The following is a 457,354-nucleotide window of genomic DNA, read 5'->3' on the forward strand; positions in this document are numbered from 1 at the left end:
TCGCCTTTGCCGACGCCACGCAGACGGCCACCGTCACGCTTGCCAGCGGTTTGACCCAGGTATCGGTCTACAATCTTGCCGGAGAACTGGTCAGCTACACCCAGGCCGCGAGCGGCGTCGCGACCGCGGTATCGAGCTACAAATATGATGCACTCGGCCAAGTGAAGCTGGCGACCGACCCGCTCGGCAACGGCACCTATTATTTCTACGACGCCGTGGGGCGGAAGACCGCGCAGATCGACGCGTTGGGGGCGATCACTGAATATCGGTATGATGCGCAGAACAATGTCACCAGTACGACGCAATATGCGACACGACTGACCCCGACCCAACTCGGCACGCTGGTTGACGGAAGCGGCAACCCGACCGCAGTGAGCCTCGCTTCCCTGCGCCCGGCGGCAAACGCCGACGATCGCTGGACGTTCAACATCTACGATCTTTCCGGGCGTCTGGTGCAGACGATCGACGCGACCGGCGCGACCACGGTCTATGCCTATGACGGTGCCTCGCGGCTGATCTCCTCCACCCAATATGCCACGCGTATGTCGGCAGCCCAGATCGCGACGTTGAAGGCCGCCGAAACGAATCAGTTCCTCAATCCCAACGATGGGAACTTGTGGTCCTACGATGCCGGAATGACCGTCACTGCGGCCGGCACGATCGATGGTGCGAACGCTTTCAAGTTCACCGTCGGCTCATCGGGGCAGGCCAGGATTTTCAATGCCTATCTGCCGGTGGTCAGCGCGGGGCAGACCGTTACTCTGGTGATAACGCTGATGGCGTCCGGTACCACGACAGGCGGCGTTCTCGATCTCTGGGGCGCGCAGACTGCCTGGGGCAATGCCAGCGACGCAACCGCAACGATTCTTTCAGGGCCGGGCACGCTAACGCCGGGCATTGGCGCGAGCACGACGGTTTCGGGGCTGAGCGCCACCGCGGCGACACGCATTGCCATCACGCACACCTTCAGCACGGCCGACACCCAGCTATTGCCGATCTTCTGGATCAAGGCGATCACAGCATCGGCAGGCGACGCGATCATCGCGGCCGCCCCGGTCGTCACCACGCGCTTCCACACGGCCAGCTACATCCCAACCGCCGACGCCGCCAACGACCGGACAAGCCGGATCTTCTACGATGCAGACGGCAACGTCACCGGCACGCTGGATGCCGAAGGCTATCTCACCCGGTCGATCTACGATGCCGGCGGCACCAGGATTCAGACGCTAGCCTATGCCAATGCCGTCGCCGGCAATTTGCGCGCGACGGGCAGTCTTGCACAACTCCTCGACAGTGCCGGCACGCCGACGGCTGCCACGACCACCTATAAATATGACGCGCTCGGGCGGCTCCGGCTCACCACGGACGGTCTCAATAATCGCACCCATTATTTCTACGATGCCGCGGGCCGCAAGACCGCCGAGGTGGATTCTCTCGGGGCGCTCACGGAGTATCGCTATGACGGCGAAGGCAGTGTTACCAGCACGACGCAATACGCGACGCGGCTGACCCCGACTCAGTTCGGCGCGCTGATCGACGGCAACGGCAACCCGACCGCGGTGACCCTCGCCTCCCTGCGTCCGGCGGCAAGCGGTGACGATCGTTGGACGTTCAATATCTACGATCTCTCCGAGCGCCTAGTGCAGACGGTCGACGGGACCGGGGCGACCACGGTCTATGCCTATGACGGTGCCTCGCAACTCGTTTCTACCACCCAATATGCCACGCGCATGTCGGCCGCCCAGGTCGCGACGCTGAAGGCGGCCGAGACCAACCAGTGGCTCAACCCCGACAATGGGAGCTTGTGGTCCTACGATGCCGGCGTGACCGTCACTGCGGCGGGCACGATTGATGGCGCCAATGCCTATCGCTTTACCACCTCGGCGACGGGGCAGGCCAGGTTCTTCAACGCCTATCTGCCAATGGTCAGCCCTGGGCAGATCGTGACCTTCGTGGTGACGCTGATGGGTTCCGGCACGACGACCGGTGGCGTCCTTGAAATTTGGGGAACGCAGACGGCGTGGGGCAATGCCAGTGACGGTTCAGCGGTGATCCTTTCGGGACCGGGCACGCTTACACCACTTAGCGGCACCGGAATGGCCATCTCGGGCCTGAGCACCACCACAGGCACCCGCATCGCGATCACGCGCACCTTTACCGCGTCCGACAATCAGGTGTTGCCGATCTTCTGGATCAAGGCGGTCAACTCGGCTCCCGGCGACGCGATCATCGCCGCCGCGCCTGTCGTAACGACACGTTTCCGTGCCCCCAGCTACGTCCCCGCCGTCGACGCCGCCAACGACCGGACAAGCCGGATCTTCTACGACGCCGAGGGTAACGTCACCGGCACACTGAATGCCGAGGGGTATCTTACCCAGTCGATCTACGATGCGAGCGGAACCAAGATCCAGACGATCGCCTATGCCAACGCGACCGGTACCGCCGGCAACATCCGCGCAACGGGCAGTCTCGCGGATCTCCTCGCAAGCGTCACCCCCGACACCGCGCGCGATGTCGGGCAATGGACGCTCTACGATGCGCGGGGCTTCCTGGCGGCAAGCATCGACGGCGAGGGCAATCTCACCCGCTTCCGCTACACCGCGGCCGGTTATCTCGACCAGCAGATCAAGGGACAGAAGCTTGATCCTGCCGCGCTGATCGCAACGCCGCCGACGCTTGCCGGCCTGCCCGCCGCCCCAGCCGGCGCGACCCTCGAAACGATCGGCTGGACCCGCAACGCGTTTGGCCAGGCCCTGACTGAAACCCGAAGCCTGACCGGCAGCGTCACGATCACCACGACCTATCGCTACAACGCCGTGGGCAAGCTGGTCTCGACCGTTACCCAGTCTGGGGGCACCGATCCGCGGACCTATAGCCAGCGCTATGACGCGCTGGGCCGGCTGACGAGCGAGCTTTCAGGCATCGGCAATACCGTCCTGGCCGCACTCTCCAATCCCAACCAGGCGCAGATCGACCAAGTCTATGTCGATTACGGATGGACCTACAGCTACGACAAGGCTGGCCGCCTGGCTGCCAAGCGCGGGCCGAAGGGCACGGAAGCTGCGGGTGCAAGAACGCTCTATTACTACACGGCGGAGGGCGATCTCGCTTATGAGATCGACGCGCTCGGCGCGGTGGTCGAGCATCGCTACAACAGCTTTGGCCAGCGAAACGATACGATCGCCTATGCGGGCAAGCTTGCACCGGCGGCAATCAATGACTTTACCGGCGGGGAGATCACTTCGGCCGTCCGCGGTGCGATCACCGGCTTGTCGTCGGCGGCGCTCGATACTTCCACCCATTTCGATTTCAACGTCGACGGGACGGTGAAGCAGTCCATCGATGCCAACGGTAACGTCTCGAGCTTCACCTATAATGCCTTTGGTAACCTCACCGGCAGCACTGTGCCGCGCGATGGCGCCGCGATCATCGTGTCGACCCGCAGCTATGATCGGCTTGGCCTGCTGAAGACCGAAGTGGTAGATGCGGCCGTCGGCGGCAAGGCAATCACCACCAGCTACGGCTATGACGCGTTCGGACGGGCGGTCCAACTCACCAACGCCAACGGCAAGGTCACCAGATCGGCCTATGATCGCGACGGGCGGCTCGTCAGCGTTACCGACGCGCTCAACAACATCACATACTACGCCTATGACGCCCGCGATAACCTCGTCGCCGTCACCGATGCCAACGGCAAGATCACGCGGTACGTCTATGACAAGGCGGGGCGCAGGATCGCCACGATCGATGCGCTCGGCGCCGTGGTCGCCAGCAGCTATGACGCCGATGGCCGGCTGGTCGCGACGCGCGAATATCTGAACACCGTCAATCCGGCCCTTCTGCCGCTCGAGGTGACCGAAGCCGCGCTCGCGCTGCCTGCGGTCAAGACAGGCGACCGCGTCACCCGCTACGCCTATGATAAGGACGGCCAGCTCCGCTTCGAGATCGACGGGCTCGGCCATGTGACCGAATATGCCTATAATGCGCAGGGCAAGGTCATGCGCACGGTAGCCTATGATGGGGTGATCGGCGCCGATGGCACGGGCCTGTACGCCGCGACGTGGATCGCGGGCCAGGTCGCGAGCTTCGCCTCGGCCCCCGGCACCCGTGTTTCGCGCGCGGTGTACGATGCCGTTGGCCGGCTGACCTACAGCATCGACGCGTTGGGCCAAGTCACGGTTTCGACCTATGATGTAAAGGGACAACTGAACAAACAGGTGCAGGTTGCGGCATTCTACACGGCGACCGGAGATCCGTCGCTCGCCGCGATGGACGCGTGGCTGCCGTCGAGCGCCAACGATCGTACGACGCGTTCGCTTTACGACCGCAAGGGACAGCTGAGCTATAGTGTCGATGCGCTCGGCTACGTCACGCGCTACGAATATGACAAGCTCGGCAAGGTGCTGCGGCAATCGCGCTACGAGTCGCTCCAGTCGGTCGGCGATGCCACCACTGTCGACACGGTCAGCATCGTCTCGCCGACGAATGTGCGTGTCACCCAGTTCAGCTATGACAGCGCGGGCCGGCTCGAAACCACGACCGATCCCGCAAACATTGTCACCCGGTTGACGCTCGACCAGATGGGGCAGATCACCTCGTCGACCGAGGCATTCGGCACCACGGATGCACGCACCACCACCTATGCCTATGACGCGGTCGGCCATGTGATCGATACGACCGATGCTCTGGGGAATATCGTTCACAAGAATTACGACGCCCTTGGCAGGGTAGTCTCCATCGTCAGGATACCGAATCTGACCGGCCTTGCCGCCCTCCCCGGCGCCGGCATTGATGAAAAATACTATCTGGCGACATATGCGGACATCGGCCCGTCCGGATTGACCCCGTCATATCATTACGACGTGGCTGGCTGGCGCGAGCGGCGCAATCCCAATGCGATGTTCAATACCGCTTATTATCTGGATCAGAATCCGGATATCGTTGCCGCGGGAGTCAATCCCTTCGAGCATTTCATTCAATATGGCTGGCGCGAGGGCCGCAGGCCCTCGGCGAATTATTCCGCGTCCGACTATCTCGCTCAATATGCCAACGTCACCGAGACGTTTTCCTATGATGCCGCAGGGCGCGTGGAACAGCACGTCGTCGCTGCCGGCACATCGGACCAGGCAACCACAAGATATAGCTACGACGCGCTCGACCGTGTCGTCACCGAAACCGATGCGCGCAATTCGGTTACGACCCGTACTTATGACGCGCTCGGCCAGCTCGCCTCCAAAGCTGAGCCGGGCACGACCGGCGACGTCGCCACCTTCTATACCTATGACAATTTCGGCAATGTCTGGAGGGTTATCGATCCGCGCGGCAATGCAACCTACAGCTATTATGACAAGAACGGGCGGCTGACCCTCAAGGTCGATGCCGAGAACTACGCCACCGGAACCTCCTATACCCGGTTCGGCGAGGTCGAGTCGGTCACTCGGTATAGCCGGCCGGTCGCCGGTACCCCAACCGCCGGCATGGCGCCCGCGACCGCGCCGCTGAATCGCGTCTACAACAGCGAACTGGCGGGACCTATCAACTGGACTATCGGCTATGACCCTTCGGGCATCGTCGGCGGATCGCTGTTCACCGGAACCTGGAACGGCACGAACTATATAAAGAGTCAATTCAACGCGACCGCTGCTGGCCAGATCGCTTCAATCGCGACTGGCGAATCGCACTGGTTTGCGGTGACCGGCGGAGCAAGACTGTCAGTCAAGGCTGGCGTGGAAGGGATCGGCGCTGTCGGTTCGCTTGAGCTCGTTATGCACTGGCAAGATGCATACGGTAATTATCTGGGGATTAGTTCTGTCGGGCTATTGAACGGGCAACAGGGCTATAACACCGTCATCTCCGGTTTCGTTACGGCGCCGCCCGGGGCAGCCATCGGCCGGCTCGAAGTCTATGTGCGTACATCGGGCGCTGGTGCCGGTTATTTCGATATCACGAACCCGATGGTGAGCAGTACGACGGCGACGCAAACCACGGCCTCGAATTTCGAACCGACCGGGCAAAATGCCACGACCTGGTTCAGCTACGATAAGCTCGGGCGCCTGATCCGGACCACCGATGCCGAAAACAACAATGAGACTTATACGCTCAATGCCTATGGCGAGCGCGTCCAGATCAGGAACAAGCTCGGCGGGATCACGACGAATGTCTATGACAAGCGCGGCCTGCTGATCAGCGAAACGCTGCCGCTGGCGACCTATGACAGTGCCGGCAATCTGGCCGGTTCCACCGTGGTCAACAGCTATGACTATGACCGCCGCGGCAACCTCGTCCGGAAGACCGAGGCGGACAATTTCGATTACCGGCGGACCACCCGATACAGCTATGATGCGCTCGATCGCCTGAGCACCACGACTGGTGACGCCGTGGCCACCGGCACCGCCGGTACCACGGCCGTGCCCACCGAATATTATTATTACGACTGGCGCGGCAATTTGATCGAAAGCCGGGATGCCGCCGGCGCGCGAACCCTGTTCCGCTACGACAGTCTCGACCGCAAGATCGGTGAGATCAACGCGCTCGGGACGCTGTCGACCTTCAGCTACGATGCCAATGGCAATCTCACGGCCAGCCGGGTGTTCGGCACGGCAGTAGCGCTGCCGGCGACGCCGAATTCCCTCTGGCCGGCGGCCCCGTCGACCGAGGCGCGCCTGACGACCTATGAATATGACCGGGCCAATCGCCGCACCGCCACCCAGATGCTGGGCGTCAGGACCGGCTACTGGAACGGATCGTCTTACATCCCCTCGGCCAGCGATACGGTGCGCAACACGGTCACCTATGACGCGAACGGCAATGTCGTGAAATCGACCGATGCCAATGGCAACAGCGTCTATACCTATTACGACAGGCTCAACCGGAAGATCGCATCGGTTGATCAGGAACGGTATCTGACGAGCTGGACGCTCGATGCCGAGGGCAATGTGCTCTCGGAGCGGCGCTCAAGCACCCAATTGGCGGGTGCCGACATCGGCACGCCGCCCGGTGCGACAGCAAACCTCATTAAAAACAGTCAGTTCGCTGGGACGGATGGCTGGTATAGCTACAACCCCAACAACATCCTCAATGCTGGTTCGCCGTTCACCGGTGGCTATATGGGCAAGAATTTCCTCAAGGACGAATTCACGGCTACCGCTGCTAACCAGTCGGTATCGCTCAGGGTTGACGGTAATAACTCATTTGCCGTTGCCGGTGGCGAGCGGGTGGCGATTCAAGCCGGTGTGGAAGGGGCTGGCACGGTCGGTCGCCTCGTCCTCCTCATGTGGTGGTACGACTCCAGTGGCAACACGGTGCGGGTCGATGAGGTCGGCACGCTGAACGGGAGCCAGTGGTACGATACTAAAATCTCGACCTTTGCCACTGCCCCCGCCGGCGCAGTGAGCGGAGCGCTTGAACTCTATGCAATCACGTCCGGGGCAGGATTCGGCTTTTTCACCCTTGTCGAACCGACGGTGCGTCTCGTTGACGCGACCCAGGCGACAGTGCCCGCTTTCACGTCGACCTACGCCGATGATCGCGTCACGACCTTTACCTATGACAGAAACGGCCGCCGCCTGACCGAGACGCGCGGTGCGGTGGAGGCTTCCGCGGTCGGTGGAAACGGGGTGCTGTCCTCATCGAAGACAGCTTCCGTCATTCGCTACGAGTATAACGGGCTCGGTCAGGTCACGAAAAAGACCGAGGCGAACCTAGATTATACCAAGCACGAATATGATTATATGGGTCGTGAGACGCGAACGACGCGAACGCCTTTTACGGACTATCGCGGCGTCGAAAATATAACCCCGACCACTGATATTCGCTACAATGGCCTCAACCAGGTCTTGCGGACGATCCAACGTGGCGACGGGACGTTGACCGCAGCCGATCGCGAGACGATCTATACCTATACCGCCGGGCGTCTGACGCGCATGACCGACCCTGCGGGATTCGGTGCCAATTATTATTATGACGTAGCGGGACAGTTGGTCGCGCAGACTTATAGCCGCCAGAAGTCCAACGGCAGCTCCGAAACGAACGGAAACTTCTTTACTTACGATGCGGCTGGTCGTGAAATCAGCCGCAAGACGGGTGTGCTGAATGGTTCGACCTGGACGTTCGGGGACACCACCGACGAATATTACAATAGCTATGGCGAGATCGTCGCGCAGGGGACGAATACGGGAGGCGACAAGGCTAAGGCCCAGCAGTTCGCCGACTATGACATGGCTGGACGGGTGTGGCGTACCAATTTCAAGGACGGCATCACCAAGGTTTACGCCTATGACAAGAATGGCAACGCAACGATGCTGTTGCAGAGCACCGGTACTGTTGACCTGAAGACCAAGAGCAGTATCGATCAGGTCTTTGATAATATTTCTGGAGTGTCCTTGACGTTAAGCGTCTTCGATAAGCGCAATCAGCTGATCGAAACATTCCAGCAGGCCAGCAACAATATCGGTGCCAATCCGATCCGTCCCGAACTCATTCCCGATCCGACCGGCCACGGTGTCGCCTCCTTCTATGCGGACGGAGACGTGGCAGAGAAGGTGAGCAAAGTGGAGGTGAAGAACAACCCTGCGGTAAAGCCCGTCGAGAGTCCGGAAAGCCGCTTTACAGCTACCGGTGGCGGCGTCTCTTTCGATGCAGTGATCACGCTTGGCTGGCAAGGTATCGGTAAATGGGACCGGCGGCAGCTCACGATATCTACTGATCCCGCCGTCTTCTATGGAAGCGGGGTGGTCCATGTCGCCATAACGGATTCGCAGGGGACGCGCTCTCTGGGAGATATTACTCCTGGCAGAAACTTTATTATTGAGGATACGACCTACACTCCTTTTTCCAGTTTCATATTCGCCTCTGGCGCAGTTTCATTCACCCTCACGCAGGAAGTGCCGGGCGGGCAGGTCGTCATTGCTCAGACCAGCATGAATATTGAGATGCCGTACCCTGGGCCAAAATCTGAACCGCCAGAGTGGAAGATATCCCATGGGGATGCGTACCCGGCGCCGAAACTTCACTTCCAGAACGAAAACGCCAATGCCACCGTTGTTCAGATGTTTGTCCGACCGGCCGGGTCGGGCGGGGCGTATCAAAAATTAACAGCGACTCAGCTGAAGAATTCGATGGGCTCGAATATCGCCGGCTGGTTCACCTATGATTTGACACAGCCGCCGTTCAACGGCCTGCCGGCAAATAGCAGCTGGGACATCAAATATCTGGCCATGGACGCGGCCGGCAAAATCTACGATTCCAAACAGGCTGTCCTGTCGAGAAACAGCAGTGGCAGCCCGGTCCTGGACAATGTCATATTGGTCGATGTGCGTGGTCCCGGCCAGGCGATGCTCACGAATGATTACGGCCGCGACTGGTTGATCCTCTCGGGACTGCCAGCCGCGCCCGTGAACATGCGCTACAGGCCGCTCGGCAGCAGCGGTGGCTGGTCAGTGCCGGTCGGCGTCAATCCGGCCGGTTACGGCCAGAACGGTCTCGCGGCAGTCGATGTCACCGGCGTTGGCGGTCCGGTCGAATATTGGGTCGAACTCGCCGATGGCACGAAGCTTCACGGCACGCTCACCGTCGGGGGGCAGGCATCGACGCTAACGCAATATAAGGACGCCTCGAGGGAGATCATCCTGAGGCCGCCGCCTGGCCAGACAGTTACCCGGCAGCAGTTCCGCTATTTCCGGGACGGCGCCTGGTCGTCATGGATCTCGCAAAGCGGGGGAGGGAATTGGACCTATAACGCGAAGGATCTCGCGGATTTCTACTCAAGCCGTAGCTACCCGATAGAATATGAGACTTATAACATTGATACGCTGGTCTCCCGTTCCGAGGCAACGCTGACATTCGGCTATGACAGCCAGTCCATGAGCACCTTCAGCGGCGCGCCGGGGATGGCCGCCAAAGTATTGTTCGATCCGAAGCAGAGCGGCGTGGCGAAGATCGTTCTGTACTGGCGTGACCGGGGATCCACCGGGGCCTTCACGGCCGTCACCATTTCCAAGGCAGGTGGCATCTTTGCCTGGGACGTCGATGCGGCGGGTGTGCGGCCGGGCACAGGCGCCCGGTATCTCGAATATTATTACGATGCATACGCAGCCGACAACACGATCCTGCCGACGCTCAACCATGCCGACCATGCGATGGGGTATCTCGCGATCCAGAGCGATCGTTATGCCGATACGACCAACAACGCGCTGGTGTGGCGCATCGACACCGCCGTGGCGTCCCAATATCTCGTCCACCGCACGCAGAGCTTCAACGCATTCGGGGAGATCGCTTCCGAGACTGACGGCAATGGCCGTATCACCAGCTTCAACTACAACACGATGGGCAGGCTGACCGGCAAGATCAGTCCCCAGGTCGATGTGACTGACGAGTCAGGCGTCACGACCAGGCAGTCGCCCACCGAATATTATTATTATGACCAATCCGGCCGCCTCGTCGGCAAGAGGGACGCGAACCAGAAATTCTTCACCCAGACCCTGCTGGCCGGCAGCGGGCAGGGCGGCGACACGGCGCTCACCGTCGGCGAGTTCAATCCCGACAATAGCCAGAAGGCGTACGGGTACGACATCTTCGGCGATCTGCGAAAGATCACCGATGGGCTCGGTGCCGTCACCAATAACACCTATGACAAGGCTGGCCGGCTGATCCAGGTCGACCATCCGGTGCGCGCCGGCGGCAATTCGGCCGGCGTCCAGCTGATCGACTATTATAGCTATGACGGGCTTGGCCAGCGTATCAAGCACAGCAACTCGGTCTATGGTGGTACGGTCGCCGAGACGACCGATTACGATGTGCAGGGGCGGGTGGTCAGCACCGTCAGCTTCGGCGGCCTGGCGACGACATATTCCTATACCTGGTACAGCATCGCCAGCAATCTTCTTGGCACCATCGGTCTCGGCAATTTCGGCGGGTGGCAGACGATCACCACCAATTCCGCAGGCCTCAATTCCTATGAGAATCGCGGCCTCTTCGGCCAGATAAACTGGCGGCAGGACTTTGGCGGCCATAGCTCGCACTACACCTATGACCTCGCGGGCCATCTCGTCGGCCAGACCGGCTCGACCGGGCAGTCGATCTCCTACACCTATTACAACAACGGCTATATCGCGAGCATCACGGACAATACGCTGCGCATGCGGTCCACCTTCCAGTATGACAATGAAGGAAACCGCACGCTCGAAACCTATAACAGCACGGATGCGTCGCCGATTATCTATCAGAACGCCTCGGTCAGCTATGACGAACTGAATCGCGTGGTGCGTTTCAAGGACGCCAAGGCGGAAATCACCTATAAATACGACGCCAATGGCAATCGCCGCGAGGTGAAGAGCATCTATAATGACGGGGTCGACGGGACGGAGCGAACCCAGGACTATTGGTACAAATATGACAGCATGAACCGCTTCGTTCTGACGATGGGCACGCTGTTGGGCGGGAACATCGTCGCCGGCAATGCCGGGGTCGCCCTCACCTATGATCCCGCGGGTAATCGCAAGACGGCGACAACGGCGGGTTCTTCGGAGGTGGAGACCTACACCTATACCGCCGATGGTTATCTCGAGGATACGATCATCGCCGGCGTGGTGCGCGCGCGGCGTACCAACGATGCCCTGGGCAGGGTGACGAGCTATACCCAGTTTGCGCCTGATGGCGCCGCCTCTTTCACCCGCACCTTGACCTATGACCGGAACAACCGGGTCACCGACCAGAACGAGGCCGATGCCGCGAACGGCAACGTCACCACGACGATCCACAACGACTACAGGGCCTATGTCGCCGGCAGCGGCTATACGGGCCTCGACCAGGGGGTGATCACCCATAGCAGCCTGGTGAAGTCGACCGTCACGACCGAGACAGTCTACAGCTATGAGTGGTGGGATGAAGCGAAGCAGCTCGCCATCCGGGTTGACCCGACCGACCGGAGTAACCCCAATACGGGCCAATGGGCATCGGGCTTCTCCAGGCTTAGCTACGATGAGAATGGTCATCTGAAGCAGGTCGTCGATACCCAGGCCAACCGCGTCCTCTCCTATCGCAACGATGCTTATGGGCAGGTGCTGGTCCGCGAGGAGAAGATCAACAATGTGCTCGGGGCGCGGCAGCTCTATTATTATTTCGACGGACGCCGCATCGGCGATGTCGGCAATAGCGGCCCCAGCCCGAGCCTGATCGACTATGCGCAGGAACTGGCGCTGGATCGCAACGCGCCGCGCGACAAGGGCGGGTTCCGCAACGGGCGGCCCGTGGAAAGCGCCGATTTCGACCAGAATTTCCAGCCGATCAACGCGAGCTATCCCGGTCCGGTGGCGGCGATGTACACCGCGCGGAACGGCGACACGCTGCAATCGATCGCCCGGGCCGCGTGGGGCGACGCGAACCTCTGGTACCTGATCGCCGATGCGAACGGCCTGACGGGGAATGCTACGCTGGTCGCCGGGCAGACGCTGTCGATCCCCAACAAGGTCACCAACTTCCACAACACCAGCGAGACCTTCCGCGTCTACAACCCCGGCGAGGCGATCGGCGACGCGATGCCGACCCTGCCGGCCGCGCCGACCATGCCCGCACCGCCGCCGCCCAAGAAGAATGGCTGCGGTATTCTGGGCGCGATCCTGCTGGCGGCCGTCGCCGTTGCGGTAACGCTGGTCATCAAAGTGCCCGTGTCGAAGTTTTTTGGGACTCTTTTCAGCGCCGCGGGTGCGTCGACGGCTACCGCGGCCACCGCTGGTTCGATCGTAGGGGCGACTGCGACCGGTGCGATCGCAAGCGCCGTGAGCCAGGGGGTCGGCATCGCAACCGGCATCCAGGACAAGTTCAGCTGGAAAGCGGTTGCCCTGGCGGGGATCAGCGCTGGCATCGGCGAAGGGCTGGGGCAGGTCGGCTTTCTGAAGAACGCGTCGGGAATCGGTAAAAATATTCAGGACGTGGCGCGCGGGGCCCTGGGCAATGCCGTGACCCAAGGCATCGCCGTGGCGACCAAGCTTCAAACCAGGTTCGATTGGTCGGGCGTTGCCGTCGGCGCCGTCGTCTCGGGCGTCAACGGGGCAACGAACTTTGGCGGCTTCGGGGGACGGCTGGTATCGGGCGTGCTCGGCGCTATCGCCGGAGGGGCGACGAGAAGCCTGATCGATGGTTCCAGCTTCGGCGATAACGTGATCGCCGCGCTTCCCGATGTCATCGGCGCGACCATCGGCGAACTGGTTGGCGAACAGATCACAAAAGGCCTCGCCAAAGGCGGGCAGAGTGTCGGTCAATCCAGTTCAAATGCCAATAAGCCCAATCAGGCCGCCAACTCCCTCGGTAGTCCGCAGTCGGGGATCATCGTGGGACCGGATGGTCTTTTAAGCCTTAACATCGCGACGGCGACGCTGGACGATCAAGCGGCATTTTTCGGATATTCGTCGCGCGCATTCGAGGCCAGGGCGGCGGCCAAACGTAACTATTTTGGCTACGATACCAGCAGCGACGCGTCCCAGGCGGGGGTGGGTTCGCAACCGGGCGAGATGGCGGACATCGTGGTCACCGCGTCACCAAAAGCCATTGCTGCGGCGCGGAGTGGTTATCAGGGCGTCGGCACGGTCGGGTATGTTCGCGCCACCCCCGATGCGACCTGGGTGTCGAGCCTCCACGATCTTAACGTACATGGTGCGGACGGCGCAGCCACGTTCCAGCAAACATTCCTGCCGTCCAACAATCTTGGTGGTGGGATCGATTATGCCAGGAAGGGCATTCTTCGGCAAGATCTCGATTCTCTCGAGCGTAGTCGCCTAGAATTAATGGCGATGCGGGAAAACGCCACCGGAGCGGACAAATCGGCGTTCGACAAGTTGCTCGCCGCGATAGAGCCGGCTTTCAAGGAACGCGAAGCCGCATTCCAGGCGGATTACGCCAAGCAGGGGCGGGACGCCCTCAAGGTAACTGCTACCTATGGCGCGGTGTCCGCCGCGTTGCTGGCGACAGGCGGCGCGGGCGCGGCGGTCCTTGGAGGAGAGGCTATCGGCGCCCTGGGGTGGGCGGGATTGGGTATCGCTCTGGACTATGGTCAGGCTGGCGCGCGGGGATGGTGGGATGGCAGCTACGATGCAAAATCGACCGTGGGCGGCATAGTGCTCAACGCCGTCCCGGGTGTGAACGGGTATGGCGAGCAAGCTTATGGGATTGCGTCGCTCGCAGTCGGCGGATACGCCCTGTTGCGTGAGGTGCCCGGCGCCATCGGAGCTTTGCGCGGCCCAGCCTCCGAGCGCGCTTTCTCGACGACGATCGCCGCAGAGAGAATCACGATGAACTCTGGCGGTGACCGATTGATAAGCTCAATGGGGTCAGCAAGCGTCAATAATGCGGCCGAACTCGATACCATCGTTGGCAGCTTGCGGTCGAAAGGTGTCGATATTAGCTTCCGGGAGGGGCAATTCGCATACGGACCCGCACCTAGCGGCGGTAGGGCAGGCAACATAATATTCGACCCTGACGGATCAATTTCTGCGATCCGTCACGAGTATGGGCACTTCCTTGATGACCAGGCGCTGGGATTCCCAGGGCAGCGGTTTTACTACGAAAATCCAGGTGCAAGAGTCGCTACGGAGCGGTCTCAATATCTTGGCGAGATACGAACTGCGCGACAGTTGGGAGACCAGGGCGCGCGTCGTGCGCTTATACAAGATTACCTAGGCGAGCGTAATTACCTTATAGAAAACTACTACACCAAGCCGTACGGAGCTAAATGATGCTGTTCCCAGAGGACCCTAAGCAAAGACCCCAACTCTGGGATGCCTTGGCCAATCAACTGGCAAATGAAGGAATCGTCAGCGTTGTTTCTGGAGGTAAGGGCGACCCATCTGCCCCGAGCAAAAATCTCTCACCCAATGAGGTTGAGGCTGTGATGTCGCGGATGAAAGGTGCCGCGATCTCCCGGATAAGCGCAAGCCGAGGAAGTGCGATCGCTCCTCATTTTGGCGGGACTGTGCAGAATCGAGGCGTCGCTATTACGGACTTCATCACCACCCCTTCGCCAGGCTCGCCCGGGGTGGAACTTGTCCAATTGCAGAATGACTTAGAAGCGGCTGCGCTGAGCTTGCTCTATGGAACTGATGCCTTCGATTCAGTTCGAGTGCCCGTTCGCATCTCATCGTGGAGCACAAAAGACCTTTCAATTGACAACGTCGCTGAAGGAATTGAATTTCGTAAAGCGAGTTAGTCGCCGCAAAGGGGGCAATCCTCCAAGAAGGCGGCGAGGTAGGTAAGCTGTTATATGGAGGACGCGTTGGCGAGGGGCTTCCCGGATCAGCGGGAGTGGCTATTCCCGCACGGCCTACAGCAGCCGAGCTGGAAAATCTTACGGCAAAGCACGGTGTCGAGTTCGCGGTGACCTACAAATTCGGGCCGGGCCGAAATGGGGGAGGCGGACAGTATCGCCTTTTCTCTGGTGATGGTGGTTCTGTGAAGATTCCGCTGGAGCGCGATAGCATGCTGATCTACCATACGCATCCGCGCGGAACGCGCGTCGCAAGCCAAGGTGACATGGATGTTCTCCGCACTCTGGAACTACTTGGCTCTCCTCAGCGTAGTTCGCAATTGATCCCGGTGGGAAGAGACATGACTGTCCGCTTCGATTCAAAAGGACGGAATTGGTGATGATTGATGAATATAGCTATCTCTGGAGTGAGCCGGGCGCAGTGTGGTGCCTTTTCGATCTGGAGCGCACGGGCGTTCCTGAAGAGGAAAAATATTCAATAGTTAATTTGGCTGGCAAGGAGATAATATCCATTAGTGATGAGCGTATATATTCTGATGTAAAACGGAGAATGCTCGCTCATGGAGTCCGAATAGTGACCGCGTCCGATTTTAATAATCTGGATTAATTGCCGCAGAGACGATGCCGGGTAGGGGGCTATGGATCGTATGCGCGAGATCGGTGATGTCGGTGATCCGTTGAACCCACTGCTCGACGTAGAGCGGCACAGCTTCCCCACCGATGCCGATCTGGATCGCGCGATATGGCAGGGGCTGAAGGTGAAGATCGCGCTCGGGGTCCCACTGTATCCGAACCGGCGAAGCGGCTTTCAGCTTGGCCCAATCGTCCTTGCTTATTGAGGGATCGGGATGGCTAGGGCAGCTATGCTCTAAGGCCCACTCAAACCCTTCCCGGCTAATATCGATCGCTAGTATCCGGTGCTGGCCTACGTCCTTGTAGCCCCACCCGGCGCGATACATCATCCAGAGGAATGAGGGCTTGATCCACGTCATGCGGTTCATGCTGAAGGGCGGCGAAGCGAACGTGCCGCGAGCCAGGGCGGCATCGGCAATCTCATCGTTGTAGGCTTGGTAGACGCGGATCGTGCGTTCGTCATAGGCAGCACGTATATGACGTTCGGGGACATCGTTCATGGTAGGCGGCGATCTCGCAGCGTCAGTTGGACGCCTCTAAAAACCTATGGCGATTGAGGGCGTGAGATGATTCACTGCATCCCGTGAGAACGGGAGGCAGCGATGGTACAACGCGGTTTCTTCGATGTTGATGATCGGCTTGCGGCACTGTCGGCGGCGGGGGATCCACTGGAACGGCTGAGCGCGGTGGTTGATTTCGCGTTGTTCCGGCCGGTGCTGGATGCAGCGCTTGCGCGGTCGGATCGCAGTCGCGGCGGGAGGCCACCCTATGACGCGGTACTGATGTTCAAGGTGCTGGTGCTGCAGGCGCTGTACAGCCTGTCGGACGATGCGTGCGAGTTCCAGATCCGCGACCGGCTGTCGTTCATGCGCTTCCTGGGGCTTGGGCTTGGCGACCGGGTGCCCGATGCCAAGACGATCTGGTTGTTCCGCGAGCAACTCGTCCAGGCGAAGGCGATCGAGAAGCTGTTCGCGGGCTTCGACGATGCGCTGCACGGGTCGGGTTATCTGGCGATGGGAGGGCAGATCATCGACGCGACCGTCGTGGCGGCACCACGCCAGAAGCTGAGCGACGAGGAGAAGGTCACGATCAAGGGCGGCGGCACGCCGGGACATTGGTCGCCAGCCAAGCGCCGGCAGAAGGACACCGACGCGCGTTGGACGATAAAGCGCGGCCGCCGCAAGCGCAGCGAGGCGAGCGAGATGAAGGCCAAAGGTGTCGAGATCGCGGTGCCGGTTTTCGGCTACAAGAACCACGCCGGGATCGACCGCCGCCATGGCCTGATCCGACGATGGGAGGTGACCAGTGCCGCCGCGCACGACAGCCGGCCGTTCGAGGGGCTGCTCGATCCGAGGAACACCGCATCGCCGGTATGGGCCGACACCGCCTATCGCTCGAAGCGCAACGAAGCCGCGATGGCGAAGCGCGGGCTTGTCTCGAAGGTCCATTTCCGCAAGCCGAAGAACAAGGACCTGCCGGCGCATCATGCCCGCGCCAACGCCGCAAGGTCACCAGTCCGCTCGGCCGTCGAGCACGTCTTTGCCGGGCAAAAGCACCGCATGAAGCTGTTCGTGCGCACCATCGGCATCGCCCGCGCCAAGGTAAAGATCGGCATGGTCAACCTCGCCTACAACTTCAGCCGCCTCGCCTGGCTCGAAGCCCGAGTTGCGCCTGCTTGACCGGATTTGCGCCCGATCAGGCACCCTCAGGGGCAGCGAACCGGCCAATACGCCCTTGTCGATGCCGGCAAACCCGCCATCCAGACCATGCCGACGCCGTCATCACCGTTCAAAGGCGTTCTTCGAGGTGTCCAGTTGATGAAGGCAAGCAAGCCGTGGAGCTGACCCCGGAGCTGATCGGTGCCCGTTTCGACGGGATGGCGGAGTTGCCGCGCACGGTGTTCCTGTTGCGGCATGTGGACGGGCTGGAGGTGGCGGCGATCGGCGCGCGGTTGGGGCTGTTGGCCGAGGACGTGGAACAAGCACCTGGCGCACGCGCTGCGGGTGCTGACCTGGGGCGCTTAGCCGATCCCCAACTCATATCGTGCCCGCTTGTTTATTGTCTTTCATACAGGCTCCGCCTTCTCTGGAACTGGAAGCCTCCGGCAAACCTGGGGCCATTCGCACCGGTCAGCCGATAAAGCGACACCACCATTCTTGTCACAACCCGCCAGAAATTTGCAATCCCAGTGGATAGCGAAGCGATGTCATGCGTTTCGCGTTTGCTTGCCTGGCACCTGCTCAGGGTGCCGTCGTGCCAAGCCAAAGGGAGAAGCCATGAAGAATCCGGTTATGTTGTTGCCCGCCATCGCTGTTCTGGGCGCCTGCCATTCCCAATCAAGCGTCAAGGCGGAGAATGCTTCGGTCGCCGAAGTCGCCGCGGTGACGAAGGATGCCGTGAAGCTTCAGCCGGGCAAATGGCAAACCACGATCAAGATCCTCTCGGTCGATGCGCCGGGCATGCCCGCACAAATGGGCGCGGCGATGAAGCAGCAGATGAGCGCGGCGGGAAGTCAGACGGTGGAGAGCTGTCTCACGCCGGAAATGGTCGCCAAGCCGCCGGAGAACATGTTCGCTGGCGGCGCGCAGAACTGCACCTATGAGAAGTTCTCGATGTCCGATAGCAAGATGGATGCTACCCTGGTCTGCAAGGGCGGCGCCGCTGGGCCGGGCGAGATGCGCGCCACCATGTCGGGCAATTTTGCCAGCACCAGCTATGACGTGACCAGCGATGCCTCGATGAACATGCCGGCAATGCCCGGCGCGGCCGGTGGCGGCAAGGTCAACACCAAGACGCAGGTCATCGGCAAACGCGTGGGCGAGTGCGACGTGAAGAAGACCAGCTAGACCAGCAGGAATCGCGTACGATCAGCTTCATTCCTCCGTCACCCGGACTTGTTCCGCGCGCGCTTGGCTTGCCTCCCGGCAAGCCAAGCCTGTGTCCGGGTAACACAAGCTCACTCGAACGCCGGGATGGCGCAAGTACAACAGCCCCATTTTGCTTTCGAGGTTGAATATGAGTAATTGTATCTAGCTATATATCTGAAAATAAACGGTAAAATGCGAATTCCGCCCTGGCCCGAGAATGTCAGCAACCCTCATGACATTCCCAACACGCGTTCGATTCAATCACTGAGCCGCATCGCGTAGAACGGCATCATGGTGGGCGCCAGCGCCTCGCTTCCTTCTCATCGTTGCAACAAGGGAGGCCACCCTGCCGCCCTATCCCGCCGCCGCGATATAGATCGGGTTGCCGATCAGCAGCAGGCGCCCCCGGTCGTCGCGGACCTCCGCCCGAATCCAATGGGTGTGCCCGTCGCTGTGCCACGGCGCGATCGAGACGGGATGGCTCGCGTCGAACGCCGCGCGATAGGCGGGCTCCGCCTTGCCATCGACGATCACCTGCACCGTTCCGCTCGGCACGCCCTTGATTTCGACGGAGAGGCGAACGGCCTCGCCGGCGCGCGGGCGCAGCGTCTGGCCCATATCGGCATGCTGCGTGCCACTGGATGCCGACAGGTCGAGCAACCGGTCCTTCGTGCCCTCGACGTCGATGAAGACCCGGCCCGAGCGGATGCCCGAGAGGAATCCGCGCACCGACAGTTCGGGCATATGGACGACGCTGGTCGGGCTACCGATCGCGCCGGGTTCGCTCGCCGGGCGATCGGCCTCATGGCTGTCGCTGCCGCCGATGCCAGTCACGTGCCGGCCTGTATTCAGCAGCCCGGTCCAGTAAGCGAGCCCCTGGAACTGGCTGTCGGCCGATCGCGTCTCCCGCATGGTGCCGCCGTTCACCACCTCGACCGAATCCACCGCGCCGTCGGGCAGGCCATCGATGCGCCAGCCGCAGCCCATGCAGATCTCGCCGGATGGCGCGCCGGGATGGTTGATCGAGACGATTCCGCCTTCGCGATGAACCGCGTCGATCCATTGGCGCGCCTGGTCCCAGGTCGGGCCGGTCATGCGGAAATCGAGGAAGTCGGTTGGGCCGAAGACGTTGCTATGGCCCCAGAAGGTGGTGATCTCGCGCCCCGGCACCAGCAGAAGCCGGTCGAACGCACCCTGCAATTCGCGCAGCGCATTGTAGTGCGCGGTGGTGTTGTGGTCGCTTAGTGCGATGAAATCCAGGCCGCGCGCCGCCGCCGCCTCGACGGTGCGATAGACGGGGCAGGGGATGCTCGCGCCCGACTGGGCCTTGCATCTGCCGTCGCTGTCGCCGCTGTGCATGTGCAGGTCGCCGCGATACCAGCCGGGCGTCGCCGCGATCGGGGCGTCGGCGAACTCGGTCACGGTCGGCGCGCGGTCGATGAAGATCCGCGCTTCGTACGGTGCCCGCGCGCCCTCGCGGATGTTGGGGGCGCCGAGGATCAGGTTCCACCGTCCGGCGGGCAGCGGACCGGGGAGATAGCCCGGCGTCGCATCCTCGGTGCTGAGCGTCATATGGTCGCGCGTGCCGCCGCTCCAGCCGCGGAAGCGCCGCGGGTCGCGCAGCCCGAGGTCGATGACGGAACGCTGTTCCTTGCCGCCATAGGTGAAGCGGATGGTGATCCGCGACACCCCTGCGGGCAGGTCGAACGGGACATCGGTGTACCGCTCATAGTTGGCGCGCGTCAGTTCGCCCTTGAGCACGCGCCAGGGCGTGCCCGCGTCCGCCCTTTCCGATGGCCCCGCCCGGCCGTCCCGCGCGAAGGCAGGCGCGGCCAGGAAGAGGGTTGCGAGAAGGGCGGACGCGAGACGCTTTTTCATGGTCAGAATCGATACATCACGGCCGCGCGGAAATTCCGCCCGATCAGCGGGCGCGCGATGAAGGTGTTGGCGCCCGCATCGGCGTTCTGCAGTTCGCCCGCGCGCGGATTGCCCTCGGTCAGGCCCAGCGAGTTGTTGAGATTGTCGACATAGCCATAGAGCGACAGGCTGCGGGACACGTCGAACCGAGCGCTCAGGTTGATGGTGCCATAGGCCGGCAGCCGCACCGAATTGGCGGTGTCGACATAGCGCGCGCCTTCATATTCCCACGATCCCTGCAGGCGGATGCGGCCATCGAGCAGGTTGAGGCCCGGCACCAGGCGCAGGCTCACCGTCGGCACGCGGATCAGGCGGTTGCCGTCGAAGTCGAAGGTCTTTTTCGAGGCATCGACATAGGTCAGGCCCTTGTAGCGCGGGTCCTCGAGCGTCGCGGTGGCCGACAGGTCGAACCAGCGCACCGGGCGCACCGTGCCCTCCAGTTCCAGGCCGAAAGTCTGGGTGTCGGCATAGCGCGTCTCGCTGATCGCCGGACCGTTCAGGTCGAAGCGATAGTTGGTGAAGGAGACGTTGTTGTACTTGGTCCAGAAACCGGTCGCATAAACGTCGATCAGCGGGCTTGAATATTTGAGGCCGATCTCGCCCAGGTCCATCGTCTGGATGACGGGAGTCGATGTCGGGCTGGTGACGAAATTGCCCAGGCTCGGCAGGCGATTGGCCGATGTGTAGCGGGCGAACAGGCCGGCATGCTTGCTGAACTGATAATCGACGCCCAGCGTCCAGGTCGCATGGGCATAGTTCTTGTCGTAATTGGCATAGACGCCGCTGCCGGTGAGGATCGACGACGTCGCCGGGGTGCCGAGATTGACCGTCTTCTTCAGTCCGACCGTGCCACGCGTGCGCATCGTTTCCCAGCGCACGCCGCCGTCGATGCGCAGGTTCGGCGTGATCTGCCATTCGTCGGCCAGGTAGAGTGCGTGGCTCGTCTGCTCGCCATGCGCATTCTCCCATTCATAGCCGTATTTGTAGATGCCATGGTCGGTGAAGGTCTTGAGGACATTGCCCGCGCCATCGACCGCTACCAGGTCGAGCAGCCGGCTGTTGTTGCGCACGTCGAGCAGCGCGGTCGAGGAATAGCGGCTGAAATCCTCGTCGATATGCGCGAAATAATAGCCGAAGGTAATGTCGTGGGTGGTCGAGCCCATCTCGAAGCGGTGCGAGATGTGGGTGTCGTTCATGAACTCCTTCACCGGCAGCGTCAGGCCGCGAAGGCCGCCGACGATGACCAGGCCGTTGCCGTTCTGGTTGGCGGTGTCGAAGATCTGGCCGGGTGAGGTCGCATAGCGGAACTGGAGCGCGGTCGCGCCGGGCGCCTGGCCCAGCAGGCCGGCCTGCTGGGTCAGCAGGCTCGACGCGCTTTGCAGCGTGTTGGGGAACACGCCGTTCCGCTGGGTCCAGGTGTCGTTGTAGCGGGTTACGTTGGAGATCTTCCAGTCATCCCAGGGCTCGAACTCGAACTTGCCGGTGATCTGGGTGCGCTTCACCTGGGTGCCGACGCTGTTGTCGAAATCATAGGTGCCGCCATCGCCCTGGATCATCCGCACCCGCTGCGTCTCCGGCCCCGCGACCGTGCCGTAATTGCCGCTGAAGCCGGGCACGGCGCGGATCTTGCCGTCCGCATAGGTGCGCATCGGGATGCCGGTGTAGAAGCCGACAATGTCGTCCACCCGCTTCACGTCGAGGCTGACCTTGGCGCGCTCCCATTCGCGCGACACGGTGGCGCGGATCTGGCCGCCGCGATTGGCGGTGAAGCCGGGATCGCGCACGCCGCCCTCGGAGCGATAGAAGCCGCCCAGTGCGAGCTTCCAGTCGCCGATCGGCGCGCCGGCCCAGAAATCCATTCGGTACATGCTGTCGGCGCCCAACGAGGCCTTGACGAGGCCTTCCGCCTTGTCGCCCACCTTGCGCGGGATGAAGTTGACCGCGCCAGCTGGCGCATTCGAATAGAAGAGCGACGCGGGGCCGCCACGCACCACTTCGATCCGCTCGATCGTCTCGTCCAGGCGGAATACCTGGTCGCCGTTCAGATAGCCGAGCGCGGGATCGTGCTGGACCGGGATGCCGTCCTCCAGCAGCTGGATCGAGCCGAAGCCGTCGACCGGCACGCCGCGCGCACGGACGTTGCCGCTTGCCTCGCCGCCGGAGGATTCGACCCAGAATCCGGGGACAGACTTCAGTGCCTCGGTGACGCTGGTCGGTGCCTGGAGGCGCAGCGTTTCCTCGTCGATTCGCGTGACCGAATAGCTCATCTCGGCCTTGGTCCGCTGGCCGGTGCCGGCGCGGCCGGTGACGATGATGTCGCTGGCTTCGCCGCCTTGCGCGGGCTGCGTATCAGGCTGCTGGTCATGCGTCTGGGATTGGCTGTCCTGCGCCCATGCGGGGGCCGTCCCGGCGCATAGCAGGGCGAGCAGCGACGATGTCATCAGGTACGGCTTCATGATTTTCCCCTTCGGTTGATGTCTCTGGCGGTTTTCCGGACCCGAGAGACGCGCGTCCGGTCGTTCCGGCGCGCGGTTGCGCGTCGGTGAAAGGCGTTCGTTTGTGCTTCGCCGCGCAGACGGGGCAGGCGGTGGTTTCCGCTATCGGTCGCGGAAATTTTTTCGGTGTGGCGATGGCAGGCCGCCTGATGCGGCCCCGGCCGGAAGCGAACTGTCAACCGGCTGTCACACCCGGCCTTTAGGCGCAGTCCCGGTTCGGCATTTCGGATGGAGCGGCGACGACATGGCATGGCTGCGCGACATCGACATATGGTTCGCCGATCATGTCTTCGCTTACCACCATCAGACGCGCCGCTACGCGATCAGCCTTGTCCGGCAGGCGGAAGAGGCGGAGGAACTGGTGCAGGAAGCCTATGCGCGGCTGTTCGCGCTCGAAGACTGGGCCTCGATCGCCAATCCTCACGCCTTCACCCTGCGGATCGTCCGCAACCTTGCGATCGAACGCTTTCGTCGCGCCGAGGTCGTCCGGCTCGACCGGAGCGCGATCCTGCACACGCTCGAAGTCGCCGATCAGGAACCGACTCCCGACGTCGTGGCGATGGACCGGTCCGAACTGCGCCGGGTCGCCCAGATATTGGAGGAAATGCCGCCGCGCATGCGCGAGGCAATGGTTCTCCGGAGAATTGAGGGCTTGCCCCCGGCTCAAGTAGCGGAAAGAATGAAGATCTCCGTCTCCACGGTGGAGACACACCTTATCAAGGCCCTTCGCCTGTTGACGCAGAGGCTGAACCGGCAGGAAGCGCAGGCGAAGACGGAGCGAATACCCGCATGGGAGAGGAAGGAAAGGCTGGAGCAGGGCTGAGCGAGCAGGCGATCAACTGGCTGGTGGCGCTCGATTGCGGCACCGCCGACGAGCAGGCGTTCGATGCCTGGCGCACTGCTGATCCTCGGCATGCCGCTGCCTTTGCCCAGGTCGCCGCGACGTGGCGGCGAACCGCCGATCCGCGCCTCGCCGCGCTGCTCGACGAGCCCGCCGAAGCTGGTCCGCCGCCCGAGCCCGATCGGGCAGCACCAAGCACCTGGACGCGCCGTGCCGTTGCGGGGGGCGCGGTCGCTGCCATGCTCGGTCTTGGCGGAGCCGGCGCCATGCTGGTGTGGCCGCGCAGGGCATTCGCCTCGACCGCCGTTGGCGAGCGCCGGACCATCCGCTTGCCCGACGGCAACCACGCGATGCTCAATACCGATACGCGCGTCGCCTGGCGTTTCGAGAACGGGCCCGAATTCTGGATCGAGCGAGGTGAGGCGGCTCTGCTCATTCGCGAGACAACCAGACCGTTTCGCGTATACAGCGATCCGATCGATGCGCGCCTTGGCGCCGGGAAGTTCACGTTCCGGATCGAGCCCGGCGGCGGCGAGCTTCTGGTTGTCGCCGGGAGGGCCGAGGCTGCCTATGGCGGCACGCCCGCCGGGACGGTCCATGCCGGCAGCGCGCTGACGGTCAGCGACGGTGCGGCGCGGGTCTCTGCGTGGTCACTGGACGCCATCGTGGCCGCGACTGCCTGGGAGGATGGCAAGATCGTCTTCAACGGCATGCCGCTCGATCGGGCGATCGTCGAGTTCAATCGCTATCTTCCCGACAAGATCGTGCTGCAACAGGCGGACCTCGCCGGCACGCGGCTCGGCGGCGAATTTCAGATCGACAATCCCGATGGCTTCCTGCTCGCCCTTCGCGACGGATTCGACATCGACCATCGCCAGCAGGGCAATCAGATCCAGCTTTTCCGCCGCCGCGGCTGACGGCCGACCCGGACGATGCGCGTGCAGGGCCGTCGTGACATGAAGCTGTCGCGCATGGGCGCCAGTGACGGATCATGTGTCTGACTCACGGCCTTCGTCGCTCCTTCGGGCCATCGAACCACCGTGCTTCCAAACCCGCCGCCCGGTTCGCGGCTGGTCTTCTGGGCGGCATGGCGATGATCGCCCCCGCGCCGGCCCAGGCGGGGCAGGGAGGGCGGTCGGCCCTGTTCGACATCCCCGCGCAGGGACTTTCGGCAGCGCTGGACCAGTTCGCGCGTCAGGCCGGGGTTCAGATACTCTATCCCTACGGGGTCGCTACGGCGGGTCGCAACGTGGCGCTGCGCGGCCGGATGCCGGTTCGCGAAGCGCTCGACCGGTTGTTGCGCGGGAGCGGGCTCGAGATCGCCCGCTTCACTGATCAGGTCGTCACCCTGCGCGCGGGTGTTCCCTCACCATTCGCCCGGAGGGTCAAGCGCCTTGACGTCCCGCTGCCCGCGCCTTCGTCTGTTCCCGAACGGCCCTCACCGCCTCCGCCGGAAATCGTGGTGACCGGGCGCGCCGTCGGCGCGCCGCTCGCGGAGGCCGAACTGAGCTACGCGGTCACGCATATCGATGCTGCCACGCTGGCACGCCAAGGACCTCAGTCCACGGCTGAACTGTTCACCCGGATTCCCGGCTTCTGGGTCGAATCGACCGGGGGGGAGGCAAGCAACAATGTCCGATCTCGGGGCATTCCGACCGATGGTTATTCCTCGGTGGCGCTGCTCGAGGATGGGCTGCCGGTGCAATATGACGGCGGTCTCGGCTATCTGAATACCGACCAGATATATCGGGCCGATCCGACGGTCGAGCGGGTGGAAGCGGTGCGCGGCGGCCCCTCGGCGATCTTCATGGCCAACGCCCCGGGCGGCAGCGTCAACTTCCTCACCCGGAACGGATTGCGTACTCCGGGATATCTCTTTTCAGCGACCGGCGGCAGCTTCGGCTATGGCCGAATCGACGGATTCGCCGGTGTGCGGATTGCGCCGAACCTCGGGGTTTCGCTGGGGGGATTCTATCGGCGCGACGATGGCCTGCGCGATCCTGGCTATCTCGCCGACCAGGGCGGACAGCTCCGCGCCGGCATCGATTACGACAATGGTCGGGTTCGTCTGTCGTTCAACGTCAAGCGGCTGGACGACCGTGTCATTCTCTATCTGCCCGTTCCTCTCCAGTTCGATGCCCGGGGCGACGTCCACGGCATTCCCGGCTTCGATCCGCTGTCCGGCACGCTGGCCGGGCCGGACAATCTCCATGTCCCGTTCAAGACCGCTACGGGCCAGCGCGATTTCGACCTGTCGCAGGGCACGCACAGCCGGGTCACCTTCTACACGATGACCGGACGGCTCCCGCTCGGCGGGTTGAGCGCGCTTGAGGTCAAGGCGCGGCTGCGAACCGGCAGCACGGTCAGGAACGGGCTGTTCCCGATCGGTCGGCCGACGTCCGGAAGTATCTATCTCGATAGCGTTGGACAACAAGTGGCGGCGGCCTTTCCGGGCACGTCGGCGACGCAGATCCGCTACGCCGACACCGGTCAACCGTTCCTGCCCGACAGCAACGGTAACGGGCTGGTCGTCGGCGCCAACCTGCTGTCGGTACGGATGCCGATGCGCGAATTCGTCGGCGATGTCCGGCTCACGCGCAGTGTCGATCGATGGGGGCATCACGACCTGGCGCTTGGCTTGACCTATGATCATGCCAGCCTCGGCTTCGACCGGACGATGGGAACCGTGTTGCTCGATGTGCGCAGCCAGGCGCGGCGGCTCGACGTCGTCGCCCTTGATGCCGGTGGCCGGCAAGTCGGTGCGCTGACCGACAACGGGTTCATCCGCTATGGCTCGCTGTTCGACCGGGTCGATCTGCGGTCCTCGAACATCGCGCTGTACTTGGCTGACGAATGGAAGCTGGCGCCCCATTGGCGCATCGACCTGGGCGGACGCTGGGAGCGGATTCGGATCGGCGGCGGTGTCGAAGGCAACTCCCCTGTGAACCTGGGCGATCCGGCGACGCTGGCCGACGATGCGGTCCTGACCGGCAATGGCAAGATCACGCCAATCCGCCGCACTTTCTCCGGTCTCAGCTGGACGGCCGGGGTCAACTTCAACCCCGGCTCGGGCACCGGCCTGTTCCTGCGGTTCGCGCGCACCGCCAGGCTGCCGAGCGCGACCGAGTTCATCGGGTCACCGAACCGAACCGACGAGGCGATTGTCCCGATCACGATGGCGGAGGCGGGCCTCATCATCAGGCGCCGACACTGGAATCTGTCGGCCGTCGCCTACAAGAGTCATTTCGCGCGATTGCCGTTCACCGACTATCGCTTCGATCCGGTGTCCAATACCTATGTCGACCGCACCTCGATCGCCGATACATCCACTGTCGGACTCGAACTTGCCGGCCATGCGGATCTGCCGGGACCTCTGCAGCTTGACCTGCAGGCAACGCTCCAGGATCCGCGCTATCGCAATTTCAGCTATGTCGAACTGGTCGGGGGCTTGCCGGTCACGCGCAACGTCACCGGCAATCGGTTGATCCGCGTGCCGAAATTGTCCCTGCGCGCCACGCCAAGCCTCAACCTCTTTGCCGGCGGGCTACGCATCGCGCCTGAATTCGTGCACTATTCCGATCGCTTCGCCGATATCGCGAATACGCAACGGCTGCCGTCCTTCTCGCTCGTCAATATCGATATGAACGCCAGAATCAGCGATCACCTGACGCTCGCGTTGCACGCGACCAATGTCACCAACACGCTCGGTCTCACCGAAGGCAATCCGCGAGCCGGATCGTTCGACGCCGGCGGCATGGGCACCAGCTATTTCCTCGCCAGGCCTGAGTTCGGCCGCGCCCTTCGCGCGACGCTCAACTTTTCCTATTGATCTCCAGTCGCCTGCGCCTCTTCCCAGGCTGCCCGGTGCGACAGGAGCATCTCAATTCCATGGCGCATATGGGCAAAAGCTCTTAGCGAGCACCGCATTTGCTCCGCAGTCCTCTGTCGAGATGGCTTCGTATTGCTCCTAAGGCGCGTTTGATGTTCAGGAAATCTCCCCGCAGAATCGCCATTCTGGCCACGCTCCTCGTTCTGGCTGCGGTGGGAGGAGGTGTCTGGCTATTGCTGAGTCTGGGCTGGTTCGCGCCTGCTCCAACCAAATTCGGCTGGCAGGCTGACTTCGCGACCGTGGCGGGAGACGGCGTTCGGGGCCATGCCGATGGCGCGCTGGCCGGTGCGCGCTTCAGCGATCCGTTCGCGGTCGCGGCCGACGCGTCAGGGGCGCTTTATGTAGCTGATGCCGGCGACACCAACCGCATCCGCAAGATCGACGCTGACGGCACCGTCACGACCTTGCCTGGATCGTTCGACACGCCGTCCGGCATCGCCCTAGACACCGCGGGCAATGTCATCGTCGCGGATACGGGAGCCAACGCGATCCGCATGATCAGCTCCACCGGGGCCGTGACCACCCTCGCGGGGGATGGGGTGGCGGGGCTCCGCGACGGTGTGGCGGCGCAGGCGCGCTTCAACGGGCCGATCGGGGTGGCGGCGGACGGGAAGGGCAATGTCTATGTCGCTGACAGCTATAATGACCGGATCCGCCTTATCACGCCGGATGGCCAGGTGCGGACGCTCGCGGGCGGCGATTCACCGGGTTTCGCTGACGGCCAGGGTGCGGCCGCTGCTTTCGATACACCTGGCGGCCTCGCGATCGACCGCCACGGCGCGCTGTTGGTCGCCGATACCGGCAACGATGCGATCCGCAAGATCGACAAGGATGGCCTTGTCTCGACCGTCGCCAGAACGGATCCGGGCGACGGGGCGGGCCTGCTGAAGGCGCCGATCGCGCTGGCGCCGACCTGGGACGGGTTCCTGTACATCGTGTCTTTCCGCCGCGCGCGCATCGTGCAGATGTCGCCCACGGGTGAACTGCGCGTACTGGCCGGGCCGGGGGCCGCGATCGGCGGCAACGCCGCGCTGCCGCTGACCGGGCCGGCCGGCCTGGCGATCGATCGGGCGGGAGCGCTCTACGTCGCCGACGCCTCGGCCTATGCGATCCGCAAGCTCACGCCGCACCGCGCCGGTGCCCCCGTCATGGTGGCTGCGCTTGAACCCGCACCGCCGGCCCTCGTCCGCGCGCGGGTGTTCCCGTGGCCAGTCAAACCGCAATATGGCTGGCACGAGGTGGTTGGCGACATGGGCGAGGTGCGTGGCAATTATCAGGGCGAGAGCCGCGATCACCTTCATGCCGGCCTCGATATCAGCGCACCGGTAGGAGAGCAGGTACTCGCCTCAGCGAACGAGACGGTGCAGGATCCGCTGCCCAACTGGGACGTGGAAGGGCTGAGCGAAGGCCTGCGCATCGACCAGGTCACCTATATCCATATGCGCGTCGGCCGCACACCGACGGGCGCGCCGCTTGATCCCGCCCGCTTCCAGGTGATCCGCGATCTCGGGGGCCATGTCACCCGCGTACGGGTCAAGCGTGGCACCCGTTTCCGCGTCGGCGATCCGCTCGGCACGATCAACCGCATGGCGCATGTCCATCTCGAACTCGGGCCCCCGCGCGCCAAGGTCAACGCGCTGCTGCTGCATTTTCCCGGTTTCACCGATCGGGTCGCACCGCATATCGATGACGTGCATGTCCTCGATGCCGCAGGCCAGCGCCTGACCGGGATGCAGAATGGCCGGATCGTCGTTCCTGCCGCTGGTGGCACCGTCGCCATCGTCGTCGAAGCCTGGGATCAGGTCGATGGCAACGCCGCACGCCGTCGCCTCGGCCTGTACAAGGCGGGATTCCAGATACTGAAGGCCGACGGCACACCGGTACGTGGGTACGAGCAGCCGCGCATCACGCTCGAATTCGACCGCATGCCGACTGCGGCCGACGCCGTGAAAATCGCCTATGCCCCGGCCAGCGGCGATACCGTGCACAGCGACCAGCGGACACGCTTTCTCTACGTCGTCACTAACATGGTACGGCACGGTCATGCGTCGCAGGGTGGCTGGAACCCGGCTGATGTCTCTCCAGGTAACTATACTATCCGCATCTACGCTGCCGACCGGGCCGGGAACGTCGCATCGACCGGGCGCGATCTCCCGATCACGATCCGTTGATCCACTCATGGCACGATGAAGTCGTGCCAGCATTACGCGCCTCGCACGCGGTGCCGGAAGATGCTCAGCCCGGGCTGTTGCCCATCATCTCGCCGAGGCGCACTGGCCGTTCGGGCGCCCAGTCCTTGCTGAAGGCGACGGTGCCCTGCCTGAACAGCATCACGATCGTCGAGCCGAGAAGGAAGCGGCCCATTTCCTGGCCCTTCTTCAGCACGATGTCCTGATCGGCATAGGCCCACTCGGCAACCTTGCCGGTGCGCTTCGGATTGACCACGCCGTGCCAGACGGTCGCCATGCTGCCGACGATGGTCGCGCCCACCAGCACCATCACAAACGGGCCATATTCCCGGGATTCGAACACACAGACCACGCGCTCGTTGCGCGCGAAAAGCTTCGGCACGCCGCGCGCCGTGGTTGGGTTCACAGAGAACAAAGCGCCCGGCACATAGATCATGCGCGTCAGCGTGCCGTCACAGGGCATGTGCAGGCGGTGGTAGTCCCTGGGCGACAGGTAAAGATTGGCAAAACTGCCATGACGAAACAGGGCTGCCAGGCTCGTGTCGCCGCCGACCAGCTCGGTAGTGGTGAAGCGATGGCCCTTGGCCTGCAGTATCTGGTCGTCATCAATGGTGCCGAACTGGCTGATCGCGCCGTCCACCGGGCAGATGAAATCAGCCGCGGCCAGGGGCCTGACACCCGTCTTGAGCGGGCGGGTGAAGAACTCATTGAAGCTGCTATAGCTGGCGATGTCCGGATTCTCGGCTTCGGTCATATCGACGCCGTACTTGCGAACGAACCAGCGGATCAGCGGGAGCGTCATCGCGCTTCCCTGCGCTCCAGCGATCCGGCCGGCGAAAATGGTCAGGCGCTGCTTGGGCAGCAGATATTGAAGCAGAATCTTCAGGTGATCGGACATGGTCTGGCTCGAATGGTGGACACCGCCGCGCACCTGTCACGGGGCGGATCGTGCACTTTTTGGGAAAAGTGCGCGCATCACTTAGACCGGCTTGCCGCGCATGGACAGTTTTTCTCCGGCCTTCTCGTGTTCAGGCAATGGTTTCATGAAACGCTCAAGCTGATCCAGAGCCCCACCATTTCCCTTAAAGACGATGTCACCATGACGAAGCGGGTGATCGACGCGGCCGAAAGCGACGTAATCCTGGTCGGCCATTCCTATGGCGGCGCGGTCATCACCGAGGCTGGTAATCACACGATCCCCGTTCCCGCCCAAGGCATGATGGCGAACCGCGCCGTCGCGAAGACGATCGATCGGGCGGGCAGCCATGCGGTCTATGTCTCGCAGTCTGATGTTGTCGCGGACTTCATCGACAGCGCGGGGCGCGACGTGAGCGACTAAATCAGACGATCCCGACGCTGGCGCGCCTACCCGCAGGCTCGGTTGCGGAAAGCGATTTCGCTGTCCCGGTGCTTGATCGATGGGCAGTTTCGTCACGGATTCGTGCTAGAACCATCTTGCGTTGAACCGGGTCGATCTTGCGAAGGGGTTTTGTCATGTACAGGTCCAGCGGCAATTTCGAGGCTTTTGCCCGGCCTCTCAAGCCGGAGGGTATCGACGGCCGCCGGGCCTTTTTCGTGGGGTCCGGTCTGGCATCGCTTGCGGGCGCGGCCTTCCTGGTCCGGGACGCGCAGATGCCGGGCAGCGCGATCACGATCTTCGAGGAACTCCCCCTGCCAGGCGGCAGCATGGACGGTATTCTCGACGAGCATAAAGGGTTCATCATTCGCGGCGGACGCGAGATGGAGGCGCATTTCGAAACCCTGTGGGATCTGTTCCGCTCGATCCCGTCGCTTCAGACGCCTGACGCCTCGGTGCTTGACGAGATGTACTGGCTGCACAAGAGCGACCCGTCGACCAACCCGTGCCGCGCGATCCAGAAGCGCGGTGAACCGATCGACCAGCTGCCTGACCTGACTCTAACGCCCAAGGCGGTGGAGGAACTGATCGGGCTTGCCATGATGCGGGAGCAGGACCTCGACGACAAGCGCATCGACGAGGTCTTCACCGGCGAATTCTTCGCCTCCAACTTCTGGCTCTATTGGGCAACGATGTTCGCGTTCGAGCCCTGGGCGAGCGCGCTCGAAATGCGGCGCTACATCCTGCGCTTCGTCCATCACGTATCGACACTCGCTGATCTCAGCTCGCTACGCTTCACCCATTACAACCAGTATGAATCGCTGATCCTGCCGCTGGTCGCGTATTTGAAGGACCATGGCGTGACCTTCCAGTACGGCACCCAGGTCGACGATATCCTGGTCACCAGCGCGGGCGGCGAAAAGGTCGCGACGGCGATCAACCTCACGGTCGATGGCGAGGCCGGAAAGATCAAGCTGGCGCCTGCCGACCTGGTGTTCGTCACCAACGGTTCGATCACCGAAAGCTCGACCTATGGCAACAATGATACGCCCGCGCCCGTCGTCACCGATCGCGGGGGCGCCTGGTCGCTATGGAAGAAACTGGCCGCGCGGGATCCTGCATTTGGCCGTCCGGAGAAGTTCTGCGAAAACATCCCCGAGGCGAACTGGACGATCTCAGCGACGGTCACGCTGACCGACGACCGCATCGTCCCCTATATAGAACGGATCACCGGGCGCGATCCACGCTCGGGCCGGATCGTGACCGGTGGCCCTTGCAACATCAAGGATTCAAGCTGGCTCTACGGGTTTTCGATGAGCAGGCAGCCGCATTTCGCGGCGCAGGACCCGAAAAAGGATCTTGTCGTGTGGCTGTACGGCCTGTTTTCCGACAAGCCCGGCGACTACGTCAAAAAGCCGATCCGCCAATGCACCGGCACGGAACTGTGCGCTGAATGGCTCTACCATCTCGGCGTGCCGGAGGAGCAGATCGACGATCTCGCGCGCAACGCGGCGCGCACGATCCCCTGCAACATGCCCTATATCACGTCCTATTTCATGCCGCGCGCTGTCGGAGACCGGCCGCTGGTGGTGCCGGAGACATCGAGAAACCTGGCATTCATCGGCAACTTTGCCGAGACCGAGCGCGACACCGTGTTCACCACCGAATATTCGGTGCGCACCGCGATGGAGGCGGTCTACACTCTGGTGGGCGTCGATCGCGGTGTGCCGGAAGTGTTCGCCTCGTCGTTCGATGTTCGCGTGCTGCTGGACGCTCTTTATTACCTGAACGATCGCAGGCCACTCGACGAGCTGAAGCTGCCGTTCGTCGCGCGCATGATCGAAAAGGTCGCGCTTGCGAAGGTCAAGGGTAGTTATGTCGAGGAGCTCCTCGAGAATGCGAAACTGATCTGAAAGGCTGAGGGCGACTGGAGAGCAGAAGCCAGAACGAGATTCTCCGGCTGGCCCGGGGCCGCAACTTTCGAGCGCGGAGGCGGGAACTCGCGATGCCGCTGGCCATGATCTGGCCGCACGAACCCTTATATGATGGACATATTGCTTCGCTACCGGAGCAGTTGTTGAGGTGGTGATTGCGCTGTGCCCCTACGGTCGGTGAACATTGGAAGCGAGGTCAACCTTCGCCTGGCCGAGGAGCTTGCTGCGCAGGGCTTCCTTCGTCCGGCGCCCGGAACGATCGACTGGTTACCGACGCCTGCCTTGGATTCGAGCTGGAAGAGCTTCGCGGAATCGTGGGATCGGCTCGGCCTCGATCGATACATGGCCGATGGCGGTCGCTATCGCCGACGCCGTCACGCTGCATTGGCGATCACCCCGGACTCGATCACGCGAAAGCCGCACCAGCCTCATTTCCAGAGCCGTGACTATAATCAGCTGAATGGGGACGTTCAGCGCTGGTTCGAGTCGATGGAGGACGCCATCCCCGACAGCCAGATGATGCGGCGCTTGCTCCGTGGTGCCACCCTCTGCTTCGAGGGAGCTGGTGAAAGCTCCCTCGTCACTCAATGGCATGTCGAGCTGCATCAGTTCCGGATCGAGGCCACGGCGCAGAAGCCGGGTCGCCCGACCCCTGAGGGAATGCATCGCGACGGGGTCGATTGGGTGCTGGTGATGCTGATCGATCGGGTGAACGCCGGTGAAGGGGTGACCGAGATCCAGATTGCCGGCCGGCCGGAGATCGACCGCTTCACCCTGGCAGCGCCGGGTGACACCGTGCTTCTGGACGACCATCGGGTGATGCATGGTGTGACTCCGATCCGGCCATTCGATACGGACATGCCGGCCTATCGCGATGTTTTCGTCGCGACATGGAAGGCGGAATTCGGCTGAGATCTTTTTTGCGATGAGCGAGGTGTGGGATCGGGCGGCCCAAGGTGGCCGTTCGGCCACGCCACCGCGCAAATGCGACCGCAGCCGACCGCGTTTCCTCAATCGGGCGGCCGCTGGCCTCGATCAAAATATCCGGTTGGGGACACGCCCAGCGTCCTGCGGAACATCGCGGCGAAGGCGCTTGGGCTGTCATACCCATGCTCCATCGCGACCTCCAGCACCGACACGCCGGCGGCGAGCCGGGGCAGGCTTAGCAGCAGCCGCATTCGCCGCAACCATTCGCCGAAGCTCATGCCGAGTTCGCGATGGAACATCCGTGCCAGCGTCCGACCGCTGACATGGATGTCTGCGCCGAGACGCTCCAATGTCGCGGGCCCGGCCGGATTGGCGATGAGCCGAGCACAGAGGCGCGCAAGGCGCGGGTCGCGTGGCATCGGGACGTGCAGGTACAAGCGTGGAGCCGCCTCGATCTCATCGAGGATCAGCTCCATGATCCGGGCGTCGCGCCCGCCCGTCGCATAATCGAGCGGGATAGACGTTGCCGCCACGATTGCCTCGCGTAGGAACGGCGACACCTCCAACACCTCGCAACATTGCGGCAGGCCGGCGCGGGCGTCGTCGTGCACGAACACCGTCCGCATGCTGACATGGCCCGCGATCTGGATCGCATGCTCCTCGTGAGACGGCATCCACACAGCGCGGCCGGCGGGCACAACCCAGCTTCCCGCACGGCTGGTCACGGTCATCACCCCAGACAGCGTGTGAATGAGCTGCGCGCGCGGATGAGAATGCGGCGCGACATGATCGCCGTCGGGATGGTCGCTCGCCAGCGCCGAAACCGGGCGCGGCGCGCCTTCGCAATCTTCATAGGTACGCAATCTGTCCATATCGCGACGATGATTGTCATTACCGAGAGAGAAGGACAAGCGAACGCGTCGTAATGCTCGCCGCTCCGTTAGCCAGGAAGCGCCGTGAGCCATCCGTTCCGCAATGTCTGTGCATCCCTTCTCGCCGCGTCCGGGCTTGCCGGATGCGCGACGGGGCCATCCCGGCCGCCACGCCCTACGATAACCGCGCCAGCGGTGCTGGCAGACGATGGCGCGACGAACCCCGACGCGCCGGCCTCGCAATGGTGGAAACTGTTCGATGAGCCGTCGCTCGACGCACTGGTCGAGGAGGCGCTGGCCAATAATCGCGATTTGCGGGTCGCCGCGGCGCGCCTGCTGCAAGCTCGCGCAAGCCTGAGCGAAACACGCGGGGCGCGGACGCCGACGACCGGCGTATCGGCCGACGCCGGCGCGGGTAGCACGCTGGAGGATCAGATTGCCGCCGTGGCCACGAGCGACGACCAAATCCGGTCGGGTTCGCGCTTTGGGCTGGGCATCGGCGTCGCATGGGAGGTCGACCTGTTCGGGCGGCTCCGCGCCACGATCAGCGCGGCCTCAGCCGATGCGCGCGCGGCGGCGGCGATGCAGGACGGTGTTCGGGTCGCGATCGCGGCGGGCGTGACCGAGGGCTGGGTGACGGCATGCGGCTTCGCCCATCAGGCCGATATCGCTCGCCGATCGCTCGCCGTAGCGCGGGAGGACCGGGAGCTTGCCGAGCGGATGCGCGCGGCGGGCATCGGCACGCCCGCCGATGTGCTGCAGGCGGAGGCGCTGGTCGCCCAGGCAGAGGCCGCGCTTCCTCCCCTGGAAGAATCGCGTCACCGTGCATTGACCGATCTCGCGGTCCTCACCGGCCATATTCCGACTGAGATGCCCGTCGCGGCGGCCGAATGCCGCGCGCCACCCAAACTGGCGATCGTCATCCCGGTCGGCGACGGTGCCGCGCTCCTGCGTCGTCGCCCCGATCTGCGCGCCGCCGAACAGGCATTGACCGCCAGCACCGCGCGGATCGGCATCGCGGTCGGCGATCTTTATCCGCGCCTGTCGCTGGGCGGCACGGCGGCCGCATCCTCTCCTTCGATCGACGGTCTCGGTGCCCGGCAGAATTTCGTATGGCGAGCCGGACCGCTGCTATCGTGGAGCTTTCCGAACCTCAGCGCAGCCCGTGCGCGGATCCGTCGGGCGCGGGCGGGCGAAGCGGCGGCGCTGGCCGCTTTCGACTCGGCGATCCTGCGCGCGCTCAAGGAGGTGAACCAGGCTGCGGCAGGCTATGCGAGCCTTCTCAGCCGCAGCGAGCAGCTACGCGTCGCCGCCGATCGCATGTCGCGCGCTGCCGCGCTTGTCCGCGCCCGGCGGAAGGCGGGAGATGCCACGGCATTCGAGGTGCTCGATGCCGATCGATCGGAAACGGCCGCGCAGGCCGGGCTCGCCGATGCCGAGACCCGAGTCGCGGCCGCGCAGGTCGTGTTGTTCAAGACGCTGGGCGGCGGCTGGGAACAGGCCCCCGCCGTTACGCTGCCGCGTCCCCAAAGATCCAGCGCCGCCACGGCGGTGCCTTTTCCCGAGTATTCCCGTCATGACCGCTGACCTTGCTTCCGACACTCAGGCCCCCGGCGCTGCCCGACCATCGCGACGTCCCATGCTGGTCGCGGCCGGCGCGCTGGCGCTGCTTGCCGTCATCGGGTTCGCGCTTCATTGGTGGAGCGTTGGCCGCTTCCTGATCGAGACCGATAATGCCTATGTGCGCGCTGACGTCGTCGCGATCGCGCCGCGCGTCGCGGGCAATATCGTCTCTGTTGCGGTCGCCGACAATCAGCGGGTACGCGCGGGCGACATTCTCGCGCGGATCGATGATCGCGACTACCGCATCAGGGTTACTGAAGCGGAAGGCGCCGTGGCGGCAGCACGGGCGGATATATCCGCCGCGGCGGCGCGGATCGCCAATCTCGACGCGCGATCGACACAGCAGCGCAGCGCGATCGCACAGGATGTCGCGGCGGTCTCCGCACGGGTGGCTGACGCTCACCTCGCCGCGCTCGCCTATCGCCGCCAGTCCGATCTCGCCCGCCAACAGATCACGAGCACCCGGATGCTCGAAACCGCCGAGGCCGATGCCGGCCGTACGGGCGCTGGCCTGGCCGAAGCACGCGCAAAGCTCGCCACGTCGCGCGATGCCCTGCCGGTGCTGGCAACCGAACGGCACGCCGCCGCCGCTGATCTGGACAAGGCGAAAGCCGCGCTGCGCCGGTCGGAAGCAGTGCTCGATGCCGCTCGGCTCGATCTCGATCGCACGGTGATCCGCGCGCCGGTCGCCGGGCTGGTCGGGCAACGCGTCGTGCGCGCCGGCCAATATGCCGAGGTGGGAACGCCGCTGATGGCCCTGGTGCCGGGGACGGCATTTGTCGTCGCCAATTACAAGGAAACCCAGATCGCGCGAGTCCGCCCCGGCCAGCCGGTACGGATCATGGTCGATGCGTTCGGCGGCGCTGCGCTCAACGGTCATGTCGACAGTTTCGCGCCCGCCTCCGGTGCGCAATTCTCGCTGTTACCGCCTGACAACGCCACCGGCAATTTCACCAAGATCGTACAGCGCATGCCTTTGCGCATCTGTATCGACGCGGGCCAGCCGCAAGCTGGCGGGTTGCGCCCCGGCATGTCGGTGGAGACCATCGTCGACACGCGCGGCAACCGCTAATGGCGACGCAGGCGCAAGTGGCCGCGAACCCCGATCATGTGTCACTCCGCGCCTGGGTCGCGGTGCTGGGGGGCGTCGTCGGATGCTTCATGGCGGGCATGAACGTCCATGTCACCAATGCCTCGTTGCCTGATGTCCGCGGATCGCTCGGCGCGTCGTTCGAGGAGGGATCATGGATCACCACCGCCTATCTGGTCGCGGAGATCATCGTCATCCCGATGACCGGCTGGCTGGTGTCGGTTTTTTCGACGCGGCGCGTGCTGATGGTCGGGACCGGCGGCTTCGTCCTGTTCTCAATCGCCTGTTCGCTTGCCCCCGATATCAACACGATGATCGTCGCCCGCGCGCTGCAAGGAGCGTTCGGGGGCGTACTGATTCCCTTGTCGTTCCAGATCATCGTCACCGAATTGCCCCCGTCCAGGCATCCGTTCGGGATGGCCTTGTTCGCGGTCGCCAACAATGTCGCGCAGGCGGCCGGGCCCTCGCTCGGCGGCTGGCTGACCGATGCCTATAGCTGGCGCTGGATATTCTATCTTCAGGTCCCGCCCGGCCTGCTGTTGCTCGCGGCGATCGGCTGGGCCACGCCGCGCAGCCCCCTGTCGCTCAGGAAGCTGCGTAGTGGCGACTGGAGCGGGATCGTCGCCATGGCGGTTGGTCTCTCCTCCTTGCAGATCGTGCTGGAGGAGGGCGGGCGCAAGGACTGGTTCGCCTCCTCCTACATCGTCGTCATGACGGCGATCGCCGCGCTGTTCCTCATCGCCTTCGTCATCATCCAGCTGCGCCGGCGGAACCCGCTGATCAACCTGCGTCTCCTCGGCCGTTACAATTTCGGGCTGGCCAGCCTGATGCAATTCACCTTCGGCGCGATCGTGTTCGGAGTGGTCTTTCTGGTGCCCAATTATTTCGCGGAGGCACATGGCTACAATGCGGCGCAGATCGGCCTGACGATGATCCCCTATGGCCTGATCCAGCTCGTCATGTCCTTCGCCACACCCCGGCTGATGAAATGGACGAGCGTGCAGACGATCATCATCCTCGGTTTCGTCGTCATGGCGGCAGGGTGCCTGATGAACATCCATCTCGACGGGGATGCCGCGGCAAACGTGATCGTGCCGTCGCTGGTGGTGCGCGGGATTGGCCAGTCGTTCATCGTCGTTGCGCTGGGTGTGATGGCGGTCGACGGACTGGAGAAGTCGGAGATAGGCTCGGCTTCAGGGCTGTTCTCCACGGTCCGCAATATCGGCGGCGCGATCGGCATCGCGGCGGCCGGGCAGTTCGTGGTCGAGCGCGAGAAGCTTCACGCGGCGCGGATCGGCGAAGCGGTCAGCCCTTATTCGCCCGAGTTCCATGAGCGCATGATCGGCATGGTGCGCGCCTTCGCGCACCAGCAGATTGACCGCGTATCAGCGTTTCACGGGCTCCAGGTGGCTGGATTGCGGCAACAGGCATTGGCGCTGATGAACCGGATCGTTCATCACGATGCGCTGCTGCTCGCCTATAGCGACGCTTTCCTGATTGCCGGTTCGGCCATGCTGGCGTGTGCTTGTGGCGGCGCCTTCCTCAAACGAAGACGACGCTAAGAAGGTGGACACCTGGCCGTCTCGGCGTGTGAAACCGTGTGCGCCTTCAGCCCGTCATCAACCTGACGAACATCAGTTTCAGCGCGGCTCGAGTCCCGTTATCAGCATGGCCCAGTTGTTTTGGAATTCCTGTTCTTGCAGCGCTACATTCGCCTCGTCACCGGTCACTGACATCGCGCGCATGACCCGGCCGATGATGACGGCGTCGAACAGCAATCGCAGAATCTTGGCGGGATCGGCCGGGAGCAGCAGGCCATCGACCTGCGCTTCGGAAATGAGCTCGATCAGACTGTCAGAAATCGGGCTCGGTTCCTGGGCGAGACCTTTACCCACGACCGCTGCTTCACTGAAGGCGATCCTTCTGTAGGCGATCAGCCGGGGTTCAAGATTGACGTCATAGAGCCACCGCATCGCTGCGTACAGACATTCCAGGGCGTTCCCCCGGCTGCTGATCGAGAAGTCCGCGAAGCGCTTGTTCGTATCTTCCCGTACCTGTCGGATCGCGCTGCCGAACAAGACAAGCTTGAATGGAAAGCGCCGATACACTGTATCCCGGCCTACGCGGCGTAGCCAGGCGCATGACCGGGGGAATCATGCCATTTGTGGAGCAAAACCCATATAAGGCAATCGTTATGACCCGCAGAAATCTGCGTGTTGGTGACCCCTACGGGAATCGAACCCGTGTTTCAGCCGTGAAAGGGCCGCGTCCTAGACCGCTAGACGAAGGGGCCATGTCCGGACGAACCGGGCGTGGGCGTGCCGGTTAGGGAAATGCCGGCCGCTGGTCAACCCATTGTGTGATCGAAATGACGATGACACGTCGTGCGCACCCCGTCTGGGTCTGGATGGCGGGCATCGGTAGCGCAAGAATTGGCGTGATAATGCGGCACTAAAGCCCCAGACTGAACACCTAGTCCGCCCACGCCGCATCGTCGAGATGGAGCTCTGCCGCGGGCTTTGCGCCCCAGTCGTCGATTCGAGCGCGCCCGGCGAGCCATAGGCGACGATGCGGCGGCGCGCCGAGCAGCGCCGCGCCCAGCGCGGTTTCGGCCTGCCGAAAGGCGACCGTTTTAAGCACACGCCCGTCATCGCCGCTGACGATCGCGCGGACATGGCCGTTGCCGACGATATCCGCCTTCACGATCCGAACAGGCCCCGCGACGACACGTGGCTGGGGCCAGCCCATGCCATAGGGGCCGCCCGCGTCCATCGCCTGCACCAGCGCCGGGGTGACGCCGCCTGCGGTCAGCAACGCGTCGAGCAGCAGCGCGCGGTCGCCGATCGATCGGGTGACGGCGGCGTCGAGGCGATCCTCCAGGAAGTCGGCGAAAGTGTCGAGCTGGTCCTCGGCGATGGTCAGGCCGGCCGCCATGGCGTGGCCGCCGCCCGCGACGAGCAGGCCACTATCCTTGGCCGCCAGAACCGCGGCGCCCAGATCCACGCCCGGAATCGACCGGCCAGATCCCTTGCCGATCCCATGTTCATCAAGTGCGATCACGAGCGAGGGGCGCCCGAATTTCTCCTTGAGCCGCCCGGCGACGATGCCGATCACGCCGGGATGCCAGCCGTGCCCGGCAACGACCATCACTGCGCGGTTGCCCTTGGCGCCTGCAAGCGCCTCCGCAGCTTCCTGCACCAGGGCTTCGATCGCGCGGCGTTCCTCGTTCAGGCGATCCAGTTCGGCCGCGATGCTGGCCGCCTCGGCCGGATCGCGCGTGATGAGCAGGCGGACGCCGAGATCGGACTTGCCGACTCGTCCGCCTGCGTTGATTCGCGGCCCAAGCGCGAAGCCGAGATCGGTCGCGGTCGGCGCGCGGGTCAATCGCGAGGCGGAGATCAGCGCGTTGAGGCCGATGTTGCGACGCTGAGCCATCACCTTCAGGCCCTGCGCGACGAAGGCGCGGTTGAGCCCCTTGAGCTGCGCGACATCGGCAACCGTGCCAAGCGCCACGATATCGAGCAGGTCGAGCAGGCGGGGCTCGCCCCGGCCGTCGAAAAAACCACGCGCGCGCAACAGCCGGATCAGCGCAGCGCCCAGCAGGAAGGCGACGCCGACTGCGGCGAGATGGCCGAATTCGGCACCGTCGGTCTCGTCGAGCCGGTTGGGGTTCACCAGCGCATGGGCATGGGGCAGGGCGGCGGCACATTTATGGTGGTCCACCACGACCACGTCCACGCCGGCGACGCGGGCCATCTCGAGCGCCTCGAAAGCCTGTGCCCCGCAATCGACGGTGACGATCAGGCTCGCGCCCTCTTCCTTCAGCCGGACCAGCGCTTCGCCCGAGGGGCCATAGCCTTCCATCAGCCGGTCGGGGATATAAGCCCGCGCTTCCAGTCCCAGATCGCGCAGCAACAGGATCATCAGCGCCGCTGAGGTCGCTCCGTCAACGTCATAGTCGCCGAAGATGGTGACCCGCTCGCCGGTCTGGACGGCATCGGCCAGCCGCTCGGCGGCGCGGTCCATGTCGCGGAAGATCGAAGGATCCGGCATGAAGCCGCGGATGCTCGGCGCCTTGTGTGCGTCCAATGCCTCGCGCGGGCAGCCACGGGCAAGCAGGAGCTGAGTCACCAGATCGTCGGGTGCAAAGCCGGGATCGCGCGCGTCTGCTTCAAGCATGCGCCAGCGCCAGGGCTGGCCAAGGATCGATCGGGTGATGTTCAGTACAGTGTTCACCACCTCGCTCTGGCATATTTTGCCATGGCTGGAACAGGGGCCGAGGCCGATCACGATTCTGCCGCCGCGAAAACGCCTTTCTCAGGAGGTGGTGAAGAGCCGCTCTATCGCGGTCGCTGCCGCCTCGGCACCGTCTTCCGGCCTGACGCGCGCTCCTATGCGTTCAGCTTCAATGCGATACTCTGGCACGTCGAGCAGGGAGGCGATCATTGGAGCTGCCCTCCGAGCGTTGAAGCGCCGTGCCTTGAGGACAAGCCCCAGGCCCATCTTGCGGATGCGGTGTGCGTTGTCCGCCTGGTCCCCCATATGCGGCACCACCAGTTGGGGCTTGCCCGCCCGCAGTGCCTGGCCGGTCGTGCCGATGCCCCCGTGGTGAATGATGACGGCCGCCCGGGGGAACAGTGTTGAATGCGGTGCATAGGGCCGGACCAGAATGTCGCCGCTGGAGCGCAGGCTGGTTTTCTCGCCGGTCAGCAGCACCGCGCGCGCGCCGAGCAATTTGGCGGCGGCGGCCGCCTCCTCGTAAAAGTCGCCCGGTGCGTAAACGGCGAACGAGCCAAGCGTGAACACCAGCGGCGGTGGCCCGTCGGCCAAAAAGGCCTCGAGCTCGGGGTCCGGCGCCTCGGTATCGCCACCCTGGCTGTCATAGACCGGAAAGCCGACGATCTCGGTATTGGCGGGCGCATCTTTCTGGGGCGGGCCGAATACCGGCGAATAGCAGCAAAGGGTCAGCGCGGTTTTCTTGCTGACGTCGAACATCGACGGGTCGCATGCCGGGCCCAGGCCATGATGCGCGCGGACTTCGTCGATCTTCCGGCCATAACGGAACCGAAGGACCTTGCGCATGAAGCCGTAGGCGAGCCGGTTCCACCTGACGCCGATCGGACCGCCCGGCGCCTGGATCAGCATCCAGAAATCCGATGTCTTTGGCGGCGTATGAACCGAGAGGATCGCCATCGGCTGAAGGATTACGGATACGAGCGGCACGCGGCGCTTCTCGGCGATGATCGCCGCGCCGAACACGAACAGCGAGCCGACCATCACGTCAACGTCGCCGACCACATCATCTAGGGCGGTGGTGCTCGATTCGAGCCAGGGGAGCAGGACCTGCTCAAGCAGATAGGTCTGGTTGGCCATGACGCGCTTGACGGCGTCGTCCTCGCCAAGGCCCATCCGTTTGCGGATCTCATCGAAGCTCGGCAGCACCGCGACGGCATCCAGCCCGGCGGCGCGAGTCTTTGCGACATGGTCTTCCGGGACCGCCAGAACGGGGTGATGTCCGCGTCGCTGAAGCGCGAGGCCGATGGCGATGAACGGATGAAGATCGCCCAGTGTGCCAACGGTCGTAAGCAGGATTTTGCGCATGGTAACTCGTCGACACTCGGCTCGCGCCGCCTTACTGCTTTAGCCAGCTCCGTTCGCGGAACCACTTGGTGACGATATATTTCGTGCCCTTCACCACCGCCATGCCTTCATGCAAGGTGAATTCGTTGGGGCTGCCATCCAGGTTCATGTTGTTCCAGGCAAGCAGCAGCCCGCGCTTCGGTGCGACCCGGATACCGGCCTGCGGAAACCAGGTGGCGCCGCCCTCCTCGACATTGTTGAGATAAATCATCGCCGTCCAGGTGCGCTGCCCGCCGCTGGCCTTCATCGCATCCCAATAATGCTGGCCTTCGTGGAAAAAATCATGATGCGCGCGGAACTGCTGGCCCGGGGCATAGCGCTGTCCCTGCATCGTTTCGCCGTTGGCTGGATCGAGTCCGAGCAATGCCGCGATCGATTCGTCGATCGGACGGACGGAGGGCGACCATCGGTCCATGTCGCAACTCTCGCTGGTTCGGAAGCTCGTATCGCCCGATTCGGATAGCAAGGTAGAGGGGCGCCGATTCGAATCGATCAGCCGCATGAGCGCGGTGCACTGCGCCGGGTTCAGGAAATCCTCGTGGTAATAGACCTGAGCCTTTTCCACATTGGCGCGTTTCGCGGCGGGGTTCGCATCAAGCCGGCGCGATACCGTTTCGCCGGCCAGCTTGCGGATCGGGGAGGGGCCGCCCGGTTTTTTCGGGAGGATTGGTTTCTTCGAGAACAGGGACATCACCTTTTCAGTCTGCCGTCGCGTTCGCAAAAGACAAGGGGCCCGGCGACATGGCAGCCGGGCCCCTCACTTCAGCACTATCCTACCAGAAGATGTCGTAGACCGTGTCGACCACCTGGCCGCTGTAGATATCGACAAGCAGGGCGTCGTTATAATAGCGTACCCAGCGGTACGGCCCATAAACCGGTGGCAGGCCATAATAGTCCGGGCTATCGATCCAGTAATTCTGCTCGAACAGGATCGTGTTCAGCGTGAAGCCTATTCCGAAGCGACGATAGCCGTAGCTCCAGCCATAGGGCGCGTAGTAGCGTGGCAGGTGATAGTTGTTGCGATAGCGATCACGACGTGAACGCCAGTCGTAACGATTGTCGTTGCGCCACCCACGATTCCAGTTGCGGCCGTCATTACCGCGCCCGTTGTTACCACGCCAATTGCCGTCGTTCCGGCCGTTGTTTCCGCGCCAGCCGCCGTCATTGCCCCGGCCATCATTGCCACGCCAGCTGCCACCGTTCCCACGCCCGTCATTTCCGCGCCAATTACCATCGCCGCGGCCGCCATTGTCGTTGTTGCGCCAGTTGCGGTTACTGTCCCCGCGGCCTGGCTGCCAGTCGCCCCGGCCACCGGGGCGGCCGCCATTCGTCTGGGGCGGTTGCGGCTGCTGGTCGCCGGGCACGACCGCACCGCCGCCCCGGCCGTCTCCCCGGTTGCCACCGCGGAAATCCGGACGGCCCTCGCCTCCACCACCACGCATATCGGGGCGACCGTCGCGATTGCCGTCGCGCGGGAATGTCTGCGGGTTGAACGGCGGGCGCTGCGGTTGCGGCTGCCCTTCGACCCGGGGCGGCTGGTTGTGTCCGCCCTGCCAGTTGCCGCGACCGCCGCGGTCGCCGCCCCAGCCACCGCCGCCATTGGCCGGGCGCTCGGCGCGAGGCGGTTGCTGCGGCTGCTGGGCAGGCTGGGGATTGGCCTGGCGTTGCTCGGCACGCTCCACACGACGATCATCGCGTCGCGAATCCTGCGCTGATAAGGCTGCCGGGACGATCGCCGTCGCGGCCAGAAGCGCGATGATGAAAGAGGTACGCATCTCAGTCCTTCCGGTTCGCGGGCGCACGATTGGCCCGATCGATGCAGCGGGTCTGCGCTTTTGACGATGACCGGTTTCTGAATTGGGGTGACAGCCTTGCGAAAGGATTCACCGCGGCTGCCCGCCGCCCGGCGTCAGTGCCGGTACCAGTCTGGCGGCGCTGGCCGGATCGATACCAGGGGACGCGCCCGCGTCGATCGTCTCATCCCCGCGCTGGACTCGCGCGGCTCGCATCACCGCTTCGACGATGCGCGGATAGACCCCACAACGGCACAGATTGGTGATCGCCTCCTTGATGTCGTCCTCGGACGGGTTGCGGTTCTTCTTGAGCAACACCGCCGCGGCCATGACCATGCCGGGGATGCAGAAGCCGCATTGCGGCACGTTGTTCGCAATCCAGGCGAGCTGCACCGGATGGGCCCGCTCACGTGACAGGCCCTCGATCGTGGTGACGAAACTGCCCTCGATCGCGCCAATCGTTGCCTGGCAGGAGCGCACTGCCTCGCCATCGATATCGACGGTGCAGGCGCCGCATTCGCCATTCCCGCAGCCATATTTGGCGCCTGTCAGGTTCGATGCGTCGCGTAGCGCCCAGAGCAAGGGCGTCTTCGGGTCCATCTTGTACTGGACGGGCTGGTTGTTGACGGTGAAGCGGGTCATGGACGAAGCTTACGGGAAAGGTCGGTGATGGGAAACGGCGTGTTTCCGTCCACGCGATTGCGACCGGGCGAGGCCAGGCCGATATCCGTGGCATGACGCTTCCCACACTCTTCGTCCCGCATGGCGGTGGTCCCTGTTTCTTCATGGACCCGGCCGGCGGTCAGCCCGATCCGATGTGGCGGCCGATGCAGGCTTACCTTGCCGGGCTGCTCGCCTCCCTTCCCGAACGTCCAAAGGCAATCCTGATGGTTTCCGGCCACTGGGAGGAACCCGAGGTCGCCCTGCACATGGGGGATGGCCAGCCGCTGTTGTACGATTATTATGGCTTTCCGGAGCACACTTACCGCTTGAGCTGGGACGCGTCCGGCGCGCCGGACGTTGCCCGCCGTGCCGGGACGCTGCTGCGGGGCGCTAGCTTCCCCGTGCGGGAGGAGTCGGCGCGCGGCTGGGACCACGGCGTGTTCATCCCGATGATGGTCATGGTGCCCGAGGCGGATATCCCGCTTGTTCAGATGTCGTTGCGCAAGGATCTTGATCCCGCGGCACATATCGCGATCGGCCGGGCGCTGGCGCCGCTGCGCGACGAGGGCGTGTTGATCGTGGGGTCGGGTATGAGTTTCCACAACCTCGGCGCCCGCGGACCGCAGGTCACCCCGGTGGCTGATGAGTGGGATGCGGCACTCACTGAGGCAGTTACCGATCCTGACTCCGCCGCCCGGGCCGATCGCGTTGCACGCTGGGAGGAATTGCCTCATGCGCGGTTCGCCCATCCCGAGGCGGAACATCTGCTGCCGCTGATGGTCGCGCTCGGCGCAGGTGGGGATGGTCCGGCGGTGCTGGACTATTCGGACCATGTGCTCGGCTGGGCCGTCTCGGGCTACCGCTTCGGCTGATCCCCCCCGAGCGAGCTCGGGGAAGAAGGGAAGATCAATTCCGCCAGCTAGTGTCTGTCTTGTCGATCAGGCGCACCATGGCGTCGAAATCCGCTTTTCCCGCGCCGCCGGGAATCTGGACCTGGTGCAAGTCGCGCTGATGCACCGCGACCACTTCGGGCGAGACTTCGATCGGGGTGCCCATGCCGGCGGTGGCGACCTGGATCTCGCAGGCGCGCTGGAGCGACCAGTGCTTGATGAACGCCTCGGGCAGGGTCCGGCCCATGACCAGGATGCCGTGGTTCTTCAGCAGCATCACCCGCTTGTCGCCGAGATGCTCGAGCAGCCGCTCGCCCTCCTCGTCCCGCACCGTGACGCCCTCGAAATCATGATAGGCGATCTGGCCGATGAAGTTGCACGCATAGAAATTGGTCGCGCGCAGTCCGCCTTCGACCGAGCTGACCGCCATGCCCGCCGTGGTGTGGGTGTGCATGATGCAGTGCGCGTCGGGCAGATGGCGATGGAACAGCGCATGCTGGACGAAGCCGGCACGATTCACCGGATAGGGGCTGTCGTCGAGCTTGTTGCCGTCGATGTCGATCTTGACCAGGCTCGAAGCGGTGACCTCGCTGAAATGCAGCCCGAACGGGTTGATCAGGAACGCGCCTTCTTCCCCCGGGATTTTCAGCGTGATGTGGTTGTAGATCATCTCGGACCAGCCGAGCATCGCGAACACCCGGTAACAGGCGGCGAGCTGCTGGCGCGCCTCCCATTCGGCTTCGCTCATCTGCGAATTGCGAAGGACGGCGGTGGCCATGGCGTTTTCTCCTATGGGTTCTTCTTTGCAACCCATATCGCATGACCGCGCCGGGCAGGCAATGCGCGTGCGGTCATCCGTCGCCCATCGCGCCCGCTTCATGGAGCGCGGCGATCTCGTCCTCTCCAAAGCCATGGTCGGCGAGGATCGTGTCGGTTTCGGCTGGCCGCGCCATGACCGGCGGCACGGTGTCACTCGCTGAATAGCGCGGGGCAGGAGCTGGCTGGACCACGCCGCCCGCTTCGACAAAAGTCCCCCGCGCCACGTTGTGCGGATGCGCCGCTGCCTCGTCGAAGCCCAATACCGGGGCGAAGCAGGCCTCATGCCCTGTAAAGGCCTCAACCCATTCGGCCCGGGACCTGGTCTTGAACTGCCGCCCCAGTTCGGCCTTGAGTTTCGGCCACATCGCGGGCGCGAACTGCGCATCCCATTCAGTACCGTCCAGCCCCATCACCATGCGTAACGCCGCATAGAATTGCGGCTCGATCGCGCCGATCGCCACCCATTTCCCGTCGGCGGTCTGATAGGTGTCATAGAAATGCGCACCGCCGTCGAGCAGGTTGGTGCCGCGGTCATTCCCCCAGCGACCCATCGCGCGGAAGCCCCACATCATGCTCATCAGCAGCGCCGACCCGTCAGTCATCGCGCAATCGACCACCTGGCCGCGCCCGGTCGCCTGCGCCTGCAGGATCGCGGCGAGCATACCGAAAGCGAGCATCATGCCGCCGCCGCCGAAATCGCCGACCAGGTTGATCGGTGGCACCGGCTTCCCGCCGGCCTCGCCGAACGCGTGGAGTGCACCGGAGATGGCGATATAGTTGATGTCGTGCCCGACATCGGCCGCCATCGGCCCGGTCTGGCCCCAGCCGGTCATGCGGCCATAAACAAGTTTCGGATTGTCGGCGAGCAACGGCTCCGGCCCGAGACCCAGTCGTTCCATCACGCCGGGCCGGAAGCCTTCGATCAACCCGTCGCAATTCCGCGCGAGGCGGCGCACGGCGAGAACTGCCTCGCGCTTCTTGAGATCGAGCGCGATCGTTCGGCGCGAGCGCAGCAGCGGATCCTTCGCGGCCACCTGCAATCCGCTGCCCTCGCCGGGACGTTCTATGCGGATGACCTCGGCACCATGGTCGGCCAGCATCATCGCGCAGAAGGGGCCGGGGCCGATCCCCGCAATCTCCAGGATGCGCAAGCCAGCCAGCGGTGGGGTCATCCGGGATCGTCCTGTCCGAGCATGGGAGCGGCGCGGTCGAGCGCGAGTGAGGATTCCGAGAATTTGATCGGTGTGCGCAGGCCGGGCAGGGACATGCCGTCCCGGTCGAGCGTGAGCGCCATGCCGCGATGGATCACCTGCGGATCGGCAAATGCCTGGGCGACGGTGTTGATCGGACCGGCCGGCACGCGGGCCGCCTCAAGCGTGGTGAGCAGCGTGTCGCGCTCGTGCTGCGAGGTCGCGTCGCGGATCGCCGCGAACAGCGGTTCGCGATGCTCAAGCCGCCCGGCATTGGTGGAAAAGCGGGGATCGGCCTTGAGGTCGTCGAGCCCGAGCGCGTCACAGAAGCGGACGAACTGCCCGTCATTGCCCACCGCGAGGATGAACCAGCCATCGCTGGTCGGAAACACCGCATAGGGCGAGACGTTCAGATGCGCGTTGCCGAGGCGAGGTGGCGTCTGGCCGCTGACGAAGAAATTCATCGCCTGGTTGGCGAGCACGCCGACCATCGTGTCGAGCAGGGCCATGTCGATCTGCTGCCCGCGCCCGGTCTTCTCGCGCTGGGCGAGGGCCGCCTGAATCGCGATCACCGAATAGAGCCCGGTCATGATGTCGGCAAAAGCGACGCCGACCTTTTGCGGCGCGCCGTCCGGCTCGCCGGTCAGGTCCATGATCCCGCTCATGCCCTGGATGATGAAATCATATCCGGCGCGGCTGGCATAGGGGCCGTCCTGGCCGAAGCCGGTAATCGAGCAATAGACGAGGCGCGGATTGATCGCGCTGAGGCTGGCATAGTCGAGCCCGTATTTGGCGAGGCCGCCGACCTTGAAATTCTCGATCAGCACGTCCGCATCAGTGACCATGCGCCGCACTTCGGCCTGCCCCTCGGGCGTGCGGAAATCGAGGATGATGGATTTCTTGCCGCGGTTGGTGGCGTGAAAATAGCCCGCGTCGCGGCTGCCGTCCGGATTCTCGACGAACGGCGGCCCCCAGGTCCTTGTATCGTCGCCCTCGGGGCTCTCGACCTTGATGACCTCCGCGCCGAGGTCGGCCAGCGTCTGTCCCGCCCATGGCCCAGCGAGGATTCGGGCAAGCTCGATGACCTTAAGGCCGGAAAGGGGAGGCTGGCTCACCGGGCTCCCACCTGCTTTTCTTCCCCGGCCCTCGCCGCGGAAGGGTGGGGAAGTGCGCTCAGGCTCAAAACGCAGCAATCCCGGTGATCGCCCGGCCAAGGATCAGCGCGTGGACGTCATGCGCGCCTTCATAGGTATTGACCGTCTCCAGGTTCATCAGGTGGCGCATGACCTGATATTCGCCTGAAATGCCGTTGCCGCCATGCATGTCGCGGCTCATCCGTGCGATATCGAGCGCCTTGCCGACATTGTTGCGCTTCACGATCGAGATCATCTCTGGTGCGAACCTGCCCGCGTCCATCAGCCGCCCGACGCGAAGCGACGCCTGAAGCCCGAGCGCGATCTCGGTCTGCATGTCGGCAAGCTTCTTTTGATAGAGCTGGTTGGCCGCGAGCGGCTTGCCGAACTGCGCCCGGTCAAGCCCGTATTGCCGGGCGGCGTGGAAGCAGAATTCAGCAGCGCCCATCGATCCCCAGCTGATCCCGTAGCGCGCGCGATTGAGGCAACCGAATGGTCCCTTCAGGCCCTGCACATCGGGCAGCAGCGCGTCCTCGCCAACCTCGACATCGTCCATCATCACCATGCCGGTGATCGAGGCGCGCAAGGACAGCTTGCCCTCGATCTTCGGCGTGCTCAGACCCTTCATGCCCTTTTCAAGCACGAAGCCGCGAATGCCGCCGCCATGCTCGTCGGACTTGGCCCAGATCACGAAGACATCGGCGATCGGCGCATTGGAGATCCAGGTCTTGGAACCCGAGAGGCGATAGCCGTTCGCCGTCTTGATCGCGCGCGTCTTCAAGCCGCCCGGGTCGGATCCGGCATCGGGCTCGGTCAGGCCGAAACAGCCGATCCATTCGCCGGTCGCGAGCCTGGGCAGATATTTCCGCTTCTGCTCCTCCGAGCCATAGGCATGGATCGGATACATCACGAGGCTCGACTGGACGCTCATCATCGAGCGATAGCCCGAATCGACTCGCTCCACTTCGCGCGCGACCAGGCCATAGGCCACATAGGATGCGCCGACGCCGCCATATTCCTCGGGCACGGTCGGGCCGAGCAGGCCAAGCGCGCCCATCTCGCGGAAGATCGACTCGTCGGTCGTCTCGTTGGCGAAGGCGTCGATGATCCGTGGCGCAAGCCTGTCCTGCGCATAGGCCCGCGCCGTGTCGCGGATCATCCGCTCGTCATCTTCGAGCTGGTCGTCGAGGAAAAAGGGGTCTGCCCAGTCGAATGCGCCCATGCCGGCCATTGATAACTCCTGCTGCGCATCCTTGGCGCGATTTCATTTTTACCGTTCGTGTCGAGTAGAGACCGAGCTTGTCGAGGGCTCGAATCGAGACACATATGTTCCCTCGATATGCCATCTCGACAGGCTCGATGGCTACTCGGGGCGAACGGGGGTGGTGAGGCAGCTCACAAATCGAGCACCCGATCGTCGAAGAGCCCGAACGCCAGGGTCGAGGCGTAGAAGGCGATAGCCTTCTCGCGCGGCATGGTGCTAGCCCATTTGCGCATGTCGAAGGCCGCATTCTGCAATGCCATCAACGCCTGCGACGCGACCAGCGCATCGACCGGCCGGATCGATCCTTCGGCGATCCCGTCCATCATCGTGCCGGCATAGCGTCGCGCGATCCGGTTGGAGCGTTCGACCATCGCCCGGCGTACCGTGCGCGGCAGGCCCGACAGGGCGGTGGTCCGCAGCAACGGTCCGCGTTCGGAGAATTGAATGTCGAGCAGGGTGGCGATGGTGCCGGTCAGCCGGTGCCAGTGGCTGCCCCCGCGTTCGTCAGCAAGCTGCTGCGCGTCGGCGATCGTGTCGAAGCTGCGCCTGTAGCAGGCGATGACCAGATCATCCTTTGCGTCCAGATGATGGTAGAAGCTGCCCTTGGTGACGTTCAGCTCGGATGCGATCTTCTGCACCGATGCCCCGCGATAGCCCAGTTCGTTGATCAGGCGGGTCGCGGCGAGGAGGAAGGCTTCGCGCCCGGGCTCGGGCTCGTCATGCTCCAGGTCGATCAGGTCGGGCGCCCAATTCTGCTTTGGCCCGGCGATGCCATGTTCGAACACATCCATCAGCCGGTCTTCGATCCGGCCGAACTGGTCGAGTTCGTACCGGACCAGCCACATCGGCAGCCAGAAGGTGTTCTCGAGCAGCACGTGCGCGCGGGCGCCGTGCAGGTCGGTCTGGGCGCGGCTGGCGGCGGGGCCCCACAGGCTGCGGGTCGTGCGGAACACGCGCTGCCAGCCAGCCAGCAGGCGGCCGCGCACCGGCTCCTCCATCGCGCGGAGATCGGACAGGACTGCGAAGGCCTGTTCCTCGCCCTGCTCGATTCGCGCGAAGCGTTCCATGTTGAGCGCGAGATAATGGGCGACTCGCGCTTGCGGCGTCGCCTTCGTCAGTGATTCGTCGAGCATCGCCTGCAGCCTTTCGAGCGTATGCTCGAAACAGGCGGCGGCGAGATCCTCCTTGCGCTTGAAATAGTAAGTGACGCTGGTGGTGTTCAGCCCCACGCGCCGCGCCACGTCCGCGAAGGTCATGCCTTTCGCGCTCTGTTCGTTGATTGCTTCGGCGGCGGCGGCGAGAATCGCGTCCCGCTTGGCGCGGAACCGCTTCGTGCCTGCCTCCTCCTCCCCCTGGACGTCTTCGGCAGCTTGCATGAGCCAAACTGTAACATCTTCTTTTCGAAGAGACAGTGTTTTTTCTATGCGCCTGTATGACGGCGATTTCAGCCGCAAAGGCGCTTTACCGAAAACGCGGTACGGTCTAACGCCGATGGAAAGAGCGATGGAGGATGCATCATGGATTTCACGCTGAGCGAGCGCGAGACCTATTTTCGGGATCGTGTGAAGACCTTCATCGACCAGAACATCCGACCCCGCCAGGACGAGTACCACCGGCAGGAACATGAGGGCGAGCGCTGGAAGGTCATCCCGGTGATCGAGGAGATGAAGGTCAAGACCAAGGAGGCGGGCCTCTGGAATTTCTTCATGCCGCCGCACTCCGGCCAGCGCCATGTCGACGACAGTTTCGAGTTCGAGGGCACGCAGCTCACCAACCTCGAATATGCGCTTTGCGCCGAGGAGATGGGCAAGGTCGGCTGGGCGTCGGAATGCTTCAACTGCTCGGCGCCCGATACAGGCAATATGGAGGTTCTTCATCGCTACGGTACGCTGGAGCAGAAGGAGCGGTGGCTTCGCCCGCTGATGAACGGCGAGATCCGTTCGGCCTTCCTGATGACCGAGCCGGCGGTGGCATCGTCCGACGCGACCAATATCGAAACGCGGATGGAACGCGACGGCGATCATTATGTGATCAACGGCCGGAAATGGTGGTCCTCGGGCGTCGGAGACCCGCGCTGCAAGGTCGCGATCGTAATGGGCAAGACCAACCCGGAAGGGTCGCGCCACAGCCAGCAGAGCCAGATCCTGGTGCCGATGGACGCGCCCGGCGTGACGATCGAACATATGCTGACCGTCTATGGCTATGATCATGCGCCGCATGGCCATGGCCAGGTGTTGCTCGAGAATGTGCGCGTTCCAGTGGAGAATCTGCTGCTCGGCGAGGGGCGGGGGTTCGAGATCGCGCAGGGGCGCCTCGGGCCGGGCCGCATTCATCACTGCATGCGCACCATCGGCGTGGCCGAAGTTGCGATCGAGGCGATGGCCAAGCGGCTGCTTACCCGAGTCGCCTTCGGCAAGCGCATCGCCGATCATTCGATCTGGGAACAGCGCATCGCCAAGGCGCGGATCGATATCGAGATGACGCGCCTCCTCTGCCTTAAGGCCGCCGATATGATGGACAAGGCTGGCAACAAGTCGGCTCAGCTGGAGATCGCGATGATCAAGGTGGCGGCGCCGACCATGGCGCTGCAAATTCTCGACGATGCGATCCAGGCGCATGGCGGCGGTGGTGTCAGCCAGCATTTCGGTCTCGCCCATGCCTGGGCGGCGATGCGCACCCTGCGCTTCGCCGACGGCCCGGACGAGGTCCATAATCGCGCGATCGCCCGCAACGAATTCGGGAAATATGCCGACCTGCCGGAGGCGGTGGCCGCCAAGGAAGCGGTGCGCCGGTAATCTGACCGTCACCCCGGACCTGTTCCGGGGGCCACTCATCCACTCGCGCTTGCGGCGCGGTGGACCCCGGAACAGTTCCCGGGTGACGAAAGGAAGAATGTGAAAGCCGCAGTCCTTTTCGAACCGAAGACGCCGCTCCGTATTGAGGAGATCACCGTCTCCAACCCCGGTCCGCGCGAAGTGCTGATCCGAACCGTTGCGGTCGGGGTGTGCCGATCGGACCTGCATTTCGTCGACGGCGCCTATCCGCACCCGCTGCCGACCATCCCAGGTCATGAGGCCGCCGGTATCGTCGAGGCGGTCGGCAGCGACGTCTCGACGGTCAAGGTCGGCGACCATGTCGTGACCTGCCTGTCGGTGTTCTGCGGGCATTGCGAGTTTTGCGTCACCGGACACATGTCGCTCTGCGTCGATCCCAGCGTACGCCGTCCCAAGGGCGCGCCGCCGCGCCTGATGATGGGTGAGCAACCGATTGCCCAGATGCTCAACCTATCGGCCTATGCCGAGCAGATGCTGGTCCACGAGCACGCCTGTGTCGCGATCGATCGAGACATGCCGCTCGACCGTGCCGCGCTCATCGGCTGCGCGGTGACGACGGGCGCCGGCGCGGTGTTCAACACTTCCGATGTGACCCCGGGCGAGACAGTATGCATCGTCGGCTGCGGCGGCATCGGCCTTGCCGCGGTCAACGCAGCGAAGATCGCGGGTGCCGGCAAGATCATCGCACTCGATCCGGTGCCGGAGAAACGCGCGCTGGCGGAGAAGCTCGGCGCGACCCATTCGATCGATGCGCTGGCCGATACGGCGGCGGATCAGGTCGTCGAGATCAGCAAAGGCGGCGTGCATCATGCGATCGAGGCGGTGGGACGGCCTCAATCGGCCGCGACGGCGGTGAAGGTCCTGCGCCGCGGCGGGACGGCGACGATCCTCGGCATGATGCCGCTTGGCGAGAAGGTCGGCCTTTCCGCGATGGATCTGCTGGCGGGCAAGAAGCTGCAGGGCGGGTTGATGGGATCGAACCGCTTCCCGGTCGATATCCCGCGCCTGGTCGATTTCTACATGCGCGGGCAACTCGACCTGGATACGATCATTGCGGATCGCCTGCCGCTGGAGAAGATCAACGACGCGTTCGACGAATTGCGGAAAGGCGATTCGACCCGGTCGGTGATCACCTTCGCATGACCGCGCGGGAAGACGCGAACGTGACGATGGTGGGGACCATCCCTGTCCCCCAGGACGACACGATCGATCCGCGCGCGGTCGAACGGTGGATGGGGCGCAACACGCCGGGCTTTGCCGGCCCGGTTACCCTGTCCAAGTTCAAGGGCGGCCAATCCAACCCGACCTACCGTGTGGATACACCCGGCAAATCCTATGTCCTGCGACGCCAGCCTTTCGGCAAACTGCTGCCCTCAGCTCATGCGGTTGACCGCGAATACCGGTTGATCGCCGGGCTTCACCCGACCGGCTTTCCGGTACCCGCGCCGCTCGGCCTGTGCCAGGATCCGGACGTGATCGGGTCGATGTTCTACATCATGGAACTGGTCGAGGGGCGCAACCTGTGGGACGGCTCGCTGCCGGGCATGGCGCGGGAGGATCGGCGCGACATCTACAATGCGATGGTCGATACGCTCGCCGCGCTCCACAATACCGATTATGTCGCGGCCGGCCTCGGGGATTATGGCAAGCCGGGCAATTATTTCGAACGTCAGGTCGCACGCTGGACCAAGCAGTATCGCGCGTCCGAGACCGAGCACATGCCCGATGTCGAGGCGCTGATCGACTGGCTGCCACGCACGCTTCCCGAGCAGACGCGTACCTCGATCGTGCACGGCGACTATCGCATCGACAACATGATCTTCGCCGGCGACGAGGCACGGGTGACCGCGGTGCTCGACTGGGAGCTCTCGACCCTGGGCGATCCGCTCGCCGACTTTTCCTATTTCCTCATGAACTGGGTCACCCAGCCGGAGGGCCGTTCGGGTGTGATGGGGCTGGCCGGTCCTGAAACGGGCATCCCGACGATCGAAGACATTGTCGCGCGCTATTGCAAGGCCACTAGGCGCGACGGGGTGCCGCAGCTCGACTGGTATTTCGCCTACAACCTCTTCCGCCTGACCGGCATCGTCCAGGGCATCAAGAAGCGAATCGTCGACGGCACAGCCTCAAGCGCCCAGGCGGCTAAAACGGCTGAACGCGTGCCCGGGCTCGCGGCGGCGGCATGGGGTTTTGCGCAAAAAGCGGGCGCCTAGGAGAGAGCGATGTCGCAGTTCGACCTGACCGGAAAGGTCGCCATCATCACCGGCTCCTCAAAAGGGATCGGCAAGGCAAGCGCCTTCGAGCTGGTCGAACATGGCGCAAAGGTGGTCATCTCAAGCCGCAAGCAGGATGCCTGCGACGAGGTGGCGGCTGAGATCAACGCGAAATACGGCGACGGCTCGGCGATCGCGGTCGCCGCGAACATCTCCGACAAGACGGGCCTGCAGAACCTGGTCGACGAAACGCGTCGCGTCTTTGGACAGGTGGACGTATTGGTCTGCAACGCCGCGTCCAACCCCCATTACGGCCCGCAGGAGGGCATCGCCGACGATCAGTTCCGCAAGATCCTCGACAACAATATCATCTCCAACCACTGGCTGGTCTCCATGGTCGCGCCAGAAATGCGCGCGCGGAAATCGGGATCGATCGTCATCATCTCCTCGATCGGAGGGTTGCGCGGATCGCCGGTGATCGGTGCTTATTGCATCTCGAAGGCGGCTGACATGCAGCTTGCCCGCAACCTCGCGGTCGAGTTCGGGCCGGACAATGTCCGGGTGAATTGCATCGCCCCCGGCCTGATCAAGACCGACTTCGCCCGCGCGCTGTGGGAAGACGAGAAGCTGGCCGAACGCCGCAATGCCGCCACCCCGCTACGTCGCATCGGGAATCCCGAGGAGATCGCCGGCGGGGTCGTGTTCCTTGCCTCTGCCGCGAGCGCCTTCATGACGGGCCAGACGATCGTGATCGACGGTGGCGTGACGATTTAGGAGAAGAGAAATGGCAAGGTTCACCGGCAAATCGATCATCGTCACCGGCGCCGGATCGGGCATCGGTCGGGCCGCCTCGCTCCTCTTTGCCAGCGAGGGCGGGCAGGTGATCGCGGCTGACAAGTCCGACGCGGTGTTCGAGACCGCCGACATGATCGACAAGGCGGGCGGCACCGGCCACGCCATCCAGATCGATGCGGGTAGCGAAGAGGACGTGATCCGCGCAGTCGCGGTCGCGTGCGAATATTATGGCGGGCTGGACGTGATGTTCGCCAATGCCGGCATCTCGGGCGGCATGGCCAATATCTTCGATACCGACGTGGCGCTGATCACCGAAGTGCTGCGCGTGAACCTGATCGGGCCCTATCTCGCGATCAAGCATGCAGCGCCCAGGATCGCCGAGCGTGGTGGCGGAGCGATCGTGCTGACCGCAAGCGTCGCCGGCATCCGCTCGGGGGCGGGCAGCCCGGCCTATTCAGCGTCCAAGGCGGGGGTGATCAACCTCGCGATGGTCTCCGCGCAACAGCTTTCCGGATCGAATGTCCGGGTCAATGCCATTTGCCCCGGCCTTACCGAGACCGGCATGACCAAGCCCACGTTCGATTACGCCCGTGAGGCCGGCAAGCTCGACCGGGTGGGGCGCCTGAACCCGCTTCGCCGTGGCGCGCAGCCTGAAGAACTGGCGAAGGTCGCTGCCTTCCTCGCCTCTGATGACGCAAGCTATGTCAACGGTCAGGCGATCGCGGTGGATGGCGGGCTGTCGTCGAGCCATCCGGTGATCCGCCAGGAATATGGCAAGACGGCAGTCTAGACGGAGACATCGCCCCGGTGGTTCAGCTGTCGCCTTCGCCTCTGAAATCTCGGCGCGAATCATGGAGCGTGCGTGATGGGCGTTCCACCTGGACCGGGTCCGAGCCCTGTACCGCTCCGGTGAGGATCGCCAGCATCGTGACGATGGCATCCCGCTCCCGCGTGTCGAGCTTATCGAACATGTCGACCAGCTGGCGTTCCTCGCCCTCCCGGCTGCCATCCCCGCGCCGGCCCGTAAGGACATATCCTATGTCGACGCTATGGCCGGCCAGCCGATACAGATATTCGACGGTCGGCGCTGTCTTGCCGGTCTCGTAGGAAACCTGACTATTCTTCTTCACGCCTCCCAGCACCGCAAACTCCTGCTGGTTGGAACCAGTAAGAATCCGCGCTTCGCGCAGCCGTTCGCCAAACCGGCGAAGTTGTTCGTCGCCCTTCATGATGTCTTGCTAGGTGCGAAATTTCGGTATAAGTTCGAAATATCGTCCCATAATTGGCGGCATGGTGTGATGTTGTTTGCGGGAATGCACAAGGAGGACGTCAAGGCCGTGCTGCGCAAGAGGTTCGGGTCTGTCGCGGCATTCGAGCGGGCGCATTCGCTTGCCGCCCAGTCAGTCTCCGAAATCTTTCGGGGAAGGCCGAGCAAGCGCACGAGCGATGCCGTCGAGCGAGTGCTGCGCGAGGAAGTGGGGGTGGCCGAATCCATAACTTCGGTTGATACCGGCGCACCGCCGGCATTTCATCGTCTAAATGTCGAGAACCGCTAGGCATGGTGATACTTCACGAAAACGACCCGAATGACGGCCCGCTCAGCGCCGATGAAAAAGGGATGTTGCGCGCACTGCATCGCGGCTGGCGGTTCAGCGTCGATACGCATGGCGAACGCGCGCTTGTCCGTCGCGGGCTGGTCACCCTGGGCGACTGGCAGCTTGGCATGATCGTGTTTCACGATATGCCCTTTCTGACCGAGCATGGCGCAAGGATCGCCGCGCGGCTGGTCGCGGAAGAGACGGGTGAGCGTCGTCGCTTCCCGCGTGGATTTGCCGTCATCCAGGGCGGGTTGGCCTGATAGGCCCGAGCGATCGACAGCTTCGGCGCGGGCTACGGCGTTAGAGTACGCGGGTTCGATCGGCCCGTCGAATGCGCTGGGCGAACCTGACTGAGGTGTTCCTCTAAAGGCCGATTACTCGCGCAGCCGCATCAGCCCTTCCTGTGCTACGCTGGCAACCAGCCTGCCGTCGCGACTATAGATCCTGCCGCGGTTGAAGCCACGGGCGTGGCCGGCCCAGGGGCTGTCGCAGGAATAGAGCAGCCAGTCGTCGGCACGGAATTCCTCGTGCAGCCACAATGCGTGGTCGAGGCTGGCGGTCTGCACATTGTGCGTCATCCAGTTGATGCCATGTGCAAGCATCGACGTACCGAGCAGCGACATGTCCGACGCATAGGCCAGGATCGCGCGGTGCATTGCCGCATCATCGCCGATCGGCGCGACCAGGCGGAACCAACTGTCCTGCTTCGGCTCCTGCTTGACCGGCCTGAACCAGCTTCGCGGATGAACCGGTCGGATCTCGATCGGCCGTGAGCGAAGCATGTGTCGCCGGAACTTCTCCGGGATCTCGTCGATCATCTCCCGGCGAAGCTCGGTGTCGGATTTCAGTTCGTCCGGCCCCGGCACATCGGGCATTTTGTCCTGATGGTGCAGCCCTTCCTCGGGAATCTGGAAGCTCGCCGCCATATTGAGGATCGGCTGGCCTTGCTGCATCGCGATCACGCGTCGCGTTGCGAAGCTGCGGCCTTCGAAATCACGCACGACGCGGAAGATGATCGGGAAATCCTCATTCCCCGGCCGCATGAAATAGGCGTGGAGCGAGTGCGCGATCTTGGGCGCGTCGGTCGATCGCTGCGCTGCCTGCAGCGCCTGGGCGATCACCTGTCCCCCGAACACGCGGCCTACGCCGCCCGGCTGACGCTTGCCGCGATAGAGATCGGTATCGATCTCCTCGATTTCGAGGAGATCGACCAGGCCCTGGGCGAGCGCTTCGGGCGGCATATCGGGTGGCGTGTTGAGGTCCATCAGTAACCCGCCGCCCGTGCGAGCTTGTCGGCATGGAAATTTGCATCGCCGAACATCTCGGCCAGGACGCGCGCCCGCTTCATGTAGAAGCCGATGTCATATTCGTCGGTCATGCCGATGCCTCCGTGCATCTGCACGCCCTCCTGCACGCTGAGCGTGGTGGCAAGGGCGGTCATCGCCTTTGCTACCGACACTGCTGCATCCGCCTTGTCGTCGGTTGCGTCGAGCAATTGCTGCGCCTTGAGCACGGCGGCACGGGCGACCTCCATTTCCGAATAGAGATGGGCTGCGCGGTGTTGCAGCGCCTGGAAGCTGCCGATCGTCACGCCGAACTGCTTGCGCTCCTTGAGATAGGATACGGTCATGTCCATCGCGCCGCCGCCGACGCCAAGCAACTCGGCCGAGGCCCCCGTGCGTCCGGCCGCGAGCAGTCGCGAGAGCGGATCGCGGCCGGCATCGACCTCGCCGATCACTGCGTCGGCGGTCAGTTCGACATTGTCGAACTCGAGGCGTGCGGCGATACTCGAATCGGCGAGCCGCTCGGCCTCGGCGGTCAGCCCCGCCGCGCCTTTCTCGACTGCGAACAGAGTGATTCCGTTCGCATCGTCGGTCGAACCGGCGGTGCGCGCGGCGACGATGATCAGGTCGGCCACGTGACCATGGGTGACGAACTGCTTCCTGCCGGACAGCCGGAAGCCATTGCCTGACCGCTCGGCCTTCAGTGCCACGCTGTCGCGATGCTTTGCGCTTTCGTCGATCGCCAGCGCGGCGACGGTCTCGCCGGCCAGGATGCCCGGATACCAGCGGTTCGCCTGGGCGCTGCCCTTCAACGCCTCGACTGCCGCGACGGCGGTGGCGAGGAACGGGGAGGGGGAAAGGTTGCGACCAATCTCCTCAAGCACGATCCCGGCATCGACATGGCCGAGCCCAAGCCCGCCCGCATCCTCGCCGATCAGGATGCCAGTGAAGCCCATCTCGGCAAAACTCTTCCACAGGTCGCGCGAGAAGCCGGCTGCATCCTTGTCGTCGCGCAGCTTGCGCATGTGCGAGACGGGCGCACGCTCGGCGACGAAATCGCGGGCGGTATCGCGGAGCATCGTCTGTTCGTCGTTCAGATAGAGAGGCATTCAAAATCTCCCTCTCCCCCGTGGGGAGAGGGCCGGGGAGAGGGGCAGTCTCTCGCGTCCGGCCCGATTGGTAAATTGTCTAGACTGCCCCTCTCCTGACCCTCTTTCCCGGCGGGAAGAGGGCTATCAATCAAGTGCTCGGCAGATCCAGGATCCGCTTGGCGATGATATTGAGCTGCACTTCGCTGGTGCCGCCCTCGATCGAGTTCGCCTTGGTCCGGAGCCATGCCCGGGGACCTGCGCCCCCGGACGAGCGCTCGCTTTCCCATTCGAGCGCGTCCGATCCGCCCGCCGCCATCATCAACTCGTGCCGGCTCTTGTTCAGTTCCGTGCCGTAATATTTCATCATGCTCGGCTGGGCAGGGTGCGCACGACCCGCCTTGAGTTCGTCGATGAACCGCTCTGACATCATCCCGAAGGCCTTGGATCGCACCTCGAACAACGCGATGCTCGCTCGCAGCAGCGGATCGGCAAGCCGGCCGTCATGATCCAGTCCGACCGTCGCGATCGCCCCATCGACCAGCGGATTGCCGCCCGCCGCGCCGAGCCCCATGCCGGAGATCATCTCGCGCTCATGCCCGAGCAGATATTTGGCGACGTCCCACCCCTTGTTCTCGTCATGCACGCGCTGCGACTTCGGCACCTTCACATTGTCGAAAAAGGTCTCGCAGAACGGCGAATTGCCGGAGATCAGCAGGATCGGCTTGGTCGAAACGCCCTCGCTTGCCATGTCGAACAGCACGAAGCTGATGCCGCCCTGCTTGGTCGTCTTGTCGGTGCGGACCAGGCAGAAGATCCAGTCGGCCTTGTCGGCATAGCTGGTCCATACTTTCTGCCCATTGACGAGATAATGGTCGCCCTTGTCCTCAGCCGAGGTAGCGAGCGAAGCCAGGTCGGAGCCGGCATTCGGCTCCGAATAGCCCTGGCACCAGCGGATCTCGCCGCGCGCGATCTTGGGGAGATAGTCGAGCTTCTGCTCCTCGGTGCCGTATTTGAGAAGCGCCGGGCCCAACATCGAAATGCCGAAGCTGTTGAGCGGATTGCGTGCCCGGATCTTCGCCATTTCCTCACGCAGGGTCTTGGTCTCCGCCGGGCTCAGCCCGCCGCCGCCATAAGCCTTGGGCCAGTCGGGCACGGTCCAGCCGCGTGCCCCCATCCGGTCCATCCAGGTCTTTTGGGCCGGCGACAACATGCTCTGGTCGCGGCCGCCCCAAACGGCGTCCTTCTCCGACCGGATCGGCTCGCGCATCTCGGCGGGGCAATTCTCTTCCAGCCAGGCACGCGTCTCGGCGCGGAAGTTTTCGAGGTCGGTCATCATTTGCTCCAGACTAATTCATGAGCCAGCCGGGCTGCGGCGATGGCATTATGGTCGCGATTGAGCCCGGCAATGACTTGCATGCCGATCGGCAGTCCTTCCGCCGTGCGCCCGATCGGCACTGATGTGGCGGGGAGGCCGGGATAGGTGGCGAGGCCGGGCCATGCGAATTGCAGGGCGAACAAGGTCTGTTCGCCATCGATGGCCAGTTGGCGCTGTCGAAGGTCGGTGTCGTCATGCGCGAAAGCGACGCTGCCCAGTGCTGATGCGAAGACCACGTCGAATTCCTCGAACAGCCGTGTCCAGGCGCGGGTGTTGCGCGCCTGGTCGTCGAGCATCGAGAACCATTGCGGCAGTGTCGCCGCAGTGCCGCCCTCGGGTGCGGCGCCACGCGCCATCGCGATGGCGAGCATGCGCATGTAATCGCCCTGCTGCCTGGCGAGATCGGGCAGGAGATCGGTGGAGCGCGATATTCGGGCCCCGGCGGCCTCCAGCTTTGTTGCGGCATGCTCGATCGCGGCGATGATCGCCGGATCGGTCTTGGCGAGCGGATGCTCGGTCAATAACAGGATGCGCAGGCCGCGCGGCCCTTCGATCGTCGCACGGGGCTGCGGGATATCGGCGACGAGATCGAACGCCAGCGCCAGGTCGGCCGCGTCGCGCGCCATCGGCCCGATTACCGACAGGACGACGCGGGCGCCGTCGGTGCCGGGAAAGAAATGCCCCTCGGTCGGCAGCACGCCGAAGGTCGGCTTGTGGCCCCATACGCCGCAAAAATGCACGGGCACGCGGATCGACCCGCCGATATCGGAGCCATATTCGAGCGGCACCATCCCGCTCGCCAGCGCCGCCGCCGATCCGCCGGAGGAGCCACCCGATACGCGGGCAAGGTCATGCGGATTGTTAGTACGGCCGTAGATCGGGTTGACCGACTGAAGGTCGGCAAGGCCGACCGGCACGTTGGTCTTGCCGAGGAACACCGCGCCTGCCGCCTTCAATCGCGTGACCGCGACAGCATCCTTTTGCGCGATATGGTTGCGATGCGCCTCGAAGCCCCAGGTCGTCGGTAGGCCGGCGATATCGTAGCTTTCCTTGATCGTCATCGGAACGCCGAGCAGCGGTGCCGTGTCGCCCGCGGCGAGGCGGCGATCCATCTCGGCCGCGTGCTGTCGTGCGCGATCGAAATCGCGCACGACGACCGCGTTGATCGGCCCGTCGCGCGCCTCGATGCGAGCGATCGCCGCTTCGCATTCGAGGAGTGCGGTGGTTTCGCCGGCGCGGATCGCCGCAGCGGTTTCGAGGGCCGATTTCTCGGTCATTCACCCACTCCGTTCGCTTCGGACGCAGTCGAGACGCGATGTGTCTCGACTGCGCTCGACCGGAGCGGAGAGGCAGGTTCCTGCTGCATCAATTGAACAACCCGCCGCTTTCGGCCTTCTCCTTCAGCAGCGGCGCGACCTTGAAGCTATGCTTCTCCAGGCCTGCGACGATCTTCTTCAGGCCTTCGGTATCGGCCCAGAACATCGGGCCGCCGCGATAGACCGGCCAGCCATAGCCATAGATCCACACCACATCGATGTCCGACGCGCGCTGCGCCATTTTCTCCTCAAGGATCAGCGCGCCCTCGTTCACCATGGTGTAGAGCGTCTTCTCGATGATCTCCTCGTCGCTGATTTCGCGCTTCGCGAGGTTCGACTTGCTGCGGAATTCCTCGATGATCTCGGCGACGCGAGGGGAGGGCGTGGGGTTCCGCTTCTCGTCATAATCGTAGAAACCCTTGCCGGTCTTCTGGCCCCAGCGGCCCTCGGCGGCGAGCGCGTCGCGGATATTCTCGATCCGGGTCGGGTCGCGGTGCCAGCCGATATCGACGCCGGCGAGATCGCTCATCTGGAACGGACCCATCGGCATGCCGAATTCGACATGCACGCGGTCGATCTGCTCGGGCGTGGCGCCTTCCATCAGCAGCTTGTTGGCTTCGACCTGACGCGGCATCAGCATGCGGTTGCCGATGAAGCCGTGGCAGACGCCAGCGACCACCGCGACCTTCCTGATCGTCTTGGACAGCGCCATCACCGTGGCGAGGACATCGGGCGCGGTCTTCGCGCCGCGTACCACTTCCAGCAGCTTCATCACGTTCGCGGGCGAGAAGAAGTGCATGCCGAGCACATCGGCGGGCCGGCTGGTGCTGGCCGCGATCTCGTCGACATTGAGGTAGCTGGTGTTGGAGGCAAGGATCGCGCCCGGCTTGGCGATGGTGTCGAGCCGTCCGAAAATCTCCTTCTTCACGTCCATATTCTCATAGACCGCCTCGATGATCAGGTCGCAGTCCTTGAGCGAGTCGAAATCGAGCGTCGGGTTCAGGGCGCCCATCGCTGCCTCGACCTGTTCCGGCTTCATCCGGCCCTTGGCGGCGCTGGCTTCATAATTCTTGCGGATCACGCCCGTGCCGCGGTCGAGCGCTTCCTGGGCCATTTCGACGATCGTCACCGGAATGCCGGCGCTCAGGAAGTTCATCGAGATGCCGCCGCCCATGGTGCCGGCGCCGATCACGCCGACACGCTTGATCGGGCGGAGCGCGATATCGGCGGGCACGCCGTCGATCTTCGCCGCCTGGCGCTCGGCGAAGAAGATGTGGCGCTGGGCGGCCGACTGGACACCCATGATGAGCTTCATGAACTCCTGTCGCTCGAACGCGACGCCCTCTTCATAGGTCGATCCGTCCGAAGCCTTTTCGACACAGGCGATGTTGGCGGCGGGTGCGTCGAAGCCGCGGAAGCGCTTGGCATTCTCCTTCTCGAACGCGGCGACCGCGTCGGGGTCCGGCGTCGCGGTCTTCTGGCTGGCGCGGGGCAGGGGAGTCTTGTCGGCTACGTCGCGTGCGAAGGCGATCGCGTCGGCTTCGAGACTGTCCTCGCCGGCGAGCTTGTCGATCAGCCCCGCATCGAGCGCGCGCTTGGCCGAGATCGGATCGCCCTTGGCGGTCATCTCCAGCGCCAGTGCAACGCCGGCGATGCGCGGGATGCGCTGCGTGCCGCCTGCACCCGGGAGCAGGCCGAGCTTCACTTCCGGCGTGCCGATCTTTGCCGAGGGCACGGCGATGCGGTAATGGCAGGCCAGCGTGACCTCGCAGCCACCGCCCAGCGCGGTGCCATGGATCGCGGCGACCACCGGCTTGTCCGATGCCTCGATCATGTCGACCAGGGTCGGCAGGCCGGGCTCTTGCATCGGCTTGCCGAATTCGGTGATATCGGCGCCGGCGAAGAAGGTGCGGCCGTCGCAGCGGATCACCATCGCCTTGATGCTGCCGTCGGCGAGGCCTTCCTTCACGCCTGCCTCGAGACCCTGGCGGACAGCGGCGCCGAGTGCGTTGACCGGTGGGTTGTCCGAGATGATGACCAGCACATCGTCATGGCGTTCGGTGCGAATGGGGGACGTCATTTCACTCTCCTGCAATCTTCGGAATTCCGGGGCTCGCCCGTACGGGACGGGCCGGGTGGATCAGGTCAGGGCCGAATAGATCAGCGTCTTCAGCTCGCGGCGGATCGGATATACGTTGGACGGGCTCATCTGAGTCATGAATATCATCGTCAGGCGCTCGACGGGGTCGATGAAGAAGGCGGTCGAAAACATCCCACCCCAATAATATTCGCCCACTGATCCCGGGATCATGGATCGCGCCACGTCGATATTGACCGCGAAGCCAAGCCCGAAGCCGGTTCCGGCATTGGCCGCCTCGCTGAACAGCGATCTGGACATGCTCGACAGGTCCGAACCGCCCGGCAGATGGTTCCGGGTCATCAGGTCGATCGTCTTGCGTCCGACGATGCGCGCGCCGTCAAGTTCGCCGCCGTTGAGGCACATGCGGCAGAAGCGGTGATAGTCGAGCGCGGTCGACACCAGTCCGCCTCCACCCGACACGAGCTTCGGCATTTGGCTCCATGCGCTTTCAGCGCCGCGATCGTACATCACGCGGCCCTTGCCGGGCACAAAGGTGTAGCAATCGGTCAGGCGATCGATCTTGTCCGCGGGCACCGCGAAGAAGGTGTCGTCCATCTTCAGTGGCGCAAAGATCCTTGTGCTGAAGAAGTCGGCCAGCGGCATGCCCGCGACGCGCTGCACGACCGCGCCGAGCACGTCGGTCGATACAGAATAATTCCAGGCCTCGCCCGGCGAGAATTCAAGCGGGATCTGGCCAAGCGCGGCAACGAAGGTGTCGAGGTCGAGATTGCCGTGCCAGTTCTCGATCTTGCCCTCGCGATATGCCGCATCGACGTTGGATCGGTTCTGGAAGCCGTAGGTCAGCCCCGAGGTATGGCGCAGCAGGTCGACCATGCGCATCGGCTCGGCGGTCGGCTTCGTCTGGAACGGCACGCCGGCCCCGCCGCCATTATAGACTCCCAGGCCCTTCAACTCGGGCAGGACGTGATGGACCGGCGTATCGACGGCGACCTTGCCCTCCTCGACCAGCATCATGAAGGCGATCGAGGTGATCGGCTTGGTCATCGAGGCGATGCGGAACAGGGACGATTCGTCGATTGCCCCTTTTCCGGTCGTGGCGCCGCCTTCGCGCGCGGCGCCGAGATTCGCGAAATGCACGATCTCGCCGTTACGGCCGACGAGCAATTGGGCATTGGGAAGCTTGCCCGAATCGACATAGCGATCCTGCAGGAAAGCATCGATCCGGGCGAGCCGAGAGGCATCGAAACCGTGCGACTCGGGCTTGGCGATCTTCATGTGTGGCCCATACCCCTCATTCGAAATGGTATCTTTCCTATTGCCTTGAGCGGCGCATGAATCAACACTAACCTTGGAAAAAATGGCGGATAAGCCAAACCCGACATTCAAGTCCGTCGGGCTATCGCAGGCGGACAAAGTCATGGAGAGATGCGTCTTGGATACCGAACCGCTCGTTGCGCTCGATCCGGCCTGGCCGAAAATGACCCTGCCCGAGGTCGAGGCTGTGCTCACCGCGCCGGGCGAGCGCTTCGAGATGGAGACGGTCACCGTCAACGGTATCCCCACCCGCGTCTGGAAGAACGCGCCGCCCTCGCTCGGATGGCTGATCCAGGCGTCGCGCCTGCATGGCGCCCGGCTCTTCACCATCTATGAGGACGAACGCGTCACCTATGACGCGAACTTTCGCGCGGTGGCGACTCTGGCCGGCAAGCTGCGGGAAATGGGTATCGCCAAGGGGGACCGTGTCGGTCTGGCGATGCGCAACCTGCCCGAATGGCCAGTGATCTTCTTCGCCGCGGCGAGCATCGGGGCGATCGTCGTACCGCTCAACGCCTGGTGGACGGCGGGCGAGCTTGAATATGGCATCGACGATTCGGGTGCCAGGCTGCTGTTCGTCGACGACGAGCGGTATCAGCGGCTGCGCGCACATGATGCACCACTGCCAGCGCTGGAGCGTATGATCGTTTCGCGGGCCTCCAGCGCGCTCGATGCACGGGCATCGCGGCTTGAGGACCTGATCGGCACGCCGAACGACTATGCGACCTTGCCTGATACGGCACTGCCGGCGGCCGAGATCGCGCCCGACGACGACGCCACGATCTTCTACACCAGCGGCACCACCGGAAACCCGAAAGGGGCGCTGGGCACGCATCGCAACATGATGAGCAACATCATGTCGGGCGGCTACAACGGGGCGCGTTCCCTGCTCCGGCGCGGCGAGCCGATTCCGGCGCCGATTCCCCGCGTGACGCTCACCGTGATCCCGCTCTTTCATGTCACTGCGTGCAGTGCGGGCATGATGGGCTCGATCGCCGCGGGAAGCTCGCTGATCTTCATGCGTAAATGGGACACGGTCCGCGCGATGGAGATCATCGAGCGGGAGAAGGTCAACATCACCGGCGGCGTGCCGACGATCGCGTGGCAATTACTCGAGCATCCGGATCGCGCCAGGTACGATCTCTCGTCGCTTGAGGCGATCGCCTATGGCGGCGCCCCGTCGGCGCCCGAACTGGTCAGGCGAATCCACACCGAGTTCGGCGCGCTGCCCGGCAACGGCTGGGGCATGACCGAGACGATGGCGACGGTCACCGGCCATTCGAGCGAGGACTATCTCAACCGCCCGACCAGCGCGGGGCCGCCGGTACCGGTCGCCGACCTGAAGATCATGGACGAGGAAGGCGCCACCGAATTGCCGGTCGGTGAGGTTGGCGAACTCTGGGCGCGTGGGCCGATGATCGTGAAGGGGTATTGGAACAAGCCCGAGGCGACGGCGGCAACCTTCATCGACGGATGGGTGCGGACTGGCGATCTGGCGCGCCTCGATGAAGAGGGCTTCGTCTATATCGTCGACCGGGCGAAGGATATGATCATCCGCGGCGGCGAGAATATCTATTCGAGCGAGGTGGAGAATGTTCTCTACGCTCATCCCGCCGTCACCGATTGCGCGCTGATCGGTATCCCGCACCGTACACTGGGCGAGGAGCCGGCGGCGGTGGTGCATCTCGCGCCGGGCATGGAAGCGAGCGAGGCAGAACTTCAGGCGTGGGTGCGCGAGCGGCTGGCTATCTTCAAGACGCCCGTCGCGATCCGCTTCGTGAAGGAGACCTTGCCGCGGAACGCGAACGGCAAGATCCTGAAGAAGGACCTGAAGGTCCTGTTCGAGGACCGGATCGGCCAGGCTGCCTGAATCGAAGAATATATTTCCGTTCGGACAAGCCTATCAACGTGCGGCCGCGACGCGCTCTTTCATTGACTCGACGAAACTGGCTTGTGCGGCCGGCGTGTCGAATGCCCTGGGCGGGATGATGAAGGCATTCCCGCTGCTCCCCTCGATGAGGACATAGCCTCGTTCAGTCGTGATTGACCGAATATTCTTCCATGAAATCCGGCCGCTTTTTCGTCCGACGATCGTGGTGATACCCGATGTGCCGAGGGTGATGGTCCGGGCCTGCGGCTTGAAGCGGAATTGCGGATACAGCACGAGCAGCAGGATCGGGATCGCACCAATCGCCAGGGGCGCGGCCAGCGTCGAAAGGGACGGCCGCGCCAGGTAGGACATCAGCAGATATGCCGGAACCGCAAAGATCGCGAAAATCCCCAGGTGCGATTTCCAGAGCCGCTGGCGCCAGGCTCGCCAGTACCAGGTCCAGATCTCCCCACGGCGGGAAGCGTACTCGATGGTCACGGCGCGAATCCTTCGGAAGACAGGGTCGGCTTCAAGCATCTGGCGCACGAGGTTTCAACTGCGCCAGCCGGGCCTCCTGAATCGCGTGAGCAACATTCCGGCAATACGCTAGTGTTTGACTTGGTTGCTGGCGGTGGCGTTATAGTCGGTGCCGACACGTGACGATGTCGGTTCCGCGAAACCAGGATCGCGTCAGGAGAGATTGCTCATGCGCATGCCGTTCATCGCTCTTTCGATTGCCTGCCTGTCGTTGGCCGGTGCCGCGGTTTCGATGCCTCCGCCCCAGTCCGAGCCGCTCCTGGCTGCTGCGGTCGAAGTCCCGACCCGATCGCCCGCCAATGTCGCACGTGACTCCTATCGTCACCCGGCCGAGACGCTGGCGTTCTTCGGCGTAAAGCCGACTGATTCAGTGGTGGAGATCTGGCCGGGTGGGGGCTGGTACACTGAAATTCTCGCACCCTATCTTTCCGCGGGCGGCAAGCTGACCGTCGTATCCCCGCCGGGGCGTCCGTCTGCGGGCATCAATGCGAAGCTCGACAAGGACGCTCCGACCTATGGCAAGGTCGCCCGCGCAAACTTCCCGAGCGCGCTTGGCGGGACCGGTGTCGCTCCGGGCACCGCAGACAAGGTGCTGACCTTCCGGAACGTCCATAACTGGCGGATGGGGTATCTGCGTTCCGACAAGATGGATTATAGCGCGGCCGCCTTCCGCGAAATTTATACGATGCTGAAGCCCGGCGGCGTGCTTGGTATCGAAGATCATCGCCTGCCCGAGAACGCCGACAATGAACGCGAGCGGACCAGTGGTTACATCAAGGTCTCGACCATCCGGAAGCTCGCCGAGGATGCCGGTTTCCAGTTCGCGGGATCGAGCGAGGTGAACGCCAATCCCAGGGACACGCACGACTGGCCCGAGGGCGTCTGGACGCTGCCGCCGAGCCTGCAACTGGGCGACAAGGATCGCGAGAAATATGTCGCGATCGGCGAAAGCGACCGGATGACGCTGAAGTTCGTCAAGCCGGCGAAATAGCGCGCACGGCTCCTATTTGGGGGCCAGGGCGAAATCGACGCTGACATTCACCTGGCTGGTATTGGTACCGGCCATTACTGGCGGCGGCGCGGCGACTTGTGGCGCAACCTTGTCCATTGCCATCGCCTCATAGGCGATCGGTGCGTTTGAGGCACCGCTGTCCCGGATGGTGAGAATCCGCACGACCTTGAGATTAGCCGCCTGGGCATAGGTCTCCGCCCGCGCCCGGGCGGCCTTGTAGGCATTGGCATAGGCCGACCGGCTCGCGGCTTCCGGATCGCCGACGCGAAGGTCTGGTCCGGACAGGACGTTGGCGCCTGCCTGGGTCACGGCGGCGATCGCCGCGCCCGCCTTGTCCACGGCGCGCATGCGCACGGAGACGACGTTGTTGGCCTCGAACTTGTTCTTGTTCGGACCCCAGTCGAGCCGGGAGACGGTCAGCCTCTGGGTCTGCATGTCAGCCTTGGCGACGCCGAAACCCTGCAGCGCCGACACGACCTTGTTCATGATATCGTTGTTGGCGGTCGCCGCCGCGTCTGCCGTCGCGGCAATCGAGGAGACGCCGGCCGAGAAGCGAGCCTCGTTCGGCGCGGTTTCGGCCTCTCCACTGGCGGAGACCTGAAGCAGCACTTCGTCGTGCCCGACGCCGCGCGGATCGCGGGGGCCGGGAGAGCAGGCGCCCAGCGCGAGCGCGCCACCCGTGGCTATCCATCCGATCGTCGATCCGCGCATATCAGTCTCCTGTCGTTCCCGCGTCACTCCCGGGCAATGACGCTGCGTACCGCCTTGTTCCAACCCGTCAGGCGTTGCTTCCGGATGTCGACGGCCATCCCAGGCTCGAACATCTCGACGTCGCCGCGCATCACGCTTGCCTCCTCGAGGTCCCTGAACAGCCCTGATCCGACCCCGGCCAGCATCGCGGCGCCAAGCGCGGTGGTCTCCGCGAACTTCGGCCGCTCGACGCTCACGCCCAGGATGTCGGCCAGATCCTGCGCCATCCAGTCATTGGCTACCATGCCGCCGTCGATGCGCAGGGTCTTCCAGTCGACGCCGTCAGCCGCAAAGGCGGTTTTCAGGTCATGCGCCTGGTGCGCCATCGATTCGAGCGCGGCACGGACGATATGCGCGCGCTCGCTGGAGAAGCTGAGGCCGGAGATCGTACCGCGCGCATCGGGTTCCCACCATGGCGCACCCAACCCGGACAGCGCCGGCACGAAATAGACGCCGCTATTGTCCGACACGCTGCGCGCCAGCTTCTCGGTTTCCGCGGCGTTGCCGATCAGATTGAGTGTATCGCGCAGCCATTTCACCAGGCTGCCCGCCACGAACACCGACCCCTCCAGCGCATAAGCGCGCCTGCCGTCCAGCTGCCATACGATCGTGGAGAGCAGCCGGTTGCGGGAAGTCGGCGGGATCGGCCCGGCCTGAGTCAGCACGAAGGCGCCGGTACCGAAGGTCGCCTTGGTCTCGCCGGTCTCGAGGCAGTACTGGCCGATCGTCGCGGCCTGCTGGTCCCCCGCGATACCGCAAATCGGGATGGCGGCACCGAAGAGGGTAGTCTCGCCGAAGCGTCCGGCGCAGTCGACGATCTCCGGCAGCGCAGCGCGGGGGGCGCCGAACAGGTCGATCAGCCCATCGTCCCACTGGCCGCTGCCGATCGCCATCAGCGCGGTGCGGCTTGCATTGGTCGCATCGGTGATGTGCAGACCGCCGGTCAATTTCCAGATCAGCCAGCTCTCGATCGTGCCGACCGCAAGCCGATCCCCGGCTTCCCTGAGTTGAGGCCAGTTGGCCATCGCCCAGCCGATCTTCGAGCCCGAGAAATAGGGATCGAGCAGCAGCCCGGTCTTGGCCTGCACCGCCGGCTCGTGCCCGGCCTCCCGCAAATCCCGGCAGATCGCGGCGGTGCGTCGGTCCTGCCAGACGATGGCGGGAGCGAGCGGCTCGCCGGTCTGGCGATCCCAGAATACCACCGTTTCGCGCTGGTTGGTGATGCCGATCGCCGCAATCCGCTCGGCGCCCCCGCCTCGTTTGATCACCTTGCGCGATAGGGCGAGTGTCTTGTCCCAGATCTCGGTCGCGTCATGTTCGACGCGGCCGCTTTCCGGATAATGTTGGATCAATTCGGCGGATTCGCTCGTAAGGCACTTGCCGTCGGGTGCGAACAGCATCGCCCGCGTCGAGGTGGTGCCTTCGTCGATGACCAGGATGAGATCGCGCATCGGGCGAGGTTAGGGGGCGAACCCGGCGGCCGCAACAGGCGTTGCGGCCGCCGGGTTCGCCCCCTTATCGGGATTACAAGCGAGGGGAATGCGGCTAGATTGCCGTGGTAATTGTTGCGTAAAGGGGGAACGAGTGGCGGACGGTTCCGGGCAGGGCATGAAACAGGCCCCGGGCGAAGGTGCATTCGGCTTGCCGATCGACGGTGACGACACCGTCGATGAGGCGCGGGTGGGGCAGCGGCGCGACCGATTGCTTGCCGCCCTCACGCTGATTGCAGGAATCGGGCTGGCGCTGGGCACGCCCTTCGCGCTCAAGGCGGGCGCCGAATTCTTCCTGCCGACCACTGCGGCGCTCGTCATCGCGATCGCGCTGGTGCCGGTCCTCGAATGGCTTGAGCGGCACCGCGTGCCCTCTGCGCTCGCCTCGCTCACCTGCGTGCTGCTGTTCCTTGTCGCGGCCAATATCGCCCTGGCGGCCATCGTGATCCCGGCGACCGAGTTTTTCCGCAAGCTGCCTGACCGGATTGACCGGATCCAGATGAACATCGCTCCGCTGCTCGATTTTTATTCGAGCCTGGAAAAATACGTCAACCGCACCGTGCGTCATCTGGCCGCGTCAGGGCCAGTGAATCCCGCGCAGACAGCCGCCGTCGCGCCGCCGAGCTCGATCCTCGAACTGGCTGCGACCTCCGCGCCGACGGCGATCGTGCAGGTGTTTTTCGGTATCCTGGTCGTCTATTTCTTCCTCTCGGGCTGGACCCGGCTCAGGCGCCGGACGATCACCAGCCGGTCGAGCTTCGGCGGCGCGATGGCGACGGCGCGGGTCATTCAGGACGTGGTTGATGACACCTCGGCCTATCTGGGTACGATCACGATCATCAACCTCTCGCTGGGTCTGGTCATCGCCTTTGCGCTATGGCTACTCGGCATGCCCTATCCGTTGATGTGGGGCGGTATTGTCGCCCTGTTCAACTACATCCCCTATTTCGGGCCGATCGTCGCGGCGATCCTGCTGGCACTCGGTGGGCTGATGACCTTTCCCGACATTTGGGTGGCGTTGCTGCCTGCGGTGATCATGATCGGCGCGCATCTGCTCGAGGCGAACGCGGTGACGCCGTTCATCGTCGGCCACCGGCTGACGATCAACCCGATCATGATCCTTATCTCGTTGAGTTTTTGGGGATGGGTGTGGGGCACGCCGGGCGCGTTGCTCGCGGTGCCGCTGCTGATCATCATCCAGACGATCATCGGCGCGGCCGGCAAGCCCGATATCGCCGGTTTCCTGTTCGAGCATGGTACGCTGACTCAGCAGCGGCGTGCCCGTGCGAGATCGCGCGATGGGGAGGACTGACGGGGCGGGCAAGCGGGAGCGAGGCACCTGGACATTGATGTAAATGTGTTGATCCTTAGACTCCCGCTGCGCCATAGTGGGGAGCCGCATCGATGCGCGGCCATGATGGGGGCATCATATTGAAGGATTTAGTGGCGCCTGCCCGCAAGAAACGGCGGAAGCGCAACGCCGCCGAGGCGCGAGAGGAGGGGCTCGCCGCCGCGCGGGAGCTGTTGCTTGAAGGCGGGCCGGGCGCGGTCACTCTGGCCAATGTCGGCAACCGCATCGGCATGTCGCATACTAACCTGATCCACCATTTCGGGTCAGCGGCAGAGATGCAGACTGCCCTGATGGGATCGATGATCCGCGATCTCGCCGCCGCGCTGGACGACGCGGTCACGCATTTGCAGACCGACGCCGCGGCACCGTCCATCCTGATCGAGAAGGTGTTCGACGCATTCGGCAAGGGCGGGGCGGGGCAGCTCGCAGCCTGGCTGGTACTCACGCGCGCGTTCGATCACCTTGAGCCGATCCGCCAGGCGGTGCTCGACCTGGTCGGCGCGGTGGCAGAGAAGCTCGCCGACGATCCGGGGACTGACGGACGGATTCGCTCGATCGTCCTGCTGATCGCCATCACGGCGTTCGGCGATGCCGTGATCGGCCCGAATCTGCGAGAGATGCTAGGGCTGGAGGACGCCGCCGCTCGCAAAGCGATGGCGCAACTCCTGCCCATCCTGATCCTGCCGGGTCACTGACAGAGATTGTAACCATACGCCATGCGTGCTGGCGACACGTCATCAGAACCGCGCGCAATCCAAGCGCCGGGTATATGCTCTGTTGCTAGCGTAGCCGAGTCCAGGTCTGCGTGCGGCAGAGGAATACCGCGATGCAGCCTTTTACTTTCAGCGTGTCCCGGTCGGCCAACGTCAGATAGCCCGATTTCGCGCCGTCGCCGCTATTCGGGTCATAGAGCGGGCCGCCCTTCCATTCGCGCGGCCCGCCGGTGAAACCGTCGAGAATGCGCAGGCCCATCAGCCGGCGCGATCGCAGGGCCTCGTCGCCATTGCGGATGTCGCGCTGGTCGGGATTGGCACGCAGCGGCGTGCCATCGACCACGCGTCCGCACAATGCCTGGCCACAGCGGTGGATTTCCACGACGCCGCCGCGCTCCTGTGTCCGCCAGCGGCCGATCAGCGCGTCGTCGGGAGACCCCGCCGCGCTCGCGCTGGTCGTCAGTATTGCCGCAGCCAGCGGAGCGCAGATCAGGTGCCGTCCGCTCATGCGACTGCCTCGATGCCGAGCCGCTTCTGCGCGCGAACCAGGGCCGTGCGGTCGTCATGCTGCCAAGGATGGAAACCGGGGCGGAAATAGCTCAGCCACGGCAACGTAACCCGGCGCAGGATGCCGGGACGTCCGAACAGGAAGCCCATCGTCCGCAGCCAGACCCTTGGTCCGCGCAGGCCGTCCTCGCGGAAGAGGTCGCGCATGTTCGCGCCCATCGTCGTCATCAGGATGATCGTCGCCAGGATCATCGCCCGCACGCGCAACGCGTAGCGCCGGGGCGCGGACCAATGGGCGGTGACCGCCAGAAAGGTGTCGAACGCCACCGCCTTGTGCTCGACCTCCTCGATCGCGTGCCAGCTCCAGAGCCGGGCAGCTTCCGCCGGTGCGGCGTCGAAATCGCGGCCGTCGGTCGCCAGCAGCTCCTGAGCGAGGATGGCGGTGAAATGCTCAAGCGCGCAGGTCGCCGCGAGCTGATGCTCCCTTGCCCGGGTGCGGGCGAAATCGAGCACGCGCTTCGTCCGCGATTCAAGCTTTGCGATATTGTAGCCGCTGTCGGCCGCCAGCTTGTTGAAAGTGGCATGTTCCCGGCTGTGTACCGCTTCCTGTGCGATGAAGCCGCCGATCTGTGCCTGGAGCGCCGGATCGACTGAGCGTCGATAGTGCCGGACGCTGTCCATGAAGAACTTCTCGCCCGCTGGGAAAGTGCAGGACAGCGCGTTGAAGAAGGCGGTGGGGACTGGATCCCCACCATGCCACCAGCGCGGATGGTCCGCGCCGTCGCGATGGAAGCGCAGGTCGCGCAGGGGAATGGCGATGTCGGGTGGGGTGGTTGTCACATCTGCCTCGCTATATTGACATTGGTGTTCATATAAATTTGGACATCAATGTCAATATAAAAAACCGCCCGCGACCCGGGGAGGGCGGCGCGGGCGGCAGGTGGCCTGCCCGTTCGGGCGAGGTTGGGGGAATTCTTCGGCGATCTCGGGCGCCTGAATCGTCCTTCCCGCAGGGCCTTCGAAAGCGGGTTGAACTGCACTTTCTGTTCGGATCGCGGGGCGGCTGTCAATATATAATGACATTAATGTCCATGTTGATATCAATCTGTCGCACGCGTTGCCGAACGAGCTGCCGTCATGGCCGCGAATCCTGCGAATATGACGTGGCCGGCGGTGGTTGAATCGAGGTCTCGAGGGTTCAGATGACGTGGCTTTTGGGCGCCGTTCGATTATTGCGCGAAAGGGCTGTTGACAGGGTTGGGCACCTCGCCTAGTTGCGCCGCCTCACGCTTTCCAAGCGGGTGTAGCTCAGTTGGTTAGAGCGCCGGCCTGTCACGCCGGAGGTCGCGGGTTCGAGCCCCGTCACTCGCGCCATTCCCCTGTTTCTGGAGGGGAAGGCGCAGCGAAATCAGCGCCAGCGTCCGGTCTCCATCCAGAGCAGCATGCGGCGCATCGGCAGCAGCCAGAGCCAGGCGATTCCGGTCACGAGATAGAAGGCGAGTTGCAGCAGCGCGTGCCATCGGCCGATCATACCGGACAGGCTGGCGACCAGAATCACCCAGACGACGATCATCCCGAGGATCGCGAGCATGCCGACGGGTTTGCGCCAGGAAGGGGTCATTTGGGGATAATCCAGTCTCGTTCGGTGATGATGGCGTGGAGCGGTACGTCCCACGGGTCGTGCGGCAGGCTTTCGACCTGTTGCACCGACCAGGCAACCCCGACCCGCCACGCGTCCGGGAATTGCGTGAAGGCCCGATCGTAATAGCCGGCGCCCTGGCCGAGTCGGTTGAGGGTCGAATCGAAGGCGAGCAGCGGAGTCAGGATGATGTCCGGCGCCATCGCGGCTGCGTCGTGGTGCGGTTGCGACAGGCCGAATGGACCCGGGATCAGCGGGGCTTCGCTGTCACACGCAAGGAAGCGCATCGGCTCGGAACGAACGGTGACATGCGGCAACACGATGGCGCAGCCACGCTCGACGGCGGCGCGGGCGAGCGGCGATGGGTCCGCCTCGCTGCCCATCGGTACGTAAGATGCGACGGTCAGGCCGTGTTCAAACCGGGCGAGCAGGGCGTATGGCGGCTCGATCGGAGATGGTCCGCCGGCGAAGAAGCTGTCGCGGCTGGCGCGGATCCGGGCGCGAAGAGCAGATTTCTCGGGATTCATAGGGTATGTGATCCGCCCTTGTGACCACTCCACTTGCACGACTTTCGCCGGGGTAGGAAGAAAGCGCGGTCGCCGCATTCTCGAAAAGCGGTGGCGGGACCGCCATGGCCGTTTGCCTGAATATCCTCTGACGCCGTTAGCATCAGGTGGGGATCATGTACGACAGGCCAGGGCCAGCGCAGGGACAACCCCCTAGGAAGAATAATCGCCTCAGGGATAATCGGTAAGGCTCGTACCGGGCAGTGCCCGCCACGCCCTATTTAGGCTTTCGGGGCCGTTTTCTCAAGGGTCGCCGCCAGCTTTTCCAATCGCTCGGCAACCTGGTCGAGCAACGCCGCGCCGGCGCCTTGCGGTGGGCGCCGCTGCGCTTCGTCCAGTTCGTCGGCGAGCATCAGCGCGACGAACAACATGGTCCGCTCGCCGTTGAGGCCGCCCGAGGCGCGCGATGCCGTCGACCAGTGCCGGTCGAGCATATCGCCGAGCTTTCGCAGCTGCGGTTCCTCGCCGTCGCGGCAGGCGACGGTGTGGCGGCGGTCGCCGATGGTGAGGGTGACATCGGCCATCAGGCGGCCCCATCCTCGCCTTCAGCACGAGCGATCACGTCGTCCAGCGTCGACACTGCCTGCTCGATCCTGGCGCGCAGCACGGCGTGGCGCCGCACCGCCGCGTCGGCCGCACGGTCCCGCTCAGCCATCGCTGCTTCGATTCTCGCGATCGCGCGATCGATCCGGTCGAGCGCGGGCGGAGGCGTCTCGTCTGCCATCATCCCGGGATAGCATGGCTTTACGGGCGGGCAAGATCGATTTGGCCTCCTGCGGTTGACGGGCGCGTCCGCCCACCGCAAAGACCGCGCGGCTTATCAGACTCGCCGGTCGCCCTTTTCGCGCATGTCAGCGCCGCGCCCGGTATCCGCGACGGAGGAAATTGCGATGACGGTGAAGGTTGCGATCAATGGTTTTGGACGGATCGGCCGTCTCGTTGCACGCGCGGTACTGGAGCGCGGCGATACCGGACTTGAGCTCGTCGCGATCAACGACCTCGCCGACGCCAAGTCGAATGCCTGGCTGTTCTCGCGCGACTCGGTGCATGGCAAATATCCCGGCAAGGTCTCGGCCGAGGGCAATGAACTGGTCGTCGACGGCAAGCGTATCCGCGTCACCGCGGAACGCGATCCCGCCAACCTGCCGCATGCCGAACTGGGCGTCGACATCGTGCTCGAATGCACCGGCTTCTTCACTGATCGCGAGAGCGTGCAGAAGCATATCGATGCCGGCGCGAAGAAGGTGCTGATCTCGGCCCCCGGCAAGGGCGTCGACCTGACCGTCGTGTTCGGCGTGAACAACGACAAGCTCGAGGCAGGCCACAATATCGTGTCGAACGCGTCGTGCACCACCAACTGCCTGGCGCCGGTCGCCAAGGTGCTGAACGATTCGATCGGCATCGAGCGAGGCCTGATGACGACGATCCACGCCTATACCAACGACCAGAAGATCCTCGACCAGATCCATCCCGACCTGCGCCGCGCCCGTGCCGCCGCCATGTCGATGATTCCGACCACGACCGGCGCGGCGCGCGCCGTCGGCGAGGTGCTGCCGGAACTGAAGGGCCGGCTCGACGGCTCGGCGATCCGCGTGCCGACCCCGGACGTCTCGCTGATCGACCTGACCTTCACGCCGAAGCGCGACACCACCCGGGACGAGGTCAACGCCATTCTCAAGGCCGCGTCGGAGAGTGGCCCGCTCAAGGGCATCCTCGATTACACCGACGAACCGCTCGTCTCGATCGATCTGATGCACACGCCTGCCAGCTCGACGGTCGACAGCCTCGAAACCGCCGTGCTCGACGGCAAGCTCGTCCGCGTCGTGAGCTGGTACGACAATGAATGGGGTTTCTCGAACCGCATGGTCGACACCGCCGGCGCGATGGCGGCTTTCCTCTAAGGACGCGGGACGATGCCTTTTCCGTTCGTGTCGGAGATCGGGATACTGCTTCTCGACGACGCCCGATGGGGACGGGGAAGGAGCGTTGCTGGTCTCCGCGCTCGCATCGCTCATCGGGGTGGACCGGCCGGGGTCGGCATCGGCGATATTTTCAGGGTGGAAGAATGACGGCGAAAAGCTTCAAGACGCTTGACGACATGGGCGATGTCTCCGGCAAGCGCGTGCTGGTCCGTGAGGATCTGAATGTGCCCATGGCCGATGGCGCCGTCACTGACGCCACCCGGTTTCGCGCTACCTTGCCGACCGTGACCGAACTGGCGGATCGCGGTGCGATCGTCCTGATCCTTGCCCATTACGGTCGTCCAAAGGGCAAGCGCGATCCGGAGATGTCGCTCGCGCTGGTGACCGGGCCCTATAGCCAGGTGCTTGGTCGCCCGGTGCGCTTCATCGAGGATTGCGTGGGTGAGGGCGCCGCCGAAGCGATCGCCACGCTTCAGGCAGGTGATATCGCGGTGCTGGAGAATACTCGCTTCCACGCCGGCGAGGAAAAGAACGATCCCGAACTCGCGGCCGAGATGGCCAGGCTTGGCGACTTCTATGTCAACGACGCCTTCTCCGCCGCGCATCGCGCGCACGCCTCGACTGAAGGACTGGCGCACATTCTTCCGGCTTTTGCCGGTCGTGCAATGGAGGCCGAGCTCGATGCGCTCGACAAGGCGTTGGGCAATCCCGAACATCCCGTCGCGGCGGTGGTCGGCGGCGCCAAGGTGTCGACCAAGCTGGACGTGCTCAAGCATCTCGTCGCGAAGGTCGATCACCTGATCATCGGTGGCGGTATGGCTAACACCTTTCTCGCCGCGCGTGGTGTGGATGTCGGCAAATCGCTGTGCGAGCATGACCTGACCGGCACCGCGGAGGAGATCTTCGAGGCAGCGGAGCGGGCCAATTGCACCATCCATCTGCCTTATGACGTGGTGGTGGCGAAGGAATTCCGCGCCAACCCGCCGGTGCGCACTGTCAACGTCCACGAGGTCGCGGCCGACGAGATGATCCTCGACGTTGGTCCCGCCGCGGTCGAGGCGCTGGCCGATGTGCTCAAGAATTGCCGCACCCTGGTTTGGAACGGGCCGCTCGGTGCCTTCGAGACACCGCCCTTCGACACGGCGACGGTCGCGCTGGCACGCACGGCGGCGGCGCTGACGCGCGACGGTTCGCTGGTCTCCGTCGCGGGCGGCGGCGATACCGTTGCCGCTCTCAACCAGGCTGGAGCAGGGGACGATTTCACCTTCGTCTCCACCGCCGGCGGGGCATTCCTGGAATGGATGGAGGGCAAGGAACTGCCCGGCGTCGCGGCGCTTTCCGCGTAGGGCGCGGGGCTTCCCGTCCATACGCTTCGCGCCTACGGTTCTGAATGCCCGCCCGATCCCAACGCACCGCTTTGCGCCACTTGCTCCTGGCCTTGCCGCTTGCTCTGGTTGCGACGCCGGCGTGCGCGCAGCGACAGGACGGGCAGCTATGGCTGCAGATCAACACCAATGTCCCCCTCGCAGATCGCGTGCGTATTACGCTTGAGCAGATTGCGCGCTTCAGCGACCGGCAGAATGGATTGTACCAGACCGAATTTGGGGGCTTGCTTGGCTTTCGCGCCACCAAGAACATCGAACTGGGTTTCGGGTATCGCTGGGTCGGAGCGCATAACGGCAATACGGGCGCGGACGAGGATCGCTTGCGCCAGCAGGTGGTGGCGACATTCGGACCGGTTACTACTCGTTTCCGGGTCGACGAGCGCTTCAATCCACGCGGCAGCGAGGTGGGTTTCCGCATCCGCCCGCTCATCCGTTACAATCACCGGCTCGGGACCAAGGGGGTTGCGCTCTTTGTCAGCCACGAAAGCTTCTTTCTGCCCAACAGCACGAGCTGGGGGCAGCGCAGCGGGTATGAACGGATGCGTAACATCGTTGGCGTCACGCTTCCGCTAGGGCGCGAGGTCGCGGCGGACGTTGGCTATCTCAATCAATATCGTCCGGGCCGTGATGGCGCTCAGGCGCAGATGGACCACGCGCTGCACCTCCAGCTCACGATCAACCTGCGTGCTTTCGCTGCGTCGCAAGTCCCAGACTGAGGGTGTGGTCTCGTACCGCGCCCACTTCCTCAGGGTTCCATCATCGTCGCGAGTGCCGTTCAGCCATGTAGCGTCCCGGGGATACGCCGGTCGTCTTGCGAAACATCGTCGCAAAGCTGGGGATGCTTTCATAGCCAAGATCGTTCGCTACTTCCTGGATCGAAGCGCCGCCAGCCAACCATTTTACGGCGAACATGACGCCGAGCCGCTGGCGCCAACGGCTGAAGCTCATGCCCGTTTCACGAGTGATCAGTCGTGCCAGGGTGCGTTCGCTCAGCCCAGCGCGCCGTGCCCAGACGTCCATCGTTCTCCGATCCGCCGGAGAATCGATCATCAGTTCGACCATCCTGCGGAGGCGCTTGTCGGAAGGCATCGGCAAGTGGAGGTCCTCGACCCGTGCCGACGCAATTTCATCGAGAAGCACCGCCACCAGGCGCGACTCCGCGCCGCCCTCCACATAGTGGGCGGGCAGGCTCGCGGATCGGATCAAGAGCTCGCGCAGTAGCGGTGTCACCGATACCGCGCAGCAGACCGCAGGCAGGCCTGTATCGAGCTTCGGTTCGACGAAGGCGTTATAGCCTTCCAACGCGCCGGTCGCCTTGACGGCGTGCAGCGCGCCCCCGGGGATCCAGACAGCGCTTCGTGGCGGCACGATCCACAATCCTCCTTCGACCTCGCAGCTGAGCGCTCCCCGCTGCACCAGGAGGAACTGGCCCTTCCTGTGGCGGTGAAAGTCGATTTCTATCTTGCCGACCTCTGCGATCGCGATGCCGACCGTTACGATCGGCCGGCGTATTCCATCCGGATCGAGGCGTTCGGACTCGGTGGGCGGATCGCTCAGAATCGGCATGACTCGCTCAAGCCTCGCAACTTCGTCCTGGCGGAAATGAATAACATTCTGTCTTGCCTTCGGAATGACGCCAGAATGGGTTGCCATTATCCCTGTTGCGGGAGCCAGTCGAGGCGGTTTGGATTCAGGCATCCAATGGCGACCGGGCGCGAGGAGTCTGTCTTGATCTATGATGTCGTAATTGCTGGTGCCGGCCCTGTCGGACTGTTTCTCGCCTGTGAGTTGCGCCTCGCGGACGTCTCGGTACTGGTGCTGGAGCAAGAAGAGGACGCGCGCTCCCCCCTGAAGCGGCTTCCCTTCGGAATGCGCGGCCTTTCGGCGCCGACCATCGAGGCCTTCTATCGGCGCGGCATCCTGAACGACATCACGGCGCCGCAACGCGCGAAGGAGGAGTCGGGCGGCGTGTCCAATGCCGCGCACTGGATGCAACAGCCGCGCCGCCCGGGTGGCCATTTCGCGGGCATCCAGTTCCACCTCGACAATATCGACGCGACGAAGTGGCAATATCGCCTGCCAGGTCCGGGCGGCACCAGCATGGTGGTCGAGATGGAAAATCTCGAATCCGTCCTGGCCGCGCGCGCAAGCGCGATGGGCGTCGAGATCAGGCGTGGTGTTGGCGTCGAAGACTTCGACCAGTCGGATGAGGGCGTGGCCATCCGCGCCGGTGACGAAACCTTTCGCGGACGATGGCTTGTCGGATGCGATGGCGGCCGCAGCACGGTTCGCAAGGCTGGCGGCTTCACGTTCGTCGGCACCGATCCGGAGTTCACCGGTTATTCCGTTGATGTCGAGATGGCCGATCCGGACAAGCTCAGCCCGGGCCGTCACTATACATCAACCGGCATGTATACCTATACGCAGCCCGGCACGATCGCGATGGTCGAGTTCGACGGAGGTGCATCCCACCGCACCCGGCAGATTACGCTTGACCATGTGCAGGCGGTGTTGCGCCGTGTCTCCGATACTGACGTCACCGTGACGGCGCTCCGACTTGCCACCACCTGGACTGATCGCGCTTACCAGACGACGGCATATCGCAACGGACGGGTGCTGCTCGCCGGTGACGCAGCGCATATCCATTCCCCTCTGGGCGGCCAGGGGCTCAACCTCGGGCTCGGGGACGCGATGAACCTTGGATGGAAGCTTGCCGCGACCATCCGGGGTGCCGCGCCCGCTGGTCTGCTCGACAGCTATTTGGACGAACGACATCCGGTGGGTGTGAAGGTTCTCGATTGGTCGCGTGCGCAGGTCGCGCTCATGCGGCCGAGCCGGAGTTCACGCGCGCTCGAAGCCATCATCCGCGACCTCATTGATACGCGCGACGGCGCGACATATTTCGCTGAGCGGATCTGGGGCGTTTCTCTCCGCTACGATCTTGGGAGCAACCAGCCACTGGTGGGTCGCAGCGCTCCTGATTTCGCGTTGGTCGACGGGACGAGGCTTGGCGATCACCTCGCGAAGGGGAGGGGGTTGTTGCTGGACTTCGACTCTCAGGGGTCGCTTCAGGCGATTGCACGTCGCTGGAGCGATCGGATCACCTATATGGCAAGGGATGCCGAGGACCGGCTTGGCCTGAGCGCGGTGCTCGTGCGCCCTGATGGCGTTGTCGCCTGGGCTGGCGGGGCCGCTGATCACGAGGAAGCTGCCGAGGCTGCGTTGCGTTGGTTCGGCGAACCCGGCGAAGTCCCCGAGTTTTCTTGAGCCGGCCTTTGGCAGCCGCCGGCAAGGTTTGCGTGAAAATCAGATTCGGCGGTTGATGCCTCGTTGCTACAATCCCACCAGAATCAGTTCGCGGCGGTCGCCGGCGCGGGAGTCGGTTCCTTGAGCAGCGGTATGATCGTCCGGTTCAGCGCTTCGAGATCGAATGCCGCCGCTTTGGCGTAACGGATACGGCCCGCTCGGTCGATGATATAGTTGGTCGGGACGCCCTCAAGGATGGAGTATGGTCCCTTGATCTTTTTCGCTGAGGGCATGTGCATCACCTCGAAGAGCTTCTTCATTTTGTATAGCGGTATCGAATCCTCGGTCGCGATCGCGAAGACCCTCAGGCCCGCTTTCTGCTGGAGTTCATAATATCGGTCCAGCAACGGAAGCTCTTCGCGGCAGGGTACACACCAGGTCGCCCAGAAGTTGAGTACCACCACCCGACCGCGAAGCTGGTTGAGCGACACTTTCGAACCATCGACCAGCGTCAATTCGAAATCGGGCGCGGGCTCGCCGACCCTCGGGACCTTTGCGGCGGTCAAGAAAAAGGCGAACGCTCCAAGCCCGAGAAGCTTCAACCCGCGCGACAATAGCGATCCCATGACAGCTTTCCCCTTTGCCCTGAACCTGATGCAGGAACGGACGTGCGTCAATAATGGCGAATGTTCCGCATCTGTTAGGGCAGAACGCGCGGAACGATTCTGTCATTGTCTATGCAGCTCCACCTTACTGTCCGTGGAGCACGAAAATCATATTCGATCCTTGTTTCACGTCACGGATGGTCACCTTGATTTTTCGCTGCTGCGCAGCGGAATCCGTCTTGGCCTGCAAGTGAATGGCGTAATGTGGCATTGTCGCGTAGCCATTTCGTCGCGATTAAACGCGCCGGATGTCACTTGCGGACAGCAATGATCCCGTTCAGCCGGCATGTACGCCCGTTGCCCCTGGCGTGATCGCGAGCTAACAGCCGCGCAACATCAGCAGCAGCAAAGGGATCGCGATGACGCCGACCGTGAAGGCAATTCTCGACAAGTACGAGTCCGACAATGCCGGCGTGAAGGCGAACCTCGCTCGCATCCTGATGCACGGCAAGCTTGGCGGGACCGGCAAGCTGATTATTCTGCCGGTCGACCAGGGCTTCGAACATGGCCCGGCGCGCAGCTTCGCCATCAACCCTCCCGCCTACGATCCCCACTATCATTATCAGATCGCGATCGATGCGGGCCTGTCAGCTTATGCCGCGCCGCTTGGCATGATCGAGGCAGGCGCTGAGACCTTTGCTGGCCAGATCCCGACGATCCTCAAGGTCAATAGTTCGAACAGCTGGGCGACCGGGGCGAACCAGGCAGTTACCGCCAGCGTCGAGGACGCGGTGCGGCTCGGCTGCTCGGCGATTGGCTTCACCATCTATCCCGGGTCGGACGACCTTTTCTCGATGATCGGCCAGATCCGCGAGCTTTCGGCGGAGGCCAAGTCGGTCGGTATCGCCACGGTCATCTGGTCCTATCCGCGCGGCGGTGCGCTGCCCAAGTCGGGCGAGCTCGCGCTCGATGTCGGCGCCTATGCCGCACACATGGCGGCTTTGCTCGGCGCGCACATCATCAAGGTGAAGCTGCCGAGCGACCATATCGAGCAAAAGGAAGCCAAGCCGATGTACGAGGGCACCGACTGGTCGAAGCAGTCGGACCGCGTTCGCCACGTCGTGCAGGCTAGCTTCGCCGGGCGCCGCATCGTGGTGTTCTCGGGCGGTGCGGCCAAGGGGGCCGATGCGGTCTATCAGGACGCGCGCGACATCCGCGACGGCGGCGGCAACGGCTCGATCATCGGCCGCAACACCTTCCAGCGCCCGCGCGACGAGGCGCTCGCGATGCTCGACAAGCTGGTGCGTATCTACAAGAACGAGGAATAACCGAAGCGCCGGTCATCAGACGGCGTGGTTTTTCCGGCGGGGGCGTGGCGGTCGCGATGATCGGTGCCGCCGCTCCCCCACTGGCTCAGGAGGGCGCGATGTTCGGATTGATCGGAAAGCTGAAGGGCAGGCTCGGCCAGCGCGCCGGGGTTGGGAGCGGCGCTGAGACTCGATCGATCGGCGACGGGCCAGGAGCGGGGAAATGAGCGACGCCGCCTGGACCGCCGTCGACGACTATATCGTCGATCATCTGATCGGGGCCGATGCGGCGCTCGATGCCGCATTGATCGCGAACGAGGCGGGCGGCCTGCCCGCGATCGACGTTTCGGCCGCGCAGGGGAAGATGCTTCATTTGCTCGCGCGAATGGCCGGTGCCCGGCACATTCTTGAGGTCGGGACGCTCGGCGGCTATTCGACGATCTGGCTGGCGCGGGCACTCCCCGAGGACGGCCGGCTGGTGACGCTCGAACTTGAATCGCACCATGCCGATGTCGCGCGTGGCAACATCGCGGTGGCGGGTTTTGCCGGCAAGGTCGATATCCGGGTTGGACCCGCGATCGGGTCGCTGGATGCGATGATCGCTGCGGGCGAGGGGCCGTTCGATTTCATCTTCATCGATGCCGATAAGCCGAGCAACGTTGCTTATCTGCGCGCGGCGCTCGCCCTCGGGCGAACGGGGACGACGATCGTTGTCGACAATGTCATCCGCGAGGGCGGGGTGCTCGACGCGACCAGCGACGACGACCGCATCCGGGGCACGCGCGCGCTGTTCGAGGCGGTCGCGGCCGAACCGAGGCTCAGCGCGACGGCAGTCCAGACCGTCGGGGCGAAGAAATGGGACGGGTTCCTGCTCGCTGTGGTGAACGGCCCGGTGTGACCTTCGCCTATCACCGCAGCCTGTCACCGATGCTGGCGGTCCTGCTCGGCCTTGCGGTGATGGAGATGCTCGTCGTTCACCTCGTCGTCGTCGCGGCCTGGGGCTGGCACGCTGCGCTCGTCTTCGGGATCATCGATCTGTCGCTGGTCGCTGCACTGTTCGGGCTGATCCGTTCCTTCCGGCGGATGCCCGTTCTGATCGGGGATGGCAGGCTTACGATGCGCGCTGGCTGGTTGAAAATGATCACGATCGAGATCGACCAGATTGCCGGTTTTCGCCCGCAATGGGACGCAGCGGCGATCAAGCAGCGTGATTTGCTCAATCTCGCGCTGCTTGCCTAGCCCAATGTCGTCCTCGATCTGAAACAGCCGATCCTGCTAGGCCGCCGTCGCATCTCCGCGATCGCCCATAAGCTCGATGAGCCAGCGACTTTCCATGCCGCCATAGCGGCGCTACGGCAGGGCGATGACTGAAGAAGATCCGTTGGGCCCGCTCGATCCCGATTTCGCCGCGCAATTCACGCGCGATGTCCGGCGGCCTCCGTGCCAGCTCTACCTCGTGTCGCCGCTCGATGTCAGTGGCGCCTTTCCCGACCGGCTGGCGCGAGCGCTTGATGCCGGGCCGGTCGCGGCGTTCCAGTTCCGCGTGAAGGACATCGACCAGCACGAGGCGGCCCGGCTGGGTGAACCGCTCCGCGCGATTTGCGCCGAGCGGGATGTGGCGTTCATCGTCAACGACAGCATCTCGCTCGCGAAACGGCTGGATGCCGACGGCGTGCATCTCGGACAGGAAGATGGCGATCCGCGCGAGGCGCGGACAGTGCTTGGCCCCGCGGCGCAGATCGGCGTCACTTGCCATGACAGCCGCCATCTCGCGATGGAGGCGGGGGAGGCCGGGGCCGATTATGTTGCGTTCGGCAGCTTCTACCCCACCACGACCAAGCAGGTCAGCCACCACCCGGATCCTTCGATCCTGAGCTGGTGGTCAACCGTGTTCGAAATCCCGTGCGTCGCGATCGGCGGGATCACGCCGGTCAATGCTCCACCGCTGGTCAAGGCCGGTGCGGACTTCATCGCCGTGTCGAATGCGGTGTGGGGTGGGGACGAGGTTGCGGCGATCAAGGCTTTCGCTGAGTTACTTGCCCCGAGTACCTTCGGGACGACTTGATATCGCTTCTTGATCGAGTGGGATAATTATCCCGTGTGGCCTGTGGTTTCTCCCGAGGCCGTTATGGGGCTGGCAAAATACCAGGACATCCGTTCCGGCCTCATTTCGCTGACCGCGTCGTCGATATAGCTGCCCGGCAACAGGCTGGTCAGCATGGTGCGCCAGGGGAAATCGTCCCGGCTGCGGTTTTCAGCCCAGATCAGCCGCAGTTCATGCGTCTTCTCGAACCGGCGCGCGATGGTCTCGCTGATGCCCGGCACGACGAATTCGTGCAGTTCCAGCAGGAAGGGCACCGTGGCGAGCGCCGGGATCTTTACCGGGTCAAGCAGGCTTTCTTCATAGCCCTCGACATCCATGATTACGACCGCGCCGCTTGCCCCGTCCAGCGCGGCCTTCAGGCCATCGGCTTCGCATGTTGCCAGGATGGTCACACGATCAGCGACGTTGTTGGAAGCAGCCATCTCGGCAATCGCGGCACGACCCTCGGCCTCCATCTCGAACGCGATCACGCGGGCATCCGGCAGGCGTAAAGCAAGGCCGACGGCATAATAGCCCTCCGCCGCGCCGACATCGACGATGAGAGAGGGCTTCGATGTGATGATCTGCTCGATAACGGCGGCTAGCTCACGCTCGTAGATGCCGAGGAGCTTCGGCACATAGGCGCTGCCGACTGAGTGGTCGACATAACGCATGCCTTTGAACGGGCCATCCGTAACCCGCTGGCCAGTGCGATTGCGGGCCAGTGCGACAAAATATCGGTGAGGCCTGACAAAGTCGGGGGCGAACTTCCGGGCGAGCGTTTCGACGAGTCGTAGCATAAGCGGACTCCTGTGATCGCAGTCGTGATCGCGTCTGTCCGACTATAAAGCTTTTTCTTGTGTTGTATCTGTTACCAGCGGCGCACGGGCCCCGTATCGACATGGACGAAGCCGTCGCGCGGATAATAGCCGACTCCCCCGCCACCCAGTGCAAGCGCTGCGCCGCGAAGCCGCTCAAGCGAGACGCCGGGGATCATGATGTCGGTCGCCTTGCCGACCATGTGCTGACTCTGGCTCGCGACGCCAGTGTGCTCGCCGCCGCGGGCGCGCAGCGACGCGTTGGTCCGGGGTGAGCGATAGCCGGAGATCAGGTCGATCTTGCGGCTGCCGCTGATCTCCAGCTTCTCGCGAAGCTGCACCAGCAAGGCGAGGAGCTTGCGGTCCATCGGAAATATCTGGCCGGTGCGCCAGTCGCGGAGACCATGATTCAGTTCCGCAAGGCCGTCAGCGACGAATTCGCCGCTGCGCGCGAAGACGGCGTCGACACTCTCGTTATTGTGCACGTTGCGGATCGCCAGCCGCCACTCGGCGCCGGCCGCCATCGCGGGCAGGGGAAGCGCGAGCGCGGCACCGGCCATCACCGCACGGCCGATCAGCGCGCGTCGCGAGAGGATGGGACCATCGACTTGTTCCGGGCCGGAAACAAGCCGGCTGTCCATCGTTGATTGCATGGCAGGCAATCTAGGAGATTGAAACTATGAGAAAAATAACGATCGGCGCAGCCTGTCTCGCTTTTGCCTCTCTTGGCCCCGTTGGCGCGACTGATCTGGGAACAAATGCACAGGAGCCGCAAACAATCGATCGTTCGATTCTGCATGTGCAGGTGATTCTCGATCATCTCGGTTTCTCTCCCGGCATCCTTGACGGACGTCCCGGCAAGTCGCTGACGGCCGCGCTGAAGGGTTTCCAGGAATCGCGCGGGCTGAAGATCACCGGCGAGATTGATCGCGCGACCTTGCAGGCACTCCATCCGTATCGCGCGTGGCGGCCGACGCGTACCCTCGCGCTCACGCCGGGCATGCTGGCCGGGCCCTATACCAATCCGCTTCCCAAGGACCCGCAGGAACAGGCGAAACTCCCCGCGCTCGGCTACCGTTCTCCGATGGAGAAGCTGGCGGAAATGTTCCACACCACGCCGCAGGTGTTGCTCGCGATGAACAACCCCCGGACCGGGCTCGAGCCTGGATCGAAGGTCACCTTCCCCAACGCGCTCCCGGTATCGCGCGCATATGATGCGAAGCTGCCGGCTGACTGGCGCAAGACGCTAAACGACCTGAACGTCTCCGCCGATCAGCCGCAGGGAGTGAAGGTGGTGGTGGACAAGTCGGACGAGGTGCTGCGCGTGCTCGACAAACAGGGCAGGTTGGTCGCCCAGTTTCAGGCGACGATGGGGAGCAGGCATGATCCACTGCCGATCGGCACCTGGAAAATCCAGGGGGCGTCCTACAATCCGCCGTTTCACTATAACCCGGATCTGTTTTGGGACGCGAAAGCCAATGCGAAGGCCGCGACGTTGCCCCCCGGTCCGAATGGTCCGGTCGGGGTGATCTGGCTCGACCTTTCGAAACCGCATTATGGCATTCACGGTACGCCCGAGCCGAGCACGATCGGCCGCGCCGAAAGCCATGGCTGCATCCGCCTGAGCAACTGGGACGCTGCACGCCTGTCCCTCATGGTGAAGCCGGGCACGCCGGCTGTGTTCCAGGAATGATGTCGTGAGGAAGCTCGGCCGCGGTTTCCTGATGCTGATCTGTGTCGTCGTCGGGGTGTTCGTCGCGCTGGTGCTGTTGGGGCAAACCCTGCCCGATGCGAAACAGCAGCCAAGGGTGACGACGGTAATGGCCACGCCCACCGTGTCGTCGGCACCGGTCCAGATAGTCGGCGATCGACACGGACTGCTCGCGATACCGGTAGCGGGCGTGGCACGGGGCGCCATCGCCGACAGCTGGGAAGACCCCCGCGATGGTGGCGCGCGTCAACATCACGGGACGGACATCCCGGCGGCCGCCGGCACGCTGGTGGCTGCGGCTGCGGCCGGCACGATCGAGAAGCTGTTCCAGAGCGCGGCGGGCGGGACGACACTCTATGTCAGGTCGCCTGACCGCCTCTGGGTCTATTATTATGCTCATCTCTCCGGTTATGCGCCGGGCGTGCAGGAAGGGCAGGTGGTGAAGGTTGGGGATGCGCTGGGCTATGTCGGCGATACCGGCAATGCCGGGGCTGGCAATTTCCATCTCCATTTCGGCCTCGGTCGCACCACGCCGGAACAGCATTGGTACCAGGCGCAGGACGTCAATCCCTACCCCTACCTTGCCGGAAAGCCGTCCTCTCGCTAAAGGCCGCGCCTTCGCTCTTTCCATCACAGGCATCCCCATGAAGATCAACGCGGTCGAGATTCGTCCCGGCAACATTCTCGAATATGAAGGCGGCATCTGGCGCGCGGTGAAAATCCAGCACACGCAGCCCGGTAAGGGCGGTGCCTATATGCAGGTCGAGATGAAGAACCTGATCGACGGCCGGAAGAACAATGTCCGTTTCCGCTCGGCCGAATCGCTTGAGAAGGTGCGGCTCGAGACGACTGATTTCCAGTTCCTGTTTCGTGAGGGCGACCAGCTGACCTTCATGGACAAGGTCAATTACGAACAGATCACGCTTGATGCAGGCATCCTCGGCGATGCCGCTGCCTTCCTGCAGGATGGCATGGATGTGGTGATGGAGCTCTGGGAGGAGCGCCCGATCTCGGTGCAGCTCCCGGACACGATCGAGGCGCTGATTGTCGAGGCCGATGCGGTGGTGAAGGGGCAGACCGCTTCGTCAAGCTACAAGCCTGCGATCCTGGAGAATGGCGTCCGCGTGATGGTGCCGCCGCATATCGGCGCTGGCACGCGCATCGTGGTCGATGTGTATGAGCAGACTTACGTCCGCCGCGCGGACTGATGTTTTCCTCCCCTCCCGCTTGCGGGAGGGGGCTGAGGGGTGGGCCCGCGCGCCCCTCGAACGAGCCGCTCGCGGATAGCGCGGGCCCACCCCCAACCCCTCCCGCTCGCGGGAGGGGAGGAGATTTGAATTGGTTTCCCACTCAGGCCTCATCACCGTCATGGATCGCGCCGCGCGCAAGGCAGCGCCGCGCCTGCGTCGTGACTTCAACGAGGTCCAGCACCTGCAGGTAAGCCGCAAGGGGCCTGCCGACTTCGTTTCCATGGCTGACCAGCGCGCCGAGCAGACGATTTTCGAGGAACTGTCCAAGGCGCGCCCGGACTGGGGTTTCCTGATGGAGGAGCGCGGCGAGGTCGCCGGCGATCCCAACAAGCCGCGCTGGGTCGTTGATCCGATCGACGGGACGACCAATTTCCTCCACGGCATTCCCCACTTCGCTGTTTCTATCGCGGTCGAGGAGCCGCTGGCCAACGGCAAGCGTGAGATCACCACAGGCCTGATCTATAACCCGATCACGGATGACAGCTTCTGGGCTGAAAAGGGCCGGGGCGCCTGGATGCAGGAACAGCGGCTTCGGGTGTCCGCCCGTCGCGAGCTCCCTGATGCTCTTATCGCCACGGGCATTCCGTTCCTCGGACACGGCAATTTCGCGGAGTGGAGTCGCATCTTCGGGGCGATTGCGCCTGAAGTGGCGGGCATCCGGCGGTTCGGCGCCGCGGCGCTGGATCTGGCCTGGGTCGCGGCCGGCAGGTTCGACGGCTTCTGGGAATCGGGTCTTAAGCCCTGGGACGTCGCTGCCGGTATCCTGCTGGTGCGCGAGGCCGGCGGCTTCGTGACCGATTTCCGCGGTGGCGACCGCATGATAGAGCGCGGCGAATTCCTGGCGGCGAACGACGCACTGCAATCGAAGCTTCACAAGCTGCTGGCGAACGCACTCCGCTGACCCGATTGCTCCCCGACGAGGCTCGGGAAGGATTGTTTTTGCGAGTGATTCTCACTCCTCGCGGCCTTGCCCAACAGGGGGCATCGTCCTAAAGCCGCGCCATCCATTCGCACCTGCGAGAAGCTCATTGGTCGACCTGTCGCAATATCTGCCGATCCTGCTGTTTCTGGGCGTCGCGATCGTGCTGTCCAGCGCGTTCGTGTTCCTGCCGATCATCGCCGCGCGCTTCACCGGCGCGCACAAGCCGACGCCCGAGAAGCTCACGGAATATGAATGCGGCTTCCCGGCGTTCGAGGATTCGCGCAGCCAGTTCGACGTGCGTTTCTACCTCGTCGCGATCCTGTTCATCATTTTCGATCTCGAAGCCGCGTTCCTCTATCCCTGGGCAGTCAGCGTCTTCTCGCTCGGCTGGACGGCATGGTTCGCGATGATGGGCTTCATTGCCGAACTCGCGCTCGGCCTCGTCTATGCATGGAAGAAGGGAGCGCTCGAGTGGGAGTAGAACTTACCCCCGCCGCCTCCGGTGGCGCAATCATCCCGCCTGACCAGACGTTCTTCAACGATCTGAACGGCGAACTGACCGACAAGGGTTTCCTGGTCACCTCGACCGAGGACCTGTTTCAATGGGCCCGCACTGGCTCGCTCTGGTGGATGACCTTCGGTCTCGCTTGCTGCGCCGTCGAGATGATCCATGTGAACATGCCGCGCTACGATCTTGAGCGTTTCGGCGCAGCGCCGCGCGCCTCTCCGCGTCAGTCGGACGTAATGATCGTTGCCGGCACGCTGTGCAACAAGATGGCGCCGGCGCTGCGCCGCGTCTACGACCAGATGTCGGAGCCGAAATACGTCATCTCGATGGGCTCCTGCGCCAATGGCGGCGGCTATTATCATTATAGCTACAGCGTCGTGCGCGGGTGCGACCGGATCGTCCCGGTCGACATCTACGTCCCTGGTTGCCCGCCCACCGCGGAGGCTCTGCTGTATGGCATCATGCAGTTGCAGCGGAAGATCCGCCGTATCGGAACGATCGAACGGTGAGGGCGCCGGCGCCGGCCTACACGGCCAATGACGGGGTGATTGATCGCGCGGGCGAAGTTCTCGGCGCGAGCCTTCTGTCGTCGCTCGATGCGGTCGGCGAAGTCGCGCTGACCGTCGACCGGCTTTCGCTGGTCGAGACGATGGTCGCGCTGCGCGATACGCCCGGCCTGGAATATCAGCAGCTGATGGAGATCGCTGGCGTCGACTATCCGGAACGGGCCGACCGTTTCGAGGTAGTCTATTGCCTGCTCTCGCTGACCCGCAACCACCGCATCCGCGTGCATGTGCAGACGGACGAGGAAAAGCCGGTTCCGTCGGTGACGGGTATCTGGCCGGTCGCCGGCTGGCTGGAGCGCGAAGTGTACGACATGTACGGTGTGCTCTTCTCGGGCAATGCCGATCTGCGCCGCATCCTGACCGATTACGGGTTCCGCGGCCATCCGCAGCGCAAGGATTTCCCGCTCAGCGGTTATGTCGAGCTGCGCTATTCCGAGGAAGCGAAACGGGTGGTGTACGAGCCCGTGCAACTCGCGCAGGATTTCCGCAGCTTCGATTTCATGAGCCCTTGGGAAGGCGCCGAGTATATCCTGCCCGGCGACGAGAAGGCGAAGCTCCCCGAAGCCAAGGGTGCGCCGACGCCGCTCAAGGCCGACGAGATCCAGAAGGCGGATGCCGCCAAGGCGGCCGCCGCCGTACCTCCGCCCACGCCCAAGACGACCGAGAGCCCGGCGCAGACCGGTGCCGGCAAGGCCTCGCCCGATGCCGAACCCAAGCCGGCCGAGCCGGACGTCGTGAAGAAGCCGCGCGCCGCGCGGACTAAGCCTGCCGCGTCCGACGACGCCCCCAAGGTGGCCAAGCCGCGTACGCGCAAGAAGCCGGATACGAACAATGGCTGATCATCTCGACGCCATCGAAGGCAAGCTGGATGCGGCCGACCCCAGTGTCGGCGATATCGCGATCCAGAACTACACGATCAATTTCGGCCCGCAGCATCCCGCTGCGCACGGCGTGCTTCGTCTTGTGATGGAGCTGGACGGTGAGATCGTGGAGCGGGTCGATCCGCATGTCGGCCTGCTCCACCGAGGCACTGAGAAGTTGATCGAGCACAAGACCTATCTTCAGGCGCTGCCCTATTTCGACCGGCTCGACTATTGCTCTCCGCTCGGCATGGAGCACAGCTTCGTGCTGGCGATCGAGAAGCTGCTCGATCTCGAAGTGCCGATCCGCGCGCAATATCTCCGCGTGTTCTTCGCTGAGCTGACGCGCATCTCCAACCACATGCTCAACCTCGGCAGCCACGTCATGGACGTCGGCGCGATGACGCCGAACCTGTGGCTGTTCGAGATCCGCGAAGATTGCCTCAACTTCTTCGAGCGGGTTTCCGGCGCGCGCATGCATTCGGCCTATTTCCGGCCGGGCGGGGTGCACCAGGATACGCCGCTGAAGCTGCTGACCGATATCGCCGACTGGCTCGATACGCGCCTGCCTCGCCTGTTCGAGGACGCGATCAGCCTGGTCGCGGACAACCGCATCTTCAAGCAGCGTAACGTGGACATCGCCACGGTCAGCCGCGACGATGCGATCCGCTGGGGCTTTTCCGGCCCGATGATCCGCGGCTCGGGCATCCCCTGGGATATCCGCCGGTCGCAGCCCTATGACGTCTATGCGAAGATGGACTTCGACGTGCCGGTGGGCACGCGGGGCGATTGCTACGACCGGTTCATGGTGCGCGTGGAGGAGGTCCGTCAATCCGCGCGGATCATGAAGCAGTGCCTGAACGAGATGCCCGACGGACCGATCGCGAGCCTCGACCGCAAGGTCGTGCCTCCCAAGCGCGGCGAGATGAAGCGCTCGATGGAGGCGTTGATCCACCACTTCAAGCTCTATACCGAGGGTTTCCACGTTCCTGCGGGCGACGTCTATGTCGCGACCGAGAGCCCCAAGGGCGAGTTCGGCGTTTATCTCGTCGCTGATGGCAGCAACAAGCCGTATCGCTGCAAGATCCGCCCGACCGCTTTCTCGCATCTCCAGGCGATGGACTTCATGGCCAAGGGCCACATGCTCGCCGACACCACCGCCATTCTCGGTGCGATGGATATCGTGTTCGGGGAGTGTGACCGGTGAGGACGATCGACATATTGAGCGGTAAGCAGAATGGCTGAAGCACCCAAAATCCCCGACGAGACCGAGACCCGCGCACGTTGGGGTGCGTTCGTCTGGACTGCCGAGAATCGCAAGAAGGCGACCGAGATCCTCGGCCGCTATCCCAAGGGGCGCGAGCAATCCGCGTCGCTGCCGTTGCTCGATCTCGCCCAGCGCCAGGTCGGGGCGGAAACGCAGACCCAGGGCTGGCTGCCGGTGCCGGTGATCGAATATGTCTCTCGCGAGATCGGCGTGCCGTACATGCGCGTCTATGAGGTCGCGACCTTCTATACCATGTTCAACATGGCGCCGGTCGGCCGCTATCACGTTCAGGTCTGCGGCACGACGCCATGCATGCTTGGCGGATCGGACGACGTGCTGGCTGCCTGCAAGAACCGCGGTCTCGTCAAGGGTGCAACCACGCCCGACGGCCTGTTCACGCTGACCGAGGTCGAGTGCCTGGGCGCGTGTGCTAACGCGCCGATGGTGCAGATCAACGACGACAATTACGAAGATCTGGATTACGATCGCACTGCCGCGATCCTCGATGCGCTGGCCGAGGGCAGGACGCCGCCGGCGGGTTCGCAGACCGGTCGCCGCGACAGCTGCCCGGCGGGTGGGCCGACCAGCCTCAAGGAGATGGTCGACGAGAATCACGATTACCGGGGGGAATGGGCATGAAGAATACGCTCGTCACCGTCCTCGCCATTATCGGCGGCCTGGTCGTGCTCGGCCTCGTGCTGAAGGTGACCTTCAAGCTGCTCGGCCTGCTGATCCTTATCGGCGTCGGTCTGGTCATTTACTTCGCGGTTCAGAGCGCGACGGGGAAGGGCCGCTAGATGCTCGCCGACAAGGATCGTATCTTCACCAACGTCTATGGGTTCCAGTCATGGAATCTCGATGCCGCGATCAAGCGTGGCGATTGGGATGATACCAAGGGCCTGATGGCGCGGGGCCAGGATGCCCTGATCGACGCGGTAAAGGCATCGGGCCTGCGCGGCCGTGGTGGCGCTGGTTTCCCGACCGGCACCAAATGGTCGTTCATGCCGAAGGAGCCGAAGCCCGAGCGGCCGAACTTCCTCGTCATCAACGCCGACGAATCCGAACCCGGGTCCTGCAAGGACCGCGAGATTATGCGCCATGATCCGCACAAGCTGATCGAGGGCGCGCTGATCGCCGGCTTCGCGATGCGCGCGCGCGCGGCCTATATCTACATCCGCGGCGAATATATCCGTGAGGCGGAAGTGCTCTTCGCAGCCGTTGCCGAGGCGTATGACAAGGGCCTGATCGGCAAGAATGCGAGCGGCTCGGGTTATGATTTCGACGTCTTCGTTCATCGCGGTGCTGGCGCATACATTTGCGGCGAAGAGACCGCGATGCTCGAGAGCCTCGAGGGTAAGAAGGGCCAGCCCCGCCTCAAGCCGCCATTCCCGGCTGGTGCCGGTCTGTATGGCTGCCCGACCACGGTCAACAATGTCGAATCGATCGCGGTCGTGCCGACGATCCTGCGACGCAGCCCGGAATGGTTCGCTGGCATCGGCGCCGAGAACAATCGCGGCACCAAGCTGTTCCAGATCTCGGGCCATGTGAACAAGCCCTGCGTGGTCGAGGAGGCGATGAGCATCCCCTTCCGCCAGCTGATCGAGGAACATTGCGGCGGCATCCGCGGCGGGTGGGACAATCTGCTCGCGGTGATCCCGGGCGGTTCCTCGGTGCCGCTCGTTCCGGCGGCGCAGATCATGGACTGCGCGATGGATTTCGACGGGCTGAAGGCGGTCGGTTCCGGCCTCGGCACTGCGGCGATCATCGTCATGGACAAGTCGACCGACATCGTTCGGGCGATCAGCCGCATCTCCTATTTCTACAAGCATGAGAGCTGTGGCCAGTGCACGCCGTGCCGCGAGGGTACCGGCTGGATGTGGCGCGTGATGGAGCGTCTGCGCACCGGCGATGCCGATATCAGCGAGATCGACACCTTGCAGCAGGTGACCAAGCAGATCGAAGGCCACACTATCTGTGCGCTCGGCGACGCGGCGGCATGGCCGATCCAGGGGTTGATCAAGCATTTCCGGCCCGAGCTGGAACGGCGGATCAAGGAGCGCGGGGGTGACCTCGCGCCGATGATGGAGGCGGCGGAATGAAGATTCTTGCTATCGCGGCGGCATGCCTGGTGCCGCTGGCCGCAAGCGCTGCGGCGGGGACTGACGAAGCAGCTGCATTGCGCGAAGTGCGAGCCACGGCTGAATGCGTCGTGGAGCAGAAGGCAAGCCTGGTCGGGGACCTGCTTGGCACTCTTCCGGGCTCGGACGAAGAGAACCGGGCGGCAGCACGTCTCAAGACGATTTATGCCACATGCAGTGGCGACAAGTTCGCGCTCGCGATCAGCAAATCGTCGCAGGGTCTGTTCAACGGCAGGTCCGAGCTGGCGGCGGCGGCTGTCCTGGTCGCGATGGACGGACGGAGCGTCGATACCTCCCGCGTCCAGGGCGCGCAGGCCTGGTATGCAAATGCGATCACGGGGAAGCCCGCGGGCAGGGGCTATGACGCGGTGGCTATCAATACGCAGGAATTCGGAACCTGTGTGGTCAAGGCCGCTCCGGCAGGCGCAGTCCAACTCGTCCGCTCAAAGGCAGGCAGCGCTGAGGAGGAGCAGGCGCTCGCCGCCATCAAGCCGGTACTTTCGGGCTGTGTTTTCCAGGGCAAGCCGATCAGCATGAACCGCAATCATCTGCGTCTGATGATCGCCGAGCCGCTCTATCACGCCATTGTCGACGGCCCCTCGGCCGGCCGGCGCAGCTAGCAAGTACGAACCGCATGCCAAAACTCAAAGTCGACGGAATTGAGATCGAGGTGCCCGCTGGCGCCACGGTGCTGCAGGCGTGTGAAATCGCCGGCAAGGAGATTCCGCGCTTCTGCTATCACGAGCGTCTGTCGATCGCCGGCAATTGCCGGATGTGCCTGGTCGAGGTGAAGCCTGGGCCGCCCAAGCCCCAGGCCTCCTGCGCGCTGCCGGCCGCCGAGAATCAGGAAGTCTTCACCAATACCCCGATGGTGAAGAACGCGCGCGAAGGCGTGATGGAATTCCTGCTGATCAACCATCCGCTCGATTGCCCGATCTGCGATCAGGGCGGCGAATGCGACCTGCAAGACCAGAGCCTGGCTTATGGCCGCGGCCATTCCCGCTATGACGAGAACAAGCGGGCGGTGACCGAGAAGTATATGGGTCCCATCGTGAAGACGGTGATGACCCGGTGCATTCAGTGTACCCGGTGCATCCGCTTTGCCGAGGAAGTCGCCGGCGTGGAGGAAATCGGTGCGATTTATCGCGGCGAGGACATGCAGATCACCTCCTATCTCGAAGGTGCGGTGACCAGCGAACTTTCCGGAAACGTCGTCGATCTTTGCCCGGTCGGCGCGCTGACCTCCAAGCCGTATGCGTTCGAAGCGCGGCCATGGGAGCTCAAGAAGACACTTACCATCGACGTGATGGACGCGGTCGGCACCAACATTCGCCTCGACAGCCGTGGTCGCCAGGTCCTCCGCGCGCTCCCCGTGATCAACGAGGACGTCAACGAGGAATGGGCCAGCGACAAGACCCGCCACGCCGTTGATGGTCTGGTCCGCCGCCGGCTCGACCGCCCGTTCATCCGCAAGGACGGCAAGCTGACCGAGGCAAGCTGGGACGAGGCGTTCGCTGCCATTGCCGCGGTGAACGCGGGCTCCAGCGTCGCGGCGATCCATGGCGATCTGCTCGATTGCGAGACGCTCTACGCCGCCAAGGCGCTGCTCGGTGCGATGGGCTCGACGCTGCTCGAAGGGCGGCAGACGGGCATGGATTATGACGCGACGTCGCTCGCCGCGGTCAATTTCAATACCACGATCGCGGGCGCCGAAACGGCCGATGCCATCCTGCTGGTCGGCACCAATTTGCGCTGGGAAGCGCCGCTGGTGAACACCCGCATCCGCAAGGCGATCAAGAAGGGGGCGAAGGTCTTCGCGATCGGCGAAGAGACCGACCTGACCTACAAGGTCGAGTGGCTCGGCAACGACCTGTCATTGCTTGGCAAGCTGCCCAAGCCTGCGGCCGAGGCGTTCAAGAATGCCCAGCGCCCGATGATCATCGTCGGCGGCGCTGCACTGAAGAACGGCCATGGCGCAGCGCTCGAGCTGGCCGGGTCGCTCGATCTGGTGCGTGAGAGCTGGAACGGCTTCAACGTGCTTCACATGGCTGCCTCGCGCATGGGCGGCCTGATGCTCGGGCTCGCGCAGAAGGGCGGCATCGCCGATATCGCCGCCGCCAGGCCGAAGCTCGCTTTCTTCCTCGGCGCGGACGAAGTCGATTTCTCGGCCTTCGCCGACAGTTTCAAGGTCTATATCGGCCATCACGGCGACAAGGGTGCCGCCGCGGCCGACGTCGTGCTGCCTGGCGCGAGCTATGCCGAGAAATCGGGCACCTGGGTCAATCTCGAAGGCCGGGTCCAGCGCGGCGAGCGCGCCGTGTTCCCGCCGGGCGACGCCCGCGAGGACTGGACTATCCTGCGCGCGCTGTCCGCGGTGCTGGGCAAGACTCTGCCGTTCGACACGCTCGAGGAACTGCGCGCGGCCATGGGCGTCGACACGCCCGATCTCGCCACGCTCGGCCTGCGCAGCTTCGCCTGGAGCGCGCCGGCACTCGCCGCGAAGGGAGAGGGCCCGGTCGGCTATCCGATCAAGGATTTCTATCTCACCAACGCCATCTGCCGCGCGTCCCCGACGATGCAGCGCTGCTCGGCCGAACTGATCCACGGCGAAGAGTTCGCGGAGGCAGCCGAGTGATTCACCTGGCAGCTACCTTCAGCGCTTCCCCGGCGAAGGCCGGGGTCCAGTCGCGGACCGCGAGTTCGCCGGGCGCGACGCTCCAACACGACAACCTTCCCGACTGGGCCCCGGCCTTCGCCGGGGAAGCGGAAGCAGTTAGATGACCGCCTTCTTCGTATCCTTCGGCATGCCGTTCGAATGGGCGTGGTTCATCGCCACGATCATCGGCATCCTCGTCATCGCACTGCCGCTGATGCTGGCGGTGGCTATGATCATCTATGCCGATCGCAAGATCTGGGCGGCGATGGCGCTCCGCCGTGGTCCCAACGTGGTCGGCCCGTTCGGCCTGTTGCAGAGCTTCGCCGATGGTTTGAAGGTTTTCCTCCAGGAAACCATCATCCCCACCAGCGCGAACAAGACCCTGTTCCTGCTCGCGCCGATCATCACCTTCACGGTGGCGCTGATCGTCTGGGCGGTCATTCCGTTTCAGGCAGGGGTGGTCCTCGCGGACATCAATGTCGGTCTGCTCTATGTGCTCGCGGCCTCATCGCTCGGCGTTTACGGCATCATCCTGGCCGGCTGGTCGTCCAACTCGAAATACCCCTTCTACTCGGCGATCCGTGCCGCGGCGCAGATGGTCTCGTACGAAGTCGCGATCGGCTTCGTGCTGATCTCGGTCGTGCTGTGGGCCGGCAGCTTCAACCTGTCGGAGATCGTCAACAAGCAGCAGGGGCTGTACGGTTTCATCAACGGCTTCGCGTTCAATCCGCTGCTGTTCCCGATGGCGATCGTGTTCTTCATCTCGTCGCTGGCCGAGACTCAGCGCGCGCCGTTCGACCTGACCGAGGCAGAAAGCGAACTCGTCGCCGGCTATCAGACCGAATATAGCTCGATGAGCTTCGCGCTGTTCTGGCTTGGCGAATACGCCAACGTCATCCTGATGTGCGCGCTCAACGCCACGCTCTTCTGGGGCGGCTGGCTGCCCCCGCTCGACTGGGCGCCGCTCTATTACGTGCCCGGCATCATCTGGTTGTTCGCCAAGATGCTGTTTTTCTTCTTCGTGTTCAGCTGGGTGAAGGCAACCGTCCCGCGCTACCGCTACGACCAGCTGATGCGACTTGGCTGGAAGATATTCCTCCCGCTGTCGTTGTTCTGGGTATTCCTGGTGTCGGGCTTCCTGATGCTGACGCGTTTTGGAGTTTCGTCATGAACGTCGGCCAGATCATCAAATCCTACACGCTGTGGGAATTCGTGAAGGCGCATGCGCTGACGCTTCGCTATTTCTTCAAGGCGAAGGCGACGATCAACTATCCGTTCGAGAAGAACCCGATCTCCCCGCGCTTCCGCGGCGAACATGCGCTGCGCCGCTATCCCAATGGCGAGGAACGCTGCATCGCGTGCAAGCTGTGCGAGGCGGTGTGCCCGGCCCAGGCGATCACGATCGAAGCTGAGCCGCGCGAGGACGGCAGCCGCCGCACCACGCGCTACGACATCGACATGACCAAGTGCATCTATTGCGGGCTGTGCCAGGAAGCCTGCCCGGTTGATGCCGTGGTCGAGGGGCCGAATTTCGAATTCGCCACCGAAACCCGCGAGGAGCTGATCTACGACAAGGCAAAGCTGCTCGATAATGGCGATCGCTGGGAACGTGCGATCGCCGCGAACCTTGCCGCCGATGCACCGTACCGTTAAGCGCCAGCCGAATCCGAGGGGCCTCCTGATTCCGTGATCCAGACACTCGCCTTTTATTTGTTCGCCGCGATGGTGCTGCTGTCGGCAGCGCTGACCATCTCCGCGCGCAATCCGGTCCATGCCGTGCTGTGGCTGATCCTCGCCTTCTTCAACGCGGCGGGGCTGATGGTGATCGTCGGCGCCGAGTTCATCGCGATGCTGCTGGTCATCGTCTATGTCGGTGCGGTCGCGGTGCTGTTCCTGTTCGTCGTGATGATGCTCAACATCGATTTCGCCGAACTGCGCAGCGGCTTCGCCCGTTATCTGCCGATCGGGCTGGTGCTGGCGGTCGGGCTGGCGGCGGAGATCGTCGTCGGCATCGGCGCCTATGGCGCCGGCGCGATCGAACTGAGCCGCCGGGCGGCACCGATTGCTGCCGACGTGCCCAACATCCAGGCGATCGGCAACCTGCTCTACACGCGCTACCTGTTCGTGTTCGAGGGGGCCGGCCTCGTCCTTCTCGTCGCCATGATCGGCGCGATCGTGCTGACTCATCGTGAACGTGGCGGCACCCGTCCGCAGAATATCAATCGCCAGGTCTCGCGCCGTCCGCAGGATGCGACGCGCAACACCCAGCCCGGCGTCGGCAAGGGGATCGAGCTGTGATCGGCCTGACGCATTATCTCGTCGTCGCTGCGATCCTGTTCGCGCTGGGCGTGCTCGGCATCGTCATCAACCGCAAGAATTTGATCGTCATGCTCATGGCGATCGAACTGATCCTGCTCGCGGTGAACCTGAACCTCGTCGCCTTCTCCGCCTATCTCCACGATCTGGTCGGGCAGGTGTTCGCGATGTTCGTGCTGACCGTCGCCGCCGGCGAGGCCGCGATCGGGCTCGCCATTCTCGTTATCTATTTCCGCGGACGCGGCACGATCTCGGTCGACGACGTCAACCGGATGAAGGGGTAATTCGTTGATCCTCCTCATCGTCTTCCTGCCGCTCCTCGCGGCCATCGTCGCAGGCCTTGGCAACCGGGCACTCGGCAACACCGTCGCCAAGGTGCTCACCACCGGCGCGCTGTTCGTGTCGTGCGTGCTCAGCTGGCTGGTCTTCATCCCTTATCTTGGCGGTGCCGAACCCAGCATCACGCATGTGCTGAACTTCATCCACTCGGGTGACCTCGACGTTGCCTGGGCGCTCCGCGTCGATGCGTTGACGGCGGTCATGCTGGTGGTGATCACCTCGGTGTCAGCGCTCGTCCACCTGTATAGCTGGGGCTATATGGCGGAGGATCCGGATCAGCCGCGCTTCTTCGCCTATCTGTCGCTGTTCACCTTCGCGATGCTGATGCTGGTGACCGCGAACAACCTGGTCCAGATGTTCTTCGGCTGGGAAGGCGTCGGTCTCGCCTCCTATCTGCTGATCGGTTTCTGGTTCAAGAAACCCAGCGCCAATGCCGCCGCGATCAAGGCATTCGTCGTCAACCGCGTCGGCGACCTTGGTTTCATGCTCGGCATCTTCGGCACCTTCCTGGTGTTCGGTACCGTCTCGATCCCCGACATCCTCGCCGCCGCGCCCGGCATGGCCGGTTCGACCATCGGCTTCCTCGGCCAGCGCTTCGACACGATGACGGTGTTGTGCCTGCTGCTCTTCGTCGGCGCGATGGGCAAGTCGGCGCAGCTCGGCCTGCACACCTGGTTGCCGGACGCGATGGAAGGCCCGACTCCGGTGTCGGCGCTGATCCACGCCGCGACGATGGTCACCGCCGGCGTGTTCATGGTCTGCCGCCTGTCGCCGATGTTCGAGACGAGTCCGTTTGCGCTCAACGTCGTGATGACGATCGGCGCCGCGACCTGCTTCTTCGCCGCGACCGTTGGTCTGGTGCAAACCGACATCAAGCGGGTCATCGCTTATTCGACCTGCTCGCAGCTCGGTTACATGTTCTTCGCCGCCGGCGTCGGCGCGTACAATGTGGCGATGTTCCACCTGTTCACGCACGCCTTCTTCAAGGCGCTGCTGTTCCTTGGTGCCGGCTCGGTGATCCATGCGATGCACCATGAACAGGACATGCGCTATTATGGCGGCCTGCGGAAACACATCCCGATCACCTTCTGGGGCATGATGGCGGGCACGCTCGCGATTACCGGCGTCGGTATCCCCGCCGTGTTCGGCAACCCGCTCGCGATCGGTTTCGCCGGCTTCCATTCGAAGGACGCGATCATTGAGGCCGCCTGGGCGGCCGGGCAGGGCGGCGCGTCGATTGTCGGCATGATCGTCGCACTGCTGACCAGCTTCTATTCGTGGCGCCTGATGTTCCTGACCTTCTGGGGCAAGCCGCGCTGGATCCAGTCGGAGCATATCCAGCATGCGGTGCATGACGCGCATGGTCATGACGATCACGGCCATGATCACGCGCACGCCCATGACGCTCATCACGACGATCATGGTCACGCCCATGGTCATGGCGACGGCACCGGCGGCTATCATCCGCATGAAAGCCCGCTGCCGATTCTGGTGCCGCTGATCGTGCTGTCGATCGGTGCAGTCGCCGCTGGCTTCGTCTTCCATGGTTATTTCATCGAGCCGACCGCGGGCGAGGAATATTGGAGGGGCAGCGTCGCCTTTAGCGAGCATCTGATGCACGAAATGCACAACGTACCACTGGGCGTGAAGCTATCCGCGACCATCGCGATGCTGCTCGGGCTATGGGGCGCCTGGATGGCCTATATCCGCAACCCGGGTTTCCCGGCGAAGCTCGCGGGGCAGTTCAGCCTGCTCTACGATTTCCTGCTCAACAAATGGTATTTCGACGAGCTCTATAACATCCTGTTCGTCCGCCCCGCTTTCGCCCTCGGTCGCCTCTTCTGGCATCGTGGCGACGAGAAGACGATCGACCGCTTCGGTCCCAACGGTTCGGCCTGGGTCGTCGCGTTCGGCTCGCGGGTCGCCGGCAGGATCCAGACCGGATATGTGTACACCTATGCCTTCGTCATGCTGATCGGCCTGACTGCCGCCGTTACCTGGGCGATCACACGATGAGCGGTTTCCCCATCCTTTCCGTGATGCTCGCGATCCCCGCGATCGCAGCCGTCGCGTGCCTGTTCGTCAGCGCGAATACCGCGCGCTGGGTCGCGCTGATCGCGACCCTGGTCGATCTGGTGCTCGGCATCGGCCTCTGGGCGCAGTTCGATATCGGCGGGCCGCAATGGCAGTTCGTCGAGGCGCACGAGAACCTGTTCGGCCCGATCGGCTGGAAGCTCGGCATCGACGGCTTCGCGCTGATGCTGATCATGCTCAGCGTGTTCCTCATGCCGATCTGCATCGGCGCGAGCTGGGTCGCGATCGAGAAGCGCGTCCAGGAATATATGTGCGCGTTCCTCGTCACCGAATTGCTGATGATCGGCACCTTCGCGGCGCAGGACCTGTTCCTGTTCTACATCTTCTTCGAAGCCGGCCTGATCCCGATGTACCTGATCATCGGCATCTGGGGCGGGGCGAACCGGATCTACGCGTCCTACAAATTCTTCCTCTACACGCTGCTCGGCTCGGTGCTGATGTTCATCGCGATGTTGTGGATGGTGCAGTTCGCCGGCACCGCCGACATCCCGACCCTGCTCAACACCGATTTCCCGCTTCACGCGCAGACCTGGCTATGGCTTGCCTTCTTCGCGTCCTTCGCCGTGAAGATGCCGATGTGGCCGGTCCACACCTGGTTGCCCGACGCGCACGTTCAGGCACCGACCGCCGGTTCGGTCATCCTGGCGGGTGTGCTCTTGAAGCTTGGCGGTTATGGCTTCCTGCGCTTCTCGCTGCCCATGTTCCCGGAGGCTTCGGCCGAGTTCGTCTGGCTGGTGTTCGGCCTGTCGGCGGTGGCGGTGATCTATACCTCGCTTGTCGCGCTGGTGCAGTCCGACATGAAGAAACTGATCGCCTATTCCTCGGTCGCGCATATGGCGATCGTGACGATCGGCCTGTTCGCCTTCAACCGCCAGGGCATCGAAGGCGCGATGATCGTCATGCTCAGCCATGGCCTGGTCTCGGGCGCGCTGTTCCTGTGCGTCGGGGTCATCTACGACCGGCTGCACACCCGTGAGATCGACCGCTACGGTGGCCTTGCGATCAACATGCCGAAATACGCGCTGTTCTTCATGCTGTTCACCATGGCATCGGTCGGCCTGCCTGGTACCAGTGGTTTCGTCGGCGAGTTCCTGTCGCTGGCCGGTACGTACAAGGTGTCGACGACCATCACCCTGTTGTGCACCACGGGGATCATCCTCGGCGCCGCCTATATGCTTTACCTCTACCGCCGCGTCGTGTTCGGCGATCTGACCAAGGATGACGTGCGCGCAATGCCCGATCTCTCCCTCCGCGAAATCGCGCTGCTCGCCCCGATTGCGGCAGTGGTGCTGTGGATGGGTGTCTATCCGGAGAGCTTCCTCGCTCCGATGCGCGGTGATGTCGCTACGCTGGAGGCGCGCATCGCGCGCGCCGCGCCCGCCGGCGATTCCCTGCCGACGGCAGGCAAGCCCGTCGCACCTGCTGCCCATCACGGGGCCGCTGCACCGGAAGCGCATCATGGGGGGGCACACTGATGAACTCCTCGCTGCTCATGGTGCTACCGGAACTGGTGCTGACCGCCGGCGCGCTGATCCTGATGCTGGCCGCCGCCTGGGGCGGGCAGGGTTCGACCAGGTCCATTTCCTGGACGTCCGTCGCCGTGCTGCTCGGTGCCGCCATAGCGCTCTGCGGCCCGGCTTCGTCGGGCGGGGATGCCTTTGACGGTCTCTATCGCGCCGATGCCTTCGCCGCCTTCGCCAAGGTGTTGATCTATATCGCCGCCGCCGTGGCGATCGTCATCGCGCCTCGCTTCTTCCAGCAGAGTTCGGGCGATGATCTGCGTCCCGAATATCCCGTCCTGATCCTGCTTTCGGCGATCGGCATGGGCATGATGGTGTCGGCCGGCGACCTGCTGACCCTTTATGTCGGTCTCGAACTGCAGAGCCTTGCCGCCTATGTGCTGGCGAGCTTCATGCGTCGCGACACGCGCTCGGCCGAGGCCGGCCTCAAATATTTCGTGCTGGGTGCACTGGCGAGCGGCATCCTGCTCTACGGCATCAGCCTGGTTTATGGTTTCAGTGGCACGACACTCTTCTCGCTTATCTCCGACGCTTATGAGGCAGGGCATTCGATTGGTCTGACCTTCGGCCTGGTGTTCGTCTTCGCCGGTCTCGCTTTCAAGATCAGCGCGGTGCCGTTCCACATGTGGACGCCCGACGTGTACGAAGGCGCGCCGACCCCGGTGACGACCTTCTTCGCTTCTGCCCCCAAGGTAGCGGCGATGGCGCTCGCGGTGCGCGTCGCGGTCGAGGCGATGGGCCCGGCGACCGATCAATGGCGCCAGATCGTGATCTTCGCATCGCTTGCCTCGATCATCTTCGGGGCGGTCGCGGCGATCGGCCAGAGCAACATCAAGCGCCTGCTCGCGTACAGCTCGATCAACAATGTCGGCTTCGCGCTGGTCGGTCTCGCGGCCGGCACGGCTGAGGGTGTATCGTCGGTGCTGGTCTATCTGACCATCTATGTTGCGATGACGCTGGGCAGCTTCCTGGTCGTCCTCCAGATGCGCGGCGAGGACGGCCAGCCGGTCGAGAGTATCGCCAGCCTGTCGGGCATGTCGAAGACGCGTCCGGCCCTGGCCCTGGCCTTGGGGCTGTTCATGTTCAGCCTCGCGGGCATTCCGCCGCTGTTCGGCTTCTATGCCAAGTTCGCGGTGTTCCAGGCGGCTGTCGGCGCGGGGCTCTTCCCGCTCGCGGTGGTCGGTATCGCCGCGTCGGTGATCGGTGCCTATTATTATCTGCGCGTGGTCAAGACGATGTATTTCGACGATCCCGCGCCAGCCTTCGCGCCGGCCGGCAGCCGGGTCGAGGGTGGCCTGATCTTCCTCACCGCGGCGTTCATTTCGCCCCTCGGCTACCTTGCCATTCCGTGCCTCGGCGCATGGAGCATGGCCGCCGCCAAGGCGCTGTTCTGACGCATACGATCCGTACCGTCGAGGAGACGGGGTCTACCAACGCCGACATGCTGATGCTTGCCGGCGGCGGGGCAGGCGAGGGCTTGTGGCTCCGCGCCCAGCGGCAGACCGGCGGACGGGGGCGGCAGGGCAGGGCCTGGTCGTCGCCCGAGGGAAACCTCTACGCATCGACACTGGTTCGAATCCGGCCTGGGGACCCGCAGGCGGCCACACTCGCCCTCGTGGCGGCGGTGGCGCTGGAAGAGGTGGTGCGGGCCTACCTGCCTTCCTCGTCTCCCCATCTTCGCGACGAAATTGCGGGGAGCAGCGGTCTCACTATCAAATGGCCCAACGACCTGTTGCTCGACGGTGCGAAGCTCTCCGGTATCCTCCTGGAGCGTACGGGAGACGCGGTGGTCATCGGCATGGGCGTCAATCTCGCGCACTATCCGACCGATCTCGAACGCCTCGTCACCAGCCTGGCCGCGCATGGAGCCGCGCCCAATCCGGCCGATTTTCTCGAAACTCTCGCCGACGCCTTCGAACGCTGGCTCGGCATCTGGCGCGTTGAAGGTCTCGCCCCGGTCCGTGCCCGGTGGCTCGAACGCGCACATCCACCCGGGACAGCGCTCACCGCCCGCCTGCCCGATGGCAGCGCCCTGGATGGTCTATTCCAGGGGCTGGATGGTGAAGGTGCGCTCATCCTGCGCTTGGCGGACGGATCGAGCCGTGTCATTCACGCCGCCGACATCTTCCTGATCTGATAACGGAAGGGATAGGGGTTCGCATGCTGCTCGCAATCGATGCCGGCAATACCAACGTGGTCTTCGCGCTCGTCGACGGCGGCACGATCAAGGCGCGGTGGCGCATTGCGACCGATCCGCGCCGAACCGCCGACGAATATGCCGTCTGGCTCAGCCAGCTCCTGACGCTCGAAGGCTATGACCGCGGCGCGGTCACCGGCGTGATCATCGCGACGGTCGTCCCGCGCGCACTCCACAATCTTCAGACGCTCGCGCGCAAGTATTTCGGTGGCGAGCCGCTGGTCGCCGGCCAGCCGCCGGTCGAATGGGGGATGCAACTCGACGTGGAAGAGCCCCACGCGGTCGGTGCGGATCGCGCGGTCAACATGATCGCCGCGCACGCCCTCCACGCCGGCGACCTGATCACGATCGATTTCGGCACTGCCACCACTTTTGATTTCTCCGACTTCAACGGTGCCTACAAGGGCGGCATCATCGCGCCCGGCATCAACCTGTCGCTCGACGCTCTCGTCACCGCCGCGGCCAAGCTGCCGCGCATCGCGATCGAGGCGCCCGCCAATACCAGCGTCATCGGCCGTGACACGGTCAGCCAGATGCATATCGGCATCTATTGGGGCTATATCGCGATGATCGAGGGGCTTGTGGCTCGCATCAAGGCCGAGGTCGGTCGTCCCGTGAAGGTGATCGCGACTGGCGGCCTCGCCACGCTTTTCGAGAAGCAGACCGATGTTTTTGACGTGATCGAGCCCGACCTGACCATTCAGGGGCTGGCGATGTTGTGGGATCGCGCCCATATAAGCACCTGAACAATCATTCCCGCCAGAGCGGGAACATCATTCCTCCCCCCTCACCACGGCGTCGATACGCCGATGACGCATGAGCCGGGAGCCCCCATTTCCGGGGATGACGAACCAAGAAAGAACAGAAACCTACGTGACTCCCAACAAAGAACTCCTTTTCCTTGCGCTTGGCGGCTCGGGCGAGATCGGCATGAACGTCAATCTCTATGGCTGCCACGGCAAGTGGCTGATGGTCGATTGCGGCATCACCTTTGCTGATCCGCAATATCCCGGGATCGATGTGATCCTGCCCGATCTCGCCTTCATCGAGGAGCAGATCGACAATCTCGTCGGCATCGTGCTGACTCATGGTCATGAGGACCATATCGGGGCGCTGCCCTACCTCGCCGAGGATCTTGGCGTACCGCTTTACGCGACGCCCTTCACCGCCGGCCTCATCAGCGGCAAGCTCGAGGAAGAGGGCAATGCCGACCGCGTGCGCCTCAACGTCGTGAAGCCGGGCCAGCGGGTCGATATCGGCCCGTTCGGCGTGAATTTCGTGCCGTTGTCGCACTCGATCCCGGAAGCGAACGCGCTGCTGATCGACACGCCCTATGGCCGCGTGTTCCACACCGGCGACTGGAAGCTCGATACCGCGCCTGTGCTCGGCAAGCCCGCCACGCCTGAACAGCTCGAAGCGATCGGGGACGAAGGCGTGCTCGCGCTCGTCTGCGATTCGACCAACGTGTTCAACCCCGAGCCCTCGGGTTCCGAGGCGGAGGTGCGTGTCGGCCTGGCCGAGGTGATCGCCAAGGCCAGGGGCCGGGTGCTGGTCACGACTTTCGCCTCCAACGCGGCGCGGCTGCACACTCTCGGCCAGGTCGCCCGTGAGACGGGGCGAAAGCTTTGCGTACAGGGCCGTTCGCTCGATCGCATTATGAAGGTCGCCCGCGCGACCGGGTATCTCAAGGATTTCCCGGAAACCGTCGAACCCGATGCAGCCATGCGCCTGCCGCGCAACAAGGTCCTGATCGTCGCGACCGGCGGGCAGGGCGAGGAACGTGCCGCGCTCGGGCGTGTCGCCGCGGGCTCGCACCCGATCAGCCTCGATGCCGGTGACACGGTCGTCTTCTCGTCGAAGCAGATCCCGGGTAACGAGGTCGCGATCGGACGGATCCAGAATCAGCTCGCGGCCAGAGGCGTCGAAATGATCACCGAGCGCCAGGCGCATGTCCATGTCTCCGGCCATCCGGGCCGCCCGGAACTCGCGGCGATGTACCGCTGGATCCGGCCCGAGATACTGATGCCGGTGCATGGCGAGATGCGCCATCTGATGGAGCAGGCACGTTTCGGCCTGTCCGAAGGCATTCCGCGGGCGCTGGTGCAGACCAATGGTGAGATCGTCCGGCTTGCCCCCGGCGCGCCCGAGAAGCTCGGCCATGCCCATGTCGGCCGGCTGGTGCTCGATGGCGACGTGATCCTGCCGGGCGACGGCGCGACGATCAACGAGCGTCGCAAGCTGGGCCTGTTCGGCCAGATGTCGGTGGCGGTGGCGATCGATCGCGGCGGGAAGATGATCGGCACGCCGCAGATCAGGCTGCAGGGCATCCCGGTCGAAGAGGATCGCGATCCCTTCCTCGAAGAGGCGATCGGCGCCGTCATCGAGGCGACCCGCAAGGGCGGCCGCGACCGTGACAAGCTGCGCGAGGATATCCGCCTTTCCGCCCGTCGCGTGGCGACGCGCTGGACGGGCAAGAAGCCGATCGTCGACGTATTGCTGGTCGAGGCCTGATCCATGCGCTGGCCATCGATGCTCGCGATCTATTTCCTGTTCTGGGCCTTTTCGGTCTTCCTCGTCCTGCCCTTCGGGGTCAGGACGGCGGATGAAGCGGGAACTGAACGCGTGCCCGGCCAGGCCGAAAGCGCCCCCCACGAATTCCTCGTCGGGCGCACCGCGCTTCGCGTGACGATCGTCGCGACGATCCTGTTTGGCATCTTCGTGGCCAATTATCATTATGGCTGGGTCACGCCGCAGACGCTGGACTTCTACGGACTGTCGAACGAGGCGGCTCAGGACTGAGCGCAAAAAAAGCCCCTTCCCGAAAGGAAGGGGCTTAGAAATCGCTCAGCCTTCGTCGTCGGCCGATTTGCTCTGCAGCTGGACGTAGTTGGCAATGCCCATGCGCTCGATCATCTCGAACTGGCGCTCGAGCGTGTCGACATGCTCTTCCTCGCTGTCGAGGATCCGCCGGAACAGGTCGCGGCTGATATAATCGCGGACTTTCTCGCAATGCTCGATCGCGTCGCGGAGCAGGGGCAACGCCTCCATCTCAAGCGCGAGATCCGCCTTTAGCACCTCCTCGACGGTCTCGCCGATGCGCAGGCGCCCGAGCAGCTGGAAATTGGGCAGGCCGTCGAGGAACAGGATTCGCTCCGACAGCATGTCCGCATGCTTCATCTCGTCGATCGATTCGTGCTTCTCGAACTCGGCGAGCTTGCGCACGCCCCAGTGATCGAACAGCCGATAGTGAAGCCAATACTGGTTGATCGCGGTCAGCTCGTTCTTGAGCGCCTCGTTCAGATAGTCGATGACCTTGGGGTCGCCCTTCATTGTCGTGTCTCCGTAATGCCCGCGCAATCTAGCGCAGAACACGGACTCCGAACAGGCGAAAAATGGCGGAAATCTGCGGTTTTCTGGGCTTGCGAACGCTACGCAGCCGCACGTTCCTCATCGATAATGGCTCGCGCGAACGGCACGCACTGGCCGCATTTCGGCTGCCGGCCGAGCGTCCGATAGGCCTGGCACGCGCTTTTCGCGCCGCTGCGCGCAGCCTCGCGGACATCCTGCTCACGAATCGCATTACAGATACAAACGACCATGGGTGCTCCCTCGCCTGACCCCTGATCTAGGGCTAATGCGAACCAGTCGCAAGGGCTTTTGCGGATTGATCGCAAGAAGCTTAATTGGTCATGGCGGGCCCTCGCATCGGCTGCAACCGCATTCGCGCGAGCGATCGCCACAGCCATTCGAGCGGGCCGAATCGGAAGCGTTCAAGCCATGGCTTCGACCAAAGCAGCATCAGCGCCCAGACCGCGAACACGATCGGATAGAGTTGGGCCCGTGACAGATGGCCGTAGAGGCCGAGGCCGTAGCCGTAGAAGATAGTGGAGCAGAGGATGCTGGTGCCGAGATAGTTGGAAAAGGCCATGCGCCCCGTCGCTGCCAGTCGTGCGGCGATCGCGCCGCCTGAGCGTGACAGCAGGACGATCAGGCAGGCCCAGCCGACGATCATCAATGGCCGGAACACCGTTGGCAGCATCAGCGTGCCGAGCACCAGCGGGAACATCGCGAAACCCTGCGAGGCGATATACCAGGCGAGCGCGGCGGAGATGGGGATTCCGATCCCGAAGCCGATGAGAATCCAGCGCACATATCGCCTTCGATCCCATTCGCCGGTGAGCATCCCCGATTTGAGGCACGCCATGCCTAGCAGCATATAGCCCAGCGTTTCGGCCCCGACGAAGATCAGCGTGCGAAGCGTCGTCGGCAATGCCTCGTTCAGCCGGTGCGCAGCCAGCGCGGAATAAGGCCCGCGATTGAGCGCCAGATCCTTCGCCAGCTCGTTTGCAGTCGGTATGCCGAACCCGCTTCGGAATTCCTGATATTGGCGAATGGTGTCCGCGCTCGGCTTCGGTGTCTGCATCGCGATGTCGCTGGCGTATACGCTCATCGTCACCGAAGAGACCATTGCGAATTCAGTCAGCAGCAGGATGATGGCGATCGCGACCAGCTTGTGCGGCTCTGTCTTGCGGAACAGGTAGGCGATGCAGCCGATCAGCGCATAATGGTGGAGGATGTCGCCCCACCACAGCAGGATCATATGGGCTTCGCCGAACAGGAACAGCCAGAACATCCGCCCGAAATGCACCCTGGCCGGGCTTTCGTCCTTGGCGGTCGCCCGGTCGATGACCAGCAGCGTCGACGCCCCGAACAGGAAGGAGAACAGCCCCCGCATCTTGCCGTCGACCAGGATGAAGTTGAATGCCCACACCGTCAGGTCGATGCCCTTGTGTCCGCCAAAGGCAGCGGGGTTGATATAGGCCACCTCCGGCATCGCGAAGGCGACGATATTCATGATCAGGATACCCATCACCGCGACCCCGCGGATCACGTCGAGCGTCGCGATCCTGCGCGGCCTGATGGCAGGCGCCGGCATTCCCTGATTCGTCGTCACGCAATTCCCTTGCCGCATCATATTTTGCGCCGTGCCCAAGGGCCTGTCGGATCGCCGTTCCGACGGCAAGGGGATCATTCGGCTTCGTGACCGTCGAAGAAACAGCCTGTCGTCAGTATCAGGAACAGGAAACCGAAATCGGCACTCGGGAGGGCCTCGATATCACCGGCAAGCGCGGCCAGCAGGCGGTCGCGGTGGATCATCTCCGGGTCGAAGATGGGTGATCGCAGGAGCATCGCCTGCAGGTAGTCGCGGTGCTCGATAATGCCCCGCAGTGCGACATCGCGAAAGCTTTCCTTCACGTAACTTTTCTCGAAGACCGGGTTGCCCAGGCGCTCGCTCAGCAGGCGCCGCAGCACCGTTCGGTCGCGGCGATATTCCCACGGCAGGCTTGCGGTGAAGCGCGCCAGCACCGGGTTGATATAGGGGTAGATCGGCCAGATCCCCCGTCGCAGCAGGCGCTGCGATCGGCCCGCGGCCGATAGCCAGCTCGTATCGGCCACCAGGCCCCGCAGCCCCGCGCCCGCTCCCTCCCGCGCGAGCTCGCGCCCATGTTCGGTGAGGTAGGCATGTCGTTCCGGCGGTGACTCGCCGTCGTCGTCCGGCTCTTCTCCCAGATACACCGCATAAAGTTCGTCTCCGCCAAACCCGCTGACGAGTGTATCGATGCCGGCGCGGTAGAGCAGGTCGAAGATGGTTTCGAAAATCTCCGGATAGCTTTCATCCTGCGGCCAGACGCCGAACTGGCCGCGCCGCGCGCCGCGCGGGCTGAACGGGAGGAAACGGCTCGCTGGCAAGGCGATATCCTCGAACCCGCAATGATCGCACAGCAACTGTCGCCGCTCGCGTTGTGCGTCGCCCATCGCGCCGTCGAATTGCGCACCGTAGCTGAGCAACCCTGTCCCCCATATGTCGGCCGCGGCCAGCCCGACCAGCGCCGAATCCATGCCGCCGCTGAGTTCCACCGCCAGCTGTCGCGGGTCGACGTCGCGCGCCGCCAGCAGTGCCTTGACCGTATCGAACAGGAGGTTTTCGGCCGATGCTCCTTGGGACAGCGTCTGCGCGCCCGGCATTTCCGCCGGGGCGGGCAGGTGAGCTTCGATGCTCTGGCCCCGTGCAACGAGACGCGCGCCCGCGAGGGAGCGATACAGTCCCGTGACGAGCGTTTCCGGAGTATAGGGTGCCAGTCCGGCGATATGGGCCATCAACCCGGGCCAATGGATCGGGGCTTGGGTATCGCGCAGGAGCCGCGTGCAATCCCAGTCGATCGCGAGACGTCCCGAAGCGGCGCGGAGATAGACCGGGGCGGAATGTATCTGCGACGTTTCATAGGATATGGTGCCGTCGACCCTGTCGAGGGTCAGGAGCGCCCAGTCCAGCAGGTGGGACCGGATATCGTCCAGCCGCTCGGCAATCGCGCGCCTGTCATTGAGGCGGATATGGTCGAGACCCTGAGGATCGTCGCGAAACCGCTCCATGCAGGCGACGGAGATCGTCGTACCGGTCTCGATCACGAGACTGCGCAACATCCTGTGCGCGAACGGGGTGATGCGGGAACTGCCTAAAGAAAGGCTCCCGCCGACGATGTCGACGGGAGCCTTCAGGTCCGAAAAGGCGATGTCGGCCGCGAACATGGTCGAACGGCCGTTCTTCCGGGGTCAGCCGCCGCTGCCGCGCCCCGTGAAGATCGCATCATAGGGTTCATAGGGAGTCTTGCGGGCGACCGTCGTGCTCTCGCGCGCGGTTTCCTGGACGATCGCCTTGCCGAGAATATCAAATTGCATCCGTAAGGCTTTCGAATCGACAGACTTCATGGCTTCTCTCCTTGAAGGATGCCGAATGCTACGGCCGGGCCCTGTCGTCCGCAATGCGATCTGGGTCCATTTTGGGGCAGCCATGTATCGGCAGCGATCCCTCTTCCCGCTGCCGCCTCGCCGGAGGCTGCGTCCGTTACACCAGCGTATCGCCCATCAATGTCGGGAAGAAGTCTTCGTGCGCGGCGCGCAGATCCGCCAGCGTCACGACATGATCGTCGTCGGGCAGTTCGAAGATCAGGCGTCCGGCAATGGTCCGTCCGATCCGCTCGACCTCGATCCCCGCCGCGCCGGCGCCCGCCAGTGTGTCGAGCAGGGCATGGTCGGCGACCGTCACGACATAGAGCCCCTGGTCCTCGCCGAACAACGAGCAGGCGACGCCGCAGGGCAGGGGGGCATGCAGCATCGCGCCGATGCCGCTCGCCAGTGCCATCTCCGCGATCGTCACCGCGACGCCGCCGTCGGAGACGTCATGCACAGCGGTGAAGGCACCCGAGGCGATGTGCGCGCGCACGAACTCGCCGGTCTTGCGCTCGGCGACGAGGTCCACCGGCGGGGGCGGTCCTTCCTCGCGGCCATGAACCTCGCGCAGCCACAGGGACTGGCCGAGATGGCCCGAACGGGTTCCGATCAGCAGGATGACGTCGCCAGTGCCCTTGAAGGCGATCGTCGCTGATTTCGACCAGTCGTCCAGCAACCCGACGCCGCCGATCGCCGGGGTCGGCAGGATGGCCGATCCGGTCCCGTCGTCATTCTTCGTCTCATTGTAGAGCGACACGTTGCCGCTCACGATCGGGAAGTCGAGCGCGGCGCACGCCTCGGCCATGCCCTCGATGCAGCCGACGAACTGGCCCATGATCTCCGGCCGCTGGGGGTTGCCGAAATTCATGCAGTCGGTCGTGGCCAGCGGCTTTGCACCGACCGAGGAAAGGTTGCGATACGCCTCGGCGATCGCCTGCTTGCCACCTTCATAGGGGTCGGCGTAGCAATAGCGCGGGGTGCAATCGGTGGTGATCGCCAGGCCCTTGCTGGTGCCATGAACGCGAACCACCGCGGCGTCGCCGCCCGGCCGCTGCACCGTGTCCGCGCCGACCATGTGGTCATATTGCTCCCAGATCCAGCGGCGGCTGGCGATATCGGGCGATGCCATCAGCGTCAGCAGGTCAGCCGCGATGTTGGTGGTATCGGGTACGTTGGTCAGCGGTGCCGGCGGCGGCGTCTTCACCCAGGGACGGTCATAGGCTGGCGCCTCGTCTGCCAGTGGGCCGAGTGGAATGTCCGCCACCGTTTCTCCCTGCCATTTCAGGATCATGCGCCCGGTGTCGGTGACATGGCCGATGACCGCGAAATCGAGTTCCCATTTGTGGAAAATCGCCTCGGCGAAAGCCTCCCGGCCGGGCTTGAGCACCATCAGCATGCGCTCCTGGCTCTCGCTCAGCATCATCTCGTACGGCGTCATGCCGGTCTCGCGCTGCGGCACTGCGTCCATCACCAGTTCGATGCCGACGCCGCCCTTCGATGCCATCTCGACCGAGGAGGAGGTGAGGCCTGCCGCGCCCATGTCCTGGATCGCGACGATCGCGTCCGACGCCATCAATTCGAGGCAAGCCTCGATCAGCAGTTTCTCGGTGAAGGGATCGCCCACCTGAACGGTCGGGCGCTTCTCCTCCGAATCCTCGGAGAAATCGGCCGAGGCCATGGTCGCGCCGTGAATGCCGTCGCGCCCGGTCTTCGACCCGACATAGACGATGGGATTGCCCACGCCCGACGCGGCCGAATAGAAGATCTTGTTCGTCTCGGCGACGCCCACCGTCATCGCGTTGACCAGGATATTGCCGTCATAGGCGCGGTGGAAATTCACCTCGCCGCCTACCGTCGGCACGCCGACGCAATTGCCGTAACCGCCGATGCCATGGACGACGCCCGCGATCAGATGGCGCATCTTGGGGTGGTCGGGCCGCCCGAAGCGCAGCGCGTTCATGTTGGCGACCGGTCGCGCGCCCATGGTGAAAACGTCACGCAGGATGCCGCCGACTCCGGTCGCCGCGCCCTGATAGGGCTCGATGTAGGACGGATGGTTGTGGCTCTCCATCTTGAAGATCGCCGCTTGGCCATCACCGATGTCGATCACGCCGGCATTCTCGCCCGGGCCGCAGATCACCTGCGGGCCGGTAGTCGGAAGCTTTTTCAGATGGATACGACTGGATTTGTACGAGCAATGTTCGGACCACATCACTGAAAAGATCCCTAGCTCGGTCAGGTTCGGCTCTCGCCCCATGGCGTGCAGCACGCGCTCATATTCTTCTGGGGAAAGCCCGTGCTGGGCGACGATCTCGGGGGTGATCTGGCTCATGCCAGCGGGCTTTAGCGAGGGAGGCGCGCAGGGGCTAGTGGCGGCGTCGATCTAAACGAACCGCCATGCTGAACCCGATCGAGCGAACGGTAGAATCGTTACATCGGGCAAAGTTCAGGTGGTTGGCACAATCTTCCACTTGCATCGCGGCTGTGAAAGAAGAATAGAGGCCTTAATGAAGATGCGTCCAATCCTTGCATAGTTAATCATGCCGGAAATAATATGCCGCGTTGATAATGAATTGCAATATAGCCAAAATTTTTGTTCGGTATAGGAGGAATCGTGAAGTATATTGGAGGAGGATTACTCTTTATCGCCGTTGCGAGTGCGGGCGTCTATCTCCTGGAAGGTGCGCCGCCGCAACCGAAGTCGGATACCATACAGGTGGTAGAAGGGCGCGCTGTACAACCACGGGCGCTTCCGACCTTAGGCTACGTGCCATCGCCGAGTTATCTTCTTTCGAGTGCATCTCCGCAAGTGACGTACAATATGGCATCCTCAGCTTTGGAAATGTCTCGGGGTGAAGTCATAAATGAACCAGATGTCAAGCATGAGAAACGCGATATCACATGGGCAGTGCCTACGGAAATCGCTGTCCGAGATATGATAGCGCGCATTCCTTATATCGACACGACAACGATCACGGTCTTGTGCGGCGCGACGGTTTGCCGGGCGACAGGCAGCATTCAAGCTAGGATTTCTGATAGCAATCGACAGGTCGCCAATCTCGCTATTATTAATGAAGAATTCTACACGCCAAATCCTGATATAAATTTTATTCCAAAGCGATCTGTTGCTAACGTGGGATTGGAGGGTACATTTTCGGTGGAATTCTCGAGAATCGGTAAATGAAAGCATTGAAAATTTATAATTAAATTAAATGTTTGGTGACAATTTGTGATTATGGGCTGCAATCAGAATTATATTCCGATTGCAGCTTTCATATTAATGATGCGTTATTTTAGTGGCAGCAGGTATTGGTTGTCCAAATGACAGTTCCTGCTGAGTTTCTAATTACAACATTGCCATCGTTTTGGACGGTTAGTTTTGCTCCTGGGTTCCCATGGGTCTTAGATGACCAGATCGCAAAATTTGTGTTGTTCTCGTACGCGACCAGATTTCCATCAGTTTGAAAGGCTAAGCGCATTGCATAACGATAATTTTTATTGGTTCTAGAAGTCCAAAGAATGCTGGACGAGCCGCCATTTTCGAGCCCCCCAGGGTAATAGCGTAAGATAACATTCTCATCATCTTGAACATAAAGGTGAAACCTGTGATCTGGAGATAAAAATCCACCTGGAGCAGAGTTTACTTCAATCAGAGCCTGTGCAGTCGTTTCACATTGTAGGCGAGGGCTGGTTCCGAAAACGGCGGAGCAGCCAGCTGTTTGCTCTGGTATTGGAGATCCAATAACTTGAGCTTCAGATTTTGATCCAATTGCTGCAAAAGATAGAGAAATTACAGACAGTGAAGCGATAAAACTTTTTTTCATCATAAAATTCTCCCGATTATTTGTGACTGCAACAGGCAGCGTATTACGCTATCATGTGAAATAATAATATCAAATTTTATTGCAACAAATTTGGATATATTTAGAAGGTTCGTTCATGTGAAATGGCACGGATTGTGCTGCTAGCAGCGGTGTTCTTAGAGAGTGGGGGGCTGCTATCCATGTATGACTTCCATCGATAATGAGATTGTAGTATAGAGTAATAGATAATGAATTATTTAAATCGTCAATGAAATTTATTTAAATAATGCGGCAAAAAAATTACATTATTTGTAGATTTTCAGTTCCTTGCAGTTGTAAAAATATTACCGAATGGTAATGTCAATTTAGTTTGGAGGTGTTTAGGGGGGGGTGAATTTTTCTGGAATTTTCGTTGATTTTTATGTCGATATAAGGTGGCTAGCGATGGCAGCCGGATAATCAGGTTGCCCGTCATGATTCCGCAGCGGCGTCGCTCACCGGCACCTGATCCGATTTTATTTGTCCCCGGTGGGCCGGGCGTGAGCAATGTCGATGGACGGACGACAGGAAAGGGCATCCGTTCATCGAGGAGCGGACTTCAATTCTGCTCGAAACGCGCGGTACGCGGCATGCGCACGCGCGCTCGCATGCCCGGGCATCAAGCGCGTCAGGGAACAGGACATGCTGGGAAGAAGGGGCGGCCATGGTGCCCCGGCAATGATGCGAGTTGTTGCGGAATGCCGGAAGGCTCTGATCGCTTCCGGCATCGATCTCAACGGCTACGGGTCTTCCGAAGCTGCCTGGGAACATCGCCGAGGCGGCCGTATGGTGGCATGCTCGCCTCCTGCAATTGATGGCCTCTGCGCAGTCGTTACCGGGTTTCGCCCGGCGCATGCGGTTGTCGATATGGTGCAGCGAGGAAATGCTGTTCGAGAATCCGGCCCGGATGATGGTACAGATTTTGCCAAGCGCGGTCTGGGGAGCGTAGATGGTCGAGCTGCGACGCCAGCCATGTGTCAGCTCTGAAACATCGCTGTCGCTGATCGATCCGAGAACCAGCCGGTCGAGAGTAATGTGCCTGCGCTCGTTTTTGCGGAAGAGGTCGATTTCAGTACGTCGCTCGCCTGGGGCGACCAACTTCTGAGGACGAGCCCAATGCGCGCTTTGCGGTTATGCCGGCCGGAGTCACGGTACGATGTCCCATCGGTGGGCAATTGACGCTTGCTTTCCTCCGTGATCCGAACGCGCCGCTGCCGATCGACTGTGTTGCGAAAATGCCGGGCGCCAATTTCGGCGCGGATATCGAAAATGGGCGTTAGGGTGCTTTCGAGCTGGCTGGAGCAGCCAGCGGCTTGGAAAACGTGGCAATCCGAAGCATCCGCTTCGCATGGCGTAATTTGGCCAACCCTTCATCTAACGGTTCCCGATCCATCTCTACTCGCGGCTGCAACATCCCTTCGCTACGGTTCCGCCGGGGACAGACGGGGGCAATCCAGATGCGCGTGCCATTCAATCCGCTGCAGGCGGCGATCCTGAAGGCGCTGACCGAGGCGCTGTTTCACGGCGTCGACATGAAGATCACCTCCAGCCAGGTCGTCGCCAACCTGCAGCACCAGTTCGGCATGGTCGAAGGCGGCAAGCCGAAGGAGATCGGCCTCACTCTCTATCTGATCTGCTTCTTCATGGGCGGCCCCTTCTTCCTCATGATGGGGCCGGCGTGGCGCGCGCGGCGCTTGGCGAAACGGCTTGAGCGCAGCAAGAACAACCTGATGCAGGATCTCGCCCGTATCCGGGGCATCGTCTATGCCGGCTATTACGGCCACTGGGAGGGCGCGGCAGAGGCCGGCAACGACGACAACCCGGTGCTCCGGGCGATCGGCTTCGAGCTACCGCATCAGCGCGTGCGCGGCCCTGGCGAAGTGAAGATCGAGCCCTTTCCAGGTCGCGACCTTGCTCATGACGATGTGCTCGATCCAGGCGAGGCGCCGGCCTCGGCCGACATCATCGTCATCGGCTCGGGCGCAGGCGGTGCCGTCGCGGCAGCCAACCTTGCGCGCCATCACGACGTGCTGGTGATCGAGGCGGGGCCGCATTTCCCGTCGGGGGCGCTCACGCATGAGGAGCGCCGCATGACAGCGCGGCTGTTCGTCGATGGGGGCGTGCAGACCAGCCGCGACCATGACATCGTCATCTTCCAGGGGCATTGCGTCGGCGGCTCGACGGTCATCAACAACGGCATCGCGCTGCGCGTTCAGCAACCCGGCCTGACCCACCCGCACGCGAACGACGTGTTCGCCACCTGGGCCGCGCTCGGCGCGCCGGTGGATGGGACTCGGTTTGACGCCGCCTATCGCGCCGTCGAGACTCGTCTCGGCATCGAGCCGATCGATCCGAAGAGCGGCCGCAACAACGGCACGCACCTGCTGAACGGCTGGGCCGCGCACGCCGCCGCCTCGGGCGACCCGATGGATGCCGAGGCGCCGGCGCTCTGGTTCAGCAAGAATTACGGACCGCGCTCGATCAAGGCTGACTGCGCCTATTGCGGCTATTGCAATACCGGCTGCCCCTATGGTCGCAAGCAAGGCATGGCCCAATCCTTCTTGATCGACGCCCGCCGGTCGGGCGCACGCATCCTTGCCGAGACCAGGGTCGAGCGGATCGTCTGGGGCGAGCCCGATCTCGACGGGAAACGCGTCGCCACCGGCGTTGAGGTCCTCCGGCCCGATGGCAGCCGGCGGACGATCCGGGCGACCAGGGGCGTGGTCGTTGCCGCGGGTACGATGGCGTCGAGCCGAATCCTCGACAAGAGCGGTATCCGGGGCACGGGGGAGGGCATCTCGCTCAACATCGCCTGCCCGGTGGTCGCGCTGATGCCGGGTCAAGTGCGCGCCTGGGATGAAGACCAGATGGCCACCTATGTCGACCGTGGCGATTTCCTGCTCGAATCGCACTTCCAGCCGCCGATGAGCATGTCGACTCTGATGCCCGGCTGGTTCGGCCATCATGCTGACCGCATGCTCAACTATAATCGGCTCGCTTCTGCCGGCATCCTGTTCCCGGCCGACCGGCAGGGCCGTCTGATCGGCGGCAGCCTGCACTTCAAGCTTCGCGCCGATGTCGAGCTGCCGTTGCTTCGTCGCGCGCTGGCGACGCTCGCCCGCGTGCATTTCGCCGCCGGTGCCAGCGAAGTCTATCCGGCGATCGCGCGCGGGCTGACGCTGCGCAAGGGCGAGGATGTGGATGCCTTTTTCGCGCGGCACATCGGCGAGGCGGACGATGTCACCCTCTCGAGCTCGCATCCCCAGGGCGGAAACGCACGCAATGTCGATCCGGACAAGGGGGTCGTCGATCTCGATTGCCGCGTGCACGGCACGGCCAACGTGCTCGTCACCGACGCCAGCACTTTCACCAGCTGCATCCGGGTGAATGCACAGCTCACCACCATGGCGATGGCGCATTATGCGACGGCGGTGAGCCCGTTCGCGGCGTGACGCCAAGGCCGTGCACTGTTCTTTCTTCCTCGGTGAACGCCATATCTCCGAAGCCTCAGGGTAACGGATGCTTGGGCGCAGGCACCAGCGGCCACAGTAACTGTGCGGCCGCCGTCGTCGGTGGCAGATTCTCCACGCCAATCTTCTCCGGATAGCGGCGCGTGATCTTTGCGGTGCCAAACAGCACGTCCCAGAAGAACAGGAGATTGCCGAAATTGCCTTTGTAATGGGTCACCCCGTCATCGGCATGCTTGCCGTGATGCGCGGCATGCGTCGCCGGTGTGGAAATAGTGCGTTCGACCAGCCACATCACTGGCGACAGCCACGGCACCTGGTATAGCGGGGCATCCCAGCGGCGGTCCGAATGGGCGGCGATGATCACCGTCATCTTGACCACGACATAGCCGGCATAAACCCAGCCCATTCCGAGATAGACCAGCACGCCCGACAGCCAGAGCGAGGGCATCAGCATATAGTAGAAGATGTTGTTCCGGTAGACGATCCGGACGGACATATATTCGGCATTATGGTGCGGGCGGTGTAGATTGTAGAGCCACGGCACGGTGTGCGAGAGCCGGTGCCACCAATATTGCATCATGTCGTCGCAGAGCAGCAGCAGGGCGATCTGGGCGAGGATAGGCCAACCCGAGAGCGCGCCCTGAGCCTCCGGCGCGGCGAGATGGGCGAGAAAGATTCCGCCCGCCAGCGCGAGCGGCTGAGTCGCCACCAGCAGCACGGTCGTCCCGATCAGTTCGACCACCATATCCTGCCGTGTCGCGCCAGATTTGCGGAAGAAGCCAGTGGAGATCGCTTCCGCGAGCGCGAACCCGACATAGATGGCGACGATCGCGATCACCTCGAACTTCATGGCGCTCTCCCCCGGACGCTTCCGTGGAGCGCTCTTGAGCTTGTGGCAGCAGAGCCGTGAGCTTAAGAATGATAAGTTCTTGTCAATTACGAACCCGTTGCCGGGGGCCTTTTCGATGATCGACACCCAAAGGCAGCTTGATAGCTTCAAGGAAGTCGCGAGCGACCTTGAAACGGACGACGACTCGGAGCGCTTCGAGAAGCTGGCGAAGGTGGTGAAGCATAAACCAGTGGAGAAGCCCGAGTGAGCGTCAGGGCGATATATTCGCTAGCCGGCGCCGTCCTTGGGGCATATCTGGCAGCCAAGAATGTCCACCATTTGAGCGATCCATCGGTCGGCTGGATCATACGGTACGGTAGCATCGTGTGGGGCCTGCTCGGGATCGTTGCCGGACTGAATTTCGTCGAAGAGATGCGTAAGCGGCGCTCGGATTTGTAAACTACGTAACCGCCGAGTTCTCTGAATTTGAGTACGACATGGTCGGTCTGGTTTTCCTCGAGGCACCTGGCCTCGCCTCGATGCTGTCGCCGGAGATGTTCGATCGCCTGTGCGCAGCCGGCACACGCATGTCCTACGCCGATGGCGCGCTTGTGCAGACCCGAGGCGATGCGCGACCAGGCCTGTCGATTATTCGTGGCGGCGCGGTGCAGATCGGCAATCCGGGACACGACGGGTCGTTCGTCATCACGTCGATTCTCGGGCCAGGTCATTGCTTCGGCGAGATGACGCTGTTCGGCGATCTCCCGCGCACTCACGACGCGATCGCGAAGGGCGCGACGCTGATCGATCATGTCTCGCCGGCCGTTTATGAGCGCTTCGCCGAGGCGGACCCGACGCTCACTCGGGCAATCATGACGATGATGGCGCGGCGCCTCCATGCGCTGCTAGAATTCACCGACGACCTTCGGCGCCTGCCGCTCAAGGTACAGGTGGCGAAGCTCTTGCTGGCGACCGCCTGTGATGGGCGTGTCGATGCGACCCAGGAGGAAGTGGCCGCGCGGTTCGGCGTGTCGCGCGTCGCGATCGGCACTGCGCTACGCGCGCTGGAGCGCGATAGACTGGTAAAGCGCGGTTATGGCGGCATCGACGTGCCTGACGGCGCTGCGCTGGCGCGATGGATAGAGCAGCGGGCCGTGCTGGCGCCCATCCCCGGGTAAGTGATTCAATCGGCAACAGGCCTGTGAGAAGGTAGAGCCGGACGGAGCATGCGTGCGCCTGACACGCTCTTTCTCATGACCGATTGAATGTTGGACGCTTTTTCGTGGCGAACGGCGGAAAAACCTGCGGTTTTTCCGGTAATTCCACCATTGTTTTCCGCTGTTCTTGCGTAACAGGGAAACGGCTTCTCAAGTCTCTGTAAAGTCGTCTGAAAATCGTATCGAAAATCCAACATAACAGCGGAAGAAAAATCGAATCTCCGAAATGCGAAGAAAGCCGAGTCGTTGTTGGAACGCGTCCTACAGGATGTCGCGCACCTTCTCCGGTGGCCGGCCGAGTCGCACACCTTTTTCGGTCTCGACCAGCGGGCGTTCGATCAGGATCGGGTCGACCATCATCGCATCGAGGATCGCGTCGGCATCGGCATATTTGAGCCCGCACGCTGCATCCTCGGCCATGCGCAGGCCTTGGCGCGGGGTCATGCCGGCGCGTTCGTACAGGGCAGCCAGCTTCTCGCGGGTCGGCGGGTTCTTCAGATATTCGACCACCTCGATCTCGACGCCCGGCGTCTCCTTTAGGATCGCCAGCGTCTCGCGCGATTTGGAACAACGCGGATTATGCCAGATCGTCGCCCTCAAGCCTTCAACTCCCAATCTTCAATGCTCTCGTCCGGCTCACCCACCAGGCGAGCAGCGCGAGCAGCACATAGGCGACGAGTCCCAGGATTGCGAGCGAGGGTGGTGGCGGGTCGACGATCGTCGCCGGTTCGGGGCCGAACCAGTTGAACGCCTGGAAGGCCGCCATCGCGACGGCAAGCGTGGTGACGGGGATCCACGGGCCGCGCGTGCGGGCTGTGAACCAGGCAAGGGCGCCAAAGGCCATGGCAAGCTCAAGCGGCATCTCGATCGCTGGATGGTTCCACAGGCTGAGCCCGAACGGCGGCGGCCCGCCCGCCAGGGTCAGGTCGGGTCGGTGGACCAGCAGGTCGATCAGCCAGTGCGACAGAGCCACCGCGCCACCGATCAGCGCCGCTGCGCTGTTCCGCCGCCACAGCCAAAGCAGCAGCGCGAACCCCGCCGCCCAGCCGATCGCGCCGGCCAGGCTGTGAGTCCACGGCATCTCGTACAGGTCCATCGGATTCATCGCCGTGATACCGGGGACGAGCCGCATATGCTCGACACCGAGCAGCACGAAGGAGAAGAAGGCGAGATCGACCAGTTGGGCGGCGACGAACAGCGTGCCGAGCCTCGGTGCCCTGGGCGACGTCGCCGCGATGAGCGCCGTGCTGTAGTGCCCGATGAACATGGTCGATCTCCCCTGCGGGAGCCACCGTATCACCGTGTCATCCCCGCGACAGCAGGGATGACACCAGAGCCGGGCAAACGGGGGCTATTAGTCCTCCTGGCGCGCCAGCCACTCCTCAAGCCACTTGATCGTATAATTCCCCGCCTGGAAATCCGGATCGTCGAGCAATGCCTGATGCAGCGGGATGGTCGTCTTCATCCCTTCGATCACATATTCCTCCAGCGCCCGGCGCAGGCGGCGCAGCGCTCCCTGGCGAGTGGTGCCGTAGACGATCAGCTTCGCGATCATCGAATCGTAATAAGGCGGCACGCGATAGCCCGCGTAGAGCCCGCTATCGACCCGCACGTTCATGCCGCCCGGTGCGTGATACTGCTTCACCAGCCCCGGCGACGGCGCGAAGGTGCGCGGGTCCTCGGCGTTGATGCGGCATTCGATCGCATGGCCGCGGAACACCACGTCCTGCTGGCGCAGGGTCAGCGGATGGCCCTCGGCGATTCGGATCTGCTCGCGGACGAGATCCAGGCCGGTGATCATCTCGGTCACCGGATGCTCGACCTGAAGCCGGGTGTTCATCTCGATGAAGTAGAACTCGCCGTCTTCCCACAGGAACTCGATCGTGCCCGCGCCGCGATAGCCCATGTCGGACATCGCCTTGGCGACGATCCCGCCCATGCGCTCGCGGTCCTCGGCGCCGAGCACGGGGGAAGGGGCTTCCTCGAGCACCTTCTGGTGGCGGCGCTGCAACGAACAGTCACGCTCGCCGAGATGGATCGCATTGCCCTTGCCGTCGCCGAACACCTGGAATTCGATGTGGCGCGGGTTGCCGAGATATTTCTCCATGTAGACGGTCGCGTCGCCGAATGCCGCCTTGGCCTCGCTGCCCGCCTGCATCATCAGCGTTTCGAGCTGGTCCTCGGACGTGCATACCTTCATGCCGCGTCCGCCGCCGCCCGCTGCCGCCTTGATGATCACCGGATAGCCGATCTTCCGCGCGATCGCCTTGGCTTCGGTGATGTCGCTGATCGCGCCGTCCGAACCGGGGACGAGCGGCAGGCCGAGCGCGCCGGCGGTGCGCTTCGCCTCCACCTTGTCGCCCATGGTGACGATATGCTCTGGCTTCGGCCCCACGAAGATGATGCCGTGCGCCTCGACGATCTCGGCGAACCGGGCATTCTCGGACAGGAAGCCGTAACCGGGATGGATCGCATCGGCATGGCTGATCTCGGCCGCCGAGATGATGTTGGCGATGTTGAGATAGCTCTCGCCAGCCGGCGGCGGGCCGATGCAGATCGCCTCGTCGGCGAGTCGGACATGCATCGCGTCGGCATCGGCGGTTGAGTGCACCGCGACCGTCCTGATCCCCATCTCATGGCATGCGCGATGGATGCGCAGCGCTATTTCGCCGCGATTGGCGATCAGGAGTTTCTTGATTTCAGCCATTTAGGCTTACTCGACAACCACGAGGGGCTGGTCGAATTCGACCGGCTGGCCGCTCTCGACCAGGATCGCCTTCACCGTCCCGGCGCTGGGCGCGAGAATCGGGTTCATCACCTTCATCGCCTCGACGATCAGCAGCGTTTCCCCCGCCGCGACCGTCTTGCCGATGCTGATGAACGATGCCGCGCCGGGTTCCGGCGAGAGATAGGCGGTGCCGACCATCGGCGACTTTACCGCATTCGCGCTGGCCACGGGCGCGGCCGCCTCGACCGGCGTGGCGGCAGCCGCCACGGGCGTGGTGACGGGCGCGGGTGCATAATGCACCGCAGGTGCCGCGGCGGCCTTGCGCGCGATTCGGATACGACGCCCGCCATCCTCGACCTCGATCTCGGTCAGCTGCGTTTCGTCAAGCATCTGTGCGAGCTGGCGAACCAGTTCGACATCGATCCGCATCGGATCTGAATTACTATCTTCGGCCATGCGACCCCTGTTCTCCCTTATTGGGCCAAAGCCCATTTAATGGGGCGTCCTGTCAGAGACGAGCGGCGGCTTCAAGCGCAAGCAGGTAGGAAAGCGCCCCGAAGCCAGCGATGGTTCCCCTTGCGGCGCGTCCTACCCAGCTCTCGTGCCGGAAGTCCTCGCGCTTGTGGGGATTGGATAAATGTACTTCGATCACCGGTGTCCTGATCGATTTGATCGCGTCGTGGAGTGCGAGCGACGTGTGGGTATAGGCGGCTGCATTGAGGATCACCGCCCGCGCGCCGCTGGCCTGCGCCTCGTGCAGCCAGTCGACCAGGTGCCCCTCGTGATTCGACTGGCGCATGTCGATCTTCAGATCGAGCTCTCGCGCGCGATCCTCCAGCAGTCCGGCGATGTCGTCGAGTGTGTCGCTACCGTAGATTTCCGGCTCGCGCAGGCCGAGCAGGTTCATGTTCGGACCGTTCAGGACGAAGATCGTGTCGGCCAAGGATAAGCCTTTCGGTTGCGGGCGGGGTTCCGCGGCTTATATCGCGGGCTGCCTCTTTAGCCGTTCGTGCCTCGTGAAGTCGAGACAGGGCGCGGGGAGGTTTCTCGACGTCGCGTGAAGCGACCGGCTAGGGAGAGCTATGCATACCGATCACACCGTCTCGATCCGCGTCAACGGCGAGCATCGCCGCGTCAACGCCGGCCTCAGCCTTGCCCAGCTCGCCGCCGATCTCGGCCTCGTGCCGGAAAAGGTGGCGGTGGAGCGTAACCTCGAGGTCGTGCCGCGCTCGACCCTCGGCCAAGTTATGGTAGAGGATGGCGATGAGCTTGAGATCGTGCATTTCGTCGGCGGTGGTGACGTGGCGCCGGCACTCGATACCTGGACGGTGGCGGGCCGCACCTTCCGCTCGCGCCTCATCGTCGGTACCGGCAAGTACAAGGATTTCGCGCAGAACGCCGCGGCGCTCGAGGCTTCGGGCGCCGAGATCGTGACCGTCGCGGTGCGCAGGGTTAACGTATCCGACCCCAATGCGCCGATGCTGACCGACTTCATCGATCCGAAGAAGGTCACCTACCTGCCCAACACCGCCGGTTGCTTCGATGCCGAATCCGCGATCCGCACCCTGCGGCTGGCGCGCGAGGCGGGTGGCTGGGATCTGGTGAAGCTCGAAGTACTGGGCGAGGCGAAGACGCTCTATCCCGACATGGTCGAGACGCTGCGCGCAACGGAAGTACTGGCCAAGGAAGGTTTCCTCCCAATGGTCTATTGCGTTGACGATCCCATCGCGGCGAAGCGGCTGGAGAATGCCGGAGCGGTGGCGATCATGCCGCTCGGCGCGCCGATCGGTTCGGGCCTCGGCATCCAGAATCAGGTCACGATTCGCCTGATTGTCGAGGGTGCGAGCGTGCCCGTATTGGTCGACGCGGGCGTCGGCACCGCATCCGACGCGGCGGCGGCGATGGAGCTTGGCTGCGACGGCGTGCTGATGAACACGGCCATCGCCGAGGCGAAGGACCCGATCCTCATGGCGGCGGCGATGAAGGCCGGGGTCGAGGCGGGCCGCCTCGCCTATCTCGCGGGCCGAATGGGCAAGCGCCGTTATGCCGATCCGTCGAGCCCGCTGGCCGGGCTGATCTGACGATGCGCCGCCTCGCGCCCGCAATGCTGGCGGCCCTGCTCGTCGGTGGCTGCGGTCATCCGTCGGCGCCGCCGGGGGATCGGCGCGAGGAGAAGGCTCCGAATGAGCTTCAGGTTCTACCGGTCAAGCTCAAGGCGCGCGACGGCGTCACGGTATTCGGCCGCTATTACCGCGTGGCGCATCCAAAGGCACTGATCCTGCTCTTTCATCAGGCAGGGTCCAGCAAGGACGAATATGCGTCGATTGCGCCGCAGCTCAATCGCGAGGGCTATAGCGCTCTCGCGATCGACCAGCGTTCCGGCGGCGGTCTTTATGGTCCCAACGAAACGGCCGCGTTGGTCCCGCCGCAAAAGGGCCGGAGCGAGGATGCGGGCTATTCTACCGCCGAGCCCGATCTCCAGGCCGCCCTCGACTGGGGCATCCGGCAGAAACTTCCGCTAGTCCTCTGGGGCAGCAGCTATTCCGCAGCGCTGGTCTTCGACGTCGCCGCGCAAAATCCGGGCAAGGTGAGGGCATTGCTCGCTTTTTCTCCAGGCGAATATATGCCTGACAAGCACTTTGTCGATCGTGCCGCTCGCGTGCTGACGATCCCCGTCTTCTTGACATCCTCAAGCGATCCCGAAGAGATCGCTGCGGCCGGGGCGATCGCGGCTGCGGTGCCGGGCGGCAGGGCGGCTCATATCGTTCCGGTGGCCGGGGTCCATGGTTCCTCGACCCTGATTGCGGTCAAGAATCCAAAGGGCGCCAATGCCAATTGGCAAGCCGTACTGGCCTTCCTCAAAAAGATTGCGCCCTAAACCTTCCGCGCGAGCCAGACCGTCGCGCCCCCACATCCGGGGTCTTCGACGACATGCGCCATCTCGACCAGGCCGGCCCGCAGAAAGGCCGCGCGATATTCCGCTGGGTCGAGGCTGGCGTGATAGAGCGGGTCACCACGATATTCGCCCATTGATGTGCCGCGTTTCGGCCCGCTGTTGAACAGCAGTCGCCCGCCTGGCTTCAGCCAGGTCGCGATGCGCGCGATCATCGTCTCCTGGTCGTCATGCTCGAGATGGAACAGGCTGCCCCAGGCAAGCACGCCCTCGAACCGGTCCTCGATCGTCAGCTTGCGCATGTCGATCTGCAACCAGCGTTGCCGCGGGAAGCGCGTGCGGGCGAGACCGATCATCGCCGCCGAACTGTCGATCCCCGTCACCGCGAAGCCGTGATCGACCAGATAGCGTCCGATCGGTTCCCCGCCGCCGCATCCGAGATCGAGGATCGCGCCGCCGCGCGACAATGGCATGACGAAGCGCTCGATCCATGGCCGCTCGACGAAGCTGCGCCTTCGATCGCGATCGAAGGCATGGGCGTGGCGCTCATAATGGTCAGCTATGCGATCGGGCATCGCAGCGTCTCGGACGGTTTTTCAATGTGTTGCGAGGCAGGCGCTCGGCGAGCCGAAGGAACCCCGGGCGAGGTCAACCGTTGATTGCCCGGGAGTGACAGGCGCCGGTCGTCGGTGCCGTACGACAATCAAGGAGCACGCACATGGGTGAACTCGTCGATAAGATCAAAGGCAATGTCAACGAAGCGATCGGCAAGGTCAAGCAGAAGAGCGACAATCCTGCCACGCGTGACGAAGGTGCCGTTCAGGAACTGAAAGGCAAGGGTCAGCAACTCGCCGGCAAGGTGAAGGGAGCCCTTGGCGACGATATCTGACACATTTCGTCCCAAAATGATGGAAGGGCCGCGCTGGGCAACCGGGGCGGCCTTTTCTATTCATCGAGCCCCGAAGGTTCGGGTCAGCGTTTCCGTATCGCCGAGATCGTCGTGCCGGCGGTGATCGCCTCAATGTCGGTCTTCAGATGCAGCAACCGCACGCCGGTCTCCGCCATGGCCCGGGCGAGGGCAGGGGCGAACGCTTCGGTCGTCTCCACCGTCTCGGCCCAGCAGCCATAGGCCCGGCCAAGCGCCGCGAAATCCGGGTTGCGCAGTTCAGTGCCGGAAATGCGTCCGGGATATTCGCGTTCCTGGTGCATGCGGATCGTGCCGTATCCGCCATTGTCGATTACCAGGACGAGCATGTCCGCGCCGTGGCCGACTGCCGTGGCCAGTTCCTGCCCGTTCATCAGGAAGCATCCGTCGCCTGCCAGCGCCACGACCGTCCGGTCAGGGTGACGCAGCGCTGCCGCGGTCGCCGCGGGGACGCCATAGCCCATCGCGCCGGCGGTCGGGGCAAGCTGGCAGCCGGGGCCGGCATAGCGCCAGTAGCGATGCCACCAGCCGGAATAATTGCCCGCGCCGTTGCAGATGATCGTATCAGTCGGGAGCAGCTCGCGCATCGTCGCGACGCATGGGCCGAGATCGAGCCTCAGATCGCGAGCGACAGGTGTGGTCCATGCCTCATAGTCCGCCCGGGCCTTCGCAGCCGCTTCGAGCGGAGGGATGTCGATCGCCAGCACCGCATCGGCGAACTCGCGCATGCCGGCGCAGATGGCGAGATCGGCGCTGTAGGTGCTGTTCAACTCGCTCGGATCGGGGTGGACATGGACGATCCTCTGGCCGGGATGGTCCGGCGTGATCAGCGTATAGCCGTCGGTCGTGGCCTCGCCGAGCCTCGGCCCGACGACAAGGAGCAGGTCGGCGTCCTTGATCCGCTGCACGAGCTTCGGATTGGGGCCGTAGCCGAGATTGCCGGCATAGGCGGGCGAGCTGTTGGGGATGGCATCCTGGCGCCGGAAGGCGGCGACCACCGGCAGGCCGCTGCGTTCAGCAAAATTCTGGAAATCGCGCGTCGCCTCGGCGTCCCAGCCGGCGCCGCCGACGATGGCGACCGGCCGCGACGCCTCTCCTAGCATGGCGCCCAGATGGCTCATCACGATAGGATCGCACGCCTGGACCGGACGGCCCACCCGGGGGCGATCCACCGCAACGACCTCGTCGAGCAGCATGTCCTCGGGCAAGGCAAGCACCACGGGTCCCGGCCGGCCCGACATCGCTACATTCCAGGCTCGTGCGACATATTCCGGGATGCGTGCTGCATCGTCGATCTTTGCCGCCCATTTCACGACCGGCCCGAACATCGTCGGAAAATCGATCTCCTGGAACGCCTCGCGATCTTTCGTGCCGCGATCGACATCGCCGATGAACAGCACCATCGGCTGCGAATCCTGCATCGCGACATGGACGCCGATCGAGGCATTGGTCGCACCGGGCCCGCGCGTCACGAAGGCGACGCCCGGCCGCCCGGTCAGCGCGCCGTCGGCACAGGCCATGAAGCCGACGCCGCCCTCCTGCCGGCACACCACCAGGTCGATCTCCGGCGTGTCGTGGAGTGCGTCGAGCACGGCGAGGAAGCTTTCGCCGGGGACGGTGAAGATACGGTCGCAGCCTTGCGCGACGAGCTGGTCGACCAGGATTCGACCGCCGGTACGTTGGTTTGTCATAGGGGTGATTCCTGGACCGGCCGGCGGCATTTTGCTAGCCCGCCGCGCTCGAAAATGAAGCCGGCCGGTATCGGTAGGCCCGGCGGCCGGTCGCCCGTGCAACAACGCTCTCTGTATCCGCTGCGGCGAAACCCGCGGCAGAAGGTCCGCGATGTCTGGGCTTCAGGCAGTCATGGATCCGCCGTCACGACCGGCTTGAAACGTCGGGATGCTTTACACTGGAGGCGGGGCGCTGGAGCGCATTAACTATCGTGGCCTGCGGTTTTCCCTTACTTGAGGGGAATGGCACGCCGACTGCATGGTCTGGAGCATGCCGAGCGTTCATCGCTTCAGCAGGGCGGACCGATGCTCCCTCCGATCTCGCATCGGTCCGCCCTACCCGGCTTCCCGGATCACCACTTCATCCCGATCGACGCGGCATTGCTGCGCTTCGTATCCCTGCGCGGACCGGGCGACAGAAAAGAAAAGGGCTTCGCCGCGGTTCCCACCGCGGGCGAAGCCCCGTCTCTGTCGATGCCGTTCCCGGCCTGGTCGCTATCCGGCGGTCACGACGCCCTGGTCTTCGAAAAGCTTTGCGAGCTCGCCGCTCTCGTACATCTCCATCATGATGTCGGAGCCGCCGATGAATTCGCCCTTCACATAAAGCTGGGGAATCGTCGGCCAGTCGGAAAAGGCCTTGATGCCCTGGCGGACGCCTTGATCCTGCAACACATCGACGCTGTCGAATTCTGCGCCGAGATGATTGAGGATGGCCACCGCGCGGCTGGAAAAGCCGCACTGTGGAAAAAGCGGGCTGCCCTTCATGAAAAGAACAACGTCGTTCTTGGCGACGATCTCGGCGATGCGGGCCTGTGCGTCATCGGTCACTGGGTCTACTCCTGTCACTCTGGAACCGCGGTGGTGAGCTGCAATGCGTGGAGCACGCCGCCCATCCGCCCACCCAGTGCGGCATAGACCGCCTGGTGCTGCTTGATACGGGGCAAGCCCCGGAAACTCTCGGCCGTCACGCGCGCCGCATAATGATCGCCATCGCCGGCGAGGTCGGTGATCTCGACCCGGGCACCGGGGATGCCCCCGGTGATCAGCGCCTCGATTTCTTCGGCTGCCATCGCCATCGTCGTTATTCCGACTGCATCAGCTGACGGCGGGCTTCGATAGTCTGATCTTCGATCGCGCGGCGGACCGCACCTTCGTCGACCTCGACGCCGGCCGCGTTCAGGTCGCTGACCAGCTTGCGGATCACGTCCTCATCGCCTGCTTCCTCGAAATCGGCCTGGACGACTGCCTTGGCATAGGCGTCAGTCTCTTCCGGGGTGAGCTTCATCTGGCCTGCGGCCCATTGGCCGAGCAGCCGGTTGCGCCGAGCCGTGACACGAAACGCCATCTCCTCGTCGCGCGCATATTTGGTCTCGAACGCCCGCTCGCGATCGTCGAAAGTGCTCATGGTCGGTCGTTCCCCTTGGGCGATTTTACGTATCAGGGTCGAGATAGGGTGGGGGACGCAGCGACGCAACCGCTCGCTCACGACCGAGAGAGGCCCGGAACGAATTCCTCCGCGGACTTGCCCGGGGAGGAATAGCTTATTCCGCCACCGTCACCACCAGTTTCCCGATCGCCCGGCGCGCCGCCATGCGGGCGATTGCCTTGCCGCCATCCTCGAACGCGAACGTCTCGGTCACGCGCGGGGCGATCTTGCCGTCCTTCCACAGCCGGAACAGCCGCTCGATATGCGCCTGGTTCGCCTTGGGGTCGCGCGCGGCGAAGGCGCCCCAGAACACGCCGCAGACATCGCAGCTTTTAAGAAGCGTGAGGTTGAGCGGGAGCTTCGGAATACCTGCCGGGAAGCCGACGACGAGGTAGCGGCCCTCCCACGCGATCGAGCGCAGCGCCGGCTCGGCATAGTCGCCGCCGACCGGATCATAGATCACGTCGGCCCCGCCGGGTCCGAGCGCCGCCTTGAACTGGTCGGCGAGCGCTTTCGACTGGTCCTTGTCGAACGGGGCTCGAGGATAGACCAACGTTACGTCAGCACCGGCATCCTTTGCCACGACCGCCTTTTCCTCTGACGAGACAGCCGCCACGACATGCGCGCCGAACGCCTTGCCCAGCTCGATCGCGGCAAGGCCGACACCCCCGGCGGCGCCGAGCACCAGCAGGGTATTGCCCTCGGCCAGGTGTCCGCGGTCGAGCAGGGCGTGGATGGTCGTGCCATAGGTCAGCAGCAGCGATGCGCCCTCGGCGAAGCTTCGCCCTTCGGGCAGGCGGAACAGGCTGGTTGCGTTGATCGCGACTTTCTCGACCAGGCCGCCCGATCCGGTCGTCGCGATCACCCGGTCGCCGGGCGCCCATCCGGTCACGCCTTCTCCGACGCTGTCGATCACACCGGAGATCTCGCTGCCCGGGGCGAAGGGCCGGGGCGGCTTGAACTGATATTTGTCCTCGATGATCAGGACGTCGGGATAGTTGATCGAGCACGCCTTGACCGCGACCACCACCTGGCCCTTGCCGGCCACGGGATCGGGCAGGTCGTCGATGACGAGGGTTTCAGGGCCGCCCGGTGCCTTCGACAACAATGCCCGCATATGCTCGTTCTCCGCTCATCCATGGCCGGTGCTCATTGACGCCGGACTCGTATTTAGAAATCGCGGTATCCCTTGCCAGCGTCAACCCGATCTCGTCCAGCCCCTCCATGAGGCACTGACGGCGAAAGGCGTCCAGCTCGAACGGAAAGCGGTCCTGATAAGGCGTAGTGACGGTCATTGTCTCAAGATCGACTGTCACGGAATCCGTCTTCGCGACCTCGACCAGCCGATCGACAGCTTCCTGCGGTAGAACGACGGGTACGATGCCGTTCTTGAAGGCGTTGCCGGAAAAGATATCGGAAAAGCTCGGCGCGATCACCGCGATCACGCCCATGTCGGCCAGCGCCCAGGCGGCATGCTCGCGGCTCGATCCGCAACCGAAATTATCGCCGGCGATCAGGATCGGCGATCCGGCATAGCGCGGGTCGTCGAAGATATTGTCCGGTTGCGCGCGCACGGTTTCGAACGCGCCCTTGCCAAGGCCCTCGCGCGTGATGGTCTTGAGCCAATGCGCGGGGATGATGACGTCGGTGTCGATGTTCTTCGCGCCCCACGGATAGGCACGGCCCGAAACCTGACTGACTGCTTTCATTACTGGCTCGCGATCGTTCCGTCGGCCGGCTTCGGCTTGGCCGTTGCGGTATAGGCGGCGATGCCGCTTAGCACGGTACCGAGGATCAGCAGTATAAGGGCCTTCTTCATGACGACGTCCCTCCCATCAGGTCGCGGACATCGCTCAACCGCCCGGTAACGGCCGCTGCCGCCGCCATCGCGGGTGAAACCAGGTGCGTCCGCGCTCCAGGTCCCTGACGCCCTACGAAATTCCGATTCGAAGTGGAAGCGCAGCGTTCACCCGGCGGCACTTTATCCGGGTTCATGGCGAGACACATCGAACAGCCCGGCTCGCGCCATTCGAAGCCGGCCTGAAGGAATATCCGGTCGAGCCCCTCGACTTCGGCCTGACGCTTGACCAGTCCGGAACCGGGGACGACCAGCGCGCGAACGCCGTCCGCGACATGGCGGCCGTTCGCCACCGAGGCGGCGGCGCGCAGATCCTCGATCCGACTGTTGGTGCAACTGCCGATGAAGACATGCTCGACCGGGACATCCTGCATCGCGGTGCCCGGCGTCAGCCCCATATAGTCGAGCGATTTCCGTGCGGCCGCCCGCTTGGCCGGATCGGCGAAGCTGTCGGGATCTGGAACCACGCCGGTAATCGGCACGACATCCTCCGGGCTGGTGCCCCAGGTCAGCGACGGCGCAATATCGGTCGCGTCGAGCCGCACGCTGCGGTCATAGGTCGCGGCCGGGTCGCTCGGCAGCGTCTTCCACCAGGCGACTGCCTGTTCCCAATCCGCACCCCTGGGCGCCATCGGGCGACCCTTGAGATAGGCGAAGGTCGTCTCGTCCGGCGCGATCAGGCCGGCGCGTGCGCCGCCCTCGATCGACATGTTGGCGACGGTCAGCCGCCCTTCGACCGACATCGCGCGGATCACCTCACCGGTATATTCGACGACATAGCCGGTGCCGCCCGCCGCGCCGATCCTGCCGATGATGGCCAGGATCACATCCTTGGGGCTGACGCCGAAGCCGAGCGATCCGTCAACGCGGATCTCCATCGTCTTCGACTGGCTCAGCAGCAGCGTCTGGGTTGCGAGCACATGCTCGACCTCGCTGGTGCCGATGCCGAACGCCAGCGCCCCCATCGCGCCGTGCGCCGAGGTGTGGCTGTCGCCGCAGACCAGGGTGGTGCCGGGCAGGGTGAAGCCCTGTTCCGGGCCGACGACATGGACGATGCCCTGCTCGGGCGCGACCGCGTCGATATAGTCGATGCCGAATTCGGCGGTGTTGCGCTGAAGCGCATCGAGCTGCGCCGCGCTCTCCGCATCGGCGATCGGCAGGCGCTTGCCCGCCGCATCGACCCGCGCCGTCGTCGGCAGGTTGTGATCTGGGACAGCCAGCGTCAGGTCCGGACGGCGCACCTTGCGTCCCGCCGCGCGAAGGCCGGCAAAGGCCTGCGGGCTGGTGACCTCGTGGATCAAGTGGCGGTCGATATAGATCAGGCAGGTGCCATCGTCGCGGCGCTCGACGACATGCGCGGCCCAGATCTTTTCGTACAGGGTGAGAGGACGGGAAGCCATGGGGGCGCTCTAGCCCTTTCTTGCGTCCGATCAAGCAGGCGTGGCATTTAATTACGCATAGCCTGGCTTGTCGAGCGGGGTGCCAACTCGTCTGACAAGGCGTTTTTGACGAGGGTTTCGTCCGCATCGCCGTCCCCGATGATCGTGGCACCGGCCGGCCGTTCGCGCAGGAGGGACCTGACCCGCTCCCCGTCCTCGCTCGTCGCCGGATTGTACACGACCATGCTCAGATCGGGCCGGCCATCGACGGCGAACGAGGAATATTCGAACGCGATCGGCCCCAGGATCGGGTGGCGGAGGTGCTTGACGCCGTCGCCATAGGTGCGGACGTCATTGTCCCGCCACATCGCGTCGAAGTCGGGACTCAACCGGCACAGTTCGGCGACGAGCGGCTCGACCTCTGCGCTGGCGCCGGCGCGGGCCGCGTCCGCCCGGAAGGCGCTGACGACGAAACGCGCGACGCTTTCCCAGTCGAATTGCGCATCGCGGACACGCGGATCGAGGAAGATCATGCGCAGGATGTTGCGCTGGTCCGGCGGAAGGGCGCCATAGTCGGTGAGGATGGCGGCGGCGGCGCGGTTCCAGGCAACGACGTCCCAAATTGCAGTCTTCACCAGCGCGGGGCTGACGTCGAGTGCATCGAGCAGTCGCTGCAGGCGCGGCGTGACGCCCTCCGCCGGCTTATAGTGGACCTCGGGCGGACGCCCCAGGCCGAGGAGGAACACATGTTCGCGCTCGACCTCGGTCAGCATCAATGCCCGGACGATCCGGTCGAGCACGTCCGCGGAAGGCGCGCCGCCTCGTCCCTGTTCGAGCCAAGTATACCAGGTGGTGCTGATATTGGCGCGCTGGGCGACTTCCTCACGGCGCAGGCCAGGGGTGCGCCGTCGCGTCCCGGAAAATCCGAATGCCGCGGGATCGAGCCGCATGCGCCGGTCCTTGAGATAAATGCCCAGGGCCTTGTCCTGTGTGCTCATACTGATCCTGTTGGTCATTATACCCCGATAAGATCACTACTTTAACAGGATGATGTGCGCTCCGACAATGGATCTGGTGATTGAGGAGAGCGATATGCGTGTCTTCGTAACTGGCGCCACGGGCTTTGTCGGATCGGCCGTGGTCAGGGAGTTGCTTGGAGCCGGCCATCAGGTGCTCGGCCTTGCGCGGTCGGATGCGGGTGCGGAGGCGCTCAGTCAGGCAGGCGCCGAAGTGCATCGCGGTGCACTCGGTGATCTCGACAGCCTCAGGAGCGGCGCTGCCCATGTGGACGGCGTGATCCATACGGCCTTCAATCATGATTTCTCGAAGTTTGCCGAAAATTGCGAAGAGGATCGGCGCGCGATCGAGGCGATTGGCGCTATCCTGGAAGGGTCGCAGCGCCCGCTGCTGGTCACTTCCGGCCTTGCATTGCTCGCGCCAGGCCGGCTCGCGACCGAGAGCGACGTGCCGAGCCCGGCCTTTCCGCGCGTCTCGGAAATCGCAGCCGCCGCAGTGGCGGCGGGCGGCGTCAGGGCGAGCAGCGTACGCCTACCGCCGTCAACCCACGGCGCCGGCGATCATGGCTTCGTACCGATCCTGATCGAGATGGCGCGGGAAAAGGGCGTGTCTGCCTATGTCGGCGACGGCAGCAACCGCTGGCCGGCCGCGCATCGCGTCGATGCCGCCCGGGTTTACCGCCTCGCGCTGGAACGAGGCGCAACCGACGGTCCGTATCACGCGGTCGCTGAGGAGGGCGTGCCGTTCAAGGCAATCGCCGAGACGATCGGGCGTCACCTGGATGTACCGGTGGGGGCCATATCGCCCGATGAGGCGCAAGCGCATTTCGGCTGGTTCACGATGTTCGCGAGCATGGACGTTCCGACATCAAGCGCGCGAACGAGAGCCCTTCTGGGCTGGGAGCCCAGCGGGCCGACGCTGTTGCAGGACATGAACGATACCGATTATTTCCAGGGGCGCCAGGATCGGTGAAGCGCTCAACAGGGAAGGAGCGTGCTGTCGGCGATGGCGAGACCGAGCGCCTGCAATCGCCACACGCGGTTGAACGACAGCACCGCCATCGAGAGGGGGGCGACGTCGATCCGCAGCGCCCCGTCCAGCAGCACACCAAGCGCTACGGCAATTGCGGTGCGCACCACCATGGGGTGGGTAATCGCGAGGACAGGGGCCTCCCGGCCGGCCTGGACGGCAAGCCATTCGGCAACGCGAATGCCGACCGCGGCCATCGTTTCTCCGCCGGGCGCCCCCGCGGCGGGATCAGCGATCCAACCTGCGATACCATCAGGGTCGAGAGCATGGATTTCGGCCAGGCTTCGTCCGGTCCATTTGCCATGATCGATGTCGCGGAGTGCCGTGTCGATGTCGGCGTCCAGCCCAAGCGCTTCCGCCGTCTGGCGCGCGGCCAGTGCCGGGCTGGTTGCGATATGCCGCGGGGAGGGCAGGGGAATTCGGTATGCCCTGGCAGTTCGTAGCCCGCCATCGTCGAGCGGTTCGGCCGGATCGGCGAATCCGCCGACACGCGACGTCGTCGTCGCGGCATGGCAGAGCAGGGTCAGTCGCGTAGCCAGGCGGGCCTCCCGGAATCGTTGACGTTGTGCTCGGTTCCGTCCTAGGGCGAGCCAAGGACCGAGGAAGAAGCCGGTGTAATTCCGGCACGGTCGCGCCACTGTTATCGATAGCGCCGGGGTGCTGTCGAGAGTCAGACCTTCCTCGGACGATCATCCCGCGGGACGCGCGCTTCCCGGTCAAGGAGCAGTATATGCCGGCTACGACCCTTTTCGCCGACGACGTCTTCATTCCGGTTGGCGGCGAGACCGCGATTCCGTTCGGCGAGATTCTCCCCTGGGCGCTCTTCGGCACGCTCCTCGCGCTGATCTTTCTCTATTTCGTCAGCACCGAACAGGGCGCGGTGTCGCTGTTTAGTGGCAAATATGTTCATGAACTCGTCCATGACGGGCGCCATCTGCTCGGCTTTCCCTGCCACTAAGGCCGGGACGTGGCACGCACTCTCCTGATTCGCGGGATGTTGGCCGGCGTGGTCGCTGCGCTGCTCGCGGTGCTGTTCGCGCGCTTGGTCGCTGAACCGCAGGTCGACCTGGCAATCGCGTTCGAAGCCGCCAAGTCGCATGCCATGGGCGGGATGGACGAGCCCGAACTGGTTAGCCGCACGGTCCAGAAGGGTCTTGGTCTCGTCATCGCGGTGGTGCTTTACGGTGCCGCGATCGGCGGCATCTTCGCGCTGGTGTTCGCTGGCCTCTATGGTCGCTGGTCGCTGCTCGGACCGCGCTCGCTCGCGCTTATGCTTGCCGTGGCGGGGTTCGTCGCAATCGCGCTCGTCCCAGCGCTCAAATATCCGCCGAATCCGCCTGCGGTCGGCCTGCATGAAACCGTCGCCTTCCGGACCATCACCTATTTCGCGATGATCGCCTTGTCGGTGGTCGCGATGGTGATCGCTGCCAAGCTTGGTCGCGGTCTGTCGCAGCGACTGGGCGGGTTCAACGCGATGCTCGTCGCGGGCGGATGCTATGTCGCGCTGGTCGCGGCCGTTCAGGTCGTGATGCCCGTCATCAACGAGGTACCGGTCGATTTCCCCGCCGTGCTGCTGTGGAACTTCCGCATGGCCTCCCTCGCCATGCAGGCGGTGCTATGGGCCGTGATCGGTATCGGTTTTGGCGCCGCCGCCGAGCATGCACTCCGTCGCGGCACCCGGAACCGCGCCTAGCGTATCGCCACGCCCTTGCGGCGTGTCCCATGGTCCTTTTCCGCCAAGTCCGATCCTCAGGCGGCGATCGTTACGCCCCTGCGAAATATCTTGCCTCGATCGTCGCTACACCATATCGGGCGCCTTGATCGCGTCGGTGCCCCGAAAGGGGCTTAAAATGGGAACGCGGTGAGGGTGGCTCGCCACCTGAATCCGAGGCTGTCCCTGCAACTGTAAGCGGCGAGCGCGATGCATATCGCTCCTTTCGAGGGAGCAGCCACTGGGCCGGACGCTAAATCATGCGAGGTCTGGGAAGGCATGCATCAAGCTGTGACCCGTGAGCCAGGATACCTGCCGGCGTCTGGTCGCTCTTGCCTTGGCCCAGGGGATGGCCGCGGCACGGTGAACTCCGTCTGAGCGACGAACACGCGGCTGGGGCCGCATCGGTTCGTGTGAGCGGGTGCCTTTGGTGTCCGTCCGTTCGTGCGCGCCGACCGTTCGTTAACGGCACGCCCCCGCCCAACGTCGAACGACGCCACGGGGGTTACAGAATGAGGTTTATCATCACATCGCGGCTGGCCATGTCCGTCGCGATCGCTGCATGCACGGTTACCGCTGCTCACGCCGAGGATCCGGAGGACGAGAACACCATCGTCGTCACCGGCAGGAGCCTCGAGGAAACACTGCCGCAGGAACTCGCTCGCTACGGCAGCGATATCGAGACCGTCACCGAGAAGCAGGTTCGCGACCGCGGCGTCGTCGATGTCGCCAGCGCCCTCGACAGCGTTCCCGGCCTTTACATCAAGCCGGGTTCGGGTCCGTTCAGCTATGTGGACGTATCGCTTCAGGGATCGCGCACGCAGGACGTGTTGTGGACGGTCGACGGCATCCGCATCAACAACCGTCTTTATGGCGGCACCTCCCCCAACGACACGCTACCCGCCAGCATGATCGAGCGGATCGAGGTGCTGAAGGGCGGGGAGAGCCTGTTCTACGGTACGCAGGCAGCCGCCGGCGTCATCAACGTCGTCACCCGCAGCTTCACCGACGATTTCAACGGTCAGGTCAATGGCAGCGTCGACAGCCGCGGCGGCACCAATCTCGACGGCTATGCCCGTGGCAGCATCGGCGACCACCGGTTCGTGGTCTATGCCTCGCGCAACGACGCTGAGGGTTATCGTCCGTACAGCGTCATGCAGCCAAGCGCGACCGACCAGAAACGCGGATATCGCCTGTGGTCGGTCGGCGGCAAATATCAGTTCGACTTCACGTCGGACCTGCGCCTCAACCTGCAATATCAGCATACCCAGGCAAAGCTGGACAATCTTTCCCCCACGCGGGTCAACACGAGCCGCAACGACCGCAACGAGGAAATCGCCAGCGTCCGGCTCGACTATACCGGCAGCGACACCGTCCAGTTCTTTCTGAAGGGCTATTTCCACGACTGGAAGACGGCCTATGTCCAGATCCTGAACCCGATCCCCGCCGGTCCGCCGATCACGGTGTATCCCGAAGGCACTTTCTGGGGATATCAGGACTATGGTGGCAGCGCCGTCGTCAAGCTGCACCCGCACCGGGGTCTCGAATATCTGATCGGCTATGATTTCCAGAACTTCAACGGTCGCGACGACGTCCTGCTGATCGGCAAGATCACCGAGCAGGTTCATGCCGGCATCTTTCAGGTCCGCACGACCGATGAACTCAGCAAGCGCGCGCGCCTGACGGCCGGGGTGCGCTACAACGAAACCGGCGGTGCGAAGAAGACCGTCTGGAACGTCAGCGGTCGCTTCGACCTGACCGACAGCCTGTATCTGGAAGGGATCGGCGGGACGTCCTTCGTGCTGCCCGATGCCTCGTCGCTCTACGGCATCGATCCGTGCTGCGAGATCGGCAACCCGAAGCTGAAGCCCGAACAGAGCCTCAACCTCAACCTGACGGCGGGCGGGGCGTTCACCCTGGCCGGTGGCGCGCTGAACTGGAAGGCGACCTATTTCCAGCGCACCATCACCGACCTGATCGACGCGACCTATGACGATCCCGCCTTTCCCAACGGCACCTACATCAACGTCAAGGGCAAGGTGAAGGTGCGGGGCGCCGAGTTCCAGATCGACGCGACCGTGGCGCAGGACTGGCATGTCGCGGCGAGCTACACCTACACCCGCGCCCGCAACGAAGGCGCGACCAGGCAGCGGGATCGCACGCCGGAGCAATTCGCCAAGGGATCGGTCAGCTATGCGCCCGAGAGCCTCCCGTTCGGCGCCAATGTCTCTGTCAACTGGGTGGGGGACACCTATTCGTCGCCGTCCGGTTTCCCGCGTCAGAACTACGGCAACTACGCCATCGTCGACTTCGGGGCGCATCTCTATGTGGATGGCAGCGCCCGCCGGAACCGGTTCGGGATCAATGTCGAGAATGTGACGGGCCGGGAATATGCGACCCGGGGCTTCGGTTCGGCACCGGCCGATGCCGGAGGGCGGTTCCTGTATTTTACCCGGGGCGTGCCCCGGACGCTCCGGGTCAGCTACGGCCTGAGCTTCTGAGCCGGTGATGCTCCGTCCTGTCCTCTTCCTGCATCGCTGGCTTGGCGTCGTCATCGGGGCTGTCATGACGCTCTGGTGCCTGTCCGGGTTCGTCATGATGTATGTCGACTATCCCCGGCTCATGCCTGCCGAGCAGGTGCGGGGCCTCGCCCCCCTGCATCTGCCGGGGGCGGACGCATTGGCGCATGTCGACCTGCCGGCTGGGACGCCGCTCTCGTCGGCGAAGCTGGAAATGATGGCGGGACGGCCGGTGCTTCGGGTCGTTCCGATGATCGACCCGACCCGCCCGATCGCCCAGATGCGCATGACGCCCGGCGGCTATGATCTGTCGTCGGGCAAGGCGATCGCGACGCTGCCGATGGCCGATATTCGCGCCATAGCGACGAGTTTCGGGCGGCGTTTCGGCATTGCGGGGCCGCCCGGATCGGTTGCGCCGACGGAAATGGATCAGTGGACGGTCCAGGAGTTCAGGCGCAACCAGCCGCTCTACCGGGTCGACTATGACGATCCTTCGGCCACGACGATCTATGTCGCGGGCAACAGCGGCGAGGTGGTGCAGCAGACGACGCGGTTCGAACGTTTCTGGGGCTGGCTGGGCGCGGTGCCCCACTGGCTCTACCCGACGATCCTGCGGCAGAATGGCGAGGCGTGGAACCAGGTGGTCATCTGGACCTCGCTGATCGGGTGCTTCCTTACCGTGACAGGCCTCTGGGTGGGCATTGCCCGGCTGCGGCGACGGCGCGACGGCAGCATCGGCTCCCCCTATCGCGGGCTATGGTGGTGGCACCACATGTTCGGCCTGTTCTTCGGGCTGTTGACGCTGACCTGGGTCGCCAGCGGGCTCTTCTCGATGAACCCATGGGGGTTCCTCGACAGCATGGCCGGGTTCGCGGAGCGGCAGCGGCTGGCCGGAACCGTTACATGGGGCGATATGCGGGGCGCGATCTCGCGGCTCGGTGCCATGCCGGCCGGGACCGTTCGGCTGGAAAGCGCGCCGCTCGGCGGACGCATGTTTCTCGTCGCAATCGGCCAGGACGGGCGGATGGTGCGCTTCGGCGCCGGCGGACGACCCGAACCGCTTCGGGCTGAAGCGCTGAAGGTTGCGCTGCGGAACGGTCCGCCTGTCGCCTCCCTCGACAGGCTCAGCGACGAAGACGCCTATTATTACACCCACAAGTTCCCGACGAAGCTTCCGGTGTGGCGCGCCATTCTGTCCGACGCGGAGGCGACGCGGCTCTATATCGACCCTGACTCGGGCAAGCTGATCCGCGCGTTCGATCGCAATGGCCGGCGTTTTCGCTGGCTGCAGGATGGGCTGCACAGCCTGGATTTCCCCATTCTCCGGTCACGGCCGCTATGGGATGTCGTCGTTCTGCTACTGCTGGCGGCGGTAACCCTGGTCTGTGGAACGGGTACCTGGATGGGCGTTCGCAAGCTCGGCCGCGACTGGCGCAGGATGCGTCGCCGTCGCAGATGACCGGCTGATACGTCGCTTAATTCGCGGCGAGGGTTTCCTTGGGGGAGATGTAACTGGCATCATGCGCAAAGGGCAGTTCCTCACCGTCGCGCATCGCCTTCAGCACCGCCGCGAAATCGGTCGCGCACCGGAATCCAAGCACCCGCTCCGCCAGGCCTGAATCATACACCCGGTCGATCGATCGGGGCAGGTGCCAGCCATATCGTTCATACAAGGCAGCGGCGTCGGGGAAATGCCGGGCGATCACCGCGGGGGCATCGGCCTTGAGTGCCGCTACCTCGTCGCGTGCGAAGGGCGTTGGTGCGGAGACGATGAAAGTGCCGAAGCCGATCTTCGGAGCCCGTTCCAGCGCGATGACATGCGCTTCGGCCGCGTCCTCCACCGTCAATCGTCGATGAAGCAGTTCATTGGCTTTCATGTTCTCGCCTGACAGGTCGTGGTGGGTGTCGTCGTCCTCGGGAAAGAAACGCGACGTGCGCAGCACGATGACGGGCAGGCCATGGTCCCTGTGGATCAGGCGGCAGAGCTGTTCGGCGGCGAGCTTCGTCACGCCGTAGATGTTGCGCGGCTCAAGCGGCGCCATCTCCTCGTCGATCCAAACCGCCGTCTCGCCTCGCGCCTCGCGGATCGCGGTCGAGATCATCAGCGACGTGGTCGAGGTGAAGACGAACCGGCTCGCCCTGGCCGCGACCGCTGCCTCGATCAGGTTGAGTGTCCCGCTGCTGTTCACGTCGATGAACGCCTGGTTCGGATAGCGCACGATATCCGGCTTGTGCAGCGCACCGCCATGGATGACCGCCTCGATCCCGCGCTCGCCGAACAGCCGGTCGATCAGCGCCCGGTCGGCGACGGTGCCGACGACATCGGTGTCGGTGCCCGGCGCGATATCCAGGCCGGTGACGTCATGGCCCAGGGCCCGGAGGCGGGGTGCGAGGAAGCGGCCGAGCCAGCCGCTCGACCCGGTAAGAAGAATGCGCATCAGCTTCTGCTTTTCCGTTTGGGGAGCGTCGCCACCCGGATCTCGAGCGCGGCGGCGAGAACGAGAGAAGGCAGGAGCGCGATCGTCATGCCTTCTTCGTACCTCGGCGCGTGTTATCGGCGCAATACAGCCGGCTGTTTCCTGTCGAACGCTGCGTTGATGAACGTCACGCTCTCCGCCAGTACCGGGGCCTTGCCCCGAAACGGCCTGGACAACGCCATCACGACACCCTCGTGGTTGAGCCCCGGAAGGACAAGCAGGGAGACCGGCGCCCCCAGCGTCTTGAGCCTGGCTTCGAGACGCAGCGCGTTGCGTGGTCGCACCGTCGTGTCCTTGTCGCCGGTAACGAGCAGCATTGGCGGGGCGTCCGCCCGCGCGAAATTGATCGGCTGGGTCATCCCCGGATCGGCCACGCCCTTCATCGCCTCTTCCGCACGCTGCGAACTCCAGGGGTAGAAGTCATAAGGGCCACTCAGCCCGACCGCTGCCTTGATGATTCCCGGATCGACGCCGGCCGCCTCAAGCCAGCGCGGGTCGAGTGCCAGCATCGCGACGGTATAGGCACCGGCGGAATGGCCCGCGATCGCAATCCGTTCCGGGTCGCCGCCATATTCACCGATATGGTCGCGGGTCCATCTCACCGCTTCGGCGCCGTCTTCCAGGAAGGCAGGGAAGCGTACACTCGGTACCTTGCGATAATCGGGCACGACCACGACGAAACCCGCCTTGGCATAGGCGCGCGCAGCGAAGGCATAGGCGCGGCGGTTGCCCTTGGCCCAGCCGCCGCCATACCAGAAGATCAGCACCGGGCGCTTCGCCTTGGCCTCGCCGGAGGGGCGCCAGACGTCGAGCGTCTGGCCATGCGTGCCGAAGGGCAGGGCGCTGCCCGGCCTGCTGGAGCCGGTGCCGCCGCCAGCCGCGCCGTCGAGCAGGCTCAGCAGGCCGGGCGGGGAGATGAAGGCCGCCATCAGGCCTGCGACAAGGGCCAGAAGGATGGCTGCGGCGATGGCGACACGCCGGATCACACCCGGAAGTCGGCAGTGACGGTGCCGGCGGCGGCGAGTTCGGCTTCATGCCCCGTCTCGCGCCAGCTTTCGGTCAGGGCGACGCTTTCCCATTCGCGCATCGCGGGATGATCGAGGATATGCGCAACCCAGGTAGCGCCAGCGGTCCCGACATCCAGTCCATAGGTGCGGACACGAAAGGCGACCGGCGCGTAAAAGGCGTCGACCGCCGAGAAGTCGGGGCCGGCCAGCCACGGCCCGCCAAAGCGCGAAAGTCCCTCGGCCCAGAGCTCGCCGATCCGCGCGACCTGGCGCTCAAGCGCTGGCGAGGGCGCCCTGAGCGCGACGCGGACACCCACATTCATCGTGCAGTCGTTGCGCAATGCCCCGAAACCGCCATGCATCTCGGCTGCCGCGCAAATGGCCCAGGCCCGTGCCGCCTCATCCCGCGGCCAGATGCCCGGATGACGCTCGGCGAGATACAGGACGATCCCGAAGGAATCCCACACGGTGCGATCGCCGTCGAGCAGCACCGGCACCTGCCCGCTCGGCGAGAAGGCGCGGAAATCCGCATAATTATCCGGTTTCGCGAACGGTTCGATGCGCTCGGCGAACGGAATGGCCAAGGCTCTCATCAGCAGCCATGGCCGCAGCGACCAGCTCGAATAGTTCCGATTGGCGGTGATGAGGGTGTAGGCCATCAGGCCTGATACTGCGCCGTCGTCTTCGCCGCTATCTCGTCCGTCGTCACGCCCGGCGCCATCTCGATCAGCCGGAAGGGGGACTGATGATCGGGCCGCTGGAACACGGCGAGATCAGTGATGATCATGTCGACCACATTCTTGCCGGTCAGCGGCAGGGTGCAGGTCGGGATGAACTTCGGGTCGCCGTTCTTGCTGGTATGCTCCATCACCACGATGATCTTCTTCACGCCGGCGACCAGATCCATGGCGCCGCCCATGCCCTTGATCATCTTGCCCGGGATCATCCAGTTGGCGATATCGCCATTCTGGGCAACTTCCATCGCGCCGAGGACGGTCAGGTCGATGTGCCCGCCGCGGATCATCGCGAAGCTCTGGTCCGAACCGAAATAGGCAGATTGCGGCAGCTCGCTGATGGTCTGCTTGCCGGCGTTGATCAGGTCGGGATCTTCCTCGCCCGCGAACGGGAAGGGGCCGATGCCAAGCATGCCGTTCTCGGACTGGAGCGTCACTTCGACGCCCTCGGGAATATGGTTCGCCACCAGAGTCGGGATGCCGATGCCGAGGTTGACGTAAAAGCCGTCCTGCAGCTCGCGCGCGGCACGCGCCGCCATGTCGTCACGGGTCCAGGCCATTCTTATTTCTCCGTGGGTGCGGGCTCGGCCCAGCGCTTGTCTGCAGGAAACACGTCGTCGAAGCCGCCTTTGAGGCTGCTGCCATAGACGGGGTTGGGAAGCACGAACCAGCCAGCGCCCCATTTTGCCGCGATAGGCGCGGCAAGCGTCGCGTCGCGCCGTGGCATGGGGGTGAGGCCGGCATTGAACAGGTCGCTGAAATCGCCGAGCTGGTCGCCGCCCATCGCGATCACACAATATTTCGCAGCGATGGCTGCGCGGCGGCCGTCCTTCTTCGATCCCGTGGCATCGTCGCCGGCGAGGAACAGGGTGTTGCCATGGACTGCCGGGCCAAGCCCGGCACCGTCTATCGCGGCGCTGGTCTGGGTCGCGTTGCCGGCCGAGCGATTGGTGTTGAACACCACCGTTACGCCCAACGCGCGCAACGCGGTCAGCGCCTGGACCGCACCGGGGACGGCGGCGACCTTGTCGACGCCCGTCTTCTCCCATGCCTGCCAGCGTGCCTCGTCATAGGGTCGGGGGTTGGTGGCGTCGGAATATTCGAAGCCCAGGTTGAGTAACACCGTCTCGTCCACATCGAACACCGCGGCGAAGGGCTTCTTGCCGCATGGTACGAAGCCAGGTGCGGCAAGGGTCACGCCGGGGGCGAGGACGACGCTGTCGACCGGGCGCTTGCGGACCTGGGCCACGACATAGTCGGTCAGGCCACGCCATGCCTGGACGCTGATCGCCGATCCTTCGCCCGAGCCGTAGAGATACTGCATGCCAGCGGGGACGGTAGGGGCGGGCAGGGTGGGAGGCGGAGCCACCGGTTCAGCAGCAACCGGGACAGGCGCCGCTACCGCCGGTAATGGTGTTTGTGCCGTGGAACATGCGGAAAGCGTAATTGCGAGCGCCAACGCAATCCCCCGCCCGCTTGCGGGAGGGGCTAGGGGAGGGCATGTCGTCGGGAGGGAGGCATCGTGTCGGACAGGCCCTCTCCCGACCTCTCGCGCAAGCGGGAGAGGGGAAGAAGGCGCGCTCACGCCGCCACGCGCTCGCGGACGGTGCGGAATTCGATCTTCTTGTCGTAGGGCGCGCCGACGATCATCCGCTTCACATAGATGCCGGGCAGATGAATGCTGTCCGGATCGAGGCTGCCGACCGGCACCACTTCCTCCACCTCGGCGACGCAGATCTTCCCTGCGGTTGCCATCGGCGCGTTGAAGTTGCGGGCGGTCTTGCGGAAGATCAGGTTGCCGCTCTCATCCGCTTTCCAGCCCTTGATGATCGACAGGTCGGCGCGGATGCCGCGTTCCAGGATATATTCCTGGCCGTCGAACACCTTCACTTCCTTGCCCTCGGCCACCTGGGTGCCGACGCCGGTCTTGGTGTAGAAGCCGGGAATGCCCGCGCCGCCCGCGCGGCAGCGTTCGGCCAGCGTGCCCTGGGGGCAGAATTCAACCTCGAGCTCGCCCGCCAGATATTGCCGCTCGAACTCCTTGTTCTCGCCGACATAGGAGGAGATCATTTTCTTCACCTGACGGCTGCGCAACAGCTTGCCCAGGCCTTCGCCGTCGATCCCGGCATTGTTGCTGGCGATGGTCAGGTCCTTGGTGCCCGCCGCGAGAATGGCGTCGATAAGTCGCTCGGGAATGCCGCACAGGCCGAACCCGCCAGCGCAGATCGTCATGCCATCGAACAGGAGCCCATCCAGCGCCGCCGCTGCATCGGGATAGAGCTTCTTCATCATCGTCTCCGCAAACATCCTCTTGGCGCGCATAAGCCATCGGCGCGCCCGCCGGTCAATTGCACGGATACTGCAAGCGCACCTGCACGAAACGCACGCAGCATCGACTAGGCTGCCGGATAGTGCCGGCTCTCAATAGGCAAGCTTCAGGCCGGGCCGGGGCCAGTCCATGCGGACAAGCTGTCCGGTGCCTGACAAGGTGATCCATGCCGTGCGTCTGTCGGGGCCACCCCAGCAGATATTGGTGGTGAACGGATCGGGCGTCGCGATGAACTCGACGAGCTTGCCTGCCGGCGAGATCACGCTGATCCCGCTCTCGCCGATCGTCGCGACGCAGATATTGCCACTCTCCTCGATGCCGAGCGAATCGAAGAATTTGTAACCGTCCGGGCGATACAGCGGGATGCCGGCGCCGCCGAGCCCGATACTTGCGTCGACCTTGCCCGGCCCCGTCACGCTGAACGCCATCAGCCGGCAGGTATAGGTCTCGGCCGCGTAGAGCGTCGCACCGTCGGGCGAGAGGCCGATGCCGTTGGGATTCTCGCTGGGGAAGATGACTTCTTCGAGAAGACTGCCGTCAGCTTTGGCGTAGAAGATGCCGGTGATGTCCCGCTCGCGGGGGCGGTTCTTGCCATGGTCGGTGAACCAGAAGCCGCCATGCGTGTCGAATACGATGTCATTGGGGCCGCGCAGCACGCAGCCGAAATCGCCATCCCGGTAAAGTGTCTCGACCACCCCGGTTTCGGGGTCGATCCGTTCGATCCGCCCGCCTGAATAGTCATCGGCCTGGCCATGGGGGATCAGGAGGCCGCCACGTTCGACATAGTTGAAGCCGCCATTGTTGCAGCAATAGAGCTTGCCGTCCGGACCCATTGCGAGACCGTTCGGCCCGCCGCCGGGCCTCGCTATCGTCTCCGTCGATCCATCCGGTTTTACCCGGGTGATCAGTCCGGCGGCGATCTCGACCAGGATCACGCTGCCATCGGGCATCGCGACGGGGCCTTCGGGAAAGCGCAGCTCGGTGGCGACGACGGTGAACTGGTTCATGCCTCTCTCCCGATTTTCGCGGGAGCTTGCCGGTACGGGGGCGGGCTGTCGAGCGCCTTCATTCATTGATCGTTCACCCGCTTGACTACAGGTGTAAACGGTACGATTACAGGTGTGGTCATTACGGAGAGCGAATCGTGAGCGAGCGGATCAGCGATGCTGAACATGCAGTGATGGAGGTGCTCTGGGACGAGTCGCCCCTGACCGCGCAGGACGTGGCCGAACGCATCCCGCCGGAGCGCGACTGGTCGGCCAATACCGTGAAGACATTGCTCGGCCGGCTGCTGGCCAAGAACATCATCGCGCATCGGGAGGATGGGCGACGGTATCTGTATCACCCGCTCGTCGCGCGGGGCGACTATGTCGAGGGCGAATCGCGTCGACTGATGGACCGGCTGTTCGGCGGCAAGCTGACGCCGCTGGTCGCGCATCTCGCCGAGCGTGACGCGCTGACCAATGAGGACATCGCCGAGATCGAGGCGCTGCTCAAAGGCCTCAAGTCATGACCGGCGCTGGCCTTGTCCCCTGGGCTATCGAAGCGCTGATCGCCTCGGCGATGCTGATGGTCGTGGTGCTCTTGCTGCGCGGGTCGGTACGCCGCGCCTTCGGGCCGGACATCGCCTATGCGCTGTGGGCGCTGCCCGCGCTCCGGCTCTTCCTTCCGCCCCTGCCGCAATCCTGGCGCGAGATCGCAGTCGCGCCAGTGATCCGCGCGAGCGAGCAGATCACTGTCTATGTGATCGAACCGCTCGGCGGAGACGCCACCGCGCCCGTCGCTCAAAATCCCTCGCTTGGCCCCATATTGGTCTCGCTCTGGGTGCTGGGTGCGGTGGCGTTCATCGCCTGGCATGCGACGGCGCACGCCCGCTTCTGCCGCCGCATGCTGGCGGAGACATCGCGCGAGACGGAGATCGAGGGTGGAATCCAACTGATCGAGACCGATGCGGCGAGCGGTCCGCTCGCCTTCGGCATCTGGCGTCGCTACGTCGCCTTCCCGCGCGATTTCACCGAGCGCTATGATCTCGATGAACGCGATCTCGCGCTCGCCCATGAGCTTGGCCATCATCACCGCGGGGATCTGGTCGCCAACTGGGTCGCGCTCGTCGTGCTGGCGCTCCACTGGTTCAACCCGATCGCCTGGCGCGCCTTTCGTGCCTTTCGGGCGGATCAGGAAATCGCCAATGACGCGCGTGTCCTCGCCGGCAAGAATCCGATGCTGCGGCACACCTATGCCTGCGCGATCGTCAAGGCGGCCCATGGCGGCGCCGTTTCGGCCGCATGCCATCTCCACACGATAGAGGATCTGAAAGGGAGGCTGAGAATGCTGAGCACCAAAAGGACGTCGCGCCTGCGCCTCGTCAGCGGCTGTGCGACAGTCGCGATGCTGACCCTCGCCGGGTTGGGTGTCACCGCGTCTGGCACGCAGGCGGCCGAACGCGTGCGATCAGGCGTCGAAAAGGCGACGGGGGTCAGCCTGGCTGAGCTCAGCCCGATGGCCACCGCTGCCTCTCAAGTGGAAGACGGCCCAGCACCGACGCCGGCTCCGCTTCCCGAACCTGCGCCGATGCCAGCCCCAGCCCCGGTCGTTGCGATGAATGCTGCGCCTGTGCTCATCCCGGTTCAGGCGATGAATGTTGCTCCGGCCGCGCCTTCTGCACCTCCCGCACCCCCCGCGGCACCGTCGTGGAACGGCAGCGGCAACGAGAATAGCACCACCATCACCGTTTCGCCGGAAGGCAAGGTCACCACGCGCAAGGTAGTGCGCATCACGCGCCACGAAAAAGACGGCAAGCTAGTGACCGACGATTTCCCCGATATGGCGAATATCCCCGAAGTCTCGTCCCGCAATTGCGTGCGCGACGGCCGGCGCGGCGAGATGGTGATCAATGAGAAGAAGGGTGACAAACGCGTCATTGTCATCTGCACCAACCGCATTGAGCAGGTCGCGCGCGAAGGAGCCACGATCGCAGCGCGGAGCAAAGATATCCAACGCAACGCTTATCGCGGCGCACTGGACGGTCTGCGCGTCGCGCAGGAAAACATGCGGAGGGATCAGGCGATGAACGAGATCGGACGCAGGGAAGCGATTAAGGCGCTCGATGGCGCGATCCGAGACATGGAGGCCAATCTGGCCGAGGTGAACTGAGGGGGAAACAGCTTTCTTCTTCTATTCCTTTCCTCGTTTGGGGAGAGGTGAGGGGCCTTCCCGCGGCGGCGGGAAGACCCCTCTCCTTTGTGATGAACCGGTATCGACGCAAAGCCGGGCTCTTCACCCCGCAAGCAGGGACAGGGTTGCGCCGCCGCCCGCGACCCGCCATCTGCACCGCATGAGCGAGCAACTACCAGGCGTGGCCGAGAAGCTCGAGCCGCTCGTCGTCCGGGTGCTGGCACCCAACCCTTCGCCCTTTACCTATACCGGCACGCAGACCCATCTGGTCGGCACGACCGACCTGGCAGTGATCGACCCCGGGCCTGACGACGCGGGCCATGTCGAGGCGCTGGTCCGTGCGATTGCTGGGCGCCCGGTCGTCGCTATCGTCATCACCCATACGCATCGCGACCACAGCCCCGCCGCGCGTGCGCTGAAGCTCGCCACCGGCGCACCGATCGTCGGTTGCGCTCCCCTCGCGCTCGACGATCTTGGGCCTCGCGCTGACGCTTCGTTCGACGCTGACTACGCGCCTGATCGTATCTTGGCTGAAGGAGAGTCGGTTTCAGGCGAGGGCTGGACGCTCACCGCTGTCGCCACGCCCGGGCACACGTCGAATCATCTCGCCTTCGCGCTGCCCGAGGCCGGGGCGCTTTTCTCGGGTGACCATGTGATGGGCTGGTCGACCACCATCGTCTCGCCCCCCGACGGGGACATGGCGGCGTACATGGCCAGCCTCGACAAGCTGATGCACCGCGAAGACCGCATCTATTATCCAGCGCATGGCGACCCGGTGGAGGATCCCAGGCGCCTCGTCCGCGGTATGATCGGCCACCGCAAGCAGCGCGAGGGCCAGATACTGCGCCTGCTCCGTGCCCAGCCCCAGGCGATCGCGGCGATGGTCGAGCGTATGTATGTCGGCATTGACCCACGGCTCTTTCCCGCAGCGGAGCGATCCGTGCTTGCCCATCTGATCGATCTGCGCGACCGGGGCCTCGTCTCGCTCAGAGGAGACGCCTGGGAGATGGCGGCATGAAGTTCCTCGGCAAGTTTGCCGGTGCGCTTGCACTGATCGCCCTGTTCATCGCAGGCAGCTTCTGGGCGCTCGGCTATTATGTCAGCGGCAAGGTGAAGGGTCCCGATCCGGTGACGATCGCCAGCGCTTCGCTTCAGGGCCTGAAGGAACAGAACCGTCTTTCCGCTTTCGCCGCGCGCTTCGTGGCGGTGACCACGTCGACCCAGTCGCAATTCGGGCTGAGCGCGAAGAAGACGCTGATCATGCCGGGTATGGTCCGCTACGAAGTCGATCTCGCCAAGCTGCGGCAGAAGGATGTGACCTGGGACGCCGGGACCCGCACGCTCGGCGTGGTCCTGCCGCCGGTCGAGGTCTCCGCGCCGCAGATCGATCTCACCCAGATGCGCGAATATGGCGAGGGCGGAATTCTCTCGACCTTCACCGACGCCGATTCGAAGCTGCAGGACGCAAATCGCCGCGCCGGGCAGCAGGAACTGGTGCGCCAGGCGCATGAGGCGGTACCGCTGAATCTGGCGCGCGATGCGACTCGCCGTGCGGTCGAGCGCAGCTTCGCCATGCCGCTCAAGGCGGCGGGCATGGACGTCACGGTGAAGGTGCGCTTCGCCGACGAGGCAAAGGACAATAACGAGGTGTGGGACACGACCCGCTCGCTCGACCAGGTTTTGGGAAACAGGAAGTAATCATGGACGCACGTAACGGCATCGGCGGCACGCTCACCGGCCTCGATCTCCGCGCCGAGATCGATTGGCTTCGCAAGGAGCGCAATGCTGTCATCCTCGCGCATTATTACCAGAAGCCGGAAATCCAGGATCTGGCCGATTTCGTGGGCGACAGCCTCGATCTCAGCCGCAAGGCGGAGGCGACCGACGCTGACGTCATCGCCTTTTGCGGCGTGCGCTTCATGGCCGAGACCGCCAAGATACTCTCGCCCCAGAAGATCGTGGTCCTGCCCGACATGAATGCGGGATGCAGCCTGGAGGACAGCTGCCCGCCCGAGCAGTTCGCTGCTTTCCGCGCGGCGAATCCCGATCACATCGCGCTGACCTACATCAACTCCTCGGCCGAGGTGAAGGCGCTGAGCGACGTGATCGTCACCAGCTCGTCCGCCGAGAAGATCCTCGCCCAGATTCCCGCCAGCCAGAAGATTATCTTCGGGCCAGACAAGAATCTCGGCGGCTATCTCGCCCGCAAGACCGGGCGCGACATGCTGCTCTGGCCGGGCGTGTGCATCGTGCACGAGGCATTCAGCGAGACCGAACTGCTCAAGCTCCAGCAGCTTCACCCTGGGGCACCGGTCGTCGCGCATCCGGAATGCCCGCCCTATATCCTGGATCATGCCGATTATGTCGGCTCAACTCGCGGTATCCTCGAATATGCGCTGGCCATGGAGGGCGACACGCTGATCGTCGCGACCGAGCCGCACATCATCCACCAGATGCAAAAGGCGGTGCCCGACAAGAAATTCATCGGTGCGCCCGGCGCGGACGGCAACTGCAACTGCAACATCTGCCCGTACATGGCGCTCAACACGATGGAGAAGCTCTACGTCGCCCTGCGCGACCTGGAGCCGCGCATCGAGATCGAGGAGAGCTTGCGCCTGCGCGCCAAGAAGAGCCTTGATGCGATGCTGTCGATGGCCAGCGCCACGGTCGGCATGGGCGATCTAGGCCCGGTGAAGGTCACCGGCGACTGAGGCTGTCGAGGCGGAAGGGGAGGTAGGGCCATGTTCTTCCGCAAGAAAAAAGCGACTCGGGACTTCGCCGACGCGCCGGTTGCGACCACGCCGTTCAGGCGGATCGTGACCGGGCATGATCGCGGCGGCTGGTCGATCCTGCGCAGCATCGATACGCTGCGGCCGGTCACCACTGGCACGGGGGAGGCGGCACTGGCGCAGGTCTGGTCGACACCGGAGGTGCCGGCCAACCTCAATGACGATAGTGACGGGACCCGCGGGCCGGGGGATGAGGGCGGCTCGATGATCCGCGTCGTCGATTTCCTGCCGGGCCGTAAATCGCGGATGCACCGGAGTTGGTCGATCGATTATGCGATCGTGCTCGATGGCGAGATCGAGCTTCAACTCGACGGCGGCGAAGTGGAGCATCTCGAGACCGGGGATATCGTCGTGCAGCGCGGCACCAGCCATCTCTGGCGCAACCCGGGCACTGAGCCGTGTCGTGTCGTCTTCGTGCTGATCGAGGCGATTCCCGTCGCGATCGAGGGGCATTTGCTTCGAGAGGAATAGCCCGTCCGCGCCAGTCTCGACCCCTCGATGAGAGAGGAAGGGAATGCGCAAATGGTTAGCATTTCTCTAACTATTAGCACCTAATCGGCGGTAATGTTCTCTGCGACGCCCATGTTTTCCCACTCTTGCGTGCTGATGCAAATAGCCGGAATCCTTCTGGTTTTCGCGATGCTTGCCTTTTATCCGCCGGCAACGGGGCGGATGATCCTGATCCCGCTCGGGGGCGATCCCGCTGAGGCTCTGTCCTTCGCCGTTGGCGGTGGCGCATCGCTGGTCGGCCGCGGCCCCTTTGCCGGATCGGTCGTGGTCGATGGCCATCGCGGAGACTTTGTGAATACGCTCTACCGTCATCATATCCTGATGCTGGCGGCCCCCGCCGCGGGTTGTGGGGCTACGGCGTGAGCGTCGTTGACCTGGACCGCCTGCGCCGGCGCGGCTTGAGGATCCTGGTGGTATCCGCCTGGCTATGCGTGGTTGCGCTGCTCTCGATCGGACTGGCGCAAGGTGCCGCGAGCACCGGAGCCGTCGTCCTCGTCGCGATCGCCGCCAATACGGCGCCGACCGTCATGGTGCTCCGCCATCGCTACGATCGGAATGCGCGCCTGCTGATGGGCAGCTTGGCCGGACTGTACCCGGCGCTTGGCGTCTATCTGCTCGCCGGGCATCCGTGGCAGATGGACGGGCATATGTACTTCTTCGTGGCGCTCGCCGCGCTGATCGTGCTCTGCGACTGGCGGCCGATCGTGCTCGCGGCGGCCCTGATCGCCGTCCATCACCTGTTTCTGCAATATCTTGCGCCCGAATGGGTCTTCACTGGCTCGGGCAATTTTGGCCGCGTCGTGATCCATGCGGTGGCGGTGATCCTGCAATGCGCCGTGCTCAGCTATATCGCGATCCAGCTTCGCGGGTTGCTGATCCGCCAGGCGGAGGCACGGCAGGAGAGCGAGAGGCTCGCGGCCGAAGCGATCGAAGGACGGCGCGAGACCGAGGCTGCGATGGTCGCTACACGAGCGGCGGAGTCCCGCGAAGCAGACGAGCGGCACCGGCGAGAAATATTGGAGGCTGAAGCCGCGGACCAGCGACGCGAGGAAATGCTCGCGCTTGCCGAGGCCTTTCATGCCTCGGTCGCCGAGATTGTCGGCGTCGTCGGCACGGCATCGGCGGAATTGGAAGGCTCAGCCCTGGCTCTCAACGAGCTCGCCCGCCGCGCCAGTCGCGAGACCAACGACACGGCGCAGGTTGCCTCCCAGTCGTCGGCCACTGCGCGGGCGCTCGCGTCCGGGGTCGAGGAGTTGACGACATCGATCCTTGCCATCGCCGCAACGGTCGATCAGCAGGCGAAGCTGAGCGGAGACGCGCGGGCCATCTCTACCGCCGGCCACAACGCGGTGGGGGCGCTCGCCGAGCGCACCACCGCGATATCGCGCTTCGCCGAATCGATCAGCGACATTGCCGGGCGCACCAATCTGCTTGCGCTCAATGCCACGATCGAGGCTGCGCGCGCCGGCGATGTCGGGCTTGGCTTCGCGGTCGTCGCTACTGAAGTGAAGCAACTCGCCGGCCAGACTTCGGGCGCGACGGGTGAGATCCGGCTACTCGCCGGTTCGGTAAAGGGCGGGGCCGACATCGCCTGTGATGCGCTTCAGGAAATCGAGTCGACGGTCGGGGAACTGGCCGAGGCCGCGCAGGAGATCAGGGTCGCGGTCGACCGCCAGCGCGTGACCGCCAGCCTGATCGAAGCGACTGCGCGCGATACCGCATCGGGGGCCGGTCTGATGACCGAGCGGATTGCCGGCGTTGTCGCGGTCGCTGGCGATACGGAGAAATTGTCCGGTCGTGTGTCGGGCGCCGCCACTAGCCTGTCCGGCACGGCACGCGACCTGCAACAGGCTACGGAGCGGTTCGTCGCCCAGCTCCGCGCTGCCTGAAGCGTCGAAGATCTGACCGGGCGTGTAGCCCAGCAACGCGACGTGCCACCTGCGTGGATGGCATACCGGCTTAGCTGTCGCAGAATCCGTGGTGGAGTCCTCGGGCCAGCCCGCGACCGCCACGAGTTGCGGTTTCGGCACCGGCAGGAAATCCTCGATCGCGAGGTCGGGGTGGGGATAATGGAAGCTGTTGAGTGCCATCGGCAGCACGAACCCCTCCGCCGCGTCGGGCATGAAATAATTGCGCCGATATTTGTTCGGAGCAGTCCGTGAATCATCCTCGGAATAACGTTTGCGACTTCGTCGAGCTCCTGGATTCAGGCTCGGACAGGCTGTCCCGAGCCGCGACAATATGCAAGACCCCGCCGGGCTGATCGGGAGCAGGGCGAATCATGAGCTCGGATGTAATGTGCGATGTGCGGGAAGACCGCACCTTCTTCATCGATGGCTTCGATCTCGACGCCTTTGTTGCGGCGACGCTGGCGGAGGATCTGGGCGACGCGGGGGATATTACCTCGATCGCCGTGATTCCGGCGGATGCGCGCTTCACCGGCGTGATGGACAGTCGGGATGCGATCGTCGTTGCCGGCCTGCCCATTGCGGAGGCCTTTTTCCGCGCGCTCGACCCGGAGGTACGGATCGAGCGGCTGGTACAGGACGGTGACAGGGTTCCGGCCGGCACTGATCTGGTGCGACTTGAGGGCAGTGCGCGCGCGATGCTCACCGCGGAGCGCTCGGCGCTCAACACGGTGCAGCATCTCTCTGGCATCGCGACGCTGACTCGCAGCTATGTCGACAAGATCCTCGGTACCGGCGCGATCCTGCTCGACACCCGCAAGACGATTCCCGGACTGCGCGTGCTGGAGAAATATGCGACGCGCATGGGTGGCGCGACCAATCACCGCATGGGCCTGTGGGATGCCGCGATGATCAAGGACAACCATGTCGCGGTCGCCGGCGGCGTCGGCGAGGCGGTGCGCCGCGCGAAGGTCGCGGGGATCGGGCGGATCATCGTCGAGGTCGATTCGGTCGACCAGATCGAGCCGGCGCTGGCCGCGGGTGCCACGCATCTGCTCCTCGACAATATGGACCCGCCGATGTTGCGCGGCGCCGTCACGCTGATTGGCGGCCGCGTGCCGGCTGAAGCATCGGGTAAGGTGCGCTTGGAGACGATCCGCGCCATAGCTGAAACCGGGGTGACCTATATCAGTGTCGGCCGGCTGACCCAGTCGGCGCCCGCTGCGGATATCGGCCTGGATTTCACCGCTGCCCGCTGACGGTTGCGTGAGAACAAAAGAGGACTAAGCTGGCGACGATACCGTCGGGAGAGGGCGAGTCGTGGAACGAGCGAAATCGATCGTGATGCTCGATCGCCGCTATATCGGCGCGGTCGCGCCAAGCCCGGTGCGGCTGGCGCTGCGGTTGGTCGCGATCTGGTTCCTCTTCCGACTGGATACCCGGGTGTGGTTCGGCGAGAAGCTGGAGGGCAACGCCTGAAGCGAGCGTCGGTCACCAGGCCGACATCATGGAATCAACCGGGGGAAAGAATCGATGATCAGGCCGACTTCCATCATCCAGTTCGAACGTTTCTATCTCGCCGCGATCGGCGTCGATGCCGTCAATACGATCCTGTCCTGGTCCGACCAGCAGGAACGGGCGTTGTTGCACCACCAGATGTTTGGTGACCTTACCCTGCCGTTGACGACGGTGGCGGGATTCAGCCTCGCATTATTGCTGTGGTTCCTCGTCGCCCGGCAGGGCAGCGCCATCGCCAAATGGGCTCTCGCCATCTTCGTCGGGCTGGCCCTTGCCTGGACGCTCTATGCGATTCCGACCGGCCATTATTCGATTGGGCTGAGCGGCCTGCTGGGCCTTTTCTCGACGGTGCTCCAGGCTTATGCGGTCGCGATGTTGTTTCGCGGCGACGCCAGGCCCTGGTTCGGTGCAAAAACGGGAGCTGGCGCATGAAGCCCCTATCGATCGTCACGGTTCTGCTCGCCGCCATGCCGGCCGCCGCCGGGGCTCAGGCCTATAAATGCGAGGTTCCTGCCAATCTCGCGCGTCCGCGTCCGGATTTGCCGTCGCGGAGCGAGCCGAAGCGTGTGCTGCCGATCGGCGGCTATACGCTCGCCGTCACCTGGGCCCCGCAATATTGTCATGAAAACGCCCGCAGCCCCTCGGCACGGCTGGAATGCGGCAGCGGCAATCGTTTCGGCTTCACGCTGCATGGGCTCTGGCCGGATGGCGTGGGCAAGGAATGGCCGCAATATTGCACGTCGACCGCGCTCCTGCCGCGCAAGCTGGTCAGCCAGCATCTCTGCGCGACGCCCTCCGTGCAGTTGCTGCAGCACGAATGGGCAAAGCATGGCACATGCATGCGCACGACGCCCGCCGCCTATTTCGCGCGCTCGACCGGGCTCTATGCGAAGCTGCGCTATCCGGACATGGACGCGCTCTCCAGGCGCCCGGCGTTGACGGCCGGCGGCTTTGCCGAGGCAATGGCCACTGCCAATCCCGGTTTGCCGGCGGCGGCGATCCGCGTGACCGCCAACCGTCAGGGCTGGCTCGACGAATTGTGGATCTGCCTCGACAAGAGCTTTGCCTATGAGCGGTGCAAGGCGGGGAGCGGCGGCTTGCCGACAAATGCAGCGCTCAAGATCTGGCGCGGACCACGCTGACGCGCGGTTTCGGACTCGCCTGCGAGTAATGTGCTCGCAATCGGCGTCCATTGTTCCGTTCGTGCCGAGTAGGGATCGAGTAGGCAAAGCCATATCGAGAGCCTGTATCGAAGCACGGGTAGCTCGTGAAACGCTTGCCCGTAGATACGCCATCTCGACAGGCGCGATGGCTATTCAGGGCGAACGGACGGGGATAAATGCGCAGCGCTCCAACGGATCGCTATTGATCGATCACTGCCGACGACGGGTGGTGTTTGTCGAGATGGCGCTTGATGATGCGCAGGTTGCGGGTGTTGGACCGGAAGAAAAAATCCGGTACCGCGCCGACCCATGGGATCAGGCCGAGCAGGAAATCCACGCCGATATTGCCCGCCATCCGTGCGATCTGAGTCTTGGACATGCCGAGATTGCGCGCTTCCCACGCCATCCAACTCCCCATCAGCGCGGCGATGACTCCGCCGCCGATCGGGATGATGTCCAGGATCACGTCCAGCCCGACCCTGCGGTTGATGCCGGGAATGACGAACAGCCCTTCGAGCAGATGCTCCATCGCCACGACTCGCTTGCGCACTGACGCGGCATCGCGACCGGTCAGGTCGCCTGCGATCTTGCCTAGGGAATCGGGACTTATTCTGGTCGCGCGGTTGGCCATGTCACCTCATTTGGTGTCGTTACGCAGGTGATTCAACGGGTGCCACGCCCGGGAGTTCCCCTGCCATTGTCCCAGCCGGAGGGCGACAAGCGACCAGCGCAGCGGGCGCGCGATCGGAATATAGGCGATATCGGCGGCCAGCGCGGTATCGGCTTCCGCGATATGCGCGGCGCGGAGTTCAAGCGTGGGCGCATCGCGGGCTGTCTCGATCGCGGCCTGTGCCTCCGGACCGCAGGGCTGGCACGCCGTGGCAAGATACCAGCGTGCACTGTCATAGGGGGCGACGGCGTCGATCAGCCGAAGATCCGCATCGGTATCGATTGGCACCCGTTTCGTTTCGATGCCGATCCTGTTCAGCCCGGCCGCGACGATGCCATAGACGATGGTCGCCCCCGGGCCGTGTGGCAGCGCGATGCGAAGCGTCAGAGTTCCGCCATGCGCCGTCCGCCAGGCCCTGATTCGATCGAGGGCCGGCATGTCGTCGGGAGCCGGCGGATCGGCCCACGCCGGGGTGGCGGGTCCCGATGCGGAGTCGAGCCGGTCAGGCAGGAGTTGGATCGTCACGTTCCAAGAGGGTAGAAAGGCGCTGATGATCGCCTGGCGGTCGACCGATCGGGCCACCACCGCACGGTTGTCTGCATCGGCAAGGAAGCCCTCGCGGTTGACGATCGCGAGGCCGAACAATCCTGCCGCAGGGTCGACTTTCTGATTGGCGGGCGCGATCTCCGCGGCGGCGAGCAGGGGCCAGTCAGCGAAAGTCCCGCCGGTTACCAGATCCGAATCCCGCGCGGCGAAACGTGCGATGGCGCGCGAGGCGCGCTCGCCGATCAGGCGGACATTCTGTTCGGGCCCCGGCTCGGCGGCATCGTCGTCGGGCGAGCGCAAAGGGTCGAACGCCGGGCGCAGCATCACCCCGTCCCGATAGGTGGCGACAATACGGAACGGACCGGTTCCGCCGGGCGGTCGCGCCCGGAACAGCGCCATCTCGGGTTGCGCGAACAGCTTGAGGAGATCGGGGCGGGGACGCTTCAGCCGCACTTCGATCACCTGGGGTGTCATCTCGACGATCTCGTCGATCGCGCTGAGGAACGGGAGCAGGGGATTGCGCGATTGTGCCGCGATCTGGCGGCGGAGGATCGCCACCACTTCTTCGGCAGCGACCGGGCGGCCATCGCTCCATTCGGCATCGCGCAAGCGGAAGATGTAGCTCATACCGTCGTCGATCACGATCCAGCGCTCGGCGATGCCCGGCTCGATCTGTCCCGAGGCGTCGAAACGGACCAGGCCCTGCGCGGTCGAGTCCACCAGCAGGCGGGACGATGTGCCGAGCGACCCCAGGGATGAATCGGCCAGTGCGGGGACGCCGCCGATCGCGCTGGCCACGACCGGACCGGCATCCGATCGCCGACCGCACCCCGCAAGCAGAAGCGCGATGAGGAGAAGGTGGCCTGTTCTCATCGAGGATCCCGGTACAGCAAGCGGCTTGGGTGGATGTTCATCGCGTTATCCTGCCATCCTCGCACGTCAGGCGCCACCAGCGACCGACTCATCATAATAATAGCCTTCGAACTGGTCTTGGGCGACGCGCAGCGAGGTGAGGTCGGAGATTTTCCGCGGATCGAGCGTCTTCACCTCTTCGTCCGATCGTCGCACGAGTCCGCGCGCGGGACACGTCAGGGCGAATCGCAGCCGCCCGCCAGCAGGCTTAACAAGCGCCTCGGCCTCGGCCGGGACCCCGTCCGGTCGGGGCGATTCCGGGGAGGCGATGGGAAAATCACCCCGGTTCCTATCGCCTTGTATGCCGTCCTTCCACCTGCCGTCGTTCGAGTTCGAAACGGGCGTGGACAATAGTCGAATCAGCCGGATTCGATCAGCGAATTCGTATTGATTTCGTGCTCGACACTGTGAGGCTTCACGATGAAGCCCACTTTTTTTGTCGAGGCTATTGCGGATGATGATCGCATTGAAATTCGTATCTATTCTATCCATTGAAATTGTCCAGGCGCGTCGGAATGATTATTCCAGAATCTGCCAGGCTTGGTGTCGTGTTTAGTATAGTTGAAGTAAAATTTGAAGAATTCAAATAATATTGTCTGTACGTATTTATGGTATCTGCGCACAAAGTTGCCGGGACACCGTAAAAAATTGCAAATACCCGATATTTTGTAGACAAGGGCTGGTGAGTGAGCGCATGAGTGCGGTGTTCAATAGAACATATGGCCTCATCGAAAGTATGATCACCGTGTCGCATGGTACAGCGCAAGTGCCGCAGGCTGCTGCGCACTATCCGGAACTGCGGTCTCCGACGACCCGCCCTTTGCTGCGCATGCTGCTTGACCGGACGGCGGTACTCCTGCTGGGCACGGCGGTAGGGGCTGCGATCGGCTGGGCGTTCCAGGCCGGTAGCGAAGCCTCCGCGGCAGCGGTTCCCCCGGCCCGGCCGGCTCCATATCGCCCGGCAACATCTCCGACTCAGGCGGAGGACGCCCTGGTGCGGCAATATGCGATGCCATTCCAGCAGCTTGTGAAGACGGTCGCGGCGGGCAACCGGATCAGGATCGGCGTCTTCGGCGACAGCTTCGGTGATGGCGTGTGGTGGGGGCTCGCACAGCAATTGCCGGGCAAGGCCGGGTTCGAAGTGGTCAAGTTCAGTCAGCCGGCCACCGGCTTCACCCGCTACAAGAGCCTGAACTTGGAGACTCACGCGACCGAACAACTTGGAGACGCGCCGCTCGACATCGCAATCATCTCGTTCGGCGCGAACGATGCGCAGGGGATCATCACGCCCGAGGGCAAATATGCCAAGTTCATGGGGCCGCTCTGGCAGCAGGAGGTCGGTGGACGGCTCGATCGTTATGTCGCGCTGATGCGGCGTCATCATGCGATGGTCTATTGGGTTGGGCTGCCGCGCATCGGCAAGGAGGCGCTCGACGTCGACGTCATGGCGATCAATGATTTCTACGCGACGCGGATGGCGAAGCTCGGCGTGCCGTTCATCGATACGCGCCCGGTCGCTTCCGACGCGCAGGGCAATTTCGCGACCTATCTCAATGATCCGAAGTCCGGAAAGCGGACGCTGATCCGCGCGGCCGATGGCGTGCATATGTCGATGACCGGCTATATCTGGATCACGCGGGATCTCGCTGGCCGTATCCGCAGCTATGCCGATGCAGCGCGCGCCGTGGCCGGCACGCCGACCACCGGCGGGGGCAGGGAAGCCGGCAAATGAGGCCGGCGCTGTTGATCCTCGCGGCGCTGCCGGCACCGGCGGCTGCATCGACCTGCGCCGGGGCGCTGTGCAACCCCGAAGCGCTGGCGCCCTATTTCGCCAGGCTCACGGCAACCGCCGAAGCGCGGGGCTCACCGCCGGTCCACATCCTGCAGATCGGCGATAGCCACACCGCTGGCGATGCCATGACCGGTGCGTGGCGCGATCTGCTGCAAGCACGGTTCGGCGGTGGCGGGCGCGGTGTGTTGCCGCCCGGCCGGCCCTATGATGGCTACGTCACCCGGGGCATGACTGCCTCGATGTCGCCCGGCTGGGCGATTGGCGCGACTTTCGGCAAGGGCGCCACCGCGCCGCGACCGCTGCTCGGCCTTTCGGGCTTCAGCATGGCGGCGATGCGGAGCGGGGCCAGCATGGCGCTGAATGCCGCACCGGGCATGGGCTTCGACCGGTTCGTGCTGTGCGCGATTGGCGGGCCGGATGCTGGCGGGGTAAGCGTCCGGTTCGACGGGCAGGATCAGGGACGCCTGGATTTCGCAGCTCCGTCGTCCCGGTCGATCTGCCGGACGATCCGGTCGACAACGCTGCATGCGTCGGTCGAGATCATCGCCGCCTCCCGATCGCTGACGATCACTTCCTGGGCCACTTTCCACGATGATGGCGGCGTCGCGCTGTCCAATCTCGGTGTGGTCGGGTCGCAACTCGCGCATTTTGCGCGGACCGACGATGCGGTCGTCGCTGAGGAACTCAAGGCATACCGACCGGACCTGATCGTGCTTGCCTTCGGCACGAACGAGGGTTTCGCGCCGCATTTCGATCCCGTCGCATTCGAGGCAGTCCTGCGCTCGCAGATCACCCGGCTGCGCCTGCTGTCGGGTAACGTCCCGTTGCTGTTGCTGGGTGCGCCGGACTCGCTCAGCCGCCAGCCAGCGCTCCGCGCCAATGCGCCCGGTGCCCTGACCGGGTGCGACGGGGCGGGTGGGCAGTCCATGCTGTTCGCGCCGCCAGCGCTGGCCGCGGTGCGCGAGATCCAGCGTCGGGTGGCGGGCGACATGGGCGTGGCCTGGTGGGATTGGCAATCGCGGATGGGTGGCCCCTGCGCTGCCCGCAACTGGGTCCAGCGCGTCACCCCATTGATGCGGGGCGACTATGTCCATTTCAACAATGCAGGCGGACTGGAGGTCGCGCGGCGGCTCCAGGCTGACCTCGACAGGGGAGCCGCGACCGCGGAATAATCATGCTGTTTCCCACGCTCACCTTCGGCGTTTTCTTTCTCGTCGTCTTCGCCATGGTCTGGTCGGTGCGCTCCAACGAGTGGCGCAAGCTCCTCCTGCTCGTCGCGAGCTGGGTGTTCTATGGCGCCTGGGACTGGCGGTTCGTACCGCTGCTGATCTTCTCTGCGCTGATGAACTGGGCCGTCGCGGCGGGGCTCGCGAGCGATCGTTTCGCCGGCCGGCGCAAACTCCTGCTGCTCTGCGGCGTCGCTGCCAATCTGATCATCCTCGGCTTCTTCAAATATTTCGACTTCTTCACTGAACAGGTCGGCGCGACGCTCGCTGCGATCGGTTTCGAGCGCGACCTGCCGATGCTGCGGGTGATCCTGCCGATCGGCATCTCCTTCTTCACCTTCCAGGGCATCAGCTATGTCGTCGATATCTATCGCCGGCGGGTTCAGCCGGCAGCGCTCCTGGACATCCTGCTGCTGATGTCGTTCTTCCCGCACCTCGTCGCGGGACCGATCGTTCGCGCGGCGGATCTCGTGCCGCAATTCCAGTCGCGCCCGAAGCTCGACCGGTCGATGGTATCGATGGCGCTGCTGCTCATTGTCTGGGGATTGTTCAAGAAGACAGTGATCGCCTCGGAGCTGGCGGTCGGTTTCGTCGATCCGGTGTTCGCCGATCCCGCGTCACATTCTGCGCTCGACCTTGTCTTCGCAGCCTATGGCTATGCGGTGCAAATCTATTGCGACTTCTCTGCTTATACCGACATGGCCATCGGGCTGGCCGCGTTGCTCGGCTATCGCTTCCCGCGCAATTTCGACCAGCCTTACCGCGCGACCTCGTTGCAGGAATTCTGGCGGCGCTGGCATATCACCCTGTCGCAATGGCTGCGTGACTATCTCTATATCGAGGCGCTGGGCGGCAGCCGGGCAGGAAAGGTCGCCACCTATCGCAACCTGATGGTGACGATGCTGCTCGGCGGCCTGTGGCATGGTGCGAGCTGGACTTTCATCATCTGGGGCGGTCTGCACGGCGGCGCGCTGGCGGTGGAACGCTTCTGGACGGATCACGCGCCGAAGCACTGGCCGCCGCTGCCGATTTGGGCGAGGTTGCTCGTCACCTTCCACGTGGTCGTGCTCGGCTGGATATTTTTCCGCGCGGCGAGCTTCGCCGACGCCATGGCCTATCTCGGCGGCATCCTGAATCCTTTGGGCGGCCCCTCCGGTTTCACTGCGTCGCCGCTGATCGTGCTGCTGGTGGGTCTCGGCCTTGCGATCCATGCCACGCCGACGCGGTGGATGGGCGGCATTGCCATGCGCATCCGGGCCTTCCCAGCGCCGCTTGTCGGGGTCGGGCTGGCCACACTGATCCTCGTCGTCGATGCCATGCGCTTCGAAGGCGTAGCCCCGTTCATTTATTATCGCTTCTAGGAAGAAGACATGCCTGCTGCCCAGGAATTCCCCGTCGATCTGCCCGGCCCGGTCTCGCAGGAGCACGGGCTGCGCTGGACGACGATCGTTATCGCCGTGGCCACTGTCTCACTGGCCCTGACGAATGCCGCGTCGATTGAAAGCTGGAGCGCTGAGCTGACGCCCGGGCCTCGGGTGGCGCAATTGCTCGACCGTGCCGACAACTGGCGCGCGACCACCGATCGCGCCGGGCTGGGCAGCCCGCGCGCGACGATGCACCGGATATGGAAACGCCTCGAGCAGGCCTCCTGGCCCGGCGATCATGCCGATGCCCAGGCGCGCGGGTGACAATCGATTCCGCATGCCTCGGCTCACCATGGGGTGGACGCTATTAGACCCGGGTCAGCCTGCCTGATGATGTGGTGACGCTGTGAACAACGCCCGTGCTTCGTCCGCGGTGACGGGAGTGCTGAACAACCGGCCCTGGCCTTCTTCGCATCCCGTGCCGATCAGGGAAGCTTCCTGGTCGGCGGCATCGATGCCGTCCGCGGCGATAGTGAGGCCAAGGCCGTGCCCGAGACCGACCAGGGCTTTGACGATGCTCCTGCTTTCATGCTCGCCGACCATGGCATGGATGAAGCTCCGATCGATCTTGACCTTGTTGAGTTTCAAATTGCGCAGGTGGTAAAGGCTTGAATAGCCGGTCCCGAAATTGTCGAGGGCGATGCGCACGCCGGCGGCACGGAGCGCGCCGAGTACAAGCCGTGCATTCTCCATGTCGGCGACCAGCGCGCTTTCCGTGATCTCGATCTCGAGCCGCGTAGGGGAAAGGCCAGCTTCAGCGAGAATGCGCACCATGCGGGCCGCGACCAGCCGGTCCTTGAGCTGGCTCGGATAGAAATCGACCGAAACGGTTACATGCGGCGGCCAGTGGTGCGCTGCGTCGCAGGCCTGGCGCAGAATCCGCTCCGCCAGCACATGAATCAGTCCTACCTCTTCGGCAATGGCGATGAAACGCTCGATGGCGATCTCGCCCTGCTCGGGGTCGATCCAGCGCGGGGTCACCTCGAACCCGATGATCTCGTGGGTCTGCAGGTTGACGGTCGGCTGGTACATCGCCTCGATTCGGCCGGCATCGATGGCGGCGCGAAGCGCGGTTTCCATCGCCGCACGCTCCCGGACACGCAAGTCCATGTCCGCCTCGAAGAAACGCATTGCGGAGCGTCGTTCGGCCTTGGCGCGGTACAGCGCCACGTCCGCCTTGCGCATGGCCTCGTCGACGGTTGCGGCGTCGCCCGGGACGAGGGCAATGCCGATGCCCGCACCGACGCGATGGATCGCCCTGCTGGCTTCGATCGGCAGGTCCAGCGCATCCATGACGCGCAAGGCGATATTGGTGGCGGCTTCAGGGCCAGCGAGATGCGGTGCGAGGATGGCGAATTCATCACCGCCAAAACGCGCGACCATGTCGCCTTCGCGCATCGCGGCGCTCAAGCGATGGGCGACGACGACCAGCACCTCATCGCCGACACCGTGGCCATGGAGGTCGTTGACCTGCTTGAAACCGTTGAGATCAAGCAGGAACACGCCATGCGAGGCACCCGCGCGCGGCGGCGCGGCAAGCGCGGCGCGAAGAGCATCGTCATATTGCCGCCGGTTCGGCAGGCCGGTCAGCCCGTCCTGATAGGCGAGTTCGCGGGCGTGATGTTCCGCTGCGATGCGCCTGGCCATTTCCCGCTTCTGAATCAGATATTGGCGGATGCTGTAGAGGAGCAGGGTGACACCGAGCAGGGCGCCGATGAGCAGAGCCTCATCGAGTTCTATCTGCGCCTGACGGACACCGATACCGGGTTCGTTGTCGAAGATGTCGATCGCATAGGCCAAATAGAGCGCGACGAGCGTACCGACCAATATCAGCGACAAATCCCGGATCGTGAACCTGTGGCGAATGATGAAGCTCCGGAGTCGGGCAATACTCATGAAGAATCCTAACCGGCAGCACATCTCCACCCAAATCGTTGAGAAGTGATGAGTCGGGGGATCAGGTGAACAACAGAGGTCGCGCACGGCGGAAGATGCCTGGTCGTCACCTCTCTACCTAGGGGTGAAACGCCCCGTGCATCAGGAAGGCGCCCGCCGATCGATGCTGGGACGTCGCCCTTGCTCGCCACGAACGGATCCAGGCGCGATGCCTGTCTGCCCCCGGAGGAGGCTGGTGGGAGGGAACAATGGTATATGGTGCGGGCGGGGGGACTCGAACCCCCACAGGCCTTGCGGCCCTACGGATTTTCTTACCAGCTACGGCTTTCGCCGCCGCCCGCTCGGGCGTTTGTGGTCTGGACTATCCCTTCACCGTGCTCCGCCTGGCGGAGGGTAGGTGCTGCCCGTCTAGTCTCTACACCTTCCCGCCGGGCACCTGTCCCGTCGGGCTTGGCTCGGGATTGCCATCTTACAGGGTTCCCCGAATTTGAGCAGTTCTACATCGCGGGTTTCCCCGCGAGCACTCAAGTCTTTAAGTCCGGTGCGTCTACCAATTTCGCCACGCCCGCATGGCTTGCGACGAAGCGCAGGGAAGGGCGGGTGTCAACCCGCGGCGGCCGTCACACGTTCAATCGAACGCGCATTTCCTTGCCTGGCTTGAAATAAGGGACGCGCTTGGCGTCGACCTCGACCACTTCGCCGGTGCGCGGGTTGCGGCCGATACGGGCATCGCGAGCCCGGGTGGAGAAGGCGCCGAATCCACGGAGTTCGACGCGGCCGCCCGTTGCGAGGCGCTTCGAAATTTCGTCGAAGAAGGTAGTCACGATCGCCTCGACGTCGCGCATGGCCAGATCGGGATTGTCGGCGGCAAGCATCTCGACAAGTTCGGAACGGATCATGGCGTCAGCGACTCCTTAAAACCGAAACCACCGGGCGACCATCGGTGCCCGATCTCCCCCACTGACGATCATTCCCGGCTTCTGTCCGGTTCGGAACAAATGACCGCCCGATCCTTGCCTATATCAAGCGTAAACCGCCGAATAGGATCGAATCGACTCAAATTTGCAAAAAAAGCGCCATTTCCGGGCAGGCGGGACGATGCCGCCCGCCCGGAATGGTTCTTACTTCTTGGTCTCGCTGCTGCGCGCCTTGAGCGCCTCACCGAGGATGTCGCCCAGCGACGCGCCCGAGTCGGACGAGCCATACTGCGCAACTGCCTGCTTCTCTTCGGAGATCTGCATCGCCTTGATCGAGAAGGTCGGCTTCTTGGAACGGTCGAAACCGGTGACCATCGCGTCGAACTTCTGGGCGACCTGGAAACGCTCCGGACGCTGCTCGTCGCGGTCGCGGCCGAGATCGGTGCGCTTGATGAAGCCGGTCGCGCCATCGTCGCCGACCTGGACCTCGAGGCCCGCGTCGCGGACTTCGAGAACGGTGACCGTGACGATCGCGTTCTTGTTGAGGCTCGAACCGCCGCCGCTCGATGTGACCGCGCCGCCGGCTGCCGGGGCGCCACGCTCAAGCTGCTTCATGCCGAGCGAGATACGCTCCTTTTCGGCATCGATGTCGAGCACGATGGCCTGAACCATCTCGCCCTTGCGGTGCAGGTTGAGTGCGTCCTCGCCCGAAACGCCCCAGGCGATGTCGGACATGTGGACCATGCCGTCGACGTCGTTGTCGAGACCAATGAACAGGCCGAACTCGGTGGCGTTCTTGACTTCACCCTCGACGGTCGAGCCGATTGGATGCGCTTCGGCGAAGGCCTCCCACGGGTTCGACTGGGCCTGCTTGAGACCAAGGCTGATGCGGCGCTTGTCGGGATCGACCTCAAGCACGACGACATCGACTTCCTGCGAGGTCGAGACGATCTTGCCCGGATGCACGTTCTTCTTGGTCCAGCTCATCTCGGAGACGTGGACGAGGCCCTCGATGCCCGGCTCCAACTCGACGAACGCACCATATTCGGTGATGTTGGTTACGCGGCCCGACAGCTTGGCGCCGATCGGATACTTGGCCGCTGCGCCCTCCCACGGATCGCTCTCGAGCTGCTTCATGCCGAGCGAGATGCGCTGCGTGTCCTTGTTGATGCGGATGATCTGGACTCGGACGGTGTCGCCGATGTTCAGCACTTCGCTCGGATGGCCGACGCGCTTGTAGCTCAGGTCGGTGACGTGCAGCAGACCGTCGATGCCGCCGAGGTCGACGAACGCACCGTAATCGGTGATGTTCTTCACGACGCCGTCGATTACCTGGCCCTCGGCCAGCGACAGGATCAGGCCCGAACGCTGCTCGGCGCGGGTCTCTTCCAGGATGGCGCGGCGCGAGACGACGATGTTGCCGCGCTTGCGATCCATCTTCAGGATCTGGAACGGCTGCGGGATGTCCATCAGCGGGGTCACGTCGCGGACCGGGCGGATATCGACCTGCGAGCCGGGCAGGAACGCCACGGCGCCGTTCAGGTCGACGGTGAAGCCGCCCTTCACGCGGCCGAAGATGACACCCTCGACTCGTGCGGTCTTGGCGAATTCGGTCTCGAGCTTGTCCCAGGCGGCTTCGCGGCGGGCGCGATCGCGCGACAGCATCGCTTCGCCGTGCACATTCTCGACTCGGTCGACATAGACTTCGACTTCGTCGCCGACCTTCAGATCGGCCTTCTGGCCGGGCATGGCGAATTCACGGAGCGGCACGCGGCCTTCCGACTTGAGGCCCACGTCAATGACCGCGAGATCATTTTCGATCGCGGTGACGGTGCCCTTGACGACCCGGCCTTCAAAGCCGTCTGCGTCGCCGAGCGTGGCTTCGAGGAGTGCCGCGAAATCATCGCGGGTTGGAGATGCCGAAGTGGCCATAAATTCTTGATTCCTAAACACTATGTTTCCGGCCAGCCGGTTGTTTCCGGCGGTCTTGGCCTATATGCCGCGGCGGCCGATTGCCGGTCGCGACGCCCAGCGTCCACCGCCCTCGCGAAGATCACCGACAAAGCGAAAAGGGCGCGTAAGCAGGATCGGCAAGTGCCATCCGTCCGGGATGGGTGCCGTTTCCGCTTCGCGCCTCGCCCGGCTAGGGTGTTTCCACCTGCGCCGCTGTCCGAGCCTCCACGAGCGCGATCGCCCGCTGGATGGCGGCGTCTATAGAGAGAAAGCTGGTGTCCAGCAAGGCGGCATCGCTGGCCGGTGCCAGGGGCGCGACGCCCCGCGTGCTGTCGCGCAGGTCGCGGGCGCGGATGTCCGCCAGGACCCGGTCGAGGCTGACCTGCGATCCGCGCTCGCGCAGTTCGGCGTGGCGGCGCTTGGCCCGGATCATCGGGGTTGCCCGGATGAACAGCTTGGCGTCGGCCTCGGGGGCGATGACGGTGCCGATGTCGCGGCCGTCGAGCACCGCGCCACCCGGCTGGTGCGCAAAACGGCGCTGGCGATGGAACAGGGCCGCCCGCACCAGCGGATGCGCCGAAACGATCGAGGCGCATTTGCCGATCTCATCGCTGCGCAGTTCGGGATCGTCGAGCAGGTGCTCGTCGAAGTCGCAGGCAGCTACCGCGTCGGCCTCTATCGTGGGGTCGAGTTCAAGTCGCTGCACATTGGCGGCAACCGCGCGATAGAGCAGCCCGGTGTCGAGATGCGGCAGGCCGTAGCGCCTGGCGAGCGCCCGCGCGATCGTCCCCTTGCCCGATGCGGCCGGTCCGTCGACGGCGATGATCATGATGCTGCCACTGTTTGCGAACCCTTCAACGCGTCCAGCGTTTCGAGGAACATAGGGTAGGAAGTTGCGATGGGCGACACATCATCGATGGTAAGCGACGATTTAGCGCCGAGGCCAGCCACCGCCATGCTCATCGCGATGCGATGGTCGAGCTGCGAGGCGATCGTTGCGCCGCCCGCGATCGGTCCGCCGCCATTGCCCTGGATCGCGGCGCCGTCCTCATATTCCTCGACCGCCACGCCGCACGCGCCCAGCGCGTCGGCCATCGCGGTGATGCGGTCCGATTCCTTGACCCGCAGTTCATGCGCGCCGCGGGCGATCGTCCGCCCCTCCGCAAAGGCTGCAGCGACGAACAGCACCGGATATTCGTCGATCATGCTCGGCGCGAGATGGGCTGGCACCTCGATCGCCCGGAGTGGCGCGTGACGGACGCGCAGGTCGGCGACGGGCTCCCCGCCGACGATGCGCGGATTCTCCTCGACGATATCGGCGCCCATCATGCGCAGCGCCTCGAACAGGCCGGCGCGCGTAGGGTTGAGTCCGACATTCATTACCAGCACGTCGGATCCCGGAACGATCGACGCGGCGACCACGAGGAAGGCCGCGGACGAAGGATCGCCCGGCACGACGATCGATTGCGGCTTCAACTCGGCTTCGCCGACGAGGGAGATGATCCGCCCCTGATTCGTTTCCTCGACGCTCAGTTCTGCGCCGAAGCCGCGCAGCATCCGTTCGCTGTGGTCCCGGGTCGCGATCGGCTCGATCACGCGGGTGATGCCGGGCGTGTTGAGGCCGGCGAGCAGGATCGCCGACTTCACCTGCGCCGATGCGACCGGCAACGTATAGTCGATCGGCACCGCCGGGTTCAGCCCGCGCACCATCAGCGGCAGGCGCCCGCCCGGACTCGACGTGAAGTCGGCGCCCATGCGTGACAGCGGTTCGATCACGCGGCCCATCGGCCGCTTCGACAGCGAGGCGTCCCCGGTGAAGGTGGTGGTAATCGGGTGGCTCGCGACCAGCCCCATCAGCAGCCGCGTCGAGGTGCCCGAATTGCCCATGTCGAACGCGGTTTCCGGCTGGAGCAGTCCGCCGACGCCGACGCCGTTTACAGTCCAGATGCCGTCGCTACCGCGCTGGATATCGGCGCCCATCGCCCGCATTGCGGCGGCAGTGGCAAGAACGTCCTCGCCCTCAAGCAGGCCTTCGATCCGGCTTTCGCCGACCGCGAGCGCCGACAGCATCAGCGATCTGTGGCTGATCGATTTGTCGCCAGGCACGGCGACGGTGCCGTGCAGCGGGCCGGAGGGGAGGATTTCGAGCGGGCGGGGCAGGGGGTGCGGCATTGGCGCGGGCTTTTGACAGTGCGCTTGCGCTATGGCAAGGCGCGCCCCACTTTGCGGGCCATCTCGCAAAACTCCCATTTCTTCGAAAGGTCGAATCGGCATGATCAAGCCGGAATGGGGCACGAAACGGTCGTGTCCGAAATGCGCAACGCGCTTCTACGATCTCGGCAAGGACGATCCGATCACCTGCATCGAATGCGGGTCGACCTGGGTGCCCGAGCCGATTCTGAAATCCAAGCAGCCTCTGCCGTTCGACGCGCCGAAGCCCGAACTCGTCAAGAAGGATGCTGACCTGGTCGGCGACGACGATGAGGATATCGACACCGGTGAAGATGAGGAGCCCTCGCCCGACGACGAGGTCGATCTCGGCGGCGACGACGATCTCGGCGTTGAAGCGCCGACGGACGAAGACGAGCATTGATCGCATGAAACGGGGCGCTTCGGCTTCGGCCGGGGCGTCCCATTGAATTTTGTTTGAAAAATCGACCGGCATGATGATCACACCGCTTGCCAAGGTCGCGTCGCCTAGGTAGGGGCGACGCCTTCGCGGGGTTCCAGGCCCGCGGCGATGGGGCCGTAGCTCAGCTGGGAGAGCGCTGCAATGGCATTGCAGAGGTCAGGGGTTCGATCCCCCTCGGCTCCACCAATCTCCCAGAGAGATTGCATTATTCCCGCGAACGGACGCTGTCAGGCGGACTCATCTTCAGGCAGATCGTTACTTCGGCTCGCGCGGGAATCGCCGTTGGCGGTCGAGATGGACGCGCAGGCGATTGGTCCGCGTCATTGAGCGGCGGATATCATCCTTGTTGATCATCCAGGAAAGAAGCACGGCGCTCTTGCCGCGCGATATTGCACGAAAGCGAACTACATAGGAGCGCAGGTCGCCCCAGAGCCCCTGATCGGGCCGGCCATATCGAGTTCGCACTTCGAGCCTCGGCGGCACAAGTCCTCTCAGCAATGTTCCGCAGCGCGCGCGCCATCCGGATTCGCCGGCCAGCGCCTGGCCTAGCCGGGCGCCGACAATGGTCGTGGATCCGGAATAGAGGCCCAGCGATGCCAGTCCTTCGGGCAGTAGCGTGGTCGTGGCTGGATCGGCGGCACCGTCGAGGAGATGTCGCGTGGGCACACCGAGTGTTTGCGTGACCAGATGAAGCGTGAGTCGAACCGTATCGGTCAGCGCCCATGCTTCGGCGCGCGTGTCGATGATCCTCCAATCCAGCGGCAACGCGGGATGGTCGAGCAGCTCGGCGATATCCCACAGGCTCGTCAGCGGCGCCTCGAAGAGATGGTGCTGCAGGTGCAGGCAGAGATATAGAAACAAATCCTCCGGCGCCATCATCCGGGCGCCCGGGGGGAGCGCGTCATGAGCCAGGCTGCGCGACCAGATTCCGGCTATGTCGATCAGGGCGCCATGCCTGTCGCCCGCCAGCCGCCAATGGAGCTCGAGCGGAAGCTGGTTCGGGTTCGGCGTCGTATAAATAAGGTGGTGTTGCCAATCGGCCGACCGCATGGCGGCATCCGGTACGGCCGCCGCGTTGAAGCCGAGAGTGACGAGACTGGCATGATAGGCCATCGCGTCCTCGTCCTTCACCAGGAAGTCCACGTCGCCCATCTGACGATGCCCGAGATTGCCATACAGGCGATCGGCAAGGTCGATGCCCTTCAGCAGCAGCATCGGGCGCCCGGTCGCGGCAATGGCTTCCGCCACCAGGCTGCGCGCCTGCAACGTCCTTGCTGCCACCGCCATGCCATGGGCACGCAACCGCGCGGCAAATGGTGCCGGCGGCTGGAGGCGGGCGCGACGTAACCGGCGAGCGAGCAACGAGAGGCCGGCGCCTCGCTCGACCAGTGCGAACAGGTCGGGCCAATCTGCGTCGGTCAGCCCGGCAAGCCGCCGATCGCCTTCCGAATCCCAGCGTAGACAGCGAAGCGCTGCCCCCGGCATGGCCATATCCTTCTCCGACACGAAAACGGATTCAGGCGGCGATACGTATCAGGGATTGGTCGGCCAGCTCGTGCAGGAAGGCGGTGACATCCTCCGCGATCCGATCGGCACCGGCGCGATACCGTCGCGCGAGGGTGTCGCAGAGACCGCTGACGGTCGTCGGGGTCGCGATCCTTTCCCAGATCTCGCGGCCGATGTGGTCGAGTCCGATGTAGCGGCCCGTCGCGATGTTGAGGATGACGAGGTCATCGTCAACGCCGGTTGCCGGCAGGGACGAATCGCGGACGACGACCGTGCCCAGGCCAATCGGCCGGTATTGCTGTTCCACCTTCTCGACCCCTTTTATGCTCTGTGCCAGCCTGTGGGCTCAGGGGGCCGTAACGTTGCTTTCCTATCCTATCAAGGCGGAGAGGTTCGGCCCGATCGCCCGATGCGGCGGGCTATCAATCAGCCATGATCGCCGCCAGGACCCTGTCCATCGTCCAGTCCGTATCGGGGCGCGTGATGCGCAGCATCTCGACGCTCTGCAGCGCCCGCGACACGAGCATGGCGCGAGCCGCGATCGCCTCGATCAGATAGGGGCCGTAGACGCTGTGGATCAGCAGAGGCAGCTTGGCGCGGCCCGTCACCCGCTCGATCCGCACGGCCGGCACCGGCCCGCGCTCGAGATGAATGATCCTATGGAGCCGCCGCGGCGGCCTGACCGGCGCGACAAACGCCGGCACTGCCATCTTCATCCTGTGCCACGCGTTGCGCGCCAGTCCCCGGCTGTCGAGCGCCAGGGCATCCGAGGCCTCTTCGAATAGGTGGACGTGCCGTGCGCCGGCGGGGACCTCAATGATTTCCGTCCGATCAAGGCTCAGGGCGCTGACGTCGTCGGTGTGCAGTGGCCAGCCGAGGCGGGTCATCGCGGCTGCGGTGGTCGATTTCCCCGCCCCGGAATCGCCGCAGACCAGCACCACCCCATCCGGCGAGACCACGCCTGATGCATGCAACACCAGCAGATCGCGCTGGCGCAGCAAAGCGGCCAGCATGGGGTTGAGCAGCACGTGCCGGAACAGCGCCTCGTCGCATTGCGGTCCGCGCTCGAACAGGATGCGGTTGCCATGCTCCGCGAGGAATTGACCGGCACCGGGCCCGGCACGCATCAGATAGGCATTCGGTGAAGCTTCGTGAGTCGCGTCGCGCACGCGGGCATCATCGAGCGCGGGCGGCACATGGCCCTCGCATATCATGACATCGGGGATCGCTCCGGGGTTGGCGACAGCAAGTTCGTCGCAAGCGAACGGCAGGGAAAGAACCAGCCCATGGGCAAGGTGAAGATGAGACATGCTTCCGCTTCCCCGCGCCCGTTTCAGTAACGCGTGCCGAAACCGTTGACGAACAGGCCCGCCATCAGGCCGCGCGTCAGGACGGTGCCCGCGAGGTTCAGCGCCTGGCCGTTATCCTCGACCTGAACCTGCTGCCAGACACGGCGCATCCGCGCGACATCGACATATTCGGCGCCCGGGCCGCGTGCCACCTCGGCCAGAGCTTCTTCCACATCGCCGGCGAATTGTCGCAGCCGCGGGACGAGGTCGCCGGACTGGCGGCCGATCGATCGGTTGAGACGGACCTCGTCCGGAAGCCTTCCCTTCATGGCTTCGCGCACCAGCCACCGTTCGACGCCGGTCTGAGGATCGACGTAGAGAGAGTCGGGGATCGACAGACAGAATTCGAGCAGCCGCGGGTCGGCTGTAGGGTCGGTGATCGAGATTCCCGTCGCGGCGCCGACCTCGGCATAGAGAGCGCCCACCTTCAGCGCGCCCGGACGAATGAACCGGAGCCGCTGCTCGCGGCAGCGCCGATAAGGCCCTTCGGCGCGATCGTCGCGCCAGCGCTCGCCAAGCCGGATCCGGTGCGCGAAATCGGTCCGTATCGCGGTGCTCGGATAGTCGGGACGTGCGCGCAGGCGGCGATAGAGACGTTCCATCGGCCAGGGCAGCAGGCGGCGCAGCCGGAGCTTCGCCATTTCCGCCAGCCCGTCACGCTCGATCTGGCGCCAAAGCGGCAGCGACGTCGGATCGCCGTCCCAGGAGATACCTCCATTGCCCATCTGGCCGAGCAGCAATAGGCGGTTGCCGTCGCGCGCGGCGGTCCGGAAAAGGTCCAGCAGCCAGAAGAAGCCGGGCGCGGCGTGCTCAGGCTCGCGCGTGATCGCCAGCATCTCGCGGATCGCGCCAATCGGCGAGACGTTCGCCGCGTCGATCCGGGTAAGGTCGATCGTTCCGCCGGCCCGCGCGGTGGCCGATGCCAGCGGATACTCGTCGCCGATGCCGCGGCCGACATATGCGCGCGGATCATGGATCGGTGTCGAGACATAGGCGGAGAGCCGCCTTCCATCTTCGGCCAGCATCGGAGCGGCGGTGACGGCGACCGAGCCTGAATCGAGCCCGCCGCTCAGCGTTGCCGCAACGCCGCCCTCTGACGGCAGGCGATCGCGCACTGCCTGGTCGAACAGTTCGCGAAATCGAACGACATAGTCCTCGCGCCGCGGAAGCCGCGTATCGGCCACGTCCTCCAGTCGCCAATAACAGTGCTTGTCGAACCGGTCCGGCGTCACGCGCAGGGAATGCGCCGGCGGCAGCCGCGAGATCGAGGCATGCACGGTCCGCTCGCCATGATAGGCGAACCAGGACACGAGCGTCTGGGCGACATAGAGTTCGTCCATCGCCACCGGGGCAAGGTCGAGCGCAAGCAGGTCTTCCCGTGACGACGCGAAGGCGAAAACGCCTGGCGCGGCATGATGATAAAGGGCGGTGTTGCCGAACGGATCGCGCGCCAGCGACAAAGTGCGGGCCGCCGGATTCCAGCCGACGATGCGCCAGTCGCCGTGGATCCGTTTATATGCTTGCTCGCCCCACCGCGCGAATGCTTCGTGCAGCAACTCGGCATCGCTCGGAAGGCTGCATGCGAGACCGAGTTCGCTGCCAAGTTCACGCCGGTTATGGACGGTTCCGTCGCTGAGGATCGTCAGTGGAAAGGGCGCGCGGGAGCGGGGCGGTACCGGGCCCCAGAGCATCGCTGTCCCGTCCATATAGACAGGCGCGCCAAGTCGCGCGCGGCCGATCGCTTCGAGGCGGGAAGAGGTGGCAGGATCGGTCGCGGTGCGGAGGAAGAAACCGAAAAGCCGTGTCATCGGCGGCGCCTAGCCGATCAAGTCTGCCCTGGCGAGAGGTCCCGGGCTATCGAGTATGGGGGGTGACCCATTTTGGGTAAGGTGCTAGATGGCTCATGACCAAAATGGTCTAGGCGACGCCGTGGAGGGACGGCTGTCGTTTCGGCGCTGCGAGATCCTCCATGCTGTTTCACAAGCAAAAAAGGGAAATCTCATGGCCTCCGTCTGGACTGATGATGAAACCGCGGAGAGTGCGCAGTGCGAGTGGCATCGCCCAACTCTCACCACCTCCGTGATCGAGGAGATTACGCTCGGCAAGCTTGGCTCGCAATTCGACGGCCCGGTGCAGCCGGCCGTTTTCAGTGACGAATAAAAGCACCGCCGGCAGGGCATAGCGCCGACGACTGGAGCTTGGCTGCTTCGCAGGGCCATCTTATGCCCATCGCGAAGCAGCCTTCATAAGGTTCGGCGGCCGTTGCGACGAGACAGGCTGCCGTGCTTCTGCCGATTGGTCATCCAGGGGCTGATCTGCCTGATCGATAGCCTTGTTGCCCTATTTATTGCCCGTTGAGACAACGCTGGACGATTCCTGTATCGGCTCCGCCAGTCCCGTGTCCGGCAATGATGTGGCTAGATGTATGAGCCCGGGCTTTAAGGGCGCAGCATCCGTGCGAGCATGGATGGATGGGCTATAGGACAAGTTCTGCGCGGGAGCGCCCGTACGACAGACGCGATCTCGACTTGGTCGTCGGTGACGGCCTGCCCGGTGCGTGCGAGCCGCTCCACTTCACTGCGATTCTCCGCGCTGGCAGGCGTCGCATGGAGCGCGAGCAGGTGGTTCAGCGTATCGACCACCATGTGGATATTCGAACCCTTCTTGCGTTTCCCACCGTCGCAGCAATGTTCGACGATATGTCGCGCATCGTCGCCAGCAACATTGGAATCGGACGGAAGGTCTGCGGGCCAACATAGATCTTCGCGAAGAAAGGCCACGTGCAGATCGTCGCTATAGGGATCAGCGCCGCTGGCAAGTGATAGGCGGCGAGCAATCGAATCCATTGTGGGACAATCTCTACACGAGGTGATGGGCGAGCAGGGAGGTGTGACGTAACGCGCTGAAATATTGAAAAACTCGGCTGCACCCGGCATTCTCGCGTACGATTGCCGGTAAACCAAATTTTCGACGTGTGGCTCGGGTTTTTACTAGCGGTGAACCCGGCGAGCTGATGCATGTCACACTGCCGTCCAATCTGCGTGGTCTATAGAGAGCGGTTGTCACGACTTCATGCGAGTCTTCATGCCTGGCCCGAACCGAATCAACATTTGGGGTTTGACGTGTTCCTGCGTCGCGCATGGAACGATTATGGGCGGACTCTTCTTTTCGGGTTGGAATACGCCGCCGCGCGTGCTTGACCAGCATGAGTCGCGCAGGCCCTTGCTTGTTGAGCTCATTCCGCTTGAGGCCGAAGGCACTTCCCGCGAGGCCGTCGCAAGTCCGGCACTCTCCAGGCGACGGCTGGCGTCGATCGGCATTGGTACCGCGCAGACGCGGCCGATGGTGGCAACGCAGCCGGTCAAGTTCGCGAATGTCGCGGCCAGCAGCAGGACGGCGTCATCCTCACCCGACGGCGGCGGTGGTGCGCCAGCAGCAGCATCCGCCGCCGAGCTCAATGAATATCAGCGCCGACTCTATGACATCGTCGCGCGCAACAGCCGTTATCCCGGCGAGGCAAAGCGCTTGCGGCTCTCCGGTATCACCTATCTGGCGTTCCGGCTCGACCGCCTGGGCAACGTGCTCGACAGCTGGGTGCAGGAAAGCTCGGGGTCCGAATTGTTGGACGATGCTGCTCTCGACGCCTTGAAGCGGTCGCAGCCGCTGCCGCCAATCCCGCCTGGCTTGCCGTCGCGTATGGACTTCGTGATCGAGATAGATTCGTCGCTCCTGCACCAACTCGCCCTATCGACCGGCGGCTAGCGCGCGTGAGCCCGGCTCAAGCGACGGTTTCGCGGCGAGCGCCGGGCCGATGAATACGTCCGCTCGGGATATCCTCGTCGCGCTGCTGGTTTCCGCATATCCGGACCTGAAGCGTCGCCTAGCCGGCAGGCTCGGCTCGACCGAACTCGCTAACGACGCGCTCCACGACACCTATGTCCGGCTACATCGCGCCGAGATCGAGGGCGAGGTACATAATCCGCGTTCCTACCTGATGGCGATGGCCCTTAACATTGCGAGCAATTCGGCACGGAGCGAGGCCAGGCATTTGTCCGCGTTCGAGGTCGAAACGCTGATCGATATTCCCGACGAATCACCTGATCCCGTGCGCGCGGCGGAAGCGCGATCGGAGCTCGCGGCTGTCGAAGCAGCGCTCCTGAGTCTGCCCGAGCGAAGGCGGACGATCTTCCGGCGCTTCTGGGCACAAGGTGCGACATACAAGGAGTTGTCTTTGGAAAATAACGTCTCCGAGCGGACAATTCGACACGAGCTGCTACTCGCAAATCGCCATGTTCATCAGGCGACGGAAGATTTATGTGCAGCCGAGTTGCAAAATCGGCTTTCTCAAGTGTCATCTAAATAAGAGGGCGTGAGCATGATCCTGTGCGCGGCGCTCCTTTCAGAGCATGTGGCTGGCTTTCGGGGATGACGGAAGGGACGCGATGGACCGATGCCGAGCTGGCGCGCCTCCGACTGGAGGGGCTCGACCACTTGACGCATCTGCGGTCCGGCACCGCGACTGAGCACGACGCCGTCGAATTCGTCGCCTGGCGTATGCGCAGCCGCGCGCATGAGGAAGCATTTCGTTCCGCAGTTCGGCTGAGCCGACGGGTGCGGGAGGCCGATGCCGCCAATGCTGCCCGCATGCTGTCGAGGATCCGGATCGCGAGCAACGATACCGACAATGTCGAAAGCGTGTCCGAGGCAACCGTCGTTTCGCTGAACAGTGCGGCGCACGCACGGCTCTCCCGCAGGGGCCTGATCGGGGGCGCCCTTGCCGCGTCTTTTGCCGGGGGCGTGCTCTTGCTTGGTCGGTCGATGGATCTGGTTCCTTCGGCCTCGGAGCTTCGAGCTGACTATCGCACCGGCACGGGCGAACGTCGGCTCGTGCAGCTTGCGGACGGGGCGAATGTCGAACTGAATACGCGCACCAGCATCGGCCTGCGTCCAGATATGACAATTCCCGCGATCGAACTCATCAGCGGCGAGGCGATCGTGACGAATGGCCGGTCAGGCAAGGCGGCGCTCGTCGCCGGGCAAGGAACCAGCATCGGCAGCGACGGTCATTTCAACGCGCGTCGCGATGGCGACGATGTCTGTATCACCTGTCTTGAAGGTCAGGTCGAAGTGGATTGGTCCGGGGAGAAGCGGTTGCTCAACACCCGAAATCAGGTCCGTTACAACGACACGGGCATCGGCGCGATCTTGAGCAATGTCGATACCACGGTTGTATCCGCCTGGAAGGTCGGAACACTCATTTTCCGGGATATGCCGATGCCAGCCGTGATCAACGAGATCAATCGTTACCGTCCGGGAAGGGTGTTTTTGGCAAATAAACAGCTCGCCGCACGCTCTTTGACTGGCACCTATTACATGAATCGTCTGGATGAGTTCTTTAGTCAGGCTGAGCTGGCTCTGGGGGCAAAAATCACGAGGTTGCCGGGCAATGTCGTCATCCTGAGTTGATTGTTGCAGTATTACAATTTTGTGAATAACCTGTCTAAAAAATGTAACAAAGATTTATCTGCCAACTTATCCCTCTCGAAGTGTCCTTAGAAATAGGAGCCGCTCGGGGGTGAAGATTATGGTCGGTGCGCAAGCGCTCAAACTCGCAGGTGAAAACGGGCCGTCCCGAGAGATCGGGACCTATCCGGCGGTGCGGCGCGAGATCGAGCTCGAGATTCGATCCAGCCTGCCGACCGTGAGCAGCTGCCAGAGCGCCGCTGATCTCCGGGCATGGCTGTTGAAATTCGCCCGTGGGCTCGGATTCTACGGAGCCCGTTATGTCCATATCGGCAGGCGCTGGTGGACCCACGATCGCGCCGATACACCGGTCCGTTTCCTGACGACATCCGATCGCAAGGAAGATCAGGAGGAAGACTGGTTGGCGCGTGATCCGAACGTCGAACGTGTTCGCACCGCCTTTGCCCCGTTCGCCTGGTCCACGCGTGCGCGCGAGAACCCGACTGAGCTTCAGCGCATGTGGCTTGAGCGCGAGCGCGCCTGTGGCGTGGCTGCAGGTGTCGCGGTGCCGGTGCAGGACAGCGCGGACGGGCCCGCCTATCTCAGCTTGTTTGGCTATGATGAAAGCGCCGTGCAGTGCCTCATCGCGGAGCACGCGCCCGAACTTGCCTTCCTGGCGGCGCAATTTCATGCTTTGGCGAAGCAACTGGTCAAGGTCGAAAGCTGGGCGCCAGAGCTCTCCGTTCGTGAGATCGAATGCCTTCGTCTGGCAGCCCATGGCTGGACCATCCGTGAGAGCGGGGATATCCTTGGCGTGTCGAAGCGAACGGTTGAATATCATCTCCAGAAGGCGATGATCACCCTCGGTGCGGAGACGAAGATCCGCGCCGTGGTGATCGCCTTCGGAAGTGGTCTCGCTCAGGTCTGACCGGTGACGTTTAGCGTCGTTCCATTGTGAGAGAGATTCTCCAGGCCGCGCTGATCAAAGGCAGCCTTCTTGTCGGCGCTGTGGAGACCTGGCTTCGCGGCGTGGAATCTTTCTGTCGACGACCCGCGCGGTCGTCTCGTGGCGAACTCGTCCGACTTCGCCTGGAGGGGCTGACCTTTCTAAATCGCCTCCTATCGGGCGAGGCAACGCAGCGTGACGCGACCGAGCTCAGCCGATGGAGGGGCCGCAGCCCGACGCATGAAGCTGCCTTCAGGTCGGCGGTACGACTGCGACGCCTGATCAGGCAATCCCTGTCCGGGGCGCTCCGAGAAGGAGCTTTGAATCGGAAGGGCGGTGTCGAAGGCGGTCGTTCGGCGATGGTTCGGAGTCGGGAAGAGTTCGATCAGCAAGACGGCCCGGCCGATTAGTCGAAACCATAGTCAGGATCGGAAGATCGCGATTTCCCGATTGCAGTCGCCATATCGCGGGCCGGCCAGCAGGTCGGATCGAACGATTGTCTATTGCTGCGGGGCCGACATCAACGCCTGACTCCTTTTAGCGCTATCCTGAGGGGCTGATCGAGCCGGTCGGGAGGTGGAGATACGATTGCGCTTCGCAGTGTGTCGATCACGGTAAGATCGACCCTGCGATTGCCGCTTCCCCGGTCGAGCCGTACGTCGCTGAGCTTGCCGTCGTCGTTCACCCGAAGCTCGACAAGAATACCAAATACTAGTCGACCGGTGCGGCGGTCGCCTCGCAGATAAGTCTGCAGTTCGGTTTCGAGCTGATTATAATAGGCCAGGCGCTCGGCCGGCGATAGCATTGCGGTCCCGATGCGCTCGCGAACGACGACGCGCCCCAGCGGGATGAGTGGGCCCTCAGAAGAGGTTGCGGAGGACGTCGTGATGATCGCGGCATTGGCTCGGCTATAGCGGACGATCAGGCCGGTTTCGGTCAGCAGCCGCCGCAAGGCTTCGCGCGGGGCATAGCGGCCACGCACTGGGGCGGAGCGCCTGCTTTGTGTCAGGCTGCTGTCATAGAGAAGCTGGACTCCCGAAGCCTGGAAATACTGGGCGAGCGCGCTGTCGAGCGGCTGGGCCGGGATGTCGAACGCGATCTTCTGATCCGCTGCCGTTTGTTGCGAGAGTGCGGCGTTGCTGATCGGCACGACCATGCTCGCGACAGGCGCGATCAGCGACACCAGGAATGATCGGGTCGAACGGAAAACGAACATCTCTTGAGACGATAGGCTGAGGCGACCTGCTTTACGAGCGGCGAGAGATAGTCGTGCGCCATTTCGCCAGGTTTCTTTCCCATGTCGTTCGCCGGCTGGTTCAGGAAATCGCCCGAGACCGGATCGATAAGAATTTTTGCGCTGCAGCATCAACCCGGCCACCATCGGCGCCGATCATCTGATAATCCACAATGATGGAGAAGTTTAACGTGTTTCGATCCGGTTATTTAGATTTTGATAAAATAATCTTACTGTAGGAAATGGGGCGTTTTGTCGAAGAAAAAGGTAAAATGACGTAATACTTTCGGGAGAAATCTTATGAATCCGATAGTGTGAATAATTTATGACACTTAGGCGTCATGAGTGTCATAAATCTTCTTTGCCAGATTCGCCCCCTCGACGTGTCCTTCTTAACAGGGAACGAATTGGGGCAGATTGAATGTTTGCGGACGGTGCTCTCCAGCACCAAGTCAGTCATGCGTTGCATGCGGCCCCCATGGCAGCATGGGGTGGTGAGATTCCGTCGGTCGCGTGGACGCTTGCGGGTTCCGGCCTCGAGACGTGCCATTCCCCGGAAGATCTGAATAGCAAGCTCGATCACTGCGCGCGCGCGCATGGCTTCTCGGGCGGTCGATACATCCATCTCGGACACCGTGTTCAATCGCGTGGCCTCGTGGAGCGCCCGCCGCTTCGCTTCGTGTCGTCTCTGGGGGTATCCGACGATCCATGGCGTGCCGGCGACCCGGCGGCGCCGAAGATTTTCGTATCGTTTCATCCGTTTGAATGGTCGAGCCGCGACGATCTGGAACTCCCTGATCGTCAGCGGGCATGGCTCAGCGTCGAGCGCTCGCGGGGCGTTGAGGCGGGCATTGCGATACCGGTCCAGGACTATCTGTCCGGCCCTGCCTATCTCAGCCTCCTGGGCGGCACCGAGGTCAAGGCCGCTGCCATTGCGCGGGCGGAAGCCCGGCATCTCACTTTTCTCGCGATCGCATTTCATTGCCGCGCGAAGGCGCTGCTACCCGCCCGCGACGACCCCGCGAGCATTCTTACCGACAGGGAGGTCAACTGCTTGCGTTATGCCGCGTCGGGCGCGAGCCTGTCACAGACCGCCGCGAGCCTTGGCATCGCGACCCGGACGGTCGAACTCTATTTTGCCCGTGCCGTTCGCAAACTCGGCGCCTTGAACAGAATCCATGCTGTGGCGCTCGCGCTCAGCGCCGGCGTGATTCAAATCTGACATGCTGGATGATCGCTCGAATATGCTCTCCCTTGCATTCCCCCGCGATGTCGACTCCAATTTTGGGATCGAGGTTGGCATCACCGGGCCTGGTCGCTGGCATATGCGCCGCTGCGGCGTTGCGCTCATTGCATTGCTTGCGGCGGGCGCCGCCTTTTCTCCATCAGCCGTAATGGCACAGGAAACGCCGGCGGCTGCCGCAACGACGGGGCCGTCCGGTCCACGTCAGGCGCCGGACAAGTTCATGATCAATGCGATCGACGTATCCGGCGCGACCAAGTTGACCGCCGCCGAGATCGAGGAGCTGATCTATCCGTTCCTCGGGCCCGATCGCAGCAATGAGGACGTGATGGCGGCGCAAAAGGCTTTGCAGGGAGCCTATGCCTCGAAGGGTTACGAAGCGGTCCTCATCGATATTCCGGTGCAGCCGGAAGAGACCTTCTCGCAGGGGATCGTCCAGCTCGCTGTGAACGAGACACCGGTTGGACGGGTCCGCGTCGTTGGATCCCGGCACCATCCCCTTTCCATCGTCCGTGCCCAGATTCCCTCCGTGGTCGAAGGGCAGCCGATCAATTTCAAGGCGCTTCAACGTGACGTCGCCCAGGCAAATCGTGTCGCGGACCGTACTGTCGACCCGGGTTTCCGGCCCGGGCAGGTGCCGGGTACGCTCGACGTCGACCTGAAAGTCGATGACAGTTCGCCGATTCACGCGAGCCTTGAGCTGAACAACGACAATAGCCCGAACACCAAGTCGCTGCGCCTGAGCAGCACGGTTCGCTACAGCGATCTCTTTGGGCAAGGGCACACGCTTTCCGTCACCAGTTCGCTTGCACCGCAGGATACCAGGCAGAGCGCTGTCATCTCGGCGTCCTACAATGCACCGTTGATCGGCACGCCTTGGTCCTTCTTGCTCTACGGCTATAAATCCAACAGCAATGTCGCGGCGCTGGGCGGCACGAACGTGCTCGGCGACGGCGGCCAGATCGGATTGCGCGCGATCTATCGTCTGCCGAGCGATACCTTCCAACAGATCAGCTTCGGTGCCGACTTCAAGGATTTCAATGAGCGTATCTTCCTGGGCAAGGAGCCTCTTGATCCGGCGCCGATCCGCTATGTCCCGCTGGTGGCGGAATATACGCTGGCCGGTACCAGCGACACTGAATCCTATGGGCTGACATTCGGCGCGACGGCCGGTTTCCGCGTGGTCAAGCGTACCAAGTGCGAGTCCCTTGGCGATGTCGATCCCGGCAACGCCCCGACCTGTACGCTGCCGGGGGGCGGGATCGGTGTGCCCGTCGATTTCCTGCGCGGGCGATCGCTGAACGCAAACGAGAATTTCGTCCACTTCAATCTGGACATGAATTATTCGAAGACCTTCCCCGGCGACTATATCCTGGCGCTGCGCTTCACCGGACAGCTTGCGGACTCGCCGCTCGTCACTAACGAGCAGTTCGGTATCGGCGGTATGACGAATGTCCGCGGCTATTATGTTTCGGAGGCGGTGGGCGATGACGGGTTCATCGAATCCTTCGAAGCCCAGATGCCTGACCTGGCCTCATATCTGGGAAGCAATGTTGACCAGCTGCGCTTCTATGCTTTCGGGGACTTCGGCTACGCGCATGTCCGAGCGCCGGCGCTCGGACAGACCGGCAGCTTCCGGATAGGCAGCTTCGGCGGCGGCATACGCTACCGGCTCCTCAAATATCTCTCGGGCGAATTCGTGATCGGCGTCCCGGTCACGAACGGCCCCGTCACTCGACGCGGGGACCCGCGCTACGGCTTCTCGCTCAAGGGCGAGTTCTAATTTTGTACAGGAACGGGGGACCGACAGTGGGCCGAATTCTTCTCACATGGCTGATCGCGATGATCGCGTTCACGTCACCGGCCATTGCCCAGGACAATGCGGGCTGGTGGAACAAGGACTGGCCGTACCGCAAGGCGGTAACGATCGACACTTCGCCATCAGGAGCGAACCTGAGCGGCGCGATCGGCCGCACGGTTCTTCTGGTCCGCCTGCATAACGGCAACTTCACCTTCGCCGATGCACTCGAGAACGGTGCGGATCTTCGCATCGTGGACAGTGACGGCAAGACGCCGTTGCCGTTCCACATCGAGCGGTTCGACGCGGCGAACGGCATTGCCGCGCTCTGGGTCTCCGTGCCCAATATGAATGGCGGTGAGAGGCGCCGCCTGTGGCTCTATTTCGGCAACAAGAACGCGCCTGCGGGCGGCGATATCGCCGGAACCTATGATCCCGACACGATCGCGGCCTATCATTTCAGCGAGAATGGCGGACAGGCCGCACGCGACGTCACCGCGAACAAGAACAATGCGCAGAATGCCGCGCCGGGCCTCAACGACAATGGCGTTATCGCCCGCGCCGCACGTTTCGCGGGTCAGGGCGAGCTGGTCATTCCGGCGAGTGGATCGCTGGCGATGCCTGCCGCCGCGCCCCTCACGCTGGAGAGTTGGGTCAAGCAGGATCAGCCGGCCGGCGAACAGGCGATCTTCGCGCGCGGGCCGCTGGTGGTCGGTCTTGCCAATGGCGTTCCGTTCGCGCTGGTCGGTGCGCAGCGGATTCAGGGATCGACACCACTCAAGGCGGGCGAGTGGACGCATCTCTCGCTCGTGTCCGACGGCCAGACGTTGCGCCTCTATGCCAATGGCGTGGAGGCGGCCAGCGGTGCGGGGGCGCTCCCGGCGCTAGATGGACCGATCACCCTGGGCGGCGCGCCGGGCCGTCCCTTCACCGGCGAACTGGACGAGACCCGTCTGTCGAAGACCGCCCGCCCGGCTGCGATGATCCTCGCGAACGCTCAGTCCGAAGGGCCTTCTAACAAGCTCCTGAGCGTTGCCGACACCGCCGAGCGCCAGAGCGCGGGTGGCGGCACCTTCTGGTTCGTACTGAGCAAGGTCGAGATCATCGACTCGTTCATCATTGGCCTGTGTATGATAATCCTCGTCGTCGCGATCGCTGTGATGGTCGGCAAGACGCGCTATCTCAATCGATCGCTGCGCGCGAACGCAGTGTTCATGAAGCGCTTCCGCGCACTCAACGAACACCTCGTCAGCATGAAAAGCGTCGAGGGCTTGGGTCCTAAGGAGCTGGCTTTCATCGAGAAGGCGCCACTTGCGCACCTCTACGAGACGGGGATCGACGAGCTCGATGTCCGCAAGGGCAAGCCACTGACCGGTGAGGCGGTCGAGGCGATGCGCGCTGCGGTCGATGCCGAGGTCGTCGCCGAGAACCAGAAGCTCGATCGGTGGATGGTGTTGCTGACCATCGCAATCTCCGGGGGGCCGTTCATCGGCCTGCTCGGCACCGTGCTGGGCGTGATGAATACGTTCGGCGGGGTGGCGCTGGCGGGCGACGTGAACGTCAATGCCATCGCGCCAGGCATCGCGGCCGCGCTCATGGCAACGATTGCCGGCCTCGCCTGCGCGATCCCGGCTCTGTTCGGGTACAATTATCTCAACAGCCGGATTTCCGCGCTGTCCGATGAGATGCGCGTGTTCGTCGACCGCCTCATCACCCGTCTCGCCGAGATGCAGGCCGATCTGGCGTCGTCGCCGGTCCTGCAAGCAGCTGAATAAGCGAGAGGGGAGGGACGAACCCGTGCAGATCAACAGTCGCCGCAAAGCCTATGACGATATCAACATCACGCCGATGCTCGATCTCGCCTACGTGCTGCTCGTCATTTTCATCCTGATGGCGACAGCTTCGGTGCAGGGCATCAAGGTGAACCTGCCCAAGGCGAGCGCCGCGCAGAGTCTCGTCCAGCCCAAGACGATCGCCATCACGGTCACCACCGACGGGCAGATCTTCATGGACGCGTTCCCCGTGACCCTCGCGGATCTCGAGACGCGCCTGCGCAATGCCAAGGCCAGTAACCCGGATGTGCCGATCGTGCTCAAGGGCGACCAGACAGCGCAATATGGCAAGATTACCGAAGTACTCGACCTGTGCCGTCAACTCGACCTCAACAAGGTTGGTCTCGTTACCGGCAAGCCGAGTGCGGGCGCCTGAGATGGCACACCGAGCGACATCAGGAATATGGCCGGGCGTCGCCCCGGGTGCTGGCGCCCGGCAGGTTCGCGCGTCCGTCATGGGGACGGGACTCCGTATCCGGTGTGGCGATGGGGTTGGCCGGCGTGCCGTGCTGATACAGGCCATGCAGCACCGGAGCGTCGTCGGGCATGTCGAGAGGGCGGGCTGATGACCGCCGCACGTGTCGACCATGATGATTTCGAGAGCGGCTCCCGCTTGGGGGGATCGGTATTGCTCGCGGTGGTGGGAGGGCTGCTTTTTCTCGCGCTCGCCTGGTTCGTCTACAGCCAGTTGACCGCGGTGCGCGGCGTCACGGTCGAGGCCCCGTCGCCCCAGATCGTGAGCATGCTGCCGCCGCCGCCACCCCCACCACCGCCGCCTCCGCAACCAAAGGAAAAGCCGCCTGAGCCGACTGAGCAGGCGCAGCCGACACCGAGCGAGGCGCCCAAGGCGCCACAGCAGCAGGCAGCGCCGGTCTCGATCAACGCGCCTGCGCAGGCTGGTACCGACAATTTCGGGCTTTCGGCGGGCACCGGGGAAGGTTTAGGCGCGCCGGGCAGCAAGGGAACGTGCCTCGGCACCCATTGCGGATCCTCGCCTGCCGGCAACGGTGTGAGCGAAGGGTTTTATCGCCGCTACATGAGCGCCGAGTTGCAGGAGCGCGTCTCCGGTGATGACACCGTCAATCGGCGGGCATTCTCCGCGGACTTCGACCTGACGATCACGACCGATGGGCGCGTGACCGGCGTCAGGTTTGTCAGCGCCCGTGGCCGCGGCGACGACGATACCGTCAGGAAGCTTACGGCAATCCTCGCTTCAGCGCGTGGGCTCGATCGGCCGCCCGTCGGTATGCAGTTTCCGTACCGCATCACCGTGCGCGGAAGGCGGAACTTCTGAGATGCGAGCACCACCAGAACATATGCACGCTGGGATGCGCGCAGGCCCGGTCACCGTGCGGATCGGCCATGGGCACCTGCTGCGGACCGCCAGCGTGCTCCAACAGATCACGCGCCAGGATCGGGTTTCTCGAGATGCCTGCGCGCTGAAAAAACAAAGGGATTTGAAGATGTCAGATCGATTTAGGAATCGCTCGGTGGGTAACTCCCTCGGTGCGAGCGTGGCGGTGGCCGCTCTGCTATGGTCTACCCCTTCCTGGGCGCAGCAGGCCGCCGCCACGCCATCTCAAACCACATCATCCGACAGCGCGATGGTGAATCTCGTACGGCTCCTTGTCGAGCAGGGGGTGTTGACCTCCGACAAGGGCAATGCGCTGATGGCCCAGGCTCAGGCCGAAGCAGCCCACGTTCGAGCTGCGAATGCGTCCGCCGCATCAACCGCGACGGCCCCTGGGCAAGCTGGCTCCGCCGTTGCCGCCCTCACGCCGCCGCCGGCCGGGACCGTGCGGGTGCCCTATGTGCCCGAGACGGTGCGGGCACAGATCCGCGATGAAATCCGGCAGGATGTTCTGGCGCAGGCGAAGGCCGAGCACTGGGCGGCGCCCGACCAGGCCGCGCCGAATTGGATCAAGAATGTCCGGCTGACCGGCGATCTGCGTTTTCGGTCCGCCTCTGACTTCTATGCGAAGACCAACTCGAACCAGATCGTCAACGTCCCCGAGTTCAACGCCACCGGGCCGCATGACATCACCTCGGGGGCACCGTTTGCTGTGCCTCTGCTCAATGCGACCAACGACCGTCTCAGCAAGTTCCAGATCCGCGCGCGGATCGGCCTCGAGGCGACGATCGCCGATCGGTTCCAACTCGGTTTTCAGCTGGCAACCGGCGACAATCCTGGTCCTATCTCGACCAACTCGACCCTTATGGGGGGGCTTCGCAAACGCGATATCTGGCTGCAGCTGGCCTATGCGCGCGGGGAGTTGATCCCGGGGGTGACGGCGATCGTCGGCCGGTTTGACAATCCGCTGACTTCCACCGACCTGATGTACGATCCGGACCTGGCGTTCGATGGCGCTGCCGGTGAGCTCAACGTCGCGAAGATCTTCGGGCATGATGACGATTTCCTGTTTGCGATCCGCGGCGGGGCGTTCCCGCTCGAGCCAGGTGACGATAATTTCCCCTCGCGCAGCTTCCACAAACGCAACTTCCGCGATCAGTATATCTTTTCGGGCCAGGTCGAGATCGGCAAGAAATTCGCCGGCGGGATTGATGCCCGCCTCGCGGGTGCCTTTCACAATTTCAGATATTTGCGCGGCCATGTGTCGGATCCGTGCGACGTATATTCGCTAGATGTCGCGAGCACCTTTTGTTCGACGGACGCGCTCGTGCCGATCTCGCCGACCAAGGGGAACACACTCATGTTCCTGCGTACATTCGACACCTCGCAGCAGGGCTCGGCGCCGCTGTTCGAGCCGCAACTGCTCGGCCTGAAATATGCGTTTCGCGTGCTCGACATCAACGGCTCCGTCAGCGTGCCGATTGCCGATGGCGTGCAGGCCAAGCTGACCGGCAACTTCCTGCATAATTTCGGCGTGGACCCGCAGAATAATTGCGCCGAAGGCCCCACGGGCGGCCCAATCAACAATGTGAGCGGCACGGTGTGCGGCACCGGTGCCACCGGGCGTTGGATCGGCAGTAATGAGGCCTGGGGCGGCTATTTCTCGATCGGCCACCCCGAGCTCTTCACCATCAATCCGCGCAAGGCCGGACGTGGTGCCTGGGCAGTCAACGCCGGCTATAAGCGGTTGGGCAGCGATGCTGTGCCGGATGCCTTTACCGACAGCGATTTCCACCTCGGCGGTACCAACGCCAAGGGTTATTTCATCGGCGGCGCCTTTGCCCCCTATGACAATGTCACCATTGGCGCGCGTTGGCTGAGCGCGAATGAGATCGTCGGCGATCCCTTCGCGATCGACGTGCTCCAGCTCGATCTGAGCCTGGCGTTCTGATGCGGCGCCCGGATATCCTTGTGGCCGGACTGGCGCTTGCTGGTCTGCTTTCGATCGCGATGCCGGCAGTTGCGCAGGAGACGCGGCAGGCCGGCGCTTCCGCGTCGCAGGCCGACGGCCCCGATGCAGCCGCCCAGGTCGCCGAGATGCGCGAGGCGCTGCTGAATGCGCAGCAGGAGATCGTGCGGCTGCGGGCGGAAGCGGCCAATCGCCAGGAGCTCGAGGATGCGCTCAAGGCGATTCGTGAGAAGAACGAGCGTCTCTCGGCGATAACGGACGAACTGATCGCAGCCTATCAGAAGCGCTACCGACGAGGGCAATTCCTGCCGTTCGATACGGGGCGCCGCAAGTTCGAGGCGGAACTTCAGGGCCTGGGCGACCGCGCCTATGACAATCGCTGGGATGCTGCACCCCGGCGGGCGCCGGCACCTGGCGCCAATGCCACACCGCCGTCCCTCCCCGCACAGCAGACACGGCCGGATGGACAGTAAGCGCGCCCCGGCCTTCGAACTCCATATGGCGCGCGCACGGAGCGTGTCGCCAGCCGACCTTGCATGCCTGACGGCCTCGCCGGAGTTTTGTCATGACTATCCGTGAAGCGTTCCTCCCCCGCCTGGATCACCGCTCGATGCTGCTGATCGGCGTGAGCATCGCAACGCTCGCGTCCGGACTCGCCGCGACCCCCGCGAATGCCCAGTCGACTCTGTCGGGGATATTGGGGACGAAGGCCAACGCGCCAAAACCACAGCCGCAGGGTCCTTCGACTACGCCGCAGCGCGGTGTCACGATGAACCAGGCGTTGTCGCGTCAGCGCGCCACCAGTTCACGGGCCGAACAGATCCGTGCCTATGTCATCTCCGCGCGCGATGCCGTGGTCGCAGCCAATCGCGGCAATGTGACTGACGGGCTTTCATCCAGCGGTCTCGATCCAACGGCCAATATCCGTGAGGCAGTGGCCGCTGCGCGGGCGGGTGATTCCGCGCGCGCCAACGAACTGCTGATCGCAGCCAGCGCCAGCCTCGACGATACCGGGTTGAAGACCTGGCAGGGGGCGGGGCTCCCGGCCCAGACCACCGGCGCGGACGGCAAGATCAAGGTCGCGATCGACCAGACCCAGGAGCGGGCGCTGCTCTCCTGGAATAGCTTCAATATCGGTGCCAACACGACGCTGCAGTTCAACCAGAAGTCGAACGGTGTCGCGCAGCCCGGCTGGGTCGCCGTCAATCGCGTATCGAACGCAGTCGCGCCGAGCCAGATCCTGGGTAACCTGACTGCGGACGGCACCGTGGTCGTGCTCAACCAGAGCGGGATCATTTTTGGCCAGAACAGCCAGGTGAATACGCATTCGCTGCTGGCGTCGACATTGGAGCTTGGCAATGCGGCGCGGTTTGTGTCCGGGAACACCGGGCCGACACAGGCGACGACCATCGCCGAGCGCAACAGCATATTCCTGCAAAATGGCCTGTTCACGCCAGCGAACGGAACGACGGGCAGAATAGATGCGGGGTATATCGGACCGCTGCTCGTTTCGGGAATGTCGCTAGGCAACGGCACCCAGTTCAGCAATACGCCCGAAGGCGGGATCGTTGTTGATCACGGTGCCAATATCAAGAGCAGCGCCGGCGGATTTGTCATGTTGACGGCGCCGAAGATCGAAAATGCGGGCACCCTCATCGCCGTCGACGGGCAAGTCAGCCTTCAGGCGGGGCGCGCGGTCACCTATGATCAATCGACGGGCGCGGGCAGCGCCTCCGACCCGTTCGTTCGTGGATACAAGCTAAACAGCTTCGTCTATAGCGGACAGGCCGAGGGGACCATCGTCAACGCCGGATTGATCGAGTCCCGTCGCGGCTATATCTCGCTGGGCACTGGGGCCGATGGCTCGATTACGCATAGCGGCCTGCTCTCGACCACGACGAGCGTTTCGCGCAATGGCAAGATATCGCTCACCTCCGGCAGCGTCCTGCTTGCGGGTAGCAGTGACCCTGCGATGGCAAGTGGCATTGAAATGCTGGCGGACGGTAATGGCGAAACCATTCCGCGAGGATCTGCCAATGAGCCGGCGGGCTTCAAGACTTCTCAGATCGAGATCGGAACTCAAATCCTGATTGAGGGGCGGCCGGTGGGGGCCCTGATCGCGACCAATTTCTCGATGGGGCGGAATGCCCTGATTTATGCCCCGGGGGCCAATATTTCCGTGGGCGTCAAGACGATCACGGACGAGACGTTCGATGTCGTCCATCCGGGGCATATCGATATTGCCGGCGGCGCCATGATCGACGTCAGCGGCCTCAAGGATGTCCAGCTCGCTGCCTCGCGCAACCAGATCGCCATCACGCCGGTGAAGCGTGGCGAGTTGCGCGACACGCCCAATTATCGGGAAGTGGCGCTTGACGGGAATTTCTCGCTCAATGGTGCCACGCTATATGTGGATCCGCGCATTTCGGGCGTGCGAGATGACGGCGTTGCCTGGGTCGGATCGCCTCTGATCGAGGCAGGCAGCCTCGCCAGCCAGATCAGCAGTTCCGCCGCAGAATTTTTGACGAAGGGTGGTTCGGTCAACCTGTCGACCAGCGAACTGCGCAACTTCTCCAACGTTCGCGTGAGCACCGCTCCTTCGGTTCATATCGCACGCGATGCCGTGATCGATTTCTCGGGCGGGTGGGTGAACTACGCGGCCGGAAGCGTGAAAACGAGCAAGCTCGTCACCAATGACGGGCGTGTCGTCGATATCAGCCAGGCCAATCCGAACGATGTCTATGTGGGGGTGGCCGAGGGATTCAGCTCGGTCCAACCCCGGTTCGGTGTCCTCAATACCTTTGTCAATCCGGCCACCGAGACGAGTCGATACGAACAATCTTATGATGAGGGCCGCGATGCCGGCGCGCTGACGATCAACGCAGCCGCAGTGTCGGTCGACGGTACGGTCTACGGGAATGCTTTCGCGGGTGCGCGACAGATCAATCGTGGCACTCGGCCAAGCCTTGCATCGCAGGCGAGTGGGCGCCTCCTCCAACGGTCTCCTTATGAACTGCCCGCTGGCGGCGCCCTTTCGATCACCTCGTTGGGCGACGTGCTTGTCTATCACGGCAGGCGGGGCTCGGCGGAATCCGACTGGTCGGAACTTCTGCTCGACGACACCATGCTTTCCGGCGCGGGCCTTTCGCGATTGTCGTTGAGTGCGGCCGGCTCCGTGACCTTCGCGGATGCCGCTCCCTTCACCTTGCAGACGCCGGACGCGCTGACGATCACCGGCGCGTCGCGTGTCGAACTGGCCCCTGGTGGCGCATTGGTCGTCGGGGCCGGGCGCACCATTCGTTTCGACGGTACCGTGGAGGTCGCCTCAGGCTCGATCACGGCCCGGACGATGCTCGTCGGCAAGGCGACCGACGCGCTGGGTGCGGGGCATCTCGATTTGGCCAAGAGCAACGGTTCGGCATTTCGGACAGGCCTTTATGGGGATGGCAACGGCGACGATATCAGCCCCAACTATCTCTACGCGCAGAATCCGGGCGATTTGAACCCGTTTGATATCGTCGTGACGGGGTCGCTTTCGACCGCCGGACTCTGGGTCAATGATTTCGCGCAGGCGGGCCTCGGCCGCGGTGGTGCGTTCAGCGACGGGGGAAGCATCAGCCTGACCGTAGCGCCCAGGGTGTTCGCCGCGGTGGGAAGCGATTTGGAGTCCGCGAGGGAAGCGATAGACCTTAGTGGCAGCATCCGGCTGAGGGGATCGCTCAACGTGGGATCCGGCGGATATGTTACGCCGACCGGCGGATTGGTGTTGACCGGCAAGGGTGGCGATGTCTCGCTGATCAACGCAACGGTCTATGCATCGACCAATCTGACGTTCAGCGGCCTGCTCCGTGGCGATACCGATTTCTCGGCGGTCGCCAACCTGCCGATTGAGGGTACCAACCAGTCGGTGGAGTTCACGCCGGTTCCTGGCGGCCAGAATGTCGATGCCGTGTTGGCCGCGCTGGTTCCTACGCCGAGTTCGACAATCGACCTCGCTTCAGGATCGATCAGGGGCTTCGGCTTCGCCGGCGGCGGCACGTTCACGCTCGTCGCGCCGGACATAAGCTTCGGTTCGGACAACCGGGCTGGCAGTACCCATATCGGTTTCGATTTCTTCAGGACCACGGGCTTCGGCACGCTGGATGTCAGCAGTTATCGCTCGCGGATCGTGGACGATGTGTTTGCCAATGATCGGGTGAGCAAATCGGCCTTTCTGGAGACCACGCGTTTCGTTGTCGGCGCAGGCGAAAGGTTCGATCTTACGCAATGGATGCTGCCTACGTTCCTCAACGCGGACCAGACCAAGGCGTTGCGCGGGCTTGCTACAGGGGCGGACCTGACTGCCCAGTCGTTTCTGTCGCCTACGAAGAACGACAACCTCTGGGATCAGCGGGCTGCCCATCTTGTGTTGGGCGGCCTGACTGAACTCGATGTGCTTGCGGGAGGGCAGGTCACCGGTGCTCCGGAAGCGAGCCTGACGGTCAGCAAGCTCTATAACGCCGGTAGCATCATCCTTCATGGGGGCACGATCTCGCAACGCGGCGATCTGATCATGAGCCTTTTGCAGGGTGGTCTTGGCGTGCGCGGGACCGACCTCGGCGGCCGCGGTCTCGCCGAAGCATTTGGTGGGCCGCCGGACGCGGAAGGGCGCTTCAACGAGCAGGCGACAAACGCCGCCGGTGTAACCAGTTCCGGCCGGCTCCTCACGAACCAGGAACTTGTCACACGCGAAGGCGCGGATCGGCTGATTTATTTCCTTGGGCTCATGGACGAATCCCGGGGGGTTCTTCTCACTTCCGGAAGCACGACCGATCTATCGGGCGTCGCCCTGGTGAATCCGCGCGCGCCCTTCAAGTCCAATGGTGATCGAATCCGTGTCGGGCGTGTGGTTGACGGTGGCACCCTGCGCACGGACCCCGCACGGCAGGTAGTCAGGTCGATAGCGGCTAACGCGTTGGCGACAATCGATACGGGGCGAACGCTGGTTCGGCAGGACGGTGCTACGCTGGATATCAGCGGGGCGAGTGCGGTGTTCGACCAGGCGATCGGGCTGGGATCCTACGCGCCCTATCTCGAGTGGAGCAAGGCCGGAACGATCTCGGCACTGGCGGGCGGCTCGCTTGGAACAACCCTCATCGCCGCGCGCGGCGGTAATGGTCGCGCCGAAGGCGGGGTCCTCGAGTGGCTTCGTCCGACCATAGGCGGCTCGAGCGGCGGTAGCGATTTCAATTATCTGTCGGCGAACCTGATCGCGCAGAGCGGTTTCGACACCCTCATTGCGCGCGGAGGGCTGACGCTCGACGGCGATTTCTCGCTGACCCTGCGTAAGGCCCTGATGGTCACCTCACAGGACCCGGTCGTGGCCGGGAATCTCTTCGATACAGATGCGAGTGTTTCGATCGGCGCTACGGCTGGCACCAATGCGTCAATATCGGCTTCCTATATCCGGTTCGCCAGCCGGCGGGGGATAGTCGGCGGAGATGTCGCGCAAGCGGGCGACGCGGATGTGAGGTTCATCGCGGGGACGCAGGGAATTGATCTCGCCGGGGGTATTCGTTTCGACAAAAGCATCGCCTCGTTGCTGTTCGGCACGCCGGGCGATGTTCGCCTCATAGGTGTCAACGACCAGACGCCGGGCAATCTCCCTGTCTATAACGGCCAGTTGTTTGCAAACGCCGACATCACGTTCGATGCGCGCCGAACCTATGCGACCACGGGAACCGGAAACCTCCAGGGGATGTTGGAGGCGCTTCCGGCGGATCGATCACGACCGTACGATCTGCTTGCTCTGGGTGACCATAAGATCACCTTTGGCAATTCCTATCTCGATCCGAATGCACCATTGCCCTTGTCGGCAGGTTCGCATCTGCGGGTGCTGGCTGCGCAAATTATCCAGAATGGCTATCTGGCCGCGCCTCTCGGCTTGCTTGAACTCGGCAGCGCGACGTCGATCAGCGTTGATGGAACTCAATCGACGCCGACTAGGTCCGTGACCTTCGGTGCCGGCAGCATCACGACTGTTTCCGGTTTCGGCACCAACATCCCTTATGGTACGACGACTGATCTCATCGAATATTTCTTCCCGACGCTTGGGACACCGATAACCAGGCTCCCAGCCGGGGAACTGCGGCTTGCGGGGAATTCGATCGTTCAGGAAACGGGAGCGCTCTTCGACGGCCGGGGCGGTGGCGATGTCTTTGCCTATGAATTCCAATCCGGCGTCGGCGGTTCCCGCGATGTTCTCGACCGCTTCAACCGCGATGGGTTCAGCAGCAATGGTTATGATCCCGCGACCGGCATCGGCTATCAATATGCCGACCGACGGCAAGTCTTTGCTTTGGTGGCGATCGGCCAACTCGGCAAAATCGCGCCCTATGATCCCATCTATTCGGCGGACTATGGCAGTGCCGGTCCGGTCGACCTCTACGGTGCCAATGCCGGCCGCACCGTCATCCTTGATGGCGGTCAGGGTGTCGCGGCGGGTGAGTATCTCCTGGTTCCGGCGAAATATGCGATGTCGATTCCCGGCGCTCTCCGGCTGGTCGAGAATACCGATGCCGCCGCGTTGATTCCGGGGACAAGCTCCAGACTGCTTGATGGAAGCATCGTCGTCGGCGGTACCTATGGCTATGCGGGGACCGGCATATCGGAGTCGGCGAGACGGTCTTTCACCGTTCAGTCGAAGGACGTCTTTCTCAAATATTCGCAGATCAAGACCACCAGCGGTTCCGGCTATATCGCGGCCAAAGCAGTCAAGGGCGGGCTCGGACGTTCACGCTTGCCGCTCGACGCGGCGCGAGTCGTGCTGGCGCCGCTCAGCGAGCTCCGCGTTGCCGGCATATTCGACACGACGCCCGTCGATGGCGGCCAGGGCGGGCAGTTTGATATCCTTGGTCAGAACATCGTCATCGGGGGAGACGGACGCCAGGCGAGCGCAGGCGTCCTGCGGGTGAGCGACAGCACGCTCAACAAGCTCAATGCCGCCAGTCTCCTTGTCGGTGGCCAGCGTACGGAAAATGCCGACGGCACGACCACGATCGCCGCAACAGCCGCGAATATCACCGTGGCGGGCGGTGCGCATCTTCAGGCCCCGGAACTGCTTCTTGCCGTCGGCGGCAATGGATCGCGCCTGACGGTCGAGGACGGAGCCCAGATCGCCGCGATCGGAGCCGTCGGCACGCAGTCGGGCTCGGACTATATGGCGTCGGCCGACGGGTCGTTGCTCCGCCTGGCGAACGGCAAGGAGCGGCTGGTGACACGCACCGGCACTGGCAGCAACATGTCGTCGATCGAGATCGGCGCAGCCACACTCTCCGGTGACGCACTTGGACTGGATTCGAGCGGCAGTTTCGCCGTCTCGAACGCAGCAGATTTGCACGCTAAGTGGATTGCCGTCAGCGGCCAGTCGATCCGGTTCGATGGCGGCAACGACGTGGCCGGCCAGGCTGGCGTGATCGGCTCGAATCTTGAGGCGAAGCTCGCATTGGCCGAGCGGTTGACCGTCCGCTCGCCGGGCACGATCCGTTTCTCGGCCGGCACGCATCAATTCAACGACCTCGTGCTTGATACCGCTTCGCTCGCTGCCAGTGCGCGCGGGGGCTCCGCCGGATCGGTGCTCGTCAAGGCCGGCAATGCGCGCCTCCTGAACTCGACCGGCGCCAATGATGGCTGCGCCACGGCTGGTATGTGCGCCCCTGCCGGGTCCTTTACGCTCAACGCCGCCACGCTCAGCTTCGGCGCGAACAGCGTGCGCGCCACGGGCTTTGCTGGCGGCGTCACGCTTGCCGCCAGCGACGGAATGTATGTCGAGGGCAAGGGCAGCTTCTCGACCGGCGATGCATCACTGACGCTGCGGACACCGTTCCTCGCCGATCGGGCGTCGGCTGCCGATCCACGTGAGCAGAAAGTCCGGCCCGACTACACCTTTTTGAGCACTGGTGATTTTGCGATGAACGCGGCCGGAACCAACGGTGCCGCGAAGATCGACGGCAATGCGGCGCCTGGGGCGCGGATCGCGATCGGAACGATCGATGACAGGGCCCGGTCGGTCGCCATCGATGGCGGCAGGATTCGGGCGACTGCCGGCATCATCGATATACAGTCGAAGACCGATATCGCACTGCGCGGCGCCTCGCTCGAGGTACCGGGTTTCGAGCAGACCTTCGGTGATAAGGTGGATCCGGTAACGGTCTCGGCCGGTGGCGGGACGATCAATCTCCTCGCGGCGAACGGCAATATCAACCTCGATTCACGGACTTCGCTGGTCAGCGACACCGGACTGGGCAGCGCGGGTACGATCAATCTGCTCGCGAGCAACGGGGCGATCACGCTTGACGCTACGATCAATTCGGAAGCGAAGGGGAGGCGGCAGGGGTCCTTCACCTTCGATTCCGGCACCGGGGCATTCGGCCTTGGCGGTTTCGTCGATCGCTACGGCACGTTGTTCGGCGGAGATTTTCGGGTGCGCTCGGGTGCGGGCAATCTTGATCTCGGGGCCGGCCAGACTCTTAATGCGAAGAATGTCACGCTGACCGCGGATGGCGGAGCGATCACCATCGCCGGTACCATCGATACGTCGGGCGTGAATGTCTCTGGCATGTCGGCGGACGATGCCCGCAATGCCGCCGTGAATGGTGGCGACATCGCGCTTTGGGGCAATTCGGGTGTTACGCTGACGTCGACGGCGAGGCTCGATACCCACACGACCGGCTACGCTGCTACCGATAGCCGCCCGGCTACCGCGGGGGACGTCACGATCGGGATCAAAAGCCAGAGCGCGGCGATCACCATCGCAAAGGGGGCGATCATCGACGCAGGAGCGCGTCGCACCCAGGCCGACCCGGGAGTTGGGCGTCTGATCCCGCAAGTGATCACCGATCCCGCGACCGGCAATCCGGTGACGGTCTATCGCTATGCCGAGCCCGATGCCGGCGGAAAGGTCAGCTTTCGCGCGCCCGTGATCGGGGATGGAAAGGACAAGGTCGCGGTCAGCCTGGGCGGTGCGATCCAGGGCGCCGGCAGCATCCAGCTCGAAGCATTCCAGCGGTACGATCTCGACGCCATCGCGAACAGCGGACTCTATTCGGGCATCTCGCGCGCCGCGGATGGCACGTTGCTCCTCAACATGGCGGCGGTCGGCGCCAATCCGTTCACCGAACGCTTCACGCTCGCTGATGGTACCTCCTCGCTGGTCCAGTTCATCCAGGATTTCGGCGTGTCGACGGTCGACGGAAGCAGCCTGGAGGGGGTCCGCTTGCGGCCGGGTGTGGAGCTTGCGTCGACCGGCGGCATCAAAACCGAAACCCAGTGGAATCTCGCGGCTGCGTCCTTCTCGCCGGAACAACTCCAGGCCGCCGTCGGTGCGGGCGTGTTGAAGGTCATCCCTGAGCTCAGTCAGGGTGGGCAGACCCAGTACAGGGTTGTGCCGGGCAGGGAGGGCGATCTGCTCGAACATTATGCGACGTTCCTCTATCGCGTCGATGGCTCGGCTCGGGGAGAGGCACCAGTCGTCACTCTGCGGGCTGGAGGAAATCTAACTGTAAATCGGAGCATTTCGGACGGCTTCTTCACCTTCCGGGACAAGTCCGATCCAGCCTATACCAATTATCAGCTCGGCGGCGGTGATCGCGGCTATTCGCCCGCGCTTCAATTCTCCTGCGGTGGCAACACCGGCAATTGCGGTACTATTGTCAGCTATCGCGACGGCGTCGCGAATAACCCTGGCGTCAACGGTACGATCGCCATCTCGCTGAGTTCAGCGGCCGTGCAAGGCGATATGACGTCGGGTGCGCCCTATGTGAACTCCCCCCTGTCGCTCATCGGGAACGGCGCGGCCGGCGCCGTCGACGCGAATGGCAACCCGGTCGGCGATACGCTCGGATTTGGTGAGCTGTTCCCATTGCTGTCCAGCAACACGGCGATGCACTCGTCCGATCTTCGTCTTGTCGCGGGGGCGGGAAGCATCCTTTCGGCCAATCCGCTCCAGGTCAACCGGGCACTCAACGCGGATATGACGGTTTCTGGCGAATTCTCCTATCGCCTCACCGCGACCGGTACGGTGAACTATGCCGGCCCGCTCCAGTTCCGCCTGTTCCGGTCGTCGACAGATACGAACCAGGTAAACTTCAACATCGGCGATACGCTGAAGCTTACCAACACGACGGCGGGCCTCGACCGCCTCAAGGATGATGCATATACCCAGTTCAGCTGGGGCACGGGGACAACGGGGCTAAGCGCCGATGCGCGCGCCGCTGCCCGGGCCTATTTCGCGGGCAAGGGATATAGTTTTACCGGATCGGCAAACCAGCCGTCCGGGATCATCGCGCCGCTCTCCGAAGTTGTCGGTTTCCTGCAGTCCTTCGAGCCGACCTACCAGGCTGGCCTCGCCACTGGCAGAACGGGCTACTCGGCCAACCGAACGCCTCCCGTCATCCGTTACGGCAATGCCAATCAGCAGAATAGCCCGGATGCTCCCAACCAGGCTCATGTACGGACCTATATCCGGACCGGAGACGGTGCGGTCGATGTAGCCGCTTCGCGCGATATCGATCTTCGTGGAGCATCCGCCCCGGTGTATCGGCGCGCCGACGGAACATTGGCTCAGCAACCCAATTACGACGGTAGCCAGGCAGCACAAGCTGCTCAATTCGCCTCCGCTGCGATCTATACGTCGGGGGTGCGTGTCGCCCCGATAAATATCAACGCACGAGTCATGGGCGATGGCGCGCTCGTATCGATCACACCTGATAGCCCCTATCTGGTGCCGGGGATCGAAAAGGTCGACTTCATACCGTCGCCGAGAGCCCTTTCCGATACCTTGCCTGTCCTTGCGCGGGGCGGTGGCGATATTGTGCTCGATGCCGGGCGCGATGTGCTTGGCCGGCGCGATGCGTGGAGCGAGACGCTTGGCGCGTCCGGCCAAAGCTACGCAGGCGCGAGCAATGGCTCCAGCACCGGAGCGGGCGTTACCGCCGGACAGTTTGCACAAAGATGGCTGACCGGCGGAATCGGTGTCGATACGGAACTCGGCATTGCCTCGCGGTATTTTACATCCGGTGTAGGTGCTCTCGGCGGTGGCGACGTGAAGGTTCGCGCCGGGCGGGATGTCACGGATCTGAACGTGGTTCTTGCCTCCGGCGTCACCACCAATATGACCGACGCAGGTGCAGCCATGCTGGCCTTCGGCAGCGGCGATCTGTCGGTGGCGGCCGGCCGCGATATTCTCGCTGGCCGTTTTGATATCGCAACCGGGGCGGCTTCGGTCCACGCCGATGGTGATGTCGCGGCCTTCGGCATGGAGCCGCTTGCAGCGCAGACACCGCAATATCTGAGGATCCGCTTGTCGAATGCCGTCGTCGATGTCTCGGCGCGGGGGGCGGCAACGGTCGCGAGTGTTTCCGCGCTGGGCGTCGATCAATCGTTCAATTCTGCGGGCTTTTTCAGTCCTGCGGCTTCGTTCAGCCTTTCAGCGACCGGGACTGCAAAAATTGCGCAGACGGCCGGGATTGGGGGCCGTACCGACTATGGGCAGCAACCTTCCTATATTCCGCCCGGAGTGATCACTCCTACCGCTTATACCCAGGTGTTGCCGCCGACCCTGGAAATGACATCGCTCACTTCGAGTGTCGAGTTGCCGCGCAATTCTGCACAGCTTCTCTATCCATCGACGATCGGCCAGCTCCGCCTGTTCAGCGCGGGCAATATCGATCAACTGGTGATCGCGATGAGCGACGCTGATCCGTCATCGCTCGGAGGCGCCTTCGCGGCGCCGGCGGGCACGGTAAGCTATCAGCTTCCGTTCGTGACGGTGGACACGACCGACGCGCAACTGCGTGACCAGCATAACCAGCGCATTACCCATGCCGGCGATCCGGCGCCGGTGCGCATCTACAGCAACGGCGACATCGATCAGTCTGCGATCTTCCTGCCTAAACAGGCCAGGATCACGGCCGCGGGCGACATCGTCGACATGTTCTTCAATGGTCAAAACCTGTCGTCTGAAGACGTGACTCGAATCCGCGCGGGCGGCGATATCGTTGGGACCACCGCGGCCGCCGGCGGCCTGCCTTTCGTCAAATCAAGCAATTTCATTCTCGGCGGTCCAGGCACGCTGATCGTCGAGGCCGGCGGCGATCTGGGTCCGTTCGTGACGTCCGCCAACGTCACATCGCCCGTCGACGGCAAGACCTACACCTTTGCTGGTGGCATTCGCACGATCGGGAATGACTATAACCCGTGGCTGACCGGTGCGGGAGCAGATATGAGCGTCCGTTTCGGCATGGCCGCTGGCGCTGACTATGCGGCGCTGCGCGAAACATATCTAAACCCGGAGAATCTCGCCCGACTGGATGGAGACTTGTTCGAGCAGGTCAAGGACAGCTTCGGCAATCAACGGCCTGATCGCGGCAAGCCGATCTATGCGCCGCTGCTTGCCGAGTGGTTGCGGGACAATGCGCCGGACGCCTTCGCTTCGCTATTCGGTGGGCAGAATTTCCCTGACACCCCGGCGGGCAATGCCGTGCTTGCCGTGGTGTCCTATGGGAAATTCGCCGATCTCTACACGGCCTTCTCGAAGATAGATCCGCTGCGGCAGCAGGATTTCCTCGTCAACGACCTTTACTTCAACGAACTTGCGCAGGCGGGAAATTCTAAGGGGCCGTCCTATCTCCAATATGTTCGCGGCTATCGGGCGATACAGACCCTGTTCCCGAAAAGCCTCGGCTATACCGACAATCTTGCACCCTACACGCTCGATCCGTCGACAGTCTCCGAAGACCATCCGCTGGGCGAACCCGTCCGCAACATTGTCGCTGGCCAGCCGCAGCGCGCCAAGCGAGTCATCACCGGCAATGTCGATCTGCGCCTTGCGACGATCCAGACAGGACGTGGCGGCAATGTGACGATCCTGGGTCCCGGCGGCGATATCATTGCCGGTTCGGTCGTCCGCACGTCCGATCAACCGCAACGACGCGCGACTGCTTTCAGTTTCCCCAACGCCGCCAGGCTGCCAGGCTTGGAAGCGGGTGACCTTACGTCCCAGGCTCCCAGCCGGCTGGCCTCGGTTCCGCTTGGTTTCGAGGGTGTCCTGACCTTGCAGGGTGGACAGATCAGATCCTTCACGGACGGCGACTTCATCCTCAATCAAAGCCGTGTCTTCACCCAGCAAAGCGGCAACATCACGATGTGGTCTTCCAATGGAGATTTGAACGCCGGGCAAGGTCCGAAGAGCGCGTCAAACTTTCCGCCGGTCACCGTCAGGTTCGATGAAAACGGGTTGGCCGAAGTGAATAGCGCCGGCAGCGTCGCCGGCGCGGGCATCGGTGCATTTAAACGCACGCCATCCGATCCGCCATCCGATGTGATCCTGATCGCGCCCGTCGGAGAGGTTGATGCCGGGGATGCCGGGGTTCGCGCTTCGGGCAATATCGTGGTCGCCGCCGCACGCGTTGCCAATGCCGACAACTTCAAGGCGGCCGGCGACATCACGGGCGTGCCGAGTTCTGCAGTGACCGCCAAGATTGCGTCTCCCGGAGATGCCGCGTCCGCGATCGCGGCACAGGCTGCCGGAGCTTCAAATGCCGCAAACAATCAGGGTGATCGACGCTCAGTGATCACGGTTGACGTGCTCGGTCCGGCGGGAGCTGAAAAGCGTTGTCCAGGTTCGGAGCGGGTCGATCAGAACTGTTCTGATGATGACGGGCAGTCAAAGAAGTGAAATTTTATTTGTTCGGCGCGTCAATTCAATGAGAAGTGATTTAACTCTAAATCGACAGTCAGGGAGGCTATTATAATGTCATTCGATATAAGTAAGCTAAACGGCGTTACATTCAACGCTAATGCCTTCGATAAAATAGAGGTATTCCAGCCAGGGTCGACTTTTGATTCGTCTGAGATTGTCGTCGATAGCGTCGGATCTTACGCGGGAAATGCCAATGATCCAAGAAATCCTGGAAAAATTACGGTTGTAAGTAGCAATTACGTGCCTGGCGGGTACGACGACTCAAATTATTTTCAATATTTTCTTCCTTCGTTTGGTGGCATCCAATTCGATGGTGTCGTGGACGGGAGTGGGAACCCTATTACTTTTTACATCCACGGTTTTGCCGAAAATGGCCTGATCTTGTCGCGGTATGAGGTCACCGGCGCTGGCGGCTCCGTTTTGCCCGGCGGTGGTTTCGATGGGGGGCAGGCCTTCATGGGCAATAGCTATATCCTGAGCACCTACGGTTTCGGGCTCGATGGCATGCGATTCCCGATAACGTTCGACAAGGATCCGATCGCATATACTTTCCCGCCAGTTTGTTTCGCGGAGGGCACGCGGCTCGAAACCGTTACCGGACTTGTCGCGGTCGAGGATTTGAGCGAGGGGGACATGGTGATCACTGCCGCCGGTATCCAGCGCGCCGTGAAGTGGACTGGCGAGATGACGGTGCGTCCGGCGGCTCATCCTCGGCCCCATGAGGTGAATCCCGTTCGTGTGAGCGCACATGCCTTTGGTTCGGACGTTCCCAAGCATGACGTGCGCCTGTCGCCAGGCCATTCGGTGTTCGTTGATGGAGTGCTCGTCCCGGTAGGGCGCCTGATCAATGGGGCCACCATCGTCCAGGAGGCTGTGGAAAGAGTCCGCTATTTCCACGTCGAGCTCGAAAGCCACGACGTGCTGCTTGCTGAAGGCCTGCCTTGCGAATCCTATCTCGACGACGGCAATCGAGGCAGTTTCCGCAACTCAGCGGGCTTCGCCGAATTCTACGGCCGGCTTGACCCCAAGAGCTGGGACGATGCCTGCGCGCCGCTGGTCGCGGACGGCCCGCAACTGGTGCAGATCCGGCAGCGCCTGCACGTCCAGGCCGAAGCCCTGGGCTGGGTGAAAGCTGAAGATCCGGCTCTTCGGATCGTTGCGGAAGGTGCCGATATCAAGCCGTTGCACACGGCGGGCAATCGCCATTGGTTCGTTGTTCCAGCAACCTCCATGCTCACGCTGACGTCGACAGGCGGCGTGCTGTCGCATGTTATGCCAGGCATCAGCGATGGCCGCAGCCTTGGCGTCGCGGTGTCGGAGGTGCGGGTCAACGGTGTGACTGTCGATCTCGATGCCGATGCATTCGGCGCGGGCTTTTATCCGCTCGAGCGAAACGGCAGCACGAAGTGGCGCTGGACCGACGGCGCGGGAAGTCTTTCGACCATGGTGATGGAGCCGGCGATGATCGAGGTCGCCGTCCTCATGGTTGCCCCATCGTGGCGTCGCAAGATGCCGGACCTCCGTATCGTCGCCTGATGCAGACGCGCCCGGGCCAGGTGCCCGGGCGCGCCAGTTCGGCCACACCTCTCATCCGGGGGCTGCCAATGTCCGTACTGCTCGAGCGTGAGCCCGCACCGGCCGACACCGGCATGTGCGTCTGCGGGTCGGGGCTGAGGCAGCCGCGATGCTGCGGCCTCGATCTGCGGCAGATCGAACCGGAGGCGGCGGAGCCACCGCCTGCAGACCAGCTTGCTGCGTTGAAACGCGCCTATCAGGATGGCGATCTCGCGGCGGTCCGCCGCATCGCCATCGGGATACTGGACGTATCGCCCGGTCAGCGCGAGGCGCTTGGCATGCTGTTCAACCTTCTCAAGGAAGGCGGTGAACTGGAAGCCGCGGGAATGATCGCAGACCGGCTGGCACGTCTTCACCACAATGACGCGGTCTCACGCATGATTGCCGCCCAGTTCTTCCTCGCGCGGAACGACATGCCACGCGCGCAGCTTCATTCGAGGATGCTCGTACGCCTGGCGCCGGAGGCGCCCGTCTCCCACTTCACCATGGGCGCAGCCTTTCTCGCTCAAGGCAATGGCCAGGCCGCGGAGCATCACCTTCGCATCGCCCTGCGGCTCCCGCCATCACGTGGCCCGCGAATCTCGATGGCCGAAGTAGAGGCCAATCTCGCTTTGGCGCTACGTCACCAAGGCCGGTTTGATGAAGCGCGCGAGATTTTTGCGCGACTGACCGAGGCCAATGGCCCTAATCTGACGGTCCTGCTGTCCTGGGCCGGACTTGAGGAGTCGGCTCAGCAGTTCGAGACTGCCGCCGGACTGCTCGATCGCGCCCTGACTCTGGCACCCGGCAATCCTCGCGCGTCGGTCGCCCGCGCCGCACTGTATCGCCGGACCAGGCAGCCCGAGCGAGCGCTGGATGCATTGCAGCCGGTCACTGGCCCGTCGGTCGAGGAGGGCGTGGAAGGCGCCGGCTTGCTCCAGAAGGGCCAGATCCTGGATTCGATGGGCCGCTACGACGAAGCCTTCACGGCGTTCGACGCCTTCAAGCGACAACTACGCGAGAGAAGCGGGCACAGCTATCGGGCAGAGCATGCCGAACGGCTTGTTACCGCGCTTCGGGACTTCTTTACCGAAGGGCGCAGCCCGCTGCTTCCGCGCGCTGAAATTCGGGGTGACAGTCCGCAGCCGATCTTCATCATCGGCTTTCCCCGTTCCGGGACCACCCTGGTCGAGCAGACTTTGACCTCGCACCCGAACGTGTCCGCGGGAGACGAGCTGCCGATCATCGGTTCCATCGCCGAGCGCTCGCAGATGTTGCTTGGCAGCCCGGGGCACTATCCCATTTCATTGAGCGAATTGTGGTTGGGCGACCGCGTAGGTCATATCCAAACGCTGCGCGACCTCTATCTCAACGAGGCAGCGCGCTTTGGCGCGGTCGATCCCTCCAGGCGCTGGTTCACGGACAAGATGCCGCTCAACGAGACTCATCTAGGCCTGATCAGCCTGTTGTTTCCTGCCTCGCCGGTCATCCATCTGGTGCGACATCCACTCGACGTTGTGTTGTCGGCCTTCTCCAACGGCCTGACCCATGGCTTCTATTGCGCCTATGCGCTGGAGACCGCGGCCCGGCACTATGCCCTGATCGCGGACTTGATCGCGCATTACCGAGCGGCGATGCCGATCAACTATCATGCCGTGCGCTACGAGGACCTGGTGGTCGACCAGGAACGGCAGGTCCGGAGCCTTTTCGATTTCATCGGCGAACCGTTCGATCCGAAGACTTTGGACTTCCATACGAATGCCCGGCCGGCACGGACCGCGAGCTATGCGCAAGTCACGGAGAAGCTCTACGAGCGATCTCGCTACCGGTATCGAAATTATCTGAAGCATCTTCAGCCGGTGATTCCGATTCTGCAGCCTTCGATAGACCGGCTAGGCTATGTCATCGAGGAATGATCTGTAATTTGCGTTCGAGGAAACTGCGGGGCGGACGTAGCTGATTCAAGCCCGTTTCACTTGAGCGGCATGGCTGCTTGTCAGAAGGGTGTGGCCCTGGATTTCTCCAGGGCCACCGAGTTTGATCGTGAAGAGAGCGATGTTATGCGCCCGTCTTCCCGCCGCCGCAGCCATTGGTCGTGTCGGGGTTGGCCGTGCCGCCCGGGACCGGGGTGCTCTGGATCCAGAGCTTGAGATCGCCCAGGCGCTGGCTGAGTGCCGTCTCGTTGGAGTCCGTCAGGAACGTCTCGACGATCGCGTGGCTCCACGGGGTATTCGTCGCGCCGATGTTCGAGTTCGTGACAAGGGTCCTGACGACGCCGGTGCGGTCGGCGTTCTGGTAGTCGCGCGTCACCCCATTGGTGTTCCATCCAAGGAAGTTGACGACGTGCTCGCGGTTCTTCGACGTATAGCAGGTGTTGCCGAGGAACTGCGTGGTTCCGACGATCGGGTAGCCCGTCTGCGGATCAGCCAGGGTGACCGACTGTGTGGCCGACGTGGTGTACAGCACGTCATACCATGCAAACGGGTTCTGGCGCTTGGCGACGATGTTCGCGCCGCCCGCGGGATTGCGCACGAGACGATCGTCCGTGTTCGTGTAAACACCGGTGGTCGGATCAGCTTCCGGCGGCCGGATTGCATTCAGGGCGCTGCTGCCGTTGACCGCGCTCGGCATATTGAAGGCGCCCGAGCTGGGCAGAACACGCAACGCTGCAGCGAACAGGGTCGGCGATCCGGTGGGCGAGTTCACGATGAAATCGCTGGCGATATAGCCGATCTTGCCGTTGAGCTTCACAAGCGGATTGGTGGTGGTCGAGTAGTCGGGCGCGAGGTTGATCGCGTCGCGTACAAGTCCGCTGCCAATGGCCACGAGGAAGCGACCGCTGCCCTGGTTGCCGACCGGGGTTGCGGGGCTTCCACCGGTTACGTTCAGGCTCGTGATCGCAGTGCCGTTGAAATACTGGTTGCTGATCAGGTTGGTCGTGCCGGCGACCGGGTCGGTGGACGCCGCCTGGAGGGCGGTGTCGGGGCGCACCACGCCGAAGTCGGGGCTCGCCGCCCCGGCCGTTGCGCGATTGTAGGGCAGCGATTCGGCGTTCGCGGTATATTTGTTGGTGATGCCCGTCAGGCCGTTGCACTGTGCTGCCAGGGCGCGCGTGAAGATGTCAGTGGTACCCGACTTTTCAAGACGGCCGACCATACGGATCGGAACGCCGTCCTGCGTCCAGCGGGTCGAGGTGTCGTTCGTCGTATCCTGCAGCGTGAAGCTGCCATTCTGCGCGGCGAAGCGCGAGTCATTGAAGTTGGTGATGTCGCCGTTGAAGATGCCGCAATAGAGTTCGCGGGTCAGACGGAGGCCACCGGCGGTGACGCTGTTGATCGCCTGAGGGAAGTTCACGCGGAACCGCATGTCGACGCCCGAGGCGTTCTGGCCGTAAACGGGGTTGTAGGCGATCGCGACCGGCAGGATGTATTTGGGGAACATGATCCCCGCGCCAGCCGTCGGCTTTACGTTCGTGTTGTAGGTGTTCAGGTCGCTGAGCGTGATCGACGAATCCGCGAAGGCGAACTGGACATGGCTCCAGGTACCCTGCGAGTTGGGCAGGCTGGCAACAGGCCATTGATTGGTGAAATTGCGCCACTGCTGACGACCGAAGCCGGAGCCTTCGGATTCATAAAGCAGATCGAAATTCGGCTGCAGTGCGGGCGAGCAGGTGGTCCCCTTGATGCAGTTCTTCTCTTGAAGGACGACATTGACGACGGAGCTGGCGCCCGTGACAAGAAGCGCGAACTGCTGGTTGCCGGCGGTATCGGTGCCGTTGCCGACGGTCGGAGTCTGCCCCGGTGTCGCCGCGATCAGGGTCTGCGCCGAAGCGGCGGATGTGATGAGCGCCGCGCTGGCGACGGTCGCCAGCAGAAGCGCGGTTTTGAAACGCGTCATGAGTGTTCTCCTGTTTGGTAGAATTGGTCTTCAGAAAGAATTGTGTTAAATTTAGCTTGCACGATTCCATCTGCCACGGAGATTCGTGGCAGTAATCTTCTTCAGATTTTGGGTCACGCAAAGTCCAATCGCCATTTCACAAGAAATGGAGAGGACCCTCGTTCAACACAAACCACCAACATGCGACGTGACGATGCTATCGTCCATCGAAGTTGGCCCGTCCAATACGGGTAACACGCATGCACATTGAATGCAGAGTGTTTTGTTTTGTCGGATTTTCGACTCGAAGCTTTACCGACGCTGAATAGCTATCGGTGTAAAGTTACATTTTTGTGATGATGCGCTTAAATATAATATGGTTATCATAAATAAATCAGAACCATTGTGGTTTATTCGAATAAATATTCGAACTGGTTCTATTTTTGATGCCATTGAACTGTAGCAATATTTGAATATGCTACATTTGTATTTGGTAATGGCGGAACTGTTCCTCCCGATTCGGGCGGGCGCGGGCATAGGAGGTACGTGGGCACCGATAGCATTTCCCGCGCCGCAAATATTGGAAGTTCCTGGCATAAAATGGAGGAGCTTGCGGATTGGCCCGGTACGCATGACGAGGCTTCGATTCCGGCGGGTTTCGAGGGGATGTTTCGTGCGCGCGCACTCCTGCCGGAAGAGGGCTTGCAGCGTGCCCTGCTGATCGAGCGGGAGACCGGGGAGCGGCTCGACGCAGTCGTCACGCGACTCGGTCTGCTATCCGAAGATCGGCTCGCTGCCGAGATGGCGACGCACACGGGACTGCCAGTCATTGGCTCGAATGGGATGCCCGCGCAGCCGGTGGATGGACCCGATGTCTCGATCGCCTTCCTGCGTGACATGCGGGCCCTGCCGATCGCGGCGGATGATAAATCGGTGAGCATTGCAGTCTGCAATCCGTTCGATCCCTTTGTCGAACGGGCTTTCGGCTTCCTGTTTCGGCGTCGGGTCGAGCGGGTCATCGCGCGGTCAAGCGACATCGATGCGGCCATCGAGCGCCTTTACCATGGTCGTGGCACCGTTTCGGACGAGACCGATTCGGAAATTGACGGCGACGACCTCGAACGCCTGAAAGACCTGGTAAGCGACGCGCCGGTTATCCGGGCGGTCAATCGCCTGATCGCGCGCGCTTCAGACGATCGTGCTTCCGACATTCATATCGAGCCGAGCGATGACGGCCTGGCGATCCGTTTCCGGGTCGACGGGATGTTGCGCGACGCCGGGAAGCTGCCGGTCGCGATGCGCGCGCCACTCGTCTCGCGGATCAAGGTAATGGCCGGGCTCAATATCGCCGAGCGCCGGTTACCGCAGGATGGCCGGCTGCGCATCTCGGTGCGCGGCAACGAAATCGATCTGCGCGTCGCGACTGCCCCGTCAATCCATGGCGAGAGCGTTGTGATGCGGATTCTCGACAGATCGCAACTCGCGCTCGATTTTACGGTCCTCGGCTTCGACGTGGAACTCGCGGGGCGGATACGGGAGGCGATCGCTCGGCCACACGGGATCGTTCTTGTCACAGGCCCGACCGGTAGCGGCAAGACCACGACACTCTATGCCGCGCTTGCCGAACTCAACGCCCCAGATCGTAAGCTGCTCACGGTTGAGGACCCGATTGAATATCGCCTCCCCGGGGTGATCCAGACTCAGGTCAATCCGGCGATCGGGTTCACTTTCGGCACGGCGCTGCGCTCCTTCCTGCGGCAGGATCCCGACGTGATGATGGTGGGTGAGATTCGCGACACCGAGACCGCTCAGATCGCGGTCCAGGCAGCGCTCACCGGTCATATGATCCTCTCGACCCTGCATACCAACACTGCCGCGGGCGCCATCTCGCGCTTGCTCGACATGGGGGTGGAGCCGTTTCTGCTGGGCTCGGTGCTGACGGGAGTCCTGGCGCAGAGGCTTGTACGCCGCCTCTGCATGGAGTGCCGGGTTGCGTATGACCCCGTCGGAGAGGCGCCCGATATCCTGCGTCCGCTCATCCGGGCGCAGAATGTCGACCGTCTCTACCATGCGGGAGGCTGCGGGCGCTGCGGCGGGAGCGGCTATGCGGGACGTGTCGCGATCCTGGAATTCTTACGCGTCGATCAACAGGTTTCCCGGCTGGTCCTGCGTCGTGCCGACTTGCCCGATATCGTTGCCGCGGGTGAGGCGGGCGGCATGCGCAGCCTCGCTGCGGATGGCATCGCCAAGGCCGCCGCCGGTCTCACGACCATCGAGGAAGTGCTGCGCGTCGCGAGCGGGGACAATTGATGGCGACGTTCCAATATCGTGCCGTCAAGCTGGATGGATCGGCATTGTCCGGCCAGATAGACGCGTCGGATCGCAACGAGGCGGTCGCCAGCCTGCGCCGCACGGGCGCGACGCCGGTTGAGCTGGTCATTGCCACCCCCGCGAAAACCGGAAGACGGCGCCAGGCAACATCGAGGAGCAGGGCAGCCGCGGCGGCCAGCATCAGCGAGCTCGCAGTGCTTCTCGATGCCGGACTTCAGCTCGATCGCGCGCTCCTGCTTGCCGTCGAGAATATCGAGGACAAGGGCGTTTCCATCCATCTGGCGGAGATCCTGCGCGACGTGCGCGAGGGCATTCCCCTCTCTCGCGCCATGGCGCAAAAGCCCGAATTATTCTCCGCGACGGCCGTCGCGATGGCTGAGGCAGGCGAAGCGAACGGTCGTCTCGGCGAAGCGCTGGCGCGGCTCGCCGAGGCACTCGAACAGGAGGCCGAACTCCGACGCCTCGTCATATCGTCGATGATCTACCCGATCGCGCTGCTGATCATCGCGGTCGGTGTCGTGCTGCTGATGCTGCTGTTCGTCGTGCCGCAGTTCGAGAGCATGTTCGCAAGCACGACGCAGAAGCTGCCGACCGCGACCGTCGTGGTGATGAGCGCCAGCAGGCTGTTGCGGTACTATGGCCTCGCCATGCTTTTCCTGTTGGGCGTGGCGGGTTTCCTCCTGGCGATGGCGTTGCGCCAGCCAGCGGTGCGTCTCGCGCGCGATCGGCTGGTCTTGTCGTTGCCATTGCTCGGTGAGTTGATCAGGCGAATCGAGACGGCACGGTTCGCCCGCACATTAGGTGCCCTGATCGAAGGAGAAGTGGCGCTTCCCGTCGCGATCGCGCTCGCGCAACGGACGATCTCGAACCGGGTGCTCGGCCGGGCGATCGGCCGCGTCGCGGACGGCGTCAAGGAGGGTGGGGGACTGACCGCTCCGCTTGCGGCTTCGGGGGTGCTGCCCCGGCTTGCGATCGGCTTCCTTCGCACCGGTGAGGAGACCTCGCAGCTGGGCATGATGCTGACCCGCTTGGCCGATGTCCTCGACCGCGACGTCCGTACCCGGCTCGAGCGGCTCATCGGCATCCTGACCCCCCTGATCACTGTCGTGCTCGGCGCGACGGTGGCCTCGATCATCGCCTCGATCATGTCGGCGATCCTCGGGTTCAACGACCTGGCGCTGGCCTCATGAAGAAAGACGTGGATATGGAGACGAAACACCCGAGGGAAGCGGGCTTCACGCTCCTCGAACTGCTGGTTGTTCTCGCAATCCTGGGATTGCTTGCCGCCATCGTCGGCCCCCAGGTCATCCGATATCTTGATAGCTCCAAGTCGCAATCCGCGCGGGTGCAGGCCAAGAATATCGTCGCCGCTCTCAACCTCTTCAAGCTGGATGCCTCGCGCTATCCTACTCAGGAGGAAGGTGTCCAGGCGCTGGTGAAGGCGCCGGCCAACATGCCGAACTGGAACGGGCCGTATCTTCCGCAGGACTCGGCGATCGTGGATCCCTGGGGCCGAACCTATCTGATGAAGGTCCCGGGAGAGCATGGCGAAGTCGATGTCTACAGCCTTGGCTCGGATGGGCAGCCCGGCGGCACGGGTGAGGCGCGGGATGTCGGTAGCTGGTGAACCCGTAAAATTGCGGCTGATCGGCAGTGATGGCTTCACTCTTCTTGAGATGCTTGTGATCATCGCCATTCTTTCCCTCATCGCCGGGGTCATCTTCCCCTCCGTCGATAGAGCGATGCGCCGGCAGGCGTTCGTCGAAGCGGCCACCCGGTTCGAAGGGGCTGTTCGTGCCGCGCGCGCGCAGGCGATCAGGAGCGGGAGCGTGGTGTGGTTTGCCCTGTCTGCGGACCGTCATGGCTTCGGCTCTCGCGGAGAGACGGATTTTCTGCCCGAGAATATTGTCGCGAACCTTCCTGATGGTCCGCTTGGCTTTTTCGCCGATGGCAGTGCCACGGGGGGCAGAATCGCGATTGCCGAGGATCGCTGGTCCCGGCGCTGGTATGTTCGTCCGTCGACCGGCGCGATCGAGCGCATTCAATGATCGCGCGGGATTCCGAAACAGGCTTCAGCCTTGTCGAAACGCTCGTCGCGCTCGCAGTGATCGCCGGGATGGCCGGCATTCTCTTCGAAGCCGTCGCGGCCAATGCGCAGGCCGCATCCGGTCTGGCCAGGCGACGCGAGGCTGTGATGCTTGCACAGTCCTTGCTGGCGCAGGCCGCGATGCCGCCTGGCCCGGGCGAACTCGCCGAGAAGGGAGAATGGAATGGTCTCGCGTGGCGCTTCAGCCGCCGGCCAATTGCCGTCGGCGCGCGAGACAGCGGTCTGCCGCTGGAGGAGGTGCGCATCGACGTCATCGCCCAGCCGGGCGGTCGCCGCCTCGTAAGCGTCCGCACCTTGCGGCTGGATCGGTGAGCAACGTGGCAGGCCGTCGATCTCAGCATCCGTCCGTCCGTGATGGAGCCGCAGGCTTCACGCTGATCGAACTGCTGGTCAGTCTGGCGTTGATGGGCATGGCTGCCGCCCTGCTGCTGCAGGGACTGGCGATGGCAGGCGTGGTCGCGCAACGGGAGCGCGCGAGCATCTCCGGCCTGGAAGAGGTGATCGCCGCGCAGCGCCTCCTGCGCAGCGGGATAGAGCGGCTGCGCCCGGTCACCCGTTCCGACTCCGCGTTGCCGATCGTGGAATTGCGTGGGACGGCGGGCATCCTGACGTTCGTCGGACCTCCGCTTGATCGAATGGCACCCGATGCGCTGCAGCGTTTCCGACTTACCCGGACAGCAAGTGGTGACCTGGTTCTCTATAGTGCGAGCATCAGGAAAATTGACCTTGATCGCGACGGATCTGATCTGATCGGGTGGACGCCGAATACACTGCTGCGCGGTGTAAGGGACCTTTCGATCAGCTATTTGGGGCCAGCGCGGGCCGGGCTAGATCGTGGCTGGCAGGATCGCTGGTGGGATCGGCCGCAGCCGCCGGAACTCATCCGTATCCGGATTGAATTTGCTGGCCGGGATCGGCGCAAATGGCCCGACCTGATCGTTCGCCCGAGGGCGACCACGAATGCTGCCTGCAGGATCGACGCACTGACTGGCCGTTGTGGAGGAGAGTCGTGAGTGGTCGCGGCATCCTCGACGCCGACATGCACATGATCGGCAACTGGCTGGTTCAGGGATGGCGCTGGTGGGTCGGGGAACTGCGGAACCTCGTTCCAGAGCGCTTGCGTCGCAGTCGCGGCGACAGGTTGCCGCGGCTCATATTCGCGGAAGACGGGCTGTCGCCTGAAAGGGGGGGCGAGAAGAGCGCACGCCCGGGTTCCTGGTCAGGCGTGCGTGCGACCATTGGCCTGCCGCGCCAGCTCTGCCTCACCCGCTATGTCGAACGGCCCACGCTCAATGCGAGGGATTTACAGCACATGCTGACGCTCGAAGGGGACATGCTGCTGCCGTTCCCGGCCGGCACGATGCTCGTGACCGGACGCGCGCTGGATGTCGCTGGAAGCTCGGGCAGGATGAGGATCGAGGTCGCGGGACTGCCGTTGGATACCGCGAACGAAATCGCGGAGACTGTCGCGGCTACGGGCGTGCTCGCCGTACATGTGGTGATGCAGGAGCCACATGGCTCCTTGCCGCCAATCGACTTTGCGCCGTCGATGCGCGCGGCCGGGTTGATCCCCAAACCGCGCAATGCGACGCCGCTGGTCTGGTCACTGGTCGGGTTTCTGGTCGTCCTCAATCTCGCGACGCTCATCTGGCGCGACACCGCATCGGTCGCCCGGCTCGAGCAGATCGTTCGGGAGCAGCAGCCGGCAGTGGCGGTTGCTGAGACCATCATGCGGCGCACCCAGCGTGATCAGGCGCTTGTCGCGCGCTCGCTGGCATCGCGGCGGCGCCATGATGCTCTGGGCACCCTCGCCGCGGTCAGCGATGCCCTTCCTGACGGAGCCTGGCTCCAGCGCTATGTGTGGGATGGGCCGACACTGAGGCTTACCGGCTACCGGCCGGCCAGGAGCGATGTCGGGACAGCGCTGCGTCGCGCGGGACGGTTTTCCGAGGTCCGCTCGATGACCGATGAAACTCAGGCGACCGTACCGGCAGGCGATCCGTTCGACATCAGCGCCAGGATCGCGCCACGATGATGCGGACGATGTCCCTTCGGGAGCGGCGTCTGGTGGCGCTGCTGATCCTCACCGCGCTGGTCGCGCTGGTCCATTTGGCGATCGTGTCGCCGATCGTCGGCGGCTTTGCCACGCGTACGGAACGGCGAGAGGCGTTGACCCTGCGGTATGCCCACAACCTGCGCACCATTGGATCGATTCCGCGGCTGCGTCGGAGGGCTGAGCAGCAACGGGACTCCATTGGCGCATTCGTGATCGAGGCGCGCAATGTGGAAGCCGGTCGCGAAGTCCTGAAAGAGCGTCTCCAGCATACGATCGAGCACGCCGGAGGAGAGTTCCGGGAGGGCGGTGATGGGGAAGGGCAGCCGGGCTGGGCCCGTGCCCGAGCCTCCGCCCGAATGACTCTGCCACAACTGACGGCGACGCTCGACCAGTTGCAGAACAGTTCGCCCTGGCTGGTCATCGAAACACTCTCGGTGGCTGCCAATGACGCGCTTGTGACGGGCCAATCCTCAACCATGGATGTGCAAATTGAAGTTTCAGTTCCCCTCCGCCCTGCCACCGTTCGATAGCACGGCGCGCCTGCCGCTCATGCTGGCGGTGCTGCTGTCGGCGGCGTTCGCCTTCCAGTTGCTGGCTGTCGACGACCTTGATCTGCCCGCTGCCGGTCCGATTGGCGGTTCGCGGGCGATCAGCGCCGCCGGGCCCGGTGTCGTATCCGCAAGGGGTGGCGCCGCCATTCTGGCGCGATCGATGTTCGCTCCCTCGCGCGCTCCGGTGGGCAATCCCGGTGCCGGTGCCATCGGCGGAGTCACGGTCGTCGGCTCGGTTCGGATCGGGAGCACTGTTTTTGTGGTGGTCCAGGGCCCGGGCAATCGGATCGCGAATGTGCGGCTCGGCGGAAAGGTCGGAGAATGGCGGCTGCGGGCCATTCGCGCAACCGATGCGCTGCTCGTGCGCGGTGAGGAGAAAATTACCGTCCCATTCGGTGCGAGGGAACCCCTCTCCACGACTGCGGCCGTAACGGGGAACCAGTGATGAAACGAAGACCGAATCTTATGTTCGGGGTCGCCATTGGCGCGCTGATCACGGGCGGCTGTTCGACGGGGCAGCCGCCAAAACCGATCGAGATGCCGGTGCCGCCGCCGATCGTGGTGGAGGCTGAACGCGCGGAACGGCAAGTTCGTTCGACCATCGTCGGCGGTGAGGCTCCCGTACCGCAACCGCCGGTGGCCGCACCGCGGCGTGCCAGGGGAGGCAGCATCAGCATGAACCTGCCCGGTGCGGATGTACGCACAGTGGCAGCATCGGTTCATGAAGTGACTGGCGTTCCGATTGAGGTCGATCCTGCCGCGAGCGGCCAGGTTTCGCTCGTGACGCCTGGCACGATCGCTCGATCGGAGGTTCTGGCCCTGTTCGAGACCGCGCTGCGGGCAGCGAATCTCGCGCTTGTTCCCGTGGGTGACGGCTATATGGTCCGCACCGCCACGTCAGCGCAGTCGCCGGTTGCCCCCGATGCCGTGGGGTACGGGACCGAGGTCATAACCCTTCAGTTCATCAACGCCGAGGAGGTTCGCAAGATTCTCGACGGCGCCTTGCCCGGCGTGGTCACGGCTGTCGACGCCACTGCCAATCGCGTAACGATCGCCGGCACGACCGGGCAGCGCGGTAGCGTGCGTGACCTGCTGAAACAGTTCGACGTCAACTGGCTGCGCAACATGAGTTTTTCGCTTTTCGTGCCGGCGCGCACCGACGCACGGTTGATCGTGCCCGAACTCGACAAGCTCATCAATGCCAGCGACGCGCCGACCAGGGGGCTGGTTCGCCTCATCACGATGGAGCGCCTGAACGGAATTCTCGCCGTGACGGCGCAGCGGCAGTATCTTGAGGACGTCCGGCGATGGATCGAGGTCCTCGATCGAGAGGGCGAAAGCGCCGAGAAGCGCATCTTCGTCTATCGCGTCCAGAATGGGCGCGCGCGCGATCTGGCACGCACGCTGAACCAGGCATTCGGCAATGGCGGCGATTCGGCAGGCGATGAAAATGCCAACCCGTTCGCCAGTTCCGAGCAGAGCGGCGCCCGAAAGACGTCCGCACCGCCGGCATCCGCCGCCAATGCCGCGACACAGCGAGCCGCCGGCGCTGCGGCGGCAGGTGATGCCGGCCAGCCGGCTGCCCGGGCCGACGCGCCGTCCGGGAAGATCACTGCGGACGAGGTGAACAATGCGGTCGTCGCCTACGGAACGCCTCGCGACTACGCGATGATCGAAGATGCGCTACGCAAGCTCGACGTCCCGCCGCTTCAGGTGATGATTGAGGCCGCGATTACCGAGGTCACGCTGAATGACACGCTGCGATATGGCGTTCAGTGGAACTGGCTGACTGGCCAGAGCAACTTCAGATTGACCGACGGCACCGGCATGCCGACGGCACCGACCCAGGCTGGCTTCTCCTATTTCCTTTCGAGCGGCAGTATCAGCGCTGCGCTGAACGCGCTCGAGCAGCGAACGAACGTCAAGGTCGTCTCAGCGCCCAAGCTTGTGACGCTCAACAACCAGACCGCGGCGCTCCAGGTCGGTGACCAGGTACCGATTTCCTCCGGAAGCGCGGTCAGCGTCGAGAATCCCAATGCACCGATCGTCAATTCGATTGAGTATCGCGATACGGGGGTGATCCTGAAGGTCACGCCTCGTGTGAACGCCGGCGGTCTGGTGTTGCTCGACATCGCGCAGGAGGTGAGTGACGTCAACACCAACGCTCCCGCTTTGGGCGGTACGCGTACGCCCGCGTCGCCGACGATCTCGACGCGGCGGATATCCACGTCGGTTGCGGTGCAGGACGGCCAGATCATTGCGCTCGGCGGCCTGTTCCGGGATTCGACGAGCTTCGGGAAGAACGGGGTTCCAATTCTTTCGCGTCTCCCGGTGCTGGGAGCGCTCTTCGGCAACCACAACAATACCCAGAACCGGACGGAGTTGATCGTTCTGCTGAAGCCGCACGTGATCAGTACTCCAGACGACGGCAGGACAGTGACCGAGGAATTGCGGGCGAAGCTGCGGACGCTCGAGCCGTTCAGGACCCAGGGCAAGATGCCGTGATGCGCAAATGCGAGGACGGGTATGCGCTGGTGGCGGCAGTCGCGAGCATTGCCGTGTTCTCGGCCATGGCGCTTACCGTTCTCTCCGCAACTCGAATGGGAATTTCCGATGCGGGGGCGGAACAGGCTCAGTTGCAGGCGAACGCGGCGGCCGATGCCGGGTTCGCGATGGCGCTTCAGAAGCTCCTCGATCGCGACGCGACTCAGCGTTGGTCGATCGACGGTAGGGTGCGGACATTGACCTATGGCCAGGCGCGCCTTCGCGTCCGGATCGAGGATGAACGCGGCAAGGTTCCGATCAGCCGGCTCGATGAAAAGCTGGCCACGCGATTGCTGGAGGAAGTGGGGCTGAGCGGAGACAATCTGCTGATCGCGCGCGATTCTCTGCTCGACTGGACCGACAGTGATGATGAGGCTCGGCCGTTCGGAGCCGAGGCGCCTTACTATCAGTCGGCAGGCATCAGTCCGCCCAACGGGTTCCTGGGATCGATCGAGGAACTGCGCAGCGTTCGCGGATTCGATGCGAGAACGGTGGAAAGGATCAAGCCCCTGGCCACGGCCTATACCGCAATGGCTGCATTCGAGGCACAATATGCAAATCCCCGCGCAATGGCGATCATGGAAGAAGCTGGAGGCAAGGGGGGGGCGGTGACGATCAATCGTGCCCGTGAACTTGCGGGACAGCGGACGGCGATCGAACTCACGGATACTGCCAGCCTGACCGGAAGGCCTCTCACGATCATTGTAGACGCGGCCTTGCCCGACGGCGCCCGGGCGATTCGCCGGATCGTGGTCGAACTGACGGGGGTTGCCAATCGGCCCTATTTCGTCCGGGCCTATGAGTAAGCCATCCCCGATCCTCAGCAGCCCATCATTTACGCCCGATGCCCTGTTGTGATGCACTATTCGGCCCTGTCGTCGCGGGAGGCGCTAGGCCCCATGGCGCGAACACCGGGGGAGTGGTTTCGGGGTTGGCTTGGCCGCGGGCCGAATTTGCCACGGCTCCAACGGAGCCGGACAGGTCGGCGATCGGAAACGCGCCCAAAGATCCGGTCTCGCTCTCTCCGGTGGAGCGATAGAATATGTGGGCGCCGATCTTCGTCACGCGCACGAGCCTGGGCGCCCAATAAGGGCTGACATAGTCGGCATGATAATGCGTTGCGCGGGGCACACGAGAGGGCATTCGCCCGTCGATCGCGTCCTCCGCGACCGCTCGTGCGGTGGACATGACGCGCTCCGGTAATTTTCGGTGCAGCGATCCATCGCAGGTAAAGGTGAACTGGCAGCCCGTACGCTTTGTCGAGCCGGCGAAGACCACATCGCATATGGTTTTGGGAAAGGACGGACTCCGGAGCCGATTGAGCACTACCTCGGCGACCGCTTGCTGTCCTTCCTTGCTCTCATATCCTGCCTCGTAGGCGATGGTGAGTGCGAGGCATTCCACCGCGCGCGTGTGGTCTTCGACCGGCCCCAGTCCAGTGTTCTGGGCATGGAGTGGCTCGCCGACGCCGAATGTGAGGGCTGCCGGTGTCAGCTTTGCTGCGAGGAGGATCAGCCCGCGGATGAGAACGCTCCGGTGATTCCAAATGAGATGCGTTTCGGTGAGATGGAATGCATGGCCGCCGTTCCGCCTGAATTTATACGCTTAGATCGGCTGTTATCTTTGATTATTGTGTATTGTGTTTAATATAGCGATTTGATGTGTAGTAAAATAAAGTACATTTTGATTGTATTGTGCATTTTACATTTATTTATTCTGTAAATAAGTGTCGATTTATTAACGTTATTGACTTATTGTACGGAAGTGTCATCCGCATGTAATGAATTGATGAAAAAGCATGCGTGCGGTTATTCATAAATATGAATGCTGAATCGACGTAAGAATTGTGAAAATTGTACGATCTTGGCATGAAATTTCCTCCGAAATGGTGCGGATTGAATGCCACTGAGAAGACTGCGGGTGCGGATTGGAGCGAGGGATGATCGTCAGGCTGGGTGTTGCGGCGCTTGTGTCGGCTTTGGGAATTTCAGCGGCCACTCTGTTCAGCGGCGGTGAGGCGAAGCGGGAAGGTGCAGCGCCGGAGCGGGCGTTGGAGTCGCCGGATTCGGCCTCTTCATCAGCCTCCGCGCCGAAGATGATTCCGGCTCGTTTTCTTGACTGCATGTTGGGCAGGATCGCCAATTTCGACCCCAACAGGAATCAGGCGCCGTCCGAATATGTTTATGACGGCAGCCACGCGTTCAAACTGTTCCTGCCCTCGATCCCGGTTCGCACCAGCCCGCCGCCTGAGTCTACCTCGCCGCCTGAGCCTGTCGATCCGAAGACTAGGGTTGTTGCCGATCCCGATGGATTGACGCGGGAAGTCGCCGGGAGACCCTTTGATCGTGTGGTGGATACCTGGCCCGAACGAACCGAAATGACGGCCCCTATCAGCGATGTGGCGGTCAATATGATCATCATCGATCAGATCGATACGCAACGTGCGACGGCAAACCTGTTCATGACGAAAGCCAATGATGCGGTGACGTTTGATTTGAAGCACCTTTATTTGGGGATATGCCGTGTGGCCACCGGCGGGGCGGCAGTAGCGGAAGCGGATTGAGATTCGAGCAGTGTTTCTGCCGCGCATCCTTTGGCGGGGCTCGATCATCGCGACGCGTTGCAGCGACCTAGGGAGATTTGTCGATGACGGGAGTGGGGCAGGCCGAAACGCTTCCGTTTTTGCGTCAGGCTGACAGGTTTCAGCAGTCCGGTGATTTCGCGGCGGCGCTGAGATGCCTTGATGAGGCGATTGCCGCCGATCCTGGCAATGCCGAAGCATATTGCGCTCGTGGGAATGCCTTGGCCGATCTCGGCCGGACGGAACTCGCCATTGCAAACTATGACCGGGCGATCGTTCTGGACCCGGCAGCACCGGATCCACATGATTTCCGCGGCATCGTGCTGGCGCAGTCTGGCCGAATGGACGAAGCGCTTTTGAGCTTTGATCGTGCGATTGCTCTTGGTCCGGGCAATGTGAATGCGCTGAACAATCGCGCCAATGTCCTGAAAAGCTTGAATCGCCTGGACGAGGCACTTGCCGCCCAGGAACAGGTGGTTTCCGCGCTGCCGGATTTCGCGCCGGGCTATAACAACCGGGGCAACACGTTAATCGCGCTCGGTCGCTTGGACGAGGCGATTGACAGCTTCGATCGCGCGTTGGAACTGGATCCGGGACAGCTACAGTCCCATTGCAATCGAGCCAACGCGCTTGTGAAACTCGCAAGGGTTGAAGAAGCGATTCAAGCCTATCGACAGGCCCTGTCACTCGATTCCCGACAGGTGGACGTTTTGTTGAATCTGGCGGAACTTCTGTCGAATTTCGCGCAGCCCGAAGAGGCTGCGGATTGCTATCAACAGGCGCTCGCCCTTGATCCGGACAATTTGGACGCCTGGCTTGGTTCGGGTGATGTGCTGCTTGCGCTTTACCGGCCTGATAAGGCGTTCTCCTGCTTCAAGCGCGTTCTAGAATTGGATGCCAACAATGCCGAGGCCATGAGCCATATGGGCATAGCATGCATGCAGCTTCATCTTCCCGAGAAAGCCCTGGCATGCTTCGACCAGTCGGTGGCCCATAATCCGAACGATCCCCAGACCTGGCAGAGCCGTGGCAATCTGCTTTTGGAACTGGGGGAGGTGGAGGGTGCCTTGGCCAGCCAGGATCGTACATTGGCAATTGCGCCCCTGTTTCCTTATGAATTGGGCAGGCGGTTTCATACCGCGATGCGATTGTCGCACTGGAGCGAGCTCGATCGATATGCGGCGGTAATTCGTCAATCTATCGAAGAAGGTGGGCGATTGATCGCGCCTTTCGATCTTGTCACGACGGTCGACGACCCGGGCCTCCAGAAAAGATGCGCTGAACTCTTCGTGCAGCATGAACTTCCTCATGTCCGGGAACGGCCGATCGGGTCAAAATATCGCCCGCGACAGCGCATCAGGATTGGATATTTCTCGGCTGACTTCAGAGAGCATGCGACGATGCAATTGCTGCTTGAAACCCTTGAAGCCCATGATCGAGATCGCTTCGAGTTCACCGCGATTTCCTTCGGTCCTGACATCAGGGATTTATCGCGGCAGCGCGCGGAGCGTGCCATGGACCGTTTCGTTGATGTGCAAAGGCAAGCAGATTCGGAGATTGTACGGCTATCTCGTGAACTCGAGCTCGATATCGCAATTGACCTGAAGGGCTATACGCAAGGCAATAGGACGGGCGTGTTCGTCGAGAGGGTGGCCCCCGTTCAGGCAAGCTATCTTGGATTTCCAGGAACAACCGGGATTCCTGCGATGGACTATGTAATTTCCGATAAGATCGTTATTCCTGCCGGGCATGAGGGACAATACTCTGAATATATTGTCCGCCTTCCGGGTAGTTACCAGTCAAACCGCAGGATTGGGAAGATCTCGGCTGTCGCCAATCGCGTTGACGCGGGCCTCGCTCACGGGGTATTTGTCTATTGCTGTTTTAATCAGAGCTACAAGATAACGCCTGATCTATTCGATGCTTGGATGTGTATCTTGTCCAATGTCCCGAATAGCGTGCTATGGTTGTGGGTGAACCAAGCTTCCGCGCGGAGCAATCTTCAGCGGACTGCCGCCGAGAGGGGCATCGCGGCGGATCGTCTCGTTTTCGCGGAGCGTCTGCCGGGCGAGCAGCATCTGGATCGCCTCAGACTTGCGGACCTTTTTCTCGATACGCTGCCCTGCAATGCTCACACGACGGCGAGTGATGCTCTTCGAGTGGGCCTGCCGCTGTTGACCTGTACTGGCAAGTCATTTGCCTCGCGTGTTGCGGCAAGCCTGCTCGACGCGATGGGCCTTCCGGAATTGGTCACGACCAATCTTGCCGATTACGAAGCCCGTGCGGTCGCGTTGGGGACCGATGCCGGGCAGTTTGCGCGGATCAAGGAAAAGCTGCTGCGCAATCGCGCCACTACTTCTCTCTTCGATCCTTCCCGAATGGCGCGTAGTCTCGAAACTGCGTATCTGGCCATGTACGAGCGCTATCGGAACGATCTTCCGCCGGCGGATATCACGCTATAATCCTGATCGAGGTCGCTGGACGCGGTAGTTGTCCGGCGTCCAGGACTTTGAGCGATGCGATCACATTCCAGCATGCCGACGGCAACCGGTCTATTGCAACCTTCCGCAACGAAGACGGCCGTTGGCGACGCTGTGGTGAGCGCGCCAAGAGTCGGAAATTATGGGGATTTCATATTTTCTGCGATTTGGTTTGCCAAATTCCTTCGCCCAAGTGTCTCTTAAGTAGGAGCAATTGTCGGGGTAACCTACCGGTCGCGGCGAGAGCGATCTCGGTTGCAAAGGCTGGTATGTGCCCCAGGAAGTCAATGTCCGGTCGTCAATGCGGTCGGGTGCTTCCCATTGCATTCGCGGGAGATGATGATGGCGAGGCGGAATCCTGGATCCGGTCATTCTTCGGTTGCGGCGGTTCAAGAAGAGCCTCGCGTTCATTCGGGCCCGCGCCTGGCGCCGTGGCAGATCAAAGTCGCCCAGGACCAAATGTCGCTTCAACTACAATCTGGCCTGCAAATCGCGGATGTCGCCGCAAGGCTAAGGATATCGGCGACGCATTTTTCCAAGGCTTTCAGGAATTCGGTCGGGCTGGCGCCGTCGCGGTGGTATCAGCGCGAGCGCATCGCCAAGTCGATGCGCCTGCTCCGGGACGGTGCCCTGGAACTGTCCGAGATTGCATCAGAATGCGGTTATTTTGATGAAAGTCACTATGTCAGAACATTCTCACGGGCAGTCGGGATCCCGCCGGGGCGATGGCGTCGAAAGCAAATGGCAATCCCATGCAAAGAACCGCTGGAGTAACTGGTATATGGCCGAACGATGAGTTCGGTTGATCCGTTTCTTCGGGATGCAAGGACATCAGGCGCGCCAGCGCAGTTTCGTCAGCGTGGTGCTCGCGAATTGGTGACGAGGCGCCGGATACGCCTTGTGCAACCAAAATCCTATCGCATCCTGGTCAGTTGGGTGGTCGTTGATCTTGGCGGTCGATCGAAGCGGCGCCGATATCGCGGTTCGCACCATCCATTGCACGGTCGATCGCCAACTGCAGATGGGGTGCCGCGTCGGTATCCTCGATCTGGTCCAACAGCGAAAGTGCCTCCATCATCAACATGATCGTGCGCTGTCGGGTTGGCCCAAAGGTGCCGACATGTGACGTCGCATGCTTACGCTTCCGCCGTGCGGTATCGTCGATCTGCTGTGCTTGAACTTCCTGCAGCCGCTTTTCGACGATGAGATCGATGGCCGTCGGGGAAAGCGTAGGCTTCAGCGGTGGCGCCAAAACATTTGCTTCTCCCGAGCGCGGCACTCCCGTGATCGCACAATCAACGAGGATCGCGAACGCCCGGCGAAGGTGAGCCTCAGCCTCACAATGCAAACCGTCTAGAAGCACGATCGCGTCATTCACGGACTCTGCGGCAACCGCAGAAAGAAATATCAGGTTCTCTTCGTCGGCCCTGTCGGCTTGATCCGGATTATATGGCGCGTCCATGCTTTACCTTAATCCAAGTCGCGTTCCCGATACACCGGCTGAAAAATACACAGCCGTCGAGCGCGTTCCAAATTTGGAAAAGGCACATTACCGAACCGGCATTGCGGGTTTAGGCAGGTGCAAACCCGAGTGCGCCTGGAGACAAGCCGTGTCACGTCAATGACGCGGGCGATTGTCATAACGCGCCGCGCGTGTGGAGGGTCTCCACCAGGGAACCCTTGCCGCAATCTAAATTGAGGCGAAACATGACCGGCGAGCCTGGTCGGGAGATCAGATGTCGTTACGCTCAAAGATTGAGACGCGGCTCCTTGAGCGATTGCTTGTCCTGGTCACCAAGGACGCCAAGCCAAACCTGAACCAACTGGCGGTCGCGGCAAAGAATATTCGCATTCTGGAGCTGAACGTGAAGGCGTTCGGTTACGAAATGGCACGCCGGCTGTCAGAGGCTTTGCCCATCCCCGACGACACGGCCCCGAGAATTGTCGCGCTCGCGTCTAAGCCTTGCGTCCAGGCCGATCTCGAATCGGACTGGGCGGCACACTGGGCCCGTGAACTCAGGTGTCCCGTGCTCTATCACCGAAAGCTGTGGGAATATCTCTACGTGCTCCAGGCGATCTATGAGCACGGGCATATCCGTCCGGGCGTCAGAGGGCTCGGATTCGGCTGCGGCGCTGAGCCCCTTCCAAGCTATCTGGCCTCGAAGGCGGTAGCCGTCACCGCGACTGATCAATCGCTCGAGATAGCGAAGGCGACGGGCTGGGCCTCCAGTAACCAGCATCTCGGCACGGCCGCAGGCGCCCACCAGCCGCATCTAGTGCCGCAGCGTGTGTTCGAGCAGTTCGTCTCTTTCCGTACCGTCGATATGAACGCGATCCCCGGCGATCTGGTCGGCTATGATTTCTGCTGGTCGATCTGTGCGCTCGAACATCTCGGTTCGATCGAGAAGGGACTGGCATTTATCGAGGCCTCGCTCGCTACCCTTCGGCCAAGAGGCCTCGCGGTCCATACGCTGGAATTCAATATCGAGGCTGACGGTCCGACCATCGACAACTGGCCGACTGTTCTTTTTCAACGAAAGCATATCGAGCGGTTAACTGAAAAGCTTACCCGTGAAGGGCACGAGGTGGCAGCGCTCTCCTTCGATTGCGGCGCTGCGCCAATGGATCGCTTCGTCGATTTGCCGCCTTGGTCGCATGATCTTCCGGTCGACCACGCTTATCCACTGGGAGAGCCAAGGCATCTCAAGCTTGCGATCGACGGTTTCATCGCCACGTCCTTTGGCCTGATCATCCGTAAGCGCGCCTGACATGCGCTTGCTCCGGCCATATCCACACGGAATGCGGAAAATAGTTGGAGGCGTCAGGTCGGCCCGAAGACGACCTCGCCACCGACCAAGCGAAATGAGCATCGCGATTTTTTCGCGGCCACTGTGGAAACGACTAGCGGGCGGGCGCGTGCGTTCGACTACAGCCGAGTCGCTAGGGAGGCATGCCCGGTGTCGTTGCGATCCATGAACAGGCGATGGGTCCTCGCGCGAATCGAGCGGGATAACGGTCAGGTGGTTCAAGCCAATCGCGGGCGCGGGTCGGATCGTGAGGTCACCCGATTTGGATTGGAGGCAAGGTCGGGCCGTTGCGGCTCTTCAGGCTGCCTGGAGTTGTTGCCAGCGATGGACGTCGATCGCTTCTTCCATCGTATCGTAGAAAGTCAGTCGACCATCCTTCAACACGGCGCCCTTGTCGCAGTAGGCGAGCAAGGTACCCGGGTCGTGCGACACCATGATGAGCGTGCCGTTGGCGCGACGTTCCGTCAGTGCGAGGTGGCAGCGCTCTCGAAAACGTTCATCCCCGGCTCCGGTCACCTCGTCGACGAGATAGCAGGTAAAATCGATGGCAAGACTGAGGCCAAATGCGAGGCGGGCATGCATGCCGGCGGAATAGGTTCTGATGGGTTGCCGGAAATAAGGACCCAGCTGCGCGAAGCTCTCGACGAAATCCAGCATCGGTTCGATCGGGCGCCGATAGATCCGTGCGATGAAGCGGACATTGTCTGCGCCCGTCAAGCTCGCCTGGAATGCGCTCGCATAGCCAATCGGCCAGGACACGCTCATTTTGCGAGTGATACGCCCTGCCGTGGGCAATTCGACCCCTGCCATAAGCCGCAACAGCGTCGACTTGCCCGCGCCGTTCGCGCCACAAATACCGACGGCCTCTCCGGGCCTGATCGCAAAATCTGCCTTCCTGAGCACCGTCTTGCGAAGATTTCTTGCATGATATGTCATGGAGACATTCTTGAAGCGGATCATGGCGCGAGTCCTTTTACTTGGGCCGCATTGTCCTTTGGTCGCGACTGGGGTCAAGGCGAATATGCGGGAGGGGCGAGCGCTCCCGTATTTCCGGGTGGGGCCGCAGGATGACCGCGAACCTGTCGAATAGCGAGCGCCTGCACCAGCTCTATGACCCGAATTTCGTCCTTCGCGTCGAGACGCTGAACAACGGTGCGCCGGTCCAGGTCTGCCTCGAGAGCCGAATGCTTCACGACGCGACCGGGACGGGTGTCGCGACCTACGCGCGCGTGTTGGCCACCTGCCTCGCAGACGCCGGCGCGGAACCTCTGATCCTTGACGATGGGCGAGGGGGAGCGGGTCTTCGGCGCTCACGCCTCGCGCGTTGGGTCGCTGCGGCACGTACATCGGCTCGGCCCGTGGTCGCGTATCAGCCGCTGGACGAAAGGTCGCCCGCACAGTGGATGGCCCGGGACGTATTTCGCGAAGCGCAGGTCTTTTTCAATCTGCATGGTCGAATGCTTCCCATCGCGTTCGATCGCCCGCCCGAGGTGATGCACTGGACGTACCCGGCGCCGCTTTATGTCGTCGGCGCGAAGAATTTGTACACGGTGCACGATCTCATCCCGCTCACCCATCCTGAACTGACAACAATCCCCCGTTCTCGCCACGCGGCGATCCTTGGCAGGATCGCCTGTCACGCGCACCGAATTGTCACTGTGTCGGAAACCGTTCGTGCCCTGGTGATCCAGCATCTGGGTGTTCCGGGGAAGCGCGTGGTGAACACGCTGCAGGCGATCGAGACTCCGCTGCAGGCCGATCCGCCATTGCCTGACGCGCTGCGATCGGGCCGATATTTCTTCTTCTGCGGTCGTGTCGAGCGACGAAAGAATCTGGACCGCGTCGTTCAGGCCCTGATCGCCAGTAAGTCTTCCCTTCCGTTGGTGATCGTCGGCCCTGAGGTCGAAGGCGAGCAGAAGCTTGAGGCGCATCTGCGTACCTCTCCTCAGATCATGAGGTTCCCCTGGGTGCCGCGGCCGGAGCTTGTCGGGATGATGCGGCGCGCGCGAGCGCTGCTTTTCCCTTCGCTCGCCGAAGGGTTTGGCTTGCCGATCGCCGAGGCCATGACGCTTGGCTGTCCGGTCCTGACCTCGGACCGTGGGGCGTCCGCGGAAATCGCCGCGGAGGCGGCGCTGCTCGTCGATCCGCTCGATATCGACGCGATCGCGCACGCAATCGCGGAACTGGACCGAAACGACGCGCTTTGTGCGCGCCTCCGCACGGCCGGCTTCGCCCGCGGCCGGCAATTCACACCGAGCGTCTATGCTCGGCGTCTCCGCGCGCTCTACGCCGGCGCACTCGCCGAAGACGAGAAGAGTGCCCAATGACGAGCTTGCCGCCGATCCGCGTCGGAATAGACGGCTTCAATCTTGCGATGGCGCAAGGGACGGGGGTCGCAACCTATGCGCGCTCGCTGGCCGAGGCGTGCGCGGGCTTGGGGCGTGAGATTGATCTCATCTATGGACTAAACGTTCCGTTGCGCTCGGCACCGGAGCAGAGGGAGACGTTGTTCTTTGCGGCGCTTGCGGAGGGCAAGTCGGGGGGCGAACCGCCCGCGCGACGAACCCTAACCGGCCAGGTGCACCGCTTTTTCCTGACGCCGTCTTCTCGTCGGCTCGTCGAAATCCCCGTGACGGGCCGGGTGATTCGAAAAGGTGTCGCTGATCGCGTGCCGGCATTCAATCGCCTGTTCACGCTGAACAGGCTCTTCTACCTCGGCGATCGCTATCTTCGGCGCTATGGACGACTGCTCCCGATCCGCATCCCCGATCCGCCGGCGATCATGCATTGGACATATCCCGTCCCGCTCCGGCTGATCGGCAGCCGGAACGTCTATACGATCCACGATCTGGTGCCTTTGCGGCTTCCCTATCTAAGCCTTGAGGACAAACGCTATCATGAGCGGCTTCTCCACGCATGCGTTGCAAGCGCTGCTCATATTCTGACCGTATCGGAGGCGTCGCGGCGCGATATTCTCGACTATCTTCCGGTCCCGCCGGACAAGGTCACCAACACCTATCAGGCGCTGCCGCAGCGGGCGCCTCAGGATCGTCCTGGAGATGATCTCGGCGATCGCCTCCGCGCCATCTTCCGCCTGGAGCCGCAGGGTTACTTCCTCTTCCTGGGCGCGATCGAACCCAAGAAGAATGTCGGCCGGTTGATCGAGGCCTGTCTCACGGCGGCGCTCGACATGCCGCTGATCATTGCCGGTCCCGACGCATGGAGCGCAGAGGGCGAACTGCAATTGCTGAAAGGGCAGGGCGGAGCCTCAGCGCTGGCGGAGGGGCGAATACGAAGGCTCGGATATGTGCCGGTCGATCATCTCGACCTGCTCGTTCGTGGGGCGCGGACCATTGTCTTTCCCTCGCTGTATGAGGGATTCGGTCTGCCGGCGCTTGAAGCGATGGCTGCCGGCGTACCCGTGATCGCCGGCAACCAGGGCGCGCTGCCGGAAATCGTCGGTGACTCCGCGCTGCTGGTCGATCCTTATGACGTCGAGGCCCTCCGCGCCGCGCTCGTCCAGCTTGATGGTGACGCAATACTGCGTTCGACGCTTGGCGCTGCGGGGAGGGCACGCGCACAGGACTTCACGCTGGCGCAATATCAAGCCCGCATTGACCGGATCCACCGTCAGCTGGCGGCGGCGCCCGTCGACGGGCGGCAACTGCGTGGATCCCCGACCTCAATGCCCGCAATGGCCGGAGAATGATGTGACGATACCGCGTTTTCGCGCAAGGCCATATGCAAGCAGCCTCGTTTTGTCATCGGTGCTGTCGATCCTGATGGGAGGATGTTCGACCCTGCCGTCGAGCGGACCCACCGCGGGAGAAATCAGTCGCGCGCAGCAGAAGCTCGATGGTTTCGATCTGATCGAAGTGGAGGAGAGCGCGATTTCGCAGATCATGGCCTCGCCCTCCACGGGGCGCGGCCGGATTGCTGCTGTCACGCTGCCAGGGGAAGTCGACACGATCGGACCCGGCGATGTGCTCCAGATCTCGATCTATGAGGTCGGGTCGGCACTGTTCGGCGCGCGCGCGGCGTCTATGGGATTTACGCCGGCCTCCGGTTCGGGCGAAAACCTGCCTCCCGTCACGGTCGGGCGCGATGGCAGGATCACCTTGCCATGGGTCGGGCGGATCACCGCGATCGGAAAAACGGTGGACGAACTCGCCGACGAACTCACCCAGGCTTATCACCGTAACTCCGAAAACCCGCAGGTGATGGTGAGCATTCGCGAGAATGTGAACAACACGGTGATCGTTCAGGGCGATGTGAAGAAACCCGGGCGGATTCCACTCACGCTTGCACGCGAACGCGTGCTCGATGCGATCGCCATCGCGGGCGGTTCGTCGAACCCGGCCTTCGACAGCATCGTGAAGATCAACCGGGCCGGCCAATCGGTCGAGGCGCCGCTGAGCGCTATCGAGCCAGGCTCAAGCGATGACGTTCAACTCTTGCCACGGGATCGCCTATCCGTCACTTTCAGGCCCCGGACGTTTACCGTGCTGGGCGCGACCGGCAAGGTCGCTGAAATTCCGTTCCAGAACCCGCGCGTCTCGCTGGTCGAGGCGATCGGCCGCAGCGGCGGCCCAAGCGACGAGCGGGCGGATCCCGCCGCGATCTATGTCTTCCGTTATGAACCCGCGGAATATGATGGCTCGCCGGCCGAAAGATCCCGGCCAGTGGCCTATCGCCTGAACATGCGTCGGCCCGAGAGCTATTTCCTCGCCCAGCGCTTCGAGATGCGCCCGCGCGATGTGATCTACATGGCCAATGCGGGCGCGAACATTCCCACCAAGGCGATCCAGGTTCTCAGCCTGTTCTTCTCGCCCTTCTACACGGCAAAGGCACTCAGCCGATGACGCTGAGATGCCGGGCCCTATCGTGGCCTCGTCGCCTGCCCATGGGCCGCGAGTCGCGGCTGCGCCGGTTCCGGCGGGTGAGTTAGGTCGCCATGGATCGCTCGCCCACCCTCGACGACGTCGCGCAATGCTATCGCCTTTTCCTCGAGCGCGAGGTCGAAAGCGCGACCATCGCGGTCATGCAGATGGCCGATACGCCAACACTCTGGGAATTGATCAATCGCTTCGCGATCAGCGCTGAGGCAATGCGTCGTAAGGTCCATCACGCTTCGCGGCTGATCAGCGACACATATGATCCGTCTCTCGTGAGAATGGAGGTCAGCGACGCGCAGCGCAAGGAACTGGTGACTCGTACGCTGGCAAGATGGGAACGGAATGGCCGGGGCCTTGCCTATGACCATTTCTTCCGTGATCCGCGCCTGTTCGACGATCGCAGCGTGAAATGGAATCGCGAGAAGCGGTTCGAGATCGGACACGAGGAACTGGAGCGTGTTTTTGTCGCCGCCCACCGCAATGGCATCGCCTTCGCGCCAGATGCCTCGGTTCTTGCGCTCGGCTGCGAGGTCAGCTTCCTCGCCGCGGCGGTGAAGCAACGGCTCGGGCGATTCACGGGCATTGAAGTCAGCGGGACCGCGCTGTCGCAAGGTCGCGCCGCGTTGGAGGAATGCGTGTTTCCGGCGGCTGAATTGATATCGCTCCGCTCATTTCTGGATTCCGTCCCCGCCGATGGCGGTTGGAACTGCGATATCTTCTATTCGGTCATGCTTTTGCAGCATGCGCCGCCGCCAGTCAGCCTGATGCTGCTTCACACCTGTCTCAGCAAGATCAATCCGGGCGGTTATGCCTATTTCCAGGTGCCATGTCACATCTATGACTATGGCTACGATAGTCACGACTATCTGAGCGCATGGTCGGAGTCCGACGACTCCGGCGAGATCCATGCCCTGCCGCAGACCTATATCCTGCAACTTCTGGCGCGACATGGCCTGGTGCCGATCGAAATCCTGCCGGAGCAGCGGTTGGGGCCGATGGGGCTATCTTTCACCTTCTTTGCCCGGAAGCAGGCATGACGGACCCGCCCCGTGAAGGTTGGAGCCCGGCAGCATGGATTCGGCGCCCGCAGCAACCGCGGAGCGGCACGGTCATTCCGGCGAGCCGGCGGACTAGGTCCCTATATCAAAAGAGGATTGGACATGCGTAGCACTGATACCGATTGGGCCGCGATCGGGGAGGTGGAACCCTATTTCGGCGTTCTTTCATCCGTGGATTATTTGCGCGACAACCTGACGGCGCATACTCGCGACCAGTTCTTTGCCAGTGGCGAAGCGGACATGGCTTCCGTAATTGCTCATATCCGGGATCGTTATGACCCGGACTTTCATCCGCGCCACGCCATTGATTTCGGATGCGGTGTCGGCCGGCTTGCTCTCGCGATGGCGAAGGTGGCGGATCGCGTCACCGGGGTCGACATTTCGCCCGGGATGCTCGTCGAAGCCTCCCGCAACGGCGAAGCGCGCGGTGCCGGGAACGTAACGTTTGCCGAGAATCTCCTTGTTGCCGGGGATGCCGACTGGGTGAACAGTTTTCTCGTATTCCAGCATATTCCGCCGGAGCGGGGCTTTGCCCTGATGGGGCAGTTGTTCGGCCAGCTGCGGCCAGGTGGCGTAGCCTCTATCCACTTGACCGCCTATCGGACCAACGACCATCTCCCGCCTTCGCTCGAGGATGTCCGCTATTCGCGTTTCGACGGGCGGCAGCTTGAGGTCATGGCGGCGACCGAGATCATGCCGGCGGGCAGGATGCGAATGTATGACTATGACATGACGCGTGCGCTCCAGATATTTGTCGACGCCGCGCTAGGCGACCTGAGTCTCGAGCATTTCGACCATGCCGGGCATCACGCCTTCCGCGTCTATGGGCGCAAGGCTGGCTAGCATGCCCTCCAAATGTCTTGGCGCTGCCGCAGGCGGCATCGCTTCCGGCATTTTCTAAGGAACAACCATGGCAACTCCAATGCCGCCAGCGGATGCACGCGCGGTCGTGGACCTTTTCTATCGATCCCTGCTCGGCCGCCCCGCGGATCCGGTGGGTGGCGAACTTCACACCAACCTTCTCGTGTCGGGCCAGGTTGACGAGCGGGGGCTCGCGCTGGCGTTCGTCAATTCGGCCGAGTTCAAGATACGATCGGGTTCGGCTGAAGCGCTGGCCGACCAGGTGATCGTCCAGGCGTTCGGCTGCAAGTTCCTGCTGCCCAGAAGCTGGACAGCCGAACTTACCGCCCCCGAAGGGTATGAGAATTGGGTGATTCCCCATTTCCTCAGCCTCTGCAGGCCCGGCATGACGGTGGTCGATATCGGCGCCAGCATCGGCTCGCTGACCTTGCCGGCGGCCCGCCAGGTGGTGCCAGGCGGCGTGGTCTACGCGATCGAGGTCAGCTCGCTGAATTGCGGCCTGCTTGCGCAAAGCATCGTTCTTAACAATTTGGACAATGTCCGCCTCCTTCCGCTAGGCGTCTCCGACTATCTCGGCTTCGCGCGCCTGCCGCGGCAGGGGGTGAGCAACAACAACGTGATTGATCATGAGGCTGACATCACTCGGACCGACCTGCAAAGTCATGACATCGTACCGATCATGCCGTTCGACCTCCTTCATTCCGCCATCGGCAAGGTCGATCTCCTGAAGATGGATATCGAAGGCATGGAATATCGGGCGTCGATGGGCGCGATCACGATGCTTCGGCGCGATCGCCCGATCGTCTTCCTTGAATATTCCCCCTTATTCCAGAGCCGATGGTCGGGTGTACCCGGAGTGCAGCTTCTCGAACTTTTTCGAGAGCTGGGGTATCGTTTTGAAATCCTCCATCGAAAGAAGGATCGCGAGCCGATCATGGATGGCGATCCGGTCACCCGCATTGAAGCGGCCTGGGCGGAACATCGCGACGCCGATGGGGGCACGCATCTCGATCTCTGCCTTTATCCGCTGGCTTGAAGCGTGTCCGCGCCGGAATGTCCGGCGCCGTCGCTACCTGCGCTGGACCACGATGCCGCCGATCTGGAACGCCAGGCGACGCGTGTCGAGATTGCCGATCTCCTCGGCTGGGATCCATGTCTCGGACGCGATCGTCAATGACGCGCATGCTGCCGCGGCGTCTAGGGGCAGCCGCGTTTCGCCGGGCTGAAGGGAAAGAGGCATGTCCGGGCCGTCATTCCACCGCACGCTCGTCTCGACGGGCTGACCGCGGAAGTTGTGGAGCGCAAGATGCGCATTACCTTGAACGATCGGCGTACGAAATGTGATGCGCGTCTCACCGCTTGCGACCAGATAGTCTCCATCAAGTACCGCGCCGGCGATTTCGCAATTCCGCAACATCCATTCGGGCGTGAGTACCGCGTCCGCGGATGCGATGACGAACTGCCCGATCGTTGGGTCCGGATTGACGATGATATGCGTATTGAGCAGGGCTCGGTCCATGCAGGCGAGGATGAAGTCGTGCGACCATCCGCTTTCGAACCAGCCATGCTTGCGGATGCAATAGACTGACATGGGGTCGAGTCTCAGGCCCCAATGCGGCCACCAGAAATGGTTGAGCGGCTCGCCACAAGCGACGATCTTGCCCCCGGTGGAAAGCATTCGGCTCAACCGCTGGATCAGGGCCCATGGCTCGACCGCGTGATGCAGGCACTCGTAGAACAGGATGAGGTCGATCGGGGCATCTGGGACATAGTCGTCGAAGGCGGCCTGAGTTGCCTTGATGTCGTATCGGTATCGCTCGGATCGCTCGCGCACCAGGGCCACGAAATCGGGATTGATATCGACTGCTTCGACTCGCAGGCCAACATAGGAGCAGAGCTCCGATGAAAGGCCCCAGCCGCACCCCATGTCGACCATGCGCGCGCCGGCGCGCGGATTCGCCAGGCGAATGGCCATGGCCAGTTGTACGATCTGGTTGGCGAGAACCCCTGGCTCGCCGTGATTGTAGGGATTGCGCGCCATCAAATGGGGGGAATGGTCGAACACCGTGTGTTCGTTGACATTCTGGTCGAGCCTTCGCCCCGAAATCTCCCGATAGAGAGCGAGTTGCTGGTCGAAATAGGCTCTCCCGAACGGATCGAGGCTGGTGTCCACCGAAGTCGCGGGCGCATAGGTGAATTCGCGCCAATAGTCGTCGACCCCTGGAAAACCGGGACCCCCGAATGAATCGACCCTGGCGACAAACGCATCGAGGTCCGCTGGACCATATTCCTTCATTTTCCGGCTCCGCAGTGGACGCAAACGCGAGGTACGTCGCGCCAGCTTGAGCGCTCGACCCCAAAATGAGTCGAGAGGTGCTATTACGTTTCCCGTTTCAAGTTAGGCGCGAAGCCAGTGCTGAAATGCTGCAAGGCGGCGAGCGACATCGGCTTAGTCCAGGACCGCGCGTTCGAGGAAAGCCTGCAGGGACAGGAAGTCGGCTGGCGGGCGATTCGCCGAAAGCGTATCGATCGATGATAGCGAGACAGCTTCCAGAAATGCCATGCGGGCGTCCGCGTCGTCGGATTCACAGATGTAGAATCCTCGTACACCCACCGCGATTGTTCGTGTGTCTCCGCTGTTGCCCGTCTTGCGAAGGTCCTCGAAGGTTCCGCAAGCTAGGTCGATTGTAATCGGGAGGTCGTGCGCGTCTTGCCCGGGGAGTTCGACCGGCACCCATTTGCCTTCATTGGGCTCGAGCGCCATTTCCTGCAGGCCCTCACGACCATTTGCATCGATTCGAAGCTCGCACCGCACGTTCGGCATGCCGAGTAACTCAAGATAGACCCGGTGGGCTTTGGTTGCATCGGGGACCAGGAATCGTAGCGCGCCGCCGCCGGCTTTGGTCCAGCAGCCCCATGGGTCGCGTCCCCACCAATTCGTCCCGAATCGGAAGGTTTCGGTCGATCGCAGGCCAGGCCATAGTCGCGGCGCGAGCGTACGGCTGAACGAACAATATCGGCCAAGCGCCGCTTGCGGCGGCTCGGCATCAACCGGCGCGTCCATTCCGATCCATTGCGACGCACTGTTGAGAATCTGCTCGGCGATCTCGTGCCATGATCGCGGTTTGAAATCGCGCGCGATTTGACGCTCGCGTGAGCGCCGATATGAAGCGTCGAAGGCTAGTTTCCCGATCGTTTCGATGAGCTCGGCACGAGAATCCGGGCTGAAATAGTCAGCCAGGTCTCCGCCTGCTTCCGGAATTGAGGAAATCCTCGAACACAGCGCGACCTTGCCGTGCGAAAGGGACTCCGTGACCGGCAGGCCCCAGCCCTCATAATGGCTGGGATACAATGTGAAGAGACAGCCGTCATAGAGCTGGTCGAGTTCCTCGTCGGAAACATTCGACAAGATGAGAACCTTGGCTTCCAGATCGGGCCGGGCCTTCAGATGCCCATGGATCGGTTCGTTCATCCAGCCCGAATTTCCCACGCAGACGAGCTTGGGCACGCGCTTGGCGCCATGCCGGTCGATCAGCTTGGACCAGGCTTCGAACGCGAGAATATGGTTTTTGCGGGGCTCGATCGTGGAGACGAAGAGCACATAAGGTTCCCGCTGAAGTCCGACGCGTGCCAGGGCGCCCCGGTCGGTCGCTCTGAGGTCTCTCTTGGCAGGGACTGCATCGAGACGAACGACTTCGATGCGCTCGGCCTGAATAGATCGTCCGAGATAGGTGCTGATCTTCATGAGATCGTTTCGTGTGGATAGCGAATTGACGAGATAGAAGTCTGCATGGTCGAGGACACTCACCGTCCAGGCCATGAAGTCCCGGACCAGCAGGGGAGGGCAGAGGTCGGACCTGACGAGCGGGATCAGGTCATGGACGAAGGGGATATAGCGGATTCCCGCCTCCTGCTTCGCCCTGCGTACATACATGAAATAGTTCGGAATCCACCAGGATGTACCGAGGTTGACCAGCAGCGCGCCGCGCGGAAAGACGAAGGGCGGCTCGACGCTCAGCCGCACCGTTACCCTGGCGAACGTGAGTGCCCATTCCGCCTCGGTCCCGTGCCTGCTGAGGTGGCACAGGTCGAGGAACTGGGCAGGCGGGATTTCGATCCACTCTTCCCTTGTCTCATGGACGGCGCAGACACGTACGTCACGCGCGCCATCATTCAACGCTTCGCGCAGCGTTTCCAGTTGCACCCGCTGAATCCCGCTCGGGGTGCGCGCGTGGTTGAAATAACTGATGAGATCGGAGACGTCGAACACGACACATGTCCGAGAGCCGACACCGTCGGTATCGGCGAAATCCTGCTCGGGCTCGGGGTGCGGGCGTTGATTATCGGCAAGCCCTTCGAAGACAGTGGTCGAGCCCGGCTGCTCGATGATGTCCCTGAACTGATGCATATCGAATGTAGCCCCCTTCAGGGTGAGAGACCGCAATTCCGCGATTGCGTCGATCGCGGGAGGCACGCAGCGCGCGGCGTCGAAATAGTGGCGGGTGGCGCCGGGCATATCGCCGCGCAGCTTGGCGGCATGGCCCAGATGCAAATGCGGATCCGAGTTTTCGGGGCAAAGAGCGCGCGCACGCTCGTAGCAGACGCTCGCCTCGGCAAGGTTTCCAGACTCCTTGAGGGCATGGCCCCGCTGGATCCAGATGTGGAAAAGTTCAGGAGCACGCTCCAGTGCTGCGGCATATGCCTCCGCCGCTTCGGGCCACGCGTTCAGGTCGCGCGCTGTGTTGCCATTGGCGATGAGGCGGTGAACTGGTCCGGTGACCGGCACCCCACCCGATCGCATCATTTTCATCGTCGCCAGCATCGGAAGGGCGCGTGAGAGAGAATCAAGCCGCATGTTCGCGCACTCCGGCGAGGATGAGCCAGCCAATGGCAAAAGCGAGGAGGAGCCCGAAGAAGACCGTGGCAACGATCATCAGGCGTTTGGGATAGAGGGCCTTGCCGGGAAGGTTGGGCTCTACGACCGGTACGATGAAAAGCTGCTGCTTAAGCAGTTGCTCGCGCGCCGATTGATAGCTGGTCGCCGCTGCCTGGTATCGCTTCGCGGCGAAGTCCTGTTTGACCCGCAGTTTCTCGAACTCTCCCAGGCCTGGGGCAATCGATCGCTCCGACCCGGCGAGGCGAGCGCGCACCCCGGCGACCTGGGCTTCCAGTGCCCGGACCTGCCGCGCCGCTGCGGCATATTGTGGCGCCGATGGCGGGATCTTCGCCGCCATTGCGTCGAAGCTCGCCCGTGCCGCGGCGGCTTGCTGTTCCAGGCTGGCGGCAACCTGTATCTGCGCGGCCCCCGTGCGCTCGGGATCGATATCGCGGCCGGCCTGCCTGAAGCGTGTGAGAGCAACCTGCGATGCCTCGACTTCAGCTTCGGCCTCCCTCACTTGCCGGCTTGCCGCGGCCATACCATCGGTGAGCATCCGCTGATTGAGGCTGTTCACCCGGTGTTCGCCGAGATCGAGGAGGCGCCGAGCCAGCATCTTTGCATCCGCGGGCCGGAATGCCCGCACCCTGAGCGTGGTGATGCCGGTTTCGGAGGCAGCGCCGATTTGAACCATGCCGAGATAGTAGCTGAGCAATGTCTCGGGCTGCGGAGTGGAATACCAGAGCCGAGTTGCCGGATCTGCCTCGGGACGACGGAAGATGCTGATGAGTTCCTGTCGCCCGATCGCGTCGATCGCGTCGTGTGAAACGAGATACTCGCTCACGCCGTGCGCGTCTGCTGGCGTGGTCGGATTGGCAATCCCGAGCATCTGCCCGAGGCTGCTCGCGCTGGGCATCGATTGCGGCGCGCGAACGATGAATCTTGCCTCCGACTCATATTGGTTCGCCGCTACGAGATATTCGAAGCCAGCAACCAATAGAGTCGGGAGCAGCACAAGAAGCAGAAGCGGCAGGAGCCGCTGCCATCTCGTTCGTTCGATATCGTCCTCGTCATCGTCTTCAATACCCTGACGGTCCAGTGACGATTTTGCCGCCGCTCCTGCGAGCCCCGCCTCATGAAACGGGACGGCTGTGTCAGGGCCGCGCATGTCGGCGAAGAAGGGACGGTCGGGCAGGGATGCGACGGCCCGTTCTCCGGGATGAGGCTCGCGCGGTGCGTGCATGATCAGCTCAGATGCACATGGCGACGCAGGACGCGTAATGCCGTGAGCCCGATCAGCGTGAGGCCGAGGCACCAGCCGATGACGTATATCGGGTTAAAGTGCGCTTCCTCGATGCCTGCGAACTGGCCCATATGGACCATCTCGAAGATCTGGACGCTCGGCGACCAGGCGATCCACGAACGATAGGGCTCGGGAATCCAGGCGAGCAGGAAGAATGCCCCGGACAGAGGCATGGCGATATAGACGGCCGGATGAATGATTTTCGACGTCGCGTGGCTGAAATAGGTGGCAGCGCAAACGGCCATTGAGATGGCGAATGAAAACCAGGTGAACAGCAGGACGCCCGCGAGCAACAACAACGGGCGCGCGGGTGGTGCCGCGAGACCAAGGGCGACCGCACCTGACAGGAGAATGGCCAATGCGGTGATGGTCGAGAGAAATTCGAGCAGCGCACGGGAGAACAGGATGTCGAAAATCGTCACCATGCGATGAAACAGGAGGGCTTTGTTGGACTCCAATGCCGTCTCCGAACGAGCGACGATTGACCGAAATACGATGAAGACGCAGTAGCCGGTGAGCGTGAACGGGACGGCGCGAAGGTCGGAGCCGTGAATATTCCCGGTCCCTTCAGTCCCCACGTGGATGATAGCGACTGCCGCTGCCAACAGCATTGGCTCGGCGAGCATCCAGAGATAGCCGATATTGTCGCGTCCATATCGAGTGTGGAGTTCACGAATGATCAGCGCGCCAATCACATGGCGTTGTGCATCGGCTCCGTCCATCGTTCGCCAAAGACGCCTGCGCACTGTCGCCATCAGCATGCGATCACCTCCTCGGCGACCGACAGCGCTGCTTGGACATGCGTGTCCCAGCTAGTGGGGTGCCAGCGGCCGAGCCGCTTGAGTTGGGCGGCGCGGCGGATGCTCGCGGGTGCGGCATAATCAAGAATCGCGGAGCGCCAGCCAGCACCGTCGATCGGATCGAGATAGTCGGGGACCTCGCCGCCAACCTCGCGGTGCACGGGAATGTCACTGGCAAGGACGGGCACGCCGGCGGCCAGCGCCTCGGTGAAGGGCATGTCGAAACCCTCGGCGAAAGATGGCAGGAGGATACCCCGGGCATCACGCAGCAGGGTACGCAGGTCGGCATCGGGCGGCTGAGGAAGCTCCTGAACGACATCCCGAAGTCCCGGGCACCGGTCGAGCATGTCCACGACATTCTCATTTTGCCAGCCGCGCCGTCCGATGAGTATCAGTTTCGGCGTGCGGCCAGGGCCGAGGAGTTCGACCATGGACCGCCAGAGATGTAGCAGGAGCAGGTGGTTTTTTCTTGGTTCGATCGTGGCCATACAAACAAAATAAGGGCGGTTGATGACAGCCGTCGGACGGGGCGGAGAGTGTCGTATGTCGACGCCGAAATGGGCAACGGTCATCGGCCGCCTTCTTAAGGGCGCGCCCATTCGGGCGAGGAGCGCCTCTAGCGTTGCATTCGAGTTTATGAGGATCCCGTCGGCGAAAGCGTCGATCGTCTGGAGCAGGCGCCTATGGCGAGCGGGGTCGCTCGGCCGGGTATATTCCGGGTGCGTGATCGGGATGATGTCGTGCACCATGCAGACGAAGCGCGCGCGTTCGCGGCGCAGTTTGCTGGCGACGATTCGACAGTGCTGAAGATGATGCGGAGAGACCTGGAGGACGACACGGGGAATCGTCGGGGGCATGATTGCCTGTGGCCGCAGTGACCAGCATTGCTTCATTGCGTGGCCGCATGCCTCGGCTGGACGTTCCGATCCGCCGACCGATTCCCAGCGCTCTTCGGTGCGATCGAGAAATTCGTCGACGGCCTGCGCGGACAAGCGGCCATAGAGCCCGGTCGGATGGACCGCGCCAAATCGCAGCCTGTTCGGGATCAGGCGCTTGAGGGTGCGCGCATAAGCCATTTCGACCCTGTCGACGCCCGTGGGGGTCGGGTGCAGGCTGCGGGACAGCAAACGCGAAAGATCGAGCACGATCTCGGCGTTACCGCGCCATCGGTCACAGGAGCCTCTTGGCATGGGCTCACTCATTGGTGCTGGGGAGTTGACCGCCTTGACTGACATCAGGCCGTCACCTTGACAGCGCGGGTCGGCGCCTGTGCCGCAATCGTGTGGCCGAGGCGCGCAACGGCAGAAGGGACGAGATGAGCGCGGCCGTTTCGATTGCTGAAACCGCCGCGGAGCAGACAACGCATCACCAGCACGCGTCGGAAAGCCTCATAAATCTCGAGCTGCGGGCTGCCGGGCGCGGACCAGAAAGAGTCGAGATTGCCCTGGTGGGTGACACCGGGCAGATCATAGACCGCCGTCCCAAGTACAGCGACGGGGGTTCCGGCAGACAGGGCCAGCGTGCCGGTCGTGCTGTTCACGGTAACGACGCCTTCGGCCGCGGCGACCAGCGCGTCGATATGGCCATGCTCGAAGAAGAGCACGCGATCCGACGCGCCATGCCGACGCGCGATCTCTCGAACGACACGTCGCCAGCCCTTCAGGCCATTGTCGAGCGGGTGCTCCTTCACGACCAGGATCAGGTCTTCCGGCGCGTGGGCGGCAAACGAGGCGACGATATGTTCTATCGCTTCGGTCATTCCCGCGAAGGGTGAATGGACACGGATCTGGTGGTCGGAATCGAGTTGGAGCGGCAGCACGAAATATCGTCCCCGCAACTGTCGCGCGGTGATTGCCGACCGTAGCCGTGCCAGGGGACGCCCGGAGAAGCGAGCAGCCCAGCCAGCGAACTCGGCCGTTGCGCGATCGGGCCGATGCGAACGATAACGCGGATAGCGAGACGTCAGAAGCGCGGTGGCAGCGAAATAGACGAATGCTTCAATCGCCCTTTGTCGGAAACTGGCCGGGATCGGCGGAAAGTTCGGGACGGGCGGCTGGTCTGCGGCAAGCGCCAGATAGATTTGGGGATCACGCGGCAGGCTGGAATTGCCGTTGACGCCACCGCGTTCGAGCGTAACCCAGTCGGGCCGGATATAGCCTTCCTCGAAGACGTGCACCGCGATCCGAAGATCGTTGGCGACTTTCCTTGCCGCGGCATGCAGCGGACGGCAGTCTCCGAACAGGACCATGTCCGTCACCGCATCCTGCTCGATGAGAGTTCTGAGGACCTCAGGCCACTCCCTGAACGACCCTGCAAAGTCATATGCCGGCCCCGGCCAGTCGAAGCGATCGCCGCCGCAGAAATTCACGCGGGTGCAGTGATGTGCTCCCGCTTCAAGGCCCGCCGCCAGTTCGGCGAAAAAGGGACCGGGCGGCCCCTGGAGGAAGAGGAAGGAGCGAGGAGGACAGCGCGTCATCCGATTGCTCCGGCAAATCTGTAGCAGGGCGGCCCCGCCTTGCTCTGGATGATGCGTCGCCGGCTTGGCCGAATCGGCGGCAGTTGCAGCGCCCCGGCCAGCCGTCTGGCGAGGACTTGGAAGGCGTGCGCGATCATCGCGGAATATCCATGTTGTCGCGCGCGCGACAAGGGTTCGAGCTAAGGAGCGCCTTTTCGACGCCGCCCGCATCGCTCGACGGCTCATTCTGCAGAACGCTCGTTTTCGACATGCCCACCCGGAGTCGCGAGCACAATGCTCGTGCTTCTTATTGCTGAGCACGCGGAGGCCACGGCTCGGTGTTTTACTGGCCGCCGAAAATAAACCCCAATGGATCCAGCCGGGGGGCGTTGAGGTCGGTGTGCCTGGCCCGGAAGTTTTCGACCTTTCCGCTAGTAAAAGCACGAGCCGGCCCGCGCGCCGCATCCGCTAAGCCCTCAATCAGACGGGACGACGCGCGAATCGCGATGGAGCGTACAAAGATTCGCTCACCCTAGCGACCTTGATTGTCCGACGCCTCGACAGGAAAAAGATGGCCGACACCGCTGAAACGTCACACGTAACGTCGATTGGTCTGGGCAAAATGTTTGAGCCGCTCACTGTGGAGAGGCATTCCGTGAATTCAGTGGTCGATCAGGCAGCGCCCGGGTCGAAGACGTCAATCCCCCGGACCTATCCGGTCCTTCGATGAGGAATATCTGCATGGAACGTCTCGTGATCCTCCTTGCCGCGATATCCGTGGCCGGAACAGCCCACGGCCAGACGGTCACGCCGGCGCCGACGGCGCAGGGACTCGGAGGCCCGGTCATTCCGGGTCTGTGCCTCCTGTCGCGCCAGGAAGTATTGTCGACCGCCAAGGTGGCGCAGGCGGCAACTGCGCGACTTCGGGTTCTCACCGAGGAGGCCCAGAAGGAGATTGATACCGAGCGCAAGCCGGTTGAAGCTGACATTCAGGCCTTCAATGCCGAGCAGGCGAAACTAAGCCCCGAGCAGCGCAAGACAAGGCAGGAGAGCCTGCAGGCGCGACTGCGGCCGGTTGAAGAGAAGACCCGGCTACGCGGTGCGGAGATCGAGGCGACGCGCAACAAGGCAATCGAACGGATTTCGACCGAACTCCAGCCAGTGGTTGCCCAAGTCTACACCCAGCGTAAATGCGGCCTCCTCCTTGATCGCACCGCTGTGATCGGCGGCAACATGGTCAACGACCTGACACAAGCGGTCGCCCAGGCTCTCGATGCCAAAATCTCGACGATCACGTTCAATCGGGAGACGGTGCCGGCTGCGCCTGCACAGCCGTAGTCTCGCCGGCGGCGCCTGCCTTGGCGCCGTCGCGGCGTGGATGGTCTGGACCCAGCCGGGGTGGGTGTGACGGTCGGCCCGCGGTTCATGTCGGAGGTCTGGCGCTTGCCGGTCCTGGTGGCGCGACGAGCGTCGCGGCATCGCGGTTGATCGCGGCCACGGTTGCGGTGCGCCCGTTGACCTGCTTGGTGGCATGGTTGTTGCCTGCAGACTGGACGCGCTATCTCGCCGCAGGCTTCGACCTGCTCTGTACCGTCTCGGCGAGGTCCCGGGTGATGGCCGGGCTGAGCGGTCACAGCGCGTTGCGGTCAGGGTCGATCGGATCGACCCGATCGCTCGTGTCGTCATCGTCGTTACGGAACAGGGCGACGGTGCCGAGGCGGTGGCTGGGCGCGCGTGCGCTTAGTCGGCGCCGAAGAGCATTGTGAGCATTTGCGCTCTCCAGTCCTTGGTGGCGCGCTCGATCGCGGCTTTGTCGGGGTTCCGGATATGCTCGACCGTAAGCCCGCGCGTAACGGCGTTGCTGAGAAGCTGAATGCTCTGAACCGCGCCGTCATTATTGATGCCGGCGGCGCGAAGTATGCGGCGGCTCCACCGGAGCACACGTTGGTCGAAGCGGCGGGCGCTGCGCTCGACTTCGCTATCCAACTCGGGGTCGTTCCGACGCGCCAGATGTATCTCCAGCGCTGCCGCAGATTCGGGCAGGCTGATGAGGGCGAGATTGGCGTCGATAAGATTTTCCATCGATTCCCTCGGCGTCTTGCCGCGCCGAATGGCCTCGGCATAAACCCTTGTTCGATAGGCGGAAAATTCCTCAACGACGGCAGCCATGAGTTTTGCCTTGGACGGGAACTGATGCTGGATGGCCCCAAGGCTCATGCCGGTAGCGTCACGGATGACATTCATCGTGGCGCCTGAATAGCCTTGCGCGCACAAGGTGTCGCGAGCCGCGGCGAGTACTTTGGCCCGCGTGGATGCGCTGCGCTCGGCATGGCTGCGCCGAGTGGCCTTGTCGGAACTTGCCATCAACCTGGTTTCACCCCCGATAAGGTCGCCCAACCGCCTGCTAGGCCATATTTCGAGAAGGTCTTCACGCGACGACTCCCTGAGGCGGCGCGTCGGAAAAAGCTCGTCCGCGCCCTCCATCAAACGCTTAACCTGGCTATCATCAATTACAATAAGGTCAACTGGTTTGCGCTTGACCGTAAAAAAGTAGGTTGTATTAAATATAAAAATTAGAGCGGGACTGACCCGACGAGACCTCAGGGAGGGTGCTGGTGAGAAAGCGTCAGAATTGTGCGGTTGCGGCGTCGCTGATCGCGTTGTCTCCATTCGTGATCGCGCCACCCGCGCTCGCCCAGGCATCAGGCAATCCGGTTACTATTCCTGGTGAGCCCGAGGCGACGCAATCGGGATCGCCCGATGTTGCGCCTTCCGATTCTGGGGACATCATCGTCACCGCCAATAAGCGCGCTGAAAGCATTCTCAATGTGGCAGGGGCGATCAACGCGTTTCGCGGCGACGATCTGCTGAAGAACGGCCTGACGAGCATCGCCGACTTTGCCGGGCAGACGCCGGGCCTTCAGTTCAATGCCGGTTTCGGTACTGGTTCCCCCGTGATCCGCGGCATCAATACCGGTGCCGATTTCGGCCAGTCGGTCGGTATTACCGTCGATGGCGCACCGGTCGGGCCGAGTTCGAGCTTTCAAACCGGCGGTGCCAGTTCGCTCGATCTCGATCCTGTCGATCTTGAGCGGGTGGAAGTGCTGAAGGGGCCGCAAGGCACGGTTTATGGCGCCAACACGCTGGCCGGCCTCGTCTCGTACACATTACGCGAACCCGATTTGCAAAAGCCGACCGTGGTTCTGCGTGGCGGCCTTAGCGGCACGGAAAATGGGGGCACCAGCCATTCGGAGCGTGCAGCCATCAGCGTGCCGATTGTCGAGGACAAGTTGGCGGTGCGCCTGTCTGGTTTCTACGATCGCCGCGCGGGATTCATCGATAACGATCTTCGCCGCGCCACGGATCAGAACCATTGGCGCAGCTACGGCGTGCAGGGTTCGCTTGTCTTCAAGCCGGTCGACCGGCTCCGGATTTTTATCGCTGGCATCTATCAAAAGCAAAATCAATATGCGCAGGATCAGGTGGTATACACCGCAAATCGCACGCCCCGCGATGGCGACCTCGTCAATAACGACTATCTGGTGCCGAGTACCAATCGCAAGACGAAATTCATCATCGGGAAAGTGGACTATGATCTCGGCTTCGCAAATCTGACGTCCGTCACATCCTATCAGCATCTCAACGTAAACTATGCTTTCCCGCAAGAAACGGGCACGCTGAACACGATCTTCGTCAACATCCTTCCCCAGCTTGGGGGTGTCACGATTCCCGCCCCTGGGCTGCTCAGCAACGACACACTGAACGATTTCAGGAAATTCACGCAGGAAGTGCGGCTGTCCTCGGCCGGGGGCGGTCCGCTCAGCTGGCTTGCCGGTGGATATTACACGCATGAACGAAGCGAGCAGCAGCAGGCAGTAAACGCCCGGACGATCACCGGCGCACTCGTACCCATGATCAATCCGACGCTGCTCGTTAAAATCCCCACCACGCTCACCGAATATTCGGCCTTTGGCAATGTGACCTATGCCTTTTCGCCGGCGTTCGACGTCACCGGCGGCGTGCGCATCGGTCGTATCGATCAGGTAAACCGCACCCTTATCAGCGGTAGCAATTTTGCCGCCTATCGCCTGCTTTTCGTCGTCAGCGGTCTCGGCTCTCCGCCCCCCGCTGACACGGGCCAGCAAAAGGGATCGAAGACGGTCGCGACCTATCTTGCCACTGCGCGCTATCACTTCTCGCAAGACGGAATGCTCTTTGCGCGCTTCGCGACCGGCTTCCGTCCCGGTGGACCGAACTTTCCGGTTCCCGGATTCGACCCTGTCTATGATCCCGACCAGACCTATAATTATGAGGTTGGGCTCAAGACGAAGTTCTGGGATGGGCGGGGTTCGTTCGATCTGACCGGTTATTATCTGAAATGGAAGAATTTCCTGGCCTTCGCCAGCGCTGGCGGACTGAGCGGTTTTGCGAATGCCGGTGACGCCCGTGTCTATGGTTTCGAGGCGGGCGCGACCTTGCGGCCGGTTGACGGATTGAGCCTGGCGGGAACGCTGGCCTTTTCGGACAGCAAGGTCACACGCCTCAGTCCTGGAGGGGCGGGGGTTGCCCAGGTCGGCGACACGCTGCCCTATAATCCGCGATGGAGCGGTTCGGTGTCGGCGGAATACCGCGCGCCGGTGGACTCAAAATGGCAGGCGGTGGCGCGCGGTTCGGCACGCTTCGTGGGGTCACGCAACAGTTCGCCCCAATCGAGCATAGCGTTCCCCAATTATGCGCTGCCGGCCTATTCGCTGTTCGACGTTCATGCCGGACTGGAAAGCGAGCATGTCGATATCGACCTGTTCGTCAGGAACCTGACCGACAAGCGTGCGCAACTGGCTGCCTATACGCAACTCGGCGTCAATCAGATCACCATCCAGCAACCGCGCACGATCGGCGCGGCGGTGATTTTCAAATATTGATGGAAGATGCGCGCCACGATGTGCACGTCCACGGCGTGGTGCGTGCCGATACAAGCGATCCGTGTTCGCCAGGCGGGCCTGACGTGTAAAGGAGGATGATAGCATGACCATTGCCGCGATGCTTGCCATTCCCGGAGTCGAGACTTTCGTCAGCAGGCCTGAGGGTCTCGGCACCAGCTTGCGCATCTCCATCGCGCGGCCGTCATCTGACGCAACCGGAAAGCCGCCCGGTGCGTCGTCGGTAATCTATGTGACGGACGCCGATTATTGCTTCGGGACAGTCGTCGAAGCTGCGCGAATGGGCCACTATGCTGGCGAGGTCGCGCCGGCGATAGTTATCGGCATCGGCTATGCCGAGGAAACCGGCGACTATGCGTTCGTCGGTCGGCGGCGCGGCCTTGATTTCTACGGCGGGCCCCGGCGTTCGTTGGAGATGCCGGGTTTCGGCACGCTTGAACTCGGTGGCGGCGAGACTTTCCTGAAGGCGTTGATCGAAACGGTCGTACCCGAAGTGGAACGTCGCCTGCCCGAGACCGCGGGCGTGCGGCGCACGCTCTTCGGGGTTTCGGCTGGCGGCCATTTCGCAGCTTTCGCCCTGATGCATCGTCCCGACGTGTTTGGAGGCTATGCGATGATGAGCCCTGCACTGGTCGACTTTCCGCCCGTGCCAGGTGAGCAACAAATGGTCGATGCGGTGCGCGCATTGCCGGTCGGCGCGATTCCGTCCGGAACGGCGGTATTCCTGTCGGCAGGGGCCAGGGAGGAGGAACCGGGCGAAGCACTCGCTGCCGCTTCCATCATCAGCAATGCCTATCGTATGCGGGCTGCCCTTGCCGCGCATGGCGTGTCGACTGAACTGACCGTTTTTGCAGGCGAGACTCACACTTCCGTGCTCGGGGCGGCGGTCTCGCGGGCACTGCGCTTCCTGGTGCCATCGCAGGGCGCGCCGTCATGGCAAACCTCCCTGTCCGGGGAAAGCTGAGCAAGAGATCCGCGCGGAGGGATTTGTCAGCCGCGCTCGATCTTTGATTCCGGCCTGCGAGGGGAGGGCGGGCTGGCATCCCCCTCCGGCGCCAATGACGTTCGGCGCGGCCGCTCGCCCCTCGGGGCATCCATTCTCAGCTTTCGGAAAAAATCATGACAACGACTCTCATGACAGATGGCTGGACATCCGACATCACGGATATGCGCAAGGCGCTCGACGCGGGCCGCACTACGCCGGCCGCTCTTGTGGACCGTGCTATCGAACGCGCGGAAGCGGCCAATTCCAGGCTCAACTTCATCGCATGGCCAGCATTCGAGCGAGCGCGCGACCAGGCGCAAGAACCGCGTTCGGGCCCGCTCGCCGGCATCCCGACGATGATCAAGGATATGATCGCCGAAAAGGGACTCCCCTCCAGCTATGGAGCGGTGGCGCTCCGCCATCATGTCGCGTCGGAAGATGCTGCCTATACTCGTGCGATCGCCAGGGCGGGCCTGATCTCGATCGCCCGTTCGTCAATGCCCGAGCTTGGGCTGAATGTCGTCACTGAATCGCCCCTGGTCGGCATCACCCGCAATCCGTGGAGCCTCGATCACGCACCGGGCGGCTCGTCGGGTGGCGGATCCGCGGCGGTAGCCGCGGGCGTTGTGCCCGTTGCGCACGCCAGCGATGGCCTGGGCTCGATCCGTCATGGCGCGGCGCCATGCGGATTGGTTGGCCTGAAGCCATCGCGCGGCCGCAATTCGGGCGACGAGGCCATGCGGGCGATGACGGATCTGGGGGTGAATGGCTGTGTCAGCAGAACAGTCCGCGACACCGCCGCCTGGCTGGAAGCAACCCAGTCGCGGGATCATGGCGCTGCCTTTGCCCCCCTTCCGCTGGTCACCGCGCCAATCGATCGCGCGCTTCGTATCCGCGCCTACAGCACGGTCATGCGTACCGGGGAGGCGCCTGACACGGGTGTCCAGCGTGTATTCTGGCGCGCCGTGGATATCCTTGGAAAGCTGGGTCACCGCGTCGGCGATGGCGAACTGCCTTTCAATGGTCGCGATGCTACGCGGGCGCTCAATGATTTTATCGAGGGTAATTTCGTTCGCCAGGTGGGAGCCCTGTCGAATCTGATCGGAATTCCGATCGTACCGGAAGATCTGGAATATCGCTCGGCTACGCTGATCGCTGCGGGAAGGCAGATCGATGACGAACGGTTCGCCGCCGCTTTGCGCCGGATGGAGGCGATGGTTGCGGCCTATCTCGACCGGTTCAGCGAATTCGATATCTGGATGACGCCGACCTTCAGCACCGAAGTCGTCCGCGTCGGGGTCTTCGGTCCCGAGATCGCGTGGCTCGACCAGCGCGATCATCTTGTCGACTATGCCGGCTATTGCTGGATCGACAATTTCGCCGGCACGCCTTCCATCAGCCTTCCCATGGGTTTCAGCGACAATGGCCTGCCAGTCGGCATCCAGTTCGCCACGCGCCCCGGTGGCGAGGCCGTTCTGCTCGCGCTCGCCTACCAACTCGAAGCCGCTGTGGAATGGTGGCGGCACAAGCCCCCGATCTGGGCCGGCGACGACTGAGACTTGCCGACGACGCTCGGCATGTCGCGTCACGGACGTATCTGCCACATGGCAGACAGCATGTTTGATCGATCGGTCGTCATCGCCGGTGATGGATCGCCATGGATTGATGCGCGGTTTGCCCTGCCGGTATGGCAGCCAGCCCGCTTCCTCGATCGCAGCTTTTCCCCGAGGGCGCCTGGCCTGACGAACCACGGTCGTGCGCGACCGGTTGCCTGATCGCGTCTTCGCTGATAGGGAAACACCGTCTTCACACGAGCGGAAGGAGGAGCACTGATGACATCATCGACCATTCAGCGCTGCCTCTGGGGGCATCCGGACTTTGGCTGACCAGGCCATCAGGTTCTGAGATCACCCTGATCCCGGCGCTTCGCCTGGATCCTTCCTGACAGACTCGAAGTGGAGACGGCGCATAGGCGCCGGTTCAAGACATGACCGAACAATCCAGGGCACGGCCTGATTCCGTGCGCATCGTTCTGGCTTTTGCCGTGCGGCATTGGGCGCACCAGAAAACCCGGATCGCCCTCCTGTCCTTCTTCGTATGTGCCGGCATCGGGCTTGAAGTGCTCGTGCCGCTGGTTGCCGGCCGACTCGTCGACGCGCTTGGTGCGGGTGACAGGTCCGGGGTGCCGATGATCTTCGCCGTGATGGTCGCGCTGGGTCTCGGCACGGTCGTGGCGCGCCATGTGTCGATCATGCTGATCGTGCCCTTTTCGCTGCGGATGATGAGCGACGTCGCCGAACAGGCGTTCCACCGGGTCCAGCGTTTCTCCACCGACTGGCACGCGAACAGTTTCTCCGGCTCGGTCGTCCGGAAGATCACGCGCGGCATGTGGGCGATCGACATGCTCAACGACGTGCTGTTCCTTCACCTCCTCGGCTCGCTCGTCATGCTGGCTGGTACGATGCTTCTGCTCGGGGTGCACTGGCCTCTGGTGGGCCTCATCATGGGTATCGGTGCCTGCGCCTATGTGGCGCTGACCATCCTCCTCGCGACTCGCTGGGTCGCGCCGGCGTCGACCTTGTCCAACGCCTGGGACACGCGCATGGGCGGGCTGTTGTCCGATGCGATCGGCTGCAACATGGTGGTCAAGGCGTTCGGCGCGGAAGAACGCGAGGAAACGCGCTTTGCCCGCCTCGTCGACAAATGGCGCCTGCGCACTCGCCGGACCTGGCTGCGCAGTACGTGGTCCGGCACGATGCAGTTGACCGTGCTGTGGGTGCTGCGCACCGTCGTTGTCGGGGCCGCGTTGTGGCTCTGGTGGGGCGGCCATGCGACACCGGGTGACATCACTTATGTGCTGACCAGCTATTTCGTCCTGCATGGGCACCTGGCTGATATCGGCTACCATGTCCATCATCTGCAGCGCTCCGTGAACGAGATGGAGGAACTGGTGGAGATCCACGGCCAGCCGCTCGGGATCGAGGATCGTGCCGATGCCGGCCCGATCGCGATCACGGCAGGAGAGGTGCGTTTCGACGCGGTCACTTTCCATTATGGCCAACACGCGACGCCGCTCTACGACGATCTGTCGGTGACTATCCGCGGCGGTGAACGCGTCGGCCTGGTCGGTCATTCTGGTTCGGGAAAGACCAGCTTCATCAAGCTGATCCAGCGGCTCTACGATGTCAGTGGCGGCCGGGTGACGATCGACGGGCAGGACGTGTCCCACGCCACGCAGCAATCGCTGCGCGCGCAGATCGCGATCGTGCAGCAGGAACCGATCCTGTTCCACCGGAGCCTCGCCGACAATATCGCCTATGCCCGGCCCGGCGCATCGCAGGCCGAGATCGAACGGGCTGCCCGCCTGGCCAATGCGCATGACTTCATCGCGCGTCTCCCGCGCGGCTATGCCACGCTGGTCGGTGAGCGCGGTGTGAAGCTGTCGGGTGGCGAACGCCAGCGGGTCGCACTCGCGCGGGCGTTCCTCGCCGATGCCCCGATCCTGATCCTCGATGAAGCGACATCGAGCCTCGATTCCGAATCCGAAGCGCTGATTCAGCAGGCCATGGATCGACTCATGCAGGGCCGCACGGCCATCGTGATCGCGCACCGGCTGTCCACCGTTCGCACGCTCGATCGCATCCTGGTGTTCGATCAGGGCCGTATCGTCGAGGACGGAGATCACGCGACGTTGCTTGCCAATGTCGAGGGTCAGTATCGTCGCTTGTTCGATCGCCAGTCAGGTGCTGTGCGCGATGAGCCGGAATTCATCGATGCATGATCGGGGATGGGCAGCATGCTGCTGCCTCCCTGGGCCCCGATAAAGGGGCGGCCCGGCACGCTGGTGCCGGGCCGTAGTTTGACGTTCTGCTAGGGAGCATCAACGCTGATCCCTTTTAATTCCTATCTTATGAATAGGAAATAGAGGTCTGCTTTGCCGTGCGATAGTCCGCCTTGGCCATACGACGAAATTCCGAAGGTCCGGACGCAAACGAAAAGGGCCGCGCGACCATCCGGTCGCGCGGCCCCGTTTCCGACGCTGCTTGGGTAACGTCGAATGTCAGGCTTACTTGGCCGTGACGTTCCCGGCGCTGTCCAGGGCGGTTGCGTTGTCCACCACGGTCGCGTTGTCGGTCACGTTCAGCGACGCTGCGTCGGCCGAGTTGACGTCCAGCGTGTCTTCGCTGTTCAGGGTGATCTCGCTCACGTTCGCGGTGTTGTCGACAGGCGCCGACTTGTCGCAGGCGGCGAGGCCGAGCGTAGCGACGGCGACGAGCGGAAGGATAACGAACTTCTTCATGGACGGTTTCTCCGTGGTTGCTCAGGGCGTGGCGCGAAGGCGTCTGTTCGCCGCCGCGTTCCACCCTGTTTCGTGTCCGCAGCCTCCATGGATCAATTCCCATGCGTTTAATAGGAAAAAATGCGATGGCCCGGTACTGAAACCCGCCATGTGGATACTGGCCGTATCTCAATGACCCGGATCGTTCCTTTCCCGGGCAGGATCGCTAGCCGAACGCCCAGCGCAACGTCCGGGCGATGCCGGAAGTCCCTGCACGCACCAGTGGACGTGTCAGGCGTGGCGCCGGAAGGCCGTGCATCCGTCGTGCCCAGTCGGGCAACAGGTCGACCGCCGCCTGGAAGGTGATCGCCTGTACCGGGGTGGCGGACAGGTTCCGCGGTTGTTGTCTCAGGACAAGCGCGGCGACCTCCCGTGTTCTTGCGTCGACGGCCAGTTCGGGGCGCATCGTCGCGATCAGCGCCTCCGCCTCGGCGCGGCTGCATGGCACCGGATTGGCACCCAGTGCTTCGGGAATCCGGGCGAAGTCGGCGAAATACCGATCCTGGTCCGCGGGCGTCATGCTAGGTTCGCCATAGCGGATCCAGGCATCGAGAAAACTCATGGCTTCCGTCACATGCACCCAGGCGAGCAGTCGCGGGTCGCCCGCACGATAGGGCGTACCGTCGGGCAGCGTGCCATCGATCCGGTCATGGATATCGTGCACGCGGGCGATGACCTTTTCCGCCTCGCCTCGTGCGCCAAAGGTAGTCGTCGCGATGAACCGGGCCGTCCGCCGCAGCCGCCCGAGCATGTCGGTACGGAAGTTCGAATGATCCCACACGCCCGCCAGCACCGCCGGGTGCAGCATCTGCAGCAGCAGCGCGGCCACGCCGCCCACCATCATGGTGGTGACGTCGCCATGGACGCGCCATATGACCGATCCCGGTTCGAACAGCGCATCGTCGCTGCGCATCACCGGGCGCTCGCCCTTCGCCGTATCGTTGAACACGGCGCGCACCTGCCGGACGATCCCGCGCCGCACGCCTTTCGCAAGCGAGTCGCCGATCAACGCGGGGATCGGAACAGGCCTGGATGGCATTCCCGTCGTCCAGTTTTCATCGCTGGCTTCGCTGGACGAGGAATCCGCGTCCATCGCGCCACCTGCGGCAGCAGGATCGCCATGAGCGACAGCGGGATCAGGCTTTCGAATAAGCTCACCGCGTGATCTTACGCTTGCGGGATGCCATCGTCCAACCTTGCGACGCGATCCCTGTGGCTCGCGCGATTCTGTCCCGGTATCGGACTCGCGTTAACCGAATTCGGTGCTGGTTCGAATCGTAAACGCGGCGTTAACTGTTGCCCATGGCACAGCATCTCGCCCTTCCGGCTCCCGTCGCCCGTCATCCGTTCCGCCAGCAGCTTGCCCAGGGACAGCCCCGGAAGCCGGCGCGGCCGCACAATGACGATCAGGATCTGAGGCTGTTCGCCCTGAGCTTCACTGCCTTCTTCATCTGCATCTACACCTTCATTTTCTGAAGGCGCGGCGCCTCAATCGCAGGCAAGATGCAGCTTCTGCGCCAGCCACGCCGAGATCAGGCACATGCCGGCGACCACGAACAGCATGTTGTCGGGCGTTACGCCGAGTGCCGAGGCGCCCAGCACCAATAAGGTGCCGACCACCATCGCGCCCGAATTGACGACATTGTTCGCCGCGACGGTGCGCGCCGTCTGGTCCTTGGTCACGGTAGTCGTGAGGAAGGTATAGAGAGGCACCACGAACATGCCGCCGGTAATCGCGATTCCCATCAGCACCAGCACGAGCGGGATCGCGCGGGGAATCTGGAAGAAGCCGACCCAGTCGTACAGCGTGCCCGCCGGCGCCGCCGGCCATGCGCGGATCATCAGTGAGAAGATCACGACCATGCCGCCCATCGCGATCACCGAAGCAGGCGCGTATTTCGCTGATACCCGCCCTTTCAGCAGGGTGTTGATGACGATCGATCCGATCGCGATGCCGATGGAGAACAACGCGATCACGATGCTGGAAACGCGCGGATCGGCAGTGAGGACGTTCTTCACCAGCGGCGGGAAGGTGACGATCAGCACCGCGCCGATCGTCCAGAAGAAGCTGATCGCGCAGATCGCGAGGAACAGCCGGGGGATGTGCATCGTAGCGTTGATCAGTCGCCACGATGCGGTGAACGGGTTGTAGTTGATCGACAGCACCGCGCCTTCACGCGGGGCCGCCGGTACCATCCTCGCGGTGAGCCAGCCGATCAGGGCGACGCAGATGCCCATGATCGCCGCTCCCTCGACCGACAGCACGCCGGCGAAAATCGTACCGAGCAGGATGGCGAGATAGGTCGCCGCCTCGACCAGGCCGGTACCGCCGAGCACTTCGTCCGTCTTCAGATGCTGCGGCAGGATCGCGTATTTAATCGGGCCGAAAAAGGTCGAGTGCGCGCCGAGGCAGAGTACCGCGCTCAGCATCAGGCCAAGTCCCAGGGTCCAGAATCCGGCTTTCGCCACCATCAATCCGGCGGCGCCGAGCAGCATGATCGCGATCTCCGCGGTCTTAACGATCCTGATGATCTTCGCCTTGTCGGTCGTGTCGGCAAGTTGCCCCGACAGGGCGGACAGAAGGAAGAAGGGAAGAATCGCCAGCCCGGTGGCGAGCGCGTTGAAGCTCTGTTCGATTTTGGGGTCGTTGAAGACCTGATAGGTCGCGAACAACACCATTGAGGTCTTGAAGAGATTGTCGTTGAAGGCACCGAGGAACTGGGTGACGAAAAGCGGCATGAACCGGCGCTCTTTCAGCAAGCCGAGCGCGTTGAGCATGATGGGAAACGGCCTCACATGTGGCGAAACAAGGGCACCGCATAGCCGACCCGGCGACGACGCAGCAACCGAATAGTCGGTGATCGGCGTCCCGTCGGCTGACACGGGCGTGTCTCCGGCCAGACTCCGGCATTGCGGGAGAGGGCGCCGGACCCTAGGATTGATGGCGATGCTGACCCTGCCCAATATCCTCACCCTGTCGCGGATTCTCGCGGTGCCGCTGCTTGTCGGCTTCCTGTGGTGGCCGGCCTGGCCGGCGGGATATGCGATCGCCTTCGCGCTTTATTGTCTGATGGGGATCACCGATTATTTCGACGGCTATCTGGCCCGGTCCAAGGGGACCGTGTCGAAGCTCGGCATCTTCCTCGATCCCATCGCCGACAAGATCATGGTCGCCTCGGTGGTACTGATGCTGGTGGCGACGCGCGATATCGCCGGCTGGTCGCTGATCGCCGGCATCATCATCCTCTTGCGCGAGATCGCGGTTTCGGGCCTGCGCGAGTTCCTGGCCCAGCTTCAGGTGTCGGTCCCGGTGTCGAAGCTCGCCAAGTGGAAGACGACGCTCCAGCTCGTCTCGCTCGGCGGGCTGATCCTTGCCGGCGCCGTGCCCGGCTGGCCCTGGCTCCAGACCGTCAGCCTCGCGGCATTGTGGGGCGCGGCAGGGCTGACGTTGATCACCGGCTGGGACTATCTGCGGGTCGGCCTCAAGCACATGGATTGAGGGCCGTCATGGCGATCGATCTGCTTTATTTCTCCTGGGTGCGCGAGGCGATCGGGACGAGCGCCGAAACACTCGATCCGCCCGAAGGACTGGCGCGCGTCTCCGACCTGGTCGACTGGCTCGCGACGCGCAGCGATGGCCACGCCCGGGCGCTGGCCGATCGTGGCCGGTTGCGCGCGGCGGTCGATCAGATATTCGTCGGTCTCGATGCGCCGCTCGGGCACCCGCGCGAGGTGGCGATCTTCCCGCCGGTGACGGGCGGATGATCCATGTCGCCGTCCAGCAGGAGCCGATCGACCAGGCGACGGAGTTCGCCGCAATCATGGCGGCGGGCGTTGGCGGGATCGCGACCTTTGTCGGCGTGGTGCGCGGCGACGATGGCGTCACGACACTTGAGCTCGAACATTATCCGGCCGCGACCGAGGCAGCGTTACAGGAACTAGCGGAGGAAGCCGTGGCGCGCTGGGGCCTGTCGGCGACGAGCGTGGTGCATCGGGTAGGGCTGATGCGGCCGGGCGATCTGGTCGTCTTCGTCGGTACCGCTGCAACGCACCGGGCGGCGGCGCTTGATTCCTGCGCTTTCCTGATCGACCGGTTGAAGACGCAGGCGCCGTTCTGGAAGCGCGAGACGCGCGACGGTGAGGCACGCTGGGTAGAACCGCGCGGCAGCGACGCAGACGCCGCCGCGCGGTGGGAAGAAACCTAGCCCAGTTTCGGCAAGAGCACGCCGTTGACGACATGCACGACGCCGTTCGACTGGCGGACGTCAGGCACTTCGACATAGCTCTTGTTGCCGTTGGCGTCGGTCAGCTGGATCGCGCCGTTGAGGTCGGTCACCGTCAGGGTTGCACCTTCTACGGTGGTCAGCGTCGTGGTGCCGCCGCCGGCGGTCATCTTCTGCTTGAGTTGCTCGAGCGTGATGATGCCCGGTACGACATGATAGGTCAGCACCTTGACCAGGGTTGCCTTGTTCTCGGGCTTCATCAGCGTATCGACCGTGCCGGCGGCCAGCCGGCCGAACGCGTCGTTGGTTGGTGCGAACACGGTGAAGGGGCCGGGGCCGGAAAGCGTCGCGTCAAGGCCGGCTGCCTTCACTGCCTTCACCAGCGTCGTCAGGTTCGGTGCCGCGGCTGCGTTCTCGGTGATCGGCTTGGCTGCGTCCATCGCCGCGCCGCCCACTGCGGGGTTGGGCGTGGCGGCGGCGGCGGCGGGAGCGGGGGCAGGGCTGTCCTGCGGGGCACGAGCCTCGGCGGCGGAAACGGCGACCATCAGCAGGCCGGACATCGCCACAACCGGAAGCTTGGTGGAAAATCTCATCAGTCTCTCCAGTGATATCGAATGCGCGCTCAAGGAAACGATCCAGGAGAATGCGCACGACAAGATACGGTCCGGCGGCCGAATGGTTTCATGGCCGCAGGCTACTGCGCTTCGGCAAGTACCTCGGCGAGCAGGTGGAAATCCTTTTCGCGGGGCGACGCACGACGCCAGACAAGCGCGATGCGACGTGCAGGATTTGCGGCGTCCAGTGGCCGCGCCGTAAGTCCGGTATGGTCGAGGATGCCCGCCTTGAGCGCCATTTCCGGCAGCATCGTCACGCCCAGGCCATTGTCGACCATCTGGACGATGGTGTGGAGCGAGGTGCCGAGCATCGTCGCCTCGGCGCGCAACTCGGGCCGGTTGCAGGCGGCCAGCGCGTGATCCTTCAGGCAATGCCCGTCTTCGAGCAGCAGCAGCCGGTCCTCGTCGATATCGTTGGCCTGCATCGCGCTCGTCGCGCTGCCGATCTCGCCTTCGGGCCCTGCGACGAACAGCCGGTCGTCGAACAGGAACTGCGACGCGACCTCGCCACAGGCATAGGGCAGGGCGAGCAGCACGCAATCGGTGCGGCCGTTATGCAGGCCCTCGCAGGCGGCGGCGCTCGGTTCCTCGCGCAGGAACAGCTTCAGGTCGGGATAATCGCGTCGCAACCGGGGCAGGATTCGCGGCAGCATGAAGGGAGCGATCGTCGGGATCACGCTCATCCGCATCTCGCCCGACAGGGGGCGTCCGGCGGCGCGGGCGAGGTCGCCCAGTTCCTCCGCCTCGCGCAGCACCCGCCGCGCCTTGTCGGCGATTCGGTCGCCCAGCGGCGTGAAGCGGACGACGCGGCGGGTGCGTTCCACCAGGGTGACGCCTATCAGCGTTTCAAGTTCGCGGATGCCGGCGGACAGAGTCGACTGGGTAACGAAGCACGCCTCCGCCGCCCGCCCGAAATGTCCATGGTCCTGCAACGCGACCAGATATTGGAGCTGCTTCAGCGTAGGTAGATAGGTGGCCATAATCGCCTCACTCGATCAACGGTACCTAAATAACCTGTTGGATCGATCAAATGCCAGCCTTATATGCAGCGCAGCACAGACGGCGAATCAATCGCCGCGTCGCGAGGATGCCGAAGGCCGACCCATTCCTTGAGGAGGCCACCAATGCTTACCGTCGGAGACAAGCTCCCCGAATTCACCGTTCCCGTCCAGCAGGGCACCGACGCGCTGCCCGCCGGCGAGACGCTCAGCCACGACGCATTCCCCGGCCGCTGGAAGGTCCTGTTCTACTGGCCGAAGGACTTCACCTTCGTCTGCCCGACCGAGATCGTCGGCTATGCAGCGCTCAAGGACGATTTTGCCGATCGTGACGCCGTGCTGATCGGGGCCTCGACCGATACCGCGCACGTCCATCTCGCCTGGCGCAAGTCGGATCCGGATCTGGCCGCTGCCGATTTCCCCTGGCTGGCTGATAACGGCGCGGTGCTCGCGTCGAAGCTCGGTATCCTCGACGCGAACGAACATGTCGCCTATCGCGCGACCTTCATCATCGACCCGGACAATGTGATCCAGGCGGTGCAGGTCAATGGCCTGAACGTCGGCCGCAACCCCGCCGAGACGCTCCGCGTGCTCGACGCGCTGCAGACCGACGAGCTCTGCCCCTGCAACTGGAACAAGGGCGATGACGTCCTCCAGGTCGCTGCCTGAGAAGATTCCCCTCCCGCATTGCGGGAGGGGCTAGGGGAGGGCGTGTCCGCAAGCGGCGCGCCCTCTTTTTGACAGGCCCTCCTCCGACCCCTCCCGCAAGCGGGCGGGGAGGAGAAACGAGGGTGAAGAAGGACATGACATGTCGCTCAAGGAATTCGCGGGCACCTTGCCCGATTTCGCCAAGGATATCCGCCTGAACGTCGGGTCGCTGCTCAATGAGGCACACTTGCCCGATCAGCAGAAATACGGCCTGCTGCTTACCTGCGCGCATGGCTCGGGCTACAAGCCGCTGGTCGACGCGACCGAGGCCGAAGTGGCCGGGAAGCTGTCGCCCGAGGCAGCCAATGCGGCGCGCGCGGCTGCGGCGGTGATGGCGATGAACAATGTCTATTACCGGTTCACCCATCTGGCCGGAAACCAGGAATATCGCACCATGCCGGCCAAGCTGCGCATGAACGTGATCGGCGCGCCGGGCATCGACAAGGTCGATTTCGAGCTGTTCAGCCTCGCCGTTTCGGCGATGAATGGCTGCGGCATGTGCATCGACGCGCATGAGAATGTGTTGAAGAAGGCCGGCGCCACCGCCGAGGCGATCCAGACCGCGGTGCGTATCGGTGCCGTGATGAAAGCAGTCGCGACGGTGCATGCGGCGCTGAACTGAGCTCTTTGCCCCTCCCGCTTGCGGGAGGGGAGCAGAGGGGGAAGACTTCTACTTCATCACCGCCGACCAGATCGTATAGGCGCTCGTCACCGTCAGCAGCACGCCGACCAACCCCATCAGCAACCTTGCCGGCACCCGTTTGGCCAGCAGCCCACCGAACGGCGCGGCGATCAGCCCGCCGATCAGCAGCCCCACCGTCTGCAGGGTGAAGGCGGCGAATCCCATGGTGGCGATGAAGGTGGCGGAGATCGTCGCGGTCAGGAAGAATTCGGATGTGTTGACCGTGCCGATCGTGCTGCGCGGGCTCGCGCCCTGGACGAGCAGGTTGGAGGTGACGACCGGTCCCCAGCCACCTCCGCCCGCCGCATCCAGGAACCCGCCGACCAGCCCGAGAGGCTCGATGATCTTGGGCTCGCGCGGTTCAACCCGGCCGCGCCAGGCGCGGTACAGCAGGTACAGGCCGATCGAGGCGAGATAGGCCATCACGAACGGCTTCGCGACCGAGGCATCGAGGTTGCTCAGCACATAGGCGCCGAGCACGCCGCCGATCACGCCCGGGATCACCAGCCTGCGGAACAGCTTCCAGTTGACGTTCTTGTGAAGGATATGGCTCGTTCCCGACGCGGCGGTAGTGAAGGTTTCCACTGCGTGCACGCTGGCCGAGGCGACGGCGGGAGACAGGCCGAGAAAGCTCACCAGCAGCGTATTGTTGATCACGCCGAACGCCATGCCAAGAGCCCCGTCGATCATCTGGGCGGCGAAGCCGACCACGATGAAGGGCAGGACCGCCTCTACGGTGGCGAGCGAAATGTCGAACATCTGGCAAAACTCTCCACGACCGATTTGCGTCGAATTCGCCTGTCTGGTGAAATCCTACAAGCAAGATAGGGTTTATGCGGCGAAAGTTAGCGACCAGCCGGTCCTTTAATTCGCTGGAATGAGCGCCTAGATATCGCCCCAGAAAAGGGGACGCGAGATGATGGAGCGGATGTTCGCCTATCTCGATTCGATCAAGGCGCGCGATCCCGCGCCGCGGTCTCGGCTGGAGGTTCTGACCTATCCCGGCGTGTGGGCGCTTGTCTGGCATCGACTCGCCCACCGGCTGTACGGTGCGCGTTTCTATTTCCTCGCGCGGCTGGTAAACCATTTCTCCCGCGCCTGGACTGCGATCGACATTCATCCCGGGGCGAAGATCGGCCGCAATTTCTTCATCGACCATGGCTTCGTGGTGATCGGCGAGACGGCGGAGATCGGCGACAACGTCACCATCTACCAATGTGTCACGCTTGGCGGCACCAGCCCCGACAACGGCGTGGCCGGCAAGCGCCACCCGACGATCCTCGAAGGCGCGATCATCGGGTCGGGCGCCCAGGTGCTCGGACCGATCACTGTCGGCCGCGGTTCGCGCATCGGCGCTAATGCCGTGGTGACGCGCGATGTAGCCGAGGGCGCGGTGATGGTCGGCATTCCGGCCCGTGCGACGATGGTCGAGGGCGGGCAGAAACCGCAGGAATTCCTCGCTTATGGCACGCCCTGCAGCGACATGTTCGATCCGCAGACGCAGAAGGTCGAACTGCTTCGCTGCGAGCTGGAGACCATACGGAAGCGGCTGGATACGCTGCTCGCCGAGTCCGAACCCAAGCGCAAGAACGTGCGCGACCGTGCCTGACGGCCTGGTGGCGGAGGCCTGATGGGGACGGTAACCCCTTTTCCGCTGCCACTGGGGCGTGCAGTCCAGGTCGGTTTCGAACGCCTCGAACTCAACCGCATCCTCGATCTCTATGGCCGGATGGTGTCGGCCGGGCATTGGCGCGACTATGCGATCGAACTTGGCCGCGACGCGGCGGTGTTCGCCGCCTTTCGCCGCGCGGCGGAGCGGCCCGAATACCGCATCGAGAAGCATCCGGCCTTGCGCCATCGTCAGGGGATGTGGGCGCTGGTCAACGAGGCTGGCGTGGTGCTGAAGCGTGGGCATGAACTCGCCCCAGTGCTGGCGCCGCTCGAGCGCCGGCTGATGAAGCTCGTCGATCAATAGGCAAAACCCCCGGCGACCCGATGGACGGCCGGGGGGCAGGTTCTCGCCGATATGGATCGTGTCAGGCGGCCGACATCGATCCTACCGGCGGAAGGCGCTCGCTCAGATTGCCCAGCGTGCCGACCACGAGACGGCGCATCGGATGCCAGAAGGCCGAGAGCGTCAGGAGTGTCGATCCGATCGCCAACGCTGTGAAGGCCCAGGCCAGTTCGACCGCCCCGGCCCTGTAGAACAGCACGTACATTGCGTAGAGCACATAGGCGAGGCTCGAGACGAGCAGCGCGCGCCTGTCGACCGCCAGCGCCACGAAGGCGAAGACGAGATAGAGCGCGAGCACGATTGCCGCGAGGTTAAGCGCAATCGTCTCATTGAACACGCCGAGCATGTGGAACACCGGATGAGCGATCAGCGGTGCCGCAGCAAGGTGAAGCCAGAAGGCGACGTCCGAGCGGCGGGTGCGGCGCTCCCGGTCGGACACGTCCCACCACATCGCCAGCGCGAACACCGCGAGACCGCCGGCGAATAGGATCGGATAGATCGCATCCCGTGCCGCCGGGATTGCAGCGACGGTCAGCCCAACCGCGACGGCGACCAGTGCGGCGGCACCCGCCGCAACGGTGATCGGGACCATGAATCGCTTCCAGTGAAGCCAGGCCGCGCCCGCCGTGACAAGGGCGATGCTAGCGCCGATGACGGCGTTGGTGCGATCCGAGAGATCGGGATCGATCTCGACCAGCACACCGACAAGCGTGGCGGCGACGCCGCCGACGAACGCGATCAGCAAAAGGATGCTGGGCAGGGCCATGCGCCGTTGCCGCGTAAAATATTCGGCGAGGCCCCAGGCGGCGATCGCCACCAGGGCGCCTGCGAGGGGTGTCGTGATCGACTGGCCGATCCACGCCAGCGCGACCAGCACCAGCCCGACCGCGATGGCCACGAAGATATCATTGAACCCGCTCAGGAGCCTGAAATGCTCCTCGTCCACCGCTGGCGCCGCATGGCTCCTTGCGACGTGATTGCGCAGGGCGCGGGCGGCGTCGCGGGAGATCGCCCCGGCCGCCACCGCGTCGTCGAGATCGCTTTCGCTGTACATGGCATTCTCCTCCTGTCGGGAAAGAATACCATCAGTGTATTGCAATGACAATACACTGATACAGTGTCAGCCGCCCTGCAGCTTTTTCAGGATCGACATTGCCTGTTCGGCGCCTGACTGAGGGGTCATCTCGCCGGCGCGGTCGACGATCTCGTTCCAGTGCGCTGCGATACCTTCAGGGCTCAGTTCGTCCCCCGTCAGCAGCTTGCCCTGGGTCAGGGTGACATAGGCCGCCTGGAATACGCCTGCCCCGGCGCCGACGATCATGTTGGTCGGTGCATCCTCCGACACGAGGTAGAGGGCGGCGGGTACGACCTTTTCAGGCGCGAAGGCCTGGAACGCTTCGGGCGGGAACAGGTCCTCGGTCATGCGCGTGCCCGCGGTCGGGGCGATAGTGTTGACCTTGATGTTGTTCTTGGCGCCCTCGAGATAAAGCGTCTTGGCGAAGCCGGCGAGGCCCAGCTTGGCGGCGCCGTAGTTGGTCTGGCCGAAATTGCCGTACAGGCCGGTCGAGGACGCGGTCATCAGGATGCGGCCATAATTCTGCTCGCGCATCGTCTCCCACACTGCCTTGGTGACGTTGGCTGATCCGATCAGGTGGACATCGACCACGAATTTGAAATCGGCCGGCTCCATCTTGGAGAAGCTCTTGTCGCGCAGCACGCCGGCATTGTTGATGAGGACGTGGACGCCGCCCCACTTCGCCTTCGCCTTGGCGACGAGTTCGACCATATGCTCATATTCGGTGACGCTGCCGCCATCGGACATCGCCTCGCCGCCGGCCGCCTCTATTTCTTCCACGACCTTCAGCGCGGCGTCGGAATGGCCGGTGCCGTCGCGCGAGCCACCGAGATCGTTGACGACGACTTTGGCACCGCGCTTCGCCAGTTCGAGCGCATAGGCGCGGCCGAGACCCCCGCCTGCGCCGGTGACGATTGCGACGCGGTCCTTGAAACTAATGGTCATGCGGGCGCTCCCAAAGATGATGGAGCGCTTCCTATTCTATCGCGCCGTCAAGGCAAGAGCGCTGGGTAGGAGAAGGGCGGGCGCTCCCGGTCGCCCGCCAGTCATCCTAGCGTCCGCCGCGCTGCATGCACTTGTCGAACTGGCCGCGCTTGCAGATCGGATAGTGCGCCAGCGCCGCGGGCGGGGGGAATGCCTGGTCCGGCGATGGCGCCTGGACGAAGACCGGCTTCACGCCGGGCTGGGGCGTGCCCGACAACGCTGGTTGGGAGGGTTGATAGCCGCCGACCGGATCTGCCGCGGTCGTGGATGTCGTCTGCGACGTAGACATGTCCTGCGCCATTGCCGGCGTCGCGACCGCCAGTGCGGCCAAGAGGATCAACTTCATCGGAGTCTCCTGCTTTTCACGCGCAGGCTTTCGCCGCGCCCACCCCAAACGCGCGGGTGGGCGCATGGCTCCCTCGTTTCGCAGACGATTCTTTTTTTCTCCTTCCCGCGGGATGGAGAAAATGGTCAGGCGCCGGAATCGAGCGCGTAGCCGGCCGAGCGCACCGTGCGGATGATATCCGGTCGGTTGGTCCCGTTGATCGCCTTGCGCAGTCGCCGGATGTGAACGTCGACGGTACGCGATTCGATGTCCGAATCATGCCCCCACACCGCGTCGAGCAGCCGCTCGCGCGAGAACACCCAGCCCGGATGTTCGAGGAAATGCTTGAGCAGGCGGAATTCGGTCGGGCCGAGCGGTACGACCTCGCCCGCGCGGCGGACCTTGTGGCCGACCGTGTCCATCTCGACATCGCCATAGGTGAGCTGTTCGCCGGCCAGCGCCGGCCGAACGCGGCGCAGCACCGCGCCGACCCGTGCCACCAGCTCGCGGGGCGAGAAGGGCTTGGTCACATAGTCGTCAGCGCCGGTTTCGAGGCCGCGCACCCGGTCTTCCTCCTCACCGCGCGCGGTGAGCATGATGATCGGCACGTTCGCCGTCTCGGGCATGCGGCGCAGCCGGCGGCACACCTCGATCCCCGACAGCCCCTCGACCATCCAGTCGAGCAGCACGATATCGGGGGTCTGTTCCTTGGCGAGCAACAGGGCTTCCTCGCCGTCCGGGGTCTGCTTGACCTCGAAATCCTCGCGTTTGAAATGATAGACGAGCAGTTCGGCAAGCGCCGCATCGTCTTCAACCAGCAGCATTTTAGCCCGGGCCATCGGTCTTGCTCCTTCAGATCGTTTCGATTGCCGCGCGGTCACGCTCGGCCATGTGCGTGCCGGTTGCGGCATAATACACCATCTCAGCGACGTTGGTCGCGTGGTCGCCGACTCGTTCCAGGTTCTTCGCGATGAACAACAGGTGCGCGACCTGGCCGATCGTCTTGGGATTCTCCATCATATGGGTGACGAGAACCCGGAACAGGCTGTTGTAGAAATCGTCCACGGCCTTGTCGCGCTCGCACACCGACACCGCTGCGTCGGCGTCGCGCGCGGCGAAGGCATCGAGAACGTCATGGACCAGGGCAGCGGCCAGCGTCGCCATTGCCGGCAGCACCGACAGCGGTTCGATATCGCCATGGCTGTCGATCAGCGGCACGCGCTTCGCGATGTTCTTGGCATAGTCGCCGATCCGCTCGACCACGCCGGCGATCTTCAGCGCCGCGACCACCTCGCGCAGGTCGACCGCCATCGGCGCCCGGAGCGCGATGATGCGCACGGCAAGCTGTTCCACCCGCATCTCGAGCGCGTCGATCTTCTTGTCGTCGGCGACGATCCGCGCGGCTGCTTCCAGATCGTGCCGTTGCAGCGCCTGGATCGCGGCGCCGATCGCCTGCTCGGCCAGTCCGCCCATCTCGGCGATCAGGCCGCGCAGCTCGCCGATATCGTCGTCAAATGCCTTTACCGTATGTTCGCTCACTGCATCTGTCCCGTGGCTCAGCCGTAGCGGCCGGTGATATAGTCCCTGGTGCGCTCCTCGCGCGGGTTCGTGAAGATGTCCGAGGTCGCGCCATATTCGATCAGCGTGCCGAGGTGGAAAAACGCCGTCCGTTGCGAAACGCGCGCCGCCTGCTGCATGTTGTGCGTGACGATCACGATGGCGTAGCGACCCTTCAGCTCGTGGATCAGCTCCTCGATCTTCGCGGTGGCGATCGGGTCGAGCGCCGAGCAGGGTTCGTCCATCAGGATCACCTCGGGGTCGACCGCGATCGCCCGGGCGATGCACAGTCGCTGCTGCTGGCCACCCGACAGCGCGGTCCCGCTATCCTGCAGCCGGTCCTTTACTTCCTCCCACAGGCCGGCGCGCTTCAGCGATTGCTCGACGATGCCGGAAAGCTGGCTCTTGCTTGACGCCAGGCCGTGGATGCGCGGGCCATAAGCCACATTCTCGAAGATCGATTTCGGGAACGGGTTGGGTTTCTGGAACACCATGCCGACCCGGGCGCGGAGCTGCACCACGTCCATCTCGGGCGCATAGATATCCTCGCCGTCGAGCCTGATGTCGCCGGTCACCTTCGCGCTGGCGACGGTGTCGTTCATGCGGTTGAGCGTGCGCAGGAAAGTCGATTTGCCGCAGCCCGACGGGCCGATGAACGCGGTGACGAGATCCTGGTCGATATCGATCGACACATCGCTGATCGCCTGCTTCTTGCCGTAGAAGACGTTGACGTTGTTGGCCGTCATCTTGAGGTGTTGGGTCATTACCAGCGGGTCTCGAATTTATTGCGGAGGTAGATCGCGATGCCGTTCATCGCGAGCAGGAAGGCGAGCAGCACGATGATCGCCGCGCTGGTCTTCTCGACGAAGCCGCGATTGACCTGATCCGACCAGAGGAAGATCTGCACCGGCAGCACCGTCGACGGGTCGGTCAGCCGTTCGGGTGGGGAGGCGATGAAGGCGCGCATGCCGATCATCAGCAACGGCGCCGTTTCGCCCAAGGCTCGCGCCATGCCGATGATCGTACCGGTCAGGATGCCGGGCAGGGCGAGCGGCAGCACGTGATGGAACACCACCTGCACCGGCGACGCGCCGACCGCGAGCGCCGCATCGCGGATCGAGGGCGGCACGCTCTTGATCGCGTTGCGCCCGGCGATCACGATCACCGGCATTGTCATCAGCGCCAGGGTGAGACCGCCGACGATCGCCGCGGAGCGCGGCAGGTGGAAGGTGTTGAGGAACACCGCAAGACCAAGCAGGCCGAAGATGATCGAGGGTACCGCCGCGAGGTTGTTGATCGACACCTCGATCAGGTCGGTCCAGCGGTTCCGGGGTGCATATTCTTCGAGATAAAGCGCCGCGAGCACACCCACCGGGAAGGCGAGCAGCAGGGTGACGATCATCGTGAAGATCGATCCCTTCAGCGCTCCCCAGATGCCGACCATTGTCGGGTCGGTCGAATCCGCTTCCTGGAGGAAGGACAGGTTGAAACCGGTGGTCAGCGCCCCGGCTGCCTTCAGCCTCGCGACGATCGCCTCCGCCTCGGGCGATCCCTTGCCCTTGGCGGCGATGTCGATCGAATCCGAGGCAGGCACAGCGATTGTCGCGCGGCCGCGCAGAAGCGTGGGATCGGCCTTCACGGCGCTCCGGACCTTCAGCCACGCGCCGTCGGAAATGAGCTTGTCGCCATCCTTGCCGAAGGCGGCGATCGCGGCGGTGTCGGTCGCGTCCTGGATGCCGGCACCCGCCAGCGCCAGGTCGGCGCCTGGCCCCGACAGCCGGGAGGTGTCGAGCGTCAGACCCGCCTTGGGAAAGTCGATCGGCAGCTTGATCTCGGTGCGCGAGAAGCCGCCGAGCCCATTCGCCATCATCGTGACGAGCAGGAAGACAAGGAATCCGGCCGACATCAGCACTGCGCCGAGCCCGAGCAGCCGAAACCGGCGTTCGGCGGCGTAGCGACGGCGGATGCGGCGCTGCATCGCTTCGGCACGCCAGTCGGTCGGTGCCTTTTCGATCAGGGCGCTACTCATTCATATGCTTCCCGGTACCGCTTCACCACGGTGAGCGCGATGATGTTGAGCAGCAGCGTCACGACGAACAGGGTCAGCCCGAGGGCGAAGGCGGCGAGCGTCTTCGGGCTGTCGAACTCGGCTTCGCCGGTCAGCAGGTCGACGATCTGCTTGGTGACGGTGGTCGCGCTGGCAAAGGGGTTGAGCGTCAGCGTCGCGACGCCCGAGGCGGCCATCACCACGATCATCGTCTCGCCGATCGCGCGACTGACCGCGAGCAATACGCCGCCGACCACGCCGGGCAGCGCCGCCGGAAGCAGCACCCGACGGATCGTCTCCGACGAGGTCGCGCCCATGGCGAGGCTCCCGTCACGCATCGACGATGGAACGGCTGCGATCGAATCGTCGGCCATGGAGGAGACGAAGGGGATGATCATCACCCCCATCACCAGCCCGGCGGCGAGCGCGCTTTCGGACGAGGCCCAGGTGACGCCCAGCGACACGGCAAGATCCCGTACCGCTGGCGCTACCGTCAGCGCGGCGAAATAGCCGTAGACCACCGTAGGCACGCCAGCGAGCACCTCAAGGATCGGCTTCATCCACGCGCGCACGCGCGGGGCGGCATATTGGGTCAGGTAGATCGCGCTCATCAGCCCGAACGGGATCGCGACGATCATCGCGATCACCGCGCCGATGAAGAAGGTGCCCCAGAACAGGGGCACCGCGCCAAGCGATGCACCGGGGTCGCTGGCGGAAATGACCTGCGGGCTCCAGTGCGTGCCGAACAGGAAATCACCGATCGGCACCATCCGGAAGAAACGTGCTGATTCGAATAGCAGCGACGCGACGATCCCCAGGGTGGTCAGGATCGCGATCAGCGAGGCGGCGAGCAGCAGCAGCATGACGACGCGTTCGATCTGGGTCCTCGCGCGGAATGCCGGCCGGACTCGCGTGAACGCCCATGCACCCGCTGCGAAGGCAAGCAATAGCGCCACCGCGCTGCCGATCCAGTCATAGCGCTTCTGCGCCGCCGCATAGGCCGGCGCGAGCTCCTGCGAGAGCGGGTTGAAGGTGCCGAAGCTCCGTCCCGCGGCAAGATTGCGCGCCTCAGACAGCACTGATGCGCGTTCGAAGCGGTTGGCGGGCAGGTGGGCGGCGGCCGGGGCTTCGAGTACCGAATCGGTGACTAGCGCGGGCGACACCGAAGACCAGACCGCAAGGAACAGGGCCGCGGGCAGCACTGTCCACAAGGCGACATAGGTGCCGTGATGTGACGGCAGCGAACTGAAACGGGCGCTGCTGTCGCGGCGGAAGCTGACGGCACGCACCCGCGCGGTCAACCAGCCGATCAGGCCAAGCCCGGCAATCAGGAAAAGAAGGGAAAGAACGGACATCTCAGTGGAGCTTGCTCGGGTCGAGCAGCGTCTCGTTGCGGATGATCGAGGCCGATTGCGCGCGAACCTCGGGCGGGGAGGCGATCAGCCCGCGCTTCACCAGTGGCCCGCTCGGGTCCCATTCCTTCGAATATTGGATCAGGAACTGGCGCAGGCCGGGGATTGCGTTGAGATGCGCCTTCTTGACGTAGAGGAACAGCGGACGCGATCCGGGATAGCTGTTCTGCGCGATGGTCTCATAGGTCGGCTCGACGCCATTCAGCGGCACGCCGTTCACCTCGTTGCGATTTTCCTCGAGATAGGAATAGCCGAAGATGCCGATCGCGGTCGGGTTGGAATGAAGCTTCTGGACGATCAGATTGTCGTTCTCGCCCGCGTCGATATAGGCGCCGTCCTCGCGCACCCGGCTGCAGATCTTGTCGTAGCCGTCCTTGTCGGTCTCCTTCAGGGGCTTCATCTGCGGCATCGCCGTTTCGCAGCCCTTGTTGAGGATCAGTTCGGTTAGTGCATCGCGCGTGCCGCTGGTCGCGGGCGGGCCGTAGATCTGGATCGGTATCGCGGGCAGCGCGGGATTCACGTCGCGCCAGGTGCGGGCGCTATTCTTGGCGCCCATGGGGCTTGCCGCCATCGCCTTGAAGATGTCGACCGGGGTCAGCTGGAATTTCGGCCCGTTATTCGCCTCGGCAAAGGCGATGCCGTCCAGCCCGACCTGGATTTCCAGGATATCGCCGGCGCCGTTCGCCTTGCAGGTCGCATATTCGGACGCCTTCATCCGGCGCGATGCGGCCTCGATATCGGGGTGGGCAGCGCCGATGCCGGCGCAGAACAGTTTCATGCCGGCACCGGTGCCCGTCGATTCGATCACCGGCGTGCGGGTGTTGGGGGTGTTGTTGATGAACTGTTCGGCGACCAGCGTGGTGAAGGGATAGACCGTAGAGGATCCCACCGCCTTGATCTGGTCGCGCGATCCCGCGCCACTGCCATTCGCCTGGTCCTCGCATGCTGTCAGGGCAAGCGCGGAGAAAGCGAGAATCAGGGCGGTCCGTGTCACTGGGCGTTTCCTCGGGGAGAAATTCCTGAGTCGCGCTAGCAGCGCGATCAACGCGCCTGTGTGACAATCGCGTTACCGTTTGATGACAGTGCTTCCGTGGGCGGGCAGCAGCACCGTGACCGTGGTCCCCTTGCCCACCACGCTGGCGATGTCGAGACGCCCGCGATGCCGTTCTACAATATGTTTGACGATCGCGAGGCCGAGGCCGGTGCCGCCCGCGGCACGGCTGCGCCCCGCATCGACCCGATAGAATCGCTCGGTCAGCCGCGGGATATGTTCGGGGGCGATCCCGTCGCCCTCGTCGGCGACGCTGATCCGCACCATGCCGGTCTGATCCCGCCACAGCCGTACCGAGACCGGTGCGCCCGGCCGGCCATATTTGATCGCATTGCCGATCAGATTGTGAAGCATCTGGCTGAGCTGCGCCCGGTCGCCCGCGACGGGCGGCACTTCGGCGCCGATATCCGCGGCGATCTCGTTGCCGCGCGCATCACGCGCGTCGAGCAATTCAGTCCGCACCTCGCCGATCAGATGACCCAGGTCGACGGCATTTTCGGGCAGGCGGTATTTCTCGGCCTCGATTCGGCTGAGCGAGATCAGATCCTCGACGAGCCGCTGCATACGCCGCGATTCGTCGAACATGATCTTCAGGAAGCGGCTGCGCACCGCCTTGTCGGCGCCGGCTTCCTCTTCGAGCGTCTCGATATAGCCGAGGATCGACGCAAGCGGCGTGCGCAGTTCGTGGCTGGCATTGGCGACGAAGTCGACCCGCATGCGCTCCGCGGCATAATTGCCGGTCTGGTCGATCAGGTGGACGATGCGCTGGCCGCCCGCGGCGCGACCGACATGCATTTCCCAGCGCTGGTCGAGCGTGCCCAGCCCGACCAGGTCGATCGGCCCTTGCGGAACCCCGGCGAGCGGGCTGGCGAGCCGCTCGGCCGCCGCCGGGTGGCGGATTGCGAGCCGAACGTCCTCGCCGACGATATGCCCGCCAAGCAGCGCGCGGGCGGCTGCATTGGCATGGGTGACTCGGCCTTCGGTCACGATCAGTACCGGCTCGACAATCGCTTCGATCACCTCCGCGATTTCCGGGGCCTTGGGTGCCGTCAGGTCGGCAGTGCTCGTCGCGACCTCGGTCGGTTCGTCGCCGGAGCCCGCCGCGAGCAGTGCCGCGGCAATCCCGCCGACCAGGGCGATGAGGGTCGACGGCAGGTCGTACGAAATCAGGAACACCGCGACCGCCGCGACGACGGCGATGACGATGGCGGTAAACGTACGGTGGCGGAACCCTTGAAGCATTGCCGTCGCTCTAGCCATTCGTCCTTAACCGGGCCAGCCTTGCTTGCCAGTCATTTGCGAATGTGAAAGGGCTAAGAAGGTAAAGGGCCTGACAATGAGTGATGAAAGCCAGGATATTCTTCCGCGGGACGGCGTGAACCGGCGCCGGGCGTTGATGCTCGGCGCGGTCGGGGCGAGCGCGATCGTCTCGATCCGTCCCGCTTTGGCGCAGACCGCGGCGTCGGTCATAACCTGCGAGATTCCCGTGCCAGATCCCGGCCGCGCCGGCAGCTATATCGCCGCGGACGGAACGCTGGTGCCGGCCCGCACGCCGGGTGCGTTCGCGCCGCCGGGCAAGCCGTTCAAGGGGCAGGCAGTGAAGGCGGCGCTCAACGGCGGGCAATTGCCCGGCACGAGCTATGAGCAGAGCCGGGCCTACACCAACTACATCCGCCGCCTGCAATCGGGAACGAGCGGCTTCACCTGCTTCGCCTCGTTGCAGATGCCTCGCGGCTGAGGACTTGTCGGAGCCATTGTACCGGATGGCGCGGGCGGAGAGCCTGCGCATCGTCCATCTCGACACGTTCGTCGCCGTCTATCACCGAACTTCCGGCATCACGCATCTGATTACCGCGCCCGCGCCCGAGATCCTCGCGACCCTGGGCGAGGCGGGCATGACGCTGGCTGCGCTGGCCGACCGGCTCGCGGAGGATTATGATCTGGGGGATACGGATGCGGCGGCGCTGGCCGCACGGCTTGAGGAACTGGTCGCGGCCGGACTGGTGTCGGCGGCATGAGGCATGTCTTCTCCGTCAGGATCGGGCCGGTGGGGTTCCGGATCGGTTCCGACTGGCGCGCCCCGATCGCGCAGATGGAATCGCTCTATGCGGATTATCCCAAGCCACATGACGGTGTGCCGGACTTCAATGTGCGCCTGTTCGCGGCACGGCCATGGCGGCGCGTCGTCCGTCCGGCGGTGATGATCGGCGGCGATTTCGTGCTGCCCGAGGCTGCGCCGCTGCCTTTGGCGCAGGGGCTGCTTGCGGCCGAGATGGGCATGAACCTCCAGATGGCGCTCGGCCAGCGGCGCTATCTGCTGCTCCACGCCTCGGTGGTCGAACGCGACGGACGAGCGCTGGTGATGACCGGCATTTCCGGCGCGGGGAAATCGACTCTGGCGGCCCTGCTCGGTCTGCGCGGCTGGCGGCTGATGGGCGACGAGTTCGCGCTGGCCGATCCCCGGACCGGGCTGATTCACGCCTTTCCGCGCCTGATCAGCCTGAAGAACGCGGCGATCGGCGTGGTCGAGCAGGCGGCCCCCTCTGACAAGTTCGGCACGTTGCTTGCGGGAACGCCCAAGGGCGACATTCGGCATCTCGTCCCGAACGCTGCTGCATTGGAGAATATGGATAGTCCCGCGGTCCCGGCGCTTGTCCTGTTTCCGCGCTTCGGCTTCGAGGCGGCGGACCGTCACGTCGCCCCGAGCGAGGTGTTCGTCCGGCTGACCCAGGCATCGACCAACTATGTAGCGATGGGGGAACGCGGCTTCGACGCCTTGACGCGGATCGTCACGACCGTCCCGGCGCGGGCGATCGACTATCCCGACACCGACAGCGCCATCGCACAGGTCGAGGCGCTATGGGCGGCACTGTGACCGACGGCTGGCTGCTCGCCCGAGCATTGCGTATCCCTGGCAATACGCTCGCGCTCGATGCGGCGGGCTGGACCGCGCTGATCGCGGCCGCGCGCGCCGAGCAGATGATCGGGACGCTGGCGCACCGGCTCGAAGGGCTGGCGGTACCGGGTGCCGTCGCTAGGCTCCTTGCCGATGCCCGCGCCTCCGCCGCGCAGGGGCGCATCGCTGCGTTATGGGAGGCGGAAGCAGCCCGGCGTGCGCTGGCGCCGCTTGGCATGCCGGTCGTGCTGCTCAAGGGCACCGCTTTCGTCGCGGCGGAGTTGAAAGCGGGGCAGGGGCGGTCGATCGGCGATCTCGACATCCTCGTGCCGCGCGACGCCCTCGACTCGGTCGAGGCGGCTCTGCTCGCGGCGGGCTGGGAATGGGTGAAGCCCGATCCTTATGACGATGCCTATTATCGGCGCTGGATGCACGAACTGCCCCCGTTGATCCACCGCGAGCGCGACCGCATGATCGACGTGCACCACACCATCCTGCCGCTCACCGCACGGATCACGCCTGATGCCGCAGGTCTGCTGGCGAAGAGCATCGCGGTCGCGCCCGGGCTGCGTGCTCTCTCGCCGAACGACATGCTGGTCCATGCGGCCGCCCATCTGTTCGCCGACGGCGATCTCGCGGGCGGCATGCGCAATCTCTGGGACGTGCATTGCCTGGTCGCGGAGTTCGGCATTGCGGGACTGGCCGAGCGCGCCACGCATCATGGACTGGCTCGAGAGATGTCGCGCGCTCTGCGTCTCGCGGCGGCGCTTTACGGTAACGGCGCAAGGCTCAAACCGGCCGACCATCTCTATCTCCGCCGCCTGACCGCGCGCGATGGCTGGGGCAGGGCGACTCGCCCTGTCACGCGACTCGCCTTCTATGTCCGCTCGCACTGGCTGCGCATGCCGCCGGCGATGCTGGCACGACATCTGTGGACCAAATGGCGCGGGGGACATCGGACGGGGAGCATTTAAGCTGCGGTTCATTCTTCATGGATGAAGTAACGGAAAAACCGATTGTTTCCTCGCGGGCGATACGTCAGCATCGGGTTCGGAAAAGAGGGGCGCGCATGAAGAGAATCATCGTTGCGGCTTTGCTGCTTGGTCTGGCCGGGTGCTCCGCTGGCGAGGATATTCCCGTTGCCGAAAAAGCAGTGGGTCGGTTTCACGCAATGCTAGACAATGGCCAGAACGCCCAGATTTATCAGGCTTCCGCTGCCGAAATGAAGGCGGCGGCCACTGAACCCAAGCTGACGGCGCTGCTTGAGGCCGTCCACCGCAAGCTCGGCACGGTGAAGAAGGCGGAACGGAAGGGCTGGAACGACCAGGTAAATACCGGCGGCCATTTCATCACCTTGAACTATGCCACGAGCTATATGCGGGGTGAGGCGATCGAGACCTTTGTCTACAAGATTGCCGATGGGCAGGCGAGGCTGGCCGGGTACAACATCAATTCTGCCGCAATGATGATCAACTGATAACGAATCGATAGTCGCGGCGCTCGACCGCTATCGCCGGAAGATGCGACGGACCAGCGCGACGATAGACAGCACCACGATGACGCTGGCCGTGTCGGCTACCCAGTCCATGATGTCGCAGTCGCGGTGCAGCGAGGGAATCGACTGCGCCACTTCGATCAGCGCGCCGAGGAAGGACAGCCGCTCGGCGATGCGTAGCAGCGGAACCTTTGCGTAGCCGATGGCGGCAAGCGCGGCGAGCACGCCGAATGCCAGCATATGTTCGAACTTGTCGCCGAACTGGTCGATCGGGGTGTGCGGGGGATGAGGCAGGACCGCCATGACGACCGCAAACAACAGAGCGGCCCAGAAGGCGGTCCTGGCCGCCAGCGTGCGATAGGTCAAACGGACATGCCTTCGAGAGTAGGAATCAGCGAATCATAGTGATCGATTATCCGGTCCGCGCCTAGCTCCTCGACTGGCTGCAACAGGAAGCCGAAGCTGACGGCGATGCTCGGCACGCCGGCGTTCTTCGCCGCCATGACGTCATAGATCGAATCGCCGACAAAGGCCGCACGGCCGCCGCCGAGCCGCCGGATCATCTCGTCGATCGGTGCACGATGCGGCTTGGCGAAGCCCTTGCCCATGGTGTCGCCGCCGATCAGCGTGTCGAACCGGTCGCGCAGGCCCAGCTCGCCCAGCAGCTTTTCCGCCAGCCCTTCGAACTTGTTGGTCACGATCGCCGTCTTCACGCCCATCGCCCTGAGCGCTTCGACCGCGGCGACCGCGCCGGGAAAGGGGCGGCTCTCCACCGCGATATGTGCCTCGTAATATCCGAGCAGCAGCTTGTAGAGCCGCCGGAATTCCTCCTCGGTGCAGCCGCCGGTCGCCGCCAGGGTGCGCTCCAGCATCACCTTGGCGCCTGCGCCGACCATCGGCTTGACCTGCTCGATCGTCAGCGGCTCTCGTCCGGCCTCGGCCAGCGTGTGGTTCACCGCCGCGCTCAGGTCCCCGATCGTGTCGAGGAAGGTCCCGTCCAGGTCGAAACCGACAATATCGAATGAAAATGTCGTCATGGCATGTTCGCCTGCCAGCCGGGCTATGGAATTGGCAAGACAATCATGGCACTGCCTTTCCGTATCGGGACGTTTTTTCCGCTAGTCCCCGGCTCGATCGGAGTAGGTTTCAGGCACCGTGACCAATCGACCTGTCGCAGCGATCATCCTTGCCGCCGGCAAGGGCACGCGCATGAAATCCGACCTGCACAAGGTGCTCCACCCGATCGCGGGGCGGCCCATGCTGCTTCACCTGATCGACAGTGTGTCGGCGCTGGAACCCGAACGCACCGTCGTGGTGACTGGCGCCGGGCGCGAGCAGGTCGAGGCAGCGGTGTCCCCGCTTGGCGTGATGACCGTCGTGCAGGGCGAACAGCTCGGCACCGGCCACGCGGTACACCAGGCCGAAGAGGCGATGGGCGGCTTCGTCGGTGATATCCTGATCCTTTATGGCGATGTGCCGCTTGTCACCAGCGCCACCATGGCGCGCATGCTGGAGCGCCTGCACGGTGTAGATAAGCCTGCCACGGTCGTGCTCGGTTTCCGCCCGGTCGATTCCGCTGCCTATGGCCGGGTGATCGCCGATGGCGACGGGCGTATCGTGAAGATGGTCGAATATAAGGATGCGACCCCCGGGGAACGCGCTGAGACGCTCTGCAACTCGGGCCTGATGGCGGTGCGCGGCGAGGATATGTTCGCGCTGCTCGCCCGGGTGGGCAATGATAACGCCGCCGGCGAATTCTACCTGCCCGATATCGTGATGCTCGCGGCCGAGGATGGCCGTTCTTCCGCAGTGATCGAGACCGATGCGGTCGAGGTCGCGGGCGTCAACAGCCGCGGCGAACTGGCGGTGGTGGAGGCGAGCTGGCAGCACGGTCGGCGCGCGCGCGCCATGGCTGAAGGGGCAACCCTGATCGCGCCCGAAACCGTGTGGTTCGCCTATGATACGCGGATCGGTCGCGACGTCGTGATCGAACCCAATGTCTTTTTCGGTCCCGGTGTCAGCGTGGCGGACGGCGCGGTGATCCACGGCTTCAGCCATGTCGAAGGCGCGACGGTCGGACCCAAGGCGGAGGTTGGTCCGTTTGCCCGCCTGCGCCCCGGCGCGGTGATGGGCGAGAAGGCGAAGGTCGGCAATTTCGTCGAGATGAAGAAGGCGGTGCTTGGCCCCGGTGCAAAGGCCAGCCACCTTACCTATCTGGGCGATGCGGAGGTCGGCGCGGGCGCGAACATCGGCGCTGGCACGATCACCTGCAATTATGATGGCTATTTCAAATACAGGACCGTGATCGGCGAGGGCGCCTTCATCGGATCGAACAGCGCCCTGGTCGCGCCGGTCACGATCGGCGCGGGGGCGATGGTCGCCGCCGGTTCGGTTATCACGAGGGACGTCGAGGCGGATGCGCTGGCGATCGCTCGGAGCAAGCAGGAGGCCAGGCCCGGCCGCGCCAGGCGCTTTCGCGACGTGATGGCGGCGGAGAAGGCCACGAAGAAATGATTTTCTCCCCTCCCTGAAGAGAGGGGCAGGGGGTGGGTAGCGAGCGCAGCGAGCCTTCCACCCTCACCGTAAAAAGCGCCGCCGGGGGTATCGAGCCTCTGGCGCCGCTGACCCACCCCAAGCCCCTCCCTTCCAGGGAGGGGGGAGATTGCAAGCTATGTGCGGTATCGTTGGAATTCTCGGCAAAGGCCCTGTTGCCGATCGGCTACTCGACGGCCTCAAGCGTCTCGAATATCGCGGCTATGATTCAGCCGGCATCTGCACCGTGCATGACGGCGAGTTCGATCGTCGCCGCGCGCCGGGCAAGCTGATCAATCTCGCCGCGGAGCTGGCGAAGGATCCGCTCCCGGGCGACAGCGGCATCGCGCATACCCGTTGGGCGACGCACGGCGCTCCGACCGTCGACAACGCTCATCCGCATATCGTCGGCGACGTGGTGCTGGTCCACAACGGCATCATCGAGAATTTCAAGCCGCTCCGTGACGAACTGATCGCCGAAGGGCGTGAGTTCAAAAGCCAGACCGACACCGAGGTTGTGGCTCACCTGATCGACCGCGAGCTTGCCCGCGGTTTTGCCCCGCGCGAGGCGGTGGCGAACGTGCTGCCGCGCCTCCATGGCGCCTTCGCGCTCGGCGTGATGTTCAAGTCCGAACCCGATCTTCTGATTGGCGCCCGGCTCGGTGCGCCGCTCACCGTCGGCTATGGCGATGGCGAGAATTATCTGGGCTCCGACGCGCTCGCGCTCGCGCCGCTGACTCAGCGTATCGCCTATCTCGAAGAGGGCGACTGGGCTGTCGTGAAGCGCGAGGGTATCCAGGTTTATGATCGGGAGAATAATCCGGTCACGCGCCCCATCGTCAATTCCGGCGCCTCGGGCCAGTTGATGGACAAGGGCAACCACCGCCACTTCATGCTCAAGGAGATTTACGAGCAGCCGGTGGTCGTGGCCCAGACCCTGCGCTCCTATCTCCGCCCGATCGAGGAAATGGTCGCGCTGCCCGACATGGAGTTCGACCTCGGTTCGGTCGAGCGAGTCGCCATCGTCGCCTGCGGCACTGCCTCCTATGTCGGCATGATCGGCAAATACTGGATCGAGCAGTTCGCCCGGGTCCAGGTCGAGGTCGATGTCGCGTCCGAGTTCCGCTACCGCGATCCCGTCCTCAGTCCCGACATGCTCGGCATCGTCATCTCGCAATCGGGCGAGACCGCCGACACGCTGGCGGCGCTGCGCCACATGAAGGCGGCGGGTCTGACGACGGCGGGCATCATCAACGTGCCGACCAGCTCGATGGCGCGCGAGGTCGATCTGCTGCTGCCGACTCATGCCGGCCCGGAGATCGGCGTCGCCTCGACCAAGGCCTTCACCTGCCAGCTCGCCGTGATGGCCGCGCTCTCGATCAACCTCGCCCGCGCCAAGGGCAGGCTGACTCATGAGATGGAGCGCGAGATCGTTGCCCATCTGCGCGCGGTGCCGGAGGCGATGAATCATGCGCTCAGCCATGATGCTGAGATCGAGGCGATGGCACCGAAGATCGCTGCCGCGCGCGACGTGCTTTATCTCGGCCGCGGCCCTGACTATCCGATGGCGCTGGAGGGTGCGCTGAAGCTCAAGGAAATCAGCTACATCCACGCCGAAGGCTATGCCTCGGGCGAGATGAAGCACGGCCCGATCGCCTTGATCGACGATCAGGTCCCGCTGATCGTCATCGCGCCCTCCGGCCCATTGTTCGACAAGACGGTGAGCAACATGCAGGAGGCGCAGGCGCGCGGCGCGCAGGTCGTGCTGATCTCCGATGCGGATGGCATCGCCCAGGCAGGCGAGAACACCATCGCCACGATCGAGATGCCCAAGGTCCACCCGCTGATCGCGCCTCTGGTCTATGCGGTGCCGGTGCAGCTGCTGGCGTACCATGTCGCCGTGGCCAAGGGCACTGATGTCGACCAGCCGCGCAACCTGGCGAAGTCGGTGACGGTCGAATAGCTGCTCTCGTCTCGAGAGGATTTGGGCGAATCCACTGCTTCCCCTCCCCTGCTTCCCGGCGAAGGCCGGGGTCCAGTGGGGAGACGCCTTTGGATAGGGTTGCGCGTCGTTACATCGACTTTCCTGACTGGACCCCGGCCTTCGCCGGGGAAGGTAGAAGACAGGCCTCGAATAACCTCGGCGGCGGTTACAGCGACGCGCCGGCACAGCCCCCGCTGGCGCTGTCGATTAGGTTTACAACGACGAGGCTTCGGCCATCATGGGAACGCGCGCTCGGTTCGGCTCCGCTGATGCCCGGCGAACCACCACGCTCAGCAGCAGGTTCTCGTGGTCGATGACATAACGCCGCTGAAGAAGGAAATCGAGATGCTCGGCCACTGCCTCGGGCAGGCCCTCGCGTGGGCGGGGGCGCTCCAGCTGAGCCAGAGCGTTGACCGCTGCGGGAGAAAGCACGGAGAGCGCCTCGCGCGCGATGGGCCTGGTATCGATGACGACGCCGCCACCGCTCGCCTTCGTTTCCAGAAGCAGAAGTGGACGCTGCGCACGCAGCCACAAGTGCTTCCAATGATCCACGCTGTCGCGAAACTCTTTCACCAGCGCCGTGTCCGAGAGGAACTCGGTCGTGTAGATGCCGTCAAAATGATAGGCGATCTCGTCGAGAGGCGCGTCTGACGGATAGAGGCCCCGATAGATCTCGAACGGTTTGATCTCGGGAATGCCCAGGCGCTCGTGATCGTCGAAATTCGGGCTGAACCGGTCGATCATGATTTCGGATATGCCGTCGGGCGGCCGGAAATGCACGAGCGCGGGAAAGATTGCGAGCATGTCGCGATAATTCTGCTGAGTCTCGCCCGGGAAACCGTAGATCAGGTTCCAGCCGGCGCGCATGCCGTGCTTGGCGCTGCTTCGCAACAGCATGATGTTCTGGTGCGCCGAAACGCCCTTGCGCATCAATTTCAGGACCGGTGTCGACAAGGATTCGACACCCGGCTGGATGCTGTAGACACCGGCCGTGCGCATCAGGGCCACTTGCTCTTCCTTGAGGTTCGCCTTCACCTCGTAGAACAATTTCGGCGGGTGGGGCATGGCAGCCAGCTGAGGCAGCACAGTCGCGAAATAGGAATTCGGGATGATGTTGTCGGCCGTGCGGATCGGTCGGCCGTCCCATCTCTCGTCGAGCGCGGTAAGCTCCCGCACAACCCGCTCGGACCCCTTCTCGCGGAAATTCATGCTTGCCTGGTTGAGGCCGCAGAAGATGCAATGATGCTTGGCGCCCCACCAGCAGCCGCGCGACGACTCATATGTCACATACCCCGGAAGCTCCGGCGGCAGTCGTCCGGCGTCCTGCTGCTCTCGCAACGCGGCGATGAAGTCGGAGAAATCGGCGTCAGGCGAATCGGCCATGTTCTGCAGCGGCGCGCACTCGACGATTCGCCCGGCAGGGCGCTCGCCCCTGCGCAGATAGGCTTCGCAGAAATCTGGAAAGGCGACATCCGCCTCGCCGTCGAAGAAATAATCGACACAATCGAATATCGGCGCGAGCGCTTTCGCCATCACGCCGGTGACGTTGGCGCCGCCCATCACGATCAGCGCGTCGGGCAGGGCGGCGCGCACTCGCCGCGCAATGGCGAACGCCGACATGTTCTGCTGGAACATGTTGGTGATGCCGACGATGCGCGGCTTCTTGGCGGCGATCGCCTGCACGACTTCGTCAAGATGGGGTCCGACGGCAGGCGCGACGCTCGCGATCAGATCGAGCATTTTCGGGTGCTCGATGCCTTCGGGAATGCGCGCGAGGGTCTCAGGCGGATACGCGTGCGGCTTGAAAATATACTCGCCCGGCTGCTTGCGCACCAACGTGCCGCAAATCGTCTCGTAGAGTTCGTAGCCGATGCGCGCTCCCATCAACACGCTGGCATAGACCGCCCCGACCCGGAAACCCCGCTGCCGGCAGGCCGCGATCAGAACGGAGGTGCCGAGGGGTGTCAGATTCAGCGTATCGAACGCCGGTACGACAATACAGAGGTCGGTTTCCGTTTCCAATTTCCTCGTTCCTCCCAAGAACGGCCGTTTCATCGCGAGGCCCCTGATCCTGTACGACTGCCCCTGCCTTTCGGCAATCATCATTGGCCCCGGGCCATATACTTTAGGCGTATGCGAGGCACTGCTTGAGAAAAACTGCACCCGATCTTGCTGCATCGGGATAGTCTGGGGCATTTATTGCCCGGAACGCCAGCCGCGCTTGAACTTGTGCCGGCCGTTTACGTCGGCACGGAAGGCGATACTGGTCTTGGTGGGCAGCGCGATGAGACAGGTCGGATAGGCCGGTAGCTGCACGGGCAGCGCGATTGCCTCGTCTTTATTGTGGTGCCTCTGCGGTCGAGACGACAAGGCAATCCGCCGATGTGCAGGGGGCTTCGGGTGGTTCCGGGTGCTCGATCCGCACACTGTAGGCAAGCTTGTCGGCGCTGGCTGATGTGATCGTCACCAGAATGTCCCTGACATGGGCCTGTTTGACACCGACAGGGAAGGTTTCGATCTGGCCACTGCCGGGGTGGACGAGGTCGGAAATCGAATAGCCGCGTACCTCGAACTGGAGCTCGCCCTTCCGGATGCCCTGATAGGCGATGTCATATATCCGGCCCACCTCGTTCGGCGAATAGGCGCTTGGGTCAGGTATCACGGGCCCCACGCTGTAATCGCGCGGCGGCACTAAGGCGTCGCCCGTCCGGGCGATCTGGGCCGCGCCGAAACTCGCGGTCGCCGGCGCTGTCGACCGGATGACGGGTACGGCCGGATTGGCTGCCATCTGGTCGTGCAGCGCCCGGGCGGGCTCGCCATTCGATGCCCACAGCGCCCTGGCGAAGGCGATGTCGTCGATTGCTATCGGAAAGGCGACGAGACCGGCGCGACCGGTTTCCGATGCACAGACAAACGCCAGTTCGCCCGTCGCTACCCTGTCGTCGGGGGATATGTCCTCGAGCGTCGCCCGGGGACGGGTGGATGTATCGATCTTGCGGTCGGCGGGATCGTGCCGTTCGATCCCCATCCAGCCCGACTGGTGCTTGCGGCAATCGCTCTGCATGTAGAGACGGCGCGTTTCGATGACCCGGCCGCCTTTTCCGGCGACCTCCCTCGACCAATAGGTCACCGTGTCGCCGGCCCGTTCGATGGAGCTCGCCTCGACGAAGGTAACGCGATCGGCATCGTGCCCGACATACCACCATGGTGCCGCGAAGGCCGGAAGGCTGGCGCAGGAACAGACCAGCGCCAACAACCCGGATATGATACGCGTCCGCATGGCCTTCTCCCGCATCCTGCGAAGCGCTTGATGCACATCGGCGATGCAGGCAACAGAATTTATGGGAGCAATTTTCGCGGGCCAGGCTCAGTCGACGGCCGGCAGGATATATTTCGGCGTGTAGATTTCCTGCGGCACGTACATCACCTTGTCGCTGTAATTGCCGCCGAAAATCGCGACCACTAGGTCGAGCGCCGGCACGACCATCACGACCTGCCCGCCATTGCCCGCCGCATAATAGGCCGGCAGTGTCTTCCCCTTGTAGGGCAGGTCGATGCCCCACCAGAAATAGCCATAGTGAAGGCCGCGCATCGCGCGGATCGGGGCGGTTGATCGCTTGGCCCATGCCGCGCTCACAATGCGGCGGCCATGCCAGACACCGCCGTCGAGCATCATCTGGCCAAGCTTCATGAAGTCGCGCGGGATGAACTGCGCACCGCCGCCCATATAGGGCTGCCCGGTCGGCTGCACGTTGAGCGCATAGCGCCCGAACTGCATCGGGCGGGCGATCAGCCTGTCGAAACTGTCCTCCAGCCTGATGCCGGTCGCTTTGGCCAGCACGCCGCCGGCCAAATTGGGGTTGGTGCTGCAATAGATCGCCACGTCGCCCGGGGCCGTCGCCATCGGCAGGTCGAGCGCATAGCGATACCAGTCCGGCTGCGCTTCCTGGTTCTGCATCACATCCTCATTGCCCGGTGCCTTGGGGTCGCGGTCGTCGCAGTGAAAGCCGGAAGACATGGTCATCAGATGCTCCAGCGTCATCGCGCGCTTCCGCGGTTCCAGGCCGGACGGGAAGCTTCCGCCGCCCATCATGCCGTACACCGGCGTCGCGGGGCTCAACCTGGCGCCGTTCTCGATCGCGGCACCGATCAGCACGGAGGTCATGCTCTTCGCCGCTGACCGTGTGTCGTGCAGTTGCGTGCCGTCCTGCCCGTGGAAATATTCCTCCAGCACCAGCTTGCCGTGCCGGGCTATCAGCACGCCGTGAATGTCCTGCGCGTGCACTGAATCCATCGGCGTATCGATCAGCATCTGGACGAACCGCTCGATCGCCGGCCGCGCGATTCCGACTGCATCGAGCGTCGTCACCGGCCAGCCGTCGCTCCGCGCCAGCGGCGCGCGATAGACATAGGGCGCCTTGCCGGGCCGGGGATAGAAATCGCTGTCGTCGCCCGCGCGCCTGAAATCATAAGTGTCGCCACGCCCGGGGATGAAGATCGACAGCACGTCGTCGTCGGCATTGTAGGTGCCGCCGGTGATCGGCACCTCCTTCTCCGCGCCGTCGGGCTTGCCGAGCAGCGTGACCTTGTCCCCGTCGCGCGTGATATGCTGCAGGTTGAGGAACCGGCCGATGTTGCGATCCGGGTTGCGCAGGAAAACGCGGGCACCGCCATCGGGGTCGGCATCGATCTTGAGAATCAGCGTGAAATTGTCGTCCAGTGGACTGACCTCACCCCGCCACAGACCGGGGCCCCGCGCGACGAGATCGACTGGCGTCAGATACGCCGTGCCGCTGGTCACGGTGCGTTGCTGCAACCAATGGCCGTGGATGCGATTGCCACTGTCGATCGGGGAGCCGCGAAAACTGCCCTCGCCGTTCGGCAGGGTAAAGGTGATGGTGTTGCCGTCGGCGGTGACGGTCGCGCGGCGGCCGGCGAGTTCAGCGCGCCAGGACTTGCCATCGCGTACGATGGTCAGTTCGCCACGGATATCAGGCCCGAAACGCTTCTTCGCCTGCCACAATCCGTTCAAATCGCTCGCTTGCCCGGAAGCCGGGGGGGCGGCAGGGGTGGGGGCGATGATCAGCCCTGCGGCGATCGCGATGGTGGCGGCGTTCTTGAACAGGGACATGAAGGGTTCCGATCGGGGATATCGCCTGATCTCCTGTAACAAGGGCCCCGCCTCAGTCTTGTATCCGCGCAACATCGCGTTCCCGGCGCCATCCGCTTGGCGTGTTGCAAAAGGCGGAACGAAAGGCGCGGTTGAAATGCGCCTGGTCCGAAAAGCCGGTGGCGCAGGCGATATCGGCCAGCGACGTGGGCGACGCGCCCAGCATCGCCGCCGCCCGCTCAAGCCGCCGTCCGCGCAGATATTCTCCGGGCGAGCAGGCGAGATAGCGTTTGAACACGCGGGCCAGGTGAACGGGATGCACGCCGGCTTCGCTGGCCAGGTCGGCGACGCTCAGATCGGCCCGGTCTTCCGAGAAGCTCATCTCGAACACGCGGCGCAGCCAGGACGGAGGGCCCGCCGCGGCGGAGGCTTCGTCAGACGTCGGCGCTTGCACGCTGGCGACCAGTTGATGCGCCCGTCCGTCGAGTCCGATCGGCGACAACGCCATATCGGCCATCTCCCGGGCAAGGCAGTGGGCTGTCCAGATCGCATAGGGATCGAGTAGCGTGATCGCGCGCCCTTCGTCGGCAGCCGGCCCGCCGGACACCGCAAGAAAACTTCCCTGGCCGCGATAGAAGCGATCGCGATGCGTGGTGCCGGCCGGGTTGTACACTAGCAGCGGCGTGGTCGAGGCGAGAGGGGCGCCGGCGGCTGACGACATGTATCGGCCGGCGAGCACCAGCACGAAATGCGCCTCGTCATGGGTGTGGGTCTCCACCTCTTCCTCGGGCGCGGTCGCGTCGAGGCGGTGGAAGGTGAAACCGGCGGCTTCGCGATATGCGGGGCCCGAGCCCCAGAACTCGTGCCGCGCGCGTCGAATTGGCAAGCCGAGTCTCCATGCGGCGACCACTGAGCCGCGCTGCCCTGTCTGTAATACCTGGATAACAAGCGTGGAACGGGCACGAAAGCGCGACGACCGGCCTTTGCGATTCTAGCGGAGCGCGAAACCCAGATCGCCCAGCACCGTCCGCAACACATGGCGCCCCGCCATCGATTGCGGCCCGCGCGTTCGGTCCCCGGCCAGTTCGGTCCAGCCGCGCTCGGCCATTCCCTGCTCCCGCTGGAAAGCCCGGAGACGGTCATCATAGGCATGGGCACTGTCATGCTGCCGGTCGGTCCAGGCATAGGTCTCGTGGAACAGCACTGATGACTGGGGCAGGCGGGGCTTGATCGATGCGGGGCGTGCCGGATCGGGTTTGCCGACCACCAGGCCGAACAGCGGAAACATCCTGGGCGGCAGGCCGAGCTCAGCGGCGACCTTGGCAGGGTGGTTGCGGATACCGCCGATATAGACTGAACCCAGCCCGAGGGATTCCAGGGCGACGACGGCGTTCTGCGCCGCCAGCGAGGTGTCGACTGATCCGAGCAGGAAGGTTTCGGTGTAATCAAGCGCCTCGGCCGGCACGCCGCGCGTAATCGCCAGCTGAGTCAGCCGGTCGAAATCGATCAGCCAGACGAGCAGCAGTGGCGCTTCCACGATATGCTTTTGCGATCCCGCCAGTGCCGCCAGCCGCGCCTTGCGCTCCGGATCCTGTACGGCGACCACGCTCCAGACCTGCAGGTTGGACGAGGAGGCGGCCGATTGCGCCGCCGCGACAAGCGTTTCGATCGTCCCCTCGGGCAAGGGATCGGGCAGATAGGCCCGCACCGATCGGTGCTCGATCAGCAGGTCGATCGCGGCGTTGCGGTGGATCGCCACGCTGTCGTCATGGCGATAGCGCGCCTTCAGGGCCGCCTCGCTCACGACGCCTCGGCCACTGCGGCGGTGCGCCCGGCGAAACTGTTCTCCGGTCGCCTCAGGCCCAGATTCTCGCGCAGCGTCCGCCCTTCATATTCCTCGCGGAACAGCCCGCGGCGCTGCAGAATCGGCACGACATGATCGACAAAGTCGGTCAGCCCGGTCGGGAGGGTCGGCGGCATCACGTTGAAGCCATCGGCAGCGCCGGTCTGGAACCATGTCTGGATTAGGTCGGCGACCTGTTCGGGGGTGCCGACCGTGGTCAGGTGGCCGCGTGCCGTGGAGACCTGGCGATAGAGCTGGCGCAGCGTGGGCCGCTCGCGCTCGACCAGGTCGGATACGAGCTTCAGCCGGCTCTTGCTGCCATTGGTGTCGCCTGGCAGCGGCGGCGCGATGTCGTCGAGCGTGTAGCTCGACAGGTCGACGCCCTGATAATGCCGGTTCAATATGCCCCAGGCGACCGCCGGGTGGACCAGCGACTGCAACTCCTCATATTTCGCCTGCGCCTCGGCCTCGGTACCGCCCAGCACCGCGAAGATGCCCGGCATCACCAGCAGATCCTCGCGCCGCCGCCCATATTTCCCAAGCCGCGCCTTCACATCGGCATAAAATTCCTGCGCATCCTCAAGCAGCAGGTTCGCGGTGAAGATCACCTCTGCCGTCCGTGCCGCCAGCTCGCGCCCTGGTTCGGACGCGCCGGCCTGCACGATCACCGGATAGCCCTGCGGCGGCCGAGCGATGTTGAGCGGCCCGCGCACCTGGAAATGCTCGCCCTGATGGCCGAGCACATGGAATTTCTCTGTGTCGAGGAACACCCCCGCCGCACGGTCGCGGACGAACGCATCATCCTCGTAACTGTCCCACAGGCCCTTCACGACATCGATATATTCCTCGGCCCGCTCATAGCGCTTCGAATGTTCGAGATGCTCGGTGCGGCTGAAATTGGCCGACACGTCAGCGCCGGTAGTCACCACATTCCATGCCGCCCGCCCGCCGGTGATCCAGTCGAGCGACGCGAATTTCCGGGCGGTGGTGTACGGGTCCTCATAGGTCGTGGTCGAGGTGGCGACGAACCCCAGCCGCTCGGTGACCTGCGATAACGCCGCCCACAAAGTCACTGGCTCGAAATGCGCCGCCTTGGCATTCTGACGGAATGTCGCCTCATCGGTGAAATCGGCATAGCCGCCGGGGCTGTCCGCGACGAACACCAGGTCGAACTTGCCGCGCTCCGCGGTCCGCGCGAGCCCTTTGTAATGCTCCAGATTATGCCCCGCATCGGCGTCGGTATCCGGGTGAAGCCAAGCGGAGACATGATGGCCGGTCGCTTGAAGAAAGGCACCGAGACGAAGTTTGCGATCCAAGGGCTTGCGATCTTTGGGGTTCCGATCTGGGGTCATGCCGGGATCCTTTCGCTGCGGGCATAGGGGGAGGTGGCTGCATCGACCGCGACGCCGAGCAGGCCGAGCAGTTCGTGCTGGAGCGCCGCTGTCCGTTCGCGCCGCGCGATGCCGTCGGAGGGCAGGGCCACGCGGATGTCGGCGACGATCTTGCCGTCATCGAGCACGACGACGCGGTCAGCCAGCTCGATTGCCTCGTCGACGTCGTGCGTGACGAGCAGGACGGCGGGACTATAGACCTCGGACAGGCGCCGAAGCAGCGCGTGCATGCGGATACGGGTCAGCGCATCGAGCGCCCCGAACGGTTCGTCGGCCAGCAGCAGCGCTGGCCCGCGTACCAGCGATCGCGCCAGGGCGACCCGTTGCTGCTCGCCGCCGGAAAGCTCATAGGGCCAGCTATTCTCGCGCCCTGCCAACCCGACTTCGTCCAGAGCCTTGAGCCCGCGCGCCTGCCGGTCGGCGCCGGTCAGGCCGAGCAGGACATTGTCGAGCACGCGCTTCCACGGCAACAGCCGCGCATCCTGAAATACCACCGAAAGACGTTCCGGCACCAGGATCGTGCCTGTCCCCTCCGCCTCATGATCCAGCCCGGCCAGCGCGCGGAGCAAAGTGCTCTTGCCCGATCCGCTTCGGCCGAGCAGCGCGACGAACTCGCCGGCGGCGATGTCGAGGTCGATGCCGTCGAGCACACCCTTTCGGGTGAAACGGCGGACCAGGCTGCGAACCTGGACGACGGGGCTCACGACGCGAGCGTCCGGCGCCAGCGGAGCGCCCGCTGCTGGATCAGCCGCACCACCGCATCCGATGTCAGGCCGAGCAGGGCGTAGACGACAAGCCCGACCAGCATGATGTCGGTCTGCGCATAGTTGCGCGCGAGAGTGATCATGTACCCGATCCCGCTCGTCGCATTCAGCTGCTCGACCACGACCAGCGCGAGCCAAGACGCGGTCACGCCGAATCGCAGGCCGGTGAGCAGGCCCGGCAGCGCCCCGGGCAGCACGACATGGCGGATGAAGCCCCAGCGGCTGAGTTCAAGCGTCTCGGCCAGCTCGACCTGCTTCAGGTCGATCGCACGAAGCGCCGTATGGGTCTGGATATAGACGGGGGCGAATACCGTGACGGCGATCACCGTCACCTTCATGCCTTCGCCGACGCCGAACCACAGCACCATGAACGGGATCAGCGCCAGAACCGGAATCCCGCGCTTCAACTGCACCAGCCCGTCGATCACATAGCCGCCGAGCAGGGTCAGGCCCGACAGCAAGGCGAGCACGACCCCGATGGTCGTGCCGAAGACCAGTCCCTGTCCCGCGCGCCAGGCCGACACGGCGAGGTTGTCTTGCAGCCGCCCGTCGCGGAGCAGCTCGATCGCCGTCTCGACCGCGGTCCAGGGCGCCGGCAGCACGCGCGGATCGAGCCAGCCGGTCGCCGACAGCACCGACCAGTAGAGCAGCAGCAGTCCCGGCCCCAGGATCCAGCCCCAGGCGAGCGGCGCGCCAAGGCCAAGCCGGCGCAGGCCCGGCTGCTGGCTCGGCGTAACCTGTGTCTGGACGAAATGCCTGGGCGAGGCGACGACCAATTGGGGGAAGGGAGCGTTCATGACATCTCCGGTCATTTGGGACTGGCGCGGGAGAATCCGTCCGCGGCAAGTGCTTCGAAACGGGGGTCGAACAGGGTGTCGGCCTCGAAGCGCGGATTGCCGAGTTCGGGCGCGAGGATATCGATCGATGCCTGCTGGTACCGGATCGCGTCGGCCCACTCGGCCGGGATGTCGGGCCTGCCCGCCGCGGTGACAATCAGCCGTGCATCTTCCGGCTTCAGGCCCTGCTCGCCGACATAATAGCCGCGCGCCAGTTCCTCGGGATGCGCGAGCCGCCATGCCCATGCGCGGCCCCATAGCGCCACGAACTGCTTCAGCGCGGCGGCCTTTGCGGGATTTTCCAGCACCTCCACCGGTACATAGGCAAAGATCGGGTCGTCGCGGAAACCGGGATGCTTCAGGATGGTGGCGCCGTCGTCGCCATATTTGCGCAGATACCGCTCGGCCACGATGCCTCCGCCGATCGGCGCCATGTCGACGGCGTTGCTGGCCAGCGCGCTGGTATAGACGTCGCCGCCGATGCTCGACGGCAGTTCGACCAGTGTCACCTCGCTCTTCGCGATTCCCGCTGCCTTCAGCGTCTGGAGGACGATCTGCCCCTGTACCTGGCTCGGGCTGATCGCGATCCTTTTGCCGCGCAGGTCCGCAATCGTCCGGATATTCGCCTTGGGCGCGATGCCCAGCACGAAGGCGGGGTGGTCCAGCGGATCGCGCCGATAGGCGGTGGCGATGATCTTCACCGCTAGGCCGACCCAGGTCGCATGGATCGGCGGCACGTTGGCGCCCAGCCCGACATCGAGCGCCCTGGCATGGAACGCCTCGGTCACGTCGGGCCCGCCGGTGATCTGGACCCATTTGATCCTGAACTTCAGGTCTTTGTCCCAGCCATTATGCCTGACCACCCATTCGGTCACCGGATCGCCGACCGTCAGCACGGTGCCGTCCGGAACGGTGTCGGGCAGGGCGGCGGACAGCGCGAGCCCGCCCGCCGCCTTCGCCTGGCGGTTGGGGGCGAACAGCACCAGCAGGCCGATCGTGACCGCGACGAACGCGGCCATAGCGACGGCGCCCCATGGCTTCGATCCAGCCGCGGCCGGCATCAGCCGAGCACGTTGAACAGCTCGCCTTCGAGCTGTTGCGACACGAAGCCGTCGGGGCCACGGGTAAGCTCGCCGGCGACGGTGATGCGGCGAACCGCGCGCGCCAGATCGAACTGGGCGTAGTCGATCGGCCCGGCATGGGCGACCGCCTGGTTGTCCCACACCACCAGCGATTTGGGCCGCCAGTGAAAGCGGACCTGATATTCGGGCCGGGTTGCCTCGTAGAACAGCAGGTCGAGCAGCGCCTTGCTCTCCGGCTCCTTCAGCCCGACGATATGGCTGATCGTACCGGGATTGAGGAACAGCAGCTTCTCGCCGGTCTCGGGATGAATGCGGACCAGCGGATGCAGCGCGACGAACGGCCCCTTGGTGCGTCCGTCGCGACGCGGCTCGCGGGTGCCGCCGTCATAGTCGGTGGTGCGGTGCACTGCCTGCAACCCGTCGATCAGGCCGCGGACCGGCGCCGACAGCCCCTCATAGGCGGCGATCAGGTTTGTGAAGAGCGTATCGCCGCCATAGGGCGGGATCTCGACGCCATGCAGGATCGAATAGCGGTTGGGGTTGGCGACGAAGGTGATGTCGATATGCCAGCCCTTATAGTCGCGCGGCGGCTCGCGACCGGGCGGCAGGGCGGTATTGCGCTCGCGCCGCGTGCGATATTCGGCGACCGAGCGCTCCCAGATCTCGGGATGGTCCTCAAGCCCCTCGGCGATCGGATGGGCGGGCGTCAGCGGTCCGAATGCCCGGCCGAACGCCTTGAGCTGCTCGTTGCTGATGTCCTGGTCGCGGAAAAACACCACGCGCCAGTCGTGCAGCGCACGCTGGATGTCGGCGGCGAGTTCGGGCGTGATCGGCTCGCGCAGGTCGATGCCGGAGATTTCGGCGCCGATCGTGGGCGTCACCGGCTCGACGGTGATGTGGTCATAAGTGAAGCGGTCGCGATTGGTATCGGGGCGAAGCGCGGTGACGGCGTTCATATCTGGCTCCTTCAGCCGGAAAGGGGAAATCAGGCGGCGACGGGCTCGGCCGGGACGAGCTTGAGCGCTTCCGCCGGATAGCGGGCGCCGGCGGTCGCGCCGCGCGGGAAGGCAGCCTCGAGTGCGTCGAGCGAGTCGGCATCGAGCTCGAGGTGGTTGGCCGCCCAGTTGGATTCGAGATGCTCGATGTGGCGAGTCCCGGGGATCGGCACGACACCCTTGGACAGCACCCAGGCGAGGCTCACCTGCGCCACGCTCGCGCCGACCCGCTTCGCCACCTGTTCGATCGTCGCGCGGCGCAGGCTGTTTGCCGCGACGGCGTCCGGCTGGAAGCGGGGATGCTGGCGGCGGCGGTCGTCGGGATCGCTCACCTCGGCGCCCGCCAGGAAGCCGCGCCCGAGCGGGCTGTACGCGACGAAGCCGATACCGAGCTCACGGACGGTTGGCAGGATCTCGACCTCGACGTCACGGGTCCACAGTGAATATTCGCTCTGCAGCGCGGTGAGGGGATAGGTCGCATGCGCCCGGCGGACTCCGTCGGCCGATGCTTCGGAAACGCCGACGCCGCCGATCTTGCCTTCGTCCACCAGCCGGCCCAGCTCGCCGACCGAGTCCTCGATCAGAATATCGGGATCGACCCGGTGGAGGTAATAGAGATCGATATGGTCGAGGCCGAGCCGGGTCAGGCTTGCCTCGACGGCGTCGCGGGCCTTGATCGGCGCCACCGCCGCACCGCCGCCATTGGGCCGATGGACGAATTTGCTGGCGATGATCAGGCCATCGCCCCGATCGGCGAGCGCCTTGCCCAGCAGTTCCTCATTATGCCCCGCGCCATAGCCCGTGGCGGTGTCGAAGAAGGTCACGCCGAGACTGATGGCGCGGTGCAGGGTTGCGATCGATCTCGCGTCGTCGGCCTGGCCATAGGTATGCGACAGCCCCATCGCACCAAAGCCCTGACGGCTGACTTCAAGCTTTCCGATACTCGGCATGGGTGTGTTCCCGAACGAATGGTTGCGGGCGGAAACTGCGCCCATGCTGGCGATCGGCGAACGTAGAATATCTTTCCTCGGCGCTAGAATCCATACTGATATAGTGGGAATTTAATGAGGGAACCTTTTGCCCGACGGCGGCGTTCGCGCGCGCCGTAAAACAGGAGCAAAAGCCTAGATAAAACACTGCTAAAACAGTATTTATTGTCGTGTTAAAGTGTCCGTCCCTGACGGCAAAAAGAGCCCGCTTCAGAAAATCTTGGGGACGGCGAAGATTGAATTCCCATTGACTCGATGGGAATTTGGAATCAGCGTTGCGCTCTCGATCGGAGGGATCGGGCAACCCCGCAATGCGCAGCCAGCATATTGTCAGAAGGTGCTCGCCTGCGCCCGGCCGCCCTGGAGAGGGGGAGCCGCGACCGATCGACCGCTGACGTATCGCAAAGGTCAAGGGAGGCCGAAATGAACAGATTCCATCGCGCAATGCTGCTGTCGACGATCGCCGCGGGCGCTGGTCTTGGCCGGCCAGCCCTTGCCCATGATCCCGCACCCGATGGCGCGGTCGCCAGGAACGTCGGGGCGGTGGCGGAGGACGCCGCCGTGGCCGTGGACGAGGGCGGGGATGTCGTGGTGACCGCGCGCCGTACCTCGGAGCGAGCGCAGGACGTACCGATCGCCCTGTCGGTGGTGTCGGGCGCGACGCTCGAACGCAAGGGCGGCTACACGCTCAGCGACGTGCAATTCCAGACGCCGAGCCTCACCGCCTATAATTCGAATCCGCGCAATTCCTCGATCGGCATTCGCGGTATAGGCGTTTCCTCCGCCTCGGACGGGCTCGATACGTCGGTGGGTGTCTATATCGACGGGGTCTATCTCGGCCGCCCTGGCATGGCGCTGGCCGATCTGATCGACATCGACCGGGTCGAGGTGCTGCGCGGCCCGCAGGGCACGCTGTTCGGGCGCAACAATTCGGCCGGCGTGCTCAACATCACGACCCGCGGCCCGGAGTTCGAGTTCAAGGGCACGGCCGAGATTTCGGGCGGGACCTATAATTACAATCAGGAACGCGTGAGTGTCACCGGGCCGCTGATCGACGGGCTGCTCGCCTTTCGTGTGACCGGCTTCAACACCCACCGCGACGGCGTGCTCGACAATATCAAGACCGGCGTCGCCGCCAACAGCGTCGGGCGCAGCGGCGCGCGCGTCCAGCTTCTCGCGACGCCCGCCAGCAATCTCACGCTGCGGCTGATCGGCGACTATTCGATCGAGGACGACACCTGCTGCGTCAGCGCCACGAAGCTGGTGTTGCCGGCCAGCCTGAGCGCGACGACTGGTCGCACGCTCCAGACCCTGGCGGCGCTCGGCTACGTGCCCAGGCCGAGCCTCGATTACACCCAGAACAATTCGATCCAGAATATGAAGACCGACCAGAAAGGCGTGTCGCTGCAAGCCGACTGGGATCTGGGGCCGGTCACCCTGACTTCGATCAGCGCCTGGCGCTACTGGCACTTCAACCCGTTGCAGGACAGCGACGGCACGCCGCTCGACGTCATCCAGGTCAATGTCGCCCAGACGAAGGACGACCAGCTTTCGCAGGAGATCAGGCTGGCGTCACGGCCGGGGCGGTTCAACTGGCAGGTCGGCGCCTATCTGTTCCACCAGGTGCTGCGCGATCATTTCATCCTCAACCAGTTCGGCTATGACGCCAGCAACTTCTACACCACCTATGCCCGCCTCGCGAATCCGGCCGCTGCCGCGATCAATATCGCCCCGGGCTCGCAATATCTCGACGATGTCCGCACTACCGTCGACAGCGTCGCGGCTTTCGGACAGGCGAATTATTCGATCACCGATCGGCTGACGCTCACCGCAGGCATCCGTTATACCCACGACAAGCGCTGGGGCCGGTCCGACACCTCACTTGTGGGGACGCCGAACCCTGCGACCTCCATCCCGTTCCATTACAACGTGTCGGTGACGGGCGATAACGTTTCCTATCTCGCCAGCATCGCGTACAAGATCACGCCCGACATACTGGTCTATGGATCCTATTCGACCGGCTACAAGGGGTCGGGCCTCAACCTCAATTCGGCGGTTTCGGCGGGGACGCCGCTGGTGCTTGAGCCGGAAAAGGTGCGCAACTGGGAACTGGGCCTCAAGAGCCAGCTTTTCGACCGGCGCCTGACCCTCAACATCAGCGCCTTCTCGACTGATCTTTCCGGTCTTCAGGCCAATATCGTTCCCACCAACGGCAACCGTTCCTATCTCGCCAATGTCGGCGATGTGCGGTCGCGTGGCGTCGAGGTGGATGCGTCGCTGAAACTGACGAACAACCTGACGATCGACGGTAACGGTTCCTACAACGACGCGAAGTACAAGAGCTATGCCAACGCGCCATGCCCCGTCGGCGTGACCGGGGTCTGCGATCTCACCGGAAAGCCGCTGTTCCAGGCGCCGAAATGGGTCGCCAATGCGTCGATCGACTATCACATCCAGCTTGCCGGCGGCGTGCGACCCTATGCGATCGCCCAGTACAGCTATCGGTCGAGCACCTTCGGCACGGCCGATGCCGGCCCGTACAGCCGGATCGATCCCTACAGCCTGGTCAATCTCCGCCTCGGCGCGTCGTTCCGCGATGGGCGCTACGACCTCTCCGCGTGGCTCAACAACGCCTTCGACAAGAAGTATTTCCAGAACCTGTCGACCACCGCGATCGTCGGCACCTCGCCTTTTGCCTATGCCGGCCAACTCGGCACGCCGCGTACCGCGGGGGCGACCTTCCGCGTGAATTTCTGAGCCAGGGAGGGGAGGTGGCCGGGAAGTCCCCCCGGCCACGCCAAGCCGTCAGAAGAACAGCTTCCGGAGGCTGATCCGCACGCTCCGCCCCAGCGGGTCGAGATAATCGGGTTGGTAGCTGACCGGCGTCACGCCGTTCGCATCGGTCACGCGCTGCTTGCCGTCGAAGATATTGGTCACGCCGATCGTCAGGCGAGTGCCGCGCAGCCAGGGGTGTTTCTTGACCAGGTCGAGCCGCTGCCCGAAATCGGCGAACAGCCGCAGGTCGAGCGTGCCAAGGCCTGAAAAGTTGAGCGACTGGGGTGCACCGGGCGTCCCGCCATTGACCTCGGTGCCGGTGCGGTAATTGCCCGAGAACCGGAAGCCCAGGCCGTTATTCGTATATCCTGCCTGCGCCTCGAATTCATGGCGGGACTGGCCGCCGCTGCTGCCGATCGCGTCGCCGTTGAGCAGGTCGAGCCGCGGTCCGCCATTCTGGACCAGCACTTCCTCCTTGAAATGCCATGTGTGGTAGAGCGCGAAGTTCAGCCGCCCGCCGCCCTGGCCACCGCCGCGGCCGCCAAATCCGCCGCCGCGCCCGCCGAAGCCACCACCCTGGCGCGGCCCGCCGTCACCGGCACCGCCGCTGGCCTGACCGCCCCGGTTCTCGCCGCCATCGCCCTGTCCCGCGGGCGTGCCGCCGTTCCGTGCGCTGCCGTCCGGCGTGGTATCGCCGCCGCCGCGCCGCCGGAAGCCGCCTGGCGGCTGCATCCCCGCGAACGGGTTCGGTCCGGTGCCGGCACGGAACGCTTCCAGTTCCTTCTGGATCTTGGATTTGAGCGGCTTGGAGAAGTTGATGCCCCAGCGCAGCTGAGACCGGCTGCTTTCGGCGAAGTTGATCGGCCGCATATCGATCCGGGTCAGCATTCCCGACGCGTCGCGCGTGAAGCGGCTCGGGAACGCAGCCTCGATCGCCGCCGTCGCGGTCGGGAAGGCGGCGATCGGGTTCTCGGTCCGGCTGGTCACGTAATTGGCGGTGAAGCTGATGTCCTTTTCGGACCAGGGCTTCAGGGTCAGGCCCAGCTTGGTCACATGGTTGTTGCTGGCGATCAGCCCGGTATTGCCGCCGGTCAGCGAGGTGATGTTGGCGGTGGTGCCCTGGATATAGTCGAACACGCGCACGTTCGGCGTCGTGATCACCGGATTGCCGAGTTGCTGAGCGCTCGGCGCCTGTTCCTGGTCGGTATGCGACACGATGAAACGGATCGCGTCGATCGGCGTCCAGTTCGCGCCATAGCCCAGGGTCTGGAGCGTGCCGAAGTCGGAGAGATGATTCTCGGCGATGTTGAAATTGGCCGAGAGCTTGCCGAGGAACGGCAGGAAATTGTTCGCCTTGCTCGCGATCGGCACGTCGAGATTGAGCTGGCCGCTGACCGTATCGCGCGACACCGAACCGACCTGGTCCCCGCTAAGTCGATAGGATCGGCTATCGAAGCTGCTCATGTCGCCACCCACCCGGATGCTGGTCGAGATGTCGCCGGCAGGCAGCTTGAACAACGGCCCGTTGAACAGCGCGTCGAGTCCGGCGTCGTTGGAGATGGCATAGGCGCGGTTGGCCGGGCTCGCGCCGAACCTCTCCAGCGGACCGAACGGGTTGGCGGTGGGGTCCCCGGCATTGATCCGCGCCTGGAAATCCGAAATGTCGAGGCCGGTGTCGGTGAAGGTCCTTGTATCGCTGTGATCGTAGTTGCCGGTCAGCGACCAGCGCCATTTCGGCCCGATATTGCCGTTGAACGTGGTGCCGAGATGCGTGGTGAGCGTGGAACTGCGCTGCGCGATCGGCAAATACCCGTCCAGCACCCGGTCGACGACCACGTCGTTGGCGAAGGGCGAGAAGGGGTTGCCGGCGGGCAAGTCGAACGAAGCGGTCGGCAGGCCGTTGAGCCGGACGCCGTCGGTATATTCCACCCGGCCGTTCAGCGTTGCCGAGACATTGCCGAAGATTGTTCGTGCATAGACGCTGTTCGCGGAGAAATCGCGGCTTGTCGGCAGCAGGCTGCGATACGCGGCTTGATTGGTCGTGTTGGGGTTATTCGCGGTCGCGCCAAAGGCGCCAAGCGTCGGCATGCCGCCTGCGGCGCTGGCCGGCACGCCCGCGATCGTCACAATGCTCCCGGCGAGAGCGCTCAACGCGGGATCGATCTCTCCACCCTTGGGCCCGACGACATTGCCGCCGATCGCGAACGGGCTTGGCTGCTGCGTGATATCGCGCTGGCTTTCGGTCAGCCCGGTTTGCCCTTCATATTCCATATGCAGGGTGAAGCGGCCATTGCCGTGAAGGTTGAGCAGATCGAGCTTGCCGTCCGTATCGTTGTTCCCCCCGGCGGTCGGCATCTTGTTGGCCAGCTCGACGGTGGTCGCGCGGAAGCGGCGGCGCAGGACGATATTCACCACCTTCTGGTCGGCGGGATAGCCATATTTCAGCGCGACCTCTTCGGGCAGGATGTCGACGCGCGCGATCGCTTCGGTCGGCAGGTCGCGAATCTCCGAGAAGCTGGAAATGCGCTTGCCGTTGAGCAGCACCACCGGCGCCCCGCCGCTGCCACGACCGCTGGTCGTCTGCGGCGTCAGTTCGGCCAGCAGGTCGGAAACCGAACTGACTCCGTAGGATCGGATGTCCGCCGGACCGAGCTGCTCCTCGGGCTGGATGTCGCCGATCACCGCGCCGGGCAGATTGCGCTGTCCCCGCACGATGATGTCCGGCTCGTCCGTGTCGGCCTGGTCGTCGGCCTGGCCGGCGGGCGCGGCGCCCGACGTCGGGGCCGGCGCTGCTCGCGGTGCTTTCTGGGCTGCGGCGAGTGCGGGGTTGCTGGCCGATGCCAGCAGGAACAGGATGCCGATACGCCGCATGGTCACTCCAACTCGAATCTCAGTCGGAGCCCTAGACTCCATTTGTCGCAAGAATGTGCCGGTCGGTGCATTGACCCATGATTGACAACATTCCTGGCCGAAGGGGATAGCGTCCCCATGAACAATCCCCTGATCGCTGGCATCGAACTTGGCGGAACCAAATGCATCTGCGTGCTTGGCACTGGGCCGGACGATATCCGGGACGAGGTTCGCATCGCGACGACCGGGCCCGGGGAGACGCTGGCGGCGATCGAGGCGGTGCTGAGCCGCTGGTCTGGCTACCGGGCCCTGGGCATTGCCAGCTTCGGTCCGGTGTCGATCGACCCGGCGGCGGAGAATTACGGCTTCATCACCGCGACGACCAAGCCGGGCTGGTCGAACACTGATGTCGGCCGCCGCCTGGCGCGTCACGCTGGCGTGCCGTTCGCTTTCAACAGCGATGTCGCCGGTGCGGCGCTGGGGGAAGGGCGGTGGGGCGCGGCGCGCGATGTCGCCGATCACGCCTATGTCACTGTCGGCACCGGTGTCGGCGTAGGGCTGGTGCTGAACGGCATTCCGACGAACGGGCTGACTCATCCTGAGCTCGGCCATGTCCGCCCGGTCCGGATGGCCGGGGACGATTGGCCGGGCATCTGCTCCTTCCACGGGGATTGCGTCGAGGGCCTTGCATCAGGACCGGCGATCGCCGCGCGCGCAGGCCGGCCCGCGCAGGAACTGGCGGCGGACGATCCCGCCTGGGACGGTGTCGCGCACACGCTGGCGCAACTGGTCCATATGCTGGTGCTGACCGGCATCCCGCGCCGGGTCGTGATGGGCGGTGGCGTGATGACCGGCACTCCCGGTCTTTTTCCCCGGATCCGGGCCAAGCTGCTGGAAAGCCTCGGCGGCTACGGCGCCACGCCCGATATCGAGCCGGTCGAGGACTATGTCGTGCCGGCGGCGCTCGGCAACAATGCCGGGCCGCTTGGGGCGATCGAGCTGGGTGCGGCACTGGTCCGCGGCACGGGGTGAGCCGGCCTCCGATCAGTTGATCCACCCGACGCCCTTGAGGATGCCGGCCAGTTCCTGAAACCGCAATTCTTCCGTCGGCGAACGGGCGGTGTTCGTCGCCAGCACGCCATATTCGTAATAGAGGTCCGACAGGTTGGACGGTGCCTGTGTGACGCCGGTGAAGTTGAACGTGCCGCTTGGTGCCGCCTTGATCGAGGTCTCTGTCGATCCGGGGTAAAGGGCGTTGATCGTGCTGCTCGAATGCACGCCGCGCGTTTCCCAGGATTGGCCCTGCAGCTGGCTCTGCAGCCTCGGGCTCAATGAGCCGAGCGGCACCGTACCTTCGGAGGTGACGATATTCGATTGGTGCTGGGGTGTCAGCAACAGGCTGCTGTCGCTCAGGTCGAGCGCCTGGCGGCTCTTGGTGCTGGCATGCCATTGCCCGCTCGGCGATGTCGAGCCGCGCAGGTCGGGATGCTCGCCGATATAGCTGTTGAGAAGGCTGTTGGCGGCGCGAAGGTTGTCGGACAGGCTGTTGAGCTTGCCGAGCAGCGTATTGGCTGTCTTGGCCGACGGGTTGATCATCATTGCCTGCGCAGCCTTTTCGATCCCCGTTGCTTCGCGTGTTCCCCCGATTCCGGCGGTCACGTTGAACAGCCATATGGTCAGGCCGCTGTCCTTGTTCGGCGCGCTGCTGTTCAGATATTCGAGTATGGTCGCCTGAATGTCGTTGAACGCCAGGATATGGCAGCGGGCGAGCTGTTCCTTGACATAGTCGATCTTGCTGACGCTCGATCCCGTGGTAATTTTAAAGTCCTGCAAGATCGCCCGTTCTGCGGTGACCTGCCATTTCGGTCGCTCGCTGTCGGATGTGAAGTTGGGCGGTGGCGAGCTATTGTCGACGATCATCCTTTGTACCGGCGCCATTCCAGTGGATCGTGCGGTCGGCTTGAGCTGTGCCGTCTCAGATCGAGGGGGCAGGCCGTTCCGGTCTCCGGACGGTGTCGCCATCGCGGCGAGGCGCTGCGCTGGCGGGGCAGCGTTGAGCATCGCAGACATGGCGGCTAATTGCGTCTGGCGCGGGCCGGCGATGCTCGCGCCTGGAAGGGGAAGGGCGGGACGGATCGCCTGACGCTGCTGGACGCCTCGTTGATGCATCGGGCTGTGTTCCTGCCGGTCGATCGGGACCGATCGACTGGGCGATGCTATTTCCTTTGTCCGGGTACGGCAATCGGATCGCCCGAAATTGGGGCTATCTGCGCCTGAACCCTGGGGGAGGAAGTCGGGTCAGGGAATGAGCTCGATCGAGTCGATTTCGCTAAGGCACGGCATGCGAACGCTGGCGGTGCCGTCCGGGGCATCCGGTGCCTCGTCGTGAAGAATGCCGATCGCAACGACCAGGCGCCCCTCATGAGCCTCGCGTTCCGCATTGCTGCGGCGGGCGTCGGGGTGCCAGGATGGTTCGAGCAGCACCGTCTCGCCATCGTCCAGCCTTATGGCGACATGGCCGGCATATTGCGGCGGGGGCTTGTAGAGGCGACGCAGATCGATCGACGCATAAATGCCCTGGACCGCCACCCGCTCGCCCGCGTGCTTCGGGATGTTCTTTCCAGAACGGATCAGTGACAGGGCCATCAGGCGTCCCTTGGCTTGACGGTCATCGTCGTCGGCGACTGGCCATGCGCGCCGATCACGTCGCGATTCTGTTCGTGGAACGTCTGCCCGCGCTTGCCGACGGCGTTGGATGCGGCGCCATACATCTGGAAGATCCAGTTCGTGTTGCGCGGCAGCACGATATGTTCGGCTGAATTCTCCATCGTCACGGTGTCGCCGCCGCTCTTCATCAGCACGCCCGCCCAATGGACGTTGTAGGTGACCTGAACGGTGCCGTCGCCTCGCCTGATGTTCTTGGGCGCACCGCCCGTTGAAATGGCGAATGCCTGACCGGGCTCGGGAGTGGCATAGCGGTTGATCTGCGCCCGCTGCTCGAAAGTGTCCTTCTCGGCGGGGGTCAGCTTCTCGTAGGACGCGACGATAAGGTCGTCGATTTGTTTCAGCGTCGGTATGATGGTTGGCGCGATCAGTTGGATCAGGTCTCTGATCTTGTTCACCTCGACAGTGATCCTTGTCTCTGCCTGTTTGAAAGCCTGCTCCCGTGCGGCGAAACCGCCGCCGAGGGGATCCATGTCTTGCAGTTGGCGTCGTTCTTCTAAAAGCTCGGGAAGGTCGACGGTTCTAATCTCGGTCATCCGTTCCTGGGCATGGCGGAACGCGTTGATGGGCTTGTCGAGTTGGCGCAATCTCGCAAGGTCGATCAGGTTGCGTTTGCTCGGGCCGACGCCGACGAAGCTGAAAAAGCTCGGGACGTCCTCGTTGCTCTTGGCCATGATGAACGGGAGCAGGATTTCCCGCTTCATCTTCATCGGATGGTCTTCCGCCGCCGTGGTGACGGCTGCCGCCAGGTTGATGGTGTTCCGGAAGACCGCGACCATCTCGGTCTTTTTGTCGTCGTCACCCATTGCGCCGGTCAGTTCATGCGCCGCCGTGCCGCAATCGTCCGGCATCGTCATGTCTTCGCCCGAATCGCCTGTAGGGCCATAGCTCGGTACGACCTTGGTCAGGGTACGCGCATGGTTGCCGACGGGTGAGGTGCCGGAAAGCGTAGTGTCGCCGGCGGCGACGCGATAGCGCGAGCCCGACGTCTGCAGACGCTCGTTGGTGGGTTCGATCATTCCCGCCTCGGCCCACAGGTCATGCGAGCCATAGCCGTCGTCCTGTCCCACCGCGAGATTGCCGTCCTCGGATACGCGCACCGGCTTGCCGGCGTTCCACTGCTGATCGGTCTGTTCGCTCACCGGATACAGACGATAAAGCTGGGCAACGCGCTGGGCGGCCGACCCGCTGGCACCAGCGGGCTCGGCCCCTCCATCTGGTTCAATCGTCGTCGCATCCGTGGCGGAGGCGGTCATGCCCGCCGCACGGGCGCCCATTACATCGGCCTCGCGCTCAAGCCCGGCGTCGTCGTTGATGGGCGTCCCGGCCTTCATCTGCCGGGTAGGAGCGACTCGCCCCTGCGCCTGCTGGACGACATGCCAAGCTTCGTGCGGCAAATGCCGTTCCTGCCCCGGGGCGAGGTGGATGTCGCTGCCCTGGGCATAGGCATGGGCGTTGAGCTGCGCGGGGCTGGCCGAATTATAATGGACCTTCACCCCGTCCATCGAGATCCCGGACAAGGCCTCGATGCCGGATTTCAAATTGTCCGGCATGCCGGTGCGATTGCCCGTTGGCTCCGCGGCGCGCTGCGCCACGGGGCCCGTATCTGCGAACTTGCCCTGCAGGACCGTGCGCATGGCATCGCTCTTGTTCGCCAGCTTGTGCCCATCCTCGTCGAAATCGACCAGGTTGAGATACTGGTCGATCATCTCCGCGGGGTTTTCCCCATGTTCGGCCAAGGCCTTGCGCACCTTTTTCTGCGCCCGCTCCAGGGCTGCGGCGGCTTTGTTCTTCAGCGCGCCTCGGGCTCCTCCGGCGGATTCGAAATATTTCTCCGCCTGCGCCAGATGTTCGACCTGGTCCCACAGCGGCGCATCGCTCTTGGTGCCGCCCAGTTGCGCGTTCAGGATGTTCTCGGAATGCGCGATGGTTTCATCGAGCGCGCTCTCGGCTTCGGAAGGGTCGGCCGAAACGAGGCCCTCGTCGAAATTCTCGGCATGCTGCACTTCATGGCGGATCGTCGACAACAGGGTGGCGATCCGCTCGTCCTTGGGCAGGGTGCCGACCTCCTCGACATAACTCGACGAGAGGAGGATGGCGCCTCGGGCACCGCTGTCGCGAAGCGCGACGCCCGCCTCCGTCAGTCCCGGCTGCCCGGGCGGCAGGTAGATCGCCTTGGAGCCCACCGGTGCCCGGTTCAGATAGTTGCCGAGGCTGCCGACCCGCAATTTCAGACCCTGCGGCAGCGCCACATGGTTCGCCAGAAGCCAGGCGACATGTTCGCCCCAGCTATCGAACGCCTGAATGTCATAAAGCTGCGCCACGGCGGGGCGGGCAGACCGGCCGTTTCGGTCAGACGATGTCATCCCGGCGAGGCGCTGCACCGGTGGCGCCGCATTCAGCATCTCGGAAAAGGCGGCGAGCTGCGTTTGGCGCGGCCCGGCGACACGCTCACCCACAGGCCGGGTGTCGGGACGGGAGGCCTGCCGCTGTTGAGCGCTCCGCTGATCCATGGTCGGGATGCTATGTCCCGGCGCCGTGTGCGGCAACTGAATCAAGCACTGATAATGAGGGCATCGAAACAGCGTTTACGGCGCCTTAACCGTGTCCGGTTACGCCATGGCAAGGGCGGACGGGCCCTCAATGACATTAACCACGGCGGTGCCTCAATGCGCATTCTGATCGTCGACGACGAACCTGCGATGCATGATTCCTACCGACGCAGCTTCGCGCCGACGGGACATGCGGACGCCGGTGCGCTCGATGCGATGGCGGCCGAATTGTTCGGTGACGACGACGACGCTCCGGCGGATACGGCGCCCGCGATGGATTTCGCGCTCACTCACGCGATGCAGGGGCTGGATGGCGTCGCCGCGATCGAAAAGGCGATCATCGACGGCGATCCGTTCGCGGTCGCGTTCATCGACGTGCGCATGCCGCCGGGCATCGACGGCAAGGAAACCGCCACCCGCATCCGGGCGCTGGATCCTGACATCAACCTGGTGATCGTCACCGGCTATTCCGATTTCTCGCCGGTCGAGATCAGCAAGGCGGCCGGACCGGCGGACAAGATCTTCTACATCGCCAAGCCGTTCGAGGTGGCCGAGGTCACTCAGACCGCGACCGCGCTGGCGCATCGCTGGCAGGTCGATCGCGAACTGGCCGCGACTCGTGCCGCGCTTGCCGAAAAGATCCTGATCCTTGAGGAACAGGGGCTCGAACTCGCGGCGAACGAGAGCAAGGCGGTGCATATCGCCAATCACGATTCGCTGACCGAGGCGCCCAATCGCCTCGCCTTCCTGCGCACTCTCGCTGAAAAAGCCCGCGGCAACGACAGCTTCGCCACCGCGATGGTCGATCTCGATCGCTTCAAGCTGGTCAATGACACGCTCGGCCATCTCGCCGGCGACGATCTGATCCGCCAGATCTGCGCGGTGCTTCAATCCTCCATCCCTGAAGGCGGCATGGTCGCGCGGCTTGGTGGCGACGAATTCGGCCTCCTGTTCGATTCGCCCGGCGAACAGGCTGCGTGCATGGCCTGCGAGCGCCTGATCAAGGCCTGCTCAGCCACCTTCAAGATCTTCGGCCATTCGGTCCAGTGCGGCGCCTCGGCCGGTTTCGTCTTCGTCGAGGCGGGGGAGAAGCACGATCCGGTGGACGTGATGCGCCGCGCCGATCTCGCACTCAACGATGCCAAGCATAGCGGCCGTGGCGTCGTCCGCGTGTTCGACGACAGCATGGACGAATCGATCCGATTCCGCCGGCGCATCGAGGGTGGGCTCGGCAAGTCGATCGAGAAGGGCGAACTGAGCCTCGTCTATCAGCCGATCGTCGCCCGCGAGGGCCTCGAAGTCATTGGCTTCGAGGCGCTGCTGCGCTGGAATACGGAAGAATTCGGTCCTGTCTCGCCATCGATGTTTATCCCGATCGCCGAGGAATCGAACCTGATCCATGAACTTGGCAACTGGGTGCTGGGGGAGGCGCTCAAGGAGTTGAAGGACTGGCCCGGCCAATATGTCTCGGTCAATTTCAGCCCGCGCCAGTTTCGCCGCCCCAATTTCATCGGCCATATCCTGGAATGCGTGCAGCGCGCCGGGGTCGAGCCCAACCGGGTGCAGATCGAGATCACCGAAACAGCGATCTTCGATGATGCCGATCGCGCGGCGGAGACGCTTTATCGCCTGCGCCAGATGGGCTTCCGCATCGCGCTGGACGATTTCGGCACCGGTTATTCAAGCCTCTACAATATCCGCAAGTTCGCCCTCGATTGCCTGAAGATCGACCGCAGCTTCATCGACGGCATGGGCCGCGAGCGCGAGAGCGCGGCGATCGTCCATTCGATCATCCATCTCGGCCGCGCGCTTGGCCTCGGCGTGATCGCTGAAGGCGTCGAGACCGACGCGCAGGTCATGGCGCTCCGCGCCGCCGGGGCCTCGCACCTCCAGGGCTATTATTTCTCCCGGCCGGTCGACGCCGATATCGCGCGCGCGATGGCCCTGGCGCGCTTCATCCCGGATCCGTCAGGGATCGAGGAGGAATATCTCGAACCTGAACTGGGTAACGGGACACGCGGCTGATGTCCCATTTTCTCCGTGCCGCTAGCGGCCGGATCGGGGCCCTGCGCAATCCGAAATCGCTCGGCGCAAAGCTCGTTCTGATCCTGACCGTGGTGGGGCTGATCGGCTCCGCCGCGATCACGCTGCTGCTCGCCAGCGTCATCGTCCCCAGTTTCAATCAACTCGAATCCCGGTCGGTCGAGGCGCATGTCGAACGCACGCGCGTGACGCTGCGCGAATATGCGTCGAAGGTCGAAAGCGCGGTGCGCGACTATGGCGACTGGAATTCGAGCTACGACTATATGGCCCGCCAGACCGCTGCGTTCGAGGAGGAATCCTTCTCGCCCCTCGCGATGGAGAATCTCGGCGTCAACGGCATGGCCTATCTCGCCAATGATGGTCGTATCGTCATTGCCCGCTGGCGCGGCGCCAGGGGTGACGATCCGGCGATGCGCCAGGCGCTGATCGGGCAGATACGAAACATCGATTTTCCGAAGATGCTCGGCGCGCGCAACTCGGCCAGCTTCTTCGTGCGGCTTGGCCGCGTGATCGCGGCGGTCGGCGTCGCGCAGGTTCGCCGCAGCGACGGCAGCGGAACCCCGCGCGGCTATGTGCTGATGGCGCGGCGGATCACGTCGGAACAGCTTTCCGGCCTGCTCCAGCTCAACGCCCGGCTCGATCTTGCGACTCTTGCCGATGCCGGACGAATCACCCCCGATCGGGAAAAAATGCGGATCGCCGTGCCGATCCTCGGCCCCGGCGGCCATGCCGTGGCAAGCGCCGATTTCACCGTGCCGCGCGACGTGTCGGTGCTCGGCCGGCGCATGCTGCTCCTCGCCGTCGCGGGATCGACGCTGTTGCTGCTCGTGGTGCTGCTGATGTTGCGCCGGATGATCACGCGGCTGGTGCTGCGTCCGCTGCACCGGGTAGAGAACCATATGCAGGTCGTCCGTTCGTCCGGAGCGCTCAGCCTGCTGCCCGACGAGGCGGCGCGACAGGATGAGATCGGCTCGCTTGGTCGCAGCTTCAACGCGATGCTCCGCCAGTTGAAGGATCTGCGGGAACAGCTCGAGGTGCAGAGCTTCGCGCTCGGCCGCAGCGAGAGCGCCGTCGCGGTGATGCACAATGTCCGCAACGCGCTGAATCCGATCAGCACGATCATCAGCCAGGGTATCGCCCAGCCTGCGCCGATGGATCGCGGCACGCTCGATCGTGCCGTCGCCGAACTGGCGAAGGACGATATTCCGAAGGCACGGCGCGACAAGCTCGTCGCATTCGTCTCGGCCGCGATCGAGGCCGAGGCGAAGGATCGCGATGAACGCCGCCGTCAGCTCCAGGTCGGCCGGGAGGCCATGAGCCATGTGCTCGAGATCATCGGCGAGCAGCAGCAGGCTGCCAATGGCCGGCCTGAACTTGAGCCATGCGACGTGACGGAGATCATTGCCAGGAACGCGACGATCGCGCGCTATTCGGGCGGACTGTCGATCGCGTTCAGCTTCCCGGCGCGACCTCATCTGGCCATGGGCAGCCGCGTGATCCTGAGCCAGGTGATCGGCAATCTCTTCGCCAACGCGGCCGAGGCGATCGGCGCTCGGGGAATGGGCGGCGGCAGCATCGGCGTGACGATCGACGAGGAGAAGGGGCAGACCATCATCGCCATCCGCGATGACGGCGAAGGCTTCGCGATCGACCGCGCACCGACGCTGTTTCAGCGCGGTTTCTCCACTCGTAAGCACAAGTCGGGTGGCCTTGGCCTCCATTGGTGCGCCAACTCAATGACCGCGATGCAGGGCTCGCTTCGGCTCGAGAGCGAAGGCCAGGGCAGGGGCGCCGTAGCTGTCCTGACCCTCGCGACGGCGGTTCCCGAACGGCAGGGACTGGCGGCCTGACAGCCGCCAGTCCCTCTCACGAGTGACGTGCCGCTCAGCCGTCGATCAGCCGCCTCAGCTTGGCGAGGGCAGGCGCCTGACCCTCATGGCCGTCGATGGTGGTGACGAATTCACCCTTGCGCCCCATCAGGAACACTGATGCGCTGTGGTCGATGGTATAGTTGCCGCCCGGTTGCGGCACCTTCTCGTAATAGACGTGATAGGCCTTCACGATCTGCGCCAGCTGGGCGGCGTTCCCGCTCAGCCCGATGATCGGCGTCTCGAACAGCGTCAGATAGGTGCCGATATCGGCCGGCTTGTCATGCTCGGGATCGACTGAAACGAAGACGATGTCGAACTTGTCGCCGGCGCTGCCCAGTTCCTTGCGCAGTTGCGCCATGCGCGACAGCGTCGTCGGGCAGACATCGGGGCAGCGGGTGAAGCCGAAGAAGATCGCGAAGGGCCTGCCCCTCAGCGTCTTGTCGGTCACTGGCCTGCCCCTCTGGTCGATCATCGCGAACGGCCCGCCGATGGCGCTTGCATAGGACTCGGCATTGCCCGGCTGAGGTTTGGGCTTGTCCAGCAGTGCGAACGCACCAGCGCCGGCCGCCAGGGCGGCCGCGCCCCATAATGCGACCCGGACCCTGTTGAGCCGGGCCCGGGGCGCGGCGGGCTCGGTCGGCTCAATGCTGCTCATGATGGCTGCCTCCCGGTCCCTGCGCGGTGACTGGTTCGACCTTGAAGGCGATCCTGATCGTTCCCGCGCGCTCGAAGCTGAGTTGGGCCGGGATCATCGCCCCGCGCTTCAGCGGCGCCTTCAGCCCGACGAACATGATGTGAAGGCCACCGGGCGCCATCGCGACCGTGGCGCCCGCCGGAATTGCCAGGCCGCCGGTCAGGCGACGCATGCGCATCACGCCGCGATCCATCGACATGCTGTGGATCTGCACTTCGCGCGCGGCCGGTGATGTGGCTGAAATCAGGCGATCCGGCTGCCTGCCCTTGTTGGTCAGGCTCAGATATCCGCCGCCGACCGTCTGGGACGGGGCCGTTTCGCGGGCCCAGGGATGACTGATCCTGATCGTGCCCGCGTTGGCGTCGCGCGCGGCAATCGGGGCGGCCAGGCACGCGATCGCGGCCGCCAGGGTGGTTCTTGAATAACGCATCGAAGTTGCTCCTGCCGGACATGTCCGGACGAGAATGGGGGCGCACGCCATCGGATGCGATGGCGGCGTCGGCTGCATTGCTGCGGGAAGGCCCTCGGTCCCGGGGCGTACCGGGCAAGCGAAGGATCAGGCCGTGGCCGGCGGCCCGCGAAGCGGCGGGCGCAGATAGGATGGCGTCCGGCGGGGGATCGCCAGCGGCACGCGAACGGCAAGGGCGAGGATGAAGAACAGGGCCAGCACCAGCAATGCCGGATCGGTTCCGCCCAGCGTGGGCGCTGACAGTGCCGAGAAGGCGCAGGGTGCTTCGGCCTTGCCCGGATGGTCGTGCTGCGGCACCGGAACGCGTTCGACCGGTAGCGCCATGACGCGCTGTTGCATACTTCCGCCCGAGCAGATCTGGACCATGATCGTCCCGCCCGAAGCCGCGGGCATGAAACCGGCCGGCACCAGCACGCGCATCAGCAGCGCGGCGGCGACGATCCATGCGGCCAGCAGCGGGCGGCGCGACAGATGAAGGCGTAACCCGGTCACGCGCTGCGGCTAGCCTCTTGCACCGGGTTTGTCGATTTTGGGAATCGGTCCGCCCAATCGGGGACAGGGCCGCGCCCTCGCACCGTCACGCCCGCTCCATCGCCGTGCCGAAGGGCAGGATTTCTTCGTAGCAGGCAAGTGCCGGCGCTCCGATCACCGTGGCGCCGCGCCGGATCATGAAGGCGTGCCGCACGATCTCGGCCTGTTGCTCGATGCCGTAGCGGTATAGCGGCAGGCCGGGACGGATGGCATAGTCGTAGCGGCAGAAGGGATGCCGCGCGATCGGCAGCACGATGCCCTTCTGGTGCTGCCAGACATGAGTCATCTCATGGATGAACAGGCCCTGGTCCTCCAGCGATCCTGCCGAGAAATCGTCGCGATAATGTGTGCCCCGGGGGTGGAAATGGATCGATCCGGTCGGCGCCATCACGGTCTCGCGCGGCTGGAAGAACGCCCATTTGCGCCACATGATACGCACCGGCGCATAATCGACCGAGTCGCCGAACACGCTTCGCGCCAGGGCGATCTCGCCACCGGTCAGGGGGCGGCCGGTCGAATCGGCGTTCAACTTCCCGGCGCTGCGTCGCCTGCGCCGACCGCGGTCGCCTTGTAGGTGATGCGCTGGCCATCGGCGAAGGTGAAGAGCAGCGGCACCGGGGCACCGGACTTGATGCCCGGGTTGACGTCGAACAGCATCACATGCTTGCCGCCCGGGGCGAAAATGATCTTGTCGCCTGCGGGTACTCGGACCTGTTCGATCGGCTTCATCGACGACATCGATCCCGACTTCATCGATTCGTGCATCTCCGCCCGGATCGAGACATCGCTCGAAACGCTGATCAGCGTCGCGTCGGCGGGGCCGCCATGCAGCGTGAAATACGCTGCGGCCGGCCCGCGCGGCACCGCGGCCAGCCGCACCCAGGCGTTGCTGACATGCATTTCCTTCGGGCCGTCGCATCCGGCGAGCGCCAGCAGGAGGCAAAGAAGGGCAGGGATACGCATCATATTCTCCCGCTTCGGGAATGTTGTCAGGCCTCTAGGGAGTCGAAAATCTTGCGGCAAGCGAAAGCCCCCCTATATCGCCAGCAGTAAGTGTCGCGTCGCCCAGTCTGGGGGCGCGGCCGAGAGGCAATTTTTTAGAAGACGGGGGCCGAAGAGGACCATGGCTAAAGTAATCGGTATCGATCTGGGCACTACCAACAGCTGCGTTTCCGTGATGGAAGGCGGCAAGCCCAAGGTCATTGAGAATGCGGAAGGCGCGCGCACCACGCCGTCGATCGTGGCGTTCGCCAAGGATGGCGAGCGACTGATCGGTCAGCCGGCCAAGCGCCAGGCGGTGACCAACCCTGAGAATACGGTATTCGCGGTGAAGCGCCTGATCGGCCGCCGCTTCGACGATCCGGTGACCAAGAAGGACACCGAACTGGTTCCCTATCACATCGTGAAGGGTCCGAACGGCGATGCATGGGTCCAGGCCGGCGGCAAGGATTATTCGCCCGCGCAGATTTCCGCCTTCACGCTCCAGAAGATGAAGGAAACCGCCGAGGCCTATCTCGGCGAGACGGTGACCCAGGCGGTCGTCACGGTTCCTGCGTACTTCAACGACGCGCAGCGCCAGGCGACCAAGGACGCCGGTCAGATCGCCGGCCTCGAAGTGCTGCGGATCATCAACGAGCCTACCGCTGCGGCGCTCGCCTATGGCCTCGACAAGCAGGACGGCAAGACGATCGCCGTCTACGATCTCGGCGGCGGTACCTTCGACATCTCGGTGCTCGAGATCGGTGACGGCGTGTTCGAGGTGAAGGCCACCAATGGCGACACCTTCCTCGGCGGCGAGGATTTCGACGACAAGATCCTGCGTTTCCTCGCGGAAGATTTCCGTAAGGCCGAAGGCATCGACCTGACCAAGGACAAGCTTGCCCTGCAGCGCCTCAAGGAAGCTGCGGAAAAGGCGAAGATCGAGCTCAGCTCGGCTGCCACGACCGAGGTCAACCTGCCCTTCATCACCGCCGACCAGAACGGCCCGAAGCATCTGGTCAAGACGATCACCCGCGCCGATCTGGAGCGGCTGGTCGAGGACCTGATCCAGCGCACGCTTGAGCCGTGCCGCAAGGCGCTGCAGGATGCGGGCCTCAAGGCGGCCGACATCGCCGAAGTCGTCCTGGTGGGCGGCATGACGCGCATGCCCAAGGTTCGCCAGATCGTGAAGGACTTCTTCGGCAAGGAGCCGCACTCGGGCGTCAACCCGGACGAGGTCGTCGCGATGGGTGCCGCGATCCAGGCCGGCGTGCTGCAGGGCGACGTGAAGGACGTGCTGCTGCTCGACGTGACCCCGCTGTCGCTGGGCATCGAGACGCTGGGTGGCGTGTTCACCCGCATGATCGACCGCAACACCACGATCCCGACCAAGAAATCGCAGGTCTATTCGACCGCTGACGACAATCAGCAGGCCGTCACGATCCGCGTCTTCCAGGGCGAGCGTGAAATGGCGGCCGACAACAAGATGCTCGGCCAGTTCGATCTGGTGGGTATCCCGTCGGCGCCGCGCGGCGTGCCGCAGATCGAGGTCACGTTCGACATCGACGCCAACGGCATCGTCAACGTGTCTGCCAAGGACAAGGGCACCGGCAAGGAGCAGCAGATCCGCATCCAGGCCTCGGGTGGCCTGTCGGATCGCGACATCGACCAGATGGTCCGCGATGCCGAGCAGTTCGCCGAGGAGGACAAGAAGCGCCGCGACGCGGCCGAGGCGAAGAACACGCTCGACAGCCTGATCCACACGACCGAGCGCCAGCTCGCCGATAATGGCGACAAGGTCGACGCCTCGCTCAAGTCCGAGATCGAGGGCGCTATCGCCACGGCCAAGACGGCAGTGGAAGGCGGCGATCCCGAGGCGATGCGCGAGCAGGCCAATGCCCTGCAGCAGGTCGCGATGAAGCTCGGTCAGGCAATCTACGAGAAGCAGGCCCAGTCAGAGGCTTCGCCGGCTGCCGCCGCCGAAGCGGCGCATGAGGCGCCTGCCGAGGACGTGGTCGACGCCGAATTCTCGGAAGTCGACGATACAAAGGCGTAACTTGTTGCGTTCCCCCCGTTATTCCTGCGATGCGATCCGCTGGGGTAACGGGGAGGGCGGGGGCCCAAGATGACCACCGAAGTCGATTTCTACGAATTGCTCGAATGTGAGCGCACCGCGAACGATGCGACGCTGAAGGCGTCCTATCGGAAGCTCGCGATGAAATATCACCCGGACAAGAATGACGGGTGCAAGGACAGCGAATCGCGCTTCAAGGCGATCAGCGAGGCTTATGACTGCCTCAAGGATCCGCAGAAACGCGCTGCTTATGACCGCTTCGGCCATGCGGCTTTCCGCAACGGCGCGGGTGCGGGCGGCGGCGGTGCGCAGGATTTCGGCGCGTTCAGCGACATCTTCGAAAATATCTTCGGCGAATTCATGGGCGGCGGTGGCCGTGCCCCGCGCGGTCAGCGTCGCGGTGCCGATCTCCGCTACGACATGGAGATCACGCTCGAGGACGCGTTTCGCGGCAAGTCGACCGAGATCACGGTCGACGTATCAGCCGCCTGCGATTCGTGCCACGGCACGGGTGCCAATCCCGGCACCAGCGCCAAGGCGTGCGGCACCTGTGCCGGCCATGGCAAGGTACGGGCGCAGCAGGGCTTCTTCGTGGTCGAGCGGACCTGCCCGAGCTGCCACGGCGCTGGCCAGGTCATCTCCGATCCCTGCGGCCATTGCCGGGGTGAGGGCCGGGTCGAAAAGACCAAGACGCTCACGGTCAATATCCCGCCCGGGGTGGATGAGGGCACTCGCGTTCGCCTGACCGGCGAGGGCGAGGCAGGCGCGCGCGGCGCGCCTCCGGGCGATCTCTATATCTTCCTGCACGTGTTGCGGCATGCGTTGTTCGAGCGTGAGGGCACGACCCTCTTCGCCCGCGCGCCGATCAGCTTCACCACCGCATCCCTGGGCGGTGAGATCCGCATCCCCGGTCCCGATGGCGAGCGCCACACGATCAAGATTCCGGCTGGCACCCAGAGTGGCCGGGAACTGCGCCAGCGCGGCGCTGGCATGCCTTTCCTGCAAGGCCGGGGTCGCGGCGACCTGGTGATCCGCGTCGAGGTGGAAACCCCGACCAAGCTCACCGCGAAGCAGCGCGATCTGCTCGAACAGTTCCGGGCGACCGAAACCGGTGAAGAATGCCCTCAGACCATGGGATTCTTCAAGAAGGTGAAAAGCGCGCTGGGTTGATCTTTCCCCCCTCCCGCTTGCGGGAGGGGCAGGCGCTGACGCTTGAGAGGCCGACCAGGACGGATCGACATTCAGAACCGTCCGTCGGCGGTGCAAGATGGTTCGCGCAGAGGCGCAGAGGGCGCTGAGGAGGTGCGGCCAGTGGCTCCGGCAGTTTGGCATGACGGGCACGTCCACAAGCAGGCAGCTTACCGGCGCGATGCTCAGGTCTGGAAATGAACTCCGCGGTCTCTGCGCCTCTGCGCGGATCCTCCTCTTTGCTGTAAACGTGCCAGTGAAGTGAATGTCGATCCGCCCTGGGCTCGAGTCTAAGCGCCATGCGGATATTTCAGAGAGAGCCCTACTTCGCCGCCCTGACCGCCCCTTTGTGCAAGGGGCGGGCGGGCCGGTGGATCAGAGGCTGACGACCTCGACCACCAGCACAAGGGCCGTGAGTGCCAGCACGCTGCTGACCACGGTTTCCAGGAAAGGCATGGTTGGGTCTCCGATGCCGGAAAAGTCCGGCACCGGTCATGTGGGAATTATTGCGTTGACGCGCAATATTATTACGCGCCTTCGCAGTTGCAGCAAACGCAATCGCTTTGCCGCTGAATCGGCACGTTTTGTCTTACCTGGCAGGCAAATGAAGCGTCAGATCGCCCACCTGTTCACGCCGCGGATAGGCGGCGTCCATCGCGTCCGCGACGATCGGGTTGAATCGCTGATCGAACAGCAGCGATCCGCGCTGGCCCCTCGTTACGAAGAAACCGAACTCCCCGCGGCGCACCCGCGCAGCGAGCGCGGCCTCGTCATAGATGCCCGCGCTACCAAGTTCGGCGATGATCGCGGGCTCCCACACCACGTGCTGCCCGCCGCGCAGGATGAGCACCATCTCGTCGCTCACCACTGGTCTGGGGCTGGCCCTGATGCGCTCGACCACCGGGGCCAGCGCTGCGCGGTCCTGCGCTATCTTGCCGCTGTCGGGCCGCAGCGGCGGATCGATCATTTGAACCGGCAAGCCAACGCCGATCAGCAGTACCAGCGCGAGGCTCGGACACGCCGGCTGGCGCAGCGCGGCGCGGATCAGGGGCACGCACGCCATGCCGCACAGCACGGCGATGAGCGCGAACCAGTCGATCAGGTAGTTGTCGCTCGCGCCCGATTTGAGGATCGCCGGCAACATCAAAGTCTTCAGCCCGAGTGCCAGCAGGACGATTGCCGTCGCGGTCAGCCCGTCTTCATGCTCCATCCGCCCGCGCAGACCGCGCCAACCACCGGGTGCGAGCCGCCGCCAGGCCATGACCGCGCCGATCACGCCAAGCGCGAGGGTGACGATGTTGGCCGAGAGCACCAGCATCAGCATCCCGGCGTGATCCCAGATCACCCGGTTGATGTTGTAGGCAAGAATGTGGACCAGGAACTGGCCGTCGCTGGCGATGCTGAGGGCCGCGAGTGCGGCCAGCCCCGTTATGAGCGACGTCGCCAGCATCAGCCAGGCGGCGCGGGGCCGCGTGATCAACAGGACCAGGAAGGCGGCGGCCGGTGCGGGGAGGCAGGTCTGCCGTGTATAGAGCGCAAGCGTGAAGAGCAGGCCGGCGAGCATCGCCAGCGATGGACGATTCGCACTCCGCGCGGCGGCGAGCATGCCTGCGATGCTCATGGCATAGGCCAGCATGTCGACTCGCATCAGCGTCGACCAGTTGAGCACCACCGGCAAGGTGACGAAGGCGAGACCCGCGATCAGCCCGGCGATCGCGCGAATAGTCCGATCCTGTGTCTTGCCGATTGCGGCGCTGGTCAGCACGCCGATCAGCACCGCCGCCGCCAGCGCCATGACCAGCGACACCAGCCGCCCGGCAAGCAGCGGATCGAGTCCGAAGGCTCCGGCTGTCGCGGCGGTAACGAGATGATAGAGCGGGGGGTATTCGAACACGAAGGCGGGCATCGGCCGAAGTGCCTGGTAACCCGACCCGCTGATGATCAGGCGCATCTGTTCCCAGACAACGCCCTCGCCATAATCGAGATCATAGGGATAGTTGAGCGCGAGCGGAGCATGCAGCCCCAGCCGGATCAATCCATAGATAAAGACCAGCCCCGCGACCGCCAGCGTCACGCGCGCGACGAGCGTCCGGTGCCGGTCGTTATCGATCATGCGACGGGGGCATCCTCCGTCGCGCCGAACACCCGTGCGAAGATCGTGTCGACATGCTTCAGATGATAGCCAAGGTCGAACTTGTCCTCGATTTCCTCGGGCGACAGGGCCGCGGTCACCTCGGGGTCGGCTTTGAGCAGTTCGAGCAGCGACAGGTCGCCGTCCGATTCCCATACCTTCATCGCGTTGCGCTGGACGAGCCGGTAGGCATCCTCCCGGCTCACGCCGGCCTGGGTCAGCGCCAGCAGCACACGCTGCGAATGGACGAGGCCGCCCATCTTGTTCAGGTTTTTTTCCATCCGGGCCGGATAGACGAGCAGCTTGTCCATCACCCCGGTCAGCCGGGCGAGCGCGAAATCGAGCGTGATCGTCGCGTCAGGCCCGATATAGCGCTCGACCGACGAATGGCTGATGTCGCGCTCATGCCACAGTGCCACATTCTCCAGCGCCGGCGTCACATAGCCGCGCACCATGCGGGCGAGGCCGGTCAAATTCTCGGTCAGCACCGGGTTGCGCTTGTGCGGCATCGCCGACGAGCCCTTCTGGCCCGGCGAGAAATATTCTTCCGCCTCTAGCACCTCGGTGCGTTGTAGATGGCGGATCTCGGTCGCGAGCCGCTCGATCGAACTGGCGATCACGCCCAGCGTCGCGAAGAACATCGCATGGCGGTCGCGCGGGATCACCTGGGTCGAGACGGGCTCGACACTCAGCCCAAGCTTTTCGGCGACATGCGCTTCGACGAACGGGTCGATATTCGCGAAGGTGCCGACCGCGCCGGAAATCGCGCAGGTCGCGACGTCTGCCCGCGCCGCTACCAGCCGCGCGCGGTTGCGGTCGAACTCGGCATAGGCCTGGGCGAGCTTGAGGCCGAAGGTCACCGGCTCGGCATGGATACCGTGGCTGCGGCCGATCGTCGGAGTCAGCTTGTGCTCGACCGCGCGGCGTTTCAGCACGACGAGCAGTGCGTCGATATCGGTGATCAGGATGTCGCTGGCCCGGGCGAGCTGCACCGCCAGGCAGGTGTCGAGCACGTCCGAAGAGGTCATGCCCTGGTGCATGAAGCGCGCCTCGGGGCCGACATGCTCGGCGACGTTGGTCAGGAACGCGATCACGTCATGCTTGGTCTCGCGCTCGATCTCGTCGATCCGGTCGACCTCGAAGGCGCCCTTTTCCCAGATCGCCTTGGCGGCTTCCTCGGGCACCACGCCCAGCTCCGCGAGCGCATCGGTGGCATGCGCCTCGATCTCGAACCAGATGCGGAAACGGGTTTCGGGCGTCCAGATGGCGACCATGTCGGGGCGTGAGTAGCGTGGCACCATTGCAACGGTTCCTGAAATTCCGGTTTCTGTTCATCGCGAATCCTGAACGGACTCGTGATGAGGCGCGCGTTAGCAGGGACGAGGCGAAGCTTCAAATCGAGAAAAAATGAACCATCTCGATGGACGGGGGGTTCTACTATCAAGTGTTGCCTGGTGATGGAACCAGTCATTCACGAATTCTTGAAGTAAAATCAACGGAGAGAATCATGCTTAAATATATTCTTCTTGCAAGCGCCATGACGATTTCGTTTCCTGTTCTTGCTCAGGATAAGCCCGCCGAGGCCCAGGCTGCGCCCGTTACGCAAGCGGCGCCTGTCCAGACTGTTTCGCCGGTCGATCAGGCGATGAGTTCGGTGACGCCGGCGGCTGATCAGGCCGCGCCGCAAGAGGCACGGACTGACCAGGCCCAGACTGCTCAGGCCCAGACTGCTCAGGCGGCGCCGCAGCCTGCACCGGCGGATCCGGCGGCGGCTCCTGCCCAGACCGCCGCCGCGCAGCCGGCGACCAAGGCTGACCAGATCGCCCAGGTGGTGAGCACCGAGTTCCCGAGCTACGACAAGGACTCGAACGGCTCGCTGAACGAAGCAGAGTTCGGCGCCTGGATGGTCGCCCTGAAGAAGGCGAGCGATCCGACCACCAAGGCCGACAGCGCCGCCACCAAGGCATGGGTCGACCAGGCGTTCGCCAGCGCTGACACTGACAAGAACAAGTCCTTGTCGAAGGCCGAGCTGACCGGGTTCCTGACCAAGGGCTCGTAAACGATCCCGACGGGACATGCGGTCCCTCCGGGGCGGCCGTCGGACTTTCGGTCCGGCGGCCGTTCGGCGTTCAGATCAGCCCCGGCTCACATCAGTCCTAGCGCGCGGAGGCTCGAATGGCCGCTGGTGCCCATGATGATGTGATCGTGGACCGCAATGCCCATGCGCTTGCCGGCTTCGGTGATGTTGCGCGTCACCTCGATATCGGCGCGGCTGGGCGAGGGATCGCCGCTGGGGTGATTGTGCACCAGGATGATCGCCGCTGATCCCAGGTCCATCGCCCGCCGGATCACCTCGCGGACATATACCGCTGCTTCGTCGATCGACCCCTCGCTCATCAGCTCGTCGCGGATCAGCATGTTCTTCGTGTTGAGGTGGAGCACGCGGACGCGCTCGTTGACGTGATGCGCCATGTCGGCCCGCAGATAGTCGAGCAGCGCCTGCCAGTTGGACAGCACCGGCCGCTCGGCGACTTCAGCGCGCACCAGCCGCAGGGCTGTCGCATGGGCGATCTTGATTGCCGCGATAGATGTTTCGCCCATGCCCTTCATGCGCGCCAGCGCTTCCGGCTCGGCGGTCAGCAGCCCGCCGATCCCGCCGAACTCTGCCAGCAGGGCTTTCGCGAGCGGCTTGGTGTCGCGCCGCGGGATCGCCAGCGCGAGCAGATATTCGATCAGCTCGTGGTCGAGCAGCGCATCCGATCCGCCCTCGTTGAGCCGCTTGCGCAGGCGGGCACGGTGGCCGCTATTGTCTGGTTCGGGAACGCTCATCACCGTTGGAGGATTAGTGCGGGGGGTGGCGACACGCAATTGCGCGTGCTTGCTGGTGCCCTATGATCGAAGCGCGCGTGCCTTGTGCCGCAACCGGGAGTGGCGAGCGGCGTGAGTCTGGACGAATCGGTTGAAGACAGGCCCCGCTGGCGGCGCACCCGTCGGGTCGCGCTTGTCATCGCGCTCGTGCTGCTTGGCGGACTGATCGCATTGTGGACCCAGCGCAAGCCGATTGCCGCCAGCTATATCGACAAGGCGCTCATTGGCTATGGCGTGCCCGCGCGCTACCGTGTCGCCGATCTCGGCTTTGACCGCCAACGACTCACCGATGTGATGATCGGCGATCCGGCGCATCCCGATCTTGTCGCCGACTGGATCGAGCTGCGCACCAGCATTGGCCTGTCCGGTGCGGCTGTCACCGCGGTCCGTGCCGGTCATGTCAGGATGAATGCCCGACTGGTCGGCGGTAAAGTGTCGCTCGGTGCGCTCGACAAGTTCATGCCCGCCTCCTCGGGGAAGGGGAAACCGTTCGCGCTGCCCGCCCTCGATGTCGATATGGAGGATGTGCGAGTCAGGCTCGTCGCCCCGCAGGGTGTGGTCGGGCTCAAGCTGAGCGGACGGGGAAGGCTCGACAACGGCTTTACCGGCCAGGTCGCGGCGATCGCGGAGCGGCTCGACCTTGGGGCCTGCGTCAGTGGTCCGGCGACCGCCGTGCTGGCGGTGCGAATCACCGACGCTGGGCCATCGTTGCGCGGGCCGGTCCATGCCGCCGCGCTTGACTGCGCTGGCGCGAAGGTGACCGATGCCGGGGCTGATGTCGCGGTAACGCTCGATCAGGCGCTTGATGGATGGCGCGGCACCGCGAAGCTTGCCCTGGCGAAGGTCCGTCATCCCGTCGCCGAGATTCATGCTCTTGGCGGCACGATCGATTTTGCCGGCGGGGCCGATGGCACGGCCGGCAAGCTCGATCTGAAATCGGGCGTCGCGGCGGTTCGCGGCGTTGCCGCCGACGCGGCGACGATTGCCGGGGCTTATCGCTTCGGAAAGGGGGGCATCGGGTTCGATGGCAAGATCGGCGCACGTCACGCGCTGATGGGCCGGCTGATGCGCGCCCGGCTCGCATCCTATCGGGGCATGGGCGACGGCACGCCGGTCGCCCCGCTTGTCCGTAAGGCAGTCGATGCCTCGGTCGCCGCGGCGCAATCTGCCGATCTCGATGCGACGATCGCCGTCTCGCTGAACGGCGGCCGTGGTGAGGCGAAGGTTTCGCGACTGCAACTCGCCACCGCATCCGGTGCCTGGGCCACAATCGGGGAGGGGGCCGGCATCGGCTATGCCTGGCCGGCCGGAGGTGTTCGATTCGACGGTTCGGTCGATATCGGCGGCGGCAACCTGCCCGGCGCGACGGTCAGGATCATCCAGGCACGCGCGGGCGGGCCGGTGACCGGTACCGCGACCGTCCAGCCCTATGCCGCCGGCGACGCCCGCCTGGCGCTTGCGCCGGTCAGCTTCGCCGCCACCCCCGGTGGGGCCACCCGGCTCTCGACGCGCATCACGCTGTCGGGGCCGCTCGGCGATGGCCATGTCGATAATCTCGTCATGCCGGTGACTGGCCTGTGGGACGGCCACGACCGGCTCCAGATCAACCGCACTTGCGCGCCGCTGTCGATCGGCGCACTCGCCGTGTCGAGCTTCAGGCTGCGCCCGGCGGCCGTCACGCTTTGCCCGGTCGACGGCGCGATGTTCCGCCTCGATGGGGGAAGAGTCGGCGGCGGCGTGCAATCCGGCGCGCTGACCCTGTCGGGAGCGATCGGCAAATCGCCGCTCGCGCTGTCCTCGGGCAATCTGATGCTGCGGCTTCGTGATTCCCATATCGACCTGCATGACGTCGATCTGCGTATCGGTGAGTCGGATCGGGTCACCCAGCTCGCCTTCGGGCGGATCGAGGGCGGTCTTTCGGGCGGTGCCATGGCCGGGACGATCGAGGCTGGATCGGGCAGGATCGCGAATGTGCCGCTGCTGATGTCGGAGGCGGTCGGGCCCTGGACCTTCGCCAAAGGCGCGCTCGATCTCACTGGCGGCTCCCTCCACGTCGCCGATGCCGCTGTTTCGCCGCGCTTCAATGGCCTTGCCGCCCGCGATATCGCGCTTAGGCTCGCGGACAACCGGATCAGCGTCACCGGCCGGCTGGTCACGCCGGTAAAGGGCGTTTTGATCAGCGGCGTCGCGATCGAGCATGATCTGTCGACCGGCGGTGGCCATGCCGACCTGACCGTGCCCGGCATCGCCTTTGGCGAGACGCTTCAGCCCGATCAGATCACGCCGCTGACCTTTGGCGTGATCGCCAATGTCGTCGGCACCGTGTCGGGGGAGGGGCATATCCGCTGGAATGCTGATGGCGTGACCAGCGACGGCGTGTTCCGCACGCCCGGCACCGATCTCGCGGCCGCTTTCGGCCCGGTGACCGGCATAGCGGGGGAAATTCGCTTCACCGACCTGCTCAATCTTGAAACCGGGCCCGGCCAGATCGCGACGATCAAGACGATCAATCCCGGCATTGCCGTCAATGATGGCACGATCCGTTACCGCTTGCTCGCCGGGACGCGGGTTCAGGTCGAGGAAGGACGATGGCCCTTTGCCGGCGGGGCGCTGGTGCTCGAGCCGACCATGCTCGACTTCGGGCAGAAGATCGCGCGCCGCATGACCTTCACCGTCACCAGCATGGACGCCGGCCAGTTCCTCCAGCAGTTCGACTTCAAGAATCTCAACGCGACCGGCATCTTCGACGGCACCTTGCCGATGGTGTTCGACGAGCAGGGCGGGCGGATCGAAAATGGGCGGCTGACCGTGCGCGTCGGCGGCGGCACGCTCGCTTATGTCGGTGAGATCAGCCAGAAGGATGTCGGCATGTGGGGCAATCTCGCCTTCCAGGCGCTGAAATCGCTGCGCTACCGCTATCTGGAACTGGTGATGAACGGCCCGCTGGCGGGCGAGATGGTCACCGAGGTGCGCTTCGCCGGGATCGGCCAGGGCGAGGGAGCGAAGCGCAACTTCGTCATCGACCGGCTGCAAAAGCTGCCCTTCATCTTCAACGTCCGGATCAAGGCGCCCTTCCGCGGGCTGATCGATTCGGCCGCGTCCTTCTACGACCCGAGGCGCCTGATCCAGCGCAACCTGCCCGCCCTGCTCGAGGAGCAGCGCAAGCGCACCGCGCCGCCGGCCGCCACTCCATCGCCCATCAAGCCCATTCAGCCTGCCGAAAGCGAGAAACTGCCATGACCGAAACAGGATTGACGAAACGAAAGTGGAGACCGACGAGGTACGGGATGAAGAGAATGCTACCGATCATTGCCCTGGGCGCCAGCACCGCGACAAGCGGCTGCATCAACGTGACCGCTCCGGACAAGCCGATCGAGATCAACCTCAACATCAACGTGACGCAGGAAGTGGTCTATCGGCTCGATGGCGAGGCGAAGACGTTGATCCAGCAGAATCCGGGTATTTTCTGATGAAGAAGATGATGAAACTCACCACGATCGCAGCGGCCCTCGGGATCGTAGGCCTCGCCACGGCCGCCTATGCGCAGCGCGATCCGGCCTATCAGGCCGCACGTTCCGGCGGCCAGGTCGGCGAGCAGCCCGACGGCTATCTTGGAATCGTCGGCGGCGGCACGGCGGAACTGCGCGCGCTGGTCAACAACATCAACATCCAGCGCAAAGCGAAATACACTCAGAGCGCGGCCGCGGGGGCCACGGTCGAGCAGATGGCGTTCGTCAGCGGCTGCAACCTGATCCTGCAGACATCGCCTGGCGAGAAATACAAGACTCCCTCGGGCAGCTGGGCAACCCGCGGTTCAGGCCCGCCGGAGCGCGATTCCCGCTGCGTGTGACGCCTTCCCTCTCCCATATGCGGGAGAGGGGCCACACCGGCCGCGCGTGCGATAAAGGCGGCGTCGACGGGGCCGCCTGTGCCTGTGTCACCAAGGTTGACTCAGGCCGACCCCTTTCCTAAACGGGCGCCGCAACGGGGGCCTGCCCCATGTTTATCCGTCGCCGTGCGCAAGCCCGGCGGCGTTTTCTTATCAGGATGCTTTCGCGTTGGCCGACGACCGCCAGAACGATGACCTTGAAAGCCGCATCGCGAAGGCGCGTGCGGTGGAAGAGGCGCGTACTGCCGGGAATAGCGCTGCGAAGCCTGCCAGGGGCTATGGTCAGGGATCGCGCGTGCTCGCGGAGATGATCGGCGTTCCGGCGGGCGGCGCGCTGCTCGGCTGGGCGCTTGATTCCTGGCTGGGCACCGGCCACTGGCTGCTGCTCATCTTCCTCGTGCTCGCCATCGTCGCGGCGGGCCGCAATATCTACAAGATCTCGAAGGAGCGCGCTGAATGACCGTCGCTTCCGACAGCAACGCACAAGGGTAAGGCGATCGTGGCCGGTAAAATAGACCCGATGGAACAGTTCATGGTCGAGCCTGTGCTCGGCCGTCATATCGACCTGTTCGGATACGATATTTCCTTCACGAACTCGGCCCTGTTCATGGTCGTCGTGTTCGCGCTGCTGTTCCTCTTCATGTGGGGCGGCATGAAGCGCCAGCTGGTGCCCGGCCGGTGGCAGGTCGCCGCTGAATCGGTCGTCGGTTTCATCGACAACATGATGCAGGTGAACATCGGGCCGGAAGGCAAGAAGTTCGCGCCCTATATCTTCTCGATCTTCATGTTCATCCTGTTCGCGAACCTAGTCGGCGTGCTGCCGCTGGCGATCGTGCCGGGCCTCCACACCTTCGCCGTGACCAGCCACATCACCGTCACCGCGGTGCTGGCGTTCCTGTCGTTCGGCATCGTGCTCGCGGTCGGCTTCTGGCGCCACGGCCTGCACTTCTTCTCGCTGTTCGTGCCGCACGGCGCGCCCGGCTGGCTGATGCCCGTCATCATCCCGGTCGAGTTCGTGTCGTTCATGGTCCGCCCGTTCAGCCTCGGTCTGCGACTGTTCGTCGCGATGACGGCCGGCCATATCCTGCTTGAAGTGTTCGGCAGCTTCGTGGTGCAGGGGCTTAATGCCGGTGGCGGCCTCGGCATCGTCGTCAGCATCCTCAGCTTCGTCATGATCGTCGGCGTCAGCGCGCTTGAGCTGCTGGTGTGCGCGATCCAGGCCTATGTCTTCGCGCTGCTGACCTCGCTCTATCTCAACGACGCGGTGCACCTGCACTAAGTCATCCGAATTTCGTCCTTTAATTACCGTATCCCTAAGGAGCTTATCATGACTGATCTTGGTGCAATGTATATCGGTGCCGGCCTCGCGGCGATCGGCGTTGGCCTGGCCGCGCTCGGCGTGGGCAACGTGTTCGGCTCGTTCCTCGAAGGCGCGCTGCGCAATCCGGGCGCGGCAGACGGCCAGCAGGGCCGCCTGTTCATCGGCTTCGCGGCATCCGAGCTGCTCGGCCTGATCGCGTTCGTCGTCGCGATCCTCATCCTCTTCGTCGTCAAGTAAGCGAAGAGCGACCTCAATGCCGCAGCTATCCCAAATCGGAGAGATCTACGCGTCGCAGCTGTTCTGGCTCGCGATCGTATTCGCCCTGATCTATTTCGGGATCGGCAAGGCGATGGTCCCGAAGATCGAGCGCACGATCGATGATCGTAACGCGAAGATCGGCGGAGACCTCGCCGCGGCTGAGGCCGCGGATGCCGCCGCCCGCGCGTCGGAGCTTGAGTATCAGACCGGGCTCGACTCGGCCCGGTCCCAGGCTCTGCGCTCGGTGACGGAGGCAAAGGCCAAGGCTTCGGCCACGGCCGAGGCCAGGGTGAAGACGGGCGACGCGGCCATGGCCGAGGAACTCGTCAGCGCCACGGCCCGGATCGGCGCCGCCAAGACCACGGCCATGGCCGAGATCGAGACGGCGACCGTGGATGCGGTGCAGGATATCGTCGCCAGGCTTTCGGGCGTGGCGGTCGATCGCGCCGCGATCGAACAGCAAGTGAAGGCGGAACTGGCGCATGGCTGACGCGCATCACGAAAGTCTCACGATGGCCACTGGCACGACCGAGCTGCATCACGAGCCCACGGCGCTGGGCATCAGCGCGCCCGGTTTCGTCGCGCTGTCGATGCTGGTCGTCATCGGCCTGATCATCTGGAAAAAAGTGCCGGCGATGATCGCCGGGATGCTGGACGCGCGGATCGCCACGATCCGCACCCAGCTCGAAGAGGCGTCGCGCCTCCGTGCCGAGGCCGAGGCGCAGCTCGCCGAGGCGAAGAAGCGCAACGCCGCGAGCGCCGGCGACGCCGCCGCGATCATCGCCCATGCCGAGGCCGAGGCGAAGCAGCTGATCGCCAAGGCCGAAAGCGATTCAGCCGACCTCGTCACCCGCCGCCGCAAGATGGCCGAGGACAAGATCGCCGCCGCCGAGCGCGCCGCGATCGCGGAGGTCCGCGCCACCGCGGCCGATGCCGCCACCCGCGCGGCTGCCGCGATCATTGCCGAAAGGCATGATGCCAAGGCTGACAAGCCCCTGGTCGATCAGACCATCGCAGGTCTCGGGCGCCTGAACTAATCCTGCCTTCGGGCAGCTCTCCTGTCGTTTCACGGTGTCTCGATCCGGGCTACATCCGGGCCGGGGCACCGAGTCGCGTGCCTCCCCCTCCTGGAGAGAGAATCCCATGAAGCTTGCCGCCCTTTCCGTTGCCCTGCTCGCCATGACGGCCACGCCCGCGCTGGCGCAGACTGCCCCCGCGGCCCCGGCCGCCGCGCCGGCGGCAACGGCCGATGCCACGCCCGCGGGAAAGCTCACGCTCGATACGCCGATCGAGACGATCGCCGCCGATCCCGCTGGCAAGGCAGCGCTCGACGCGAATTTCCCCGGCATCACCGGTCACCCGGCGTACGATCAGTTCAAGGGCCTGTCGCTCGCCGCTGTCCAGCCCCTGTCGAACGGCGCGATCACCGATGCGCAGATGGCCAAGATGAAGGCTGATCTCGCCGCGCTGAAATAAGCCGACGCTGAATCAGTACCGGATCATCACCCGCCGTGCGATGGCGGGTGAGACATTGTAGACGGCGTTGAGCAGGGCGGTCATGCCGACATTCGCCTGTTTCCGCCCTGCCTGCATCGCCGCCACGATCTGCCGCCCGCATTCGGGCGCCGGCATCTTGTTGTGGGGATTGGCCTCGGTCATCCGGGTCTCGACCACCGGCGGCAGCGCCTCCAGCACATGCACCCGGGTCCCGGCAAGCTGCGCGCGCAATGCCATGGTGAAGCTCCTGAGACCGGCCTTGGTGCCGCAATAGACTGGCCCCTTCGCGCTGGGCGCGATTGCCAGTCCTGAGGTGACATTGACGATCATCGCCTCGGGCCGCGCGCGCAATCCGTCGAGCAGCCCAGCGATCAGTCGGATCGGCGCATTGACGTTGAGATAGATGCAGCGATCGATCTCGGCGAGGTCGAACGGGGCGTTCACGTCGAAGGTCGCCCCCATGCCCGCATTATTGACCAGGATGTCGATCGGCCGGCCCGCCAGCGCCCCCACCAGTGCATCGCATCCCGCGGCGTTCGACAGGTCGCCGGCGATCGTATCGAAGCCTTCCGCCAGCGCCGCCGCCAGCCGTCCCGGATCGCGCCCGACGACGATCACCCCGGCGCCCGCCGCCTTCAGGTGCCGCGCGATCTCCAGGCCGATCCCGTCGCTCCCGCCGGTCACCACGGCCGTCTTGCCACTGATCCGCATATCCGCCTCCTTTGCCCCGATCGGGATATAGCCGTTGTTGCGGGCGCGCCGGAGTCCTAACTGGAGGAACGATGTCCACGCCCAATGCCCCCGATCGCTTCAATGAGGAGAAATCCACCTACACGCTCCGGGGCAGCGACGCGCCCGATCTGGAGACGGGCGTCGCGGCGATCCGCAACGTGCTGAAGACATTGCCCGCGCGTCCCGGCGTCTATCGCATGCAGGATGCCCGGGGCGACGTGCTCTATGTCGGCAAGGCCCGCGCGCTGAAGAGCCGGGTCAATAATTACACCCAGGTCGATCGCCTGCCGAAGCGGCTCCAGCGCATGGTCGCGCAGACCCGCTCGATGACGATCGTGACGACCAACAACGAGGCGGAGGCGCTGCTGCTCGAGGCGCAACTCATCAAGCGCTATCGCCCGGCCTACAACGTCCTGCTGCGCGACGACAAAAGCTTCCCCTTCATCCTGCTGCGCGCCGATCATGATTTCCCGCGCATCCAGAAGCATCGCGGCGCGCGCCGCGCCAAGGGCAATTATTACGGCCCCTTCGCCAGCGCCGGCTCGGTCAACAACACGCTCAACGCGCTGCAGAAGCTGTTCCTGCTGCGGAGCTGCACCGACAGCTTCTTCAAGACCCGCGACCGGCCGTGCCTGCTCTACCAGATCAAGCGCTGCTCGGCGCCCTGCGTCGGCCGCGTCTCGAAGGAGGATTATGGCGAGCTCATCGCCGACGCGAAGGCGTTCCTCGCCGGCAAGTCGACCCAGGTGCAGACCAAGCTCGGCGGCCAGATGCAGGCAGCGGCCGAGAATATGGATTTCGAGCTGGCCGCGATCATCCGCGATCGGCTGAAGGCGCTCACCTTCATCCAGGGCAGCCAGGCGATCAACGCCGAGGGGGTAGGGGACGCCGACATCTTCGCGCTCGCCAACAAGAACGGCGTGATGGGCATCCAGGCCTTCTTCATCCGCGGCGGCCAGAACTGGGGCCATCGCAGCTTCTTCCCCGCCCACACCAACGACGTGCCCGAGGCGGAGGTGCTGGCGAGCTTCCTCACCCAATTCTACGAGGAGGTCCCGCCGCCGCGCGTCATCTTCGTCGACCGCGCGCTGGAAGAAACCGAGCTGCTGCAGGAGGCGTTCGCCGAGCGGGCAGGGGCGAAGGTCGCCATCTCCATCCCCCAGCGCGGCACCCGCCGCCGCCTGCTCGATCAGGCGAAGCGCAATGCGGAGGAAGCGCTCGACCGCCGCCTCGCCGAAAGCACCACCCAGGCCAAGCTGCTGCGCGAAGTCGCCGACCTGTTCGACCTGGCCGAGCCGCCCGACCGGATCGAGATCTACGACAACAGCCATATCCAGGGCACCAACGCCCTCGGCGCGATGGTCGTCGCCGGGCCGGAGGGCTTCCGCAAGGGCCAGTATCGCAAGTTCAACATCAAGGACGCGAAGACCATCCCCGGCGACGATTTCGGCATGATGCGCGAAGTCTTTAGCCGCCGCTTCGCCCGCGCCCAGGCGGAGGACCCCGATCGCGATGGCGGCGAATGGCCCGATCTGGTGCTGATCGACGGCGGCCGCGGCCAGCTCAACGCGGCCAAGGCCGTGCTTGAGGAACTCGGCATCGAGGATGTCTGCCTGGTCGGCGTCGCCAAGGGCCCGCATCACGGGCGGGACGGACGAGAGGTCTTCCACTTGATGGACGGCCGCGAATTCATGCTGCCGGTCAACGCCCCGGTATTGTTCTACCTCCAGCGCCTGCGCGACGAAGTCCACCGTTTCGCCATCGGCGCCCACCGGGCAAAGCGCGCAAAGGCGATCGGCGCGAGCCCGCTGGATGAGGTTCCGGGTATCGGCCCGGCGCGGAAGAAGGCGTTGCTGATGCACTTCGGCACGGGCCGGGCGGTGCGCAATGCGAGCCTGGAGGATTTGCAGAAGGCGCCGGGGGTGTCAGCGACCGTGGCGCGGCAGGTTTATGATTTTTATCATGGGCGGTAGGGGGAGGGGGCGCTTCCTCGGCGAAGGCCAATACGTGCTAAGCAAAAGAAGAGCACCTCGGATCAACACCTTAAGGTTACCCTAGACTTGTTCCAAGGGCGACCGGGCCACATGAACTGCTTCTCAACCTTCGCGACATCAAGCGCCCAGCCAGTCCATCTCGGCGTCATCCACCGCCGCGAAAACACCAATCTGAGGGACCTTTCAATTTCACCCTCTCGTCCGCTCGCCGTGTGAGCGGTGCAGAGGTTGGCGGCATCGCCCCATCTCAGATCCCTTACGTGAAGGCCTAAGCTGGTGGAGAGGGCATGGCGCGAGGATAGTCCGCGAAGCCAACGGCGTTGAGGCGGCTACGGTCACGCGCTCTGCGATCGTGCCCCCGATGTCGCGCCAGTGGAAAGGGAAATGGCAACGAACCGCATAAAGGATTCGTTATATGTTCGCGCGATCGGTCCTCGAATGTTCTCCTTCGAGCTTAAATCGGTGCCTCAAATGGCCCTATAATGCCCTGTAATGCCCCAGGAGAGAGATTCGGGGGTGTCGGCAGGCTCAGGGGCACTTTGGCCAAAGCGCGCCCCTACGACGCTTGAAAGTCGATTTGCCATTGTGGCGGCGAGTCGTTTCGAGTAGACGCAAGAAAGGGCCGGGAGCGCGAACTCCCGACCCCACTTGAAAATGCAACGATCCCGAAGGTTCGTTGGCTGCGATCGCGTCGAAGCCTATACGCTTACCGTGTTGAACCGTCAACGTCCTTCGGGGAATTACCCGAAAGGACCATCGCGATGATCACCTAGATAATTATCAGAACCGGCGTACAGCGCGCGTTACATTCTGTACGAATGTCGCGAGCGCCGCGAACGGACCAAACCCATTTGGTATGGTGGCAATTAGCTCGCCTTCAACTCGACCAAGCGCCAGCTTGCCGAGGCGATCCCGCGCATCTGAGAAGCTTTCAGCCATAATGCTGACGTTCCACTCGCTGCCGCCATGCTGGTAGGCAACTAAGAACGGTTTCATCTCGTTTTGCATAAAGGCTAACTCCAATGAGCGTTTCTTATTACAACCTCTACCAAGACACCCAGCGCCTGTGGCGCTGGAAGTACGTCGCATCCAACGGCAAGACGATCGCCGTTTCGAGCGAATCTTACTACGCCAAGAGCGATGCGCAACACGGCATCGACCTCATGAAAAACTCCAAGCTGGACCCCGTGGTCTGAGCGGCTGGCGCGCCGTGCGATGGCGCGCCAGTTCTCACAACTGCCAGAACCCGCCTCGCCCTCGATGAAACGCGCTAACCCTAGCTCGCACTGTCGCCTAGGCGCGCACGCGACACGTCTTCCCATAGTTTCGAGGGTGATTGAATCGACCGCCAGTCCGCGCTCTACGGCATCCTTTGCCGATCCCGCACGGTCGTCGGCCCGCGAGTAGTGCGTAGATTGCGTTGACAGTGCATTTAATCGCTTGATCAAATGCCACCGATCCTTCTGTCTCGCTGGATTGAATGCACTGTCACCGTAATTTCTGTCACCGTAATTTCGCCTCGGCTGCGACAGAGACAATGATCTGGCCCCCCTTTTTCGGTCGCAGCCTGCTGGTGCGCTCGGATGGAAGTGCTGTCGATCATCTGGATCTCGCCGTCGTGCGCCGCGCTGATGGAGCCCATGAGCCGGTCCCACACGCCCGCCGTCCGCCATCGGTTGAAGCGATTGTAGCAGGTCGTGCGCGGCATAACGCTCGGGCAGGTCGCGCCACGGTGCTCCCGATCGCAGCACCCAGAAGATGCCGTTCAGCACGCGGCGATCATCGACGCGCGGAACCCCTCGCGGTTTGTTGGGCAGTAGCGGCTCGATCACGCGCCACTCGAAGTCGGTTAGATCATATCGGCTCATTCCAATCCTGAATCAGCATGGCAACCCGAAGGGAAGCCCACACCGTTCAAACTTGAAAGCATCAGTGCTATACCGTCGATGCGGCGGGGGGACGGACACCTCGCAAGAGGCACCAGAGGGTAATGCTGACCGCGCCCAGGGTCTTGGGCACCGTCTGCGTAATAGTCAGACGCAGACCTTAGCCCCGCCGTACCACCCGGCCGCCCCGTTTATGGGTTCACGACCTAGACGAAGCCGTATCGACGGCTCGTACCCAGGGACCCTCATCGCGATAGGCTTGCACGTCTCCTTCAATTATCGGATTGATGCTGACGTCGTATCGCTTCTACGCTGGCGTAATAGTCGCCGAGCAACCCAAACCGATCCAGCATTCGAAGTGGATTCCCCATCGCCGCATTCCGCTCCTGGGCCTCCGTTATGCTACACCACGGGCAACGCGAGGCATCAGCCGACACCGGCTCGGAGCATGAGCTGCAAGTGTTGTCGGCAAGCGCGATCCCTCCGCCGTCGAATACTGCAGCTTCGCCATTGCGATTGAGGAAAAACGGCTGAGCGGTCGATTTACCAATGACTGTCGAATGCCACGCTAGGTCATTTGTATCGGCGATTTCCAAACTCAGCTTCTTCGCTTCATCCGATATATTCTTTCCAACAATGATTGATGACACGCAAGTAATCGGAATAAAGAGGATCTGGTTGAGGCCAACGGCCTCGCAGTACTGGCTGTCATCAACAAGCCGACATTCTTGCTCGTAGCTCCACGAAGTGTGCTTTGAAAAATACGCCTCTGACAGCACCGCCGCCTGTAGCCCGACCGCATGCCGTGGCTTCTTGGTTCCCGCGGCCATCTCTAAAAAGCGCGCGATCTTGTCGTCAGGCTTATCCTTGTACATCACGTCTCTAACGGCGAGATCCGTAAACGCGGTTTGAAGTTCATCTGCATCGAACTCCAAAATGAAGCCTGAGTGGTTCGCGCCGTAATGCGCCCACATAGGCGTAACGGTCGGCGACAGCGAGAAACATGTGGTCGGATGCTGTAGCAATTCTTGGATAATATCGCGATAGGTTGCGAGCAGTTCAGGCTCCAGCGTCAGGTCTACTCCAAGAAAAAGTTCATACGGATCGTTATAGTCCTTCGGAAGAGAGCATTTTACCCCACAAAATCCTTCCCGCAAAAATGCTAATTTAAGAACATCGCTTGAGAAGTATTTATAAATTTTCTTCGTCATGTCGCCGACCGTTGATCGTCTGATACATGGTAGAATAATAGCACATTGAAATTGCGACGGCAGTACATTTAATGCCTGGCCAATGCCATCGGCCCTCCTATCGGCGAATGCACTGTCGCCGTTATTCCCGGGGGCGAGCGGCTCGCCGGTGGTCCTGTCCCAGAATACGAGCGTCTCGCGCTGGTTGGTGATCCCGATCGCGGCGATCCTGGGTAATCGGCAAGATCTTTCCCATGAGGGCAGGCTTGACCAGGGCAGGGCGGAGCGGAAGCCCGGGCGCCGCGTTTAATCCCGCGCGCGCTGCTCCGTCACCTGAATCGCGGTCTCGACCATGCAATTGTCGACGAAGTCGTTGAGGAACACGAGCAAGTGATCGGGCGACAGTCGCTTGGCGGCGTGCTCGCGCAGCCAGGGATTGGTCGCGGCATCCATCACCGCCTTGGTCGCCAGCAGGGGCGAGGACGCATCGCTCGTCGTGACGACCGAGGCCGCGACGACCGCACCGATCTTGGTCGCCGTCGCCTGCATCTGCATCACGACATGGTTGGCATTCGCCGGCATGTCGCGCTTCATGCCTTCAAAGGCTTTGATGATGGGGGCCGGCCTCAACGTGGCATAGGCCCCGCTCCAGCTGTTGTAGAAGCGCGACCCGTTGTCGATCGTGTTCGTGAAGATCAGGCGGGTATTGTCGCGTATCAGCGCATCATAGCTCCTGTCGAGATCGGTGGACATGCCGACATCGATCCGCCAGGGCGGCTTGACCCTGGCGATCGCGGTAGTGAGCGCCTCCCGCGCGAAAAAGTCGTTGGGTCTCATCGCGTCGGCTGCGAAGCCCTGGGTGTTGGGGTTGACCACCACGATCTCGCCGGGATTGGCCTCGAGCCAGCGCAGCACGTCCACCAGGAAATCCACATAGGGATAGCCGGGGACCAGGCCGTGCTGGTGGTAGAGCGTGTTCCCGAAGAAAGGGCGGATCGCGGGATGCATCCAGCCGGGGCGAAAATCGAAATAGCGGGTACCGATGTCCAGCTGCGTGCGGATATCGTCCTTCTGCGTCATCGCGAGATTGGCGATGGCGCGCGGCCCGAGCAGGGCGGCGGCCACGCCCATATGCGCGCCGAGCGCGATGACGAACGCGGGATTGTGCAGCACTTTCCGCACCGCGCGCATGTCGAACATGCCGGCATCATGGGAACCGGGCAGTGCGAATCGGGAGAAGGGCCCGCGCGCGACGCGCGGATTGCGCTTCGCGAGATCACCCATCCAGCGCCGCTGATCGCGCGTCGCATAGACGTAAAGTTGATGCTGGTTGGTCATCCCCGAGACCTTGCCCGATCCCGCGTCGTAGAGGCCCCAGCAGACGGTCGGGCTACCGATCCGCGGCGGCGTCTTGAACATGGTGTGCATCGTGCCGGTCTTGAGGTTGCCGTCGAGCGAGCTGATGTTCTGCCAATGCCTTATCATGTCCTGGCCGCGGTAAAGCGTGACCCATTCGAGCCTGCCGGTGTAGTTGAACGGATCGGGGATGTTGGACGACTGGACCTGGAAGTTGTTGCGCTTGAAATTGGCTTCGGGGCCGTGTGAACGCGGGATGTTCGGCACGCCCAGGCCGATACGGAGATCCTCCGAATCCGAATAAAGATAATAATCGATTCCCTTCGCGACCATGATCTTTTCCTTTCGCCGATACAGATCGTTTCGCACACGAAACCTGAATCTGGAAGTCGATTAAACAGTTATCGAAGAATTATTCTAGAAAGCGAAACAACCATCGTGGCTACGGCGGGGTTGACGACCATTTTGGTTAGTTCGATCCGTTCATCGACTGTGTAACTCGAGGCGATCTGAAGTTCCGTTGCGCATGTCGACAGAGTATTCCGGGAGCGGAATACTAAATCATCAGCAGAGCCAATTACCTCACGTAATCGCACCATTGCGCCTGATCGGATTTTCCCGCTCCAACGCAATCCGCTTCGCGATCTCCCGGTTCAGCCCTGTGGGATGCTCGGCAAAGGCCCGCGGCGTCATCCCCGTGAAATGCTTGATCTCCCGCGTCACACGCGACTGGCTGTAGAAACCCTCTTCCAGCATCTCGTTGAGCTCAGGGTCGCGATGCATCATCGCCACCGCCCCGCGCAGCGCGCGGTATTTGCGGGCCAGCACCTTGGACGGCGGCCCGAAATAGCGTTTGCAGCCGCGCTGGACCTGCCGCAGCGACAGGCCGGTCAGCGCAACCAGGTCGTTGATGTCGGGCGGGACGGCACAGCCTCGTCAATCACCGTCCTGGCTCAAGAACACCACAGTTCCATTTTGCGCAGCTGCGGTTTTGCGCACGCACCCGGCGGCAGGGGAAGCGGCCGGCCGGGGCGCCACAAGCCAAGCCGTTGCTGGATGGCGGGCATCTCGGAATCGATCACGCGCAACGGGTTGCCATCGTCGTACCGCGTCGCGCTACGATAGCGCAGCACTGGATGATATGTGGCGGCCGGCCCCGCGCGGTTGACAGTGATCCAGTATCCAAACGGGGCATTCCCGGTCGGTTCGGCCGAAATGATCGCCCCGCGCAGTGGTCCGCTGGCCATGTAGCGGATTTCCTGGTTGTTATTGTGTCCGGTGAGGTGCCGATAGGCGTCGATGAAGCGATCACTGGCGCGACCATATTTCAGCATGCGCGTGCCGTTGATGCTGTCGCCGTCACCGCTGGGGAGGCTGGAGATCTGCAGGAGCAGGAACGGCCGTCCGCCCTCTCGCGGGTACACAATCTCCGCCTTGTCCAGAAAATGCGGGTCCGAATACAGATTTACCTCGCCGCCGATCGACAATGCATGATGGAAGTCGGCCTGGCATGTCTTGCCGCTGTCATTGGTCAGGCACAGCTTGATCTCGCCTGGCTGCATGTCGCGCGGATCGACTATCTCAATGTTTACGTCGCGACCTTGTGTGGTGACGAAACGCCAGGGCGTTCGTGTCGCGAATGATTTCGCCAGGTTGATCGAGGCGATAACCTTGTCGGGCGCAGGCGCGTCGGCGGCAGCAGCACTGGCAGCCAGAGCGATGGCGACGGCGAAGGTTGGGAGGGCGTAGCGAGCAGGCATCGTCACCCCGGGGTGATGTTGGCCGCTCCTTCATAGCCCGATTTGAGGCAGGTCGCGAGAGGATCGACATATTGCCGGAAAGAAAACGACTGCTTTCAGGATTGGCCTACTCACCGCCATATGACCGCCATTGGGCGCAAAGCCGCGCGACAGCCGGCGGTCAGCACCGGCCATTCTGGGTATGGGCACCGCGAAGATCTGCCGCCGACAGGCTGTCCGTTCGCCCGGGCAAGAGCGCTGGTCACCGCCGCGCTCTACTTCGGCTCATCGCGCCCCACGCCCGAACCACCCGCTCTGCATAGGGCCGCCCCGGTTCCGTTCATCTGCGGGAAAGCTTTACCCGAACACCCAAGGCCCATGGGGCGGGGGCTGTGTTTAGAGGAGGTAGCCTCAATGCGTATCATTTCGAAAAAGCCGGATGTTCGCGTCCTGCTCGCCATGCTTGCCGTGTCCGTATCGGGCGGCGCGGTCGCGCAGGAGCAGGGCGCGCCCAATCCCGATGTCGTCGTGCAAGGGCCCGCCCCGGTGGCGATGACCGAAGGGCCCGAGGTCAAGGGCATCATCGCCGCGCGCCATGGCGACACGATGAAGGTCAGGACCGCCGACGGCACGATCACGACCATCGCCGTCAACGATTCGACCCGGATCAGGGCCGGCGGCGGGCTGTTCGGCGGCAACCAGAAGCTCGCCGCGGATTCGCTGCTCAACGGGCTGCCGGTCACCGTCAGGACGCTGCAGGCGCAGGACGGGCAACCGGGCGGTGACCTGGTGGCGAGCCAGATCAGCCTGCGCAGGAATGATTTGAAGACCGCGACCATGATCCGGAACGGAACCGACCAGCGCTTCGATGAACAGACCGCGGCGACCGAGGCACTGCGCGGCCGCATGGGCGACATCGACAAATATAACATCAAGGGCACGACGAACGTTCACTTCGATGTCGGCCGGTCGGATCTCTCGGCTCAGGACAAGGCCCAGCTTTGCTCCACCGCAAGCTCCGCCGAACACACCGACAACGCCCTGATGCTGGTGGTCGGCTACACCGATTCGACCGGCGGGGACGATCTCAACCAGGAGCTTAGCGAGAAGCGCGCCAATCGGGTCATCAACTATCTGCAACAGGCGTGCGGCTGGAAACCCTATCGCATGCTGACCCCGACGGGCATGGCCAAGGCGGACCCGCTGGCAAGCAACGATACGCCGCAAGGCAAGGCGCAGAATCGCCGCGTCGCGGTGAATATCCTGGTCAGCAAGAGCGTCGACGGTCTGTGAGGCGAGGGGGCGGGCGTTGCCCGCCCCCCGGTTGAAACGGGACGGCTCGCCCGCGCGGCCTCGCTCTTCTTCCTCCCGCCGCGTCACCGTCCGTCGCTTTGCGTGATCGCGTCCGTCCCCTTCCTATCCGGCACCGGTTCCAGCCCGGCCGTTCCACGCGCTGTCGCCTGGGCGGCTCCGGCACTTGTACGGCATCTGCCGGTCGCGCCGCTGCCGGGCCTCGGCTTGCCCGGCCATGCCGCTGCCCTTCGGCACACCCTCCACAGGCTCTTGAAATCGATTTCTTGCAGTGGGGCGGATTCGCTCTAAACATCATCCGGGGTCCGGAACGGATCGGGAGGAGAGGACGTCATGGGGGTACGGGCACGCGCGACGATCGCATTGATCTTGACCTATGCGGTGCTCGGTCTGCTGATGAACAGCGTCGGCGTCGTGATCCTGCAATCGATCCGCCATTATGCCATCACCAAGACTCACGCGTCCTCGCTTGAGGCCTGCAAGGATCTCTCGGTGGTCGCTGCCTCCTTCCTGCTGGCGACGCGCCTGCCGGCCTTCGGGTTCCGCCGCGCATTGATCGCGGTGATGTTGATCGTCGGGGCCGGTGCCTTGCTGATGTCGGTCGCCAACGCCTTCTGGGCGACTCAGCTTTTCTTCGTGCTGACCGGCGTCTGCTTCGGCAGCGGGAAGGTGGCGACCTATGCGTCGATCGGCCTGTTGCGGCCCGATCGCGCCGGGCATGCGAGCCTCACCGGACTGGTCGAGGGCGTGTTCATGGTTGGCGTGCTGATCGGGGTCTGGATGTTTTCCTGGTTCATCGGGGCGGATTCGACCGGGACTGACTGGCTGCGCGTCTATTGGGTCATCGCCGCGATTTGCGCCGTCACTGCGGGGCTATGGGCGATCACCCCGCTCGACGAGAGCAGGGCCGCGCCGGAAAGCGTTGCGGCACAGGCGCCGGGCTGGCGTCAGATGCTGCGGCTTCTCGTGCTGCCCACCGCGATCGCCTTCCTCGTCTCGATCTTCCTCTATGTCCTGATCGAGCAGAGCATCGGCACCTGGCTGCCCACCTTCAACAACGAGATCCTTCACCTCCCGCCAGAGATGAGCGTCCAGGCGTCGAGCATCTTCGTTGCGTCGCTGGCGATCGGGCGGCTCGGCGCCAGCGCGCTGCTGCGCCGGGTTGCGTGGCTTCCGCTGATGCTCGGCTGCATCGTCTGCATCGCCGCGCTGGTGCTGGTCACCCTGCCGACGACCCGGGGTCTGACGCTGCGCCCGGATGTCGACTGGTTCGACGCGCCGGTCGCCGCCTATGTCTTCCCGCTGATCGGTGTCTTCATGGCGCCGATCTATCCGACGCTCTGCTCGGTGATGCTCACCTCGCTCCCGCAGGAACGGCATGCGGCGATGGTCGGGCTGATGGTGATCTTCTCGGCGCTGGGCGGCACGATCGGGTCGTTCCTCACCGGCATGATCTTCCAGCATCTGTCGGGCCAGAACGCCTTCTACATGACCTTGCTGCCGCTCGCCCTGATCGCGCTGGCGCTGGTCCGGTTCAACCGGATGATCGATCGCGGAGAAGACGCGGCGAAAGCTTCTACGATCTAGGCATGTGACCCACCGTCCCACGGGACCAAATCCGATCCTGAGCGTGCGACGGTAGCCATTGGTTTCACGCGAAGGCGCGAAGGCGCGAAGAGATCATGTCCAGAGGTCTCTCGCCGAGCACCGCCCTCCGTCGATATCGATGGCGCGCTTATCCGGATGCCTCTTTGCGCCTTCGCGCCTTCGCGTGAATCCGCTCTTCCTACTATTGGCGGCGTCCGAATGTAGCCTGGCTGATCGGGCGCGCATAAAAAATCACGCGGGACGATGTGTCCCGCGTGATCGATAGTGCAGCAATGGCTGGTGGTGTCAGAAGCCGTAGCCGACCGAGAACCTGAAGGACCGGCCCAGGATCGGGCGGGCCAGGATCACGCCGGCACCCTGCGATCCGATGATGCGCGGATTGCCCTCGGTAAGGCCGATCTGGTTGGTCAGATTGTCGGCGGTCACCTGAAGCTTCAGATGGTCGGCGATGCCCACCGAGATGCCGGCATCAAGCTTGTAGAAATGGGGCAGGAGCTGTTGGTTCTCCGGATCGGAGAAACGATCGCCGATATAGCTGAGCGTGGAGAAGATCGCGACCTTGGCGCTGCCGAAATCATATTCGTAAGACGGCGTCAGGCGCCATTGCCATTTCGGCTGGCGCTGAACCTGCAGGCCGCTCACGTCGATCGAGGTGAAGAAGTCGCGATATTTGGCGTCGAGATAGGTCGCGCTCGCCGCGAGGCTCAGGCCGGTGACCGGGCGGACTTCGCCCTCGAACTCGACGCCGGTGGTGCGCGCGCCGCCGACCGACACCACCGGCACGCCGTTGATGATCCTGCTGACGCCAAGGCCCTTGAAGTCGTTGTGGAACAGGGTCGCATAGGCGCTGACCAGCCCGGTGGAGACCTTCAGGCCGCCCTCATAGCTGTCGATCCGCGGCGCGATCCGGTTCCCATCGCGCAGATTGTCGAAGAAGGGGAAGCTGTTGCCCCGGCTGTAGCGGACGAACACGCCGATCTTCCTGGAGAAATCATAATTCGCGCCGGCCGTGTAGGAGAATTTGGAGCCGCCATAATCCAGGTTGGAGAAGGTGCCGTTCAGCACCGCGGTGTTATTGTTGTACAGCGTCGCCGGATTATTGTCGGTGTCGACGCCGAAGGTATTGTTCTCCAGCCGGCCTGTCACCTCATGGCGCTGCCAGCGGATGCCGCCGTCAAGGCGCAGCTGCGGCGTGATCTGCAATTCGTCGACCACATAGCCGGCATAGTCCTTGCCGTCATAATGGGCGTTGACGTTGAAGGTCGAACCCTGGACGAACCCGGCGCGCGTCGCCTGGCGCCCGTCGCCGAGCGTCAGGTTGAGCCGGCGCCCATGCTCCTCCGCCGTCAGCAGCTGGCCATTGCCCAGGTTCCAGCGATCGTTCGACGAATAGGCCGCGAAATAGCCGCCGACGGTGAGCGTGTTGATCCCGCTCTTGAACTCGAGCGACAGGTCGTTGACGAAGGATTCGATATCCTTGCGCACCTCCCAGATGCCGGCCTGGATCACCTGGGTGCTGCCGGGCACCGCGCCGCCGCCGTTGACATAGGTCAGCGATCCGATCGTGGCGGCCGGCCCGCCCGGGACCGAATAGGTCGCGGCAAAGGCGGCGGCGCTCATCGGCGCGCCGCTCGGGACCAGCCCGACCGTGTCGGCGCTGCCCTTCATGTAGCTGGCGCGCTCGCGGATCTTCAGTCCTTCGGCCAGCCGGTAATCGAAGTTCAGGCCGCCATTGAAGATCCTGGCGCCGCGCCCGTCGGCCAGGTCGACGGTGCGGCCGGTGTTGATCGTCGAATAGCGCGTCTCCTTTCCGGCCAGCGCGCCGGTCTGCGCGTCGAAGCCCGGAAAGTCGCTGATCTTGGTGCCGTTCTGGGTCACCGGGATCGGCAGCAGCCACTGGCCATGATCGTTGAGATAGCGGCCATAGACGAGCAGCGAGCCCTCGCCGAAATCATGCCGGATATTGGCGGTGATCTGTCCGCCCTTCTCGGCGCGGAACTGCGGGTCGCGGATGCCGTTCGACTGGGCGTAATAGCCGCCGATCATCGCGGTCGTATGCTCGCCGAGCGGGCCGGAGACCCAGGCGTCGCCGCGCACCTCGCCGAAATCGGTGGCGCTGATCTTGGCCGATCCCTTCAGCGTGCTGCCGCCCTCGCGCTGCACGAAATTGACCGTCAGCCCGGGCTGGCCAGAGGAGAACAGCGCGCCCGTGCCGCCGCGCACCGCCTCGACCCGCGCGATCGTGTCGTCGATGCGGAACAGCTGCGTGTTCTCGAGGAAAGACAAAGTGGGCGGCGGGAAGATCGGAACGCCGGAGGATTGGAGCGTTACGAATTCCGCGTCGCCGCCCGAGGGGAAGCCGCGTACGAAGATATTGGCGCCGTTCTGGCCGCCCGAGCTTTCGGCGCTGACGCCGGGGACCGCGTGGAGCAGGTCGGCGGTGCTCGATGGCGCGAGTCGGGTGATCGCGTCGGCATTGATCGAGGTCACCGCGAACGAGGCGTCCTGCCGGCGCGTGCCCGCGCCCGCGGTGCCGACCACGATGATGTCGTTGCCGATGTCGGTCATGTCGGCCTGGGGATCTGCCGGGGCGGCGGCGGCGGTCTGCGCATGGGCCGGCGCGCCGCAGGCGATCGCCAGCGCCAGGGGTGCCACGCCACGCAACAGGACATGATGGATACGAAGTGCCATTTCATCTTCCCCTTCCGGGCGCATCTGGTGGCGCCTTGTTCCGGGCTTGTAACGGATCATGAAATGCATTTCAAGAATGATCTGGCTATCGCGCAGGCGCGGCTTGCCCCGACCGAGCGGCCTGCCCTAGGGTGATGCCATGGCCAATGGAGCGAAGCGGAAGAACGACGGCGCGCAGGGCGTGGGTGCCGCGTTGACGATGAGCGACATCGCGCGCCTCGCGAACGTGTCGAAGCCGACCGTGTCGCGCGTGCTCAACGGCAGCCCGCTGGTCACCGCCGAGACTCGCGACCGCGTGCTCGAGGTCGCCCGCGCCAACGGCTATGCGGTCAACCGCAACGCGCAGAAATTGCGTCAGTCGCGGGCCAACACCGTCACCGTCGTGCTCGATTTCGGCTCGCACCGCGCCGGCTCGATCGCCGATCCGTTCATCTTCGAGCTTCTCGCCGGCGTGTCGGAGGCCTTGTCGATCCGCGACCAGGACCTGCTCCTGTCGCCCCCCGGGCTGAGCGACGCCCGCTCCTTCCAGGACCTGTACCGCGCCCGCGCGACTGACGGCTTCATCGTCCTCGGCCAGGGCACGCGCCACGCGCTGCTGACGACGCTCGCCAGGGGCGGCCTGCCGCTGGTGGTGTGGGGCGCGGTCGATCCGGGCGGCCCCTATTGCGCGGTCGGCAGCGACAATCTCACCGGCGGGCGGCTGGCCGGCGAGCGTTTCCTGTCGCGCGGGGCGAAGCGCTGGCTCTTCGTCGGCAATATCGAGCATGCCGAGATCGATCTTCGCTTCCAGGGCCTGCGCCAGGCCGCCAGGGACAGCGGCCAGGATATCACCATCGACCGGCTGCCGATCGAATCCATGGCCTATTCGCACACCTTCCAGGGCGCCCAGAACTATATCCGCGACCATGAGGCGCCCGACGCCGTCTTCGCCTTTTCCGATACGGCGGCGATGGCGGTGATCGGTGCGTTCCGCGCCGCCGGCCACCGCACGCCGGAGGATTATGCGCTGGTCGGCTACAACAATATCCCGCCCGCCGCGCATTTCACCCCCGCGATCACCACGATCGAGCAGGAGACGGGGATCGCGGGCGCGATCCTGGTCGAAAAGCTGATGCAGATGATCGACGGCACGCGGCCGAAATCGGTGATGCTGCCCACCCGCCTGATCGAGCGCGAGACCTAGAAGCGGCGCGGCCGGCGCGATTCAGCCCGGGTGGAGGGGAGGGCGGTGACACGCGGCGGGGCCCTCTCGGGATGTTTTTTCCTTGCGATTCCTCGATCCGGAAACCCATTGATGAAATCGATATCATCGCGCATAGGAAGCGCGAGCAACGTCGATTTCGGACAAGAACGGGCAGAGGGCAGGCATGGATTCGAAGGTGGAGCGGCCGGCTGGGGAGAGCGGTTCGCCTGTTCAGGTCGGCGACGGAGGCTGGGTGCTGACCAGCTTCGGGTCGAACCCCGATCACGAATCATGGGCTGAAACGATCTTCGCCCTGGCCAATGGCGCCATCGGCGTACGTGGCGCGATCGACGAATGCGGCGGCGGCGACGGATCGACCTTTCTCGCGGCGGCCTATGAAGTCAGCCCGATCGCTTATCACGAACGGTTCCGCGGCTTCGCCGAGACCACCGATACCCGGGTTCCCGTCGCCGAGGCGATGCTGGTGCGCATCGCGATCGACGGTGCCCTTGTCGATTTCGCGCGCGCCATGGCCGAGCGGACCTGCCGCCGGATCGATCTCCGCTCCGGCGTGCTCACTCGCGAGACCCGCTGGCTGCTGGCCGACGGCCGGCGGATTGATGTCGCGGCCGAACGGGTCGTCCCGCTTGACGGGACCACCGGCTATGCCCGGCGGATCCGCGCCGCGCCGGTCGATTTCACCGCGCTGGTCACGCTCGCCCCGCATGTCGCGCCTGCCCCCCGCGCGGCGGGCCAGGCCGACGATCCGCGCCTTGGCGTGAATCTCCACGCGCACGGCTTCATGCCTTTTGGCGAGCAGGCGCCCGACCTCGTCGTGGAGAAGTTGCGCGGCAGCGGCATCGCGGTCGGCGCTGCGCAGGTCACGCGCGACGCGGGCAATGCCGACGGCGCAGCCCTGGTCGATATCTTCACCGGCTATGCGGTCCAGCCCGATGCAGACGACGCCGGGGCGATCGCGACCGCCGCACGCTCCACCGCCGCCGCTCTGGCGGCGACCGGCTTCGATTCGCTCGTCGCCCGGCAACATGCGCTGCTCGATGCCTTCTGGCGCAACGCGGTGATCGAGATCGACGGCGACGACGCGGCCATGGCGGCACTGCGCCTCAATCTCTTCCACCTGTTCCAGTCGGCCGGCCGCGACGGCCACAGCAGCGCTGCCGCCAAGGGCCTCACCGGCCAGGGCTATGAGGGCCATTATTTCTGGGATACCGAGGCATTCATGCTCCCGGTGCTGGCGGTGACCGCGCCGGAGATCGCGCGCGCGATGCTCGCCTATCGTTACGAAACGCTCGACGCGGCGATCGCCAATGCCCGCGCGCTCAACCATGATCGCGGCGCACTCTATGCGTGGCGCACCATCGCCGGGCGCGAATGCTCAGCGCATTATCCCAGCGGGTCGGCCGAATATCACATCAACGCCGCGGTCGCCTATGCGATCGGCTTCTACGACAAGGCGACCGGCGACACCGGCTTCCTGGTGGAGATGGGCGCCGAGATGCTGGTCCAGACCGCGCGCCTGTGGATCGATCTCGGCACGCACGAGGCGCGGACCGGGGAATTCTGCATCCGCGGCGTCACCGGCCCCGATGAATACACCGCCCTGATCGACAATAACTGGTACACCAACCGCATGGCCCAGGCGCATCTCCGCCTCGCGGTGGAGGTGGTCGCGCGGGTCGCGGAAGCCGCGCCGGAAAGCTGGTCGGCAACGGTCGCGCGGATCGGCTTCGATCCCGCCGAGTCGATCGCCTGGACCAAAGCCGCCGACGCGATGCGCCTGCCTTATGACGAAGACCTTCAAATCGACGCGCAGGACGACAGCTTCCTGAAGAAGCCGCGCTGGGATCTCGCCGGCACCCCGGCCGACAGATTCCCGCTCCTGCTCCATTATCACCCGATGACGCTGTACCGGCATCAGGTCGCCAAGCAGGCGGATCTCGTGCTCGGCCTCGTCCTCGGCGGCGACGGCATCGATGTGGAGCGCAAGCGGCGCGCCTATGATCATTATGATTCGGTCACGGCGCATGATTCGACCCTGTCGGCCTGCAGCTTCAGCGTGCTGGCCAGCGAGGTCGGCCGCTCGGCGGACGCCTGGCGGCATTTCCGCAGCACCAGCTTCGTCGATATCGAGGACCTGCACCACAATACCGATCACGGCGTCCACATGGCGGCGATGGCGGGAAGCTGGATGGCCTATGTCTGGGGTTTCGGCGGCTTCCGCCTGCGCGGCCCGCTGCCAGGCTTCGCCCCCGTGCTGCCGGAGGCATGGCACGGCTACGGCTTCGGCATGCTGTGGCGCGGCAGCAGGCTCCGCGTCGATGTCGACGCGGCGGGCGTGACCTACCGCAACCTGGACGGCCCGCCGCTTGCCTTCGCGCACCGCGACGCCCCGCTCGTCCTCGCCCCCGGCGAATCCCGGCATTTCGCCGCATGAACGTCTTTCCCCGCCCGCTCGGCGCGATCCTGTTCGATCTGGATGGCGTGCTGACCGACACGGCCGAGGCCCATTATCGCGCGTGGAAGGCACTGGCCGACAGCATCGGCGTGCCGTTCGATCACGCGGCGAACGAGCGGCTGAAGGGCGTCGACCGGATGGGCTCGCTCGATCTCATCATCGGCGACCGGCCCTGCTTCGATGCCGCCCGCCGCGCCGAGCTCGCCGCCCTGAAGAACGGCTGGTATCTTGAGGAGATCACCCATTTCACGCCGGACGAGCTGTTCCCGGGCGCCCGCGCCGTTCTGGAGGAAGCACGGGCAGCCGGGCTGAAGCTCGCCCTTGCCTCGGCCAGCCGCAACGCGCCGCTGCTGCTCGATCGCCTGGGCATTGCCGGCTTCTTCGATGCCGTGGCTGATCCGGCGGCGGTGGCCGCGGGCAAGCCCGCGCCCGACATCTTCCTCGCGGCCGCCGCCGCGACCGGCACGGCCCCGGCGCTGTGCCTCGGCGTCGAGGATGCCGCTGCCGGAGTCGCGGCGATCCGGGCGGCGGGCATGGCATCGCTCGGCATCGGATCGCCAGCGATCCTGCCGGCCGATCGCGTGATCCAGATGATCGGAGACTTTCGGCTGAGCGATTATCTCGCTGGCTGAGATTCTGCTTTGTCGGGATTTCAGCGAAAATCCTTCGAGTCCGCTTGTCGCCGGTGCGCCGCGCCGGAGTCGTGTTGGAAAAGCTGCGGCGAAGGCTGAAATTGGCTGGTTGTTGCCAGTCTGCTTCCGGGCGTAGATCGCGAAAAGCTGAAGTCTGTAGGGCGGTATGGCCAGAGCGATTTTTGCCGATTTCCGAAGGCTTGCCCGCGTGTCAAACGTACGCTCGTCCGCGAGATTGCGCAGCTAGGTTCTGGCGATATGTCCTATCATCTGCGAGTAAACTGCGGGATGCCGAGCATCATCCCGCCTTGTCCAATCGATCAACGATCGCCGCAACGCAGTCGAGAATCGCATTTCGTTCGGTTGCTGGATCGAGCAGCAGACTCAGTTCTTCGTCCGTCGGCCTAGCCGCGTACGCGCCCGCGAAGGCAACGTCGGATCCGATGAGTAGTTCGGCAACCTCCTTCGCGGCACCTCCGCTCGCTCCGAGGGGAAGAAGAAATGCCGACGCCTCCTTCGCAATGGCATATTCCTCGATCACGCCTTCGGCCGTAACGATGGTCTCACCGTCAAACTTGCCGCCGCCGATAAAGACGACGACGCCTGCCTGACGCGCTAATTCTTGGCGCAGCGCCGTCCATCTAGCTGGGTCGGGCATCTCTCCTGCCAGAGGCTGCGGAAACGGCCGGGCAACGAGACGGCGGTTTAGATCCCAGCCCCCGCCATCGCGAAGTGCCTCAAGGAAACCTGCGATCGTGGCCGAGCCAACGAGCATGCCCGCGCCGCTTACAAGATCGCGCCCCGACTTTCCGACCCAACGCCCGACATCCTCAGCCAGCGAATAGATATTCGCTGGAGCAGGTCCGCCATCTTCGACCGGCCAACTTCCGCTGACCCAGATCCGCCGCGCGGCCACGCGCCGTTCGATCTGGCGGAGCAGTTCGGGGACTTCTTCATAATCGTCGATCTCGACGGCGATCAGCCCATAGCGGCGAAGGTCTTTCGCCCAAAGCGTATGTTGAGCGAGCCTAGCCTTGAACTCGTCCTCCGAATCGAAATCGTCCGGCTGCGGCGGCCGCACGATCGCGAAGTGTTCGGGCGGCGCGTCGGTGAAACTCTCGCGTATGAGCGAGAGGACGTGACGGATATTGGGATCGGTAAAGCTGAGGCCGACGAAGAGCATCGACATGCTCGTCAGATGCGATTGAAGAAGCGGTAGGAAGGCGCCGCGCCGCGAGCGGAACAACTCATAGTCGTCGGTAGAAATGACGATATCGTCGAGCCTGTCTACCGAGCCATGCATCTTGTAGAGGCGCGCGGCCCCGGGCTTCGGTTTCAGCGACAGGTCCTTCGCACCCGAAATGGTGTCGAGCGGTCGGTCGATGGTGTCGAAGGCTCGCTCGACAAGCCTGTCATAATTGGTTGTCCATATGTGGCCGACTGGGAGGCGTGCAATAACTTCGAGCGTTGCTGGGACGGGATAATCCTTGCCAATCTGTTCCTTGATCACGTTGCGCACGCGTGTCGCGCTCCCGCTCTCCTGGATGCTCCATTGTGCCAGCGCGGCGAGATCGTGAATGTCGCGCGAATTGACCCCGAACTCTTCGCCAATCTCGCGAAGAAGCTTGGCCCACGATGGATAGCCCGCTGCCATGGACATACCGGCGCCCACAAAAACTGCGCCTACGCCGCCGTTCAACGCGGCCGGATACTCCTGCAAGAACCGCTTCATCGCAGCTTTTGTCATTACCGCCCCTTCGTCACCGCCAGCCGCCTTGAACTGCCGCTTCGCATCTGAGCCGTATTGGCCCTGATACATTCTTTCCGTTCCCCGCGACCTCAGTTTACAGCAATAGCGGCATCGACGGCTGCGGCGTTTCGAGAGCATAAGCCTCGCGGATTTGCTGAAGAAACTGTGTCTGCCCGCCATAGCTCGGATGACGGACGGGGAGGATCGGCAGAAGGTCGTTGACGCGGCTCACAGCTTGCGACGCGTCATTACCGATCGCGAATATTCGCTTGGGACGCAGCAATCCTATCAGCGATGCGAGAATGTCCTCGCCTGCGCGTCGTTCCTTAGCGTTGTGATTGCGGTTGGTGAAGGGCTGACCCGGCTCATGTGGGTGAAGCGGAAATACATTCCAGAGAAAAATACGCGCTTCGATCTGCGCCAGCATCGTCCATATTACGGCCGCAGTCCGTTCGGCAACGACGGCGCCGATCGTCGGACGGCTAATTTCGACGCCCCAGCGGCTCATGTGCGCGCTGGCGTTAACTTCGTCGGTCAACGCCAGCCCGGTACGTCGTCCACCGCGATAACCGAGATCCCTCCCGACCCAGATGGCATCGACAGGCGCGGCCATCGCGCTTTCGATCATGGCTTCCAGGGCGGCCGCCCGCGTACGCGCCGCATCGACACGGTCGAAAGTTTCGCACCGATCCACGTAGGGATTGAATGTGTTCTCGAATTTCAAATCGCAAACGGCGCGGACGAAAGGGTGCGTACTCATGCCTGCTCCTCAAGAGGCTCGAATCTGATGGCTCGCGCAGCGCGATCGCCCACGATCCAGCCCCCTTCCGCGTCGTGCAGTTGCCTGAAAACCTTATAGCCGTCCAGAATGGCGCGCTCCCACAATTTTGGCGGACATTTGGACACTTCGTAGCCAGCGACAAACTCGCTAATGGTCTTCAGCAGGCCAAAGGAAATGCGCGTCTGATCCTCGAAGAAATTGAGTTCCTTGGCACGTGAGAAGATCCACGCCGTGAGCCCTTCTTCGACGACGATGGCCCGACCACTATCCTGTTCCTCGTCATATTCCTTCTTGCTCTTGCGCTTCTGCTTAATGAGTGCGCGCATGACCGGCGACCAGTGAAGGATTGCCGCGTGAGCGAAATGAAACACGTCATGAAATCGATAGCCATCGCGATCGGCGATGTTGTCCGTTAGCGGATCGCCAATGAACACGTCATTCCATTGCAGATAGGTACGCCCGCTTGCCCGCTGGCTGACCTTAATCCGGAATTGCTGCGGCAACTGTTCTTCCGGGAGAAATCCTTCGTCAAAATCGCACAGCTCGGTAGGATTGGGTGGGAGAAAAGCGCCGCGCGTCTTGCGAATATTGCTGCGAACGATCGTCGAGAAATCAAGTCCAGCGCCGCTTAGTGCCTGAAGATAATGCCCAGCAAAGCCAAGCAGCTCATCGCGCGGGGGCGTGGCTTGGAGAAGCGCGGACGCCGATCGACCAAGGTCGAACAGCGCGGTATCGAGATGGACCGCCTTTTCCGGGACAAGGATGTGCGCCAACGCGCCGTGGCCGTAGTCGCTTGCCGCACCGATCCTCTTGTACGCGCCATTCGCGCTCGCTTCGGAAAATATATCCTCCAGCGCATAGCCGAGACGCCGGCAAAGAGCGGCAAAATACCATAGAGTGTCGCCGAATTCCTCTTCAGCCGCCTTGCGGAAGCCGGGAAAAGCAGCACCTTCGCGCACATTTTTCTTAGAGGCTGACATGATCCCGCCGACCTCGCCATAAAGGCCTAGAAGGACGGGTTGGAGACTATCGGGGCCGAGGACATCGGTTCCCTCGATCTGGGCGACATAGTCGCTCAAAGGCACCGAGCCGCCAAGGCCCTCAATAACCGCCGCCGCCACGACGCTGTCTCCATTCATAGGGTGCGCCCTGATAGCCGAAGTCGCCGATTGATCGGACCCACGCCTCGAAGCGTGTGATCAAACTGGGGTCGTCGAAGACATTGCGTCCGATGCCTTCCTTGCACAGGCCGCGGCCGTCTACATCGACGAGGTTGCCTGGGATCAGAGGGCCATAGCCGCCATAATAAACGAAATCCTCACTCACGAGGACGCGATTGTCGCCAGTGTCGCGCGATATATGACGGAGATTCTGTTGACCCGTATCGGTGGTGTGGAATGAATCGCGCTGTAGCCAGCCGTCATCGGCCTCATTGCGAAAATAGATATTGTCGCCGCAACTCTGCTTTCGGCTCCCATTCCGATACGGCTTTTTGTGGGCGAAGCGCGGATCCGCGTCATATTCCTGGAAGCTGAGAATGTCCGTGACGCGCATCGCGTGGACGAGGTGGCCGCCGCGTAGGATGCGTCGCTGGTTGCTCCCGCTTCCTACCACCCAGTCACCGAGTTTCGCGGATCTGCGAATGCCCGGCTTGCATGTAGCGAGCGTCGCATACCCGTAGAACGGGTTTGGCGCGAAGCCGCTATCATAGCGGACGACATAGGAGTGTAGGCGCGGCATCAGCAGGGATGTTTCTTCAGCGGAACGGTGTCACACGGACCGCCATCGGGTTTCTCCCAGGTATCCTTTCCGTTGATCGCATCGATAATCGCGTCGCCGTTCCAGCCGACCATGGCATCGGCATATTCGGTCAACGCCGCTGGCAAGTCGCATTCCTTTTCACCGTGCTCCCACACACCGACAATACGCTTGCCCTGCTTTGCCGCGTACTCAATTTCCCAATTGACCCAGTCGCTGCCTTTTGTCTGCGGCGACACGTAACAAATGAACACTCCAGCCCAATTGATCGCTGGAGCAAGTATCTGGGTTTTGATGTATTTTTCGTCAGTGGCGTTGTTGAATTTGCCGACATGTATCGACGAGTCCCGGATGCCCATGCCTTTGGGCGCCAGAAGATCCTTCAACTTTTTTAGCCCGGCATCGTCCTTATGGACGTGGCTGATGAACACATTTTTCATGTCGGCCATGCCGTCCCTCCCCCGAGTTCTCTTATTGTTATGTAGGATGAGATGCTGGTTAAGGGAAGGCCGTGATCTAGCTGCCATAACCGACGACCTGATCCATTTTGAATTTATCTGCGTGAGACGGAAGGAACGTGACGATGCGCATGAGTGAGATCGAAGAAGGAGTAAAGCTCAGTGGTGTGTTCGAGATCGGAGGCCGTGCGATCCTCGGCGATCTTACGATATCTAGGGGAGCAACAATACTCTATCTTCACGATGCTGAGTTCTTCGATCTCAAGATGTCGGATCTCGCGTGCATTCGGGGTACCTTGCATGACCGAAAGAAGGTGACCTTGTTATGGTCCACGCTTCGGTCGGGTCCCGGTTCAGCGACCTACTACGGTGACCGCTACACCTTTTACGAGGTGATGCCTGGCTATGTCGTCTTCGGTGCTCATCATCTCGATGTAGCGAAACCGTCAATCGATCAGATTACCTTTCACGTCGATGACGCGGAATCCATCTTCTACGATTTCGATGCCTTTGGGCATGTAATCCATCCAACCGAGGTTATCGATGTGGTTGTCGAGGCGAATGAACGCCTAATCGACCGCAAGATACCGAGGGGACCTTCGCCAGAAATCGCCTATTTTGCCGGTCGCATAGAAGTTGTAACCGTAACAACGGTGTTCGGTACCGTTCGCGTGCGCCACCAATTGGCACCGCCTGATTTCATGGCTAGCCCGCGATCGGCATCGATACGCAACTTCGTGATTGTGGATCTCATTTTTTTTGAGCCGCTTCATCTCGAACAAACGCTGGATCGGGTCATCAGTCTCCTGCGGTTTCTTGAACTTCTGGCGGGTCGACCGCAGAATCTCGACTTCACCGCTTTATGGACGAGAGGAGAAGAACCGAGGTCGGCGCTCAACCTCTATTGGGTTCATTCCCCGGCGCGCCGATCGGAATGGGAACATCGATCACCCCATGCCTCTGAGACACTCGTCTCGGCGGTGGAAGACCCCGAGGGCTTCGCGACGGTACTTTCGCGCTGGCTTGAAAACGATGCGGCGCGACTGGATGCACGCGTAAGGTTCTCTGAAGGCTTTGGGGCACAGCGGCGCTTCTCGATCAGTCGTCTCGTCGGTGCGGCGAACATGTTCGATATCCTGCCCAAGGATGCTTTTTCATTGCCGCAAGCGATCGATCCGAAGGTCGTTGAGGCGCGGGATCAAACCAAAAATATCTTCAAGGCTTTGCCGGACAGTCCCGAGCGAGGGAGCATCCTTGGCGCTTTAGGCCGGTTGGGGAATCTCACCCTTCGGGAGAGAATTCGTCAGCGCGCAGACTTGGTCGTGCGGAACTCGAAGATTAAGTTTGAGCATATGGATATCGTCACTGACGAGGCGGTGAAATGCCGGAACCATTATGTGCATGGTAGCCCGGGTAGTTTCACTTATACCGATCATGGAGGTGTGATCCCGTTTTTGACATGCGCGCTGGAGTTTCTGTTCGTCGCCGCGGATTTGCTGGATGCTGGGTGGGACATCGATCGATGGGCAAAGCAAGGCTCCGTCGGTGCGCACCCGTTCAGCGAACTGGTTGTCGAATGGAACCATCACGCACAGGTGCTCCTTGATCTGCGCGCGAAAACATCGTCATCACGCGGCGATTGTGCGGGAGCCGGCTGACTCAGTCGCCAGCGTCGTCCAATTGCCACTCAACTCGCCAAAGGTTTTATCGCAAGCTTGCGGCGAACGTCGTCCCAGCCGCTTCATGCCGCGCGCGAGCGCCATCCGGGCCTCGGATGGTCAGGCGGAAAAAGGGCCATTGGCCGATTCGGAATTGGCTTAAGCAACGGCAGCTTTTGGGATCGGCTGTACGGGTTCTTAATGGCGATAAATGGGGCGCAAAGCCGCACGACACCTAATCAAGACGCTGTTCTGGTGGTACTTCTGCCAATCTATCACCTGTTGAAGCGCCGACTCAGAGAGGCGCGCCAGATCCCGCCCCACACCCTCTCACTCCTCCTCCTCCGCCGCCCGCCGTATAACCGTCCGCCCAATATTCGGATCGTACACGATCTCGTCTGACCATTTCATGTCCGGCGCCTTGCCCCAGCCCGGCCGGTCCACGAACTTGCGCGTCGGCAGTTCCAACGTGTTGTACAGCACCTGCTGGTCGCGCTTCTGCTGGGACTCGGCTTGCTCGACCATCTCGATCCATTTGCGCTGCGCGATCCTGCTGCCCTTCAGCGCGCGTTCCATCATCGCGCGGAACACCGCCCGGTTCGCGGCGATCTGCACTTCCTCCTCGCCGTCCCGCACGGTGATCGTCCGATACGCTTCTTCCAGGATCATCATGCGCGTCGGCTGGTCCGATCCGATCAGGCGATCGCCCGGCCTGCCCGTGCCGCCGCGCACTTTCGGCCTGCCCCGTGGGTTGCCCGACCGGCCCCTGGCGAAGCGCCGGCCGACCGGCGGCTTGCCCTTCCCGACGTCATAGGCGGCCGGTTCGATGCCAGCGGCCTCCGCCACATCCTCATCCGCCGTTTTCTGAGTCCCGTCGCTCGATTCAACCCGCCGCTCCACCATGTCACGCACTCGCTATGGATCATCCCGCTCTCACAAGACCCGATTCCGGCGAACAGTTGAATCAAGCGGGGGCGATTCCGGCGCTGGTTCGCCGCGCGCAACGGAACATTTCGCCGGATATCGGCCCGGTTTTCCGCTGTTATGGCGTAACAGGGAAAGCGGGCATCTTGTCCTTGAAATCACGGGCTAATTTCGGCGCGAAAATCCAACATAACAGCGGAAGAAAAAAGAAAATCGGAAAATCCGCCGGCACGCGCCCCGGCGATCCGCCGCGCCCGCGGGTGGATTGCCCGCCATTTCCGCATCGTCCGCGCACCAAAAATCCTCTTCGCGCCTTCTTGTCGGCCCGGCGCGCCGCGCTAGAGTCGCGCAGGACAAGGGGTAACATCATGTATCGGCCAATTTTCTTCGCCTCGCTGCTCGCGGCCGGCTCTGTCGCTCATGCCGGGGACAAGCCGCTGTACGCGCCGGTGCCGGATTGGGTGAAGCCCGCGCCGCCGATCGACCCCGCCACGGTCAGGGACGATTCACCCGTCTTCCTGATCCTCGATAATCAGCAGCGTCTGAAGGACGGCGAGGTCACCGGCTATATGGAAACGGCCGCCCGCGTCGGCTCGACCCAGCTCCTCGACACGCTCGGCACGGTCAAGCTGCCCTGGTCGCCCGACAAGGGCGACCTGATCATCCACCGCGCTGAGATCATCCGCGGCACTGAGCATATCGATCTGCTCGCCACCGGGGATCGTTTCTCGGTGCTGCGCCGCGAGGAACAGCTCGAACAGCGCATGCTCAACGGCACGCTCACCGCGACCATGGCGGTCGAGGGGCTTCGCGTCGGCGACGTGCTGCACCTGAGCTATTCGGTGACGGAGAAGGATCCGACGCTGAAGGGCAATGTGCAGGCCTTTGCGGCGCTTCCCGCCGAGCCCTTCCGCGTCCAGTTCGCCCGGACCAGGCTGGTCTGGCCGCAGGATGTCGATATCCACTGGAAGGCCAATACCGGTGCCGTCCAGCCGCAGGTGACGAGCGCCGGGGGTTATCGCGAGCTGGTCATCGCGCTGCCGCTGCCCAAGCCGGCCGAGATGCCCGCCGATGCCCCGGCGCGCTTCCGCCGTCCGCCGATGCTCGAGGCGACCAGCTTCGGCGGCTGGAACGCGATCTCGCAGGTGATGGCGCCGCTCTACGCGACTGATGGCCTGATCGCGCCGGGCAGCCCGCTCGCCGCCGAGGTCGCGCGGATCAAGGCCGCCGAGACTGATCCGCTGAAGCGGGCCGAGCTGGCGCTCGAACTGGTGCAGCAAAAGATACGCTATTTGTTCAAGGGCATGGATAACGGCAATTACGTGCCGCAGAAGCCAGCCCAGACCTGGAACCTGCGCTACGGCGATTGCAAGGCGAAGACGCTGCTGCTGCTCGCGCTGCTCCACGAACTGGGGATCGAGGCCGAGCCGGTGCTGGCGAGCAGCCAGCTTGGGGATCTGTTGCAGGATCGCCTGCCGACCCCCGGCGCCTTCGACCATGTCTTCGTTCGCGCGACCGTCGCGGGGGAGAGCCTGTGGCTCGACGGCACTGACGGCGGCGCGCGGCTGGCGGATATCCATGATGCGCCGCCCTTCCGCTTCGTCCTTCCGGTGCGGGTGGCGGGCGCCGGGCTGTTGCCCGTGCCGATGCGTCCGGACGCCCGGCCTGAACTGCGCGCCGAAATCGATCTTGACGAGACGGCGGGGGTGGATTTCCCCGCGCCGTTCAGGATGGCGATCACGGTGCGCGGTGCGCTCGCCGAGCTGATGCGCGCCGGATCGATTCAGGCAAGCAAGGAACAGCTTGCCGAGATGGTCTCCAAGCTCATCACCCCCTATCTCGACGCGCCGACGGTCATGACGCGCAGCATCAGCTTCGACGATGTCGCCGGCACCGCGACGCTCAACGCGGCGGGCGTGTCCTATCCCGACTGGAACAAGGAGAATGAGCGCTATCGTTCGACGCTTGATCGCGCGGTCGCCCGGCTGAAATTCCAGCCGGATCGCACCCGGCCGGCATGGCGCGACATCCCGGTCGCGACGGATGATCCGCATCATGTCGTGATCCATGCCAGGATACGCCTGCCCGACGGCGGCGCCGGCTTCACGCTGGAGGGCAACCAGACATTGTCGGCCGAACTGGCCGGCACCAAAGTGGAACGCACCACGAGCCTGGCTGATGGCGTGATCACCACTGAGGACCGCGTCCTGTCGACCGGCGGCGAAATCGCCGCCGCCGATATCGCCGCCGAGCGCCAGCGGCTCGACCAGGCACGGCAGCATCTGCTGCGCGTGGTGGCGCCCGCGACCTATCCCGCGCCCTGGCAGGTCGTGGAGGCGGGCAAGAAGGCGAAACGGTTCGATGCGATCCTGGCGCAGTACAGGCAGGGGATCGCCGATCAGCCGGGCAAGGCGGAGCCCTATACCAACCGCGCCTGGTTCCTTGAACGGATCTATGAACGCGGCCAGGCGATCGAGGACCTGACCCGCGCCATCGCGATCGATCCGGGCGTTGACACCTATCTGACTCGCGCGCGGCTTTATGAGGAAATGGGCGACAAGACGAAGGCGCTGGCGGATGTGGCCGCCGCCCGCAAGGTCGATCCGGCATCGGGCGCCGCGATCAACCAGCTCGCGTCGCTCCTCGCCGACAATGGCGAGAAGGATCGCGCGCTGACCCTGCTCGATCAGCGGATCGACGAGGGCGGCAAGGACAAGCCCGGTTTCATCGCGGCAAAGGCGGAGATCCTTGGGGAGAGCGGCGACAAGGACGGGGCGATCGCCACGATCGACGCCGCCATCGCGGCGACGCCGGGCAGCCCCATGCTGCTCAACGCGCGCTGCTGGATGAAGGGCACGCTCAACGTGATGCTCGATACGGCGCTCAAGGATTGCACCAAGGCGATCGAGCTGAGCGATGCGCCCCAGTCGATCCTCGACAGCCGGGCGATGGTCTATTTCCGCATGAATCGCTTCGATGACGCGCTGGCCGATCTGAATGCCGCGCTCGATCTCGATCCGGGCCTGCCCGCCAGCATGTTCATGCGCGGCGTGGTGCGCAAGCGGATGGGCGATGCCAGGGCGGGCGAGGGGGATATCGCCGCGGCGCGGATGATGACGCCGCAGATCGATCGCACCTACGCGAAATACGGTATTGCGCCCTGATTTTCGTAAAATCGTGTTTCTACTTTGTAAACGGCCCCCGTGTTGGGAGAATTTTCACCAGCGACCACTAATTCTCACCGGCGATGCCTACGCCCGTCTTCCTTACCGTCGATACCGAGCTGATGTGGCGCCACCATATCGACGGGCTCGACCGCGCGGCGATCTACGATCGCTCGATGGAGCCCGCCGGGGTCGGCGTCAGCTACCAGCTTGGGATGCTCGCCCGGCATGGGCTCAAGGCGTGCTTCTTCGTCGATCCGATGCCGGCGCTGATCTTCGGGCTGGAGCCGACCCGGCGCGTGGTGGAAACGATCCTCGATGCCGGCCAGGAGGTGCAGCTTCACCTCCACCCGCACTGGACCGGCGCGAAGCTCGGCGACGGCGGGACCAGCTTCGCCCGGTTCGAGATGGGCGATTATTCGCGGAGCGAGCAATATGACCTCATCGTGGGCGCCACCGAATTGCTCGCCGCGGCCGGCGCCCCGAACCCGATCGCCTTCCGCGCCGGCAGCTACGGCGCGAACGACGATACGCTGCGGGCGCTCGCCTCGCTCGGGTTCCTCTACGACAGCAGCCACAACGGCGCGGAGCATCCCTGGCCAAGCGCGATCGGCTTGCCGCCGGGCCATATCTCGCCGGTCGAGCGCCACGGGCTGATCGAGGTGCCGGTGACGCTGATCGAGGATCGCCCCGGGGCGTTGCGCAACTTCCAGATCTGCGCCCTGTCGGCAGGCGAGCAGCGCGCCGCGCTTGAGCACGCCACGATGGAGGATCATGCCGCGGTGACGATCGTCAGCCATGGCTTCGAGCTCGCCAATCGTTCGGGCACGCGGGCCAATGCAGTCCATGTCCGCCGCTTCGAGGCGCTGTGCGCGCTGCTGGCTGAGTGGAGCGATCTCCTGCCCACCGCCCATTTCGCTGATCGTCCCGCCTTGCGTCTCGGCCGCAACGACGCCGCGCTGGGCCCCAACTCGCTCCGCACCCGCTGGCGCCAGGCCGAGCAGCTCTGGTCAAACATGGTCGAGGAGCGCGCCGCATGAACGCCGTGCCGATGCCGCTCCGCTTCCAGGTCGGCGCGCGCACGCTCGCCTCGATCCAGCGCCAGCTGGTCCGCGTGCCGCTGACGCTGGACGAGGCGCTTGACGGCGGGCTGCCCGTGCTGCCGCCGCTCGACCGGAGCGCGCATGGCTATCAGATCACTTCTCTGCCGGAGGACCGTCGCGACGCCATGGTCCTTGCTGGCGGCGGCATGATCGCTTTTGTCAGGCAGCGCTACACGCGGCGCTATGCCGATCTGACCATCGGCTTCGATGCCTGGCTCGACGCCATGTCGTCCAACGCGCGTTCCGGCCTGAAGCGCAAGGCGAAGAAGGTCGCGGCCGTCTCGGGCGGCAAGCTCGATATCCGCCGCTTCCGCACGCCGGAGGAGATGGCGGCGTTCCACGACATCGCGCGGCGCATCTCGATACGCACCTATCAGGAAAAGCTGCTCGGCGACGGCCTGCCTGATGATTCGGCCTTCCTGCACTCGATGTATCAGCTCGCGGCGGCGGATTCGGTGCGCGGCTGGCTGCTGTACATCGCCGGGGAACCCGCGGCCTATCTCTATTGTTCGATCGGCAGCGGTGTCGTCCGCTACGATCATGTCGGCCACGATCCGGCATTCTCCGACCTTTCCCCCGGCGGGGTCCTCCAGATGGAGGCGATGCGTGACCTCTTCGCGGAGGAGGGGCTGACCCGTTTCGACTTCACCGAGGGGGACGGCCAGCACAAGCGCCAGTTCTCGACCGGCGGCGTCGAGTGCCTCGACATGCTCCTTCTCCGGGCGAGCCTCGCGAATCGGTTGGCGACCATGGCGCTGGGGACGTTCGACCGCACCGCGGCGTTCGGCAAGGATGCCGTCGCAAGGCTGGGGTTGCAGAAGATCGCGAAGAAGATCCGCCGCGCCTGATTTCACCCTCTCCCCCTCCGGGAAGAGGGCGACTACACCCCGGGCATGCATCTTCGCGCCGAAGCCCTGGTCCTCGCGATCCGCCAGCATGGCGAGCATGGCGCGATCGTGCGGGCGCTCACCGCCGACCACGGCCTGCAGCCCGGCTATGTCAGGGGCGGCCGGTCCCGCCACATCCGCCCGATCCTGCAACCGGCGAATCTCGTGTTGGGCGAATGGCGCTCCCGCACCGAGGACCAGCTCGCCGGCCTCACCGTCGAGCTCGTCCACAGCCGTGCCCCGCTCTTTGCCGAGCCGCTGCCCGCCGCCGCGCTCGAATGGGTGACCGCGCTGACCGCCACCGCCTTGCCCGAGGCACAGCCCTATCCGCGCCTCCACGCCGCGCTCGATGGCGTGATCGGCGCGATCGAGGCGGCGCCCGCCGCGCGTGGCTGGGCGGTGGCGCTTGCCCGCTACGAGCTGCTGCTGCTCGCCGAGCTTGGCTACGGACTGGAGCCAGATCGCCTGCCCGATATCCTGCGCACCGGCGGGGAGGCCGGCTGGGCCGATATCCTGGCCGCGCTTCGCCTCACCGGCCAGGCATTGGAGAGCGATATCCTCACTGATCGCCGTGCGGAAACACTCGCTGCGCGAGGCCGGCTGATCGACCGCCTCAAAAGGGCGGTTGCGTGATCCTCGGCTGGGCGGCAAAGGCGGCGCACTCCGTTCGCCCCGCGCCTGGGGGTGTCCTTCCCGCTGTCGAAGAAGAGCGGAGCTTCGACTGGCCCAGCCCGAATGGATTCCTCTTGCCCCTGATTGCAATCCTGCCCGGAGACGGCATCGGCCCCGAAGTCACCGCCGAGGCGCGGCGCGTGCTCGAGGCGCTCGATCTTGGCCTGTCCTTCGAGGAAGGTCTGGTCGGCGGAGTCGCCTATCACGCCACCGGTCATCCGCTACCGCCCGAGACGCTCGATCTCGCGAAGCGCGCTGATGCGATCCTGTTCGGGTCGGTCGGCGATCCGTCCTGCGACAATCTCGAACGCGGTCTGCGCCCCGAACAGGCAATCCTCGGCCTTCGCAAGGAACTGACGCTGTTCGCCAATCTGCGCCCCGCCAAGCTTTTCCCCGGTCTGGAGGACGCGTCCTCGCTGCGCCCCGAGATCGCGCGGAGGATCGACCTGCTGATCATCCGCGAACTCAACGGCGACGTCTATTTCGGCGAAAAGGCCATGCGCACTACCCCTGCGGGCCTGCGCGAAGGCTATGACATGATGAGCTATGACGAGAGCGAGGTTTCCCGCATCGCCCATTCCGGCTTCCAGGCGGCCCAGCGGCGTAGCGGGAAGCTCTGTTCGATCGACAAGGCCAATGTGCTCGAAACGTCGCAGCTCTGGCGCGACGTGGTGATCGAGACGGCGAAGCACTATCCCGATGTCGCGCTCAGCCACATGCTGGTGGACAATGCGGCGATGCAGTTGGTCCGCGATCCAGGCCAGTTCGACGTGATCGTCACCGGCAATCTTTTCGGCGACATCCTTTCCGACCTGGCGAGCATGTGCGTCGGCTCGATCGGGCTGCTGCCGTCTGCGGCGCTCGATGCGGCGGGCAAGGGCCTGTACGAGCCGATCCATGGCAGCGCGCCCGACATTGCCGGGCAGGGCAAGGCCAATCCGGCGGCCGCGATCCTGTCAGCGGCGATGATGCTGCGCTTCTCGCTGAACCAGCCCGAGGCCGCCGATCGGATCGAGGCTGCGGTTGCCACGGCACTGGCGAACGGTGCGCGCACCGCCGATCTCGGCGGGTCGCTCTCGACCCACGGCATGGCCGATGCGGTGCTGGCGGCGCTTGCATGAGCGGACCGTTGCTCGATCTCGCGATCGTCATTCCGACCTTCAACGAGGCAGGCAACGTGCCGCTGCTGATCGCCAAGCTCGACGCGGCGCTCAAGGGGCGTGTGTGGGAGGCGATCTTCGTCGACGACAACAGTCCGGACGGTACCGCGGGTGTCGCGCGCCAGATCGCCCGGCTCGACCGGCGCGTGCGGGTGATCCAGCGGATCGGGCGGCGCGGGCTGTCCTCGGCCTGCATTGAGGGCATGTGCGCCACCGCCGCGCCGATCGTCGCATTGATCGACGGCGATCTCCAGCACGACGAGACGATCCTGCCGACAATGCTCGATCGCCTGCTGGAGGACGAGAATCTCGATCTCGTCATCGGCTCGCGCTTCGTCCGGGGCGGCGGCACGGGCGACTGGGATCATGACCGCGTCGCCAAGTCGGCCTTCGCGACCAAGCTGTCACGCCAGGTGCTGAAGGCCGATCTGAACGATCCGATGAGCGGCTTCTTCATGATCCGCACCCAGATCGTGCGCGACGCCGCGCCGCATCTGTCGGCGATCGGTTTCAAGATTCTGCTCGATATCATGACGGCCAATCCCCGCCCGCTGAAGTTCGTGGAGCTGCCCTATACCTTTCGCCTGCGCGTCGAAGGCGAGAGCAAGCTGGATCACGTCGTTGCGATGGAATATCTCATCGCGATCTATGACCGGATGTTCGGGCGTGTCGTGCCGGTGCGTTTCGCCATGTTCGCGGCGATCGGCGCGCTGGGCGCCGGTGTGCATTTCCTTGTGCTGGGACCGTTATTCAAGGAACTGGCGTTCGGCTTTCTCGTCTCGACCATCATCGCGACGATCGTGGCGATGACCTTCAACTTCTTCCTCAACAACGCGCTGACTTACCGCGACGGCCGGCTCAAGGGCGCGAAGCAATTGTTCGAGGGTTGGGTATCGTTCTGTGCGGTGTGCGGCGTTGGCGCGATTGCCAATGTCGGCGTTGCCGCCTTTCTCTACGATGCACGGTCGGACACCTGGGCCTTTTCGGCGCTGGCGGGGATCATGGTCGGAGCGGTCTGGAACTACGCTCTGTCGTCACGATTCACATGGGGGCGTTACTAGGGGCTGGGCCCTTAGCGCAGGCGCGCCTCAGTGTATTGGCCTGCATTTTTCTTCGAGTTGTATTTCACCTGCTGCGCAGGCAAGAGTCGATGAATGCGGGGCGTATCGGCACTTGTTTTCCTGAATGCCGCCCGTGCACGAATTGCCACGAATGGCATTCGCGGGCTTAGCCTGCGCTCGGTCGCGCAGGATGCGGGAACCTCGCTTGGCTCGCTCAACTATCGGATTGGCGACAAGGCGGCGCTGATCGCCCATCTCGTCGAAGAAGAGCGCCTGGAGCGTCAGGCGGTGCATGCGGCGTGGCTCGCGCGGATGGCTGGGCTCGACCTGGGAGTGCCGCCGGTCCTGGCGGCAATCATCACGGCCTATCTCGACCAGGCGTCGACGGTGCGGCGCGACGCTGCCCTGACCGGATGCGAACTGCTGCTCGAAGCGGGACTTGATCCGGCGGGCTATCCCGGCATTGCCAACCTCCTAGAGGACGAAGAGGATTTCTGGAGCGGGGCGCTGGCCCGTCGATACGAGGCGAGAGCCATCGTGTTCGGCCGGGCGATCGCTTGTTATTGCCGGGACGAGCTGCCCTTCTCGATCGCGGCGGGACACGATCCCGATTATCGGCTGCTGCGTGCGGCGACGATCGGCCGGCTCGCCGAAGGGCTCGCGGGGAACGGGGATGGGCTTTCTCTGCATTTCGAAACTCTCGTCGCCGCTTGCGGCATCAGTCCGGCAACCGCGCCCTTGCCGGTTGACCTCCCCGCCGGGTCGAAAAAGGCCGAGTTGGCCCGATATATTGCCGATGTCATCGTCGATCAGGGGGCGGCGAGCGTCACACACCGGCTGGTCGCCGCACAGGCCGGTGTGCCCAATTCGAGCGTGGCGCATCACTTTCGCACCCGGGACGATCTGCTCGATGCCGGCATGGAGGCACTGATCCTCGAAATGCGGCGCGAATTGAACGGGGCGGGAGAGCCGGATTCCGCCCGGCGTTTCGGCCCGGCCGTTATCCGCACGACCCACTCAATCGCGCTGGCGGCGGCGCGAGATCAAGCGATGGTCCCGTTCGCGCTCGATATGCGTCGGCGCCGCGCCGAGAACGTGCACGAGGCTGTCGGTGAGGCGATCGGTGGCGCGACGGGGCTTGACCGCGCGGCGAGCCAGACGGCTGTGCTGATATTGGTCGGGGCCGGGCTAGCTGCGCTGGCATGCGGCCGCAGCGAGCAGGATGTCGTCACACTTGATCAACTTGCCGCATTGCGAGCGGGTTTCGCTGCGTGCGACGATAGCTGAGATGCGGAAACCGATGCCCGCGGTCACCGGCTTGGTGCTGGCGCCAATGAACGCGAAGGTCGTGTTCTTGTAGTTTCCGACAATATGATGATGCCGCCGGCAAGCCCGCAGGCAAAGGCCACCAGGAGGCCCAGCGACCAGAATTTGGCCGCATCTGTGTTGACACTGGCATCGCTGGCCCAAAGCCAGCCACCGACGAGGACTGCTGCGAGGCCAAGCGCGACTTTCATGCACATGGTGAAGATACCGAACGCGGCGGTGAATGCGGGTCTGTCGGCGGGAAGGCCGCGCTCGATTGTTTCGGTCAGCACTGCCCAGCTCAACAAGGCGACGCCGCCGCCGGCTACCCCGAACAGTATCAGCAGGAACACCACGCTAAGGCCGGCAGCACCGGCAAACCAAGGCAGGAGCAACGCCGCCGCGCCGCTTGCGACATACGCGAGGCCCAGTGCCGTACGATTGCCGATCCGCAGCGCCACCGGCGACCAGATCCAGATCGAGCCGAGCCGCCCCGTCGTTGCGAGCAGAAGGGCCGTAGGGCCGATCCCGCGGGCGACGAAATCGAGATGGAGCAACGCCTTTCCGGTCGCACCCAATCCGGCCAGCCCAAGCATAGTGGCGCCGCAATAGATCCAGAGCGCACGATTGCCGAAGGGCCCTGCTCTTTCGTCGATCGGCAGCTTGTCGCGGCTTTCGCGGTCGGCCGCGAGCAGGAAGGGCAGGGGCGCCATCAGGACGAGCGCGGCGAGCGCGATCCCGCCGGCAAGCAGAGCTACTGTGGATCGGGCGTTGTCGCTCGGGTTGAGCATGGCGACGCATACCAGCCCGATGACGAGGGCTGCGCCGGCCGAACCGATCGCCCGGATCCGTGCCGCCGGCAGATGCTGCCCGTCCGCCGCGAGCAGGCCGGTGAGGCCGTTATGCGGCACGTCGGCAAGGCTGAAGCCGGTCCTGAACAGCAGGAGCAACGTCGCCACCCACCAGGCCGAGTGCTGCGCCGCCAGCGGCAGCGCCGCGAAACCCAGCGCGCTGGCCAGGATCGCGGGCACCGACAGCAGCGGCATTCGGCGTCGCAGCCATGCCGACCGGTGCAAGGCTGCCCCTATCAGCCCGTCGCAGAGCGCGTTCCACAGGGCACTGGCGAGAAAGATCGCCCCCGCCAGCGCCGGTGGCAACGCGAGGAAACGCACCATGATATAGAGGGTGAGCGCATCTTCGCCGGCCCAGAGCAAGCTCTTGCCGACATGGACGCAGCTATAGCCGAGCAGCATCGGCAAGCCGCGTGAACCGGGCATAACGGGCAAGGCCATGCCTGCGCCGTTATCGCCCGGTGATGACAGCCCGGCGACTCTTCTCGCGATGCGGTCGGTGGTTATTTCACCGCCGGCGCCACGCGCGCGACGCTCCCGCCGGGCAAGCGGATGACATAGGGCGTGCCATAGGCGTTTCCGGCCTTCTCGAAATCGGTCGACACGACCTGCGCGCCGCTGGCGAAGGTGGCGTTGGCGCGGGTCATGTCGTTGACCTTGGCCTCATAGGTCTCGATGTCCGAGCGCGACCGCACGAGATAGCCCTTGCGGACCTCGTCGCTGATCTGGGCACCCCGCGCGAGCGCATTGTCGTCGAGGATGAAGGCGGCATAGGGCTGGCCCGGTTGCGAATCGAGAAAGGCAAGCCGGCCTTTCAGCCCTGGATGCCCGGCCAGATAGTCGGACGCGCCATCATGCCCGGTCGCGGTGATCAGCTGGAAGATGATCTTGCCCCGTGCCTGGCCCAGCGTCGGCCAATGACCCGCCAGCACAGCCTGTTCCAGCGTCGGATAGTTCCCACGCACATCGTCCGGCGTGACAAGGCTGGCGCGGCCGATCACGTCGAGGATGGTGCGATCGATCTCGTCATAGGTCGCGGCGGTGAAGGGCGGCACCTTGGACGATCCGGGCAGGATCGGCATCGACTGCACCTTGGCCTCGATCATCACGAAAATCGGGACATGGCGGGGATGGGCGTCCGACCAGGCCTTGATCTCGGCCAGGCAGCCGCGAAAGGTCGGGCAGTGGCTGCGGAAGTCGATGTCCGCCATGTGCAGCACCTTGATTCCCGGTGCTTTCATCGGCGCGGGATCGAACGGCAGCAGATCGGTGATGCCCTGCGCGCGGAGCAGGCGATAGGCGGCGGGATCGGCATAGGCGCCACCATCGGGATCGGCGTTGACGTCGATCTCGAGTCCACGCACGCCGAGGTTGAGCTGCTCGGTCAGGCTCGGGTGGCGATAGCTCAGCGCTTCCGAGAAAGTCACGTCATTGGGATGCGCGACCTGGAACTCAGCGCGCTTGTCCGCCGGCATGGCGGTCAGCAGCTTGCCCATCGAGGGCAGCCGCTGATCGAGCAGCGCGAGCACGCGCGGATCGACCCCGGCCGAATAGCTGTTGTGGGTCCCGACCACCTGGATTCGGTTGATCGGGGTCGATTCGGGTATCTCGCTCGCCTCGCGTTTTTGCTGTCCGGCGGCAGCGGCGGTGAGGGCAATGGTGGCGGTCGCCAGCACGGAGGCAAGGCGTAGGGAACGGCTGATCATGGGAAACATGCTCTCCTGAAGGCGCTGGCGGTCAGAATTTGACGTTGACGAATCCACCCACGGTCCGCCGCGCGGCGGGCGAGGTGTAGTGGAGCAGCCCGATCGCGCCGTAGATCTGCCAGCCGGTCGAGAAATAGGTGTCGAACAGGTTGCGGGCGTAGACGCCCACTTCGATCCCGTTCTTGTCACTGGCGAAGCTCAGGCGCGTATTGGCCAGGCCGTAGCCAGGCACGAATGAGTAGGATGGCTGGCCCACCACAGTCCAATAACTGCTGCGATAGGCATAATCGGCGTGCGCGCGGACACGCAGGTCGGACGAGATCGCCCGGTCGTAATCGGCCGCCGCTGTCGCCGACCAGTCGGGCGAGTTGGGCAGTCGCGTGTTCGTGTAGTTGGTGGTCGCGTTATAGACATAGTCGGTGAAGTGGGCGTCGGTGTAGGTGCCTGACGCGCTCAGGGAGAGCGACCGGCTCGGCTTGAGCGCGATCGACGCCTCGACGCCCTGGCTGCGCAGGCCGCCAGCATTGCCGATCGCGGTGGCGAGGAGGAAGCCGCCACCGCCATCCGGCACCTTGGTCAGGATGGTCGCCTGGAAGTTGGTGAAGTCCGACCGGAATATGTCGATGTTGAACCGCAGCCGGCGTCCGAACCATTCGGACTTGAGGCCGAATTCCCAGGCCTTCACCGTTTCCGGCAGATACGGATCGTAATTGTTGCCGACAAAGGCGATTCCGGCTGGTTTGTAGCCGGTCGTGAAGGTGCCGTAGATCAACGCTTCGGGCGTGATCTGGAATTGGGGCGAAACACGGAACGAGAAATTGTCGCCCTTCACCCGGCCGAACGGATAGACCGGCGCCGCGCTGGTTGCGACGAAATTGGGGGTGAAGCCCGTGATCGGTGCCGGATCGGTATAGACGTACGACAGGCTCTGCGAGTTATTATCGTGGGTGTAGCGTCCGCCCAGCGCTATCCGGAACTGTTTCGACAGATTGAGCTGCACCTGGCCGAACACCGCACCGGTCTCGTTCACCGACTTGAACAGCGAGGTGTTGCCGCTCTTCCCGATCGCACCGGTCAGCGCATAAAGCGTCTTGATGGGTACGCCGTTGGTGAAAACGGGCGCCCCAAGCGTCGCCCATTGCAGCTGGGTTTGGGTCGCTTCGAGGCGGTTGTAGAAGCCACCGAGCAGATAGGTGATCAGCCCGCCCTCGGGAGAGGCGAGATGAATCTCCTGGCTGATCTTGTCCGTGTAGAGATGGCCGTAATTATACGGAATATAGGCATATTTATCGATCGGCGTCAGGTCGGCGGGCGTGTTGTTGTTGTAGAGGGTCGAGCGATAGGCGCTGATCGAGGTGAGGTCGTGGCTGCCGATCTTCGCATGGACCCGCACCGACGCTCCCCATTCCTCGGTCTCTATCTCGCCGAATTGGCTGTCGGCGGTATCGGCGCTGCGGGGGCCGGGATAGACGCCAAGCGAATTCAGGATCGCAGTGACGGCGGCGGGCTGGCCCGACACAGGCGTGCGGACGCTGCTGTCCCAATGATGCGCATAGTCGCCCGACACCGTCACGTCGAAGCTGTCGCTGGGCTGGAGGAACAGCCGCGCCCGCCCGCCATATTCATGAGTCGAGCCAACCAGCCGGTTGAGCGTGACGTTGCGGCCGAAACCGTCCTGACCCTGATCGAACGCTGACACGCGCAATGCGGCGATCTCGCCCAGCGGAACGTTGACCGTCGCGTTGAGGATACGGTCGTTATATTGACCATAGCTTGCGCTGCCGCGGAACGAGGTGACGCCCAGCTGCGGCTGAGTGGTCGCGACCGAGATCACGCCGGAAGTCGCATTCTTGCCGAACAGCGTGCCCTGCGGTCCCATCAGCACGTCGACGCGCGCAATATCGACCATGCCGATCAGGCCGTTGGCGCGCTGTCCGTCCATCACCACATCGTCGACCACGACGCTGACCGACTTGGCGTTGGAGAAGTCGAACGAGGTGGTGCCGACGCCGCGAATCTGGAACGCTGCGCCCTGGGTCGGGTCATATTGCAGGCCCGGGGTCAGATATTGGAGATCGGTAACCGAGGTGTAGCCGGCGTTGGTGATCGCGTCGCCGGTGATCGTCTGGATCGCGACGGGCACGCGCTGGCTGTTCTCGCTGCGGCGTTGGGCGGTGACGACGATGTCGGGCAGCGCATCAGTGTCTTCGGGCGGGGTTGCGGCGAGATCGGCCAGCGCCGCGGCGGAAGCGTCGGCCGTGGTTTCCGCGCTCGCAAAGCCGGGTGACAGCATCGCGACGAGAAACGCGCCCGCCGACGCCGTGCAAAACAATCGTACGGTCGCCCTGGACTCGGTCACCATGGAAAATCCCCATCTGCTTCGTTGATGGGGAGGGCCTCTAGTGGCGGGCTGTTACGGAATTAAGTCGAATGTATGGGAACTGGTAAGTCGAGCATTTGCCTCATAAAAACGATTGTACCGTTATCCGAAATGCCGAGTTCGACCGCTGAGACACGCCGCAAAACGATCGTGCGACAGCGATCTTGGCGGTGACACGCTCGTCCGATGTGGTTGATTCCGCGCGCGGCCGAATACGGGCTGCATGCCGAAGTGCCTCGCAAAGATGCTGCCGAATCATCGTTGCGCCGAATGATTCCGCGAAAGGATTCGGCTGTCTCGTCGCGACCCGGCGCGGCTCACGGCCAGGTCGGGAACCACATCCAATATCTGAAATTTTGCGGATCGCTCAACGGCATCGCGGAGATGATCGGGTAGAAATAGGCGAACAGGCAAAAGGCCAGCACGAGGAATCGCACGTCCCAGTGCGCGTACCTGCCTCTGCCGAAATGATGGAACGCTGCTGCCAGTGGCAGTGCGAGGAAGATGCTCGACAAATAATAGTAATAGAAGAAGCCGATCGACTTCGGGATCACGATCCATATCGCATAGGAGGCGATCCACAGCCCCGCGACCGCCAGCATCCGGGCCGATCCCTCCCGTAGCCAGGCGTAAAGGCACGCGGCCACCGCGAGCAAGCCGCCCCAGAGGATCGCGGGGTTGCCGACGAAGAAAATGCCGCGCATCGCGCCGTCGACCGGTTCGTACAGGTACCAGATCGGGCGGATCATCAACGGCCAGGTCGGCCAGTTCGACTGATAGGTATGCGGCGGCAGGACCTGAGTCTGCGACGCGTACATCTGCATCTGGAATTTGACGAAGGTGTCCGCCGTCAACGGAAACCGCGCGTAATAGAAGGCGGGCAGGAAGGTCAGGCTGTAGACGGCAACGCTCACCACGCCGAGTGCCAGAAGAGCCGGCACCACGGGAAGGCCGGGCCAATAAGTCTGGTTGCCCGGGTTGAGTGCCGCGTAAATCGATCGCTTGCGGACACGCCCGTCGTGCAGCCTGACCGCGATGAAGGCGACCGCTGCATAGCCGATATACGGCGCCGCAGCCCATTTTGCCGCAACTCCCAAGCCGAGCAGCACGGCGCCCAGCAGCCAGCGTCGCCAGGTCTTGCCGGGCGGCGCGCGCATCGCCCACAGCAGCGCGGCAATGCCCGTGATGACGAACGCGGCCATGAAGCCGTCGAGCATGCCGATCCGCGCCTGGATGAATACCGTGATGTTGAGCAGCACGAACAGTGCACCGATCGTCGCGGTCCGCACCCGGCCGAACAGCATCCACAGGATCGCGAAGATGCCGAGTACCACCGCGGTCGCGGCGAAGGTCGACATGATGCGCCAGCCAAGACTGTTGTCGCCGAAGATCATCATGCCGAGCGCGATCAGTTCCTTGCCAAGCAAGGGATGCTCGATGTTCGATGGCCCGCTCAACGTCATCAGCACCCTGGCGGCGGCGACATAGTGAGTCTCGTCGAACACCAGCTTGTGCGGTGTGGTGAGTCGGAAGCTGAACAGCAATTCGGCGAGAAGGCCGATGATCGCGGCGGCGCGGTACGGGCGGGGCTGCGACTCGGCGGTCATCACCCTGCCATTCCCACTTCGGCTGCCTCCTTTCAAGAGAAGGGAGGAGAGTCGCCCATTGACGCAGGGCAATGCGTCCCGGCAAAGCGTGCCGCATGAAACGCCGTACCGGACAAGACCGCTCGATCACCAGCCACTGGCGCCCCGCAACGCAAGCCGTGCGCGGTGGCACCGCGCGTTCCGAATGGGGCGAAACGTCGGAAGCGCTCTTCCTGACATCGGGCTATGCCTATGACTGCGCGGGCGACGCCGCAGCGCGCTTCGCGGGCGAGCAGGTCGGGATGACCTATTCCCGCCTGCAGAATCCGACGGTGCAGATGCTCGAGGAGCGCATTGCGCTGCTTGAAGGTGCCGAAGCGTGCCGTTCGATGGCGACCGGCATGGCGGCGATGACGGCGGTGCTGCTCTGTCAGCTCCAGACTGGCGATCATATCGTCGCGGGCCGCGCCGCCTTTGGCTCGTGCCGCTGGCTTACCGATACGCTGCTGCCCAAATTCGGCATCGGCGTGACCATCGTCGATGCACGCGATCCGCAGCAATTCGCTGATGCGATCCGGCCCGAGACGAAGCTATTTTTCTTCGAAACACCGGCCAATCCGACGATGGACGTGGTCGACCTGAAGGCAGTCTGCGACATTGCCCGCAAGAACGGCATCCTCAGCGTCGTCGACAATGCCTTCGCCACGCCCGCGTTGCAGCGGCCGCTTGAGTTCGGCGCTGACGTGACCGCCTATTCAGCCACCAAGATGATGGACGGGCAGGGCAGGGTGCTTGCCGGTGCCGTGTGCGGAACCGAGGATTTCATCAACAACACGCTGTTGCCCTTCACCCGCAACACCGGGCCGACGCTCAGTGCGTTCAACGCCTGGGTGGTGCTCAAGGGCCTGGAGACGCTCGATCTGCGTATCCGCCGCCAGAGCGAGAACAGCCTGAGGGTCGGCGCCTTCCTTGAGACGCGCGTGCCGCGCATCCTTCATCCTGGTCTGCCCAGTCATCCGCAGCACAATCTCGCCATGGCGCAGATGGATGCGTGCGGTCCGATCTTCGCCTTCGAGGTCGAGGACCGGAAGCAGGCCCATGGCCTGCTCGATGCGCTCACCCTGGTGGATATCTCGAACAATATCGGCGACTCGCGGTCACTGATGACTCATCCCGCCTCGACCACCCATTCGGGCGTGGCCGAGGACAAGAGGCTTGAGATGGGTGTCAGCGAGGGCATGCTTCGCCTCAATGTCGGCCTGGAGGATGCGCAGGACGTGATCGACGATCTCGACGGCGCGCTCCGGGCGGTGGGGCTGTGAAGGCGCTCTTCCCCAATGTGGCGGAAACGCGCGGCGTCATCGTGCGCGTCTCGGTCAGCTATCTTCCCGAACAGTCGGAGCCGGGCCGCGGGCGCTGGTTCTGGGCCTATCATGTCCGGCTGGAGAATGAGGGGCCGATGGCGGTGCAATTGCTCACCCGTCACTGGATCATCACTGATGGTCGTGGCGCGCGCCACACTGTCGAGGGCGAGGGCGTCGTCGGCGAACAGCCACTGATCGCGCCGGGCGGCAGCTTCGACTATGTCTCCGGCTGCCCGCTCGCGACCCCGACGGGCAGCATGAAGGGCACCTATCACATGCTCGGCGAGGACGGTTCGTCCTTCGACGTCGACATTCCCAAATTCGCGCTGCTCGCGCCGGCGGTGGGGGCATGAAGCGGACGCACCTTCCACTCAACGGCCTGCGCGTGCTCGATGCGGCCGCGCGGCACCTGTCCTTCACCCGCGCCGCTGACGAACTCGCCGTCACGCCGGCGGCAGTCGGCCAGCAGATCAGGGCGCTGGAGGATACGCTCGGCGTCGTGCTGTTTCGCCGCACCACCAAGGGCCTTGAACTGACGCCCGAGGGTGAGGCTGGCCTTGCCGCGCTTCGCCACGGCTTCCTCCAGTTCGAGGAGGCAGTCCGCGCGATGCAGGCGGGGCAGACGTCGAAGTCGCTGACCATCGCCGCCCCGCGCGACCTGACCGAGAAATGGCTGATGCCGCGTCTGGCCGAGATTGCGCGCGCCGATGGTGAGCTTCGCTTCGTCCTCGTCTCCGCCGATGATGATGTCGATTTCACCGAGGCGAATCTCGATCTTGCGATCCGCTGGGGCGACGGCCCAGGGGAGCATGAGGGCGAAGCGCTCGAATCCGAAGGCATGGTGACGGTAGAGCGTCCCGGCGGCGGGATCGACACGCGCATCTCCTGGCCGGGTTGTCTCAACGATCCGGACGTCTCGCTTGTCCGTGTCGGCGACGCGGGCCTCGCGATAGATGCTGCCGCGCAGGGGCTGGGGCGCGCAACGGTGCCCGAGCTTCTTGCTTCGGCCGATCTGGCGTCGGGCCGCGTCGTCCAGATCGGCGAACCGCGACCGTCGGCGCTGGGCTATTGGATCGTCGCACCGCTGCCGCAATGGCGCCAGAAGAAGGTACGCTCGCTGGTCGACGCGCTGACCGCGTGAGCGACAGCTTCGTCAGCGAGCGGCTCGCCATGCGACCGCAGCGTCTCGAGGATGCCGAAGCCCTGCACGAAGGGTATCGGGACGAGGCGCTCATGCGCTACTGGTCGAGCGCGCCGCATGCCAACCTGGCGGAAACGTCCGACTATCTTGCCAAGGGTATCGAGGATACGGATTGGCGCGGTTGGGTGATCACGCTGCGGGAGAGCGGGGAAGTGATCGGCACGCTGGCAGCCATGCCGCACCGTGAGGGCGTAACCGAGGTCGGTTATCTGCTTCTGCGGCGGTTCTGGGGACATGGCTATGCCCGCGAGGCAGTCGCCCGGTTGCTCGATCTGCTCCTCCGGGAGGAAGGCGATCGCCGCGTGATGGCGGATGCCGATCCGGAGAATGATGCGTCCAATGCGCTGCTGAAGGATCTCGGCTTCACGCTCGAAGGCCGGCTGCGCGGCGAATGGGAAACCCATATCGGTGTCCGCGACAGCCTGATCTGGGGCCTGCTGGCCGAGGAGTGGAAGGCCCGATGACCAAGCCCGACCTGAACGACCCCGCTCAGCGGGCCGCGTACCGACGCGAACTGCAGGGCGTCGCCAAGCCTTTGCGCTATACCGGTGTGGCTTTTGCGCTGCTTGGCGCGGTGCTGGCCATCGTCCGCAGCAAATGGGCGCCGCAGATGCCGTCGGCGATCCCGATGGCCGCATTGGCGCTCGGTGTGCTCAACATGCTGGCGGCGATCGCGCTCCGCACCCGTTACCACCAGCAACGCATGCGGGACTAGGTCTCAGCGGGCCTTCTTGTAGTCCGGTCGGATGCCGGACTGGGCCCAGTATCGTGTCAGGCCGATTTCGGTTGCGAGCCGCTCGAAACGCGGGTCGGCGCGCATCGCCCCGGTGGTGGGCATGAACAGCGGAACGGTGCGGCGATCGGCGGGGCGGGTATAGCCGCCCTGCTGCTCCGTGAAGCGCACATCGCCCACCCGGAATCCGCGACCGAAGAAATAGGCGTCGGCCAGGGCGAAGGCATCATCGAGCCGTCCGAGCGCACCGGCGAACTGGATCGTGTTCTCCGCCTGACCTGCTGCCCTGCGCGCCGCCGCCATATTCATCGCTATCGCGGCGTCGATATCGGTCCTGGCGCCGCTCGCAATGGCCCGGGCGCTGGCAAGCACCAGGTCGAAATTGCCCTCGGGAATGCCGGTCGGGCGTCCGCCGCGTTCCTCGCCAAAGGCGATCGCCTCGCGCGCGCGGCCGGTATAAGTAAGCAACTGAAAGCGTGTGAACCAGACCGCATAGTGCATTGGGTATAGCGCGAAGGCATCGTCCATCGCGCGATCGGCCTCTTCGAGCCGCCCCGCCGCCCACAACAGCTGAACACGCGAATAGCTGAACCCGGGCGATGGCGCCGCGATCCTGGCAATCCGATCTGACAGGATAGCGGCCTCGGCCATGCGCCCCACCGAGGAAAGGAGGCTCGACAGCGTGCCCATGAACACTTCGCTATCCGGATGATCGGCCATTGCCTGTCTCAGCACCTGTTCGGCGGACTGCCAGTTGCCGATGCGCGGCTTGAGCGCGATCAAGGCAACCTTGGCATAGGCATTGCGGGGGTCGAGCGAGAGCGCGCGCTCGGCAGCGGCACGGGCGCGTTCTTCCATGCTGGCAATATATTCCGAGGGCCGCGTTCGCGCCGCGGCCGCATAGGCGCCTGCCAGGGCGCCCCAACCATCGGCATAATCGGGTCGTATCTCGACTGCCCGGCGAAACAGGCCGATTGCCTGGGTGATCCCTTCGGGATCGCCGTGGCTCATCGCCATGTTCGCCTGCTGCATAAACGGCGCGACGATGGCCGGCGCGGCATCACCGGACGCTCCGTGGCGCCACCACAGGATACCGCCTGCTGCCGCGACAGAAGCACCTGCCGCGCCGGCGATGATCGCGCGTCGCGTCGGTAATCGAGGGCTCGACGGCCGAACCCCCTTCATTGCGGGCACCGACAGGCTTGCAGGGTGTGCGCCTTCGACGATCAGGCGATAACCGACCTTGGTCACGGTCTCGATGCGGAATCGGCCCCCGCCGATGCCTTCGGCAAGGCGTCGCAGCCGGGAGATCACCCGGTTGATCGCATCTTCGCCGACGACGCGCCCGTCCCAGCAGCTCCGGGTCAGGTCGTCACGCGAGAGTGTCGCTCCCTTCGCCCGGGCGAGGGCGACGAGCACCTGCATCACGCGGGGCTCGACCACTTCGCGTGTGCCGTCTGTTCCCACGATCTCGCGCGTGCCCGGCTCGACGGAAAGAGTGCCGAGCGCAAATGTCGGCTCATGTGCCAGGTCGATTCGATCGGCTGAAACCAAGCTTCTCCCCCCACCATCGGTATTTCATCGGTGAATGATCAGGCCTTCATCACCTGCTCATCCTCTCGATCAGACCTGCTTCCTGTCATGTATCCGGCATCGAGGCGGCTCGGTCTCGCCAGCCGCCATCCGAACGGAAGCCATCATGCACAAGCTCTTTATCGCCGCCAGCGCGGCCTTTGCCACCCTTGCCCTCGGCCCCGCCAATGCAGGCGACAGAAGCTGGAAGGTCGGCAACTACCAATATCACCTCTATTATGGCGAGCTCGACATGAACAGCGCTGCAGGTCGGGCGACGATGCTCGGGCGGGTCGCCAGGGCAGCGGGCAAGCTCTGCGCCGAGCGCCTCGACCGCAACGAATGCGTTGCTGCGACGATCGAGCAGGCAACCCGCGCAAAGGGCGGCACGTCGCTGAAGCTCGCCCTGAGCGAACGCGATGCGGTGCACTACGCCGCGCGCTGATCATCTTGTCCGAAAAGGAGGATGGCGGGTCATTTACCCTTTGAGGCGCCGTCCTCCCGAACCTCCCTCCCCGCAAGGGGAGGGTTTTTTCTTCAGCCTGGAACGAATCGCCGGAGATCAGGCGTCGATCGCGTCCTCGTCCATCCGTGCGGCGTTTTCCTGGATGAAGGCAAAGCGGTGCGCCGGGTTGTTGCCCATCAACCGGTCGACCAGATCCTTCACCACCGCGCGTTCCTCATATTCCTGGGGAAGGGTGATGCGCAGCATGCCGCGTGTCTTTGGGTCCATCGTCGTCTCGCGCAGCTGCATCGGGTTCATCTCGCCGAGGCCCTTGAAGCGCGCGACATCGACCTTCTTGCCCTTGAACTCCTTCGCCTCGATCGCCGCGCGGTGCGCGTCATCCATCGCGTAGAGGCTCTTGGTGCCGGCCGTCAGACGATAGAGCGGCGGCTGGGCGAGATAGAGGTGCCCGCGCCTGACGAGCTCGGGCATCTCCTGGAAGAAGAAGGTCATCAGCAATGTCGCGATATGCGCCCCGTCGACATCGGCGTCAGTCATGATGACGATGCGTTCGTACCGCAGATTGTCCGGGATGCAGTCCTTGCGCGTACCGCAGCCGAGCGCCTGGATCAGGTCGGCAATCTCCTGATTGGCGAGAATCTTGGCCGAGGTTGCCGAGGCGACGTTAAGTATCTTACCGCGGATCGGTAGAATTGCCTGGGTCTTGCGGTCACGCGCCTGCTTGGCCGAGCCGCCCGCCGAATCGCCCTCGACGATGAAGATCTCGGTACCTTTGGGATCGTCGGCCGAACAATCGGTGAGCTTGCCGGGCAGGCGCAGCTTGCGCGCTGAGGTGGCGGTCTTGCGCTTGACCTCGCGCTCCTGCTTGCGACGCAGGCGCTCGTCCATCCGCTCGAGTACATAGCCGAGCAGTGCCTTGCCCCGTTCCATATTGTTGCTGAGGAAATGGTCGAAATGGTCGCGCACCGCCTTTTCGACCAGCACCGCCGCCTCGGGCGAGGTGAGTCGGTCCTTGGTCTGGCTCTGGAATTGCGGCTCGCGGATGAAGACGGAGAGCATCAGCTCGCTGCCGGTCATCACATCCTCGGCAGCAATTTCCTTGGCCTTCTTCTGGCCGACCAGATCGCCGAAAGCGCGCATGCCCTTGACCAGCGCCGCACGCAGGCCGGCCTCGTGTGTGCCGCCGTCTGGCGTCGGGATGGTGTTGCAATACCAGCTATAGGAGCCGTCGCTCCACAGCGGCCAGGCGACGGCCCATTCGACCCGGCCCTTCGAGTCGGCGAATTCCTGGTTGCCGGTGAAGAAATCGGTGGTGGCGCATTCGCGCACGCCGATCTGCTCGCGTAGATGGTCGGCAAGGCCGCCGGGGAACTGGAACACTGCCTCGGACGGCGTATCGTCCGAAATCAGTTCGGGCGCGCATTTCCAGCGGATTTCGACGCCGGCGAACAGATAGGCCTTGGAGCGCGCCAGCTTGTAGAGGCGCGCTGGCTTGAAGAGCAGTTCCGGGCCGAAGATCTCGTCGTCCGGCACGAAGCTGACCGAGGTGCCGCGCCGGTTGGGCGTGCCGCCGAGCGATTCGAGCGGACCGAGCGTGACGCCGCGGGAGAATCGCTGGCGGAACAATTCCTTGTTGCGGGCGACTTCGACGGTCGTGTCGGACGACAAGGCGTTGACGACGCTGACACCGACACCGTGCAGGCCGCCCGAGGTAGCATAAGCCTTGCCGTCGAACTTGCCCCCCGAATGCAGCATCGACATGATCACTTCGAGCGCTGACTTGCCCGGGAATTTCGGATGCGGGTCGACCGGCATGCCACGTCCGTTGTCGACAATGGTCAGCCGGTTGCCTGGTTCGAGCGACACTTCGATTCGCGTGGCATGACCTGCAACCGCTTCGTCCATCGCATTGTCGAGCACCTCGGCTGCGAGATGATGCAGTGCTCGCTCGTCGGTGCCGCCGATATACATGCCGGGCCGCCGCCGGACAGGCTCGAGCCCTTCCAGCACCTCGATCGACGAGGCATCATAATCGGTCGAGGTCGTGGAGCTTGAAGCGAACAGGTCGTTGGACATGGAGGAGCTATACGAGCGCGGGAGTCAGGGGTGCAAGAGCGGGCCTATGTCCGACTGCTGCAGCGGATTTTGCGCGGGAATAGATTTGTAAGTAAATGTTTCTATGTGTGGTAATTAAGCAACAATACTTCTTGCAAATGAAAGAACCCTGCATCGAAATCGATCGCTCGTTCGTAGCACTCCCGCCACGCAATCAGGGAGTATAAGATGCGCAGCCAGTTCCTTATCGCAGTTTCTTCGTCCATCGCGGCTCTCGCTATCGCCAGCCCGGCGATAGCGCAGACAGAAGAAAAGCCTTTCGATGGCGTTTATATAGGTGCGAGCGTCGGATATGACATGCAGTCGAGCGACCGCGGGTCGACAATCCTGTTCGACCGTGATCTTAACGGAAGTTTCGGCGACACAGTCACTACTTCGGGCGGCGCCAATGCCTTCAGCCCAGGCTTCTGCAGCGGCCGCGCCCGGACCTCCGCACCGCTGGACGGCTGCGTCAACGACAAGGATGGGATCAGCTATTCGGCGCGCGTCGGCTTCGACAAGCAGTTCGGATCGATCGTCGCCGGCCTGGTCGGCGAGTTCGGCAAGAGCGAAGTACGCGACAGCGTGTCCGCCTATAGCACGACGCCGGCACGCTATTCGATGACGCGTGAGGTCGACTGGAACGCCAATCTTCGCGCCCGGCTCGGTTACGCCGCCAACACCACGCTGTTCTACGCGACCGGCGGCGGCGCCTATGCGCGGGTCGACTCCACTTTCCAGACCAGCAACACCGCCAATTCCTTCACCGGACGCGGCAAGCGCGGCGCCTGGGGCTTTGTCGCCGGCGGCGGTATTGAGCAGAAGCTTAGCCCCAGCTTCTCGGTCGGGTTGGAATATCTGTTCAATCAATACAAGGACGATGACTATGTCGTCCGCGCCGGGCCGGGCACCGCTCCTATGACCAACCCGTTCCTGCTGGGTAATGCCAACGGCACGGACTTCATCCGCAGCGACGACAAGTTCCGCTGGCACAGCGTGCGCGCGACAGCGGCTTTCCGCTTCTGAAACGACAATGGGCCGGGCCACCCCATCAGGTGACCCGGCCTATGGTTGCCGATCCGTCGGCGATCAGCGGACGCGCGGGCCGCCAAAGGGCAGGGGCGGCGGCGGACGGCGATCGCGTCGGGGGAGCTGCGCCTGATAAGCATGGCCGCAATGCGCGACACAATAGGGGAAGCCCGGGTTCACCTTGTCGCCGCAGAAGTGGAAATCGGGTTCGCCGGGATGGCCGAGCGGCCATTTGCAGATCTTGTCGTTGAGATCGAGCAGGGTCGTCTTGCCCGCCATGTCGGCCGAGGGCTTAGCGGGAACGAGCCGGCGTGGAGGCGCCGGAGTGATCGGGGCCTGCTGCTCACCAGGGGCCTGGCGCAGGAATCCGCCAGGGCCGACCGAGCGCATGATGGGCTGCGGAGCAGCGGCGACGGGTGCCGCGACGACTTCGACCTCGCTGTCGGTATCGTCGTCATCCTCTTCCTCGTCGATCTCGACCTTGGCGGCGATCGGCGTCGGAGCGGGAGCAGGCTGTGCGGCGCGCTCCGGCGCCTTGGGCGGAGCGGGCTTGGGTTCCGGCGTCGCAGTGGCTGCAGCAGCCTTGGCATCAGGTTCGTTCGGCTTAACGGGCGACGGGCGCGATTGCAGGCCGAGACGATGCGCCTTGCCGATCACCGCATTACGGCTGACGCCGCCCAGTTCCTCGGCAATCTGGCTGGCCGTCTGGCCAGCTTCCCACATCTTCCTAAGCGTATCGATTCGCTCGTCGGTCCAGGCCATCTTTATTCCTCAAGTCGCATTGCCGGGTTGCGGGCGGCGGCGGCAGCTATTAGCGCGTCCGCAATGAGCAGCCAGCCCCCAATCGGCGAAATCCAGTCGTCGGTGATGAACGCCCCTGGCGTTCCCGTGATCAGGAACGTCAATTGGGGCGGTCTTCGCACGCTCTATATCAAGGAGGTGCGCCGTTTCTTCAAGGTGCAGCTTCAAACGATATGGGCGCCGGCGATCACGACGCTCCTCTTTCTGATCATTTTCACCGTCGCGACGGGTGGAAAGCGCCCGGTGCATGTCGGCGGAGTCGATGTGCCCTTCGCCGATTTCATCGCGCCGGGGCTGATCGTGATGGGCATGCTGCAGAACGCGTTCGCCAATGCGAGCTTCTCGTTGCTGGTCGGCAAGATCCAGGGAACGATCGTCGATTATCTCATGCCGCCGCTGTCGACTGCCGAACTGCTCGTCGCGATGGTCGGCGGCGCGGTGACGCGCGCTTTGTGCGTGGGACTGACAGTCTGGCTGGCGATGGCGCTATGGCCGGGCGTTCATGTCACGCCGACGCATCCGATCGCTATCCTCTGGTTCGGACTGCTCGGCGCCGTATTCCTCGCGCTGATCGGTATCCTCACCTCGATCTGGGCGGAAAAATTCGATCATGCGGCGGCGGTGCAGAATTTCTTCATCGCGCCGCTGACGTTGCTCTCCGGCACCTTCTATTCGGTCGATCATCTGGCCCCGGCATTCCGCATCTTCAGCCATATCAACCCGTTCTTCTATGTCATTTCGGGTTTCCGTTACGGGTTCCTCGGCACCGCCGATTCACCGGTGATGCTTGGCGGCATCGTCATCCTGGTGATCGATGTGGTGCTCGGCCTGCTGTGCTACAGCCTGCTGCGGAGCGGCTGGAAGCTGAAGAACTAGGGCCTAGACCCAGCCTTCGAGTACCTGGTCCGGCGGGCGATGTCCGTCGGCCCACATCCGGATATTGGCGATTACCTTCTCGCCCATCGCCATCCGGCCCTCATAGGTCGCCGATCCCATATGGGGGATCATCATGACGTTGGGCAGCGCGAGCAGCCGGGGATCGATTTCCGGCTCGAATTTCCATACGTCCAGACCCGCCCCTGCAAGCCGGCCATTCTCCAGCGCTTCGATCAGCGCGTCCTCGTCGACGATGCCGCCGCGCGCCGTGTTGATGATGCAGGCGGTCGGACGCATCAGTGCCAGCCGGCGCGCATCGATCATGTTTTCGCTGTCGGCGTTGCGCGGCGTATGGATCGTCAGGATGTCGGTCGCCTGGAGCAAGCCGTCGAGCGTGTCGTGCCACGTCGCGCCGAACTCGGCTTCGACCGTCTCGGGCAGGCGGTGGCGGTTATGGTAATGGATCGACAGGCCAAAGGCGCGCGCGCGCCGGGCAACCGCACGGCCGATGCGGCCCATGCCGGCGATGCCAAGCGCTTTGCCGCCAATGCGATGTCCGAGCATCCCGCTTGGCGCCCAGCCCTTCCAGGCGCCGTCACGCACCAGCTTCTCGCCCTCGCCGAGGCGACGCGGCACGGACAGGATCAGCGCCATCGTGATGTCGGCGGTATCCTCGGTCAGGACGCCGGGTGTGTTGGTGACGACGATGCCGCGCGCCCGCGCCGCCTTCAGGTCGATATGGTTCACGCCTGCGCCGAAATTGGCGATCAGCTTCAACCGCGCGCCCGCACCCTCGATCAGCGCCGCATCGATGGTGTCGGTGACGGTCGGTACGAACACGTCGCAATCGGCCATCGCGCCGGCGAGGCGCGCGCGGTCCATCGGCACGTCACCACGATTGTTCGTTGTGTCGAACAATTGCTCCATCCGCTCCATCACCGTATCGGCGAGCTCGCGGGTGACGATCACCCGGGGCGTTGGCACTTTCGGATTCGGGGCGCGTCTCATTTCGGGCATGAATAAGGCTTGGCGAAGCCTTCTGCCCTCGTCAACGGTGGTTGAAGCCAGCCCGACGAACAGGGTAAACCAAATCCGATCGGAGGAAGACCAGATATGCGTTTCGGGACGACTATCGTGCTTGCGGCAGCGGCTGCCAGCCTGGCCGCGACCGCCGTCGCGCCTGCGCTCGCTGCACTCGTCCAGAAAAAGACGCCCTATTTCGCCTCGATCTCCGCGAGCAAGGCCCGGATGCGCACCGGGCCGGGCAGGACCTATCCGGCGAGCTGGCTCTATCAGCGTGCTGACCTGCCGGTGAAGGTGATCGATATCTACGATCGCGGCGCCTGGATAAAGGTGGAGGACCCGGGGGGAACCCAGGGCTGGATGATGGGCAAGCTGATTAGCGATACCCGAACCGGGCTCGTGATGGGCACCATCGCCGAACTGCGCGATTCGCCGCGTTATGGTGGCCGGGTGACGTGGCGGGTCGAGCCCGGCGTGGTCGGCCGGCTGAGCAAATGCGCGCGGGGCTGGTGCCATTTCGACGTGCGCGGGCGTGGCGGCTATGTCGAGGCGAATCATTTATGGGGTGTGGCGACGGACGAGACGCTGGGCTGATTTACGCCATGCAGATCATACGTGACGATGTGACGCATCCGGACGTCATCGCGCTGCTCGAATTCCACCTGCGCGCCGCCTTCGAGAATTCGCCGCCCGGAAGCGTGTTCGCGCTTGACCTGACTGGTCTGCGCCATCCCTCCATTACCTTGTGGTCGGCGTGGGACGGCGCGGCTCTGCTTGGCCTCGCCGCCCTCAAGCAGCTCGATACGGCGCATGGCGAACTGAAATCGATGCGCACCGCGCCCGCTCATTTGCGCCGTGGCGTAGCGGCGACGATGCTTGATCACCTGATCGAGGAAGGCCGGGCGCGTGGCTACAAGCGATTGAGCCTGGAGACGGGATCAAACCCGCCCTTCGCGCCGGCAAGGGCACTGTATGAGCGGGCGGGGTTCGTCCCGTGCGGACCGTTCGCGGATTATGTCGATACCGATTTCAGCCGCTACTATGTGCTGACGCTCTGACCCTCCCTTTTGGGGAGGCTCAGTTCATCAACTCCACTGCCATCGCGGTCGCCTCGCCACCGCCGATGCACAGCGACGCGATGCCGCGCTTGCCGCCCGTCGTCTGCAATGCGGAGAGGAGGGTTGCGAGGACTCGTGCGCCCGAAGCGCCGATCGGATGACCGAGCGCACAGGCGCCGCCATGAATATTCAGCCTGTCATGGCTGATCCCGAGATCGCGCATCGCGATCATCGCGACGACGGCGAAAGCTTCGTTGACCTCGAACAGGTCGACTTCGTCCGCCGACCAGCCGGCCTTCTCCAGCGTCTTGCGCATCGCAAAGACAGGCGCGGTGGTGAACAGCGATGGCGCATGAGCATGGGCACCATGCGCGATGATGCGGGCGATCGGATCAAGGCCAAGCTTCTCCGCGATCGATGCGCGTGTCAGCACCAGAGCGGCGGCGCCGTCCGAGATTGAGGACGCGTTAGCCGCGGTGATCGTGCCGTCCTTCGAGAAAGCTGGCTTCAGCGTGGGAATCTTCGAAGCATCGCCCTTGGCCGGCTGTTCGTCCTGGGTCACCTGGGTAGGACCCTTGCGGCCGGCGATTTCGATAGGGACGATTTCCCGGTCGAACGCGCCAGACTTCTGGGCCTTCTGCGCGCGCTCAAGCGAGGCAATCGCGAAATCGTCCATCTGCGTGCGGGTGAACTGGTAATCGGCCGCGGTGTCCTCGGCGAAATTGCCCATCAGCTTGCCTGGCTCGTACGCGTCTTCGAGCCCGTCGAGATACATGTGATCCATCAGCCGGTCATGACCGATCCGGGCGCCGCCGCGATGCCGCATCGACAGATAGGGCGCGTTGGTCATGCTCTCCATGCCGCCCGCGACGATCAGGTCCGCCGAACCCGCCGCCAGCGCATCTGCCGCCATGATCGCTGCCTGCATGCCCGATCCGCACATCTTGTTGACCGTCGTCGCCTCGATATGGTTCGGTAGGCCTGCCTTCAGCGCAGCCTGGCGGGCAGGGGCCTGCCCAAGTCCGGCCGGCAGCACGCAACCCATATAGATCCGCTCGATCGCCTCGCCTGAGAGCCCGGCGCGCTCGACCGCGCCGCCCACTGCAGTCGCACCGAGTTCGGTCGCCGTCGCGCCGGCGAGCGATCCCTGGAAGCTGCCCATCGGCGTGCGGGCATAGGACAGGATGACGATCGGATCGGCGGACATGCTTTTGCTCCGGTTGGGAGAAGAAGCCGGCGATCTAGGCGCGCGCGCGCGCGATTACAAACCGGCTCAGTGCAGCACGGCACTGCGATTTTGCAGGGCGGCGCTTGCCGGTGTTCGAAGAAATATCATGCGCCCCGACGAAGGGAGGGCAGCCAGGGAACGATCGTGATGGGCGTTGCGCGCGTTGACATTCACCTTTCCAACTGGGCCCCGGCCTTCGCCGGAGAAGAGGAAAGTTTGAGCGACGCAGTTCTGCTCAGTCCTTGAAGAAACGCTCGATGACGCTGTGTGCGATGCGTGCCGGGCGCAGCGTTTCGGCGTCGATGCAGCACCAGCTCGACTTCACCTCAGCCAGCACCTCTTCGCCGCGCTTGATGATCGTCTCGTAGAAAGCGCGGGCGCCCTGGACCTTTTCGAGCAGGACGGTCGCGATGACGTCGTCGTCGAGAAAGGTCGGCTTGCGATAGGTGATCTCGTGTTTCAGCGCGACCCAGAGGTGGCTGGCGACCGCGTCAGCCGGGGCGAAACGCTGCCAATGGTTGATCACCGCTTCCTGAACCCATTTCAGATAGCTGGCATTATTCACATGCCCCATGAAATCGATGTCGGCCGCATCGATCGCGATGGCATAACTGTGCGAGGCATATTCGGGTTTGACCATGTTTTACCTTAACGTGAACGGCAAGTTTTGGCGAGAGCGAAGCACTGGTGTTAACCGCATTCCGTCGCGTCGCAACTTCGGCATGACGCGAGCGGGGCGGCAGCGTATCGCAGCGGCATGGAAATACTGGTCACCAGCCTCAAATGGTTTGCCTCCGGCAGCGGGATGATCGCCGCGGCGATGGTGTCGCTCGATCTCGGGCGAAAAGTTACCGGCTGGGGCTTCGTTCTCTTCCTCGCCTCGTCGATCGCCTGGATCGCTGGCTCGGTGCTGACGAAGGATTTCGCGCTCGGCACCCAGAATATCGTGCTGTTCGGGATCAACCTTTTCGGTGTCTATCGCTATCTCATCCGCAAGAAGCCCAATGGTTGATCCCTGGGTCTGGCCAGTCGCGCTCGGTATCCTGGGCGCGGTGATCGGCAGCTTCCTCGCCACCCTGGTGATCCGCTGGCCACAGGACCGGTCGGTCCTGAAGGGACGGTCGCATTGCGATGGCTGCGATGTCGTCCTGGCCCCGCGCGATCTGATCCCGCTATTCAGCGCAGCCCTGGCGCGCGGGCGATGCCGCCATTGCGCCGCGCCGATCGATCCGCTCCACTGGCAGATAGAATTCGCTGCGCTTGGTATCGGGGTGGTCGCCGGGCTGGTTGTGCCCGGTCCCGCTGCCCTGGCCGGGTCGGTGTTCGGCTGGCTGCTTCTCACGCTCGCCGCGCTTGATGTCACCGAGTTCTGGTTGCCCGATCGACTCACCCTCACGCTCGCGCTTGCTGGGCTGGTGGCAGGTGCCGTCGGGGTCGAGCCTGCGCTTGCCGACCGACTGAACGGGGGCGTCGGCGGCTTCGGGGCGCTCTGGCTGATCGGCTTTGCCTATAAACGACTTCGCGGCCGGGAAGGGCTGGGCGGGGGCGATCCGAAGCTGCTGGGCGCGATCGGCCTGTGGCTCGGCTGGCGGATGCTGCCGGCGGTCCTGCTCCTGGCTGCGCTGACCGGCCTGGCGCTGGTCTTGGTGGGGATGGTCCGCGGCCGTGCTGCGAAGCTGGATGATCGGGTGCCGTTCGGCGCGCTGCTTGCGATCGCTGCTTACCCGGCCTGGCTGTTCCTGTTAGGATCGGCCGGATGATGCGTTTCGCGATCCTGCCGTTGCTGCTCGCCGGAGCCGCCTCCGCACAGACTCCGCCACCGGCTTCGATCGACGGCCTGCCGATCGGTGCGATCCCGGCCCAGGCGATGCCCGCGACCGGCTGTGCCGCATTCCTGTGGACTGCGACCGGCAGCCGGACTCTGGTCGCGATGGCGGGTGCCGATTCTGCGCAGTTGCGCGTGTCGATCGGCGGGACGCTGACTGATCTGCCGCGCACCGAGCAGCATGATGCCGGGGGCTTCGGTTTTGCCGGCGTGACTCAATACCAGGCGGGCGACGTTACCGCGGTCCTGACCATGTCGATCGAGACGCGCGGTGACCTGAAGGACGGTGCGTCCGTGCCGGAGGCAACGCTCAGGATCGACCGTACGGGGCAGGACAGCATCGTGGTGCCGCTGGCGGGACTTGTCGGTTGCGCGACATAGCATAGGCTGCGCTATATTGATCGGCGGGCAGGGGAGAGAAACGATGGCGACGATGCAGGATATCCTGGCGGGGCAGCGCGCCGCGTTCATGGCCGAACTGCCGGTATCGATTGCCGTCCGGAAGGATCGCCTGAAGCGGGCTGCCGCGATGATCGCCGACAATGCCGACGCCTTTTGCGATGCGCTGAGTGAGGATTTCGGCCACCGCAGCCGCGAGCAATCGATGCTGACCGACATCGCCAGTTCGATCGCGCCGATCAACCACGCGCTGAAATCGGTCGAGAAATGGGCGCGGCGGGAAAAGCGCCCGGTGCTTTTCCCGCTCGGGTTGCTGGGCGCGAAAGCGTGGATCGAATATCAGCCCAAGGGCGTGGTGGGCGTGATCGCGCCGTGGAATTTCCCGGTCAATCTCGTCATGTCGCCGCTTGCGGGCGTGCTGGCGGCGGGCAACCGCGCGATGGTGAAGACCAGCGAATATACCCCGCGCGTCGCCGCCCTGTTCGAGGAGGTGGTCGCCAGATATTTCGCGGCGGAAGAACTGGCCTTCGTCTCGGGCGGTCCCGATGTCGGCAAGGCGTTCGCTGAGCTCCCCTTCGATCATCTCATCTTCACGGGCGCCACCGCGGTCGGGCGGCATATCCTGCATGCGGCGGCGGACAACCTGACGCCCGTCACGCTCGAGCTCGGTGGAAAATCGCCGGTGATCGTCGGCGCCTCGGCGGATATCGCCAAGGCGACCGAGCGCGTGGCCTTGGGCAAGATGCTGAATGCCGGGCAGATCTGCCTCGCGCCCGACTATATGCTGGTCGAAGCCCGGCAGGAGGCCGAGGTGGTCGGTGGGCTCAAGGCTGCCGCATCGGCAATGTACCCGACGCTGCTCGCCAATCCCGATTATACCTCGGTCATCAACGACCGGCATTTCGCGCGCCTCAATGGTCTGCTCGACGACGCCCGGGCAAAGGGGGCGAAGGTCGAGGCGGTCAATCCGGCGAACGAGGATTTCGGCGCTTCCAATGCACGAAAGATGCCGCTCCATATCGTCACCGACGTGACTGACGACATGGCGGTGATGCAGGAGGAGATTTTCGGGCCGATCCTGCCGATACGCCGCTATGACGGGATCGGCGATGCGATCGCTCAGGTGAACCGACGCGACCGTCCGCTGGGCCTCTATTATTTCGGCAGCGACGAGGGCGAACGCCGGCAGGTGCTCGACCGTACGATCGCGGGCGGCGTGACACTCGACGACGTGATTTTCCACATCAGCATGGAGGATCTGCCGTTCGGCGGGGTGGGGCCATCGGGCATGGGCGCCTATCACGGGCTCGACGGCTTCAGGACATTCAGCCATGCCAAGAGCGTGTACCGGCAGGTGAAGCTCGATGTTGCCAAGATCGCCGGACTCAAGCCGCCTTATGGCAAGGCCACGATGAAGGCAGTCGCTCGGCAGATGAAGGGATAGGTTTCCCCGTCCGTCGTGCCCGACTCGTTTAGGCATCGACCATGTCGCAGATTGCCCGCTTTCGAATGTACGGCACCGTGGAAGCAGTACGGTCAGTGCTCCAGCGCCGCGCGTCGGCTCTCCAGCCATGAACGTTCGGCTCGTTCCGGGCTGAGCGTCAGCGCAGCATCGTAGGCCTCTCGCGCCGCTTCGGTCAGACCGACCCGTGCTAGCAGATCGGCACGGACGGCATGATAGGGCAGGAAATCCGCCAGTCCCGGTGCATCCAGTGCATCGACTTCCACAAGCGCCGTTTCTGGCCCGGCGACCTGGGCCAGCGCTACGGCACGATTCAGGCGGACGATACCGTCGTCGCGCAACGCGAGCAGCGCGTCGTACAGCACGAGCACCGATCGCCACGGCGCTGGCTCGGCGAGCGAAGCGCGGGCGCACCATTCCGCATGGATCAACGCCTGCAGGGCACGGTTGCCCGGCGCCCCGGCGCTGAGTGCCCGGGCGAGAAAGGGGCGCGCCTCCGCGATTAACGCTGAATCCCAGTCCGCCGGGTCCTGCTGGTCGAGCGGCACCATCACGCCTCCCGTATCGACGCGTGCCGGGCGCCGCGCTTCGGCGAATCGCACTGTCGCCGCCAGCGCCAGTACTTCCGGCTCTCCGGGAGCCAGCGTGGCGAGCGTCGCGGTGATGCCGAGCATTTCGTACGCGTAGCCGGCATGACGGCCACTGCCGCCGCCGTCCTCATGCGCCCTGGCATAGGCGATCTCGATCGTGCTCAGCACCGCGTCGAGCCGCTCCGGCCATGCGTCGCGACTCGGGACCTCGAAGGGCACGCTGGCACGGGCGATCTTGTGCTTCGCGCGCACCAGCCGTTGGGCGAGCGTCGGTTCGGGAAGGAGAAAGGCCCGCGCGATCTCCGGCGTCGAAAGTCCGCAGACCAGCTTGAGCGTCAATGCCGCGCGGGCCTCCGGATGGATCGCGGGATGGCAGCAGATGAAGATCAGCTTCAGTCGCTCGTCCGGGATCAGCCTGGTATCGGCCATCAGTTCCTCCTCCGGGCTGAGGGGGAGTTCGGGATCGGGCAACGAGGCGCCCGATCGTACCGCGCGCCGCCGAACCATGTCGAGCGCGGCGCGCTCGGCGACACGATAGAGCCATGCCGCGGGATCGCGCGGTATCTCGATTCCCCAGGCCGTAACTGCCCGTGTGCATGCCTCGGCGAACGAATCCTCGGCGATATCGAGATCGCGGAACCGGGCCGCGAGCGCGGCACGAACGCGCGCGCCATGCTCGCGCGCGGCCCGGTCGAGCGCTGGACTCAATCGGTATCGCCGAGCACCGGCCGGATTTCGATCGATCCGTCGGCGTGGAGCGGGAGCTTCTTCGCGATGGCGATCGCGGCATCGAGATCGGGTGCCTCGATCAGATAGAAGCCGCCAAGCTGTTCCCTGGTCTCTGCGAACGGACCATCATGGATTGTCTGCGCGCCGGACCGGGTCACGACGGTGGTGGCCATGCTGGTCGGCAACAGGCCGGCGCCGCCCTGCCGTGCCTCGCCGATGTCGTCGCCGAACGCGATATGGCGCTGGATGATGTCCGTGACGGCGGGGCTGTCGGGCTCCTCGCCATAGACGCTCTCGTCCTCATAGATCAGGAGCATATACTGCATCGGTCGGTCCTCCGTATGCGATCGCGGGATGCGATCGTACCGGGGAGACGCGCGGGCGACAGCGGATTCGACAGGGCCGGGATGTTATTTTTGATGGCTTGCCGAGGGCGTTCCTTCGGCTTCCCCGGCGAACACCCGCCCGACATGCGCCTCGCCTCGGTCTTCCGCCAGGCGCTCCTGGCGATGCCGCTCGGCGTAGCCGGCGCGCTGCTCTTCGTTGCGAGAAGCGTGGCAGGCGGGGCAGCTCACGCCTTCGACATAGAGCGGTGAAGCGCGGCCTTCCGGGCTGACCGGCATGCGGCAGGCATGGCACAGCGCATGCGTTCCGATCTCCAGTCCGTGGGTGACCGCCACGCGCTGGTCGAAGACGAAGCATTCGCCCTCCCAGCGGCTCTGTTCGGTGGGCACTTCCTCAAGATATTTCAGGATGCCGCCTTCGAGGTGATAGACCTCGTCCAGTCCTTCCGCCTTGAGGAAAGCGGTCGCTTTCTCGCAGCGGATGCCGCCGGTGCAGAACATTGCGATCTTGGGTGCGGCAGCGAGCTCGTCGCGATGCGCGCGAAACCAGGCGGGGAAATCGCGGAAGCTGTGCGTCTTCGGGTCGATCGCGCCCGTGAAGCTACCGATCGCGGCTTCGTAATCGTTGCGCGTGTCGATCAGGATCGTGCCCGGCGCGTCGATCAGTTCGTTCCAGTCGGCGGGCGCGACATAGTGGCCAACCTCCTGCAGCGGGTCGATGTCGGGCTCGCCCATCGTCACGATCTCGCGCTTGAGGCGGACCTTCATTCGGTGAAACGGCATCTTCGCGGCGTGCGAATCCTTCACCTCGATGTCCGCGCACCCAGGCAGGGTACGGATATGGTCGAGCACGCGCTCGATCGCCTCGGGCGTGCCCGCGATGGTGCCGTTGATGCCTTCCGCGGCGAGCAGGATCGTGCCGCGTATCCCGTTCTCCTCGCACAATTGTGCAAGCGGTGCCCGCAATGCCGCCGGATCGACGAACCTGGCAAAGCGGTAGAGTGCTGCGACGCGAAGAGGGGCGGGGCGATTAGTCATGCCGGGTCAGCTAGAGTATCCTGGGCCCTCGCGTCAAAAACCGGCATTGCTCCTATTGCGCGCCGTTGCGTTCTTTGTCGGCTGGACGATTCATCCGGACGCGCTGGCGAAGTTTCTCAGCTGAGTGCAGCCCAGTGATCAGCGAAGGCGGACCGCTCCGCATCGGTCAGGTGGAGGCCGATCTTGCTTCGGCGAATCAGCGCGTCCTCCGGGGCCCGCGCCCATTCGCGTCTCTTCATCCAGCGTGCCTCGATCTCGGTCAGGCCGCCGCCTAGGTCAGCGCCCATGCCGGCTGCATCCTTCACGTCGGCCAGCATCTCGGCCAGCATCGTGCCGTAGGCATGGGCCATGCGCCGGGAGCGTTCGTCGCCGAGGAACGGCCAGGTCTGGCGGACCTGCGCCAGGAAGACAGGGAAATCGGGGATGGCACCGCCGGGAAAGACCCGGGCCCGAGACACGCGATGCGCGGTCAGCCCCAGCGGAGCGGCAAGCCTGCCGAGCGCTTCTTCGGCAAGGTGCCGCGCGGTGGTGATCTTGCCGCCGAACACACTTAGCAGGGCAGGGCCGCTCGTATCGAGTTCAAGCACATAGTCGCGCGTGACCGCCTTCGCCTCGCTTGCACCGTCGTCGTAGAGCGGGCGGACGCCAGACCAGCTCGACGTGACGTCGGCGGGCGTGATCTGCTTCGCGAAATGGCTGTTGGCCGCCTTGCAGAGATAGGCGATCTCGTCGGCGCTGATCTTCGCGTCCTCGGGATGGTCGACCGGGATATCCGTCGTGCCGATCTCGGTGAACGCCCCCTGATAGGGGATCGCGAAGACGATTCGGCGGTCGGGCAGCTGCAGGATATAGGCGTGGTCGCCGTCATAGAGCTTCGGCACGACGATGTGGCTGCCCTTGACCAGCCGGACGCCGCTCTTCGCGGTGACGCCGAGCGAGTCGAGCATCTGATGCACCCAGGGCCCGGCCGCGTTGACGATCGCGCGGGCCGAAACCTGCCGTCCGTCCGAAAGGCTAGCGTGCCACACATCGCCCTCCCGCCGCGCCGATTCGAGCGCGACGCCAACCGCGATCTCCGCGCCGTTGTTCGCGGCATCGACGGCATTGAGAACGGTCAGCCGGGCATCGTCGACGAACGCATCGGAATAGACGAAGCCCCGGTTGCCGCCCTTGAGCGGTGCCGAATAGGCTCTGTCGCTCGCCCGCAGACCGCGTGAGCGGGGCAGGGACATCTTCCCGCCGAGCATATCATAGAGATAAAGGCCCAGCCGGATCATCCACCACGGGCGCACCGAGTTTTCCTGCGGCAGAACGAACAGCAGCGGGCGGATGATATGCGGCGCTGCGTGAATCAGCCGTTCGCGCTCGCGCAGCGCCTCGGCGACCAGCTTGAACTCGTAATATTCGAGATAGCGCAGCCCGCCATGGATCAGCTTGGTCGAGGCTGACGAGGTATGGCCGGCAAGGTCGTCGCGTTCGACGAGCAGCACCTTGAGGCCGAGCAGCGACGCCTCGCGCGCGATCGCGCAGCCATTGATGCCGCCACCGATGATGAGAAGATCATGGGCCGTCATATCTCTCACCATCTTATTGCCTCACTTCCGTTAGTCCCGACGTGCCATATAGCCTGTCGAGAACGCCTATCGAGGGACGGGCGTCTCGTACATCGCCTGCGCTTCGATCCCGGCTCCCGACAGCTTCGATCTCTACCCAGCACGCACGGCGGGGAGAACCAGAATTTCTCTATGCAGCCGTGCCATTGACCACCCCCGAGTCGGCTTGTATAGGCGCCGCTGCTCCGACGGGACCGTACCTGTCGGGACAAGCTTGAACATTGCTGGATGCATTCCAGGGCCCGGGGGGTCGAAAGTCCACCCAGCGGTCCTTTTTGTATTCCCGAGCGTCATGGCTCCAGCAAAGTAACCACAGTCTAAGGTGAAGAGATTCATGCCGACGATTAACCAGCTGGTCCGCAAGGGCCGCGACCCGCAGAAGGCCAAGTCCAAGGTCCCTGCAATGGAGCAGAACCCGCAGAAGCGCGGCGTCTGCACCCGCGTCTACACGACGACTCCGAAGAAGCCGAACTCGGCTCTGCGCAAGGTTGCCAAGGTCCGCCTGACCAACCAGCGCGAAGTCATCAGCTACATCCCCGGCGAGGGGCACAACCTCCAGGAGCACTCAGTGGTGCTGATCCGTGGCGGCCGCGTTCGCGACCTTCCCGGTGTCCGCTATCACGTTCTCCGCGGCGTGCTCGATACGCAGGGCGTGAAGGATCGTCGCCAGTCGCGTTCCAAGTACGGCGCAAAGCGTCCGAAGTAAGCCGGTCGGCCTGATTGGCCGACCCCTCAAGGCTGAAGTTTAGAAGGAAAATTCAATGGCACGTCGTCGTCGTCCCGAAAAGCGGGTCATCCTGCCTGATCCCCAATATGGTGATGAGGTCCTCTCCAAGTTCATGAACAGCGTCATGCTGGACGGCAAGAAGTCCGTCGCCGAGCTGATCGTCTATGGCGCCCTCGCAACCGTCGAGCAGCGCGCGAAGAAGGATCCGATCGGCGTGTTTCACGAGGCGCTCGCCAACGTGAAGCCGGGTATCGAGGTCCGTTCGCGCCGCGTCGGTGGTGCGACCTACCAGGTTCCCGTCGAGGTGCGCCCCGAGCGTGCCCAGGCACTGGCCATCCGCTGGCTGATTTCCGCCGCCCGCGCGCGGTCGGAGAACACCATGTCGGCACGCTTGTCGGGCGAGCTGATGGATGCCGCCAACAACCGCGGTAACGCGGTGAAGAAGCGCGAAGACACCCATCGTATGGCCGAGGCGAACCGCGCCTTCAGCCACTACCGCTGGTAATAAAACCTCCTATATTGTGAAGGCCGGGGACGATCCCCGGCCTCCTACATCGCTAAGGAAAATCCGATCATGGCCCGCAGCCATCCGCTCGAGAAGTATCGTAACATCGGCATCATGGCGCACATCGACGCCGGCAAGACGACGACGACCGAGCGTATCCTCTACTACACCGGCAAGTCCTACAAGATCGGCGAGGTCCATGAGGGCACCGCGACGATGGACTGGATGGAGCAGGAGCAGGAGCGCGGGATCACGATCACGTCGGCTGCCACGACGTGCTTCTGGAACGATCACCGCATCAACATCATCGACACCCCCGGCCACGTCGACTTCACGATTGAGGTCGAGCGTTCGCTGCGCGTGCTCGACGGCGCTGTCGCGTGCTTCGACGGCGTTGCCGGCGTTGAGCCGCAGTCCGAGACGGTGTGGCGCCAGGCCGAGAAGTATCACGTCCCGCGGATGTGCTTCGTCAACAAGCTCGACCGTACCGGCGCGAACTTCAACCGCTGCGTCGAGATGATCAAGGATCGCCTGGGCGCCCGTCCGGCGGTGCTGTATCTCCCGATTGGCCTTGAGAGCGATTTCAAGGGTCTCGTCGACCTCGTCGAGAACCGGGCGATCGTCTGGCTCGAAGAGTCGCTGGGCGCGAAGTTCGAATATCGCGACATCCCCGAGGATCTGGCCGATCTCGCCGCGACCGCTCGTTCCGAGCTGATCGAAATGGCGGTCGAGCAGGACGACGACGTGATGGAGCAGTATCTCGAGGGCAACGAGCCCGACGTCGCGACGCTGAAGCGCCTGATCCGCAAGGGCACGCTGAACTTCTCGTTCGTGCCGGTGCTGTGCGGCTCCGCGTTCAAGAACAAGGGTGTTCAGCCGCTGCTCGATGCAGTGGTCGACTATCTGCCGTCGCCGCTGGATATCAAGGACGTCGAGGGTCTGAAGCTCGACGGCGAGACGCCCGATACGCGTCCGCCGGCCGACGATGCCCCGTTCTCGGCGCTTGCGTTCAAGATCATGAACGATCCGTTCGTCGGCACGCTGACCTTCGCCCGTATCTATTCGGGCAAGCTCGAAGCCGCCTCCGTCGTCACCAACTCGGTGAAGGACAAGAAGGAGAAGGTCGGCCGCATGCTGCTGATGCACGCGAACAGCCGTGAGGACATCCAGGAAGCATTCGCCGGCGACATCGTCGCTCTGGCGGGCCTCAAGGATACCACGACCGGTGACACGCTCTGCGCGCAGAACGCTCCGATCATCCTCGAGCGCATGGAATTCCCGGACCCCGTCATCGAGGTCGCGGTGGAGCCGAAGACGAAGGCCGACCAGGAGAAGATGGGCATCGCGCTCAATCGTCTCGCTCGCGAGGATCCGTCGTTCCGCGTCACCTCGGACAATGAGAGCGGCCAGACCATCATCAAGGGCATGGGCGAGCTCCATCTCGAGATCCTGGTCGATCGCATGAAGCGTGAGTTCAAGGTCGAGGCGAATGTCGGCGCGCCGCAGGTGGCTTATCGCGAATATCTCGCCAAGCCGGTCGAGCTGACCTACACCCACAAGAAGCAGTCGGGTGGTTCGGGCCAGTTCGGTGAGGTCAAGGTCAAGCTGACCCCGGGTGAGCGCGGCACTGGCTTCGTGTTCATCGACTCGATCAAGGGCGGCAATATTCCTCGCGAATATATCCCGTCGGTCGAGAAGGGCATGCGCGAGACGGCGGAGACCGGATCGCTGATCGGCTTCCCGATCATCGATTTCTCGGTGGAACTGCTCGACGGCAAATACCATGACGTCGACTCGTCGGCGCTGGCATTCGAAATCTGCGCGCGCGGCGCGATGCGTGAAGGGGCCCAGAAGGCCGGCATCAAGCTGCTCGAGCCGATCATGAAGGTCGAGGTCGTGACGCCCGAGGATTATCTCGGCGACGTGATCGGCGATCTGAACAGCCGCCGTGGCCAGATCCAGGGCACCGACAGCCGCGGTAACGCGACTGCGGTGGACGCGATCGTGCCGCTGGCGAACATGTTCGGCTATGTGAACCAGCTCCGCTCGTTCAGCCAGGGCCGTGCGCAGTACACGATGCAGTTCTCGCATTATGACGAGGTTCCTGCCAACGTCGCCGACGAAGTGAAGGCGAAGCTGGCGTAATCCAAAATCAGTCGCTAAAGGGCCGCGTCCGCGCGGCTCCGCAGCGACCCCGGAATGTGAATAAGAAGAGGCGAAAATGGCAAAAGCAAAGTTTGAGCGGACGAAGCCGCATCTCAACATCGGCACCATCGGTCACGTCGACCATGGCAAGACGTCGCTGACGGCCGCGATCACCAAGGTGCTCGCCGAGACCGGTGGCGCCACCTTCACGAGCTACGACAACATCGACAAGGCGCCGGAAGAGCGCGAGCGCGGCATCACCATCTCGACCGCACACGTCGAGTATGAGACCGAGAAGCGTCACTATGCACACGTCGATTGCCCGGGCCACGCCGATTATGTGAAGAACATGATCACCGGCGCAGCCCAGATGGACGGCGCGATCCTGGTCGTGTCCGCCACCGACGGCCCGATGCCGCAGACCCGCGAGCACATTCTGCTCGCACGTCAGGTCGGCGTGCCGGCGATGGTCGTGTTCATGAACAAGGTCGACCTGGTCGACGACGCCGAGATCCTCGAGCTGGTCGAGCTGGAAATTCGCGAGCTGCTCAGCTCGTACGACTTCCCGGGCGACGATATCCCCGTGATCCCGGGTTCGGCCGTTGCCGCGCTGACCGACAAGACGCCTGAGATCGGCCATGACGCCGTGCTCAAGCTGATGGCAGCCGTTGACGAGTATATCCCGCAGCCCGAGCGTCCGCTCGACAAGCCTTTCATGATGCCGATCGAGGACGTGTTCTCGATCTCGGGTCGCGGCACCGTCGTCACCGGCCGCGTCGAGACCGGCATCGTCAAGGTTGGCGAGGAAGTCGAGATCGTCGGCATCCACGACACCCGCAAGACCACGGTCACGGGCGTCGAGATGTTCCGCAAGCTGCTCGACCAGGGCCAGGCCGGCGACAATGTCGGCGCGCTGATCCGTGGCGTTGCGCGCGACGAAGTCGAGCGTGGTCAGGTTCTCTGCAAGCCCGGCTCGATCAAGCCGCACACCGACTTCCAGTCGGAAGTGTACGTGCTGTCGAAGGACGAAGGTGGCCGTCACACGCCGTTCTTCGCCAACTATCGTCCGCAGTTCTACTTCCGTACCACGGACGTGACCGGCACCGTTGAGCTGCCTGAGGGCACCGAGATGGTCATGCCGGGCGACAACGTCGCGCTGGGCGTCAAGCTCATCGCGCCGATCGCTATGGACGTCGGCCAGCGCTTCACCATTCGCGAAGGCGGTCGTACCGTCGGCGCAGGGGTTGTCAGCGGCATCTCTAAGTAATATAGACGCGCCACCGCCCGATTCCCTGTGGGAGTCGGGCGGTTGCTATTTCAGTGAACAATGGTTCGGTTGTCCTCGGGCAACCCGCTCTTTCGCATCGGTAGGGTTATGGAAACGCAGAATATTCGGATTCGTCTGAAGGCATTCGATCATCGTGTGCTTGATCAGGCCACCGGCGACATCGCCGACACGGCGCGCCGCACCGGCGCACTCATCCGCGGTCCCATTCCCCTCCCGACGCGCATCGAGAAGTTCACGGTGAACCGCGGGCCGCACATCGACAAGAAGTCGCGTGAGCAGTTCGAGGTCCGTACCTACAAGCGGATGCTGGACATTGTTCAGCCGACCCCGCAAACGGTGGACGCGCTGATGAAGCTCGATCTCGCTGCGGGTGTAGACGTGGAGATCAAGCTGGCCTAAAGGCCGCGCTCCAATATGAGATTCGGTTCCGCCACGGCGGAGCCTGATAGGGATACCGCCCGGCTTGCCGGGGTCTGCGTCCCCCGTCACGCCTGATCCTCTTTTCGAAGAGGGGCGGGCACCAGCCCGGGACGGGGCACGCATTATATTTTGGGCTGACACGCCCGTCGGAAATGGTTCCGGCGGGCCTCTGTAATGGGAGCAAGGATCATGCGCACTGGCGTGATCGCGAAGAAAATGGGGATGACCCGCTTGTTCCAGGACGATGGGCGCCATGTGCCCGTGACCGTTCTGGCACTGGAAAATCTGCAGGTAGTGGCCGTTCGCGAGGCCGACCGTGATGGTTATACCGCTGTCCAGCTTGGTGCTGGCACCGCCAAGGCGAAGAATGTCGCCAAGCCGCAGCGCGGCCACTTCGGCAAGGCTGAAGTCGAGCTCAAGGCAAGGCTGGCTGAATTTCGCGTTGCTGACGACGCCGTGCTCGAAGTGGGCGCCGAGATTTCGGCTGACCATTATGTCGCTGGCCAGATCGTCGACATTCAGGGTGTGACCCAGGGTAAGGGTTTCGCGGGCGGCATGAAGCGTTGGGGCTTCGGCGGTCTGCGCGCCACCCACGGCGTTTCCGTCTCGCACCGTTCGCTCGGTTCGACCGGTCAGCGTCAGGATCCGGGCAAGGTCTTCAAGAACAAGAAGATGGCCGGCCAGATGGGCGACAAGAACCGCACCCAGCAGAATCTCGAAATCGTATCGACCGATGCCGAGCGCGGCCTAATCTTCGTCAAGGGCTCGGTGCCCGGCTCGAAGGGTGGCTGGCTGCTCGTCAAGGACGCCGTCAAGGTCGCGCGTCACGCCGATGCGCCGTACCCGGCCGGCCTGAAGGCCGCTGCCAACAGCAACACCGCTCCCGCCGAGACGCCCGCCGAAGAGACGGCTGCTCCGGAAGCGACCGAAGGCCAGGAGGGCTGAACATGAAGGTCACTATTCAGTCCTTCGACGCAGCGGCGAAAGCCGGCGATATCGAGCTCAACGACGAGGTCTTTGGCCTCGATCCGCGCGCCGACATCCTGCACCGCGTCGTCACCTGGCAGCTCGAGAAGCGTCGTGCCACCGCGCGCGGCACTCGTGAGCGTGCCGACGTTGCCCGTACCGGCAAGAAGTTCGGTCGCCAGAAGGGCGGCGGTACCGCTCGTCACGGCGATCGTCGCGCACCGACGTTCGTTGGTGGTGGTAAGGCTCACGGCGCCCGCGTCCGTGATTTCAATCCGTCGCTGAACAAGAAGATCCGCGCTCTCGGTCTGCGCATGGCGCTTTCGAGCCACGCCAAGGCCGGCTCGCTGATCGTCATGGACAGCCTGACCGTCAAGGACAGCAAGACCAAGGCGCTGACCGCTGATCTGACGAAGCTCGGCTTCGGCAAGACCGCGCTGGTGATCGACGGCGATGCAGTCGAGACGAGCTTCGCGCTCGCTGCCGGCAACCTTCGTCAGATCAACATTCTGCCGGCGGCCGGTGCCAACGTCTACGACATCCTGAAGCATGACACGCTGGTGCTGACGCGCGCTGCTGTCGAAAAGCTGGAGGCGCGCTTCAATGGCTAAGAAGCAAAAAGGCGAGATCGACGTCCGTCATTATGACGTGATTGTCGCGCCGCACATCACCGAGAAGGCGACCCTGCTCAGCGAGCAGAACGCCGTCGTGTTCAAGGTCGCCGGCGATGCGACCAAGCCCGAGATCAAGGCGGCCGTCGAGGCGCTGTTCTCGGTCAAGGTCACTGGCGTGAACACGATTGTCCAGAAGGGCAAGACGAAGAAGTGGAAGGGCGTTCCCTATACGCGCTCCGACATGAAGAAGGCGATTGTGACGCTGGCTGACGGTCAGTCGATCGACGTGACGACGGGGATCCAGTAATGGCACTTAAGCATTACAACCCGACCAGCCCGGCGCGACGTGGTCTTATCCTCGTCGACCGCAGCGGTCTGCACAAGGGCGGCCCGATCAAGGCGCTGACCGAAGGCAAGCGCAAGACTGGCGGCCGCAACAACAAGGGGCATGTGACCTCGCGCGGCATCGCCGGCGGCCACAAGCAGCGCTATCGTCTGATCGACTTCAAGCGTCGCAAGTGGGACGTGGACGGCACGGTCGAGCGGATCGAATATGATCCCAACCGCACCGCCTTCATTGCCCTGATCAAGTATCCGGACGAAGAGCTTGCCTACATCATCGCCCCGCAGCGCCTCGCCGTCGGCGACAAGGTCGTTGCCGGTAAGAAGACCGACGTGAAGCCTGGCAACGCCATGGAACTCGGTCAGATGCCGGTCGGCACGATCGTCCACAACGTCGAGATGAAGCCCGGCAAGGGTGGTCAGCTCGCACGTTCGGCTGGCACTTATGTGCAGGTCGTGGGACGCGACAAGGGCATGGTGATGGTTCGCCTCAACTCGGGCGAGCAGCGCTATATCCACTCGAACTGCATGGCGACCGTCGGTGCGGTGTCCAACCCGGACAACGGCAACACCAACCTCGCCAAGGCCGGTCGCAACCGTTGGCTGGGCAAGCGCCCGCTGACCCGCGGCGTCGCCAAGAACCCGGTCGACCATCCGCACGGCGGTGGTGAAGGCCGGACCTCGGGCGGCCGTCATCCGGTCACCCCGTGGGGCAAGCCGACCAAGGGTGCACGCACCCGTCACAACAAGGCGACCGACAAGATGATCATCCGGTCGCGTCACGCGAAGAAGAAGGGCTAACCGCAATGGCTCGTTCCGTCTGGAAAGGTCCGTTTGTGGATCTTCACCTGCTCAAGAAGGCAGAGACCGCGCAGGAAACCAACGCGCGTGCGCCGATCAAGACCTGGTCGCGCCGCTCCACGATCCTGCCGCAGTTCGTTGGCCTGACCTTCACCGTCTATAACGGTCGCAAGTTCGTGCCCGTGTCCGTCAACGAGGACATGGTCGGGATGAAGCTCGGCGAGTTCGCGCCGACGCGCTACTTCCCGGGCCACGCCGCCGACAAGAAGGGCAAGCGCTGATGTCGAAGGCAAAATCCCCCCGCAAGGTCGGTGAGAAGGAAGCTCTCTCGGTCGGTACGCAGATTCGCGGCTCGGCTCAGAAGCTCGGTCTCGTCGCTGCGCTGATCCGCAACAAGAAGGCCGGCGATGCGATGAACATCCTCGCCTTCTCGACCAAGGCAATGGCAGTCGATGCCCGCAAGGTTCTCGCCTCGGCGATCGCCAACGCGGAGAACAACCACAACCTTGATGTCGACGCGCTCGTCGTGTCGGAGGCGTCGGTTGGCAAGTCGATCGTCATGAAGCGTTTCGCGACCCGCGGTCGCGGCAAGTCCACGCGCATTCTCAAGCCGTTCTCACGGCTGCGGATCGTCGTGCGTGAGCAGGAAGAAGCATAATGGGTCAGAAGAGCAATCCGATCGGTCTGCGTCTCCAGATCAACCGCACCTGGGACAGCCGCTGGTATGCGGAAGGCGCCGACTATGGTCGTCTTCTCCTCGAGGATCTGAAGATTCGCGCGTACATCATGAAGACGCTGCCCCAGGCGGCGATCTCCAAGGTCGTGATCGAGCGTCCGGCGAAGCTGTGCCGCGTGTCCATCTATGCCGCACGCCCCGGCGTGATCATCGGCAAGAAGGGTGCGGACATCGAGAAGCTGCGCCGTCTCCTCGGCAAGATGACTTCGTCCGACGTGTCGCTGAACATCGTCGAGATCCGCAAGCCTGAAGTCGACGCGAAGCTCGTCGCCCAGGGCATCGCCGATCAGCTTGAGCGTCGTATCGCTTTCCGCCGCGCCATGAAGCGTGCGGTGCAGTCGGCGATGCGCCTCGGCGCTGAAGGTATCCGGATCAATTGTGGCGGTCGCCTCGGCGGCGCCGAAATCGCCCGGTCCGAATGGTACCGCGAAGGCCGCGTTCCGCTGCACACGCTGCGTGCGAACGTCGACTATGCCGAGGCGCAGGCACACACCGCTTATGGCGTGTGCGGCGTGAAGGTCTGGATCTTCAAGGGCGAAATCCTGGGCCATGACCCGATGGCGCAGGACCGGATCATGATGGAGGCTCAAACCTCCGGCGTCCGTCCGGCGCGCTAAGGAACAAGAGCAATGCTGCAACCGAAAAAGACCAAGTTCCGCAAGGCCTTCAAGGGCCGGATCCATGGCGATGCCAAGGGCGGCACGACCCTCAACTTCGGCTCTTACGGGCTGAAGGCGATGGAGCCGGAGCGGATCACCGCACGCCAGATCGAGGCGGCCCGCCGCGCGATCACGCGTCACATCAAGCGCCAGGGGCGTTTGTGGATCCGCGTGTTCCCGGACGTTCCGGTCACGTCGAAGCCCGCTGAAGTCCGCATGGGCAAGGGCAAGGGTTCGCCCGAATATTGGGCCGCCCGGGTCAAGCCCGGCCGGATCCTGTTCGAGCTTGACGGGGTTCCTGGCGATATTGCGGCGGTGGCGTTTAGCCGCGCGGCGATGAAGCTGCCGATCAAGGTGAAGGTCGTTGCCCGTCTCGGCGACACCTCGCATCTGGGAGTTGCATAACATGAGCACGATCGACACCCGTCGCTCCGATCTCAAGGCGAAGACCGAGGACCAGCTCGACGAAGAGCTCGGCAACCTGAAGCGCGAGGCGTTCAACCTCCGTTTCCAGGCAGCCACGAACCAGCTCGAAAAGCCGAGCCGGGTGCGTGAGGTCCGCCGCGACATCGCTCGCATCAAGACCCTGCAGAGCCAGCGTTCGCGCTCGGCCGAAGCCAAGTAAGGAAGAACGACATGCCGAAGCGCGTGCTGACCGGGGTGATCGTCTCGGACAAGACCGACAAGACGGTGGTGGTGAACGTTGAGCGTAAGGTGAAGCACCCGCTCTACGGCAAGATCATCCGCCGTACGAAGAAGTACCATGCCCATGACGAGGGCAATGAGTTCAAGCAGGGGGAAACCGTGCGGATCGAAGAGACCGCGCCGATCTCCAAGCTGAAGTCCTGGAAGGTGATCGAGCGGGTTAACACCCACGCGACCCCCGAGCGGGCAACCATCGACGGCTAACGCCGACAGTTGAGGCGGGGTCCGGTCGGTATCGGCCCCAGAGTGAGAAGGAACCGGATCGATGATCCAGATGCAATCCAATCTCGACGTCGCTGATAACAGCGGCGCGAAGCGGGTGCAGTGCATCAAGGTGCTTGGCGGATCCAAGCGCCGGACGGCAGGCGTCGGCGACATCATCGTCGTCAGCGTCAAGGAAGCGGCGCCGCGCGCCCGCGTGAAGAAGGGCGACGTGCATCGGGCCGTCATCGTGCGTACGGCGAAGGACATTCGCCGCGCCGACGGCACCGTGATCCGCTTTGATTCGAACGCGGCCGTGCTGGTCAACAAGAACGAGGAGCCGATCGGCACCCGTATCTTTGGCCCGGTGGTGCGCGAGCTCCGCGGCAAGAAGCACATGAAGATCATCAGCCTGGCGCCGGAGGTTCTGTAATGGCCGCTGCGAAGATCAAGAAGGGTGACCGCGTCATCGTCCTGTCCGGCAAGGACAAGGGCAAGACCGGTGAAGTTACCCAGGCCCTGCCCAAGGACGGCAAGGTCATCGTGTCGGGCGTGAACATCGCGATCCGCCACACCAAGCCGAGCCAGGGCGACCCGCAGGGTGGCCTGGTCCGTGCGGAAGCGCCGCTGCATGCATCGAAGGTCGCTCACGTGACCGCCGACGGCAAGCCGACGCGCGTTCGCTTTGAAACGAAGGACGGCAAGAAGGTCCGCGTGGCCGTGAAGTCCGGGGAGACGATCAGTGGCTGATGCAAATCAGAAGGCGGCGCACAAGCCGCGGATGAAGGCGATCTATGATGATCGCATCATCAAGGCGATGACCGAGAAGTTCGGTTACAAGAATGTGATGGAGGTCCCGCGCCTCGACAAGATCGTCCTGAACATGGGCGTTGGCGAAGCGACGCAGGACAAGAAGAAGGTCGAGCAGGCCGCCGGTGAGATGGAACTGATCGCTGGTCAGAAGCCCGTCGTCACCAAGGCGAAGAAGTCGATCGCGCAGTTCAAGCTGCGTGAAGGCATGCCGATCGGCGTGAAGGTCACTCTTCGCCGCGAGCGCATGTACGAGTTCCTCGACCGCTTCATCACGATCGCGCTGCCGCGCGTTCGAGATTTCCGCGGGCTGAACCCGAAGAGCTTCGATGGTCGCGGCAATTATGCCTGCGGTCTGAAAGAGCAGCTGATCTTCCCGGAAATCAGCTACGACAAGGTCGACAAGATCCGCGGCATGGACGTGATCGTGACGACCACGGCGAAGACCGACGACGAGGCACGGGAACTGCTCCGCCTGTTCGGCTTCCCGTTCCCGCCCGAGTCCACTGGCTCAGCTGACGAAGAAAAGAAGGCGGCGTAAGATGGCTAAGAAGAGTTCTGTGAACAAGAACGAGCGTCGCAAGCTGCTGGTGAAGAAATACGCCGGCGCCTATGCGAAGCTGAAGGCGATCGCGGCGGACAAGTCGCTCGACGACGGCGATCGTCTGATCGCTCGCCTGAAGATGGCCGAGATTCCCCGCAACGGGAACCCGACGCGCATCCGCAACCGGTGCGAGACGACGGGTCGTCCCCGCGCTTATTACCGCAAGTTCCGCCTCTGCCGTATTCAGCTGCGCGATTTGGCCAACAAGGGCCTGATCCCGGGCGTTACGAAGTCGAGCTGGTAAGGATCACGAGATGGCATTGACCGATCCCCTGGGTGATATGCTCACCCGCATCCGCAACGGCCAGCGCGCGCGGAAGGACTCTGTCCTGTCGCCCGCGTCGAAGCTGCGGGCCCGTGTGCTCGACGTGCTTCAGCGCGAAGGCTATATCCGCGGCTACAGCGAAGAAGAGATGGGGCCTGCCAAGGGCATCCGCATCGAGCTGAAATATTTCGAGGGCCAGCCTGCTATCAAGCATGTCGCGCGCGTCTCGAAGCCTGGTCGCCGCGTCTATTCGGGCGCAACTGAGCTGCCCCGCGTCATGAACGGCCTGGGCATCACGATCGTCTCGACGCCTCGCGGCGTTCTGTCCGACGCGGAAGCGCGTGAGCAGAATGTCGGTGGCGAAGTGCTGGCGGAGGTATTCTGATGAGCCGCATCGGTAAAAAGCCGGTCGCGATCCCGAGCGGCGTGACCGCGACGATCGACGGCGGGCAGCTGAGCGTGAAGGGCCCCAAGGGTACCCTCGCCATGCCGCTCCGCGACGAGATCAGCTACGTCCTCGAGGAGGGCGGCATCTCGGTGAACCCGGCGAACGAGACCAAGCGCGCCCGTGCCTTCTGGGGCATGCAGCGTACCTTGGTGCAGAACCTGGTCACCGGCGTGTCGGACGGCTTCACCAAGAAGCTGCTGATCAACGGCGTCGGCTATCGCGCTGACGCCAAGGGCCGGGTGCTGAACCTGAAGCTGGGCTACAGCCACGACGTCAACATCGATGTGCCGGAAGGCCTTGAGGTGAAGACGCCGGATAACACGACCGTCGAGATTTCGGGGTCGGACAAGCAGAAGGTCGGTCAGCTGGCCGCGGAGATTCGTCGTTGGCGCAAGCCCGAGCCGTACAAGGGCAAGGGCATCAAGTACGACGGTGAGTTCATCTTCCGCAAGGAAGGGAAAAAGAAGTAATGAGCACCAAAGGTCTCTCCCTTTTCGCGAAGCGCCGTCTTCGCAACCGTACCGCGCTCCGCGGTCGTGCTGCCGGCCGTCCGCGGCTGTCGGTGCACCGTTCGGGCAAGCACATCTATGCTCAGGTGATCGACGACGCCCAGGGCAAGACGGTCGCTGCCGCCTCCACGCTGGAGAAGGACGTGCGTGGCACGTCCGGCGCGAACATCGATGCAGCCGTCCTGGTCGGCAAGCGCGTCGCCGAAGCGGCGAAGCAGGCGGGTGTCACCAAGGTCGTGTTCGATCGCGGTGGCTTCCTGTTCCACGGTCGCGTGAAGGCGCTGGCGGAAGCCGCGCGTGAAGCCGGATTGGAGTTCTAAGAATGGCCGACGAAATCAACCCGACGGACGTCGTCGCTGGTGCCGAGGGCGCTCCGCAGGACGCGCCACAGGGCCGTGGTCCGCGTGGCGGCCGCGGTCGTGGTGGCCCCGGTGGCGGTGGCCAGAATCGCGGCGGCCGTGACGGCAATCGTGGTCGTCGCGACGATCGTCGCGGTGGCCCGGGCAGCGACGATGGCGGCGAAGAACTGATCGAGAAGCTGGTCCACATCAACCGCGTTTCGAAGACGGTCAAGGGCGGCAAGCGCTTCGGCTTCGCGGCGCTCGTCGTCGTCGGCGACGGCAAGGGCCGGGTCGGCTTCGGTCATGGCAAGGCGCGCGAAGTGCCGGAGGCCATTTCCAAGGCGACGGCAGCTGCCAAGAAGGCGATGGTCCGGGTTCCGCTTCGTGAGGGTCGCACGCTGCATCATGACGGCAAGGGCCATTTCGGCGCTGGCCTCGTGACTGTCCGTTCGGCCCCGCAGGGCACCGGCATCATCGCGGGCGGCCCGATGCGCGCCGTCTTCGAGAGCCTTGGCGTGGCCGATGTGGTGACCAAGTCGGTCGGCACCTCGAACCCGTACAACATGATCCGTGCGACCTTCGAGGCGCTGACCACCCAGGTCAGCCCGAAGTCGGTCGCGCAGCGTCGCGGCAAGAAGATCGCCGACCTGCTCGGCCGGGGTGGCTCGCAGGCCGCCGAGGCCGAAGCCGCAGCGATCGTGGAGTAAGACAGATGGCGAAGAAGAAAGAAGCCGCCGGCGGCACGATCAAGGTGACCCAGACGGGTTCGCCGATCCGCCGCGAGAAGGATCAGCGCGCGACGCTGATCGGTCTCGGCCTCAACAAGATGCACAAAACGCGCGAGCTGCAGGATAGCCCCGAAGTTCGGGGCATGATCCGCAAGGTCGCGCATATGGTATCGGTCGAGGGTTGACCTGAACGATCCTCCCCGTAAGGGGAGGGTGAGGGGCGGGACGGCTCGAACGCAGGTTCGGGTGTCCCGCCCTCAACCTTTTTTATCAGCGCGACAAAAGCGAAAGCGAGTGCACGACATGAAACTGAACGAACTCCGCGACAATGATGGTGCCCGCAAGTCCCGCATGCGGGTCGGCCGTGGTATCGGTTCCGGCAAGGGCAAGACCGGCGGCCGCGGCATCAAGGGCCAGAAGAGCCGTGAGGGCGTGTCCATCGCCGGCTTCGAAGGCGGCCAGATGCCGCTTCACATGCGTCTGCCGAAGCGCGGCTTCAACAACATCTTCGCCAAGGATTATGCCGAGGTGAACCTGGGCGCGATCCAGAAGGCGGTCGATGCCGGCAAGATCGAGGCCGGTGCGTCGCTCGATCACGAGGCGCTGAAGGCCGCTGGCCTGGCGCGCGGCGGCAAGGATGGTGTCCGCCTGCTCGGTAAGGGCGAATTCAGTGCAAAGCTCAACTTCACGGTTGCCGGCGCGTCGAAGGGCGCGATCGAGGCGGTCGAGAAGGCTGGCGGCAAGGTCGACGTGATCGTCGTCGTGCCGGCTGCCGAGAAGGCCAAGGCAAAGAAGGGCGTTGCCCGTCTCGAGCGCATCGCGCACAAGGCGTCGTTCAAGGCGTAGCTGGTTGCGGGTCCGGCGAAAGCCGGACGCCGCGACGGCTTTTTCGGGCCTGTTCCGCGCTTCGTCGTGGACCAAGTCGTCAAAGACCTTAGACAAGCCCGATCGGGCCCCTATATGAGCGGCGGGGCGGTCAAACGTTTCCCGCCGCTTTTGTTTCCCCCGATGTTTTTTTGGGACGATCACATTTATGGCATCCGCAGCCGACTCGATGGCCTCCGGCATCAGCCTGTCGAAGTTTTCCCAGGCGACTGACCTCAAGAAGCGCCTGTGGTTCACGATCGGCGCGCTGATCGTTTTCCGCATGCTCAGCTATGTGCCGCTGCCGGGTATCGATCCGACCGTGCTGGCGCAGCTTTCGCAGCATACGTCGGGCGGCGTGCTTGATTTCTTCAATGCCTTTTCGGGCGGCTCGCTGAGCCGGATGAGCCTGATCGCGCTCGGCGTGATGCCCTACATCACCGCCTCGATCGTCGTGCAGCTCGCGACCTCGCTGTCGCCGACGCTTGCCGCGATCAAGAAGGAAGGCGAGAGCGGGCGCAAGCGGCTCAACCAATATACCCGATACGGCACGGTCGGCCTGACCGCCGTGCAGGGCTATTTTATCGCCGTCGGCCTTGAGGCTCTGGGGGCCAGCAATGGCCTGCAGGCGGTGATCGAGCCGGGCATGCTGTTCCGTGTCGGCGCGGTGATCAGCCTCGTCGGCGGTACCATGTTCCTGATGTGGGTCGGCGAGCAGATCACCAGCCGCGGCATCGGCAACGGCATGTCGCTCATCATCATGGCCGGCATCGTCGCCAGCCTGCCGCGGACGCTCTACAACCTGTTCGAGGGCGGCCGTTCCGGCTCGCTCGATCCCGTGCGCTTCATCGGCATCGTCGTCGCGGTGATCCTGCTCGTGCTCTTCATCTGCTTCATGGAGCGCGCCCAGCGCCGAATTCTGATCCAGTATCCGAAGCGACAGACCCAGCGCGGCATGCAGGCCGATCGCAGCCATTTGCCGCTGAAGCTCAACACCGCGGGCGTGATCCCTCCGATCTTCGCCTCGTCGCTGCTGCTGATGCCGCTGACCATCACCCAGTTCGCCGGCAACCGCGTTGCGGGTGAAAGCAGGTGGGGCGATTTCATCATCAGCCTCAACCAGTATCTCCAGCATGGTTCGCCGGTGTACATGGCGCTCTACGGTGCCGGCATCATCTTCTTCTCGTTCTTTTACACCGCTGTGGTGTTCAATCCCGAGGAGACTGCCGACAATCTGAAGCGCTATGGCGGCTTCATCCCGGGCATTCGCCCCGGCAAGAACACCGAGAATTATTTCGATTATGTGCTGACGCGCATCACCGTGATCGGTGCCGCCTATCTGACGATCATCTGCCTGCTGCCGGAATATCTGGTATCGGCGCTGAGCATCCCGTTCTATCTCGGCGGCACCAGCTTGCTGATCGTCGTCAATGTTACCATGGATACGGTGACTCAGATCCAGAGCCACTTGCTGGCGCATCAATATGGCGATCTGATCAAGAAGGCCAAGTTGAAGGGTGGCCGTCTCCGTTGAGAGCGACGACACCGATGGGAGGGGAACAGCCTTGAATATCATTCTCCTGGGTCCGCCGGGAGCGGGCAAGGGTACCCAGGCGAGCCGCTTGATGGCTGACCGGGGGATGGTCCAGCTTTCGACTGGCGATATGCTGCGCGCAGCCGTGAAATCCGGCAGCCCGGTTGGCCTGAAGGCCAAATCGGTGATGGAGGCGGGTGAACTCGTTTCCGACGAGATCGTCTCGGGTATCATCGGCGAACGGCTCGATATGTCGGACACCGCCAATGGCGTGATCTTCGACGGCTATCCTCGTACCGCGGCCCAGGCTGAACAGCTGGATGAATTGCTCGAGGCCCGCGGCCGCATGCTCGACCACGTGATCGAGCTCAGCGTTGACGAGGATGCGCTCGTCGACCGCATCGTTGGCCGCTACACCTGCGCCAAATGCGGCGAGGGCTATCACGATCACTACAAGCAGCCGAAGGTTGCGGGTGTATGTGACGTGTGCGGCTCGACCGAGTTCAAGCGCCGCCCCGACGACAATGCGGAGACCGTGCGGACCCGCATGGTCGAATATCGCGCCAAGACTGCGCCCATCCTGCCGATCTACGAAGCGCGCGGACTGGTGGCGCGCGTCGATGGCATGGCCGATATCGACCAGGTGACCCAGGCGATCGAGGCGATCCTGGACGGCAAGTAACCCGCTTCGCTTGCCGTTCGGCGCGCAACGCATATGATGCGCGCGGGTCACCAGGGGAGGGCGTCGATGAAGTCTGTCGGTCTTTTGGGGGCTGCCATGGCCTGTGCGCTTGCCACCCCGGCTGCCGCCGAGGTCGTCTCCGCCACGCCTTCGACGATGGAGATCAGCCAGGTCGTCACCGTCGATGCGCCGATCGCGCGCGTCTGGGATACGCTGCGCTCCCCGCAGCGCTGGTGGAGCAAGGAGCACACCTACACCGACGATTCGGCCAACCTCTATATGGACGGCCAGGCGACAGGTTGTTTCTGCGAGCGGTTTCCGGATCGTCGGGGCAGCGTCGAGCATGCCCGCATCCTCTATATTCAGCCGCCGCAGATGATTCGCCTTTCCGGCGCGCTCGGGCCGCTCCAGGCCGAGGCAGTTATCGGCACGTTGACGTTCAGGCTGACGCCGGAAGGGTCGAATGCGACCCGGCTGACGCTCAGCTATGTCGTCAGCGGCTTTGTTCGGGCAGGGGCGGATACGCTTGCCCCCAAGGTCGACGAGGTGCTGGCGCTTCAGGTGCTGAACCTGAAGTCCGCCGCTGAAGGCCCGCTACCGCCTGCGCCCACGCCGCAGCGATAGACGCCGCGCTGGTTTGCCGGCGCTTCATGACAAATTCTTCATGGTGCCTTCATCGGACTGCCTGACGGCGGTCGCTATTCAGAGGGCACGCCCAGCGCGCGGGCAACAGACTTCTTGAATCGGCGTCCGCACTCCCGGGGGCGTCGTGGCCGACGGAAGGTTCGCTTTCCGTCGGCCAATTTTGCTGTAAAGGCAGAAAGGCACCGCCCGGAATGCCGCCGATGACCCGCAAGATCCTGATCGTCGAAGACGACGCCGCGACCGCCGGCTATCTGGCCAAAGGCTTGGGTGAGGCGGGTTTCGCGGTCGAGACCTGTGGTGACGGCCGTGACGGTCTATTTCTCGCCAGCGAGGGCATTTTCGATCTCATCATCGCCGACCGCATGCTTCCGGGCCTGAACGGCCTGGCGATGATCGGCGCGATCCGCGCCGCCGGGATCCGCACGCCGGCGCTGATCCTGTCGGCCCTGGCGACGGTCGACGATCGTGTCGACGGTCTGCACGCGGGCGCGGACGATTATCTGGTCAAACCCTTTTCCTTCGCGGAGCTTTCGGCCCGGATCGAGGCGCTCCTCCGCCGGGCCGATCGCATTGCGGGCGAAACCCAGACGACCCGCCTGATCGTCGGCGACCTCGAAATCGACCTGCTTGCCCGCACGGTCGCGCGGGAGGGGCGGCCGATCGCGCTTGGCGCGCGCGAGTTCAATCTGCTCGAATTCCTCGCACGTCATGCCGGTCAGGTCGTCACACGCACGATGATGCTCGAGAAGATCTGGAACTATCATTTCGATCCCGGATCGAACGTCGTCGACGTCCATATCGGCCGGTTGCGGCGCAAGATCGAGGAAGGCTTCGCCAGCCCTATCCTTCACACGGTGCGCGGCGCAGGGTACCGGCTCTCGGCTGAGATCTGATGCGATTGTCGGTTACGGCGCGTATCGCCCTGCTCGCGATCGCGCTGGCGCTGGTCTCCAACCTAGTGCTCGTCGCCTTCATCTGGCGACAGGTGCATGATGACGCGATCGATTCACTCCGTCGCGACACCGCCGAACAGGCCGATGCGCTTGTCTCGGTCTGGCGCGCCGGCGGAATGCGGGCGCTCGACCAGACGATCGAGGAGGCGCGCGCGCCGGGCGACCTCTCGCTGATCATCGCGGTGATCGACGCCCGGGGACGGCGCGTGGTGGGGCTGGGGCCGCCGGTTGCGAATATCGGCCCATCGAGCTCGGTCGAATTCCATATCGGCCGGATCGGTACCTCGCCGCCCTGGTCGCTGCGCGACGCCGGCTATTCGGTTCGCAGGATCGGGCCTCTCCGTCTCGTCAGCGGGCGGATGCTTGATGACTGGGAGCAGGTGCAGCGCGGAATCGAGCGGGCGCTGGTCCTCGCGATGCTCCTGTCTCTCGGGCTTGGGATTGTCGGGGGCCTCGTCGTGACCCGCTATGTCGGGCGCCGCCTGAACCGGGTCGCGGATGTGATCGAGGGGGTGGCGGGTGGGGACCTGTCGCGACGCGTGGTGAGCGCTTCCGGCGGGGACGACGCTTTCGACCGGCTCGCCACCCGGCTCAACACAATGCTCGACAAGGTCGAGCGGCTGATGATCGAGCTCCGGGTCGTCACTGACAGCCTGGCGCATGATCTCCGCTCGCCGCTGGCGAGGCTGCGGACCAAGACCGAGAACGCGGTCCTGCTCGCCGATCCGACGCAACGCGAAGCGGCGCTGGGGGGCTTGCTGGTGGAGACCGATCTGGTGATGCGGATGCTCACCATGCTGATCGAGATCAGCCGTTCCGAATCGGTGTCGCGCGATCGCTTTGCCAGCATCGACCCGGCGGCGCTGATCGAGGAGATTGCCGAACTCTACGCGCCAGTCGCCGAAGATGCCGGCTTGCGCTTCATGACCGTGATGGAATCGCATCCGCCCCGGCTCATCCTTCATCGCGAGCTGGTGACTCAGGCGATCGCCAATCTGGTCGACAATGCGCTGCGTCACGGTGCCGGCGGCGGCGAGGTGACGCTGCGGCTGGCGGGGCAGGGGGGAGAAATACGCTTCCAGGTGGAGGATCGTGGCCCCGGCATCGCCGCCGAGGATCGAGAACAGGCGCTGCGCCGCTTCGGCCGGCTGGACAATGCGCGCAGTACGCCGGGGGCGGGCCTTGGCCTGTCGCTGATCGAGGCGGTTGCCCGGCTCCACGGTGGGCGCCTCGAACTGGGCGACAATGCGCCGGGGCTGATCGCTGCGATCGTCGTGCCGGCGTGACCGCAGCGGAAGGGCAGCATCCATGAGCTGGGCGCTCAAGGCGATCCACACTCATGCCTGGGATTTCTGGTTCGCGCGTGCGTCGGTCGCGTTGGTCGCCGGGCTCCAGTTGCTCATGTTCAACGATCTGACGATCGGCCCGCGCTGGCTTGCGCCCGGGCTTGAGATCGCGCTGCTCCTGCCGCTGTCGGCCGCGACCGCCTGGACCCAGGCAAGTGCACGCGAAGCGCGGACCGATCATCACTGGCGGCGTGTGGCCTGGGAACGGCGAATGATCCGCCGCGCCGCGCTCGCCCTGACCGCGCTGATCACCGTCATCAACCTGGGGGCACTGGTCGAACTGATCCATGCGTTGCTTGCCGGGAGCGCGACCAAGATCGGCCAGACGCTGCTGCTCGACGCGCTCAACATCTGGGCGACCAATGTCATCGTCTTCGCCTTGTGGTTCTGGAGCATCGATCACGGTGGCCCGGCGGCGCGCGGCCTGATCGAGACCGAGAAATGCGATTTCCTCTATCCCCAGATGACGATCGGCCAGCCGCGCGAGCCGTGCACCTGGTCGCCGGGGTTCGTCGATTATCTGTATCTGTCGTTCACCAACGCCACAGCCTTCTCGCCGACGGACACGATGCCGTTGTCCCGCCGCGCCAAGATGCTGATGATGATCGAATCCGCCATCTCGCTTTTGACGATCGCGCTTGTCGCGGCGCGAGCGGTGAACATCCTCGCCTGATCCGTTGCTAGGCCGGCCGTCGGTGTCAAAGGCGACGACTGGCGATGATCGGGCCTCCTGGTCCCGACTGGAGCAAAAGGGCTGTCCTGAGGCCGGGTTTGTCAGCGGGCAGGCTGTAGCGCGCCGCAGCGCCAGTCCACTGGCCGAGCGGGACAAGCTGGCGGACGATGTTGCGATGGGGGATCGTCCGCCCGCTATTCTCGCCGGCACGGATTGCCACCGCGATGGTACGAGGATCATAGCGCACCAGCCATAATGTGCCGCGTCCGGCGCCGCTCTGGACGATCGCTGACCGCCCATCGCTAAGGATGACGGGGCCGCCATTGCCCCGATCGTAGCGGACAATCGCTGCATCGACGTCCTCTCGGCGGTTGCCGGTTAGGACCCCGCTGCCGTTGACGATCATCTGCGGTGTCGCGACATTGCCGCGCCCGCCGGCCTTCGCGTAATCCCATTGGCGCCGAGTGTAGGCCGGGTCGCCGAAAATATCCTTCCAGCCGAGCTGATCCCAATAGGTGACCGCGAAACTGAGCGCGAGAACGTCCGGACGATCGGCGATTGCGTTGAGCACGAGGTCGGCGGGCGGGCAGGAGGAGCAGCCCTGGCTCTGATATAATTCGACCACGACGGGATGCCGGGCATCGGCTGCGGCTGCCGGTGCCGTGGCGACTGCGATGGCGGCGAGCAGGATCAGGTTGCGCATGGTCGGTCTCTTCATCTCGATGCCCGCATCGGCTCCCGCCCGCTGGCATTCAGGCTATGATGGATATATACGGCGCAGCGGCAGCGATGGTTACACCACCTTGATGCACCGTTCTTACCCGGGCCCGGTTTATCCCCGCTTCGGTCGCGCGGCCTTGACAGCGCCGACTCGTGCTTCTATCTGCTCGATATTCCGAAACACCGGGTCCCGGCGGCGCTTGTTTGCGCTCGCCGTTATCTTGCGTTTCAGATAGCAACGCGATGAGATGGGGTGGCTGCAGCCATGCACGCCCCGTGGAGCAGGAGAACAAATTTCATGGCTCGTATTGCGGGTGTCAACATCCCGACCAACAAGCGCGTTGTTATCGCGCTGACCTATATCCATGGCATTGGCGACACCAAGGCCAAGGAAATCACTGCCAAGCTGGGTATCACTCCCGAGCGCCGGGTGCAGGACCTGACCGATCAGGAAGTGCTGCAGATTCGCGAAACGATCGACGCCGATCACACCGTCGAGGGTGATCTCCGCCGCCAGACCGCGATGAACATCAAGCGGCTGATGGATCTGGCCTGCTATCGCGGCCTTCGCCATCGCAAGGGCCTTCCGGTCCGCGGCCAGCGCACGCATACCAATGCGCGCACCCGCAAGGGCAAGGCCAAGCCGATCGCCGGCAAGAAGAAGTGATGCGCTGAGCCGTTCCGATGGGGCGGCTCGCCTTCCAGCTACAGGGTTAGGATTTCAACATGGCACGCGAACCTCAGCGCATTAAGCGGCGTGAGCGCAAGAACATCACCTCTGGCGTTGCGCACGTGAACGCCAGCTTCAACAACACCATGATCACGATCACCGATGCCCAGGGCAACGCGATCTCGTGGTCGTCGGCCGGCATGATGGGCTTCAAGGGAAGCCGCAAGTCGACTCCGTACGCGGCGCAGGTCGCTGCCGAGGATGCCGGCAAGAAGGCCGCCGAACACGGCGTCCGCACGCTCGAAGTGGAAGTGAAGGGTCCGGGTTCGGGCCGTGAGTCGGCGCTTCGCGCGCTGCAGGCGGTCGGCTTCCAGATCACTTCGATTCGCGACGTGACCTCGATCCCGCATAATGGCGTCCGGCCCTCGAAGCGCCGCCGCGTCTGATTTCGTCTCGTCCGCGCGCGGTTGATCGCGCCGCGCGGACGATTCCCACATGGCCGGAGTGTCCCCCGCTCCCGCCCAAAACCAAGGGGAAGCCCGTGTCCGTCAATGCTAAGAACTGGCAGGAACTGAAGAAGCCCAATGGCCTCGAAAAGAAGCCGGGCGGCGATCCCAAGCGTAAGGCGACCTTTGTGGCCGAACCGCTCGAGCGCGGCTTCGGCCTGACGCTCGGCAACGCGCTCCGTCGCGTATTGCTGTCGTCGCTTCAGGGCGCTGCCGTTACCTCGATCAAGATCGAGAATGTGCTCCACGAATTCTCGTCGCTGACCGGCGTCCGGGAAGACGTGACCGATATCGTCCTGAACGTGAAGCAGATCGCGCTGCGCATGCAAGGCGAGGGGCCGAAGCGTCTCCAGCTTTCCGCGACCGGCCCAGCCGATGTGAAGGCGGGCGACATCGCGGTTTCGGGCGACATCGAGGTGATGAACCCCGATCTGGTGATCTGCCACCTCGACGAAGGCGCGACGCTCAACATGGAGCTGACCGCCGACGTGGGTAAGGGCTATGTCGCTGCGGTCGCAAACCGTCCGGCGGACGCTCCGATCGGCCTGATCCCGGTCGACGCGCTGTACTCGCCGGTGCGCCAGGTGTCGTACAAGGTCGAGAACACCCGCGTCGGGCAGGAGCTCGATTACGACAAGCTGACGCTGACCATCGAGACCGACGGCACGATCACGCCCGAGGACGCAGTCGGTTATGCCGGTCGCATCCTGCAGGACCAGCTCGCGCTGTTCGTCCACTTCGACGATTCGTCGGTCCGCCCGTCTGCTCCGATCGGTCACGCCGCGCCGTCTTCGGCCGGCGAAGTCTCGGGCGACACCCAGCAGATCAACCGTTACCTTCTCAAGAAGGTCGACGAGCTCGAACTGTCGGTGCGTTCGGCCAACTGCCTCAAGAACGACAACATCATCTATATCGGCGATCTGGTCCAGAAGACCGAAGCCGAGATGCTGCGTACCCCGAATTTCGGCCGCAAGTCGCTGAATGAGATCAAGGAAGTGCTGTCGTCGATGGGGCTCCGGCTGGGCATGGAAATCCCGGGCTGGCCGCCTGAGAACATCGAAGAGATGGCCAAGAAGCTTGAGCAGGAAATAATGGGATAACGAGCTCGGGCCGGGGCAAATGCCCCGGCCCGGTTCGCCCATCGGGCGATTGGCGGTGGCCCTTGACACCGCCTGGTCTGGGGTTCCGTCAAACGGCCCCTTAACGAACGAAGGAAAGATATCATGCGCCATCGCGTAGGCGGCCGTAAGCTTCAGCGGACCTCGGCCCACCGCACAGCCCTGTTCCGCAACATGTCGGCAGCGCTCATCAAGCACGAGCAGATCACCACCACGACCGCCAAGGCGAAGGAACTTCGCCCCTATGTCGAGAAGCTGATCACGCTCGCCAAGAAGGGTGGCCTGTCCAATCGCCGGCTGGCGCATGCCCGCCTGCTCGATGACGCGCAGCTGGTGAAGCTGTTCGACGTGCTGGCATCGCGTTACGCCGATCGCAACGGCGGCTACACCCGCATCATCAAGGCCGGCATCCGCGCTTCGGACGCGTCGCCGATGGCGATCATCGAGTTCGTCGATCGCGATGTCAGCGCCAAGGGCCAGGATTCGGGCCCGGTGATGGGTGACGAGGACTTCGATCAGGCTGCATAAATCGCGCCTGTTCAGGGAGTTGAGAAAGGAGTCGTACCTGATAGGGTGCGGCTCCTTTTTCGTATCAGAAAGTCCCCGATGCGCCACGCCCTCCCGCTGATCGCTCTCCTGCTGGCTGCTCCTGCGGCCGCCCAGACCAAGGCCCCCGGCATGAACTACCCACAGACGACCCGCGGCAGCACGGTGGACGAACAATTCGGCGTGAAGGTTGCCGATCCGTATCGCTGGCTCGAGAATGATGTGCGCACCGATGCCGCCGTCGCGAAATGGGTCGCTGAGGAGAATGCCGTCACCAATGCCTATCTCGCGACGTTGCCCGGCCGGGCCATCTTCGCGGCGCGGATGAAGCAGTTGCTCGACTATGAGCGTTTCGGCGTGCCGGTGAAGAAGGGCGGCCGCTATTTCTACACCCGCAATAGCGGCCTGCAGAATCAGGCAGTGCTGTACGTACGCGACTCGATCGATGGTGTGGGCCGGGTGCTGATCGACCCGAATGCCTGGGCGAAGGACGGTGCGACCGCGCTCGGCGAATGGGTCCCGTCCGAGGATGGCCGCCATATCCTGTATTCGATCCAGGACGGCGGCACCGACTGGCGCACGGTCAAGGTGCTTGACGTCGCGACCGGCGCAATCGCTGCCGACACTGTCGAATGGGTCAAATTCTCCCATCTGTCCTGGGCGAAGGACGGCTCCGGTTTCTATTACTCCCGCTTCGCCGCGCCGGCGGCGGGCGCGAAGTTCCAGGCGCTGAACGAGAACCAACAGGTCTATTTCCACAAGCTGGGCACGGCCCAGGTCACCGACCGCCTGATCTACGCCACGCCCGACGCGCCGAAGCGCGGGCACAATGCGCAGGTCACCGAGGACGGCAAGTGGCTGGTCATCACCACCACCGAAGGCACTGACAACCGCTATGAGATCACCGTTCTCGACCTGACCGATCATGGCGCGAAGCCGCGCACGATCGTGAAGGGCCTTGAGAATGAATGGTCGCTCGCCGGCAATGTCGGATCGACCTTCTACTGGACAACCGACAAGGATGCGCCGCGCCTGCGGATCGTGTCGATGGATGTTCGCGAGGCGACGCCCGCGATTCGCGAGGTGGTGCCGCAGGACAAGGCGGTGCTTGAGGGCGCCGGAATTGTGGGGAGCAAGCTGGTCGCTTCCTATCTGGTCGATGTGAAGTCGGAGCTTCGACGTTACGATCTGGACGGCAGGCCCGACGGGGTGGTGGCGCTTCCCGGCATCGGCAGCGTCGCCGCCACCAGCGGCGCTGAGGACGATAGCGAGATGTTCTACGCGTTCACCAGCTTCGCCACGCCGACGACCATCTATCGCTATGATCTGAAGACCGGCAGCGCCGCGCCCTGGGCCATGCCCAAGGTCGCGTTCGATCCGGGCCTGTACGATGTCTCACAGCGTTTCTACGCGTCGAAGGATGGTACGAAGGTTCCGATGTTCATCGTCCGTCGCAAGGATCTGCCGGCGGGCCCCGCACCGACCCTGCTATACGCTTATGGCGGCTTCAACGTTTCGATGAATCCGGCCTTTTCAGCAACGCGGATCGCGTGGCTTGAGCAGGGTGGGGTGCTGGCGGTGGCCAACATCCGGGGCGGCGGGGAATATGGCAAGGCGTGGCACGATGGCGGCCGCCTCGCCAACAAGCAGAATGTGTTCGACGATTTCATCGCGGCCGGCGAGGATCTGGTCGCCCAGGGCATCACCTCGAAAGACAAGCTCGCTATTCAGGGAGGCTCCAACGGCGGCCTGCTGATCGGTGCGGTGGTCAATCAGCGGCCCGATCTCTTTGCCGCTGCGCTGCCGCAGGTCGGCGTGATGGACATGCTTCGCTTCGACCGCTTCACCGCCGGCCGCTATTGGGTTGATGATTATGGCTATCCCGCGAAGGAAGCCGATTTCCGCGTACTCTACGCTTATTCGCCCTATCACAATATCAAGAGCGGACGGGACTATCCGGCGATCATGGTGACGACGGCGGATACGGACGACCGGGTCGTGCCGGGTCATAGCTTCAAATATACCGCTGCGCTCCAGGCGGCGCAGATCGGCCCAAGGCCGCATCTGATCCGCATCGAGACCCGTGCCGGGCACGGCTCGGGCAAGCCGACGGACAAGGTCATCGCCGAAGCCGCCGACAGCTGGGCCTTCGCCGCGGCCTGGACCGGCATGACGGTCAGGGACGTCGCTACCACGCAGAAGCCCGCAAAATAGTAGGGGATCGAGGCGGAGGGGAAGCTGATATGATTGCGGCGGTACCGGCCGTATCGTGCGGCTGACCGTCTAGCGATCGTCATGCTTCCGGCCGTTCCATTTTGCCCGGCGCGCTGTTATCTGTCCCCTCCATCCTGTTGCACGCTACGGCTTGCTCTCCAGGAAGGTGGTTCATCGTTGCGACAGCACGACTCACCTATCGATACGGCATCGAATCGAAAGGGGACAGGACATGACGATTTTCGGCAAGACGGTCGCGGCTACCACGCTCCTGGCGATGAGCGTTACCGCTGTCCCCGCCGAGGCAGAGCGGTGGGGCTCGCATCATCGCGGCGGCGACAAGATCGACGGCGGTGACGTGCTGCTCGGCGCGGTGCTTGCCGGCGGCCTGTTCGCGATCCTGTCGAGTGTCGGCAAGAAGAAGGCGCCGCCTCCGCCCCAGGCGGTCGCTGCTGAAGAAGCCGCTCCGGTCGTCGGTCCGGAGGAGGGCAATCGTACCCTCTCGATTTCGCGGTCCGATGAGGAAGCCGCCGTCGACGCCTGCGTCTCCTCGGCCGAATCGGAAGGCCGCCGTTACGCCCGCATCGCCACGATCGACAAGGTCACGATCGTCGATCCGGTCGCGTCGGACTTGATCGTCCGCGGTACGCTCGGCCTGCGCGATGATTACAGGGCGGCCGCGACCGACCATCGCGACTTCACCTGCCGCATCGGTGAACAGGGCGTTGAGCAGGTGACGATCGACGGTCCGGTGCTCGCGGCAAACTAAAGCCGCATTGCTGCCCCACCGGGGCTTCCCCACCGGGCCGCATCTGCTATCTGGCCGCATGACACAGCCCAGCGACTCGATCCTCATCGTCGATTTCGGCAGCCAGGTGACTCAGCTCATCGCCCGCCGCGTCCGTGAAGCGGGGGTCTATAGCGAGATCGCCCCCTTCAATTCCGCCTCCGAGGCGTTCGCCCGGATGCAGCCGAGGGGCATCATCCTCTCCGGCAGCCCCGCGTCGGTGCTTGAAGAGGGGAGCCCGCGCATTCCGCAGGAAATCCTCGACAGCGGCCTGCCGATCATGGGCATCTGCTACGGCCAGCAGGTGCTGATGGCGCAGCTTGGCGGCACGGTCACCCTGGGCGACAGTGGCGAGTTCGGCAGCGCGGTGATCGAGGTCACTGACAGCTGCGCGCTTTTCGACGGACTATGGAGCGAAGGCGAGAACCACCAGGTCTGGATGAGCCATGGCGACAAGGTCACGGCGCTCGCCCCCGGCTTCCGTCCCGTCGCCGCGAGCAAGGGTGCGCCCTATGCAATCATCGCTGACGACGAGCGCCATTATTACGCGATGCAGTTCCACCCCGAGGTCGTGCACACGCCGGACGGCGCGAAGCTGATCGCGAACTTCGCCCGCCATGTCTGCGGCCTTTCCGGCGAATGGACCATGGCCGAATTCCGCGCCGCCAAGATCGCGGATATCCGCGCCCAGGTCGGCAAGGGCAAAGTGATCTGCGGCCTGTCGGGCGGCGTCGATTCAGCGGTGGCGGCGGTGCTGATCCATGAGGCGATCGGCGAGCAGCTCACTTGCGTCTTCGTCGATCACGGCCTGATGCGCTCGGGCGAGGCCGACCAGGTCGTCACCCTGTTCCGCAACCACTATAATATCCCGCTTGTCCATGTGAACGCGGAGGAGCAGTTCCTCGGCGGGCTTGCTGGCCTCACCGACCCCGAGAAGAAGCGCAAGTTCATCGGTGGCGCGTTCATCGACCTGTTCGAGGAGGAGGCGCGCAAGATCGGCGGAGCGGATTTCCTCGCCCAGGGCACGCTCTATCCCGACGTGATCGAAAGCGTCAGCTTCACCGGAGGTCCCTCGGTGACGATCAAGAGCCACCACAATGTCGGCGGCCTGCCCGAACGCATGAACATGAAGCTGGTCGAGCCGCTGCGCGAACTGTTCAAGGACGAAGTCCGGGCGCTCGGCAGAGAGCTCGGCCTGCCCGAGATCTTCGTCGGCCGGCACCCGTTCCCCGGCCCGGGCCTCGCCATCCGCATCCCCGGCGAGGTGACCAAGGAGCGCTGCGACATCCTGCGCAAGGCCGACGCCATCTATCTCGAGGAGATCCGCAATGCGGGCCTCTACGACACGATCTGGCAGGCCTTTGCGGTGCTGCTGCCGGTGCGCAGCGTCGGCGTGATGGGCGATGGCCGGACCTACGACAATGTCCTGGCCCTCCGGGCGGTGACCTCGACCGACGGTATGACCGCGGTCGCCTTCCAGTTCCCCGGCGATTTCCTCCCCCGCGTCGCGACCCGGATCGTGAACGAGGTGAAGGGCATCAACCGGGTGACCTATGACTATACGTCGAAGCCACCGGGGACGATCGAGTGGGAATGACGGGTGGCGCAACTATCGGCCTGCACAGCCTACTTGACCGGCGGCGCTCGCCGGATCTTGAGCGTGACGATCTGATTGACAGTTGAGCTGATCGCGATCGGCCGGGACTGTTCGGTCGGCGCGGGGCCGACCATATGGGTCTCATAACCGCCTGGCGGATGGTGATCCGACGCTTGAGGGCCTAACTTGCGTCCGTCATTCGTCGCTTTTCGTCAATCCAGGGTGCGTGGCGGCGGGCGTTCGGCATGTGCATCTTCTGTACGCCGGGGAAGAATACGATGCGCGATTGCGGCGGAAGGTCCGGCACGCAATCCCGCACGAAATGCATCACGCCGTCCTTGGCGGTCCAGACCGCCTCGCCGGCCCCCAGAATATGGCCGAACCAGGCCTGGTCGGTGCCGTTGAGTCCTGCCGCCCGGGTGATCTCGGGTGATCGCTCAGCGTCGAAATCGCGCCACACCTGCGGTCGCGCGCCCGCCGTCATCAACAGCATCGAGCCGTTGTACGGTGTGCCTTCGATCGAATTCGAGCGATAGAGCACGATGTCCTCAGTCCGCGAAAGGATCGCGTCCATCGAGCCCAGGATGGTGCTGTCGAGGTCTATCCAGGCGAAACGCGGGCCGATCAGTTCCACCATATCGGGGGCGAAGGCGCGCAGCCGGCGCCAGCAGCCGCCGAGCGCGGCGGCATTGTCCCACAACGGCAGCACGCGGATTTCGCCATCGATCCCGTTCGGATCGTCGGTGATGCACACCACATCGTGCGGGATCGTCAGATGTTCGGCCAGTTCATGCCTGAGTCGGTTCACCGCCTCCGCCGAATAGTCGAACAGCACGTGCAGCTTGCGGGGATGGCGCCATTTCCACAGGACGATCTGCAGGCGCGCCGCCGGGTCGGACATCGGGTTTCCTTGTTGTGGCCAGCTTCATCCGGTCTTGCGAAACAGGGCGAACCGTTCCTCGCGCGGTTCGAATATGCGGCGGTTGTTCCGGTCGTAACGCCGCGACGGCTCGAGCGAAAGCTGATCGACCAGGAACAGCGGTACATAGCGCTGCGCTACCGACGTTTCCAGAAAGCGGAAGATGGTATGGTACAGGAGTAGCAAGCCCCCGATGGCGAGGTGGCGATCGAAATCTAGCACCGCGCGCTCGAACTGCGCAAAGCTGAGGTGGGGGGTCGGATCGGCTGGCCAGTCATGCACCAGTTCGCGCCGGTGGAGCACGCTGAGGCAAACGATCGCGTCAAAGCTTCCCCCGCCCGCCGCTTCGATGCTGTGGGCAGCAACCAATGAGACCCCAGGATCGGCGAGGCGTCGCCGGGCGCGGCGCAGGCGGGCCCGGTTGATGTCGATTCCGCTCAGGCGCGCCTTCGGGAGGTAATGGCGGAGCGTCTGCAACTCCTCGCCGGTTGAACAGCCGAACGACAGGATGTGAGGCGCCGGATGGTCATGCAACTGATCGCGCAGGGCGGCAAAGAGATCGGGATAGCGGTCGATCGCGCTTCGGCCGCCCTGCTGGAAAAGGTCGTCGGCGCGGTCACGGATCAATCGTCGTTCCTCACGCAGCGCGCTGTCGGCCGCGGTGCGGAGAAGGCCGGCGAGTGGCCGGACACCAGGCACTCGCTTTACCAGCGCGCGGGCAGCACTGATACGGGCCGATCCCGGCCTCACGATATCGTCTCGGTGACACGGTGGAGCCCGGCCTGCTCGCTCAACCGCCCGTCCTCCAGCAGCAATATCCGGTCGGCATGCGCCGCCGTGGCGGGCCGATGAGTCACCAAAAGCACCGCCAGCATCGGGCGTGCCCGGCGTAGTGCCTCGAACAGTCGTCGTTCGACATCGAGGTCGAGCGCGGCGGTGGCTTCGTCGAGGATCAGCAGCCGGTCGGCGCGCAGGATCGCTCGCGCCAGTCCGATGCGTTGGCGTTCGCCCTGTGACAGGGTGTCGACCACGGCGAGCATCGGCTGGTCCAGCCCCATCGGTAACCGTGCCACGATCTCGTCGGCCTGGGCGATCGCAAGGGCTTGGCGCAACGCGCTTTCGTCCCAGACAGTAGAATCGGGAAAGGCGATATTGTCGCGCAGCGTCGCGTCGATCAGCGTGACCGGTGAGGCTGCATAGCCTGTTCCATCGCGGGTCCCGCCGGCCCAGCTGGTTTCTCCCGTGTCCGGCACGATACGGCCGAGGAGAATATCGACCAGTGTCGATTTCCCGGTGCCCGAACTGCCCGTCAGCGCGGTCCAGATCGAAGGCGAGAGCGTCAGATCGACCGAGGCGAGCTGCTGGGGTGCAGTGTGTCTCTCATCGCGCGCGCTATGGGAGTACGATATGTTTGACAGGGTGACGATCGGACCGTGCCGTGCCGTGGCGAGTGGTACCGGCGTCGGCGCGGACGCCGCTAGTGCGGCCATCACGGTATCGAGGTCGGACTGGAAGAAGCTGCGGGTGTGCAATACCGAAGCGAGGCGCCTCAGGCTCGGCAGCAGGCGGACGCTTACCGCCAGTCCGGTCATCAGCCTTGCCGGCTCGACATGCCCACTCAGCAGTTCGACCGCGACCAGCAGCAGCAGGCCGATCACGCCCGCAGTTTCGGCCATCGGCAGCATCAGTTCCTGCGACTGGTTCTGCCGGTCCAGCGCGGTCGCCAACCCCTTGGCGAGTTCGGCATAGCGCTTTCCGAACGCGTCGCCACTGCGATAGAGCCCGATTTCCCGGCTGGTGGCGCTGCTGTCGCGCATCCAGCGCTGCAGCGCAGCGATTCGGTCGAGCCGCAAGCGCGAATAGAAGGAGGCGTTGCGGGTGAGCAGGCGATGGCTCAGCCAGATCAGCACTGCCGGCACGGCCATGGCGAGCAATGGCCATGGCCCGGCCACCCAGGCGAACAATGCCAGCAGCGCGGCGACCACGCACGTCTCGCCCAAGCCGTCGGCGACCGCCAGCAGATAGGTGTTGACCACGCGCACCGCGCTGTCGGTCGCGCGGATCGATCCCGCCACGGGATCGTGATCCGCCCGGCGATCCATCGCTTCGGCCAGGTGCCGACTATAGAGCTGCCGGGCCAGCGCGCCAAGCCAGCCGCGCGCAAAACGAGAGCGCATCCGCGCGATCGTCCAATGCAGCGCGTTCTTGACGATCATCAACGCCACGATCAGCGCACCGAGCGCCATCAGCCGATGGCTGACCGGCATGGTGCCGAGCCACCCGGTGAGTGCGGGCAGGCGCGACTGCGACGCGTTCATCTCCGCGTTGGCGGCCGCGACGACGAGCAATACCAGGGCGCTTAGCGATATCGCTTCGAGTAGGCCGCGCACGGCCATCAGCACCGGCAGAACCGCCAGTGACCATAGCGATCGCCCCTGTTGCAGCGTGCGCACGAGATGCGCGAGCCGCCCGATGTCGCCCCAGGCGCGCTTCCACGATCCCATCACGCGACGCGCTCCGCGGCGCTGTCACCCTGGTGGCCCGGGGTGACGCACCACGCCGATCCTGCGTCGGCCTCATCGGCACCAAGCAACGCGACGTCGACCGCCGCCATCAGGTTGCCGGTGCCTTGCTCACGGCCAAGGCCTTGCGCGGCGAGGGCCCGTGCCGCGCGGCGCGCCGGCACCTGGAAGCGCAATGTTCCGGCCTGCACCCACTCTGCGTCGCGAATCAGGCTGGCATGTGCCAGCGGATGCCAGCGTCGCCAGGCGGGCACGCTGAGCAGCATCACCTGGAACCCGCTGGGGGACTGCAGCCAGATGCTTGCGACCGGGCGAAACGGTAAGTGGCGGGCGCGCCAGCCGGTGCGCCGGATGCGGTAGCCCTTAGCCTGCAACGCCGCCGCGATCGGCATCAGCCTGGTGCCCGCCCGTAGCATCAGCGTTTGGAGCCCGGTGTGGCGGCATGCCGGATCGGGATAGAGTGTCTCGCCCAATGCCAGCCCACCAACCGCAAGCGGATCTCCGGGTGTCAATGCCGGCTCGGCGATCACGTCGGCGACTGTCTCCCTAACGGCGGCGAGGCGCCGCTCCTCAAGTACCCAGGCAGTGCGCAGGCGGTGCAGCAGCCAAGCCGGTCCGTCCAGCCCGAGGTCGCGCTGCCGCCATGCCGCCATCGGCAGTAGATCTCGCCAGTGCGGGGGATAGGCTGGCTCGCCGTCCACCAGCAGGTCGGGCATCGCGTCGAGCCACGCTCGCCATGCTGCCCGCGTCTCACCGGGTGGTCCAGCGCAGAGCCGCAGCAGCGCCGCGTCGCCCGAACGTGTCGAGGCATCCCGTTGCGTCACGACTGTTCCTGTCGTGTCCCGCGGGCGCGCCGCTCTCGCAGAAACGTCGGTTCACGCCAGCGCCGGATGATTGCCCGGGCGAAGGCGCTCGGGGAACCCGCACCCCATCGGCGCGCCAGCACCGTGATGAAGGGCAGGGGCGTGTGAAACGCCCTGCCGGCTTGGCGCTGGCAAGCGTTCCAGGCCAGCCGCAGCCGGAGCGATCGGTCTGAGGAATGCGAGAGCCGTGCCGATTGCTGGAAATAGGCGCGGTCGAAACCGGCCATCGGCAGTGCGACGAGGCTGTCGAGAGTCGCGGTTGGTATCGGACTGGCGAGATGATCGGCCAGATAGCTGAGTGCCGCCGCGACCAGCGGCCCGCAGCGGTGCCGCGCGGCCTCGGCTTCGAGCAGCGCCCAGCGGAAATCCCGGCCCTGCCGCTTCAGGATGAGATCCGCGTCGAGCATCCAGCGCACCGAAAGCTGATGGATGCTGCGGCCGTAGCCGTGGATGCAGGCGTGCAGCACATGATGTTCGGGTGCCAGCGTGAGTGCCGCTCCGGCGCCCAGCGCCTCGAACGGCTGCGCCGCTGCCCAGAGGCCGTCGTCTGAGCCTTCCCACAGCGACGCGGCAAACACATGGTGATGCAGGTCGACGCTGACGCGGAGATCGGGCTGGTGGAAGGCCATCGCGTGGATATTGATCCCCGGGATCGCCCTGCCTTGCGCTTCCTCGCCACGTGGCACGAAGCCGAGCTTCAGCAGCAGGGCTTCGGCGGTGGGATAATCGGCCGGCGCCACCGCGATGTCGAGGTCACTCATCGGTCGGCATGCGGGAGATGGATAGAATGTCGTGGCCAGCGGAAAGCCTTTGAGGAACAAGGGCCTGATTCGCTCGTCCTCGAAGGCCATGCCGATCTGTCGCGCAACGTGCTGGAATAGCATGAAGCGTGCTGCTGTCCGCCGATATCGGATTTCCATGTCGGTTCGGATGGTGTCGGAAAGGTCCTCCGTGCAGCGCTTGCCCCGCAGCGCCGGCAACAGGCGCAGGATTCCGGCATCGGCAGTCCGGGCTGCCGCCTTGGCGAGCAGGTCGATCGCGCAGGGCGTCAAAGGGGCGTCGAGCGCGATCGCGCGCAGGAGATCACGCAGTGCCGGCGCTGGCTCGTCCCCGAAATCGCGCAATCGCGGCCGATCGGTCACCGCAGCGAATCCGCCAGATCGAACAACAGGTCTGGCACGCCCGCCACGCCGTCACCCAGTTCCAGGCGATAGCTCGGCAGGTCGTGTACCAGGGCAGTGAGCGCGTCGTATTGCATGCGGCGGTCCTGCGAGGGGACATGCCGCATGAAGCGCAGCCCCGGCATGAACCGGCGGAGCGTCTCGGCGGTGCCGGCCCGTGCCAGCCGTGGCCGGCCGCTTTGCCCCAGGACCGGGAGCACCAGCGCCCGGATCGGCGCGACGCGCAGCATCATGTCGCTGTTTGCCGAGCAGGGCAGCAGCATCACACCCTTGGCATCCGCCGGCGCTCCGAGTGGCCGGCGCACGTCGCCGGGCAGATGCCGGAACATTGCCTGTGACTGCGCGGTCAGGCAGCAGCTTCGGTACATCGAATGACCCTCATGCAGCGCGCCGTCGCGTTTCACGATCAGGCAGTCTTCGCCTACCAGGCGGAAACCCGCTAGCAATGCCGCGAGGCATGTCGTGGATTTACCGCTGCCGTTTGGGCCGACCAGCAAAAGTCCCGGTTCGTCCGGTCCGCGGGCGATCACTCCGCCATGCACCGCCGGACGTCCCAGCCGCGCCAGCAATGGCAGCAGTCCGACCTGGAACGGACGCGCCATGCCGAGCCGGGTGAGCGAGTCGACACCCGGGAAGGCGCAGGTCAGGCGCCGCCGCGCGATGTCGCTCTCTTCGAGAGACTGCCCGGGAGGAACGGGGACGCCGGTCTCGGCGATACTCCAGGCGTCGATCTCGATCGTCACCTCGGCGTCGATGCAGGTTGATGCGATATGATGGAGCGGTTCGAACAGCCGCGCGGCGAGGGCAGGGCCCGCGACGCGGATCCGGATGGCGACACCCGCTATGACGACATCTAGCGTCTCCGGTGGGACGCGGGCACAGGCGGCGGCGAAAGCGGCGCCGGGATCTGCGGTCATGTCGACCAGTGATGCACGGGGCGCAACGCGCCTTCCTTGCGTCGCCGGTCGAGGTTGCGCTTTGCGATGGTCAGGAAATCGTCGATGACTTGGTTTGCATTGGTCAGACTGTGGTTGGATCCGTGAATCCGCCGTAACACCAGCACCTCTTCAACGATCGCCGGTCTCAACTTCAACGCATCGGCACGCAAGAACCAGTCCTGGTCAGCGCGGGTGAGCGTGCCGGTGTCGAATGCGCCGACGCGGTCGAAAGCGGCACGGCGCATGAGGAGACATTGCATCAGCCGCCCGAGCCTCGGGCTGTCGTCGAGTGGTCCCGGCTTTTCCCCGTCCATGGCGATGTGGCGTACGAGGGTCAGGCTGTAATCGGCTGCCGGATCAGCTTCGAGCGCCGCAAGCTGGGCCGCGATCTTGCCGGGCAACCAAAGGTCGTCCACATCGAGAAAGGCGATGAAATCCCCACGCGCCAGCACGACGCCGGCATTGCGCGCAGCCGCGACGCCCGCCTGCGCTTGCCGGTGCACGCGGACCCCATCGAAGCCGGCAGCGATTGCGCCTGACGCATCCGACGATCCGTCATCTACGACGATGACCTCAAGCTCAGCCCCGCGTTGGTGCAGAATACTGGTTAACGCCTGCGCCAGGAAGGCCCCGCCATTGTGCACCGGAACGATGCAAGAAACACGCGCGCTCGGGCTGCGATCAGTCACGACGGTATCCTGAGCCCGTCCGGGTCAGGCCCGCAGCGGCGGATCGAGGGCAAAGGCCTGTTCCATGTCGTCGAAGGCGAGCAGGCTCGGCGGTGCGTAGGTCGCGAAACCAGGTACACGCCCGACCGGGTTTCGTGGCGGAGTGGCCTCGCCGATTGGCTCCAGCAGGCCGATTTCGATCAGATGCGCAATGAAGGTGCGGACGTCTTGGGCGACATCTTCACTCAATACATCGCAGCTTGCGGTAATGTTTCTGACGATCGAATCAAGATTATCTCCATCTGCAATGGCTTCCCAGATGAAGGCGCCCACTTCATTGGAGGAATAATAGAGTCCATTCTGCAGGTTGATGACGACTAATTCCCCATCCATTACCTTGCCGGCCACATGGGTCGCTATAGAGATTGGGCAGAATTGCACCTGCGGTCTTTCAATATTTAAGGGGTCGGAACTGCTTGTAAAGCTGTTCGCTTCCCTACGAATCGAAGGGCCGAAAGTCAATTCGATGAGGCGCTGTCAATGGTCGCCCCGACTGGCTGACGGGAGCGTGGCGTAGGGCAGGTCGGCGGGGCAAGGCCGGATAGCTATGCGCCCGATGGCAGGTAACGCTACTTGCCTACCCTGCTGCGCAGGTGCTCGGCCAGCCGGATCGAAAGCGTGATGATCGTGAAGGTCGGATTGGAGATTCCGGTCGATGGAAAGACGGAGGAGCCTGCGACATAGAGATTGTCGAGCGAGTGCACCTTGAGGTTAGCGTCGACCACGCCCTGGGTTGGGTCGGCCGACATGCGCGTCGTTCCGATATGGTGACCGTTGACGACCAGCTGGCCCTTCACGCTTTCCCATGAGGGATAATAGACATCGCCGTTCAGGGCGTTGACCGCGGTTTTGAACAACTGGGTCGACTGGGTGTAGGTCGTCTCGTCCCTTTGGCTGAGCTGCCACGTGATACGAGTCTGTCGCTGCCCGAAGACCTTGTCGAGCGAATCGGCGAGCCTGACGCGGCTGTCGGGATTCGGGGCCATTTCGAAATAATATTGGCCGCCGCCGGCCCAGAACCAGCAGCTGCCGATGCCCAGCGCCCGTTGCTGGTCGGCGCTGGGGGAGAATCGGCCCGTCACCGTCACCCCATTCTGGTCCTGCCACCTGACCGGGCGCGCGCCGGAGAGGGTGTCGCCGTTCATCAGCCTTGTCTGGCCCGCGGTGAGATAGGGTTGCGTGATAGAAACGACGCCGTTGGCGGAGAGCGGGTGGCACATGAAATAGCGGCCGACCTGGTCATGCTCGTTACCGGCATTGGAGAGCAGGAGCTGGCGCGCGTTGGCGACCGCGCCGCATGCCAGCACGAAGACATCGGCCTTGATGGTGAATTCGGTCGCCTTTTGCGGGGTTGTCCGGACGTTCATACTGGCCACGCGAACTGACTGCACAGCGCCCCGGCTATGGTCGATATCGAGCAGGCTGGCGTTCAGGATCACGTCGGCCGCGCTTTCCCCGATGGTGATGCCGTCGAACGTCCGGGTTGAGAAATTCAGATAATTCTGGCCCATGAACTGGTACATTTCGGTATCGAAACCGGCGAGGCCGGGAACTTCCGCTCCCAGGATGTCGGCCCAATATTCGGCGCTGAAATTATCGGCATGGAGCACGCAGAACGCGGCTGCTTTCGCATAATAGGAGTCGAGGTCAGAGCGGCTGATCGGCCAGCCGGGAAAGCCCGGACGCGCCTCGAAATCGATCGGGTCGAGTGGCCGGGACTGGCCGCCCCAATGCGCGGAGGTGCCGCCATAGATGCGCTCGCGCTCCCAAGCGCTGTTGGTCTGTCCTGAATAAGGCTGGATGAGGAACTGGGGCTCGTTGGAGGTGAACAGGCCATCCGATATACCCTCGTAGAGCAGGGTCTTGTCCGGCCAGCTTGCCTGGAAATTATCACCGGCGGCGCGGTAGTCGCGGCTTCCCTCGATCAGGGTAACCTTCAGTCCCGCCTTTTGCAGATGCCACGCTGCGGTGATCCCCGCCGGACCTGATCCGATAATGCACACCTGAGTCGAAACTACGGTGCCGTTGGAGATATCCCTGCCGTCTCTGATCATATGACCTCACCCCAAGATATCGTGAAGATAGTGTGGCGTACAAAGCTGGTCGATTTTCAGAGCGTTTTTAACGTTTCGAATGAGAGATGTATTTACGGAGTTGTAGCCGAACTGGTTCCTTGGATTGGGAATGTTTGTCTTGGTGAAGTTCTATCTGCGCGCCAAGGGCTGGTAGTGCGACGTGATGGGCTGAATGTTCGTCGATCGTTCGGTCCTGGAACACGGTTATGCTCACGTCGCTTTCTGCTGCCCTTGACCAGGACGGCGTCGGGCAAATCTCGACGGAACAGGCGCCGGCCTCGAATTCCTGTTTGACGATCGTTCAACAACCGGGGACAAGCACCGGATCGATGAAGATCGGGAGGAAATGATGGGGTCCAGGCTGATTGCGCGCATCTTGGGGATAGCGGCGTCGGCCGCGCTGGCAATAGCTCCTGCCACGGCCGAGACCCTCTATGTTCGTGCCGGGAAGCTGGTCGATACCGAAAAGGGTCTGGTCCTCACCGACCGGCTGATCCGTATCGACGACGGGCGCGTAACCGCCGTGACACCTTGGGCACCGCCGCCGGCGGGCGCGGTGGTAACTGACTGGAGCGGCTACACGGTGCTGCCCGGCCTGATCGATATGCACACTCATCTCGTCGACTCGGAACAGTCGGCCAATGTCGCCGAACCCCTGCTGCATTCGGGGGCCGATATCGCGCTGCTCGGCGCGAAGCATGCACGCGATACGCTTGCGGCAGGCTTCACCAGCGTCCGCGACGTCGGCACGTTCCGCGCATTTGGTGACGTTTCGCTGCGCAACGCGATCGACAGAGGGCTGGTCGAAGGGCCGAGAATGAGTGTCGCCGGCGCTTATCTCACCGTCCCCGGCGGCGGCGGCGAGGTCACCGGCATGGCCCCCGATGTCGAGGTTCCCGCGATCATGCGTATGGGCGTGGTCACCGGCCCCGCCGACATGACGGTCAAGGCGCGTCGCCTTTTCCAGAATGGCGCCGATTTTCTGAAGCTGATCGCGACCGGCGCCGTGCTCGCCGCCGGTACAGAGCCCGGTGCGCCCGAACTGACCGAGGAGGAGATGCATGCCGCCGTCGCCGAGGCGGCGCGCAACGGCAGCTATGCCACCGCCCATGCGCACGGGGCCGAGGGCATCAAGCTGGCGATCCGCGCCGGTGTGCGCTCGATCGAGCACGCCTCGCTGATCGACGACGAGGGTATCGCGCTGGCGAAAGCAAAGGGCGTCTGGCTGGTGATGGATATCTATAATGGCGACTATATCGACCAGGTCGGCAGGCGCGACGGATGGTCCGCCGAGATCCTACGCAAGAATATCGAAACGACCGACGCCCAGCGCGAGGGGTTCCGCAAGGCGGTGCGGGCGGGCGTGAAGATCGCCTATGGCACCGATGCGGGGGTCTATCCGCACGGCATGAATGCGCGGCAGTTCAGCTACATGGTCCGTTTCGGCATGACGCCGATGCAGGCAATCCAGTCAGCGACGACCAGCGCCGCGGCGTTGATGGGCAAGTCAGCTGACGTCGGTGCCGTCTCGCCCGGCCATTATGCCGACATGGTCGCCGTGAAGGGCGATCCGCTCGCTGATATCGCGCTTCTCGAAAAGGTCGATCATGTCATGAAGGGCGGCAAGCTGGTCAGATAACCCCTTATCCGCTGTGTTTTCCGAAGCGGGCCTCCATGAATCATACCGGACTCGGCATCCACTCTTCCTCAGGCAGTATGAGTGTGCGGGTCGCGGCTAACGCATTAGCATTGACTAATGTATTAGTCTTGGCTAATGATTTGCCCATGCTCGAAGCCGTCGCCATCACCGCCGTCATGCGCACGCTCGCCGATCCGACGCGGCGCGGCATCTTCGAACGTGTCGTCAATGCGAAGGAGATCACCGTTGCCGACCTGACCAAAGGCAGCGGCGTCACCCAGGGCGCCATTTCCCAGCACCTGAAATCGCTCAGGCAGGCCGGTCTCGTCGCCGAGCGTCCCGAGGGACGCAACGTCTATTACAGCGCCCGGCCCGATGGCCTTGCCCCGCTGGTCGACTGGATGGACCATTACGGTGTCTTCTGGCGTGACCGCTTCGCTGATCTCCGCTCTCTTCTGAAGGAAATCGATCCATGAATCAGGTTGTGCCGAAGGCTCCGGAATCCCGGGTCGAAACCTATGATATCGTCGTCGACGAGGTCTTTCCCCACGCGCCCGAGACGATCTGGAAAACGCTGACTGACGGCACCGCCATGGGCCGCTGGCTGATGGCGCCGACCGGGTTCGAGCCGGTGGAGGGCACCCGCTTTACCTTCCAAACCACCCCTGCCGGCGAATGGGATGGCGTGATCAATTGTCAGGTGCTCGAGGTCGTGGAGAATCAACGCCTCGCCTTCGCCTGGAAGGGCGGGCACGAGGGCAATGCGGGCTATGGCTCGCCACTCGACACGATCGTCACCTGGACGCTCACCCCGGCTGGGGACGGCGCCCGCGTCCACATGGTTCACTCGGGCTTCGAGCTACCGAAGAACGAGCGCGCCTTCTCTACGATGAGCCAGGGCTGGAAGAAGGTGGTGCCGACGATGGCTCAACTCGCCGGCGACGCGGACTTGTGAGAGGGCGGATCGGGCCGACAGCTTCCGCTGGACGGGAAAGAAGATCGCGCGCTTCCAACCTTCACCATGATGCCGCCGACGGAGGGCAGGGTTAGCTGAACCGATACGGATCGAAGCATTCCGCATCTGGATCGGTCGCTCCGGAAAGTGCCGCTGCGATCAGCTCGGTTCCCAGCGCGGCGAAGCTCACCCCGTTTCCGCCGAACCCGCTCGCCAGCCAGAGATTGTCATGGTTTCGCGCCCGACCGATTGCCGGCAACCCATCCGGCGATGATCCGAACGCTGCCGCCCATGCGCAGTCCACCGTGATGTCCTCGACCGCGATCATCGCCGCCAGCTTTGCGCTGATCGTACCGCGCTTGGTTTCGATCAGCGCATCGCGCTGCCGGGCGTCGTCGAAATCCTCATCCTCGCCGCCGGCGATCACCCGGCCGTCTGCGGTGGCTCGTGTGTAGAGATAGGGCGAGGATGCTTCCCAGATCATCGCATTTTCCCGCCATAGCGGTGCGCGCCCGGGCGCTGTCGCGATCGCATAGCTCGATCCGACGGTGAAGGCGGCGGGCAGGAACCAGACGGCGCGCTCATATCCTGGTGCGAGGATGACGGTTTTCGCCTCGATCCGTCGCCCATCGGCGCCGTGCAACATTGACCCGCCGCCTGTTTGCTCGATGCGCGCCACGTCGAATGGAAAACAGGCCGCGGCGCCACGCGCTCGCGCCTTGGCGAGTAGGCCGAGCGTCAGCCGCACCGGATCGACCTCATAGCTTCCGGCCGAGAGCAGCGCGGCGCGGGGGGCGATATCGAACCGCCCAGCCACGGTCGCGGCATCGAGATAGTCGGATGGCAAGCCCGCAGCCCGCCGCGCCTCAGCTTCTGCCCGGAGTGCCTGCTCATCGAGCAACGTTCCAGCCAGATATAATTCGGGTCGGTCGATCCGCCCGCATTCGATCTCTGCATCGTCTATACGTGCTGCCAGCCTCTCCACCGCCGCGAACACGCGCCGCCAGCGTCGTGCGGCTTCCGCCATGCCGATCGTCCCGGCCAACCGGGTCAGGGGGACATCGGCTGCCCACATCACCAGTGCTGTGGAGGCGGCCGTGCTGCCATGGGCGGGAGGTCGGCGGTCGAGCAGCAGCACGCGACGGCCCTCGCCTGACAATCGTTCCCCCAGCATCGCCCCCATCACACCCGCGCCGACAATCGCGATGTCGACGCTATCCGAAGGAATCGGATCGGAAGTGAGAGTGTTATCATCGATCGCCACCCAGCATGGATGGCCACCACGAAGATCCCGGCGTTCGGTCAGGTCCACATATGTCTCCGAAAAGTCGTATCGTCAGGTAGCGGGGGAGGCGGTGGCACGGTATCGGCGGAGATAGCGCGATCACCGGATCGCGAAGTCCAAGAGTGCGAACTACCGGGAGGCTTAATTGGCTCCGTGTACCCATCATCAAAAACGCGGCCCGCCAATTCGGGTGGCGTTCGTTTCGGCGAAATCGGAAGAGTCGCGCGCGATCAGCCACAGGTTCGATCCGACGTGGATTTTATCGATCCGGGGATTGCATCACGCGATTTAACCGGGAAGAAATGTCGTCATTCGCACAACATGGGAGTTCTTCGTGACCAATAAGCCTCTCGCGCTTGTTCTTGCCGCCGGCGTCATCCTCGCTCCTGCCATGAGCGCCGCGCAGGACAGTCCCGCGCGCGACAAGAGTGCAGCCACATCCAATGCCGACAAGATGAAGAACGAGGCGGAGGCCGCCTGGGCCAATGCGCCCATCGCCGAAACAGAGACGACTCATCGCGACGCCGTCACCATCGACGGGCGTCGCTACGCTTATACCGCCTCGGCCGGCACGCTCACGATCCGCGATATCGAGGGGAAGCCGACTGCCTCGATGTTCTACACCGCCTATACGCTCGATGGGGTGAAGCCGGGGACGAAACGGCCGGTCACCTTCCTCTACAATGGTGGGCCGGGCAGCCCCTCCTTCTGGCTTCGCATGGGGTCGTTCGCGCCGATCCGTCTTCGTACGACCAATCCCGAATTCATCCGGCCTGCGCCCTATGACGTCGGCCCCAATCCGGATTCGCTGCTCGACAAGACCGATCTCGTTTTTCTCGATGCGATCGGCACCGGCTATTCGCGCCCGCTGGGTGATATGAAGCCCGCTCAATTCTACGGTGTCGACGAGGACGTCGATGCCTTCGCCAAGGGCATCATTCGCTACGTTACCAAATATGGGCGCTGGATGAGCCCGAAGTTCCTGCTCGGTGAAAGCTATGGGACGTTGCGGTCGGGCGCGCTCGCCTATCAACTGCAGGATCGCGGCATGGCGTTGAACGGCGTCGTGCTGCTGTCGTCGATCATGAACTATGGCTATCGCCAGCCGGGGCTCGACCAGGTCTATCTCAACTACCTGCCCAGCTATGCAGCGACCGCCTGGTATCATAACCGGCTGCAGAACCGGCCTGCCGACGTCGCCACGATCGTTGCACGGGCGCGGGCCTTTGCCACGGGACCCTATATGTCCGCGCTTGCCAAGGGGCAGTCGATCCCGGATGCCGAGCGCGATCAGGTCGCCGATCAGATGAGCCAGTTGATCGGCCTGTCTCCCGAATTCATCAAGCGGGCGAACCTTCGGATCGACCTGGCTCGGTTCCAGAAGGAATTGCTGCGCGGGGAGGCGCGGACGGTTGGCCGGTTCGACTCGCGTTACACCGGCATCGACACCGATGCGGCGGGCGAGCGGCCGGAGACTGACGCGTCGTCCGACGCGATCTCGGGTGCGTACATCGCCTCGTTCCACGATTATCTCTCGACCACGCTCGGCTACAAGACCGACTTGCCCTATCGCCTCTCCGCGCGCGATGCGGCTGGTTTCACCTGGAACTGGAAGCATGAGGGCCCCGGCCGTGGCCAGGGCCAGAACAACCCCAACACCGCCGTTGACCTGGGTGCTGCGATGCGGAGCAATCCGTACCTCAAGGTGCTGTCGATGAACGGCTATTACGACATGGCGACGCCATTTTTCGGGACCGAAAACGACCTGGGGCACATGATGCTTGAAAGGTCGCAGCAGGCGAACCTGCAATTCACTTATTATCCCGCCGGTCACATGACCTATCTGAACCCGGCTGCGTTGCGCCAGATGAAGATCGATCTGTCGCGCTGGTACGACGAGGCGGTCAGTGACGCCCGCTCCGCAACCCCGCCCGTTCCGCCAACGAACAGCGCGGCGGAAACGAGTCCGGTGGCGAATTGAACCCGTGGCGGCGGGGTGATGCGCTGGCTTTGCAGCGTATCACCCCGCCGTCCGGCATCCCTTGAAAGCTTGCGCGACGTTCCCGGCTGAGCGACAGCGCGATCATGTCGGAACGCCTCGAACTCACCCTGCGCGAAGCGATCTCCCCGGACGCGCCCGCGATCATCGCGCTTTGGCAAGCCTGTGGCCTTACCCGCCCATGGAACGACCCGCAGGCGGATTTCGCCCGGGCGATCGCCGGGCCGACCTCGACGGTCCTGGTGGTGGAGCAGGAACGGGTCCTTGCCGGTTCGGTCATGGTGGGTTTCGACGGACATCGCGGCTGGGTCTATTATCTGGCGGTGGTGCCCGATCATCGCCGGAGCGGTCTGGGGCGTATTTTGATGAATTCGGCGGAGGTCTGGCTCCGTGCTCGCGGCGCTGCCAAGATCCAGCTCATGGTGCGCGACGACAATCACGCCGCGCTCGGTTTTTACGAAGCGCTCGGGCTCGAACGGCAAAAGGTCGTGACGCTCGGCAAATTTCTGAAGGATTGAAGGCAATGGCGGCGACGCTCTACGGCATCAAGAATTGCGACACGATGAAGAAGGCCTGGACCTGGCTTGACGCGCACGGCGTCGCCTATGATTTTCACGACTATAAAAAGGCTGGAATCGACGAGGCAACCGTGCGTCGCTGGGCAGGGCAGGTGGGCTGGGAAGTGCTGCTCAACCGCGCCGGGACCACTTTCCGCGCGCTCTCCGACGCTGACAAGACGGATATCGGGGAAGACAAGGCGATCGCGCTGATGCTGGCCAATCCGTCGATGATCAAACGCCCGGTGCTTGATACTGGCAGCAAGCTGCTGGTCGGGTTCAAGCCGGACACCTATGATATGGCAGGGCTTGGATAGCAGGAGGACCGATCATGCCGACCGCGCGCTGGAACGGGGCGGTCATCGCCGAATCCGATGATACGGTGGTGGTCGAGGGCAATCACTATTTCCCGCCGGAAAGCGTCAATGGAGCGCTGCTCGAGGCAAGCGCATCGCATACTCGTTGTCCATGGAAGGGAGAGGCGAGCTACAAGTCGATCGTCGTCGGTGGAAAGCGCAATCCGGACGCAGTCTGGTTCTATCCCGATCCCTTGCCCGCTGCGGCCGAGATCAGGGGGCGGTTTGCGTTCTGGAAGGGCGTGTCGGTCGAATAGGGAAATATTCGCTCGCTTGACCTTTCTCGCGAATGATTGCGAAGCTTTCCGGACGCCTCTCAACTAGGTCCGATTCAGTTCAAAATATTGCCCTTCCAGCATAAAAGGCGCACTATCTCCGCCTCACCAATGGAGGGGAGCAGGTCATGACAGAAGACGGCGAACAGCCACCTGTTTGGTACTATGTCGTTGGCGGCATACTCGCGCTGTGGAATGCGATCGGCTGCTATTTCTGCTATATGCAGTTCATCCACGGTCCCGAAGCGATGGGACCAGCGACTGAATATGATGTCGCGCTCTACGCAAGCCTGCCCGGCTGGTATAATTATCTTTTCGCCCTCGCGGTCATCACGGGTCTGCTCGGCGCGATCGGCCTGCTGACCCGATCGCGCGCAGTCGGGATTCTTTTCATCGTCTCGCTGGTCGCGACGGTCATCCAGTTCGGCTATCTCTTCGCCGCCACCGATATCATCGCGCACAAGGGGGCAGGCATGGTGTTGCCCTTCCCGATCCTGATCATCGTGATCGGTGTCTTCTCGATCTGGTTCGCCGGGTTCGCGAAGAAGCGGGAATATCTGCGCCCCTGAAGGCCAATGTTGGGTGGGAGGGATGTCACTCCTCCCACTGGAACACCTCTTCGAGCGGCTTGCCGAACACCCGGGCGATACGGAACGCTGCCTCGAGCGACGGGGAATATTTCCCGGCCTCGATCGCGGCGATCGTTTGTCGCGTCATCCCGATGCGCGCGCCGAGATTGGCCTGGGTCATCTCCCCCGCCATGAAGCGCAGGGTGCGGATATGGTTGCCGATCGGGGTGCTAGCCATGCCGGTCCTGGCGACGGGCAAGGTTGACGGTGCCGTGCTGCGGCATCACGCCCGCGCCGTTCATGCTCGATTGCCTCGTCATCTCAACTCCCCCGGCGATAGAGAAACAGCAAGGTGCCGGCACGCACCAGTTCGGCGAGCACGAGCGCCAGCAGCAGCACGTTGCTGATCACGATCGGTACCAGCGTGTCCGGCTTGCCGGCCAGCCAGGCCGGGGCGGTGGCAATGGTCAGCGGCGCGACCACGGTAAGGGTCGCCACCAGCGCGCTCAGCGTGATGAAGGCAGGTCGATAGGCCAGCAGCGCGAATTCCCGGTCCCGGTCGTCCGCCGGCGCGCCGGCCTCTTTCGGGGACATGATCGACAATATGATTGCCACCACGATCTGGACCACGGTCAGCGCGATCACCGCGAGGATGAAATTACCCAACTCCGTGCCGACGTTGAAGCTCGGTCCTTCGATCGCCCGTACGAATCCCCGGAAATACCAGCCCCAGATCACGACCGTCGCCATGACCGATCCCCACATCATCCTTTCCCGAAACGCCATCAGATCCTCCAGCGTCAAATCAATGTAACATAATGTATAGAATATTTTACATTGAGTCAAACTGGGCAAACATTGCGCTGGCGCGGGCATATGCGGTGGCTGGCTTCCCCGATGTTGCGGCGCTAACAGCGGCGCATGTCCACGACCTTCACGATCGATACCTCGACCAGCCGCGCGAATCCGACGCCGGCTCCGATGAAGCGGCTCACCATCCCGGCCTTGCGCAAGGCCAAGGACGGCACGCCGCTGGTGATGCTCACCGCCTATACGGTGCGCACCGCGCAGTTGCTCGATCCGCATTGCGACCTGCTGCTGGTCGGGGACAGCCTTGGCCAGGTCGTCTATGGTTTGCCGTCGACGGTACCCGTCACGCTGGACATGATGGCGGCGCACGGCGCGGCGGTGGTGCGCGGCAGCTATCATTCGGTTGTCATCATCGACATGCCGTTCGGCAGCTATGAGGCATCCCCTGAAAAGGCGTTCGAAAACGCCGCCTGGCTGCTCAAGCAAACCGGCGCTGCCGGCGTGAAGATGGAAGGCGGCGAGGCGATGGCGCCGACGGTCCGCTTCCTGGTCGAGCGTGGCGTCCCGGTGATGGGGCATGTCGGCCTCACGCCCCAGGCGGTGAACGTGCTCGGCGGCTATGGTGCGCGTGGTCGCACGCCTGAGGAAGCGGCGAAGATCGTGGCCGATGCGGTCGCGATCGCCGATGCGGGCGCCTTCTCCATCGTGATCGAGGGCGTGGTCGAACCGATCGCGATCGAGATCACGCGGAAGGTGGCGTGCCCGACCATCGGCATCGGGGCTTCGGCGCTGTGCGACGGGCAGGTGCTGGTGGCTGAGGACATGCTCGGCATGTTCGAGCGCACGGCGCGTTTCGTGAAGCGCTTCGACGACTTGTCCGGCCGCATTTCCGCCGCGGTTGAAACCTATGCCGCTGACGTCAGATCCCGCAGCTTTCCGGGTCCGGAGCAGACTTACGCACCCAAGGATTGATCCTTCCGTTTGTACGCGGCCATCGCTAAGGTCCGCCCCTTTCCAGCCTTCGCCCCATGGAGCATCCCTTGGCCGTTAAGCCGAATACCGACGAAGCATTTCTGCGTGAGGTGGACGAGGAGCTTCGCCGCGATCAGCTCGCGAGCATGTGGACGCGTTACGGGCGCTGGCTGATCGTCGCGATCGTCGCCGGCCTCGCCGCGTTTGGCGGTTTCCTCTATTGGGAATATCATAGCGCGCAGGTCGCTGGCGAGCAGGGCGAGAAGCTTCAGGTCGTCTATGACGAACTGGCCGCGCAGAAGGTTGGCAGCGCTGAGAAGGGCCTGGTCGAACTCGCCGGCTCGAGTGTCGGGGGATATCGCGCGCTGGCGCTGTTCACTCAGGCGGACCTGCTGCTGCAGAAGGAAGATCTGAAGGCCGCCGCCGCCAAGTTCGCCGCGGTCGCGGGGGACAGCTCGGTCGGTCAGCCGCTGCGCGATCTGGCATTGATCCGCCAGACCGCCGCCGAGTTCGATACGCTCAAGCCCGATGTCGTCGTCAACCGGCTGCGGCCGCTGGCGGTGAAGGGCAATCCCTGGTTCGGCAGCGCGGGCGAGCTCGTCGGCGCCGCCTATCTTCAAATGAACAAGCCCGATCTCGCGGCGCCGCTTTTCGGGCAGATCGCCCGGGACGAGACGGTCCCCGACACGATCCGTCAACGCGCGGTTCAGATCGCTGGCACCATGGGCATCGACGCGGTCGGCCCGGTTGAGGAAAAGAAAGCGCAATGATGTACAAGAACCGAGCGGTGCTGGCGTGCGCCGCGCTCCTCGCGCTCAGCGGCTGCGGGATATTCAAGGGCGGCGGCAAGAAGACGCCGGTGTTGGGTGATCGCGTGCCGATCCTCATGTCCGAGAGCGAAGTGACGTCCGACAAGTCGCTGGCAGACGTCCAGGTCCTGCTGCCCGCACCCGAAGTCAATGAAAACTGGGCGCAACCCGGTGGCAGCGCCGACAAGTCGATGGGACAGCTCGCGCTGGGCGCCACGCTGACTCGGGCATGGACCGCCTCGGTCGATGGGGGCTCCAACCGCCAGCGGCTCGGCGCGGCACCGGTGATCGCCGATGGCCGGCTCTACGCGATGGACGTGGACGCCAATGTCCATGCCTTCACCGCTGACACTGGCTCGCAGGTCTGGACGACCAACATCTCCAAGAACGAGAAGAAGACCCGCAGCGCTCGTTTTGGCGGCGGCGTCAGCTACGACAATGGCAAGGTCTATGCGACCGACGGCCTGGGTGACGTGGTGGCGCTCGATGCGAAGACCGGTGCTGAAGTCTGGCGCGTCAAGCCGGGTGGCCCGCTGCGCGGCTCCCCGACGATCGACAATGACAACCTTTATGTGCTGACCCAGGACAATCAGCTGTTCGCGCTGTCCAAGGCCAATGGCTCCGTCGCCTGGACCCAGTCGGGCTCGCTCGAGACGCAGGGTGTGTTCGGTGTCGCGGCGCCGGCAGTAGGGCAGGGTACGGTCATTGCCGGCTTCTCCTCGGGCGAGCTCAACGCCTATCGCTACGAGAATGGCCGCACGCTGTGGCAGGACGCGCTGTCGCGCTCAAGCATCTCGACCTCGGTGTCGTCGCTTGCCGATATCGATGCGTCGCCGGTCATCGATCGCGGCCTCGTCTTCGCGGTAGGGCAGGGTGGCCGCACCGTCGCGCTTGAGATCGTCTCCGGCCAGCGTATCTGGGAACAGAATTTCGCCGGCATCTCGACCCCCTGGGTCGCGGGCGAATGGTTGTTCCTGGTCACTGACGACGCCCGGCTCGTCTGCCTTGCCCGCGCGACCGGCAAGGTGCGCTGGATCCAGCAGCTCCGCCATTTTGGCAGCGAGAAGAAGAAAAAGAACCCGATCACCTGGTATGGCCCGGTGCTCGCGGGCAACCGCCTGATCCTGACCAACTCGCGCGGCGAGATCGTCTCCGCGTCGCCCGACAGCGGCGAAGTCGGAACGGTGATCGAAGGGGGCAAGGCCTATAACCTGCCGCCGGTCGTGGCCAATTCCACCCTGTATGTGCTCGATCAGAAGGGCCGGATCTCGGCTTATCGCTGATCGCGACGCCTGCTTCGTCGCCCCGGCACGACTCCGGGGTGACGAACGCGGCATAGCAGGGTAAGGCGCGCCATGCCCAATCTTCCCGTGGTCGCGATCATCGGCCGGCCCAACGTCGGCAAATCGACACTGTTCAACCGCCTCGTCGGCAAGAAGCTCGCGCTGGTCGACGATCGTCCTGGTGTCACGCGCGACCGGCGGGAGGGCGATGCGACCCTGGTCGGCCTGGAATTCCGGGTCATCGATACCGCCGGTTATGAAGATCAGGATGCGGCATCGTTGCCCGGCCGGATGCGTGCCCAAACCGAGGCCGCCGTGGCGCAGGCCGATGTCGCGCTGTTCCTGATCGATGCCCGTGCCGGCCTAGTCCCGCTGGACGAGGAAATCGCACGCTGGCTGCGCGGTTCGAAGACCCCCGTTATCCTGGTCGCCAACAAGGCCGAGGGCCGGGCGGGCGAAAGTGGCATCCTCGAATCGCTGTCGCTCGGGTTCGGCGATCCCGTCGTGCTCTCGGCCGAGCATGGCGAAGGGTTGGTCGAGCTGTTCGAAGCGCTGCTTCCCCATGTCGAGCGTGACGAGGACGCCGAGGCTGCCGAGGAGGAAGAAGACAGCCTCGACGCGCCGCTGAAGCTTGCCATCATCGGCCGGCCCAATGCGGGGAAATCGACGCTGATCAATCGCATGCTTGGCGAGGAACGGCTCATCACCGGCCCCGAGGCTGGGATCACCCGTGACTCCATCGCGATCGACTGGACCTGGCACGGTCCTGAGGGGGAGCCGCGCGCCGTCCGGCTGATCGACACCGCCGGCATGCGCAAGCGTGCCAATGTGCAGGACAAGCTGGAAAAGCTGTCGGTCGCCGATGCGCTCCACGCGATCGATTTTGCCGAAGTGGTGGTGCTGCTGCTCGATGCGACGCGCGGGCTGGAAGCGCAGGATCTGCGCATCGCGGATGCTGCGCTGCAGGAAGGCCGGGCGCTGGTTGTCGCGATCAACAAATGGGATGTGGCGGAGAATGCCAGCAGCCTGTTCAACGGCATCCGCGGGGCGCTGGAAGAAGGGCTGTCGCAGGTGAAGGGCATTCCGGTGCTCACTGTTTCGGCGGCGACCGGCAAGGGCATCGACACGCTGGTGAAAGTCGCGTTCGAGACGCGTGAGGCGTGGTCCCGCCGTATCGGCACCGGTGAACTCAATCGCTGGTTCGAGAAAGCGATCGAGGCCAATCCGCCGCCCGCGCCCGGCGGCAAGCGGATCAAGCTGCGCTATCTGACTCAGGCCAAGACCCGTCCGCCCGGCTTCGTGCTGTTCGGCACGCGTGTCGACCAGTTGCCGGCCAGTTATCAGCGCTACCTGATCAACGGTATTCGGCGCGATCTCGGCTTCGGTGCGGTGCCTGTACGGCTGACCTTGCGCGCCCCGAAGAATCCGTTCGACCGCTAGAGGCAGTCGAGTCGCTCGCAACTGGATTAAACAAGGATTTACCGAGCCTTTCGGTCGATTGGCCCGGGCTGCGTCAACTCATCCTTTACCTCGTTTGTCTAGAAACGGGGGACATCTTCGCGGTCTTGGTGGCCCCGAAGTAGGAGAATGCGGTGTCTGTCGAAGATCGCGGCCTGGTTGACTGGACGATGTTTTCGCAAGCTCGCACCGAGCTTGGCGCAGGCTTCGTGCGCATCCTCGGATATTTCCGGGAGGACGGCGTGAAATCGGTCGCCGCGATCGAAGCGGCCATGCGGGCGCTCAATGCCGCGGCGATGGTCATCCCGGCACACACGCTGAAGGGGGAGGCTCGCCAGTTCGGTGCCGAGCCGCTCGGCGCGCTGGCCGAGAAGATCGAGACGATCGCCCGTGACTGCGTCGAGAATCGCGATACACCCGACGAGGCGCTTCAATCGGTCGTCGAACTCCGACCGCTGTTCGAAAACACGCTGGAAATGCTTGAGCGCGAATCGAACCCACTGGTCGAACGCCGACCTGTCTTCGGTCGCCGCGCGCTCTGATCTGTCAGGGCATCGACATGGTTCATTGATGGTGCTTCGTCTGTTTCCGATCCCCGCTCGCTGAGCGGAAACGGCTGCCACCGATTTCGTGCGCGGGTGTGTCAGGTCTGATCCGCATTCATGTCACGGGTGCGGTCATAGCAAAGGGAAGTGTTCGCGCGGAGGGCGCAAAGAACGCTGAGTTGGATGCTGAACTCGATAAGTCGCCTGTTGGGGACAGGCTGTCAGAGACTGGCTACGCCGTCGCTCCTAGTTTCTCAGCCGTTCGATTGCCTGGGCGAGTGCGACGTAGAGCTTGCCCATGTCCGACGACAGCAATGTAACGCCGAGCGGCGACCCGTCGCGCTGCGCCAGGATCGCACGCAGCATCGCCTCGAAATCGTGGATGTAGCGGTTGACCTGTTCGCGGAACGCCGCGTCTTCGTCGTAGAGCCGTACGATCTCGCGTGCCTCGCCGGTGTCGAGCAGGCGTACCGCGCGACGGGTGAACACGCCGCGATCGCCCTTGAGATAGGCCGACCACGCGCTGTCCGATACGTCGGCGGAGAAAGATTTGGTGATGTCGATCGATGCCGAGTTGAGTGATTCGATCAGCAGGGAAACCCGACGGGCGAAGGTATCCTTGTCGGCATTCTCGCGCTCGGTGCGGGCCTCCGCGATCCGGCTTTCGACCGTGGAGGTCGAATCGGCGATGGCGAGCATCTGACGGGTCAGCCGCTCGGAGGTGCGCTGGGCTGCCTCCGCCGCTGCCTCGCCAGCCTCGACGATCGCCGCGATCTGGTGTTCCAGGGCGGTCGAGGAAGCGCGACGCATCGCGTCAGCGCTGGCGTTCTCCAGGGCCATTGCCGCTTCGGGAATCACCGTCGCAAGCGTCTCGCGCGCGCGGTCTGCCGCCGCGCTGGCAGTATCGCGGACGCGCAGCAACGCCTCGACCAGACGGGGCGCCGCTTCCTCGGCGAAGCGATGGGTGCGCCCGATCGTCTCCTCCACCATGTCGCCTAGCGCGTCGGCCTTGGTGCGGCCGCTGTTGAGCGTTTCGATCAGCTTGCTCGACAGCTTGTCGAGCGTGTCGCGCTGTCCGGCGATGACATGGGCGATCGCCTCGATCGCGTCATGAGTGCTTTCCGCGGCAGTGACGAGCGCGAGCAGTTCGGGCTTCGCATCGCCGACCACACGCCGGCTGTCGGCAATCCTGCCGTCGAGCCGGGCCAGCGCATCGGGAAGGGTCTCGTCGATCTCCCGTGCGGCTGCGTCGAGCGCGATCAGCAGGTTCTCGGTGGTGCTGATCGCCGAGGTCGCCATGGCATCGCCCGTCTTCAACGCCTCGGTCATCGCGTCGGCCGAACCGCCCAGCGCGCTGATCGACGCAGCGAGGGTCTGGGTACGGTCGACGCCCTGGGCGTGAAGCGCGTCGAGTTGCCGTGAGACGCGGGTGAGGCCGGTATCGAGTTCGCCGATCACCATCTCGCTGGCGGAACGCTGTTCGCCGAGTCGCGCACCGATACGATCGATGATCTCCTCGATGGCGGCAATGCGCGCGGCGAGAGCCTCGGCGCTGTCGCGGCTGATCCGGTCGAGGGCCGCCTGGTTGGTGCCCAGCATCGCCAGCATCGCTTCGCCCTGCGTGGCGATGCCCTTGCGCGCTTCGTCGACCGCGCCTGCGGTGCGCCCGAGCAATCCGTCGACTGCGGCCGACATCTCGCCCGTGACCGTTTCGAGGCGCGCGCCGGCGGTTTCGCTGGTCGCCTCCATGCGCGTGATATGCGCGGCGAGCTTCTGGGCTGCGCCGCCCGCGACGGCATCAGCCTCGCGGCCGCGCTCGGCCAGGGCGACGAGCTGCGCGTCAAGCGCGCTGGCATATTTGCCCGCGGAAATCCCGGTCTGTTCGAGGAGCCTGGCCAGATCCTCGGTTTCGCCATGGGCCTTGGGCAAGGTGGCAAGCAATACACCGAGGCTGGTTTCAGTGGCGGCGGCGGCGGCGGCCAGCCTGTGGGCGCGATCGTCGGCGAGGTTGACCTGCTCGGCGATGCCGGTCCCGACGGTGGCAAGCTTTGCGACCGCGCCATCTCCCATGGCCATCAGGCTGCTGGTCTGTTCCGCGAGCTTCGTGCGATTCGCGTCGATCGTTTGCGAGAGCGCGGCGACCGTGCGCTCCAAGCTTGCCGCTTCGGCGCGCATGGCACTGGCGGTACGCCCGAAGCGCTCGGCTTCCGCTGTGCTGGTGCGCAGCGCGAGCAGCATCAGGATGCCGATCAGCGCTGGCGGAACGCATAGCGCGGCGATGAATCCGGCAAGTTCGATCGGCAGCGCGCGTTGGAGGCTTGGCCAGGCAAACCACAGCATGCCGGCGATCCAGCCGAGCGAAACCAGCACGGCCAGCGAGGGAACGATCCAGCGGCCGGGTTGCGGCTCCGGCTCGTCTCCGGCATCCTCGATGGCCTGACGGAGTTCTAGCGGTTCGAGACTGGCGGGCGCGGGCGCCGACACGTCCTCGAAAGGCGCGGCGGGGCCTTGTCCTGGCCGAAGATCAATAATGCGCGAACCCCCGTTCATATCAGCTGTTTACCATGATTTCCGCCTTCGGGAAGCGAATAGCGAAACCTTCCTTTAAGCGCTTCCCTGTAGAAATACAGGCATGGCCTATGATCCTGGTGCAATCGATGCGACTCTGGCGGCAGCGGTGGGCGACGAGCCCCAGCTGATTGCGGAGCTGCGTGAAGCCTTTCTCGACGGCGTCCAGCGCGGTCTCGGCAACCTTGAGCGCGCGCGGAACGGGGATGAATGGCGCAGCGCCGCGGCGCGCCTCAAGGGCCTTGCCGCGAGCTTCGGCGCGATCCGCCTCATGGCGATCGCATCCGAGGCCGCCGATGCCGAACCGCAGGACGTCAACCTGCTCCGCCGTCTGCGCCGGGCCGCCGAACGCCTCTGAATCGCTGCGGTTTTCCGGCACCTTTGCCATTGGTGGTTGTTCCGCCTAACAGCCCAGCATGTTGGCCGGGCTGATTTTCGCGACCGAGGATGCCGATGACCGGCCCGGTACGCTTGCCGCGACCCTGCCGTTCGGCGGGTTGACCCTGATCGAGTTCCAGGCGCGGCTGCTCGTCGCGGCGGGGGCGTCGCAAATCGTCCTCGTCATTGCACGCCTTACGCCGGAGCTGTTGGGGGCGATCAACCGGATCGGACGGCGCGGCGCGTCGGTCGACGCGGTCCGCACGGCGGCGGAGGCGATTGAGAAGCTGCATCCGTTGTCACGGGTCCTTGTCGTCGCCGATGGGGTGATGACGACCGGCGAGGTGGTGTCCTCGCTCGCGGCCGAAACCGGCGAGGCCCTGATGGTCACCGATGACCAGGGCAGCGGCGGTCCGTTCGAGCGGGTCGGTGCGCTGACCGCCTGGGCAGGGCTGGCCCTGCTCGATCCGAAGCGGATCGCCGAAGTGGCGGCGATGCCCAAGGATTATGATTTCCAGTCGACCCTGCTGCGTGTTGCGGCGCAGGCTGGCCCCGCGAACATCCGGCTGCCGGCCGGCGCGGCGGGCGGGGCGCACGGCATCGAACGCGATTCGCGCCGACTGGCCGAACGGGGCAGGGCGATTCTTTCCGCTCTCGCGCCGGTGCCGGTCCCCTGGGCGGATCGGTTCCTGCTGGCACCGCTGGCACGGCTCGCGCTGCCGCATCTGGTCGGGCGGAGCGTGCCCAGCATCGCGGTCACTGCGCTCGGTTTCGTTCTGGCGCTGGCCGGGTTCGCTGCGCTGCATTTCGCTTGGCCGCTTACTGGTCTTGCGTTGACCATCGTCGCGATGGTCGCGCTTGCGATCGGGGTGACCGCTTCGGCGCTGCGCGATGAGACGATCGAGCTACGGGTCCAGCAAGGTGCCATGCTGGGCATACCGGCGCTGTCCGCATTGATCCTGGGGGGCGATTCGGCTGCAGGTCTAGTCGCGGCCGGAAGCGGCATTGTCGCGGCGGGGCTTGTCGAGCGAGCCGGCAGCGCGCGAATCCGCCGCCGCTGGTGGGCGAGCCCGGTCGCCTATCCGATGCTGATGGTGCCCCTTGTCGCGGCGGGACAGCCGCTTGCTGCCCTGATCGCTGCGGGAATCTATGCTTTCACGACACTCGGCGGCGCCATTGAGGCGTTTCGCGAAAAGCCTTAGGCTCGTCTTAACGACAAATCCCGTAGCAGAGGCACATGTCGAGGGATGTTGGCGACATGGATGATGGCACTCAATGGGGTGCCGGCCGGCTGCTCGCTCGCGCGGCGGCCGCGGACCTGTGCGCTGATGAAAGACTGGCGGTCGCCATCGACGATTTTTTCCTTCCCGCCGAATCGCGGCTTGACGAGCGATCGCGCTCGGCACTCGGCGGGACGCTTGCCGGTCTCGTGTCGGCCGTCGAAAGCGCCGTGCGACAACATGCCGCGCGTCTGCTCGCTGCGCGCGGTGAACCGGCACTCGCCGACGCATTGGCGACGGGCGGGCCTCTCGTTCAGGACCGGCTGGTCTCTGCCGGACAGTTGCGGGATGTCGAACTGATGCGTGAACTGGTCGGCCGCGCGCGCCAGGACGTGCTTGCCGGCGCCCTGCCTGTTGCCGCACCGGAGGATCCCGATCGCGCCAGCCTACTTGCCCGGCTGATCCAGAATCCCGACGGCGTGGTCGCCGGCGCGGCGATGGGGCTGCTCGCCGCCGAAAGCCGGCGGCAGGGCGACCCGGAGGCGATGGCGACGCGCACCGACCTTCCCGCCGAACTTCATCATCGCCTGACCTGGTTGACTGCCGCGGCGCTCCGCGAGCATTTCGCGGATGAAGCGGGCGACACCCTGCCGGTGCTTGACCGTGCGCTCATCGACGCGGCCTTGCGCAGCGTTTCCTCCCATGACGAGGGGGATCGGCTCGAAGCGGTGGCGATGCGCCTTGCGGCAGCCCTTGACGCGCGCGCCGACGAACTGGCGCCGCTGCTGGTCGAAACCCTGGCTGATCGCCGTCTCTCCCTGTTCGTGGCGCTGATCGCCCATGCGCTTGGCCTTGATTATGCCGACGCGCGCGAGATCGTGCTCGATCCCGCCGGGGATCGTCTGTGGCTGGTGTTGCGCGCGCTGGAGCTTGACCGCGAATCGATCGCGCGGATCGGGCTGGCGTTGAGCGAGGCCGATCCCCGGCGCGATCTCGACAGTTTTGCCGAGGGGCTCGACGGCATCGCGGCGACACCATCGGCAACGGCGCGTGCGGCGCTCATGCCGTTGCTGCTGCATCCCGATTATCGCGCGGCCCTGCTCGCGCTCGGACGAAGGGCACGGCCATGAACGTGACCGATCCGATGTTGCCGCCCGTGCGCGGGCTGGTCGATCGCGCCGGCCGGCTGGTCGAGGCCGACCAGCGCCTGATGGACCTCAACCTGCGCGCCGGCGGCGGCATCGGCCAGCCGGTCGCGATTCCGCAGATCGCGACGCTGGCCCGGCTCGCGCAACGGCTCGGCATCCTCGTCTCGCGCGGCGTGGTCGCGGCGGATGGCGACGACGATGTCGAATTATGGGTCCGCGCCGAACCCGAGGCGCGTGGCGTTCACCTGATGATCACTGGCTGGCGTAGCCGCGCCGCCTGGTATCCGGAGGCGATGCAGGGCGAGCGCGAGGGTGATTTCCTGCGCAGCGCGGCCGACTGGTCGTGGGAAACGGATTCGGCGCTGCGCGTCACCTTCCTGTCGATCAGCGCCGGCACGAAGCACGGGTTCGATGCCGCGGCGATGCTCGGACAGCCGCTGACACGCCTGTTCGCGCTCGGCGAGGACCAAGAGGGTTCCTTCCCGATCCTGGGCGGGCTCGCAATGCATCAGCGGTTCGACGGGCAGAGCGCGACGCTTCGTGCGACAGGACGTCCGCTCCGCCTCTCAGCCACGCCGCGCACCGATGCCGGCGGCGCCTTTGCCGGTTTCATCGGTGCCGCGCACATGATCGACGACGTGACTGACGGGGCGCCGGTCGCCGCGCACCGGCCCGAGCCCGAGGAGGTTCCCGAGGACCTGACCGATGCCTTCGCGGCGCGGCTCGACCAGGCGTTGCGCAGCCCGCTCGGCCGCATCATCGCCAATGCCGACAGCATCAACGCGCAGTCGGAAGGACCGTTGCGCCAGGACTATGCGGATTATGCCGCCGATATCGCGAGTGCCGGACGGCACCTGATGGGGCTTGTCGACGATCTCGTCGACCTCCAAGCGATCGAGCGCCCGGATTTCGTCGTGGCGAAGGAACCGGTCGACCTCGCCGATGTCGCGCGGCGTGCTGCCGGTCTGCTGGGTGTGCGGGCGTCGGAAGCGCAGGTCCGTATCGACAAGCCCGCGCCGCAGGACATGCTGCCCGCGACGGGCGAGTTCCGTCGAGCGCTCCAGGTGCTAGTGAACCTGATCGGCAATGCGGTGCGCTATTCGCCGCGCGAAGGCATGGTGTGGATCCGCACCGAGCGCGAGAACGGCGTCGCGGCGGTGATCGTGGCTGATCAGGGCAAGGGCATCGCGCCCGCCGACCAGGCGCGTATCTTCGAGAAATTCGAGCGGGTCGACCCGCGCGAACCGGGTGGTTCGGGCCTTGGCCTCTACATCGCGCGCAGGCTCGCGCGGGCAATGGGCGGCGACGTGACGGTCGACAGCGCGCCGGGGCAGGGCGCGCGGTTCGTCTTCACGCTGCCTTATCGGGACTGATCGTGGCGCCGGATTTCCCTGTTCCGGGCGCGGTAACAGGGAAATAACAGGGAATTTAATTTATTCTCGGCCGGCGCGCGCGGTTTTGATCGGAAATCCGTGTGAGGTTACAGTCACTTATAAGTGAATTCCCTGTTATCGGATAACAGGGAATTGCGTCCGGATAACAGGGAAAATTCCCGCCCGAACAGGGAAATTCATTGCTGCGACTGTGAGAAAGAGCGCGGCGCGGTGCTTGAGAGTTCCGTCCAGCGCCATCCTGCGGCGAATTCCATCTCAGTTGAATCGACGGGGAACCATTGGGGAGAGCGAGGGGCTGGCCTCGCTTCCGCAGAAGAAAAGAGCGAGGCTTGGACAGCCTCCGATCAAGTCCGGGGCGAACGGGAGGGGGCCACCCAATCGAACTGGCGCTACCGTCGCCCGATCCGGATCAGCACGATCCCGACCACCCCGAGCAGCCCGCCCCACAGCGCCCATATGCGCTGGTCGATCATGAAGCTGGATGCCGGCCACTGGATGTAGCCGGTACCCTGGCCGATCCACAGCAGCCCCATCAACAGCACCAGGATGCCGAGGATGGTGACTGCCGCGCGCATCAGCGTTGGTCGACGGGGAGGTAATCGCGCTGCGTCGGCCCGGTATAGAGTTGGCGCGGGCGACCGATCTTCTGGGCCGGATCGGAGATCATCTCGTTCCACTGCGCGACCCAGCCCACCGTGCGGGCCAGGGCGAACAAGGCGGTAAACATCGTCGTCGGGAAGCCGATCGCCGACAGGATCACGCCCGAATAGAAATCGACGTTCGGGAAGAGCTTCTTCTCGATGAAATAGGGATCGTTGAGCGCCATTTCCTCGAGGTGAAGTGCCACGTCGAACACGGGATCGTTGACGCCCAGCGCGCCGAGCACCTCGCGCACGGTCTGCTGCATCACCGTCGCGCGCGGATCGTAGTTCTTGTAGACGCGGTGGCCGAAGCCCATCAGGCGGAACGGGTCGTTCTTGTCCTTGGCGCGCTCGATATAGTGCGGGATGCGATCGACGGTGCCGATCTCGCGCAGCATGTTGAGCGCCGCCTCGTTCGCGCCGCCATGCGCCGGGCCCCACAGGCAGGCGATGCCCGCCGCGATGCAGGCAAAGGGGTTCGCGCCCGACGAGCCGGCGAGCCGGACGGTCGAGGTCGACGCGTTCTGCTCATGATCGGCATGGAGGATGAAGATGCGGTCGAGCGCCTTCTCCACGATCGGGTTGACGACATATTCCTCGGCCGGAACACCGAAGGTCATGCGCAGGAAATTGCCCGTGTAGGACAGGCGGTTGTCGGGGTAGAGGAAGGGCTGGCCGACCGAATATTTATACGCCATCGCCGCGATCGTCGGCATCTTCGCGATCAGCCGGTGGCTTGCGATCATGCGCTGGTGCGGATCGGTGATATCGGCCGAATCGTGGTAGAAAGCGGACAATGCGCCGACCACGCCGCACATGACCGCCATCGGATGGGCGTCACGCCGGAAACCGCGATAGAAGGTCGCGAGCTGCTCGTGCAGCATGGTGTGGCGGGTGATGGTGTAGGTGAAGTGGTTCAGTTCGTCCTTGGACGGCAGCTCGCCGTTCAGCAGCAGGTACGACACTTCCATGAAGCTCGAACTCTCGGCGAGCTGGCCGATCGGGTAGCCGCGGTGAAGCAGAACGCCCTCGTCACCGTCGATATAGGTGAGCGCCGATTCGCAGCTCGCCGTCGAGGTGAAGCCGGGATCGTAGGTGAACATCCCGGTATCGGCGTAAAGCTTGCGGATATCGACGACATCCGGGCCCGTACTGCCGGACATCACCGCATAGTCGTGTGCAGTGCCTGCCACGTCCAGCTTCGCGGTTTTGCTCATCGATATGTCCTTTCTCGAACTCTCAGGCAGCCATCCGGTCGGCGATGCGGCCCAGGCTTTCCTCGCGCCCGAGCAAGTCGAGCACGTCGAAAATCCCGGGGGAAGTCTTGCGCCCTGTCAGCGCCGCCCTCAACGGCTGCGCGACCTGACCAAGCTTCACTCCCGCATCGTCCGCAACCCGGCGGACCGCGTCTTCGAGAGCCTGTGCATCCCAGTTGCCAACCGCGTCAAGGGCGGCGTGCAGTCGCGTCAGCAACGCGGGGGCGTCGCCCGAGAGGAGAGATGCTGCATCGCCGTCCATTTCCAGTGGGCGAGTGCGAAAAAGAAAGGCCGCGCCGGACGTAAGATCGTTGAGATTCGCCGCGCGGGGCTTCAACGATTCCATGCTGCGCTGAAGCAATTCGGCTTGCGATTCGCTGATTTCGAAACCGAGTCGCGGGATCACCAGTTCGGCCAGCCGATCATTGTCGGCGCTGCGGATATAATGACCGTTCAGGTTCTCGAGCTTCTTGAGATCGAACCTGCTTGGTGATTTCCCGACATCGGCCAGATCGAACCACTCAGTCGCCTGCTCGCGGCTGATGATCTCATCGTCGCCATGTCCCCAGCCGAGCCGGAGCAGATAGTTGCTCAGCGCCTCGGGCAGGATGCCGAGCTCGTCGCGATAATATTCAACCCCGACCGCGCCATGGCGCTTCGACATCTTGCCGCCGTCGCTGCCGTGGATCATCGGGATATGCGCATAGACCGGCACGGGCCAGCCCATCGCCTTGATGATCGGCAATTGCCGGAACGCGTTGTTGAGATGGTCGTCACCGCGGATGACGTGAGTCACCCCCATATCGTGATCGTCGACCACGACCGCGAGCATATAGGTCGGCGTGCCGTCGGAGCGGAGCAGGACGAGATCGTCGATCTCCTCGTTCTGGACGGTGACCGAGCCCTGGACCTTGTCCTCGATGGTCGTCGCGCCTTCCTTCGGCGCCTTCAGCCGGACGACGAAAGGGGCGCCCTCGGGCGCCTCGGCCGGATCGCGATCGCGCCAGCGGCCATCATACCGCATCGGCTTGCCCGCGCCCTTCTGGCTCTCGCGGAGCGCGGTCAGCTCGTCGGGCGTGGCGTAGCATTTATACGCATTGCCCTGATCGAGCATCTGATAGGCGACTTCGGCATGGCGCTTCGCGCGCTCGAACTGAAATACGGCGTCGCCGTCCCAGTCGAGGCCGAGCCACTTCATCGAACTGATGATCGCGTCGATCGCCGGCTGGGTCGAGCGGGCGCGATCGGTATCCTCGATGCGCAGCAGGAACTTGCCGCCGTGGTGGCGCGCGAACAGCCAGTTGAACAGCGCGGTGCGCGCGCCGCCAATGTGCAGATAGCCGGTGGGCGACGGCGCGAAGCGAGTCACCACTGCGGACGTGTCGGGCGTGCCGGTATCGGCCGCCGCGGTATCAGACCTTGCGCCCAAACGCGCTTGCTCCCAGACTTGAAAATCGATGGCCAGTACAGCCGCCGAGGCCCCTAGCACGCGACCCCGACGGCTTCAAATCGCGGCCGGAGAAAGACTGCGCGCCCGGAAGACGGCCCTTGAGCTGTGGCTCGAGGCCGAGCGCGATCAGCTCTTCCTGTGGGTGCCGGTGTCGTTCGGCGCCGGCATCGCCGCATGGTTCGTGCTGTCTGATTCTGTCTGGTGGTGGACGTCTGTCCTGGCGCTCGCCGGCGTGGCGCTGTTCGCGATGGCGGTCGGGCGTGGCGGACGGACGGGACGCGTGGTGGCGGTGGCGGCGCTGCTCGCCGCCGCAGGACTGGTGCTGATCTGGTGGCAGGCGGAGAGTTCGGACGGGCGGACGCTGGCGCGACCGGTGATCGTGACCTTCGAGGCGCGCGTGGAGCGGGTCGAGCCGCTGCCGTCGCGCGATCTGGTCAGGCTGAGGCTGGCGCCGGTCCGGGTCGTGTCCGTCCCTTCACGTCCCGGAAGGTCGGGGGCCAAACGGAATCTTCCAACACTGCCCGCGCATGTCCGGGTCAACCTGGCCGAGGCGGATGTGCCAGCGGGGCTTTCGCGCGGCGCGACGATCCTGCTTGGGGCTCGATTGATGCCGCCGCCACAGCCAGCGGTACCCGGCGCCTATGATTATGCCCGTGTCGCCTGGTTCGACGGGATCGGCGGTACGGGGCGCGGGTTCGGGCCAGTCACCATTGTCAGTCCGGGGACGTCGAGCGGGGCCGGGCTGCGCGAGAGGTTGTCGCGCCATATCCGGGAGAGCGCGCCGGGCGGGGCCGGGGCGATCGCGGCGGCGCTGGCGACCGGGGACCAGGGCGGCATTTCGGAGGAGGATGCCGAGGCGATGCGGCGGTCCGGGCTGGCGCATCTCCTTTCGGTCAGCGGGCTGCACATCACGGCGGTGGTCGGCGCGGTGATGCTGCTGGTGCTTCGGCTGCTTGCGCTGAGCCCGTGGCTCGCGCTGAGCTTCCGCCTGCCGCTGATCGCTGCCGGGGCGGGCGCCGCCGCGGCCATCGGCTATACGCTGCTCACCGGTGCGGAGGTGCCGACGATCCGGTCATGCGTGGCCGCGCTGCTCGTACTGATCGCGATGGCGATGGGACGGGAGGCGATCACCTTGCGGCTGGTGGCGGCCGGCGCCTTCATCGTGCTGCTGCTCTATCCGCAGTCGCTGGCCGGGCCGAGCTTCCAGCTTTCCTTCGCGGCGGTTGCTGCGATCGTCGCGTTGCATGAGCATCCGCGCGTGAAAGCCTGGTTCGCGCCGCGCGAGCAGCCCTGGTGGCACAAGCTCGGCCGCACGCTGCTGTCGCTGTTGCTGACGGGTATCGTCGTCGAGCTTTCGTTGATCCCGATCGCGCTGTTCCACTTCCACAAGGCGGGGATCTATGGTGCGATCGCCAATATCGTGGCGATTCCATTGACGACCTTCATCACCATGCCGCTCGAGGCACTGGCGCTGCTCTTCGACCTGATCGGCCTCGGTGCTCCCTTGTGGTGGCTGACCGCGCGATCGCTCGATCTGCTGTTGTGGATCGCGCATGCGACCGCGAGCATCCCCGGATCGATCGCGGCGCTTCCGGCGATGCCGGGTGGAGCGTTCGGGTTGATGGCGGTCGGCGGCCTGTGGATCGCGTTGTGGCGGACGCGGTGGCGGCGGCTTGGCGCTGTGCCGCTGACCATGGGCGCTGCATGGGCGCTGTCGATTCCGGCGCCTGACCTGCTCGTCACCGGGGACGGCCGGCATGTCGCCATCCGCACCGCGCGCGGCGGACTGGCGCTGCTGCGCGAGCGTGTCGGCGACTACACCTCGGACATGCTGTCGGAGAATAGCGGCGTGGACGGCGAGCCCCTGTTCCTTTCCGACCAGCCCGAGGCACGGTGCAGCCGGGATCTCTGTCTGGTCGAGCAGAAGGCGGGCGGGCGGACCTGGCGGATCCTCGCGACGCGGAGCGCTTATCTCGTGCCGGCGGGGGAGCTTATCGCTGCATGCGGCAACGCCG

The 457,354-nt window shown here is 63.9% G+C and carries 424 protein-coding genes, 3 tRNA genes, 1 other RNA gene, 2 pseudogenes and 2 riboswitches (2 of these 432 running past the window's edge); of the genes and pseudogenes, 249 read left to right on the plus strand and 181 right to left on the minus strand.

Going from position 1 to position 457,354, the window contains the following annotated elements:
• The 3 genes from NDN01_RS02685 to NDN01_RS02695 all read left to right on the plus strand — a co-directional run.
• Positions 1 to 14,726 carry the 3' portion of a LysM peptidoglycan-binding domain-containing protein gene (locus NDN01_RS02685; protein WP_272625617.1) on the plus strand. The gene continues 1,969 nt to the left of window position 1, outside the view, so the window shows 14,726 of its 16,695 coding nt (coding positions 1,970-16,695); its start codon lies beyond the left edge, outside the window; its stop codon occupies positions 14,724 to 14,726.
• Entirely contained in the window at positions 14,723 to 15,196 is a 474-nt protein-coding gene (locus NDN01_RS02690) for a hypothetical protein (protein WP_272625619.1), read from the plus strand. Before NDN01_RS02685 ends, NDN01_RS02690 begins: the two co-directional genes overlap by 4 nt.
• Before the next feature lie 95 nt (positions 15,197 to 15,291).
• On the plus strand, positions 15,292 to 15,633 hold the full coding sequence (locus NDN01_RS02695) for a hypothetical protein (RefSeq protein WP_272625621.1): 342 nt from the start codon (positions 15,292 to 15,294) through the stop codon (positions 15,631 to 15,633).
• Between the two features lie 210 nt (positions 15,634 to 15,843).
• Here NDN01_RS02695 and NDN01_RS02700 read toward each other — a convergent pair whose 3' ends face one another.
• Entirely contained in the window at positions 15,844 to 16,386 is a 543-nt protein-coding gene (locus NDN01_RS02700) for a DUF4291 domain-containing protein (RefSeq protein ID WP_272625622.1), read from the minus strand.
• A gap of 102 nt (positions 16,387 to 16,488) precedes the next feature.
• On the opposite strand from NDN01_RS02700, the gene NDN01_RS02705 reads away from it, so the two are divergent.
• The 3 genes from NDN01_RS02705 to NDN01_RS02715 all read left to right on the plus strand — a co-directional run bounded on the left by NDN01_RS02705 (position 16,489) and on the right by NDN01_RS02715 (position 18,732).
• Positions 16,489 to 17,565 carry an IS5 family transposase gene (locus NDN01_RS02705; protein ID WP_272621981.1) on the plus strand — a complete coding sequence of 359 codons (1,077 nt, stop codon included), beginning with the start codon at positions 16,489 to 16,491 and terminating at the stop codon, positions 17,563 to 17,565.
• Positions 17,566 to 17,720: 155 nt separating this feature from the next.
• On the plus strand, positions 17,721 to 18,026 hold the full coding sequence (locus NDN01_RS02710) for a hypothetical protein (RefSeq protein ID WP_272625624.1): 306 nt from the start codon (positions 17,721 to 17,723) through the stop codon (positions 18,024 to 18,026).
• A gap of 136 nt (positions 18,027 to 18,162) precedes the next feature.
• On the plus strand, positions 18,163 to 18,732 hold the full coding sequence (locus NDN01_RS02715) for a DUF3617 domain-containing protein (protein WP_272625626.1): 570 nt from the start codon (positions 18,163 to 18,165) through the stop codon (positions 18,730 to 18,732).
• 375 nt (positions 18,733 to 19,107) lie between these two features.
• Here the strand turns inward: NDN01_RS02715 and NDN01_RS02720 are convergent, their stop codons facing one another.
• A complete protein-coding gene (locus tag NDN01_RS02720; protein WP_272625628.1) occupies positions 19,108 to 20,631 on the minus strand; it encodes a CehA/McbA family metallohydrolase in 1,524 nt (507 codons plus the stop codon).
• A 2-nt stretch (positions 20,632 to 20,633) separates the two neighbouring features.
• Entirely contained in the window at positions 20,634 to 23,126 is a 2,493-nt protein-coding gene (locus NDN01_RS02725; protein WP_272625629.1) for a TonB-dependent receptor, read from the minus strand.
• Between the two features lie 283 nt (positions 23,127 to 23,409).
• On the opposite strand from NDN01_RS02725, the gene NDN01_RS02730 reads away from it, so the two are divergent.
• The 4 genes from NDN01_RS02730 (at position 23,410) to NDN01_RS02745 (ending at position 30,066) form a co-directional block, all read left to right on the plus strand.
• On the plus strand, positions 23,410 to 23,988 hold the full coding sequence (locus tag NDN01_RS02730; RefSeq protein ID WP_272625631.1) for an RNA polymerase sigma factor: 579 nt from the start codon (positions 23,410 to 23,412) through the stop codon (positions 23,986 to 23,988).
• Positions 23,955 to 24,923 (plus strand): FecR family protein, encoded by a 969-nt coding sequence (locus NDN01_RS02735; protein WP_272625633.1) that lies wholly within the window; start codon positions 23,955 to 23,957, stop codon positions 24,921 to 24,923. The genes NDN01_RS02730 and NDN01_RS02735 overlap by 34 nt, the downstream gene beginning before the upstream one ends.
• A gap of 74 nt (positions 24,924 to 24,997) precedes the next feature.
• Positions 24,998 to 27,835: a TonB-dependent receptor domain-containing protein gene (locus NDN01_RS02740; protein WP_272625634.1), complete on the plus strand. Its 2,838-nt coding sequence runs from the start codon at positions 24,998 to 25,000 to the stop codon at positions 27,833 to 27,835.
• Positions 27,836 to 27,987: 152 nt separating this feature from the next.
• Complete coding sequence (locus NDN01_RS02745; protein ID WP_272625635.1) at positions 27,988 to 30,066, plus strand: hypothetical protein; 2,079 nt, start codon at positions 27,988 to 27,990, stop codon at positions 30,064 to 30,066.
• A 64-nt stretch (positions 30,067 to 30,130) separates the two neighbouring features.
• On the opposite strand, the gene asd is transcribed toward NDN01_RS02745, so the two are convergent.
• On the minus strand, positions 30,131 to 30,982 hold the full coding sequence (asd, locus tag NDN01_RS02750) for an archaetidylserine decarboxylase (RefSeq protein ID WP_272625637.1): 852 nt from the start codon (positions 30,980 to 30,982) through the stop codon (positions 30,131 to 30,133).
• Between the two features lie 12 nt (positions 30,983 to 30,994).
• Between asd and NDN01_RS02755 the strand changes: the two genes are divergently transcribed.
• From NDN01_RS02755 to NDN01_RS02765, 3 genes are all read left to right on the plus strand, one after another.
• On the plus strand, positions 30,995 to 31,423 hold the full coding sequence (locus NDN01_RS02755) for a hypothetical protein (RefSeq protein ID WP_272625639.1): 429 nt from the start codon (positions 30,995 to 30,997) through the stop codon (positions 31,421 to 31,423).
• 155 nt (positions 31,424 to 31,578) lie between these two features.
• Entirely contained in the window at positions 31,579 to 33,354 is a 1,776-nt protein-coding gene (locus NDN01_RS02760; protein ID WP_272625641.1) for an oleate hydratase, read from the plus strand.
• 198 nt (positions 33,355 to 33,552) lie between these two features.
• Positions 33,553 to 34,287: a 2OG-Fe dioxygenase family protein gene (locus NDN01_RS02765; protein ID WP_272625643.1), complete on the plus strand. Its 735-nt coding sequence runs from the start codon at positions 33,553 to 33,555 to the stop codon at positions 34,285 to 34,287.
• A 98-nt stretch (positions 34,288 to 34,385) separates the two neighbouring features.
• Here the strand turns inward: NDN01_RS02765 and NDN01_RS02770 are convergent, their stop codons facing one another.
• Complete coding sequence (locus tag NDN01_RS02770; RefSeq protein WP_272625645.1) at positions 34,386 to 35,165, minus strand: AraC family transcriptional regulator; 780 nt, start codon at positions 35,163 to 35,165, stop codon at positions 34,386 to 34,388.
• A 189-nt stretch (positions 35,166 to 35,354) separates the two neighbouring features.
• Between NDN01_RS02770 and NDN01_RS02775 the strand changes: the two genes are divergently transcribed.
• The 3 genes from NDN01_RS02775 to NDN01_RS02785 are packed head-to-tail and all read left to right on the plus strand — an operon-like array spanning position 35,355 to position 39,449.
• A complete protein-coding gene (locus NDN01_RS02775) occupies positions 35,355 to 36,761 on the plus strand; it encodes an efflux transporter outer membrane subunit (RefSeq protein WP_443025279.1) in 1,407 nt (468 codons plus the stop codon).
• Positions 36,751 to 37,869, plus strand: a complete 1,119-nt coding sequence (locus tag NDN01_RS02780; RefSeq protein ID WP_272625649.1) for an HlyD family secretion protein — start codon at positions 36,751 to 36,753, stop codon at positions 37,867 to 37,869. The genes NDN01_RS02775 and NDN01_RS02780 overlap by 11 nt, the downstream gene beginning before the upstream one ends.
• 38 nt (positions 37,870 to 37,907) lie before the next feature.
• Entirely contained in the window at positions 37,908 to 39,449 is a 1,542-nt protein-coding gene (locus tag NDN01_RS02785; RefSeq protein WP_272625651.1) for a DHA2 family efflux MFS transporter permease subunit, read from the plus strand.
• A 78-nt stretch (positions 39,450 to 39,527) separates the two neighbouring features.
• Here NDN01_RS02785 and NDN01_RS02790 read toward each other — a convergent pair whose 3' ends face one another.
• The 7 genes from NDN01_RS02790 to NDN01_RS02820 all read right to left on the minus strand — a co-directional run bounded on the left by NDN01_RS02790 (position 39,528) and on the right by NDN01_RS02820 (position 45,962).
• Positions 39,528 to 39,995, minus strand: a complete 468-nt coding sequence (locus NDN01_RS02790) for a hypothetical protein (RefSeq protein WP_272625653.1) — start codon at positions 39,993 to 39,995, stop codon at positions 39,528 to 39,530.
• 109 nt (positions 39,996 to 40,104) lie between these two features.
• Positions 40,105 to 40,180, minus strand: a tRNA-Glu gene (locus tag NDN01_RS02795).
• 179 nt (positions 40,181 to 40,359) lie between these two features.
• The gene (gene recJ, locus NDN01_RS02800; RefSeq protein WP_272625655.1) at positions 40,360 to 42,123 is read right to left on the minus strand and encodes a single-stranded-DNA-specific exonuclease RecJ; all 1,764 of its coding nucleotides are present in this window, start codon (positions 42,121 to 42,123) and stop codon (positions 40,360 to 40,362) included.
• A gap of 81 nt (positions 42,124 to 42,204) precedes the next feature.
• A complete protein-coding gene (locus tag NDN01_RS02805) occupies positions 42,205 to 43,488 on the minus strand; it encodes a glycosyltransferase (protein ID WP_272625657.1) in 1,284 nt (427 codons plus the stop codon).
• A gap of 31 nt (positions 43,489 to 43,519) precedes the next feature.
• Entirely contained in the window at positions 43,520 to 44,218 is a 699-nt protein-coding gene (locus tag NDN01_RS02810; protein ID WP_272625659.1) for a prolyl hydroxylase family protein, read from the minus strand.
• A gap of 82 nt (positions 44,219 to 44,300) precedes the next feature.
• The gene (locus NDN01_RS02815) at positions 44,301 to 45,302 is read right to left on the minus strand and encodes an RcnB family protein (RefSeq protein ID WP_272625661.1); all 1,002 of its coding nucleotides are present in this window, start codon (positions 45,300 to 45,302) and stop codon (positions 44,301 to 44,303) included.
• 108 nt (positions 45,303 to 45,410) lie between these two features.
• The gene (locus NDN01_RS02820) at positions 45,411 to 45,962 is read right to left on the minus strand and encodes a (2Fe-2S)-binding protein (RefSeq protein ID WP_272625662.1); all 552 of its coding nucleotides are present in this window, start codon (positions 45,960 to 45,962) and stop codon (positions 45,411 to 45,413) included.
• Between the two features lie 92 nt (positions 45,963 to 46,054).
• Between NDN01_RS02820 and NDN01_RS02825 the strand changes: the two genes are divergently transcribed.
• Complete coding sequence (locus NDN01_RS02825) at positions 46,055 to 46,855, plus strand: DODA-type extradiol aromatic ring-opening family dioxygenase (RefSeq protein ID WP_272625664.1); 801 nt, start codon at positions 46,055 to 46,057, stop codon at positions 46,853 to 46,855.
• A gap of 34 nt (positions 46,856 to 46,889) precedes the next feature.
• Here NDN01_RS02825 and NDN01_RS02830 read toward each other — a convergent pair whose 3' ends face one another.
• The 5 genes from NDN01_RS02830 to NDN01_RS02850 form a co-directional block, all read right to left on the minus strand.
• Positions 46,890 to 47,651, minus strand: a complete 762-nt coding sequence (locus tag NDN01_RS02830; protein ID WP_272625665.1) for a class II aldolase/adducin family protein — start codon at positions 47,649 to 47,651, stop codon at positions 46,890 to 46,892.
• Positions 47,652 to 47,724: 73 nt separating this feature from the next.
• Positions 47,725 to 48,864 (minus strand): CaiB/BaiF CoA transferase family protein, encoded by a 1,140-nt coding sequence (locus NDN01_RS02835; RefSeq protein WP_272625668.1) that lies wholly within the window; start codon positions 48,862 to 48,864, stop codon positions 47,725 to 47,727.
• Positions 48,861 to 49,997, minus strand: a complete 1,137-nt coding sequence (locus tag NDN01_RS02840) for a CaiB/BaiF CoA transferase family protein (RefSeq protein WP_272625669.1) — start codon at positions 49,995 to 49,997, stop codon at positions 48,861 to 48,863. The genes NDN01_RS02835 and NDN01_RS02840 overlap by 4 nt, the downstream gene beginning before the upstream one ends.
• A 64-nt stretch (positions 49,998 to 50,061) precedes the next feature.
• A complete protein-coding gene (locus tag NDN01_RS02845; RefSeq protein WP_272625671.1) occupies positions 50,062 to 51,246 on the minus strand; it encodes an acyl-CoA dehydrogenase in 1,185 nt (394 codons plus the stop codon).
• 164 nt (positions 51,247 to 51,410) lie between these two features.
• Positions 51,411 to 52,655 (minus strand): TetR/AcrR family transcriptional regulator, encoded by a 1,245-nt coding sequence (locus tag NDN01_RS02850; protein ID WP_272625673.1) that lies wholly within the window; start codon positions 52,653 to 52,655, stop codon positions 51,411 to 51,413.
• A 141-nt stretch (positions 52,656 to 52,796) separates the two neighbouring features.
• Between NDN01_RS02850 and NDN01_RS02855 the strand changes: the two genes are divergently transcribed.
• From NDN01_RS02855 to NDN01_RS02875, 5 genes are all read left to right on the plus strand, one after another.
• Positions 52,797 to 54,074, plus strand: a complete 1,278-nt coding sequence (locus NDN01_RS02855; RefSeq protein ID WP_272625674.1) for an acyl-CoA dehydrogenase family protein — start codon at positions 52,797 to 52,799, stop codon at positions 54,072 to 54,074.
• Between the two features lie 99 nt (positions 54,075 to 54,173).
• A complete protein-coding gene (locus tag NDN01_RS02860; RefSeq protein WP_272625676.1) occupies positions 54,174 to 55,256 on the plus strand; it encodes a Zn-dependent alcohol dehydrogenase in 1,083 nt (360 codons plus the stop codon).
• Positions 55,253 to 56,326: a phosphotransferase family protein gene (locus tag NDN01_RS02865; protein ID WP_443025191.1), complete on the plus strand. Its 1,074-nt coding sequence runs from the start codon at positions 55,253 to 55,255 to the stop codon at positions 56,324 to 56,326. Before NDN01_RS02860 ends, NDN01_RS02865 begins: the two co-directional genes overlap by 4 nt.
• Before the next feature lie 9 nt (positions 56,327 to 56,335).
• Positions 56,336 to 57,100, plus strand: coding sequence for an SDR family oxidoreductase (locus NDN01_RS02870; protein ID WP_272625678.1), 765 nt, complete (start codon positions 56,336 to 56,338; stop codon positions 57,098 to 57,100).
• Positions 57,101 to 57,110: 10 nt separating this feature from the next.
• Positions 57,111 to 57,911, plus strand: coding sequence for an SDR family NAD(P)-dependent oxidoreductase (locus NDN01_RS02875; protein WP_272625680.1), 801 nt, complete (start codon positions 57,111 to 57,113; stop codon positions 57,909 to 57,911).
• 22 nt (positions 57,912 to 57,933) lie between these two features.
• Here the strand turns inward: NDN01_RS02875 and NDN01_RS02880 are convergent, their stop codons facing one another.
• Positions 57,934 to 58,350: a helix-turn-helix domain-containing protein gene (locus NDN01_RS02880; protein ID WP_272625681.1), complete on the minus strand. Its 417-nt coding sequence runs from the start codon at positions 58,348 to 58,350 to the stop codon at positions 57,934 to 57,936.
• Between NDN01_RS02880 and NDN01_RS02885 the strand changes: the two genes are divergently transcribed.
• Both NDN01_RS02885 and NDN01_RS02890 read left to right on the plus strand, forming a co-directional pair.
• On the plus strand, positions 58,333 to 58,677 hold the full coding sequence (locus tag NDN01_RS02885) for a hypothetical protein (protein ID WP_272625683.1): 345 nt from the start codon (positions 58,333 to 58,335) through the stop codon (positions 58,675 to 58,677). The genes NDN01_RS02880 and NDN01_RS02885 overlap by 18 nt on opposite strands.
• Before the next feature lie 2 nt (positions 58,678 to 58,679).
• A complete protein-coding gene (locus NDN01_RS02890; RefSeq protein WP_272625685.1) occupies positions 58,680 to 58,979 on the plus strand; it encodes a hypothetical protein in 300 nt (99 codons plus the stop codon).
• A gap of 114 nt (positions 58,980 to 59,093) precedes the next feature.
• Here the strand turns inward: NDN01_RS02890 and NDN01_RS02895 are convergent, their stop codons facing one another.
• From NDN01_RS02895 to NDN01_RS02920, 6 genes are all read right to left on the minus strand, one after another.
• Positions 59,094 to 59,984, minus strand: coding sequence for an acyl-CoA thioesterase (locus NDN01_RS02895; RefSeq protein ID WP_272625686.1), 891 nt, complete (start codon positions 59,982 to 59,984; stop codon positions 59,094 to 59,096).
• A complete protein-coding gene (locus tag NDN01_RS02900; RefSeq protein ID WP_272625688.1) occupies positions 59,984 to 61,111 on the minus strand; it encodes an acyl-CoA dehydrogenase family protein in 1,128 nt (375 codons plus the stop codon). Before NDN01_RS02900 ends, NDN01_RS02895 begins: the two co-directional genes overlap by 1 nt.
• A gap of 130 nt (positions 61,112 to 61,241) precedes the next feature.
• The gene (locus NDN01_RS02905; RefSeq protein ID WP_272625690.1) at positions 61,242 to 62,429 is read right to left on the minus strand and encodes an acyl-CoA dehydrogenase family protein; all 1,188 of its coding nucleotides are present in this window, start codon (positions 62,427 to 62,429) and stop codon (positions 61,242 to 61,244) included.
• Positions 62,426 to 63,745: an amidase family protein gene (locus NDN01_RS02910; RefSeq protein WP_272625692.1), complete on the minus strand. Its 1,320-nt coding sequence runs from the start codon at positions 63,743 to 63,745 to the stop codon at positions 62,426 to 62,428. The genes NDN01_RS02905 and NDN01_RS02910 overlap by 4 nt, the downstream gene beginning before the upstream one ends.
• Before the next feature lie 88 nt (positions 63,746 to 63,833).
• Entirely contained in the window at positions 63,834 to 65,864 is a 2,031-nt protein-coding gene (locus NDN01_RS02915; protein ID WP_272625693.1) for a 3-hydroxyacyl-CoA dehydrogenase NAD-binding domain-containing protein, read from the minus strand.
• Between the two features lie 60 nt (positions 65,865 to 65,924).
• Entirely contained in the window at positions 65,925 to 67,160 is a 1,236-nt protein-coding gene (locus tag NDN01_RS02920) for a serine hydrolase domain-containing protein (RefSeq protein WP_272625695.1), read from the minus strand.
• A gap of 142 nt (positions 67,161 to 67,302) precedes the next feature.
• Here NDN01_RS02920 and NDN01_RS02925 point away from each other — a divergent pair, with 142 nt between their 5' ends.
• The gene (locus tag NDN01_RS02925) at positions 67,303 to 69,069 is read left to right on the plus strand and encodes a class I adenylate-forming enzyme family protein (RefSeq protein ID WP_272625697.1); all 1,767 of its coding nucleotides are present in this window, start codon (positions 67,303 to 67,305) and stop codon (positions 69,067 to 69,069) included.
• A 33-nt stretch (positions 69,070 to 69,102) separates the two neighbouring features.
• Here the strand turns inward: NDN01_RS02925 and NDN01_RS02930 are convergent, their stop codons facing one another.
• Positions 69,103 to 69,567: a YcxB family protein gene (locus tag NDN01_RS02930; RefSeq protein ID WP_272625699.1), complete on the minus strand. Its 465-nt coding sequence runs from the start codon at positions 69,565 to 69,567 to the stop codon at positions 69,103 to 69,105.
• Positions 69,568 to 69,775: 208 nt separating this feature from the next.
• On the opposite strand from NDN01_RS02930, the gene NDN01_RS02935 reads away from it, so the two are divergent.
• Positions 69,776 to 70,597, plus strand: coding sequence for a class I SAM-dependent methyltransferase (locus tag NDN01_RS02935; RefSeq protein WP_272625701.1), 822 nt, complete (start codon positions 69,776 to 69,778; stop codon positions 70,595 to 70,597).
• A 12-nt stretch (positions 70,598 to 70,609) separates the two neighbouring features.
• Here the strand turns inward: NDN01_RS02935 and NDN01_RS02940 are convergent, their stop codons facing one another.
• Together NDN01_RS02940 and glpK are read right to left on the minus strand one after the other, a co-directional pair.
• Complete coding sequence (locus NDN01_RS02940; protein WP_272625703.1) at positions 70,610 to 71,329, minus strand: SIMPL domain-containing protein; 720 nt, start codon at positions 71,327 to 71,329, stop codon at positions 70,610 to 70,612.
• 23 nt (positions 71,330 to 71,352) lie between these two features.
• On the minus strand, positions 71,353 to 72,819 hold the full coding sequence (glpK, locus tag NDN01_RS02945) for a glycerol kinase GlpK (protein ID WP_272625705.1): 1,467 nt from the start codon (positions 72,817 to 72,819) through the stop codon (positions 71,353 to 71,355).
• 157 nt (positions 72,820 to 72,976) lie between these two features.
• On the opposite strand from glpK, the gene NDN01_RS02950 reads away from it, so the two are divergent.
• Positions 72,977 to 74,170, plus strand: a complete 1,194-nt coding sequence (locus tag NDN01_RS02950; RefSeq protein WP_272628464.1) for an AI-2E family transporter — start codon at positions 72,977 to 72,979, stop codon at positions 74,168 to 74,170.
• A gap of 92 nt (positions 74,171 to 74,262) precedes the next feature.
• Entirely contained in the window at positions 74,263 to 74,904 is a 642-nt protein-coding gene (locus tag NDN01_RS02955) for a TetR/AcrR family transcriptional regulator (RefSeq protein WP_272625707.1), read from the plus strand.
• 85 nt (positions 74,905 to 74,989) lie between these two features.
• Here NDN01_RS02955 and NDN01_RS02960 read toward each other — a convergent pair whose 3' ends face one another.
• Positions 74,990 to 75,430, minus strand: a complete 441-nt coding sequence (locus tag NDN01_RS02960) for a DUF2147 domain-containing protein (RefSeq protein ID WP_272625709.1) — start codon at positions 75,428 to 75,430, stop codon at positions 74,990 to 74,992.
• Positions 75,427 to 76,269 carry a metal-dependent hydrolase gene (locus tag NDN01_RS02965; RefSeq protein ID WP_272625711.1) on the minus strand — a complete coding sequence of 281 codons (843 nt, stop codon included), beginning with the start codon at positions 76,267 to 76,269 and terminating at the stop codon, positions 75,427 to 75,429. Before NDN01_RS02965 ends, NDN01_RS02960 begins: the two co-directional genes overlap by 4 nt.
• 457 nt (positions 76,270 to 76,726) lie before the next feature.
• Here NDN01_RS02965 and NDN01_RS02970 point away from each other — a divergent pair.
• Positions 76,727 to 76,803, plus strand: a tRNA-Asp gene (locus NDN01_RS02970).
• Positions 76,804 to 76,837: 34 nt separating this feature from the next.
• On the opposite strand, the gene NDN01_RS02975 is transcribed toward NDN01_RS02970, so the two are convergent.
• The 5 genes from NDN01_RS02975 to NDN01_RS02990 form a co-directional block, all read right to left on the minus strand.
• Positions 76,838 to 77,050, minus strand: a complete 213-nt coding sequence (locus NDN01_RS02975; RefSeq protein ID WP_272625713.1) for a DUF2842 domain-containing protein — start codon at positions 77,048 to 77,050, stop codon at positions 76,838 to 76,840.
• Entirely contained in the window at positions 77,047 to 77,595 is a 549-nt protein-coding gene (locus NDN01_RS02980) for a 5-formyltetrahydrofolate cyclo-ligase (protein ID WP_272625715.1), read from the minus strand. Before NDN01_RS02980 ends, NDN01_RS02975 begins: the two co-directional genes overlap by 4 nt.
• A 92-nt stretch (positions 77,596 to 77,687) precedes the next feature.
• Positions 77,688 to 77,844, minus strand: a non-coding RNA gene (ssrS, locus tag NDN01_RS25945) — 6S RNA.
• Positions 77,845 to 77,855: 11 nt separating this feature from the next.
• Entirely contained in the window at positions 77,856 to 78,158 is a 303-nt protein-coding gene (locus NDN01_RS02985) for a cell division protein ZapA (protein ID WP_272625716.1), read from the minus strand.
• Entirely contained in the window at positions 78,158 to 78,361 is a 204-nt protein-coding gene (locus tag NDN01_RS02990; RefSeq protein WP_272625718.1) for a hypothetical protein, read from the minus strand. Before NDN01_RS02990 ends, NDN01_RS02985 begins: the two co-directional genes overlap by 1 nt.
• Positions 78,362 to 78,524: 163 nt before the next feature.
• Here NDN01_RS02990 and gap point away from each other — a divergent pair, with 163 nt between their 5' ends.
• The 3 genes from gap (at position 78,525) to NDN01_RS03005 (ending at position 81,657) form a co-directional block, all read left to right on the plus strand.
• Positions 78,525 to 79,535 carry a type I glyceraldehyde-3-phosphate dehydrogenase gene (gene gap / locus NDN01_RS02995; protein WP_272625720.1) on the plus strand — a complete coding sequence of 337 codons (1,011 nt, stop codon included), beginning with the start codon at positions 78,525 to 78,527 and terminating at the stop codon, positions 79,533 to 79,535.
• Positions 79,536 to 79,699: 164 nt separating this feature from the next.
• Entirely contained in the window at positions 79,700 to 80,902 is a 1,203-nt protein-coding gene (locus NDN01_RS03000; RefSeq protein ID WP_272625722.1) for a phosphoglycerate kinase, read from the plus strand.
• A 71-nt stretch (positions 80,903 to 80,973) separates the two neighbouring features.
• Positions 80,974 to 81,657 (plus strand): DUF2490 domain-containing protein, encoded by a 684-nt coding sequence (locus tag NDN01_RS03005; RefSeq protein ID WP_272625724.1) that lies wholly within the window; start codon positions 80,974 to 80,976, stop codon positions 81,655 to 81,657.
• A 40-nt stretch (positions 81,658 to 81,697) separates the two neighbouring features.
• Here NDN01_RS03005 and NDN01_RS03010 read toward each other — a convergent pair whose 3' ends face one another.
• Complete coding sequence (locus tag NDN01_RS03010) at positions 81,698 to 82,507, minus strand: AraC family transcriptional regulator (protein ID WP_272625726.1); 810 nt, start codon at positions 82,505 to 82,507, stop codon at positions 81,698 to 81,700.
• Between the two features lie 162 nt (positions 82,508 to 82,669).
• Between NDN01_RS03010 and NDN01_RS03015 the strand changes: the two genes are divergently transcribed.
• Positions 82,670 to 84,208, plus strand: a complete 1,539-nt coding sequence (locus tag NDN01_RS03015) for an FAD-dependent monooxygenase (protein WP_272625728.1) — start codon at positions 82,670 to 82,672, stop codon at positions 84,206 to 84,208.
• A gap of 83 nt (positions 84,209 to 84,291) precedes the next feature.
• Here the strand turns inward: NDN01_RS03015 and NDN01_RS03020 are convergent, their stop codons facing one another.
• Positions 84,292 to 84,813 (minus strand): TlpA family protein disulfide reductase, encoded by a 522-nt coding sequence (locus NDN01_RS03020; protein WP_272625730.1) that lies wholly within the window; start codon positions 84,811 to 84,813, stop codon positions 84,292 to 84,294.
• A gap of 398 nt (positions 84,814 to 85,211) precedes the next feature.
• On the opposite strand from NDN01_RS03020, the gene NDN01_RS03025 reads away from it, so the two are divergent.
• From NDN01_RS03025 to thiE, 4 genes are all read left to right on the plus strand, one after another.
• The gene (locus NDN01_RS03025) at positions 85,212 to 86,120 is read left to right on the plus strand and encodes a class I fructose-bisphosphate aldolase (RefSeq protein ID WP_272625731.1); all 909 of its coding nucleotides are present in this window, start codon (positions 85,212 to 85,214) and stop codon (positions 86,118 to 86,120) included.
• A 202-nt stretch (positions 86,121 to 86,322) separates the two neighbouring features.
• Positions 86,323 to 86,997: an O-methyltransferase gene (locus NDN01_RS03030; RefSeq protein ID WP_272625732.1), complete on the plus strand. Its 675-nt coding sequence runs from the start codon at positions 86,323 to 86,325 to the stop codon at positions 86,995 to 86,997.
• Complete coding sequence (locus NDN01_RS03035) at positions 86,994 to 87,338, plus strand: hypothetical protein (RefSeq protein ID WP_272625734.1); 345 nt, start codon at positions 86,994 to 86,996, stop codon at positions 87,336 to 87,338. Before NDN01_RS03030 ends, NDN01_RS03035 begins: the two co-directional genes overlap by 4 nt.
• Positions 87,339 to 87,462: 124 nt before the next feature.
• The gene (gene thiE, locus NDN01_RS03040; RefSeq protein WP_272625736.1) at positions 87,463 to 88,164 is read left to right on the plus strand and encodes a thiamine phosphate synthase; all 702 of its coding nucleotides are present in this window, start codon (positions 87,463 to 87,465) and stop codon (positions 88,162 to 88,164) included.
• A gap of 26 nt (positions 88,165 to 88,190) precedes the next feature.
• On the opposite strand, the gene NDN01_RS03045 is transcribed toward thiE, so the two are convergent.
• Positions 88,191 to 88,982, minus strand: coding sequence for a hypothetical protein (locus tag NDN01_RS03045; protein WP_272625737.1), 792 nt, complete (start codon positions 88,980 to 88,982; stop codon positions 88,191 to 88,193).
• 71 nt (positions 88,983 to 89,053) lie between these two features.
• Complete coding sequence (locus NDN01_RS03050) at positions 89,054 to 89,560, minus strand: DUF882 domain-containing protein (protein ID WP_272628465.1); 507 nt, start codon at positions 89,558 to 89,560, stop codon at positions 89,054 to 89,056.
• A gap of 119 nt (positions 89,561 to 89,679) precedes the next feature.
• On the opposite strand from NDN01_RS03050, the gene NDN01_RS03055 reads away from it, so the two are divergent.
• The 24 genes from NDN01_RS03055 to NDN01_RS03170 all read left to right on the plus strand — a co-directional run bounded on the left by NDN01_RS03055 (position 89,680) and on the right by NDN01_RS03170 (position 112,143).
• Entirely contained in the window at positions 89,680 to 90,693 is a 1,014-nt protein-coding gene (locus tag NDN01_RS03055) for a L,D-transpeptidase family protein (RefSeq protein ID WP_272625738.1), read from the plus strand.
• Between the two features lie 4 nt (positions 90,694 to 90,697).
• Entirely contained in the window at positions 90,698 to 91,318 is a 621-nt protein-coding gene (locus NDN01_RS03060) for a M23 family metallopeptidase (RefSeq protein ID WP_272625740.1), read from the plus strand.
• A 37-nt stretch (positions 91,319 to 91,355) separates the two neighbouring features.
• Positions 91,356 to 91,919, plus strand: coding sequence for an elongation factor P (efp, locus tag NDN01_RS03065; RefSeq protein WP_272625742.1), 564 nt, complete (start codon positions 91,356 to 91,358; stop codon positions 91,917 to 91,919).
• A gap of 130 nt (positions 91,920 to 92,049) precedes the next feature.
• Entirely contained in the window at positions 92,050 to 92,862 is an 813-nt protein-coding gene (locus tag NDN01_RS03070; protein WP_272625744.1) for an inositol monophosphatase family protein, read from the plus strand.
• A gap of 127 nt (positions 92,863 to 92,989) precedes the next feature.
• On the plus strand, positions 92,990 to 93,364 hold the full coding sequence (gene ndhC / locus NDN01_RS03075; RefSeq protein ID WP_272625746.1) for an NADH-quinone oxidoreductase subunit A: 375 nt from the start codon (positions 92,990 to 92,992) through the stop codon (positions 93,362 to 93,364).
• Entirely contained in the window at positions 93,355 to 93,900 is a 546-nt protein-coding gene (locus tag NDN01_RS03080) for a NuoB/complex I 20 kDa subunit family protein (protein WP_272625747.1), read from the plus strand. The genes ndhC and NDN01_RS03080 overlap by 10 nt, the downstream gene beginning before the upstream one ends.
• The gene (locus NDN01_RS03085; RefSeq protein ID WP_272625748.1) at positions 93,897 to 94,796 is read left to right on the plus strand and encodes an NADH-quinone oxidoreductase subunit C; all 900 of its coding nucleotides are present in this window, start codon (positions 93,897 to 93,899) and stop codon (positions 94,794 to 94,796) included. The genes NDN01_RS03080 and NDN01_RS03085 overlap by 4 nt, the downstream gene beginning before the upstream one ends.
• Positions 94,789 to 96,024, plus strand: a complete 1,236-nt coding sequence (locus NDN01_RS03090; protein ID WP_272625750.1) for an NADH-quinone oxidoreductase subunit D — start codon at positions 94,789 to 94,791, stop codon at positions 96,022 to 96,024. Before NDN01_RS03085 ends, NDN01_RS03090 begins: the two co-directional genes overlap by 8 nt.
• Positions 96,025 to 96,054: 30 nt before the next feature.
• Complete coding sequence (locus tag NDN01_RS03095; protein ID WP_272625752.1) at positions 96,055 to 96,723, plus strand: complex I 24 kDa subunit family protein; 669 nt, start codon at positions 96,055 to 96,057, stop codon at positions 96,721 to 96,723.
• Entirely contained in the window at positions 96,720 to 96,881 is a 162-nt protein-coding gene (locus NDN01_RS03100) for a hypothetical protein (protein WP_272625754.1), read from the plus strand. Before NDN01_RS03095 ends, NDN01_RS03100 begins: the two co-directional genes overlap by 4 nt.
• Entirely contained in the window at positions 96,882 to 98,183 is a 1,302-nt protein-coding gene (nuoF, locus tag NDN01_RS03105; protein WP_272625756.1) for an NADH-quinone oxidoreductase subunit NuoF, read from the plus strand.
• The gene (locus NDN01_RS03110) at positions 98,180 to 98,842 is read left to right on the plus strand and encodes a hypothetical protein (protein WP_272625758.1); all 663 of its coding nucleotides are present in this window, start codon (positions 98,180 to 98,182) and stop codon (positions 98,840 to 98,842) included. Before nuoF ends, NDN01_RS03110 begins: the two co-directional genes overlap by 4 nt.
• 14 nt (positions 98,843 to 98,856) lie before the next feature.
• The gene (nuoG, locus tag NDN01_RS03115; RefSeq protein WP_272625760.1) at positions 98,857 to 100,857 is read left to right on the plus strand and encodes an NADH-quinone oxidoreductase subunit NuoG; all 2,001 of its coding nucleotides are present in this window, start codon (positions 98,857 to 98,859) and stop codon (positions 100,855 to 100,857) included.
• A 142-nt stretch (positions 100,858 to 100,999) separates the two neighbouring features.
• A complete protein-coding gene (gene nuoH / locus NDN01_RS03120) occupies positions 101,000 to 102,049 on the plus strand; it encodes an NADH-quinone oxidoreductase subunit NuoH (RefSeq protein ID WP_272625762.1) in 1,050 nt (349 codons plus the stop codon).
• Positions 102,046 to 102,531, plus strand: a complete 486-nt coding sequence (gene nuoI / locus NDN01_RS03125) for an NADH-quinone oxidoreductase subunit NuoI (RefSeq protein ID WP_272625764.1) — start codon at positions 102,046 to 102,048, stop codon at positions 102,529 to 102,531. Before nuoH ends, nuoI begins: the two co-directional genes overlap by 4 nt.
• A 33-nt stretch (positions 102,532 to 102,564) precedes the next feature.
• Positions 102,565 to 103,176 (plus strand): NADH-quinone oxidoreductase subunit J, encoded by a 612-nt coding sequence (locus tag NDN01_RS03130; protein ID WP_272625765.1) that lies wholly within the window; start codon positions 102,565 to 102,567, stop codon positions 103,174 to 103,176.
• A complete protein-coding gene (nuoK, locus tag NDN01_RS03135; protein WP_272625766.1) occupies positions 103,173 to 103,478 on the plus strand; it encodes an NADH-quinone oxidoreductase subunit NuoK in 306 nt (101 codons plus the stop codon). Before NDN01_RS03130 ends, nuoK begins: the two co-directional genes overlap by 4 nt.
• Before the next feature lie 4 nt (positions 103,479 to 103,482).
• The gene (gene nuoL / locus NDN01_RS03140) at positions 103,483 to 105,549 is read left to right on the plus strand and encodes an NADH-quinone oxidoreductase subunit L (protein WP_272625768.1); all 2,067 of its coding nucleotides are present in this window, start codon (positions 103,483 to 103,485) and stop codon (positions 105,547 to 105,549) included.
• On the plus strand, positions 105,546 to 107,102 hold the full coding sequence (locus tag NDN01_RS03145; protein WP_272625770.1) for an NADH-quinone oxidoreductase subunit M: 1,557 nt from the start codon (positions 105,546 to 105,548) through the stop codon (positions 107,100 to 107,102). The genes nuoL and NDN01_RS03145 overlap by 4 nt, the downstream gene beginning before the upstream one ends.
• Positions 107,102 to 108,541 (plus strand): NADH-quinone oxidoreductase subunit NuoN, encoded by a 1,440-nt coding sequence (gene nuoN, locus NDN01_RS03150; RefSeq protein WP_272625772.1) that lies wholly within the window; start codon positions 107,102 to 107,104, stop codon positions 108,539 to 108,541. Before NDN01_RS03145 ends, nuoN begins: the two co-directional genes overlap by 1 nt.
• Positions 108,542 to 108,588: 47 nt before the next feature.
• Positions 108,589 to 109,284, plus strand: a complete 696-nt coding sequence (locus NDN01_RS03155) for a biotin--[acetyl-CoA-carboxylase] ligase (RefSeq protein ID WP_443025231.1) — start codon at positions 108,589 to 108,591, stop codon at positions 109,282 to 109,284.
• A 23-nt stretch (positions 109,285 to 109,307) separates the two neighbouring features.
• The gene (locus NDN01_RS03160; RefSeq protein ID WP_272625774.1) at positions 109,308 to 110,090 is read left to right on the plus strand and encodes a type III pantothenate kinase; all 783 of its coding nucleotides are present in this window, start codon (positions 109,308 to 109,310) and stop codon (positions 110,088 to 110,090) included.
• A gap of 127 nt (positions 110,091 to 110,217) precedes the next feature.
• The gene (locus NDN01_RS03165) at positions 110,218 to 111,855 is read left to right on the plus strand and encodes a ribonuclease J (RefSeq protein WP_272625775.1); all 1,638 of its coding nucleotides are present in this window, start codon (positions 110,218 to 110,220) and stop codon (positions 111,853 to 111,855) included.
• Between the two features lie 3 nt (positions 111,856 to 111,858).
• On the plus strand, positions 111,859 to 112,143 hold the full coding sequence (locus NDN01_RS03170; protein ID WP_272625776.1) for a DUF1467 family protein: 285 nt from the start codon (positions 111,859 to 111,861) through the stop codon (positions 112,141 to 112,143).
• 45 nt (positions 112,144 to 112,188) lie between these two features.
• Here the strand turns inward: NDN01_RS03170 and bfr are convergent, their stop codons facing one another.
• The 6 genes from bfr to purL form a co-directional block, all read right to left on the minus strand.
• Positions 112,189 to 112,674 carry a bacterioferritin gene (gene bfr, locus NDN01_RS03175; protein WP_272625778.1) on the minus strand — a complete coding sequence of 162 codons (486 nt, stop codon included), beginning with the start codon at positions 112,672 to 112,674 and terminating at the stop codon, positions 112,189 to 112,191.
• A gap of 98 nt (positions 112,675 to 112,772) precedes the next feature.
• The gene (locus NDN01_RS03180) at positions 112,773 to 112,943 is read right to left on the minus strand and encodes a (2Fe-2S)-binding protein (protein WP_272625780.1); all 171 of its coding nucleotides are present in this window, start codon (positions 112,941 to 112,943) and stop codon (positions 112,773 to 112,775) included.
• A gap of 80 nt (positions 112,944 to 113,023) precedes the next feature.
• Positions 113,024 to 114,280 carry a DUF418 domain-containing protein gene (locus NDN01_RS03185; RefSeq protein WP_272625782.1) on the minus strand — a complete coding sequence of 419 codons (1,257 nt, stop codon included), beginning with the start codon at positions 114,278 to 114,280 and terminating at the stop codon, positions 113,024 to 113,026.
• A 92-nt stretch (positions 114,281 to 114,372) separates the two neighbouring features.
• Positions 114,373 to 115,932, minus strand: a complete 1,560-nt coding sequence (locus tag NDN01_RS03190) for a hypothetical protein (RefSeq protein WP_272625784.1) — start codon at positions 115,930 to 115,932, stop codon at positions 114,373 to 114,375.
• 24 nt (positions 115,933 to 115,956) lie between these two features.
• Positions 115,957 to 116,112, minus strand: coding sequence for a hypothetical protein (locus tag NDN01_RS03195; protein ID WP_272625785.1), 156 nt, complete (start codon positions 116,110 to 116,112; stop codon positions 115,957 to 115,959).
• 136 nt (positions 116,113 to 116,248) lie between these two features.
• Positions 116,249 to 118,465 carry a phosphoribosylformylglycinamidine synthase subunit PurL gene (purL, locus tag NDN01_RS03200; protein ID WP_272625788.1) on the minus strand — a complete coding sequence of 739 codons (2,217 nt, stop codon included), beginning with the start codon at positions 118,463 to 118,465 and terminating at the stop codon, positions 116,249 to 116,251.
• Positions 118,466 to 118,747: 282 nt separating this feature from the next.
• On the opposite strand from purL, the gene NDN01_RS03205 reads away from it, so the two are divergent.
• A complete protein-coding gene (locus NDN01_RS03205) occupies positions 118,748 to 119,317 on the plus strand; it encodes a hypothetical protein (RefSeq protein WP_272625790.1) in 570 nt (189 codons plus the stop codon).
• Positions 119,318 to 119,426: 109 nt separating this feature from the next.
• On the opposite strand, the gene NDN01_RS03210 is transcribed toward NDN01_RS03205, so the two are convergent.
• A complete protein-coding gene (locus NDN01_RS03210) occupies positions 119,427 to 119,960 on the minus strand; it encodes a hypothetical protein (protein WP_272625792.1) in 534 nt (177 codons plus the stop codon).
• A gap of 447 nt (positions 119,961 to 120,407) precedes the next feature.
• Entirely contained in the window at positions 120,408 to 121,073 is a 666-nt protein-coding gene (locus NDN01_RS03215; protein WP_272625795.1) for a hypothetical protein, read from the minus strand.
• Between the two features lie 359 nt (positions 121,074 to 121,432).
• Here NDN01_RS03215 and NDN01_RS03220 point away from each other — a divergent pair, with 359 nt between their 5' ends.
• Entirely contained in the window at positions 121,433 to 123,427 is a 1,995-nt protein-coding gene (locus NDN01_RS03220) for an FAD-dependent oxidoreductase (RefSeq protein ID WP_272625796.1), read from the plus strand.
• 55 nt (positions 123,428 to 123,482) lie between these two features.
• On the opposite strand, the gene NDN01_RS03225 is transcribed toward NDN01_RS03220, so the two are convergent.
• Positions 123,483 to 124,295 carry a sterol desaturase family protein gene (locus tag NDN01_RS03225; protein WP_272625797.1) on the minus strand — a complete coding sequence of 271 codons (813 nt, stop codon included), beginning with the start codon at positions 124,293 to 124,295 and terminating at the stop codon, positions 123,483 to 123,485.
• Here NDN01_RS03225 and NDN01_RS03230 point away from each other — a divergent pair.
• The gene (locus NDN01_RS03230; RefSeq protein WP_272625798.1) at positions 124,264 to 124,542 is read left to right on the plus strand and encodes a hypothetical protein; all 279 of its coding nucleotides are present in this window, start codon (positions 124,264 to 124,266) and stop codon (positions 124,540 to 124,542) included. The two genes, NDN01_RS03225 and NDN01_RS03230, sit on opposite strands and share 32 nt — an antisense overlap.
• 229 nt (positions 124,543 to 124,771) lie before the next feature.
• On the plus strand, positions 124,772 to 125,452 hold the full coding sequence (locus NDN01_RS03235) for a Crp/Fnr family transcriptional regulator (RefSeq protein ID WP_272625800.1): 681 nt from the start codon (positions 124,772 to 124,774) through the stop codon (positions 125,450 to 125,452).
• Positions 125,453 to 125,752: 300 nt separating this feature from the next.
• On the opposite strand, the gene arsC is transcribed toward NDN01_RS03235, so the two are convergent.
• From arsC to aroQ, 5 genes are all read right to left on the minus strand, one after another.
• A complete protein-coding gene (gene arsC / locus NDN01_RS03240; protein ID WP_272625802.1) occupies positions 125,753 to 126,091 on the minus strand; it encodes an arsenate reductase (glutaredoxin) in 339 nt (112 codons plus the stop codon).
• Positions 126,092 to 126,095: 4 nt separating this feature from the next.
• The gene (locus tag NDN01_RS03245; protein ID WP_272625804.1) at positions 126,096 to 126,758 is read right to left on the minus strand and encodes a hypothetical protein; all 663 of its coding nucleotides are present in this window, start codon (positions 126,756 to 126,758) and stop codon (positions 126,096 to 126,098) included.
• A gap of 87 nt (positions 126,759 to 126,845) precedes the next feature.
• Complete coding sequence (gene accC / locus NDN01_RS03250; protein WP_272625805.1) at positions 126,846 to 128,198, minus strand: acetyl-CoA carboxylase biotin carboxylase subunit; 1,353 nt, start codon at positions 128,196 to 128,198, stop codon at positions 126,846 to 126,848.
• A 6-nt stretch (positions 128,199 to 128,204) separates the two neighbouring features.
• Entirely contained in the window at positions 128,205 to 128,675 is a 471-nt protein-coding gene (gene accB / locus NDN01_RS03255) for an acetyl-CoA carboxylase biotin carboxyl carrier protein (RefSeq protein ID WP_272625807.1), read from the minus strand.
• 52 nt (positions 128,676 to 128,727) lie between these two features.
• The gene (gene aroQ / locus NDN01_RS03260) at positions 128,728 to 129,162 is read right to left on the minus strand and encodes a type II 3-dehydroquinate dehydratase (protein WP_272625808.1); all 435 of its coding nucleotides are present in this window, start codon (positions 129,160 to 129,162) and stop codon (positions 128,728 to 128,730) included.
• A 139-nt stretch (positions 129,163 to 129,301) separates the two neighbouring features.
• Between aroQ and thiS the strand changes: the two genes are divergently transcribed.
• A complete protein-coding gene (gene thiS, locus NDN01_RS03265; protein ID WP_272625809.1) occupies positions 129,302 to 130,300 on the plus strand; it encodes a sulfur carrier protein ThiS in 999 nt (332 codons plus the stop codon).
• A 2-nt stretch (positions 130,301 to 130,302) separates the two neighbouring features.
• Complete coding sequence (locus tag NDN01_RS03270) at positions 130,303 to 131,097, plus strand: alpha/beta hydrolase (RefSeq protein WP_272625811.1); 795 nt, start codon at positions 130,303 to 130,305, stop codon at positions 131,095 to 131,097.
• On the opposite strand, the gene NDN01_RS03275 is transcribed toward NDN01_RS03270, so the two are convergent.
• Positions 131,094 to 131,687, minus strand: coding sequence for a class I SAM-dependent methyltransferase (locus NDN01_RS03275; RefSeq protein ID WP_272625812.1), 594 nt, complete (start codon positions 131,685 to 131,687; stop codon positions 131,094 to 131,096). The two genes, NDN01_RS03270 and NDN01_RS03275, sit on opposite strands and share 4 nt — an antisense overlap.
• Before the next feature lie 143 nt (positions 131,688 to 131,830).
• Here NDN01_RS03275 and NDN01_RS03280 point away from each other — a divergent pair, with 143 nt between their 5' ends.
• Positions 131,831 to 132,001, plus strand: a complete 171-nt coding sequence (locus tag NDN01_RS03280; protein WP_272625813.1) for a CsbD family protein — start codon at positions 131,831 to 131,833, stop codon at positions 131,999 to 132,001.
• An 83-nt stretch (positions 132,002 to 132,084) separates the two neighbouring features.
• On the opposite strand, the gene NDN01_RS03285 is transcribed toward NDN01_RS03280, so the two are convergent.
• The 8 genes from NDN01_RS03285 to NDN01_RS03320 all read right to left on the minus strand — a co-directional run bounded on the left by NDN01_RS03285 (position 132,085) and on the right by NDN01_RS03320 (position 139,428).
• A complete protein-coding gene (locus NDN01_RS03285) occupies positions 132,085 to 133,728 on the minus strand; it encodes a thiamine pyrophosphate-binding protein (protein ID WP_272625814.1) in 1,644 nt (547 codons plus the stop codon).
• Positions 133,729 to 134,262: 534 nt separating this feature from the next.
• On the minus strand, positions 134,263 to 134,595 hold the full coding sequence (grxD, locus tag NDN01_RS03290) for a Grx4 family monothiol glutaredoxin (protein ID WP_272625815.1): 333 nt from the start codon (positions 134,593 to 134,595) through the stop codon (positions 134,263 to 134,265).
• A gap of 14 nt (positions 134,596 to 134,609) precedes the next feature.
• Positions 134,610 to 134,843 (minus strand): BolA family transcriptional regulator, encoded by a 234-nt coding sequence (locus tag NDN01_RS03295; protein ID WP_272625816.1) that lies wholly within the window; start codon positions 134,841 to 134,843, stop codon positions 134,610 to 134,612.
• Positions 134,844 to 134,848: 5 nt separating this feature from the next.
• The gene (locus NDN01_RS03300) at positions 134,849 to 135,172 is read right to left on the minus strand and encodes a DUF1476 domain-containing protein (protein WP_272625817.1); all 324 of its coding nucleotides are present in this window, start codon (positions 135,170 to 135,172) and stop codon (positions 134,849 to 134,851) included.
• A 136-nt stretch (positions 135,173 to 135,308) separates the two neighbouring features.
• A complete protein-coding gene (locus NDN01_RS03305) occupies positions 135,309 to 136,310 on the minus strand; it encodes an NADPH:quinone oxidoreductase family protein (protein WP_272625818.1) in 1,002 nt (333 codons plus the stop codon).
• Complete coding sequence (gene leuD / locus NDN01_RS03310) at positions 136,273 to 136,902, minus strand: 3-isopropylmalate dehydratase small subunit (protein ID WP_272625819.1); 630 nt, start codon at positions 136,900 to 136,902, stop codon at positions 136,273 to 136,275. The genes NDN01_RS03305 and leuD overlap by 38 nt, the downstream gene beginning before the upstream one ends.
• A 106-nt stretch (positions 136,903 to 137,008) precedes the next feature.
• The gene (leuC, locus tag NDN01_RS03315; protein WP_272625820.1) at positions 137,009 to 138,451 is read right to left on the minus strand and encodes a 3-isopropylmalate dehydratase large subunit; all 1,443 of its coding nucleotides are present in this window, start codon (positions 138,449 to 138,451) and stop codon (positions 137,009 to 137,011) included.
• 47 nt (positions 138,452 to 138,498) lie between these two features.
• Positions 138,499 to 139,428: a helix-turn-helix transcriptional regulator gene (locus NDN01_RS03320; protein WP_272625821.1), complete on the minus strand. Its 930-nt coding sequence runs from the start codon at positions 139,426 to 139,428 to the stop codon at positions 138,499 to 138,501.
• Between the two features lie 94 nt (positions 139,429 to 139,522).
• On the opposite strand from NDN01_RS03320, the gene NDN01_RS03325 reads away from it, so the two are divergent.
• Positions 139,523 to 140,419, plus strand: coding sequence for an SDR family oxidoreductase (locus NDN01_RS03325; RefSeq protein ID WP_272625822.1), 897 nt, complete (start codon positions 139,523 to 139,525; stop codon positions 140,417 to 140,419).
• Positions 140,420 to 140,424: 5 nt separating this feature from the next.
• On the opposite strand, the gene NDN01_RS03330 is transcribed toward NDN01_RS03325, so the two are convergent.
• Positions 140,425 to 141,015, minus strand: coding sequence for a histidine phosphatase family protein (locus NDN01_RS03330; RefSeq protein ID WP_336298380.1), 591 nt, complete (start codon positions 141,013 to 141,015; stop codon positions 140,425 to 140,427).
• Positions 141,016 to 141,029: 14 nt separating this feature from the next.
• Positions 141,030 to 141,228, plus strand: a riboswitch (cobalamin riboswitch).
• Here NDN01_RS03330 and NDN01_RS03335 point away from each other — a divergent pair.
• The 4 genes from NDN01_RS03335 to NDN01_RS03350 all read left to right on the plus strand — a co-directional run bounded on the left by NDN01_RS03335 (position 141,207) and on the right by NDN01_RS03350 (position 146,165).
• On the plus strand, positions 141,207 to 141,434 hold the full coding sequence (locus tag NDN01_RS03335) for a CbtB domain-containing protein (protein ID WP_272625823.1): 228 nt from the start codon (positions 141,207 to 141,209) through the stop codon (positions 141,432 to 141,434). (Overlaps the previous riboswitch by 22 nt.)
• 9 nt (positions 141,435 to 141,443) lie before the next feature.
• Positions 141,444 to 142,169 carry a CbtA family protein gene (locus tag NDN01_RS03340; RefSeq protein WP_272625824.1) on the plus strand — a complete coding sequence of 242 codons (726 nt, stop codon included), beginning with the start codon at positions 141,444 to 141,446 and terminating at the stop codon, positions 142,167 to 142,169.
• A gap of 119 nt (positions 142,170 to 142,288) precedes the next feature.
• Positions 142,289 to 142,521: riboswitch (cobalamin riboswitch) on the plus strand.
• A 178-nt stretch (positions 142,522 to 142,699) separates the two neighbouring features.
• Complete coding sequence (locus tag NDN01_RS03345) at positions 142,700 to 144,688, plus strand: TonB-dependent receptor plug domain-containing protein (protein ID WP_272625825.1); 1,989 nt, start codon at positions 142,700 to 142,702, stop codon at positions 144,686 to 144,688.
• A 7-nt stretch (positions 144,689 to 144,695) separates the two neighbouring features.
• Positions 144,696 to 146,165, plus strand: a complete 1,470-nt coding sequence (locus NDN01_RS03350; protein ID WP_272625826.1) for a PepSY domain-containing protein — start codon at positions 144,696 to 144,698, stop codon at positions 146,163 to 146,165.
• 16 nt (positions 146,166 to 146,181) lie between these two features.
• Here the strand turns inward: NDN01_RS03350 and NDN01_RS03355 are convergent, their stop codons facing one another.
• The 7 genes from NDN01_RS03355 to NDN01_RS03385 all read right to left on the minus strand — a co-directional run bounded on the left by NDN01_RS03355 (position 146,182) and on the right by NDN01_RS03385 (position 152,260).
• Positions 146,182 to 147,144 (minus strand): NAD-dependent epimerase/dehydratase family protein, encoded by a 963-nt coding sequence (locus tag NDN01_RS03355; RefSeq protein WP_272625827.1) that lies wholly within the window; start codon positions 147,142 to 147,144, stop codon positions 146,182 to 146,184.
• A 113-nt stretch (positions 147,145 to 147,257) separates the two neighbouring features.
• A complete protein-coding gene (locus tag NDN01_RS03360; RefSeq protein WP_443025232.1) occupies positions 147,258 to 148,166 on the minus strand; it encodes an alpha/beta hydrolase in 909 nt (302 codons plus the stop codon).
• Complete coding sequence (locus tag NDN01_RS03365) at positions 148,166 to 148,849, minus strand: glutathione S-transferase family protein (protein WP_272625829.1); 684 nt, start codon at positions 148,847 to 148,849, stop codon at positions 148,166 to 148,168. Before NDN01_RS03365 ends, NDN01_RS03360 begins: the two co-directional genes overlap by 1 nt.
• Positions 148,849 to 149,484: a CoA transferase subunit B gene (locus tag NDN01_RS03370; protein WP_272625831.1), complete on the minus strand. Its 636-nt coding sequence runs from the start codon at positions 149,482 to 149,484 to the stop codon at positions 148,849 to 148,851. Before NDN01_RS03370 ends, NDN01_RS03365 begins: the two co-directional genes overlap by 1 nt.
• A 2-nt stretch (positions 149,485 to 149,486) precedes the next feature.
• A complete protein-coding gene (locus NDN01_RS03375; RefSeq protein ID WP_443025192.1) occupies positions 149,487 to 150,293 on the minus strand; it encodes an HAD family acid phosphatase in 807 nt (268 codons plus the stop codon).
• 212 nt (positions 150,294 to 150,505) lie between these two features.
• Positions 150,506 to 151,213: a CoA transferase subunit A gene (locus NDN01_RS03380; protein WP_272627991.1), complete on the minus strand. Its 708-nt coding sequence runs from the start codon at positions 151,211 to 151,213 to the stop codon at positions 150,506 to 150,508.
• A 132-nt stretch (positions 151,214 to 151,345) separates the two neighbouring features.
• Complete coding sequence (locus NDN01_RS03385) at positions 151,346 to 152,260, minus strand: SMP-30/gluconolactonase/LRE family protein (RefSeq protein WP_272625832.1); 915 nt, start codon at positions 152,258 to 152,260, stop codon at positions 151,346 to 151,348.
• Between the two features lie 137 nt (positions 152,261 to 152,397).
• On the opposite strand from NDN01_RS03385, the gene NDN01_RS03390 reads away from it, so the two are divergent.
• The 12 genes from NDN01_RS03390 (at position 152,398) to NDN01_RS03445 (ending at position 162,293) form a co-directional block, all read left to right on the plus strand.
• Positions 152,398 to 152,766 carry a BlaI/MecI/CopY family transcriptional regulator gene (locus NDN01_RS03390; RefSeq protein WP_272625834.1) on the plus strand — a complete coding sequence of 123 codons (369 nt, stop codon included), beginning with the start codon at positions 152,398 to 152,400 and terminating at the stop codon, positions 152,764 to 152,766.
• Positions 152,763 to 154,406, plus strand: a complete 1,644-nt coding sequence (locus NDN01_RS03395) for a M56 family metallopeptidase (protein WP_272625836.1) — start codon at positions 152,763 to 152,765, stop codon at positions 154,404 to 154,406. Before NDN01_RS03390 ends, NDN01_RS03395 begins: the two co-directional genes overlap by 4 nt.
• A 181-nt stretch (positions 154,407 to 154,587) precedes the next feature.
• Positions 154,588 to 155,445 carry an MBL fold metallo-hydrolase gene (locus tag NDN01_RS03400; RefSeq protein ID WP_272625838.1) on the plus strand — a complete coding sequence of 286 codons (858 nt, stop codon included), beginning with the start codon at positions 154,588 to 154,590 and terminating at the stop codon, positions 155,443 to 155,445.
• Positions 155,442 to 156,125 (plus strand): DUF4230 domain-containing protein, encoded by a 684-nt coding sequence (locus NDN01_RS03405; protein ID WP_272625840.1) that lies wholly within the window; start codon positions 155,442 to 155,444, stop codon positions 156,123 to 156,125. Before NDN01_RS03400 ends, NDN01_RS03405 begins: the two co-directional genes overlap by 4 nt.
• A 2-nt stretch (positions 156,126 to 156,127) precedes the next feature.
• Complete coding sequence (gene nadA, locus NDN01_RS03410; protein WP_272625842.1) at positions 156,128 to 157,138, plus strand: quinolinate synthase NadA; 1,011 nt, start codon at positions 156,128 to 156,130, stop codon at positions 157,136 to 157,138.
• 30 nt (positions 157,139 to 157,168) lie between these two features.
• Positions 157,169 to 157,687, plus strand: coding sequence for a cupin domain-containing protein (locus NDN01_RS03415; protein WP_272625844.1), 519 nt, complete (start codon positions 157,169 to 157,171; stop codon positions 157,685 to 157,687).
• 135 nt (positions 157,688 to 157,822) lie between these two features.
• Positions 157,823 to 158,089 (plus strand): hypothetical protein, encoded by a 267-nt coding sequence (locus NDN01_RS03420; RefSeq protein ID WP_272625845.1) that lies wholly within the window; start codon positions 157,823 to 157,825, stop codon positions 158,087 to 158,089.
• A complete protein-coding gene (locus NDN01_RS03425) occupies positions 158,086 to 159,615 on the plus strand; it encodes a methyl-accepting chemotaxis protein (protein WP_272625846.1) in 1,530 nt (509 codons plus the stop codon). The genes NDN01_RS03420 and NDN01_RS03425 overlap by 4 nt, the downstream gene beginning before the upstream one ends.
• A 392-nt stretch (positions 159,616 to 160,007) precedes the next feature.
• Positions 160,008 to 160,892: a carboxylating nicotinate-nucleotide diphosphorylase gene (gene nadC, locus NDN01_RS03430; protein ID WP_272625847.1), complete on the plus strand. Its 885-nt coding sequence runs from the start codon at positions 160,008 to 160,010 to the stop codon at positions 160,890 to 160,892.
• Between the two features lie 61 nt (positions 160,893 to 160,953).
• The gene (locus tag NDN01_RS03435; RefSeq protein WP_272625848.1) at positions 160,954 to 161,112 is read left to right on the plus strand and encodes a hypothetical protein; all 159 of its coding nucleotides are present in this window, start codon (positions 160,954 to 160,956) and stop codon (positions 161,110 to 161,112) included.
• Positions 161,113 to 161,166: 54 nt separating this feature from the next.
• Positions 161,167 to 161,583, plus strand: a complete 417-nt coding sequence (locus NDN01_RS03440) for a hypothetical protein (protein ID WP_272625849.1) — start codon at positions 161,167 to 161,169, stop codon at positions 161,581 to 161,583.
• Positions 161,580 to 162,293 carry a ribonuclease T2 family protein gene (locus NDN01_RS03445; RefSeq protein ID WP_272625850.1) on the plus strand — a complete coding sequence of 238 codons (714 nt, stop codon included), beginning with the start codon at positions 161,580 to 161,582 and terminating at the stop codon, positions 162,291 to 162,293. The genes NDN01_RS03440 and NDN01_RS03445 overlap by 4 nt, the downstream gene beginning before the upstream one ends.
• A gap of 220 nt (positions 162,294 to 162,513) precedes the next feature.
• On the opposite strand, the gene NDN01_RS03450 is transcribed toward NDN01_RS03445, so the two are convergent.
• The 3 genes from NDN01_RS03450 to NDN01_RS03460 form a co-directional block, all read right to left on the minus strand.
• The gene (locus tag NDN01_RS03450; RefSeq protein WP_272625851.1) at positions 162,514 to 162,945 is read right to left on the minus strand and encodes a DUF4112 domain-containing protein; all 432 of its coding nucleotides are present in this window, start codon (positions 162,943 to 162,945) and stop codon (positions 162,514 to 162,516) included.
• A gap of 6 nt (positions 162,946 to 162,951) precedes the next feature.
• Positions 162,952 to 164,403: an ABC transporter substrate-binding protein gene (locus NDN01_RS03455; RefSeq protein WP_272625852.1), complete on the minus strand. Its 1,452-nt coding sequence runs from the start codon at positions 164,401 to 164,403 to the stop codon at positions 162,952 to 162,954.
• Positions 164,404 to 164,469: 66 nt separating this feature from the next.
• Positions 164,470 to 164,934 carry a hypothetical protein gene (locus NDN01_RS03460; RefSeq protein ID WP_272625853.1) on the minus strand — a complete coding sequence of 155 codons (465 nt, stop codon included), beginning with the start codon at positions 164,932 to 164,934 and terminating at the stop codon, positions 164,470 to 164,472.
• 253 nt (positions 164,935 to 165,187) lie between these two features.
• Here NDN01_RS03460 and NDN01_RS03465 point away from each other — a divergent pair, with 253 nt between their 5' ends.
• The 4 genes from NDN01_RS03465 to NDN01_RS03480 are packed head-to-tail and all read left to right on the plus strand — an operon-like array spanning position 165,188 to position 169,148.
• Complete coding sequence (locus tag NDN01_RS03465) at positions 165,188 to 166,174, plus strand: SGNH/GDSL hydrolase family protein (protein ID WP_272625854.1); 987 nt, start codon at positions 165,188 to 165,190, stop codon at positions 166,172 to 166,174.
• Positions 166,171 to 167,406: a GDSL-type esterase/lipase family protein gene (locus NDN01_RS03470; protein ID WP_272625855.1), complete on the plus strand. Its 1,236-nt coding sequence runs from the start codon at positions 166,171 to 166,173 to the stop codon at positions 167,404 to 167,406. The genes NDN01_RS03465 and NDN01_RS03470 overlap by 4 nt, the downstream gene beginning before the upstream one ends.
• 2 nt (positions 167,407 to 167,408) lie before the next feature.
• Positions 167,409 to 168,821, plus strand: coding sequence for an MBOAT family O-acyltransferase (locus tag NDN01_RS03475; RefSeq protein ID WP_272625856.1), 1,413 nt, complete (start codon positions 167,409 to 167,411; stop codon positions 168,819 to 168,821).
• Between the two features lie 9 nt (positions 168,822 to 168,830).
• Complete coding sequence (locus tag NDN01_RS03480; protein ID WP_272625858.1) at positions 168,831 to 169,148, plus strand: hypothetical protein; 318 nt, start codon at positions 168,831 to 168,833, stop codon at positions 169,146 to 169,148.
• Between the two features lie 54 nt (positions 169,149 to 169,202).
• Here the strand turns inward: NDN01_RS03480 and NDN01_RS03485 are convergent, their stop codons facing one another.
• The 5 genes from NDN01_RS03485 to aroA all read right to left on the minus strand — a co-directional run bounded on the left by NDN01_RS03485 (position 169,203) and on the right by aroA (position 175,822).
• A complete protein-coding gene (locus NDN01_RS03485) occupies positions 169,203 to 170,780 on the minus strand; it encodes a putative bifunctional diguanylate cyclase/phosphodiesterase (protein ID WP_272625860.1) in 1,578 nt (525 codons plus the stop codon).
• Positions 170,781 to 171,400: 620 nt separating this feature from the next.
• Positions 171,401 to 171,679, minus strand: a complete 279-nt coding sequence (locus NDN01_RS03490; protein WP_272625862.1) for an integration host factor subunit beta — start codon at positions 171,677 to 171,679, stop codon at positions 171,401 to 171,403.
• Positions 171,680 to 171,901: 222 nt separating this feature from the next.
• The gene (rpsA, locus tag NDN01_RS03495) at positions 171,902 to 173,629 is read right to left on the minus strand and encodes a 30S ribosomal protein S1 (RefSeq protein WP_272625863.1); all 1,728 of its coding nucleotides are present in this window, start codon (positions 173,627 to 173,629) and stop codon (positions 171,902 to 171,904) included.
• A 211-nt stretch (positions 173,630 to 173,840) separates the two neighbouring features.
• Entirely contained in the window at positions 173,841 to 174,479 is a 639-nt protein-coding gene (cmk, locus tag NDN01_RS03500) for a (d)CMP kinase (protein WP_272625865.1), read from the minus strand.
• Positions 174,476 to 175,822 carry a 3-phosphoshikimate 1-carboxyvinyltransferase gene (aroA, locus tag NDN01_RS03505; protein WP_272625866.1) on the minus strand — a complete coding sequence of 449 codons (1,347 nt, stop codon included), beginning with the start codon at positions 175,820 to 175,822 and terminating at the stop codon, positions 174,476 to 174,478. The genes cmk and aroA overlap by 4 nt, the downstream gene beginning before the upstream one ends.
• Positions 175,823 to 175,922: 100 nt before the next feature.
• Between aroA and NDN01_RS03510 the strand changes: the two genes are divergently transcribed.
• Positions 175,923 to 176,243, plus strand: a complete 321-nt coding sequence (locus NDN01_RS03510) for an FYDLN acid domain-containing protein (protein WP_272625867.1) — start codon at positions 175,923 to 175,925, stop codon at positions 176,241 to 176,243.
• Positions 176,244 to 176,392: 149 nt separating this feature from the next.
• Positions 176,393 to 176,468: transfer RNA gene (locus NDN01_RS03515), tRNA-Ala, on the plus strand.
• A gap of 69 nt (positions 176,469 to 176,537) precedes the next feature.
• Here NDN01_RS03515 and NDN01_RS03520 read toward each other — a convergent pair.
• The 4 genes from NDN01_RS03520 to NDN01_RS03535 form a co-directional block, all read right to left on the minus strand.
• Complete coding sequence (locus NDN01_RS03520) at positions 176,538 to 177,773, minus strand: nucleotidyltransferase domain-containing protein (protein WP_272625869.1); 1,236 nt, start codon at positions 177,771 to 177,773, stop codon at positions 176,538 to 176,540.
• 25 nt (positions 177,774 to 177,798) lie between these two features.
• Entirely contained in the window at positions 177,799 to 178,095 is a 297-nt protein-coding gene (locus NDN01_RS03525) for a PqqD family protein (protein ID WP_272625871.1), read from the minus strand.
• Positions 178,096 to 178,210: 115 nt separating this feature from the next.
• A complete protein-coding gene (locus NDN01_RS03530; RefSeq protein ID WP_272625873.1) occupies positions 178,211 to 178,984 on the minus strand; it encodes a hypothetical protein in 774 nt (257 codons plus the stop codon).
• A gap of 137 nt (positions 178,985 to 179,121) precedes the next feature.
• Positions 179,122 to 180,945, minus strand: a complete 1,824-nt coding sequence (locus tag NDN01_RS03535) for an asparagine synthetase B family protein (protein WP_272625875.1) — start codon at positions 180,943 to 180,945, stop codon at positions 179,122 to 179,124.
• Between the two features lie 88 nt (positions 180,946 to 181,033).
• Here NDN01_RS03535 and NDN01_RS03540 point away from each other — a divergent pair, with 88 nt between their 5' ends.
• Positions 181,034 to 181,297, plus strand: a complete 264-nt coding sequence (locus NDN01_RS03540) for a hypothetical protein (protein WP_272625877.1) — start codon at positions 181,034 to 181,036, stop codon at positions 181,295 to 181,297.
• A gap of 278 nt (positions 181,298 to 181,575) precedes the next feature.
• Here the strand turns inward: NDN01_RS03540 and NDN01_RS03545 are convergent, their stop codons facing one another.
• Entirely contained in the window at positions 181,576 to 181,983 is a 408-nt protein-coding gene (locus NDN01_RS03545; RefSeq protein ID WP_272625879.1) for a hypothetical protein, read from the minus strand.
• Positions 181,984 to 182,221: 238 nt separating this feature from the next.
• Between NDN01_RS03545 and NDN01_RS03550 the strand changes: the two genes are divergently transcribed.
• The 5 genes from NDN01_RS03550 to NDN01_RS03570 all read left to right on the plus strand — a co-directional run bounded on the left by NDN01_RS03550 (position 182,222) and on the right by NDN01_RS03570 (position 185,956).
• Positions 182,222 to 182,899: a TonB family protein gene (locus NDN01_RS03550; protein WP_272625881.1), complete on the plus strand. Its 678-nt coding sequence runs from the start codon at positions 182,222 to 182,224 to the stop codon at positions 182,897 to 182,899.
• Between the two features lie 49 nt (positions 182,900 to 182,948).
• Positions 182,949 to 183,500 carry an RNA polymerase sigma factor gene (locus NDN01_RS03555; RefSeq protein ID WP_272625883.1) on the plus strand — a complete coding sequence of 184 codons (552 nt, stop codon included), beginning with the start codon at positions 182,949 to 182,951 and terminating at the stop codon, positions 183,498 to 183,500.
• A 62-nt stretch (positions 183,501 to 183,562) separates the two neighbouring features.
• The gene (locus NDN01_RS03560) at positions 183,563 to 184,603 is read left to right on the plus strand and encodes a FecR family protein (protein ID WP_272625885.1); all 1,041 of its coding nucleotides are present in this window, start codon (positions 183,563 to 183,565) and stop codon (positions 184,601 to 184,603) included.
• Between the two features lie 118 nt (positions 184,604 to 184,721).
• Positions 184,722 to 185,528, plus strand: a complete 807-nt coding sequence (locus tag NDN01_RS03565; RefSeq protein ID WP_272627993.1) for a helix-turn-helix transcriptional regulator — start codon at positions 184,722 to 184,724, stop codon at positions 185,526 to 185,528.
• 101 nt (positions 185,529 to 185,629) lie between these two features.
• Complete coding sequence (locus tag NDN01_RS03570) at positions 185,630 to 185,956, plus strand: FecR/PupR family sigma factor regulator (protein WP_272627995.1); 327 nt, start codon at positions 185,630 to 185,632, stop codon at positions 185,954 to 185,956.
• Positions 185,957 to 186,066: 110 nt separating this feature from the next.
• Here the strand turns inward: NDN01_RS03570 and NDN01_RS03575 are convergent, their stop codons facing one another.
• A complete protein-coding gene (locus NDN01_RS03575) occupies positions 186,067 to 186,927 on the minus strand; it encodes a secretin and TonB N-terminal domain-containing protein (protein WP_272625887.1) in 861 nt (286 codons plus the stop codon).
• A gap of 274 nt (positions 186,928 to 187,201) precedes the next feature.
• Here NDN01_RS03575 and NDN01_RS03580 point away from each other — a divergent pair, with 274 nt between their 5' ends.
• From NDN01_RS03580 to NDN01_RS03625, 10 genes are all read left to right on the plus strand, one after another.
• A complete protein-coding gene (locus tag NDN01_RS03580) occupies positions 187,202 to 188,002 on the plus strand; it encodes a helix-turn-helix transcriptional regulator (protein WP_272625889.1) in 801 nt (266 codons plus the stop codon).
• Between the two features lie 244 nt (positions 188,003 to 188,246).
• Positions 188,247 to 189,806 carry a ShlB/FhaC/HecB family hemolysin secretion/activation protein gene (locus tag NDN01_RS03585; protein WP_272625891.1) on the plus strand — a complete coding sequence of 520 codons (1,560 nt, stop codon included), beginning with the start codon at positions 188,247 to 188,249 and terminating at the stop codon, positions 189,804 to 189,806.
• Positions 189,807 to 189,832: 26 nt separating this feature from the next.
• Complete coding sequence (locus NDN01_RS03590) at positions 189,833 to 191,596, plus strand: DUF2341 domain-containing protein (RefSeq protein WP_272625892.1); 1,764 nt, start codon at positions 189,833 to 189,835, stop codon at positions 191,594 to 191,596.
• Positions 191,597 to 191,618: 22 nt separating this feature from the next.
• Positions 191,619 to 192,029: an ExbD/TolR family protein gene (locus tag NDN01_RS03595; protein WP_272625894.1), complete on the plus strand. Its 411-nt coding sequence runs from the start codon at positions 191,619 to 191,621 to the stop codon at positions 192,027 to 192,029.
• A 189-nt stretch (positions 192,030 to 192,218) separates the two neighbouring features.
• Complete coding sequence (locus tag NDN01_RS03600) at positions 192,219 to 192,947, plus strand: TonB-dependent receptor (protein ID WP_272625896.1); 729 nt, start codon at positions 192,219 to 192,221, stop codon at positions 192,945 to 192,947.
• Between the two features lie 196 nt (positions 192,948 to 193,143).
• Positions 193,144 to 194,955, plus strand: coding sequence for a putative porin (locus tag NDN01_RS03605; protein WP_272625898.1), 1,812 nt, complete (start codon positions 193,144 to 193,146; stop codon positions 194,953 to 194,955).
• A 20-nt stretch (positions 194,956 to 194,975) separates the two neighbouring features.
• Positions 194,976 to 195,446 carry a hypothetical protein gene (locus tag NDN01_RS03610; RefSeq protein WP_272625900.1) on the plus strand — a complete coding sequence of 157 codons (471 nt, stop codon included), beginning with the start codon at positions 194,976 to 194,978 and terminating at the stop codon, positions 195,444 to 195,446.
• A 92-nt stretch (positions 195,447 to 195,538) separates the two neighbouring features.
• On the plus strand, positions 195,539 to 208,687 hold the full coding sequence (locus NDN01_RS03615; RefSeq protein ID WP_272625902.1) for a filamentous haemagglutinin family protein: 13,149 nt from the start codon (positions 195,539 to 195,541) through the stop codon (positions 208,685 to 208,687).
• Between the two features lie 75 nt (positions 208,688 to 208,762).
• Positions 208,763 to 210,247 (plus strand): Hint domain-containing protein, encoded by a 1,485-nt coding sequence (locus NDN01_RS03620; RefSeq protein ID WP_272625904.1) that lies wholly within the window; start codon positions 208,763 to 208,765, stop codon positions 210,245 to 210,247.
• Positions 210,248 to 210,315: 68 nt separating this feature from the next.
• Complete coding sequence (locus NDN01_RS03625) at positions 210,316 to 212,181, plus strand: tetratricopeptide repeat-containing sulfotransferase family protein (RefSeq protein ID WP_272625906.1); 1,866 nt, start codon at positions 210,316 to 210,318, stop codon at positions 212,179 to 212,181.
• A gap of 142 nt (positions 212,182 to 212,323) precedes the next feature.
• Here the strand turns inward: NDN01_RS03625 and NDN01_RS03630 are convergent, their stop codons facing one another.
• A complete protein-coding gene (locus NDN01_RS03630) occupies positions 212,324 to 214,162 on the minus strand; it encodes a substrate-binding domain-containing protein (RefSeq protein ID WP_272625908.1) in 1,839 nt (612 codons plus the stop codon).
• A 579-nt stretch (positions 214,163 to 214,741) separates the two neighbouring features.
• On the opposite strand from NDN01_RS03630, the gene NDN01_RS03635 reads away from it, so the two are divergent.
• Genes NDN01_RS03635 through NDN01_RS03685 form a run of 11 tightly spaced genes read left to right on the plus strand, consistent with a single transcriptional unit; the run spans position 214,742 to position 224,536 of the window.
• Positions 214,742 to 216,451 carry a GspE/PulE family protein gene (locus NDN01_RS03635; protein WP_272625910.1) on the plus strand — a complete coding sequence of 570 codons (1,710 nt, stop codon included), beginning with the start codon at positions 214,742 to 214,744 and terminating at the stop codon, positions 216,449 to 216,451.
• Entirely contained in the window at positions 216,451 to 217,662 is a 1,212-nt protein-coding gene (locus NDN01_RS03640) for a type II secretion system F family protein (protein ID WP_272625911.1), read from the plus strand. The genes NDN01_RS03635 and NDN01_RS03640 overlap by 1 nt, the downstream gene beginning before the upstream one ends.
• A complete protein-coding gene (gene gspG, locus NDN01_RS03645; protein WP_272625914.1) occupies positions 217,659 to 218,099 on the plus strand; it encodes a type II secretion system major pseudopilin GspG in 441 nt (146 codons plus the stop codon). Before NDN01_RS03640 ends, gspG begins: the two co-directional genes overlap by 4 nt.
• A complete protein-coding gene (locus tag NDN01_RS03650) occupies positions 218,083 to 218,520 on the plus strand; it encodes a prepilin-type N-terminal cleavage/methylation domain-containing protein (protein ID WP_272625916.1) in 438 nt (145 codons plus the stop codon). Before gspG ends, NDN01_RS03650 begins: the two co-directional genes overlap by 17 nt.
• Positions 218,517 to 218,891, plus strand: a complete 375-nt coding sequence (locus NDN01_RS03655; protein ID WP_272625918.1) for a type IV pilus modification PilV family protein — start codon at positions 218,517 to 218,519, stop codon at positions 218,889 to 218,891. The genes NDN01_RS03650 and NDN01_RS03655 overlap by 4 nt, the downstream gene beginning before the upstream one ends.
• A complete protein-coding gene (locus NDN01_RS03660; protein WP_272625920.1) occupies positions 218,888 to 219,592 on the plus strand; it encodes a prepilin-type N-terminal cleavage/methylation domain-containing protein in 705 nt (234 codons plus the stop codon). Before NDN01_RS03655 ends, NDN01_RS03660 begins: the two co-directional genes overlap by 4 nt.
• The gene (locus NDN01_RS03665) at positions 219,589 to 220,614 is read left to right on the plus strand and encodes a PilN domain-containing protein (protein ID WP_272625922.1); all 1,026 of its coding nucleotides are present in this window, start codon (positions 219,589 to 219,591) and stop codon (positions 220,612 to 220,614) included. Before NDN01_RS03660 ends, NDN01_RS03665 begins: the two co-directional genes overlap by 4 nt.
• 32 nt (positions 220,615 to 220,646) lie before the next feature.
• Positions 220,647 to 221,165, plus strand: a complete 519-nt coding sequence (gene gspM / locus NDN01_RS03670) for a type II secretion system protein GspM (RefSeq protein ID WP_272625924.1) — start codon at positions 220,647 to 220,649, stop codon at positions 221,163 to 221,165.
• A 19-nt stretch (positions 221,166 to 221,184) separates the two neighbouring features.
• Complete coding sequence (locus NDN01_RS03675; protein ID WP_272625926.1) at positions 221,185 to 221,631, plus strand: hypothetical protein; 447 nt, start codon at positions 221,185 to 221,187, stop codon at positions 221,629 to 221,631.
• Positions 221,631 to 223,691 (plus strand): type II secretion system secretin GspD, encoded by a 2,061-nt coding sequence (gene gspD, locus NDN01_RS03680; protein ID WP_272625928.1) that lies wholly within the window; start codon positions 221,631 to 221,633, stop codon positions 223,689 to 223,691. Before NDN01_RS03675 ends, gspD begins: the two co-directional genes overlap by 1 nt.
• Complete coding sequence (locus NDN01_RS03685; RefSeq protein WP_272627997.1) at positions 223,691 to 224,536, plus strand: general secretion pathway protein GspK; 846 nt, start codon at positions 223,691 to 223,693, stop codon at positions 224,534 to 224,536. The genes gspD and NDN01_RS03685 overlap by 1 nt, the downstream gene beginning before the upstream one ends.
• A gap of 25 nt (positions 224,537 to 224,561) precedes the next feature.
• Here the strand turns inward: NDN01_RS03685 and NDN01_RS03690 are convergent, their stop codons facing one another.
• Positions 224,562 to 225,134, minus strand: a complete 573-nt coding sequence (locus tag NDN01_RS03690) for a cell wall hydrolase (RefSeq protein WP_272625930.1) — start codon at positions 225,132 to 225,134, stop codon at positions 224,562 to 224,564.
• Between the two features lie 535 nt (positions 225,135 to 225,669).
• On the opposite strand from NDN01_RS03690, the gene NDN01_RS03695 reads away from it, so the two are divergent.
• The 3 genes from NDN01_RS03695 to NDN01_RS25950 all read left to right on the plus strand — a co-directional run bounded on the left by NDN01_RS03695 (position 225,670) and on the right by NDN01_RS25950 (position 229,565).
• On the plus strand, positions 225,670 to 226,293 hold the full coding sequence (locus NDN01_RS03695) for a hypothetical protein (RefSeq protein WP_272625932.1): 624 nt from the start codon (positions 225,670 to 225,672) through the stop codon (positions 226,291 to 226,293).
• Positions 226,294 to 226,376: 83 nt separating this feature from the next.
• The gene (locus NDN01_RS03700) at positions 226,377 to 228,773 is read left to right on the plus strand and encodes a tetratricopeptide repeat protein (protein WP_272625934.1); all 2,397 of its coding nucleotides are present in this window, start codon (positions 226,377 to 226,379) and stop codon (positions 228,771 to 228,773) included.
• 477 nt (positions 228,774 to 229,250) lie between these two features.
• Complete coding sequence (locus tag NDN01_RS25950) at positions 229,251 to 229,565, plus strand: helix-turn-helix transcriptional regulator (protein WP_443025233.1); 315 nt, start codon at positions 229,251 to 229,253, stop codon at positions 229,563 to 229,565.
• Positions 229,566 to 229,719: 154 nt separating this feature from the next.
• Here the strand turns inward: NDN01_RS25950 and NDN01_RS03705 are convergent, their stop codons facing one another.
• Positions 229,720 to 230,253, minus strand: a complete 534-nt coding sequence (locus NDN01_RS03705) for a hypothetical protein (RefSeq protein ID WP_272625936.1) — start codon at positions 230,251 to 230,253, stop codon at positions 229,720 to 229,722.
• Positions 230,254 to 230,569: 316 nt separating this feature from the next.
• Between NDN01_RS03705 and NDN01_RS03710 the strand changes: the two genes are divergently transcribed.
• Positions 230,570 to 231,559, plus strand: a complete 990-nt coding sequence (locus tag NDN01_RS03710) for a hypothetical protein (RefSeq protein WP_272625938.1) — start codon at positions 230,570 to 230,572, stop codon at positions 231,557 to 231,559.
• Between the two features lie 336 nt (positions 231,560 to 231,895).
• On the opposite strand, the gene NDN01_RS03715 is transcribed toward NDN01_RS03710, so the two are convergent.
• The gene (locus NDN01_RS03715; RefSeq protein WP_272625941.1) at positions 231,896 to 232,558 is read right to left on the minus strand and encodes an ABC transporter ATP-binding protein; all 663 of its coding nucleotides are present in this window, start codon (positions 232,556 to 232,558) and stop codon (positions 231,896 to 231,898) included.
• Positions 232,559 to 232,665: 107 nt separating this feature from the next.
• Between NDN01_RS03715 and NDN01_RS03720 the strand changes: the two genes are divergently transcribed.
• The 6 genes from NDN01_RS03720 (at position 232,666) to NDN01_RS03745 (ending at position 239,448) form a co-directional block, all read left to right on the plus strand.
• Positions 232,666 to 233,925 (plus strand): glycosyltransferase family 4 protein, encoded by a 1,260-nt coding sequence (locus NDN01_RS03720; RefSeq protein ID WP_272625943.1) that lies wholly within the window; start codon positions 232,666 to 232,668, stop codon positions 233,923 to 233,925.
• Complete coding sequence (locus tag NDN01_RS03725; protein WP_272625945.1) at positions 233,922 to 235,307, plus strand: glycosyltransferase family 4 protein; 1,386 nt, start codon at positions 233,922 to 233,924, stop codon at positions 235,305 to 235,307. Before NDN01_RS03720 ends, NDN01_RS03725 begins: the two co-directional genes overlap by 4 nt.
• Before the next feature lie 58 nt (positions 235,308 to 235,365).
• A complete protein-coding gene (locus NDN01_RS03730) occupies positions 235,366 to 236,460 on the plus strand; it encodes a polysaccharide biosynthesis/export family protein (protein WP_272627999.1) in 1,095 nt (364 codons plus the stop codon).
• 92 nt (positions 236,461 to 236,552) lie between these two features.
• Complete coding sequence (locus NDN01_RS03735) at positions 236,553 to 237,530, plus strand: hypothetical protein (protein WP_272625947.1); 978 nt, start codon at positions 236,553 to 236,555, stop codon at positions 237,528 to 237,530.
• Positions 237,531 to 237,653: 123 nt separating this feature from the next.
• Positions 237,654 to 238,394, plus strand: a complete 741-nt coding sequence (locus NDN01_RS03740) for a class I SAM-dependent methyltransferase (RefSeq protein ID WP_272625949.1) — start codon at positions 237,654 to 237,656, stop codon at positions 238,392 to 238,394.
• A gap of 280 nt (positions 238,395 to 238,674) precedes the next feature.
• Positions 238,675 to 239,448 carry an FkbM family methyltransferase gene (locus NDN01_RS03745; protein WP_272625951.1) on the plus strand — a complete coding sequence of 258 codons (774 nt, stop codon included), beginning with the start codon at positions 238,675 to 238,677 and terminating at the stop codon, positions 239,446 to 239,448.
• Between the two features lie 33 nt (positions 239,449 to 239,481).
• On the opposite strand, the gene NDN01_RS03750 is transcribed toward NDN01_RS03745, so the two are convergent.
• The 6 genes from NDN01_RS03750 to NDN01_RS03775 all read right to left on the minus strand — a co-directional run bounded on the left by NDN01_RS03750 (position 239,482) and on the right by NDN01_RS03775 (position 247,867).
• The gene (locus NDN01_RS03750) at positions 239,482 to 240,708 is read right to left on the minus strand and encodes a class I SAM-dependent methyltransferase (RefSeq protein WP_272625953.1); all 1,227 of its coding nucleotides are present in this window, start codon (positions 240,706 to 240,708) and stop codon (positions 239,482 to 239,484) included.
• A gap of 153 nt (positions 240,709 to 240,861) precedes the next feature.
• Positions 240,862 to 243,234 carry a glycosyltransferase gene (locus tag NDN01_RS03755; RefSeq protein WP_272625955.1) on the minus strand — a complete coding sequence of 791 codons (2,373 nt, stop codon included), beginning with the start codon at positions 243,232 to 243,234 and terminating at the stop codon, positions 240,862 to 240,864.
• Positions 243,235 to 243,256: 22 nt separating this feature from the next.
• Positions 243,257 to 244,531: a capsule biosynthesis protein gene (locus NDN01_RS03760; protein WP_272625957.1), complete on the minus strand. Its 1,275-nt coding sequence runs from the start codon at positions 244,529 to 244,531 to the stop codon at positions 243,257 to 243,259.
• Between the two features lie 2 nt (positions 244,532 to 244,533).
• Positions 244,534 to 245,352 carry an ABC transporter permease gene (locus NDN01_RS03765; protein ID WP_272625959.1) on the minus strand — a complete coding sequence of 273 codons (819 nt, stop codon included), beginning with the start codon at positions 245,350 to 245,352 and terminating at the stop codon, positions 244,534 to 244,536.
• A complete protein-coding gene (locus tag NDN01_RS03770; RefSeq protein WP_272625961.1) occupies positions 245,346 to 246,626 on the minus strand; it encodes a glycosyltransferase family 4 protein in 1,281 nt (426 codons plus the stop codon). The genes NDN01_RS03765 and NDN01_RS03770 overlap by 7 nt, the downstream gene beginning before the upstream one ends.
• Complete coding sequence (locus NDN01_RS03775; protein ID WP_272625963.1) at positions 246,626 to 247,867, minus strand: capsule biosynthesis protein; 1,242 nt, start codon at positions 247,865 to 247,867, stop codon at positions 246,626 to 246,628. Before NDN01_RS03775 ends, NDN01_RS03770 begins: the two co-directional genes overlap by 1 nt.
• Before the next feature lie 720 nt (positions 247,868 to 248,587).
• On the opposite strand from NDN01_RS03775, the gene NDN01_RS03780 reads away from it, so the two are divergent.
• Entirely contained in the window at positions 248,588 to 249,184 is a 597-nt protein-coding gene (locus tag NDN01_RS03780; protein WP_272625965.1) for an OmpH family outer membrane protein, read from the plus strand.
• Between the two features lie 402 nt (positions 249,185 to 249,586).
• Here the strand turns inward: NDN01_RS03780 and NDN01_RS03785 are convergent, their stop codons facing one another.
• Positions 249,587 to 250,210: a TetR/AcrR family transcriptional regulator gene (locus NDN01_RS03785; RefSeq protein ID WP_272625967.1), complete on the minus strand. Its 624-nt coding sequence runs from the start codon at positions 250,208 to 250,210 to the stop codon at positions 249,587 to 249,589.
• A 251-nt stretch (positions 250,211 to 250,461) separates the two neighbouring features.
• Between NDN01_RS03785 and NDN01_RS03790 the strand changes: the two genes are divergently transcribed.
• The 4 genes from NDN01_RS03790 (at position 250,462) to NDN01_RS03805 (ending at position 257,552) form a co-directional block, all read left to right on the plus strand.
• A complete protein-coding gene (locus NDN01_RS03790) occupies positions 250,462 to 252,768 on the plus strand; it encodes a TonB-dependent receptor (RefSeq protein ID WP_272625969.1) in 2,307 nt (768 codons plus the stop codon).
• Between the two features lie 103 nt (positions 252,769 to 252,871).
• Positions 252,872 to 253,750, plus strand: a complete 879-nt coding sequence (locus NDN01_RS03795) for an alpha/beta hydrolase (RefSeq protein WP_272625971.1) — start codon at positions 252,872 to 252,874, stop codon at positions 253,748 to 253,750.
• 155 nt (positions 253,751 to 253,905) lie between these two features.
• The gene (locus tag NDN01_RS03800; RefSeq protein ID WP_272625973.1) at positions 253,906 to 255,327 is read left to right on the plus strand and encodes an amidase; all 1,422 of its coding nucleotides are present in this window, start codon (positions 253,906 to 253,908) and stop codon (positions 255,325 to 255,327) included.
• 464 nt (positions 255,328 to 255,791) lie between these two features.
• Positions 255,792 to 257,552 (plus strand): ABC transporter ATP-binding protein, encoded by a 1,761-nt coding sequence (locus tag NDN01_RS03805; protein ID WP_272625975.1) that lies wholly within the window; start codon positions 255,792 to 255,794, stop codon positions 257,550 to 257,552.
• Between the two features lie 285 nt (positions 257,553 to 257,837).
• On the opposite strand, the gene NDN01_RS03810 is transcribed toward NDN01_RS03805, so the two are convergent.
• Both NDN01_RS03810 and NDN01_RS03815 read right to left on the minus strand, forming a co-directional pair.
• Positions 257,838 to 258,071: a hypothetical protein gene (locus NDN01_RS03810; protein WP_272625977.1), complete on the minus strand. Its 234-nt coding sequence runs from the start codon at positions 258,069 to 258,071 to the stop codon at positions 257,838 to 257,840.
• Between the two features lie 205 nt (positions 258,072 to 258,276).
• Positions 258,277 to 259,149, minus strand: a complete 873-nt coding sequence (locus NDN01_RS03815; RefSeq protein WP_272625978.1) for an oxygenase MpaB family protein — start codon at positions 259,147 to 259,149, stop codon at positions 258,277 to 258,279.
• A gap of 263 nt (positions 259,150 to 259,412) precedes the next feature.
• Between NDN01_RS03815 and NDN01_RS03820 the strand changes: the two genes are divergently transcribed.
• On the plus strand, positions 259,413 to 259,586 hold the full coding sequence (locus NDN01_RS03820) for a hypothetical protein (protein ID WP_272625980.1): 174 nt from the start codon (positions 259,413 to 259,415) through the stop codon (positions 259,584 to 259,586).
• A 12-nt stretch (positions 259,587 to 259,598) separates the two neighbouring features.
• On the opposite strand, the gene NDN01_RS03825 is transcribed toward NDN01_RS03820, so the two are convergent.
• Complete coding sequence (locus tag NDN01_RS03825; RefSeq protein WP_272628001.1) at positions 259,599 to 260,888, minus strand: MFS transporter; 1,290 nt, start codon at positions 260,886 to 260,888, stop codon at positions 259,599 to 259,601.
• A 169-nt stretch (positions 260,889 to 261,057) separates the two neighbouring features.
• Between NDN01_RS03825 and pgsA the strand changes: the two genes are divergently transcribed.
• From pgsA to NDN01_RS03840, 3 genes are read left to right on the plus strand one after another with little or no spacing between them, the layout of a single operon-like run.
• Complete coding sequence (gene pgsA / locus NDN01_RS03830; RefSeq protein WP_272628003.1) at positions 261,058 to 261,609, plus strand: CDP-diacylglycerol--glycerol-3-phosphate 3-phosphatidyltransferase; 552 nt, start codon at positions 261,058 to 261,060, stop codon at positions 261,607 to 261,609.
• A gap of 8 nt (positions 261,610 to 261,617) precedes the next feature.
• Positions 261,618 to 261,875, plus strand: a complete 258-nt coding sequence (gene moaD / locus NDN01_RS03835) for a molybdopterin converting factor subunit 1 (protein WP_272625982.1) — start codon at positions 261,618 to 261,620, stop codon at positions 261,873 to 261,875.
• Positions 261,872 to 262,315: a molybdenum cofactor biosynthesis protein MoaE gene (locus NDN01_RS03840; RefSeq protein WP_272625984.1), complete on the plus strand. Its 444-nt coding sequence runs from the start codon at positions 261,872 to 261,874 to the stop codon at positions 262,313 to 262,315. Before moaD ends, NDN01_RS03840 begins: the two co-directional genes overlap by 4 nt.
• Here NDN01_RS03840 and NDN01_RS03845 read toward each other — a convergent pair.
• Together NDN01_RS03845 and NDN01_RS03850 are read right to left on the minus strand one after the other, a co-directional pair.
• The gene (locus NDN01_RS03845; protein ID WP_272625986.1) at positions 262,312 to 262,926 is read right to left on the minus strand and encodes a fasciclin domain-containing protein; all 615 of its coding nucleotides are present in this window, start codon (positions 262,924 to 262,926) and stop codon (positions 262,312 to 262,314) included. The two genes, NDN01_RS03840 and NDN01_RS03845, sit on opposite strands and share 4 nt — an antisense overlap.
• Positions 262,927 to 263,027: 101 nt before the next feature.
• Complete coding sequence (locus NDN01_RS03850) at positions 263,028 to 263,927, minus strand: hydrogen peroxide-inducible genes activator (protein ID WP_272625988.1); 900 nt, start codon at positions 263,925 to 263,927, stop codon at positions 263,028 to 263,030.
• 144 nt (positions 263,928 to 264,071) lie between these two features.
• Here NDN01_RS03850 and NDN01_RS03855 point away from each other — a divergent pair, with 144 nt between their 5' ends.
• Positions 264,072 to 264,614, plus strand: coding sequence for a peroxiredoxin (locus NDN01_RS03855; protein WP_272625990.1), 543 nt, complete (start codon positions 264,072 to 264,074; stop codon positions 264,612 to 264,614).
• Between the two features lie 139 nt (positions 264,615 to 264,753).
• Complete coding sequence (locus NDN01_RS03860) at positions 264,754 to 265,275, plus strand: carboxymuconolactone decarboxylase family protein (protein ID WP_272625992.1); 522 nt, start codon at positions 264,754 to 264,756, stop codon at positions 265,273 to 265,275.
• A 48-nt stretch (positions 265,276 to 265,323) separates the two neighbouring features.
• Here the strand turns inward: NDN01_RS03860 and NDN01_RS03865 are convergent, their stop codons facing one another.
• A complete protein-coding gene (locus NDN01_RS03865; RefSeq protein ID WP_272625994.1) occupies positions 265,324 to 266,094 on the minus strand; it encodes a sulfite exporter TauE/SafE family protein in 771 nt (256 codons plus the stop codon).
• Positions 266,095 to 266,251: 157 nt separating this feature from the next.
• Between NDN01_RS03865 and epsC the strand changes: the two genes are divergently transcribed.
• Both epsC and NDN01_RS03875 read left to right on the plus strand, forming a co-directional pair.
• A complete protein-coding gene (gene epsC / locus NDN01_RS03870) occupies positions 266,252 to 266,944 on the plus strand; it encodes a serine O-acetyltransferase EpsC (protein ID WP_272625997.1) in 693 nt (230 codons plus the stop codon).
• Between the two features lie 21 nt (positions 266,945 to 266,965).
• Complete coding sequence (locus tag NDN01_RS03875; RefSeq protein ID WP_272625999.1) at positions 266,966 to 267,310, plus strand: DUF2794 domain-containing protein; 345 nt, start codon at positions 266,966 to 266,968, stop codon at positions 267,308 to 267,310.
• A gap of 61 nt (positions 267,311 to 267,371) precedes the next feature.
• Here the strand turns inward: NDN01_RS03875 and NDN01_RS03880 are convergent, their stop codons facing one another.
• The 10 genes from NDN01_RS03880 to NDN01_RS03925 form a co-directional block, all read right to left on the minus strand.
• A complete protein-coding gene (locus tag NDN01_RS03880; protein WP_272626001.1) occupies positions 267,372 to 268,403 on the minus strand; it encodes a hypothetical protein in 1,032 nt (343 codons plus the stop codon).
• Between the two features lie 66 nt (positions 268,404 to 268,469).
• The gene (locus NDN01_RS03885; RefSeq protein WP_272626002.1) at positions 268,470 to 269,369 is read right to left on the minus strand and encodes an SDR family NAD(P)-dependent oxidoreductase; all 900 of its coding nucleotides are present in this window, start codon (positions 269,367 to 269,369) and stop codon (positions 268,470 to 268,472) included.
• 106 nt (positions 269,370 to 269,475) lie between these two features.
• Complete coding sequence (locus NDN01_RS03890) at positions 269,476 to 269,754, minus strand: hypothetical protein (RefSeq protein WP_272626003.1); 279 nt, start codon at positions 269,752 to 269,754, stop codon at positions 269,476 to 269,478.
• 125 nt (positions 269,755 to 269,879) lie between these two features.
• Complete coding sequence (gene phoB / locus NDN01_RS03895; RefSeq protein ID WP_272626005.1) at positions 269,880 to 270,572, minus strand: phosphate regulon transcriptional regulator PhoB; 693 nt, start codon at positions 270,570 to 270,572, stop codon at positions 269,880 to 269,882.
• Positions 270,573 to 270,585: 13 nt separating this feature from the next.
• Complete coding sequence (phoU, locus tag NDN01_RS03900; RefSeq protein ID WP_272626007.1) at positions 270,586 to 271,272, minus strand: phosphate signaling complex protein PhoU; 687 nt, start codon at positions 271,270 to 271,272, stop codon at positions 270,586 to 270,588.
• Positions 271,273 to 271,289: 17 nt separating this feature from the next.
• Positions 271,290 to 272,054, minus strand: a complete 765-nt coding sequence (pstB, locus tag NDN01_RS03905; protein WP_272626009.1) for a phosphate ABC transporter ATP-binding protein PstB — start codon at positions 272,052 to 272,054, stop codon at positions 271,290 to 271,292.
• On the minus strand, positions 272,054 to 273,319 hold the full coding sequence (gene pstA, locus NDN01_RS03910) for a phosphate ABC transporter permease PstA (protein ID WP_272626010.1): 1,266 nt from the start codon (positions 273,317 to 273,319) through the stop codon (positions 272,054 to 272,056). Before pstA ends, pstB begins: the two co-directional genes overlap by 1 nt.
• Positions 273,316 to 274,692, minus strand: a complete 1,377-nt coding sequence (gene pstC, locus NDN01_RS03915) for a phosphate ABC transporter permease subunit PstC (RefSeq protein WP_272626012.1) — start codon at positions 274,690 to 274,692, stop codon at positions 273,316 to 273,318. Before pstC ends, pstA begins: the two co-directional genes overlap by 4 nt.
• A 1-nt stretch (position 274,693) precedes the next feature.
• Positions 274,694 to 275,743 carry a substrate-binding domain-containing protein gene (locus tag NDN01_RS03920; RefSeq protein ID WP_272626013.1) on the minus strand — a complete coding sequence of 350 codons (1,050 nt, stop codon included), beginning with the start codon at positions 275,741 to 275,743 and terminating at the stop codon, positions 274,694 to 274,696.
• Positions 275,744 to 275,815: 72 nt separating this feature from the next.
• Positions 275,816 to 277,042 carry an ATP-binding protein gene (locus tag NDN01_RS03925; protein WP_272626015.1) on the minus strand — a complete coding sequence of 409 codons (1,227 nt, stop codon included), beginning with the start codon at positions 277,040 to 277,042 and terminating at the stop codon, positions 275,816 to 275,818.
• A 94-nt stretch (positions 277,043 to 277,136) separates the two neighbouring features.
• Here NDN01_RS03925 and NDN01_RS03930 point away from each other — a divergent pair, with 94 nt between their 5' ends.
• From NDN01_RS03930 to NDN01_RS03950, 5 genes are read left to right on the plus strand one after another with little or no spacing between them, the layout of a single operon-like run.
• Positions 277,137 to 277,538, plus strand: a complete 402-nt coding sequence (locus NDN01_RS03930; protein WP_272626017.1) for a hypothetical protein — start codon at positions 277,137 to 277,139, stop codon at positions 277,536 to 277,538.
• 4 nt (positions 277,539 to 277,542) lie between these two features.
• Positions 277,543 to 277,818 carry an HPr-rel-A system PqqD family peptide chaperone gene (locus NDN01_RS03935; protein WP_336298344.1) on the plus strand — a complete coding sequence of 92 codons (276 nt, stop codon included), beginning with the start codon at positions 277,543 to 277,545 and terminating at the stop codon, positions 277,816 to 277,818.
• Positions 277,815 to 278,675, plus strand: coding sequence for an HprK-related kinase A (locus tag NDN01_RS03940; protein ID WP_272626018.1), 861 nt, complete (start codon positions 277,815 to 277,817; stop codon positions 278,673 to 278,675). Before NDN01_RS03935 ends, NDN01_RS03940 begins: the two co-directional genes overlap by 4 nt.
• Positions 278,660 to 279,670: a nucleotidyltransferase domain-containing protein gene (locus NDN01_RS03945; RefSeq protein ID WP_272626019.1), complete on the plus strand. Its 1,011-nt coding sequence runs from the start codon at positions 278,660 to 278,662 to the stop codon at positions 279,668 to 279,670. The genes NDN01_RS03940 and NDN01_RS03945 overlap by 16 nt, the downstream gene beginning before the upstream one ends.
• A gap of 17 nt (positions 279,671 to 279,687) precedes the next feature.
• A complete protein-coding gene (locus NDN01_RS03950) occupies positions 279,688 to 280,173 on the plus strand; it encodes a DUF4019 domain-containing protein (protein ID WP_272626020.1) in 486 nt (161 codons plus the stop codon).
• A gap of 30 nt (positions 280,174 to 280,203) precedes the next feature.
• On the opposite strand, the gene NDN01_RS03955 is transcribed toward NDN01_RS03950, so the two are convergent.
• Entirely contained in the window at positions 280,204 to 280,557 is a 354-nt protein-coding gene (locus tag NDN01_RS03955; protein ID WP_272626021.1) for a hypothetical protein, read from the minus strand.
• Positions 280,554 to 281,228: an HAD-IA family hydrolase gene (locus NDN01_RS03960; protein ID WP_272626023.1), complete on the minus strand. Its 675-nt coding sequence runs from the start codon at positions 281,226 to 281,228 to the stop codon at positions 280,554 to 280,556. The genes NDN01_RS03955 and NDN01_RS03960 overlap by 4 nt, the downstream gene beginning before the upstream one ends.
• A 172-nt stretch (positions 281,229 to 281,400) precedes the next feature.
• Here NDN01_RS03960 and glmU point away from each other — a divergent pair, with 172 nt between their 5' ends.
• On the plus strand, positions 281,401 to 282,705 hold the full coding sequence (glmU, locus tag NDN01_RS03965) for a bifunctional N-acetylglucosamine-1-phosphate uridyltransferase/glucosamine-1-phosphate acetyltransferase (RefSeq protein ID WP_443025234.1): 1,305 nt from the start codon (positions 281,401 to 281,403) through the stop codon (positions 282,703 to 282,705).
• A 157-nt stretch (positions 282,706 to 282,862) separates the two neighbouring features.
• Positions 282,863 to 284,686 (plus strand): glutamine--fructose-6-phosphate transaminase (isomerizing), encoded by a 1,824-nt coding sequence (gene glmS / locus NDN01_RS03970; RefSeq protein ID WP_272626026.1) that lies wholly within the window; start codon positions 282,863 to 282,865, stop codon positions 284,684 to 284,686.
• 234 nt (positions 284,687 to 284,920) lie between these two features.
• Here glmS and NDN01_RS03975 read toward each other — a convergent pair whose 3' ends face one another.
• From NDN01_RS03975 to NDN01_RS04025, 11 genes are all read right to left on the minus strand, one after another.
• Positions 284,921 to 286,729 carry a RiPP maturation radical SAM C-methyltransferase gene (locus tag NDN01_RS03975; RefSeq protein WP_272626027.1) on the minus strand — a complete coding sequence of 603 codons (1,809 nt, stop codon included), beginning with the start codon at positions 286,727 to 286,729 and terminating at the stop codon, positions 284,921 to 284,923.
• A gap of 316 nt (positions 286,730 to 287,045) precedes the next feature.
• A complete protein-coding gene (locus NDN01_RS03980; RefSeq protein ID WP_272626028.1) occupies positions 287,046 to 287,987 on the minus strand; it encodes a hypothetical protein in 942 nt (313 codons plus the stop codon).
• A gap of 87 nt (positions 287,988 to 288,074) precedes the next feature.
• A complete protein-coding gene (locus tag NDN01_RS03985) occupies positions 288,075 to 289,838 on the minus strand; it encodes a serine hydrolase domain-containing protein (protein WP_272626029.1) in 1,764 nt (587 codons plus the stop codon).
• Between the two features lie 52 nt (positions 289,839 to 289,890).
• A complete protein-coding gene (locus NDN01_RS03990) occupies positions 289,891 to 290,703 on the minus strand; it encodes a helix-turn-helix transcriptional regulator (protein WP_272626030.1) in 813 nt (270 codons plus the stop codon).
• 105 nt (positions 290,704 to 290,808) lie between these two features.
• On the minus strand, positions 290,809 to 291,621 hold the full coding sequence (locus tag NDN01_RS03995) for an NADPH-dependent oxidoreductase (RefSeq protein WP_272626031.1): 813 nt from the start codon (positions 291,619 to 291,621) through the stop codon (positions 290,809 to 290,811).
• Positions 291,618 to 293,012 (minus strand): LLM class flavin-dependent oxidoreductase, encoded by a 1,395-nt coding sequence (locus tag NDN01_RS04000; protein ID WP_272626032.1) that lies wholly within the window; start codon positions 293,010 to 293,012, stop codon positions 291,618 to 291,620. The genes NDN01_RS03995 and NDN01_RS04000 overlap by 4 nt, the downstream gene beginning before the upstream one ends.
• The gene (locus NDN01_RS04005) at positions 293,009 to 293,755 is read right to left on the minus strand and encodes an ABC transporter ATP-binding protein (protein WP_272626033.1); all 747 of its coding nucleotides are present in this window, start codon (positions 293,753 to 293,755) and stop codon (positions 293,009 to 293,011) included. Before NDN01_RS04005 ends, NDN01_RS04000 begins: the two co-directional genes overlap by 4 nt.
• Positions 293,752 to 294,612, minus strand: a complete 861-nt coding sequence (locus NDN01_RS04010) for an ABC transporter permease (RefSeq protein WP_272626034.1) — start codon at positions 294,610 to 294,612, stop codon at positions 293,752 to 293,754. Before NDN01_RS04010 ends, NDN01_RS04005 begins: the two co-directional genes overlap by 4 nt.
• An 11-nt stretch (positions 294,613 to 294,623) precedes the next feature.
• A complete protein-coding gene (locus NDN01_RS04015; protein WP_272626035.1) occupies positions 294,624 to 295,670 on the minus strand; it encodes an ABC transporter substrate-binding protein in 1,047 nt (348 codons plus the stop codon).
• Between the two features lie 41 nt (positions 295,671 to 295,711).
• Positions 295,712 to 296,689: a TauD/TfdA dioxygenase family protein gene (locus NDN01_RS04020; protein WP_272626036.1), complete on the minus strand. Its 978-nt coding sequence runs from the start codon at positions 296,687 to 296,689 to the stop codon at positions 295,712 to 295,714.
• 29 nt (positions 296,690 to 296,718) lie between these two features.
• Positions 296,719 to 297,678: an aldo/keto reductase gene (locus NDN01_RS04025; protein WP_272626037.1), complete on the minus strand. Its 960-nt coding sequence runs from the start codon at positions 297,676 to 297,678 to the stop codon at positions 296,719 to 296,721.
• A 462-nt stretch (positions 297,679 to 298,140) separates the two neighbouring features.
• Between NDN01_RS04025 and NDN01_RS04030 the strand changes: the two genes are divergently transcribed.
• On the plus strand, positions 298,141 to 300,474 hold the full coding sequence (locus tag NDN01_RS04030; RefSeq protein ID WP_272626038.1) for a TonB-dependent receptor: 2,334 nt from the start codon (positions 298,141 to 298,143) through the stop codon (positions 300,472 to 300,474).
• Positions 300,475 to 300,522: 48 nt separating this feature from the next.
• On the opposite strand, the gene NDN01_RS04035 is transcribed toward NDN01_RS04030, so the two are convergent.
• Positions 300,523 to 303,363 (minus strand): TonB-dependent receptor, encoded by a 2,841-nt coding sequence (locus NDN01_RS04035; RefSeq protein WP_272626039.1) that lies wholly within the window; start codon positions 303,361 to 303,363, stop codon positions 300,523 to 300,525.
• 117 nt (positions 303,364 to 303,480) lie between these two features.
• On the opposite strand from NDN01_RS04035, the gene NDN01_RS04040 reads away from it, so the two are divergent.
• On the plus strand, positions 303,481 to 304,374 hold the full coding sequence (locus tag NDN01_RS04040) for an ROK family protein (RefSeq protein ID WP_272626040.1): 894 nt from the start codon (positions 303,481 to 303,483) through the stop codon (positions 304,372 to 304,374).
• 12 nt (positions 304,375 to 304,386) lie between these two features.
• Here the strand turns inward: NDN01_RS04040 and NDN01_RS04045 are convergent, their stop codons facing one another.
• From NDN01_RS04045 to NDN01_RS04055, 3 genes are all read right to left on the minus strand, one after another.
• Entirely contained in the window at positions 304,387 to 305,511 is a 1,125-nt protein-coding gene (locus tag NDN01_RS04045; RefSeq protein ID WP_272626041.1) for a hypothetical protein, read from the minus strand.
• Positions 305,512 to 305,640: 129 nt separating this feature from the next.
• Positions 305,641 to 305,988 carry a hypothetical protein gene (locus tag NDN01_RS04050; protein ID WP_272626042.1) on the minus strand — a complete coding sequence of 116 codons (348 nt, stop codon included), beginning with the start codon at positions 305,986 to 305,988 and terminating at the stop codon, positions 305,641 to 305,643.
• Positions 305,988 to 308,525: an eCIS core domain-containing protein gene (locus NDN01_RS04055; RefSeq protein ID WP_272626043.1), complete on the minus strand. Its 2,538-nt coding sequence runs from the start codon at positions 308,523 to 308,525 to the stop codon at positions 305,988 to 305,990. The genes NDN01_RS04050 and NDN01_RS04055 overlap by 1 nt, the downstream gene beginning before the upstream one ends.
• 210 nt (positions 308,526 to 308,735) lie before the next feature.
• Between NDN01_RS04055 and NDN01_RS04060 the strand changes: the two genes are divergently transcribed.
• Both NDN01_RS04060 and NDN01_RS04065 read left to right on the plus strand, forming a co-directional pair.
• Entirely contained in the window at positions 308,736 to 310,643 is a 1,908-nt protein-coding gene (locus tag NDN01_RS04060) for a putative bifunctional diguanylate cyclase/phosphodiesterase (protein ID WP_272626044.1), read from the plus strand.
• Complete coding sequence (locus NDN01_RS04065) at positions 310,643 to 312,511, plus strand: CHASE4 domain-containing protein (protein WP_272626045.1); 1,869 nt, start codon at positions 310,643 to 310,645, stop codon at positions 312,509 to 312,511. Before NDN01_RS04060 ends, NDN01_RS04065 begins: the two co-directional genes overlap by 1 nt.
• A gap of 34 nt (positions 312,512 to 312,545) precedes the next feature.
• On the opposite strand, the gene NDN01_RS04070 is transcribed toward NDN01_RS04065, so the two are convergent.
• The 5 genes from NDN01_RS04070 to NDN01_RS04090 all read right to left on the minus strand — a co-directional run bounded on the left by NDN01_RS04070 (position 312,546) and on the right by NDN01_RS04090 (position 315,192).
• A complete protein-coding gene (locus tag NDN01_RS04070) occupies positions 312,546 to 313,187 on the minus strand; it encodes an SCO family protein (RefSeq protein WP_272626046.1) in 642 nt (213 codons plus the stop codon).
• A complete protein-coding gene (locus tag NDN01_RS04075) occupies positions 313,174 to 313,656 on the minus strand; it encodes a copper chaperone PCu(A)C (RefSeq protein WP_272626047.1) in 483 nt (160 codons plus the stop codon). Before NDN01_RS04075 ends, NDN01_RS04070 begins: the two co-directional genes overlap by 14 nt.
• 126 nt (positions 313,657 to 313,782) lie before the next feature.
• A complete protein-coding gene (locus NDN01_RS04080; RefSeq protein WP_272626048.1) occupies positions 313,783 to 314,187 on the minus strand; it encodes a DUF2946 family protein in 405 nt (134 codons plus the stop codon).
• Between the two features lie 85 nt (positions 314,188 to 314,272).
• Positions 314,273 to 314,755, minus strand: a complete 483-nt coding sequence (locus NDN01_RS04085) for a vgr related protein (protein ID WP_272626049.1) — start codon at positions 314,753 to 314,755, stop codon at positions 314,273 to 314,275.
• Positions 314,752 to 315,192 (minus strand): copper chaperone PCu(A)C, encoded by a 441-nt coding sequence (locus NDN01_RS04090; protein WP_272626050.1) that lies wholly within the window; start codon positions 315,190 to 315,192, stop codon positions 314,752 to 314,754. The genes NDN01_RS04085 and NDN01_RS04090 overlap by 4 nt, the downstream gene beginning before the upstream one ends.
• Positions 315,193 to 315,349: 157 nt before the next feature.
• Here NDN01_RS04090 and dnaK point away from each other — a divergent pair, with 157 nt between their 5' ends.
• Positions 315,350 to 317,260 (plus strand): molecular chaperone DnaK, encoded by a 1,911-nt coding sequence (gene dnaK / locus NDN01_RS04095; protein WP_272626051.1) that lies wholly within the window; start codon positions 315,350 to 315,352, stop codon positions 317,258 to 317,260.
• Between the two features lie 69 nt (positions 317,261 to 317,329).
• Positions 317,330 to 318,448: a molecular chaperone DnaJ gene (gene dnaJ / locus NDN01_RS04100; RefSeq protein WP_272626052.1), complete on the plus strand. Its 1,119-nt coding sequence runs from the start codon at positions 317,330 to 317,332 to the stop codon at positions 318,446 to 318,448.
• Positions 318,449 to 319,055: 607 nt separating this feature from the next.
• Here dnaJ and NDN01_RS04105 read toward each other — a convergent pair.
• Positions 319,056 to 320,579 carry an ArnT family glycosyltransferase gene (locus tag NDN01_RS04105; RefSeq protein ID WP_272626053.1) on the minus strand — a complete coding sequence of 508 codons (1,524 nt, stop codon included), beginning with the start codon at positions 320,577 to 320,579 and terminating at the stop codon, positions 319,056 to 319,058.
• Entirely contained in the window at positions 320,576 to 321,898 is a 1,323-nt protein-coding gene (gene purB / locus NDN01_RS04110) for an adenylosuccinate lyase (protein ID WP_272626054.1), read from the minus strand. Before purB ends, NDN01_RS04105 begins: the two co-directional genes overlap by 4 nt.
• Before the next feature lie 119 nt (positions 321,899 to 322,017).
• On the opposite strand from purB, the gene NDN01_RS04115 reads away from it, so the two are divergent.
• Positions 322,018 to 322,656: an EF-hand domain-containing protein gene (locus NDN01_RS04115; RefSeq protein WP_272626055.1), complete on the plus strand. Its 639-nt coding sequence runs from the start codon at positions 322,018 to 322,020 to the stop codon at positions 322,654 to 322,656.
• A gap of 86 nt (positions 322,657 to 322,742) precedes the next feature.
• Here NDN01_RS04115 and radC read toward each other — a convergent pair whose 3' ends face one another.
• Positions 322,743 to 323,426 (minus strand): RadC family protein, encoded by a 684-nt coding sequence (gene radC / locus NDN01_RS04120; protein ID WP_272626056.1) that lies wholly within the window; start codon positions 323,424 to 323,426, stop codon positions 322,743 to 322,745.
• 111 nt (positions 323,427 to 323,537) lie between these two features.
• Here radC and NDN01_RS04125 point away from each other — a divergent pair, with 111 nt between their 5' ends.
• The 9 genes from NDN01_RS04125 to NDN01_RS04165 all read left to right on the plus strand — a co-directional run bounded on the left by NDN01_RS04125 (position 323,538) and on the right by NDN01_RS04165 (position 330,409).
• The gene (locus NDN01_RS04125) at positions 323,538 to 326,705 is read left to right on the plus strand and encodes a YdbH domain-containing protein (protein WP_272626057.1); all 3,168 of its coding nucleotides are present in this window, start codon (positions 323,538 to 323,540) and stop codon (positions 326,703 to 326,705) included.
• A 47-nt stretch (positions 326,706 to 326,752) separates the two neighbouring features.
• Positions 326,753 to 326,935: a YnbE family lipoprotein gene (locus NDN01_RS04130; RefSeq protein WP_272626058.1), complete on the plus strand. Its 183-nt coding sequence runs from the start codon at positions 326,753 to 326,755 to the stop codon at positions 326,933 to 326,935.
• Between the two features lie 8 nt (positions 326,936 to 326,943).
• Complete coding sequence (locus NDN01_RS04135) at positions 326,944 to 327,315, plus strand: YdbL family protein (protein WP_443025235.1); 372 nt, start codon at positions 326,944 to 326,946, stop codon at positions 327,313 to 327,315.
• Between the two features lie 208 nt (positions 327,316 to 327,523).
• A complete protein-coding gene (locus NDN01_RS04140; RefSeq protein ID WP_272626060.1) occupies positions 327,524 to 327,814 on the plus strand; it encodes an AtpZ/AtpI family protein in 291 nt (96 codons plus the stop codon).
• 60 nt (positions 327,815 to 327,874) lie between these two features.
• Positions 327,875 to 328,633 (plus strand): F0F1 ATP synthase subunit A, encoded by a 759-nt coding sequence (locus NDN01_RS04145; protein ID WP_272628007.1) that lies wholly within the window; start codon positions 327,875 to 327,877, stop codon positions 328,631 to 328,633.
• A 66-nt stretch (positions 328,634 to 328,699) separates the two neighbouring features.
• Positions 328,700 to 328,912: a F0F1 ATP synthase subunit C gene (locus NDN01_RS04150; RefSeq protein WP_010164404.1), complete on the plus strand. Its 213-nt coding sequence runs from the start codon at positions 328,700 to 328,702 to the stop codon at positions 328,910 to 328,912.
• A 16-nt stretch (positions 328,913 to 328,928) separates the two neighbouring features.
• On the plus strand, positions 328,929 to 329,423 hold the full coding sequence (locus NDN01_RS04155) for a F0F1 ATP synthase subunit B family protein (protein ID WP_272626061.1): 495 nt from the start codon (positions 328,929 to 328,931) through the stop codon (positions 329,421 to 329,423).
• Positions 329,416 to 329,970: a F0F1 ATP synthase subunit B family protein gene (locus NDN01_RS04160; RefSeq protein WP_272626062.1), complete on the plus strand. Its 555-nt coding sequence runs from the start codon at positions 329,416 to 329,418 to the stop codon at positions 329,968 to 329,970. Before NDN01_RS04155 ends, NDN01_RS04160 begins: the two co-directional genes overlap by 8 nt.
• A 106-nt stretch (positions 329,971 to 330,076) precedes the next feature.
• Positions 330,077 to 330,409 carry a hypothetical protein gene (locus NDN01_RS04165; RefSeq protein WP_272626063.1) on the plus strand — a complete coding sequence of 111 codons (333 nt, stop codon included), beginning with the start codon at positions 330,077 to 330,079 and terminating at the stop codon, positions 330,407 to 330,409.
• A 12-nt stretch (positions 330,410 to 330,421) separates the two neighbouring features.
• On the opposite strand, the gene NDN01_RS04170 is transcribed toward NDN01_RS04165, so the two are convergent.
• A complete protein-coding gene (locus tag NDN01_RS04170; protein WP_272626064.1) occupies positions 330,422 to 331,141 on the minus strand; it encodes an SDR family oxidoreductase in 720 nt (239 codons plus the stop codon).
• A 71-nt stretch (positions 331,142 to 331,212) separates the two neighbouring features.
• Here NDN01_RS04170 and uvrC point away from each other — a divergent pair, with 71 nt between their 5' ends.
• Positions 331,213 to 333,135: an excinuclease ABC subunit UvrC gene (gene uvrC / locus NDN01_RS04175; RefSeq protein ID WP_272626065.1), complete on the plus strand. Its 1,923-nt coding sequence runs from the start codon at positions 331,213 to 331,215 to the stop codon at positions 333,133 to 333,135.
• Positions 333,136 to 333,936: 801 nt separating this feature from the next.
• On the opposite strand, the gene NDN01_RS04180 is transcribed toward uvrC, so the two are convergent.
• Positions 333,937 to 334,164, minus strand: coding sequence for a hypothetical protein (locus NDN01_RS04180; protein ID WP_272626067.1), 228 nt, complete (start codon positions 334,162 to 334,164; stop codon positions 333,937 to 333,939).
• A 14-nt stretch (positions 334,165 to 334,178) separates the two neighbouring features.
• Here NDN01_RS04180 and NDN01_RS04185 point away from each other — a divergent pair, with 14 nt between their 5' ends.
• Complete coding sequence (locus tag NDN01_RS04185) at positions 334,179 to 334,352, plus strand: YegP family protein (RefSeq protein WP_272626068.1); 174 nt, start codon at positions 334,179 to 334,181, stop codon at positions 334,350 to 334,352.
• 320 nt (positions 334,353 to 334,672) lie between these two features.
• On the opposite strand, the pseudogene NDN01_RS04190 reads toward NDN01_RS04185, so the two are convergent.
• The 5 genes and pseudogenes from NDN01_RS04190 to NDN01_RS04210 form a co-directional block, all read right to left on the minus strand.
• Positions 334,673 to 335,024, minus strand: a pseudogene (locus tag NDN01_RS04190) (IS5 family transposase); the annotation flags it as partial.
• 290 nt (positions 335,025 to 335,314) lie between these two features.
• Positions 335,315 to 336,253, minus strand: coding sequence for a DUF2971 domain-containing protein (locus NDN01_RS04195; RefSeq protein ID WP_272626070.1), 939 nt, complete (start codon positions 336,251 to 336,253; stop codon positions 335,315 to 335,317).
• Between the two features lie 285 nt (positions 336,254 to 336,538).
• On the minus strand, positions 336,539 to 337,921 hold the full coding sequence (locus tag NDN01_RS04200) for a hypothetical protein (RefSeq protein WP_272626072.1): 1,383 nt from the start codon (positions 337,919 to 337,921) through the stop codon (positions 336,539 to 336,541).
• Positions 337,922 to 338,170: 249 nt separating this feature from the next.
• Positions 338,171 to 338,500, minus strand: coding sequence for a helix-turn-helix domain-containing protein (locus NDN01_RS04205; RefSeq protein WP_336298368.1), 330 nt, complete (start codon positions 338,498 to 338,500; stop codon positions 338,171 to 338,173).
• A 41-nt stretch (positions 338,501 to 338,541) separates the two neighbouring features.
• Positions 338,542 to 339,354 (minus strand): hypothetical protein, encoded by an 813-nt coding sequence (locus NDN01_RS04210; protein WP_272626074.1) that lies wholly within the window; start codon positions 339,352 to 339,354, stop codon positions 338,542 to 338,544.
• Between the two features lie 387 nt (positions 339,355 to 339,741).
• Between NDN01_RS04210 and NDN01_RS04215 the strand changes: the two genes are divergently transcribed.
• Complete coding sequence (locus tag NDN01_RS04215) at positions 339,742 to 340,620, plus strand: OmpA family protein (RefSeq protein ID WP_272626075.1); 879 nt, start codon at positions 339,742 to 339,744, stop codon at positions 340,618 to 340,620.
• Positions 340,621 to 340,971: 351 nt separating this feature from the next.
• Positions 340,972 to 342,225, plus strand: a complete 1,254-nt coding sequence (locus NDN01_RS04220; protein WP_272626077.1) for an MFS transporter — start codon at positions 340,972 to 340,974, stop codon at positions 342,223 to 342,225.
• Between the two features lie 306 nt (positions 342,226 to 342,531).
• Here NDN01_RS04220 and NDN01_RS04225 read toward each other — a convergent pair whose 3' ends face one another.
• Positions 342,532 to 344,937, minus strand: coding sequence for a TonB-dependent receptor domain-containing protein (locus tag NDN01_RS04225; RefSeq protein WP_272626078.1), 2,406 nt, complete (start codon positions 344,935 to 344,937; stop codon positions 342,532 to 342,534).
• A gap of 139 nt (positions 344,938 to 345,076) precedes the next feature.
• Here NDN01_RS04225 and NDN01_RS04230 point away from each other — a divergent pair, with 139 nt between their 5' ends.
• The 3 genes from NDN01_RS04230 to pgmB all read left to right on the plus strand — a co-directional run bounded on the left by NDN01_RS04230 (position 345,077) and on the right by pgmB (position 349,228).
• Entirely contained in the window at positions 345,077 to 346,120 is a 1,044-nt protein-coding gene (locus NDN01_RS04230) for a LacI family DNA-binding transcriptional regulator (protein WP_272626080.1), read from the plus strand.
• A 184-nt stretch (positions 346,121 to 346,304) separates the two neighbouring features.
• Positions 346,305 to 348,575, plus strand: a complete 2,271-nt coding sequence (locus NDN01_RS04235) for a glycoside hydrolase family 65 protein (protein WP_272626082.1) — start codon at positions 346,305 to 346,307, stop codon at positions 348,573 to 348,575.
• Positions 348,572 to 349,228, plus strand: coding sequence for a beta-phosphoglucomutase (pgmB, locus tag NDN01_RS04240; RefSeq protein WP_272626083.1), 657 nt, complete (start codon positions 348,572 to 348,574; stop codon positions 349,226 to 349,228). The genes NDN01_RS04235 and pgmB overlap by 4 nt, the downstream gene beginning before the upstream one ends.
• Before the next feature lie 298 nt (positions 349,229 to 349,526).
• Here pgmB and NDN01_RS04245 read toward each other — a convergent pair whose 3' ends face one another.
• Genes NDN01_RS04245 through NDN01_RS04265 form a run of 5 tightly spaced genes read right to left on the minus strand, consistent with a single transcriptional unit; the run spans position 349,527 to position 353,966 of the window.
• Complete coding sequence (locus tag NDN01_RS04245) at positions 349,527 to 351,047, minus strand: SIR2 family protein (protein ID WP_272626085.1); 1,521 nt, start codon at positions 351,045 to 351,047, stop codon at positions 349,527 to 349,529.
• A gap of 25 nt (positions 351,048 to 351,072) precedes the next feature.
• Positions 351,073 to 351,738, minus strand: coding sequence for a uracil-DNA glycosylase (locus tag NDN01_RS04250; RefSeq protein WP_272626086.1), 666 nt, complete (start codon positions 351,736 to 351,738; stop codon positions 351,073 to 351,075).
• Positions 351,735 to 352,880, minus strand: coding sequence for a nucleoside triphosphate pyrophosphohydrolase family protein (locus NDN01_RS04255; protein ID WP_272626088.1), 1,146 nt, complete (start codon positions 352,878 to 352,880; stop codon positions 351,735 to 351,737). Before NDN01_RS04255 ends, NDN01_RS04250 begins: the two co-directional genes overlap by 4 nt.
• Entirely contained in the window at positions 352,861 to 353,499 is a 639-nt protein-coding gene (locus NDN01_RS04260) for a hypothetical protein (protein WP_272626090.1), read from the minus strand. Before NDN01_RS04260 ends, NDN01_RS04255 begins: the two co-directional genes overlap by 20 nt.
• A complete protein-coding gene (locus tag NDN01_RS04265; RefSeq protein WP_272626092.1) occupies positions 353,499 to 353,966 on the minus strand; it encodes a TIR domain-containing protein in 468 nt (155 codons plus the stop codon). The genes NDN01_RS04260 and NDN01_RS04265 overlap by 1 nt, the downstream gene beginning before the upstream one ends.
• Before the next feature lie 140 nt (positions 353,967 to 354,106).
• Here NDN01_RS04265 and NDN01_RS04270 point away from each other — a divergent pair, with 140 nt between their 5' ends.
• Complete coding sequence (locus NDN01_RS04270; RefSeq protein ID WP_272626093.1) at positions 354,107 to 355,633, plus strand: HEPN domain-containing protein; 1,527 nt, start codon at positions 354,107 to 354,109, stop codon at positions 355,631 to 355,633.
• A gap of 330 nt (positions 355,634 to 355,963) precedes the next feature.
• Here NDN01_RS04270 and NDN01_RS04275 read toward each other — a convergent pair whose 3' ends face one another.
• Together NDN01_RS04275 and NDN01_RS04280 are read right to left on the minus strand one after the other, a co-directional pair.
• Positions 355,964 to 356,536, minus strand: a complete 573-nt coding sequence (locus NDN01_RS04275; RefSeq protein WP_272628016.1) for a DUF5681 domain-containing protein — start codon at positions 356,534 to 356,536, stop codon at positions 355,964 to 355,966.
• 139 nt (positions 356,537 to 356,675) lie between these two features.
• Positions 356,676 to 356,927 (minus strand): hypothetical protein, encoded by a 252-nt coding sequence (locus NDN01_RS04280; protein WP_272626095.1) that lies wholly within the window; start codon positions 356,925 to 356,927, stop codon positions 356,676 to 356,678.
• Here NDN01_RS04280 and NDN01_RS04285 point away from each other — a divergent pair.
• The 7 genes from NDN01_RS04285 (at position 356,926) to NDN01_RS04315 (ending at position 365,891) form a co-directional block, all read left to right on the plus strand.
• Complete coding sequence (locus tag NDN01_RS04285; protein ID WP_272626096.1) at positions 356,926 to 359,721, plus strand: DUF3857 domain-containing protein; 2,796 nt, start codon at positions 356,926 to 356,928, stop codon at positions 359,719 to 359,721. The two genes, NDN01_RS04280 and NDN01_RS04285, sit on opposite strands and share 2 nt — an antisense overlap.
• 83 nt (positions 359,722 to 359,804) lie before the next feature.
• Positions 359,805 to 360,761: a polysaccharide deacetylase gene (locus NDN01_RS04290; RefSeq protein WP_272626097.1), complete on the plus strand. Its 957-nt coding sequence runs from the start codon at positions 359,805 to 359,807 to the stop codon at positions 360,759 to 360,761.
• Entirely contained in the window at positions 360,758 to 361,672 is a 915-nt protein-coding gene (locus tag NDN01_RS04295) for a GNAT family N-acetyltransferase (protein WP_272626098.1), read from the plus strand. The genes NDN01_RS04290 and NDN01_RS04295 overlap by 4 nt, the downstream gene beginning before the upstream one ends.
• A gap of 45 nt (positions 361,673 to 361,717) precedes the next feature.
• Positions 361,718 to 362,344, plus strand: a complete 627-nt coding sequence (gene recO, locus NDN01_RS04300) for a DNA repair protein RecO (RefSeq protein ID WP_272626099.1) — start codon at positions 361,718 to 361,720, stop codon at positions 362,342 to 362,344.
• A 119-nt stretch (positions 362,345 to 362,463) separates the two neighbouring features.
• On the plus strand, positions 362,464 to 363,504 hold the full coding sequence (gene leuB, locus NDN01_RS04305; protein WP_272628018.1) for a 3-isopropylmalate dehydrogenase: 1,041 nt from the start codon (positions 362,464 to 362,466) through the stop codon (positions 363,502 to 363,504).
• Positions 363,501 to 364,604: a glycosyltransferase family 2 protein gene (locus NDN01_RS04310; RefSeq protein ID WP_272626100.1), complete on the plus strand. Its 1,104-nt coding sequence runs from the start codon at positions 363,501 to 363,503 to the stop codon at positions 364,602 to 364,604. The genes leuB and NDN01_RS04310 overlap by 4 nt, the downstream gene beginning before the upstream one ends.
• 93 nt (positions 364,605 to 364,697) lie before the next feature.
• Positions 364,698 to 365,891 carry a TetR family transcriptional regulator gene (locus NDN01_RS04315; protein WP_272626102.1) on the plus strand — a complete coding sequence of 398 codons (1,194 nt, stop codon included), beginning with the start codon at positions 364,698 to 364,700 and terminating at the stop codon, positions 365,889 to 365,891.
• Between the two features lie 23 nt (positions 365,892 to 365,914).
• Here the strand turns inward: NDN01_RS04315 and NDN01_RS04320 are convergent, their stop codons facing one another.
• The 4 genes from NDN01_RS04320 to NDN01_RS04335 form a co-directional block, all read right to left on the minus strand.
• Positions 365,915 to 367,201: an MFS transporter gene (locus NDN01_RS04320; RefSeq protein WP_272626104.1), complete on the minus strand. Its 1,287-nt coding sequence runs from the start codon at positions 367,199 to 367,201 to the stop codon at positions 365,915 to 365,917.
• Between the two features lie 62 nt (positions 367,202 to 367,263).
• Positions 367,264 to 368,466 carry a Ca2+-dependent phosphoinositide-specific phospholipase C gene (locus NDN01_RS04325; RefSeq protein ID WP_272626105.1) on the minus strand — a complete coding sequence of 401 codons (1,203 nt, stop codon included), beginning with the start codon at positions 368,464 to 368,466 and terminating at the stop codon, positions 367,264 to 367,266.
• 31 nt (positions 368,467 to 368,497) lie between these two features.
• Complete coding sequence (locus NDN01_RS04330) at positions 368,498 to 370,828, minus strand: TonB-dependent receptor (RefSeq protein WP_272626106.1); 2,331 nt, start codon at positions 370,826 to 370,828, stop codon at positions 368,498 to 368,500.
• Positions 370,829 to 371,163: 335 nt separating this feature from the next.
• Positions 371,164 to 372,453, minus strand: coding sequence for a glycosyltransferase family 39 protein (locus NDN01_RS04335; protein WP_272626108.1), 1,290 nt, complete (start codon positions 372,451 to 372,453; stop codon positions 371,164 to 371,166).
• A gap of 95 nt (positions 372,454 to 372,548) precedes the next feature.
• Here NDN01_RS04335 and NDN01_RS04340 point away from each other — a divergent pair, with 95 nt between their 5' ends.
• Genes NDN01_RS04340 through NDN01_RS04360 form a run of 5 tightly spaced genes read left to right on the plus strand, consistent with a single transcriptional unit; the run spans position 372,549 to position 375,712 of the window.
• Positions 372,549 to 373,754, plus strand: a complete 1,206-nt coding sequence (locus NDN01_RS04340) for a trans-sulfuration enzyme family protein (RefSeq protein ID WP_272626110.1) — start codon at positions 372,549 to 372,551, stop codon at positions 373,752 to 373,754.
• Positions 373,751 to 374,149 carry a Co2+/Mg2+ efflux protein ApaG gene (gene apaG / locus NDN01_RS04345; RefSeq protein ID WP_272626111.1) on the plus strand — a complete coding sequence of 133 codons (399 nt, stop codon included), beginning with the start codon at positions 373,751 to 373,753 and terminating at the stop codon, positions 374,147 to 374,149. The genes NDN01_RS04340 and apaG overlap by 4 nt, the downstream gene beginning before the upstream one ends.
• A complete protein-coding gene (locus tag NDN01_RS04350) occupies positions 374,146 to 374,937 on the plus strand; it encodes a LysR family transcriptional regulator (protein ID WP_272626112.1) in 792 nt (263 codons plus the stop codon). The genes apaG and NDN01_RS04350 overlap by 4 nt, the downstream gene beginning before the upstream one ends.
• Positions 374,934 to 375,461, plus strand: coding sequence for a GNAT family N-acetyltransferase (locus NDN01_RS04355; RefSeq protein ID WP_272626113.1), 528 nt, complete (start codon positions 374,934 to 374,936; stop codon positions 375,459 to 375,461). The genes NDN01_RS04350 and NDN01_RS04355 overlap by 4 nt, the downstream gene beginning before the upstream one ends.
• Entirely contained in the window at positions 375,458 to 375,712 is a 255-nt protein-coding gene (locus NDN01_RS04360; RefSeq protein ID WP_272626114.1) for a hypothetical protein, read from the plus strand. Before NDN01_RS04355 ends, NDN01_RS04360 begins: the two co-directional genes overlap by 4 nt.
• A gap of 3 nt (positions 375,713 to 375,715) precedes the next feature.
• Here the strand turns inward: NDN01_RS04360 and NDN01_RS04365 are convergent, their stop codons facing one another.
• Positions 375,716 to 377,284: a winged helix-turn-helix domain-containing protein gene (locus NDN01_RS04365; RefSeq protein WP_272626115.1), complete on the minus strand. Its 1,569-nt coding sequence runs from the start codon at positions 377,282 to 377,284 to the stop codon at positions 375,716 to 375,718.
• Positions 377,285 to 377,429: 145 nt separating this feature from the next.
• Between NDN01_RS04365 and NDN01_RS04370 the strand changes: the two genes are divergently transcribed.
• Positions 377,430 to 377,747 (plus strand): UrcA family protein, encoded by a 318-nt coding sequence (locus NDN01_RS04370; RefSeq protein ID WP_272626116.1) that lies wholly within the window; start codon positions 377,430 to 377,432, stop codon positions 377,745 to 377,747.
• 117 nt (positions 377,748 to 377,864) lie between these two features.
• Here the strand turns inward: NDN01_RS04370 and parE are convergent, their stop codons facing one another.
• The gene (parE, locus tag NDN01_RS04375) at positions 377,865 to 379,844 is read right to left on the minus strand and encodes a DNA topoisomerase IV subunit B (RefSeq protein ID WP_272626118.1); all 1,980 of its coding nucleotides are present in this window, start codon (positions 379,842 to 379,844) and stop codon (positions 377,865 to 377,867) included.
• Positions 379,845 to 380,051: 207 nt separating this feature from the next.
• Between parE and NDN01_RS04380 the strand changes: the two genes are divergently transcribed.
• Positions 380,052 to 380,888 (plus strand): outer membrane protein, encoded by an 837-nt coding sequence (locus tag NDN01_RS04380; RefSeq protein WP_272626119.1) that lies wholly within the window; start codon positions 380,052 to 380,054, stop codon positions 380,886 to 380,888.
• Between the two features lie 63 nt (positions 380,889 to 380,951).
• Here the strand turns inward: NDN01_RS04380 and NDN01_RS04385 are convergent, their stop codons facing one another.
• On the minus strand, positions 380,952 to 381,653 hold the full coding sequence (locus NDN01_RS04385; RefSeq protein WP_272626121.1) for a GcrA family cell cycle regulator: 702 nt from the start codon (positions 381,651 to 381,653) through the stop codon (positions 380,952 to 380,954).
• Positions 381,654 to 381,716: 63 nt separating this feature from the next.
• Here NDN01_RS04385 and NDN01_RS04390 point away from each other — a divergent pair, with 63 nt between their 5' ends.
• Positions 381,717 to 382,568 (plus strand): ABC transporter permease, encoded by an 852-nt coding sequence (locus NDN01_RS04390; RefSeq protein WP_272626123.1) that lies wholly within the window; start codon positions 381,717 to 381,719, stop codon positions 382,566 to 382,568.
• A gap of 3 nt (positions 382,569 to 382,571) precedes the next feature.
• Here NDN01_RS04390 and NDN01_RS04395 read toward each other — a convergent pair whose 3' ends face one another.
• Positions 382,572 to 383,576: a 2-hydroxyacid dehydrogenase gene (locus tag NDN01_RS04395; RefSeq protein WP_443025193.1), complete on the minus strand. Its 1,005-nt coding sequence runs from the start codon at positions 383,574 to 383,576 to the stop codon at positions 382,572 to 382,574.
• Positions 383,577 to 383,681: 105 nt separating this feature from the next.
• Here NDN01_RS04395 and NDN01_RS04400 point away from each other — a divergent pair, with 105 nt between their 5' ends.
• Positions 383,682 to 384,185, plus strand: a complete 504-nt coding sequence (locus tag NDN01_RS04400) for an SH3 domain-containing protein (protein WP_272626125.1) — start codon at positions 383,682 to 383,684, stop codon at positions 384,183 to 384,185.
• Positions 384,186 to 384,193: 8 nt separating this feature from the next.
• Positions 384,194 to 384,649, plus strand: a complete 456-nt coding sequence (locus NDN01_RS04405; RefSeq protein WP_272626126.1) for a GNAT family N-acetyltransferase — start codon at positions 384,194 to 384,196, stop codon at positions 384,647 to 384,649.
• Positions 384,650 to 384,668: 19 nt separating this feature from the next.
• Here NDN01_RS04405 and NDN01_RS04410 read toward each other — a convergent pair whose 3' ends face one another.
• Positions 384,669 to 385,856: an acetyl-CoA C-acyltransferase gene (locus NDN01_RS04410; protein WP_272626127.1), complete on the minus strand. Its 1,188-nt coding sequence runs from the start codon at positions 385,854 to 385,856 to the stop codon at positions 384,669 to 384,671.
• Between the two features lie 256 nt (positions 385,857 to 386,112).
• Positions 386,113 to 386,517 (minus strand): acyl-CoA thioesterase, encoded by a 405-nt coding sequence (locus NDN01_RS04415; protein WP_272626128.1) that lies wholly within the window; start codon positions 386,515 to 386,517, stop codon positions 386,113 to 386,115.
• A gap of 117 nt (positions 386,518 to 386,634) precedes the next feature.
• Here NDN01_RS04415 and NDN01_RS04420 point away from each other — a divergent pair, with 117 nt between their 5' ends.
• From NDN01_RS04420 to NDN01_RS04435, 4 genes are read left to right on the plus strand one after another with little or no spacing between them, the layout of a single operon-like run.
• Positions 386,635 to 386,889, plus strand: a complete 255-nt coding sequence (locus NDN01_RS04420; protein ID WP_272626129.1) for a hypothetical protein — start codon at positions 386,635 to 386,637, stop codon at positions 386,887 to 386,889.
• Positions 386,882 to 387,637, plus strand: a complete 756-nt coding sequence (locus tag NDN01_RS04425; RefSeq protein WP_272626130.1) for a prepilin peptidase — start codon at positions 386,882 to 386,884, stop codon at positions 387,635 to 387,637. Before NDN01_RS04420 ends, NDN01_RS04425 begins: the two co-directional genes overlap by 8 nt.
• Entirely contained in the window at positions 387,634 to 388,083 is a 450-nt protein-coding gene (locus NDN01_RS04430; RefSeq protein WP_272626132.1) for a hypothetical protein, read from the plus strand. The genes NDN01_RS04425 and NDN01_RS04430 overlap by 4 nt, the downstream gene beginning before the upstream one ends.
• 43 nt (positions 388,084 to 388,126) lie before the next feature.
• Positions 388,127 to 389,545, plus strand: coding sequence for a coniferyl aldehyde dehydrogenase (locus tag NDN01_RS04435; RefSeq protein WP_443025194.1), 1,419 nt, complete (start codon positions 388,127 to 388,129; stop codon positions 389,543 to 389,545).
• Between the two features lie 92 nt (positions 389,546 to 389,637).
• On the opposite strand, the gene NDN01_RS04440 is transcribed toward NDN01_RS04435, so the two are convergent.
• From NDN01_RS04440 to glpD, 4 genes are all read right to left on the minus strand, one after another.
• Positions 389,638 to 390,861, minus strand: coding sequence for an RNA polymerase sigma factor (locus tag NDN01_RS04440; protein WP_272626134.1), 1,224 nt, complete (start codon positions 390,859 to 390,861; stop codon positions 389,638 to 389,640).
• Positions 390,858 to 391,208 carry a YciI family protein gene (locus NDN01_RS04445; protein ID WP_272626136.1) on the minus strand — a complete coding sequence of 117 codons (351 nt, stop codon included), beginning with the start codon at positions 391,206 to 391,208 and terminating at the stop codon, positions 390,858 to 390,860. Before NDN01_RS04445 ends, NDN01_RS04440 begins: the two co-directional genes overlap by 4 nt.
• A gap of 84 nt (positions 391,209 to 391,292) precedes the next feature.
• Positions 391,293 to 392,264 carry an oxygen-dependent tRNA uridine(34) hydroxylase TrhO gene (gene trhO / locus NDN01_RS04450; protein WP_272626138.1) on the minus strand — a complete coding sequence of 324 codons (972 nt, stop codon included), beginning with the start codon at positions 392,262 to 392,264 and terminating at the stop codon, positions 391,293 to 391,295.
• A 116-nt stretch (positions 392,265 to 392,380) separates the two neighbouring features.
• A complete protein-coding gene (gene glpD, locus NDN01_RS04455; protein ID WP_272626140.1) occupies positions 392,381 to 393,838 on the minus strand; it encodes a glycerol-3-phosphate dehydrogenase in 1,458 nt (485 codons plus the stop codon).
• 373 nt (positions 393,839 to 394,211) lie between these two features.
• Between glpD and rpsL the strand changes: the two genes are divergently transcribed.
• The 31 genes from rpsL (at position 394,212) to NDN01_RS04610 (ending at position 414,388) form a co-directional block, all read left to right on the plus strand.
• Entirely contained in the window at positions 394,212 to 394,583 is a 372-nt protein-coding gene (gene rpsL / locus NDN01_RS04460) for a 30S ribosomal protein S12 (RefSeq protein ID WP_019516007.1), read from the plus strand.
• A 55-nt stretch (positions 394,584 to 394,638) separates the two neighbouring features.
• A complete protein-coding gene (rpsG, locus tag NDN01_RS04465) occupies positions 394,639 to 395,109 on the plus strand; it encodes a 30S ribosomal protein S7 (protein WP_272626145.1) in 471 nt (156 codons plus the stop codon).
• Positions 395,110 to 395,178: 69 nt separating this feature from the next.
• Entirely contained in the window at positions 395,179 to 397,254 is a 2,076-nt protein-coding gene (gene fusA / locus NDN01_RS04470; RefSeq protein ID WP_272626147.1) for an elongation factor G, read from the plus strand.
• Positions 397,255 to 397,330: 76 nt separating this feature from the next.
• Positions 397,331 to 398,521, plus strand: coding sequence for an elongation factor Tu (gene tuf / locus NDN01_RS04475; RefSeq protein WP_272626149.1), 1,191 nt, complete (start codon positions 397,331 to 397,333; stop codon positions 398,519 to 398,521).
• A gap of 108 nt (positions 398,522 to 398,629) precedes the next feature.
• The gene (rpsJ, locus tag NDN01_RS04480) at positions 398,630 to 398,941 is read left to right on the plus strand and encodes a 30S ribosomal protein S10 (RefSeq protein ID WP_034161642.1); all 312 of its coding nucleotides are present in this window, start codon (positions 398,630 to 398,632) and stop codon (positions 398,939 to 398,941) included.
• 210 nt (positions 398,942 to 399,151) lie between these two features.
• The gene (rplC, locus tag NDN01_RS04485; protein WP_272626154.1) at positions 399,152 to 399,907 is read left to right on the plus strand and encodes a 50S ribosomal protein L3; all 756 of its coding nucleotides are present in this window, start codon (positions 399,152 to 399,154) and stop codon (positions 399,905 to 399,907) included.
• A gap of 2 nt (positions 399,908 to 399,909) precedes the next feature.
• The gene (gene rplD / locus NDN01_RS04490) at positions 399,910 to 400,539 is read left to right on the plus strand and encodes a 50S ribosomal protein L4 (protein WP_272626156.1); all 630 of its coding nucleotides are present in this window, start codon (positions 399,910 to 399,912) and stop codon (positions 400,537 to 400,539) included.
• Positions 400,532 to 400,849, plus strand: coding sequence for a 50S ribosomal protein L23 (locus NDN01_RS04495; RefSeq protein WP_272626158.1), 318 nt, complete (start codon positions 400,532 to 400,534; stop codon positions 400,847 to 400,849). The genes rplD and NDN01_RS04495 overlap by 8 nt, the downstream gene beginning before the upstream one ends.
• Positions 400,849 to 401,685 (plus strand): 50S ribosomal protein L2, encoded by an 837-nt coding sequence (gene rplB / locus NDN01_RS04500; protein ID WP_272626159.1) that lies wholly within the window; start codon positions 400,849 to 400,851, stop codon positions 401,683 to 401,685. The genes NDN01_RS04495 and rplB overlap by 1 nt, the downstream gene beginning before the upstream one ends.
• 5 nt (positions 401,686 to 401,690) lie before the next feature.
• On the plus strand, positions 401,691 to 401,966 hold the full coding sequence (rpsS, locus tag NDN01_RS04505) for a 30S ribosomal protein S19 (RefSeq protein WP_034161646.1): 276 nt from the start codon (positions 401,691 to 401,693) through the stop codon (positions 401,964 to 401,966).
• Positions 401,966 to 402,343: a 50S ribosomal protein L22 gene (gene rplV, locus NDN01_RS04510; protein ID WP_272626161.1), complete on the plus strand. Its 378-nt coding sequence runs from the start codon at positions 401,966 to 401,968 to the stop codon at positions 402,341 to 402,343. Before rpsS ends, rplV begins: the two co-directional genes overlap by 1 nt.
• Positions 402,343 to 403,038 carry a 30S ribosomal protein S3 gene (gene rpsC, locus NDN01_RS04515; RefSeq protein WP_272626163.1) on the plus strand — a complete coding sequence of 232 codons (696 nt, stop codon included), beginning with the start codon at positions 402,343 to 402,345 and terminating at the stop codon, positions 403,036 to 403,038. The genes rplV and rpsC overlap by 1 nt, the downstream gene beginning before the upstream one ends.
• A gap of 12 nt (positions 403,039 to 403,050) precedes the next feature.
• Entirely contained in the window at positions 403,051 to 403,485 is a 435-nt protein-coding gene (gene rplP, locus NDN01_RS04520; RefSeq protein ID WP_272626165.1) for a 50S ribosomal protein L16, read from the plus strand.
• Position 403,486: 1 nt separating this feature from the next.
• Entirely contained in the window at positions 403,487 to 403,705 is a 219-nt protein-coding gene (rpmC, locus tag NDN01_RS04525) for a 50S ribosomal protein L29 (RefSeq protein WP_272626167.1), read from the plus strand.
• Positions 403,706 to 403,716: 11 nt separating this feature from the next.
• Positions 403,717 to 403,989, plus strand: coding sequence for a 30S ribosomal protein S17 (rpsQ, locus tag NDN01_RS04530; RefSeq protein ID WP_272626168.1), 273 nt, complete (start codon positions 403,717 to 403,719; stop codon positions 403,987 to 403,989).
• Positions 403,990 to 404,050: 61 nt separating this feature from the next.
• Positions 404,051 to 404,419: a 50S ribosomal protein L14 gene (rplN, locus tag NDN01_RS04535; RefSeq protein ID WP_272626170.1), complete on the plus strand. Its 369-nt coding sequence runs from the start codon at positions 404,051 to 404,053 to the stop codon at positions 404,417 to 404,419.
• Positions 404,419 to 404,736 (plus strand): 50S ribosomal protein L24, encoded by a 318-nt coding sequence (gene rplX / locus NDN01_RS04540; RefSeq protein ID WP_272626172.1) that lies wholly within the window; start codon positions 404,419 to 404,421, stop codon positions 404,734 to 404,736. Before rplN ends, rplX begins: the two co-directional genes overlap by 1 nt.
• A 31-nt stretch (positions 404,737 to 404,767) precedes the next feature.
• On the plus strand, positions 404,768 to 405,337 hold the full coding sequence (rplE, locus tag NDN01_RS04545; protein WP_272628022.1) for a 50S ribosomal protein L5: 570 nt from the start codon (positions 404,768 to 404,770) through the stop codon (positions 405,335 to 405,337).
• Between the two features lies 1 nt (position 405,338).
• Positions 405,339 to 405,644, plus strand: coding sequence for a 30S ribosomal protein S14 (gene rpsN, locus NDN01_RS04550; protein WP_272626174.1), 306 nt, complete (start codon positions 405,339 to 405,341; stop codon positions 405,642 to 405,644).
• 10 nt (positions 405,645 to 405,654) lie between these two features.
• A complete protein-coding gene (gene rpsH, locus NDN01_RS04555) occupies positions 405,655 to 406,050 on the plus strand; it encodes a 30S ribosomal protein S8 (protein ID WP_272626176.1) in 396 nt (131 codons plus the stop codon).
• Positions 406,050 to 406,583 (plus strand): 50S ribosomal protein L6, encoded by a 534-nt coding sequence (gene rplF / locus NDN01_RS04560; RefSeq protein ID WP_272626178.1) that lies wholly within the window; start codon positions 406,050 to 406,052, stop codon positions 406,581 to 406,583. The genes rpsH and rplF overlap by 1 nt, the downstream gene beginning before the upstream one ends.
• Positions 406,583 to 406,942 carry a 50S ribosomal protein L18 gene (gene rplR / locus NDN01_RS04565; protein ID WP_272626180.1) on the plus strand — a complete coding sequence of 120 codons (360 nt, stop codon included), beginning with the start codon at positions 406,583 to 406,585 and terminating at the stop codon, positions 406,940 to 406,942. Before rplF ends, rplR begins: the two co-directional genes overlap by 1 nt.
• Positions 406,943 to 406,944: 2 nt before the next feature.
• Positions 406,945 to 407,670: a 30S ribosomal protein S5 gene (gene rpsE, locus NDN01_RS04570; protein WP_272626181.1), complete on the plus strand. Its 726-nt coding sequence runs from the start codon at positions 406,945 to 406,947 to the stop codon at positions 407,668 to 407,670.
• A 5-nt stretch (positions 407,671 to 407,675) separates the two neighbouring features.
• On the plus strand, positions 407,676 to 407,876 hold the full coding sequence (gene rpmD / locus NDN01_RS04575) for a 50S ribosomal protein L30 (RefSeq protein WP_272626183.1): 201 nt from the start codon (positions 407,676 to 407,678) through the stop codon (positions 407,874 to 407,876).
• 118 nt (positions 407,877 to 407,994) lie between these two features.
• Complete coding sequence (gene rplO, locus NDN01_RS04580) at positions 407,995 to 408,537, plus strand: 50S ribosomal protein L15 (protein ID WP_272626185.1); 543 nt, start codon at positions 407,995 to 407,997, stop codon at positions 408,535 to 408,537.
• Positions 408,538 to 408,724: 187 nt separating this feature from the next.
• Positions 408,725 to 410,089, plus strand: a complete 1,365-nt coding sequence (gene secY / locus NDN01_RS04585; protein ID WP_272626187.1) for a preprotein translocase subunit SecY — start codon at positions 408,725 to 408,727, stop codon at positions 410,087 to 410,089.
• A gap of 31 nt (positions 410,090 to 410,120) precedes the next feature.
• Complete coding sequence (locus NDN01_RS04590) at positions 410,121 to 410,771, plus strand: adenylate kinase (protein WP_272626189.1); 651 nt, start codon at positions 410,121 to 410,123, stop codon at positions 410,769 to 410,771.
• Between the two features lie 66 nt (positions 410,772 to 410,837).
• Positions 410,838 to 411,395 (plus strand): SRPBCC family protein, encoded by a 558-nt coding sequence (locus NDN01_RS04595; RefSeq protein WP_272626191.1) that lies wholly within the window; start codon positions 410,838 to 410,840, stop codon positions 411,393 to 411,395.
• A gap of 221 nt (positions 411,396 to 411,616) precedes the next feature.
• Entirely contained in the window at positions 411,617 to 412,309 is a 693-nt protein-coding gene (locus tag NDN01_RS04600; protein ID WP_272626193.1) for a winged helix-turn-helix domain-containing protein, read from the plus strand.
• Positions 412,309 to 413,655: a sensor histidine kinase gene (locus NDN01_RS04605; RefSeq protein ID WP_272626194.1), complete on the plus strand. Its 1,347-nt coding sequence runs from the start codon at positions 412,309 to 412,311 to the stop codon at positions 413,653 to 413,655. The genes NDN01_RS04600 and NDN01_RS04605 overlap by 1 nt, the downstream gene beginning before the upstream one ends.
• Positions 413,656 to 413,677: 22 nt before the next feature.
• Complete coding sequence (locus NDN01_RS04610) at positions 413,678 to 414,388, plus strand: hypothetical protein (RefSeq protein WP_272626195.1); 711 nt, start codon at positions 413,678 to 413,680, stop codon at positions 414,386 to 414,388.
• Between the two features lie 25 nt (positions 414,389 to 414,413).
• Here the strand turns inward: NDN01_RS04610 and NDN01_RS04615 are convergent, their stop codons facing one another.
• On the minus strand, positions 414,414 to 415,091 hold the full coding sequence (locus NDN01_RS04615) for a DUF1223 domain-containing protein (protein WP_272626196.1): 678 nt from the start codon (positions 415,089 to 415,091) through the stop codon (positions 414,414 to 414,416).
• Between the two features lie 315 nt (positions 415,092 to 415,406).
• Between NDN01_RS04615 and rpsM the strand changes: the two genes are divergently transcribed.
• The 7 genes from rpsM (at position 415,407) to guaA (ending at position 422,546) form a co-directional block, all read left to right on the plus strand.
• Complete coding sequence (gene rpsM / locus NDN01_RS04620) at positions 415,407 to 415,775, plus strand: 30S ribosomal protein S13 (protein WP_272626197.1); 369 nt, start codon at positions 415,407 to 415,409, stop codon at positions 415,773 to 415,775.
• A gap of 59 nt (positions 415,776 to 415,834) precedes the next feature.
• Complete coding sequence (gene rpsK / locus NDN01_RS04625) at positions 415,835 to 416,224, plus strand: 30S ribosomal protein S11 (RefSeq protein WP_034161671.1); 390 nt, start codon at positions 415,835 to 415,837, stop codon at positions 416,222 to 416,224.
• A gap of 95 nt (positions 416,225 to 416,319) precedes the next feature.
• Positions 416,320 to 417,384 carry a DNA-directed RNA polymerase subunit alpha gene (locus NDN01_RS04630; protein WP_272626198.1) on the plus strand — a complete coding sequence of 355 codons (1,065 nt, stop codon included), beginning with the start codon at positions 416,320 to 416,322 and terminating at the stop codon, positions 417,382 to 417,384.
• A 123-nt stretch (positions 417,385 to 417,507) separates the two neighbouring features.
• On the plus strand, positions 417,508 to 417,930 hold the full coding sequence (gene rplQ / locus NDN01_RS04635; RefSeq protein WP_272626199.1) for a 50S ribosomal protein L17: 423 nt from the start codon (positions 417,508 to 417,510) through the stop codon (positions 417,928 to 417,930).
• Positions 417,931 to 418,008: 78 nt separating this feature from the next.
• On the plus strand, positions 418,009 to 420,162 hold the full coding sequence (locus NDN01_RS04640) for a prolyl oligopeptidase family serine peptidase (protein WP_272626200.1): 2,154 nt from the start codon (positions 418,009 to 418,011) through the stop codon (positions 420,160 to 420,162).
• A 232-nt stretch (positions 420,163 to 420,394) separates the two neighbouring features.
• Positions 420,395 to 420,931, plus strand: a complete 537-nt coding sequence (locus tag NDN01_RS04645; RefSeq protein WP_272626201.1) for a hypothetical protein — start codon at positions 420,395 to 420,397, stop codon at positions 420,929 to 420,931.
• A 58-nt stretch (positions 420,932 to 420,989) separates the two neighbouring features.
• Positions 420,990 to 422,546, plus strand: coding sequence for a glutamine-hydrolyzing GMP synthase (gene guaA, locus NDN01_RS04650; RefSeq protein WP_272626202.1), 1,557 nt, complete (start codon positions 420,990 to 420,992; stop codon positions 422,544 to 422,546).
• Positions 422,547 to 422,727: 181 nt separating this feature from the next.
• Here the strand turns inward: guaA and NDN01_RS04655 are convergent, their stop codons facing one another.
• The 9 genes from NDN01_RS04655 to NDN01_RS04695 form a co-directional block, all read right to left on the minus strand.
• Entirely contained in the window at positions 422,728 to 423,447 is a 720-nt protein-coding gene (locus NDN01_RS04655; protein ID WP_272626203.1) for a hypothetical protein, read from the minus strand.
• Positions 423,448 to 423,471: 24 nt separating this feature from the next.
• Positions 423,472 to 424,215, minus strand: coding sequence for a methyltransferase (locus NDN01_RS04660; protein WP_272626204.1), 744 nt, complete (start codon positions 424,213 to 424,215; stop codon positions 423,472 to 423,474).
• Positions 424,212 to 425,969 (minus strand): ATP-binding cassette domain-containing protein, encoded by a 1,758-nt coding sequence (locus NDN01_RS04665; RefSeq protein ID WP_272628024.1) that lies wholly within the window; start codon positions 425,967 to 425,969, stop codon positions 424,212 to 424,214. The genes NDN01_RS04660 and NDN01_RS04665 overlap by 4 nt, the downstream gene beginning before the upstream one ends.
• On the minus strand, positions 425,969 to 426,811 hold the full coding sequence (locus tag NDN01_RS04670) for a hypothetical protein (RefSeq protein WP_272626205.1): 843 nt from the start codon (positions 426,809 to 426,811) through the stop codon (positions 425,969 to 425,971). Before NDN01_RS04670 ends, NDN01_RS04665 begins: the two co-directional genes overlap by 1 nt.
• On the minus strand, positions 426,808 to 427,992 hold the full coding sequence (locus NDN01_RS04675) for a nucleotidyltransferase domain-containing protein (RefSeq protein WP_272626206.1): 1,185 nt from the start codon (positions 427,990 to 427,992) through the stop codon (positions 426,808 to 426,810). The genes NDN01_RS04670 and NDN01_RS04675 overlap by 4 nt, the downstream gene beginning before the upstream one ends.
• Positions 427,989 to 428,948 carry a hypothetical protein gene (locus NDN01_RS04680; RefSeq protein ID WP_272626207.1) on the minus strand — a complete coding sequence of 320 codons (960 nt, stop codon included), beginning with the start codon at positions 428,946 to 428,948 and terminating at the stop codon, positions 427,989 to 427,991. Before NDN01_RS04680 ends, NDN01_RS04675 begins: the two co-directional genes overlap by 4 nt.
• Positions 428,945 to 429,658: a glycosyltransferase family 2 protein gene (locus tag NDN01_RS04685; protein ID WP_272626208.1), complete on the minus strand. Its 714-nt coding sequence runs from the start codon at positions 429,656 to 429,658 to the stop codon at positions 428,945 to 428,947. The genes NDN01_RS04680 and NDN01_RS04685 overlap by 4 nt, the downstream gene beginning before the upstream one ends.
• A gap of 24 nt (positions 429,659 to 429,682) precedes the next feature.
• Positions 429,683 to 430,045 (minus strand): PqqD family protein, encoded by a 363-nt coding sequence (locus NDN01_RS04690; protein ID WP_272626209.1) that lies wholly within the window; start codon positions 430,043 to 430,045, stop codon positions 429,683 to 429,685.
• A gap of 221 nt (positions 430,046 to 430,266) precedes the next feature.
• Entirely contained in the window at positions 430,267 to 431,751 is a 1,485-nt protein-coding gene (locus NDN01_RS04695) for an FAD-dependent oxidoreductase (protein ID WP_272626210.1), read from the minus strand.
• A 370-nt stretch (positions 431,752 to 432,121) separates the two neighbouring features.
• Between NDN01_RS04695 and NDN01_RS04700 the strand changes: the two genes are divergently transcribed.
• From NDN01_RS04700 to NDN01_RS04710, 3 genes are all read left to right on the plus strand, one after another.
• Positions 432,122 to 433,411, plus strand: coding sequence for a Xaa-Pro dipeptidase (locus NDN01_RS04700; RefSeq protein WP_272628026.1), 1,290 nt, complete (start codon positions 432,122 to 432,124; stop codon positions 433,409 to 433,411).
• A 146-nt stretch (positions 433,412 to 433,557) separates the two neighbouring features.
• Positions 433,558 to 433,887 (plus strand): ArsR/SmtB family transcription factor, encoded by a 330-nt coding sequence (locus tag NDN01_RS04705; protein WP_272626211.1) that lies wholly within the window; start codon positions 433,558 to 433,560, stop codon positions 433,885 to 433,887.
• Entirely contained in the window at positions 433,884 to 434,366 is a 483-nt protein-coding gene (locus NDN01_RS04710) for an SRPBCC family protein (protein WP_272626212.1), read from the plus strand. Before NDN01_RS04705 ends, NDN01_RS04710 begins: the two co-directional genes overlap by 4 nt.
• Before the next feature lie 91 nt (positions 434,367 to 434,457).
• Here NDN01_RS04710 and NDN01_RS04715 read toward each other — a convergent pair whose 3' ends face one another.
• Positions 434,458 to 435,678 carry an NAD(P)/FAD-dependent oxidoreductase gene (locus NDN01_RS04715; RefSeq protein ID WP_272626213.1) on the minus strand — a complete coding sequence of 407 codons (1,221 nt, stop codon included), beginning with the start codon at positions 435,676 to 435,678 and terminating at the stop codon, positions 434,458 to 434,460.
• A 364-nt stretch (positions 435,679 to 436,042) separates the two neighbouring features.
• Here NDN01_RS04715 and NDN01_RS04720 point away from each other — a divergent pair, with 364 nt between their 5' ends.
• From NDN01_RS04720 to NDN01_RS04740, 5 genes are all read left to right on the plus strand, one after another.
• Entirely contained in the window at positions 436,043 to 437,632 is a 1,590-nt protein-coding gene (locus NDN01_RS04720; protein ID WP_272628027.1) for a S10 family peptidase, read from the plus strand.
• 104 nt (positions 437,633 to 437,736) lie between these two features.
• Positions 437,737 to 438,168 carry a GNAT family acetyltransferase gene (locus tag NDN01_RS04725; RefSeq protein ID WP_272626214.1) on the plus strand — a complete coding sequence of 144 codons (432 nt, stop codon included), beginning with the start codon at positions 437,737 to 437,739 and terminating at the stop codon, positions 438,166 to 438,168.
• A gap of 5 nt (positions 438,169 to 438,173) precedes the next feature.
• Positions 438,174 to 438,524 (plus strand): ArsC family reductase, encoded by a 351-nt coding sequence (locus tag NDN01_RS04730; RefSeq protein WP_272626215.1) that lies wholly within the window; start codon positions 438,174 to 438,176, stop codon positions 438,522 to 438,524.
• A 14-nt stretch (positions 438,525 to 438,538) separates the two neighbouring features.
• Positions 438,539 to 438,820 (plus strand): DUF427 domain-containing protein, encoded by a 282-nt coding sequence (locus tag NDN01_RS04735; protein ID WP_272626216.1) that lies wholly within the window; start codon positions 438,539 to 438,541, stop codon positions 438,818 to 438,820.
• A gap of 146 nt (positions 438,821 to 438,966) precedes the next feature.
• Entirely contained in the window at positions 438,967 to 439,407 is a 441-nt protein-coding gene (locus NDN01_RS04740) for a hypothetical protein (RefSeq protein WP_272626217.1), read from the plus strand.
• A gap of 25 nt (positions 439,408 to 439,432) precedes the next feature.
• Here the strand turns inward: NDN01_RS04740 and NDN01_RS04745 are convergent, their stop codons facing one another.
• Entirely contained in the window at positions 439,433 to 439,645 is a 213-nt protein-coding gene (locus tag NDN01_RS04745) for a helix-turn-helix transcriptional regulator (RefSeq protein ID WP_272626218.1), read from the minus strand.
• An 83-nt stretch (positions 439,646 to 439,728) separates the two neighbouring features.
• Positions 439,729 to 440,193 carry a hypothetical protein gene (locus NDN01_RS04750; RefSeq protein WP_272626219.1) on the minus strand — a complete coding sequence of 155 codons (465 nt, stop codon included), beginning with the start codon at positions 440,191 to 440,193 and terminating at the stop codon, positions 439,729 to 439,731.
• Between the two features lie 135 nt (positions 440,194 to 440,328).
• Here NDN01_RS04750 and panB point away from each other — a divergent pair, with 135 nt between their 5' ends.
• The 5 genes from panB (at position 440,329) to NDN01_RS04775 (ending at position 445,281) form a co-directional block, all read left to right on the plus strand.
• Positions 440,329 to 441,189, plus strand: a complete 861-nt coding sequence (gene panB, locus NDN01_RS04755) for a 3-methyl-2-oxobutanoate hydroxymethyltransferase (RefSeq protein ID WP_272626220.1) — start codon at positions 440,329 to 440,331, stop codon at positions 441,187 to 441,189.
• 68 nt (positions 441,190 to 441,257) lie between these two features.
• Positions 441,258 to 441,959: a tetratricopeptide repeat protein gene (locus NDN01_RS04760; RefSeq protein ID WP_272626221.1), complete on the plus strand. Its 702-nt coding sequence runs from the start codon at positions 441,258 to 441,260 to the stop codon at positions 441,957 to 441,959.
• Positions 441,956 to 443,281: an outer membrane protein assembly factor BamB family protein gene (locus NDN01_RS04765; RefSeq protein WP_272626222.1), complete on the plus strand. Its 1,326-nt coding sequence runs from the start codon at positions 441,956 to 441,958 to the stop codon at positions 443,279 to 443,281. The genes NDN01_RS04760 and NDN01_RS04765 overlap by 4 nt, the downstream gene beginning before the upstream one ends.
• A 72-nt stretch (positions 443,282 to 443,353) precedes the next feature.
• Positions 443,354 to 444,721 carry a ribosome biogenesis GTPase Der gene (der, locus tag NDN01_RS04770; protein WP_272626223.1) on the plus strand — a complete coding sequence of 456 codons (1,368 nt, stop codon included), beginning with the start codon at positions 443,354 to 443,356 and terminating at the stop codon, positions 444,719 to 444,721.
• Positions 444,722 to 444,909: 188 nt separating this feature from the next.
• Positions 444,910 to 445,281 carry an Hpt domain-containing protein gene (locus NDN01_RS04775; protein ID WP_272628029.1) on the plus strand — a complete coding sequence of 124 codons (372 nt, stop codon included), beginning with the start codon at positions 444,910 to 444,912 and terminating at the stop codon, positions 445,279 to 445,281.
• A 249-nt stretch (positions 445,282 to 445,530) separates the two neighbouring features.
• Here NDN01_RS04775 and NDN01_RS04780 read toward each other — a convergent pair whose 3' ends face one another.
• A complete protein-coding gene (locus NDN01_RS04780; protein WP_272626224.1) occupies positions 445,531 to 447,768 on the minus strand; it encodes a hypothetical protein in 2,238 nt (745 codons plus the stop codon).
• Between the two features lie 148 nt (positions 447,769 to 447,916).
• Between NDN01_RS04780 and NDN01_RS04785 the strand changes: the two genes are divergently transcribed.
• The 4 genes from NDN01_RS04785 to NDN01_RS04800 are packed head-to-tail and all read left to right on the plus strand — an operon-like array spanning position 447,917 to position 451,971.
• The gene (locus tag NDN01_RS04785) at positions 447,917 to 448,210 is read left to right on the plus strand and encodes an Hpt domain-containing protein (protein ID WP_272626225.1); all 294 of its coding nucleotides are present in this window, start codon (positions 447,917 to 447,919) and stop codon (positions 448,208 to 448,210) included.
• A gap of 58 nt (positions 448,211 to 448,268) precedes the next feature.
• A complete protein-coding gene (locus tag NDN01_RS04790; RefSeq protein WP_272626226.1) occupies positions 448,269 to 449,432 on the plus strand; it encodes a hypothetical protein in 1,164 nt (387 codons plus the stop codon).
• Between the two features lie 56 nt (positions 449,433 to 449,488).
• Complete coding sequence (locus tag NDN01_RS04795) at positions 449,489 to 450,580, plus strand: DUF2336 domain-containing protein (RefSeq protein WP_272626227.1); 1,092 nt, start codon at positions 449,489 to 449,491, stop codon at positions 450,578 to 450,580.
• A complete protein-coding gene (locus NDN01_RS04800; RefSeq protein ID WP_272626228.1) occupies positions 450,577 to 451,971 on the plus strand; it encodes a sensor histidine kinase in 1,395 nt (464 codons plus the stop codon). Before NDN01_RS04795 ends, NDN01_RS04800 begins: the two co-directional genes overlap by 4 nt.
• Before the next feature lie 410 nt (positions 451,972 to 452,381).
• On the opposite strand, the gene NDN01_RS04805 is transcribed toward NDN01_RS04800, so the two are convergent.
• From NDN01_RS04805 to gltX, 3 genes are read right to left on the minus strand one after another with little or no spacing between them, the layout of a single operon-like run.
• Entirely contained in the window at positions 452,382 to 452,567 is a 186-nt protein-coding gene (locus NDN01_RS04805; RefSeq protein ID WP_272626229.1) for a hypothetical protein, read from the minus strand.
• Complete coding sequence (locus tag NDN01_RS04810; RefSeq protein ID WP_272626230.1) at positions 452,567 to 453,850, minus strand: citrate synthase; 1,284 nt, start codon at positions 453,848 to 453,850, stop codon at positions 452,567 to 452,569. Before NDN01_RS04810 ends, NDN01_RS04805 begins: the two co-directional genes overlap by 1 nt.
• Before the next feature lie 22 nt (positions 453,851 to 453,872).
• Positions 453,873 to 455,318: a glutamate--tRNA ligase gene (gltX, locus tag NDN01_RS04815; RefSeq protein WP_272626231.1), complete on the minus strand. Its 1,446-nt coding sequence runs from the start codon at positions 455,316 to 455,318 to the stop codon at positions 453,873 to 453,875.
• A 28-nt stretch (positions 455,319 to 455,346) separates the two neighbouring features.
• Between gltX and NDN01_RS04820 the strand changes: the two are divergent.
• Positions 455,347 to 457,354, plus strand: a pseudogene (locus NDN01_RS04820) (ComEC/Rec2 family competence protein) (its annotated part continues 206 nt past the right edge of the window); the annotation flags it as partial.

Origin of the sequence: Sphingomonas sp. QA11 (genome assembly GCF_028473665.1) — a bacterium.
In the GTDB taxonomy this organism is placed as follows: domain Bacteria; phylum Pseudomonadota; class Alphaproteobacteria; order Sphingomonadales; family Sphingomonadaceae; genus Sphingomonas; species Sphingomonas phytovorans.

Coding starts and splice junctions, on each gene's coding strand:
- NDN01_RS02690 (WP_272625619.1), top strand. CDS start 14,723: ATGATGCTGTTCCCAGAGGACCCTAAGCAAAGACCCCAACTCTGGGAT.
- NDN01_RS02700 (WP_272625622.1), bottom strand. CDS start 16,386: ATGAACGATGTCCCCGAACGTCATATACGTGCTGCCTATGACGAACGC.
- NDN01_RS02705 (WP_272621981.1), top strand. CDS start 16,489: ATGGTACAACGCGGTTTCTTCGATGTTGATGATCGGCTTGCGGCACTG.
- NDN01_RS02715 (WP_272625626.1), top strand. CDS start 18,163: ATGAAGAATCCGGTTATGTTGTTGCCCGCCATCGCTGTTCTGGGCGCC.
- NDN01_RS02720 (WP_272625628.1), bottom strand. CDS start 20,631: ATGAAAAAGCGTCTCGCGTCCGCCCTTCTCGCAACCCTCTTCCTGGCC.
- NDN01_RS02725 (WP_272625629.1), bottom strand. CDS start 23,126: ATGAAGCCGTACCTGATGACATCGTCGCTGCTCGCCCTGCTATGCGCC.
- NDN01_RS02730 (WP_272625631.1), top strand. CDS start 23,410: ATGGCATGGCTGCGCGACATCGACATATGGTTCGCCGATCATGTCTTC.
- NDN01_RS02735 (WP_272625633.1), top strand. CDS start 23,955: ATGGGAGAGGAAGGAAAGGCTGGAGCAGGGCTGAGCGAGCAGGCGATC.
- NDN01_RS02740 (WP_272625634.1), top strand. CDS start 24,998: ATGTGTCTGACTCACGGCCTTCGTCGCTCCTTCGGGCCATCGAACCAC.
- NDN01_RS02745 (WP_272625635.1), top strand. CDS start 27,988: ATGTTCAGGAAATCTCCCCGCAGAATCGCCATTCTGGCCACGCTCCTC.
- asd (WP_272625637.1), bottom strand. CDS start 30,982: ATGTCCGATCACCTGAAGATTCTGCTTCAATATCTGCTGCCCAAGCAG.
- NDN01_RS02755 (WP_272625639.1), top strand. CDS start 30,995: ATGGTGGACACCGCCGCGCACCTGTCACGGGGCGGATCGTGCACTTTT.
- NDN01_RS02760 (WP_272625641.1), top strand. CDS start 31,579: ATGTACAGGTCCAGCGGCAATTTCGAGGCTTTTGCCCGGCCTCTCAAG.
- NDN01_RS02780 (WP_272625649.1), top strand. CDS start 36,751: ATGACCGCTGACCTTGCTTCCGACACTCAGGCCCCCGGCGCTGCCCGA.
- NDN01_RS02805 (WP_272625657.1), bottom strand. CDS start 43,488: ATGCGCAAAATCCTGCTTACGACCGTTGGCACACTGGGCGATCTTCAT.
- NDN01_RS02810 (WP_272625659.1), bottom strand. CDS start 44,218: ATGTCCCTGTTCTCGAAGAAACCAATCCTCCCGAAAAAACCGGGCGGC.
- NDN01_RS02815 (WP_272625661.1), bottom strand. CDS start 45,302: ATGCGTACCTCTTTCATCATCGCGCTTCTGGCCGCGACGGCGATCGTC.
- NDN01_RS02820 (WP_272625662.1), bottom strand. CDS start 45,962: ATGACCCGCTTCACCGTCAACAACCAGCCCGTCCAGTACAAGATGGAC.
- NDN01_RS02825 (WP_272625664.1), top strand. CDS start 46,055: ATGACGCTTCCCACACTCTTCGTCCCGCATGGCGGTGGTCCCTGTTTC.
- NDN01_RS02830 (WP_272625665.1), bottom strand. CDS start 47,651: ATGGCCACCGCCGTCCTTCGCAATTCGCAGATGAGCGAAGCCGAATGG.
- NDN01_RS02835 (WP_272625668.1), bottom strand. CDS start 48,864: ATGACCCCACCGCTGGCTGGCTTGCGCATCCTGGAGATTGCGGGGATC.
- NDN01_RS02845 (WP_272625671.1), bottom strand. CDS start 51,246: ATGGCCGGCATGGGCGCATTCGACTGGGCAGACCCCTTTTTCCTCGAC.
- NDN01_RS02850 (WP_272625673.1), bottom strand. CDS start 52,655: ATGCAAGCTGCCGAAGACGTCCAGGGGGAGGAGGAGGCAGGCACGAAG.
- NDN01_RS02855 (WP_272625674.1), top strand. CDS start 52,797: ATGGATTTCACGCTGAGCGAGCGCGAGACCTATTTTCGGGATCGTGTG.
- NDN01_RS02865 (WP_443025191.1), top strand. CDS start 55,253: ATGACCGCGCGGGAAGACGCGAACGTGACGATGGTGGGGACCATCCCT.
- NDN01_RS02870 (WP_272625678.1), top strand. CDS start 56,336: ATGTCGCAGTTCGACCTGACCGGAAAGGTCGCCATCATCACCGGCTCC.
- NDN01_RS02875 (WP_272625680.1), top strand. CDS start 57,111: ATGGCAAGGTTCACCGGCAAATCGATCATCGTCACCGGCGCCGGATCG.
- NDN01_RS02880 (WP_272625681.1), bottom strand. CDS start 58,350: ATGAAGGGCGACGAACAACTTCGCCGGTTTGGCGAACGGCTGCGCGAA.
- NDN01_RS02890 (WP_272625685.1), top strand. CDS start 58,680: ATGGTGATACTTCACGAAAACGACCCGAATGACGGCCCGCTCAGCGCC.
- NDN01_RS02895 (WP_272625686.1), bottom strand. CDS start 59,984: ATGGACCTCAACACGCCACCCGATATGCCGCCCGAAGCGCTCGCCCAG.
- NDN01_RS02900 (WP_272625688.1), bottom strand. CDS start 61,111: ATGCCTCTCTATCTGAACGACGAACAGACGATGCTCCGCGATACCGCC.
- NDN01_RS02905 (WP_272625690.1), bottom strand. CDS start 62,429: ATGATGACCGACCTCGAAAACTTCCGCGCCGAGACGCGTGCCTGGCTG.
- NDN01_RS02910 (WP_272625692.1), bottom strand. CDS start 63,745: ATGACCGAGAAATCGGCCCTCGAAACCGCTGCGGCGATCCGCGCCGGC.
- NDN01_RS02915 (WP_272625693.1), bottom strand. CDS start 65,864: ATGACGTCCCCCATTCGCACCGAACGCCATGACGATGTGCTGGTCATC.
- NDN01_RS02920 (WP_272625695.1), bottom strand. CDS start 67,160: ATGAAGATCGCCAAGCCCGAGTCGCACGGTTTCGATGCCTCTCGGCTC.
- NDN01_RS02925 (WP_272625697.1), top strand. CDS start 67,303: ATGGAGAGATGCGTCTTGGATACCGAACCGCTCGTTGCGCTCGATCCG.
- NDN01_RS02935 (WP_272625701.1), top strand. CDS start 69,776: ATGCGCATGCCGTTCATCGCTCTTTCGATTGCCTGCCTGTCGTTGGCC.
- NDN01_RS02940 (WP_272625703.1), bottom strand. CDS start 71,329: ATGCGCGGATCGACGATCGGATGGATAGCCACGGGTGGCGCGCTCGCG.
- glpK (WP_272625705.1), bottom strand. CDS start 72,819: ATGCGCGATCTCATCCTGGTCATCGACGAAGGCACCACCTCGACGCGG.
- NDN01_RS02950 (WP_272628464.1), top strand. CDS start 72,977: ATGAAACAGGCCCCGGGCGAAGGTGCATTCGGCTTGCCGATCGACGGT.
- NDN01_RS02955 (WP_272625707.1), top strand. CDS start 74,263: ATGCGCGGCCATGATGGGGGCATCATATTGAAGGATTTAGTGGCGCCT.
- NDN01_RS02960 (WP_272625709.1), bottom strand. CDS start 75,430: ATGAGCGGACGGCACCTGATCTGCGCTCCGCTGGCTGCGGCAATACTG.
- NDN01_RS02975 (WP_272625713.1), bottom strand. CDS start 77,050: ATGACCCCTTCCTGGCGCAAACCCGTCGGCATGCTCGCGATCCTCGGG.
- NDN01_RS02980 (WP_272625715.1), bottom strand. CDS start 77,595: ATGAATCCCGAGAAATCTGCTCTTCGCGCCCGGATCCGCGCCAGCCGC.
- NDN01_RS02985 (WP_272625716.1), bottom strand. CDS start 78,158: ATGGCCGATGTCACCCTCACCATCGGCGACCGCCGCCACACCGTCGCC.
- NDN01_RS02990 (WP_272625718.1), bottom strand. CDS start 78,361: ATGATGGCAGACGAGACGCCTCCGCCCGCGCTCGACCGGATCGATCGC.
- gap (WP_272625720.1), top strand. CDS start 78,525: ATGACGGTGAAGGTTGCGATCAATGGTTTTGGACGGATCGGCCGTCTC.
- NDN01_RS03000 (WP_272625722.1), top strand. CDS start 79,700: ATGACGGCGAAAAGCTTCAAGACGCTTGACGACATGGGCGATGTCTCC.
- NDN01_RS03010 (WP_272625726.1), bottom strand. CDS start 82,507: ATGCCGATTCTGAGCGATCCGCCCACCGAGTCCGAACGCCTCGATCCG.
- NDN01_RS03020 (WP_272625730.1), bottom strand. CDS start 84,813: ATGGGATCGCTATTGTCGCGCGGGTTGAAGCTTCTCGGGCTTGGAGCG.
- NDN01_RS03025 (WP_272625731.1), top strand. CDS start 85,212: ATGACGCCGACCGTGAAGGCAATTCTCGACAAGTACGAGTCCGACAAT.
- NDN01_RS03030 (WP_272625732.1), top strand. CDS start 86,323: ATGAGCGACGCCGCCTGGACCGCCGTCGACGACTATATCGTCGATCAT.
- thiE (WP_272625736.1), top strand. CDS start 87,463: ATGACTGAAGAAGATCCGTTGGGCCCGCTCGATCCCGATTTCGCCGCG.
- NDN01_RS03045 (WP_272625737.1), bottom strand. CDS start 88,982: ATGCTACGACTCGTCGAAACGCTCGCCCGGAAGTTCGCCCCCGACTTT.
- NDN01_RS03050 (WP_272628465.1), bottom strand. CDS start 89,560: ATGGCCGGTGCCGCGCTCGCGCTTCCCCTGCCCGCGATGGCGGCCGGC.
- NDN01_RS03055 (WP_272625738.1), top strand. CDS start 89,680: ATGAGAAAAATAACGATCGGCGCAGCCTGTCTCGCTTTTGCCTCTCTT.
- efp (WP_272625742.1), top strand. CDS start 91,356: ATGAAGATCAACGCGGTCGAGATTCGTCCCGGCAACATTCTCGAATAT.
- NDN01_RS03090 (WP_272625750.1), top strand. CDS start 94,789: ATGGCTGATCATCTCGACGCCATCGAAGGCAAGCTGGATGCGGCCGAC.
- NDN01_RS03095 (WP_272625752.1), top strand. CDS start 96,055: ATGGCTGAAGCACCCAAAATCCCCGACGAGACCGAGACCCGCGCACGT.
- NDN01_RS03100 (WP_272625754.1), top strand. CDS start 96,720: ATGAAGAATACGCTCGTCACCGTCCTCGCCATTATCGGCGGCCTGGTC.
- nuoF (WP_272625756.1), top strand. CDS start 96,882: ATGCTCGCCGACAAGGATCGTATCTTCACCAACGTCTATGGGTTCCAG.
- NDN01_RS03110 (WP_272625758.1), top strand. CDS start 98,180: ATGAAGATTCTTGCTATCGCGGCGGCATGCCTGGTGCCGCTGGCCGCA.
- nuoG (WP_272625760.1), top strand. CDS start 98,857: ATGCCAAAACTCAAAGTCGACGGAATTGAGATCGAGGTGCCCGCTGGC.
- nuoH (WP_272625762.1), top strand. CDS start 101,000: ATGACCGCCTTCTTCGTATCCTTCGGCATGCCGTTCGAATGGGCGTGG.
- nuoI (WP_272625764.1), top strand. CDS start 102,046: ATGAACGTCGGCCAGATCATCAAATCCTACACGCTGTGGGAATTCGTG.
- NDN01_RS03145 (WP_272625770.1), top strand. CDS start 105,546: ATGAGCGGTTTCCCCATCCTTTCCGTGATGCTCGCGATCCCCGCGATC.
- nuoN (WP_272625772.1), top strand. CDS start 107,102: ATGAACTCCTCGCTGCTCATGGTGCTACCGGAACTGGTGCTGACCGCC.
- NDN01_RS03155 (WP_443025231.1), top strand. CDS start 108,589: ATGCTGATGCTTGCCGGCGGCGGGGCAGGCGAGGGCTTGTGGCTCCGC.
- NDN01_RS03160 (WP_272625774.1), top strand. CDS start 109,308: ATGCTGCTCGCAATCGATGCCGGCAATACCAACGTGGTCTTCGCGCTC.
- NDN01_RS03170 (WP_272625776.1), top strand. CDS start 111,859: ATGCGCTGGCCATCGATGCTCGCGATCTATTTCCTGTTCTGGGCCTTT.
- bfr (WP_272625778.1), bottom strand. CDS start 112,674: ATGAAGGGCGACCCCAAGGTCATCGACTATCTGAACGAGGCGCTCAAG.
- NDN01_RS03180 (WP_272625780.1), bottom strand. CDS start 112,943: ATGGTCGTTTGTATCTGTAATGCGATTCGTGAGCAGGATGTCCGCGAG.
- NDN01_RS03185 (WP_272625782.1), bottom strand. CDS start 114,280: ATGCCGGCGCCTGCCATCAGGCCGCGCAGGATCGCGACGCTCGACGTG.
- NDN01_RS03190 (WP_272625784.1), bottom strand. CDS start 115,932: ATGTTCGCGGCCGACATCGCCTTTTCGGACCTGAAGGCTCCCGTCGAC.
- NDN01_RS03195 (WP_272625785.1), bottom strand. CDS start 116,112: ATGAAGTCTGTCGATTCGAAAGCCTTACGGATGCAATTTGATATTCTC.
- purL (WP_272625788.1), bottom strand. CDS start 118,465: ATGAGCCAGATCACCCCCGAGATCGTCGCCCAGCACGGGCTTTCCCCA.
- NDN01_RS03210 (WP_272625792.1), bottom strand. CDS start 119,960: ATGATGAAAAAAAGTTTTATCGCTTCACTGTCTGTAATTTCTCTATCT.
- NDN01_RS03220 (WP_272625796.1), top strand. CDS start 121,433: ATGCGCGTGCCATTCAATCCGCTGCAGGCGGCGATCCTGAAGGCGCTG.
- NDN01_RS03230 (WP_272625798.1), top strand. CDS start 124,264: ATGGCGACGATCGCGATCACCTCGAACTTCATGGCGCTCTCCCCCGGA.
- NDN01_RS03225 (WP_272625797.1), bottom strand. CDS start 124,295: ATGAAGTTCGAGGTGATCGCGATCGTCGCCATCTATGTCGGGTTCGCG.
- NDN01_RS03235 (WP_272625800.1), top strand. CDS start 124,772: ATGGTCGGTCTGGTTTTCCTCGAGGCACCTGGCCTCGCCTCGATGCTG.
- NDN01_RS03245 (WP_272625804.1), bottom strand. CDS start 126,758: ATGTTCATCGGGCACTACAGCACGGCGCTCATCGCGGCGACGTCGCCC.
- accC (WP_272625805.1), bottom strand. CDS start 128,198: ATGGCTGAAATCAAGAAACTCCTGATCGCCAATCGCGGCGAAATAGCG.
- accB (WP_272625807.1), bottom strand. CDS start 128,675: ATGGCCGAAGATAGTAATTCAGATCCGATGCGGATCGATGTCGAACTG.
- thiS (WP_272625809.1), top strand. CDS start 129,302: ATGCATACCGATCACACCGTCTCGATCCGCGTCAACGGCGAGCATCGC.
- NDN01_RS03270 (WP_272625811.1), top strand. CDS start 130,303: ATGCGCCGCCTCGCGCCCGCAATGCTGGCGGCCCTGCTCGTCGGTGGC.
- NDN01_RS03275 (WP_272625812.1), bottom strand. CDS start 131,687: ATGCCCGATCGCATAGCTGACCATTATGAGCGCCACGCCCATGCCTTC.
- NDN01_RS03280 (WP_272625813.1), top strand. CDS start 131,831: ATGGGTGAACTCGTCGATAAGATCAAAGGCAATGTCAACGAAGCGATC.
- NDN01_RS03285 (WP_272625814.1), bottom strand. CDS start 133,728: ATGACAAACCAACGTACCGGCGGTCGAATCCTGGTCGACCAGCTCGTC.
- NDN01_RS03295 (WP_272625816.1), bottom strand. CDS start 134,843: ATGGCGATGGCAGCCGAAGAAATCGAGGCGCTGATCACCGGGGGCATC.
- NDN01_RS03300 (WP_272625817.1), bottom strand. CDS start 135,172: ATGAGCACTTTCGACGATCGCGAGCGGGCGTTCGAGACCAAATATGCG.
- NDN01_RS03305 (WP_272625818.1), bottom strand. CDS start 136,310: ATGCGGGCATTGTTGTCGAAGGCACCGGGCGGCCCTGAAACCCTCGTC.
- leuD (WP_272625819.1), bottom strand. CDS start 136,902: ATGAAAGCAGTCAGTCAGGTTTCGGGCCGTGCCTATCCGTGGGGCGCG.
- leuC (WP_272625820.1), bottom strand. CDS start 138,451: ATGGCTTCCCGTCCTCTCACCCTGTACGAAAAGATCTGGGCCGCGCAT.
- NDN01_RS03320 (WP_272625821.1), bottom strand. CDS start 139,428: ATGAGCACACAGGACAAGGCCCTGGGCATTTATCTCAAGGACCGGCGC.
- NDN01_RS03325 (WP_272625822.1), top strand. CDS start 139,523: ATGCGTGTCTTCGTAACTGGCGCCACGGGCTTTGTCGGATCGGCCGTG.
- NDN01_RS03335 (WP_272625823.1), top strand. CDS start 141,207: ATGCCGGCTACGACCCTTTTCGCCGACGACGTCTTCATTCCGGTTGGC.
- NDN01_RS03345 (WP_272625825.1), top strand. CDS start 142,700: ATGAGGTTTATCATCACATCGCGGCTGGCCATGTCCGTCGCGATCGCT.
- NDN01_RS03350 (WP_272625826.1), top strand. CDS start 144,696: ATGCTCCGTCCTGTCCTCTTCCTGCATCGCTGGCTTGGCGTCGTCATC.
- NDN01_RS03355 (WP_272625827.1), bottom strand. CDS start 147,144: ATGCGCATTCTTCTTACCGGGTCGAGCGGCTGGCTCGGCCGCTTCCTC.
- NDN01_RS03365 (WP_272625829.1), bottom strand. CDS start 148,849: ATGGCCTACACCCTCATCACCGCCAATCGGAACTATTCGAGCTGGTCG.
- NDN01_RS03370 (WP_272625831.1), bottom strand. CDS start 149,484: ATGGCCTGGACCCGTGACGACATGGCGGCGCGTGCCGCGCGCGAGCTG.
- NDN01_RS03380 (WP_272627991.1), bottom strand. CDS start 151,213: ATGAAGAAGCTCTATCCCGATGCAGCGGCGGCGCTGGATGGGCTCCTG.
- NDN01_RS03385 (WP_272625832.1), bottom strand. CDS start 152,260: ATGAACCAGTTCACCGTCGTCGCCACCGAGCTGCGCTTTCCCGAAGGC.
- NDN01_RS03395 (WP_272625836.1), top strand. CDS start 152,763: ATGACCGGCGCTGGCCTTGTCCCCTGGGCTATCGAAGCGCTGATCGCC.
- NDN01_RS03400 (WP_272625838.1), top strand. CDS start 154,588: ATGAGCGAGCAACTACCAGGCGTGGCCGAGAAGCTCGAGCCGCTCGTC.
- NDN01_RS03405 (WP_272625840.1), top strand. CDS start 155,442: ATGAAGTTCCTCGGCAAGTTTGCCGGTGCGCTTGCACTGATCGCCCTG.
- nadA (WP_272625842.1), top strand. CDS start 156,128: ATGGACGCACGTAACGGCATCGGCGGCACGCTCACCGGCCTCGATCTC.
- NDN01_RS03415 (WP_272625844.1), top strand. CDS start 157,169: ATGTTCTTCCGCAAGAAAAAAGCGACTCGGGACTTCGCCGACGCGCCG.
- NDN01_RS03420 (WP_272625845.1), top strand. CDS start 157,823: ATGCAAATAGCCGGAATCCTTCTGGTTTTCGCGATGCTTGCCTTTTAT.
- nadC (WP_272625847.1), top strand. CDS start 160,008: ATGAGCTCGGATGTAATGTGCGATGTGCGGGAAGACCGCACCTTCTTC.
- NDN01_RS03440 (WP_272625849.1), top strand. CDS start 161,167: ATGATCAGGCCGACTTCCATCATCCAGTTCGAACGTTTCTATCTCGCC.
- NDN01_RS03445 (WP_272625850.1), top strand. CDS start 161,580: ATGAAGCCCCTATCGATCGTCACGGTTCTGCTCGCCGCCATGCCGGCC.
- NDN01_RS03450 (WP_272625851.1), bottom strand. CDS start 162,945: ATGGCCAACCGCGCGACCAGAATAAGTCCCGATTCCCTAGGCAAGATC.
- NDN01_RS03455 (WP_272625852.1), bottom strand. CDS start 164,403: ATGAGAACAGGCCACCTTCTCCTCATCGCGCTTCTGCTTGCGGGGTGC.
- NDN01_RS03460 (WP_272625853.1), bottom strand. CDS start 164,934: ATGGATAGAATAGATACGAATTTCAATGCGATCATCATCCGCAATAGC.
- NDN01_RS03470 (WP_272625855.1), top strand. CDS start 166,171: ATGAGGCCGGCGCTGTTGATCCTCGCGGCGCTGCCGGCACCGGCGGCT.
- NDN01_RS03475 (WP_272625856.1), top strand. CDS start 167,409: ATGCTGTTTCCCACGCTCACCTTCGGCGTTTTCTTTCTCGTCGTCTTC.
- NDN01_RS03480 (WP_272625858.1), top strand. CDS start 168,831: ATGCCTGCTGCCCAGGAATTCCCCGTCGATCTGCCCGGCCCGGTCTCG.
- NDN01_RS03485 (WP_272625860.1), bottom strand. CDS start 170,780: ATGAGTATTGCCCGACTCCGGAGCTTCATCATTCGCCACAGGTTCACG.
- NDN01_RS03490 (WP_272625862.1), bottom strand. CDS start 171,679: ATGATCCGTTCCGAACTTGTCGAGATGCTTGCCGCCGACAATCCCGAT.
- rpsA (WP_272625863.1), bottom strand. CDS start 173,629: ATGGCCACTTCGGCATCTCCAACCCGCGATGATTTCGCGGCACTCCTC.
- cmk (WP_272625865.1), bottom strand. CDS start 174,479: ATGATCATCGCCGTCGACGGACCGGCCGCATCGGGCAAGGGGACGATC.
- aroA (WP_272625866.1), bottom strand. CDS start 175,822: ATGCCGCACCCCCTGCCCCGCCCGCTCGAAATCCTCCCCTCCGGCCCG.
- NDN01_RS03510 (WP_272625867.1), top strand. CDS start 175,923: ATGATCAAGCCGGAATGGGGCACGAAACGGTCGTGTCCGAAATGCGCA.
- NDN01_RS03520 (WP_272625869.1), bottom strand. CDS start 177,773: ATGGCCATGCCGGGGGCAGCGCTTCGCTGTCTACGCTGGGATTCGGAA.
- NDN01_RS03535 (WP_272625875.1), bottom strand. CDS start 180,945: ATGACACGGCTTTTCGGTTTCTTCCTCCGCACCGCGACCGATCCTGCC.
- NDN01_RS03540 (WP_272625877.1), top strand. CDS start 181,034: ATGGCTCATGACCAAAATGGTCTAGGCGACGCCGTGGAGGGACGGCTG.
- NDN01_RS03545 (WP_272625879.1), bottom strand. CDS start 181,983: ATGGATTCGATTGCTCGCCGCCTATCACTTGCCAGCGGCGCTGATCCC.
- NDN01_RS03550 (WP_272625881.1), top strand. CDS start 182,222: ATGCCTGGCCCGAACCGAATCAACATTTGGGGTTTGACGTGTTCCTGC.
- NDN01_RS03555 (WP_272625883.1), top strand. CDS start 182,949: ATGAATACGTCCGCTCGGGATATCCTCGTCGCGCTGCTGGTTTCCGCA.
- NDN01_RS03560 (WP_272625885.1), top strand. CDS start 183,563: ATGACGGAAGGGACGCGATGGACCGATGCCGAGCTGGCGCGCCTCCGA.
- NDN01_RS03565 (WP_272627993.1), top strand. CDS start 184,722: ATGGTCGGTGCGCAAGCGCTCAAACTCGCAGGTGAAAACGGGCCGTCC.
- NDN01_RS03575 (WP_272625887.1), bottom strand. CDS start 186,927: ATGGTGGCCGGGTTGATGCTGCAGCGCAAAAATTCTTATCGATCCGGT.
- NDN01_RS03580 (WP_272625889.1), top strand. CDS start 187,202: ATGTTTGCGGACGGTGCTCTCCAGCACCAAGTCAGTCATGCGTTGCAT.
- NDN01_RS03585 (WP_272625891.1), top strand. CDS start 188,247: ATGATCAATGCGATCGACGTATCCGGCGCGACCAAGTTGACCGCCGCC.
- NDN01_RS03600 (WP_272625896.1), top strand. CDS start 192,219: ATGACCGCCGCACGTGTCGACCATGATGATTTCGAGAGCGGCTCCCGC.
- NDN01_RS03615 (WP_272625902.1), top strand. CDS start 195,539: ATGACTATCCGTGAAGCGTTCCTCCCCCGCCTGGATCACCGCTCGATG.
- NDN01_RS03620 (WP_272625904.1), top strand. CDS start 208,763: ATGTCATTCGATATAAGTAAGCTAAACGGCGTTACATTCAACGCTAAT.
- NDN01_RS03625 (WP_272625906.1), top strand. CDS start 210,316: ATGTCCGTACTGCTCGAGCGTGAGCCCGCACCGGCCGACACCGGCATG.
- NDN01_RS03630 (WP_272625908.1), bottom strand. CDS start 214,162: ATGACGCGTTTCAAAACCGCGCTTCTGCTGGCGACCGTCGCCAGCGCG.
- NDN01_RS03635 (WP_272625910.1), top strand. CDS start 214,742: ATGGAGGAGCTTGCGGATTGGCCCGGTACGCATGACGAGGCTTCGATT.
- NDN01_RS03640 (WP_272625911.1), top strand. CDS start 216,451: ATGGCGACGTTCCAATATCGTGCCGTCAAGCTGGATGGATCGGCATTG.
- gspG (WP_272625914.1), top strand. CDS start 217,659: ATGAAGAAAGACGTGGATATGGAGACGAAACACCCGAGGGAAGCGGGC.
- NDN01_RS03650 (WP_272625916.1), top strand. CDS start 218,083: ATGTCGGTAGCTGGTGAACCCGTAAAATTGCGGCTGATCGGCAGTGAT.
- NDN01_RS03655 (WP_272625918.1), top strand. CDS start 218,517: ATGATCGCGCGGGATTCCGAAACAGGCTTCAGCCTTGTCGAAACGCTC.
- NDN01_RS03675 (WP_272625926.1), top strand. CDS start 221,185: ATGCTGGCGGTGCTGCTGTCGGCGGCGTTCGCCTTCCAGTTGCTGGCT.
- gspD (WP_272625928.1), top strand. CDS start 221,631: ATGAAACGAAGACCGAATCTTATGTTCGGGGTCGCCATTGGCGCGCTG.
- NDN01_RS03685 (WP_272627997.1), top strand. CDS start 223,691: ATGCGCAAATGCGAGGACGGGTATGCGCTGGTGGCGGCAGTCGCGAGC.
- NDN01_RS03695 (WP_272625932.1), top strand. CDS start 225,670: ATGATCGTCAGGCTGGGTGTTGCGGCGCTTGTGTCGGCTTTGGGAATT.
- NDN01_RS03700 (WP_272625934.1), top strand. CDS start 226,377: ATGACGGGAGTGGGGCAGGCCGAAACGCTTCCGTTTTTGCGTCAGGCT.
- NDN01_RS25950 (WP_443025233.1), top strand. CDS start 229,251: ATGTCGCTTCAACTACAATCTGGCCTGCAAATCGCGGATGTCGCCGCA.
- NDN01_RS03705 (WP_272625936.1), bottom strand. CDS start 230,253: ATGGACGCGCCATATAATCCGGATCAAGCCGACAGGGCCGACGAAGAG.
- NDN01_RS03715 (WP_272625941.1), bottom strand. CDS start 232,558: ATGATCCGCTTCAAGAATGTCTCCATGACATATCATGCAAGAAATCTT.
- NDN01_RS03720 (WP_272625943.1), top strand. CDS start 232,666: ATGACCGCGAACCTGTCGAATAGCGAGCGCCTGCACCAGCTCTATGAC.
- NDN01_RS03725 (WP_272625945.1), top strand. CDS start 233,922: ATGACGAGCTTGCCGCCGATCCGCGTCGGAATAGACGGCTTCAATCTT.
- NDN01_RS03735 (WP_272625947.1), top strand. CDS start 236,553: ATGGATCGCTCGCCCACCCTCGACGACGTCGCGCAATGCTATCGCCTT.
- NDN01_RS03740 (WP_272625949.1), top strand. CDS start 237,654: ATGCGTAGCACTGATACCGATTGGGCCGCGATCGGGGAGGTGGAACCC.
- NDN01_RS03750 (WP_272625953.1), bottom strand. CDS start 240,708: ATGAAGGAATATGGTCCAGCGGACCTCGATGCGTTTGTCGCCAGGGTC.
- NDN01_RS03755 (WP_272625955.1), bottom strand. CDS start 243,234: ATGCTGGCGACGATGAAAATGATGCGATCGGGTGGGGTGCCGGTCACC.
- NDN01_RS03760 (WP_272625957.1), bottom strand. CDS start 244,531: ATGCACGCACCGCGCGAGCCTCATCCCGGAGAACGGGCCGTCGCATCC.
- NDN01_RS03765 (WP_272625959.1), bottom strand. CDS start 245,352: ATGCTGATGGCGACAGTGCGCAGGCGTCTTTGGCGAACGATGGACGGA.
- NDN01_RS03770 (WP_272625961.1), bottom strand. CDS start 246,626: ATGTCAGTCAAGGCGGTCAACTCCCCAGCACCAATGAGTGAGCCCATG.
- NDN01_RS03775 (WP_272625963.1), bottom strand. CDS start 247,867: ATGACGCGCTGTCCTCCTCGCTCCTTCCTCTTCCTCCAGGGGCCGCCC.
- NDN01_RS03780 (WP_272625965.1), top strand. CDS start 248,588: ATGGAACGTCTCGTGATCCTCCTTGCCGCGATATCCGTGGCCGGAACA.
- NDN01_RS03785 (WP_272625967.1), bottom strand. CDS start 250,210: ATGGCAAGTTCCGACAAGGCCACTCGGCGCAGCCATGCCGAGCGCAGC.
- NDN01_RS03795 (WP_272625971.1), top strand. CDS start 252,872: ATGACCATTGCCGCGATGCTTGCCATTCCCGGAGTCGAGACTTTCGTC.
- NDN01_RS03800 (WP_272625973.1), top strand. CDS start 253,906: ATGACAACGACTCTCATGACAGATGGCTGGACATCCGACATCACGGAT.
- NDN01_RS03810 (WP_272625977.1), bottom strand. CDS start 258,071: ATGAAGAAGTTCGTTATCCTTCCGCTCGTCGCCGTCGCTACGCTCGGC.
- NDN01_RS03815 (WP_272625978.1), bottom strand. CDS start 259,149: ATGCCATCCAGGCCTGTTCCGATCCCCGCGTTGATCGGCGACTCGCTT.
- NDN01_RS03820 (WP_272625980.1), top strand. CDS start 259,413: ATGGCACAGCATCTCGCCCTTCCGGCTCCCGTCGCCCGTCATCCGTTC.
- NDN01_RS03825 (WP_272628001.1), bottom strand. CDS start 260,888: ATGCTCAACGCGCTCGGCTTGCTGAAAGAGCGCCGGTTCATGCCGCTT.
- pgsA (WP_272628003.1), top strand. CDS start 261,058: ATGCTGACCCTGCCCAATATCCTCACCCTGTCGCGGATTCTCGCGGTG.
- moaD (WP_272625982.1), top strand. CDS start 261,618: ATGGCGATCGATCTGCTTTATTTCTCCTGGGTGCGCGAGGCGATCGGG.
- NDN01_RS03840 (WP_272625984.1), top strand. CDS start 261,872: ATGATCCATGTCGCCGTCCAGCAGGAGCCGATCGACCAGGCGACGGAG.
- NDN01_RS03845 (WP_272625986.1), bottom strand. CDS start 262,926: ATGAGATTTTCCACCAAGCTTCCGGTTGTGGCGATGTCCGGCCTGCTG.
- NDN01_RS03850 (WP_272625988.1), bottom strand. CDS start 263,927: ATGGCCACCTATCTACCTACGCTGAAGCAGCTCCAATATCTGGTCGCG.
- NDN01_RS03855 (WP_272625990.1), top strand. CDS start 264,072: ATGCTTACCGTCGGAGACAAGCTCCCCGAATTCACCGTTCCCGTCCAG.
- NDN01_RS03860 (WP_272625992.1), top strand. CDS start 264,754: ATGTCGCTCAAGGAATTCGCGGGCACCTTGCCCGATTTCGCCAAGGAT.
- NDN01_RS03865 (WP_272625994.1), bottom strand. CDS start 266,094: ATGTTCGACATTTCGCTCGCCACCGTAGAGGCGGTCCTGCCCTTCATC.
- epsC (WP_272625997.1), top strand. CDS start 266,252: ATGATGGAGCGGATGTTCGCCTATCTCGATTCGATCAAGGCGCGCGAT.
- NDN01_RS03875 (WP_272625999.1), top strand. CDS start 266,966: ATGGGGACGGTAACCCCTTTTCCGCTGCCACTGGGGCGTGCAGTCCAG.
- NDN01_RS03880 (WP_272626001.1), bottom strand. CDS start 268,403: ATGTACAGCGAAAGCGATCTCGACGACGCGGTGGCGGCCGGGGCGATC.
- NDN01_RS03885 (WP_272626002.1), bottom strand. CDS start 269,369: ATGACCATTAGTTTCAAGGACCGCGTCGCAATCGTCACCGGCGCAGGC.
- NDN01_RS03890 (WP_272626003.1), bottom strand. CDS start 269,754: ATGAAGTTGATCCTCTTGGCCGCACTGGCGGTCGCGACGCCGGCAATG.
- phoB (WP_272626005.1), bottom strand. CDS start 270,572: ATGGCCCGGGCTAAAATGCTGCTGGTTGAAGACGATGCGGCGCTTGCC.
- pstB (WP_272626009.1), bottom strand. CDS start 272,054: ATGACCCAACACCTCAAGATGACGGCCAACAACGTCAACGTCTTCTAC.
- pstA (WP_272626010.1), bottom strand. CDS start 273,319: ATGAGTAGCGCCCTGATCGAAAAGGCACCGACCGACTGGCGTGCCGAA.
- pstC (WP_272626012.1), bottom strand. CDS start 274,692: ATGTCCGTTCTTTCCCTTCTTTTCCTGATTGCCGGGCTTGGCCTGATC.
- NDN01_RS03925 (WP_272626015.1), bottom strand. CDS start 277,042: ATGCTTCAAGGGTTCCGCCACCGTACGTTTACCGCCATCGTCATCGCC.
- NDN01_RS03930 (WP_272626017.1), top strand. CDS start 277,137: ATGAGTGATGAAAGCCAGGATATTCTTCCGCGGGACGGCGTGAACCGG.
- NDN01_RS03940 (WP_272626018.1), top strand. CDS start 277,815: ATGAGGCATGTCTTCTCCGTCAGGATCGGGCCGGTGGGGTTCCGGATC.
- NDN01_RS03945 (WP_272626019.1), top strand. CDS start 278,660: ATGGGCGGCACTGTGACCGACGGCTGGCTGCTCGCCCGAGCATTGCGT.
- NDN01_RS03950 (WP_272626020.1), top strand. CDS start 279,688: ATGGATGAAGTAACGGAAAAACCGATTGTTTCCTCGCGGGCGATACGT.
- NDN01_RS03960 (WP_272626023.1), bottom strand. CDS start 281,228: ATGACGACATTTTCATTCGATATTGTCGGTTTCGACCTGGACGGGACC.
- glmU (WP_443025234.1), top strand. CDS start 281,401: ATGAAATCCGACCTGCACAAGGTGCTCCACCCGATCGCGGGGCGGCCC.
- glmS (WP_272626026.1), top strand. CDS start 282,863: ATGTGCGGTATCGTTGGAATTCTCGGCAAAGGCCCTGTTGCCGATCGG.
- NDN01_RS03980 (WP_272626028.1), bottom strand. CDS start 287,987: ATGCGGACGCGTATCATATCCGGGTTGTTGGCGCTGGTCTGTTCCTGC.
- NDN01_RS03985 (WP_272626029.1), bottom strand. CDS start 289,838: ATGTCCCTGTTCAAGAACGCCGCCACCATCGCGATCGCCGCAGGGCTG.
- NDN01_RS04000 (WP_272626032.1), bottom strand. CDS start 293,012: ATGACCCCAGATCGGAACCCCAAAGATCGCAAGCCCTTGGATCGCAAA.
- NDN01_RS04010 (WP_272626034.1), bottom strand. CDS start 294,612: ATGAACGCTCCCTTCCCCCAATTGGTCGTCGCCTCGCCCAGGCATTTC.
- NDN01_RS04015 (WP_272626035.1), bottom strand. CDS start 295,670: ATGGCCGCGTTCGTCGCGGTCACGATCGGCCTGCTGGTGCTGTTCGCC.
- NDN01_RS04020 (WP_272626036.1), bottom strand. CDS start 296,689: ATGAACGCCGTCACCGCGCTTCGCCCCGATACCAATCGCGACCGCTTC.
- NDN01_RS04025 (WP_272626037.1), bottom strand. CDS start 297,678: ATGCCGAGTATCGGAAAGCTTGAAGTCAGCCGTCAGGGCTTTGGTGCG.
- NDN01_RS04030 (WP_272626038.1), top strand. CDS start 298,141: ATGAACAGATTCCATCGCGCAATGCTGCTGTCGACGATCGCCGCGGGC.
- NDN01_RS04035 (WP_272626039.1), bottom strand. CDS start 303,363: ATGCGGCGTATCGGCATCCTGTTCCTGCTGGCATCGGCCAGCAACCCC.
- NDN01_RS04040 (WP_272626040.1), top strand. CDS start 303,481: ATGAACAATCCCCTGATCGCTGGCATCGAACTTGGCGGAACCAAATGC.
- NDN01_RS04045 (WP_272626041.1), bottom strand. CDS start 305,511: ATGCATCAACGAGGCGTCCAGCAGCGTCAGGCGATCCGTCCCGCCCTT.
- NDN01_RS04050 (WP_272626042.1), bottom strand. CDS start 305,988: ATGGCCCTGTCACTGATCCGTTCTGGAAAGAACATCCCGAAGCACGCG.
- NDN01_RS04060 (WP_272626044.1), top strand. CDS start 308,736: ATGCGCATTCTGATCGTCGACGACGAACCTGCGATGCATGATTCCTAC.
- NDN01_RS04065 (WP_272626045.1), top strand. CDS start 310,643: ATGTCCCATTTTCTCCGTGCCGCTAGCGGCCGGATCGGGGCCCTGCGC.
- NDN01_RS04070 (WP_272626046.1), bottom strand. CDS start 313,187: ATGAGCAGCATTGAGCCGACCGAGCCCGCCGCGCCCCGGGCCCGGCTC.
- NDN01_RS04075 (WP_272626047.1), bottom strand. CDS start 313,656: ATGCGTTATTCAAGAACCACCCTGGCGGCCGCGATCGCGTGCCTGGCC.
- NDN01_RS04090 (WP_272626050.1), bottom strand. CDS start 315,192: ATGATGCGTATCCCTGCCCTTCTTTGCCTCCTGCTGGCGCTCGCCGGA.
- dnaK (WP_272626051.1), top strand. CDS start 315,350: ATGGCTAAAGTAATCGGTATCGATCTGGGCACTACCAACAGCTGCGTT.
- dnaJ (WP_272626052.1), top strand. CDS start 317,330: ATGACCACCGAAGTCGATTTCTACGAATTGCTCGAATGTGAGCGCACC.
- NDN01_RS04105 (WP_272626053.1), bottom strand. CDS start 320,579: ATGATCGATAACGACCGGCACCGGACGCTCGTCGCGCGCGTGACGCTG.
- purB (WP_272626054.1), bottom strand. CDS start 321,898: ATGGTGCCACGCTACTCACGCCCCGACATGGTCGCCATCTGGACGCCC.
- NDN01_RS04115 (WP_272626055.1), top strand. CDS start 322,018: ATGGACGGGGGGTTCTACTATCAAGTGTTGCCTGGTGATGGAACCAGT.
- radC (WP_272626056.1), bottom strand. CDS start 323,426: ATGAGCGTTCCCGAACCAGACAATAGCGGCCACCGTGCCCGCCTGCGC.
- NDN01_RS04130 (WP_272626058.1), top strand. CDS start 326,753: ATGAAGAGAATGCTACCGATCATTGCCCTGGGCGCCAGCACCGCGACA.
- NDN01_RS04135 (WP_443025235.1), top strand. CDS start 326,944: ATGATGAAACTCACCACGATCGCAGCGGCCCTCGGGATCGTAGGCCTC.
- NDN01_RS04145 (WP_272628007.1), top strand. CDS start 327,875: ATGGAACAGTTCATGGTCGAGCCTGTGCTCGGCCGTCATATCGACCTG.
- NDN01_RS04150 (WP_010164404.1), top strand. CDS start 328,700: ATGTATATCGGTGCCGGCCTCGCGGCGATCGGCGTTGGCCTGGCCGCG.
- NDN01_RS04155 (WP_272626061.1), top strand. CDS start 328,929: ATGCCGCAGCTATCCCAAATCGGAGAGATCTACGCGTCGCAGCTGTTC.
- NDN01_RS04160 (WP_272626062.1), top strand. CDS start 329,416: ATGGCTGACGCGCATCACGAAAGTCTCACGATGGCCACTGGCACGACC.
- NDN01_RS04165 (WP_272626063.1), top strand. CDS start 330,077: ATGAAGCTTGCCGCCCTTTCCGTTGCCCTGCTCGCCATGACGGCCACG.
- NDN01_RS04170 (WP_272626064.1), bottom strand. CDS start 331,141: ATGCGGATCAGTGGCAAGACGGCCGTGGTGACCGGCGGGAGCGACGGG.
- uvrC (WP_272626065.1), top strand. CDS start 331,213: ATGTCCACGCCCAATGCCCCCGATCGCTTCAATGAGGAGAAATCCACC.
- NDN01_RS04180 (WP_272626067.1), bottom strand. CDS start 334,164: ATGCAAAACGAGATGAAACCGTTCTTAGTTGCCTACCAGCATGGCGGC.
- NDN01_RS04185 (WP_272626068.1), top strand. CDS start 334,179: ATGAGCGTTTCTTATTACAACCTCTACCAAGACACCCAGCGCCTGTGG.
- NDN01_RS04195 (WP_272626070.1), bottom strand. CDS start 336,253: ATGACGAAGAAAATTTATAAATACTTCTCAAGCGATGTTCTTAAATTA.
- NDN01_RS04200 (WP_272626072.1), bottom strand. CDS start 337,921: ATGGTCGCGAAGGGAATCGATTATTATCTTTATTCGGATTCGGAGGAT.
- NDN01_RS04215 (WP_272626075.1), top strand. CDS start 339,742: ATGCGTATCATTTCGAAAAAGCCGGATGTTCGCGTCCTGCTCGCCATG.
- NDN01_RS04220 (WP_272626077.1), top strand. CDS start 340,972: ATGGGGGTACGGGCACGCGCGACGATCGCATTGATCTTGACCTATGCG.
- NDN01_RS04225 (WP_272626078.1), bottom strand. CDS start 344,937: ATGGCACTTCGTATCCATCATGTCCTGTTGCGTGGCGTGGCACCCCTG.
- NDN01_RS04230 (WP_272626080.1), top strand. CDS start 345,077: ATGGCCAATGGAGCGAAGCGGAAGAACGACGGCGCGCAGGGCGTGGGT.
- NDN01_RS04235 (WP_272626082.1), top strand. CDS start 346,305: ATGGATTCGAAGGTGGAGCGGCCGGCTGGGGAGAGCGGTTCGCCTGTT.
- pgmB (WP_272626083.1), top strand. CDS start 348,572: ATGAACGTCTTTCCCCGCCCGCTCGGCGCGATCCTGTTCGATCTGGAT.
- NDN01_RS04245 (WP_272626085.1), bottom strand. CDS start 351,047: ATGTATCAGGGCCAATACGGCTCAGATGCGAAGCGGCAGTTCAAGGCG.
- NDN01_RS04250 (WP_272626086.1), bottom strand. CDS start 351,738: ATGAGTACGCACCCTTTCGTCCGCGCCGTTTGCGATTTGAAATTCGAG.
- NDN01_RS04260 (WP_272626090.1), bottom strand. CDS start 353,499: ATGCCGCGCCTACACTCCTATGTCGTCCGCTATGATAGCGGCTTCGCG.
- NDN01_RS04265 (WP_272626092.1), bottom strand. CDS start 353,966: ATGGCCGACATGAAAAATGTGTTCATCAGCCACGTCCATAAGGACGAT.
- NDN01_RS04270 (WP_272626093.1), top strand. CDS start 354,107: ATGAGTGAGATCGAAGAAGGAGTAAAGCTCAGTGGTGTGTTCGAGATC.
- NDN01_RS04275 (WP_272628016.1), bottom strand. CDS start 356,536: ATGGTGGAGCGGCGGGTTGAATCGAGCGACGGGACTCAGAAAACGGCG.
- NDN01_RS04285 (WP_272626096.1), top strand. CDS start 356,926: ATGTATCGGCCAATTTTCTTCGCCTCGCTGCTCGCGGCCGGCTCTGTC.
- NDN01_RS04280 (WP_272626095.1), bottom strand. CDS start 356,927: ATGATGTTACCCCTTGTCCTGCGCGACTCTAGCGCGGCGCGCCGGGCC.
- NDN01_RS04290 (WP_272626097.1), top strand. CDS start 359,805: ATGCCTACGCCCGTCTTCCTTACCGTCGATACCGAGCTGATGTGGCGC.
- NDN01_RS04295 (WP_272626098.1), top strand. CDS start 360,758: ATGAACGCCGTGCCGATGCCGCTCCGCTTCCAGGTCGGCGCGCGCACG.
- recO (WP_272626099.1), top strand. CDS start 361,718: ATGCATCTTCGCGCCGAAGCCCTGGTCCTCGCGATCCGCCAGCATGGC.
- NDN01_RS04310 (WP_272626100.1), top strand. CDS start 363,501: ATGAGCGGACCGTTGCTCGATCTCGCGATCGTCATTCCGACCTTCAAC.
- NDN01_RS04315 (WP_272626102.1), top strand. CDS start 364,698: ATGCGGGGCGTATCGGCACTTGTTTTCCTGAATGCCGCCCGTGCACGA.
- NDN01_RS04320 (WP_272626104.1), bottom strand. CDS start 367,201: ATGGCCTTGCCCGTTATGCCCGGTTCACGCGGCTTGCCGATGCTGCTC.
- NDN01_RS04325 (WP_272626105.1), bottom strand. CDS start 368,466: ATGATCAGCCGTTCCCTACGCCTTGCCTCCGTGCTGGCGACCGCCACC.
- NDN01_RS04330 (WP_272626106.1), bottom strand. CDS start 370,828: ATGGTGACCGAGTCCAGGGCGACCGTACGATTGTTTTGCACGGCGTCG.
- NDN01_RS04335 (WP_272626108.1), bottom strand. CDS start 372,453: ATGACCGCCGAGTCGCAGCCCCGCCCGTACCGCGCCGCCGCGATCATC.
- NDN01_RS04340 (WP_272626110.1), top strand. CDS start 372,549: ATGAAACGCCGTACCGGACAAGACCGCTCGATCACCAGCCACTGGCGC.
- NDN01_RS04350 (WP_272626112.1), top strand. CDS start 374,146: ATGAAGCGGACGCACCTTCCACTCAACGGCCTGCGCGTGCTCGATGCG.
- NDN01_RS04360 (WP_272626114.1), top strand. CDS start 375,458: ATGACCAAGCCCGACCTGAACGACCCCGCTCAGCGGGCCGCGTACCGA.
- NDN01_RS04370 (WP_272626116.1), top strand. CDS start 377,430: ATGCACAAGCTCTTTATCGCCGCCAGCGCGGCCTTTGCCACCCTTGCC.
- parE (WP_272626118.1), bottom strand. CDS start 379,844: ATGTCCAACGACCTGTTCGCTTCAAGCTCCACGACCTCGACCGATTAT.
- NDN01_RS04380 (WP_272626119.1), top strand. CDS start 380,052: ATGCGCAGCCAGTTCCTTATCGCAGTTTCTTCGTCCATCGCGGCTCTC.
- NDN01_RS04385 (WP_272626121.1), bottom strand. CDS start 381,653: ATGGCCTGGACCGACGAGCGAATCGATACGCTTAGGAAGATGTGGGAA.
- NDN01_RS04390 (WP_272626123.1), top strand. CDS start 381,717: ATGAGCAGCCAGCCCCCAATCGGCGAAATCCAGTCGTCGGTGATGAAC.
- NDN01_RS04395 (WP_443025193.1), bottom strand. CDS start 383,576: ATGAGACGCGCCCCGAATCCGAAAGTGCCAACGCCCCGGGTGATCGTC.
- NDN01_RS04400 (WP_272626125.1), top strand. CDS start 383,682: ATGCGTTTCGGGACGACTATCGTGCTTGCGGCAGCGGCTGCCAGCCTG.
- NDN01_RS04405 (WP_272626126.1), top strand. CDS start 384,194: ATGCAGATCATACGTGACGATGTGACGCATCCGGACGTCATCGCGCTG.
- NDN01_RS04410 (WP_272626127.1), bottom strand. CDS start 385,856: ATGTCCGCCGATCCGATCGTCATCCTGTCCTATGCCCGCACGCCGATG.
- NDN01_RS04415 (WP_272626128.1), bottom strand. CDS start 386,517: ATGGTCAAACCCGAATATGCCTCGCACAGTTATGCCATCGCGATCGAT.
- NDN01_RS04420 (WP_272626129.1), top strand. CDS start 386,635: ATGGAAATACTGGTCACCAGCCTCAAATGGTTTGCCTCCGGCAGCGGG.
- NDN01_RS04425 (WP_272626130.1), top strand. CDS start 386,882: ATGGTTGATCCCTGGGTCTGGCCAGTCGCGCTCGGTATCCTGGGCGCG.
- NDN01_RS04430 (WP_272626132.1), top strand. CDS start 387,634: ATGATGCGTTTCGCGATCCTGCCGTTGCTGCTCGCCGGAGCCGCCTCC.
- NDN01_RS04435 (WP_443025194.1), top strand. CDS start 388,127: ATGGCGACGATGCAGGATATCCTGGCGGGGCAGCGCGCCGCGTTCATG.
- NDN01_RS04445 (WP_272626136.1), bottom strand. CDS start 391,208: ATGCAGTATATGCTCCTGATCTATGAGGACGAGAGCGTCTATGGCGAG.
- trhO (WP_272626138.1), bottom strand. CDS start 392,264: ATGACTAATCGCCCCGCCCCTCTTCGCGTCGCAGCACTCTACCGCTTT.
- glpD (WP_272626140.1), bottom strand. CDS start 393,838: ATGACGGCCCATGATCTTCTCATCATCGGTGGCGGCATCAATGGCTGC.
- rpsL (WP_019516007.1), top strand. CDS start 394,212: ATGCCGACGATTAACCAGCTGGTCCGCAAGGGCCGCGACCCGCAGAAG.
- rpsG (WP_272626145.1), top strand. CDS start 394,639: ATGGCACGTCGTCGTCGTCCCGAAAAGCGGGTCATCCTGCCTGATCCC.
- fusA (WP_272626147.1), top strand. CDS start 395,179: ATGGCCCGCAGCCATCCGCTCGAGAAGTATCGTAACATCGGCATCATG.
- tuf (WP_272626149.1), top strand. CDS start 397,331: ATGGCAAAAGCAAAGTTTGAGCGGACGAAGCCGCATCTCAACATCGGC.
- rpsJ (WP_034161642.1), top strand. CDS start 398,630: ATGGAAACGCAGAATATTCGGATTCGTCTGAAGGCATTCGATCATCGT.
- rplC (WP_272626154.1), top strand. CDS start 399,152: ATGCGCACTGGCGTGATCGCGAAGAAAATGGGGATGACCCGCTTGTTC.
- rplD (WP_272626156.1), top strand. CDS start 399,910: ATGAAGGTCACTATTCAGTCCTTCGACGCAGCGGCGAAAGCCGGCGAT.
- NDN01_RS04495 (WP_272626158.1), top strand. CDS start 400,532: ATGGCTAAGAAGCAAAAAGGCGAGATCGACGTCCGTCATTATGACGTG.
- rplB (WP_272626159.1), top strand. CDS start 400,849: ATGGCACTTAAGCATTACAACCCGACCAGCCCGGCGCGACGTGGTCTT.
- rpsS (WP_034161646.1), top strand. CDS start 401,691: ATGGCTCGTTCCGTCTGGAAAGGTCCGTTTGTGGATCTTCACCTGCTC.
- rplV (WP_272626161.1), top strand. CDS start 401,966: ATGTCGAAGGCAAAATCCCCCCGCAAGGTCGGTGAGAAGGAAGCTCTC.
- rpsC (WP_272626163.1), top strand. CDS start 402,343: ATGGGTCAGAAGAGCAATCCGATCGGTCTGCGTCTCCAGATCAACCGC.
- rplP (WP_272626165.1), top strand. CDS start 403,051: ATGCTGCAACCGAAAAAGACCAAGTTCCGCAAGGCCTTCAAGGGCCGG.
- rpmC (WP_272626167.1), top strand. CDS start 403,487: ATGAGCACGATCGACACCCGTCGCTCCGATCTCAAGGCGAAGACCGAG.
- rpsQ (WP_272626168.1), top strand. CDS start 403,717: ATGCCGAAGCGCGTGCTGACCGGGGTGATCGTCTCGGACAAGACCGAC.
- rplN (WP_272626170.1), top strand. CDS start 404,051: ATGATCCAGATGCAATCCAATCTCGACGTCGCTGATAACAGCGGCGCG.
- rplX (WP_272626172.1), top strand. CDS start 404,419: ATGGCCGCTGCGAAGATCAAGAAGGGTGACCGCGTCATCGTCCTGTCC.
- rplE (WP_272628022.1), top strand. CDS start 404,768: ATGAAGGCGATCTATGATGATCGCATCATCAAGGCGATGACCGAGAAG.
- rpsN (WP_272626174.1), top strand. CDS start 405,339: ATGGCTAAGAAGAGTTCTGTGAACAAGAACGAGCGTCGCAAGCTGCTG.
- rpsH (WP_272626176.1), top strand. CDS start 405,655: ATGGCATTGACCGATCCCCTGGGTGATATGCTCACCCGCATCCGCAAC.
- rplF (WP_272626178.1), top strand. CDS start 406,050: ATGAGCCGCATCGGTAAAAAGCCGGTCGCGATCCCGAGCGGCGTGACC.
- rplR (WP_272626180.1), top strand. CDS start 406,583: ATGAGCACCAAAGGTCTCTCCCTTTTCGCGAAGCGCCGTCTTCGCAAC.
- rpsE (WP_272626181.1), top strand. CDS start 406,945: ATGGCCGACGAAATCAACCCGACGGACGTCGTCGCTGGTGCCGAGGGC.
- rpmD (WP_272626183.1), top strand. CDS start 407,676: ATGGCGAAGAAGAAAGAAGCCGCCGGCGGCACGATCAAGGTGACCCAG.
- rplO (WP_272626185.1), top strand. CDS start 407,995: ATGAAACTGAACGAACTCCGCGACAATGATGGTGCCCGCAAGTCCCGC.
- secY (WP_272626187.1), top strand. CDS start 408,725: ATGGCATCCGCAGCCGACTCGATGGCCTCCGGCATCAGCCTGTCGAAG.
- NDN01_RS04595 (WP_272626191.1), top strand. CDS start 410,838: ATGAAGTCTGTCGGTCTTTTGGGGGCTGCCATGGCCTGTGCGCTTGCC.
- NDN01_RS04600 (WP_272626193.1), top strand. CDS start 411,617: ATGACCCGCAAGATCCTGATCGTCGAAGACGACGCCGCGACCGCCGGC.
- NDN01_RS04605 (WP_272626194.1), top strand. CDS start 412,309: ATGCGATTGTCGGTTACGGCGCGTATCGCCCTGCTCGCGATCGCGCTG.
- NDN01_RS04610 (WP_272626195.1), top strand. CDS start 413,678: ATGAGCTGGGCGCTCAAGGCGATCCACACTCATGCCTGGGATTTCTGG.
- NDN01_RS04615 (WP_272626196.1), bottom strand. CDS start 415,091: ATGCGCAACCTGATCCTGCTCGCCGCCATCGCAGTCGCCACGGCACCG.
- rpsM (WP_272626197.1), top strand. CDS start 415,407: ATGGCTCGTATTGCGGGTGTCAACATCCCGACCAACAAGCGCGTTGTT.
- rpsK (WP_034161671.1), top strand. CDS start 415,835: ATGGCACGCGAACCTCAGCGCATTAAGCGGCGTGAGCGCAAGAACATC.
- rplQ (WP_272626199.1), top strand. CDS start 417,508: ATGCGCCATCGCGTAGGCGGCCGTAAGCTTCAGCGGACCTCGGCCCAC.
- NDN01_RS04640 (WP_272626200.1), top strand. CDS start 418,009: ATGCGCCACGCCCTCCCGCTGATCGCTCTCCTGCTGGCTGCTCCTGCG.
- NDN01_RS04645 (WP_272626201.1), top strand. CDS start 420,395: ATGACGATTTTCGGCAAGACGGTCGCGGCTACCACGCTCCTGGCGATG.
- guaA (WP_272626202.1), top strand. CDS start 420,990: ATGACACAGCCCAGCGACTCGATCCTCATCGTCGATTTCGGCAGCCAG.
- NDN01_RS04655 (WP_272626203.1), bottom strand. CDS start 423,447: ATGTCCGACCCGGCGGCGCGCCTGCAGATCGTCCTGTGGAAATGGCGC.
- NDN01_RS04665 (WP_272628024.1), bottom strand. CDS start 425,969: ATGGGATCGTGGAAGCGCGCCTGGGGCGACATCGGGCGGCTCGCGCAT.
- NDN01_RS04680 (WP_272626207.1), bottom strand. CDS start 428,948: ATGACCGCAGATCCCGGCGCCGCTTTCGCCGCCGCCTGTGCCCGCGTC.
- NDN01_RS04695 (WP_272626210.1), bottom strand. CDS start 431,751: ATGATCAGAGACGGCAGGGATATCTCCAACGGCACCGTAGTTTCGACT.
- NDN01_RS04700 (WP_272628026.1), top strand. CDS start 432,122: ATGGGGTCCAGGCTGATTGCGCGCATCTTGGGGATAGCGGCGTCGGCC.
- NDN01_RS04705 (WP_272626211.1), top strand. CDS start 433,558: ATGCTCGAAGCCGTCGCCATCACCGCCGTCATGCGCACGCTCGCCGAT.
- NDN01_RS04710 (WP_272626212.1), top strand. CDS start 433,884: ATGAATCAGGTTGTGCCGAAGGCTCCGGAATCCCGGGTCGAAACCTAT.
- NDN01_RS04720 (WP_272628027.1), top strand. CDS start 436,043: ATGAGCGCCGCGCAGGACAGTCCCGCGCGCGACAAGAGTGCAGCCACA.
- NDN01_RS04725 (WP_272626214.1), top strand. CDS start 437,737: ATGTCGGAACGCCTCGAACTCACCCTGCGCGAAGCGATCTCCCCGGAC.
- NDN01_RS04730 (WP_272626215.1), top strand. CDS start 438,174: ATGGCGGCGACGCTCTACGGCATCAAGAATTGCGACACGATGAAGAAG.
- NDN01_RS04735 (WP_272626216.1), top strand. CDS start 438,539: ATGCCGACCGCGCGCTGGAACGGGGCGGTCATCGCCGAATCCGATGAT.
- NDN01_RS04740 (WP_272626217.1), top strand. CDS start 438,967: ATGACAGAAGACGGCGAACAGCCACCTGTTTGGTACTATGTCGTTGGC.
- NDN01_RS04745 (WP_272626218.1), bottom strand. CDS start 439,645: ATGGCTAGCACCCCGATCGGCAACCATATCCGCACCCTGCGCTTCATG.
- NDN01_RS04750 (WP_272626219.1), bottom strand. CDS start 440,193: ATGGCGTTTCGGGAAAGGATGATGTGGGGATCGGTCATGGCGACGGTC.
- panB (WP_272626220.1), top strand. CDS start 440,329: ATGTCCACGACCTTCACGATCGATACCTCGACCAGCCGCGCGAATCCG.
- NDN01_RS04765 (WP_272626222.1), top strand. CDS start 441,956: ATGATGTACAAGAACCGAGCGGTGCTGGCGTGCGCCGCGCTCCTCGCG.
- der (WP_272626223.1), top strand. CDS start 443,354: ATGCCCAATCTTCCCGTGGTCGCGATCATCGGCCGGCCCAACGTCGGC.
- NDN01_RS04775 (WP_272628029.1), top strand. CDS start 444,910: ATGTTTTCGCAAGCTCGCACCGAGCTTGGCGCAGGCTTCGTGCGCATC.
- NDN01_RS04785 (WP_272626225.1), top strand. CDS start 447,917: ATGGCCTATGATCCTGGTGCAATCGATGCGACTCTGGCGGCAGCGGTG.
- NDN01_RS04790 (WP_272626226.1), top strand. CDS start 448,269: ATGTTGGCCGGGCTGATTTTCGCGACCGAGGATGCCGATGACCGGCCC.
- NDN01_RS04795 (WP_272626227.1), top strand. CDS start 449,489: ATGGATGATGGCACTCAATGGGGTGCCGGCCGGCTGCTCGCTCGCGCG.
- NDN01_RS04800 (WP_272626228.1), top strand. CDS start 450,577: ATGAACGTGACCGATCCGATGTTGCCGCCCGTGCGCGGGCTGGTCGAT.
- NDN01_RS04805 (WP_272626229.1), bottom strand. CDS start 452,567: ATGCGCGCGGCAGTCACCATCCTCGGCATCCTGGTGCTGTTGATGGGG.
- NDN01_RS04810 (WP_272626230.1), bottom strand. CDS start 453,850: ATGAGCAAAACCGCGAAGCTGGACGTGGCAGGCACTGCACACGACTAT.